The following is a 369,565-nucleotide window of genomic DNA, read 5'->3' on the forward strand; positions in this document are numbered from 1 at the left end:
CCGAAGTTCGCGTTGCTTCCAGGCATTTATCATATTTGGATAATCCTGTTTGCTAAGTACTACCTCATCACCAGCTTTAAGAGGAAGTCCGAAGATAACTGTTTCAAGGGCTTCGGATGCGTTGCGCTGAATAGCTATCTCATCCTGTTCACATCCGGCCATCAACGCCAGGTTCCTGCGCAGAGGCTCACGTCCCTGGTCAAGGATGCGCCACATATAATAACTCGGGGCCTCATTACTGAAGTCGTGGTAACGCTTCATGGCATCCTGCACAATTTTTGGGCTGGGGCTAACACCCCCATTGTTTAGATTAATAATTGATGACGAAACAGTATAGGCTTGTTGGATTGAGTACCAGAAATCTTCCTCTTCAGCGATCTGAGTAGAATTATACTGGCGGAATTGAGAAAGACTTCTCTCAAGTTGCCTGCTCCATGCAGGTTCAGAGAAAGAGGCCATAAGGGTTCCAAGCCCAATTTTTGATATCCCTGCCAGAAATCCCCTTCTTCCGGTATTTTCCATGGTGCTGATTTTCAATAAATCTAATTCTAAACACCGAATGGGCAAAGTTGATAGCTATGCACGCTGATGTGTGTAACAAAAAGAGATTTTTCAGAGAATTTTTTGGCGGAAAGGACGCTGCCTATTATTTTTGCACTCCCATTTGGGACGGATTGGCCTATAGTATAATGGTAGTACGACAGATTTTGGTTCTGTTTGTCTAGGTTCGAATCCTGGTAGGCCAACAAAAGGACAAATTGATTAATCAATTTGTCCTTTTTTATTTCATACAACCAACCGGCCAACATCATCCATTACCTCAGATCTCCACTCTTCGTAAAGTTTAGCTTCCTGATTGCAGGCATAATCACAAAGTTCCTTCCATTTTAGAGAAAGTTTCTGCAGTTGTTCTTCCATTGAAGCCAGATGCTGTTGCTCTTCTGTTATAATATTATAAACACTGATACTACTTTTTCGAGATCTTAATACCTGCTGGTAAACGGGGTAAAGTTCGTCTGCTCTAACTTCAATGGCATAGGTTACCAACAGGTAGGCAGAATACTTTAGTTTATCACCTCGGAAATCGTGTTCAGTTTTAAGATACCTGCAAACCAGTACATCCAGACGATGCAGATAACGCATACTGGTTAATGGTGCTAAAAGGTATTGAGGTTCATAAGTGGGACATAAACCTGCCCCAAGTTTACGGAGTTGTTTCTTCAGATACCAGGCATGTCTCGATTCTTCGGCAGCATGCTTCAGGATATCTTCCGGAACAAAAACAGGATGCTCACATTGCTTGATCTTTCTCGCCCCGGCATTTTCCAGCATAGATAATGTATTCAACCATCGTGCATGAAGATCAACAGAATCTATTATAGTATCTAATTGGTCAATGAAATTGGTAACCATAATGTCATTATTGTTATCAGTGATCATGCAAGATACTGTTGCAACTGGAGCATACAGATCTGCAGACTCTCTTTCCAGTTCAAAATAGGCAATCCGAAAACTTTGCTGATCTTCTGCTTATCAAATACACTGTATGCGGGCCTTGCTGCTGGAGTAGGGTACTCAGTAGAAGCTATCGGATTAATTTTGCATTTGCTTCCTGAAAGTTCTTTGATGGCTAATGCAAAATCATACCAACTGATGTTGGCATCATTTGAATAATGATAAATTCCGCCCAGGCTTGCTGATTGTTCCAGGTCGTCAAGTTGTACTATAATATCCAGAATAGCTTTTGCCAGATCTGCAGCGTAAGTAGGTGATCCAATCTGATCTGCCACCACATTTAATTCCTCACGCTGACTCATTAGTCGCAGCATTGTCTTCACAAAATTATTACCATATGCAGAGTATACCCATGAAGTACGAAGTATAATGCTGTCAGGAGCATAATCCATAGCGAGCTCCTCACCTTTTAATTTAGATGACCCGTATATTCCAAGGGGATGAACTTTATCGGTCTCCTTCAGTGGCTTGGATGCACTGCCATCAAAAACATAATCGGTTGAAATGTGAATCAGACGACCCCCATTTTTATTGAGGGATTTTGCAAGGTATCCGACAGCAGTACCATTGATCTGATTTGCTTTCTCTACCTCTGTTTCAGCCTTATCCACTGCGGTATATGCAGCACAATTGATGCAATAATCCGGCTTATGGGAACTAATATAGGACTCAACAAAAGCCTCTTTGTCAATAGGTAAGGTTTCACTATCGGCAAAAATAAATTGAAAGCCGGGATAGAAGGCTGATAGCTGCCGTATCTCAGTTCCAAGTTGTCCGCCCGAACCAGTTACCAATATCTTTTTCATGAATGCAAAGTAAAGCAATGATCAACATCTGCAAACACAGGGTACAGCTTATCCTTTTCTGAAAGAATCATTTTATCGCCTGGAACCTTCCAATCGATACTCAAGCCGGGATCATTAAACAACACACCACCTTCTGATTCTTTATTGTAAAATGCATCACATTTATACATCACTTCAGCAAATGGACTGATCACGGAATACCCGTGAGCAAAGCCTTTGGGCACCAACAGCTGTTTTTTATTTTCAGCTGATAATTCGATGGAATAAGCATTTCCAAACGTTGGTGAATCTTTTCTGCAATCTACCACCACATCAAGTATACTTCCTTCAATTGCGCGGATAAGCTTAGTTTGGGAATATGGAGGTTTTTGAAAATGAAGACCTCTGACCACACCATATACCGATCGTGCCTGGTTGTCCTGCACAAACCGCATTTCCAATCCCATTGCGGCAAAAACCGCCTCATTATATGATTCAAAAAAATAGCCACGGTCATCTCCGAAAACGCGGGGCTCATAAACAATTAATCCGGGTAATCCCGTTTCTATGAATGCCATAATTATCGTTGATCGTACTGGGTTTCGTAGTAATGCTTGTAATTGCCGCTGGTTATATGGTTTATCCATTCTTCATTCCGGAGATACCAGTCTACCGTTTTCTCCAACCCTTCTTCAAATTGGAGAGAAGGGCTCCAGCCGAGTTCTTTATTTAATTTAGTAGCATCAATTGCGTAACGCAGATCATGACCAGGCCGATCAGTAACATAGCTGATGAGTTTCGCTGATTCGCCTTCCTCTCTTCCCAGTTTTGTGTCCATAATCCTGCACAACAGATGAACCAGGTCAATATTTTTCCACTCATTAAACCCACCCACATTATACTTTTCTCCTTCCCTGCCATTATGAAAAATTACGTCTATGGCCCTGGCATGATCCTCCACATATAGCCAATCCCGAACGTTCTCCCCTTTCCCATAAACAGGCAAGGGTTTATTGTTCCGGATATTATTTATCATAAGCGGAATAAGCTTTTCCGGGAAATGATGTGACCCATAATTGTTCGAGCAATTACTCATCACTACTGGCAAGTGATAAGTATGAAAATAGGCCATTACAAAATGGTCTGAAGATGCTTTAGATGCTGAGTAGGGTGATCGGGGATCATACGCAGTTTCTTCGGTGAAAAAACCCTCTTCACCAAGGGAACCATACACCTCATCAGTACTAACATGGTAGAAACGCTTCCCTTCGAAATTTCCATTCCAGAATTTCCGGGCCACATTTAACAGATTCACTGTGCCCAGAACATTTGTCCTTACGAATTGGAGGGGGTCAAGGATACTTCTGTCTACATGGCTTTCGGCTGCAAGATGGATTACGCCATCAAACTTGTACTGATCAAATAATTCCTGCATCCTTGGCTCATCAGTGATATCGGCTTTCTCAAAAATATAATTCTCTTTAGCCTCCACATCCTTGAGGTTTTCAAGGTTGCCCGCATAAGTCAGGGCGTCAAGGTTGACTATCAGATAATCTGGGTATTTGTTTACAAATAACCTGACCACATGTGAACCTATAAATCCGGCACCACCCGTAACCAATAAGGTTTTCTTAATATTATTCATTACAAACTCCAGTATAAACGTGAATTAATTTTACCGCGGTAAATACCTTTAAGGTCTACAATCACTCCATGTTCACGAGTGATTCCAGCGAAGAAAGCATCATCGTGACTAAGATATTGTTCATGAGGAACGGTAATGATAACCGCATCATATTCTTTTCCTCCTGAACGTGCAAGCTGAAGACCATATTCCTCTTTTACCTCCCCATGCTCAGCATAAGGGTCTTCAACATCCACATGAATATTAAATGCTAAAAGTTCTTCAACTGTATCAACAATTTTTGAGTTTCTGATATCACTTACATTCTCTTTAAAAGTAACTCCTTTCACCAATACACGTGGATTGTCGGAATTCCGTAACACATATTTAATAATCTTTCTGGCCAAGTATTTCGCCATATCATCATTAATGAACCTGCTTGCAGCAATAACCCTGCTCTGGTAGCCAAGCGATGCCGCCTTGTGAGTAAGGTAATAGGGATCTACGCCAATGCAATGACCACCCACTAATCCAGGCTGAAATTTCAGGAAGTTCCACTTTGTACCTGCAGCTTCAATTACTTCATATGTATTGATTCCCATTCTGTCAAAAATGAGTGATAGTTCATTCATGAGGGCGATATTCATATCACGCTGCGTATTCTCAACAATTTTCGAAGCTTCCGCAACTTTGATCGTTTGTGCGCGATGAACACCTGCATCTACAACCAGCTCATATGTTTTTGCAATTTCATCTAATGCTTCCTCATCAGAACCCGAAACAACTTTCACGACTGTGCGCAAGGTATTTTTCTTATCTCCAGGATTGATTCTTTCAGGAGAATAGCCCAGTTTAAAATCTTCTCCAAGCCTAAGGCCCGATAGTTTTTCAAGAATTGGAAGGCAATCTTCTTCAGTACAACCCGGGTAGGTGGTTGATTCATAAACCACATAATCCCCTTTCTTTAAAACTGATCCAACAGTAGTAGATGCTCCGATCAAAGGTTTAAGATCGGGAACATGAAATTTATCAACGGGAGTTGGTACTGCTACCACAAAGAATTTTGCTGTTCTCAACACTTCAAGGTCGTCAGTAAAAATAATATCCCTGTCCCTGAATGCGTCGGGACCAACTTCCTTACTAGGGTCTATTCCATTTCTCATCATTTCAACCCGGCGTGGATTGATATCAAAGCCTATCACTGAACATTTTTTCGCAAACTCCAGTGCAAGGGGTAATCCTACATATCCTAATCCAATTACAGCCAGCTTTGAATTCTTATCTAGGAGGTCCTGGTAAATTTTCATTTGTGTAAGCTTTTAAACTCCTTCGGTTGTTTGAAGAGCTCTTCATGGGGAAGAGATTTGAAATACTCATATGTTATACGAACACCATCCGCCCTATTTACTTTTGGTTGCCAACCCAGTAAATTTTTTGCTCTTGTAATATCAGGCTGTCGTTGTTTGGGGTCATCAACAGGAAGATCACGGTAAACAATCTTTTGCCTGGTGCCTGTAAGTTTTATAATCTCCTCTGCAAATTCCTTAAGTGATATCTCATCAGGATTGCCGATGTTAACCGGATATGCATAATCGCTCATCAACAATCTGTATATGCCTTCCACCAAATCATCTACATAACAAAAAGACCTGGTTTGAGAACCATCACCAAACACAGTCAGGTCTTCTCCTCTCAAGGCCTGCCCTATAAAAGCGGGGAGTGCCCTGCCATCATTCAATCGCATCCTTGGTCCGTAAGTATTGAAAATCCTTATGATTCTTGTTTCCACATTATGAAAAGTATGGTAAGCCATAGTAATGGATTCCATAAAACGCTTCGCTTCATCATACACACCCCTTGGGCCAACTGGATTTACATTACCCCAGTAATCCTCTGTTTGTGGATGAACAAGTGGATCGCCATAAACTTCAGAAGTAGACGCCACTAAAATGCGTGCCTGCTTGGCTTTGGCAAGACCAAGGCAATTATGGGTTCCAAGTGCACCAACCTTCAACGTCTGGATTGGTATTTTGAGATAATCTATTGGACTTGCGGGTGATGCAAAATGCAATATATAATCAAGTTCACCCGGAACATGGATAAACTTACTTACATCATGATTATAAAATTCAAACTGTTCAAGTCTGAATAAATGTTCTATATTTTTCAGGTCTCCGGTGATCAGGTTATCCATGCCAATAACATGAAAGCCCTCCTTAATAAAACGATCGCAAAGGTGGGAACCTAGAAAGCCAGCCGCTCCGGTGATCAAAACTCTTTTACGGGACATTGTGGAGTTATTTTTTTTGAGACACCGGTTTACGTCCGATGCTTTCATAGTGGAATCCTAATTCAGCGATAGCAGTAACATCAAAAAGATTACGCCCATCGAAGATGATCTTATTCTTAAGGTGTGTAACTATTTTGAGGAAATCGGGCGACCGGAACTCATTCCATTCAGTTGCAATTATCAGGGCATCCGCGCCCTTTAAGGCATCATACTGATTATCCGCATAACTGATCTTTTCCCCAACAACTTGTTTTACATTCTTCATGGCTTCGGGGTCAAATACAGTCACCGTTGCGCGTTCAGCTAACAACTCATCTATCATATATAATGCTGGTGCCTCACGGATATCGTCGGTATTTGGTTTGAATGCAAGTCCCCATATAGCAAAATGCTTCCCGGAAAGTTCCCCATTGAAATAGTTTCGGATCTTAGGCATCAGATGCAGTTTCTGTTTTTCATTTACATCCATCACAGCATTGAGGATCTGAAAATCGTAATCTACTTCGCTGGAAGATCTTACGAGAGCCTGCACATCTTTGGGAAAGCAGGAACCACCATAACCTATGCCAGGAAAAAGAAATCTTTTACCAATTCTGTCATCACTACCAATACCCAGGCGAACCATATCAACATCTGCGCCTAACCTCTCACATAGCTGCGCAACCTCATTCATAAATGAAATTTTGGTAGCAAGGAATGAGTTGGCCGCGTATTTTGTCAGTTCTGCGGATCTTTCATCCATATATATAACTGGATTACCTGAACGAACAAAAGGGGCATACAATTCTCCCATTAGTTTTCTTCCGCGGTCTGAGCTGGTACCGATCACTACCCTGTCAGGTTTCATAAAGTCTTCAACCGCAACTCCTTCACGAAGGAATTCCGGGTTGGAAACAACGTCAAACTCGCCGGAATAATTTTTTGCCACGGCCGCACGTACCTTTTCAGCTGTTCCAACAGGCACTGTACTTTTATCAACTAGCACTTTATAGTCAGTAAGGAGCTTGCCAATATCTTCAGCTACTCCAAGTACATACTTTAAATCTGCGGACCCATCCTCACCCGGTGGTGTAGGCAGGGCCAGGAAAACTATCCTTGCATCTTTGATCCCTTCAGCCAGGTCAGTAGTAAAGCTGAGCCTCCCCTCCTTCTGGTTACGAAGAAAAAGATTCTCAAGACCTGGTTCATATATGGTGATCTCACCATTGGTCAGCATATCCACTTTACGCTTGTCTATATCCACGCAAATAACTTCATTACCTGTTTCCGCGAAACAGGTTCCGGTAACGAGTCCAACATATCCGGTTCCTACAACTGCAATTTTCATATTATAAAAGGAGTGATTTAGTTATCTGTTAACGAACTCAAGAACTTTGGAGCTGATATATTCCAATTGCTCCTGGTCGAGTTCTGTATGCATTGGGAGAGAAATGACCCTTTCCGTCAGCCAATCGGTCACAGGCAAATTGTATGCCGAGCCCCCAAATGAAGCGAACATCTCCTGCTGGTGAGCCGGTACAGGGTAATAAATCATGGATGGGATCTGGTTATCAGCCAGAAATTGATTCAGCGCATTCCGGTCTACACCTTCCAGCAACAGGGTATATTGATGAAAAACGTGCTTGTTGTTAAGAGCCCGGAAAGGAGTGGTGATCTTATTACAGGCAGCAAAAGCCCTGTCATAATGATCTGCCGCCTCGCGTCGGGCACCTATATAAGCATCCAGCTTGGGTAATTTTATATTCAATACCGCTGCCTGAATACTATCAAGGCGACTATTACAACCTACAACATCATGGTAATATCGTTTGCTCTGTCCATGATTTGCAATCATCCTCAGTTTACCGGCAAGCTCATCATCATTCGTACACATTGCTCCGCCATCACCATAACAGCCCAGATTCTTGGAAGGGAAAAATGAGGTACATCCAATTGTTCCGATTGACCCGGTCTTCTGTTTCCGGCCATCCCTGAAAATATAATCACTTCCAATAGCCTGCGCATTATCCTCTATCACATACAGATTGTATTTGCGGGCGATCTCCATAATTGCCTCCATATCAGCTGCCTGCCCATACAGGTGTACAGGTACAATTGCTTTTGTTTTGGAGGTGATACTTTTTTCCAATGCAACAGGATCAAGGCAGAAGGTCTTGGGATCAACGTCTACAAATACCGGCTTCAGTTTCAGTAAAGCCACTACTTCTGTTGTGGCGATATAAGTAAAAGAAGGTGTAATTACTTCGTCTCCGGGTTGCAGATCCAAAGCCATCATGGCAATCTGCAAAGCATCAGTACCGTTAGCACAGGGAATCACATGTTTAACATCTAGGTAGGATGCAAGGGAGCTTCCAAAATCCTGCACTGCCTTCCCGTTAATAAAAGAAACACTATCAAGCACCTCATGAATAGCCGCATCTACTTCTTCTTTAATATGAAGGTATTGCTGCTTCAGGTCAACCATTTGTATCGTCCGCATAATTGCTATCCTCTTTTTAAAATGCGCACAAAAATAGCAAAATATAGGTAGGGTGGAACTTTGAATTTAGATTTGCCATCATTAATACACTGCTTCTGTGAGCTTATTCCTGTATAATATTTTCCTGTTTCTGTATGGAACAGCCCTGAAATTTGCAGCTTTTTGGAATCCCAAAGCCAAAAGCTGGGTTACAGGCCGGCGGGGATGGGAAGCCCCCCTCATATCAGCAATGAGTGGCAGATCTTCTCATGTTTTATGGATGCATTGTGCCTCTTTGGGTGAATTTGAACAAGGTCGCCCGGTTTTAGAATTAATTCGTCAGAAATATCCCAGGTATACCATTTTGATAACCTTTTTCAGTCCATCAGGGTATGAAATCCGTAAAAACTACCAGGGTGCAGATTATGTTTGTTACCTGCCACTAGATGGATCCTCAACCGCCAGAAGATTCCTGGATATTGTGAAGCCTGATATTGTTCTATGGGTCCGATATGAATTCTGGTACCATTTTCTGAACCAACTTTTTAAACGGGGAACCCCTGTAATATTAATTTCAGGATTGTTCCGGTCGTCCCAACCTTTCTTTCAATGGTTTGGAAGATTACATCGCCATATGCTAAGCTGTTTCAGGTATATTTTTGTCCAGAATGCTGAATCCGCTACTCTCTTGAGAAATATTGGTATTGAGAACGTTGCAATTAGTGGTGATACCCGCTATGATAGGGTATCTGCTATTGCGGAGGCATTTGAGCCCTTACCAGAGATCGCAGCTTTTGTGAACGGTTTACCGGTGGTGGTAGGGGGCAGCACCTGGCCGGAAGATGAAGAGGAACTGGATCATTTCGCCAATACGAATAGTGGTTTTCGATTCATCATTGCTCCCCACGAAATTGGTGAACACCACCTGAAAGACATTGAGAAGCTATTTCATAACACCATCCGCTATTCGAAATGGGTTAAAATATGGAAGGAGTCCGCATTCAAGGCAAACAGCCCACATGTCTTGATTATTGATAATATTGGAATGTTGTCCAGACTCTATCATTATGCCATAATAGCCTATGTTGGTGGGGGATTCGGCGGCGATGGGCTTCATAATATCCTGGAAGCGGCTGTTTATGGGCGGCCTGTTATTCATGGACCTCACTATGAACGTTTTCCGGAAGCAATTGAACTGATTGAGGCTGGGGGCTCTTTCTCGGTTGGAAATGCGCTCGAGCTTGAAGATACGCTCAAAAAACTACTGGCTAACAGTTCTGAGTATAGCATGGCTGCTGTTGCCGCCGAGGAGTTCGTGCGAAAACGAAGAGGGGCAACTCATATAATAATGGATTATCTGGAGGTAAACCGTCTTCTTACTAACTGAAGAAAATGCACTACCGGTTCTTTGGTATCATCCCAGGCCAGTTTCAGTTTAAGTTCACGCTCAATCCAGAATTCAGCTTCCTGAAGAATATGAAATGAATTAATTGTTTTAATACTCCGCTCATACATGGTTTCATCGCCGCGGAATAATTCATTAACGAAAACAAAACGGTCATTTACCCCTATTGCCTTCTTGAGATCCCTAACCGGTTCCCTTGTCAATACCTCAGATAATTCAAGAGAATGTTGTTTTAATTTATCGTTGAGAGATGTGGAATTATGCTGTTGTCCCATTACCTCATTCAATTCCCGGATATCTTTCTGATGAGCGAGGGTTGGAATCTCCTGCATGAGACTATGAAGCCAATCCACTTGTTTTTCTTCCTTTTGGGATTGATCGGGTTCAGAATTTTGTTGGGGGGCTATAGGAAATGATTCTGTTGCCTTTGGCTCATATTGGGAAGTATCCATTTGCCGATTGGAAGATGGCATCACTACTGCTACTTTACTGCTGCTATTGCGGCTAACGGAGCTAGCAACAGGAGGTTGCAATTCTGCCTGGAGAAGCTGGATTGTTGCAAGCAAAACCTGGTTGTCGGCCTGCTCATCGAGCTGCTCCTGCAACTTATTTATCAGTGCTCTTACTCTTTCCATACGATATGGTACTTTTGGGTTAGTATTGGATTTCATAAAGTTATATAAAAAAACACCTATAAAACCGTTTGTTGTTTGTTAAACTCAAACTGCAAACGCCTGAATCAATTATGTTTATAGAACCAAATCTCAGCGGCGGCCGCAGGGGATGGATAGAAGTGATCTGCGGATCAATGTTCTCTGGTAAGACCGAAGAACTGATACGGCGTTTAAAAAGGGCGAGGATCGCTAACCTGAAGGTTGAAATCTTTAAACCCTCCATAGATGTACGTTATGATGACCAGAATATTGTGTCACATGACGAAAAAATGATACACTCCACCCCTATTGATAACTCCCAGACCATCCTGCTGATGGCCAGCGATGTTGATGTTGTTGGCATTGACGAAGCCCAATTCTTTGATGACCAGCTACCCGAAGTCTGCGACCAGCTTGCCAGGCAAGGTATCAGGGTAATCGTAGCAGGACTCGACATGGATTTTCTCGGCAAACCATTCGGACAAATGCCCTTCCTGCTTGCCAAAGCAGATTATATCACCAAGTTGCATGCCATTTGCGTAAAATGTGGAAACATTGCAAGTTATAGCTACCGGAAAACGCCCGGTTCCAACCAGGTTATGCTGGGTGAAAAGGAATTTTATGAACCCCGTTGCCGTAGTTGCTTTAATGAAAAGGACTAGTTTAAATTTCTGCTTTGAAACATATCATAACATTATTCAGAAAGGACCTGCTGCTGGAAATGCGGCAGCAATACAGCTTTTATGGTATCCTTCTATATGTTGCAAGTACCATTTTTGTTCTTTATCTGGCAATGGGGCAACCAGAAGATGAAGTTTGGAACGGGCTTTTCTGGATGATCCAGCTTTTCGTATGTGTTAACGCCGTGGCTAAAAGTTTTCTACAGGAAAGCAGGGGCCGCTTACTCTATTTTTATTCAATAGCAGGAGCTCGGGATTTTATACTATCTAAGCTGCTTTTCAATGCATTATTAATGGCCGTCTTAAGTATTACCTCCTGGATCCTGTTTAGCCTGTTGCTGGGAAATCCTGTCCAGAATGGATTAAGATTTATGGGTGTGGCCATGTTTGGCGGTTTAGGATTGAGTCTTGTATTCACTTTCCTGTCAGCTATAGCCGCCAGGGCCCAGCAAAATGCCGCTATGATGGCTATCCTCGGATTTCCGCTGATCATCCCACAGATACTGCTAATGATGAAACTCGCTAATACTGCCTTCAGCCATGTTATCCAACAAGGATTATTACAAATTGTACTCCTGCTGGCTGGTATGGATATCCTGGTGATTGCACTTGCGGTTATTTTATTTCCCTTCTTATGGAAGGATTGAAACCCCTTAAATTCCCCTAATTTTGCCCCACTTATTCATATCTATGCGCCTCTCCTGGTGGAAAATACTTTGTATCCTTTTGCTGCTGACAATCTCAATAGCCGGTTTTCTGGGTGGTGTACCTGCCAAACCAATTCTGAACGAGACCATCCGCAACCTCTATTTTCATGTGCCGATGTGGTTCAGCATGATGATATTCTTCATTGTTTCATTGGTCAATTCTGTGCGATACCTAAGAAACGGGGACCTTCGTTATGATACATATTCAGTTGAATATGCCAACATTGGTATCCTGTTTGGCATATTGGGATTGGTTACCGGTATGATCTGGGCAAATTATACCTGGGGCAAACCATGGAGTAACGATCCCAAGCAGATTGGAGCGGCCATAGCCCTGTTGATTTATTTCGCTTATATGGTTTTACGTAACTCCCTGGTTGATCCCGATAAACGGGCTAAGATCAGCGCAGTATATAATATTTTCGCTTTCGCGATGTTATTTCCCACCTTGTGGATTATTCCCAGGCTTGTTGAAAGTCTACACCCTGGTGGAATGGGTAATCCCGCCCTGAATACGAACGATATAGACAGCCGGATGAGAACTTTATTCTGGCCGGTTGCAGTTCCCGCCTGGACCTTGCTCGGGGTTTGGATCACCACGCTCAGGATACGTTTTAAATTATTGGAAGAACAAAAATTAGAACATGCCTAATATTATTTCCCGTATTGGAATGCTTGCCATGCTGGTATTGCTTACAAACGTTGGTTTGGGTCAGGATATGATGAGTGATGAACCTGTTCAAATGGCAGATGGCCTCCGCTCAAACGGCAAGATCTATGTTGTTGTAGCGGTAGTAGTTACCATTGTAGCCGGGGTTGTTGTTTACCTGATTAATCTGGACAGAAGAATCTCCCGGCTGGAGAAAGGTGGCAAATGATCGGGTCAATCATTGGGAACTTCATATTGTCGATTGCTTAAACACATATAAAAAACAATTTCTAAAACAAAAATCATGTCTTCACACCAAGAGTACAGCTTTTTTGGAGCAGTAGAGCAGAGTTTTGACAAGGCAGCGGCTTTTACAAACTGGGATCCGGGAATCCTGGAACAGATCAAGCAGTGCAATTCAGTATATCGTATGCACTTCCCCGTTAAGATCGGTGATAAGATCGAAGTGATAAAAGCTTATCGCGTTCAGCATTCTCATCATAAAACACCTTGTAAAGGTGGAATTCGTTTCGCAACATCCGTTAACCTTGATGAGGTTATGGCACTGGCGGCATTGATGACTTACAAATGCGCAATTGTGAATGTTCCCTTCGGAGGGGCCAAAGGAGGAATAACCATCGATCCTAAAAAATATACACCGTACGAACTGGAAAAAATTACACGGCGTTACACTCATGAACTGATCAAGAAAAATTTCATTGGTCCGGGTACTGATGTACCTGCTCCTGATTATGGTACCGGTGAGAGAGAAATGGCCTGGATTCTTGATACCTACATGAGCCAGAAGCCGGGTGAAGTAGATGCATTGGCCTGTGTAACCGGAAAACCTGTAACGCAGGGAGGGGTACGTGGACGTCGGGAAGCAACGGGTCTCGGTGTTTATTTTGGTATCCGCGAAGTTTGCAATATGGCAGAGGTTATGAAGAAACTGGGACTTGAGCCCGGAGTGGAAGGAAAGACTGTTGTTGTACAGGGGCTTGGAAACGTAGGCTTCCATGCTGCTAAATATTTCCGTGAAGGAGGAGCTAAAGTAATTGCTATTGCTGAATATGAAGGTGCTATAATGCACCCCGATGGACTTAATGAAAATGATGTATTCCAGCATAGGAAAAAAACAGGTTCGATCCTTAATTACCCCGGCGCTACAAATATCACTAAATCGTCAGAAGCACTGGAACTGGAATGTGATATTTTAATACCTGCAGCACTCGAAAATGTTATCAATGGTGATAATGCACCACGCGTAAAAGCAAAGATCATCGGTGAAGCCGCGAATGGTCCGCTTACTCCTGAGGCTGATGAGGTATTCACACAAAAAGGTTCACTTGTTGTACCTGATATGTACCTGAATGCAGGCGGTGTAACCGTATCTTACTTTGAGTGGTTAAAAAACCTTAGCCATGTACGTTATGGTCGTCTGGAAAAGCGTTTTACAGAAAACCAGAATAAGAATATCATAAAAGAAATTGAAGGCCTTACGGGAAAGAAGGTGAATGATACCCAGAAAAGCCTCATTGAGCACGGTCCCGATGAAGTTGACCTGGTATATTCTGGTCTCGAGGAAACCATGATCACTGCAACCCGCGAAATAATGGAGCTCTGGTTAAATAATCCCGCTATTCCTGATATGCGTACCGCTGCTTATGTTGTTGCCATTAATAAGGTTGCAACAAGCTATGCTGAACTTGGAATATTCCCATAAACAAATTGAGCTATCAAACAATATAAACAACAATAGCTGCCATGTGCAGCTATTGTTGTTTATTGTGAATACTGATTAGCACCATGCCGGAAGTTGTTCAAGCATTTCCAGTTTTCCGGATCTCTTTTCAAAAAAATAACTGATAGTTCCATTAGTTATTACCAGGTAGGGAACCGGAATGGTAATATTATAACGAAGAACCTGATGAAGCACTTCTTCGGTTAAGGGAATTTCCATTGATTTACATTCAACCATTAACCATGGTTTATGGTTGTTATCATATACCAGTATATCAAAGCGTTTACTAAGTTCTCCCAGCTTAATCTCTTTTTCAATAGCTATCAGTGTAGCAGGATAATTCATTTCCTGCAGAAGGTATTGAAGAAAATTTTGCCTAACCCACTCTTCCGGAGTGAATGCTACCCACCTCTTGCGGGTTTCGTCAAAGATCTGGCGCCTGCCACCATTCTCACGCAAGCGAAAAGGAAAGGATGGGTATTGTAGGGATGCCATCCCCCAAAGCTATGATATGAAAATCGTATATTGCCAGACTCTGTAAAATCAGTTTGGACATGAAAACGAAAGAGGAAATAGTTGAAAACTGGCTGCCCCGTTATACAGGTGAGCAACTAGCTAATTTTGGAAAATATATCCTGCTAACTAACTTTAGTAATTATGTGGAATGGTTTGCTAAATGGCATCACGTTGAAGTGGTTGGTATTGGTAAGCCTATGCAATGTGCTACAGCAGAAGATATCACCATCATCAACTTCGGTATGGGTAGTCCAACCGCCGCTACAGTGATGGACCTATTGTCTGCCATTGAGCCCAAAGCAGTTTTGTTTCTTGGTAAATGTGGAGGACTGAAAAAACGTAATAAAGTTGGTGATCTTATACTGCCCATCGCGGCCATAAGGGGAGAAGGAACCTCCAATGATTATTTTCCACCGGAAGTGCCGGCTTTACCCGCCTTCGCCATGCAGAAGGCAGTATCAACTACTATCAGGGATCATGGAGTTGATTACTGGACCGGAACAGTATATACAACCAACCGTCGTGTCTGGGAACATGATGAGGCCTTTAAAGAATACCTTCAACAGGTAAGAGCATATGCCATTGATATGGAAACCGCAACGATATTCTCTGTTGGATTCTATAATAAGATTCCAACCGGAGCACTTTTACTAGTTAGTGATTCACCCATGATTCCGGAAGGCGTAAAAACAGAAGAAAGTGACAAAAATGTTACTGCCGAATTTGTTGAAAGACATATTAGGATAGGAATAGATTCCTTAAAGCAACTTATCAATGACGGACTAACGGTAAGGCACCTTCGCTTTTAGGCACTTCTTAAAAATTTACAATTTCTTACACCTGTATAAATGAAAAAATGATGAAAGCTTTTTTTCTTATGGCCGGGATTTTTTTATGGGGCATCTCCGGTTGCAAGACTCCGGCTAACAAAACGACCGCTACACATACTGGCAAACTAGTGGTAAGCGAACTATGCAATCACTATGTTGTGGCATTAGAAACTGGCTCGATTGATAAAAACAACCTGGCAGAATCCTGGACGGATAATAAAAGGAATATGACATTTAAAAATGTTTTTAGCGTAGCGAGCAAATGCAGCTTTGCGAAGGCCGAATTAGCTGAAGGTGATGTCTTTAGTTTTGAACTAACCGATAGTACAGTTACAGAGAATTGTGCTATCTGCATGGCATATTATCCAACACCAGAGCAAAAATTAATGATTAAAAATATCAGGAAGATCACCAAGCCCTAAAGCCATTATTTGCCTACTTTACTAGAGATAAAAAACCTTTCAGTCGCCTTCGGCGATGGTGATGCCCGGAAGATGGCAGTCAGTAATATATCCTTCACTGTTAACCGCGGTGAGATCCTGGCGGTGGTTGGAGAATCGGGCTCGGGTAAGTCTGTCACAGCATTATCAATCCTGCAGCTACTATCCCAAAAAACAACAAGGTATCCATCGGGACAAATTCTATTTGATCACAATAGTGAACAATTAGATCTTTTACAAGTTCCTGCTGACACCCTGCAAAAAATTCGCGGAGCAGATATTTCAATGATATTTCAGGAGCCCATGACATCCCTTAACCCAGTATTTACTTGCGGTGACCAGGTAATTGAGGCCATTCTGCAGCATCAGGATATAGGTCGTGCTGCTGCCCGTGAAAAAGCAAAGGAGCTTTTCACTAAAGTTCGTTTACCGGATCCTGAGGAAATACTGAAAAGATTTCCTCACCAGTTAAGTGGAGGTCAGAAACAGAGGATAATGATAGCTATGGCTATCAGTTGCGATCCCGCGCTGCTTATTGCAGATGAGCCGACCACTGCACTTGATGTTACTGTTCAGAAAAATATTCTTGAGTTATTGCGGGATTTACAGGCACAGACCGGAATGGGTATGATCATTATTACTCATGATCTTGGAGTTGTAAAAGATATTGCTCACAGGGTTGTTGTAATGTATCGGGGGCAACTGGTGGAAACAGCAAACACAAATAAGTTATTCTCCTCACCCGCTCATCCTTATACGCAGGCACTGCTTGCCTGCCGGCCATTACTGCATAATAAAGGTAGCAGGCTGCCAGTGGTCAGTGATTTTATGAATAATGAGGCTACAATCGAAAAACCATCTTTAACTTCTTTAATTGTTGCATCCTCACAAACCCGGAAAGCTGAATCAGGAGAAAATCCCGTTCCTCTTCTGGAAGTGTCTAAGCTCAGGGTCTGGTTTCCTTCAAGAAAGAATATTTTTGGAAAGCCCCTTACCTGGGTTAAAGCTGTAAATGATGTAAGCTTTGAAGTACTCCATGGAGAAACGCTTGGCATTGTGGGCGAATCAGGGTCAGGGAAAACAACTTTGGGTCGTGCCTTGCTCCGCCTTGTACCTGCGAATGGCGGGGAGGTTATTTATCGACCTGCCGGTATAGACCTATTATCCCTTGGCAAACACAAACTTGAAATACTGCGAAAGAATATTCAGATCGTTTTTCAGGACCCCTACGCTTCACTCAATCCGCGTATGAGAATAGGCGACGCGCTACTGGAGGCAATGTCAACCCATGGCATCGAAACTACTGTTGCCCGACGTAAGGAAAGAGTGGTACAATTACTTGAAAAAGTAAACCTGGAAGCAGATCATTTTAAAAGATATCCACATGCATTCAGCGGGGGGCAGCGTCAGAGGATCGGGATCGCGAGGGCATTAGCATTGGAGCCGGGTTTTATAGTGTTCGATGAAAGTGTTAGTGCACTGGATGTGAGTGTTCAGGCACAAGTATTGAATCTGATCAATGATTTGAAGTCGGAATTTGGATTTACAGCCATCTTCATATCTCACGATCTGGGTGTGGTCCGATATATTTCTGACCGGATCATGGTTATGCATGCGGGACAAACGGAAGAAATTGGCCCGGCCGAACAGGTTTTCAACAACCCAACTTCCCTTTATACCCGTCGCCTTGTGGATGCTATTCCCGGCGGAAAAAACCAATTTTTGTAGACAAATTCTTGGAAAATACCTGATTGAACTTCAAACTCAATTCTTCATTATTTTTAATTACCTTTGCACCCGTTTAACATCATGCCGTAACATGATAACAAACCCGGTGCCGTAAGACCGGGCTGTAGACACCCCCAAGAACCACGTTCTCCCGGTTTGTGTCGTGTGGCTGATGGTTGTAATAAACCATTTTATACATGAAGCTATCACAGTTTAAGTTCGATCTCCCCCTCAATCTTATTGCCCAGCACCCTGCGAAAAAAAGAGAAGACAGCCGTATGATGGTTGTTAACCGCAAGACCGGCAATATCGATAACAAGCATTTCCGCGACATCCTCGAGTATTTTGACGACAAAGATGTATTTGTAGTGAACAACACAAAAGTGTTCCCTGCGCGTATGTATGGCCGTAAGGAAAAGACCGGTGCAAAAATCGAGGTATTTCTTTTACGCGAGTTGAACAAACCCAACCGCCTCTGGGATGTTATCGTTGATCCTGCCCGTAAAATCCGTGTTGGTAACAAACTCTATTTTGGTGAAAATGATGAAATGGTTGCAGAAGTGATAGACAATACCACCTCACGCGGACGTACAATTCGTTTTCTCTGGGATGGCACCGATGATGAGTTCCGCCAGATGCTGGAATTCCTGGGGGAAACGCCATTACCGAAATATATCAAGCGTAAGCCTGATGAGGATGATAAAGAGCGTTACCAGACTGTATATGCGAAACACGAAGGCGCCGTTGCGGCCCCCACTGCCGGATTGCATTTTAGCCGGGAGCTGATCAAGCGACTGGAGATCAAAGGCATCCGTTTTGCCGAAGTAACTCTTCATACAGGCCTTGGAACTTTCCGACCAATTGAAGTGGAAGATCTCAGCAAGCATAAGATGGATGCAGAATATTATCGCATTGAAGATACTGCCTGTCAGATCGTTAACAAAGCCAAAACCACTAATCACCGCATCTGTTCTATCGGAACAACCACGATGCGTGCTATAGAGTCTTCTTTTACCGCGGAAAAGCTGCTGAAGCCTTCGGAGGGCTGGACAAATCATTTTATTCATCCCCCCTATGAATTCAATATTGCCGATGCCCTGGTAACCAATTTTCACCTGCCAAAGACGAGCCTGCTGATCATGACCTGCGCATTTGCAGGATATGACCTTGCAATGGAAGCATACAAAAAAGCCATCAAGGATAAGTACCGTTTCTTCAGCTATGGAGACGCGATGCTGGTTATCTAGGTGTCTGACACTTGTTCGGAGGATGTTCGAACATAAGTCCGAACAAAATACTGCCCTTTCAGGCAGTATTTTGTTTTGATACCTGTCTGACGCCTGTCGCGACATTCCTCAGACGAATGTTAAAGATTTAAGCATCTTTCCATAAACTTGTGGAGGATAGTTAATTTCATCTCTATGAAACAGATATTGCTCGCAGTTATGATACTGACCCTAATGTTGAATACGAGTGCGCAGGAAGTGCTTCCGCTCTATGAAGGCGATTCTATTCCAAATAGTAGGACCTCATCCAATGAGGAGCGTTCTGAACGTGCGGGTGACGGAATCCTGAGGACTTATAAGGTAAGTCGCCCAACCCTTACAGTTTACCTTCCCGCGGCTGATAAAGCCAACGGAACAGCAGTCATTATTTGTCCGGGTGGTGGATACAGGATACTTGCGGATGATCATGAAGGAAGCGCGGTTGCAAAGCTTTTTAATGATTGGGGCGTAACCGCATTTGTATTAAAATACCGGATTCCGGATGATGCCACGATGGATGATAAAACCATCGGACCACTTCAGGATGCCCAACGCGCTATCCAGCTTGTTAGGGAGAAAGCGAAACTGTGGCAATTGAATCCCAGACAAGTAGGGATAATGGGCTTTAGTGCGGGTGGCCACCTCGCAGCGATGGCTACCGTTCATTATGATGATCCGAAAATAGCCAACCCGCTCGGCACTTCATTACGCCCCGATTTTGCTATTCTTGCCTATCCGGTAATTAGCTTTTCTGAAGAATTAGCACATAAGGGTAGCCGGGAGCAACTTATTGGCAAGGAACCTACTGCTTCACAACTCCGATACTATTCTGCAGAAGAGCAGGTCGATAAAAAAACTCCGCCGGTTTTCCTGATGCATGCGCGTGACGATAAGGCTGTTAAAGTTGATAATAGTCTCAGATTCAAGGAGGCCCTTGATAAATTCAAGGTCAAAAATGATATTTACCTTTATGATAATGGAGGCCATGGTTTTGGCTTAAAGAATAGCACTTCAGATGTAGAATGGATGAAGTACGTAAAACAATGGATGTTCGGTATGGACCTTATCCTCAAAAAGCGTTAACTATGCGTCTGACATATGTCAGGACATGCGTCAGACAGATATGAAAAGTATACTACTATTATTATTATTCCCGGTGTTGGCAATGGCCCAAACCGACCAACAAAATGCAAGCATATACAAACCTGTTAATAAGGAATTATATGATACTATAGCAAAGCTAGATAGCCTGTTTTTTGCCGCCTTCAACTCGAAGGACCTGGAATCGGCAATGAGTTTTTTCTCAGAAGATCTTGAGTTTTATCACGATAAGGGCGGATTGGATAATTATAAGGTCACCAGGGAAAAACTGCAGTTGCTTTTTAATAACAACCGGAATACCGGTTTGAATCGTCAACTCGTAGCCGGCAGTCTTGAAGTATATCCCATTATCAACTATGGGGCTGTTCAAACAAACCTCCATCGCTTTTGTCATAAGGAAAATGGGAAGGATGATTGCGGTACATTCAAGAATATAATGATCTGGCAACTGAAAGATGGCAAGTGGAAAGTTTCCCGGGTAGTTAGTTATGATCACTAGAAGATGTCCGAACATATGTTCGAACATCTATCAGACATGTGTCAGACACATATAACCTACAAACCGAACAAACCGGTATTGAGTAGCTGAAGCGTCTGCTGCTTATAGACTGAGGGGATAAGCAGGGAAACATTATGTTTACTGCCTCCATAACTAACCATTCTTACAGGCACAGGCTTCAGCGATTCAAATAGTTTGCTTAGTATATCCTGCGTTTGTGCTATATCGTTACCAACTATCGAAACAATGGTTTGGTCAAGATCAACTTCCACCGTTCCAAATGGTTCGAGCTCTTTCACGATCTCTTTCAGGAAACTGGCATTATCAATGGTAACAGAAACAGCCACTTCTGAGGTAGTGATCATATCGATGGGAGTGCGGTATTTTTCAAACACTTCAAATATCTTCCGCAGAAATCCATAAGCCAGTAACATGCGACTGCTCTTGATCTTAATAGCGATGATACCATCCTTCGCTGCAATCGCTTTCACACCAACTGACCCGGCTTCCTGCATGATGGTTGTTCCTGCCGCCTCAGGCTGCATAGTGTTCAACAGCTTTACCGGAACCTTTTCCTGCTGCGCTGGCCAAATACAGGTGGGATGTAGAATTTTGGCACCGAAGTATGCGAGTTCGGCCGCTTCTTCAAAGCTGAGTTGCTCGATTGGCATTGTCTTATTCACAACACGCGGATCATTATTATGCATGCCATCTATATCTGTCCATATCTCACAAACGCTACAATTGGCTGCAGCTGCAATCAACGAAGCTGTATAATCACTGCCCCCTCTTTTTAGGTTATCTACTTCACCCCTTGCATTGCGGCAAATATAGCCCTGGGTGATAAAGAGTTTGGTATCCTCATGGGCACGAAGAATAGGCATTAGTCTCGCCCTGATGGCATTAACCTGCGGCTCATCGTTAGCATCTATACTCATAAAATCCAATGCAGGAAGGAGCAAATGTTTTATACCCTTTTCTTCAAGTGATACGGAAAAGAGCTTGGTACTCATTAACTCTCCCTGTGCAAGGATATCCTTATTAAGGGCTTCATTGAAAGATATCCGGGTTATTATGTTCAGAAATTCAAAATGTTCGGAGATGATGTTACGTGCCTTCTGCCGATAAACTTCATCATTAAGAAGTTCATTGATGAATTGCTGGTAGTGAATATCAAGTTTTTCGATAATTGCATTGGCAGCATCCTTATCACCTTTGAGCAATGCCTCCCCAATAGAAACAAGTGTATTTGTTGTGCCACTGAGTGCGCTTAATACTACAATCTTGGGCTCACTATCTTTAGTAATGAGCTGTGCTACCTGGTGCATGCGTTCCGGCTTGCCCACGGATGTGCCCCCGAACTTCATAACTTTCATCTGTTACATTATTTGAGTGGATTGGATCAACCGATAATACCGACTTCACCTTATCCGGTTAAAGATTCATTTATTCCATCATAGCAAGCGGGGCGAATTTACATCATCAGAATGGAATGGAAAATCTTTGCGCAAGCGTTTGCAGGTCTGCCACCACTACATCCAAAAGCGGGATTCCACCCAATCTGCGTTCTACCTCAAGTTTTCGTTCCGGATCCCCAGGCACCAAAACTGATTCAGCACCTTCTACCGTCCTGGCAGAACGGAATCTCCGGATCCAATTATCCATGTCTGCTTTGAATTCTGCGGCCGAGCGAAAGGCATCTATCCGCATGGCTCCAAAAAAATGGCCAATTCCTTTACCGGGCATACCGGTTGGCATGGGAACATAGGCAGGAAACGGGGGCACCCAGGGGCCATAGTTAGCACCACTCAACACAGCTGAGAATATATCCACGATTGCTCCTAATGCATATCCTTTATGGCTTCCATGCTCGCGATCTCCACCTAAAGGCAGCAATGCGCCGCCCTGTTTTAATGCGTGTGAATCGGTGGTGGACCGGCCATCTGCATCCTGGATCCAGCCCAGGGGTGCAGCTTCCCCTTTTCGCTGTAAGATTTCCAGCTTACCATTTGCCGCTGTAGTGGTTGCCATATCTGCAACAAAAGCGGGCTCTTCCCCTCCAGGAATTGCCACACAAATGGGGTTGGTTCCCAGTAATCTTTCCGTTGAAAATGTTGGTGCTACAAGAGCGCTTGCATTGGTCATGCTAATTCCTATCATATCCTCCTTAAGGGCCATCATGGAATGCCATCCCGCAATACCAAAATGATTGCTGTTCTGAACACTAACCCACCCTGTTCCAACATTTTTTGCTTTATCAATAGCTACCTGCATAGCATATGGAGCCACAACCAAACCCAGGCCGCTGTCGCCGTCAACTACAGCAGTTGAGGGTGTTTCATGCAAAATCTTCAGAATGGGCCTGGCGTTTACCCTGCCCGCTTCCCAAAGGCGAACGTATCCGCTCAACCGGGCGATACCGTGGGAATCGATTCCACGAAGGTCAGCACTTAACAATACCCTTGTGGCTGTTTTGGCATCTTCAGTTGAACATCCAATTGCAAGGAAAATTTCCTGTGTAAAGCTTTCAAGTTGATCGTAGGAATAATTAGTTTCGGCCATGGCGCAAAGAAACGAAATAAAAAAAGCTCCCGGAGGGAGCTTATAGAAGTTGTAATAATTAGTTCCTAGAAAGGAAGATCATCTCCCGGATCACCCATCGCTGCCGGAGCCTGCTGCAAACCAGAAGGTTGTTGAATTTGATTACCCGCCGGTCCGGCCTGTTGGTAGCCGCCCGAAGTTTGTGGTTGAAATCCTCCGTGGTTCTCCTGCTTCTGACCTAGTAGCTGTACATTTTGAACACGCAGCGAGAGGGAAGCCCCTGTGGATCCATCATTTTTTGCATAGGTCCGAACTTCCGGTGCCCCTTCCACATATACCTGGGTTCCCTTTTTCAGGTAAGGAGCAACTGCAGTACGATCAGACCAATAGGCGCAATCCACCCAAATGGTGCGCTCCTGCTGGTTTCCCTGCGCGTCGCGATACCTTTCGGTATGTGCCACCGTAAAATTCATCACTGTCTTCCCATTCACATTGTTGGTCACGCAATCCCGACCGAGATTACCTATTACCTGAAGTTTGATCATACACTTAAAATTTAGCTACGTAAATAAAAATTATGCAGGCAATATACACCCATGGTGGCATCCGCCATACCGTTTTTTAACCCTTGTTGAAAAGTCGCCAAGCGTGGGGATAACCTCTGCAATGAATATCGATTAATCCTCTGTCCGGGCCGATCCCGCATCTATAAGATTGCCAAAGAAAATACTGTTCATAAACAACTTAGTTCCGCCAAGCCAGTAGGCACGGAAATTGGGATTTTCGCCTATACTGATGATCCTTCCCGATCCCATTGTCTGCACAATTACAGCTGCCGTATTTTTAATGCCTTCCAGATTTTGCCTGGTCACAAAGCCACTCTGCAAAGGGTTATCGCCATAAATAATGGGCGCTGCAAAGGGATTTTTTGGTTTCTCCATAAACACCTCATTTTGCTTAAATAAGGAGATCTTCGGATCGCTGTAACCATAACCCAACGGATGTGTCAGATCGAGCTTACCCTCCAGAATGGCACCACTTAACTGCTGTGCGCGTTCTACATAAGGGCGACTCACATATGGAAGCACCTTTCCTGAATCAACGGCAGGTTTCTGGCGCCTTATACTGAGGTTTACCAATCCAGCCTGTTTCGCCCAGCTAATGGCAGTTTCCATAAGGATCAGCGTTCCTCCGGCTTGCACCCACGACTGTAATTTTTCCTTATTGAAACTATTATAAGTACCAGCAACTACAATCATTACATTGTATTTATTGAGATCCGTACGATCAAAAACTGCGGCCTCCAACATAACAGGTGGCATATTGTAACGCTGGTCAAGAAGATGCCAAACTTCACCTGCATCCAGGGCACTGACCCCGGCACCAACTAACATAGCCACAGAGGGTTTACGGATGGTGATCATTTTACCACTTCCAAGGTCAGAACCAGATATCGAGAGCCCGCCATTTATAGCATAAACATCCAAATGATTTTGCATTGATAACTCCTGCATAAGTGCATGCACCTTAGCTGCACCAACTGTTTGAGATTGTAATGGAACAAGGATAGTTCCATAATCAAATTTTTTCGGCTGTCCATTAACGGTACTCTCAAATACATTGCCTGCCACTTTCGCCAGCACACCCTGTTGTTGTAATGCATGTAGCATGCGTGGGGCATACAATGCATCCCATGAAAATGCATATGCATACGCTGCCTTCCCACCAATCACCAATCCATGTGGATACTTCAGCTCTGTAACCTTATCCCCGGTTTCAACAGGAAGCTTTGTCATCTCTGCATATGGAATACCCATGGCCAGCGGCATGGTCCATGCCGTTATATCGTAAAAAATACTGTCTTTGTATTCAAGCGTTTTTTCGAAAAAAGTCTGCACCAGTTTATACTGCGGTTGTGCTGTTGGTACCACATAGGCCTTCCCTTTCTGAAAGCGTTGTGAACCGGAAACCAGATCTGTTTTCAACTCATGAATCTCGATATTATGCTGCATCATCATCTCCAAAAAGAGAGCTGTACGTACACCATCATTACCACCAAAAACATAGGCTTTTGTCCGGGCGGTGGTAGCTTCCGTGGCCATCTGGTTATAAAAATCGCGCTGGTATTGCAGTAATTCACGCCGCATGTTTTTCGCTGCTTCGAGGGTACTCAGAACCGTTGTGAACTGGTTCCGGATAGTGAAGGGAAAACTCAGCATGCCATTAGATGTTTCCCGAAGGTGTCCGCGCGAGGATGCCTGTTCAAACAATATCCCGATACAACCCTGGGCATCGGGATAAGTGCTTCCTTTCCCATAATAGAAATCATCATATCCCTCACTGGTATAGTACAATGAACCGATCTTATCGAGCTGCCTGGCATGGAATTCGGCAACCTTCCGTGTTAGCTGCTGGTTCTTTAAAGGAGTTAATGGATTAACCCTGCTGGGTTCACCAGGCTGGAAAAAAAATGTAGCATCACTTCCCATCTCATGGTGGTCGGTTAGAATATTCGGGCGCCAGTCCTGATACCATTTCAGCCGGTTTTTACTTTCCACATGCTGTGCGGGAAGCCAGTCGCGGTTCAGGTCAAACCAGTAATGATTGAACCTGCCACCAGGCCATACTTCATTGAATTCGCGGGATGCCGGATCAGTTACGGGACTGTTACTCTTATGCATATTAGCCCAGGTAGCGAACCGGTTGAGGCCATCGGGATTGAAAGAGGGATCAAAAAGTATCACCACATCATTGAGAAGTGAATCCATTTCCGGACCCTCTGCAGCGGCCAGATGATAAGCCCCCAGCAGGGCTGCATTGGCACCGCTGGGTTCATTGCCATGAATGGAAAATCCCTGCCATACCACAGCCGGCATCCGGTTGAGGTCGAGGCTGCCTTTATAACGTGGATCTGAAAGTTTCAGGTGCTCAGTACGGATTTCTTCGAGGCGGTTGTGGTTAGCAGGCGATGTTATGATCAGCAATAATTGAGGGCGTGCTTCATAGGTGAGTCCTGTCTGAACCAGTTTCACCCTGTCAGGTGCCGCCGCCGCCACAGCCCGCATATAATTGACCAGTCGGTCATGGGTCACATGCCATTCCCCCACCTTATGCCCAATAATTGATTCTGGCGTAGGCACTTTCGGGCTATAGCTGGTTCCCGCAGGAAGGTAATATGAGAGGTCCTGGGATTGTCCGGACAAATTAATAGCAATAATGCAAAACAGGGTAAAAACGATTCTCATGAGCATGTTTTTGTGTATAGGAATGAATTTAGCAAGGATTTTGCTCATAATCTTTAAATAAGCCCATATGAAAAAGATCCTCCTGCCCTGTTACTTGTTGATAATAGCATTGTCTACCCATGCTCAATTAAAGGTTAAAGCCGAATGTGACCCTTTTTACGTTGACATCCTGAATGGCACCGTTAACGCAATGAAGCCCAATCATACGCCAGCCGAGATCAAACAAAAACTACCCTGCTCCTCAGGTTTCGAAGAAGAAGGTCCGGCTGCTAAATGTGGCGGTTCTATCAGCTATAAAGGGCAGGATGTAGTGTTCTATACCCAACGCAACATCATCCAGATAGGCTCAAAATATAAGGGTAAAATGAGCATTTCCCTCCTTGGTGCCAGCCGAACCAAACTCTTCCCCCTGCTTGGCAGCCCACAACTCAAAGACGATAATTGGGAGGCCTTCCAGACGGCCTACGGTATACTTATACTCTATTATACCGCGGGAAAGGTGAACCGTATCCTGATGAGTTCTGAAAATGCAACCACCATCCAGCTCTGCCAATAGCGTATAATATTTGCATATACAAGTATCCGAATGAAATCTTCGTACATTTGCACCTCAATTTCAAGTGTATGAGCCGAAAAGGTAAAGTGCTGGTAGCGATGAGTGGTGGAATTGATTCCACCGTCACAGCCCTGATGCTTCATGAGCAGGGTTACGAAGTGGTGGGCATCACTATGAAAACATGGGATTATGCCACTTCAGGAAGCAGCAAAAAAGAAACAGGATGCTGTAACCTCGATTCCTTCAATGATGCCCGTATGGCGGCGGTACAGCATGGATTTCCGCATTTCGTACTGGATATCCGGGATGAGTTCGGCGACTTTGTTATCGAAAATTTTGTAGAAGAATATCTTGCCGGGCGCACCCCCAACCCCTGCGTGATGTGTAACACCCATATCAAGTGGAGGGCACTCCTGAAAAGGGCTGATGCACTTGATTGCGAGTTCATCGCCACGGGGCATTATGGCATCATCAAACAGCATTCAAATGGCCGTTGGTTCGTTTGCAAAGGAGTTGATGAAACCAAAGACCAGAGTTATGTTTTATGGGGATTGCAACAAGACCTGCTGAGCAGAACCATGCTGCCACTGGGAGGATACCGTAAGTCGGAGATCCGCCAGATGGCCCACGACTATGGTTATCCGGAACTGGCGAAAAAGGCGGAGAGTTATGAGATCTGTTTCGTGCCCGATAATGATTACCGGGGTTTCCTGAAGAAGAAAGTGGAGGGTCTCGAGGATCGTGTTATGGGTGGAGCCTTTGTTGACAAGCATGGCAAGATGCTGGGTAAGCATAAAGGCTATCCTTTTTATACCATCGGGCAAAGGAAGGGCCTCGACATAGCACTCGGCAAACCGGTATTTGTAACAGAAATTATACCTGAAAGTAATACAGTGGTGCTGGGAGATGAAGAAGACCTCAATCGTTCTGAGGCTATAGTAAGCCGTATCAACTGGATGAAATATGACGGTATCACGGAAGGAATGGAGGCTACCACCAAGATCCGTTATAAGGATAAAGGAACATTATCTACCTTACACGAGCATGAAAATGGTGTACGGGTGCACTTTTATGAAAACGTAAAAGGAGTGGCGCCGGGCCAGAGTGCCGTGTTTTATGAGGGGGACGATGTAATTGGCGGAGGCATTATCCAGCGGCAGCAGATACCCTTCATTTGATCAACAATAAACCTTATTGAAAATCGTTGATTCGCTATGAGAAAACTGGCAGGATACATCTTAATACTGGCTGTGTTTGCGGGAATAGTTTCCTGTGGTAAAGAAACAGATACACCCGATGAACCGCTCCTCACCGAATATTTTAACCTGGCTCCAGGCAGGCAGATCAATTACCAGCTTGATTCGATTGTAAAAGCACCTTTTCAGGACACTTCATTCATTGTTCGTTCCTATGAAGCCAGAGATGTGGTTGATGCTGAGATTACCGATAACCTGGGGAGGAAAAGCTGGAGAGTATTCCGTTCACTGCGCCCTCTCGGAAGTACCAGTGAGAGCGCCTGGCAGGAATCTGATACCTACATGATCACTCCTACTCTTTCAGTTGTTGAAGTAATTGAAAATAACCTTCGCTTTCAAAAACTTATAGCCCCCATAAGGGATGGGAAAGAATGGAAGGGAAATAGTCATATCAATGCCGTTCCCGGAGAAGAACTGGCATATCTCTATAACTGGACTTACAGGTACCAGGACATTGACGCTACCCATACCAGTTTTGACCAGGTGATACCAAACACCATTACCGTACAGCAGCAGGATGATGAGTTGAATTCCGCCGGCCTTGGACCGCTTGATCCTTCCCAGAACGGATACCGGGTATATAGTAAGGAGATCTATGCAAAAAGCATTGGTCTCGTTTATAAGGAATTGATCTACTGGGATTTCCAATCCCCCGCCACAACCGGCAATGAATACCCTAATGGGTTAAAGGAAGGAGGCGGTATCCGCATGCAAGTTCTCAGTTGGAAATAATCAGGATTATAAGAAAAAGAGAGTGTTAAAGGGCTGAAAACTGCTTATTCCATGTGTCATGTATGTGTAAAACAAGCTGGAACCCCCTATTTTACTGGGTTTCACACATAGATGAGACAAGGATTAGACAACTATTAGACAACTATTAGACTAGGATTAAGCTTGCCGACCAAATTTTCCACCCAAAATTCTGTCCCCCATTATGAAAAGGCGAATGCCGGTTTTGGCTGCTGTTCTTTACCGATTATATTGTCTGCCATCTCAAGGTGTGGAATCACAAGGCTATAAAGCTGCTTCCCCGAAATGGAGGTGGCCTCAATTACAAGTTCATGTCCACGGTGCCATGCCGGCCTGTTAATTTCCAGTACCAGGTGGCGTGATGAATAGGGCTCGAGGTAAAAATCATTTCTTCCATTAAGCACGGGTGCATCAGTCTCCTCCTTATTATCGGGCCAGAGAGACCATCCTGATTTGCGATAGTATGCTTTTACTTCAAAGGGATCAAGCATTTCAGTGCTGTAATTGTACAGATCAAGCTGGTAAAACACTTTATCCTGAAATATATAGGATCCGGCTAATTCAAGTTTAAGTTGCTGTGCGGCCATCAAACCAGGAACCGGTAAATAATTCCTCCTGATCTTAGTTTGTGTAGCAGCCTTGTCTGAATGAAAAACTGAAGTTTGACCATATAAACTATTCATCACATAAAATGACCTGGAAATTTCGCCAGTATATCGTGTAACCAGATTGTAATGACTTCCATCCTCGGTATGTACCTGTAAAATGGTTTGCCTGAATTGTTCCTTTCCAGCCTTCACTAATAATAACTTGGTACCTGCTGATGCTGTGCACGATATGAGTTCCTCGGAACTCTGCTGCCATGCCAGAACGGGAGATGGAAAAAACAAAGCGCAGGTATGCGTGGTGTTCAATCCAATAAAAGAAAAACTGGGTAAAGGGGCATTATCAGTTACCATATTACTTTAACGAACAAAATCATGGCGGACAGATATGTACCACCAAGATTTTTTTATTGTGAACAGTACCTGAAAAAATTATCAACAGGAATTCTTGATTTTTCCACTTTTACGCCTGTTCAGGGTTTGTTTTGAGTACTGGTGAACCAACGGTTTACAGAATTGTGCCTGCCTTCTACAACAACTTTATAAAATCCCGCCGGTAAATCTTTTACCGGAATAAGCAGACTTTGTTTGTGGGAGGATACTGTTCCAACCAGTTTGTAATTATCCTCTCCTCCTTTTTTGAATTCGTTGGTTGCAGTTATATAAACCTTGAGATCTTCCTTTGCTCCCAAAGCTTTCCAACTTATATCAAGCTGATCCTGATAATAATTAACCCGGAGGTCACCAACAGAAAGCTCACCAAATAGTGGCAATCCATCAAGCTCACGCAAGCGGCGTGCTGAAGGTTTGACATCCAGGTGCCTGCCAATTGTAGGCATAATATCGGTTATGGATGCCTGGTAGTATCGTGCGTGCGCATTGATAGCTGGTTTATTCAACACTATCCAGCCACTCTTTTGCCGGGGTGTTTGTCCACCATGATCCTTACCATTATTCTCGCTGCGTCCATGATCGGTGGTGATTATGATAAGCCAGTCTTCCCTGAATTGCTTTTGCCTGTACTGTATAGCATCCCATATCCTCCCCACCTGTACATCTAATTTCTTCACTGCATTATAAAATGCATCCCCGTCTCCATGCATATGACCCATATCATCTGTGTATTCGAGGTAGACCCAGGAAAGGTCGGGCGATTTTTCCCTGATGGTTTTTGCGGCTTGAAATGAAACCTCTTCATCAATCAGGTGCATAAAATCACGGTTTGCATCTTGCGGAATTCGAACTGTATCCAGTTCATACCCGTCTGCAACATGATCAAGAACGAGTGCTCCAGCTTCAGGCAGTTTCTCTCCAATAAGTTTAGTGCGGTTGTCAGTCCAGCTTGAGAACACAGCTGTTGTGCCTTTTGGAAAAGATTCTTTATAGAACCTGAAAATATTCCAGTAATTATAATTTGGTTCCTTTATAGAGTTACCCCAAACATTATGTTTATTCACCCAGGTTCCAGTAAGTATGCTATTGTAGCTTACTGCAGAGATCGTGGGTGTTTCATTGTAGCTACCTGTTTCGCCACCCACAAATGCCCGAAGGTAGCTTCCTGCAGCAGCTACTTTGTCGATATTTGGAGTAGATAGTTTCTCCAGTACATCGGCAGGAATTCCATCTGCGATAATGAAGAGGGCTTTCTTCTTTCCAACTTGTGCCTGCAGATTTACCGGCGACAGATACAAAGCCAGCAACAATATACAACTGCTCCGAAATACAAATATTCTATTCATAATTGATGAGTGGAAAATAATGGATTTTTATTTAAGCAACCACATCTCGCCGTTTACATTATCGGCTCCTGCAAACTGGCGTTCAATAGCTTCATTTACGGAAGCCCTGTTTAACTGGAGTTCTGCTTCCGGATACATCCAGCGTTTGGGGATCTTTGCATCATTGAGCACGCCTCCTCCACTTACGTCAAATAGCGGATATCCTGTACGGCGTTGTTCAAAAAATGGCTGCCATCCCCCCTGCATAAATGATGCTATATATTTCTGAACCATAATGTCGCTGATCTCGTTTCCGGCCTGCAATGCTACATTAGGTGATGAAAGATATGCTTCGATGGTGGCATTAGCAATGCCATAAAACATCATATTTGCAAGTATACCTTCCTTATAAAAGGTCTCTGCACTACCAGTTATCCAACCACGCACAACAGCTTCAGCCAGGATGAATTGCAGTTCAGCGTAACCAAAAGCAACTGATGCTTCATTCACCGGATCAGTGTAGTATCGGGGATTGATCTTTGATGCTTCGCCAGCAACAACTTTTTCAGTATTCTCAGTGATAGGAGCACTTCCGTTGAGCCCACCATAGGCATTAAAGTCTCCGTCTTCAAGATCAGCATGTATGGGTGCCTTCGCTGCAAAAAGAAATAGTCGTGGGTCTTGCAGATGCCTTAGGGTATCAACAAAACTCTCAGCCATGTAATATGCTGTTTGCATTGAGTTATCATTGTAATGAGGATACCTGTTGCCCTGGATATCATGAAACTTAAGTTGCGCATTGTCTGCATTACCTGTAAACAACGGATAAGCCGAAGGGTCATTTACAATGGCAGCAAAACGTTGCTTCAGATTGAAAGCTGTATTCGACTCTTTCGATGACAGGTAAGTGAGAACGCGTAATGTATAACTATTGATAAGCTTTCTCCACTTCAAAATACTTCCGTCATACACAACATCACCCTGCATTGGCTCATCAATGTTTGCCAGTTCGCTGCTGGCCTGCTCCAGTAGCTCGAGGGCCTGCAGGAATACAGATTCCTGGGTATCATAAGTAGATGTGTACTGGGCTTCATCCCCTTTCAGTGCTTCACTAAATGGGATATCCCCAAAACTCATAGTAAGCTGGATACCGAAATATGCACGAAAGAATTTTGCGACCGACTGGTATGCTGGTTTCCCAACACGTACTGCTTCTTTTTCCATTCGCAGCACCTGGCGAAGGTTACTGTAATCGCTGAAGCTACCCCGCTGCCAGCCATAATATTGCTGATCGGATACTCCATCGGTATATGCCAATTGCCTGCTGGCAAGTGCCGCACCTGTATTTACCTCGTTGAAAGCTAATCGTTCAATAGTAGTAAGCAGGAGATCAGGAGTTGCCTGGGTAGTACGGTTGGGGTCAACCTGGAAATCTTCATATTTGCTACAGGAGGCTAAGCCAAAAACGGCTATCGCTGTAATTGCTATATATATCTTTTTCATCTTGATCTTATTTTATAATCAGAAACGAACATTCAGGTTTAAACCTATGTTGCGGGTGGAAGGAGTTTGGAGGTTATCGCTTCCCGGATCCGGATCCACATTATCAAGTTCTGAAACCAGGAAGAGGTTTCTTCCCACTGCAGATACAGAAGCGGATTGAATTTTATTACCAAGCCATTTTGTTGGGAGTTGCCATGTTAGGGAAACCTCACGTAGTTTGAGAAAGCTCTGTGAATAGTAATGGTAGTTATTATCGATGGCGTTACTGGTGCTGATCATATAATCGATATAGTTGACTCCTTTGGTATTCGGGGCAAACTTCCTTGTGTCACTGAGTACATTTCCATCTCCATCATACGTTATTTCGCCGGCGGTCACCACAACACCCTGCCCAATCCATGAGTTGATCCCTTCATTAGCATCATCCCTGTATTGGTTTACTGTTCCTGGATGTGTTCCGCCCCACCACATTTTCTGGTTGGTGGTTGAATACATCAATCCTCCGATACGGCCATCAACCAGGAATTTGAAAGAGAAATTCTTATAGTTGAAGCTGTTCTCCAATCCATAGACCAGGTCGGGGTTTGCATCACCCACATATCTTGTGAAATTATCCCATCTGGGGAAGCCATTGCTGTTGTAAACCACATTACCGGCACCATCCGTTTCATATTTCCAGTCGAAGATTCGATCGGTGCGCTCACCCACCCTGATCTTATTGAGTTGTTCTGCTCCTCCGTAAATAGCGGTTAGATAGCGGCGATAATTACTGAGGTTAGCATTGATATCCCATCTGAAAATGCTTGTCTTTACAGGGTTGGCATTAACCATTACTTCAAATCCTTTACGTTTATATTCATTTCCATTCTCCAACCTTGATGTATAACCGCTGGTTTCAGAAACAGGAATTGAAACGATGTTGTTATAATCACGACTCTGGTAATAAGTGGCATCAACGCCAAGGCGGCCGTTGAAAAGTTTCAGCTCTAATCCTGCTTCCCAGCTATCCGATGTTTGTGGTTTTATATCAGGATTGATCTGTGCACTTCCATATGCCAGAGCAGGTGTATTATTCCAGCTTGTACCTTTATCATAAGCCTGAAGAAATCCATATGTATAGGCATTATCATTCAGTGTGCCACTGCTCACGCGCGACCAGGAACCTCTTGCTTTCAGATAGCTTATCTGTGATGGAAGATCAAGGAGATTTGAAAGTATCACTGCTCCAGAAACGGATGGATAAAAATAACTGTTGTTACCAACCGGTAAGGTGGAGATCTTATCCTGCCTTCCGGTAAGTGTCAGGTAAAAGCTATTTCTATAATCAAGGTCAACATATCCATATAGGCTGCTGGTTCTTCTCTCCTCAACACCGTTAGACCCCTGTATGGGATTGGCGGAGTTGGAGAGGTTATAAAAACCGGGAACTGTTAGTCCATCTGTACTTGCAGACTGGTACCGATGGTTGCGATAATAATTAGATGCACCAGCCTGTGCATTGATATTAAACTCACCCAGGTTCTTACGATAAGCAAGCATCAGGTCAGAAATGATATCTAGATAATTTACAGTTGAGGTACTGAAGTTGCCTCTTGAAATATTACTATAACCAACATAACTGTTAGGCTCTTTATATGACCTGTTGAGTGCATAACCGTTGAGGCCATTTCTGAGTTTCAGGCTAAATGATTCAGAGAGATCATAGTTGAGATCAAGCGCACCAAAGTAGTTATCCTTGTGATATCCCCGGAGGTATTCATAAGCCTGGAAGTATGGGTTATTATACCAGGAAATATTGTAATGATTCTGCTGGATGCCTTCCTTTCCGGGCACCCAGTAGTTACGGAGCTTTCTTACATCCACATCAGGTCCGGTCCATAGTACAAGGTTGTAAAGATAATTAGTTGGCCCATACCCGGTTTCCGGAAAATTATCAGTGTATTCGCGATTATAAGTGAATCGGGAATCCATGCTGAACCTGGAGCTAAGCTTATAATTTCCCGCAAGGCTGAAGGATGTGTTATTAAGGCTTGTGTTGGGCACCACACCATTTTGGTAGATATGGCCTGCAGAAGCCCTGAAACTCCCATTATCAGAAGCTTTGGTAATGCTGATGTTGTTGCTGACGATAAGTCCGGTTTCAAAGAAGTTGCGAACATTATCCTGCCCACGGGAAAGGAATGGCGTAGGGATTCTTTCTCCCGTAACGGGGTCAACCGGACTATCAAACTGGGTAGTCTCAAAATAACCGCTGGAGGTAGATGCATCACGCTGGTTAAGTTTGGGACCCCATATCCATCCACCACCTTCTGTTCCACCGCCGCTTCCATCTACGAAGGCATATTTCCCTTTATTACCATTGCCATAGGTGGTTTGCACATCGGGTATACGGATAAACCCGGTTTGAGCAAGTATGGATGAATTAACTTCAATGCTAAGCTGATTGCCTTTACCTCTTTTTGTGCTGATCATGATGGCGCCGTTCTGGCCAATGGAGCCATAGAGTGCTGATGCAGCAGGACCTTTAAGTACACTGATATTCTCCACATCATCGGCGTTGATCTTCCACATGTCGGCCGATTGATCAGGAATACCATCGATAACAATCAGGGGTTTTCGGCCACGAAGCGAAAGGCCAGCATCCTGGAAAAGGTCGGTGGAGTTATTGATCTGTAAGCCGGCCACCCGCCCCGTGAGTGAGTTCACCACATTAGGCTCACGCGCCTTCACGAGGTTTTCTCCCTTTACATCCTGTAATGCATAGCCAAGTCTGGCTTTTTCTTTCTTGATACCAAGAGCAGTAACAACCACTTCCTGCATATCAGAAGATTCAGCCACCATCACGATTTCAAGATTTCCAGCAGCATTCACTTTAATGGTTTGTTGGGCATAGCCAACAGAACTAAGGACCAGTTCATCACCCACTGCTGCTAAAATTGAAAAGAGTCCGGATTCATCCGAAACAGTAGTTTGACCTGAGGCAGATCGCTGTACAGTAACTCCTGGAATGCCCTTTCCATTTGTTTTGTCTGTAACGGAACCTTTGACTTGTATATCCTGGGCAAGGATGTTGTGAGATAGCATAATAAGGATGCAAAAAGAAAGCACACGGGTGAAGATGATTCGCATAAGCTGTAAGTAGTTTCGAGGCACGAAATTCCCATTCACAGATTATGCAGATGTTAACGCAAGAAGAACTTTGCATGAACAAGCAATAAATAAAATAAGGATATGAAAACAATAAAATCAGCAACTTTATTAAAAGGATTCATATGGTCAATTCACAAACAGTAAGGAACATTGCACTGTCGCTGGAGGGCACTGTTGAATTACCTCATTTTGAAAAGACAAGCTTCAGGTTGAAAAAAAAGATCTATGCAACCATGGACGAAAAAATGCAGGTTGTTACCATTAAGCTCAATGAAATTGACCAGAGCATTTTTGTTGCAATAGACAAAGTAATGATCTACCGGGTGCCAAATAAATGGGGCCTGAAGGGATGGACCATCATTGATCTGAAAAAAGTAAATATGGAGCTCCTTGAAGAAGCCTTGGGAAAAGCCTGGCAAACCCTGAAAGGTGCTTAACTTTTTTCATTAAAGAATTCATGCATAAACAGCAATTGGTATTTAACTGCCTGTTGCCAGTAGGGCCAATTGTGAACACCCGGCCGCACTATATAATCATGCTGAATATTACGATACAAAAGTTGTTGGTGCAGGTTTTCATTAACCTCATAAAAAAAGTCACCGGTGCCACAATCAATTATAAGTTTTAATGATTTTGGCGGAATAAGGTGAAGCATGTTTATCACTGTATGCTTCTCCCACTGTTCGGGTTGAAGGGAATATTCGCCTAATCTTTTTGCCATATCCCAGTTATGAGGAAAGGGTCGGATATCCACTCCGCCACTCATGCTTCCTGCAGCCCCAAATACAGACTGGTGGCGTATTGCAAGATAAAGAGCTCCATGACCGCCCATGCTTAGTCCGGTGATGGCACGTCCTTTACGATCTTTAATGGTTTTGTATTTAGCGTCGATCCATTCAACCAATTCTTTCGATATATAGGTTTCGTATTTAAAAGTTGTATCGATTTTACTATCCCAATACCAGCTTCCGAAACCACCATCCGGGCAAACGATCATCATGTTAAATTGATCTGCCAGCTTCTCAAATCCGGGTGCCTTAGTTATCCAGCCAGCATAATTGTCGCTGTACCCATGAAGCAGGTAAACAACAGGTAATTCTTTGAGGCTATTATAATTTTTGGGTCTTATAACAACTGCCTTAATCTCCTTCTTCATGGAAGAGCTATAAGTAATAACAGTATCAACAATAGCGCAGTTTCCGGAATTAAATGCAAGGAGAAAGATAATTAACGAGCAAAATAATTTCACGGCTTTGTTTATTTGTTTGTGAACGAATATACTGATGACATTTATAAATGCGACTTCAGCAAGGCGGAAAACATTGTATCAGCCTTTTGGTCATAGCCTTTCAATGTACGCGAGCTGATCAGTTCAAGGTTAAAGTTCTCTTCCAGGAACTGAACATTTTCTTCGTTTTCACTCCGGAAAACAGAGCAGGTAATATAAAGGAAATAACCGCCCGGCATTAGTTTCGGAATTGCATTAGAGATGATCTTCTTTTGCAGGGCACTATAATCATTTATAGAGGAAGCATTAAAATAATATAGCTGTTCGGGATTGCGACCCCAGGTTCCGCTACCGGTACAGGGAACATCTGCAATGATCAGATCCTGCAAAGGCAGTAGGTTATACCGCTCCCCGATCTGTTTTGCTGAGGTAAGGGAAAGATCAGCAACAAAACCATCGTAGGAGTAAATGCCAGCCTGCTTAAACCGCTGAATGAGGTTCTGCAATATTGAGGAGCGTATGTCTGTTACGGTGAAAGTAATACCCGGCATACGATCAAAGGCAAGCATTGTTTTACCTCCACTTGCTGCGCAGCAATCCCATATTCTTACATCCTCTCTGCCAACTAGATCCTTTGATACGAGGTCAATCATTTCACCTATGCGCTGTGAGTTAAGATCCTGAACCACTACTTCTTTATTCATTTCAAAGTGATCTTCCACTTTAAACCCGTTGGGCAAACGCAGGGTATTTTCACCATCGATTCTAAAGGGAGTGGTCAGTTGCTCCAGCTTTCTTATGATTGATTTCTTATATCCCGGTCTTATCCGCAGAAACAGATCAGGCTGAACGAGATGCGAGGCTGAAAAAGCTTCTGCCTCAATGCCTTCGCTGAGCAAATCAGTCCACGGAAAGATGGTTAATTGAAGGCATGATATTTTCTCACCCAGTGGCAGACTTGCTTTTTCATTCCACTCTTCGTGAAGGGCCGCCAGTAAAGGATTGGGTTCCTCAGAACAGAGATAGAGTGCCAGCAGTAATCGTTCTTCAGCTACCATTTCTCTGCAAGCATAGCCCAGCCGGAACCAGCAATAACAAAGCTGCGCGATCTGTTTACGATCGCGCGAGCCGTGTTTTTTATTTGTACTGAAATAGTTCTTTAGAAAATGTACAAATGGCATCTCGCCTTTGTATGTGTGCAGCAACTGAAGTGCTGTATTAACATGTGCCCTTGCAAACATTATACTTCGAGCAAGGTCTTAACCGGATCCTTACCAAAGAGGAGCAATTCAGGCGTTTCCAGCAATTCTTTCACACGAACAAGGAAACCAACGGATTCGCGTCCATCAATGATGCGGTGATCATAACTCAGTGCCAGGTACATCATTTGTTTCACCACTACCTGTCCATTTATAGCCATTGGTCTTTCCTGGATCTTATGCATTCCAAGGATAGCTGATTGTGGTATATTGATTATTGGTGTACTCATAAGTGATCCGAAAACACCACCATTTGTGATTGTGAATGTACCACCAGTCATCTCCTCCATGGTGAGCTTATTGTCGCGCGCTTTTGTTGCAAGCTCCACCACTTTCTTCTCAATGCCTGCCATACTTAGGCTTTCGGCATTTCGGATAACAGGAACCACCAGCCCTTTTGGAGCGGAAACTGCAATAGATATATCACAGTAATCGTGATAAATAATGGAATCGCCATCGATATACGCATTCACTGCCGGCCATTCCTGCAAGGCATAACAAACTGCCTTTGTAAAGAAACTCATGAATCCAAGATTTACACCGTGGGCTTCTTTGAACTTGTCCTTGTACTTAGAGCGTATTGCCATAACAGGGCCCATATCCACCTCATTAAAAGTGGTGAGCATAGCGGTAGTATTCTTTGCCTCCACCAGCCGGCGTGAAACCGTCTTGCGGAGGTTACTCATCTTCTCACGTTTTTCATTACGTGTGAACATTTCAGCACCAGGCTTGCGGCCTGGATTATTAAGCGCTTCCATTACATCCTGCTTCATGATCTTACCACCAGATCCACTTGCGCTTACTGACTTTGGATCAACTTTTTTATCAGCGATAATTGCTGCAGCAACAGGACTTGCCTTAATGTCATTCGGAATTGAGGTAACGGGTGCATTGGCTGCAGAAGGCTTTGTACCGGGTTCTGCTGATTTAGATGCAGGCGCTGTTGCTGCTGATGCAGCCGATGGCACGGCAACATCAGAATTAATTGTAGCAACAACATCCCCTATTTTCAAGGTATCACCTTCTTTGGCAACCGGACTTAGCTGACCAGCTTCTTCTGCATTCAATTCAAATGTTGCTTTCTCACTTTCCAGTTCACATAATATTTCATCACGCTGAACAAGATCACCTTCTTTTTTTAACCACTTCACAAGGGTCACTTCAGTGATGGACTCTCCCACCGTGGGAACTTTCATTTCAATAACACCCTTGCCTGCTGCCTTTGCTTGCTCCCCATCATTTTTAGCACGAACTTTTTCGGCAGTCTCATCTTTTTGAATGCTGGCGGGTTCTGCAGCCTCGGCTTTGGCTGGTTCAGTGGATCCGGCCGGAGCTGCTGTTGATTCATCAATGGAAGCAACGAGATCGCCAATTTTAAGTGTATCGCCTTCCTCAGCCTTTGTTACCAATGTTCCGGCACGTTCGGCATTGAGTTCAAAGGTTGCTTTTTCACTCTCAAGTTCGGCAATGACCTCGTCACGTTGAACATAAGAGCCATTAGGCTTTAGCCATTTTACGAGCGTCACTTCAGTGATGGATTCGCCTACTGTAGGAACTTTGATATCGATCATACGTTTCAGTTATTGAACTTGAGCTATTTGTTTATTCTTAATTCTTTAGTCTGCATTAATAATTGCATATCATATCCCAAAGGCAGTCTCAATGATCTCTGACTGCTCCTGGGTATGAACCTTCATGTATCCCGTTGCAGTAGAAGCACTTGGCTGGCGACTGATTACGCCAAAATTAATATTTGCCAGGTTCATTTTCAGAAAGGATGCAGCACCCATATTGAGTGGTTCTTCCTGCACCCAGAACCAGGTGGCTTTATTATATTTCCTGTAAAGATTATCCAGTTGTTTTTGAGGAAGTGGATATAATTGTTCCACTCTTATGATGGCAACATCTTTCACGCCATCTTTATGCTGCTTAGCTGCCAGGTCAAAATAAACCTTACCACTGCAGAACAATATCTTCTTAACGGAAGCTGCGTCTCCAACAAATACATCATCTATCACTTCCTGGAACTGACCGCTGGTAAAGGCTGCCTTTTCAGAATAGGAATCAGGCAGGCGAAGATTTGCTTTTGGAGAGAAATTGATCATTGGTTTGCGGAAGGGCCATTTGATTTGCCGACGCAACGCATGGAAGAAATTAGCTGCTGTAGTGATATTGGTGATTACCATATTCAGTTCTGCACACATCTGCAGAAAACGTTCGAGGCGCGCCGAACTATGCTCTGGTCCCTGACCTTCATAACCATGGGGTAAAAGCATCACCACACCGTTCATCCGATTCCATTTTTGTTCACCGGCAGCAATGAACTGGTCTATCATGGTTTGAGCGCCATTGCAAAAATCTCCAAACTGAGCCTCCCATAATACCAGTGAATTTGGACTGGCAAATGCATATCCGTACTCAAAACCAAGTACGCCGTATTCACTCAACAATGAGTTGAAAATGCGGAACTGTGCCGTTGCGCCTTCAATGCGGCTGAGCCTGTTATAAGGTTTATCGGTTACTTCATCGCGTAATACAGCATGCCTGTGGCTAAAGGTGCCTCTACGAACGTCCTGCCCACTCATCCGCACATCATGCCCTTCCAGCAAGAGGCTGGCATAGGCCATCAATTCACCCGTTGCCCAGTCAAGCTTTCCTTCCTCTCTAAACAAGCGCACTTTATCCTGGATGATCTTTTCAACTTTCTTAAGAGGTTTAAAATCATCGGGCCATTGCATGATGGCATCAAATAACTTATCGAAAGCCTCAACAGAAATTGCTGTGTCCGGGCTCTTGTCAAAATCTGTTTCTACTGCACGACGCAAACTCTTCCAGGCCAATTCAGGCTGCTGATATTTATATGGAAGAGGATTCTGCTTTACTTCATCGAGCCTCTCCTGAAGATCAGCCCAGAACTTTTTCTCCATCTCCTGTGCTAGTCCACGGGCATTTTCATTTCCATCTTCCATCAGGAAGTGGGTATAAACTTCACGGGGGTTTTGGTGCTTATCGATCAATGCATAGAGACCTGGCTGGGTAAACTTTGGATCATCACCTTCATTATGACCATGGCGACGATAACAAACCATGTCAATAAAAATATCAGAATTGAATTGTTGGCGATAGCGGGTGGCAATTTCTACACATTTCACTACTGCTTCAGCGTCATCTCCATTTACATGAAGTACAGGGGCCTGAACTGTTGCGGCAAGAGAAGTACAATAATCAGAACTGCGTGCATCATCAAAGTCGGTAGTAAATCCAATTTGGTTATTGATAACAAAATGTATGGTGCCTCCGGTATAATAACCTTCCAGCTTGCTCATCTGAAGTACTTCATATACAATGCCCTGCCCTGCAATTGAGGCATCCCCATGGATAAGGATGGGTAAAATCTGGTCATAATTACTGTTGTAAAGAATGTCTGCCTTAGCACGCGCCAATCCCACTACCACCGGATCAACGGCTTCAAGATGTGAGGGGTTTGGTGCCAGTTTAAGGTGAACTGTTTTGCCTTCATCTGTTTTCACATCAGAGCTATACCCCATGTGGTATTTTACATCACCGCTTCCCATGGTCTGGTCCATAACGGCCGTTCCCTCAAATTCACTGAAAATATGTTCATAAGTTTTGCCAAGTATGTTGGCAAGGATATTAAGGCGACCGCGATGTGCCATCCCTATAACCACTTCCTTAACACCCATTGATCCGGCAGTATTGATGATTGCATCCAATGCCGCAATAGTTGTTTCACCACCTTCAAGGGAAAACCTTTTTTGTCCGATGTACTTTGTATGGAGAAACTTCTCAAATATCACTCCCTGGTTTAGCTTCTCCAGAATCCGGCGTCTTTTCTCCAGAGGAAGGTCCTGGGTGAATTCCTTCTCCATGGCATTGGTAAGGAAATCCACTTTTGCCTGATCACTGATATATTTGAATTCGATTCCAACATGGCTGGCATATGCATTCTGCAGATGATTCAGGATATTCCTGAGTTCTGTGGTACCCAGTCCCACCCTGTGGCCCGCATGAAATTTCCGGTCCAGATCTGCATCTGTAAAGCCAAAAAATGCAAGGTCGAGGTTTGCACCCCTGTCGCGACGCTTTCGAATTGGATTGGTTTTGGCAACCAGATGACCTTTGTTGCGATATCCCAGGATGAGCCGGTAAGCGCTTATTTCCTTCTGAATATCAAAATCAGGCGGAAGCTCAGCCACTGCCGTGGTTCCATTATCAGATGATGATCTGGCTGCTGGCACACCACCGTTTATGGCAAAATCAAATCCTTCAAAAAACTTACGATACTCCGGGTCTACACTGCCGGGATCTTTTACAAAATCCTGATACAGAGACTCTATATATGCCGGGGATGAACTTGTGATAAACGAAAAATCCTTCATATGAGAAGCCCTTTTGGGTCTTATTTTGGGTATGCAAATATCGGGGAAAAGATGGAGAAGTTTGCCCAAATCGCATAGCTTTACTCAGTCGTGGAGTCAATAGAAAAAAATCAAGGTTTTATTTTGTTGTTCCATCTATGCTCGCTACCTTTGCCGTCCTAAATTTTGAAGAATGGCAAATCATAAGGCTACCAAAAAAGATATGCGTCAGGCTGCCAAGCGTCGTGACAGAAACCGTTACCACGGTAAGACCACACGTAACGCAATCCGTGACCTGAAGGCATTGGATGAAAAGAAAGCAGTTGAAGAGGGCATGCCCAATGTAATAGCTATGATCGACAAGCTGGCCAAGCGTGGAATCATCCACAAGAACAAGGCAAGCAACCTGAAGAGCAAGCTGGCTAAGCGCGTCAATAATATGGCTGTAGCCCAGTAATTGGTTTTCTGAACATCTTTCCTTAATAATATTAGGGTACTGTCTTTGACAGTACCTTTTTTTGTTGGGCTATATGCTTCCGTCTGGGTGGTTCATTACCAGGCATTTACATTAAATTGCCAGAGCAATTACTAAAGCATGCGAAAAAAATTATTCCGCCGGTATCTCCTTTCCTACTCATTTTATCAAATCATCCTGCTATTCAACTTCCCTATAGTTTCAGACGCTCAGGTACCTCTTACAATTTATGAGGAAACCAATGGGAAGCATACCGCTACCTACTTCCAGGTAATTGATTTTTACCAAAGGCTTGATGAACTTTCACCAAAGGTCCAGATGCAGAGCATGGGTACAACCGATGCAGGGTATCCATTGCATCTGGTATTATTCAGTAATGACGGGAAGTTTGATCCGCGACGCTGGCAATCAGGCAATAAAGTGGTGATCCTGATAAATAACGGCATTCATCCCGGTGAACCAGATGGAATTGATGCCAGTATGATGTGGGTGCGTGATCTGGTTACTGGCCGTAAAAGGATTTCGGATAGTGTGGTACTGGCTTTTATCCCGGTTTATAATATTGGTGGAGCACTTAACCGAAGTGCCTTTTACCGGGTTGACCAGAATGGTCCGGCAGAATTTGGCTCCCGCGGGAATGGTCAAAACCTCGACCTTAACAGGGATTTCATAAAGGCCGACTCTCGTAATGCGCGGAGTTTCGCAGTAATCTATCAATACCTTAAGCCGGACATATTCATTGACAACCATGTTAGTAATGGTGCTGACTATCAGCATATTATGACGTTGATCAGTTCGCAGCATAATAAATTGGGAGGTAGGCTGGGTGAGTTCATGAATAAGCAAATTGAACCCTCCATATACCGGATGATGAAAGAAAGGGGTTATGACCTTATACCCTATGTAAATGCGTTTGGCGATACTCCAGAATCGGGCTGGCCCGAATTTCTGGAAGGTCCCCGCTATAGTAGCGGATATGCAACCCTGTTCAATAGTTTTGCTTTTGTTCCGGAAACACATATGCTTAAACCATATTCACAACGAGTAGATGCCACATATGCCCTCATGGAGTGCTTTGAACGCTATGCGGCTGCCAATGCGGATACTATCCGGCAAATAAGAAAAATTGCCCAGGAGGAACAACTCAATCGCAGTGTATTCCCGGTACAATGGGTACTCGACCGTTCAAGGTTCACTGAGATCAGTTTTAAAGGATTTGAAGCAGGCCGTAAACCAAGTGCAGTATCGAAGCTTCCAAGGCTTTATTATGACAGGAACAAGCCATTTGATAAGAAAATTAAATTCTATAACCAATACGTGGCCTCGGTAGAAGTTACAGCCCCCAGAGCTTATATAATTCCACAAGGTTGGTGGAAAGTAATTGAACGCTTACAGGATAATGGTGTAAAAATGGAGCGACTTCAGCGTGATACCGTATTGGAGGTGGAAGCATTAATGATAAATGAAAACAAAGTTTCATCGCGTGCATTTGAGGGGCATTACCTGAATAATTCGGTTAAGGTTAGCCGAAAGCTGATCAAAAAATCTTTTAGAAGAGGAGACTGGTTGATCCAAACAGCCCAACCCGCAAAAAGGTTTCTCGTTGAAGTGCTTGAACCCGAAGCAATGGATTCTTATTTTACGTGGAACTTTTTTGACCCGATACTTTCCCAAAAGGAAGGATTTAGTTCTTATGTTTTTGAAGATACGGCTGAGAAACTGCTGGCAGAAAATCCACAGCTGAAAATGCAATTGGAAGAAAAGAGGGCCACCGACACCAGTTTTGCCCGGAATGCCTACCAACAATTGGATTTTATATTCAAAAATTCACCTTATGCGGAGCCTGATCATAATCGTTACCCTGTTTTCCGGTTGCTGAACTAACAAGACAATTTTAACAGCTGGCCCCCTAGGGAAGGCCTGCAGTTTCGTAATTTTGCGCAATTGCTTCAAGTTATGAAACGAATCCACCACATGATACCATGCCTTTTATTGGGAGTGATGCTACTAGCAGGAAAAGCTGACTTATACTCACAGATGGCTATTGATGTGGAGCATAATTCCTGGCATCCGATCACTAAAATGCGCGATTCAGGCAAGTTGAAAAAAGGAATTCCAGATGGCGAATGGAAGGGATGGTATGCCAATGGCTCGCAGCGATATCTGAGAACATATAGTCACGATAAATATGAACGCCTTCGTCAGGAAGTAAAAAAGCATCCACGTTTTATCTTTATCCCCCTTGCGATTGAAGCAAAAAATGATCGTCTCAAACTTGATCGTGCTACAGATGCAAATTATTCCTTGCCTTCAGCGCCTTTCGAAAAATGTTTGCATGATGGACTTTACATCAACTATTCGGAAGACGGAATGATGCTTGATTCTGGTTATTACAAGTATGGAGTTCGTGAAGGACATTGGGAAGAGTTCAATACCACGGAACAAACACGCCTTTCGGGCGCTTATCGTCATGGCAAGAAAACAGGTAGCTGGACTGCTACTGATAAATCAGGAAAAACCAGGTCCATCCTGCAATACAACAGGAAAGGAGAACTAGTTCACCAGAAATTCTATGAATGATTGGAAAAACCAATCTTATCAGTTAGTCGACCTTATTTACATTTCCACTTCCCCTGATATTACTTTTGACTGAAGGGTTCCCTTTATAACTAACATCACCACTACCCATAACCGAAATATCGAGTGACCGGCTAGCTTCAACACTGGCGTTACCACTTCCTTTTATTTCGATAGATGCTGTTTCTGTCTTCAGATCAATTGCTTCCAGGTTGCCACTGCCAGCGCTTTCCATTTTAATGCTGCGGGTTTGGCCGGAAACTTTTACGTTTCCACTACCATATGAATATAATTCGAGTTCAGGACATTGTACCTGAACGTTAATGTCGCCACTACCCTTTGTTCCCATCTCCATACCAGTGCTATCGGTAATTAAAGATTCACTATTGATATTACCTGAACCAAGGGTGTAGACGGATTCAAAATCAGGTGAGGTAACTATAATATTAACTTCACGGGTAGGCCTCAGATTAAATCCTTGTTCGCTGCGAATCACAATTGTATTTCCTTCAATATTTGTTTCAATATGCTGCAGGATATTATCTTCCCCTTCCAGAAATACTTCATGGCGGGGACCATTTTTAATTACGATATTAAACGATCCCTTTTGTTCTAATTTGGTAAACTCACCGGGTGTTCGGGTGGTTGTAGTTGTATTTCCGTTGCCTTTTACCTTTTTACCGAAATTGTAAACACAGGAAGAAACGAATAGGGATAAAGTGATAAGAATAAAGTTTACTGTTCTCATTTATGCAGGTTTTGTTTTTGATTAGACTACCGGTCGCAAATTAAGTTACAATAAATAGAAAAAAACTCATCTGCCTATAGATCTGTTACAGGTTTATACCTGGGAACCAGCCACTTCATTACAGTCCAAGCTACCAGGTAAGCTATTGAACAGATGGCAAACATGATGGTATAACCTGTTTCAATATTTCCCAAAGACTTATAATGATCAAAAATGGCCCCGCCCAGTTTAGTAACAAGTACACCACCTAGCCCTCCAGCCATCCCTCCTATTCCAACCACTGAACCAACCGCCTTAGCAGGAAACATATCTGAAACAGTGGTAAATATATTGGCGCTCCAGGCCTGGTGAGCAGATGCACCAATGCCAATCAGTAATACCGGCATCCAGTAGGATACTTGACCCAGCGGCTGGGCCGCAAGAACTACCAGGGGTATTATGGCAATCAGCAGCATGGCCTTCATTCGTCCATCATATGGCTCGAAACCTCTTTTAATGAAATACATGGGAAACCACCCGCCTCCGATACTACCGAACATGGTCATGCTGTAAAGTATGGCTAAGGGGAGCATGATAGCCGTTCCGGTCATTTGGTATTGATCATTTAGGTATGCGGGGAGCCAGAAAAGGAAAAACCACCAAACACCATCTGTCATGAACTTACCGAATGCAAATGCCCAGGTCTGCCTGTAGCCCAGAAGTTTGAACCAGGGGATACTGGAATGCTTTAACTCAGTTGCTTGAACAGACTGGCCTTCATTAATATATTTACGTTCAGCGGCTGAAAGCCTTTTCTGCTTTTCGGGTTTCTCATAGGCATAAAGCCAGAAAAACAACCATATAAAACCGAGGGCGCCAATACCCAGGAAAGCAGCTTCCCAACCCCATTTTACTGCAATCCAGGGGACAGTGAGAGGGGCAAGTATGGCTCCCACTGTAGTTCCGGAGTTGAAGATGCCGGTGGTTAGGGACCGTTCTTTCTTTGGAAAATATTCAGCTGTTGCTTTAATGGCAGCAGGAAAATTACCCGCCTCGCCAAGTCCGAGCAAAGCACGGGAAAACATAAATCCTGCAACAGATACAGATACAGCTCCAATTCCCACCCAGGCCATTAAACTTACGAGGCTTTGTCCGATGGGAATAGCCAGGGCATGTACCATGGCAGCAAGTGACCATATGATAATGGCCCATGAATAGCCCGACTTAGTTCCTAACCTGTCAATAATTCTTCCTGCAAAAAGCATGGATACTGCATAGGTGAACTGGAAAACTGATGCGATATTGGCATAATCTGTATTGCTCCAACCGAATTCAAGTTCCAGTGCAGGTTTAAGAAGGCTGAGCACCTGGCGGTCGAGATAATTTATAGTGGTCGCAAAAAAAAGAAGCATGCAGATGGTCCAGCGATACTTACCTATTAAAGTAGGCTGTTCCAGAGGTTCTGTTGACTGCATGTGATGGTTTTTATTATTTAATTTATTCTTAATGATAGCGCACAATTTTAAGCAGTTCAATCGCGTTATTTGCAAGGCTGCCAATTTCATTAAAATTGCGATCGGCCAGTAACTCTTTACTGATCATTTTACTTCCTATACCTACAGCGCATACTCCCGCGGCAAACCACTCACGTAAATTCTTTTCCTGTAACTCAACACCTCCCGTTGGCATAAAAAGCATGTCAGGAAATATATCTTTCACTGCAGTTATGAAGCCTGGTCCAAGAATATTACCAGGAAATATTTTCACCATTTTCGCACCTGCATTGTCTGCAAGCGAAATTTCAGTTGGGGTCATGCAACCTGGGATCCATAATGTTCCTGAATTAAGAGCCATCTCCCCCACTTCCGTTATCATTGCAGGAGAAATTATATAATCAGCTCCGGCATCGAGAAAACTAATTGCATCGCTTTTTGATTTGATAGTCCCAATACCAAGGACCATTCCGGGCCATCTGATTAGTCGCTCTCTGGAAATTGCTTTAAAGTTGCTTAGTGCATGTTCACCACGATTTGTATATTCAATTGTGCGGATACCACACTGATATAGAATATCTACAACAGAAATGCTTACCGCTTTGTCCTGGTCATAGAATAGTGGGAGGAATCCCTGATCGCAAATGAGACTTATTATTGAACTTGATTTCATTTATAACTGGCTGATTTTTTATTCCCAATTAAGAATTTTGGAACAAATTATTAGGTGTGAGTTTGAAGTTGGATTTGTTTAGCCAATTGTTGACTTTATCTGTAAACCCAGGTAACTCATTGAGATCTGATCCCCATAATGCCAAATCACCAAGTATTGCTTTAACGATGCCATTGCTGTTATCCTTCCAGTGGGTTGCATAGATGGCAGCATTATCATCATTTATTGGATATTCAACCGATTCCTGCTTTCCAGTATACCCATTAGTGGCAGGTGCGGATTTCATAAACTGTATATGTGCAGCAAAGCCACGTGCAATAAGGTTAGGCACTTCATTAAATCTCAGTATATATTCCTGCAAAACCGGGACAACCCGGGTTTTAAGTTTGGAACTATATTGGAGGGTTATATTGATCCACTTATGTTCAATATAAGGATTCCTGAAACGGTCCAATACCTGATTGGCAAACTCATTGGCTTCCTGGAGGGAGATATCATCTCCAATTATGGATGGGATGATTTCCTGATTCATTATGTCCTGAATTAGTTTGCGCATGTCCTCATTTTCCATGGCATCTTTTACCGTTTCTATTCCGCTAAGAACTGCAATACCACAAACAAGCGAATGTGTAGCATTCAACAGCCTGAGTTTTAATTCGCGGAACTTCCGAATATCGGGGGCAATGATAACACCATTGTCAATCTGGCTAAAACTTAGAATATCTTTCACAATTGCTAAGTCGGCGGCAATTGCCCAGAGACCATACACTTCGGATACAACAAAAAGTTCATCACGGTATCCGAGCAATTGTTCTTCTTCGGCCATGTGTTGACCATCAGGTTTGCCAGGTACAATACGGTCTACCAATGAGTCACAGAAATGATTATGCGCAATCAGCCAATTGATAAAGTCATCCTCCATTTGATTCAATTGTGCCAGTGTAAGGATTATTTCTCTAAGTTTTTTTCCATTCTCAGGAATTAACTCAGTTGGAATGATGATCATGCCTTTATGGGAATTACCCTGAAAAAAATGATACCGACGGTAAAGAAAAGCGAGGAGTTTTCCTGGGAATGACTTCGGAGGAGAATTTAATATTTTATCTTCGGCATCCAGCACCAGACCTATTTCGGTAGTATTTGATATTACCAGTTCCATTGCGGGATTCTCAGCACAGGCCAGAACAGCCTCCCAATCTTTTGATGCCGATAATACCCGGCTAATAGAAGCATTGATAATTGTTTTCTCAACATGAATACCATGTTCAATGCCCATCAATTTTTGGGTATACAATGAATCCTGGCGTTGAAATGATTCGGTTGACCCCAGGTCGGTAGTTTTGACAACCACAACCCTGCCATTAAAAATTCCTCTCTTATTAGCCTTATCTATATAATAATCAGGGAGCGCACGCAATAACACACCTGTCCCGAACTGAAGAACTTTTTCCGGTAGTTCAAATATCTCCTTTCCCGGAACTTCAATCCTTTCTGGAATACTTCCCTCCGGTATTGATCTTGAAAGAATATTTTGCATGATGGTAGATTATATGAAAGCAGTTACAATATCGGAAACAAATCCTAGCTGAGTATTCATCTTAGGCAACTCCGGTTCCACAAACCTCAGCCGGAGATATTATCTTTGCGGCACAATGACAGAAAAAATACTCATATTAGATTTTGGCTCTCAATATACACAATTGATAGCCAGGGCTGTGCGTGAAGCGAATGTTTATTGCGAGATCATCCCTTATCATAAACCATTCGAAATAGATCCGTCCCTAAAAGGAATTATTCTCTCGGGTTCACCATTTTCGGTGAATGATGATAATGCTCCGGATGTTGATATCCGTTTTCTGAGTGAAAAGTTACCGGTTTTAGGCGTTTGTTATGGAGCACAGTTAACGGCAAAAAAATTTGGTGGAAGGGTCGAGAAGAGTGATAAACGTGAATATGGCCGGGCATTTATGAGAACCATTAAAGAAGACGTTATACTTAAAGGAATATCAACGCCATCACAGGTTTGGATGAGTCATGGCGATAGCATCAGCGAACTGCCAGACGGGTTTGAGCTGCTTGCTGATACGGAATCTATTCCCGTGGCTGCTTTTAAAAAATCTTCCGGAAGTGAAATTTTATATGCCGTTCAGTTTCACCCTGAAGTATACCATTCCATAGAAGGTAAAAAACTCATTCGCAATTTCCTTGTGGAGATATGCGGATGTTCTCAGGATTGGACGCCTGCACATTTTATAACAGATACTGTGGAGGCACTTAAGAAACAGATTGGAGACCGCAAAGTGATCATGGCACTGAGTGGCGGGGTCGACAGTACAGTAGCGGCAACCCTTATCCACCGGGCAATTGGAGATAATCTCTATGGTATTTTTGTAGATAACGGAGTATTGAGAAAAGGGGAATATGAGCAGGTACTTAAAACTTATAAAGACAATCTGCATCTCAATGTGAATGGTATTGATGCAAAGAATACCTTTTATCGGGAGTTGGCCGGCAAAACCGATCCTGAAGAAAAAAGGAAAGTGATCGGAAAGCTTTTTATTGATGTGTTCCAGGAAGAAGCTGCTAAAATTGAAGGTATTGGTATGCTTGGGCAAGGAACCATATACCCGGATGTGATTGAAAGTATTTCAGTGCATGGGCCTTCGGTAACCATCAAAAGTCATCATAATGTAGGGGGCCTTCCGGAAAAAATGCATCTGGGATTGGTGGAACCACTGCGTTACCTTTTCAAAGATGAGGTTCGGAGGGTTGGCAGGGAACTGGGTATCCCTGATGAATTACTTGATCGTCACCCTTTTCCCGGTCCGGGGTTGGCGATACGCATTCTTGGGGAGATCACAGAAGAAAAAGTTAAACTCTTGCAGGATGCTGATCATCGATACATCTCTGGCCTCAAAGAACACAACTTATATAAAACAGTATGGCAGGCTGGCGCAATCCTGCTTCCGGTAAAGAGTGTGGGGGTTATGGGAGATGAACGTACCTATGAATATACGGTTGCATTGAGGGCAGTTACTTCCGTAGATGGTATGACGGCCGATTGGGCTCACCTACCCTATGATTTTCTGGCACACATTTCGAATGATATCATTAACAATGTTCGGGGAATCAACCGGGTTGTATATGATATCAGCAGTAAGCCGCCGGCAACCATCGAATGGGAATAAAAGAACAAACCGTTAGAAAATGAGGTTTACCAAATGGATTTTCTTATTGGCAGGAATTATTTTTACCAGCTTTGCTTTCAGTTTAAAAGCTCAGGATTCAGCTATTGTAAAATTACCCGACACACTGAGAGCGGTAAAATACAAAAAGCCTGTTTTAACCATCTTATTGCCTCTGTATCTTGATTCCGCTTTTGATGCAAGTGGCCAATACCGTTATGGAAAACAGTTCCCTCGTTTTATGCTTCCGGGCTTAGAATTCTATGAAGGTGTTCAACTCGCAATTGATTCACTAAAGAAGGAAGGTGTTGTTTTAGATGTAAATATAGTTGACACCCGCTCCAGCCAAAGTTTAGGAAACATTTTAGCGCAATCTGTCGTTAAGAATGCCGACTTACTTCTTGCACATATCAGTTTTAATGAATTGAAGCCATTGGCAGAATTTGCAAATGATGAAAAACTTCCTTTTATCAATGTGAATTTGCCCAATGATGGAGGCGTCACCAATAATCCTTATATGGTAATCCTTAACAGCACTTTACAGTCGCATTGTGAGGGTATTTATAATTTTCTGCAAAGAAATTACGGCAAAGGACCAATTGTGGTATTCCGCAAAGCAGGAGCCCAGGAAGATAGGTTAAAAGCTTATTTCAGTGACGTGGAAAAAGCAACTATGGGCACAGCATTAAAGCTCAAATATGTGACATTACCTGATGGGTTTACGGAGGCCCAGTTAAAAATTCATCTGGACAGTAATCGCATAACGATGGCTGTTGCTGGTAGTCTTGATGAAGGTTTTGCACGGCATCTAGCAATACATCTGGCTACGCTTAACAAAACCTATCCCGTACAGGTTATGGGAATGCCAACCTGGGATGGAATAAGAGACCTTGACAAGAAGGAATACAAAGACCTGGAAATATTTTATTCCATTCCATTCAATCCCGTTCGTACAGATGCATTGAGCGAAGCAATTGGCAGGCATTTCAAAGACAATTTATTTTCACGTCCGAGCGACATGGTATTCAGGGGATATGAGACCATGTACCGTTTTGGTAAGCTGCTTCAGGAACAGGGTCCGAATATCAGCTCGAGCATTGGAGAGAAAAAACATAAGGTATTTACCGACTTTGATATACAGCCCGTGTTGCTCGATAACCAGAAGCAGCAACTTGATTATTTTGAAAATAAAAAGCTTTACATTATCAAAAAGCTGAATGGTGCTGTACAGACCGTATTCTAAAAATCTTTTTAGACGTTACCAATCTATTCGGGACATACGTTCGAACATGTATGTGGCAGTGATGTTATAAGTGGCCAGCCTTTTGCATTAAGAGAGGATTACTGTGCCACTTGCACACAAATCAATCGCCAGGTAATGAATCTGATCACTTTCACAGAAGCGGGATTATTTTGCTCATTAGGACAGTTTTACATTGATCCATGGAAACCTGTAGACCGTGCCGTTATCACGCATGCCCATAGTGATCATGCGCGATACGGATCGAAGCATTACTTATGCCATACTTATACAAAGCCATTACTGCAATTAAGACTGGGTGAGGGTAATTATCAGGCAATTGAATGGGGGGAAAGAATCAACATCAATGATGTTGTTATGAGTCTGCACCCTGCGGGTCATATTATTGGTTCATCACAGGTAAGAATTGAGTACAAGGGGGAGGTGTGGGTATTCAGCGGTGACTACAAAACAGAAAATGATGGCCTAAGTGGTCAATTTGAGGCCATTCCCTGTCATACTTTTATTACAGAATCCACCTTCGGACTTCCTATTTATAAATGGGAAAAACAGGAAACCATTTATGATGAAATTCGCAAATGGGTAACACAAAACATGGAGGATGGATTCAGTTCTGTGCTACTTGCATATAGCCTGGGAAAAGCACAAAGAGTAATTAATGCATTGGAGCAAAATCAAAACATTTATGCCCACGGCGCTATTTGCAATTCACAGGAACTATTGATAAATCAGGGTTGGGAACTTCCTTCGGTCCAGCGGATAACAGTTGATACAGAGAAGTCTGCGTTAAAAAAATCTATTGTGATCGCTCCACCCAGTGCGGATGGCAGTAGCTGGATGAAAAGATTTTCCCCTTTTCGTGTGGGGGTTTGCAGCGGATGGATGCAAGTGAGGGGAAATGTAAGAAGAAGAAATGCTGATGCCGGATTTGTTTTAAGTGATCATGCCGACTGGGATGGATTAATATCGGCCACAGCTGCAACAGGAGCTGAAAAAGTATATGTTACACATGGATTTCAATCTGCTTTTTCGAGGTATCTAAATGAAAAGGGCATTGATGCTTATGAGGTTAAAACGGCCTATGGTCAGGAAGAAGAAGACGAGGGAAAGGAAACCAAAATTGATACACCATGAATGGTATGTCATTATTTGCCACTCTTGTACATGCGTTGGGTACATCCACTAAAACCAATGATAAACTTGATGCATTGGTTGACTATTTTGGGGAGGCATCACCTCACGATAAAATATGGGTGATTGCCCTGTTTAGTGGAAGACGACCCAAAAGAGCAGTTACCAGTACCCTTCTGGCTGCCTGGTGTCGTGAAAAGGCAAACTTGTCGCAATGGTTATTTGAAGAATGTTATCATACTGTGGGGGACCTTGCCGAAACAATTGCCTTATTATTACCTGAGATTAAGAGAGGTATTAACCCCCACTCACTCTCCTATTATCTCGAAAAACTGATTGATCTTTCACAAAATTCGGAGGCGGAAAAGAAGTCATTCATTTTGGAGAGTTGGGAGCAACTTAACCGTCAGGAGAAATTCGTATTCAATAAACTAATTACAGGAGGCTTCCGGATTGGTGTATCTCAGCAGATCATGGTCCAGGCTTTAGCCCGAACTGTTTCGCTTGAAACTTCGCTAATTGCCCACCGTATCAGTGGTAAATGGGATCCGATGACTACTGCCTTTGAGGAATTGCTTGGTGGTGAACTGGCTTCAACTGACGATTCAAAGCCTTATCCATTCTTTCTCTCCTATGCGCTTGAGCAATTACCCGAGGAACTAGGTTTGCATGAAGAGTGGCAAGCAGAATGGAAATGGGATGGCATCAGGGGGCAACTCATTAAAAGGAATGATAAGCTCTTTGTGTGGAGCCGTGGGGAAGAGCTTATAACTGATAAATTTCCTGAGTATAATGCATTACTTAATATCCTGCCGAATGGTATAGTTATTGATGGCGAAATAATGCCAAGCCGGGATGGACAACCATTACCCTTTGCTCTTTTACAAACAAGAATTGGTCGTAAGAATGTTACCAGGAAACAATTACTGGAAGCACCGGTATCTTTTTTTGCTTATGATTTACTTGAAATTGAGGGACACGACATCCGATCTTTTTCGCTTTCGGATAGGCGAAAAAATTTAGATGCGATTGTAAAATCAGTTAATCACCCGGCCTTATTAGTATCAAGGATTATTGACTTTAATAATTGGAATGATTTAAAAATTCTAAGAGACAGATCAAGGGAAAACGGAGCGGAGGGATTGATGTTAAAACGCATGTCATCCACCTACCAGGTTGGTCGTAAACGCGGAGATTGGTGGAAATGGAAAATTGATCCACTTACAATTGATGCCGTGCTGGTATATGCCCAGAAAGGACATGGGCGAAGAAGTAACCTTTATACGGATTACACTTTTGCCGTAAAAGACGGAGACAAGCTCGTTACGTTCACTAAGGCTTATTCGGGATTAACAGATAAGGAATTTGCCCAGGTTGATGCTTTTGTAAAAAACAATTCGCTGGAGAAATTTGGTCCGGTGCGAACTGTAAAGCCATCACTGGTGTTTGAGATTGCATTTGAAGGCATTGCTGCATCTGCAAGGCATAAAAGTGGAGTAGCACTTCGCTTTCCTCGTATGTTGCGTTGGCGTCACGATAAAAATGTGGATGAAATAAACACTCTTGAAGATCTGAAAAGAATGCTTGAGATTTATGGAAAGTAAAACTGCCTGCAGAGAATATTTTAATAGTCATAAATTCCACTCAGATCGGTAAATTTAACAATGCAAATGAAGTACAGAATCTGTGTAGTAATGATGCTTGCTATTGTTGGCATGGTGAATCTGCTTGGAACCGGCAACCCCGCAAGGGATCCGGAGAAACCAGTTCCCATCCCTCCCTCCCCTCAGCGAACCGGTAATCCTGAAAAAGGATTTGATTATCTTACCACAGGAGATTATGTGAAAGGGGGTATTCCATATGATTTTTTTCTACTTGGCAAGGGCAAGGAAAAATACAATTACCTTAAACGAACAGGCCTTAATGCAAATATTAGCCATGAGTTCACTGTGGTAACAGCAGCAAATGGGGAAAATCTTGTGGCACCTAATTGCATGCAATGCCATGCCCAGGTATTTAATGATAGTCTTATTGTGGGAATGGGCAATAGCTTCATGGATTTTTCTTCCGGAGCCGAACAACAATTAAATCAAAAAAATGTAAACATGCTTGCTATGATGCTTAAAAACACATCCCCAGCAAGGTATGAGGCAGCAAAACATTTTTTACAGGTGACCGGGACCATTAGTCCCTATCTGCAGACTGAAACAAGAGGGGTGAATGCGGCGGACCGCCTGGCAGCAGTTCTTGTTGCACACCGCAATCCCCTGACATTAGAATGGCGCGATACCGCTATTATGGACATACCACCTGATGTAATACCAAGTGACGTTCCGGCATGGTGGCTCTTAAAGAAAAAGAATGCCATGTTCTATAATGGGTTCGGAAGGGGTGATTTTGGAAGGTTTCTTATGGCATCCAATCTGCTAACGGTGAAGGACAGTGCAGAAGCAGCTACAGTTGATAGAAAAATCAGTGATGTTCTCGCCTATATTTATACGTTAGAATCACCTAAATACCCCGGAAGCATTAATAAAATGTTGTCTGAAAAAGGCAGGCTTATCTTTAAAGACAATTGTTCAAAATGCCATGGCATCTATGGAGAGGAAGAAGAATATCCTAACCTACTAATTCCCCAATCTGTAATAAAAACAGATTCTGCATTGTTCAAAGCCAATTACCAGAACCCGCAATTTGTAAATTGGTTCAATAACAGCTGGTTTGCCATGGGCGACCATCCAGCCCGTCTGGTACCATTTAATGGTTACATTGCCCCTCCATTGGATGGAGTCTGGGCTACCGCACCATATCTTCACAATGGGTCTGTTCCAACTATATTCACATTATTGAACAGTTCCGCCCGACCTAAATATTGGGAAAGGAATTTTTCCAGACCTGAATATGATTATGAACAACTTGGGTGGAAATATGAATCAAGGGATTCTGCAACTGGCACAACTATTTATAATACTACCCTTAAGGGATATGGTAATTATGGACATAATTTTGGTGACAAGCTGAGCAAAGATGAGCGATTGGCCGTGATCGAATACCTGAAAACTTTGTAAGAAATTACTTTGCTGTTCCACAAAACGATAGGATATAAAGTTGTTGTAAAATGGTTGGAGAAGCAGGAACGAAGGCCATTTTCATTCCAATCTGAAACATGGGAGGCTATTCACCTTGGTGAAAGTGCCCTGGTTAATGCGCCTACCGGCTATGGCAAAACATTCTCTGTTTTTCTGGGCGCAGTTATTCAATTCATTAATGACAATCCCGATAATTATAAATCAAAATCTATAAACGGCCTTCAACTTCTATGGATCACTCCATTGAGGGCACTTGCCAAAGATATCGGAAGGGCTATGGAGAAAGTAATAGGAGAATTGGAAATCAATTGGGAGGTTGGCATCCGGAATGGTGATACCCCTCTTTCGGAACGACAAAGACAAAAAAAAAATGCTCCCGAAGTTCTGATTATTACGCCTGAAAGCTTACACCTGCTGCTTGCTCAAAAAGGCTATGCACTTTTCTTCAAATCCTTACGGATCATTGCCGTGGATGAATGGCATGAGTTACTAGGCAGTAAACGCGGGGTTCAGGTTGAACTCGCCATCTCCCGCATTATAAGTGCTTGTAAACCTACCCCCCCTTCGGTATTCGGGATCTCTGCTACAGTAGGTAATCTTGAACAGGCAAAAAATGTTCTATTGTCACCTTTAGAATCTGGAAGCCGAATTATCCAGGCCAGCCTTCCCAAAGTCACCAAAGTGGAATCCATCTATCCTGATGAAATTGAAAAGTATCCCTGGGCCGGTCACCTTGGAATCAAACTGGTTGATAAAATTGTTCCAATAATTCGGAATAGCAAAACAACCCTGCTTTTTATTAATACAAGGGGAATGACGGAAATGTGGTACCAGGCATTACTTACAGCAGCTCCGGATCTTGCCGGTGCCATTGCGATCCACCATGGTAGTATTGAACAGGAATTGCGGCAGTGGGTAGAAGACGCCCTGCATACGGGTACACTTAAATGTGTAGTTTGTACAGCAAGCCTTGACCTTGGTGTTGATTTTCGGCCAGTCGAAACTGTTATACAGGTGGGTTCACCAAAGGGCGTGGCCCGCTTCCTGCAACGGGCCGGCAGAAGTGGACATCAACCAGGTGCAACAAGCAGAATTTATTTTTTACCAACTCATTCCCTTGAACTAGTTGAAGCGGCTGCCTTGCAGCAAGCGATCGATCTGGGAATAGTAGAATCAAGGCAACCGATGTTACTTTGCTTTGATGTGTTAATTCAATATTTATGCACAATTGCAGTATCAGATGGATTCAGGCAGGAATTGATCTTTGATGAAGTAAAATCTACCTATTGTTTCAGAGAAATGACGGAAGATGAATGGGCACTCATTCTTCAATTCATTACCTCGGGTGGTAAAGCACTTCAACAGTATGATGACTATAAGAAAGTTGAGATAGTTGATGGGCTTTATCGCATAACAAGCAGACGTATGGCAATGCGTCATCGCATGCATATAGGTACAATTGTAAGCGATGCGATGCTGAAAGTTAAATTCATGACCGGAGGATATATTGGAGTAATAGAAGAATGGTTCATCAGCCGACTTGATCCAGGGACTACATTTACCCTTGCCGGGCGAAACCTGGAATTGGTGATGATCAAAGATATGACAGTGCTGGTGAAGAAGTCAAATGCCAAAAAAACTATAGTACCGAGTTGGATGGGTGGCCGGATGCCATTATCAGCGAATCTTGGAAAACTTCTGAGAGAACAATTCAATGATGCTGGCAAACAAAAGAACACACGTAAAGAAATAAGTGCTTTAAAACCACTCTTTGATCTACAGTCATCACTCAGCCATATTCCGAAGGACAATGAATTGCTGATTGAACAAATAGAAACTAAGGATGGCTTTCACTTGTTTGTATTCCCTTTCGAAGGCAGGCTGGTTCATGAAGCTATGGCTGCTATCCTTGCCTGGCGGATAAGCCAGATCAGACCCATCAGCTTTTCTTTCGCAATGAATGATTACGGTTTCGAACTTCTTAGCGACCAACTCATTCCGGTTGATGATACAAATGTTTATGATCTGTTTTCACCAGATAACCTCTTCCTTGACATACAGCGAAGTGTAAATTCTACGGAAATGGCTAAACGAAAATTCAGAGATATTGCGGTTATTGGTGGACTAATATTCCAGGGTTACCCTGGTGAACATAAAAAAGCGAGGCACCTGCAATCAAGTGCTTCGCTTCTTTTCAAAGTTTTTCAGGAATATGAAAGGGACAACCTCCTTATGAGACAAGCCTACCAGGAAGTTTTCGACCAGCAAATGGAAGAAGCCCGCTTGCGTGAAATGCTTGACCGTATACAATCTTCCAGTATAGTTCTGCAGTTTCCTGAAAAACTGACACCTTTCTGCTTTCCTATTAAAGTTGACAGTATGCGTGAGAACCTCAGTTCGGAAAAGTTGGAAGACCGTATCCGAAAAATGCAGCTACATCTGGGGAATTGATTATTTCAGATATTTCAACTGTGAAGTATACAGGATGATAAATAATAGAGGCAATAATAACATAAATGAAGCTCCACCCGCAAAACCAACTCCTATAAAAAGCAGGCTTCCGATAATTGGAAGAATTTCACCGATCAGCCACATAAAATACCCGGCCTTTTGAAGTTTTCTCATCTGCAATGCTCCATAAAAACAAAGCCCAATGCCCACAATCATGATAATAAAAAGGGGTATTCTGTTTTCATAGGCGAGCCGTGCATTTTCAAGTGCTTCAGGCCCCATCATAGACTTCATAAATTCTGGCACTTTATCCATGTCACCGCTTGCCTGGGCTTCTTCCAATCTGTCGAGATTTTTCCGTCCATTAATAAGATTGAGTGATCCGAAAAATAACTCAATGGCGCAGCCGATCATTGTTAATATAGTCAACACGTTCAAAAGGGATGGTAGCTTTTTCTCATCCTTATCAAAGGGGTTTTGTGTACTCATAAAAACAGGTTTGGTTTATAATTCCATTAAAAATAAACCATTTAGCTTTGCATGGCATGCAGGCACCAATATCTTTTTCAATATCTGGCCAACAACTTTGGCTTTCCCCACTTAAAGCTATATTTTGGGAAAATCAAAATACGCTGATACTATCGGATCTCCATTTCGGGAAAAGCGGACATTTCCGAAAATCTGGTATTGCTATTCCGCAACATGTGTACCGCAACGACCTCCAAAGACTTTTCGCCCTTGTACAACATTTCCAGCCTTCCTCAATAATTATAGTGGGTGATTTTTTTCACTCCACTCAGAACAAGGAAGCTGAATTATTCGCAAAGTGGCGAAGTGATCATTCAGGTATTGTGTTTAACCTGGTAAGGGGTAACCACGATATATTTCCAGACCGATGGTATGAAACCAATAATATAAAATTACATTCAGACACGTATCAGCAAGGTCCTTTTTGTTTTGTACATGAATGGTCAAAGTGTGAAGATGAGGAAAGGAGGGGATATCATTTTTCAGGCCATATACATCCAGGGGTAAGATTCAAGGGAGTTGGCAAGCAATCTCTTAGGCTTCCCTGCTTCTATTTTGAACAGGACTATGCAATCCTGCCTGCATTTGGTGATTTTACTGGTCTTGCTATTATTGAACCAAAGAGGGATGCAAATGTTTTTGTAATTGCCGGTAACCAGGTTTTGAACCTCCAATGATAAATCCATATCTGTATATTGCCTATGATCCGGCTTATAATCATCCCCTACCCGAAGGTCATCGCTTTCCCATGCTTAAATATGACCTGGTACCTGAACAACTATTATATGAAGAAATCATAACAAAGGAAAATCTACACCCACCTTTTCCATGCAAAGACGAGATTATCCTCATGACGCATACAGTTGAATACTTTGACAAATTGAAATTGCAACAATTATCGCCCAAAGAGCAACGTCATATTGGCTTTCCACAGTCCCCTCAACTTACACTCAGGGAACTGATCATAACGCAGGGTACTATCAATTGCTGTCATGCAGCACTGAAGCATGGCATAGCCCTGAATGTTGCAGGAGGAACTCATCATGCGTTTGCGGATCATGGTGAGGGTTTTTGCCTGCTTAATGATTTTGCAGTGGCTGCCAACTACCTCCTCCACCAGAAACTGGCAGAAAAAATACTTATTCTTGATCTTGATGTTCACCAGGGCAATGGTACTGCAAAGATTTTCGATCAAGAAAACAGCGTTTTCACTTTCAGCATGCATGGTCGACACAATTACCCATTTCATAAGGAGAAATCAGATCTTGATATTGAACTCGAAGATGGTACTAATACTATCACCTACCTCCATTTACTTAATCACTATTTGAATTCGCTACTTCAAAAAAATAAACCGGATTTCGTTTTTTATCTTTCAGGTGTTGATATTCTTTCGACAGATAAGTTTGGAAAATTAAAGGTTACTATGGAAGGGTGCAAAGAAAGAGACCGATTAGTCTTCAGCCAACTTTTTTCTTTTAATATTCCATGTGTTGTTGCAATGGGTGGAGGCTACTCTCCAAATATCAGGCATATTATTGATGCTCACTGCAACACATTTAGAGAAGCAGCAAATTTTTTATGGCAATAATTCAGGATCTCTTTTTCCGAAGATCCTGATAATCCAGGTAATAAATGAATTTCAAGGTAAATTCATTTCCATGGTCAAGCCCCATTATATGCGAAAGATTTTTTCCATATCCGGGTCTGCTATTAAGATCATTACTGTAATCTGGATCTATCCAATTTTTCCACCCTGCGATGATCCTGCTCCCGAGCCTGAAATCCCATACATAAAAAATGTCTAGGTTAAAAATATTCACATTCAGATCGCGGCCTTCAACAAAAGGACGGTCGGTCCAATTACCATCATCGTTCACGGAGTGGAAGGAGTGATTAGTTACCTTATTCCAATAATGACGGCCCCTTACAGTCATGTTCATGCGTGGAGCAAAATTGTAGATGCCACTCAGTATGGTGGTCACAACAAGATTCTGCCTGAAAGCAATGATAGGTCTTCCATCTGCCTCTTTTTCAAATGCAGAACCAAATTGGCCATTGTCATTCTGGTATGCATTACTAATCTCCATCGATAATTTATCACTGAACCGATATCTCAGACCCAGGCTGTACTTAAGGAACATATCATTATAAATGTCTTTGCTTTCTGCAAATCCGGCCGACCAATAGCCATACAAACGTTTACGGCTATCGCTGCTACCGCTTAACCCAATAAAAGCCCAAGAGGGTCGGCGGAGGAGTTTGTAACCAGAACGCAATTCGAAATAATCGTTGTACCATGTGGGTGTGGCAGTTATCTCAACAGTAAGGTCCCAGAAATTCTTAAACCACCAGAAAGCAGTTGCTTTTATCCTGGCTTCCTGAAAACCAAAAGGTTTAAACAACGACGTATGATTGGCTGTGAAACGATACCGCTGCTGTATGAATTTTTTTGTAGGAGTGAATATATTATAACTCAGGTTTAAGGCAGTTGTAATTTCATTTGAAGCTGGAAGGAAACCAAGATCATTTGGATCATAGAGATCCGATTCAATGCTGTTGCTTAAAGACCATTGCCACCTGCCGCTTACTTTTCCGAATGAAATAATATTGGCCCAACCTTCACGACCATTTGCTCCGGTGATTTTACTTATGCGGGGTTTAAAAAGAAAGGAATAACGATTGTCGCGTGTATAAAGACCAAGATCAATTGCAGAGACATTTGCATCGGGCGATGACCCACTTCGCCATACATTGGTGTTAGTGAAACTTATATAAGATCGGTTTCTTAAAGCTTTATCCAGCACTATAATATTATAATTGGAGAGATGTTCGGTGCGGATAATGGAATCATTCCCTGAAATTTCATTACGTATTATTGCGTCAACCGGTTGTGCAACCGCGTTAAATATTCCAATCCCAAGATTATGCTTATTTCTACCAGAAAATTTAATCGCATTAAATAAAGGAGTTATAGCCGGGTTATGTTTGATTGTGTAATTTTCATCCGCCCCGTAAGTCTCCGATATCTTCGCAAAGCTTCCTGGGGTTCTCCCAACCCTCCTACTGTAAAAGATTCCAGCCTTTTTAAATAATTCTGTACCCTCAGTAAAGAAGGGACGATTTTCCTGAAACTGAATATCAAAAGGGGTAAGATTATTTACTTTATTATCGGAGATCACTTGCCCGAAATCTGGTATCAATGTTGCGTCAAGTGTAAAACTTTCATTAATGCCCCATTTAAGGTCCATACCGCCACTACGCAACCACTCAACTTGCTTCTCGCCTTTTTCATTCGGGATATTGGAGCGATAACCACCACTTACATAGGGTGAAAAACTCAAACGAAGCGGGGGACTTAAGTCGGTTAATCCATCTAAGATTCCAAACTGGTTTACGAAACCGTTTACTGCAGGATTTACAGGATTCCAAAAGCTTGTTTCATTAGCTATTCTGTCAAATCGCAGGAATTGGATGCCCCATGTTTGCATTTTTTCTTTAGAGAACCTGATTGCACTATAAGGAATTCTTATTTCAACTGACCATCCCTCCTTATTATAGCTAACCCGACTATCCCAAACTGCATCCCAGCTTTTATCTCCGTAATTACCCCAGTCGCCACTAACCAACGGGGATAAACGAGCATCAGATTGAACATTACGGGAAGTGACTAGAAACTGGAAACCATTTTGTTGATCTTTATATGTATCGAGGAAAAGGGCAAAGTGGTCTGCATCAGCCCTGTCGTGTTCGTCACGTGCGGTTAATTGTCTACGCACCCTCGAAGGATCATCATAGAGCTGTGCTCCAACATATATAGCCGCGTTATCATAAAGAATCTTAACTGTTGTATTTTTTGCAGCAGGGTTTCCAAATGCAGGTTGATTAAGTATAAAATCGCTGGCAACAGGAGCATTTGCCCAAACTTGATCATCAAGTAAGCCATCTAGTTTCGGGCCCTGCACTACCTGTAATGCAATAGTCGTTTTTTGCTGCGCCTTTAAAAACAAAGATGAAATCAGGAATAAAAAAAGGGCAATCGGTCGCATTCAAAAAGGGATTATTTGTAAAACTACTCCATAGCCAATAAAATCTATCACCTTTCATCATAATCTTAACCAAATCCACCTACCTATAAAAAAGGAAACCGGCATAGAAATGCCGGTCTTACTAACCCATTGTACTAAAAACAAAGATTTATACTTAATTCATTTTTTTCTTTAGAGAGCTTACCTGTTCCTGGAGATTTGTAACAATAGTTGCCAGTTGATCAACATCCCAACGTTGCTGTAGATTGGCCCTGGTAATAACCATTTGCGCCTGCCAAACTTCAACAATATCACTTGCTTCTACCTGGTAGGGCTGATAGACAGGGTTGTCACTTACCAATGTCAATTTTTGCTTTGACCTGGGATTTTTCATCAAACGTTTATACACGATACCTTCCTGCCTGGAAACAACTATATAGGTATTGCTGGTTTTTACTGCTTCAAGATCTTCAACTTTTTCTCCTACTATAATAGAACCACTGGGAGTGGGTAACATTGAATCTCCAAGTATCTCAAAAGCCCTGTATTGACCGGGTGCAAGCATTGGTAAAGTGAAAGTATTCAGTTCGTCAATAAACTCAGGGTCTGCAAATCCATTAAGATACCCAGCCGCTGCCTTAACTGGTACAAACTGAATAACCGTAGGCTCTGTAGCCAGTTTCTGCGCCCTTCTTTTTGCGATATAACTGCCCTTGGTTTCGCCCAGGTCTTTAAGGAATAATTCATCAAGGCTAACCTTGAAGAGATCACTTACCAATTCAAGCACTTCGAGCCTTGGCTCGGCCCTCTCTTCTTCGTAGGCTCCTAAGAGGGAGCGTTTGATCTTCAGCCTGGTGGCGAAATCTTCCTGTGTCCATCCGCGAAGTTTGCGTAAGTACTTTAAGTTCTTTCCAGCGTAAGACATGCTAACTGATTTAGCACGAAATTACTAAATTTCTTATCATTACAAAATCTTTTTCAGGATTATTTCCTTCTTACATTCGCGTATGGCCAAGGCGAAAAGAATAAAACAAGAACCCATCATACTGATAACCAACGATGATGGCATCACTGCCCCAGGCATTATTAACCTTGTAGAGGCAGTCAAAGATCTGGGTAAAGTTGTAGTGGTTGCGCCTGACAAACCACAATCAGGTATGGGACATGCAATAACCATAGGATCACCTCTTCGGTTACATGCCTTTCACCAGTTTCCTGGCATTGAGGCTTACCAATGCACAGGTACTCCAGTGGATTGTGTGAAGCTTGCTGTTGATAAAGTGCTGCATAGGAAACCTGATCTATGCTTGTCTGGAATAAATCACGGCGCCAATCATTCCATAAATGTCATCTACTCCGGAACAATGTCGGCTGCAATGGAAGCAGGAATAGAAAGCATACCATCAATTGGATTCTCTCTGATGGATTATAGTATTGAGGCCGATTTCACTGCTGCCCGTGTTTATGCCCGGAAGATCACCCAGCAGGTCCTCAGTAAAAAACAGGACAAGCACATGGTATTAAATGTCAATATTCCTGCTGTACCTCAAGAACATATAAAGGGTATTAAAATCTGCAGGCAGGCATATGCTAAGTACCAGGAAGATTTCATGGAGCGGCAGGATCCTCATGGCAGAAGGTATTACTGGCTCACAGGTGAATTCATGAATTTTGACAAAGGAAAGGATACAGATGTTTGGGCATTAAACAATAATTATGTAAGTGTTGTACCCGTGCAATTTGATCTTACAAATTACGTTCTTAAGTCCAAACTTGAAAAAAGCTGGAAACACTGATGATAAAAAAAGATAATCTAAGATTGGGCATATTATTGGGATTCCTGGCACCCATTGCAGGCCTAGTACTTTATTATTTTTTTGCTTTCTATACGAGGCAGGTTGGCTTTCTTGAATTTCTGGGTTATCTCAAACAATACAAAAATCTTCTAACTGCGGTTAGTAGTATTTCTCTTGTGGCCAATGCTATTTTATTTACGCTTTATATCAATAACCGAAAGGATAAGACCGCAAAGGGAATTTTTGTCGCCACATTGATTTATGGAATAGCAGTACTTCTGATCAAGGTTTTGAAGTAATCGTCATCCCTATCTTTGCTTACATGAAATACTATATCATCGCAGGCGAAGCAAGCGGCGATCTCCATGGCAGTAACCTTATAAGGGAAATGAAAGTGAAAGACCCCGGGTCAATATTCCGTGGTTGGGGGGGTGATCTTATGCAAGCTGCCGGCGCAGAACTTGTAAAGCACTACTCAGAACTGGCTTTTATGGGTTTCGTGGAAGTGATAGCTAACCTCCGCACAATTTTCCGAAACCTTGATACCTGCAAAAAGGATATAGCTGCATTCAACCCAGATGCTATTATACTGATAGATTATCCAGGTTTCAATTTGCGTATCGCTGAATGGGCAAGAAAACAACAATACCGTACTATCTATTATATATCTCCACAGGTATGGGCATGGAAAGAAAACAGGGTGAGGTTAATTCGTAAGACGGTTGACAAAATGCTGGTCATTCTACCATTTGAAAAGGAGTTTTATAAAAAATGGAATTACCCCGTTGAGTATGTTGGTCATCCGCTTGCAGAAGTAGTGGATAATTATATTAAGGCAAATCCACAACTGCAACCACATAAAGATCTCGTGACATTATTACCTGGAAGCCGTAAACAGGAGATCCTCAAGAAGCTACCTTTGATGCTTGAAGTAACCCGATCATTTCCTGAACATAGGTTTGTAGTAGCTAAAGCTCCAGGACAACCAGATTCATTTTATGCGCCTTTATTGTCTGCTTACCCCCACGTCACAGCTGCCCGTGATGCTACTTACAACCTTCTGATGCAAAGCCGCGCTGCACTCGTAACTTCTGGAACTGCTACCCTGGAAACTGCATTATTCAGTGTGCCACAGGTTGTATGTTATAAAGGCAACAGGATATCATACCTGATTGCACGAAGGCTTATCCGTGTGAAATATATTTCTTTGGTGAACCTGATAATGGATAGACCAATTGTGAAGGAGCTTATCCAGGATGAAATGAATGTTACCAATCTTCATGTTGAACTGGAAAAAGTTCTTTTTGACAATGAATATCGAGACAAGATGGCGGCTGATTACCTGGAGCTGATCAGTAAATTACAAAAAGGAGGCAGAGCTTCCGAAAAAGCTGCACATAGTATCTTGCAGTTCATGCAGGGGGCGGTCTAAGTTATTTTTTCAGGAACAGAAAACGGATAAGCATGTAAATAAGTGCTGCCAGAAACATAAGAAGGGATAGGCGATTGATTCCATGCATATACCCTATCCATTTTGATTTTGGCGCATCGGGATTTTTTTTCTTTAAATATAGATATTCCGCAAGTTGTCTGAGAATGCCCATCAGTTTTTTATTGTTAACAAAGCTAGCCGTTTTTTGTTTTCAAGCGCAATTTCTCACTACAGGCTCATATTAGGTGATACATATCACAATACAGGCGTCTTCATTGTTTCAAATTTGCATTCAAAATAACAGCAATGGAAATTATTGGATATCTGGCAGCATTGGTAATTGGCATATCATTAGGATTGATTGGAGGTGGGGGTTCTATTCTCACTGTTCCCGTACTGGTATACTTGTTTGGTGTGGATCCTATAACAGCAACAGCTTACTCATTATTTATTGTTGGAGCTACCAGTCTGGTGGGAACCTGGCCTAAGCACAGGCAGGGAGAAGTCAATTTTAAAACTGCTTTTATTTTCGGAATCCCATCCATTCTGGCAGTATTCGCCACAAGAAAATTCATTGTGCCTGCCATCCCACATGATATTTTAAGTATAGGTGATTTTTTGATTACCAAGCCTATTCTCATGATGATCATATTTGCAGTCTTAATGGTATTTGCTTCTGTCTCAATGATTCGTGAAAATGGTAAAGCCAAAGAAATTGTAGAAGGCCCCCAGCAGTTTAATTATCCGCTCATAATTATAGAAGGAGCAATTGTTGGTACACTTACCGGATTGGTGGGTGCAGGTGGGGGCTTCCTTATTATCCCGGCTCTTGTTTTATTAAGCAAATTACCTATGAAACAGGCGGTGGGCACATCGCTTCTTATTATAGCAGCCAAGTCACTGATTGGCTTTACGGGTGATCTTGGTCATACAATAATGGATTGGAAGCTGCTGCTTTTAGTTACAGCTCTTGCTATTGCTGGAATTTTTCTGGGAAATAGTATGAGCAAAAAAGTATCCCCCGAAAAACTCAAGAAGGGGTTTGGGTGGTTTGTACTGGTAATGGGTATATACATCATAATAAAGGAACTTTTTTTTGGTGGTGGAGGTCATTAAAATTGATGGGAAGAAAAAAATAGCACCGTGCAAATGATAATTAATCTTTCAAAAATGACAACAGCCCAAATAGCAATTATAATGCTATTAGTGTTAACATTTAAAGAGGCAGCGGCCCAGCAGGCTATTGATCATTCATCTGCAGAATCAGATAGCAGCTCAATTCTACATGCCTTCAAAAAGGGCAAAATTCATGGCCATTTCCGGTATTTTTTTATGGCTACAAAAAACAGAGGAGTTCTGCAAGACTATTATGCTAATGCCATTGGCGGAGGCATAAAATATGAAACAGCTCTATTCCATGGATTCCAGTTTGGTGTTGGCGGATTCTTTATTTATAATATCGGATCTTCAAACTTTAGTGTTCCAGATCCAACTACAGGTTCAATGAATCGATATGAATTGGGTTTGTTTGATATAGAAAACCCTGGCAATAAGAATGATATCGACCGGCTTGAGGAGTTATATCTGAAATATAAAATTGGAGAATCAACGATCGTTTTCGGTAAACAATTGCCTGATATGCCATTTATAAATATGCAGGATGGAAGGATGCGTCCCACCGAAGTAGAAGGAGCAGTAACAACAATCAATGATATAAAAAACACAACAATCACAGCAGCCTGGCTCTTTAAAATCTCTCCGAGAAGCTCTGTTGAATGGTATTCAGTAGGAGAATCTATTGGTGTTTATCCGCAGGGAATAAGTCCGGATGGAAAACCTTCTTCCTATCGCGGACAACTCGAAAGCAAGGGGGTAGCAGTTTTGGGAATAAAAAGAAAAATTAGTGAATGGTTTACTGCTGAGGTGTGGAACCAATATGTAGACAACATTTTCAATACATCATTGATACAGTTCGATTTAAATCATCCGATAAAATCTTCCACCAAATTGAATGCTGGTTTGCAGTTGTATCGTCAGGATGCAATAGCTCATGGAGGCAATGAGGATCCTGAGAAGACATATTTCAAAAAGGGATCCAAAAGCTATGCCTTTAGTTTGATGACTGGTTTGAAAAGTAAAAATTGGGATGGTTCTCTCAATTATACCCGTATAACTAAGAGTGGCCGATACCTGATGCCGCGCGAATGGGGGAAGGATCCCTTTTATACATTCTTACCCCGAGAAAGAAATGAGGGCATAGGTGATCTGGACGCTGTTGTAATTAAGCTGGGATATAATTTCCCAAAGGCGCATCTTCGTTCCACTTTTGGTTATGGGCATTATTATTTACCAGATGCCAGAAATGCCGCATTTAATAAATATGCGATTCCCTCATACCGCCAATTAAACGCAACTGTAAAATATGATTTTCAGAAATTATTTCAAGGGATGGATGTACAATGTATTTACGTAGGAAAATTGTTGGCAGGAGAAGACTATGGAAATGATAAATATGTATTTAATAAGGTAGACTTGTCACATTATAACCTTATCATCAACTATAATTTTTAGTGCCATGATAAATAAGATAGACCCTGTATGGTTCTCCCGAATAATTCGATTTGGGTTGGGCATTGTCTTCATCGCTATTGCTTTTCAATATGAAGATGCATGGTCCTTATACCTATTTGGCGGTATTTTTATTGTAACGGGATTCGTCAGGCCCGGGCGGTGCGTTGATGACAAATGTGAACTGTGACCAATATCACAATAATTAACTTGGCAAAAGAGCATTTTTAATTATATAAGCAGGAAAGAGATGAAAACGATTGCATATTCAGGTCTCGAAGCAACTATAATATTCTTATTTACAGTATTGTTGTTATCCGCCTGCAGCCACAAAAAATCCTCAAAAGAAATTGAAAAAACGTCGATGAAGGAAATTCCATGGCAGGGGTGGAGTAAAGATTTCATCAGTCCCCAGGATAGCCTTGTACGGTATGGATATGAGCTGATTTCTAATACATCACAATATCTCGGACCGAAAGGATCTGTTGCTCAGATTTCAAATTGCATGAATTGCCAGAACTGCCATATTTCGGGAGGTACAGTTCCATGGGGCAATAATTACAGTGCTGTTGTTTCCACCTATCCAAAATTTCGCGATCGTAGTGGTGGTATGGAGACTATTCCAAAACGTATAAATGATTGTTTTGAAAGAAGCCTGAATGGCAGGGCCCTTGATAGTAATAGTTTGGAGATGAGATCTATGGTTGCATATATGCATTGGGTAGGTGATGATATTGCACAGGGTGAAAAACCAATAGGTAGCGGAATTAAAGAATTGGCATTCCTAGATAGAGCCGCTGATCCTAATAAAGGCAGGACTGTGTATATTAATAGTTGCCAGAACTGCCATGGAAATAATGGCGATGGTCAATTAAATATATCTGGTTCCGGATATACCTATCCCCCATTGTGGGGAGCCAACAGTTATAATGTGGGTGCCGGACTTTATCGTATATCGCGGCTTGCCGGATTCGTTAAGACTAACATGCCTTACCTACTGGCCACTTATAATCATCCAGTTCTTAGTGATGAAGAATCATGGGATGTTGCAGCATATATAAATTCACAACCTCGGCCAGGGAAAGATATCAGCCAGGATTGGCCTGACATTTCTAAAAAACCAATTGATCATCCTTTTGGTCCTTATTCCGATGAATTTAGTGAAGAACAACATAAGTTCGGCCCATTCCAACCAATAAAGGAAGCGAGAGATAGCAGGAAAAAACAGCTCTGAAGTAAGCTAATAACTTTTAAAAAACAGCCATGTTAAGATCCCATCCATCCAATTGTGCATGCACAAATCGAAATTCAGACAGACTTACCCAGAAAGAAAAAGAGTTACACCTGGAAATTTCATCCAATAGCCGACGTGAATTTTTACGAACTGCCGGGATGCTTGGATTGGGAATGGGGGCTGGTGGTGGTCTTGTTACACCAATGGCTGCAGCTGCAAGCAGCACCCCGGAAAGCAATTTAGAAGAGGCCGGGATTTACGCAAACAAAGCGGTTAAAAAAGGTAATGCATCAGTGATTACATTACTTCATACTGCCGACATCCATTCACAGCTTTCAATTCATGATGAATTCTTCATTGAAAATGAAAAGGTAGTTTACAAGAAAAGAGGTGGGTTTGCAACACTCAAGACCATGATCAACCAATTACGCGCAAAGAATCCCTCTGGAACACTTGTAATTGATGGTGGCGATTGCTTCCAGGGAGGAGGAGTTGCGGCACTGACCGAGGGTAAAGCTATTGTCCCACTTATCAATAACATAGGTTATGACATCATGCTTCCAGGCAATTGGGAAGTTGTATATGGAAAGGAAATGATGATGAAAGATATGTTTGCTTATAATGCCATTAAGGTCTGTGCAAACATGTTTCACAAAACAAATGATACTTATAATGGGGATCTTATCTTTCCTCCATACTTTATTAAATATATCGGCGGCTCAAAGATTGGGTTCATAGGATACAATGACCCTTTAACACCAAAGCGTCAATCACCGGCATATAGCGATGGTATTCAATTCACATCCCCAGAATTAAACGTATCAAAGTATATCCGTTTACTAAAAGAGTATGAACATTGTGATATGGTTTTCCTGCTTACACATATGGGACTTGCCCAACAGGTTGGACTAGCCAACATGGTTGAGGTAAAAGGCGTCGATTATATCTTAGGTGCAGATACCCATGAGCGGGTACGGAGCCCAATTGAAGGGAAATATACAAAGGTTACAGAACCGGGTGCATTTGGTTCGTTCCTCGCCAAACTTGATATTGTTCTTGAAAAGGGAGTGATTAAGGACCAATCTTATCAGTTACTTGATGTTGATCCTGACCGATACAAACCAGATCCAGAAATGGAAAGGCTTGTAGAAAATGCCCGTGCGCCTTTTAAAGCGCAATTGGACAAAGTGATTGGAAAAACTAAAACTCCGTTGGTAAGATATTATGTCATTGAAACTCCGATGGATAATTTCATCACAGATGCAATCATGTGGAAATTTAAACCTGATATAGCAATTAGTAACGGTTTCAGATTCTGCCCACCCCTTGTTCCTGATCCGTCAACAGGAATTGCTGAAATTACAAAGGATTATTTATGGAGTATGTTACCGGTAGATAGCGAGGCAAAAGAAGGTCTGATTACCGGACGCCAGCTATGGGATTGGATGGAAAAGGAACTCCAGAATGCATTCGCAAAAGATCCTGCAAAACGATTTGGAGGCTGGGTTGTTCGTTTTAAAGGTATGGAAGTAAAATTCACTATTGGAAATGAGATAGGAAAAAGAGTCCAACATATAAATGTGGGTGGTGAACCACTTGATATTCAAAAAAACTATCGGATTGTAGCATGTGAACGAGAGGGCGATCCGGATACCACATTATGCCGAATTGAAGGTGTAGCAGGAGCTAAACGACTTGGCTCAACACTTCATAACATGATAGAAGAATACCTTGCGGTGCATTCGCCCATATCACCGAAAATGGAGGGAAGGTGTACAGCAACTGATGCACCGGACACATTGCTGACCCAGTTGATGGGGGTAGGCTATGAATTCAGGTAAAGGCTCTCATCGCCTTTGCTTGAAATAAAATGTAAACAGAAAAAAGATAAGACGGATAATATCATAGGATGAACGTTGCAGAAAAAGTTCAAATAAATTATACTGTTTTGACCATTCCTTTTCAGTAATTGCTTTGCAATCATTTTCAATTATCTTCTTTAGCTCTTGTTCCACCGTAAATGAAAATAGGCTGTTGTTTATATCGAGATTCAATTCAATACTGGCATAAGCACTAAGAAAATTAATATTGTATGATCCAATGGTTGTGAATTCTGAATCGAAGCAACTGATTTTTCCATGCAAAATATTTGCCTGATATTCATAGAGAGAAATTCTATTTCTAAGTAGCCATCGGTAAAGATAACGTTCAGCATTCTTGGCCATAACTATATCCGATTTACCGGCCGCTATTACATGGATTTTCACACCGCGGGCAGCTGCTCTTGCCAGACTTTTTCGCATCACGCGACCCGGCAGGAAATAACTTGACATTAGATAAACTTCTTTCTCAGCAGAAGAAAGTAACTCAATATAACTGTGCGATATCTCGGTGCGTCTGCGCACCCAATCTTCTCGCCTGATTCTAACTTTACAACTCCCTTCACTTAAATAATGCTCAGGTTTAAGTTGATATCGAACCGACTTTTTCCTACCCCATCCAGCTTTATTCCATAGATCCTGGCAAATCAGGAACAACTTTCCACAAATTTCTCCTTCTACAAATACAGCCCAATCCAACCAGGCTGTTTCCTGTGGCATATCATTGTACCTGTTACTGATATTGATACCGCCAACCATCGCCCTGGAGGCATCCGCAATGATAACTTTATGGTGGAGCCTTCGTCCGAAATAAAAATGATTTGCCCTTAAAAGTGGTTCGAACCAGCGAAATTTTATTCCAGCTAATTTAATCTCTGCAATACAATTCCTGGACAATCCTTGCGATGCATAACCATCAACCAGCATAAATACTGATACACCTTTTGCAGAAGCATCGGTTAATGCATTAAGAACAGATCTTCCTGTTTCATCATCATCAAAAATATACATCTGAAGATGAATTGAATGTTCTGCGGACCGGATCAAGTCAATAAGACTTTCAAAATAATTTTTTCCTCCCCGGATCAATTTGACCCGATTATGAAACGTGAATCCACCAAGCGCATTTTTGGCTTTCATGATTACGTTAATATAGTACTTTTAGGGAGATTCAAACATGGCAATAAGTACTGAAATATGGAAGTTGATTGCAGGCATCGTTATCTTTATTATGGGTATGCGATTTCTGGAAGAGGCCCTGAAACAGATCGCTGGGCGTCCTTTCAAATTATTTCTCAGAAAGCATACAACCAATAAAGTTAAAGGCATATTAGGCGGTGCAGTGGTTACAGGGATTCTTCAAAGCAGTTCAGTAGTAAATATAATGGTTTTAGCTTTTGTGGGTGCCGGGGTCATAAGTATGCAAAACGCATTGGCTTTAATGCTGGGATCAAATTTAGGCACAACACTTACCAGTTGGCTAATCGCCACCATAGGTTTCAAAATTAATATCGAATCACTCGCTTTTCCGCTTACCGGCATTGCTGGCTTAGCATGGTCTCTTACCTCCAGCAATTCACGATTTTATCAATGGCTACATTTTCTCCTGGGATTTGGCCTGCTGCTTATAGGGCTGCAGTTTATGAAAGAAGGGGCTACTGAAACAGTGGAACAAGTTGACCTGACCCAGTTTAATCGATACCCTCCAATAATATTTTTGATTTGCGGGGTAATAATTACTTCTTTGGTCCAATCAAGCAGTGCCACCGTCGCCCTTGTTCTTTCTGCAATTTATACCGGGGGTATAACCCTATATGCGGGGTGCGCAATAGTTCTTGGTGCTGAAATTGGAACTACCATTAAACTACTAATTGCAGCGCAAGGTAAAATGGCTGACAAAAAACGGGTTGCCCTCGGAAATTTTCTTTTCAATACCTTAACCACAATCGTTGTTTTCTTTATACTCACGCCTTTATTATGGTTCATAACTGAAGCAATTGGTATAAAAGACAACCTGATAGCATTGGTTTTTTTCCAGAGCACCGTCAACATTATAAGCATTTTCCTGTTTTTTCCCTTGCTGAATATTTTTGGAAATTTTTTGCAGAAAAGGTTTACAGAGAATGAAAAAGAAACCAGGTTTCTCCATCTCGTTAAGCCAACAGACCAGGAGCTTGCACTCCAAGCAATGGAGAAAGAAGTAATTCACTTTATTTACCATGTTATTGATTTCTTTGTAGATGCCCTTGAACTTAAGGGATTGTCAGTGGAGGTTAAACTTATCAACCATGATTACAACAAAAAGGGGGCACAGGATAAGTATGAGTTCATTAAAGAGTTGCATGGCGACATTCATGGGTTCTATTTGAAAATGCAAGGCAATAATTCAGATACTGAGAATACATTGAGAACTGAATCCTTAATTTCCGCAGTACGGAATGCCATGTACGGGGCAAAAAGCATGAAGGATGGCTGGCAAGATGCCTTACTGCTCAGGAATTCTTCAAATGAATCCAAATTCGGTTACTATAAGGCTTCTCAGGGGCGTATGCAGGGATTTCTGGAGCCGTTGTTACAAATAATGGTGGCTCCAGGTAGTACGAGGAGCGAACTACTCGAGGGTCTGTACTACAGCGTGGTTGAACAGTATACAAATTCTGTAAGGCTACTGTATAAGGAGCATGCATATTCGAATCTTAATGAATCTGAAATAACTACAATTATTAATTATAACAGGGAACTGTACACGGCCAAAAAATCTATCCTTCTGGCAGTAAAAGATTTCTTATTAGGCTCAGAAGAAGCTGCGCGATTTAATGATCTTCCGGGGTTCATCAGGTGAAGATCATTCGCTATCCAACATTTTTTGATTACATTGAAGTGAACTACAACGGTATGAAATTGCCCCGCACTACCCAAAAATTTTTTGATGAAGCGGGAGCTATAAGCCGATTTACGGGTCGATTTTTCCATGAGGCTTTCCGGCCTCGATATGAAATTGTGGAATTTATAAATCAATGTTTCATTATAGGATATCGCTCATTACCATTGGTTGGGTTAACTGGTTTTATTATGGGACTGGTTTTAACTATGCAGCTCAGACCCTCCCTTGTTGATTACGGGGTAGAAAGTGAATTACCTGCGATGGTAGGAATCGCAATCATCCGGGAAATAGGCCCTGTACTTACGGCACTCATATTTGCAGGTAAAATTGGAAGTAGTATTGGAGCAGAATTAGGAAGTATGAAGGTAACTGAACAGATTGATGCCATGGAAGTAAGTGGAACTAATCCTTACAAATACCTTGTAGTTACCCGTGTTCTGGCAACTACTCTTATGCTACCGTTGTTAGTTTTATTAGGGGATGCAATATCCCTTTATGGCGCATTTATGGGAGTGAATATTAAAACAAATACATCTTTTACTCTTTATTACACACAGGTATTTGACGCCCTGGCTTTCTCGGATGTGATCCCGGCTTTTGTGAAATCCTTTTTCTTCGGATTTGCTGTAGGAATAATTGGGTGCTTCAAAGGCTTTAATTCAAGTAAGGGTACAGAAGGGGTGGGTAGAAGTGCAAATAGTGCAGTTGTGGTGTCGAGCCTGATGGTATTTGTCCTTGATCTGCTGGCCGTTCAGGTAACCGATTTATTGGGTTTAAATTAATTTAATGGAAGAGCGGAGCTTAAATAAGACCGAAGTGGTAATTAGTATCCGAAAGCTATATAAGGCATTTGGAACTAATGCTGTATTAAAAGGCTTCGATCTGGATCTTAACCGAGCGGAAAACCTTGCTGTACTTGGTAAATCCGGAAGTGGCAAATCTGTATTGATTAAATGCATTATTGGGCTGCTCAAACCCGATAGTGGTATAATTAATGTTTTCAACGAATCCATTCCCGAAATGGAACAAGATGAACTTGATCATATACGTGCCCGCATTGGATTTCTATTCCAGAGTAATGCCCTTTACGATTCCATGACAGTTAGAGAAAATCTTGCCTTCCCCCTCAGAAGACATTGGATTGAAAAGAGCCAGACAAAAGAACTTGAATTGATCGAGGAAGCCTTGGAAAATGTTGGTCTCGCCCATACGCTTAACATGATGCCCGTTGAATTATCCGGTGGTATGCGAAAAAGAATAGCACTGGCCCGAACATTAATTTTGCGTCCGGAAATTATCCTTTATGATGAACCTACAACCGGTTTGGATCCTATTACCGGCAAGGAGATTAGTGAATTGATGGTCCGCATACAGGAAAAGTATAAGACATCTTCTATAATCATCTCACACGATATGAATTGTATTAAAATCACTGCTGACAGGATTACCCTGCTAACCGACGGAATCGCATATGCTACCGGTAGCTATGATGAGCTGAAAGCTTCGGATGATCCTGTAGTTAAGCAATTCTTTGATTAATTTTGCAATATGGCCGAATCACGAATCAACAATCTTAAACTTGGAATTTTCACCATAGCCGGTATATTGTTTCTTGTGATTTCGCTTTACATGATAGGAAAGGACCAGAATCTGTTTGGTTCCAACATTCTCATAAGCACAAGAATGAGGAATGCAGGAGGGCTTGTGAGCGGGAATAATGTTCGGTATTCTGGTATCCAGGTAGGAACAGTGAGTGAAGTTAACCTGCTTTCAGATACTAGTATTGAAATTATTATGTTGATCAATGAGGATGCTGCTAATAAAATCCTGAATACATCTATTGCTTCACTTGGAACTGAAGGCTTGATAGGAAACAGAATAGTTAATCTAATTGCAGGCCCGGGAACAGGCAGGCCCATCAGGGAAGGTGACGTGATTATGGGGAAAAAAACAACGGATACAGACCAGATGCTTGAAACACTTTCTACCACTAACCAGAATGCTGCGGAACTCTCGTCTGAACTCCTGACAGCCGTCAAAAGATTAAATGGAAGTAGTGGCTTTTGGAGAATCATTGAAAATGACACCTTGGCTACAGACCTAACAACCACATTGCAAAATATCCGGAAAGCTTCTGAAAATACTAATATGCTGACCTCAGATATGAATGGAATGCTTAACGATATCAAATCAGGAAATGGATCAGCAGGAAAAATATTATTTGATACTACATTGGCCACCCAGCTGGGCGAAGCTCTTTCCAAATTAAACCACGCAGCCTCCAATGCTGCAGCCCTGACTGAAAAAACAGATCAGCTCCTCAAAGGTATAAAACATGATATAGAATCAGGTAATGGGCCTGCGAATTCCATATTAAAGGATTCTGGAATGGTTGTCAAACTCCATAATACCCTAACTAACGTGGAGAATAGCACTGCTGCATTCAATGACAATATGAAAGCGCTAAAACACAATTTCTTATTAAGAGGCTATTTCCGTAAACAAGAAAAGATTAAATCCAAAGATTCAGCTTTTGGAAAACCAAAATAATGCAGGCGTTAGAGATGTTAAAATTGACAAGAATCATGGTCCACCCTGTTAACTATCAATTGTAATTATTGACTAATTTGTTATCTTAGAAAGGCTAATAAATCCATCATATAAACCTATTTATCATGACAAACACAAATAAGTTACTTGCGGCAGTTGCCGCAGGTGTGGCAATCGGAAGCATACTGGGTGTTTTGTTTGCTCCTGATTCAGGCGAACATACTCGCAAAAAGATTGCAGATGGCACAAAAAAGTTTTCAGATGATTTGTTGGATAAGATTAATGAAGGAAAAGATCGCCTTTCAAGTGTACGTAATAACATGCTTAACAAGGTAGATTCTTTGAAAGAAAAAGTTGAAGAGTACACTTCTTAACTCCAATTTTAAAATTAATGACCATTTAGTAGAGCTAACTTGCTAAATGGTCATTTTTTTACCTTAGCCATTTCAATTTCCTTTTATCCTCCGAACCAGAGACATTGCCGTTTCCTTATTCCAGCCCGCAAACCTCCCCCGCTGAACAATTATTTCATTGTCTTCAGGATGGGTGAGGTAATAATGAAATACAAATTTTTGCCGGGGATCATGCCAGCCAATAATCTGACCGAATCTGAGATCATTGAAAACCAGACTGTCTCCTCTTTTTTCGACTGTATAAAATTCTTGTGAAAAACGAACCAGGTTTTTAACATCTTCGTGATCCGCGATGGAATCTAGATAGTGTGCATTTCTGGGGAAGTATTGAAAATCGATCTTTTTCTGCCGATCAAATACAGAACGGAATCCTACATGGTAACCGCTATCATTACCTGCTACAACGAACCATAACCAATTATTCAATGGCGTGGGTGTTGTAAAGTATCTCTTCACTCGTATATTCTGGGCTGCAAGAATTTGGCGTGTATCTCTATCAATATTGAGCTTATTCACCATTGCATAACAGAGATAGATGGCAGGAATATAAATTCCAAATTTCCACCAGAAACGTCGTCGGACACTAAGCATTGGCGTTACCAACATTATAAAAGCGGCAATTCCAGGCCAAATTGAGAAAAATGGATCTGCTACGTAAAGTGTATTAAAAGAAAAACGGTAATGACTGCAAGGTTCAAACCAGGCCGTACCATAATTATTAAATCCGTCTAAAAAAACATGGATAAGCATTTCTGCTATGAAAAATAACATCCATTTCTTTAAAGTGCTGACATTAGGTAGATGGATACGGTCTGCAATGAGTGCAAGAAGTGGTGTCATCAGCACAACAAATAAGAAGGAATGTGTAAAGCCACGATGAGCAAGTAATTCCTCTGAAAGAGGCATCCAAAATCCTGCTATAAAATCGATATCGGGAACACTTTGAGAAACCGCCCCCCAAAACATTGCCTTTTTACCAATAGATTTTCCCCAGAAAGCTTCGCCTATACAGGCTCCTATTGCTATATGCGTTAGTGAATCCATGCTTTATAAGTATGGTAAATTAAAATAAATAAATGGCGATGAGCAAAAAAGAATAAACTTCCAGCCCATCGCCATTATATAAAAATCTACTTATCTACTTATTTAAGCGTTTCCCTAATTTCGCCACAGGTAAGCATCTTATCTCCAAAATATGGATTGCGAATTTCTTTCTCGTTGCTAATCCACTGTGCTCCTTTGTCATTAAATGCCATAGGACAGTACTCCACATATAATTCCCCACTATTGAAACCACTGGCCTTCACTTTGGGTATCAAAAGATTGCTCATTGTTGAAAAAGCTACACGCTGCGTCTCAATATCTGAGGTTGCTGAAACTTTTGCCGCCTCTGCTGCAATTGCCTTACCATCTGTAAGTTGTACGGCGCCTTCTTCAATAGCCATTGCAGCTTTCTTAGCTTCTACCACATCACCGTTAACAAGTGCTGTCTTGAGATGAATATAATGTTGGTATACTGCATTTAGAGAAGCATCTTTAAGACTCACAGAAACAGTTGAATCAGAATTAACTGTTGTTATGGTCATAGTGTCATGTCCACTATGATCTTCCGTTTTGGTAGCTGCATCCCCGCAAGCAACCAGTGAAACTGATAAAATGGAAAGGATTCCGATTTTGATTGTCATTCTGATCATTTCATTGATTTTAATATGAATTAATAAATTTTAATGCTGCTTAACCGGATGTCTGCCTTTTTTGAGAATAAACTCGCTGTATAACAGATATGCTCCGCTTACCACTACCCTATCACCCTCCTGAAGTCCCTTTACTATTTCCGTGCCATTCATTCCTTCCTCCCCTATCACCACCTCAACTGGCACAAAAGTATTAGTCTCCCCTTCTTTCCAAACATGTGTTGAAGCGCCATCCCGCACAATAGCATTCGAAGGCACTGTAATTAATTCTTTTGATGTTTTACCGGGTAGAATCACTTGGGCGGATAATCCTGGCTGCCACAACTTATTGGGATTAACTATAGTGCCTCGAATCCGGATTAACTGTGTTTTTGGGTCAATTGCTGGCTCAATGAACTCTACCCGCATTGGCATTTTAGTTCCTGTATTTCCCCCCACTATAACCTGAAACATCATACCTTTTCTAACTTGAATAATTTCTGAAGGATAAATATCTGCCTCTACCCAAAGCCTGTCATAATTCTCGATTTGCATTAGTGTAGTTCCCTCACTTACAAATTGCCCCTGTGTTACAGAAAGCTCTGAAACTTTTCCACTGAGGGGTGAAAAATACGTAAAATATGGTTCGGGTTTACCTGACTTGATGAGTTGCTGGATTTGCGCTTCTGTTTGCTGGTATAACATAAGACGTTGTTCGGCGGCTGCCGTAATATCCTTAAATCGCTTATCCTCCTTAAATGCGACCGACTGCGCACGGGCGAGCAAATACTCTTGTTGTAAACTCATTAACTGTTCGGAATATATCCGGTAGAGGGGTTGCCCTTTAGCAACGGTTACCCCAGGTTCTTTTATATATAGTGTTTCCAAACGACCTGCTATCCGGCTACTGACAACCGCATTGCTTTGAGGATCTTTAACCAGCCTGGCATTAAGCATTGTTTGGCTGCCAATTTTGCCCGATCCGATTACCGCAACTTGAACATTTGCCAGTGCCTGTTGATTCTTATCTAAAATAAGTTTTGCCTCCTGGTTATTCCTATCAAATAAAACCAGATCCATACCACAGATAGGGCAGGTACCTGGCTTGGTTTGTATGATTTGTGGATGCATTGGACAGGTGAAATTATCAGGCATAGCTTCTGCCTGATTTGCTTTTTGATCATTACATGCAGATAATATTATCGTAAATTCTAACAGCGCAAAAAGCGAAACTTTCAAAAATGATTTTCGTTTCATTCTTTGTTATTTTCTATAGTAGGAATAAAGCTTTCACTATCCACCAGAAACCAGGCATTGGATGATATTCTTAATAAACTGATATCGTCCAGTATTTGAACCCATTCATCATCCTTAACTCCGGTCCTTATCTCTTTTGGTAGAAACACATTTCCCTCTTTGTGAAATATGACTTGCCTATCGCCAAGATCCCAAACTGCTTTTCGTGGTAGCCACCAGCCATCATTAACAGTATATGCCATTAATGCAGTCATTATCTGTCCTGGACGGAAATCTTTTCTATCTAGGTAAACACGAACTTCCGAAAAGGACCTCCCATTTAATACAACAGGTTCCACAAATCCAACTTTCACCATATGTGTATTAAGCGAATCAGACAATGCCCAGATCAACATTTTTCTATTCTTATGTATATACGAAGCCAATTGATTATTAAAACTGAAACGGGCGATTAATCCATGATTCTGGTAAATACTGAAAACCGGTTCACCGGCAGTCAGGTACTCCCCCTCTTTAGTTAGGATTGGGGTATTGCGAAAAAGATCTGGTTTAATGGAAGAAACTCCTTCAATATCTACCGACTCATTACCCATTCCTTCCATTCCATTATTTCCCTGCCCAGATATCAGGACTTCATTTCTTGCGGCTCCAGCAGAATTAGATTCAAGAATATAGCCGCTGGCTGGGCTGAAAACGGCTATCCGATATTGTGGTTGTCCTTTAGTGATCACATCATTAATTTGCAAATAAGTCATTCCCAATAGTGACAGCTTTTCCTTTACACTCTTCACCAATCGTTCATCTGAGCCAGCCTTTACCAAGTATAATAATTCCCGCTGTGTAGCTACTAAATCAGGCGAGTAAATTTCCATAAGTAGCTCACCCTTCGATACAGGTTGATAATTGAAACGAACCCTCATCCTTTCAATTCTCCCACTTACCCTGCTAGAGAGTGTAATAGTGTTACGGGTATCAAAATCAATGATACCTGGTACGGTTTCAGTTAGAATCTTAGGCCCTTTTACAGCCGAAATCACAGGAATATTAGATACCACCCTTTCATTTACAGGTTTTAAGAGGTGGTTTACTGAAGTATCCACGTTGTATTGATGGGCTTTATCGGCATCCGTCGCGGCTGGTTTTTCATTACAACCTGCTATCGCTAACATCATTAATAAGAATAAACCAATGCTATTTATATATTTCCCTTTCATAGTCTACAATCATTTGATAGAGTTTAGCCTTCTCGTCTGCAATATTTACCTGCATCATTGATAATGCTTCCCAATCACCGATAAGGGTTGTAAGAGGAAGTTTATTTTCCTGATAGGATAAATAATTAACATCAAAGGCTTTCTGCAATGCTGGCAAAATCTTTACTTCCATTGCATTGATGCGAGCCTGCATGGATATTATTTCATACTGCATCCCATAAAGCATTCCTTGTGTTTCCTGCAGCATAGCTGATCGCTCATTCTGCATGGCGTCAATAGTTAACTCCATAGCTTTGATATCATTCCTGTACATTTTTGATGCCCACGGTGCAATGGGTATACTTACCATAGCCATAATACTGAATGCATTCGGCATCATTGAAGCACGCGGAGTCATATGATCATAGCTTACCCTGAAATCAGGCTTACGTTCTAATTTCATGGATTGAATATTCAACGCCATTGATTGAATTGATACATCCATCTTTTTAATGTCTCCGCGCAATGAAGATAAAAAAGCAGTATCATGCAGATTTGTTTTAAACTCAGGAAGGCTGGTGGTATCGATAGTGAAAACAAAATCTCCTCTTTCGTTCATGAGGCTATTTAGGATTGCCCTGCTTTTATTAATCTCACCCTCCAGCATTATAAGCATATTCCTGTTCTGTTCAATCTGAGCCTCAGCGCGAAAGATATTTCCCAATAAGCTTTGGTTATATGGATACCGAACCTCTTCAATTTTTTTCATTGTTTCCAGTATCCTTTCATTCTTTTCCAAAATGCCACGTTTCTTCTCGGCCACCACCCAGTTATAATAAAGTTTCTTGCCCATTGCTTTGAGATCATTCAATGTAATAACCCTTTCAGCCAGATCAATCTCTCCTTTACTTTGTATGAATGATTTTTTGGCCTTCTGTTTATGGGGATTGGGAATTTCTTGCTCCAGTTTGATCATAAATGAACCCTTATCCCTGTCATCCATAGGTTTTGAATAGGGATACATAAAGGTTCCAGCACCAACCATGGGAGCCATCCATGCAGTAGATGCCTCAGCACTAAACTGATAACTACGAGCTTTCAGATCATATGATTTCAATAATATATTATTGCTATCAATTCTTTCCAAAATCGCCTGCAAGCTCATCATAGTTGTATCCTGCGCAGAAGCAATATTCTGAATGGATAGTATCCAAATGCCCAGATTAATGATTTGTTTCATGGATCTCGATTTTTTTATATTTCCTTAATTCATATTCTTTGGTGATCAGAAAAATAAGAGGTGTTACCAAGAGAATATGAGTGGAAGAAGTAAGCACACCTCCTATCATAGGAAGTACAATAGGTTTCATTATATCGGTGCCAACTCCGGTTGCCCACAAAATGGGAACCAATCCAAAAAGGGACACACATACTGTCATGAGTTTAGGCCTTAATCGCTTGGCTGCACCCATTACCACATATTCTCGCAAATCGTCCTTTGTAATAGAAGCTGAACTGTTTCCTTTCTTTGCCACTAACTGCTGCATTGCATCATTAAGGTATATTACCATTACAATGCCCGTTTCAACTGCAATACCAAAAAGTGCTATAAATCCTACCGCAACACCAACAGAAAGATTCACTCCCCACAAATAAATCATATAAGCACCTCCTATAAGAGCAAATGGTACTGTGATAAGACTTAAGAAAGCTTCCCTGATGGAATGAAAAGCAAAATAAAGCGAGAAGAAAATTATGAGAAGAACAATGGGGGCAATCCATAATAAGGTCTGTTGTCCTCTTATTAGATTTTCATATTGTCCACTCCATTCAAGGTAATATCCTTCCGGAAGAATTCCCTTTTGATTATTGAGTTTAGCTATAGCATCTTTTACTGTCCCTCCGAGATCGCGGTCACGCACATTAAACATGACGGCCCCACGTAATAAAGCATTTTCAGAATTAATCATAGGTGGACCATCCTGAAGAGATACATTAGCCACAGATCCAAGTGCCACTTCACCGAAAGCCTTGCTTTGTAGGGGTATTCGCTTGATTCTTTCAATACTGTTTCTGTAATCCTGTGCAAGTCTTACATTAATACTGAATCGTTGGCGTCCTTCTATAGTCTGACCAATTGCACTGCCTCCCAGTGCAGCTTCAACGGTGGAGTTCACATCATCAATCGTTAAACCGAATCTTGCCAATGATGCCCTGTCAGGTTCCATATGCATATATTTCCCCCCAGTTATAGGTTCAACATACAGATCAGTTATGCCAGGAGTTCCTTCAAGCGCGTGTTTAATTTTTTCCGAAACCGATGCGATTGTATCCAGATGCTGCCCAAAAACTTTAATGCCGACATCAGTACGGATTCCGGTTGAAAGCATATTAATACGATTTATGATAGGCTGGGTCCATCCATTTACAACACCAGGAATCTGAAGCTTCCGATCCAACTCATTAATAATATCTTTTTTAGTAACTCCATCCCGCCATTGATCTTTTGGCTTAAGCATTATAATAGTCTCAATCATACTAATAGGAGAATTATCGGTTGCAGTACTTGCACGGCCAGCCTTTCCTAATACCTTTTCTACTTCAGGTACTGATTTAATTATTTTATCCTGTACTTGTAAAATACGCTTCGCTTCACCATTGCTGATATCCGGTAAAGTGACTGGCATGAAGAGTATGCTTTGTTCATCAAGTGGCGGGATAAATTCTGTTCCTACCCTCATCATCAGGGGCACCGTTATTAAAAGAGCAATTATATTGATTGCTATGGTCGTTTTTCTCCATTTTAATACCCATCGGATTATGGGTTCATAAATCCGTTCCAGTAACCGATTAACCGGATTTGCATTATCGGGGCGGAATTTTCCTTTCATGAAAAAGGATATTAATACCGGTGCGAGTGTAATAACCAACAATGCATCCACTACCATTATAAAAGTCTTGGTGTATGCAAGGGGGTGAAACATTTTGCCTTCCTGCCCGGTGAGCATGAAAACCGGAAGAAAGGAAGTAATGATGATAACAGTTGCGAAGAATACACCTCTGCTCACCTGTTTACTCGATTTTTCTATGGTCTGTAAACGTTCCTCTTCAGTGATCCAATTTTTATATGGCTTGTTGGTCTTTAACCAGTTTGCATATTTTTCTCCCAGGTGTTTATAGGCATTTTCACTCATTATAATCCCATTATCCACAATTACACCAATTGCAAGTGCTATTCCAGTCAGAGACATAATGTTGGAGGAGATTCCGAATCCATTCAGAAGAAGAAAACTGGCTGCTATTGTGACGGGTATCTGTATGATAATACTAAGGGCACTACGCCAATGGAAAAGAAAAATAATCACAACAAGTGACACTACTATCATTTCTTCAACGAGTGTTGTCTTAATGGAGGAAATAGACTCTTTGATAAGTTCTCCCCGGTCATAAACAATGTCGAATTTCACACCCTTAGGGAGGCCAAGGGAAATTTCCTCCATTTTTACTTTCACTCGGTCAATTACCTCCGAAGCGTTTTCTCCATAACGCATCACTACAATTCCTCCAACCTTTTCCCCTTCCCCATCCTGATCAAAAATTCCAAGTCGTGATTCTCCCGTCATTTGTACGGTTCCAATATCAGACACACGAACAGGTATTCCCCCATTATTTGCAATTGGTATATTTTCAATCTCCTCAACCGATTTGAGGTAGCCGCTCGTTTTGATGATATATCCAATATCACTCATTTCAAATTTCCTACCACCACTTTCATTATTATTAGAACGAATTGCTGCGATTACATCTGAAATAGATAATTTGAAATAAAGTAGTTTATTTGGCTGAATTGTAACCTGGTATTGCTTTTGAAATCCACCGAAGGAAGCGATCTCACTAACCCCAGGTACATTTTGCAATGCAAACCGGACATACCAATCTTGAATGGCCCGCTGTTCACCAAGGTCCATATTCTCTGCATTAAGGGTATACCAAAGAATGTGACCAACGCCGGTACCATCCGGCCCGAGCTGGGGACTTATGCCAGGTGGAAGACTCCTGCTAACGGTACTAAGCCTTTCCAAAACTCTTTCACGTGCCCAGTAGATGTCCACATCATCTTCGAAGATCACATAGATAAAACTCATTCCAAACATTGATGATCCCCGTACATACTTAATTCGTGGCAGACCTTGTAAGTTTGTAACCAATGGATAGGTGATCTGGTCTTCTACCAGCTGGGGCGCACGTCCCATCCATTCGGTGAACACTATTACCTGATTCTCCGAAAGATCCGGAATAGCATCGATCGGATTTTTCTTTATAGCAAATATTCCAGCAATGAAAAGGCCAAGCGACAATAACAAGACTATATATCTGTTACGCAGGCTCCATTCGATGAGACCATGTACCATAATCGAAAATTAGGGAGATAAAATAAAAGACATGATTATGCACTACAGCAATATTTATATTACTGAAGGATAATTTTATCAAATACGAATGGACCCAATAAAAAGAAAAATTGGATGACTGACCGTTCGGTGTGGCGCATTGGAGTTAGGTATGCGCTTTTCTGCGAAAAATACTTTTTCAGCAGTAAAATAAGAGAAATGAACCTCATTAATAATAGGTTCATAAGTGGTAAATAGATTTTCAGCTGCTTTTTTCTGATCCTGATCCAACTTTACAAAACATGCTTCATTATCACAACAACCTTTGCTCTCTGAAGAATGAATATCCATACCGCATTCAGAGCAGTTATTTTTACTCGGTTCAAACAAGCTCCAATCGGCCAGTTTGCCCATACAGTAGTGGATGTTTAATGCGATTCCTGTGCTTAGGGAAAGGTAAACAAATGCTAGTATGGTAAATAATATTCGCAAGGAGTAATAATATCTCAAAAATAAGTATAAATACAAGAGTGATATTACATAATTAGGAAATCGGTTTCAAAATTGTGGCAGCAAAAGCAAAGAATGCCATAAGTAAGCATAAAAAAGGGAATGCCATCGCATTCCCTGAATAAAGTGGAGAATACCGGAGTCGAACCGGTGACCTCTTGCATGCCATGCAAGCGCTCTAGCCAGCTGAGCTAATTCCCCAATTTTTAAGAACATATCCCCTTAAACAGGGTGTGCAAATATAGAACCCTGTTTGATACCAACAAAAATTTCCCGCCTATTGGCGGGAATAAAAATCGGATATAATATATAATGAATTCGACCTCTTAAGATTGTTTTATAACCTCGACGTTGATGAGAAGTTTAACTTCATCAGCTACTACAATGCCTCCTGCTTCTGTTACCGCACTCCATGCCAATCCATAATCCTGACGGTTGATTTTACCTGTTAATTCAAAACCAGCTACAGTATTTCCATAAAAATCATTCTGAATACCGCCAAACTCTACAGCAAGAGTTACATGCTTTGTTGTACCTCGAAGAGTTAAATCACCGGTTAACTGGTAATCATTCCCTGATTTATTCGTAAAAGAAGTGGAATGGAATTCTAATTTAGGATGACTTCCTGCATCAAAGAAATCTGCAGATTTAAGGTGTCCATCTCTTTGGTCGTTTCCGGTAGTGATACTATCAATATCAGCTGTAAAGTCAATTTTAGCATCTTTAAAATCATCGGATTCAGATTCTATTGTTCCTTCAAAACTGGTGAATTTTCCAGTTACTGTAGAAATTACGAGATGCTTTACTTTAAATGCAATTTCAGAGTGATTGTTATCAATTTTCCAGGTTGCCATAATGTTTGAGTTTTAATGATAAAGCAAAATTAATGTTTAAACATCGTTTAGCCAAATCTTATGCTGTTAATTATTTTCAAAATGGCAACAATAAAAAAAATCCAGCCAAAGCCGGATTTACTATTTGTTATGTTAAGCACTACGTTATTCCCCCCAAACCTCTTCCTCACCTTTAAGCCATTTTTTCACAAGCTCGGTGGTCACAGATTTTGGCCTTTCGAGTGGGAAAGAAAGTGCACGGCTCCATATCAGGCTGGCCATTACGCCCAATGCACGGCTAACACCGAACATGACAGTATAAAACTCATATTCTTTGAGTCCAAAATGAATCAGCAAGGCCCCACTATGTGCATCCACATTAGGCCATGGATTCTTAATTTTGCCGAGGCTCTGCAAAATTGGAGGCACAGTATCATATATATTCCATACTGTCTGGCAGAGGGGATCATCCGGCATATGCTTTTTACCAAATTCCATCTGGGCAGTAAATCGTGGGTCTGTTTTTCGCAAAACAGCATGTCCGTAACCCGGAACAACTTTACCGGCAGAAATGGTATCCTGCACATACGTAGCAATCTGCTCTTTAGATGGATTATCAGCGCCTAAATGCTCCTGCATTTCGAATATCCATTTAATTACTTCCTGATTTGCAAGTCCATGTAATGGTCCCGCAAGACCATTCATTCCCGCTGCAAAACTGAGATACGGATCACTTAGAGCTGAACCCACAAGGTGGGTGGTATGTGCTGATACGTTACCTCCTTCATGATCGGCATGAATTGTCATATATAGACGCATGAGCTCATGAAAGCCTTCGTTCTCATAGCCTAGCATGTGGGCAAAATTACCTGCCCAATCAAGCAGACCATTTGGTTGAATATGCTCATTGTTTTTATACTTCCTCCTATATACGTAAGCGGCAATTCTTGGCAACCTTGCTATAAGATCCATGGCATCATCAAAGGCATAATCCCAATAATCTTTTTTGTTCATGCCCTTTGAGTATTCCTTTGCAAAGTTACTTTCGGTTTGAAGCGCCATTATCCCTACCACGAACATTGTCATAGGGTGAGTACTGAGGGGTAGAGCATCGATGGTATTGAATACATGTGTAGGCACATGTGACCGTCGCTGCCATTTTGCAGTCATCTCGTTTACATCAGCTTCAGTTGGCAATTCACCATACAGCATCAAATGAAAAAGTCCCTCAGGCAATGGCTCGCTTCCATTTTTAGCTTTAGGTAACTTCACTTGTAATTCGGGAATTGAATAACCGCGAAAACGAATTCCTTCCTGGGAGTCAAGAAGTGAAGTTTCAGAAACCAATCCAGTCATTCCACGCATACCCTGGTAGATCTGGGATAAATGCACATCTCCAATCTTTTTGTTACCATGCTCTTTCAATAGGTCTTTGATTTCGGCTCCTGCCGCATCCGCTTTTGATTTGAATTTCTCTTTGTATGTGTCCATTAAGAACAATTTATATATGTACTATCGTTAGAATTTCCGACTTGCTATAACCAATAAAATTAGCTATTGTCAGTGGTACAACAAAGATTATTTGATATCAGTGCTGAATGTAAGCCATTAAAATCCAATGATAATTATTTTGGAGCATTCCGGTAAAGCCACCATGCAACAACAGCGAATATTATATTTGGAAGCCAGGCAGCCAGTGCGGGCGGGAAACTGCCTTTTGTAGAAAAAACGGTTGAGAATCTATCCATCACTACGAATAATGCCGCGGTAACTATTCCAAATGCCATATGAAGCCCACTACCGCCCCTCGTTTTTCTTGCCGCAACGGCCACTCCCATGATCGCAAGTATGAAAACAGAAACCGGTGTTGCAAAGCGGCGGTATAATTCTACTTTATAGGTATTAAGTCCCTCTGTTCCCCGCTGTTCTTCCCGCTGGATGAAAGTATACAACTCAGGTGTTGTAAACTTATCTTTCATGTATTCATCCCGACGTAATTCATCGGGTTTCATATTCAGGTCAACGATGATAAACTGGTGTCGAACTACTGTTTCTTTCAGCCCGTCAATCTTTCTTTCAAATGCATTTTCCGCACGCCATTTCCGGGTTGCAGTATCCCATCTGATGTAATCTGAACGCAGATTATAGAACACCTGGTTATCCTTTACCTTTTCGAGAAAAAAACTACTGGCTGATTTATTGAGCGTGTCATAATATTTCATTCCAACAAACGTGTTGGTATCTGCCCTGAAATAAAAATCCCGGCTACCTCCCTGCCCTGCATAATAAGTGCTGTGCTTGTCAATATATGTCTGCTTAAATGAACTATGGATCTCATTAGCTCTCGGAATTACATACGCATTTGCCCAAAGCATTAATAGCGAAAGCAGGGTCGCTCCCATCAGGTAAGGACGTAACATCCTGTTATATGGAATACCAGCTGCGAGAATGGCAACCGTTTCAGATCTGCCTGCCAGTTTAGATGTGAAGAATATAACTGATATAAATACTATCAGTGGGAAGATCATTGAAATTATGAAGGGGATAAATCCAAAATAATACTTGGTAATAATCCCGGTAAATGGTAGCCCCGATTTAACAAAATCATCTGTTTTTTCACTGGCATCTATAACCATTGCAATAATGGTGATCGTGAGGATGGTGAACACGAAGGTCACCATGAATTTTTTAAATATATACCAGTCGAGGATCTTCATTTATTTCTCTGTTACCACAATCAAAAGTAGGCGAAATATATGTTGAATTAAGGTTAAGAAGATCAGCATCTGGTTTTAAGCACAGGGATCATCTCATTTTTCCAGCGTTGGAAATCTCCGACGATAATATGTTCACGCGCCTGTTTTACAAGCCAGAGATAGAAACCCAGATTATGTATACTCGCAATCGTTAATCCAAGTATCTCCTTTGCTTTTACAAGGTGACGTAAATAGGCCTTACTATAATAATTACTGAAATTGCAATCAATCCCTTCATCAATAGGTGAAAAATCCTTTTCCCATTTTTTATTATCTATGTTTATTACCCCTTTGCTTGTAAACAACATAGCATTCCTACCATTACGTGTTGGCATAACACAATCAAACATATCCACCCCTAAGGAAATATTCTCCAGAATATTCCAGGGAGTACCTACACCCATGAGATAGCGGGGCTTATCTTCAGGCAGGTTTTCGCAACAGAGTGCAGTAAGTTCATACATCATTTCTTCAGGTTCGCCCACACTAAGACCGCCAATAGCATTACCCACTGCCCCTTTCGAAGAAATGTATTCGCAGGATGCCTTCCTGAGATCAGCAAAAGTGCTACCCTGTACAATAGGGAAAAGGTTCTGCGAATATCCATACAGGTCAGGGGTTTCAGCCAAACGGTTAACACATCTGCTTAACCATCGATGGGTTAGGTCCATAGATTTCCTGGCATATTCATAATTGCTGGGGTAAGGCGGACATTCATCAAAGGCCATAATGATATCTGCACCAATCACCCGTTGAATATCCATTACACTTTCGGGGGTGAACATATGCTTTGACCCATCTATATGCGATTGAAACAATGCTCCATCTTCCGTCAGCTTTCGGTTACCAGCCAGCGAAAACACCTGGTAGCCACCGCTATCTGTAAGGATGGGGTGATTCCAGCCATTGAAACGGTGTAATCCCCCTGCTGCCTGTAATACCTCCGTTCCAGGTCTGAGGTAAAGATGATAGGTATTACCAAGTATGATTGTTGCCTTAACCTCATCCTGCAATTGCTGCTGTGATACTGCTTTAACGCTACCTACTGTACCCACGGGCATGAATATGGGTGTTTGAATACTGCCATGGTCAGTGTTAATGATACCCGCCCGTGCTTTGGACGATGGATCCTGATGCTGGAGACAGAAAGAAAGTGCTGACATGGCCGCAAAGGTAGGGGCTGCGATGGAGTTATCCCCAGTTGTTGATGATTCACATGCCAATAATCTTAACCTAAACGTATTTTTGTAGTCAGCAGACAAAACACCCCAAGCCCAGATGTTTATGGATTTATCGCAGCTTCAGTTTAACTGGCGGCTCACCGCCTTCGTCATTTTTTGTGTCATCAGTTTTATCCAACTCCTATATTATTGGGGATTTTTCAGCAGATTGGCTTTTTTCAGGAAAAAACCTAAAGAAATCAATCAGCAACATCCTGTTTCAGTTGTAATCTGCGCTCGCGATGAGGCTGGTAACCTGGCAAGAAACCTTCCCGGAGTCTTGTTCCAAAAATATCCCAGCACTCACGAGATCCTTGTCGTTAATCATAATAGTCAGGATGATACCCGCTACCTCCTGGAAGAATTCAGGAAAACATTCAAAGGACTGGAAATAGTTAATCTGGAACAGGAGGCGAAAGGAATACCCGGAAAAAAATACCCACTCTCGATGGGTATCAGAGAAGCAAATCATGAGGTGCTACTCCTGACAGACGCGGACTGTGTACCCGCTTCTGAACATTGGCTATACAAAATGCAGGACGCCTATGAACCAGGCGTTGATATTGTATTAGGGTATGGGGCCTACCACAAACGGCCAGGCTTATTAAACAAACTTATCCGTTTTGAAACTTTTCATACCGCACAGCAATACCTTTCATATGCGCTCGCAGGAATACCTTATATGGGAGTTGGACGAAACTTATCCTATAAAAGAGAACTATTCCTGAAAAATAAAGGTTTTAGTTCCATCAACCACTTACCCGGGGGAGATGATGATCTGTTCATAAACAAAGTTGCCACTGCAAGCAATGTAAAGGTGGTACTTGACCCGGAAGCTTTCACTTTGTCTGAAGCAGAAAAGACATTCGGGAACTGGTACCGTCAGAAGACCAGACATTATACTACAGGTAAATACTATCGGCCCATGTTCAGATTTTTACTTGGATTGTATACCCTCTCCCTGTTTCTTTATTATCCATTATTCCTTTTAAGCCTATTGGTATACAACTGGCAACTTACGCTCGCAGTTTTTGGATTGCGATTTATCAGTCAGGCCCTGATAAATTACCGCTCAATGATCAAACTGGGTGAAAAAGATCTATGGGCCTTGTGGTGGCTCTATGATATTTGGATGTTCTTTTATTATTGCATCTTTGCAATTGCATTATGGAAAAAACCCCGTCAAAACTGGAGCTGATCGAGAAATATTTTACTGATTTTACTCCCAGGCAAAAAGAACAACTTAATGCTCTGGGGGATTTGTATCTCAATTGGAATAGTAAGATCAATGTAATCTCCAGAAAGGATATAGACCACCTTTATGAAAATCATGTATTGCATTCACTGAGTATTGCCGCAGCTTTTTCATTTCCTCCCGGATCAAAGATTATTGATATTGGTACTGGGGGTGGGTTTCCTGGAATTCCCCTGGCCATTTTTTTTCCCGAATCCGAATTCCTGCTGGCAGATAGTATCAATAAGAAATTAACGGTGGTAAAAGAGGTAGTAAATGCCATTGGTTTAACGAATATATCTACCCGGCATGGCAGGGTGGAAGAAATCCGCGACCGGAAGTTTGATTATGCTGTGAGCAGGGCGGTTGCACCCTTAAAAACGCTCTGGCAATGGAGCCGACCACTCCTCCTTAAACGCCCTTCAGAAGGTGAGTATCCGGCATCGGGACTAATCTGCCTTAAAGGCGGTGATCTCTCCCAGGAAATCTCAGAGAGTGGTGTCAAGCCTCATGTACTTGAAGTATTTAGCCTTTTCCCGGAAGAATTTTTCCGCGAAAAATATGTGATTTATGTACACCGGTAACTCTCCACAATTACCACTTTGTGGTATTGCAGAAATCATATATAAGCGCAACTTTGCACTATGGCTATAACTGTATGTATTGTAGATGACACTCACGATATAAGGCTGGCCCTTGAAGAGATCGTTCAGCTTTCGGAAGAATTTCAATTGTTGGGAAGTTTTTCTAGTGCCGAAGAGGCGATAAGCAAAATGCCATTGCTACAGCCCAAAGTAGTTTTGATGGATATAAATCTTGGAGGCATGAGTGGTATTGAATGTGTGAGAAGAATGAAGCCCGAAAATCCTGAAATTCTTTTCATGATGTGCACCGTGTATGAAGAGGATGAAAAGATCTTCGAAGCTCTCAGCGCCGGGGCAAGCGGATATATTCTCAAGAAAACCTCGCCCGCCAAATTACTGGAGGCCATTAGAGAACTCAATGAAGGTGGGGCTCCCATGAGTACCCAGATTGCCCGCAAGGTAGTAGCTGCCTTTCAGCATAAACCAGTTACTCCGGAAATTGCAGACATCTCAAATACGGCATTGGGAACAATTGGCATTCTCTCCAACAGGGAAAGGGAAATCCTCGAACTCCTTGCAAAAGGATTACAATACAAGGAAATATCTGCCCAACTTTTCATTACCGGAGAAACAGTTCGTAAACATGTATATCATATTTATGAAAAACTACATGTAAGCAACCGGGTAGAGGCTGTAAACAAGTATTTCGGTCGATAAAATACCCACTTTGTGGTATATACAGGAAAAAAATGCGCTGTATTTTTGGGTCGCAACAAGAGAGGGATGCCTCAAATATTGTTAATCATTAACCTTACCTACTGATTCGCCGCCCGTTTTTGGCTTATCATAAATGATAATGCCGCTGCTAAGCAACGGCATTATCATAATTATGGAATAGTGATCACCAGTTCAGATCAAGTGTATTATCCTTTGGATTCACATCAGCCATACGGCCTGAAGGATCAATTTCCACCTTAACGATATCCTGAAGCCTTCTCGATGTACTTACCTCGTATGTAGGATGCGTCCACTTCCATGCTTCATATGTCTTGTTGTTCATTTTCGGCTCTTCCACCCCTTTAGCACCAAACATAAGGTACATTGGCACATAATGCAATTCTTTAGAACCATCACGGAAAGTAATCATAACATCAACTGGCATTGGCATCTTACCACTTCGTTTCAACCTGATACGGGTTTCATTACCACGTTCGAATAAACTATCAATACCATAATCGATTGTTTTGGTTGTATTAACCCAGTATTCACGGTACCAGTCCAGTTTCATACCACTCCTTTTTTCTGCTACCCTAATAAAATCATTGACATTGGGATGTTTGAATTTCCAGGTATTGTAATAGTCAAGCAGAATGCGATCGCGCGTTGCTGCCCCAACGATATATCCCAGTTGTTCAAGAAATATCTCCCCTTTTGAATACGCAGCGATACTGTAAGCGAAATTGGTTTCATAATGATCTGAATGGGTGGTCATTGGTTCTTCTTTACCACTGCGTACCAATGCAAAATAATTCTGGTATGCTCCGGCATGCGGATTCTGCATTGACTTCTCATCAGCGATTCTCCGGGGCCCTGTGCCCTCTGCTGACCTTGTTACTTTCTCTTCGAAACTTACATCGCGGTAATAGCGATCCACCAGGCTTTCTGCATAAGAAGTGAAACCCTCATCCATCCATGCATAGAGGCTCTCATTTGTGGCAAGAACCATCTGGTACCAGTTATGCATCCATTCATGGAAAGCTGTTCCCAAACTTGGACCGCTGAGTAAAGTTGACATCGGGTATTCCATACCCCCATCACCCCCTTGTATAAATGAATATTGCTTATAAGGATATTTCCCAAAGTTTTTCTCTATAAACGGAAGTACCTTAACCGCTGCATCAGCAATCTTCGTCCATGCATCATCATTTTTGGTGTCGTTCTCCTTATAATTATAAAGTACGTGAATGGTAGGGCCCTGGGGAATTTTCCTTACTATATGCCTGAACTCCGGATCAGCGGCCCACATGAAATCGTGTACTTCAGGTGCAATGAAATGCCAGGTGAGTTTCGAACCCGTAGGTTGGGTTACCCTGGAACCAGGGGCTTCATAACCATAGCCTATCTGCTGAGCATTCTGTAAATACCCGGTACCACCAAGAATATAGTTTCTATCAATTGAAATCTTTACATCAAAATCACCCCAAACGCCGTGAAATTCACGTGCTACATAAGGTGTAGGGTGCCAGCCCTCAAAATCATACTCGCAAATTTTGGGGTACCATTGACTCATACTATAACGTACACCAGTGGTTGGATTATCCCTGCCGGAGCGACGGATCTGCAAAGGCACCTGGGCTTCAAATTCCATATTAAAAACCACCTTGGTTTTAGGTAAAATTGGTTTTGTCAGCGTAACTTCCAATATAGTTTCATGCACCTTGAATGATTGAACCATACCATTCATTTTTAGCGAAAGGATCTTCTGGTAACCCATTTCTTCAGGTTTCAGATTCTGTATCCGGTCACGAACCCGTCCATCCCAATCCTGGCGGTTATTTGAATGTACGACCTTGCCGAGTTCGCGACTGCGGGCATCCATCATACTGTTGGGCTGGAACGCATTCCAATACAAATGATAAAAAACACGGTGAAGGGTATCCGGAGAATTGTTAGTGTACTCCAGATGTTGCTTACCTGTAAACCGGTTTGTATTTACATCCATATTGATGTCCATTTTATAACGGACACGCTGTTGCCAACCGCTTGTTTGCGCATGTGTTAAACTAAGGCTGCCAACAACAAATAGTAATAACAAAAAATACTTCATTTTCTTGTATGTGTTAGATTGATGCGATGATCTGCAAATTTCAGTAAAAATGCCTAATGCAATAAATAAAGCAGGGTCCAGAATAATCTGAACCCCGTAGCATTAATAATATTTATTATATCAGAGCGTGAGCTTGTCTTTTAATAATCTTCCGTTTGATGCAAAGATAAGGTCCCGCTTATTCAGGTCCGATTTGCGAACTAGCAAACGGTACTCAAGGTGATCATCGGGATAAATCAACTGGTAATAACTGTCAATCTCCCAGTCTGCATATTTACTTTTTGAAAGCCCCTCTTCCACGGCATCAGGAACATCATCTTCGGTTATATCTTTCTGTGAGCTTATCCAAGTACCATCATTTTTAAATCCAGCCTCATAACGATCATTATTCATCTGGAAGTATACAACATAATGTGTGAGCTTATCCTTCCATTCAACACTTTCCGCATTGCGATACTTGTATTTGAAAGCATCGGTGACCACTGCCGGAATCTTCCTGATCTGTGCCCATCCTTCTTTGGGAAGGCTTACAAATGAAAGAAATAAAATTGCGATGATCGCTGATCTCATGATTGTTATGGTTTATTCAATGCAAATATCCTATGCATCCTGATAATGAAATCATAAAAAATTAAGAATTGACACCTGCAACAACCAGTACTATCTCCCCTTTAACAGTTTTGCCACTGAAATAACCCGCTACTTCCAAAAGAGTTCCCCTTTTATTCTCCTCAAACATTTTAGTTAACTCCCTGCTTACACAGCATTGCCTTTCACCACCAAAATATAAGGCGAGTTCTTCCAGTGTTTTAACCAATCTCATGGGAGATTCGTAAAATACCATGGTCCTCTCTTCTAAGGCCAGCCTCTTTAACATTGTCTGCCTTCCTTTTTTTGGTGGAAGAAACCCTTCAAAGCAAAACCTGTTGATCGGGAGTCCGCTATTTACCAATGCAGGAACAAAAGCGGTAGCCCCAGGCAAACACTCAACCCTGATGTCATGACGAATGCATTCACGTACTAACAGGAAAGCAGGATCAGATATTCCGGGAGTACCCGCATCAGTTAATACAGCCATTTTTTTTCCACCCACCAGTTGTTCTACAAGATGCTGCAGAACTTTATGTTCGTTATGCTGATGATACGGACTTAATGGTTTCTGAATATTATAATGTGTTAACAACCTCGCCGAATTCCGTGTATCCTCAGCCAGGATCAGATCTACCGTACCCAGCACTTCCAAAGCCCTTAGTGTTATATCCTGCAGGTTTCCAATGGGCGACGGAACTAAGTAGAGCATCGGGAAATTTTGTTAGAAGAAGAACAAGGTTCTTAAGATCAATTGATGGTGATCTCAAATTGTTCCATTACAGGATTTGCGAGAAGTTTTTTTGCAGCTTGCTCAGCAATAGATCTGGCTTCATCCCCGTCGGCCGCTTCAACCTGCAGTGTAATGTTTTTTCCTATGCGAACATCAGTTATTGCGTTGAGTCCAAGATTTCCCAATCCACCCATAACAGCCTTGCCCTGAGGATCAAGGAGTTCTTTAAGGGGCATTACTTTAACCTGTACAGAGAACGTCATTCTTTTCGGTTTTTGAGGGCCAAAGATACAATAATGTATGCAAGGAAAATAACGGGCATGGCCGCCCATTTCAATGCAATAGCTGAAATTATTGCAATGGCGAGAATTATGAGTTTGGGAATATTGCTTTGTACACTGTAGTCTTTAAACTTCAATGCCATGATGGGTAATGTACTTACCATTAGATAACTCAACACCAGTATTATGGCATAAAGTACCCATCTGTTCGACAGGATATTAATCACTGTTTCACTATTTGTATTCCAATAAATAAGTGGCATTGAGGCAACTACTAATCCGACAGCAGGAACCGGAACGCCTTTAAATCCATATGACTGACTTTCATCAATATTGAATCGCGCGAGACGGTATGCTGCAGCACAGGGAATAAGGACTGATGGCAGTAACCAGATTAAACTGGTATCAAGGCCATTCTCATCTGCAGCAAAACTTAACCTCAGAAACTGGTATAGGATTAATCCCGGTGCCACGCCAAAACTCACAACATCAGCCAATGAATCCAGTTGTTTACCCATTGCACTACTAGCTTTCAAAAGGCGTGCAATAAAACCATCAAAGAAATCAACAACTGCGGCTATAGCTATGAAAAGTGATGCAAGCCAGATCTTTTCAGGCATATCAACCATATACTGCCCTGCTGATCCGTTCACCATGGTTATGCCATTCTGAAGAATGACAATTATTGCCATGAAGCCAAAAACAAGATTTAAAAGGGTAAAGAGATTCGGAATTTGTTTCATGCTTTGTTCAGGGTTTACTTAAGCAGTTATTTTTTCATAAGTTTTTCTATCTCTTCAGCAGTAATGGGAATATTTTCGAATAAATCCTTATTACCTGTTCTGGTGATCCAGACATTGTTTTCTATACGTACCCCCATTTGTTCTTCTTCAATATAAATTCCTGGCTCGATCGTAAAGACCATTCCTGCTCTTATTGGTTCGGTTCGGGTACCAAGGTCGTGAACATCTATTCCAAGATGATGGGATATTCCATGGTATAGGTATTTCCGATATGCCCTGTTTTCCGGATCTTCATTCTTTACAGCATCCTTCGTTAACAAACCAATTTTCAGGAATTGTTTCGTAGCCTCATCCCCAACCTTCTCCGTATAGTTGAGGATTGTTATGCCAGGCTTTAATATTGATTTTGCATAATTGTGTAAGGCCAGGCATGCATTGTACACCTCTTTCTGACGTTTTGTAAATTTCCCATTTACCGGAATGGTGCGGGTAAGATCTGCACAGTAGCCGCCATACTCTGCCCCGAAATCCATAAGGATAAGTTCACCATCTTTGCATTCCTCACTATTACTTACATAATGAAGTGTCCTGGCCCTGTCACCACTGGCGATTATACTACCATAGGCCGGACCGGTGGCTCGGTTTCGGAGGAACTCATGGTAGATCTCCGCTTCGATCTCATATTCCATTACACCAGGCCTGATGAATTTCAACAATCTACGGAAAGCCTTCTCCGTTATATCAACAGCTTGCTGCATTACCACAATTTCCTGGGGCGTTTTTATGGCACGAAGTGCCTTAAGGATACGCGCGCTTCTACGATACTGGTGAAGAGGATATCGCTTGCGCATTTCCTCTGCATAACGATAATCCCTCACAGGCACCAGATTTGCTTTCCTGTCATTCTCATTCGTATTCAGATAGATAGTTTCCGCCAGGTGGATCATTGGTTGCAATAGGGCATCTAAGCTATCAAGCCAAACAATTGTTTTAATGCCCGATATGGCAGTGGCCTCCTCCCGGCGGTGGCGCCGCCCATCCCATTTCTCCTTGAGCTCGTTTGGCCTCACAAGTACTAAAATCTCCCTGTATTTTGGATCAGGGTTGGCGGGGAATAAAATCAACATTGTATCCTCCTGTTCAATGCCGGTTAGCCAGTATAAATCAGAATTCTGCTTGAACCTGAAGAGTGCATCGCCATTTGTAGGCAGCTCGTCATTACTATTGAAAATAGCTATGGAACTTGCTTCCATTCCCTTTACAAACCTCTTCCTGTTTTCAATAAATATCTTTGGATCCAGCGGCAAATATTTCATATTCAGACATTTCGGGTGGCTAAAATAACCATGATTTTCGCTATTGCTGAAAAAAAGTGGATTTGGACAGATATTGTGAAAAAAACTGAGTCATAGAACAAATAAAAAAATAGCCATCCTTCAAGCTAACAGTTGTTAGTATGTGTTTTTAAGTCAAAAAAGAAGCATTTTGCTGAACATTATTTAAAAAAATGGCTGTTTTTTTAAACAAATTCTATAGTGTTAGATGGACGCATTGTTAGTACTCTTAATTTTCAACCCATAGATTTGCGCTAACAAACGATTGTTCGAATATGTCAGTACCTACCATTATGTTTCCTGTTGACCAACTGGTAAATATTGGTCTCCATGCAGCAGATAATGTGCATTATCAATTAAGCCCGGAAGAATTAGTCCAGGATACACTTCGTTTAGGTGAGGGTGTATTAAATGATACGGGAGCACTGGTGATCAGGACGGGTGAATTTACCGGCCGGAGTCCAAAAGACAAGTTCATCGTTAAGGACGATCTTACTACCAATACAGTTCACTGGAATGAGTTTAATATCGGAATCGACGAAAAGTACTTCTTCATCATTAAGAAGAAAATCACCGATCACCTTGCCAAATGCCCTGAAATCTGGGTTCGTGACGCTTATGCATGTGCAGATAGCCGTTACAGGTTGAATATCCGGATAATTAATGAAAAACCCTGGATCAATCTCTTTTCATACAATATGTTTCTTCGCCCTACTGAAGAGGAATTGGAAACCTTCAAACCAGAATGGACGATTTTTTCAGCACCCGACCTTTTGCTTGATCCGGCAGAATGCGGCACCCGTCAGCATAATGCTGCTGTGATCTCTTTCCGCCATAAAACAATCCTCATTGCAGGAACAGGGTATACCGGTGAAACCAAGAAGGGCATTTTCAGTGTACTGAATTATATATTACCCCAGGAGCGGAATGTCCTTAGCATGCACTGTTCAGCAAACATGGGAAGGGATGGTGAAACCGCACTTTTCTTTGGACTCAGCGGAACTGGCAAAACAACTTTGAGTGCTGATCCGAAAAGAAAGCTCATCGGAGATGATGAACACGGCTGGACGGATGACAATATTTTCAATTTTGAAGGTGGCTGTTATGCAAAATGCATTGGGTTAACTGAAGAGAAAGAGCCTGAAATATATAACGCCATACGACAGGGCGCCCTGCTGGAGAATACCATGTTTTTTGATGGAACAAACCGAATTAATTTTGACGACGGATCTATAACGGAGAATACCCGGGTATCCTATCCTTTGGATTTTATCAGTAATGCACAGGAACCTTCACTGGGCAATATTCCAACGAATGTTTTCTTCCTTACATGCGACGCATATGGTGTTTTCCCCCCCCTTAGCAAACTCACAACAGAGCAGGCCATGTACCAGTTCATATCTGGTTATACCGCAAAAGTTGCAGGAACTGAAGCTGGGGTTACAGAACCAAAATCAACCTTTAGCGCTTGTTTCGGCGCTCCTTTCCTTCCACTTCATCCAGGAAAATATGCTGAAATGCTGGGGGAAAAATTGCGTAAGCATAATGTAAAAGTTTGGCTGGTTAATACCGGATGGACAGGTGGCCCTTATGGTATAGGTCACAGAATGAAACTTTCTTACACCCGCGCAATGATTACAGCAGTGCTGGAAGGCAAAATGGAAACACCTAAATATGAAACACATCCTGTATTTGGAATGGAAATGCCGCTGGAATGTCCCGGCGTTCCATCTGAGGTTCTGAATCCACGCAATACCTGGCCAGACAGTTCTGCCTATGATTACAAGTGCAAGGCACTGGCAAATCAGTTTCTGGCAAATTTTGAAAAGTATGCTTCAGGAGTGTCAGCTGAAATTTTAGCAGCTGCTCCTAAAGTTTAGTTTTATAGTTTTCGGTCTCAAACGTTGCTTGCAGTCCGCCCCGTTCACGGGGCGGAATTTTTTTGCCATATTTTAGCATTCACCCACACCACCTGAAAGAGGAGTTTTGCATCTTTGCTCTGGACAAATGTTTAATCCATGATTCTACCTTACTTAATGATAATATTGGGCGGCATCGGAATTTTAAATACCCCGGTGAATCAGCATAAATTTTCTATTCCCTTTAAAACCGGAATTACCCTTACACATACATCTCCCAGATCTGAAAAAGAAGCAATTAACTGGCGCAATCGTCGTATCCTTAACTGGTCCGATTTTAAAGGCGCACCAATAGAAAGCTCAAATAATGCTGCGTTGACAAGTACCTCTATTCTAATTAACTACGGCTATGATGAAAATGAACTTACCTACCAGTTGAAATGCAATTTTTATCCGCATAAATCTTGGACCAAAGTAGAGAAGGTATACATCCTGGCCCATGAACAAGGTCATTTCGACATATCACAGTTATATACACGAAAATTGCATAAAGCCCTCAGTGAGTATAAATTCAGGCATGCAACGGTGGAAAAAGATATTCAACTTATCTACCAGCGGATCACACAGGAGCAGGCCAGTTATCAGCAGTTGTATGATAAGGAAACAAACCATTCAAGACACAGGGACAAGCAAGTACTTTGGCAGCAAATCATAGAAGATCAGCTCGAGTCACTTAAGCATTATGCTAATTATCCTCAATAGCTTCTTCAGCAAATAGACTCATTCCGAATTTTTTGACCAATAATTATAATAAGCGCTTCCCATTTCTAATAATTCCTGATGACTGCCCGATTCCCTGACCATACCATTTTCTATAAGATGGATTGTATCTGCATTAATTATATTTCTAAGGCGGTGAGTGATCAAAATTATCGTTGTACCAGCTTTCTTTAAATCCAGAATCAATTGATTTATACAGTTTTCACTTATTGCATCAAGATTAGCTGTTGACTCGTCAAGAATCAATATCTCAGGATTTCTGTACAATGCTCTTGTAATCCCGATCCTCTGCTTTTGTCCGCCCGATAAGTTAGTACCTTTCTCTCCTATTTTGGAATAATAACCATCAGCCATTTTTTCAATAAACTGGTCTGCACCTGTGCTTCTGCAGAGTTGAATAATTCTTTCCAGATCAGGTGCCGGATCACCAATGGCAATGTTTTCTATGATCGTTCCATTAAACAGATCTATTTGCTGAGGAACAACTCCTACATAATTCCGCAAGCTATTATTATTAAAATATGTAATGTCAAAATCGCCTATGAATATTTTTCCTTCTTTTAATGGATAGAGATTCAACAGCAATGATATAATGGTGGATTTTCCACATCCGCTTTCCCCTACCACAGCAGTAATGCTGGATTTCCTGATCCGGAATTCAAGATTAGTAAAGATCATACTCCGGGGGCCATAACTAAAACAAACATTACTGAATACAATGTCACCACCCATTGGGCTATTTAGTTCTAATAATGGTACTCCTGAAATTTGTTCTGCATCAAGATCTATCACTTCAAATAATCTTTCTGCAGCAATTGTCGCATCCTGGATCATTTTACCCGAACCAATCAGTGAAGCAACCGGACCAGTAAAATATCCAATCAGTGAATAAAAACTCAACAGTTCTCCGGCCGATAATTCCTGTTTCATTACAAACCAGGCGCCAATCCATAGTACAACGATGATCAATAGCCGATTGATAAATTCGGAACTTGTTCCTATGAAAAGATTATAAAGTCCGGACTTATATCCAGTGTTAATTAAACTGAAAAAACTATCCTCTGTTCGTTCTACCACATATTCACCCAGGTTAAGTCGCTTTACTGTGGAAGCATTGTGAAGTCCTTCAACGAAGCATGATTCAAGTTCAGCAGACCTTTCCATTATGCTACGCTGCCATTTTCTATTCGTTTTTGCGGCAATCTGATATAGTAGAAGATAAACAGGAAGTACTGCCATAACAATTAACGCAAGCTTCCAATAGTATAGAAACATCAAAACTACAGTGAACAATACAATCAGGACACTTACCATAAGGCTAAGAGCCAATTCATTTATGAAGATCCGGATCTTTATTGCGTCTCCCACCCGGCTTAAAATTTCGCCCACCCGCATTGTGTCAAAAAATCGTACAGGAAGACGAAAGAGGTGTTTATAATATCCTGTTACCAATCTTGCATCCAAAGCCTGTCCTATCTTTAATCCAATAAGAGATCTGCATAAGCCGATCACAACCTGAATGATAATAAGAATAATCATTATGGAACTCATCATATGCAATAACTCCAAACTGGAATTACCAATAACATCGTCGATGAGTTTCTGTATGTAGATGGATGTGGCGAATCCCAGGAGCGTATAAACGATGGCTCCCAGCAAAGCCTGCAGCATATCAGGATAGTGGGGCTTAACCAGTTCCATGAATCTTGAAGAAACAGAGAGTTTTCTGTTCTTTGGTGTAAAACCTGGCTGTGGAGCAAACATCACTATCACACCCGACCATTTTGAAAGAAACAGATCCAGACCCTCCGATTCAGTTTTCCCCGTAGCCGGATCCATATACTCTACTACTAATTTTCTTATCCTGTATACAACCACATAGTGCTGCAATCCTGAATTGAGTACCAGGTGTGCGATCGCGGGTAATTGAACCAGGGAGAGATTATCTTTATTTGCCCTAACAGCCCTTGCACTCAATCCAAATGCTTCGGCGGCCTCCTTCAATCCTAGTAAACTAGTGCCTTGCTGATCGGTTCCCGCATATTGCCGAATCTGACTAACAGTAACGAAGGTGTCGTAATAATCCAGTATTGAGGCAATACATGCAGCACCACAATCGGTGATATCACGTTGCCTGATAGCTTTGACCTTTTTCATTTCAGAACTATATAGCAGTTACAGGATCGAGCCAGTTCTCCAGTTTATCAAAAAGCAATTGCCACAATGTTCTGCGTGTGATAATAAAGCGTGCCTCCAGACCAAGTCCCTTTTTCAGCCTTGCCTTAAACCCATTATTAGAACTAAGTTCCAACTGGCTAATGGAACATCGAATCCTGAATACCGAACGGTTATCCATGATCGTCTGGTCATCATCAATTTTCAGGACTCTGCCGGAAACCGTTCCGAATGTTTTGTGATCATAAGCATCTACACGAAAGCTTACAGGTTGGAGATCATATAGAAAGCCCACATCTTCAGTATTAACATAACACTCAGCAATAAGTGTATCTTCTGGTGAAACTGAACAGAAGGTTTCTCCCGCCTGAATTGTATTGCCTTCATACCTTGAATTAACACCCATTATTATTCCGCCTACTGGTGCAGTTATCATCAGTTTTTTCTTCTCAGCATTAATTTGCCTTGATCGTGAATCAAGCTCGTGCATATCCTGGTTTAACTTCTGTTTTTCCTCACTCCATCTTGAAAGCTGTTGGTGCCAGTAACTCCTTGCATTATATTCCGCTTGCCTTAATTCTTTTAATTTAAGCTCGTACTCTGATCTGGCAATAATCTTATCCTCCAATAAAGCAGAGGCCGTGGCTTCTTCATTTTTTGCATATTGAAGCAATAGATTTTTTTCCTGGTAAACTTGTTGAAAACCTTTTAGCTGCTGCCTGTAGGCGTCACTATTAATTACTACTGAATTGGACAAATACGGCTGGCGGATCAATGTCAATTGTTCCAGGTCTTCCAGTAGTTTCCGCTTTCTTTTCAGCTCTTCGCTGAATTGAGATTCAATAATTGATTCATGCTCCCCGTTTAACAGTGCAAGCACTGCTCCCTTTTGTACGCGTTGCCCCTCCTTTACATACAGGCTGTCTATCAGACCCGAGATACCCGATCTTACCATTGTCCTTTCAAGAGCGGGTCGAATTTGTCCATGTGATTTAACTACCACATCCATTTTTAAGAACCTTCCGGACCCTATTAAAATTAAGACCAGGAAAATGGATACCAAATAAAGTATCCTGACAGAACCGGGTAGTCGTCCAGCCAATATTCTCTGCTGCTCAAATACTTTATTTGCCATGACTTTAGCCTATGGTTTGGTGTAAAAGGCCGGACGATATTATTCGCCGGCCTTATTGTTACTTTTTGTCGGAAGTTGAAAGAGATGCCTGGTAGTCCATAGCTGTTTCTGCAAGTGTCACTATAGATTTTACAATTGTTCCACCAATCTGACCTATGGTATACCAAAAGCCTTCACCTGATTCAGCACCACCATTGATTGTCACCAGCTCATCGGCGGTGAGTTCATTTAAGATTGTATTTTCCATTTTAATTTGTTTTATTATTTTTTATCAAAATTCCATCCGGCTATAAAGCCCTGAACCATCTCTTCTGCGGCCACAAATAAATTTGTAGTCACATTTATCAAACTGAGTGATGCTGAAGGCAGCAAAAGGTCTCCGCCATTTATCTCCATCATTTCAGAGCATTGCAACTCATCAAATTCCACTTCACATAAACTTACCTGTTCCATACTTCTTGAATTTTTAATGATGTATTCTTCTTTTGTCACTGGCCGGCAACGGGCATTACAATACAAATCTTCCCTTTACACGTGTTATAATTAATTACATCACTAAGCTAATACATCCCCTAACCTGTGGTAAGCGTGTTATAACGGTAAAATTTCAGGTATAAAAAAATCCGCTCAATGAGCGGATCTTCACCAATTATTTGTACTCTAAAAAAAGTTAAAACAGACCATATAATTGCGCATCCACTTTCCGGATGATGTCTCCCAGGTCTTCCTCGTTCTCTGCAAATTTATTTTTGTCAACATCAATTACCAGCAAGGGCCCTTCTTTATATGTATCTATCCATTTGTTATAGAAATCATTAAGACGTTTGAGGTAATCAAGCCTGATATTTTCTTCATATTCACGGCCTCTCTTCTGAATTTGTCCAACCAGCGTGGGTACCGATGCCTGGAGGTAAATCATCAGGTCAGGTGGCTGAACCATAGTTTTTAGTGTTTGGAAGAATAGGAAATAATTATCAAAATCACGCTTGCTCATTAACTGCATCTCGTGAAGATTGGGTGCGAAGATGTGCGCATCCTCATAAATAGTGCGGTCTTGTATAACGGTTTCGGTTCCACGATGAATATCAAGGATCTGATTGATCCTGCTGTTAAGGAAATAAATCTGAAGGTTGAAGCTCCACCTAGGCATGTCTTCATAGAAGTCGTTGAGATAGGGATTATGATCAACATCTTCAAACTGGGGAATCCATTTATAATGTTTACTCAATAACTCGGTAAGAGTGGTCTTACCTGCACCGATGTTTCCGGCAACGGCAATATGCTTAGGTTTTTTTCCTTTGGCCATAATAATTAAGCCTGCCTTAACAGGTTTTTGAATATAGGAAATTAATAGTATTTCAGTCCAATTGCTTCGCGAACCTTCTCCATGGTGGCACCTGCGCTTTTGCGTGCCTTCTCCGCTCCTAGTTCCATGATCTGGCGCAGATATTTTTCATCATTGCGAATGCTTTCTGTTTTCTCACGGATAGGGCTGATAAATTGAACCATATCTTCTGCAAGCTGCTTTTTCATATCACCATACCTGATAGATGCCTGGTTATAATCCGTGTTAAATTTTTCCACTACATCTGCATCGCTCACCAGTTTCATCAGAAGAAAAATATTCTCGATATAGTCTGGCATGGGAGTACCGGGAGCCTCCGGACCCGCATCCGTCTTAGCTTTCATAACCTTCTTCCGGATCAGATCATCATCATCAGATAAGAAAATCGTTGCATACTGATTCTCACTCTTACTCATTTTCCCAAGCCCATCGAGGCTGGGCACCTTTACCAGCTCTTCGCCGAAATTGAATGCAAACGCTTCCGGAAAAACTTCACCATATCTATGATTAAACCGGTTTCCATAATTACGGGTCATTTCCAGATGTTGTTCCTGATCTTTTCCAACGGGTACAAGTGAAGCCCTGTGTAAAAGAATATCGGCAGCCATTAATACGGGATATGTCAGAAGCCCGGCATTTACATTTTCCGGATGCTGACGCACCTTATCCTTAAACGTAGTTGTTTTTTCCAATTCGCCTTTATAGGCTAGCATGTTTAGGTACAGATAAAGCTCCGCGGTTTCATGAACATGGCTCTGACAATAGAGGGCTACTTTTTCGGGATCCAGTCCGCAGGCAATATTTTCAGCAAGCACACGGTGAACATTCGTCTTAAGTTCTTTTGTATCCGGATGGGTGGTTAAGGTATGGAGATCTGCCACCATGAAATAGCATTCATATTCATCCTGCATCCGCACATAATTGCGAATGGCGCCAAAATAATTTCCGAGGTGCAGGAAACCGGTACTTCGGATCCCGCTCATCACAACTGCTTTTTTTCCATTTTCCATAGAGCGGCGAAGATAAGAAGCTCCTTCAAAACCCATTCATTTCCATTATTTTTGTTGATAGCTTATGGAACTTACTAAAGAAATGATAGCGCAGCTAGCCAGTTTGGCCAGGCTGGAGTTTAATGAAGAGGAAACACTAAGGATCCAGGATGATCTGGCCCGGATGATATCTTTCGTTGAAAAGCTCGGCGAAATTGATACAACTGGTGTAGAGCCTTTGCTTCACATGACAGATATCCGAAACAATCTCCGCGACGACCTGCCCCAGGGTTCTATGGACCGTCAAACAGCCCTTGCAATTGCGCCTGATGCAGATCAGGAATATTTTTATGTTCCTAAAGTGATCAAAAAATAATATGACCCAACCGATAATCCACCTTGAATCCATTGTAAAGAATTACTATATGGGAAAACAGGCTATCACTGTTTTAAAAAGCCTGTCACTAGATATCTTCAAAAACGAATATGTAGCCCTGATGGGGCCCTCCGGTTCGGGTAAGAGCACATTGATGAATATCCTTGGATGCCTCGACTCCCCTACGGATGGCACTTATATCCTTAACGGAAAGGATGTTAGCACCATGGCTGATGACGACCTTGCAGCCGTGAGAAACCAGGAGATCGGATTCGTTTTCCAGCAATTCAATTTACTACCCCGACTATCTGCTGCAGAAAATGTAGCACTTCCACTTGTATATGCGGGCATTGCCAAAAAGCAAAGAAATGAGATCGCTCTGGAAGTACTTAATAAGGTTGGACTGGCAGACAGGAGCCATCACCGCCCAAATGAGCTAAGCGGCGGACAGTGCCAGCGTGTTGCCATAGCCAGGGCACTGGTAAATAACCCCAGTATTATCCTGGCAGATGAACCAACCGGAAATCTGGACACGAAAACATCCGTGGAGATAATGGATATTTTTGGAAAGATACAGAGCAGTGGAAATACGGTGGTGCTGGTAACGCACGAAGAAGATATTGCTAATCACGCACACCGGATAGTGAGATTGCGCGATGGCATTATTGAATCTGATAAGCGTAAACACCTTGATCAACACACGCTTGTTCTCTGATAATTTAAACCTGCCTCAACTTTCCTTCTTTTATTTTGTTGAAATTCCAATCCTAACTAATGGCTTTAAAGATTTATACCAAAACCGGCGATGCCGGTAACACTTCATTGATCGGGGGAACTAAAGTACCCAAGAGTCATATCAGGATTGAAACCTATGGTACAGTTGATGAACTGAATTCCTATATCGGCTTTTGTAACGACCAGCTACAGGATGAGGCATCTAGGGCAATGTTGAGGGAAATACAGGATCGTCTATTCACTATCGGCTCCTCCCTTGCCTGTGATCCGGATAAGGAACCCACGATGAAGATGCCTGATCTGCTGGAGACCGATGTAACTCTTTTGGAGAAAGAAATCGATCGGATGAACGATACCCTCACGCCCATGAAATTTTTTATTCTGCCGGGAGGCCATATTGCCGTGTCATCTCTGCATATTGCAAGATGCATCTGCCGCAGGGCAGAACGGTTATGTGTTCACCTGCAGCAGGAAAAACTGTTTGTGGATCCATTGGTCATCAAATACCTCAACCGGCTAAGCGATTATCTTTTTGTATTATCGAGATATACCGGCCACCTGCTTTCTGTAGAAGAGATTCCATGGAAGCCAAGAATTAGCTAATCTCCGTTAACCATTTTACCATCTTTCATATGCAGTAGGCGGTCACTCATTTTGGCAAGTTCTTCATTATGGGTAACGATGAGAAACGTCTGGTTGAATTCTGCCCGAAGCCGGAAGAATAATTCATGAAGATCGCGGGCATTTATTGAATCGAGGTTGCCGGTGGGCTCATCGGCAAATACTATTCGGGGTTCATTAATCAGTGCACGGGCAACCGCTACTCTTTGCTGTTCACCGCCCGACATAGCCTGAGGTTTATTATCGATCCGGTGAGAAAGTCCGAGGGTATTAAGCAACCGCACCGCTCTTTCCTCCACCTGGTCCTTGGGTCGCTTAGCGATCCAACCCGGAACGCATACATTTTCCAGGGCCGTAAATTCAGGCAGGAGATGATGAAACTGAAAAACAAAACCTATATACTGATTCCGGAATGCAGCCAATTGCCGGCCGTTTAAGGAGGTGACAGCCGTATTGTTCATATTGATTGAACCCTGATCGGGCTTATCCAGTGTACCCAGGATATGCAGCAAGGTGCTCTTCCCTGCTCCGGAAGAACCCACTATACTAACGATCTCGCCGGTACTGATATCGATATCCACCCCTTTCAGTACTTCTACGTCGCCGTACCGTTTATGAATATTTCTGGCCTGAAGCATGTGCGATAATATTCTTTTTTTGTCTAAAATGAAAAGGAAGCCGCAATATTAAGCGTTGTTGACCGAAAGGATTTGGAAATTTCATATTAACCCCTACATTTGCCGGAAAATTAAAATAAGTACAGATGTTCTGGACCCTCGAATTAGCATCCTATCTGGAAGACGCTCCATGGCCCGCTACCAAAGACGAGCTGATCGATTACGCCATCCGCAGCGGTGCCCCTATTGAAGTAGTGGAAAACCTGCAGGAACTTGAAGATGAAGGCGAGATCTACGAAGGGATCGACGATATCTGGCCGGATTACCCCTCGCAGGAAGATTTCTTCTTCAATGAAGATGAGTACTAGTTGCAGCAGTAAATGGTGATCAGGATCGGGCGGATTTTATAGCAAATTTCATTAAAACATAAGATGAGGCTGTCTCAAATATGAGGCAGCCTTTTGCTTTTACCCTGTTTTCTCACTGTAATAACCAAGATCTATCCTAGGCTTATCCTAGGGTTATCTTAGGGTATTCCTAGGGTTATCCTAGGGTTATCCTAGGGTTTAAAGCCTGGCAATACCTTAAAATAACCCCAGGAATACCCTAAGATGACCTTAGAATAAGTGAACTTTATAACTCAGCTTATACTAACTGTAAGAAATTAAAAGGCCGCTTCAGGAATTTGAAGCGGCCTTTTATATGATGAATTGTGAGATTAATTATTATCCTTCAACCCCCAATTTCTGCATAACCTCCATACTTACACCCGTAGTTGAATATCCACCATCATGGAAAAGATTCTGCATGGTAACCATTCTGGTAAGATCGGAGAACAGGGTGATACAATAGTTGGCACAATCCTCAGCAGTAGCATTTCCCAAAGGAGCAATGGCATTGGCATAATCATAGAAATCGCCGAAGCCTTTAATACCCGTGCCAGCAGTAGTTTTGGTGGGTGATTGTGAAACGGTATTGATCCGAACCTTCTTTTCAACCCCATAATGGTAACCAAAGCTCCGGGCTATAGATTCCAGCATGGCCTTAATATCAGCCATATCGGTATAAAAAGGATAAACGCGTTGCGCCGCCATATAAGTGAGGGCTACAACACTTCCCCATTCATTTATTGCATCCAGCTTACGTGCAACATTTAACATCTTATGAAACGACATTGCCGACACATCAATCCCTTTCATGAAATAATCATAATTGGATTCGGTGTAGGGGATATTTTTCCGGATATTGACACTCATCCCAATTGAGTGCAACACAAAATCGATCTTACCACCCAAAACTTCCTGTGATTGGGTAAAAAGATTGGTCAGTTCTTCCACATTAGTTGCATCAGCCGGGATGATCTGGGAGCCTGTTTTTTCAGCAAGCTTATTTATCTCACCCATCCTCATGGCAATAGGTGCATTGGTGAGAACAAACGTTGCGCCTTCTTCGTGTGCTTTTTCAGCCACTTTCCATGCGATAGAATTATCATCCAATGCTCCGGTAATGATACCACGCTTTCCTTTCAGTAAGTTATAGGCCATATGCAGTTATTTAAGATTGAGGGCCAAAGCTACTATTTCTGGGTTATCCATAGCGATCGCGCCAAAGTAAAATTTCAGTTCACCATCATCTCGCGGGCATTGTCCATGGCAGCCGTAGAAGGCTTATCACCTCCCAGCATTATGGCAATGGCCCTGATCCTCTCTTCCTCTGCCAGAACCCTGATCCTTGTTCTGACTGCCTTTGCAGCATTATCTTTATACACTAGTAAATGCTGGTCGGCCTTGCCTGCAATCTGCGGCTGGTGGGTGATACATAGAATCTGACGGGCAGCGGATAGTTCTTTCATAATGAGCGCAACCTGCCGGCTTGCCTCACCCGAAATGCCGGAATCAATCTCATCAAAGATCAGCGTGGGAAGATCCATTTTGCCGGCAACTAATGATTTTATACAAAGCATAAGCCGGCTTAATTCACCACCACTGGCCACTTTTCGTATGGGCGAAAATTGGTTGCTTTTATTGGCATCGAATAGGAAATCTATTGTATCCGTTCCATTCATTCCAGCATCGGCAGTTTCCAGTTGCACCTTTATCCGTGCATTCGGCATGCCAACCCTGGTAAGCAGATCATTAACCTGTTTTTCAAAAGACTGTATAAGTTTTTTCCGGGCTATGCTTAATACCTGTGCATGCTGAAACATTTCATCAGCAACTTGTTGCCTCTCCTTTTCAAGCTGGTTGATTGAATCGCCAAGTTGTTCAACATCGGATAGTTTTGCTGAAAGCTCATCCATTATTTCCAGCAGGGATGCGGTGGACTTTACACTATGTTTTTTCAGGAGCCGATAACCTGTATTCAGTCGATCGTTGATCTGTTCAATTCGGGCAGCCTCAAAACCAATTTTATCCTGCAGGCGACCAGCCTCGGAGGCAACATCATCAAGTTCAACATATACTGCCTGTAACCTTGTTGCCAGTTCACCCATTTGGGGATGCTGGGAAGTATATGGTTGGAGCTGCTGGAGCAATTGCTTCATTAACTGGACTGTGGGCTTGTCCTGCCCAAGCAGTTGCTCATATATGTTAGAAAGTGCTGCTTTGATACCTTCCGCATTATTCAATAACTCTAACTCTGATTCCAGATTTTCTAACTCATTCTCTTTCAGGGCAGCCTCTTCCAGCTCATTGAAAAGGAACTGATGATAATCCATCTCCCTTGTTTCCCTGGAGCGGCGTTCTGTAAGTATTGCAAGCTTATTATTTATTTCCAGCCATCCCTTGTAAGCCTTACGATATTTCTGCAGAACTGCTTCATTACCTGCCATTGCATCAATAACAGCCATCTGGAAACCAGATTCACCCAGTGAAACCGTATCGAATTGCCGATGCAGGTCAACAAGCTTACCACTCAACTCCTGCAACTGGTTTAGCGTAACGGGTGTATCATTTACAAACGCCCTTGATTTTCCACTCACGGCTATCTCCCGGCGAATGACCAATTCATCATTTACATCCAGATCATTTTCCTGCAGAAACTTTGTTACTGCGTGCTTTCCAGAAGCATGGAAAACACCCTCCACGAAACATTTTTTTTCTTTATTTAATACAACATTACTATCCGCTCTTTCACCAAGAATAAGAGACAGGGCTCCCATCAGGATAGATTTACCAGCACCGGTTTCACCAGTGATTATATTCAACCCCCCATGAAAAGAAATCACCAGCTCATCTATTATGGCGTAATTCTGTATGTGCAACTCCTGTAACATCTGTTATAATGACCGGCAATTTAGGGAATAAATCAGGCAATCTTTTATGGTGTATTCACGGAGAATACAACTGCATAAAAAAAGCTACCCAAAAGGTAGCTTTTATAATATTTGAATACTAACGTATTACTTCACTTCAACACCATCATTAAGCTCATTGTCAACCAGGATACGTCCGCAGTTTTCACAAACAATGATCTTCTTACGTTGCTTGATCTCGCTCTGGCGCTGGGGAGGAATTGCATTGAAGCAACCACCACAGGCATCGCGAAGTACCGGAACAACAGACAGACCATTCCGGTAATTATCCCTGATACGATCATATGAATGAAGAAGCCTGGCATCAACTTTCTCCCTTGCTTCTGCAGCTAGCTTGTTGAAATGCTTTTCCTCTGCTTCAGTAGTAGCGATGATCTTCTCGAGTTCATCTTTCTTATGCTTAAGAACACCTTCTTTTGATGAAAGTGCTTTCTTGGCCTTATCCAGACCAACTACTTTCTCAGAGATCTCTTCATTAGCATCCTTAATATGTTTCTCTGCCAGCTTAACTTCAAGCTGCTGCATTTCGATTTCCTTATTGATGGCCTCAAACTCACGGCTGTTCTTCACGTTCGTGCTCTGTTTCTCGTACTTCTTGATCAAAGCTTCTGCTTCCTGGATAATTTCTTTCTTCTGATTGATAAATTCATTGATGCCATTGATCTCTTCCTCGATACGTGTCTGACGGGCATTCAGTCCCTGGATCTCATCTTCCAGGTCACTCACTTCCATCGGCAATTCTCCTTTCAGGATCTGGAATTCGTCGATCTTAGATTCGATCTTCTGTAACGCTACAAGTGAAACCAGTTTTTCTTCAACCGAAAAGTCTTTAACAGTTGCCATATTTGTTTTTGAGATTATATATAATAATTCACCGGGTTCGTCAACACCCCCGTTTTGAAGACGGCAAAGGTAGGAAATTTTTCCGCCAAAATATCATATAGAAGGTCTACCGTGAATTGCTCCGTTTCAAAATGGCCTACATCTGCGATCACCATCTGCCCATTAGCATCAAAAAATTCATGATACTTCATATCACCGGTGACATATATATCCGCTTTCAATTGTAATGCCCTATTAACCAGGAAACTACCTGCACCTCCGCAAACGGCGATCCGTCTGATGGTTTTGTTCCGCAATTCTGTATGCCGCACTACCGGTACGCGGAATAACTCCTTCAGCCTCCCTAGGAATTGCAGCTCTTCCATTTCTTCTACAAGCTCGCCAATTATACCTGAACCTACCCTATCCCATTGATTCTGAAGTTCTACCACATCAAAAGCAACTTCTTCATAGGGATGTGAAGCTTTCAACGCCGAAATTACCCCCCGCTCGAGGTAGGATGGGAAGATCACCTCCAGCCTACTCTCCTTTTCATAATGCCTGCTGCCCTGCTGACCTGCATATGGATTGGTACCTTCTCCTGCCAGGAAACTACCTGTTCCTTCAGCCTGGAAACTGCATTCACTATAATTCCCGATCTGGCCTGCACCTGCAGAAAAAAGAGCATTCCTGACAATATCAATTTTATCGATCGGTACAAAACTGATCAGCTTCCTGAGGAAACCCGTTTTAGGAAGAATGATCTGCCTGTTTCTGAGTTCAAGCAGATCGGAGATGCGGCCATTTACCCCTTCTTTCACATTATCGAGATTGGTATGAATGGCATACAGGGCTATATCATTTTTTATGGAAGCTATTACTGCCTTTTCAACATAATTACTTCCTGTTATCTTTTTTAATCCACCGAAAATAATTGGATGGTGTGAAATCACCAGGTTACAACCCCTTGCTTTTGCTTCTAACACCACCTCTTCAGTAGCATCCAGCGAAATCAGGATACCCGTGCAATGCCAGGCCGCATCTCCTGTAAGCAAGCCTACGTTGTCATAAGACTCCCTTAAAGTAGGAGGCGCAAATTGTTCCAATGCCTGGATGATCTTATGTATCTGCATAGTCCAAAGATAATTGGAGCTGGCTCAATATTTGTTAACTTTAATACCCTGCCCATATCCCAAATAGCTAACCAACCGATATTGGCCAGATTCCTTAGATTGCGACCAGAATCACTAACCTATGAATGTTTCGGCGGCTACCGCATCTTTATATGAGCAGTATGTAAGTGAAATGCAGCAGATTGCGGATATCCGTTATTCAGCGGCAGTTTTACAGTGGGACCAGGAGACTTATATGCCTGCTGGTGGTGCTGATGCGCGCTCCAGGCAGATTGCCACTTTGAGTGAAATAGCTCATAGCCGGTTCATTACCGATTCAATGGGTTCTCTATTAAAATCTCTCTCTGATAGGGATGACCTGAATGAAGAGCTGCAAAAAAATATCAGCCTTAGTCTTTATGATTATGAGCAACAGGTCAGGCTTCCTGCTTCACATATACGCGATTTGAGTGAAGCCTCCTCAAAGGCTTTTCACAGTTGGATGGATGCGCGCCGGGCAAATGATTTTTCCCTGTTTGAAGGATCACTCGAAACCCTGGTAGCGCTAAAAAAAGTGGAGGCAGATCTGCTTGGTTACGAAAACCACCCTTACAACGCACTCCTAAATGAATATGAAAGGGGCGCAACCACTACCTTATTGGATTCCGTTTTTGCTGAACTCCAGATACCTTTAAAAGAACTGCTTGAAAAGATCAGGCATTGCGAACAGGTGGATGACCGGTTCCTCAAGCAATACTATGCTGAATCTGACCAATGGCAGTTCAGCCTTGCTCTTCTTGAAAGAATGGAATTCGATTTGCAGTCGGGCAGACAGGACAAGGCGGCCCATCCCTTCACCATAAATTTCAGCAGTAAAGATGTGCGGATAACCACCCGTATAGATGAGCAGGATATCTCCAATATGACCTGGAGTACGATCCATGAATTAGGGCATGCCCATTATGAACAGGGCTTGCCTGCCGGGCAATATGGGTTGCCGCTGGGTGAGTATGCATCACTGGGCATTCATGAGTCGCAATCAAGGTTATGGGAAAATAATGTTGGCAGAAGTATGTCATGGTGCGAACACTTCATGCCCCTTTTCAAGCATCATTTCCCTTCACAGCTGGGAGAGATAAGCGCTTCGAAATTTTACCGGGCCATAAATAAGGTGGAACCTTCCCTGATTCGTACAGAAGCCGATGAACTAACCTATCATTTTCATGTGATCATCCGATATGAACTGGAGAAAGAACTTATTGGAGGTCAGCTTAATACAAAGGATATCCCTGCTTTCTGGAACCAGAAATATTTGGACTACCTGGGTATTAGGGTACCCGATAACCGCCAGGGTTGTCTCCAGGATGTTCACTGGAGCCATGGAAGTTTTGGTTATTTTCCCACATATAGCCTTGGCAGCCTTTATGCGGCACAATTCTTTCATGCTGCTAAGGGGGCTATCTCTGACCTTGAAAAGCAGATCAGATCGGGCAATTTCAGGGATTTGTTAACCTGGTTAAACCAAAGCATTCATCGCCATGGCCGTAGATTCACAAGTGAAGAACTTTGCAAACAACTCTGTGGAGAGGGAATAAACATCAACTATTTCATGCAATATTCAACTGATAAATACCGTTTTATATACGGTTTTCAAACTGAGGAGGGTATATTATGAGAAAACTATACTGGATGATCCTGGCCTGTGTGCTGGTAATTTCCTGCAAAAAGGCAATTGAAGAGAAGAAGGAAGACATTGTGCTTGACGCCATGACAAATGGCCAATGGTATGTATTCTCTTTCAAAAATGGCGATACAGATATAACAAATGATTTTGCACCCTACACATTCCAGTTTTACCGCGATGGCAAAGTCAGTGGCTTTACAAGCTCAACGGAAGAAAAGGGAACATGGGCTGGTGATCCGAATGCAATGACGATCACTTCCAATTTCCCCACTGCCGCCGATCCGGTCAAGATGCTGAATGCAGTTTGGAAGATCACTAATAACTCCTGGGATTATGTAATAGCAGAAAATTCCGCCGCCGGCGTTACCAGACTATTACATTTAAAAAAGAAATGATCCCGGAAGGCAGATGAAACCCAATTTAATCCGACTACCTTTTGAAAACAAGTTGCTTACTGATTTAACACAAAACAGCTTGTTGAGAAAGATCCATACTACCTTATTTGTGATCCTGCTCATGGCGGGGTTCAATGTGGCATACAGCCAGAAGCCTGTGCCCAATTTCACGGCCTCAACCACAAGTGGCTGTGCAACGCTTACTGTTAGTTTCAGAGATCAGTCCACCAATAATCCAACAAAGTGGTATTGGCAGTTCAGTCACGACCAGGGATTAGTGGCCGATCAGATTTCACAGGCACAGAATCCAACCATCAGTTTTGGTACTCCCGGAAAATATACCGTTACACTGGTCGCAGAAAATGCATCCGGTCCTGAAAGGATAATTAAGGCTGGCCTTATCGATGTATTCCCCTCTGCGCGCATTGGCTTCAATGCCGACAGGAGAATTGCCTGTACTCCAGCTACTATACGATTTACGGACGGTAGTACAATACCCAATGGAGCAACCATTACCAGCTGGCTATGGAATTTTGGAGATGGTGGCACCAGCACCGATAGGCACCCATTACATACCTATACAAATCTTGGATATTATAATGTTACCCTTACTGTTACCACCTCAAGCGGTTGTACAGTGACTGCATCGGCAGACCGGTTCATCCGGGTGATTGGCGGGGTGAAACCAAACTTTGATTTCAGCCGCTCTGAAGACTGTAGTTCTCCTGTTAGTGTGAATTTCATTAACCAGACTGTTGCGCCGGGAGTTTTGCAGCATCAATGGAGTCTTGGCAATAATACCAGTTCAACAGATAAAAATCCTGTTACGAGTTATAATGCTCCTGGAACCTATAACGTAAAATTGGTTACCAGCAGTAGTTATGGTTGCAGGGATAGCATTACCAAACCCATAGTCTTCAATACAACAACAACAGACTTCAATACAATAGGTTCTGTTTGTGCGGGAAGGGATATCAGCTTTACCAATGCCAGTACCCCCACTCCCGTGTCCTCCCTTTGGGATTTTGGTGATGGTACCAGCTCGAGAGATATCCATCCTTTGAAAACATTTAGCAGTCCGGGGGTCTATACAGTGACGCTTACAAATAATTATGCTGAATGTACAGGAACCGTAACGAATAATATTACGGTAACATCTTCTCCAACAATTGATTTCACAGCTGATAAAACGGGTGGTTGCCAGGTACCTGTAACCATCAGGTTCACTGATCCTGAAACAAATTCAACCGGTTGGTTATGGGATTTTGGAGACGGGGGAATATCGAATGAAAAAAATCCAACCCATACTTATAATACTGCTGGTAATTACACTGTAACCTTATCATTAACAACAGCAGCCGGATGCCCGGCAACTGTTGTTAAAACCAATTTCATTCGCATTGCCGAACCTGGTCCACTTGTTATAAGCGGGATACCAGCAGGTGGTTGTGTGCCCTTTACCATTAATCCAACTGTGGCATTTGCTGGGGGGAATGATCCAATTACAAGTTATCAATGGAATCTTGGTTCAGGAGGAACAAGTACCAGTGCCACTCCTTCCTTCACCTTCTCCACACCAGGAACATATAATCTCACGCTTCGTGTAACCACGGCAAATGGCTGTACCAAAGACACAACTATTACTGCCGCCGTTAAGGCAGGAACCAAACCAACAGTCGATTTCAGTATTGATAAAACAACCGGATGTGCCGGTGATGAATATAATTTCACCTCTCTTGCAACGCCGGCCGACCAATGGATCTGGAATTTCGGCGACGGTGCATCCTCCTCAGATGAAAATCCTTCACATAAATATTTGGATACAGGATTATTAAATGTTCAGCTGATCGCTTTCAACAATGGCTGCAGTGATACACTTACAAAAGCAGATTTTGTAACCATAGAGGCTCCTGTGGCACTTTTTGAACCAATCATTGATTGTAACAACAGGCTTCGGGTACAATTTGACAATACATCTATTACAGACGCATCACATGGTGTAACTACCTATTTCTGGGATTTCGGAAATGGACAAACTTCAACTGCTGAAGATCCGGTTATGACCTATTCCGGGTATGGAAAATATACCGTAAAACTTATTGCAACAGATCCCATATGTAGCTATGAACGTGAAGTTGAACTAAATCTTTTTGAACTGTTAAATGATTTTACAGTCAGCAATTCATCCATTTGCAGGGGAGAAAGGTTCCGTCTGAGCTTTACCGGATTCGACCCTTCCCTGGTTGAATCATATAGCTGGAGAATAGGGTCAGGCGCAGCAGCGGTAGGTTCCAACAATTATGACACCAGCATTAATGTAAATGGCAGTTATGATGTTACCCTCACAATTGTTGATATATATGGATGTACCCTTACGAGAACGAAGACCGGACTAATAAATATTGTAGGTGCAGATGCAAACTTTACTGTAGTAAATGAAGGTGGATGCGCCAATAGCCAGATCACAATTACGGATGCTTCAACGCCACCGGCAAGCATCACACAGTGGACATATATATTTGGAGATGGAACAGCGGAAACCTTTACCAGCTCACCTATCACACATGTATATGCGAACCCAGGCGTCTATAATATAAAGCTTACCACCCGCGATAATTTTGGTTGTATTGATACCCTTACAAAAATAGCAGCTGCTACAGTAAGCCAGCCCCGCACAAACTTTAGCGCTGCCGATACTGTTTATTGTCCGGAGACACCGCTTCAGTTCAGTGACTCCACCCTGGGATCAAACCTGACCTACCTTTGGGATTTTGGGGATGGTGGCAGCTCCACACAAAAAGACCCGCTGCACAGTTATGCAAAAAAGGATACAGTTTATACTGTAAAACTTTTGACGGTTGATCGTTTTGGATGCCGTGACTCTGTTACTAAAGCAAATTATATCCGGATCGTTTCTCCCAAAGCTGCATTCAGTGCGTTTGACACCGCATCCATTTGCCCGCTGCTTGAAGCCAAGTTTATAAGCGAGTCAATAAATTATGACTCGCTATACTGGAATTTCGGTGACGGAAATACTTCAACACTGCCTTCAACCAGTAATTTCTATGAGACCTTTGGTCGCTACTCGGTCACTCATTATGCAAGAGGAGTGGGAGGATGTGTAGACTCTGCAACTGCAATCGTGAATGTTTATAATCCATCTTCCACCCTTGGATTTACCTATGGCCCGCTGGAAGCATGTAACCAACTTGAAGTAACTTTTAATATTAACCCTCCTCCGGGAACTAGGTTCCAGATAAACTTTGGAGATGGTACAAAAGACACTTCGGGTGCCACTACGCTGACGCATACTTATAATCGCCCAAATACATATACACCAACCATTACATTATATGACAGTCTCGATTGTATAGCCAATGTGGGAGGAAGACAGCGCATTTTGGTAAAAGGCGTGTTACCCGTATTTGGAATGGATCAGGATCGTTTCTGTGATACAGGGACGGTTAGATTTACAGACTTCAGCATCGGAAATGATTCCATCACCAGCAGAAACTGGAACTTCGATGATGGCAACACCAGTACTGCAACTGATCCAACGCACTATTTCACAACAGCAGGAACCTATTATGTTACACAAACAGTAACTACCATAACAGGTTGTTCCGCTACCTATATGGATACTGTGCGAGTTTATACAACACCGGTACCATTGATTGTTGGTCCGGCAGAAGTATGTGTGAATGATGCAGTTCCATTTAATGCAACAACGGTAGTTCCTGACTCCCTAACATTCTGGCAATGGAATTATGGTAATGGACGGTCCTCTCAACAGCAAACAGTCCTGGGGAAATTCAGTACTCCGGGTACGGTGAATTTTCAACTGAAGGCTACAAATGCAATAGGTTGTACAAACGACACAGCAATGGATGTTATCGTGTGGCCATTACCGGTAATCACCCTTGACCCCGAAGCAACAATAGTGGTGGGAACAGGTCTTAATATGCCGGTCAGTTATAGTCCTGATGTAAACACCTGGAACTGGACCCCTGATTATAATTTAAGTTGCACCAATTGTCCAGTGCCTTTTGCAAATCCACAATTCACAACCACTTATAATGTTGCAGTTATTGATTCAAATAATTGTAAAGCAACAGCAGGCATAGTTGTAAAGGTGATTTGCGTGGACAAGAATTATTTTATTCCCAATACTTTCAGTCCGAATAATGATGGAGTGAATGACAGATTTTATCCCCGTGGTACTGCCATAGATAAGATTCAATCAATGCGCATCTTCAATCGCTGGGGAGAACTTGTTTTTGAAAGAAGAAACTTTCCCGCCAATTCGCAGTCAGATGGCTGGGATGGAAGAATCAGGGGCAATGTGGCGGCCATGGATGCCTATGTTTATATCATCGAAGTCATTTGCGATAATGGAGAGATTATACCAATTAAAGGAAATGTAACATTGATCCGATAAAACCATGAAAAATCTTGTAATCCATATTGTTCAATTCCTGCTGATAGCATGCATAATACTTGCAGGCGGAAGTGCATATGCGCAGGATATTCATTTTTCACAGTTTTATGAAGCCCCCCTCCTTAGAAATCCTTCCCTGGCAGGAATATTCACTGGCGATATAAGGGCTCAACTGGTATATCGCGATCAATGGAACAGCTTTACCAATGCATACAGAAGTGGCTCATTCAATGCTGAGTATAAAATGCCAGTGGGTATTGGTGATGATTTCATTACTGCAGGAGTTCAATTATTATTTGACAGGGCCGGAACAGCGGCATTAACTTCCAGCCATTTTTTACCGGCTGTCAATTATCACAAAAGCCTGAGTACAGAAAAAAATATGTACCTGTCTGTTGGTTTCATGGGGGGATTAGTACAACGACGGATAGACCGTTCGAAGATTACTACTGACAACCAGTTTGTGGGAGGCGCCTATAACCCTGCAGTGGCAGATGGAGAGTCTTTTGCCAATGCAAACTTCAGCTATATCGACGGAAGTGTTGGAGCCAGTTTCAATACCAGCTTTGGACCGGAAATGAAGAACAACCTGTTCGTGGGTCTTGCATATCACCATCTGAACAAACCTCGTAATTCTTTCTACAGGAACACAACCGAAGCATTATATCCAAAATGGGTGGCATCTGGCGGTGTAAGATTCGATGTAAATGAGCAGGCATTCTTTAACCTGCAGGCAGATTATTCAAAGCAGGGCCCCGCAAGTGAAACAATTGGTGGGGCAATGTATGGGTATAGAATTGGTGATCCTGCAAATCCTGATTATACTATTTATTTCGGCGGATTTCTTCGTCTCAAGGATGCCCTGATTCCAGCAGTAAAAATTGACTATGATCCCTTCTCCATTGGAGTAAGTTATGATGTGAACGTATCACAACTAAAAACCGCAAGCCAGGGACGGGGTGGCTTTGAACTATCGGTAACCTATATCGGATTTGTGAACCGCTATAATTCTTCAAAATTTAAGATCTTCTGTCCCCGATTCTGATCAGGTAAATTTTCTTAACTATTTTTTGCCCGTCTTGTTATTATGCAAAGAAATAGTTTCCCATGAAAATAAGTAAAGGACAAAAAGCGCCGGAGTTCAGTTTGTTTGATTCCGGAAAAAATAAGGTAAGCCTGGCTGATCAGAAGGGGAAGAATATTGTATTGTTATTTTTCCCGCTCGCTTTTACAAGTGTGTGCACCAAGGAACTTTGTAATGTTCGTGATAATATTGCCTACTACAATAATACCAACGCCCAGGTGTATGGCATAAGTGTTGATTCCGTTTATTCATTGGCGAAATATAAAGAAGAACAAAACCTGAATTTCCCATTACTGAGTGATTTCAACAAGGAAGTATCTGCAGCATATGGCTCCCTGATGGAAACTTTTGCTTTTGAAATGAAAGGGGTTTCAAAAAGATCTGCTTTTGTAATTGACAAGGAGGGCGTCATACAATATGCGGAGATCCTTGATAATGTAGGTGAACTGCCTGATTTTAAGGCAATCCACCAGACACTTGATAATTTAAACTAATATTTTGTTAGAATTTTCAAAAGGGTCGGGTTATTTACCGGCCTTTCTTTAATTTCAGGTGTGGATTGTAACTTTGAAGAAAATAGAATATCTTGTTTAAGCGTTATAACCTTAGAAATACGCCAATGAGGATAATTTTTACACTATCCATTTTATTGTTTTTGTACACAGGAGGGGTTGCACAATCCCGCCTGCCGGTTAATAATACACCGGCTATACGCTTTTACCCTAACCCGGCCATCAGCCAGATAACATTTGATTTCCCCCGCCAATTCGAACGCAATTACACTTTCCAGATATATAATTTCCTTGGCAAGAAAGTATTTGAACAAAAGAATATAACCCCGAAAACAACTGTCGAATTAACACAGTACTATCGTGGTGTTTATATATTCCAGCTACGCGATAAAACCGGTAAAGTTGTAGAATCCGGTCGATTCCAGGTTGCCCGATAAATTAAAGCACCTGCACGATCAGGAACTTCAGGTAATGCGTGTTTTCCAATCCCCAAACAATAGGATGATCACTGGCCTGGGTCTGGTATACGACCTGTCTTAATGTTCTTTTAGCATCATTAGCTGCCATCTGAATGATTTCCAGAAACATTTCGGGCTGAATCAGGTTGGTACAAGAGGTGGTCACCAAAAATCCCCCTGGTTTAACCAGTTTCATTCCCCTGAGATTGATCTCTTTATACCCGGTAATAGCCTTTTGAATATTTTCCCTGCTCTTAGTGAATGCGGGGGGATCAAGCATCACCACATCATATTGACGCCCATCCTTGCTCCATTGTTTCAATACATCAAAGGCATTGACCGCCTGAAAGCTACACCTGTCAGAATAGCCATTAAGAGAGGCATTGGCATTGGCCTGCTCTACTGCTGAAGGCGAAATATCCAGTCCCACCACTGATTTTGCCCCATAATGGGCAGCGTGAATCTCAAAGGTGCCAGTATAGGTAAAGGCTCCCAATACATCTGCGTCCTTAACAATATGGCGGATGGCACGACGGTTATCCTGCTGGTCAAGGAAGTAGCCTGTTTTCTGACCATTTTCAATATCTACCCTGAACTGAAGGCCGTTTTCGTTTATGATAATAGTGGTATCAAAAGGCTCCGATAAAAATCCTTTAAGCTGTGGAAGCCCTTCTAACTCCCGAACCGGCACATCATTCCTCTCATAGATTCCCTTGGGAGAAAAGATGGTATTCAGCGCCTTCACTATGGCTGGCTTCCAGATATCCATTCCCAATGCCAGCGTCTGTAAAACAAAATAATCATTGAATTTATCTATGATAAGTGCTGGGAGGAAATCAGCTTCCCCAAAAATGAGACGACAGTTTTCTATATACCCGATTTGCTGACGATAGTTCCATGCTGATCGAATCCTCTCCAGGAAGAAGTTTTCGTCAATTTGTTCATTTTTATTTCGTGTTAGCAGTCTTACAATAATCTGGGATTTTGGGTTTGCATAACCCCTGCCGATGAATCTCCCATCATGTGTGAGCAGCTCCACGATATCACCCCCATCCAATGGTCCCTCTACCTTACCTACTTCATTGCCGAATACCCAGGGGTGACCATTCTCCACACGCCTGCTAACCTTCTTTTTAAGAAAAACTTTTGTCATGCCGGCAAAGGTAAGGTGTTGACCGGCTGGGAGAGAAGACAAAATGTCCCTAATTAAAGCTCTGGCAAAAAAATTGCCCCTTATACAATCATCTTAAATGAAGCTGAACCAGTACTAAAAAAGCCGACTTTCCGTCAAAAATGGCAAAATGTACTAGGTTTGCTGCCAATTTGTTCAATTATGGAAGAGAAAGATTTAAAAGAAACAACCGACTTTGATATCAACGCGGACAGTGATGTACCCGGAACCAGCCATTTGAATGAACCGGTTAAAGAATCAGGTGATCTGGAAAAGCTGGAGATGGAATTGTCTGAAATGAAAGACAAATATCTCAGGCAGGTGGCTGAATTTGATAATTTCAGGAAGCGCACCGCCAAAGAAAGGCTGGAGCTTATCCAGACTGCCGGCAAGGAAGTGATCGGCCAGTTATTGGAAGTGCTGGATGATGCTGACCGTGCACAGAAACAATTGGAATTGAATGATGATATTGCCTCATTCAAAGACGGCAGTATATTAATATTCAATAAGTTAAGAAATATCCTTCAATCCCGGGGGTTGAAACAAATGGAAAGTATCGGGACCGATTTTGATGCCGATAAGCATGAAGCCATAACCGAGATACCTGCTCCCCAGCAAGATCTTAAGGGAAAAGTTCTGGACGAAGTGGAAAAAGGTTATCTGCTGAATGAAAAGATCATCCGTTTTGCCAAAGTAGTGGTAGGAAAGTAACAAGCATAAGTACAACAATCTGATGTCAACGAAAAGAGATTATTACGAAATACTGGGGGTAGAGAAATCAGCATCGGCAGATGAAATAAAGAAAGCCTACCGCAAAGTTGCCATGCAGTTTCACCCTGATAGAAATCCGGGAGATAAAGCTGCAGAAGAGAAATTCAAGGAGGCTGCTGAAGCATATGAAATATTGAGTGATGCAGATAAGCGCTCACAGTATGATCGCTATGGTCACGCAGGAGTAGGGAACGGCGCCAGAGGTTTTGGTGGCCAGGGCAATATGAACATGGATGATATCTTCAGCCAGTTCGGAGATATTTTCGGCGATGACATATTCGGCTCCTTTTTTGGAGGTGCCGCTGGCGGCGGAAGAGCAAGGGGCGGTGGAAGAGCGCATGGTGTTCGCGGAAGCAACCTTCGGGTAAAACTGAAGTTGAACTTTGAAGAAATAGCCAAGGGTGTTTCTAAAAGCATCAAGGTAAAAAAATATGTGGTCTGCAATACCTGTTCAGGATCAGGTGCTAAAGATAAGGGCAGTGTGCAGACCTGTTCCACCTGTTCGGGAAGCGGCCAGGTCAGGAAGGTTACCAATACATTCCTGGGTCAGATGCAAACGGTTACTACCTGCCCTACCTGCAATGGAGAGGGTACCACAATTACAGCCAAATGCGGAAGCTGTAAAGGTGAAGGCAGAACTTACGGCGAAGAAACAGTAACCATCGATATCCCTGCCGGCGTGCAGGAAGGAATGCAACTAAATGTAAGCGGAAGAGGTAATGCCGGAGAAAGAGGTGGGATGGCTGGCGACCTCATCGTGCTTATTGAGGAAGAACAGCATAAAGAGCTTCAGCGCGATGGGTTAAATGTGGCTTATGACCTTCATATATCCATTCCTGATGCCGTTTTTGGCATCCAGATAGAAGTTCCGACCATTGATGGAAGAGCTAAGATCAAAGTACCGGCGGGTACACAAAGTGGTAAGATCTTCAGATTGAAGGGAAAGGGATTCCCTGCCGTAAACAGTTACGAGAAGGGCGATCAGCTTATACATATTAATGTATGGACCCCTCAACACCTAAGCGCCGAAGAGAAAGCTATCATGGAAAAATTACAGCATTCGGGCAACTTTAAACCTAACCCCGATAAGAATGAAAGAAGTTTCTTCGAAAAAGTAAGGGAAATATTCTCCTGATAAATAGAGCCGCTTTTGAAAATAGCGGCTTTTTTTATTATATTTCGTTCAGGTTAGCAATTCATAAAAATATGTAATCCTGGCTTCCATGACTGAAACCGGCTTTTTGGCCCTAAAAGAAAAGATCATTGCCCGACTATCAGAAGGGCTTGATAAGAGGCTTACCTACCATAATCTGGCTCATACACTGGATGTATTGGAACAGGCTGAAAGAATTGCAATTGAAGAAAAAATAACCGACCCGAAAACACTGTTGCTTGTTAAGCTTGCCGCTTTGTATCATGACACGGGGTTTCTTGATACTTATAAAGGACATGAAGAAAGATCCTGTGAAATTATGCTGCATGACCTTGGTGGTAATTCGCTAACAACAGGTGATCTGGACAAAATAAGCGGAATGATCATGGCAACAAAAATCCCGCAAAATCCTGCCAACCTGATGGAAGAGGTTATCTGCGATGCAGACCTGGATTACCTTGGACGAGACGATTTTCCGCCTATCAGTAATAATCTCAAAAAAGAATTTCTTGTTTTTGGTGTTATTAAAGAAGAAAAAGATTGGGATCCATTGCAAATAGGTTTTTTTGAAAAGCATCATTATTTCACAGCCAGTTCACGAATGATCCGACAACCCCGGAAAATGGATTTCCTGAAAAGTCTGAAGGCTTCAGGAAAATAAAAGAAACCACTAAATCCCTACCGTCTTATGCGTACCAACCGATTTTGGTTGAATGTGCTTAATGTACACACCAGTGAATGGTGGATCGTCAAAAAATTATTCTGGCTCCAGTTCTTCCAGGGTGCTGGTATCTCCTTTTTCTTTACCGCCGAATTCGCGCGCTTCCTCGAAAGATTTCCGGTTTATGAATTGCCCTGGGTGATGGTATTCTCCTCAGTACTGCTCTGGTTAACTGGATTGATCTACAGCTACTATGAGCATAAACTGAATTTTGCACGCTTTAATGAAGGTATCATCATCTTTATGGCCGCCAGTATGTTGCTGGTAAGGGTGGGATCAAATTTTTTTACCGACGACTGGTTTTACTATTTCAGTCTGGCCTGGTTCTATGTATTATATCTATTAAACAATCTCGAATTCTGGGGCATTGCCTCCCGTTTATTTGATATCAGGCAGAGCAAGCGATTGTTTGGCGTTATTAGTTCGGGCGATATCCCGGCAAAGTTCATAGGATATACCCTGGCCCTGATCTTTGTTCCTTATACCGGAACCCTCAACCTCCTGCTATTGGGTGTGATCAGTATGCTTGTATCAATCCCTTTCTTCAGGAGCATCTCAAAATCAGAGCATCGCCATTTTGCCCATGCACATCCAAAGCAACGGGTGCATCATTCATCCAACACTATACAAACCTTAATGCAAAGTTTTGTAAGCTCTGTCATGATCAGGCGTATTGCACTGATATCCATGCTGGCTTCAGCCTGTATCATCCTGGTAAATTATGGACTCTATGCCAACGTTAAAGATGCCTATAATAATGATGTTGAACTGGCGAAGTTCATAGCTATGTTCATGGCGGGGTTAAGAATCATTGCCCTGATCACAAAAACGATCTTCACCAGCAGGTTAACCGAAGCGATAGGTGTTAGATCATCTCTTTTTATTACCCCTGCTATTCTGATACTGCTCACTCTCATGAACCTTTTTGCCAACTGGATGAGCTCCGACGAAAAACAGATCTTTTACCTTTTCGGTGCAACTTCTATTGCCATCGATGTATTAAGAACATCCATAAATTCACCAGTTCTGTTAACTATCATGCAACCCCTCCCCACGCATGAAAGATTAAGAGCGCACAATATCATTAAAGGTATTATGGATCCTTTCGCCACATTGTTTTGTGGTATCTTATTGCTTGTATTTTTCAAAATGCAGCAGGAGGTGAACCTGATCACCATCTGTTATACGCTGATCATGCTGGCAGTTCTCTGGATCATCGGAACAAAATGGGTGAACAAGGAATATCTGAATATGCTGATCAGCACAATCTCCAGCAGGTTTTTCAGTCAGGAAGAATTTTCGCTGAACGACCCGGAAATGCTGCAAAAGATCAAGGATAAAATTACCAATGGTTCTGACCAGGAAGTACTAAGTATACTGAATATGGTAGCCAGCAAACAGAATCCCATTTCAGAGGAGTTGCTGGGCTATTTTTTATCCCACCCCTCCGAGGCCGTTAAGCTGGAAACAGTTAAGCTTATCGGATTGAAGCAGATAGTGCCCTTACAGCACCAGTTAGAAACATTATTGCAGGAAACAACAAATCAAACGGTAAAGCTGGAAGTAGTGAATGCCATCTGCAGTTTAGCGGAAGACCAACAAACCATTTCACCATATCTACATAACCAGGATGGTGCAGTCAGGAAGGCAGCCCTAACAGGCATGCTTACCAACAAGAATAAAACTATTCATTCAGAGGCTGAGAAGGAGTTGGAAAGGTTACTAACAAGTAATGAAAGAATGGACATCGATTCGGGCCTGCAGATCTTATACACTACAAGAAATGTGTATAACCATCCGGCGCATGCATCATTGATCAGGGGAAAAGAAGTACCTGAACTGGCAGCAGTATCGATACGCGCCATTGGAACAGCAGCAACTGATGAATCGCTGCAAGCCTTGCTATCACATTTACCAAAACATGAAAAACCGGTTATCGCCGCTTTGCTCAGAGCAGGTCCGAAGGCAGTAGGGCATATTGAAAATTATATAGATAAACACCGTCCGGGTTTTTCCCTTAGCGAGCAGTTGGTAACCGTACTCGGCAAGATCGGTAATTCGGAATCCAAGCTCCTGTTAAGTAAATACCTGGGGCAGGAATCGCTATTACTTCCTGTTATTATCAAGGCGCTATATCGAAGTAAATTCAAAGCCACAAATGAATCGCGGCAAATCATGGAAGATCTTGCAAGGGCATATACCCGTTATGGCGCTGAATTGCTTCATATGCAGCTTGCTCTTAACCAAAAGCATATACCGGCTGAATTGTTATCCAACGCTATAAAGATCGAACTGCATGAGATCAGGGAATTACTACTTTGCCTTTTTGGCTGCATGTATGACCGTGATAAGATAAATAAGGTAAGGAACAGTTTTCTTTCCAATCAAAAGGAGTCAATTGCCAATGCGCTGGAATTGATTGAAGTGACTGTAAAGAAAGACATCGCCCGTTATTTTAATATTCTCTTTGAAGACACGGGAATACAGGAAAGATGCAATGCCTTACGGCAGTTGTATACAGAAAAAGAATATAAAAATATTGACCAGATTATGGGCAGGATACTCACGGAGAGGCCTATCCGTTATCAGGATTGGACAAAGGCCTGTTCATTATATATATCGCGTAAATATGGAATCCGCGTTGATCACTTGCTTTTCAGGAAGTACATTGATTCTGAGAGCCAGTTATTACAGGAAACTGCACGGTATGCGTTAGCCTAAACAAAAGACTTTATGATTACATCCACTGATAGATTATTATTAATAGAAAAAGTACTTATCCTTAAGGCGCTGTCTATTTTCAGTGAAACGCCGGAAAACATCCTGGCCGACCTGGCACCACTAATGCAGGAGGAGGAATTTGAAAAAGATACCATCATTTTTGAGGAAGGCGAGATCGGTGATTGCATGTTTATTATCCACCGGGGACAGGTGAAGATTCATAAGGGCATTACAACTCTTGCGATCCTTGATGAAAAAGAAGTATTCGGAGAGCTATCCCTTCTGGATGCCGAAACCCGTTCAGCAAGCGCCACGGCATATTCTGACTGTACCTTGTTTAGGATTGACCAGGAACCTTTCTATGAACTACTTGATACCCGTCCGGAAGTGGCGAGAGGCTTTATCAAAATACTCTGCCAACGCCTGCGGGCACAGAATGAAAAGTCCATTTTATCGAATAGTTGAAATTTTACTTATATCAACCATTGATTATAACCATTAAAATACTTAACTTTCGAGATTGAACCCCCACCCTAATCCATTCCTATCAATACGTAGAATCTATTTACCCGCTTTTTATTGACGGATCGAACCTGGTATTAAACATTTGCTCACGATTGTTGCAAGACGCCTAACTGCAATGGCACCCTGATTCCCGGAACCGACGCCGATTATCATCTGGTGCTCATTAAGGTTGTGTGCCTTGACAATCTTAATGAACCTAACAATGAAAAAGCCTTTCCTCAGGGTAAGCAATTTTGCCTTTCTTTTATTATTCGCATTAGTGTCTACCGCAGTAGTTGGACAAAAACTAAACCGTAATCAATTTGTTATGTTTGGAGTGGAGGGTGTGCAGATCAGCACTTCCAATACCATATCCGGAGGCGCAGTTGGCAGTACAAAACTGGTGAAGTCTACCGGTAATGTACTATTTACGGGTAGCCTTCACAGTGATGGAAGAATTGATCTCGCAAATGGTAACATAGTGAATGGTGTTGTTACGGCCGCAAACAAAGCCGGTGTGTCGGGCAACATTCTGCAGACGGGATCAGGTGCCTCCTTCGGAGGAAATGTGGTGGTAAATGGAGACATTTTCATCAGTGCAGGAACTATCAGCGGAACCGTGTACCAGCCTGCTGGCGCACAATACAGCGGCCCCAGTAAAATTCCCGAATTGCTTACTGACCAGTTACCAGTTCTGCCTGCGCTGCCCCCCTTTATTCAATTTACCGGCGGTTCTGGGAATATAACCAATAACAGGACACTGGAGCCCAATGATGTGAATGGCTATGGTAACATTAACCTGTCTGGTAACAAAACCATAAGGTTTAATGGCCCTGGAGTATATAAGATCAAATCAATAAATCTTACCAATACCAACCTATTCATATTTGACTTTAATGGAACAACTACAGGAAAGTTTATTATCCAGGTAGAAGGCAATATGCTTCTCAGCAAGGTGGCTACAAGTTTTGAAGAAGGTCCGGCTGGTTCAACCAACGCAGATGCTGCCACAAGAATATATACCGAGGTGCATGGTTCGGGTGATGCAAGCGGAAACAGCTTTCTTATAGCAAACGGATCAAGTTCAACACAATCGCGATGGCTTGGTACCGTGTGGGCGCCCAATGGCTCAATCACTATAGGATCGGGCACTGGCAATACAGATCTGACAGGAGCACTATGGAGTGGTAAAAATGTGATGATCAACAGTGGTGTAAATGTGGTGCATTCGCCGTTGGTAAGTAATTGTGAAAATGCAACAGTTAATGCGGGCTCCGATGCCAATATTGCATGTGATCAGCTATCCATTCAATTAACCGGAAGTTCTACAAATATTCCAAATCCGTCCTATAGTTGGAGCTCTCCAACTGGTAATATCATAACCGATCCCAACCAGGCAACTATCACCATTACTACAGCAGGAAACTATACATTGACGGTTAGTAATGATGAATGCAGTTTCACAGATGATGTAAGAGTAACATCATGTGTTAATGACGCTGTTGATGAAAACCCGTTCAAGGTATTTACGATAGTTAATGCCAATCTCACTCAACTTGTTGCCGATCCTACTTATGGTGAAGGACAGGGTATCTTCCAGTTCGATCCCAATAATAGTGGACGTGTGTTGATAGATGCGATCCTTCAATCCAATAATATAGCCAATGCAACAAATCACCTTGTAATAAACGGTTTTGACCAGACGGAGATCTCGAATAATCCATCCTTCTACAGGATCACCGGATTTTATGAGATCAGCAAATTGCTTGAACTGAACGGACACCCTGAATTTTTCAAAGAGGTTCGTCAAACTGTTTCACCATTTGGTCTTGCAGTTGGTGATGGCGGATTGTATAAAACAGGTGGAGATAGTAGTATGGGCGCCAGGTCGGCCAGAGCAGGGTATACAATCACAGGGGCTAAATTCAAAAACCAGGCAGGTGCTGAACAGGATATTAAGATCGGGGTATTATCGGATAGTTACAATATGCTCGATCGGGTAATAAATAAAACCAGTTACCTGGGAACACCCGTAGCTGCTGATATAGCGGAGGGTGATCTTCCTGCAGGTAATATGCCCGGTGGTGGAGTAGAGCTACCCGATGGTGATTTCCCATTCCCCTTCCAAACATCAGATGAAGGCAGAGCGATGTTGCAGATCATTCATGAAGTTGCGCCTGGTGCAAAACTCGCATTCAGGACAGGATTTGTTTCTGAAAGCGATATGGCAGAAGGAATACGCCGGTTGAAAGAAATCAACTGTAATATTATTGTTGATGACATCACCCATGCAACGGCACCTTTTTATAGGGAAGGACTTATAAGCAAGGCCATCAAAGAAGTTACCTCCCAGGGTGTATTGTATTTCACATCCGCTGGAAACTTTGGCAGCAAATCCTATGAAGGAAAATTCTCTCCATCGGCCATTCCGGATGGCGGAGTGATACCATTAACAGGAGGTCAGCCGCTACAAAAACTCTTCCTTAAAGGAAGAGGAGTAAGTGATTATATGCTCATACTTCAGTGGGATGATGATTTCTATTCTGCTGGTGAAGTAGATGGAGCAGACTATGACCTTGATGTTTATCTGACCGATTATACAGGTAAGAATATCCTCGGCTATAACAGGGTCAATACCGGTTCCGATCCATTGGAAATTTTTCCTTTCAGGGTATCAGATGCAACTACTGCATATCTAAAGATCGTGAAGGCAAGTGGTCCGGATGCAGGTGCGGATGTAAGTTTTAAATATATCCTCTTCAGGGGCAATGTAGAAATAGAAGGCAACCCGAATGCTACAACTATTATTGGTCATGCCAATATACCAGAAGCATTTTCAGTGGGTGCGGTTCAATATAATCTCACACCAGCCTATGGTGTTACCAATGTTCAGGTAGAACCTTTCTCATCATGGGGAGGTCCTATCAATGGCATTACCACTAACAAGCCTGATTTTGTTGCGCCAGATGGTGTTAATACCAGTGTAAGCCTGGGCAACCGTCCATTGCTGGATAAAGATGGACAGCCATTTATTGATCCGGAAGCACCATTAAATGCTGATGGCACTCCACGATATAACAGTTTCTTTGGAACCTCCGCGGCAGCACCACATGCCGCTGCACTTTCAGCACTTTTGCTGGAAACAAGATTTAAATTCTGGCCCAGTAAGCCCGCCTTTAATTATAATGAAGTAAGGGAAGTGTTTCAATCAACAGCACTTGACTTTACCAATGATGGAAGTAATTATGATGTAAGGAGTGGAAATGGCATGTTGGATGCATACCAGGCCTTATTGACTGAAGCTAACCCAACACCAGTAATAACGGAGGTAGTGTCATTAACTTCTTCCACCACTCCCGATCAGAAAGTTGAGATCACTGTAAAGGTTGAAGGCAACTACCTGGTGGAAGGATCACAACTGGAAATTGGAGGCGTCAAGTATCCAACCATTGTTGACCTGGCAAACAAGACATTGACTGCCATCGTGGATCCTATTGAGGGCAATCCCGAAGTAAGGATATGCAATCCTGTAACTCCAAATATAGAAGTAGCTGATGGAGGATGCTCCAATGTCATTAATCTACTTGATGCAGCCAGAACGAAGATCACCGTCAGGGCTAAATCATATATCAAAAAATTTGGTGCACCCCTTCCCAGCCCACTTGAATATGAACTGTTGATTGGGGATGATATAAATCCGGTGGATCTGAGTCAGCCACTTCCTGGTGGACTCACGTTGCGTGATCTTGGTTTGGCTAAACCTGGTCTAACGGAGGGTAGCCCTGATATAAGCACAGTAGATGCGACTACCACAGCAACAGCCTTAAGTGCAGCTGGTACACCTGTTTCTATACAGCTAAAAATTGAAGGATTTGAGAATGGCGTAGTTCCATTAGACCTTCTCAAAAAATATGATTATAGATTGGTAAACGGCCTACTCGAGATTGAGAAACTGAGGGTTAAGATTCAACCGGAAAACCAGGTGATAACTTATGGTGAAGACCTGAAGCCTGTCCAATTTAAATACAGCACAGAAGTTTCCGTTGATCAATCAATAATTGAAAATATCAGGGCTGAGCATAATCTCTATATGGCTAATGGATATGCCCTTGCCAAAGACCTTGATCTAACGAACCTCATTAATCTTGCCACTCTTTCAACCGTCAGATTCGAAAATGGTGTTGTAAGGGCAAATGGGGTAGTGAGGGCCAATGGAGTGGTGAGAGCTAATATTATTGCCGAATCATTTTATGAGTATCTGAACCGTATTGCAAATGGAGTGGTGAGAGCCAACGGCATACCCTATGAGAATGGTGTGGTGAGGGCAAACACTACTAATGGAGTTGTAAGAGCAAATGCTATTGTAAATGCTGATGCAATTATAAATGGTTTTGTGATAGTTGATAATGTTCCGGTTTCGGGCAGCGGCATAACGCCAAATGGGGTCACAAGGGCCAATGGAGTTGTTAGGGCTAATTATATCAACTTCACTACCGATGCAAACGGGGTGGTAAGAGCCAATGTTGTTATAGACAATGAAGATTATCCTTTCGCCAACATAAGCCTGGCGCCAGATCTGAATGGTGTTGTGAGGGCTAATGTTGTGCCTGACCTTAACTCACAAATCGAAAATGGGGTGGTAAGGGCAAATGGTGAACCTGTTGTAAACAGTGCATTGTTTGATGGAATTTCCAATTCAGGTGTTGTTGTGATTCTCGACGAATCGGATATTGCACGTGGCTATGTTGAAGGGTATATCTCCATCAACACGATTACCGGTCTTACCGTTACCAATAATGACAACCCGCACAGTATCATTCCAGGTGCTTACCTGCCGGTTGCCAGCGGAAACTATATCATTGAATATGAGCCAGGTGATCTTACTGTCAACAAAGCACCCTTAACTGTTACAGCGGAAAACAAGGACATACAATATGGTAATGAAGTCACCTTTACCTCAACAGTGTCTGGTTATGTGAAAAACCAGGAAACAGATGTTGATGATGATATCTCCATTTTTGGTGATGCAGGAATAACCCATGAGGTGCGGAAAGCAGATAATACGATTGTTACAGGCCCTATTTATCCTGTTGGCAATTACAGCATCCGGTCAATATTTACAGACCCCGCCAACTATGAAGTAACAAGAATCAATGGAACCCTCAATGTGGGTAAAAAAGACCTGATTGTAACCATGGGTTCAGATGTTTACTATTTCACTGAAGGTCAGCCAGTACCTGTTTTCAGTTCAACTATTGATCCGGCAGGCCTGGTGTCAAATGACCTATACACCATTAGAAACAGCAGTAATGAAATTGTATCCGCCAATAATTTAACTGCGGGGATTTATTCTGTATTCCGCAATATCAATAGTACAAACCTCGTGAACTTTAATAGTTATAATATAATAGGAACACCTTCTCCTTTGTATGTGAATCCAAGTGGAGGAAACACCAAAGCAATCAAGCCAGTGCTGGTTTGTATTGAGCCAATTGAGAATCCGGTTGGTGATTTAACTTTCAGGGCCAGATATGCCTACGAGAACCTCAACAAAACAATCATCTATGTGCCATTGGGTGAGGAAAACCAGATCATTCTTTCTCCGGGTGCAGAAAAAAGCGGTAATCCACCAGAACTCTTCCTGCCTGGAACACATGAATTCTATATACTGTTCAATGGCACCAAGATAACCTGGCTTATCAGTTCTGTTGAGAAGAATAAAAAATCAGCTTCATCCAGTGATGCCAGTTCCACATCAAATAAGTGCAACAGTAATGGTCCGATCACACTTGCCGCCAGTTCAAGGGCTGTGCCGGTGGACGTAGCCGGAGGGGCATCTATATTCCCCAACCCTGCAAGTTCACAATTGATGATAGTGGGCGATTTCACCAGGGTTACCGAACGGGATGTAATAATTGTGGATGTGCTGGGTCGCCAGGTAAGACCTGCCTCCATACGGAAACAGTCATCACAGCGAATGATATTTGATATTGGTAATCTATCTAATAGTCAATATTTCATTCGGATAAATGGATCCTCAGGCGGTCAGGTGTTCAAATTCATAAAACAATAAGCACCAACCTATCCTGTTAAAAGAAAGAATGGAGGATTACCTCCATTCTTTCTTTGTTTTATTTCCATTTATAAGTAATTTAAGCAACATATAAATAGGAAAGAATGAGTAGGTTCAGAAGCGTAATGGGGATAATTGGGCTGATGTTAATGCTAAATGTATATCTTGTTGCAAAGGCACAGGATAATGGGACAGATAGCCTGATCCAACTTCTGGATAAGGCAAATGAAGATTCAAATAAGGTAAATCTCCTGAATCAGATTACAGCAGCCGACATTCAATCTCCTTCCGCCCTCGATTATGCCCAACAGGCCATTACACTCTCCGATAAAATAAAATATAGTAAAGGCAAGGCACTTGCCTATAAAAATATTGGTCTGCATCACTTCATAAAAAGCGATTTTATTCGCGCCGATGAAAACTGGAGACAGGCACAGAAACTCTATGCCCAGATCAGGGATGAAGCGGGACTAGCTAATATCCTCAACAATCTGGGATCCATCCAATACAACCTGGGCAATCTATCTAGTGCGATTGAGTATTTTTTCAAATCACTGGAAGCCTCTCAAAAAGCCAGCGACACTTTAAGAACTGTTACAGCGCTTAATAACGTCGGACTTATTTATATGGCTAAACCTAACACACATGATCTTGCTATCGACTATCTGACCAAGGCCTTGAAGTTGGGTGGGCGTATTAAAGACAGTGCAAATATGGGCCTTTCCTATGTTAACCTTGGAGAGGTATATTACGAACAAAAGAATGACTCTGCGGCATTATATAATTGTTTCAGAGCCAAGGAACTTCTTCATCCTGATGATGAAATCCTTCCTTACCTCCTGAATAATATCGGGAAGATTTATTCAAGAAAAGGGCAGAATGACCTGGCATTAAAATACCATGAAGAAGCTTTAGCAAAAGCCACTGAAATCGGATCTAAATTATTCATGGCTCAGGCATCCCTTTCAATGGCCAATTTGTACAAGAAGCAAAACCTGCAGATCAAATCGATGCGATTTTTTTCCAAGGCTAGTGAACTGGCCCTGGAGATAAAAGCCGGACCGGAATTACAAAGGGCATACCGCGGACTTTCAGAAGCTTATTATGCAACTGACGATTATCAAAATGCATATCGTTACAGTAACCTCTCAGCAAAACTCGCAGATTCACTTTATAAGTATGCAGCAGATAGCATGCAGCTAAAATATGAGGTAGGAATCAAAGAAAAACAAATCGACCTGTTGACAAAGGATAAAGATTTAAAAGACCTCGAATTAAAACGGCAGAAAATTGCTAAGAACGGGCTTATCGCCGGACTAGGGTTGGTATTCCTCATCATTGGAATATTATATCGTGATTACCGCACTAAAGTAAAAACAAACAAACTTCTTGACCACCAGAAAGCAGAAATCGAAGGTCTTTTGCTGAATATTCTTCCAGCAGAAGTTGCCACTGAACTACAACAGGAAGGCAATGCCACACCAAAGTATTTTGAGCAGGCCTCTGTTCTTTTTACAGACTTTAAAGGGTTCACACGAATGGCTGATGCCCTTTCACCACAGGAAGTTGTTGCTGCCCTCAATGAATGTTTCATGGCATTTGATGATATCATAGATCGCAACAATCTGGAAAAGATAAAAACCATCGGAGACTCTTATATGTGCGCAGGCGGTATACCACGTGCCGATCCTAACCATGTTATGAATATAGTGAGGGCAAGTTTTGAAATTCTGGAATTCATGCGTGGATGGAACAAGGTGAGAGCAGAAAAAGGGCTCAGCTCATGGGAGCTTCGCATAGGTATACATGTTGGTCCCGTTGTTGCCGGTGTGGTGGGTAAAAAGAAATATGCCTACGATATATGGGGTAGTACCGTGAACATTGCCAGCAGGATGGAAAGTGCCGGAGAAATAGGACAGGTAAATATTTCAGAGACATTATATGAACTGATCAAGGATCAATATGACTGCAGTTATCGTGGTAAGATATCAGCGAAAAATATTGGTGATATAGACATGTATTTTGTTAACCACCTGAAAAAAACTGAAGTAGAGGAAGTGGAACTAACGAAATATGCTTCTTAACCTGGTTGGGGGTTTCCCTTTATAATAGATTTTTTTTGCCTTCTCCAGCAACAACAAAAACTCCTGTTGCAGAAAATCGCCCTGGCTTGCCACCGGCACTACAATATTCTGGACATCATTCCAGCTTGACTGTTTGGTAAATTTAGATTCTTTCAACAGTGACCCGAATAATGCCACACCAGTTGCAAGCCTGTATTCTGCCGGCAACTGATCAAATGCTGTTTCCGTTGAATTAACCTTGCTCCTTATTTCATTGTGAACACTGTCTTTTGGCTTTTTATAGGTCAGCGATACATCAGCAAGTTCTAGTGCATCTGCTTTGGCAGTAGCAGCAGGCACTAATTCAAAAATAGCCATTAGTGTATGCCCTGATCCTAACTCCCCTCCTTCCAGCACACTGGTTGTATCAGACACAGCTGAATATTTGTTATCAAATCCAAGTAAGCGATACTCAGCTACCTGCGATGGGTTAAATCGCACATGTAATAAGGCATCATCGGCCACCGCATACATGGTTTGTGTAAGCTCCCTCACCAATACCTTCTCTGCTTCTTTTTCATCATCCAGGTAGGAAAAATTCCCATTCCCTTTCTTTGCAAGCACCTCCAGCTTCGAATCTTTATAGTTCCCCATTCCCACACCCAGGCAGGTAAGATAAATACCCAGCTGACGCTGTTGTGTTATCAATCGCTCAAGATCTTCTTCACTTGTTTGTCCCACATTGAAATCACCGTCAGTGGCTAGTATCACCCTGTTATTGCCCTTCGGAATATATTGACTCTGGGCAACGCGGTAAGCAGCACGAATTCCTGACTCGCCTGCCGTTGCACCACCAGGTTCTAATCCCTCGATTGCTTTATGGATCTTTTCTTTTTCGGCGCCAGAAGTAGGATTCAACCACACGCCAACACTTCCGCCATACACTACTATCGATACGGTATCTATGGCGCGTAAGTTATCGACCATTAATTTGAAGGCAGATTTCAATAAGGGAAGCCTGTTGGGCATATCCATTGAACCGGAAATATCGATAAGGAATACCAGGTTACTGGGGGCAACATTTTCCAGATCAAGTTTTTTTGCAGAAGCCTTTATCAACAGCAATTTATTGGCGACTTGCCAGGGGCAGGCTGTGAGTTTGGCATCGAGATGAAAAACATCTCCACCACTGGGTGCAACATGATTAAGATTGAAGTAATTGATCATTTCCTCAATCCTTACCGCATCATGTGGAACAGTACTTCCCATATTCAGGAAGCGACGGATATTGCTATAGGAGGCCTTATCGGTATTGATGGCGAAGTCTGTATGGGGGAAGCGGTTTGCATCCGTGAAATTATTCTCCACCAGGCTACTGTAGGTTTCACCACCCACATTGAATCTCGTTCCATCTTTTGAATGAAGGTCGCGTGTCACCGACATCAATCTCTTCTCCTGCTTTTTTGCCTGCTTGGAAATCAGCTTCATCACGAAATTATTTTCCTTCCTGCTGTCAAGCATAACTGTCATCGGTTGATATCCTTCGAGACTAAGTGTTGCAGAATCTTTGAGAATGGTGGAGGTGATACCAAAGCCGCCGTAAGTGCCTGAATAGTAAAGATATCCAGTGGCATGAAGCATCATCTTGACATTGGCTAATGCTTTGCCTGCATCATCCTTTATTTCACCCCGGTAATAGAATTGGGCGCTGGTGGAAATAGAGGTAAGTACCAGTAATATGGCAAGTACAGTTTTCAGGGTCTTTATTTCTGGGGGAAAGGTACATCATTCCAAACGCATTGTCAAGGGGGTGTGCTTCCACCTAATGCTCTTTTAACTGGTAGATCTCAGGAATATTGCGTCCCAGGCCATCATAATCGAGCCCATATCCCAATACAAATTTATTGGGGATGCTGAAGCCGAGATACTTTATATGTGTAGGATACTCAGTAGCATCGGGCTTATGAAGTAAGACGGCTAACTCAAGTGAAGCTGGTTGCTGGTGATTAAGCTGGGGAAGAAATTCACTAAGCGTTTTACCCGTATCAACTATATCCTCAACAATAATCACATGCCTGTTATGTATATCAATATCAAGACCTATAGCTGTAACTACCTGACCGGTTGATTTAGTACCCTTGTAAGAAGCCAGTTTGATAAAGCAGATTTCTGCATCTATACTTATTGCCTTGAAAAGATCAGAGGCGAACATAAAAGACCCATTCAAAATCGGTATGAACAATGGCCTCTTGCCTTTATAATCACGATTTATTTCCGCTGCCAGTCTTTGAACCTGGCCATTGATCTCTTCTACAGTAAGGTATGGCTCAAACGTCTTATCATTAACCCTGATATCTGTCATTTCAATTTGTGTAAATGATTAATTCCTGTCCCGTTCTCAGACTCACACCCACGAGCTTATTCCATTCGCGGATCTGTTCCTGGCTCACACCATATCTCTTGCTGATGCCATATAATGTTTCCTTACTTCTTACAACATGGGTTGTTCGCTTTGCGGTTGTAATAGTTGCTGCTGCTGATGTTTCAGTTTCAGTAGAAACTTGTGCTGTAATTATCAGTTGTTGCTCCGGCAGGCTCCTGGCAGCGCCCGCCAGCAGTGGCCGGCCTGGAGCTTTCTCACGGAGATATATCTTTTCTCCATCCGCAGGTTCAGAGCCGGCCAGCAGATGGTTCAGCTCAAGAATATTTTCATAGCGGATACCTTCCTGCTGTGATATATCATATATCGTTTCTCCCGGCTTCAGTACCCTGAAAATATTCGCCCCGGTTTTACGCTTGCGCTGGAGAAACACCAGTTGATCCATCGCCAGAATATTTCCCTCCCCGGGTGTCATGTCATTGAAATCCAGCAATCGGGAAAGAGTAAGATCATACTCATTGGCAACTGCGAGCAATGATGTGCCTGCCTTTACAAATACAACCCTGGTATCGTTGATCTCAAATACTCCGGCAGGATAAATTATAGAAGGTGCATCAGCCATAGTTGTTGATTCAGCCGGTGGTCTTATGCCTGTTAACACACCCGAGGGTGCGGGCATCTTCCCCATGGCTATAAGGCTGTACTGCTGCAGGTCATAGGTTTCAATCAGCTTTATCAGCAATTGTGAATATTTGATATTGGTGGCATAGCCAGCTTGTTTCAGTCCATAGGCCCAGCCTTTATAATCTGCAGGATCAAGACGAAACAGAAAAGAATATCGCTGGTTGTTTTTTAGAAAATTGGAGTGATCACGATATGATTCAAGCGCAGCGCTATAACTGCGGAAGCACTCGCCGCTGGCATCATCATCATGGTAAACTTTTTCGCCCTGCCAGGAACTCTTACACTTGATACCAAAATGGTTATTGGATTTCTGAACAAGTTCACTCCTCCCCGCTTCTGTCTCATGTATTCCCTGTGCAAGTTTAATAGCCGCCGGAACACCGGTGCGTTGCATTTCATCAATGGCAACCTGCCGGTAAGTGTTGATATAATCAAGAACAGCCGGGTTGGTTTGCGCCAATCCAATGGTGAAGGTGAAAAAAACCAACCCTGTTAACAATACTGTGCGGATCATGTAATATTTTTTTTCTGCAACAATAATAATCCATCCCTTATTGTGACCATCACCCTTTCAACCCTGCCATCGGCCGCTACATGCTCATTAAATGCCTGCATAGCTTTGGCATTTTTTCCACTGGGAGGGTTTTCAAGTACCTGTCCATGAAAGAGGACATTATCGGCTATGATCAATCCGCCATTGCGTAATTGCGGAACAACCAATTCATAATAATCTATATAACCGGTCTTATCAGCATCTATGAAAACCAGGTCCCAGGGGCGGTCTAAAACAGGAATGATTTCCGTGCCTACCCCTTCATGCAAAATTACCTGATCGGCATAGGGCGACAACCTAAAGTTTCTCCTCGCAACAGTTGCCTCTTCATTTCTTAATTCAATGGTATGTAACTCACCTCCCGGCACAAGTCCCTCTGCAAGGCAAAGCGCACTATAACCTGTGAAACTGCCTATCTCCAGAATATATTTCGGTTGCACCAACCTGCTCAGCATTGCCAGCAACCTTCCCTGCAGGTGTCCACTCAGCATATGCGCCTGCGGATGGGTACGATTTGTTTCTTCCGCTATATTTCTCAACAACTCCGGCTCTGGTGAACTGAACTTCTCAGCATAGGCATTCGCCAGGGGGTTGACTAATTCTAATGAATCCATTCTGGCAAAAATAAGGCTTCCTGCCTATTTATACTCCCTTAGAAGTTCGGCTGTAGCGGATGTTTACTATAGAAATGCAAAACATGCTCGGCAACTTCTTCCGCGGTATCCGCAACTTTCAGCAGTTCCAGGTCATCTCCTGAAATATAAGCTTCCTTCAGCATCGTATGTTGCAACCACTCCATCAGGCCTGCCCAGTAATCCCTTCCTACCAATATCAACGGAACCTGTAACATCTTACCGGTCTGGATCAGTGTGGCAACTTCAAAGAATTCATCCATGGTGCCAAATCCGCCGGGCATCATCACAAAGCCCTGCGAATACTTGGTAAACATGGTTTTGCGCACAAAGAAATATTCAAAATTGAGATTGGCATCGCGGTCAATATAGGGATTGGCATGCTGCTCAAAAGGTAATTCGATATTGAGTCCCACCGATTTACCACCGCCAAGCTGGGCGCCCTTGTTGGCAGCTTCCATGATACCCGGACCGCCACCCGAAATAATTCCAAATCCCTCGCCTGCAAGTTTCTGGGAGATGTCTACCGTTAATTCATAAGATGCATGGCCCGGTTGGGTGCGGGCAGATCCAAAGATGGATATACAGGGACCTAATTTGGCCAACGCTTCAAATCCATCTACAAACTCCGCCATTATTTTAAAGATCTGCCAGCTCGAATGTGCTTTTGATTCACTCCACCGCCTTTGCTTGTTCATCTTTATCGTGTCATTCATTTCCTTCTTTTTAAGGTTTGGAGACAACAATGCCACCCATTCAGAACATGGATGGCATCGTAGTAATACAATATTAAGAACGTATATTTTCTTTAGATAGTTTGTAAAGCTGTTGATTTTTTTGAAATCATTAACAGCCCAAGGAAAGTTATCAAACCATTGATCAGCAAGAGCTCTATACCGATCTGATAGCCACCCAGGTAGTCCGCGGCAAACTTACTGATCAGGTAACTGATAAAGGGTGATAGGAGGCAGATAATGGTAACAATAAAATTGTCCCGGAAGTTCCTTTTGGTGAGTAACCCAAAAGCAAATAAACCGAGTAATGGCCCATAGGTATAACCTGCAAGATCGAGGATGATTCCAATGATCGATTTGTTATCGATCCATTTGAAGATGAAGATGCAGATCATGAAGATCACGGAAAATGTGAGGTGCACGGTCATACGTATACGCTTCTGCTGCTTCTCTGTGAGATTGGGGTTTCTTCGGATGCCGAGTATGTCAATACAGAAACTGGATGTTAATGCTGTAAGTGCTCCATCGGCACTGGGGAACAAGGCAGATATAAGAGCAATGATGAATATGATTCCAATGGCCGGTGGAAGATAGCTGAGTGCGATGGTAGGAAACAGATCATCCCCCTTTACATCCATTCCTTTATTGGCGGCATATATATAAAGTAAACCACCCAGCAGCAGGAATAAGAAATTTACAAATACGATCACCACACTAAAGGTCATGATGTTTTTCTGCGAGTCTTTCAGCGTCTTTACACTGATATTCTTTTGCATCATTTCCTGGTCGAGACCGGTCATTGCAATGGTGATGAACGCTCCCCCGATCACCTGCTTCAGGAAGAATCCTTTGCTGTTAACATCTGTGTTCATCATATCGGTATATCCTTTCGCGGAGAGCGCCTGCATTGCTTCTCCCAGTCCATAACCAAGGCTGTTCATTATATAGATAACACATACCACAAGTCCAAGTAACATGAAGCTTGTTTGCAATGTATCAGTATACACGATGGTCTTTACGCCTCCTTCAAATGTATAGAGCAATATCATCAGTAAAATCACAAAGGCCGTTACTACAAAGGGAACGCCGAGGTTATCGAGGATGAAAAGCTGCATCACGTTGATCACCAGGTATAGCCTTGCCGTTGCGCCAATAGTTCTTGATATGATGAAAAATAAAGCTCCGGTTTTATAGGCAGTGAAGCCGAATCTTTGTTGCAGGTAATGATAGATGGATGTAAGATTCAGCCTGTAATACAAAGGCAACAACACATAAGCAATAACTATATATCCAAGGAAATATCCCGCCACCACCTGCATGTACATGAATGCATTGGTGGAAACAGTACCGGGAACAGAAACAAAAGTTACACCACTCAGCGAGGTACCGATCATGCCGAATGCAACCAGCATCCAGTTGGAACTTTTGTTGCCGATAAAAAAGCTTTCGTTATTGGCATTCCGGGATGTATACCAGGCCACCACAAGCAATAAAACAAAATAAGCGATTACAAAAGAGAACAACAAGGTTGGCGACATGCACTAAGATTTTTCTGAAATAAGCTACAAATTAACCGTTAATACAATTACTTTAGTACAATTAATCTATGAATATAAAAGCCATAGCAGTTTTTTGCGGTTCGCAGGCAGGATCCAACCCTTTGTTCAAACAGCACACAGCAGAACTCGGTAAACTGCTGGCCATGCTTAATATCAGGCTGGTATATGGCGGTGGTAAAAAAGGATTGATGGGAGCCATCGCTGATTCTGTTCTAAAACATGGTGGTGAAGTAATGGGTGTGATTCCAAAAGTGCTTACTGAATGGGAACAACAACATGAATCACTTACCGATCTGGCCATTGTACCGGATATGCACAGTCGAAAAAAGATGATGTATGAAATGAGTGATGCCGCCATCATCCTCCCCGGCGGTTTCGGCACCATGGATGAATTATTCGAAATGCTCACCTGGAACCAACTCAAGATCCACGACAAAAAGATTTATATCCTCAACAGTGCGGGCTACTATAATTCGCTGATCCAGTTCCTGCGCCATGCCGAAAAGGAGAACTTCCTCTACGAGCCGGTGGAAGAAAGGATCATCATCTGCAATAACCCGGTTGAGCTTTTCAATAAGTTACCCATCTGACGCATGTCAGGACATACGTCAGACGGGTAGCTTTAACGGCCGATATTAAATCCTATGCTGTAGAAGACCCGGTTGCCGTAGGGGGTACCGGGATTGGAATTACCGGAAGCCTTATAGAGCAGATCGTATTGCGCGGAGATGATCATGTTAACAGCTCCTCCAACAGGAAGAACAGCTCCCGCCCCTGCCAATAATGAAGGAAGGATCTTTCCATTGAGTGAGTATTCTACATCGGTTGGATAGTACTTGTATTTACCCCAGATATAATTCATTTCGGGCTGTAGTTGAACGAAGCCCTGGCGGATGGGATAAAACCTGCCGAAAATATTCATACCGGCCACACCATAACTTTCACGCGAAATTGTTTCTCCATTATAGCGATCCCGGAACTGTGAGTATTGTGCATTAATTCCTATACCGGCGGCAAAGTAATTATTGAAGCGATAACCCACCTGTGGAGAGATATTGATCAGGGTATAATTACCGAAACTCAATCCAAAATTTCCACCAAAGAACAACCTGCTCTTATCAAAACCTTTCTTCTCCGTTTCAGCTTCTTTTTCTACAGCAGTACTATCCTGGGCATTGACGCCAGAACAAAAGACAGCAAAAAGCAGTAGGCAAATAATTTTCTTCATAGTTTCTGAATTAAGCCTGTAAACTCATTACCCTCCCGGTTGCACAAACAGGTTCACCCTGTAAAACTCGGATAATTCAGGCAATCAATGAAAAAAGGCCTTTGAAATTGGTCGGGATCCCATTTTTAGTACATCAGAAAACCGGGCAGAGACTTTGTCGCTGGTTGCCCTGGAACTCATCGAAAATGCCATGCTTTATAAGGGAGAACTCGATGGCGCCCCTTGAACCATTATAAGCCGACAAAGATGAAGTTGTTACATCATAGCTAAAGCTCATCCGGAAATTGTTCCATTGAAATCCGACAAGCGGAATAATGGATTCACCTGCGCGGTAGTAAAGTCCGCCGATCAACTGTGTGGTACCATCACCGCTTAGATTGTAATTGGCAGAAGCACCTCCAACCAATTCTGACGCCGAGGCCTGGGTGGTGTAATAAGCCATAGGATTCACTATAACGAGATCATTCACCTTATAACTTGCATTTACAAATCCGATATAGCGTGGCGAGAGCCTGTTCTCGAATCCGTCTTCTGCAAAAAAGGTTTCCTTCGGGCGGTTCAGATGATGCACCGAGAAGCCGGCATTCACATACACTTTATCGCTGGGAAAATAGGCATAGTTCATTCCCACCTGCAGGTCAACATAGCTGGTGCTGGTGGAGTTAAATACCACATTGGTGGGGATGCCGGCATCAAAAAATCCGGTCGACTGGTTGAACTGGTCAGGGAATTTTAGTCGCGTGGGATCAATGCGCTTATTGGCATAGCCCACGTTGAATCCTGCAGAAAGCAGGCTCGAATAACCAAGCATCTGGTGATAAGCCACCGAGCCATAAAATTTAGTAGATGTAAGATTACCACTGCCGGCAACATCTCGAAGCAAAACGCCTCCAAGCCCCAGCCATCCCGTTTCTATACGATTTCTAAAAACCTGTGCGTCCCCGAAAACACTGATGGTCTTATAAGGTACAGACATAATATTCACCCACTGGCTGCGATAGTTTGCGCCTATCCGGTAGTCGGCATCAGGAATAAATCCAGTATTGGCCGGATTGGTGGTCAAGGGTGAATTGAACCACTGGGAAAACCTCAGATCCTGAGCATCCGCAACAAGGGTGAAGCCTGTCATTACCAGGCAGATCATCCATAACCTTTTCATTGGTATCCTCTTGCTAATCATCATCATTTCATTAATGGTTACCGGATCAGGGTAATATCACCTTTTTTGGTTGCCTTGCTGCCATCGGTGAATTCAACATCCAGCACATAGGCATATACATCCATTGGTTGCAGCACACCATTGAAGCGGCCGTCCCATCCAATCTTCAGACTATTTGATTCAAAAACCTTCTGGCCGAAACGGTTGAAGATGATGAATTTCATCCTACCGATAGCATACCCTCGCACCACGATCTGGTTATTGGGGGCGGGACCCAATGGGGTAAATGCATTGGGTATATCAATACGTGGAATAACCAGGGCTTCAACCGGCAGACAGATAGTGTCAGCGCATCCGCTCTGGTTTATTGCCATCAGGCAGGCATCATAAATTCCGGTCCTGTTATATTGGTGATCAACAGGCGCCCTGCTGGTTGTCCTTAAGCTATCACCATCTCCAAATTGCCAGAGGAAATTAACCGCATCGGCTGAAGATGTATTGGTGAAGGTGGTAGGCGTATTTTCTATCGGCGTAACCGGCGAATGGGTAAAACCAGCCACCGGAGCGGATTGCACGATCACATTCCTGAAGGCCGAATCAGAAATATTACAGGTATTGGGATCGGTCACCACTAACTTCACGCGGAAGGTACCGGGGTTAAGAAACTCTTTCACCGGTTCTTTATCCGTTGATGTTGTACCATCCCCAAAATCCCAGAAATATGTTTGTCCTGCTATTGAAGTATTGACAATGGGTGCAGTGTAGGGTGCGCAACCATCGGGCATTTCAAAGCTAGCCACAACCAATGGAGCGAGGTTAAATTCTTTCATCAATGAATCGCCGCCGTTACAGAATATTGTATCTCGCAACAAAAGCCTCACCTGGTAGGTTCCTGCAGAAATATAATTATGATTAACAGGTGTGGTTCCCGCAATTACTCTTGTTCCATCACCAAAATCCCAGAGGAAACTGGTATCACTAAACGCTTTTCCCGGCGATGGTACTGAGAGATTATCGAACCTGAAAGAAAGCGATTCACACGGCAATAATTTCGTTGCCGTGAAATCGAGCAGCGCCTCATCAGCACGAACCCTTATTGTAAGGAAAGATGTATCACGGATATTACAACTTGTTGAATCAATGGCGATCAATCTCACCCTGAAATCACCCACCGAAGTATAGGTATGCTCCACTTCAACGGAGGTGGTGGAAGTATCAGCAGAACCATCCCCGAAATTCCAGATATAACTCTGTGCATTCTGAACGGTGTCGATCAATTTAACAGTGAGGGGAACACATCCCGAGGTATCATAAACGCCATTGATATAGGAAGACACACCAGATCCCACCCCGGCAAAATTGAAGGCGATCTTGAGGGCGGCAAGATTACACTCAGCACCATTGCCGGTTCCATTGGCGCCGGAAAATCCATTGGAGCAACACCATGCACCTCCTGAAACGGGGAAGCGTGGACGCGGACTTCCAATGGCGCTGCTATAACAGTTGGCGCACATGGCCTGGTAGATAATTCCATTCTGGTCGAAGCGACTTGTACCGCCATCCACGTGTTCTGAAAAATTACCATCCTGTCCAAAGAAGGTGACATACATCAGTTCGGTAGCATCGCGCTTGATGACAATAAAATAGAAATCGTTGTTATCTGTGGTCCGTTTAAGAGCATCGGGGGTTACTTCCATCCCAATGGTACCTGCCATGGGGAAATCAGCGAGATTGGTTCCGCCCCAGCCACTCACATAAATATTTTCACATCGGTCAACCAGGAAGGCCACCGGTGATATATTGGGCAGCGCTGAAGTGGTGCCATAGGTAGTAGTATAGACCCATTCTGAGAGATCGATCTTGAGTTTGCCTATAAACTGCTTGGCTCCCGCCCTGGCATAAGGAGCATTTATAATATTCCAGTTACCATAGGTAACCCCCATCACATAGGGATCGCCATCGCGGTCAAATTCAAATCCTAAAACTGCATCGGTGGCAGCTGTTCCAATAAAGGTTGACTTTTTCAATACCGAACCGTCGGAAGAAAATATGGCTATGAAACCATCGGAGCGGTATCCACCGAAAGTTTGTCCAAGCGTTCCTGATTTATCACCCGGAAAATTACTGCTCATGGTTGCCCCGGCGATCCAGATATCACCGCCATTGGGATTGATGCCAACCACATAAGCGGCATCCAGACTATCACCACCAAAATAAGTACACATGGTGAGGTCAGAAAGGTCGCCCCTTGCTTTGATCAGAACCGCATCCTGCTTTCCTCTGAGTGAGCGGAAAGGAGCATTGGCAGTTGTATAGAAATTGGATGATTGTGTACAGGAGGCGAGGTAAATATTACCACTGTTATCGAGCATCACTTCACTGCGTGCATCATCACCATAAAAATTCAAGAGGCCTCTTGGATTCTCGCGGTGACTGTCGGCAGTATTAAAACCATCATCACCACTACCACCAATACGCAGTGAACCAATAAGTGCAGTTCCTGCTGCATTCAGTTTTGTAAGAACGATATCATATCCGGACAGTGTACCCCCACCGGTTGGTCCAAGCGACCGAAATGCGGGATAGTCAGAAGAGCTTGTTCTGCCACCGATGATGAGGTTTCCCTGTCCATCTACAATAAGGCTATGGGGCTGGTCGCTGGATGTACCACCCAAATAAGTTGCATATACCCTTTGTGTACCGGTGGCATCAAATTTCATGATGCCCATATTGAAAGGATTGGTATCGTTATTAGCTGTAAAGCTTTGCTGGAAGGCACCTGGAGAAACAGGGAAGCCGGTTCCGAAAACGATACCACCGCTATACAATGAGCCATCACCACCATAGGTAGCGGTATAACCCCAGTTATCAGCCCTACTACCGGTGAAGGTGGCGAAGATCAGGGTGGGATCAATTATAAGAGTAGTCCTTTTATCATAATCGCCGAGGGCGAACTTCACAGTGTTATTGCGGAGCTGGTATCTCGCTTCAATAGTAGTGCGGCCTTTTGTTGTATTCTGGTAAGTGAAAGGAGGCATCTCCCTTACTTCGCCCACACTTGTTTTAATAACGAGCTCGCCCTTGCTTGTACTCAGGCTGGTGGCGCCGTCGTAACGCATAACTATAGCCGAAGGATCACCGCCCGGGTGAATGATGAATTCATATTTCGTCATACCCTCATCAGTGAAATAGCGCATGTCTATATTCGGGTATACATTCCGGTAAGTAACGGTATTGAATATGCGGCAATTACCTGCCCAGGCCGATGGATCATTGCCGATAAAATAGTTATTGTAGGAAGGCAATGGCTTTGAGCCTTCAACTACCATAGCGGGATTCATTCCTTCCAGCACCATGCGATATGCATGGGAGCGGATCCTGATGGTACCTTTTGGTAATTCTGAAGGAGCTGCTGTCTTGTTTTTTGCGCTTGCCTTGTTATCTCCACCTCCGCCTCCTGCACCACCACCCGAGCCTTTAGCACCATCATGTGCATGACCATGGGTAAGCGCTGCGAGGTTAGCCAGATCTTCAGGGTGATGCTGAACAACAGTGAAGCCGGTACGTTGCAAAAAGAACGCACCGTTGCCAAGGTCACCCATAAATGTTACAGATTTATCCCATTGCCCTTTGTTTTCAACGAACTCAACATTGTTCGTATTCTTTTGGGCGAGGGCCGAGGTGGTACATAGGGCGGCCAGAAAAAATATGTGGAGATACTTTACCAAGGTCTATTGAATTTACATCAAATAATCGAATTAAACCAGCGCTTCTAATCTACGAGATCTTGCTCCATGCCAGTTTTCCTTTCTGCATCTGAAGGTAGCCTTTCAGCCTTTGATGTAAGGGAAGGTCAAGGGTCGGATCCGTTTCTATCAGCATCTGTGCACGCTGTTTTGCCGCGTCGAGCCAGCTTTTATCCATCAAAATATCAGCCAGTTTAAAATTCAGTAATCCGCTCTGCCGGGTTCCTTCAATATCACCCGGACCGCGAAGTTCAAGATCTTTTTCAGCAATCTGAAAACCATCATTCGTGGAACACATTGTCTTCAACCGTTCACGGGCATCGTTGGTTATTTTGGGGCCTGTTAATAATATGCAAAAACTTTTATCGGCTCCTCTTCCTACCCTTCCTCTAAGCTGGTGTAATTGTGATAATCCAAACTTCTCAGCACTCTCAATCACCATCACTGTTGCATTCGGAACATTCACACCAACTTCTATAACCGTTGTAGATACCATGATGTGAGTGTCTTTCTGTACAAATCGTTGCATGTTGGTTTCTTTCACATCAGGTGCCTGTCTTCCATGCACCATGCTGATCCAGAATTTGGGTTCAGGAAAAAATGCTTTTACATTTTCATAACCCCGCATCAGGTTTTCCAGGTCCAGCTTTTCTGATTCTTCAATTAATGGAAAAATAATATATGCCTGCCGGCCCTTGTCAATTTCCGCCCTTATGAAATCCATCACACTTGCCCTTGCATGCTCATAACGATGAACGGTGGTGATAGGTTGCCTGCCGGGTGGCAATTCATCAATTACGCTATAATCAAGATCGCCATATGCCGTCATGGCAAGGGTTCTTGGGATAGGCGTTGCCGTCATCACCAGTATATGTGGGGGGATGGCTGCCTTCTTCCAGAGTTTAGCCCGCTGTGCCACGCCAAAGCGGTGCTGCTCATCAATGATGGCCAGGCCAAGGGAATGAAATTTAACCTTGTCTTCCAGTATGGCATGGGTGCCAATGATAAAATGTATCTCTCCTTCTTCAAGTCCTTTTAAAATCCGGCGTCTTTCGGCTGCCTTTGTTGATCCTGTCAGCAGTGCTACCTGCACCGGCATATCCTTTAGCAGCTCGCTGATGCCATGATAATGCTGTGTGGCGAGGATTTCGGTTGGTGCCATCAAGCTGCTCTGGAATCCATTGTCGGCTGCCAGCAACATACTCAATAAGGCCACCATGGTTTTACCGCTTCCAACATCTCCCTGCAGCAGGCGGTTCATCTGTTTCCCGCGGGCCATGTCCTGCCGGATCTCTTTGAGTACTCTTTTCTGTGCACCGGTCAGTTCAAAGGGGAGGTGGTTATGATAAAAGCTATTGAAAAGTTGTCCCACCTGTACAAATACCACCCCTTTTGAATAGCGGTGTCTTTGAAGCCTGATGAGCGCCAGACGAAGTTGTGCAATAAAAAGCTCTTCAAAAACAAGACGCTCACGGGCCTGCTTATACGCCATTTCGGAAGATGGGAAATGTATCTGGCTATAGGCATCGAACCGCGAGGGAAAATTAAATTCCTTCAGGAAAGCATCCGGCAGGTTCTCAGGAAGGTCGCCCTCTTTCAATGATGCCAGCAGAGAGTATGTGAGCTTGCCGATTTGCCTTCCCCCCAGATTTTTTGCTTTTAACTTTTCTGTGCTAGGATATACCGGTTCAAGAAAGGCCTTTCCTCCTGCGCGCGAAGGCTCCCAGGGCTCCATCTCCGGATGGGTGATCTGCGGAACACCATTGAAGAAGCCCGCCCTTCCAAAAACAAGGTATGCCTGCCCCACCTGCAATCCCTTCTGTATCCAGTGTATACCCTGGAACCAGACCAGGTCCATCTCTCCACTGGCATCGCGGATCTTTGCCACCAGGCGCTTTGCACGGTTCTCACCCATCACTGCTGTGCTGATAATAGTACCGGCAACCTGAACATATTCTGATGCCGGATGCACCGAGCTGATGGGGTTCACAATCGTTTTATCTATATGCCGAAGGGGGAAATGATCAAGCAGGTCCATGAAAGTGAAAATATTGAGTTCCTTCTTGAGGATGTCGGCACGCAGGGGACCAACACCTTTCAGGTATTCAATAGAGCTCGATAATATGGTAGCATCAAAACTGATACGGAATGATTGGTTTGATGCAAAAATAAGTGGCTGGAAACTATTCTTCGTGATTTGCTGTACTGGTATATGATTTGGGTGTATGCAGGAATTCTTTCCGGGAGCGCTGCATGCTGAAAACGGCACGCAGCATCGAAACGATTAACATTGGGAGTGCCAGCAGGGCACGGATAGTGGCAGAAGAAAAGAACCGGGATGGCATAGCGATGCAAAGGGTCAGTACAAAAAAAAGCAGCAGGCTGAGCCACCACCCTGCAATAGGAAACATAAAATGTTTGCCGGTAGCATAGCGCAATATCAGCAATACTATTATGCCACTGAAAACAACCATATAGAGCGAGCGGGGGAGCAAAAGATTTTGCACCAGCTTATTTACATATTGCCGGTTAATTTTAATTCCCTTCATATCAGGTTCGAGGAATCGCCTGAGGTGATACCATTGCGCTTCCAGCCATCTCACCCTTTGTTTCTGGAAAACATCATGGCTGGCAACCTTTTCATCAAGTACCCAGGCATCGGGAATATAATGCATGCGTATTCCTCTCTTTAGTAGCTGCATATCTATTTCACGATCCTCACCCGGATTATCCAATATACCCGGGTAATCAAAAATGGAACGGATCAGCCCGATCTCAAAGGCCATCCCCGAGCCGCAGGGAGCAGCTGAAAATCCAAGTGCCTGCGGACCGAGCCTGAACAGATGATTATTGATCTCCTCGCTGATGGCATCGAGGCGGGCAACAGGATTCTGTTCATTTTTTGCGGTGCGATGACATTGTAAGGCAAGATGACCCGCCTGGTAATAATCATTCACCAGGTTAAGGCAGTCGGATTTCATGATATTGTCAGCATCCAATATCATTACCAGTGAATATTTATCATTGGGGAGTACAGATAAGGCAGCATGTATTGATCTTGCCTTCATACGAGCTGCTACTTCAAGCACGGTTGCCCCTATCTGCCGGAGTTTAGCGATGGTGGAATGCTGTAATGAATCGGCTATTACTATAACGTCAAAAAGCCCTTCATGATAATCATGATTGAGGGCTTCTGACACTGTATGTTCAATAACATGGTCGTCTTTAAAAACCGGTATCAGGATGGCTATCCTTGCAAATCGTGATGCTGGTGGCGGTAGGTTTTCCCTGTATAGCATTCCTGCAATAGCAATCACCAGCAGGTAGGAAATACTGCAAAATAAGTATACGAACAGGATTAGTCCCGCGATGTGAAGAAAGGTTAGCAATTTGCTCAGACATTGGCTTTCTGGATAAGCGCTGGTGGTGTGTTAGCAATGATCCAGAGATCAAAAAAGAAATTTTGTTTTTTAGAATACGTTATATCCAGGTTGATTCTTTCCTGAACACACATGAAATGTCGGTCTTTTTTACGGATCTGCCAAAGCCCGGTCATTCCGGCCGGTGCCATAAATCGTTCAGACCATTCATCAGTGGTGAGCATGGCTGCTTCATAAAGAGGCAGGGGACGATTACCTACTATCGACATATCACCAAGCAATACATTGAATAATTGTGGTAATTCATCAAGGCTTGAGTTCCGCAGGAACTTACCAATGCGGGTAACCCTCGGGTCATCGGTAACCTTAAAAAATACTTTTCCTTTTTCTTCATTGAATATATTTAAGTGCCTAAGCTGGTCGAGCTGTGATTCAGCACCACACTTCATTGTACGGAATTTGAAGAAATTGAAGATGCGGTACCCCTTGCCTGCTCTTTTGGAGATATACAACGCTGGTCCTTTGCTTTCAAGCTTGATGGCAATAGCTATCAGGAGCATTACAGGAATGGTAATCACTATCGCGAGTAATGCAACGCTGATATCGAAGATCCTTCTACCTGTTGGGCCCATACCCGTAAAGGAGTCAGCATAATTGTACACCGGCTTTTTAGCCTGTTGACCAATACGGCGGACTTTAACTTTCTGCAGGAAGCTGATTCGGTGAAGCAATTTTGCATCCGCCTTACGGGTATCGGTGATGTCATCAAAGAGATGCATCAGCAGGGATGGGTCACCGTAATCGCGACTGTTATCACTGCTATCCATGATAACGGGGATAGCCCTGAACCGTTCAACGGAGGCGAGGTATTTAGATAATATTTCCACTTCGCCAAGGGCAATACAGGAATCTACAATAAATGCTGCCGGTACAATCTTTTGCCCCGACTCCAGCCTTTGCAGGATGGTAATGCCTTTGTTGATGGTTTCTGCAGCATAGCCGCCATCGAAGAGATTCACCAGGTAATCGATACGGCGGGTATTTCTGCCGATGTAAAAGAATTCACGGGAGTGAATCTTCACAACAGGAGCGGTTTCCGGCTCGCGGAAAACGGAATACCTTTTGTAGGTAGCGGTTTGTGGTGATGGATGAGTTAAGTGTAAAGTTTGTTCCATTCAGGTACAGTTTTCTGTTAGATAATAGTCAGACTACTTTGAGGGTTTTAGTCCCCCTGGCTGACGGTACATGTAACAGGCTTTCCAACTTTTGGAGGAGATCGATCGGATTAAAAGGCTTTTTGAACCAGGCATCAATACCATATAGATCGCATGCAGAAAGGATCTCTTCTTCCGGCAATGCTGAGATGATAATAATAGGTATGTGCTTGTAAAGCCCGCTGGTCTTGAAGTATTCAACAAGCTCCCAATTCTCAAGGTCGGGGAGACTGGAGTCCATTATGATGGCATCAGGAAAGGTTGACTTCGACATCCACTGCATGGCATCGCCAGCACCGGAGGCGGTCAGGGTAGAATACCTATCCTGTAAAATGGTCTGCAATAAAAACCTGATGGCATTACTACCGGTGATCACGAGTATCTTTCTTCTCATCATTGATTAATTAAGCGGTTAAACTCAATCTTTCAATAGGAATGCAATTGGAACGGTTATGATTTCATAAGGTATTTGACGTCATTGAAACATTCATTTCAATGCAAAATGAGCCAGTGATACTTTGTAATCAGAAACCGTTTTCAGGCGAGTTCTTAGGATTCGTGGAAATAGCAAGCGAGATTATAGCGGATTTGAATAGGACTATTGTGAGGTAAAATTAGCACTCTTTTCGGTTAATCAAAATCTTTTACCACAATTATTTATGCACTATTGTGAATCTCTCACCATAGCTTTACCCAGCCTGGTTTTCCTTAACGGGAAGGTTCAAACGTTTTGACTTTTCCCAGCTGGCAGTATGCTTACCGGAGAAGTACATGATCCCCCCCAAAATGGCCGACCAATGCATGAAAACAAAATAGTATATGGCACTAACCACAGGCCATTTCTTATTAATGAGCGCCCCCAACCATCCCGCCGCCGCAGCTCCGTAGAAAAGGCATTGCAACCAGAAACTGAAGGAATAAAAATCGCCTTTGTCCTGTATAACCAGCGCCAGGTTTGAGATCATTAAAAGGACCAGACAGAGCGGCGTGATGGTCCAGCGTAATACCCGGTGACTTATATATTGAAATAAGAGCATGGGTTTATCGCGGGCATTCTGCAGCATTTTAAGCCGGGCCATCGACTGGTAGCCTCCTGCAGCTATACGTACTTTTCTTTTCTGTTCTTCTGCCAACGATACCGATCCTGTTTCAATTGCGGTTGCCCCGGGCTCATAGGCAATGCGATACCCTTTCAGACAGATCCTTAATGATAGCATGAAATCATCGAGGATGGTATCGGGCTCAAAGGGTTGAAACAAACGGGTGCGGAAAGCAAATAGTTCCCCTGCCGCCCCCACCAGTGTCTGCACCGCGGCATCCTGCTCCTTTAACCATGATTCATAGATCCAGTAGAGTCCCTCCCCGCCTGCACTCACCTCCTCTCTAGCAGGCGAAGCGATGCGCTTTTCACCGGAAGCCCCTCCCACCCTATTGTCGGCAAAATGGGCCACCAGTAAACGAAGACTTGCCGGATCAACCATTGCATTGGCATCGGTGAGCACGGTAATGCTTCCCTGCACTATTTGCATCGCCCGGTTGATGGCCATGGCTTTCCCTTCCCTAGGTGCCTGGTGCATACCCGTCACCTGTGGGAAGGCATGAACGATGGCATCACTTCCATCATCAGATCCATCTGTTATTACGATCACCTGCAAGCGTTCCTTGGGATAATTGAACTGCAGGGTATTCCTGATTTTGGGGCCAAGTATTTCAGCTTCATTGTAAGCCGGGATAATAATAGAAATGGTGGGGAGATTTTCTTCCGTTATAGGCATGGGGTAGGGCCTGTTTCGAAGTCGCGCCAGCATCGCCATCACCACACCATACCCTATATAAGTGTAGAGCACAACCAGCAGGCTGAACCAGTATACGATAAGCATCACCGTTGCCATGCTGCAATAATACCCAATTAAAGTACAATCCGGATATTTGCAGCATTCAACGCATGCATTATCCCCTCTACCTCCGCCGTATAGATTATGGATCCTTTACCACGGAAATCTTTATGCCCGATGAAGAAGAAGTCAAGAAAATATATAAGCGGGAGAAATCACTACATCCGGATATTGATTTTCCTTTCTGGACAAGATTATGGCCCTCTGCTATTGCCCTCTCTATATTTCTCCGTGAAAATGAAGAGATGGTTTCCGGAAAAACTGTATTGGAATTAGGGGCGGGGCTCGGACTTCCTTCTGTTGTTGCGGCAGCAAAAGCCCTGCGTGTAACCGGTAGCGATTATATAGAAGCAGCCTTGGAAACTATGGTCAAAAGCTTTTCACACCATGGTTTTAGAAATGCAAATAGTGTGCGCATTGACGTTAAGGATTACCCTGAAGGCCTGTATGCAGATATAGTTCTCTTAAGCGATGTTAATTATGATCCCGGCTTATTTCCTGGTTTAATAAAATTGCTGGATCGCTTCCTGGAAAATGGCAGCACCATCATTCTCAGCACACCACAAAGAATCATGGCCAGCGCTTTCATTGAGTCATTGCTCACTAAAATAAAATCGCATCAATTGTTCGGGATAAAAGAAAACAATGAGGCTGTGCGTATTTCAGTTTTTGTTTTTGGGACGAGCCCTGATTGAGAACTTTCGCAATTATTTTAATAGTCAGAATATTGCGCAGCATGCATCAGGATGATATCAGCCTTAGATACATTTTTTTGATATGTTGCCATGGTAGATATCTTCTTCCATTCCGGTGATTCACCAAATGCTTTCCAGTGCTCATTGCGTTGTTCCATATTATTGAAGCTGGTCATGTAGATCAGGTTGGGCATTCTGCTTCCGGCAATTACATCCCCATAAAATATTGCATTGAATCCGAGTCTTTTGAACAGGTCGATCTCCCCTCCTTCATTGAACATATGCACTTTATTGCGATACCTTTCTTCCGTGCCTGATTCATAGCTCCGCAGTTCATAAACCTTATCGGCAATGCTACCACTAAGCACCGGAAGTGTAAGTGTTGGTGCAAGGGCAAATGACTGCATATAAATATTTTCCATACGCGTGTATGGTGCTTTGTCGTATGGCGCAGCATGGAAAGCAGCAGCGTCATTACAGTAATCTTTATCCTTCAGAATGGCCAGTCTCCACTCCGTTGCATCCTTCCAGTTTTTGAAGGGAAGCAACACATAGAGTTGTTTCATTTTTGCGGTATCATTTGCAATGGGCTTGAAGGCCCCGATCTTATGCACGCCTCTTTTGTGTAATACAGGAAGCAAGGCTTTCGCCATGTATAAATCAAGTGCAGCCTCCTGCTCCTTATCCTGAAAATGATAAATGATAAGCTGGTATATGGTTCCTGTTGAACGCTGGCTGTAAAGATTTAAGGAGCACAGCAGGATGGCGAAAATCGCCAGAGGCAATCGTAACATTTTCATGTGTTTGTATGCGTTATCAGAGAGGTTTTTGTTCTACAACCCAATTGTCGGTTCTGAATGGAATAAGCGGCAATCCGGCCTCATTAAATACATTTCCAATAATTGTATTTCCGAACCCATACCTGGCATGAACGGGTTTTGGAACTTCTTTGGCCGTGAGAATCAGTTTCCCTTTTTCCCATTTTGCTTTTGCCGGATACCAGGCTTCATTTTCACCAGAGAGATAAAATCCGCTTGCTTCCTTCCCATTGAATTTTAGTTCTGCCGCATCAGTGAAGGTAAGCTCCAATCGGTTCTTAACGGTGCTGTGATGCTGGTAGGCCGCACTTTTATAACTGATTCCCTTCTTCCCATAATTTTCTGCAAGAGCCCAGTTAGCGAGCCTGTCTCCTACCGGCTTCTTCCTGGAGGGATGGATATTTTTTACATCATCCACAAGGTCGGTAACCACCACCATTCCTGTACGGGGATGGCTCATAAGTTTTGTCTGCTGCTCCTGCAATAGCGCGCCGATATTCGTTTGTCCATAGTTGAAAGGAGCGATCTGCACGTAATAGAAAGGCAGCTCTTTTTTCCATGCACTGCGCCATGAATCGATCAGCGAAACCATCAGCTGTTTGTAGGATGCATTGGTTTCGGTATTGCTTTCGCCCTGGTACCAGATGGCACCGGCAATATTGAAATTGGTAAGGGGGTGGATCATTCCGTTATAAGCTTTGGCAGGAGCTGATGGCCACCAGGCAAAGGTTTTCAATTTTGAGGCGGCTTCGCGGAGTGTTGCATCATTTAGAATATTCGCTTCAGGCATCCATGTTTCAGCAGGCGTTCCGCCCCAGCTCGCATTGATGAGTCCGATGGGAACCTTGAGTTCTTCCTGGAGTTTGCGGCCGAAAAAATAACCGACAGAGCTGAATGATTTTATGGTGGTGGAATCAGCGCTCACCCAATTTGCCCTCACATCTTCCTGCGGATAATCGGCTCCTGTTCTTGGAACATGAAATAGCCTGATGTTTGAATTGCTGGCGGTAGGAAAAACAGCGGCCAGGTCGGAAGTGCCATTGAAATAATTCCACTCCATATTTGATTGTCCCGAGCAGATCCAAACCTCCCCGATCATAACATCCGTGAGGTTTATGGTATTCCGGCTTTTGATCTCAATGCTGTAGGGGCCACCGGCCGTGGGTGTTTTTATCCTAAGTTTCCAGGTAGCGAGGTTGGTTGCGAGGGTGGAATCAGTGGTGGATGACCAACTGGTTTTTACATATACTTTCTCACCCGGACCAGCCCATCCCCAAAGGGCAACCGAATCATTCTGTTGCAATACCATTCCGGAGGATATCAGGGATGGTAAACGGAGTTGTGCCGCGAGGGGCAGACCTGCAAGCAAAAGCAGGAGGACTAAAAAAAGGGAAGCAGGAGATTTCATACTCCTAAAGTAAAAAATTCCTGCCTCCCTTACTGGTACTAAATTACCCGAAACTGATTATAACTTATTAATTACAACCGCTTCTACCACCTGGCTTTTACGGGCTACCTCGAAAGTTTCAGTAGTACTTCCTTTTTTAGAAGCAACAGTAACCTTGATCTGGATGGGCTCGATGCTGTAGTTATCGAACTGGAATTTCTTCACATACTTACTGTCAGAAGAGGTCTCTGTGTACAGGGTGTTACCATCGAGGTCGCGGATAATAATGGTCAGGTCTTCTTCGCTTGCGTTTTCGAAACTAAGTTCGAGTACGGGCGACTGGTAGTTACTACCAACATACTTCATTTCGACAGGTACTGATTTCTTTGTTCTCTTCTCCGTGTTAGCCATTGCGCTGGATGATCCAACTGCCAGAGTTGCGAAAACTGCGATTGCTGAAAGAATGTTTCTCAGGTGTGTGTTTGTGTTCTTCATAATAAAAAGTTTATCTGTTAGTGTGTTTAAAAAAAAACTTGCATGGAGGCAATCGATATGAAGAAGCAATCGTGATGGAGAAGCAATCGTAAGGGGAAGCAATGTTAAGGAAAGATGCCAGGCAAGTGGCCCTTAAAGCTGGATGCTGATACAAACTTAGACTATGATTTTCCGGCCTGCAACCCAACTTTTTGCAGATTAACTGATGACAAAACCCTTAAAGAATTTTAAAAAGCCTTTATCAGCGGGCGTTTCACAGGAATACTCAAATGATGTTCAACCCTCGTTTTACCCGTCTGACACATGTCAGGACATGTGTCAGACGGGTAAAGATTTCTTAACTTGACCGCATGATCCGATCGGGAATAAAAAAGAAAATCAAAAAAGCCGGGGCGGCGGCGGCCCTTCTTTCTGTTGAAATGGTTATCATCATAAGCCTTTTTTTTGTTTCACTATACGCATTTATCTATATGGTGCGGCGCGTGTTTTATTTGCAGAACAATAGTTTCGATCAATCCATTTTTGACTACCTCGGCAATCATGTTAGTGACTTCAATAACCAGCTGATGGTGTTCTTTAGTTATTTCGGCGGGCACTATTTTCTTATTCCCGCCAACCTATCGCTCATTGTATATTTTCTTTTTGTAAGGAAGCATAAATGGTTCTCTATAAAAGTGCCGGCCATTGCCTTAAGCAGCCTGGCGCTGATGTTTCTGCTGAAACATTTTTTCGGTCGCGCCCGGCCACTGATCCCCCTGCTGACAGAGGCAAGGGGATTGAGTTTTCCGAGCGGTCATGCCCTGAATTCAGTTACCTTTTATGGATTGCTGATCTACCTGATCTGGAAAACAGTTCCCAATCCCTACCTGAAATGGACACTTGCCATCTTTTTGATCGCATTCATCCTGGTGATAGGTTTCAGCAGGATCTATCTTCGCGTACATTATACCAGTGACGTATTGGCGGGATTCAGTATGGGACTTATCTGGCTGGTTTTATCCCTCATTTTACTCAAGCGGATCGAAATATATAGCAGCAGGGAACTTGACCCCACGGTGGAAGGAAAGAAGTAATTGGCGGGTGTTGGCATCCGGATTGCAATAGCGGGGCATGAAGAAGATCATTACCATATCTTTTGCTTTAATAATGCTGGCCGTTAAATCTTTCAGCCAGGAGGTGGAAGACACCCCTGTTTACATCATCAAACCAGTAATCGATTATCCGCTTACTGCTATCGGAACCGCGTGGACCCTCTATGCCTTCACCCAGATCTACAGTAAGGACCAATCCAGCTTAGAACAGATCAATGCATTAAGGAAAGATGATATAGGTAAGATCAATCGATGGGCCATCAGACCCTACTCAAAAAAAGCCGATAAAGATAGTTATGGCCCTTTCTATGCTGCCATGCCGCTACCCATCTTATTCCTGGCCGATAAAAAAATGCGCCGCGATTTCTGGAAACTGAATCTCCTCTACCTGGAGACCATGTCAATGACCGGTATCATGTATACGGGAAGTGTTTATCTCACCAACGAATACAGGCCTTATGCCTATCATGAAGACACACCCATGGATTTTCGCAGGCGTGGTGGCGCAAAAAATTCTTTCTATGCCGGGCATGTTGCTTTAGTAGCAACCTCTACCTTTTTCATGGCAAAGACCTATGCAGATTATCATCCGGAATCCAAACTGAAATATGTTTTCTATGGAGTGGCGGGTGCCGCAACCGGCCTCACAGCATATGGTCGTTACAGAGGGGGATTGCATTTCCCCACCGAAATACTTTTAGGAATGGCACAGGGCACAATAACCGGCATCCTCGTGCCACATTTCCACAAGAATAAACTGCTGAAAAAAGGAGACCTGAAAGTTGTTCCTTTCTCTGGCGAGAGCCATGGACTTGCCGCCATTTATAAATTCTGATAGAGCAGTCTGAATTCACTAAACCCGGTAACACGGTGATCCACATCCGCTTCCGGAAACTGCGACGTTTTATCAACCAGCACAGTTTCAATACCGAGTTCCTGCGCGGCACTGATCTCCGATTTTGGATCATCACCAATTACTACCACTTCTGAAATATCATATCCATGGCGCGCAATGATATCAGCAAATACATCACGCTTGGTGCGGATTGAGTTGGAGGGATCAACAATATGGATCTCGAGAAAATCATGCTCTATTTTCATTCCCCTTATCTTGCTCCACTGCAGTTTGCTGAAGCCTGTTGTAACAAGGAACCTGTCCCCCTCCAATAATAGGATCTCATTATAATCCGGAAAGGGATGGATCGCATCATCGTAGCTCATGTTATTGAGCAGATCAAAGCCTGCCCCGGTAAGGTTTTCACTGAAACAAAACTCCTTAGCCACCAACTGGTAAGGTCTTCTTTGGAGTTCAAGTTTTATTCCCTCAATATTACCGTCATGCTCTGTGCTGTTTTCTATCAACGCAAATAGATCAGCAAACAATATTTTACTGATTGACGATACCGCGTAGATGGTATTATCGAGATCATAGATGAATGCTTTCTTCATAAACTTTATTGCAGATGGTCATAAACGATTCGCGAAACGGTGGAGAGAATCTCTGTTGCAACTGACTGCTGCGGAATGCCTTTCGATAATAGCACGATCACATATTTTCTTCCATCGGGCAGGAATACAATTCCTGAATCATGGCATACCGCCGTAATATTTCCGCTCTTGGTGGCTGCCTTCACATCAGTGGGAAGTTTTGCGAGAATGATGTCACGAAAATACTGGTCCATCAATATCTTAATCATTTCTTCACCTGATTTTTTATCAACCGCCGTTCCGTTGGCTATAGCTTCCATGATCAGCATCAGATCATAGGCAGTTGTTATATTGTTGAGTCCTTTTGCATAGGCCTTTCCATCTTCCACACCCCGCAAAACCTGGATCTTAGAGGCGCCGAGTTTTCGCATGCTTGCATTTACATTAGGCGCTTTCACCAGGTCGATGATCAGATTGGTGGCGAGATTAGAACTTTTGGTGATCATCTTGTAAAGCAGATCCGATATGGGAAGTCGCGCTCCGATTTTGGAATAAAGATCTTTCTCACTATCATCGGTTGAATCAAGTGAATAAAGGCTTCCGTCAACAATACTTTCAAAACTATTCTTCACCAACATAGAATCTGACAGTGAAAACTTTCCTTCTTTCGCCTGTTTGTAAGCTTCCACCAGCACGGGCGTTTTCATGGTACTGGCAGCATGAAATTCAAGTTGATCATTATAAAGAAATGTATTGCCACTTGAAAGATCCTTCACCGCAACGGCAAATACAGCCTGTGGTTGTTTATTAAATTCGGTAACTATTTTCTGTTTCAGAACAGTTGTATCAATAGGATTAAGCGCCATGCATGCAAATGTTAATAAAGTCGTCATGATGGTCAATTTACCCTGTGGAAAGGAATTTACCAAGAAATAGACTATCTTCACTGAAATGACATTTGAGTATCTCAGCATCTCGTAATGGAAGTCCGCTAATCAACCGCATTTCTTTACCTCTCGCTTTTGTCCTCAGACTCTTTTTATTTAAAAGTTAAGTAATGAACATCTATGTTTCCAATTTAGGCTTCGGCGTACAGTCAGAAGACCTGAAAAAAATTTTTACTCCGTATGGAGAAGTTTCTTCTGTTAACATTATCATGGACAAAGTAACCAATCGCAGTCGTGGTTTCGGTTTCGTTGACATGCCTGACCAACAATCAGCAGAAAATGCCATGCGTGAGCTGGAAGGCAAAATGCTTGATGGCAGGGCTATTAAAATGAATGAAGCAAGGCCAAGAGAGCAGCGCTAATAAATAACGCTTCCACCACTCCGTAGTGTGGGAAAAACATCGTCCCGTGTCGTTATCTTCCTTATGGAAGTTGTAACGACACGGGACTTTTTTTGTGCTAACTTAGAAACACAAAAATCTTTATCATGGGTTCACGTCGTGATTTTCTGCAAAACCTCACCATCTCTGCCATGGGAATTCCTTTTCTGAATCTCAAGGATGGTTCCAGCGGTTTAACCCCTGAAGAAAATGCGTTTGCAAATAATCCTGAAGAAACGGAAGCTGCCGCAAAAACAGATGAATACGATCCACATGCCCCTATTTTAAGAGTAGCATTGATGGGCCTCGGCAGTTACGCCTCACGCGTTGCGGAAGCCATGCAGCAATGTAAAAAGGCTAAGATTACCGGACTCATCAGCGGAACCCCTTCCAAGATCCAGGAATGGAAGAAGAAGTATTCTGTACCCGACAAGAATTGCTATAACTACGAAAACTTCGACCAGCTTAAGAATAATCCTGATATAGACGCGGTATATGTGATCACTCCCAATGCATTGCATAAGGAGCAGGTAATAAGAGTAGCCGCTGCGGGCAAGCATGCGATCTGTGAAAAGCCCATGGCCATCAATGCCAAAGAGGGCGAAGAAATGAAAGCTGCCTGCAAAAAAGCAAATGTGAAATTATTGGTTGGCTACCGCATGCATTTTGAGGCCAATACGCTTGAGATCATCCGGTTACGCAATGCAGGAGAATTTGGCAAGCCACTATTCTTCCAGGGACTCAGTGGTTTCAAGATCGGCAATCCAAACCAGTGGCGAATGAAGAAAGAATTATCGGGTGGTGGCGCCATGATGGATATCGGGATCTATAGCATCAATGGGGCAAGGTATATGATCGGCGAAGAACCCGTCTGGGTTACGGCACAGGAAACCAAGACAGATCCGGCAATGTTTACAGAAGGTTTAGATGAGACGATAATATTCCAACTCGGCTTCCCTGGTGGTGCCGTTGCGTCCTGCCTATCTACCTATAGCATGAATTACCTGGATCGTTTTTTCCTGAATGGAGATAAAGGTTTTGCAGAGATGAATCCTTCCACGGGATATGGGCCCATCAAGGCAAGAACGAATAAAGGCGAACTTAATTTCATGCATATCACGCACCAGACAACACAGATGGATGAGATGGCTGCCATCCTCCTCGAAGGCAAGAAGGCAATCGTTCCGGTTGATGGAGAAGAGGGATTAAAAGACCTTAAAATTATCGATGCCATTTATGCAGCGGTGAAGAGTGGAACTAAAATTCCACTTGCCTTATGACCTAATCTATAGCTTTCGAATTACTCACGAAAGAGACCTGCTTGCTGTCAGGGCTCCAACTGGGTGTATTGATGGTTCCCTGTCCGCCGAAGAGATAGGCGATCACTCTTGGCGCACCGCCTGATACCGGCATCAATCTCAGCAACACCCTTTTATAAAAGGGATGGTCTGTGGCAGAAACCGTATTTGGAAAAGATAAGAACACGATCCATTTATTATCGGGAGAAGGATGCGCGAACCAGTTATTGTATTCGTCGAAGGTGAGCTGCTCGCTTCCACTACCATCGGGCTTCATCCGCCAGAGCTGCATATTTCCGGAGACGGTGCTGTTATAATAGATCCATTTACCATCGGGCGCGTATTCAGGTCCATCTGCCAGTCCTTTTTTGAGATGGGTCAGTTGAACTTCTTTTCCGCCCTTCAATGGAATGCGATAGATATTATAGGCCTCCGATGATTGAAGTCGCTGGGCAGTATATACCAGTTGTTTTCCATCGGGGCTCCAGCCATGGAGGTATGAGGGTGTGCTGTCGGTAACCAGTGTTGGCTCGCCGCCGGTGATGGGCAAATAATATATGGTGCTGCCACCACCGGTCATTCCATCCCGATGCGAAGAGATGGCCAGCCATTTGCCATCGGGGGAGATGACATGGTCATTATTGTTGCGGGTAGCGTTGCCGGTGTTGAGCTTTTCCGGACTACCACCTGCCACGGGAATAGTATAAATGGCCCCGCCCTGGTTATACAGTAATCGTTTACCATCCTTCATCCAATTGGGCGCTTCAAAACGACCCTTGTCCTCATAGATGATCCTGCGGATGCCGCTGGCAATATCGATGGTTTCGAGGCGGCTGCCGAGGATGCCATCGCGGTAGCCATTATAATTATCGGGAACAGTTTTCTCTATGCGAACATTCCATGCGATGGCTTCCTCTTTTACTTCGGGATTATGGCTGGAGAGAAAAATACCTGCCAGTGCTGTATCGGGCATATCGATCTCATCTGTTCTGCCCACTTCCTGCAAAGGCTCTCCAGGATTGGCAACGCGCATGATAAAAGTTTTTCCCACCCGCTCCAGCTGAATAATTTCTGTGGCCGTTTTTTTGGTGAAGATCTCATCCTGCGGATCGCGCATATGTGCGCCGCGCATCCTTCGCCATTGAAGGGCCACCATTCCATCGCCATGAACCGTGGCGGTCATATGAGCAGCATCTTCGCCCTCCCCTGCCCTCACCATCCAGCCGGTTTTGCGGTGGGGGTCAACGCCTTGAGCCACCAGCTTGAAATTGGCTGTGAGAATGAAATCACCGCTGATCTTCCTGAATGCATAATGAAACTCATCCCTGCCAAACCAGATATTATAGCCACCTGCGGTGAGCTGGTAAGACTGGTCGGCCTCACGGTACTGCATACTGCCTTTAATGGCAGGATTGCCGATATCCTTATGGGTAGTGAAAACGGAGGAGGGGGATTGGGCGGAGACAGAGAGGCAGAGGAAGTAAGAGGTAAGAGCTAAGAGGTAAGACTTGAGGTAAGAGGTAAGAGGTAAGAGGTAAGATTTCATGTGGGGGTGATTTCTTTGATTGAAATTGATCATCTGAATTTAAGGAAAATATGGGGAGGTAGAAAGTTAGGAAGGGCAATGGGGAATAGGCAATGGGCAATAGAGCAGAAAAATGGTGTTACTAACCCTTTTTGCCGGCACTATGCTGGCGTATATAGTCTTTAATAGCAGTATGGTAAACTGTTTTTCCCTTCTTCACTTTGTAGGCGGCTTTCTTTGCCGGATTGCGGATGATTCCCTGGGCATAGCGGACGGCCTTGGAGAATAAAGATTTATACCTGAGTTGTTCTTTGGAGGGAACAACATTTGACATATCAGGGTATTTCGACATGAAGGTTTTACCGCCCCTCGTACGATATACTATTTGTTTGCCCACCTGGCCTTTCATACCAAGCGTTAATGTGCCATATGCTCTTCCCATATTTTTTTCTTTAAGGTAAGAAATTAAAGGTATTATCAAGGCATTCTCTCCAAATTATCTTACGTTTATCCTACGTTTATCTTACGTCTCCATCCTGACTTTCACGATATTTCAAAGGCATATAGATAGCATTATGCTGACATCTGTTGTCAACTGGCTGAATAAGGTAAGCTTAGGGGGATTAAAATAATAGGGAGTATATTTGGAGCGATGTTGAAAAGGTGGATAATATCATTTACAGTTTGCATGGCTTTTGTTGTGCTGCAGGTGCATAACCTGATGCCGCACCAGCATCATACAATTGCTGAAAAACCTCATTCGCACCAACATGATGCACACCATCATCATGCACACAGCGAGGATGATCATTCTGAAACGCCGATACCCGGGCTAAATCACAGTGAAGATTTTGAGAAGTCAATTATCCAGCCTAAAACCTCGCATGAAGCCATCGCCGATCTGGAATGCCCGGTGATTGAACTGAACGCCATTTTACAACTGTTACTTATCAATGATAATCCGGCTCCGGATAATTTTTTCTTAAACGACCGATCCTGGTTACCACCTCAATTTTCTCTGACATCTTTCTCCCATCGTGGTCCCCCTGCTTTGATTGTTTAAGCCTGATTACAGGTTATTATCATTTATTTTCTTCTACCTAATTTAATGTAACAATGAAAAGTATTTTTTCCATTGGCGCTATCGCCATAGCCTTACTTATAATGAGTTGCAATGATTCGAGCAAAGAAAGCGGAACGCATACGCATGATGACGGGTCAACCCATTCTGATCATGACACTTCAATGCCTGTACAGCAGGAGTTTAAAGTAGCCGACTCTACCATGCATGGAACCGATTCTAGTAAGGAGCATACACATGACGACGGCAAGAAACATTCGCACTAAGATTTAACTCCAGCAATATGAAATATTTTTTTGCTGTCTGCCTTTTGGTGACCGGCCTTATGGCCTGTCGCCAAAATGAGGCGGGCGAACATACGCATAACGAAGATGGAAGTCATCCCGGTGAAGAAGGTCTGGCTTCAGTTTCCTATACGCTTTATTCAGATAGTTCCGAACTGTTTGTTGAGTTCAAACCTCTTATTGTTGGGAAAACATCGCGGTTTGCAGCGCACCTAACGATGCTGGGAGAAAGCTTTCGTCCCTATACCGAAGGCAACATTACTGTTAATCTGATACAGGGTGATAAAGGCCTTAGGAATTCAGTTGATAGTGTAGCTTCACCAGGTATATTCCGTCTGGCACTGCAGCCGGTACTGCCAGGTTGGGGAAAGCTTGTGTTTGATATCAGTAGAAATGGGTTTAAAGATCAAATCACAATTGATAGTATTCAGGTATATCCGGATGAAAAAACGGCAGCGGCAGCACAACCTGCGGTGGCAACGGGTTCGGATATCTCTTATCTGAAAGAGCAGGCCTGGAAAACAGAATTTGCCAATGCACCTGTAAAGCGGCAAACCATTTATGATATTGTAAAAGCCACGGGACAACTGGTAGCAGCACCGGGCGATGAAGTAACCATTGCAGCGCGTTCTAATGGCATTGTACATTTTTCAGGAAGCGGGCTGGTTACCGGTACAGCAGTAAAAGCAGGTCAGCGGCTTTTCACAGTAACAGGTGGTGAGATAGCATTTGAAAACATTGCAGCAGCAAGGCAATCGGCACAGGCCGAGCTCAGCAGCGCCAAAGCAGAATATGATCGGGCGGCTGAACTGATCAAGGATCAGCTGGTAACACGGGCAGAATTTGAAGCTGCAAAGTTACGCTATGAAAAAAGCAGGATCGCCCTCCGCAACCTATCCAGGAACTATAGCGGTGGCAATGCCCTCACCGTTCCCATAGCAGGATTTATCACCAATATCATGGTTAGCGAAGGGCAGTATGTGACTTCAGGTCAACCTCTGGCAACTATCAGCAGGAACCAGAAACTACTTCTAAAAGCAGATGTTTCACTGCGTGATGCAGACAGGATAAGATCGGTACAGGAAGCAAATTTCATCCTGGCACAAGGCAAAGAGATCTATAATACAAGGGAGCTGAACGGACGGCTGGTTTCTGTTGGAAAAACCACAGGAACAAACATGCCTTTCATCCCGGTTCATTTTGAGATCAGCAACAAGCAGGGGCTGGTGCCGGGGTCCTTTGCTGAGGTGCATCTGAAAACATCACCTATAGATGGAAGTCTGGCAATTCCTGTTACCGCATTAGTGGAAGAGCAGGGTGTTTATTATGTGTACGTGCAAACCGGCGGGGAGAGTTTCCAGAAACGTGAGGTTAAGACCGGCGTTTCAGATGGACGCATCATCCAGGTGTTATCCGGTATCAAAGAAGGAGAAAGGATCGTGACAAAGGGTGCCTATCAGATCAAATTATCACAAGCAAGCGGAACCATGCCCGCGCATGGCCATGAACATTAAACAGCAACCAGGATGTTAAACCGAATCATACATTATTCCCTGCACAATCGCCTCGTGGTCTTGGCACTGGGATTACTGTTACTTATAGTGGGCGGTATTACCGCTTCCAGGATGGAAGTTGATGTATTTCCCGACCTCACTGCGCCAACTGTTGTGGTGCTGACGGAAGCGCATGGCATGGCACCGGAAGAGGTAGAACGGCTTGTAACCTTTCCGGTAGAAACTGCGGTTAATGGTGCCAGTGATGTGCGCCGGGTAAGGTCATCCAGCTCTGCCGGCATCTCCATCGTTTGGATTGAGTTCAACTGGGGAACCGATATCTACCGGGCAAGGCAGATTGTGAGTGAGAAACTGACCATTGTAGGCAATACCCTACCCCTTGGCGTTAGTTCTCCGGTGATGGCGCCGCAGTCGTCTATCATGGGCGAAATAATGCTGATCAGTATAACGGCTAAAACAACCTCACAGATGGACCTCCGTACCATTGCCGACTGGAATGTTCGTCCGCGGCTTTTGTCGATAGGTGGGGTATCGCAGGTAGTGGTGATTGGTGGCGAGTACAAGCAGTTCCAGATACTGGCCTCCCCTCAAAAAATGGATTATTATAAGGTGAGTCTCACTGAACTTCTGAAGGCAGCAAAGGAAGCCAATCAGAATGCGGCAGGTGGGTTCATGAGCCAGTACAGTAATGAATATATAGTGAGGGGAATGGGAAGAACCAGTGACATTGGCGAGCTGGGCCGCTCCGTAATTAAAACTGTAAATGGCGTTCCCATAAAAATTGAAGATGTAGCCAATATCCAGATCGGCGCATCCATCAAAATAGGAGACGGCGCATTGAAAGGTGAACCTGCGGTAATCATGACCGTTATGAAACAGCCGCAAACCAATACACTGGAGCTGACAGATAAAATAGATGAGTCAATTGATGACCTCAAAAAAACATTACCCGCCGACCTTCAGATCAATACCCGCATATTCAGGCAGGCCGATTTCATTGATGCATCCATCAGCAATATCCAGAAAGTGCTGATAGAAGGATCGCTTTTTGTGGTGCTGATCCTTTTCCTCTTCCTGATGAACTGGAGAGCAACATTTATTTCTTTGATCGCCATACCGGTTTCACTACTTACCTCCATCCTTGTTTTAAAATGGTTTGGCTTTACCATCAATACCATGAGCTTGGGGGGTATGGCAATCGCCATCGGCGACCTGGTGGATGATGCCATCATTGATGTGGAGAATGTATACCGAAGATTGAAGGAGAATGCAGCACTTCCCCCAGAACAGCGACGAAATAAAATTCAGGTCATCTATGATGCTTCTGTTGAAATCAGGACCTCGGTAATCAATGCCACCTTCATCATCATCGTAGCGTTCATCCCTCTCTTCTTCCTCTCCGGAATGGAAGGCAGGTTGCTTGCACCGCTTGGTATTGCCTTCATCGTTTCACTGTTTGCATCACTCATTGTTGCGCTCTCTATTACACCTGTACTTTGCAGTTACCTGCTCAGCTCCGATAAAATGCTGCAACATCAACACCGCGAAAGCTGGCTGGTGCGAAACCTCAATAACATATATGAAAAGAGCCTGGTAAATGCCATGCATTTCAAAAAAACAATCCTTACTGTTTCGTTCGCATTGTTTGTTGGAGCCTTACTATTATTGGGAACATTGGGAAGAAGTTTTCTGCCCGAGTTCAATGAGGGAAGCCTTGTAGTAAGTGTAACGAGTTTACCCGGAATATCACTGGGTGAAAGTAACCAGATAGGAACCAAAGTAGAAAAGGCGTTATTAACCGTTCCGGAAATAACTATCACCACCCGCCGAACAGGAAGGGCAGAACTGGATGAGCATGCGCAGGGCGTTAATGCTTCAGAGATAGACGCACCATTTGTTTTAAAAGATAGAAGCCGCGAAGAATTCATGAATGATGTTCGTGAAAAAGTATCGGGTATATCAGGAGCCAATATAACAATTGGTCAGCCTATCGGACATCGGATCGATCATATGCTTTCAGGAACAAGGGCCAATATAGCCATCAAAATTTTCGGCAGCGATCTCAATAAACTCTTCACTCTTTCGAACCAGGTGAAGGGGGCTATTGAAGGAACGGACGGACTGGTAGACATAAGTGTGGAGCAGCAAATTGAGATACCCCAGGTACAGATAAAAGCCAAAAGAGATATGATGGCAAAGTATGGCATCACTATCGGGGAGTTTGCAGAATTTACAGATGTGGCATTTGCCGGTGAAAAGGTATCAGAGGTTTATGAAGGTGCTTATCGATTTGATATGGTATTACGATTTGATTCTTCTAACCGCGGAGATATTGAAAGCATCAGGAATACATTTATTGACAGTCACGAAGGACAGAAAATTCCGCTGCATTATGTTGCGGATGTAGTATCAACGGCTGGCCCAAATACAATCAACCGGGAGAATGTTCAACGTAAAACAGTAGTATCAGCCAACGTATCAGGGCGAGATCAAAAAAGTGTGGTGGATGAGATCCGGGAAAAAATAGAGCGATCGGTGGTATTGCCGGAAGGTTACAGGATAGAATACGGCGGGCAGTTTGAATCAGAAGCAGAAGCTTCCAGGACATTACTGATAACTTCCATACTGGCAATACTGGTGATATTCTTTTTACTCTTCCAGGAGTTCAGGGATATTAAAATATCCTCAATCATTTTGCTCAATCTTCCTCTGGCTCTTATTGGTGGAGTATTGAGTGTATGGATTACTTCAGGCATATTAAGCATCCCGGCTATTATTGGTTTTATTACGCTGTTCGGGATAGCAACGCGAAATGGAATTCTGTTGATATCACACTATAAGACACTTGAAGCGGAAGGGAAGAACTTGAATGATGTGGTGATCCAGGGATCGAAGGACAGGTTAAGTCCTATTCTTATGACGGCGCTTACTGCCGGACTTGCATTGATCCCACTTGCAATAGCGGGTGATCTTCCGGGTAATGAAATACAAAGTCCGATGGCGAAAGTAATTCTGGGAGGACTGCTTAGTTCTACCCTGTTGAATTTATTTGTAGTGCCAATAGTTTATTATATGGCAAACAGAAAAAAAGCAATGAAATGAGGAATCTGGTTACAGCAATAATTATGAGCCTGGTATTGCAGCCGGCGCTTGCACAATATGAGGTTGACAGTATTGTAAGGCAGGTAGAAAGAAACAATAAAGAGATAGCGGCAAACCAGGAGCTTACAGCAGCAAAGGCAGCCTTGTTCAAGACCGGATTAACGCCGACGGATCCTTTTGTAGAATATGATTATATGTTTGGGAGTCCGGCTGGAGCAGGCAACCAACGCGACTTTGCCATTACGCAGCGAATAGATTTCCCTTCGGTGTACAGGCGGAAAAAACAGTTGTCGGAAATACAGATCGCGCAAACTGATCTGCAGCGACAGGTATTCAGGCAGGATATATTGCTGGAGGCGAAGCTACTGGCTCTGCGGGTAATATATCTTAACCGCAGGCAGACTGAGTTGAAAAGGCGGCTGGCAAGTACCAAGAAGCTTGCGTCCGATCTTAGAAAAAAACTTGAGCAGGGCGATATCATCATTCTGGATATGAATAAGGTGAAACTGCAGTTGCTGACCATTCAAAATGAGGTGGCGCTTACTGAAAATGAAAAGACAGTTGTATTGGCCAGGCTCCTTGAGATGAATGGGAATATACCTGTGAGAATCAATGATACAATCTATCCCCAGGTACCGATAGTTCCGGCATTTGATAAACTGGATAGTATCATTGAAGTGAGTGATCCACTCATTAAAGTGTATGAGCAGGAGAAAAAAATACAGGACCAACAAATAAATGTGCAGAAAGGGCTGAATCTTCCCAAGCTGGAAACAGGTTATCATTCTCAAGGAATATTGGGACAGAGTTACAGGGGTGTTCATTTTGGGGTAGCAATTCCTTTATGGGAGAATAAGAACAGGCTCAATGCAGCGAAGGCAGCCCTAAACTATGCTACATCAGCTGCGGATGCCCACCGGCTGGAGCACCGGCAAACAAACCGTCAATACTATGAGCAGTTAGCGGTGCGTGAAAAAGCCATGTTAGAACACAAGGAGTTGCTGGAAACATTAAATAATGAATACCTGCTGGGTAAAGCACTGTCACTTGGACAGATAACTATTGTGCAGTATTTCTATGAGCAAAGTTTTTACTACAGCGCATACGACAAATACCTGCAGATGGAAGCAGAGTACCATAAGGCGCTTGCGCAGTTATTCAGATATACACTATAGATGGGCGTTATGCTCCAAATGTTTTAAAATCTTTGCCGGAACACCACCAACCACAGTATTATCGGGAACATCACTTGTAACTACAGCGCCTGCGGCTACCACAGCATTTTCGCCAATGGTTACTCCTGGCAGAATGGTAGCAGCAGCACCGATCCATGCATTTCTTTTTATAAGAATGGGTTTTGAAATCAGCGATCTTCTTTCTTTAGATTCGAGCGGATGGTTCTCTGTAATGAGGTTAACCTTGGGTCCAATCAATACATGATCTTCAAGTGTGATGCCGCCCATGTCAAGAAAGGAACAGGCATGATTGATGAATACATGTTTACCAATTTTGATAAACTTCCCAAAATTGGTAAAGAAGGGAACGAATACCGTGGTGCTATTATCAATGGGAGAGCCGATAATATCACTTAATCTTTCCCTTGACTGGTTAATATCCGTGGATGCATTAAGTCCGACAGATAACTTTAAGGTTCTGCTTACAATCTCATCAACAAAATGAAATTGCGGGTCATCCATGCGAATGATCTCTCCCGCTTTCATTCTTTCGAAGATGTGAGTGTTGTCATGAATTGCCATATGCATGTCTTTGTTAAATGAAAAAACAAAGATAATACACAGCTAGCTCAGTGATTTCATGTCCACTACAAAGCGATACTTAACATCCCCTTTCTGCAACCTGTCAAATGCCTCATTGATTTGTGAAGGATTGATCATTTCTGATTTACTTACCAATTTTACTGAACAGAGCTGATAAGATCAGATCCTAAAATCCTGTTTCCATAGAGCTGTTGATGATGGCATCAAATTCTGTCTGGCTGATATATTGCGGTGTATAGCTTCCCCCAACCTTCAGGATATTACTGAAGAAGGCCCTCAGGTGATTTCTGCTTCCTTTTGAAAGCATTGAATACACCAGTTCGATATCCTGGTTATCAACTAAGGCCGTTGCATTCTGCAGATCGAAGATGTCGAGGTCTTCAATAGTGGCGCCAACTTTATAGGCATCAAGCACGCTTAATTTCCCCTTTGCCACCAACTCGTTGTAGAGCGTCTGTAAGGCTGTATTATTAAATACGCCGATAGGATTAGAGCCAACGGGATCGGGTATATCATATTTGTTAAGAAGGATCAGCACGGCTTCCATATGGGTTTGCTCACTTGATGAAATATTATTGAAGATTCTTGATCCCCATTTGTTGTATAAGGTGATATATACATCCCTGGCAAGTTTTTCTTCTTCACGCATAAAGACAAGGCTGGTTCGCTCTTCCGGGCTTATTGGCTGATTAGGAAGGCTATTAACCTGTAACCGGAGATTGGCCACATTAATGATGGCGTTATCGTCATTTGAAGGGCTATCGTCATCATCCTTATTACAGAAAGAAAAGGAAAAAACAAGTGCGACGAGCAGCGTAGAGATGGCTGCATGTTTCCATATATTTTTCATGATGAAGTATTTTATAATAGTGCAATAAAGCTACTCCACCAAAAATGACTGTTGTGTAAGAACTGTTACACAACAATAAGAGGACTGTTAATTTACCTGATAAAGTTGAACAGATAATCGGAGATGATCATTCAAGTAGTGACTTGCATTACCTAAAGCGATGAGATAGATCATACATGAGGCGGTCGCCACTTGTATAAAAAGACAATCGTTATGATAACCGACACAAGGCCGGGTACACTTGCTTCCATGCCAAAGTTGCCACCTGTTAACCAAACCGGCAGGTCATTGAGATCGGGCTTTAGAATGCCGGGATGCTGGTTTCCGCTAACGCCAAAACCAAGCAATATGCCCTGCACCCAATTGGCCATAAAGTGAATACCGATAGGCAGGGCAAGACTTCTGGTTTTAATAAAAGCAAGTCCGAATAATATGGAAGCAAAGAAGATATTTATACTGGCGAGTATTTTAGTAGTTCCTGTCATGCCCGGATTATCCAGATGTGCCAGCATGAATAATCCAGAAATAATTAATTGAGCCGGCCATTCCCCTAAAGCAGTAATAAGTCTTTGAAAAATAAAGCCCCTGAAAAGCAGTTCTTCTGAAACCGCATAGGCAAGAAACAATACGGTGAGTGGAAGGAGGGATGACAGGTGCAGCGGATTCGCAATCCATCTTACCCCTGCCAGCAATAAAACCAAAGCAGGAACCAACATGAGGGCGGCACCTATCAACAAACCTTTTGAAAGGGATCGAATCCAATTGATATTAAGCGTACCAAAAAGATCCTCTAATGGTTGCCGGATAATAGCCTGGCAAACAATGGAGACAACAGTAATGATGATAACCTGGTAGAAAATGCTAAGCTCAAATGCATAGTGCTGAGAAAGTAATACAAGAGGAATGGTAAAAGCAGCTAAGATCAGAAAGAAAAGGGCGACCCACCAAAGGTTTCTGAGTTTCCCGTCATTATTGGGTATAACAAACTGTGCCATTTTAAAATAAGTTGATCTTATAAATTACATATTCTACACCGTTATAACAACATTCCCTTTTTTATGTCCCCCATCCACATACCGATGTGCTTCTGCAAGCTGCTCAAGGGGATAGGTCCTATCGATAACCGGCTTTAGTTGTCCGGCTTCAATAATAGCGCTTGCCATTCTTACTAAAATCTTCTTTAGTATAATCAATTACAATATCTGCTCCCAATGATTTTACCAGCGATTCATTGGCAGCACTGCAAACGGCAGTCACTTCTGCACCCATAATTTTAGCAAGCTGAACAGCAGCTGTACCCACCGATCCGGAAGCACCGTAGATCAATATCTTCTGTGCGGCTTGCAACTTCGCCTTTCTTAAAAAATGAAGGGCAGTATTGGCGCCGAAGGGAATAGCGGCGGCTTCCGGGTAGGAGAGGTTTGCGGGCTTTAGGGCGATCACTCCATCTTCCGGTAAACATTTATACTCGGCGTAGGTGCCAAATGTTTTGATGGATAATCCATACACCTGGTCGCCCGGTTTAAACCTGGCAACATTTTTTCCGGTGGCTTCCACTTCGCCCGCCAGGATTATTCCCATCAGTTTGATCCGGGGCCTGAATAATCCCAGCATAAGCCTGACGAGAAAGGGGTCGGCCTTGCGCATACGCACATCCCCCGAATTAACGGCAGTGGCAAAGATCCTGATCAAAACCTCGTTATCTTTTGGAACAGGCTTTTCAATTTCTGTAAGGCGGAGTACATCGGGAGACCCGTATTCATCATTAAGGACTGCTTTCATCATCTATACAATTAAAGATTAAAGCAATCTATTAATTATTCAAACGCCGATACGTCTTTACTACAGCAGCGGTAAATCAGTTACCAGGAAAATAATAATCAAAAAGCTCTGAGGCTCTCGTTTAGTTGTTTATTGAAAGGCTGTTTATAAAAACGTTTGCCGGTGGCTTTGTACAGCGCGTTAGCAAGCGCGCCGAAAGTTGGCGGAAAAGCAGGCTCGCCCATGCCGGTTGGATCGATATCATTCTTTACAAAATGAACATCAATCGCTTTGGGTGCTTCATTATGCCGGATCATCCTGTAGCGGTGGAAATTATTCCTGTCAGGCACGCCATCCTTAAAATTCAGCTCCCCATACAGCGCATTTCCAATAGCATCTACCACTGCACCTTCGGTGAGATTGATAGCGGCATCTGGATTAATCACAATACCGCAATCAACAGCACAGCAGACCCGCTTAACCACAGGCTTTCCTTTTTCCATGCTGAGGTCCAGCACCTGGGCCACATATGAATTGTGACAGAAATAAGCGGATACACCTCTATGCACATTGCCGGGGGAAGCATTCCAGCCACTCTTTTCACGCACCAGTTTCAGTACGCCTGCATAGCGATTGGGATCGTAATCATGCTTCTCTCCTACTGGTTTTTTTATGACGCGATCTAATAACTCCAACCGAAATTCAATTGGATCTTTACCAGCAGCCTCTGCCACTTCATCGAGGAAGGATTGCTCTGCGGCCGCAATGAAATTTGATCTTGGTGCGCGGAAAGAACCGGTAGTGATATTTGAATTGATAGTGAACTCTTCCGCTAAATAATTTTCAACAGCGCCTGCAGGGAAACGATTCTCTTCAAGAGGACTTTCAGGAACACCGCCAGCTTTCACATGAAATGCTACCAGGTTATTATCAGCGTCTAATGCAGCACGATACATCGCTGTATAAGTAGGTCGATAAATACCCGAGCTCATATCATCTTCGCGTGAGTAAATAAGTTTAACCGGTGCCTTGAGTTTTTGTGAGATCAGCGCTGCCTCCACCAGCCAATGGGCATAGGATCTTCTTCCATAGCCGCCGCCGAGGCGCGTCATCTGTATATCGATCTTTTCAACAGGCATGCCTAAACGAGCAGACAGAGCCTTCTCCGTCATCTCCGGCTTCTGGAGCGGACCAATCAGTTCAGCTTTATCTTCAGTTACATCAGCAAAAAAATTCATTGGCTCCATACAATTATGGGCCAGGAAAGGGGCGTTGTACGTGCGTTCAATAATTTTTGCAGCATGCTTAAATGCTTCTTCCGGATCACCATCTTTGCGTGCAACATGCGCTGGCTTTTTCAGTAATTCTGCCATGGTGGCCACATGCCTGGAGGTACCCTCAAGCCCGGCAGGGATGGTGACTGTTTCTTTTCTATCAAAAGCATTCCTGCTGAACTTGTGATCAGCAATAGGCTGCCATTGGATTTTCAATGCTTTCTTAGCCTTCATTACTTCCCAGGTGCTGTTACCCACAATGGCAACCACTTCGTTGAAAGAGCAGGTATCGAAGAAAGATCTCTCATAATCGTCGTTGAATATTTTGATGGGGAAAATATCCTTTATACCGGGCATTGATCTGGCGTCAGTGTCAGTGATCGATTTGAATGTCATTCCAAATGCAGGGGGATGAACGATCATGGCGATGAGCATTCCATCGCGAATAATATCAGAACCGAAGAGCGGTTTGCCGGTAACGATCTTTTCGCCATCAACATTTTTCTGTGAGCTGCCGATGATCTTAAAATCTTTAAAGTCTTTGAGTTTAACTTCTTTCGGAATGGGAATCTTTGCTGCAGCAGATGCCATTGCACCATAAGTAGCAGTTTTCCCCGATGCTTTATGATGGAGGTTTCCATTTTCGGTAGTGATCTCCTCAGGTGAAACATTCCATGCCTGTGCAGCAGCTTCCCGCAACATCAGTCGCGCAGATGCACCTGCTGTTCTCAGCGTTTTCCATCCCTGCCTGATAGCCTGGCTACCGCCAATCGTCTGGCGGGAATAGAGTTTTGTATTCAGGGGTGCCTGTTCAACGACAACTGATTTCCAGTCCACGTCGAGTTCCTCTGCGATGATCATCGGCATGGAGGTCTTCACATTTTGTCCGCCTTCCGGATTGGGGGAAAAAATGGTGACGATACCTTCGGGGGATATCTTCAGGTAGCCGTTGAGCCCGGTAAAATCGCTGGCTACAGCATTGGCTTCGGCGGCAGGCGCGGCAAGGGATGAGAGCCAGCTAAAGCTGATCATCAATCCCCCGCCTGCCAGGGCAGAAGACTTCAGGAAGTTCCTTCTGCTTATGGAAGATTTATACAGTGTCATCCTTTAATTTACCACTAATTCATCATTTCAGCAATTCCACATAGGCATCTGTATCATAGTCATCCATTCCTGTGTTTTTCTTTATCAGTTCACCGTTCTCGTTAAAAATAAATGTGGCGGGGATTCCATTGACATTGAACATTTCCGGAAGATTGCCTGCCGGAGCATACACTGGCAGTTTCATTTTTTTTGCTTGTGCAAAACCTTTTGCCAGTTCAAACGATTCATCCAGCGACAACATTATAAAGACAGTTTTTTGCTTATCAACTTTGCTGTAGAGTTTTTCAATGGATGGGATTTCTGCGCGGCAAGGTGGGCACCAGGTAGCCCAAAGATTCACAAAAACCTTCTTCCCTTTTAAGTCGGCCAGGTTAATTGTACTACCATCTGATTGTATCATGCTGAATGAAGGCAATGTTGATGGTGCAACGGAGCTTACATTTACAACTGGAGCGCCCTGAACGCCCTGCTCTCCTACTAAAGGCTCTTTTGCGATTTCAGTACAGGCCGTGAATGAAAAAAGAGCTAAAGAAATGAATACGATATATGAAGTTTTCATTTTTATAATTATTTGATTTAGATAATTTTTATTTGATGCCTTTTTATAATACCTCTTCTAACTGCTTTATAAACGCATCAGTATTATAGTTAGCCAATCCCTCTTTTTTAAGAACTACTTTGCCTTCTTTGTTTAATATTACGGTTGTGGGTAAAGTGCCACTATAGACTTCTTTGGGCACAATACCGGCAGCTTTGGAAAGTGGCATTGTATAACTATTCTTTTGAAGATATTTTATGGCTTTCGCTTTGTCATCATCTTCGTTCATAAATAAAAAAACAATCCGTTCATCATCTTTGAATATGGAGTAGAGTGCTTCCAGTGAAGGCATTTCCGCCACGCAGGGCGGGCACCAGGTGGCCCAGAAATTAATGAACACCACTTTTCCCTTAAGGTCTTCTAAAGAAGCAGAATTACCTGCAGCGTCCGTAAAAGCAAAGGATGTTTTTTCAGGATTACTATTGATTCCCTCCTTCTTTATTTCTGCTTTGAACAGTCCTATTGAAACAAGTTGTTTCAGCATCCAGGATTTTGCTCCCGGATTAAAGATTATAAGGAGTAGAAAACCTACAAGTAAAATATCCACCAGATGCTTTCTGACTCCTGCATAAATATTCTGAATAGTCATATTGATGATGTTAGGGAGAACCTGCCATTTTCGTATTAACGCTCACAGGCATAATAAGTAAAATAAAAAAGAGGGGGGGAAAAATCAAATAAGCAACCGCAGATGTTGCAGAAACAGGGGAATGCTTCTTTGGAGAGTATTTGCAGATGTAAGGCTGCCCGGATTTAATCCGTTTAAGAAATAATTTGAATCAAATCCAGCTTCATCAGCAATATTTGAAGGATGAAAAGGATTAGGTAATTGATCCTGTTTTGACAAATCCTGCTTTACCAGAACTGTATATTGTGCAGCCAAAGAGCAGTTACCAGCAGTGCTGTAATCAGCAAAGGATCGCTGGTTTAAATTTGTTTGACTTGATTTTGTGGCAGTTGTAGAAACGGAAACAAAATTATTCTGCAGTAAACGTTTTACCGGGCACGAAACAACCAATATCAACACGGCCACGGCAACTGATAATGCAGAAAATATTTTATTGGCGCCAATATTCATCCATGCAAAAGTAATTTGTTAGGGAAGAAAAAGCTTGAAACCTCAGACAATCAAACGTTAATTAACTTGACATTCCAATATACCCCTACTTTAGTTTGTTAAGGCAGGGCAAATGCCATGATTGAACCGGATGGATTTTCCCTGGTACCACCAACCGATAATGCAACATATTGCTTCCCTTTCACCATGTAGGTGCAGGCCGTTGCATTGGCTATGGCAGGCAGGGTTGTTTCCCACAAAAGCTTACCAGTTGATTTATCCAATGCCCTTAATTTTTTATCATCGGCTCCTGCAATAAAAATCAATCCCCCTGCGGTTACCACCGGTCCCGACTTCCCTTCCAACCCTGTTTCAGGACCACCTTGCGGCTGGCGCTTTTCATCATTACCTAATGGTATTTCCCATGCATATTCCCCAGTAGAGAGATCCAATGCATGCAATGTGCCCCAGGGTGGGCGAATAGCTGGATTACCACTGGGATCTTTCCAGGTTACGTAGCCTGTAGTATTCATGTACATTTCCTTCACAGGTTGTGCACCTTCTCCTTCAACTTTCGCTAACCCTTTTGAATCTGGTCCTATTGAATGTATAAAGGAAACAATTGCATCGAGTTGTTCGTCATTAAGTACTCCTGCATAGGGTGGCATTAATCCACCTCCCTTTTTTACTTTTTCAAGGGCATTTTCCCTTGTCATTCTTTTATCTAGGTCAATGAGTGATGGGTTAGTGCCAATGCCTGTTTTATTGTTACCATGGCAAGCGCCGCAATAAATTGCATACTGCCTTCTGCCCTGGTCAACCAATGGCATTCCCACAACAACATTTGGATCCTGTTTAATTATTGTTTGTATATCAGGTGCACTGGTAGACCTGATATACAGCATTTTTGTAGCCGGATCAAAGGCAGCGCCTCCCCAATTTGTTCCCCCCCGTGTTCCAGGAAACATAAGCGTACTTTTCAAATCGGGAGGCGTGTATAATCCTTCATATCGCATTGATCTGAATTGTGAAACGATAGAATCATGGTCAGCAACTGAATAGTTTGTGAGATCATTCTCCGTGATCAGTTGCCTTGCATAGGGTTTAGGTTTTAGGGGGAATGGCTGGGTTGGCCATGCCTTTTCACCAGGAAGATTTGATGCCGGAACAGGGCGCTCTTCAATGGGGAAAAGCGGCACACCCGTTTCGCGATCCAGAATAAAAACAAAACCTTGTTTTGTTAATTGAGCAACGGCATCAACCTCTTTTCCATCTTTTGATAGTTTCACTAGGCTCGGTGGTGCAGGCAGATCATAATCCCATATGTCGTGGTGAACTGTCTGGTAATGCCACATATGTTTTCCGGTGGCTGCATCCAATGCAAGGATGCAATTCCCATAAAGGTTTTCGCCAACCCTGTCTGCCCCATAGAAATCATAAGTTGGTGAGCCCAATGACATGAATACCATGCCCCGCTTACTATCTACTGACATGCCTGCCCAACTATTGACACCACCTGCATATTTATGTGCGTCTTTGGGCCATGTTTCGTAACCCGGTTCACCAGGAAGAGGAATGGTATGAAAAGTCCATACCAGTTCACCGCTTTTACAATTATAGGCACGGATATAACCAGGAGGAGTTCCATATAAATCCGGCAACCTGGAACCACAGATAATAAGATCCTTATAGATGATTCCGGGTGAGGTCATAGTGATTGCAATATTTTCCGGATTATCCCGAACACCAACATTAAGATTTACTTTACCATTCTGCCCGAATGATGGAATTGGTTTTCCTGTTCGTGCATCCAGTGCTATGAGAAAATTATCCGCCGCAAAAAATATTCGTTTATCATCGTCACTTTCCCAATAGGTGATACCTCTTTCCACTCCGCCTCCGCCTCCCCCCTCAAAAGGATCATAGGCCCATATCTGTTCGCCTGTTGCTGCATTCAATGCATACGCAACACGTTTGGCAGAGAGGGAATACAATATACCGTCAATAATTATTGGATTACACTGGCTATTTGCCGGCTGTGCGGATTGCGGAAGATCATTTATTGTAAAGGTCCATGCCGGCTTCAGCTGGCTAACATTGGAGATGTTGATCTGGTTGAGCGGGGAAAAACTGGAACTGGCTTCATCAGCTTTATAGACTGACCAGGTGCGATCATATTCCTTGTTCTGGTTACATGCAGCTATGCAAAACGCAGCAATTAAAATAAAGATTTGCTGCAGTCTGTTTTTGGCAATTTTTTCAATCATTTTCATTAGTTTATAAATAATGTGGAAGTATGATCGTTGTTTTCCAAAAGAATACAGGAGTAGTTTAGAATAACAATCAGTTCAACCTACCCTTAAGAAAGCTTATGACTTTTTTTCTCAGCTCATCTGTATCAAACATCTCACCAAAATGTGGTGCACCCTTTACAATTATCAGTTCGTTTTGAACACCTGCCACCGTTAGCCAGGAACTCAATAACTGGGAATGCTTTGGCAGAACCATATCATCTTTTTCGCCATGGATGATCAGGAAGGGAGGATCGTTTTTATCGGCATAGGTAACCGGACTTGCTGCCTTTGCTAAATCGGGACGGGATAAAGGTGTGGCGCCGATCAGGATACTTTCCGGGGACTTAGGATCGTCGCTTCCCGGAAACAATATCAATTCAGCCGGACCATAAAAATCAACAACAGCTTTGAAGGTGAAAGATCTGTTTGTGCCCGGCATGAAGAAGGCTTCAATATTATTGTTCTTCGATAATCCCATCAATGATGCAAGGTGTCCTCCTGCTGAAAAGCCCATAACAGCAATCCTGTTTTTATCGATGCCATACTTGTCGGCATTGTCCACCAGAAATGAAACGGCCCGATTGCAGTCCTGTATCTGCGCCGGGAAAATGGCATCAGAAGCAAATCTATAATCGATTGATGCAAGCGCAAATCCGCTATTTACAATTTCAGCAACAGTCTTTCGCATATAACCCATGTCGGCATATTTATCATTTACCAGCCATCCACCACCATGAACGAAAATCACCAGGGGTAATTTCCCCTTTGCGTTGGGAGGTAAATAAATATCTAAAAGATGCTTGGGTAAGTTGTTATTGTTGTAAGGAATATTGCCATGCAATACAGTGCCTTTGGGGAAGAATTCAATTACCTTATTTGTTTGTGTAAATCCATTTACCCCCAATAATATGAGGGAGAATAAGAAAAGGCTTTTAACAGTATTCATGTGCACTATCATTTTAGAAGTTTGCCGGCGGCTTTTTCCATCAGGTCGAGTCTTGCTTTCCTTTGATCTGGAATACTTCCTGCGGAGCCATCCTGCCGGAACTCAAAGATCTCATCATTTTTTGGATTATACGCGGGCCATTTCGGTAGTGCCTCACTGTTAGGATCACCCGTCTTTGCAAAGTTGGCCCAATAGGTATTCATCATGGTGGCAACCTGCTGGTCGCGCACTGCAATGGCGGCACCATTTTGTGCTCTCAGGTTAGCAAATACATAAGGTATTTCGGATGCATGTGCTGCGCCATGGGGCATCCTCTTTTTCATGGAGTCAGACACGTAGGAGAAGAGATAGAGATAAGCGGCTGTACCCTTTTCAACATAGGCCCTGGCAGTGAAGCGAGCCGGTTCCGCCCATACACGATCAGTATTGACGAGTGTGAGCACCTTTGCAAAATCAGTTTTTCCATCCGCATCATAAACCGCCGTCATCTCGTTTTTCAGGTTTCCGAACAATGTAGCTAAGGCTTCTTTTGAGCCTGCATTTACAAAACCCGCAGGCACTTCAGCGCTATTGGATCCGATAATGATGGGAACCTTTGTATGCCGTCCTGCTTTATAAGCGCTCTCGGCAGTCTCCACCACGAAGCTGCCATCCAGTATTGGGCCGGGATAAGTTGGTGGTCCACCAGCACCAGCAGTTTCCTGTCCATCATCAACGATCTCTGCTGCACTAAGTGCGTGAAGCTTTGCCAGTGCACCTGCATCAGTTCCTTCAATATTATAACGCTTCGCGAAGTTTATACCAATGGTTTCTGCCGACACAGGATAATTCAGGTCTGCATTTTCTTTATCGATGGGACGCCCGGTGAGTACACCATCACGGCCACCTCCTGATTCAATGATGGCTTTATGGAAAAGTCCTTTGGCGGATGGAATGGTCAGGAGTGAATGTACAGATACCCCGCCCGCCGACTCACCAAAAATGGTAACGTTGCCGGGATCGCCTCCAAAATTTGCGATATTCTGTTGTACCCATTTCAGTGCTGCAACCTGGTCCATATAAGCATAGTTGCCTTTATGTTCTGATGGATTTCCCTTACTCAATGCCGGGAATGCGAAAAAGCCGAGTCGCCCTAACCGATAATTAAATGTGACCAGCATTACGCCCTTCTTCGCAAAAGGAATTCCTGAAAAATCAGGAGATGAGCCACTGCCAAAAACAAAGGCTCCACCATGTATCCAAACCATCACCGGCAGCTTTGAATTAGTTTTAGCGCCGGCAGGTTTCCAGATATTCAGGAATAAACAATCTTCGGATGAGTTTGCCGACATGCCTGAGCCACGGGGCCACCCGGCCTGCGGACAATCGGAGCAGAATTTATTTGCATCGCGAACACCTTCCCAACCTGGCACAGGTTGTGGCGGCCGCCAGCGATATTCACCAACTGGCGGGGCTGCATAAGGGATGCCTTTGAAGATGGCAACATCATCTTCGATCAGTCCGCGTACTATTCCTGAGGCTGTCCGAACTTCAGGTGATGCTGTTTGCTGAACGGTTTGCTGTGAACGTATAGAACATCCAAAAACCAGTAGTGGAATTCCGACGAATAATATTTTCATTTGGCTGGTTTCAATTGTTATTGCCGGGTGTAAGTAGTTTAGTGAACGACAATGAACCAAGCTTCCACTCATTGTTTTCTTTGATATAAACTTCTGTCACCATGAAGGGATTGGTAACTTCATTTCCGCCTACCACTGCCAGTAGCGTTATTCTGTTTAGCAGGATAGCCGTGTTACCAATGAGCTGCACGGATGCTTCATGAACATCTGCTTTCTTATAATGAATGCCACCACTTTTAATGATCTCCAGTTCACGCGCTTTACCCCATGATCCGCCCATGTGAACGAACTCAGATTTATCATGGAAAAAATTTGACAGCTTATCTACATTTTTATCGGCCATCCACTGCCATTTGTCTTTAGAGAGTTTCAGGATCTCTTTCTCTGTATTTGTGTTGAAGTTAGATGCAGGGGCTTCCCATTCCTGGTCTGTTACGCGTTGCAGCCATACTGTCTTTCCTTTCTGCACGGGCGATGTTGCCAGGTAAGTAACACCACTGTTCTGCGTTGCTCCATGCCAATGGGGTAAGCCTGCCGGGCATTTAACCACATCGCCTTTGCGAACAATGAGTTTTGGTTTTCCTTTTTCCTGGTAGTAACCAACGCCATCGGTGATCAGGAGTATTTGTCCACCGGGATGCTGATGCCAATCTAACCGTGCTCCTGCATCAAAGCTGGCCTGCGCTGTGCTATAGCTGAACGTGCTGTCGGCCTCTGCCAGTTCCACCAGCCAAACATTTCCAACATGATGCACATTGGCAGCTTTTTCGCCGCGTGGAAAGATGGTGGCATCCTGTGCTATTGCATTTGCGAAACCCGCCGATAGTAATATCGCGATAGATAATAGTCGTTTCATTAATTCCTAATTAGAAGTCAAATATGCCCCCATTTTGTGCCATGTCTGTATATAGATTACAGGATTACCAACCAAATTCACTGATTCGTCGTCTGTAACCTGAAAAAGCCTCCTGGAATACTTAATTTCAGGAAGTAATCAGATCAATTTTTTATGGAAGAAATACTAAAGTTTGAAACCGTTGGACAATACAACATTTTCAACAACCACGAGACCTTGCATCCGCTGGTAAGTGTGATCGATTTTTCAAAAGCGAAACCAAGAAAATTACGGCGCCTCTACTTCGGATTTTATGCCGTATTGCTGAAAGATGTGAAATGTGGTGATCTCCGTTATGGAAAAAACCTCTACGATTACCAGGAGGGAACATTGGTTTTTATTGCACCCGGGCAGATTGTTGGGATAGAGAGCAGCGATGAACTGTATCAACCAAAAGGTTATGGTGTAGTATTTCATCCCGACCTGATCAGGGGAACGGCTTTGGGCCGTCATATTGATGAATATACATTCTTCAGCTACAATGTGAATGAGGCACTTCATGTGAGTGAACGGGAGCGCGCCATGATACTGGATTGTTTCGCTAAAATCCAGTATGAGCTCGAGCATTCGGTAGACAAGCACAGCAAGACATTGATAGCCACCAATATTGAATTACTACTGAATTATTGTGTACGGTTTTATGACCGGCAGTTTATTATTCGCGACAATGCGAATAAGGGAATCCTCGAGCGTTTTGAAAAATTGTTAGGTGAATATTTCTCGTCCGACAAACCGGAGACAATAGGATTACCATCAGTAGGCTATTGCGCCGGTGAACTACATTTGTCGGCAAATTATTTCGGCGACCTGATCAAAAAAGAAACCGGTAAGTCGGCCCAGGAGTTCATCCAGCTTAAGTTGATCGATGTAGCGAAGGAGCGGATATTTGACAAGAAAAAATCCGTAAGCGAAATCGCTTACGGATTAGGTTTTAAATATCCCCAGCACTTTAGCAGGGTGTTTAAGCAGCATGTTGGGATGACGCCGCTAGAATATCGCAGTTCAGTAAACTAGCCTCTCTTAACGCCTTCGGTAATGAAAGGTTGCTGGTAGTGACGTTTACCGCTAGCCTTATAGAGAGCATTCGCCAATGCACCCATAACCGGTGGAAACGGTGGTTCACCCAAACCAGTTGGATCAACATCGCTCTTCACAAAGTGAACATCAATTTCTCTTGGCGCTTCACGATGACGTATCAGGCGGTATTGATGATAGTTAGATTGATCAGGCGCTCCGTTGGTAAAGGTGAGTCCGCTGTACATCGCGTGACCAATACCATCTACCGATCCACCTTCAACCAGGTTAATAGCTGCCACAGGATTCACCACGATTCCGCAATCCACTGCGCAGTGTACTTTTTGTACCCGCGGCTTATCATTCTCCATCACAAGGTCAATTACATGGGCTACATAACTATCGTGGCAGAAATAGGCAGACACACCACGGAATACATTTGGTGTATCAACACCCCAGTTGGATTTGGTTTTAACCAACTCCAGCACCCCGGCATATCGCTTGGGCTCGTAGTCATTCTTTTCTCCAACCGGGTTCTTAATGGCCCTGTCTAACAGATCGAGCCTGAACTGGATCGGATCTTTTCCTGCAGCTTCTGCAACCTCGTCTAAAAAAGACTGTTCAGCACCTGCAATGAAATTAGAACGTGGAGCACGGAATGCACCAACACTAATATTGGAAGGGGCCGACCACTCTTCCGCAATATAGTTTTCAACTGCACCTGCAGGGAAACGGTCAGCAAACAATGGGCTCTCGGGAATACCACCTGCCTTCACGTGAAAGGCGATCAGGTTATTATCGGCATCCAGTGCTGCACGATACAAAGCATGGTATGCCGGACGGTATACACCATTAGACATATCATCTTCGCGCGTATAAATTAATTTGACAGGAGCATTCACTTTTTGAGAGATCACTGCGGCTTCAACGAGGAAGTGACCATACAGGCGACGACCAAATCCACCACCCTGCCTTGTCATCTGGATATCAACTTTCTCGAGTGGCAATCCAAGCCTTGCGGCAACACTCTTCTCCATGAATTCTGGTGTCTGTATAGGACCAACCAGTTCTGCTTTGTCGGCAGTTACATGGGCAAAGAAGTTCATGGGCTCCATGGTATTGTGAGCAAGGAAAGGGGCCGAATATGAACGTTCGATAACCTTGGCAGCTTTACTGAAAGCGGCATCAGGATTGCCATCTTTGCGAACAACTTTTCCCGGCTTTGCGGCATATTCATTCATGAGCAGCGCATGGCGGGTAGAGTTTTCGAGACCGCCGGGAACTTTGATACTAACCTTATCACCTGAAAAAGAAGAGGAGCTAATATCATGATCCTTGAACTGCTCCCACTCAAGCTTCAACGCTTTACGGGCATTCATTACTTCCCAGGTAGTATTTCCCACCACTACAACGAGGTCATTAAAAGCATCCACATCACACCACTGCCTTGCGTAGTCGTCCTTGTAGGTATTGATGGTGAAGATGTCTTTAATGCCGGGCATTGAGCGCGCCTGTGAATCATCAACGCTTTTCAATTTCATTCCAAACCCGGGAGGTTGAACCATCATGGCAATCAACATTCCTTCTTTCTTATAGTCCAATCCGTATAAAGGTTTACCGGTAACAATGCTCTTACCATCCACATTATTTTTGGAGGTACCGATAATTGTAAAGTCTTTGTTGTTTTTCAGTTCCACTTCTTTAGGAACTGTAATGCTGGCGGCAGCCGATGCCATCTCACCATAGCTGGCAGATTTGCCACTACCTTTATGATAGAGCATGCTTGCCTCGGTGGTTACTTCATCCAGCGGAACATTCCACGACTTGGCTGCTGCCTCGCGCAACATTCTTCTGGCGGTAGCGCCTGCCATTCGAAGGCTTTTCCATCCCTGGCGGATACTCTGGCTTCCCCCTGCCAACTGGCGGGTAAATACATTTGTATTGAGTGGTGCCTGTTCAACAATTACATTTTTCCAATCCACATCCAGCTCTTCTGCAACGAGCATTGGCATAGATGTTTTTACATTCTGTCCAATCTCGGGATTGGGGCTCATGATGGTCACCAATCCATTCTCCCCGATCTTCAGGTAACCATTCAGCTCAAACCATTCCTTGGGTAGGGAGAGGGCTTCTTTGGGACTTGGATTGCATCCCCCCAACCAACTGAAGCTTAATAATAAGCCTCCTCCTGCAAGTGCAGATGACTTCAGGAAAGACCTTCTGCCGATGCCAGTTTTTATTGTTGTCATGATCTTAAGCGTTAATGGTTTTAGAAGCTGTTTTGATTGCTGCCTTGATGCGGGTATAGGTACCACAGCGGCAGATATTTCCACTCATCGTGTTTTCGATCTGCTCATCGGTTGGAGTGGGATTCTCTTTCAGCAGGGCGACAGCGCTCATGATCTGTCCCGCCTGGCAATAGCCGCACTGGGGCACATCATGTTCAAGCCATGCGTTCTGCACGGGATGGTCACCGTTTTCTGATAGTCCCTCAATGGTGGTCACTTCCTGGTCGCCCACCGCAGACACGGGCAATATGCAAGAGCGGACGGCCTTGCCATCAAGGTGAATGGTGCAGGCACCGCATTGAGCCATGCCACAGCCGAATTTGGTTCCTACCAGGTTGAGGTGATCGCGCAATACCCATAACAATGGCGTACTCGGATCAACATTTAATTCTTGCTTTTTTCCGTTAACAGTCAGGTTGAATGTTGCCATGAGATTGGGGAGTTTATCTGAGAAGATAAGTACATTTAAAGGTAATAATTATTTAGGCAGAATGGTCGGCAATTAATGTTCTGTTAAATCTTTTTAGTGTTTAATGATATGGGTGTCGCGGACACTGCTAAACGTCAACGCCAACAGCTTCCATCCACTATTTTCCTTCTTAAAAACTTCTGTAACTGTAAATTGGGTTGACACTTCATTGCCTCTTACCACGGCTGCCAGGGTAATGCGGCTCCAGGCGATAGCTGTATTGTCAAACATTTCAACTGCCACGTCGTGCACATCGGCCTTTTTATACCAGATACTTCCGGTTTTGATAATCTCCAGTTCCTCGTCCTTTTTCCAGGTTCCGCTCATATGCACAAATTTGGACTCATCATGGAATAGCGGGGCCAGCTTGTCAACATTCTTATCGGCCATCCACTGCCATTTCTCTTTGGAGAGATTGATGATTTCCTGCTCGGCCTGGGTGGGGGCAGCGTTACTGGTTGACTGCGCCGAGGTGAATTGGATTGCTATCGTTAAAAAGCAAAGAAGAAGGAATGACTGCTTCATATAATTTTTTAACCCAAATCTACCAGCAATCGGCAACCTGCACCAACCTCAATTACTGAATTGCCTACCAGAATTACTGTTTATAGCCTGATCTTAATGCCGCCATTCACTACAAACCCTTCCAGGGGTGCATAGATATCACGGAAGACGGGATTGGTGATTGCACCCGTGTAGATCGTATCAAACCTGGTTTGGCGGGTATTGGTGAAATTCTCGAAGTTTATAAATAGGGAAAACTTCTCCCAAACCTTTTCCCCCATCAGTCCCATTATCCAGTATGATTTTCCAAGGGCACCGTCGCTGAGGCGCTGCGGACTGAAATAATAAGCTTCCAACCCGATCTTCAGTCTCTCATCCTTCTCAAACATCAGCACGTTATTTAATCTATGCCTTGCCGTGAGCGGAAACCATTCTTTAGTTCCCTCAAAATGTGTATTCACATCTGCATAGGTGTAGCCAACAAAGAGTTTAAAATCGCCGTAGGTAAGTCGCAGGTTGGTTTCCATTCCCCTGGTATCTATATAACCATCGGCATTCACGAACTCAGAATCAGCACCATTGCTGGTGAGGACCAGCGGCTTGTTGAGACGGGTATAGAAAAAGAGCTGGTTGATGGTAAATCCAAGTTCGCCAATATTTGTGCGATAGTTCAGATCGATGTTGCTTCCAACAGAGCGTTCATTGTTGGTGGTGGAGTTATTGATGGGAAGAATATTCTGAAACTGGATACGTTCTGATTCTTCATTGAATACGGTGGGTGTTTTATAGCCGAACCCTCCACCAATACGCGCTGTGAGCTGGGGCGTGAAGCGCAGCATGGCAGAGACCCTTGGAAGGAGTTCAAATCCATACTCGTTTACATAATCACCGCGGAGACCGGTTTCCAGGGTCAGGAAATCATTGGGTGCCCACTGGTTCTGGACAAAGATGCCGTAGGTGTTGTAGTGATAATTGCGAAGCGGATCAGCTGACTGCTGCTCCTCCTCAAAATCATCCGTGAGGAAATTAGCGCCAATAATCCAATCTGCTTTCTCCCGTTCATGGGTAAACGTAAACTCAGAAAAGCTGGATTTTTGCAGTCCCTTGAACCGGTAGGAAGGAACTTGAAGCTGCCGGTCAAAGTGGCTATAACTGTTTTTAAAATTCAGGGTAGATTTATCTGTGAGCCGGTGGGTGATTGCCAGTTGTGTGGTAAAGCGGTCTGTATTATTCTCTTCAAAATAGCCTTCGGTTCCACGCTTGATATAACCTACGGAGCCACCGAGTCTGTCTTCCGTGATATAACTGAAGCCGGCATTGGCGGTGGTTTTATTGCCATAAAAAAACAGCCTTGGATTGATGGTATATCGTTCAAACTTAGGGATAGCCGTCAGGCCGATATCAGCCGGATCAAAAGGGCTACCGCTATTCCTCGATCCGAAAACGGTTAGGCCCAGTGTGCCATACTTCTCACTGTAAAACCCGCTTAGATCGAGTCCCCCCGCAGTTGTGCCATTGGCGAGGAAGCTGATCTCCCTTTCATCGGTTGGAACTTTTGAAACAAGATTTACCAATCCGGCGATAGCACCTGCACCAAAAAGTGTGGAGGCGGATCCTTTAATAACTTCTACCTGTCGAAGATCAAGTGGTGCGATCTGCATGATGCTCAATCCCCCGGAAAAGCCGGCATAGAGAGGGAATCCGTCTTTCAGAATCTGGGTATAGCGACCGTCCAATCCCTGAATACGAATGCTGGCATTAGCAGAGGCGGGTGAAGTTACCTGCGTCTGTATGCCGGTTGTTTCATTCAAAAGCATCTGGAGATTTCCTGGCCGCATATTTCCTTTCTCTGCGAGTTCTTCTCCACTTAGCACTTCAATACGGGTAGGGATATTCGCTATTGTTCTGCTAAGCCTGGTAGCGGTTACAAATACTTCTTCTTCCTGATGCTCCTCTCCTTCTTCAAGGAATATTTCATAAGGATCAGTTGACAATGGCGGCACAGTCAGCATTAGCTTCTGTTCTTCAAAACCTATGAAGGTCACCGTTATAGAATACCTTCCCTTTGGTACCTTAGTAAAGATGGCCAGTCCGGTGCTGTCGGCAACCACTGTTATGTTGAGAGAATCAATGGTGACAGTTGCCCCTGCCAGAGCATTTTTCTCATCTGCATTTTTAATGAGTAATGATACTGTATGCAAACTGTCTTGCGCAGGTAAGACTGTGAAGGCAGCAAGAAAAATAATAAGCAGAGGAAAGAATTTTTTCATCAGGAGCAATATATTAACTGGCGAAGATAAAGATGCTTAAGTGCGTTTATTCAAGAACAATTTACTGCTAGCCTGTTTTTAATTTTGATAGCAATAAGCCTGCAATAACCAATATTACACCGATTACAGTATACGTACTTATCGCATCCTTCATCCACCAGGCGGCAAATACATAACCGAACAATGGACATAAAAACAGCCAGAGTCCGGCCCTTACAGCATTTGTTTGTAATAACCATAACCAAAGCTGTACGGCAATAATAGAAACAGGAATAGCCAGCCAGGCGACCGACCACCAGAAGGTACTATTAAAAAGATTGGAACTGCCTTCATAATAAAATATAGTTACCGGCAATAGGAACAAGCCACCTAAAAATGTTTGCCAGCCATTGATGGTAAATAAGGAAAGATCATTCCACTTCAAAGAGGAAAAATAAATGGCCCCGAGCGAGTAACAGAGCATACTAAAAAGTAAAAGCAGTAAACCACCTGTTGTTATTTCAGCGCCTGCAAACAAAGGCCAGGCAGCAGTAAGCACTCCGGCTGTACATACAATGAGGGCAGCAATAATGGGCCATGTCAACCTTTTCCTTAAAAAGAAGACGGAAAAAAAACTGATAAAAACGGGGTTGGTAGCAATGGCCAGTGAACCAATCCCTGCGGTGACTGTTTGCATTGCAATAACATAGCAGCCTAAATAAATGGTGATATTAAGCAGCCCATAAATTGCTATTTGTTTCCATTCTTTACCTACCGGCAATCGATGGCCTTTGATTAGATGCGCTATGATGAGCATGATAAGGGCAGCCAATCCAAAACGCATTTCTGCTATCACCAGGGGCTGGGCAAAAGCAAGACCAATTTTGGTGGCAGTGGCTGCGGACGCCCAGAACGCCGCGAACAAAATACCTGCAACCAGCCACTTTATTCTCGCATTAGCGCTAAGGGGCATCTTGTTTAGATATCAATTTTTGTATCTGCCTCTTCGGGGAGGTAATGCTCATGTGTTTTAACCGGCGCTGGCTTCCGCTTGTTCATCTTCATTTGGAAAACATCTACGAGCAAAGCAAAGGCCATGGAGAAATAAATATATCCTTTAGGAATATGGACTTCTAAACCTTCCGCGATCAATGAAACACCTATCAATAATAAAAAACTCAGCGCAAGCATTTTAAAAGCAGGGTGGTTGTTTACGAACTTGCTTATGGGTTCTGAGGCAAAAAGCATAACGCCAACGCTTACCACAACGGCTGTATACATTATCCAAAGCTGGTCAACCATTCCAACTGCTGTTATAATACTATCTACAGAAAACACCAGGTCAAGGATAAGGATCTGTCCAATTGCGCTTCCAAATGTAGTGACCTTGATGTTTTTAGAGGTATCACCGTCCTCCCCTTCCATCTTATGATAAATTTCGGAGGCGCTTTTGTACAACAGGAAAATTCCACCTGCTATCAGTATCAGGTCTTTACCGGATATGTTGTTTGAAAGGATGGTGAAAAGATTTCCTTCTAATTTGAGAATGAAAGAAATAATCGTTAACAACAAAAGGCGCATAAGCATAGCCAGCAAAAGTCCAAGCCGTCTTCCCTTTTTTTGCTGATGTGCCGGCAAGCGGTCTGTTACAATGGAAATAAAAATGATGTTGTCTATCCCTAATACTACTTCCAGGAGTATTAATGTTACCAGGGCAATTATTAATTCCATTGCAAATTATTTCGTCAGTTTTTAAAATTATTACCGGGCAAAGCTATGCCTAAATTAGTGAAGCATATAATGACAACTATTTGAACACAGTATCAAAAAAAGCCTGCATCTCTGCTGCGTACTTTATGCCATACTTCGCAAATGTAGCCCTGGTTGCGGCATCTGGTTTCCAATCAAAGAACGCATGTCCTGCATCATCCACCTGGATATATTCCACTCTTTGTCCGGCTGACTTCAAAACATCCACATATGACTGAACAACTGCATGTGTTACAAGGTCATCCTTTTTGCCACGCACAATGAAGTGAGGCAGGGCTCTCTGTCTTACCTGAGGTACATGTTTTACAGGTGATACGGCATCATAGTATTCATCGCTGGTCTGTTCAATGAACATTTTGAAATGGCGCGCGTCTGAAGGTCCATAACTTGGCGCTACTGCTTTAACCGCGTCCATAATTTCCTGGCGCACCTGGTCAAGAGATTTTCCTTTTGGCATATAGCTGGGCAGATACTCGTAAACCCCGGCACGGGCACCGAAGCCGCCATCTCCAATCAAGGGAGAGAGCAATGCCGCAGATTCAGATAAATGACCTCCTGCGCTGTCGCCGGTAACAGCTATTCGTTTAGGATCACCACCATAGGTGGCAGCATGTTCCTGTATATGCGCAATGGCCCCGAATACATCTTCAATAAGATTATGCATGTAGTTGGGCTTTTCATCACCATCCAGTTTGTTAACCCAACGATAGTCGATACTGAATACCACATACTTCCCACCTTTTGCTACTTCACGGGCCAGTCCTCTCATGATATCTTCATTGTTTGAAGACCAGCCACCTCCATGAACTATTACAATGCAGGGAAGATTGCGTGCACCCTTTGGTGAAAACACATCGTACTTCAGTGCTTTATTACCCGGTTTAGCATAAACCACATCCTGCGTTAGATTTAAATTCTCTACAAGTTCCCTTTCAACAAATGTTGCGCCGATCGACATATCCTTATCAACCCTGATGATCATGGGAGAAGAAAAACTTTCGTAGCTGGTTGTGCCCCACATCCCGCCTTTAACTGTATAGTAAATAGCATCAAGGCTATATTTGGGTGAGGGTTTCGCGATTACAGTCAATACAGTTCCGGCTTTAACCCTTGTAGCATCTGCAATTGCAGGTTGAATTGTATAGGCACCGTTTTCTGCCGGCACATGAGTAACTGTAAATGTTTCGGAGCCGGTTGCCTGCGCGTTTAGATCCTGGTTCAGCAAAATCATACACAGTGCTAAGGGCAAGAGCACTGACAAAGGTTTAAGGTGGAAATGCATAGTGGTTAAATAATTTTATCAGTAATTATAATACCAAAACGGGAAGGTGCTTGCATGCAAGATCACTTCCCGTTCCGGAATATAACAATAATCATTATTCTATACACTCAGAAATCCACCGTCAACCACTACCTGGCTACCGCTCATGAACGAAGCTTTGTTGGAAAGCAGGAAATATACAACCTCTGCAATTTCCTCTGGCTGACCGAGTCGACCTATCGGATGCATTGCTTCCAGTGCGCCAAGATCAGTGTCGGTCCACTGCGCAATAAGTGGCGTCATAATATAACCCGGGTGTACCGAGTTGATGCGGATACCCTGTTTGCCGTATTCAATAGAAGCTGATTTTGTGAGTCCAGCTACCCCGTGCTTAGAGGCTACATAAGCGCTAAGGTTAGCAATTCCTATAAAACCAGCAATAGAAGAAGTGTTCACAATGGCTCCACCACCTGATGCCAGGATTGCCGGAATCTGGTAATGCATGGCATAAAAGACGCCATTTAAATTGAGGTTGATCACACTCTGCCAACCCTCGGGAGTAAGGTCGCCTACATATTTCTCCGGACCAACAATGCCGGCATTATTGTATGCCAGGTGTAAGGCGCCATAGGTCTTTTTGGCAAATTCAACAGTAGCCTGGGAGTCTTCAGGTTTAGACGCATCTGCTTTGAATGGCGCCGCCTTACCGCCTGATGCTGTGATTTCTGCGGCTATTTTTTCTGCAGCGGATAAGTTGATGTCAGAAAGCACCACCGATGCACCACCGGCAGCAAGAAGCTTAGCTGTTGCTGCACCAATTCCGGATCCGCCACCAGATACAATGGCTACTTTTCCAGTGAAGTCGCTTGAGCTTTGATTTGTTTCCATAAAACTGTTTTTGTTTATGAATCAAAGCTACTCAGGGTTGTACCCATGCTCCAATGCCTTTAAACAAGAAATAGCATTGACTTTTGTCAATGGTTTTAGCAGGAGAACTAATCCAGATCTTTCACACATCGAAATCCCGTATGTTCAAGTCCGGTATCGGGACTGCTTTTCATTCGCCTGGCAACACGGTAGCCACTACAATAACTGTCGTTGCACAGAAAGCTACCGCCGCGTAATACTTTTTTGGGCGTATAGGGATCCTGGGGATCAAAACTCTTCTGAGGCCCGGGTGGATTAATACTTGCCTTACCTGCAAGCGAACTGTAGTAATCATGATCATACCAATCATTGCACCACTCCCATACATTTCCGGCCATATCAAAGAGACCGTACCGGTTGCAGTTAAAGGTTTTGACGGGAGCATGTTTAATAAACCCATCACGTTGCTCATTTAAATAAGGGAAACTGCCTTCCCAGCTATTGGCTTTAGGTGCTGCAGTGTTTATATGCTCATTGCCCCAGGGATAAATATTATTGGCGAGTGTGCCCCTTGCTGCATATTCCCATTCGGCTTCAGTAGGTAATCTTTTACCCGCCCATTTACAATAAGCCATCGCATCATACCAACTGACATGCACAACCGGGAAATCCATCTTACCACTAATATTACTTTGGGGGCCTTCAGGATGTTTCCAATCGGCTCCTTCCATCCAAATCCACCATTGTGTATAATCATTTAAGGGAACTGGTTGGGATGTTTGTCTGAATACTAATGAAGCTGCAACCATCACACTATCCGGTGGCCTGGGTGTTCCGGGAGGTAGCGTCTTTTGCAATTCTTCCCAGCTTGGCTTGCGCTCTGCTGTAGTGATGTATCCTGTTGCATCAACAAAAGCTTTAAACTGAGCATTGGTAACTTCTGTAATATCCATATAGAAGGAATCCACAGACACTTTATGCTTTGGATATTCATCAGCAGAAGCCTGTTCATTATCACCACCCATTTCAAAACTGCCGGCGGGGATCAATACCATGCCGGCATAAGGGTTATCCTGATTTCCTGATGGCAGAGAGTCTGTTGTTATTATGCCAAAGCGGGAAGGCACTTGCATACAGGAATGAACAGAATCAATAGTATGTTCCACATTATTTGCGGTACTCCCTGTGCCGCAACCGGAAATTGCAACCAATACTAAAAAACATATTGAAAGATCAGCAATTCTAATCTTTTGCTGTTTAATTACAAACTCGACAACATTCTTTTTTCGCATAATAGTTTAGAGGTCACCCAGGATAATGAGGGTGAAGTTATGCAAAAGCTGTATTTTAATTGTTTCACTGACCGAAATGAAATCATGAAGACAATAGTTTGCGTGGAACCCAGGAAGTTCGAATATCATCAAAAACAGAAACCTGAAAGCGAAGCGAACAAAGCTATCATTAAAATAAAACGGATAGGTGTATGTGGCACTGATTTGCATGCATACGAGGGCACCCAACCTTTTCTAAGCTATCCGATAATACTTGGACACGAGTTAGCAGGAGAATTGGTTTCGGCCGATAATGCGCCGGGTTTCCAAACAGGGGAAATAGTATCGCTGATCCCATACTTCAGCTGTGGCACCTGCGCTGCGTGCGCTGCTGGCAAACAAAATTGTTGTGAAAGCATCAGGGTATGTGGGGTACATATGGATGGTGGTATGGCGGAATATATCTCCGTTCCATCGGCATCGTTGTTACACAGTGATGGGCTTTCTCTGGATGCGATGGCCCTTGTTGAACCACTGGCTATTGGTGCACATGGTGTACGCCGTGCTGAAATAAAGCGCAGTGAATTTGTTTTGGTAATGGGTGCTGGTCCAATTGGCATTGGCACAATGGAGTTCGCGAGAATTGCGGGAGCTAAAGTTATTGCATTAGACACGAATGATCACCGTCTGCAATTCTGCCGTGATCACCTGAAGGTAGATTACACAATTAATGCGCGCGATGCGGATGTGCTCAATATTCTTCAGGAAATTACCAGAAAGGATATGCCTTCGGTCGTGATAGATGCTACAGGTAATGTTCAGGCCATAAACAAAGGGTTTCAATACATGTCGCATGGAGGGCGTTACGTTCTGATAGGTTTGCAACGTGAACATATTTCCTTTAGCCATCCTGAATTCCATAAGCGCGAAGCAACCCTTATGAGTAGTCGTAATGCAACGAGAGAGGATTTTGAATTTGTTATTGACTCAATGAAAAAGCAGCTCATTGATCCGGAGACATATATTACACATCGGGCAGGTTTTGAGGATGCAGCTAAACATTTTGAAACCTGGCTGAATCCTACCGGTGGTATTATCAAAGCAATGATTGAGATTAACTCATAATAATTAAAAAAGGAAAATGAAAATATTTTCTTTATGTGTTCTGTTGACAATCACCATCACGGCGACAGCACAAGAAAAAATACCGCTCAGGCTCTGGTATAAAACGCCCTCCCGTAATAGCTGGGAAAATGCGTTGCCAATTGGCAACGGCAGACTTGGGGCAATGGTATACGGAAATCCCGAAGAAGAGATCATCCAGCTAAATGAACACACATTATGGAGTGGAGGTCCAAACCGGAATGATAATCCGGAAGCTTTAGCCATGCTCCCGAAGATAAGGCAACTCGTATTTGATGGACGATACAAGGAAGCGGAGGAGCTTATTGGGAAAGCGATCATTACAAAAAACTCTCACGGTCAGATGTTTCTGCCGGTTGGAAATTTTAAGCTGGCTTTTAAAGGTCATGAAAGATTCACCAAATACTACCGTGATCTTGACATTGAAAGAGCAGTGGCGCAAGTATCCTACACGGTAGATGATGTTAATTACAAACGTGAAATGATCGCGTCTCTTTCAGATAGCGTTATTGCAGTTCGATTAACCGCAAGCAAACCAGGAAAGATTTCATTCATAGCGAATTTTTCTACCCCTCAGCCGAATGCCAGTGTTATTACCAATACATCGCACGAAATAATTGTAGCGGGCTCTACCATTGATCATGAAGGGGTCAGGGGAAAAATTCGTTTCACATCAATTTCGCGAATCAAATCAGAAGGAGGGAGCGTGACGGTGAATGATAGCGCCATCATTGTAAACAAAGCAAACGCGGTTACTATTTATATTTCAGTTGCAACAAATTTCAAATCTTACCAGGATATAAGCGGTAACGATCAGACGCTTGCAAAGAATAAGCTGGACCATGCGTATTCCCAATCCTTTGATGTGCTGGTGAAAAAACATGTTGCTGAATATCAAAAATATTTTAACCGCGTAACACTCGATCTCGGCACAACCGATATTGCGAAATTGCCCACCGATGAGCGATTGAAAAACTTCCGCAATTCCAACGACCCTCATCTGGCAGCCCTTTATTTTCAATTCGGTCGCTACCTGCTGATCTCATCTTCACAACCGGGGGGACAGCCGGCGAATCTTCAGGGAATCTGGAATCCTTCCATGCGTCCACCTTGGGATAGCAAGTATACCATCAACATTAATGCACAAATGAATTACTGGCCAGCGGAGAAAACCAATCTTGCAGAACTTCATGAACCATTTTTAAAGATGGTGGAGGATTTGTCGGAAACAGGCCAGGAAACAGCACGGGGCATGTATGGAGCGCGTGGATGGGTAGCGCATCACAACACTGATATCTGGCGTACTACAGGGGCCGTAGACGGAGCTTTGTGGGGCTGCTGGAACGGGAGCGCAGGATGGATGAGTCAGCATTTATGGGAGCATTTTCTCTACAGCGGAAGCAAAAAATACCTGCAGTCAATATATCCCATATTGAAAGGTGCAGCTTTGTTTTATGTTGACTTTTTAGTGAAGCATCCGAATCATGATTGGCTTGTTGTAAACCCTGGCATGTCACCAGAAAATGCACCAAAAGCACACGAAGAAACTTCTATTGCTGCAGGCGCAACGATGGATAATCAGATTGTGTTTGACATCTTAAGTACTACTATCAGAGCAGCAGAGATGTTAAACACTGACAGGACATTTGCGGACACTCTGCTAGCGTTGAGAAGAAAACTCGCGCCCATGCAAATCGGGCAACACGGGCAATTACAGGAATGGCTGGAAGATATCGATGATCCAAAAGATCAGCACCGTCACATCTCGCATCTTTACGGCTTATTTCCATCCAACCAGATATCAGCATATCGAACACCACAACTGCATTCCGCGGCGTCAACAACACTTATACACCGTGGTGATGTATCAACAGGTTGGAGTATGGGCTGGAAAGTAAATTGGTGGGCTCGTATGCTTGATGGAAATCATGCCTACAAATTGATTCAGGATCAGCTTACACCAGTGGGCACCAATCCAGGCGGGGGAGGCACATACAACAATCTATTTGATGCGCATCCGCCTTTTCAGATCGATGGCAATTTCGGATGTACATCCGGTATAGTAGAAATGCTTATGCAAAGTTCAGATGGTAGTTTGCATTTGCTTCCTGCCCTTCCTGATAAATGGCCGGCCGGGACTATTAGTGGTTTGCGCGCAAGAGGAGGGTTTGAAATAGTCAGTATGGAATGGGAAGCCGGTAAAATTGCTAAAGTGATAATAAAGGCCAGGCTGGGTGGCAATCTTCGTTTACGCGTACCTAATGCAATGAAGAATGACAATGGAGATCTTCTTAAGCCTTCCTCCGGCAATAACACCAACCCGTTCTTTTATGTTGACGAAACACCCGAACCGATCATTTCGCCAAAAGCGAATATTCAGCTACTGAAGGTTAAGGAAACCTTTGAATATGACATTACAACCTCGGCTGGAAAAGTATATACGTTGCTGGCGAAGTGAATTAGCGGGGAGGATGGTTACTTCACCTTTGCATTTTGTATCCACTCTAAAATAACTTTTTTCACCGAAGCTGGAAATTCATAAAAAAAGTTTAGGGCTGCAGGATTATTATTTAAAGCCTGTTTTAAATTGTGGAGCATTTCGAGGTTTTCTACGCTGTCAAGAGCCGTCCCTCTACCATTTTCTCAACTTAGGTTATACTCATTGTCTTGAGTCTCTAGCTTAATGTTTTTGAAAAAAGATCAAGATCAAACCTACGACCATGACAGCAACATAAAATAGCAACGATTCTTTTTAATAAAGTTGTCTATCCTTTTACTTGCTGATACAGAGTTTAGCTTTCCTTGTATATCAAGGGTTTCAACGATTTGGCAACAAAGTGGGCAACAAGGTTTCCAAAACATAGGTTACTTTCTGAAAAAATCAGATAATATCTACTGATTAACTGAAATTCTATCCTTGCTACTTCGAAGCTGGCAAGCCACACATAGTATAAAATTGCATGCACTCTAAAGCAGATTCCTCACATAAATAAGTAATTTTAAGAATGTTGAAACCGGCTGTTTGTTTTGGGATAATGTGGCTGCTAAGTATTTATGTGACTGGGCAACCCAATTTCATTACCTGCACTAATTTAACGATAGCCAACGGCCTGGCAGATAATACTGTATTATGCATTACAAAGGACAGCCGGGGTTTTTTTTGGTTTGGTACCAACGAGGGATTGAGCAGGTATGATGGTGTTCATTTTAAAAATTATTTTGCCCGACCCGGTAATGATGTCCTGCAGGCTAATTCTGTGTATTCAATACATGAATATACCCCGCTAAAACTTTTAATAAATGCAAGGGGTAAACTCACCCTGCTGAATACAATTACACATGTATTTGAAACTCCCACAGCCTTTAAAAAGTTCAATGTTCATTTTATTAAACCATTTACAACTGATTTAATGAGTATTAGCCTGGCAGATTCATGCCTGCTCATAAATGACGACCTGAAAATAGAACTTACCCTTACCCCACCGCTGCAGCAAAAAGGATTGCCGGTAATTGCAGTACGGTTGCCACAGGATAAAATACTCACTGGCACTCCCCGCGAATATTTTATTTACGATACACAAAAAAAAAGGTATACACCCTTCATTGTACGATTGGAAAAAACAATGAAGGATCCTTCATTGTTTTTTAAGTATTATGACTCCTTGGGTCAATCTTTTTATTTTTCTAACTATTACACGGGCATTTACCAATTTAATGCATACGGGCAGTTGCTGTGTAATTATAGACGGGGCACAGGGCCTGGCAATATCAATAATAGCAATATTAGTTTTATAACTCCAAAAAATGATAGCATCTTATGGATAGGCTCTTACGAAACCGGTGGGATAAAAACTTTAAACACCCGTACTAAAAAAATCAGCACCTTGTCTGCTGACGAAAAAAGCCCGGTATTTTTTTCCAACAGCCTTGTTCACTATACCGACGGTGACCAACATGATTGGTTTGGTACAAATGCAGGCATAAGTATTATTAAAAATACAGCGGGTCTTAAAAGCTGGAGCCAGGTTCGGAAAGGCATTAAACCCGATATAAGACTGATCCAACTGGCTCCTGCACAGGCTGGTTCCATATATGCAGCAGCGCTGGAGCATGATAGCATCTATACAATCAGCCCGATGGGGCAGGTGACTGTTGAAAAAAAACTGTCGCCAGCCCCTGCATGGTGCATGCGAAAAATGGATGACGAGTTGGTGATCACTGGTAGTAGTCCCGCAATTACCAGGTACAATACCCGAACCGGCACTTCAAAAACATCCGACTTTCTAAAAAATTATTTCTCGCAATCAGAAATGATATTGCTGGCATTTAAGCATACCAACGGTGATGAATGGTACAGCGGCAATAATAATGGGGGCCTCCTGCGTAAAAAGGCACATAATGCCGGGGTCCAATACTTCCGGAAAAATGGCAGGTACAGCAGTTTTGGTGCAGGTTATTATTCTTCGTGCACAGAAGACAGTAAGGGCGACCTATGGTTCGGCGTAAACAAATCTTCAAAGCTATTGCACTGGAACAATGACAGTAATCATTTTACTGAAGTGGCATTTGACGATGTAAAAGGTGTAGGCTCCTCTCCTACGGGCGGCATCAATGATGTAAAAGCTGATTCCCAGGATAATATCTGGTTGGCCCTCGATGGTACAGGACTAATGATGTATAACCCCCAATTGAAAGTTGCCAGGCAATATAATCTCCACAACGGGTTGCTAAGCAATTTTGTTTACGCACTTGAGTTTGATAATAAAGGCCGATTGTGGATAGGCACCCAAAAAGGATTGAGTTGTTTATTAGTTGCCGAAAACAGGTTTATAAATTTTACCAAAGAGTATGGATTACCTGCTGAAGTATTTGATGAAAAATGTATTTATTATGATTCGCCTAACAACAGTTTGTGGATAGGCTCTGGCAATACAATCATCCAACTTGACCCCGACACGCTCCTGAAATACAGCAGAAAAAACCTGCCTGTTTACATTGACGAGATGATTGTAAATGGAGAAAAAATTGTTGCAGCATTTGATAATATACGGCTAAGACCAAAACAAAACAATATTATGTTCAGCTTTGCCGGGATAAATCTATCTGGCAACAAAAACGTGGAGTACAATTACCGGCTGCTGGGTGCCGACGATGAATGGATCAACAACGACGCTGCTACTACGGCCACCTACGCCTCCCTTACACCGGGCAAATATACCTTTACGGTTAGGGCAAAATATAAGGGTGATCAGCAGTGGTTTCATTTACAGCAGCCCATTAGGTTTAGCATTGCCACTCCCTGGTACAGCACATGGTGGTTTTTCAGCTTGCTGGCGTTAACAGGCATCGGATTAATTTGGATAGTAGTGGGGAACTATTATCAACGCAAAATGGGAAAAGATAAAGTGATGCAGGAGAAAAACCAGGCGATTGAAAAAGAAAGGACACGGATCGCCACCGACATGCATGATGATTTTGGCGCTTCGATTTCACGCATTAAATTTTTAAGTGAAAAAATACAACTGCAAAAAACCGGAGATCCGACACTTACTAATGACCTGGTAAAAATATCCACCTTCAGCGATGAGATGGCAGAAAAAATGGGTGAAATTGTGTGGGCACTCAATCAACGATATGATTCGCTAGATGACCTGATAAGTTTTAGTCGCTCCTATGCATCTTCTTATCTTCAGGATAAGAACATTACGCTCCATTTTACAGCAGACGAATACCCCGAAACATGCATCAACGGCGAAACCAGACGCAATATTTTTCTTTCTTTAAAAGAATGCCTGCACAACGTGGTGAAACATTCGGGAGCCACCCAAGTTCACATAGTAATCGAAAAAGACGGGCAGCTCACGGTATCCATAAAGGATAATGGCCACGGCTTCAACCCCGCTGCTGTGCGTCCTTTTGCAAATGGGCTCGCCAATATTAAAAACCGAATGCAGAATATAGGCGGTAATATGCAGCTTGATAGCACACAAGGTACGGTGGTATACCTGACAATACCTTTGGAACCCACACAAAATAGCTATTGACAGCCGCGGCAGATTGTATATTTTTATGTATGCCTGTTATAAAAATAGTATTGGTTGAAGATCTGGAAGAAGTGATTGAAGGGCTAAATGCTTTTATAGATAATGACACCGACCTTCAGCTATTGGCAGTGTACCGCACTGCGGAAGCTGCTAGCCTTGAAATACCTTTTCTAAAACCAGATATCGTAATAATGGACATTAATTTACCTGGCATAACCGGTATAGAATGTATACGAAAGTTAAAACAACTTGATACTGCTATACAGTTTATGATGTTTACTGTTTATGAAAATAACGACCAGGTATTTGAGGCATTAAAGGCCGGGGCAAGTGGATACCTGCTAAAAAAAACACCGCCCACACAAATTATAGAAGCTATTAAGGAGCTTTACCAGGGAGGTAGCCCTATGAGTGCCGCCATTGCCCGTAAACTCTTGTCCGTTTTTCAGAACCAATCTTCATCCACTGCACTACCCGAGGCCGCCAAATTAAGCAAACGGGAAAAAGAAGTGCTGAGCCTACTTTCCAAAGGATTATTATATAAAGAAATTGCACAGCAACTGGGCATCAGCTTCCATACAGTGCGCCAGCATATTTGTAAAATTTACGAAAAGTTACACGTGCAAAACAAAACGGAAGCAATCAATAAAGTGTATGGTAATCGCTGGACCTAAACATTTACAATTCTAAACATATAGTCCTTTTTACCTATTCTCCGGGGCATACTTTCTATTTAATTTTAGAAAACAGGTGGTAAGGTTCAGCCTTTGATCCTAATCGTTGTAAATCATCAAAAGAAATAAATTCCAGGGAGCGCAAAAGTGCTGAGAAAAATGGCCCCATCCGGACCTAAATAAATGATTGCGGGCACCTGGGCAAAATAGTAATGTTTTAAAAGGATTATTCAATAAAAATAAAATTTACTATAATGAAAACCGTTACCCTGGTTTTTCAGTTACTGGTTATGATCAGCAACGTTAGTATTGGACAAACAAAACTCATTGAACTCCCCTGGGCCCCAAGAGAAATAGTGGTTGATGTATCCGACAACCTGTACATAGAGTTTGAACGAATGCTGATGAAGATAACACCGGATGGCAGATCAAGTTATGTATCAGAAGATATCGCTAAAGAATTCAGGGGAACAGTAAAACCCGACGCTGAGCTGATGGTCGCCGATTCAAAAGGGAATATTTTCATGACCCATCCCTACTGGCACAGCCTCTGGAAACTGGCACCCGATGGCAAATTAAGCATTCATGCGGCTGCAGAGCAATACCAAAATGCCTGGGCAGAAGCGGCCAAAAAACCAGTAGAACTTTCAGAAATAGAATTTATGACAATTGACAAGGGAGATAATATATTTTTCAATAGTCGTATTAACCATTCCTCTACTTCCATTTTTTACCGGTTAACCCCCGAAAACAAACAGGTTTTATTAAAAGATAAAGGGGGTGACACTATAAAAATCAGGCAGGTAACGGGTTTAGGCGTTGACCGGGATGGTATGTTATACATTAGTTCTGTAGCAGGACGATGTATCAATAAAATAACCGCTGACGGTACAGTAACCGTGGTAGCAGGACAATGCTTTAAAAGAGATTTTTGCCCTGTGTACACCCAGGGAGACATTGCAAAAGCAGAACTTGTACAGCCAGGACCCACTGTAATCAACAGTAAAAATGAATTGTTGTTTGCAGATGAGCGGATGAACCGCATTATCAAAGTGAGCAATAATTCAGTTAAAACGGTGGCAGGGGCGAGCCTCATTCAACCATGCGGATCAAATATGGGCGGACGATCAAAAGAAGGATACCTGGATGGTCCTGCATCGAAAGCACTTTTTAATTTTCCCTCAAAAGTCAGGCTTGCCATCGACAGCAAAGACAATCTCTACATTCTCGATGGTGGCAATTATGCCGTCCGGAAGCTAACCCCGGCAGGCGTGGTGACTACTATCGCTAAAACAAAAAACTAAAATATGAATTGCGAGAGAACCCGCTGCATTAGGATATGCTTGTTACTCATGTGTACTCATCTTGCTGCCATGGCACAAATTCAGGCAAAGAAGGCTGCATCCAACGAATTGGCCGGTAAGATCCCCGCCGTTGCCTACGACCTCGACAGTAACAAATACACCATCATCAAATTAGGCAACCAATACTGGTTCAAAGAAAATTTACGCACTAGCAAATACAACGATACCACAGCTATTGCCACAGGGCTCAGTGATGAGCAGTGGAAGCAAACCCAAAAGGGTGCATACAGTATTTACGAAAACAATCCCCTGCACGAAAAAAGCTATGGCAAGCTCTACAACGGCTATGCAGTGGCTACAGGCAAGCTTTGTCCCAAAGGCTGGCGGGTTTCCACCGATAAGGATTGGAAGGAATTGGAAAAATTTATCGGGTTTCCGGCAGCCGAACTCGACTGGACAGGGGAAAGGGGTGATGTGGCCGACAAAATAAAAACAGGTACAGGCTGGAAAACATCTCCTTTCAAAGGAAACAACAGCTCAGGCTTTAGCATTGAGCCTGCAGGTGCAAGGCTCGATAACGGTGAGTATACAACAGTTAACCAATACGGCAATTTCTGGACCTCTACGGTTTATGATGACCGTTACGGATTGTTGTACCTCTGGAACCATCATGTGAACTATAACAGCAACGCAGTTGGCCGAATTTATACTTTGGCCAGCAATGGTTACTCCTGCAGGTGTGTTTGGGACGAGAAAACCACTGCAAAAAAACCTGCTAAATAAATTAATTCAAACTAAAGCGTACACTATGCGTATAATGCTCCTCCTTTTATGTTTTCTTCCCCTGGTAGCTTGGGCTCAAAAAGATGAAAGCTTTGCCAAATTTGTAAATGAAGACGGGACCCTGGTCCGGGGTTCTTCAGTGACCAAATTTTATGAAAGGCAGATACCTGTTTACAACCTCCAAAGCAACCCCACCGCCAACAGCACGGTATTGCGATTCAGTATGGGGGCTGAAAATGCTGCAGGCGTCCTGCACAACAATTTACTCAGCAATATAATACTGCCGCAGGGAGAAATAATAGTTACCTATACCAACTTCAGCGGCAGGTTGGTGAGGTACAAGATCAACATGGAAAATATTAAAGTAGTGGATTATGCAGATGCTGATGGTGTTGTCACCATTCAACTACGTGCCACCCGCATTGGATGGACCTATTACACCTATACCAAAAGCGGGTTGCAAAGCATCAGCAGCAAACACGGATGGGATGCTGAAACTAATACTGCATGGACGAATTTTTGATTCCCCCCTGCAATAATTGATAATCAAAATTTGCTCTTACTTCAGTGTAATGAAAGAATTATTCAAAATCAACAAAACAAACCTTACTCAGAACCGCGACGAAGCTATGTTCAAATTAATATAAGATGATTTTATGAAATGGTCAATTACTTTTTTACTGCTTTTTACGGGCCTCGTTAGCAATAGCCAGACGCGAGAAAGTTTCGACATCGCATCCTACACCGTTCCAAAAAACTGGAAGAAGGAGGTGAAGACGGATGTTGTCAACTATACATTCGTAAACCAGGCTGTAGGCAGTTACCTGGTGATGGGCGTGTATAAAAGCATTGCCGGCCATGGCCAACTGGAAAAAGATTACAGCAATGAATGGCAGGAACTGGTTGCAAGACGCTATACCATTACCGGTAAGCCCGAAACGGAGACAGGAAAACTGCAAGATGGGTGGAACTTTAAAACAGGTGCCGCAACCATTAAATTAAGCGATGGCCGGGCTATTGCAGTGCTCACTGTTTTTGAAAAAGAGGGAACCGTTTTAAGTATGCTGGCCCTAATGAATAAAGAAGACCTTATCCCGGAAATGGAGCATTTTATCAGCTCGGTAAAACTCAACAAACCTGAGGCAACCAGGCAGCCCGCACTTTCCAATACCACCACATTACCTTCCACAGGTAAATACCAGTTTACAACTTCCAATTTTGATGATGGCTGGGTGAGTACAGTGATGCAGGATTATGTTCTTGTTGAAAATAACGGCCATTCAGTTTACCTTCTTTACCATGTACCCTACAATGCCAGTCAGTTTAGTGGTACAGGGCTGCGGGATGCTGAATTTTACTGGGAGAACTATGTAACCCAATTGTTTTCAGTTCAATCAAAACAATTCAACGATGGTGGCAGCATGGCCTTAAAGCCTCCCTATATGGAAGGTGCTGCAACGGATAAACGCACCGGAAAAAAATGTTTCATTGGCATGTACCTGCTAATAGTACCCAATGCAACAAGTATCGTCATAGGCACAGCCCCCGATGAGCAGGCTTTCCGCAAACGCTATCCAAAAGCCAATGACGTTTTCGCCTCCGACATTGCGGGGATGACACGGTATAACAAATTTGCCGTGGCCCCCGCTGATGTGGTAGGCACCTGGCAAAACGGGAACACTTCCACGGTCCAATGGTATTATACCAGCCCATCGGGATATGAAAATTATGCAGGAATGACATTGGCTTCTACAAGCGCCAGTTTTACGTTTAATTACAACGGCACCTATAGCAGTATCCATAACGGCGCCACGGGTGCAGTAGGCAACATGAATACCTTTCAACAGGAATACAAGGGCAATTACACCGTAAGCAATTGGGCAATATCTGCCAGCAACAGGTATGGCGGTAAAACAGATAAGTTCGATGCCAGTTTTGTAGCGGTAAGGGGAGGCAGGATATTAAGGCTTAACAATGGAGCCGGACAGGAGTATAACCTTGTAAAAGTGCAGGATAATCAAACGACCCAAAGCCCTGTGGATCTTACACCCTTAGGTCAAGAAACTGTGCGGGCCAATGCTAGGCTTTTCGGGAAAGGGAACTGTTCGGGCGCCTCAGATCCACACTATGCTGATGCAGCAAGTTGGGGCACAGCAGGCTACATTACAAGCCGCTACGTGTTTAAAAAAAATGGATTTTACCTGTTCACTGAAAGGAGTTTCCGCATAATGAATCCAAACATTTTTAGCATTCAGGAAAATAGGTCTTTTTCTGTTAACGGTAATCAACTGACCATTGTGCCTCTAAGCAGTGAAATTAAAAGTAACCACAGCGGGATTGCAACTTCAGCAAAGGAAAATAAGCATCGAAGGTAATTAAAACTGAGCATAAATAATCCTGCTTCTTACTTTTTAAAAACCAAAACATTCTTACCATGCTAAAAATACTATTTTTCCTTACCATTATTTTCAACACTTTTCTTGTGCATGCACAGCAGCCACAGGTAAAACAAACCCCTGAGTTGAAGCAGCAAATCGAGGAGTTGAAAAAAGAAATTACAGACCTCGAAGCTGAAATAAAAGTGGCAGAAAAATCAGACCCGGAAGAGGCTGCACAACTTAAAAAAGGATTAGCGGCTTTAAAAAATGTTTTGTCGATGATGGGCGGTACGGTGACCAAACAGCCTGTTAAAACAGCGTCCGTTGCTGCAAAGCGGCCAGCTGCAGCAGCCTCACCCATCGTACCCATCATACTAAAGCAACCCCTAAGCGTTCCTACTGCAGCTCAAGCCAAAGACAACCTGCTTTGGTACAAGGGAAAAAAAGCGAACGACAGCACATTGATAACGATGACCGGCATGCTGGTGCAATACGCAAAAAAGAAGGGAACCGTGGTGGTGCAACCACCCAAAAAAAACGACCGCTTTGTAAAAACCGTGGATGAATTGATCAACAATGAAAAAAGAAAAGATGAAGTAGCCGAACACTTTGTAAAAATGGAGAATGGGCTCTTATACTATCCTCTGCTTGTTACCAGCATGGCTATGTACGACGACCTTGCATCGGGATTTGCAGCTGCCGTTAAAAATACCATTGAACTGCCTGAGTTAAGACCACTGCCTGCCGGTGATGAAGAGTCGCGTTCCCCGGAAATAAGCACAGCAGAAAATAAGCGCCCAACTCCTGAAAAAAAAGAGGATGTTAAAAAGGCCGGCGATCCTGCAGCCATTCACAAACATATTAATGAACAACTCGCCCTGGCAAAGAAACTAATACAACAACTGCCTCCGGTTGCATCCTTCCCTGCCCCACCGGCCAGGAGCCTTGGTTTTTGTGGAACCTGCGATACAAGCCTGCTTGCCCGCGAACGTAGGCAAGACGGCATATGGCTTGAAACTTACCAGGGCGAGGAACAAAGGATAGCCGGCATCCTTCTTGGGATAGAAAGAACAAAAGCCTTATTGGGCCAGGAGAGCAACAACTCTTTTGCCGAGCTCCTGAACCCCATTACGGCCCGGATGGAGGAAAAGGATAATATCTTGCTCGAAAAATTTGGGCACGACCTACGCTACTCACAAATTATTTGCATAGTGGTGCTGGGCCACGAAAGACAAAGACAACTATTGGGCATGGGAACTGAATCTCCCTCCCTTCTTTTGCCGCTGATGAAAAAGGCCGGCGCTGCCTATAAAAAATATTTCGACGAACAGGTGGAGGCCAAGAACCACGACTTTGTGCTGAACATGCCTTTTCATATAGGTGTACTGAGGCAGCGGGCCTTGCTTGGTTTGGATGAAGAAAGCAATGAGTTTGGTGACCTTGTCAACATGCTGCTGGAGTACAACAGGTTTGCGATGACAACAGAAATCGACTTCATATACGAAAAGGTCAATGACGAAAATGAAATTTTGCTTAAAGCTACAGGCACCCTTGAATCATCAGTTAAAAAATACACCATGCTTATTGCAGACAGCTGCTCATTCCGCATGATGCCCTATAGCACCGACATCAGCAATCAGACAATAGAAAAGGTAACCATGCCCATGACGGTAAAATCGGGAGCTAAAACCATTCGTGATGAGGAGAATAAATTAGTCACCTACAGGTACAGTGGCCCGGAAAGTTTTCCTCTGCAATTTCCTGAGTTCAAAATTGATTTTTGCAACAACTCCAAATCCGATACGGCATTTATGACGGGGTTTGTGGGTGATGAATCAACGGCCCAACAGTTGGGGAATGCTATGTCTAAAACATATAAGCAATACAAGGCAGACATTTTAATATTTGCCAATTATGTTTTTTATGCCGGGGCAATAGATGAGGACCGGGCGATAGACCAGGGAAACGCCATACTGCAAACAATATCGAATTTTCAAAACCAGGCTCCCGCCAACACAGCCATGGGAAAACTGAAACAACAATACGAAGGCAAAAAACAAATGGATATTCAACGGCAGGGTTTGATCAATACAATGGCCAATGATAAAACGACCTTCCTGTTTACCGCCAACAATAAGTCAACCGTATTAATTGATAAATTCAATGACTTTAAAAAAAGAATTGAAGATGATACCGAGCTCAAGCAGGGGCAAATACACCTGAGAATAGTGCATGAACCGGTGAGGTGACGCCCACCTGAAATTTGCGCCTGCTACTTTCCGATGCAGAACTTGCTAAAGATATAATCCAGCAGATCTTCATTGCTCACCTCGCCGGTGATTTCTCCAACGTAATGAAGGCAGCGCCGGATATCGAGCGCCAGTAAATCGCCAGGGATCTTGTTGTCCAAACCCGAACGTATATCCTGGAGTGAGGATAGCATCTGCTGCAGGCTATGAAAATGGCGGGCATTGGTAACGATGGTATCTTCTGTATTCACTGTTCCCTGCAACACCATGTCTACCAAGCGTTCTTTTAATACTTCAATATGAAGCAACTGTTTGGCGGAAATGAAAAAGATCGGCGCTGCCTGGGCATATCGTTCACGCATAACCGATTCATCACCTTTATCAACCTGGTTGCCAACAAGCAGGAACTGCAATCCATTCTGTTCAAAGGCAGTCTTATTATGTAATAGTTCTTCCAACGGCATGGTGTTGGCATCAAAAAGATAGAGGACCACATCGGCCTGTCGCATTTTCTCGAGGCTTCTTTCCACTCCTATACTTTCGATCTGGTCTTCGGTATGTTCACGAATTCCTGCTGTATCTATGAAGCGGAAAAGTATGCCATCAATATTGATGATCTCTTCAATAGTATCTCTTGTGGTTCCCGCAATTTCGCTGACGATCGCTCTGTTCTCATTGAGTAGTGTATTGAGTAGCGTACTCTTTCCTGCATTGGGTTTGCCAACAATGGCAACACTTACGCCGTTTTTTATCACATTGCCAAGCTGAAAGGAATGAGCAAGCTTTCCTACCCTATCAATAGCAGCGGATACAAGTGAATGCAATTGTGTTCTGTCGGCAAATTCAACATCTTCCTGGGAGAAATCCAGTTCAAGTTCTATTAATGCCGAAAAGGTGATAAGTTGTTCGCGGAGGGCTTTCAGATCGGAAGAGAATCCCCCCCTTATATTATTCAAAGCATTGCGCTGGGAGGCTGCTGTATTGGATGATATGAGGTCAGCCACTGCTTCTGCCTGTGCAAGATCGAGCTTGCCATGAAGGAAGGCCCGTTGAGTGAATTCACCGGGCCTTGCAAGCCGGGCTCCCTTTCTGATGCAGGCATCAATGATTTGCTGCAACACATAAGGTGAGCCATGACCTGATATCTCCACAACATTTTCACCAGTATAGGAGCGCGGAGCTTTAAAAAGGGTCAGCACCACTTCATCAATAGCATTACCATCCTCCTTCAGCAATCCTACATGTGCAGTATGGGTTGGCTGCTCCAGTAAATTTTTGGAGGGGAAGAGATGGTCAGCAATTTCAATTGCGCGGGTTCCGCTAAGGCGGATGACGCCGATTGCGCCCAGGCCGGGAGGCGTAGCAAGGGCAACGATGGTATCATCCCATTGCGGGGTGGTGTATTTCATGGGGCAAAGTTAATAACTCATCTCCACGATCTCCTTAACCTGGTCTGGACCCAGGTCTTTATGCTCGCCGAGCTTCGTCCAACCACGCTCGGTAAATCTGTTGGCAATTATATTTGCCGTGTCTTCAAAGCTGCTGGTATATTTTGACAGTTTGGTTTCAATACCCAGTGAATGAAAGAATGCTTCTGTTTTTTCAATTGCTGCCATGGCCTTTTGTTCAGTAGTTCCTTCCCTAACATTCCAGATCCTTTCGGCATACTGTGCCAGTTTATCTTTCTTGCGATCGAAATTGTAAAGAAAATGTCCGGGTGTAATAATGGCAAGAGTTCTCGCATGGTCGATGCCATAAAGTGCTGTAAGCTCATGCCCCATTGCATGAACCGCCCAATCTGTTGGTACTCCTTTCTGGATAAGTCCATTCAGTGCCATGGTGCAGCTCCACATGAAATTTGAAGCAGCAATATAATCAGCGGGGTCCTTCATTATACGTGGGGCGATCTCTACCAGGGTTTGGAGGATACTTTCTGCAATTCTATCCTGCAGGAGTGCCCCGGCAGGATAGGTCATATATTGTTCCAGCACGTGCGAATAGGCATCCATGATACCATTGGCAATCTGACGTGTTGGAATAGAACGAACTACTTCGGGATCCATGATTGAAAAAACAGGAAAAAGTCCCGGCCCACCCATAGATAATTTCTCTTTTGTTTCTGCGCGGGAGATAACGGCACCAGAATTCATTTCAGAGCCGGTGGCTGGAAGTGTCAGTACCGTACCGAAGGGCATACCCTTTTCGGTACGTATTGATTGGGCTAGTATATCCCAGGGTTCTTTGCCTTCATATAGCGCGGCAGAGGAAAGGAATTTAACTCCATCGATCACGGATCCTCCACCAACAGCGAGGAGGAAGCTGATCTCTTTGCTGCGGATAATTTCCAGTGCCTGAAGTAATATACTGTATTCCGGATTGGCGGGAATGCCGCTGAATTCTATGACCTCATAGTTATTTAGTGCCTGCATCACCTGGTCATAAACACCATTAGATTTGATGCTGCCACCACCATAGAGGAGCATAACTTTTGAACCAGCAGGTATTTCAGCAGATAGCTTAGCGATCTGGCCTTTACCAAAGATTATTTTTGTGGGGTTTTTGAATTCAAAATTTAGCATGAGGGGGAATTTTGAGAAAGAGAATGGGCAATAGGCAATAGTGAATAAAAAGTGGAAGTTAAAAAAAATCCTCCTGCTGGGCAGGAGGATTCTAACAATTATACCGGGACTATTATTCCACTTCGAGGCGGAAAGTGATAGGCTGTTTCTTATAAGATTTCACCTGGCGACCGTTTTGAACGGCGGGTGTCCACTTACCTGATTTTTTTATAACGCGGGCGGCTTCATCACGGAGTTCTTCTGGTCCGCTGATAGCCTCTACATTACTAACCACACCCTCTTTATCAACAATGAACTGAACCACAACAGTACCCTGCACTTCATTATCAATGGCGTCCTGCGGGTAGCGGAGGCTCTTATTCAGGTAACGCTGCCATGCGCTGGTACCACCGGGGTATTCAGATTCGATCTCCACCTTTGTAAAGGTTTTATCCCAATCTTCTTCTACTTTTTTGGGGGCTTCCACAACACCCTTTCCTTCATCAGAAGCAGGTGGTGCAACAATACCTTCGTCTTTGATACCTTCCTGGTTGATGGTACCTATCTTGGTCTCCTCCAGCTTTTCAACTTCTGGTGGTTTTTCGTCTTCTTTTACTTCCTCATCCTTTACGATTTTAGGAGGAGTGAATTTTGCCATTTCCACTTTTGGCGGCTCCGGTTTAGGCGGAGGAGGAGGTGGTGGTGGCTCATTCTTTGGCTCTTCTGTTTTCACTTCCTCGAGTTGAACGTCCTGGACGATCATCTCGGTTTTATCGTCATTGTTCTTGAGTGAACTGGCGAGGAAGCTTCCAAGAAATGCCAAAGCGAGGAGCAAGGCAGTACCAACCAGGGCATATGTCATGCGCTTGGAATAGGTCTTACGCAAGTCATAAGCGCCATAGTCTTTGTTCCGGCCATCGAACACGATGTCCAGCACATCAGCACTTAGAATTTTATTTACTTCCATTGTTCGCTTTTTTGAATAAGATGCATTTAATTAGTTTTTCCACAAACCTGTTTACTGCGGATTAGCACCTTCGGTGGCTGCGATCATCATCTGCTCTGCTTCTGCAATATCAACCAATGCATAGCGCTTCACATCATTGATGGTCATTTCATCGAGCATATCAACAGTGTTCTTATAGGTGGACTCTTTATTAGGTTTGATCACCACAACAAAGTCTTTAGGGTCGGTGGACTTCTTCTTGGTAAGAATGATGTCACGGATTCCTTTGAAATTGGTGCTCTTGAAATTTGATCCATCTGGTGCCAGCATTCCTTCGTAATAATAAATTACGTCGTTCTTGGCGAGCATGATGGTGAGGGCACCTGATTCTTTTGCTTTGTTCTGTTCTTCAGGCTTGTCCGTATCCTTGGGCAGGAACAGGCGCATTGCTGTTGGCTGGCTCATGGAAGTGGTGAAGATGAAGAAAGTGATGAGCAGGAAACCAAGATCCACCATGGGGGTAAGGTCAACGCGGGTGGATTGTTTTTTCGATTTTTTGACGCCGGGCCCTTTTTTATGTTTATCCCCGCCCGAGGTATCCATTTCTGCCATATGGTAATGTTTTTATGTTAAAAATGTTTACTCTTCGGTTGTTTCCGCCGCAGCATTCCGGCTCATATTCCTCTTATACAATTCGGTTCCTTCCGGAACGCCTTCAGGGTTAGTAACCATCTGGAACTTCATTTCGTCGTTCTTTTTGAAGGCATCGATAACACCTTTAAAAGCCGGGTATTTTGAAGCGTTGTCACCTTTAACGAGCAGGTTCATTTTGATACCCTGGAAGCCGGTTTTGATAGCACGCATCCAGTCAACCATTTCGTTATTGATTGTATCCAGAACAGGTATACCAGGAAGATTCATCTTAGGCCAGTTGTCCTTTGGCTGGCTGGCCAGGGATTTCAATTGGCTGATGGGAACGCCGAAGAATGGACCTTTTGAAAGAGCAGTCAGTTCAGCATCAGACAAACCGAGTGTGCGGTTTGTATTCAATGCTTCGAGTACTTCTTTGGTGGGCGCATCTTCAGAGAAAGAAACAAAAACTTTTCCGTCTTTGTCGATGGTCACCAGCGCAACATCCTTCTGCGGTGCAATTTTGGAAGCAACCGAACTTGGAGTCTGCACCGCGAGTGTTTCTGATGGCTTGAACTTTGTTGTCAGGATGAAAAATGACAACAAGAGGAATGCCACATCGCACATCGCGGTCATATCAATATTTGTACTCTTCCGTGGGAGTTTTGCTTTTGGCATGACTTGTTAATTGATCAGTTCACATTTAGATTCAAGGAAAGCAGCAATCCATAAAATTATTCCGACTTTATTTTACACTGCTCTCTTACTCTATTATTCCCTATTGGCTGTTCACTTATTTGTACAGTGATGCAAAGCTTTGGGTAAGAGTGAATCCGGATTCATCTATACCGTATGTGATACCGTCGATTTTAGTTGTAAATACGTTATACATGATGATGGCCAGCGCAGAAGTACCGATACCAAGGGCTGTGTTGTAAAGAGCTTCAGAGATACCGCGTGATAGTTCACGTGCAGCATCACCACCACCTTCATCACCGAGTTTAGAGAACGAACGGATCATACCCAATACCGTACCGAACAATCCGAGGAGTGTTGCAACAGATGCAATGGTAGAAAGGAACACGAGGTTCTTCTCAAGCATTGGCAGTTCCAGTGCGGTTGCTTCTTCAACTTCTTTCTGGATAGATACAACTTTCTGCTCAGTATCGAGTTCAGTGTTGGTGATCATTTCCTTATACTTGCGCAATCCGGCCTTCATAACATTACCTACAGAACCTTTTTGCTTATCACACTCAGCGAGTGCTGCATCAACATTCTTGTTGGCAAGATGATACTGAACTTTGCGGATGAATTCATCATTGTTACCGGTACCGGTAGCTTTAGAGATGGTCAACATTCTTTCGATAGCGAAAACCAATACGATCAGGAAGTTGGCAATCAGGACCGGTACAACGATACCTCCTTCATAAACACCATGGAATGCACCTATAGGTCCAACATGGTTAGGCCAGAATCCACCAGCCGGATCAGGATTAGTGAATCCACTAGCAGCGCCCATACCAAATCTCCAGATTATATATCCTCCGATGATACATAAAACAGGGGCAATCCAGGAAATGACATTGCTTCTCTTTTTAGCCTGAACAGAAGTGGCCGCTCTCGCAGTTGCAGTAGGTTTAGTCTCTGCCATAAGTGTTTGTTTTTAGTTTTTTTGTAAACAGGTAATAATTGTTCTTGAATTGACCCAAAGCGTATTGGGGACACAAGTCTAAATAAAAAAAGAATAAAAAAATCAAATTAGCACAATAAATATCCAAATACGGTACAAAATAAAAAAAAATGATTGTCCCAACAATGATCGATCATTTCCGCCGATTTTCTGTTAAGGGTATGTCTTACATTTATTGATTCAACCTAAATTTAAACAGAGATCGCTATGTTATCAACCCCGTTTCTTAAAAGGGTAATGCCACTTGCCATTCTTGCCGTATTGACGCATGCAGCCGGATATGGTCAGCAAAGGCCCTCGCAGACAAGGGATGCCGCAGCAAATCCGGCTGCAATACCACCTGTACCCCCAGTCAAATCTACCGGTCCAAAGCCTTACAAGGATGTAATTACTGCCAAGGCGGTAACGGATGACGGACTCTTCACCGTGCACAAGGTAGATGATAAGTATTACTTTGAGATACCTCAATCTGTATTGGGCAGGGAGATCCTTGTAGTGAACCGCCTTTCGAAGGCAGCGGCCGGTATGCGGAATTTCTTTTTTGGCTATGCCGGTGATATAATCGGTGAGAATGTTATCACATTTGATAAAGGTCCCAACAACAAAATTTATATCCGCAGCATTTCTTATGATGAAATGTCGAGGGATTCAACCCAGCCCATGTACCGTGCGGTGGCCAATTCAAATATCCAGCCCATCGTTCAGGCCTTTGATATAGCGGCGTTAGGGAAAGATTCAAACGGTGTGGTGATAGATGTTACCAGTTTTCTAAACAGCGATAACGAGGTACTTAATTTTGAGGCAAACAGCAAGCGGACATTCCGTGTGGGGTCACAGCAATCAGACAAGTCCTATATCGATAATGTAAGATCGTTCCCGCTGAACACTGAAATTAAAACAGTGAAAACCTATAGTCGCGCCGCCGCCACCGGAGCCGCACCTGCCACCCCGGGCGCTCCTCAGCCATCAGGTGGAGCTTTCACCGTTGAGATCAACAGTTCGATGGTGATGCTACCGGCCTCTCCCATGAAGGCCCGCCATTATGATGAGCGGGTTGGTTTCTTCACCCGCCAGTATGTAGATTTTGATCTCAATCCGCAGGGAGTGGAAAATGTAAGAATGGTGACGCGCTGGCGGCTTGAGCCTAAGCAGGAAGATATCGCAAAATATAAAAGGGGAGAACTGGTGGAGCCTAAGAAACCCATCATATTTTATATTGATCCTGCCACGCCAAAGAAATGGGTTCCTTACCTGATCAGGGGAGTTAATGACTGGCAGGAAGCTTTTGAGAAGGCTGGTTTCAAGAATGCCATCATGGCAAAAGAAGCGCCGGTGAATGATCCTGAATGGAGCCTTGAAGATGCGCGTTATTCAGCCATCGTGTATAAGCCTTCAGATGTTCCCAATGCAAGCGGACCGCATGTGCATGACCCTCGTACAGGTGAGATACTCGAAAGTCATATCAACTGGTATCATAACGTGATGGAACTTTTACGCAACTGGTATTTCGTGCAGGCATCTCCCAATGATGCGAGGGCACGCAAACCACAGTTTGATGATGAGCTGATGGGTGAGCTCATCAGGTTTGTATCCTCACATGAAGTGGGCCATACACTTGGACTCCGCCACAATTTCGGATCATCATCTTCCGTGCCTGTTGAAAAACTTCGCGATAAAAAATGGCTGGAAGAAAACGGACATACACCATCTATAATGGATTATGCCCGCTTCAATTATGTAGCCCAGCCCGAGGATAATGTTGGCGATAAAGGCATCTTTCCACGCATTGGGGATTATGATAAATGGGCTATTGAGTGGGGATACAAGTGGATACCTGATGCTACCAGCCCGGAAGCAGAAATTCCTATCCTGAACGCCCTCACCATGGAGAAGTTAAAGAATAAAAGGTTGTGGTTTGGCAGGGAAACCAATGCCGATGATCCGCGTTCACAAAATGAAGACCTTGGAGATAACGCAATGAAGGCAAGCAACTATGGAATCAAAAATCTTCAGCGTATCATTCCCAATATTTCAGAGTGGACAAAAGAACCCAATGAAAATTATGCATCTCTCAATAAACTTTATAACGAGGTAGTGACGCAGTATGGTCGTTATGTTGGTCATGTGAGTAAGAATATTGGCGGAGTAACTGAAACGCCAAAAACAGTAGAGCAGCCTGGGGCGGTATATGAATTTGTGAGCCGTGAAACACAGAAGGAAGCCATGGATTTTCTTAACAGGCAGGTATTCACAACGCCAACCTGGTTACTGGACCAGCAGGTGTTTGCCAAAACCGGCAATACACCTACAAGCGTTGTAAGCCGCCTCCAGGACGCTGCACTTGGCAGGGTACTCAGTGCATCAACCCTGAACAAACTGCTCAATGCTGAGGTTGTAATGGGCGCTAAATCCTATACGCTGCAGGATCTGCTTGGCGACCTGCGCCGGAATGTGTTCAGTGAACTTAGTGCAAGAAAGCCGATCGATATGTATCGCCGCAATCTCCAGAAGAACCTGGTGGAGCGGATGCTTACCCTGATCAAGCCATCAACAGTTCCATCGATTACTGTTGGTGGTGTAGCGCTTAACTTTGCACCTGCAGTGAACAAGAACAGCGATATCATCTCCTTTGTAAGAGGTACACTACGTACCCTTCAAACTGATATCCGCACTGCCACGCCGGCCTACCAGGATCTCGCAAGCAAGTATCACCTGCAGGATCTGAATGATCGAATCACTGATGCTTTAACAGTTAAATAGATCATATCTGCCTGAAATAAAAAAGGGGAAACATAATCGTTTCCCCTTTTCATTTATTATTCCACCCAAATCTTATCTCTTCTCGTTCTTTTTTCTATTGCCTATTGCCTCTTCCCTTCCACCCCTCCATCCCTCCAAATCATTCATACCTCAACGCTTCGATCGGATTCAACCTGCTGGCCTTATAGGCTGGATAAGATCCCGCTGCCAGTCCAACTATAGTACATATCAGCACCCCCATGAAAACCCAGAGCCATGGCACTACGAATCCTGTTTCCATCAGCATACTGACAATATTACCCAGCAAAACGCCCAGCACGATACCGAAAAAAGCGCCAAGCAGGCTTATCAGTATTGCCTCCAGAAGGAACTGCCATCGCACATTGCTCTGTCGCCCACCGATTGCTTTAATTAACCCCACTTCCTTGGTTCTTTCTGTAACTGCCACCAGCATGATATTCATCAGGCCGATGGCTGCACCCATGAGTGTAATGAACCCTATGACAACGGCAGAAGCTGTTAGCCATCCAATTTGTTTGAGTGCCATTTCAACGAATGCATCACTCTTATCGATCAGGAAATTACTTTCCTCTTTAATTCCATTTTTGCGGATAACACGAAATATTCCTTCAGCCTCACCGATGGCGGTTTCGATGTTTGCTATCTCCTGCGCTTTAACCCCTATATTAAAAGTATTAGAAGCTGAACCGGCAAAGAATCTAACAACACTCATATAGGGTATGATGATGATATTGTCGCGACTCATTCCAAATGTTGAGCCTCTTGATTTCAATGTTCCCACAACCCTGAAGGGAATATTATTAACACGAAGGATCTTATCAACCGGTCGTTCAGGATCACCGCTACCGAAAATTTTGTCATAGATATCTTTTCCTATAATGCACACATTTCGACCCGAACTGATATCGATCTCACTCATATTTCTACCCCCTTCAATATCATATCCGTTGAGTTCAACATAGTTCTCATCCCCACCTGCAACCCTTACAGTAGGGTTTGTTTTTTTTCCTGCATAGGAAGCGGTAAAACTATTTCCTGCCCCCAGGGATATCCCTACTTTGGCGGGGTAATCATATCTTTCTTTAAAGAGTTCTGCCTGCTCTCTTGTGATGGGTTGGTTGGTATTTGATTTTTTAAGTTTACGGCCATTCTTCTCTTCTTTCTTCAGTTCACCCCTGTCGAACCGGAACATTGCCCTGTAGCGAATGGAAAAGCCACTGGCGCCCATGCTGGAAAAGCTTTCCATGAATTTCTGCGAGATGGCCTGGATGGCGGTGTTGATACCTATCAGTGCTGCTATACCAAGTGCGATGATCGCAACGGTGATGCTGGTACGAAGAGCATTGCCGCGGATGGTACGGTAAGCGAGGGATAAGGTGTCAAGAAAATTCATTCAGGTAAGAGGTAAGAGGTAAGGTTTAAAAATACAGATATTGGAGCACAAGATTGGGGAAGATTCCCAGGATAATGACGGCGGCGGCCATGCCGGCGAGAAGCCAGCGGAAAACAGGCGTTACAGGTTCAGTTTCTGCCAGGCCGGTTTTGAAATACATCGACTGAATAACTCTGAAATAATAATACACACTGATGGCGGCACAGAGTATTGCAAAGATGACCAGCCAAAGGTGTGAGCCACTCTTAACGGCGGAAGCCAGCATGAAATATTTGGCAAAAAAACCGATGGTCAGCGGAATTCCGGCAAGCGATAACAGAAAGATGGTTGTAGTGGCAGCGAGTACGGGCTCTGTTCTGGCAAGTCCATTAAAGCCTTCAAAGGTATAATCCTTCATCTTGATAAGAACGGCAAAAATACCAATGGTGGCAAGGCTATAACCAAGGGTATAGAGGATGATACCTTCCCTTGAAAAGTCGTTCTGGCTAAACACGCCAAAAAGCATGAAACCGGCTTGTGCAATGGAAGAATAGGCAAGCATTCTTTTGACGCTCTGCTGGAAAATAGCTGTAATATTCCCGATAAAAAGTGTTGCGGCAGTTACAATGGCAATGATGAGTTGCCAATCATACCCGGAACCAACGAATGACATATCAAACAATCTAACCAGCGCTATGAAAACCCCTGCCTTCACTATGGTTGCCATAAAAGATGTGAACACCGTTGGGGCTCCATCATATACATCGGGAGTCCAGAAATGGAAGGGGGCAGCAGATACTTTGAATAGCATGCTGATCAGAACCAGCAGCAATCCTGCATAAAACCATGCATTCCTTCCAGCATTGATACTGGAATGCATTTGTTCCATACTGAAGCTTGCCTTTGCACCATAAACCAGGGCAATACCAAGTAACATTATGCCGGTGGAAAAAGATCCCATCAGGAAATATTTCAGGGAGGCTTCATTACTTTTCAGATTGCGTTTATCGCTTCCTGTTAGTATGTAAAGGGGGATGGAAATTATCTCAATACCCAAAAAAAGCAACAGGAGTGAATTGAAGGAAGAAACTATTGCGATACCACAGGAAATAAAGAAAATAAGCGCAAAATATTCGGCGGCATTAATGCCAACATTGGTAATATCTTTTGCTGATACAAGGAAAAAAAGCAATGTTGCAGAGAAGGCAATTGAATTAAAGAGCAGGCCGAATTTAGAGAATACAAGCATATTATGCGTATTCACATTAAAGAGATGGAATCCTCCCTGTTCAGCAATATTAACCAGCAGCAGCAAAGCCATGCCTGCGGTGGCTATATTACGAATGGCGGTTTTGCTGGTCACGAAGATGCCACTGAACATCAGTATCACTCCAAGTATTGCGGAAAGAATTATTGCATTCATACTATTCTGGTCGTTCTCAGGTTATTTTAAATTCATCCTTCCAAGGATATCTGCCGATACTTCACTGGTAAGAGATAATAATGGTTTGGGGAACACGCCAATCAGGATTATTCCCACTACAATTATTGCAAGGCTCAATTTTACATTGAATGAAATATCGGTGGCTTTTGATGTCAGTTCATTTGTTTCACCATAGAATACCCGCTGTATCATACGCAGAGTATAGACGGCGCTTAGAATGATCGTTACCAATGCAGCTATGGTATAAGCCAGTCCGAACTTAGTGGCGGTTGAACCCAGCACGCCGTTAAACATCATGAACTCACCTATAAAGGCGTTGGTTAGGGGCATGGCAATATTGGCAAGTGCAACGATCACCAGCAGGATGGTGAGTACAGGTGCTTTTTGTGCAAGTCCGCCGAGTTCGCTGATCTTTCGCGTTCCGAATTTTTGTTCGATAACATTTACAACGATCCACATTCCAAGAATATTGATACCATGGTTGAACATCTGGATCATTGCACCCTGTATACCGCTGTAGCTTGGTGCAAAAATGGCAAGGATCATCAGCCCGATATGCGCAATGGAAGAATAAGCTACCAACCTTTTCAGGTCGTCCTGCCGCATTGCAATAAAGGAGGCGTAGAGCATTCCGATAACGGCTAAAGTGGCAAAGTTATCACCCCAGAGAAAAGTGGCAGAAGGAACAATTGGTGCCAGCCATCGCAGCAATCCGAATACCCCCATTTTGGCCATGATAGCGCTGAGGATCATGGTGACGGCGGTAGGTGATTGCTCGTAGGTATCGGGCTGCCAGGTATGAAAAGGGAATAATGGCATTTTGATGGCAAAGGCTATGGCAAGCATCAGGAATATTCCCAGTTCCTGACCCGAAGTCATTTTAAGATTCAGGAAATCACTCCAGGCAAAAGAACCGCCTGCTTTGAAATAAAGCATGATCAGTCCGATCAACATGAAGAGCGAGCCAATGAATGTATAGATGAAAAATTTAATTGTAACCTGGATACGTCTTTCGCCGCCCCAGCGAGAGCAGAGAAAATACAGTGGTATAAGAGCCAGTTCCCAGAAAAAATAAAACAGCAATGCATCTAAAGCCATGAAAACGCCCAGCAGACCGGCTTGTGAAAGCAGCACTAAACCAAAGAACCGGTTACTGTCATCATAACGGTTGTTCCATGTTGAATAAATAATAATGGGAAAGCTAAGTGTAGTCAGGAGGCATAGAAGCTGGCTCATTCCATCGAGTGCAAAATGAAAACGGCTGTTAATGCCGCCCAGCCATGGTTGGTCATAAGTCATTTGAGCCGCATCAATATAGCCACTCATCCCTGCCAGCATTAATGCCAGTGAGAGGAGTGACGCTAATAGCGCTATGGACTTGGCCGTTGCTTCCTGTTTTACCGCAAACAATGCTGCTCCGGTAATCAGGGGGATCAAAATCAGTAGAACTGGTACCATTATATGAATCTGGTTTCTTTCTTTGGATGAATTATTTTTTCAGGAAAACCTGTAATGCAAAGAGGACGATCATACCGATCACCATCAACAATACATAACTTCCGACCTGCCCACTTTGCAATAATCTGATCTGCCGGCTTGCATACTGTACGCTTCTTCCCACGCCGTTTACAACCCAGTCGATTCCGAAATTGTCAAACTTACCCAGCATTTTTCCGAAAGCATTCACGGGGCGGATAATGAGAGCTTCATAGATCTCATCAACATACCATTTATTCTCCAGTATCCTTGCAAATCCGGTATTCTCTTCCCCTGATTTCTCGTATTTCTTATACTTACCTACAGCCCAGAAAATAACCACTGCAATCACGGCCATCAATCCAAACATTAATAAGAGTTCTGTGGTATGGTCAGGGTGATGAGGTACAGAAATTCTATTCGATTCGGCGAAGACGGGTTCAAGGAATTTGGCAAGTGAGTGTGAATCAGGCATCAGTACTTCCGGTATTCCAACGAGTCCACCCGCGAAACTGAGAACAGCCAATATCACCAATGGTATCGTCATTGCTGGCGGTGACTCATGCAGATGATGCTCCTGTTCGCTTGTTCCCCTGAATTTGCCGAGGAATGTCATTGCATAGAGTCTGAACATATAGAATGCGGTCATAAGTGCGCCGATAGCAGCGAGTGCCCAAACAATGGGACTCTTCATAAAAGCTGCTGCCAGGATCTCATCTTTTGAGAAGAAGCCCGAGAAAGGAATGATACCAGCGATCGCCAGGCATCCTACCAGGAATGTAAGGTGGGTTGTCTTCAGTTTTTTAGATAGTCCCCCCATATTTCGGATATCCTGTTCATGGTGCATGGCATGTATAACCGAACCTGCACCAAGGAATAAAAGTGCTTTAAAAAATGCGTGTGTCATCACATGGAAAACAGCGCCGGTATAGGCGCCTACGCCCAGTGCGATGAACATATAACCCAATTGGCTAACGGTTGAATATGCCAGCACTTTCTTTATATCATTTTGTTTGAGCGCAATGGTTGCAGCCAGCAGTGCAGTGCCCAATCCAACAACCATAACGACCGTTTGGGTTGTTGGCGCCATGGTGTAGAGAATATTGCTCCGTGCAATCATGTAGATACCGGCGGTAACCATGGTAGCCGCATGAATCAAAGCTGAAACCGGCGTTGGTCCCGCCATTGCATCAGGTAACCATGTATATAATGGGATCTGTGCACTCTTTCCTGTAGCACCTATAAAAAGCAGCATGGTGATGGCGGTAAGATCAAGCGAGCTAAGTGTATCAACTTTACTGAATACCTCGCTGAAATTAACGGTACCAATACGACCAATCAGCCAGAAGACCGCTAACAGAAAACCGAGATCACCGATCCTGTTCATGACAAAGGCTTTGCGTGCCGCATTAGAATATTCGATGTTTTTAAACCAATATCCGATCAGCAGATATGAGCATAGGCCCACGCCTTCCCATCCGATGAACATGATCACGTAATTTGATCCCAGGACAAGAAGCAGCATCGAAAAGACGAAAAGGTTGAGATAAGCGAAATACCTCGCGAAATGACTGCTGTTCTCTTCGTGCATGTAAGCAACGGAGTAAACATGGATCAGGAATCCAATACCAGTAATGATGAGCAGGAAGAGACTGCTTAGCTGGTCGACCTGGAAAGCGAAAGGGATACTTACATCTTGAAAAGAAATAAAATCGAAAAGGGTGACTATAACGGGACCATCAATACCTGCCTTTACATCAAGGAAGATAAGGATGCTAACGATAAATGATGCCAGAATTGATCCTGACCCGATGATGCCCGTAAGGGATTTTGATAGGCTGTTACGTAGCAGGCCATTGATCAGAAATCCTGCCAGGGGAAACAGCGGAACCAGCCAGACATATTCAATGATATTCTTCATATTAGTTTTTCAATCTGTTCAGGAAATTCACATCCACTGAATGTGTATTGCGATACATCATAACGATAATGGCAAGCCCAACTGTTACTTCTGCCGCAGCCACCACCATGATAAAGAAAACAAAAAGTTGGGCGTCCGTTCCATTATTGGCAAGAGCCGGTGCCGCGCTACCCATTTCGGCGAGGTGCATTTTTGAGAAAGCAACAAGCAGGAGGTTAACCGCATTTAGCATGAGTTCAATACACATGAAGATGATGATGGCATTCCTACGCGTCAGCACCCCAATCACTCCTATGCAGAAGAGGGCCAGTGCTACGAATATGTATAAGTTGATGGGCATGTTGTTGGATGTTTTTTAATTTGGACAAAGCTTTATATAGAGGGCTGTAGTGATGGAGTAATGGATGCTTAATGGTTCCTTCCATCTCTCCAACCCTCCATCTCTCCCCCATCACTCCTTCTTTCCCAACACCACGGCACCAACCATGGCACTAAGGAACAGCACACTGCTGATCTCAAAAGGAACGACATATTCATTGAATAAAACTTTGCCCAGGTGTTGTATCAATCCGGTTTCGCCATAAGTTGTCATGGCAGTGGCGGCTCTGCTATCTGCATCACGGAGAGCAGCTACCATTACAAGCAGGAAACATCCTCCTGCGATAATCCCCGCAAAACGTAGCCACTTGTTCTTCTGTGGTTCTGTTTCAGCATTCAGGTTCATCAACATGATCACAAACAGAAAAAGAACCATGATGGCACCTGCATATACTATCAGGTTAACGATGGCAAGGAACTGCGCATTCAATAAAATGTAATGACCCGATAATGCAAAGAATGTTACGATAAGTGACAATACGCTGTAAACCGGATTTCTACTCGTAATAACCATCAGCGAACTGCCGATGGCAAGTACTGTCAGAAACCAGAAAAGTATTTGTGTGATATTCATGTTCTTTATTAGCAGTTACTTTTTATCCTTTCTTTCCTTCCCGTTTAGCCCTTGATCCAAGTGCCTGTTGGTATAATTCAGGCTCTTTTTTAGGATCAGGAATCAGCAAATCACTCTTTCCATATATGAATGTTTCGCGCTTATAATTGGAAGGGGCAAAGGTTTCACTGAGATAGATCGCATCTTTGGGGCAGGCTTCTTCACATAGTCCGCAGAAGATGCAGCGCAGCATATTGATCTCATATTTGGCTGCGTATTTTTCTTCGCGGTAGAGATGTTCTTCGCCTTCCTTTCTTTCCGCTGCTTCCATAGTGATGGCTTCAGCGGGGCAGGCAACAGCACAAAGTCCGCAGGCTGTACAATTCTCACGGCCTTCCTCATCACGGTTAAGAATATGCAATCCCCTGAAAACCGGACTGAAGGGGCGTTTTTCTTCTGGGTATTGTACCGTCACTTTCTTAGTGAAAAAGTGTTTCAGAGTAATACCCATACCCTTTGCAATGGCGGGCAGGTACATCTTCTCCATCATCGTCATGGGACGACGATCAACTGGCTTAGCTCTATTTGTTAGTGTGGGCATTAGCAAAAATATTTCAATCCGGTTTTCTCTCCAAGTAAAACAAACTTAGAAAGGCCATCCGTTTTCTTTTATCAATACGATCAATCCTGTTATCACCATGTTGAATAAGGCCAGAGGTATCAATGATTTCCAGCCCAGCTTCATCAACTGGTCGTAGCGAAACCTTGGAATTGTCCACCGGACCCACATGAAGAAAAACAGGAAGAAACCAACTTTCGCGAAAAGAGAAATGGTTTGCAGCAGGGCCATCAGGTTGGTACCGATACTTTCAGTTAAGGCCGCGTCATTTACAAAAGGAATATCATAACCACCAAAATAAAGGGTTGCCATAAGCGCACTGCTGATGAACATATTCACATATTCGGCGAACAGATAAAATCCGAGTTTCATTGAAGAATACTCCTGGTGATATCCCTGGTTCAGTTCACTCTCCGCTTCCGGCAGGTCGAAAGGTGTACGGTTGCATTCTGCAAAAGCACAAACCAGGAAAATGAGGAAACCGAGTGGCTGGTAAAAAATATTCCACCATCCGGTCGATTGCTGTTCAACGATGGTTTTAAGACTTAATGACCCTGTCAGCATGAGAAGGGCGATAATTGCCAGGCCCATTGCAAGTTCATAAGAGATCATCTGTGATGCCCCGCGTAATGCGGCCAGCAGGGAGAATTTATTATTGGAGGCCCAACCTCCTATCATGATACCATAAACACCCATGCTCACCACGCCAAACACATAGAGTATACCAATATTAATATCCGCTATCTGCAGGGGGATGGTACGTCCGAATAGTTCGATCTCCCTGCCCCATGGTATAACAGCACTTGTAAGCATGGCCATCGTCATGGCAACAGCTGGACCAAGAACAAAAAGGAATTTGTTTGAAGAATTGGGTATCACGTCTTCCTTCATGAACAACTTGATACCATCAGCAAAGGGCTGGAAGATACCGCCGGGGCCCGCGCGGTTAGGACCATAACGATCCTGAATATATCCTGCTACCTTACGCTCCCCGAAAGTTGTGTACAAGGCTACCAGCAGCGAAATAACGATGATCACTGCTATGAGAACAAATTTCTCCAGTATAAAGGCCAGGTCAATTGCCAGTGTAACCATAATTTATTTATTCAGATTCTTGAAATCATCGCTATGTGCGGGTCCATCTATCTTTGACAATTCTATTTCGGGACGGTTAACCTCACTAACTTTATGGATATCGAGTAATAATTTTGGTCCACGTCCTCCCATCACTTCCGGCAACAGGTCTTTTTGTGGTTTCACTCCAACATAATGGCCTTGTGAAATCACGGAGTGCCGGTTCACTTTTGTTGGTCCCTCGATGATCCAGTCTTTTATATCTTTCTTCTCAAAGCGGCAATCATTGCAGATCCACCCCGGTCTTCCATCACTTGCATCTTTTACTTCACCCCATTCATCCTTACGCGCTGTAACCCTGAATACTTCATCGCCTCTCATCCATAGTTGTGCTTCTCCTGAACATTTGGGACAATTACGATGAGCATCTACCGGCTTGGTGAACCATACCCTGTTCTTGAATCGGAAGGTTCTGTCGGTGAGAGCACCAACCGGACAAACATCGATCACATTACCTATAAAATCATTATGGAGTGCTTTCTCAATATAGGTAGCAATTTCGGAATGATCACCTCTGTCAAGTACGCCATGAACACGTTTTTCAGTGAGCTGGTCGGCAACAAAAACGCAGCGATAACAAAGTATGCAACGGGTCATGTGCAACTGGATATATTCACCAAGGTCGTGTTTTTTGAAGGTACGCTTCTGGTATTCGAAACGGGTGCCTTCTTTTCCATGTTCATAGCTAAGATCCTGGAGGTGGCATTCGCCGGCCTGGTCGCAGATGGGACAATCAAGGGGATGATTAAGCAGCAGGAATTCAGTAACGCCTGCACGGGCATCGAGTACGCGATCGCTCGTGATATTTTTTACGATCATTCCATCCATTACATTGGTGCGACAACTTGCAACCAATTTGGGCATGGGGCGTGGATCGGCGGTGGAACCGGCGGCAACTTCAACCAGGCAGGTGCGGCATTTACCACCACTGTTCTTGAGCTTGCTATAATAGCACATTGCTGGCGGAGCAACTTCACCACCAATCATGCGTGCAGCATTCAGAATAGATGTGCCGGGCTCAACATCAACGGTGATGTTGTCGATCGTTACCTTGAATAATTTTTTCTCTTCAGACATATGTTGGTGGTCAATTCATTAAAGGCAATAGGCCATAGGGTTTAGGAAACCGGCACGTGAATAGGATCGGCATAATGGGCCAGTCCATAATTACGTGTGAGGCATTCCTGCGGATTATTCACATGCCATTCAAATTCATCTCTGAAATGCCTGATGGCTGCTGCAACCGGCCATGCGGCTGCATCACCCAGCGGGCAGATGGTGTTACCCTCAATCTTGCGCTGGATATCCCATAGCAGATCGATATCGCTCATCTTCCCTTTACCTGTTTCAATACTCTTCAATATTTTTTCCATCCAGCCAGTGCCTTCCCTGCAGGGAGAACACTGTCCACAGCTTTCATGGCGATAGAACCTTGCAAGCGTGAAAGTGTTTTTTACCACGCATTGGTCTTCATCCAGTACAATAAAACCGCCGGATCCCATCATTGATCCTGTGGCAAAACCACCATCACTCAGGCTTTCGTAATTCATATACCTGGTTTCGCCTTTTGCTGTTTTCAATAAAAGGTTAGCGGGCAAAATAGGAACGGAAGAACCGCCGGGTATACATGCTTTAAGCCTTTTACCTTTAGCTATTCCTCCACAATATTCATCACTGTAAATAAATTCTTCGACAGATATGGTCATATCAATTTCATAAACGCCAGGCTTATTGATATTGCCACAGGCAGAGATAAGTTTTGTGCCGGTTGATTTACCTACCCCGATTTTCGCATATTCCTCTCCGCCCATATTAATGATGGGAACTACTGCCGCGAGGGTTTCCACATTATTCACCACGGTTGGACGGTCCCATACTCCTTTAATGGCGGGGAATGGGGGTTTGATCCGTGGGTTTCCTCTTTTGCCTTCCAGCGATTCAATAAGTGCAGTTTCTTCGCCGCATATATAGGCGCCGGCTCCACGCTGTACATAGATCTCACAATCGAAACCAGTTCCAAGTATATTTTTTCCAAGCCATCCATTGGCTTTTGCTTCGCCTATGGCCTGTTCTAATATATCAACTATCCACGCATACTCACCACGTATATATATATAAGTGGCATTGGAACCTAGTGCAAAAGAGGATACTATCAGGCCTTCAATCAGAAGATGGGGGATGAATTCCATCAGGTAGCGATCCTTAAATGTTCCGGGTTCAGATTCATCCGCATTGCAAACAAGGTGACGGGGTATGCCTTCCGGCTTTGCCAGGAAACTCCATTTCATACCTGCAGGGAAACCAGCTCCACCCCTGCCGCGAAGTCCGCTTTTCTTCACCTCTTCAGTAACCGCATCCGGACTCATCGTTTTAAAAGCCTTTTCCACACTTCGATAGCCGCCTTCACGACGGTAAACATCGTAGCTGCGTATGCCTTCAACATCGGCCTTTTCTAAAAGTAACTTTATACCCATACAATTATTTTGTTGAACAGTGCTCTGTTAAATCAATTAAGCTGGCCGGCGTTTTTGCGGCAATCTTCTATGATCTGGTCAACTTTCTCTTTTGTGAGGTGTTCACGGTAATGTTTACCAAGCTGCATCATCGGCGCATAACCACATGCTCCAAGGCATTCAACTGTTTTAAGGGTGAATAATCCGTCGGCTGTTGTTTCACCAACACCAATGCCCAGTCGCTGTTTTATATAATCCACTATATCATCGCTGCCATTAATCATGCAGGGACCAGTCTGGCAAACTTCAAAAAGGAATTTACCAACTGGTTTCAGGTTATACATTGAATAGAAGGTGGCAACTTCATACACTTCAATGGGTTCCAGTTGAAGTAGTGAAGCCACATAGTCCATAGTTTCGGCACTAAGCCATCCATTTTCTTCCTGCGCCAGGTGCAGAACGGGGATCAATGCACTCTTCTGCTTTCCCTGTGGATAGCGGGCGATGATCTCCTGCACTTTGGTCAATTTCTCTTCTGAAAACTTTATCATAACTATTTAATACAAGTTGGATAAATACTATGCATCCATTTCTCCGGCAATAAGGTTCAGACTACTCATCGTGATTACGGCATCAGCCAGCAAGGCTCCCTTAGTGAGTTCAGAATATGCCTGGTAATAAATAAAACAGGGCCTTCTGAAATGCAGCCTGAATGGCGCGCGGCCTCCATCACTGATAAGATAGAAGCCCAGTTCGCCGTTTCCACCTTCCACTGCCTGGTATACCTCACCTGCAGGCATATCAATTTCACCCATGATAATTTTGAAATGCCAGATCAGCGCTTCCATTTTCGTGTATACATCCTCTTTCTCGGGAAGATAATATTCCGGAACGTCTGCATGGAATACTTCTGCCTCCGCACCTTTGAACTCCTGCACTTTTCGGTAGGCCTGTTCAATGATCCGGATACTCTGCCACATTTCCTGGTTACGTACCATAAATCGATCATAGTTGTCGCCCGTAGTACCAACAGGAATATCAAATTCAAAATCTTCGTAAGAGCTATAGGGGGTAGCAACACGAACATCATAGTCAACGCCGGTAGCGCGAAGATTGGGCCCGGTGAAACCATAATTCAGCGCCCGCTCAGCAGAAATACCGCCCGTACCCATGGTGCGTTCCATGAATATCCGGTTGCGGTTGAACAGATTTTCAAATTCTTTCAGTGTAAGGGGGTATTCCTTAAGAAATCTTTCCAGTTTTTCAAATGCTGCCGGGGTGAAATTCCTTTCAAATCCTCCTATACGGCCAATATTGGTGGTAAGTCGGCTTCCGCATACCTCTTCAAAAATTTCATAGATAAGTTCGCGATACTGCATCACATAAAGGAAGCCGCTAAAGGCACCACTATCCACACCAACTATCGAGTTACAGATTAGGTGGTCAGCGATCCGCGAGAGTTCCATGATTATCACCCTTAGGTAATCAACCCGTTTAGGAGTAGTTACACCAAGTAACTTTTCACAGGTGAGATGCCATCCCATATTATTAATGGGAGAAGAACAATAGTTCAAACGGTCGGTGAGCGGCGTGATCTGGTAAAGAGGGCGACGCTCGGCTATCTTTTCAAAAGCACGGTGGATATATCCCACGGTTTGCTCTGCCGAAACGATTCTTTCACCATCCACTTCCAGGATATTCTGAAAAACTCCATGGGTTGCAGGGTGTGTAGGACCCAGATTTAATGTGGTCGTCTGTTTCCCGATAGAACCTTCCGGAAGCTTAACGTGTTGTTCTTGTTGTATGAGTTCAGACATTCCTGTCTATTTGTTTAAGGTTTGTTGTTGCTGATTTTATACTACTGATCCTCCCCTTCCGAACATCTCATCATCTTTATCGAGGCGGGCCCTGTCTTCCAGGGGATATTCCTTTCGCATCGGGAAATAGTCCATCTCATCTACATTAAGGATTCTTTTAAGGTTGGGATGACCCAGGAAATTAACGCCGTAAAAATCATATGTCTCGCGCTCCTGCCAATTTGCCGATTGATAAAGACTGGTTGCGGTAAAAACATCCGGTTCATTTATATCGGTAAAAATCTTCATCCTTATGCGAATATTATCCACCATATTATGAAGATGGTAAACAACTGCCAGTTCCCGACCTTTCTGATCAGGATAATGAACGGCGCAAACATCGGTCAGGAAACGAAAGTTCAGATCCGGTTCATCATAAAGGAACTCCATAACCTTCAGGTTAAGATCCTTTGGAACTTCAAAACTGAACATTCCATAGGGTTCTTCCATATTGGTAACCGCATCGCCAAATTTTTCAACAAGGCGTTTTTGGATGATTTGATTCGTCAAAACCGTGGACATGTATACCTTTTAAGATTTAAATACTTCTTACTTCTTACCTCTTACCTGCTATTCGATTCCATAACTGTTCAAAAGTGCCTTATACCTGTCACTATTTCTTCTGCGCAGGCTCTCCTGCCCTACAAGGTCCTGGCATTTCATCAGGCCATCAATTATAGCTTCCGGACGGGGTGGGCATCCCGGAACATATACATCTACCGGTATAATCTGGTCGATACCCTGCAACACACTATAAGTATCGAATATTCCACCTGAGGATGCGCATGCACCCACCGCGATAACCCATCGTGGCTCCGACATCTGCAGGTAAACCTGTTTAACTATAGGTCCCATTTTTTTGGCGATCGTACCCATTACCATAAGCAGGTCGCATTGTCGTGGAGTATGCGCCATTCTTTCTGAACCAAAACGCCCGATATCATAATGGGATGCACTGGTTGCCATGAACTCGATGCCGCAGCAGGAAGTTGCAAAAGGCATAGGCCAGAGTGAATTCTTCCTTCCCCAGCCAACTACTTCGCTGAGTTTGGTAGCAAAAAAACCTTCGCCTTCGAGGCCCGATGGCATTTCGTCAGTGATAAGTATTTTACCACCTTCATTCTTTACATTATATTGAACAGGACGTGACATAATAATTTACTTTTTGTTTAATCCTCCCACTGCAAAGCGCCTTTTTTAATAATATAATAAAAGCCGCATACGAAAAAACCAACGAACATTAACACTGCCAAAAAACCATTCCATCCCAGTTCACGGAAATTAACTGCATAAGGATAGAAGAATATTACTTCAACATCGAACAGAACAAAAAGGATCGCGACAAGGAAATATTTGATGGCCACAGGCTGACGGGCATTTCCAACAGAGTGGATACCACTTTCATAAGTCTCGAGTTTCTCAGCTGTTTTACGGTTTGGGCCCAGGAAAGGTGATATTCCAAGTGTAAGGGCAACAAAACCAGCAGCGCAAAGTACTTGTAAAGCAATGGGAAGGTAATTAACTGCGGAACTGGCTGAAACCGCATTCTGTAAAAAGAAAAGATTCATGCCTTTGTATTGTTGTAGCCGCAAAAATACGTTAGCCACCCGAATAAAAGTGCAACACTGAAAATAAGTTAAGCCCGTTCATTGGCAAGATGATGATGTAAAAGAAATCCCCGCCAGTGGCGGGGATCATTAAACATATTGTATTAAAATAATTCGCTATTTAGCGGCCGTTTTCTTTTGCGGGGATTTATTCAGGATATCACGAATTCTGATAGCATCAGCATTGCCCGGGTCAACTTCAAGAACCTTATCAACATAACGGAGCGCGGTAGCTTTATCTTTCTTAATATCATTGTGGTATTGAACAAGGTAGAAATAGGATGAGATTGCCTGACCCTTGTATTTCACTGAATCAAGACTGCGTGCCATTTCTGCCAGTTTTTCATAGTGAGGTACCGCTAAACCCTGCGCCATTGTTGTATCCATTGCCTGGTTACTGCGTGCACGCCAGAGGTAACCAAATATCTCGTTAGGATATTTCTCCGTGTATTGAGTAAACAATGAATCGGCCGACTTATAATTACCTGCCTGGTAATTCGCAAAACCCCAGTTATAAAGATCCACGTTATTTGGGGTCTTTTTGGTCTGGTATAATTGTCCAAGGAATTGTGCTTCTGCAGCCCTGTTACCTTTTGATTTGGCAAATGCTGCTGCATTTTCCAGTAATTCAAGCTTGCTTTCATAAGCAGTATCCATTGCGATCGCCTTTTCATAACTGGCAAAGGCTTCTGTTTCGTTACCAGGAAATTTACTCAGCATCTTCGCACGGAACTCATAGTCTTTAGGAACGAAATCCTCTGTTTTTTGCTTTGCAAAATATTGCTCTAAATAATCCTTTGCATTAACGGAATCTTTCAGTTCATCATAAGAGTATGCTGCAAGTTTATAGTAGCGCGGATCAGCCTTATCACCCAACTGACTAATGAAACCTTTCGCTGAATTAATAGCACCCATGAAATCCCGCGATGCATAAAGAATGGATGCTTTATCATAATCATTCTTCGGATCCGGATCAGAAATGGTAAGATACTTATCATAGTAGGTCTTTGCCTTATTGATATCACGATCATACCAGTAAACATAAAGGTCATATACTGACGGAGCGTAGTTGGGATCAAGGGCAATAGCCTCTTCATATGCAGGAAGAAAAGATTCCGGATTTTTTTGTGTCAGGTAGATCCTTGCAATACGATGTTTAGCAGCCGCCAATGTTGGATCAATAGCAAGCGCCTTCTGGTAAGCTGTAACAGCGTTGCCACCATCTACCAATACACGGTATGCATCACCGATCTGTAACCAGGTCTCCGCATCTTTAAATTTTTTGTCCTGGGTGTAGGGAGTAAGCCTGGTGATCACATAATTGGCATCACCATCTTTTGAGTCAACGTTAGCATTACCGATAGCATTCAACACGGAGCCATCTTTCCCCTTGCTGATGGAAATAGCGGTTTCAAAATGCTGACGAGCGACATCTTTCTTGCCTTCCAACAACTCAATGTGACCCATACCAGCAAGTAAAAGGGGTGCATTCCCGTTGGTTTCCAAAGCTTTCGCGTACACTGCTTTGGCACCGGGAACATCCTTCATCTCAATGAGGGTTTGTCCCAGCCAATAGATGGCATTGAGATCATTTGGATTAGCGGCGAGAACTTTCTCAAAATTTTCTTTTGCGCTCTTGTACCGCTCGTAATAAAAGAATTTCTTTCCCTGGTCAACACTCTGCGCGAACAGGGAACTTCCACACATTACTGCGGCTATTACCAGGCTGTAAAAGGATTTCTTCATTGTCGTTTGCTGTTTTTTTAGTCGAGTTGTTAAATATTTTGTCCACTTTAGTTATTCATCGATCCCTGCATTCCTTAATTCGAATTGCATTCTTGCAGGCCAGAGATAAGCTCTTCTGAAAATCAGCTGGCCTCTTTCATAGATGAGAAAATTAGCAAATCCGCTTCCTAATCCTTCATAATTTTCTTTTAAAATATAATGCAATCCCCGTACCAAAGGATAGCGAAGCGTAGCAATATTTGCCTGATAAGGCTTGACATATGTCTCTTCCGGACAAACCAAACAGCGCAGTGACGCGATGGTAACTTTATCCTGAAAGCTAAGCTGTGTGGCATCTTCAGGGTTTCCAATCCAGTTAACACCAACAAATCCAACAGCATCTTTATGCTGTGCAACATAATCAATAACGCCTTGACTGGAAGTTGCGGCGGTGACTTCTTTGCCTAGCGTTTGACCACCTAATAATGAGTCGAGCGCGTATCGTACGGTACTGGTGGCTGTGAGACCATCCATAACCGGCCTTAGTTTAAATCCACTGGTTCCTTTTAACAATGATTTTACATCAGTCATGTCAAATACAGAATCCTTCGATTTTTTATTTACAACCAATGCAACCGCATCATAAGCGATCTTTGCCTGCAGGGGTATAAAGCGTAAAGTGTCTTTTAACCTCTGTTCTTCTACCGGAAGCAACTGTCTTGTAACAATCACCATACGAACGCTGTCAACCAGAAGATCTTTCAGGCATTCAGCTTCAGGCTTGTAATGCGCAATTATATGAGCATCCGGATAAGAAGATTCAAAGACTTTGATCTGGGAATCAATAACGGGTTTGAATGATTCATCAACGCTAATATGAATAGTGCCACTTGTAAGGGTGTCATTACGGTATACTGCTTCGCGGCCATTATTACAATGACTGAACACCAGTACAGATAAGGCAGCGATCGTTATTCGTATCAAACGCCTATGCATAAACGTTTTCATTGTTATTATTCGGAATAATAATTCTTTTGGTATCCCCTGTAGATGCGCCAACCTCCATAGACAATACATAGGAAAGAGAAAAAATACTTGAAAATCGGCTCCATATCAAAGCTAAATCCAAGTTTTTCTGAAAAAAGAAAGAAAATTCCAAATAGCAGGATCAGGCCTCCCATTCCATAATCGAGAATGGAACGCATCAGGCTGTATTGCTTTCTTCTATTATCCTGTGAGTCTGAGGCCATAATAAAGTGGTTCATTTATCCGGGAGAGGCAAGTTAGGAAAAATAATAATCAACTGCTGAGATGCCTCCTGAAATGGAATCCATAAAACAATCTACCTTATTTTTGCGGGCATGAAGATTCTGATGGTTTGCCTGGGCAATATTTGCAGAAGCCCGCTTGCGGAGGGTATATTGAAGCAAAAAGCCAGTGAGGCGGGGTTGAACTGGACTGTTGATAGTGCAGGAACCAACGGCTATCATGTTGGCGAAGCCCCACACCTCCTGTCTCAAAAAGTAGCAAGGCTCAATGGGATAGATATCAGTGGTCAAAAGGCCAGAAGGTTCAGGGCATCGGATTTCCAGCATTATGATTTGATTTATGCTATGGCATCTGATGTTATGGACGAAATAAAGCATATTGCCCGGCATGAATTTGACCCTACCAGGGCAGACCTGTTATTAAATGTGCTGGAACCATCCTGCAATAAGGATGTGCCTGATCCATGGTATGGCACGGAACCCGGGTACCATTCTGTTTATTCGCTGATTGAGAGCGCCTGCGAAGAAATTATAAGAACAGCACTGAAAAAGAAAACTATAAATCCACAAATTTCAAACCCTAATCCATAATGTCCAAGCCCTCCCTTCCTTCCGGAACCCGCGATTTTGGCGCGGAAACCGTCCGAAAAAGGAATTATATCTTCAGCACAATCAGGCAGGTTTTTGAAACATATGGTTTCCAGCCTTTGGAAACTCCAGCCATGGAAAATCTTGATACCCTGATGGGAAAGTACGGTGAGGAGGGGGATAAGCTGATTTTCAAGATCCTTAATAATGGACTGAATGATCCCAAAAACGCCGATCGCTCCCGTGCAGCATTCGATCAGGTTATGTCAGGAAAAAATGATAAGAACCTTACGGAAAGGGCTTTACGTTATGACCTAACCATTCCTTTTGCCCGATATGTGGCCATGAATTATGGGAAACTAACCCTTCCCTTTAAAAGGTACCAGATTCAGCCGGTATGGCGGGCGGACAGGCCACAGAAAGGTCGTTACCGAGAGTTTTACCAGTGTGATGCTGATGTAGTGGGAAGTAATTCACTGCTAAATGAGGTTGAACTCACTGCCATATACGCTACCGTTTTCCAACTTCTTGGAATAGCAGTGGAGATCAGGCTCAATAACCGAAAGATACTGGCGGCGCTGGCAGAGCATTGTGGAGGAGTAGATAAGCTGGTTGATATCACTACAGCAATTGACAAACTGGATAAGATAGGACTTGAGAAGGTGAACCAGGAGCTTGCAGAGCGGGGAGTTAGCGAGGAACAGATCAATACCATAAGGAAATACCTGAGTGTGAACGGAAATAATGAAGAAAAACTGAAACAGGTGCAGGAACTGCTGGGCCAGTATAATGAGGCAAAGGAGGGAATCAGGGAGTTGGAATTTGTACTGGGTTACCATCAACCAGATAATGGGAATTCGTTATCGGCATCCATAATACTTGACTTCACCCTGGCACGCGGACTCAATTATTACACGGGAATTATTTATGAAATCAAGGCGAAGGGTGTACAGATGGGAAGTATCGGTGGAGGTGGCAGGTATGATGACCTGACTGGATTATTTGGCGTGCCCAATGTTCCTGGTGTGGGTATCAGTTTTGGCGTTGACCGTATTTATGATGTGATGGAGGAGCTGGGTTTATTTCCCGCCGGAGTACATATGGGAACACAAGTGCTGTTCTTTAACCTCGGCGAAATGGAAAGCAGACGAGCTTATACACTCATGCAAGAGCTAAGGAACAAGGGCATACGTTGTGAAATCTACCCCGAATCGGCCAAATTCGACAAACAGTTTAAGTATGCTGATAAAAAATCAATCCCTTTTATCGTGATCCTCGGCAGCAAGGAGTTGGAAGAAGGGAATTGCGTTGTAAAGGATCTGGGCAGGAGTATTCAGGAAACAATTACTCAGTCGGCGCTTTCGAGCTTTGCTTTTGAATGATTGATGCTGGCAACGGTATGAAGGGAGGGCTTTAATAGAAATTTCCAGGTGAATTCGGAACCATTTTTATCTTTTTCGCCATCCAATATATAACCCATCGCTTCAATATGAATGGCTACAACCTGCCTGGTAGAATCGTTTCTTTTAAAGCTGGCCGTACCACTGAAACTGGTGATTTCGAAATTATCGCCTTCCGTATGAACCATAGGAGATGAACCAGCTTCTGAATTCATGCTAAGAGCCGAAAGGCTATCTCCCACCACTTCTACATGCGGAACAACACTACCTACGGGGAAGGAGTATTTCCCAATAAAGTCAAAATGTGCCGGCACTGACTTTTTGGTACTGTCCTGCTGAGCATGCAGGCTTGAGATAGAGGCGATTAAAAAGAAGCATAAGAGCCATTTAATTTTCATACAACAGGTGTTTCTACAATTTAGGGATTTGGCTAATATTATTTTATGCAACTATATAAAAGGCCTTCCAAAATGATGGAAGGCCTCCTGATAACTTCACTTGCCGCATTTGACGGTTTTGACCGATTTATTAAAAAGATCCAGCCGTTTTGGATCAACATCAGAAAAACCCACCACAAATCCGTCCTTTAATGTGCGGCGCCAATGTGTGCCTTCTGCACTTGTTCCTACACCTTCACCACCCATCCTGGCTAATAATGCGGTCATTACATCGGCACTTTTTTCGATAGTAGGCACCGGGTAAGTGGAGATCTCTTTACAGGCAATAAAAAAAGAGGCACCATCGGGATAATGGAAGGTGCGTACCATGTACCCTTCCTCAAGCTTTTGATGGTTTTCAGACAAATAACCATCCGGAACTTTCACAATAAGCCGGCGTTCTTTGGAACCTTCATCATAATCGTGCTCAAGCCGGTGCGATTGGGCAACCAGGCTGCAGGAGCTCCCACCGGCCAATGTGACAAAAAAAAGGCAGGTGAAAAAGGATGTTCTTGTAAACATAGTATAAGGCATTTGGTGTAACATCAAATTATGAACTGTATCATACAGCTTAAAGTGAAATATGGATAAGTGTAACCTACTAGATAATTAATCTGTGTTAAAGTTTTCTCAATGCCCGAAGGAGGCTAGTATCTTTGCGTCATGGTAACAATGGGGAAGAAGAATATCAGGCAATTATCCAGGGAGGAGCTTGAGCATTATTTTGAACAGCTGGGCGAGAAAAAATTCCGTGCCCGGCAGGTGTACGAATGGCTCTGGGCGAAGCATGTAAGGAGTTTTGAAGACATGACCAATCTTAGCAAAGAGCTGAGGGCAAGGCTTGCAGAGCATTTTAGCCTTCCGGCTCTCATCCATGATGTTACCCAGCATAGTGGTGATGGAACAGTTAAAAGCCGGTTTCGCACTTTTGATAGTCATCTTGTTGAAGGAGTACTTATTCCTACCGATGATCGCAAAACTGCCTGTGTATCTTCCCAGATAGGCTGTTCACTCAGCTGCAAATTTTGTGCTACGGGATATATGGATCGTAAGCGTAATCTGGAATTTGACGAGATCTTTGATGAAGTGGTTCTAATCAATGAACAGAGTGAAAAAGTATATGGTAAGAAACTTACCAATATTGTGTTCATGGGAATGGGCGAACCATTACTCAATTACAAGAATGTATTGAAAGCCATTGAGATGATAAGTTCACCGGAAGGTCTGGGCATAAGTGCAAGGCGTATTACTGTTTCCACTGCCGGTGTTGCCAAAATGATCAGGCAGTTAGGTGATGACAAAGTAAGGTTCAAACTGGCTCTCTCCCTGCATGCCGCCAATGATGCAAAGCGTCATGAGATCATGCCGATCAATGACACGAATAATATTCGTTCACTGATTGATGCATTAAATTATTTCTATCAGCAAACCGGAAATGAAATCACCTTTGAATATATACTTTTCAAAGATTTCAATGACTCTATCCAGGATGCAGATGAACTGGTAAAACTTTACCGGCAGGTACCAGCAGATCTCATTAATATTATAGAATACAATCCTATTGAACTGGCATCTTTTGAAAAGCCCGATGAAGAGAAGACCATGGAATTTATGCGGTATCTCGAGAAGCATCGGGTAAATGTTCGTTTGCGCCGGAGCCGGGGAAAAGACATCGATGCCGCTTGTGGCCAGTTGGCAAATAAAGGGTGAAGGCATTAACATTACCTTTTAACAAAAGCATTAAACCTGTTACATTTCCTTTGGTCTATGTAGTAAATGCATAGCATATGAAAAGAATACTGACAGTTTTAGTGATGGGAATGGGCATGCAGATGGCTATTGCCCAGGAAAGCGGCCGTGATGGCATGCACCATGGCAATGGCGAAGGTGGACGTATGAAAGGAATTGAGCTAACAGAAGCGCAGAAAGTTAAAATGGAAGCTTTGCGAAAAGAGCACAGGGAGGAAATGATGGCTATTCTGACCCCTGAACAGCGTCAGCAGCTTGAGAAGCAAAAGGCCGAGCGCTCTGTGAAAAGGCAAAAAATGTCGGGTGCCAGGATGGAGAAAATGAAGACTCAGTTGAACCTGAGTGCAGACCAAAGCGCTAAAATGGATCAACTTAATAAGGATTTCCAAGCGAAGACCAACCTCATAAAAGCCAATGAAACGCTTGCACAGGAAGAGCAACGCAAGCAAATGAAGGCGCTGGCAGAGGAGCATCGCAGTAATATGAAAGCAATTCTTAGCCCCGAACAGCAGGAAATACTGAAAAGAGTAAGGAAAGAAAAAGGTCCGAAAAAAACAGTCAAATAATTACGATACACCCTATGCGCCTGGTTCACCGGCAGATTATGAGGTGAATGGTGGCGACTCCGAACGCTCGTAAACCTACAAAAAGGCAGCTTTAACAGCTGTCTTTTGTATTTTTGCAACCATCCCTGTTGAAAAACAGTAAATACAAAAATATGAAGCAACCCAAAGGGTTCGAGAAATTCGCGAACAAAAAGAAAGCGGGTACTGTGAAGGAACAGTACCGTAAAGAAAGAAGGGAAGAGAAAAACGAGCGATCTTCTGCCATTGACCAACGTTTTGATGAAAAGCGTAAAGAGCGTTCGAATCAGGCAGAAACTCGAAAGGGCCATTTTCCCCGAAATGCGCCTGCTCCGGCACCAGGAAGGTCCTCCCCGAAAAGGACAGCCATCCAGCTTGAAAAGAATACAGGAGCTGACAATACAAGTTATCGGGATCGTGATCCTAACCTTCAATCAGCGGGTACACAGATGCCCCTGAATAAATTTATTGCACATTGTGGTATATGTGCGCGTAGAGATGCTGCTTCCCTGGTAAAAGAAGGTGGTGTAACCGTTAATGGGAAAGCAGTTACAGAGCCGGGTTTTAAGGTGACAGATAAAGATGAGATCAAGCTCAATGGAAAGAGAATAACTATTTCAAAGAATCTTGTTTATATATTATTGAACAAGCCTAAGGATTATATCACCACAACCGAAGATCCTCAAGGTCGTAAGACTGTCCTTGATCTCATAAAGACTGCTACAACTGAGCGGGTTTATCCTATTGGACGGCTCGACCGCAATACTAGCGGGGTGTTGCTTTTTACCAATGATGGTGATCTTGCCCAAACCCTCTCCCATCCAAAGCATGAGGTTAAAAAGATTTATGAGGTAACCTTAGACAGGCCACTTACAAAACATGATTTTGATACAATAGCAAATGGTATTACCCTTGAGGATGGTTTTGTAACGCCGGATGCTATGGGTTATGCGGATCCAAAGGATAAAACCGTGATCGGGATTGAGATACATAGCGGAAGGAACAGAATCGTCCGCAGGATTTTTGAGCATATGAAATATGATGTTCGTGGTCTCGACAGGGTGATGTATGCTGGTCTTACAAAGAAGAACGTAACCCGTGGTAAGTGGCGATTCCTCAATGAAAGAGAAGTACGCCTGCTTAAGCATTTCAACAAAAGTGCGAAAAAATAATTGACCCCTCAAGGAAGGAATCGAATGAAACATAAACTGGAGATACTATCCGAAACGGATGATTATGTGGCCATCAATAAACCAGCGGGACTATTATCAATTCCCGACCGCGAGCAGTCAGAGCCATCCCTGAAAGATATACTCATTGCACGCTATGGTTCAATTCTTACCGTACATCGTCTTGATAAGGAAACCAGCGGTGTTATTGTATTTGCAAAGAATGAAACTACACATCGTTTTTTATCACAACAGTTTGAATCACGAGCCACCGAAAAATTTTATAATGGCCTTGTACTTGGCAGGGTATATGAAGAAGAGGGTATTATTGATGAACCTATTGGCGAACATCCGGCAAAGAAAGGTCTGATGACTGTTGTTAGGAAGGGCAAGCCTTCAATTACGGCCTTCCGTCTGCTGGATGCATTCTCACAATACAGTTGGATGGAATTCAAGATTCTTACCGGGCGTACACACCAGATAAGGGTTCACATGAAACATATGGGCCACCCAATAGTATGTGACCCATTATATGGTGATGGTAAACCTGTAATGCTTTCCGCGATAAAGAAGAAATATAAACTAGGTAAGGATGTACTGGAAGAGAAACCTTTGCTGAACCGCCTTGCTCTCCATGCACGAGAACTCCGCTTTACAGATATGACCGGCAATACAGTATCACTGGAGGCTCCTGTGCCCAAAGACCTTAGGGCTGTTCTTCAACAATTGGGAAAGCTTACCTAAGGTGTCTGACAGATGTTAAGCATATGTTCGAACATATATTCGAACAAGTTCCGAACATGTGTCAGACACTTAACTATTTAGTCTTTACCAGTTCCATTTTCTCAGGATTCCACAGCATGGCCTTATCCTGATGATAACTGTCATTGCATAATAATGCAGGAGCTGCGGCACGGTACCCGAACACAGCATCTTCAACTACTTTCCCGTTTTTCCTGATTGCTTCAAAGAAATTTACAAAATGGTCATATGGGCCACCTTCGTATCCTTTTTCTGCCTTGAAAGTATATTCCTCAGGCGGGAGTATACGCTTACGACCTGTGACGGGCGTGCCGGCTTTTTTCATTTGTTCAATGAAGAAAGGATCATCCGATTCAACAGCTTTATTTCTTTTGAGTGTTACATCATCCCATGTTATATCCATGGAACCTTCACTTCCTACAAGTTTCAAAAAAGTAGTGCCGCTGGTTCCATCAACAAAATTGCATCGGAGGGAAAGGTTGAATGCGGGATGAGCTTTGGCCTGTGGATAATCAAAAGTGCCAAGCAATACATCGGGGACTTCGCGACCATCCTTCCAATAACGGAGTCCACCAGACGAATATATTTTTTCGGGGCCAAATGAATCAGTTATAAAGTGCAGGCTTGAAAATAAGTGCACAAACAGATCTCCTGACATGCCGGTACCATAATCGGTATAATTGCGCCAGCGGAAAAAGCGGGTCTTGTCAAATGGACGTTTTGTTGTATTGCTGATAAACGTTTCCCAGTCGACAGTTTCAGGAGACGCGTCTGCCGGAATTGGATATTGCCAGGCACCGGTTGGAGAATGTCTTGCCCAGAAACCTTCGGCATAGTTCAATTCACCAATCGCACCATCTTTCAGTAACTCCTTTGCCTTTTCATTACCCAGTGAGGAAACCCCCTGACTACCCACCTGAAAAATTTTTCCTGTTTCCTTCTGTGCCTTAATTACAGCCGGCCCTTCACCAATGGAATGTACCATTGGCTTCTCACAGTAAACATGTTTACCTGCGCGCATCGCATCAATAGAAATCTGCTGGTGCCAATGGTCGGGAGTGGCAATGATCACCGCATCGATATCTTTCCGGCTGAGCATTTCCTTATAACTGCGGGTGGTGAAAAGATCAGCACCCCAGCGTGTTTTTGCTTCAGATAGCCTCCCCTTATAAAGATCACATACACCAATGATTTTGGTACCAGGCACTCTTAACGCAGTTATTGCATCCTGCACCCCCATGATGCCGGCACCAATCAGGGCAATATTTATAGTATCATTGGCTGCATACCCATTACGGTGTAGAATATTAAAAAATGCAGGTTCACGTTCTGTTGCCAGTACGGCCTGCCCTGTAGCAAGGGCAGCAGTTGCAGTAGCAAAATTCCGGATGAATTTCCTCCGGGAGGCATCTCTTTTGTTTGACATGCTTATAATATTTTCGGTTTAATTCAATTCCTTGATCTCGATTTTTTTCCATCTAACCTTTATACCACCACCATCGTGGATCTGCAACGCAATGAATCCGTTACCGGCCCCTATCTTTTCGTCTTTGATATTGACCATTTTATTCCCATTCAACCAGGTAGTCACTTCATCATTCACAACAAGGATGCGCATTTTATTCCAACCATTGGCATTAAGAAATTTTTCGGCTGCCGGTGTAGGTTTAATTAACCATCCCCTGCCGTATGATTCATAGATGCCCCCTGTATGATGATCGGGTGGAGCTACCTCAACCTGCCAACCGTTAATTTTTGTACCATCAATACTGGAGCGGATGAATACGCCACTGTTTCCGTTGGCTTCGAGTTTGAACTGAAGCCGCAATTCAAAATTTTTATATTGCTTATCGGTAGAAAGGTATCCATATTGATTATCGGGACCACTCTCACACACAAGGTTTCCATCCTCTACATACCATTTTTCAGTACCATGGATATTCCACCCGCTAAGGTCTTTCCCATTAAATAAAGATTTGAATTTTTGGGCTGTCGCAACTGTTGTGATGAAGAGTACGAGCAGCAGTAAAGCTGATTTTTTCATGGCTATAAATATTAATTGAAACTACAGAGGAATGCCCAGATATGTTACCTGATTTTTGTCATATACTTCCATCATTGCGGCTTTGCGGCTTTTTCAATGGCCTCCTTTTTTTCAGAGGGATCGGCCTGGGGCTCTTCCTGAATATTTTTCAAAACAGGTTTGTATTCAAAATGACTAACTATGGCATAATGGTCTGATCCGTTCTTAGGCAGCCGTTGCATATTTATCAGACCAAAATCAGCTGAGCAGAAAATATAATCCAGCGGGAAACTGATGAACCAGCTTTTAGCTGAAAAGGTACTATAGAAGCCGCGTCCGCGTCTTGGATCAAGCAGTCTGCTTGTTTTGCGGAATAATTCAGTTACATAGCTCCACGCTACATCATTCAGATCACCCATCACCATTACCGGCAGTTTTTCCTTTTCTGCCAAAAGTGCCACCTTCATGAGTTCTTTGTCTTTTGCAGTTGATCGATCATCTTCACCTGGTACGGGTGGCTTAGGATGGAGCCCCCATATTTTTATACGCTGGCCTGAAGGCAACACCGCAATCGTTTCAATGGATGGTACATCAGGATCTACCAGGTAATTTATTTTCCCTCCTTCCAGCGGCATTTTACTATAGAATAATAATCCATAGGTGTTATCCAATGGCATTTTGAGGGTATAGGGATATGCTTTATTCAATTTTTCATCCATTGCATCCTGCCATTTGAGGTCAGTTTCAAGGAGAAAAATGATATCTGGCTCATGCTCTTTTAGTTGTTGATAAAGGCGATCAAACTCCCTGTTTTCCTGCAGCACATTTGCACAAATCACTTTCACTTGATTTGCCCTGTAAGTGGAGACGATATCTTTCATTTCCTTTTCAGCAAAAGGCCAGTAAGGCCAAATCCTATATGCCAGGTAAATGATGGAAAGTGCCAATAAGATCATGGTGGAGAGGTGAAACCAGTTGCGGTATTCTCCAAACCAGAGAAGAGCAGCAAAAAAAGGGAGCAGCAGGAGGAATTTCTGGTACCTGGGATATTCGAATATGCGAAAAATCCAGTAGTCATCCCTTACAAAGGGCAACACTACAGCTATTATAAGTATCCACGATATGACAAGTAACACTCTCAACAGGAGTGGAAGATAATAATTCTGACCAATCGGTTATACTTATTGTTTAGGTTTGGAATTAAGTGGTGCACCCACTGCAATATCACAACGATGACCGGGTTGCCCATGTTTCGGATTCATGCCTGCTGCGGTAGCATCAGGTTTGGATTCGGCAGTTCCTGCAGTGATTGATGGTGTAAAGTTTGTGTTGACGACTGTATCATTAGAGAGGGCAGCGAGTGGCGCTGGCAGCGAGTTTGCAACCGGTGTTGTTGTTGCAGCCGGGCTTGATTTAGCTGCACTATTTAACGGGGCCCCAACAGCAATATCACAACGGTGGCCTGGCTCACCATGTTTAGGATTCATACCCGTTGCAGTTGCTGAGTTTGTATTGAGCTTTATTGGATTGGTATTTATTGGTGTGCTTGTTACAGCCGGGGAGCTGTTAGACTTTGTTGCAGGGGAGGAATTCAATGGTGCCCCCACTGCGATATCGCAGCGATGGCCAGGCTCTCCGTGTTTGGGGTTGAGTGCTGAGCCTGATGATGCACCAACAGGAACCTGTTGTGCGGCTGCAGGTGCATTCAGGGAAACTGTTGAAGATGCCTGTGTGCTATTTAAGTTTGCGGCTGGTGTGGCAAAGGACCTGAGGTTTGGTGCAGTTACACCGGGCAATGCAGGTAATGCACTAGCGGTGGAAGCGGTTCCTGGAAGTGGCTCACCTACACCGATATCACAGCGATGGCCCGGCTGGCCATGAGCAGGGTTTCGTTTAGCCGTGGCTACAGGACCTAATGCAGGAACAGCTGCATCAGAAGCTGGGGTTATTCCAGCAGCTGTAGCAGGGAGGGCCGGACTTGATGAGTAAGCTGAACCGCTGCTGTCAGGAATGGATTGATCACAAGCTATAATAAACATTGCGATCAGTGTGGTGGTACAGAGGGAAACCTTGTTCATACAAGAGGTTTAGGACTGACAAATTACAATAAATTATATGGAAAAGGAAATCCTGCCTGAAATAAGTTCCCCCTGCAAATTATCACCTATTCCCCTTTGTAAATATTTCCATCTTTCATTACAAATCGCACCCTGCCCATGGATTTGACATCTTTTGAGGGGTCGCCTTCAACTGCGATGATATCAGCAAGCTTTCCTTTTTCAATTGTACCTAACTGGTTGGTCACCCCCAGTAATTCAGCTGCCGAAAGTGTGGCTGAGCGAATGGCTTCCAATACCGGCATCCCAGCTTCATTCATGTAAACAAATTCCAGCCAGTTTTTTCCATGTGCGTAAACCCCTGCATCCGTACCGAATGCGATCTTAACCCCTGCTTTATAAGCTTTGGCAAAAGTTGATTGGATCTGCGGGCCCGTTGCCAGTGCTTTCGGAGTTACGATATCTGTATAATAGCCGGGAATCTTGGCGCTATCCCCAACCGATTTACCCGCGGTAATTGTTGGAACATACCAGGTCCCGAATTCTTTCATGAGGGCAATTCCTTCATCATCCATAAACGTTCCATGTTCAATAGAATTTACTCCCCCCCTGATAGCGCGTTTGATGCCTTCTGCACCATGCGCATGTGCCGCCACCATATAGCCATAATCTTTTGCTGCAGTTACAATAGCTTTTACTTCTTCCACAGTAAATTGAGCATTTGCACCATCTTTCGCCTGGCTTAAAACCCCACCAGTTGCTGTGATCTTAATGAGATCAGAACCATCTTTATAGCGCTGACGAACAGCCTGGTAGGCTTCCGATGCGCCGTTAATTACACCTTCCAGGGGACCCGGATTGCCCATCAGATCTTTCCGGTAACCATTTGTTGGATCAGCATGTCCGCCGGTAGTAGCAATAGACTTTCCAGCCGTGAATATTCTCGGCCCTCTCACCTTACCTGCTGCAATAGCATTGCGTAATGAAATATTGACCCCTGATCCTCCCAGATCACGAACTGAAGTGAATCCCGACATCAATGTTATGTCTGCGTATTGAAGTGATTCAAAAGCTATATCAACAGGATTCTTGATAAATCTGTCAGCAGTTGCTCCTTTTCTTGTTTCACTCTCTATATGAACATGCATATCAATAAGTCCCGGCATCACGGTAAATTTCTTTAGATCAATGACCTTATCTGATCCGGTGCCTTTTGTATAACCCGTAACAACATCCGAAATCTTTTTTCCCTCCACTATTATAGTCATAGAAGAGAGTATCCTTCCGGAATTAACATCAATCAATTGCCCGCAGTGAAGCAAAGTTTTCTGCGCATGCAGAGCATTCAAAACAAATAAAAGCAATAGAAGAAGGGAGTATTTTCTCATACAGCAGTTGGTTTCTTTTAATACGTAACTTACAAAAAAATACCCGGTGCAATGCATCCGGGTATTTTAAAATTGTAGATGTACCACTTAAAATCAATCCAGATCGGGCTGAGGAGTATAGCGCAGATAAGGCTTTACTACTTTAACCCCTTTTGGAAATTTCCGGATAGCATCTTCAGTACTAACAGCAGGTACAACAATTACATCATCCCCCGCCTTCCAGTCTGCCGGCGTTGCAACACTATAATCGGCCGTAAGCTGTAGGGAATCAATCACCCTTAATACTTCATAAAAATTTCTTCCTGTTGACGCCGGATAGGTTATCGAGAGTTTAAGCTTCTTATCAGGGCCAATGACAAACAATGACCGAACAGTAGCAGTTGCTGATGCATTCGGGTGGATCATATCATACAACTCCGCTACTTTTTTATCTTCATCAGCAATGATCGGAAAATCAACGGTACAATGCTGGGTTTCATTGATATCATTACGCCAACCGAAATGCTTATCAATAGGATCAACACTAACCGCCATCACCTTCACATTGCGTTTTGCAAACTCCTCCCTGAGTTGTGCAGTGCGTCCTAATTCTGTTGTACAAACAGGGGTATAATCGGCAGGATGCGAAAAAAGTACGCCCCAGCCATCGCCCAGGAATTCATAAAAATCAATTTCCCCTTCTGTAGTTACGGCTTTAAAATTGGGCACCGTATCGCCTAATCGTAAACTCATATGATAATTTTTAAAACTTGATGGGATGCTAATTTAATAAAAACCTACTAATTTTATAGGTTTCTATTTTTTAATCCCCCCGCTTTATTGATGCTTTCTTTGCCGAATTGGTTCTTGACCGAATCAATTGCTTTGTACAGATCTGATTTCCTGTCAATATCCTGGAAAAGATTAGTTTGTTTTGCTTCAGCAGTAAGTTCGCTTAACCGCACCCCTAAAAGCCTGACTGCATAACCTTTTCGGTAGAGTTGTCGAAATAAAGACCTTGCCTGGGGAATTAGTTCGTCATCGTAAAAGGTATAAGGGATGGTTGTTTGTCGGGAGGTTGTTTCAAAATCAGGATAGCGGATCTTAACGGCGATGCATCCCGCGAGCTTATTTTCCTGGCGAAGTTCATAGGCGATCTTTTCCGTCATCCTCACAAGTTCGGCTTCCAGATATGAAAGATCTGTAATATCCGTTTCATATGTATTCTCCGTTGACACTGATTTAGCTTCCTGGTATGGATTAACTTCTCCGGTATGCCTGCCATGAGCCTTATTCCAAAGTTCTGGTCCTAATTTTCCCAGCTGACGGTGCAGCATATCGGGATTGGCTAAACGCAGTTCGCGGATTGTTTCAATCCCTAATTGAAGAAGTTCCCTATTTGTTTGATCACCCACACCGGGGATCTTGCTGACTTTCATCTGGTCCAGAAATTCTATCTCTTTGCCGGGTTCAATATATAGATAACCATTTGGCTTAGCGGCATCAGTTGCGATTTTAGCGATCATTTTGTTGACACCCATTCCGAAGGAAATAGGTAGTCCGGTAGCTTTCATGATTTGCTCCCTCAATTGGAGTGTCCATTGGAGTGGCCGGAAAAATTTTTCCATACCAGTGAGGTCAATATAAAACTCATCAATCGATGCTTTTTCAAATAGCGGCGCAGCCGCGCCAATGAGGTCAGTAACGATTCGTGAATACCGGCTGTATTCACTCCTTGTACCACTTACCACTTTAAGGTGTGGGCATATTCGAAGGGCGGTCTTCATCGGCATTGCAGAGTGAACACCATATTTTCTTGCTTCATAACTGCAAGCCGCAACCACTGATCTGTCACCGGTTCCACCTACCGCCAGGGGCAGCCCTTTCAGTGTAGTATCATTAAGACACTCCACTGATACAAAAAATGCATCGAGGTCAAAATGAGCAATTAGTCGCGTTGGGATTGACATAATCAAAAGTAAGGGTGTGAAATGAAAAAAGTTATTTTGCAACCGATTTCATTAAATCTGGTTAAAAGTGAAAGAGTTGAACGATCCTATTGAGATCATGCGGCGGCAACTTACCGGACTCAATCCCGTTGGGGAGGAGGCATGGGAGGAATTCAGTTCAATATGGGTACCGGTCACCTTTAAACGAAAATCGGTGATCACTGCAGCAGGAGAAGTTGAGAAATATTTACCCAACTCAACAGTGAAAATGGGCTAAGCGAATTTCTGCAATGGCAGAGAAAATTGATCCTGCTGATTGGTAAGGCGGAAAATATTGACCCGAATGCTATCAGGGTACCCGTTTCTATAGCCCCTTACCTTAAGTTAAAACTGGGTAACATGCTGATGTTTATAGTTGCCCATAACAAGAGGCATTGGTTGCAGATTGAAAATCTACTGGAAAGGTATCCGGCACATCAATCCATATAAATATCCAATAGTCCATCCGGTATATCAAGTACCACTTCTTTCTTTTTCTGGTCAATCTTGAGGAGTGTATCCGGATGAACCGGAATAAGAGCTTCCTTACCATTCAGATCGATCCGGCAGAGCACCTGGTGGGGTTGTTCAATGACTTCAAGTATCTCACCTATACTTTTCCCATCAGATATAATATGGAATCCAAGTAATGAAATTGGAGAAGATTTTGATGCATAGCGATGGAAATCTTCTTCCGGCAGCCAAGCTTCTTTCTGTGTAAGTTTCTGTGCAGCTTCACGGGTGAGCACACCATCCAATTTCAGATATATCTCCGATTCATTTTTCGCTTTTGCCTCAATTATGAAATAAGGCAGAAATTCCCCTTTTCGCAATTCCAGAAAAATGATCTCAAGCCCTTTGAGGGCCGTTTTTTTGCCAAGGGCATGCTTCAGTACAATTTCACCATGGATACCATGGGTTGCTACTATTTTACCGATATTATTATAGTGCATAAGATTTCATAAAAAAGTCCCGATGCAGGCACCGGGACTTTTATTTAGAGCTTTTTTGTCAATTACTCAGCAGCGCCGCCTTCCTGACGAGGTTGGGGTCTTCTGTTGGTAGTTGGATAACGGCGCACCTGGCGCTGTTGCCTATGCTCGTCGCTACGCTTCTTCAACTGAGCTTCGTGTTCTTTGTGCCATACTTCAAACTTCTGCATAGCTGTAACATCATCGAACAAGCCCAGTTTCACGCCACGCAGCAGGTGCTTAAGGTACAATACACCTTTGAAAGACAGGATCCGTCGAACGGTATCAGTTGGTTCTGCACCCTTGTGCAGCCAATCGAGCGCGCGCTGGCGATCTAACTGAATTGACGCTGGAACTGTCAGGGGGTTGTAAGTACCGATCTTCTGGATGAATTTACCATCCCTCGGTGCACGTGCGTCCGCCACTACTATGAAGTAGAATGGTCTTTTCTTGGAGCCGTGACGCTGCAATCTCATTTTAACTGGCATCGTAAATAAAAATTTAAATGCGTGAACAAATAGGGTTAACGTTGATAAGGACTGCAAAAGTAGCAATCCGAAGCTTATCTGCAAACTAAAATATTATTACCAAATGATGATATTTACCTGCGGCCCAATCCGCCTAATCCGGGCATCTTACCCCCCATTGGCATCTTATTCATCATTTTCATCATATCTTTCATTTGCTCGAACTGCTTCATGAAAGCATTCACATCAGCAATATCCTTGCCACTCCCTTTGGCGATACGTTTACGCCTGCCGGTGTCGATTGTATCCGGATTAGCCCGCTCAAAGGGTGTCATTGAATTGATCATCGCTTCAATACCTTTGAATGCATCATCACTGATATCGATATCTTTTATTGCCTTTCCAACACCCGGTATCATTCCTAGCAGGTCCTTGATATTTCCCATTTTCTTGATCTGCTCGAGTTGTTGCTTAAAGTCTTCAAAGTCGAACTGGTTTTTACGGATCTTTTTCTCCAGCTTTTTTGCCTGCTCTTCATCAAACTGTGCCTGTGCTCGCTCAACAAGGGTTGTGATGTCACCCATACCAAGGATTCGCTGAGCCATCCTTTCCGGATAAAACACATCCAGTGTATCCAGTTTTTCGCCGCTGCTTACAAATTTGATCGGTTTATTTACCGTGTATTTAATTGAAAGTGCCGCACCACCGCGGGTGTCACCATCGAGTTTCGTAAGCACAACGCCGGAAAAATCCAATCTTTCATTGAACGCTTTTGCAGTATTTACTGCATCCTGTCCGGTCATTGAATCCACCACAAAAAGGATCTCGTTGGGATTTATGGCCTTTTTAATATTTGCCACTTCTGTCATCATGGTTTCATCGATGGCGAGGCGACCCGCAGTATCAATTATTACCACATTTTTATTAAGGCTCCGCGCCCGGGCCACAGCTTTTGTGGCAATATCAACTGCATCTTTATTGTCGGGCTCACTGAATACTTCTACGCCCACCTGTGCTCCCAGAACCTGCAGTTGGTCAATGGCCGCCGGCCGGTAAATATCGGCTGCAACCAGCATCGGGTTAAGTCCTTTTTTGTTTTTTAGATAGCTGGCCAGTTTCCCACTGAATGTTGTTTTACCAGAACCTTGCAATCCTGCTATAAGGATCACAGCAGGATTGCCTTTGCTGTTAAATTCACTCTCCGTTCCACCCATAAGTTCTACCAGCTCGTCTTTTACGATCTTGACCATCAACTGGCCGGGACTTACTGCGGTAAGCACTTTTTCGCCCATTGCTTTCTCCCGGATCCTATCCGTGAATTCTTTGGCGATTTTATAATTGACGTCAGCATCAACAAGGGCACGACGGATATCTTTAACTGTTGCCGCAACGTTAAGCTCTGTTATCCGACCCTCTCCTTTTATCTGTTTAAAGGCCGATTCGAGCCTCTCACTTAATGATTCAAACATACCGGGTGTTTTATTCCAATTAGTAGCAAAAAATTAAGGTGAACTAAATGTTCACCTTAAAATGGATTGCAAATATACTTTAAGCAATTTGATTACACACCTAGGTATGTCCGCAACTGTTTAGACCTTGAATTGGTTTGGAGTTTGGTGATGGCTTTGTCTTTGATCTGCCTTACCCTCTCTCTTGTGAGATTAAATTTTTCTCCAATATCTTCGAGGCTCATTGGATGATCTACCCCGATTCCAAAAAAGTAGCATATAACTTCCTTCTGACGCTCCGTTAATACCTGCATACTGCGATCTATTTCCTGTTTCAGACTTTCATCATGTTCAATATTTTTATCGGTGCGCTCAGCATTTGGATTTTCCATGGTATCCATCATGGTATTATCTTCCCCATCAGAAAGGGGCGTATCCATACTTACATGCCTTGCAGAGATACCAAGCGAAGCAGAAACCTCTTCGGTTTCCAATTCCAGATATTCAGCCAGTTCTTCAGGAGATGGCTCGCGTTCATATTCCTGCTCCAGCATCTGGTAGGCCTTCTGTATGCGGTTGGTGAGCCCAACTTTATTCAATGGCAACCGAACTATACGACTTTGCTCCGCAAGTGCCTGCAGAATACTCTGGCGAATCCACCATACGGCATAGGAAATGAATTTGAATCCCCTGGTTTCATCAAAACGCTGTGCCGCTTTGATCAACCCGAGATTACCCTCATTAATGAGATCGGGAAGTGATAGTCCCTGGTTCTGATATTGTTTTGAAACCGATACAACAAATCGAAGGTTTGCCCGGGTTAGCCGATCCAGCGCGCGCTGGTCGCCCTGACGGATTAGATGAGCCAGCCGGACTTCCTCTTCCGGACCGATAAGTTCTACTTTCCCGATCTCCTGCAGGTACTTTTCCAGGCTCTGGGATTCCCGGTTGGTGATAGATTTCGTGATCTTGAGTTGACGCATACTCATAGGTGGTGGTTTGAGGTTTATTTTCTAAGGTTTGTGGTTCGGTATTGCTAAAACGAATAAATGAGTAAAATCTTGCATAAGCCGGTATTACCCATTCCGGTCAACTCGCTACAGCAATTTAACATTAGCCTACGCCTTTTCCAAAAAAAGCTTGTGTAAAACGCTGCATTTCAGTGTTTTTACGGGGTTTTTGTATAGTTTCAAGGCCAGCTCCCTTTAACAAAAAATACTTCAGGTATTATTTTGCAGCGTCATATTATTTTCTATTATTGCATTGATTGTAATCCCTTAAGACAGATATTGATTGGAGAATGAGTAAGAAACTAAAGTATACGCTGGAATATCCCGTGAGGTGTTCACCTTCTATTCTATATGAATTTTTGAGCACACCGGCCGGCTTGCAGGAATGGTTTGCTGATAAAGTTGATGAAAGAGACCAGGTGTTCAGCTTTTCATGGAATGGGTCGATAGATAAAGCAGAAGTTCTTGAAAGTGAAGAAAATAGTTTTATCCGTTTTCACTGGCTCCACGCACCTAAAGAAGAGTTTTTTGAGTTCAGAATTGAGAAATCAGAAGTTACCAATCAAACCATTTTGGTGATAAATGATTTTGCAGATAAGAAAGAAATCAAAGACCAGAGCCAGTTGTGGGGCTACCAGGTTAAGGACCTGTTCCATCGTCTCGGAAATTAATCTTTCAGTAAATCCATCCAACTACTGAACCCTTTCAGCAGGAATGAAGGCGCTAGTTCATAATTGGCTACTGGTAATATCAGTGCCAGTTTAATGTATTCGTTCATTTCTGCAATACGGGTAAGTTCCGTTGGATGCAATTCTGAGAGCAACCTGTAATTATCGCTTCCAAAATGATGCTCCCACGGTGATGGATGAACGCATAAATGGGTTGCTGCTGGCGATCTATCTATATTTTTTACCACTTTATCTTTAAAATTCCCAGACACTTGTAATGTCACGGAGAAGAAATTTCCCCACCAGAATAAATGACGTATAGCAAGCGTAGCTCCTGGATCGAACACACGGGGAAAGTCGAGCATTACCCACGGTAATTCGCGGTATTGTTCTCCCCTTGAAATTTTTGGAGATTGTTTGCTGACTTCGGGAGGCAGCCTCGATTTATTTTCATTTATATAGTGTGTCTCATACCTGCTAATTGCCCCGAACATTTCGATGATCGATTTAATAGCACTGTTCTTCGTTAAAATGATGTCAGGATCCTGAACCATTTCCCTTTCCTTTGGGGAAAGCTGTATTTTTACCGCATCCATTGAATAAAGTTATCCAAAAACATTCCTCCACGCTGTGATAAAAAAACTCGATAAACTTATCCTCAAAGCCTTTATTGGGCCTTTTATCGCTACTTTTTTCATTACTGTATTTGTGCTTGTACTTCAGTTTTTCTGGCTTTACATTGATGATTTTGTTGGCAAGGGACTTGATCTGTTTACTATAGGGCAGGCAATCATTTATGTAGGGGCCACTGTTGTTCCACTGGCACTTCCCCTTGCCGTGTTATTATCATCTATCATGACCTTCGGAAACCTGGGAGAAACATTTGAACTGGTAGCGATAAAGTCTGCCGGTATACCTCTCCTGCGATTTATGCGGCCAATCATGTTTGTAAGTTTACTATTGTGTGGAGTAGCTTTCATGTTCAATAATTATCTTCTGCCGGTATCCAATCTCAAACTAAACCGGCTTAAATATGATATTATCAATAAGAAGCCTGCTTTTGATCTTAGAGAGGGCGCATTCTATACAAACATTCCGGGTTATGCCATTAAGGTGGGAAAAAAAGAAGCAGATGATTCAACCTTAAGGGATATCATCATTTTTGAGAAGGATTATAATCTACAGGACAATATTATCATAGCAAGGAAAGGAATCATGAAGGTTTCTGACGATAAGCGATTTCTTGAATTCAAACTCATGGATGGGTGGCGTAATACGGAAAGGGGTTCCCGAATGTCAACAAACACTGAGTATATAAGGCTTGGTTTTAAGGAGTTCAAGAAGGTGTTCGACCTTAGCAGTCTTCAGCTCACTAAAACGGAGGACAGCTTATTCCGTGATAATTATCAAATGCTAAGTGTCCGCCAGTTAGACAAAGCAATTGACTCATTGGAAACAATACATGATTTCTTCCGAAAAAAGATGATGACGGAACTTTCTTCTTCAATCCCCTTTCTACTTCATCTGGATACTGGTTATCGGAAACCAACAACCGAAGTTGCGGTTAAGTCGAGTAAAGATATAATTGCTGACACCATGTTTCCGGGTGTTAATGAAAGAGTGATATCTCAGCTCTCTGTTATCAAAAGCACACTGGAGATCAATAAAAGTGAATATGAGAATCGTTCCAAAAGTCTTCGTTTACACAAGATGGTATGGCATGAAAAATTCACCATGTCACTCGCCTGTTTTGTATTATTCCTGATAGGTGCCCCACTGGGTTCCATTATTCGGAAAGGCGGTATTGGAACGCCCCTGGTTTTCGCAGTGATATTCTTTGTGATATTTTTCCTGCTCAATAATTTCGGTAAAAAATTTGTGAAAGAAGCCGTGCTTGCGCCGGGATGGGGTATGTGGTTGGCAACATATATCCTATTACCCATTGGTGTATTTCTTGTATATAAGGCAATGCACGATTCGCAATTGTTCAACAAGGAGTTCTATTTCAGGACCTTCCGTAAGATCAGGCCCTGGTTTGAACGAATAAAAATTAGTCGCGGTGCTCCAGAACCGCAGTAACTTTAAAAAAATCAGTAGCATGAAATCAAATCCACAATCAAGGCGAGCATTTCTTCTTAATGGCACCAAGGCTTCTCTTGCATTCAGCATTGGAAGTACGGTAATTGGAAGTAGTCTATTGACCTCCTGCAAAACGGCCTCCAAGAACATTGCCAATCCATTCGTTACAGGTTTTGAGCAAAAGCCCTTACCCTACGATTACAAAACACTAGAGCCATATATCGATGCGCAAACAATGGAGATTCATTACACCAAACATGCGGCTGCATATACAAAGAACCTGAATGATGCAGCAATCGCAGAAGGAATTGATCGTTCCAAACCCCTGGAGCAGATTTTTGGAGGTATATCAAGAATGTCTGAGAAACTGCGAAATAATGCTGGTGGTCATTATAATCATGAATTGTTCTGGCAAAGTATGCGCGCTTCCCGGTCAGACAACAAACCGGGCGGAAGCCTGGCTTCCGCTCTGGAAAGTAAATTTGGATCCTTTGCTAATTTTAAATCAGTGTTCTCAGAAGCCGGGAAGAATCGTTTTGGCAGTGGCTGGGCATGGCTGGTACTTATGGGTGATAAGCAGCTCATCGTGACATCCACCCCAAACCAGGACAATCCTCTTATGGATGTGGCAGGCACAAGAGGTATTCCTTTGCTGGGGCTCGATGTGTGGGAGCATGCCTATTACCTGAAATACCAGAACAAGCGTGCAGATTATATTGACAACTGGTGGAATGTTGTGAATTGGGAATATATCCAGCAACGCTTTGATATGGCCATGAAATAATGGAGACGCAGAAAGAGAATTTCAGGGTACAGCAATGGGTGGTATTGGTAGCCGTTATATTATTTGGTCTTAAGATCGCCGCCTATTTTCTGACCCGCTCGGTTTCAATCCTCACAGATGCACTTGAAAGTACAGTGAATGTGATCTCTGGTTTCATCGGGCTATATAGTCTGTATGTTGCTTCCAAGCCCCGTGACATGGATCATCCTTACGGTCATGGAAAAGCTGAATTTATTTCAGCAGCAGTTGAAGGAACATTGATAATGATTGCCGGACTCATCATTATTTATGAGTCAATAAATAATTTCATACACCCACACCAACTTAAGCAGCTTGATACCGGTATGATACTGGTTGCAATTGCAGGAGTGGTGAATTATATAATGGGTTATATAGCAATAAGGCGTGGCCGAAAAAACAATTCACTGGCGCTCATGGCAAGCGGCAGGCATCTTCAATCAGATACATATTCTACCATCGGAATACTGATTGGAGTAGCATTAATATGGTTCACCGGTATACAGCTGATAGATAATATTGTGGCGATGATCTTTGCCTTTATCATCATATTTACCGGATACCGGATCTTGCGTGAATCTCTTGCCGGTATTATGGATGAGGCTGATGAAGAGTTACTGGGAAAGATGGTGGACACCCTCAATAAAGAGCGGCGAATACATTGGATAGACCTCCATAATTTGCGGGTCATCAAGTATGGAAGTATTCTTCATGTTGACTGCCACCTTACTGTTCCATGGTACCTGAATGTACGGGAAGCTCATGTAGAAGTGGAAGCTTTGAGCAAACGCATAAGAGAAGAATTCGGAGATACCATTGAGCTATTTGTACATTCTGACGGATGCCTGGAATTTTCCTGCCCAATCTGCGCAAAAGCTGATTGCACCGTCAGGAAACATCCCTTTGAAAAAAGAATTGAGTGGACTATTGAGAACATATTATCAGATGAAAAACATAAGCTTCCCGGCACATCGGATGCTTTGAATAAATCCACCTAAATTAGTGGCGATAAAAAGACGAACATGAACGCATGGAAAGAATACCAGGAACAACATAAAGAAAGGTTTCTGAACGAGTTACTCGAATTATTGAGAATTCCCAGTGTTAGTGCCCGAAGTGAGCACAAAACAGATATGGTCAAATGCGCCGAAGCAGTGAGGAGCAGTCTTAATAACGCGGGGGCAACCAAAGTAACTATTTATGAAACTCCGGGGCATCCTATTGTATACGGCGAGCTGATAACTGACCCCGCAAAGCCCACTGTACTGGTATATGGTCATTATGATGTTCAGCCGCCAGATCCTCTGGAGCTCTGGAACAGCGGCCCCTTTGAGCCTGTAATAAAAGATGGGAAGATCTATGCAAGAGGAGCCTGTGACGATAAAGGCCAGTTCTATATGCATGTGAAAGCAATGGAAACAATGGTGGCGGGTGGCGAGATGCCGACCAATATTAAGTTTCTGATTGAAGGTGAAGAAGAAGTTGGATCCCCTAACCTGGCTGAATTTGTGAAAGCCAATAAAGGTCTGCTTGATGCAGATGTTATCCTGATCAGTGATACAGCCATGATCAGTATGGATACCCCTTCCATTGATATTGGCGTGCGTGGTTTATCATATATAGAAGTTGAAGTAACCGGGGCAAACCGCGATCTGCATAGTGGAGTTTATGGAGGAGCTGTAGCTAACCCAATAACCATCCTGGCACAGATGATTGCTTCACTGCATGATGAAAATAATCATGTTACTATTCCCGGTTTTTATGATGACGTGGTGGAAGCAACAACGGAAGAAAGGGAACTGATGGCGAAAGCTCCATTTAATGAGGACGATTTCAGGAAAGACCTGGGTGTGAAGGCACTATGGGGTGAAAAAGGATATACCACTAATGAGCGCACAGGCATACGCCCCACCCTTGAGCTTAATGGAATATGGGGTGGCTATACAGGTGAAGGTGCTAAAACTGTACTTCCCTCAAAAGCATATGCAAAGATCTCCTGCAGGTTGGTTCCAGACCAGCAGAGTGACAAGATCACTAAATTGCTGATAGATCATCTGCTTTCCATCGCTCCTGATAATGTAAGTGTAAAAGCTTCACTACACCATGGCGGCGAACCATACATGACACCAATAGATTCGGATGGCTATAAAGCGGCTGCTAAGGCCATAGAGGCCACTTTCGGCAAGAAGCCCATTCCCGTTCGGGGGGGTGGAAGTATTCCTATCTGCGCACTTTTCGAAAAAGAATTGGGACTTAAGATCGTATTTATGGGATTTGGACTGGATAGTGATAATCTGCATTCTCCCAATGAAAAATATGACCTTGTAAACTATTATAAGGGCATAGAGACCATACCCTATTTCCATACCTATTTCGCAGAATTGCTGGAACATTAAAAACTGATAAAGCCAATTATTCAGTAATTAAATGGAAAAAATCAGACTCGACAAATATCTTTGGTCCATCCGCCTTTTCAAGACCCGGAGTATAGCTTCGGAGGCTATTGATAAGGGGAGGGTAAAAATGGACGGAGTTGCGGTGAAGGCATCCAGGGCCGTAGCAATAGGTGATGAATATGAGGTCAGGACCGAGGCCCGCAAATGGGTAATCAGGGTGGCTGACCTTCTCAGCAAACGTGTACAGTACAGCGAGGCCATTAAATTCTATGAAGACCTTACTCCTGAGGAAGAACTGGAAAGAATAAGCTTCCAGGCAGCCAGCTTTCATACCGGAAAGCGGTTGAGCAAAGTAGGCAGGCCCACCAAGAAAGATCGCCGCGATATGGACAATTTTACCACAGAAGACTGATATACCTAATATACCTGATTTTCTTCCCATCTGCCCCGGTACAGAGTTACCCCTAAGGCTGATAAAAGTCAACCCATGACACTCTTCAAGTCATGATTTAGGGCTTCCCATAAGGATATTTTTGTGACGGTGATAAGATCATGTAAGCCTTCGGCTACAGGAAATCCACAGCTTAATGCAGCTGATTTTCGGGTACTGGAACTGAACTGATCATCAACCCAAGCAGGAATAAGGAAACAATAAACTGAGCGAAATCAGATGTATTTATCTATTAATTGGAAAGTTATGACCATTCAGATAGCTGAAACCCGACACCTTAAGGAAGTACAGCAGGATTTTAATAACTACTTTCCTTTCCTGAAGATCGAATTCTTCCGGAAACAGCATGGTGTTGAAAAACCTTCACCCGCGCAGAGGATGTTTGCTCATACCCTGAAGATTGGAGATGTGCGTATTACCAAAGAGGAAGGTGAACTGGAGGTGGAACCTGCAATGACAGTAGCTGAACTTGAACAGAATTTATGGAAGCGGTTTGGTTTGGCAGTGCAGGTATTCCGAAAGTCTGGCAATCTCTGGCTGGAAACAACTATGACTGACAAATGGACACTTCGCCAACAGAATGATCATGGCCGTGAGATAAGCAGTCCTAACAATACTAACCCTAAACCTGCTGCTGCTGAGGATTTCGAATTGCAGCGGGGAGAAGACTAATAACGGTCAATTATATATCAGGTGGCTCAGTATAATAAATTACTGAGTTTGGCAAGATCAGTAATGCGGATCTTGCCTTCTTTTATTTCAATAAGTTTCTCCGATTTAAAATCGCTCAGCGTCCGGATAAGTGATTCAGTTGCTGTACCAACATATTGGGCTATATCTTCCCGGGAAATGTCGATGGGCACAGGTTCTGATCCGGCGTTAAATTTATGCTGGATATCTACCAGGGCCTTGGCCACCCGTTTGCGCAGAGAGTCATAGGCCAGGTGAAGAAGGCGGTCTTCCTTATCTTTTACATTCCCGGTAATGAGCTTTATGAATTTGCCTGCTATGGTCATATCATTGAATACAGCCTGCAGGAAATCCTCGCGTGGAATCATAGCCAGCTCTGCTTCTTCCAGTACTTCAGCGGTATCTTCATAAGTGCTGTTCTCCAGTAAAGCAACATAACCTATATAATCACCCGTACTATACAGATTGGTTATATATTCCTTACCATCCTCATGCAGGCGGTATGCCTTCACCTTACCGGATTTTAAATAGTATAGGTATTTAGGTCTTTTACCCTCACTGTAGACCTGCTGTCTTTTTGAAAGAAATTCTGTCTCATATTGTTCCGGATCCATATGCATGAATCCCGATTCCTTAAGATCCTGCATAAGTTCATTCATCCCCTTTTCTGTACCTGTATATTTATGCTGAAGTATATCCTGCTTCTTCAGGCGGATCTCTATTGCATTAAGTAATTCTATATCATCGAAAGGCTTTGTAATAAAATCGTCGGCTCCCATTTCCATTCCTTTCCTGAAATCACTTCTCTCCACTTTGGCCGTAAGAAAGATGAAAGGCACATGCTCCGTTTCGGGATTCTTTCGCAGGAGATGTAGTACTCCGTAACCATCAAGCTCGGGCATCATAATATCGCAAACTACCAGATCAGGCTTCTCAACAAGGGCGAGCTCCACTCCTTTTTTGCCATTCTCGGCTGTAAAGGCATGGTATCCCCCCAGTGTGAGTATTTCAGCAATATTTTCACGGATCTCATTGTGGTCGTCGATGATCAGAATACGTTTCATCCCGAGTATTTAAATTGAAAAAGTTGCAAAATGTTTGATTTGCAGCCTCAAATAAACGAAAATGCGGTGATTGAGAAAAATCAGTTCCTACCCTGAATCTAATCACTACCACTGAAAACGCTTAAATTTAGTTTAGCGCAAAATATTTTGGGTGCCTATAGCTGTAAATAAAATGACCGCCTGTTATCACTGCGGAGAAGATTGTATTGATGGTTATATTCTTCATGAAGAACAACCATTCTGTTGTGAAGGCTGCAAAACCGTATACCAACTTCTAAGCCACAATGGGCTCTGTGATTACTATGACCTTAACGCCAACCCGGGCCAGAGCCTTCGGAAGCCAATCAGAAAAGACAAATTCTCTTACCTTGAAGACGATAAGATCCAGCAACAATTAATAAGCTTCAGGAATGAAGAACAGACTCATATTAATTTTTACCTTCCACACATTCATTGCAGTTCCTGCCTTTACCTTCTTGAAAACCTGCATAAGCTTAACAGGGCTGTTGTACGAACCACTGTAAATTTTTCACAAAAGGAGGTTGATATCATTTTTAATCATGGCAAAACAAACCTACGCGAAGTAGCGGAATTGCTCACCAATATTGGATATGAACCATATATTTCACTTAACCAGCTGAAGGATAAAAAACCGCGGTTGCCAAGAACGATGATCTATCAACTTGGTGTTGCGGGCTTCTGTTTTGTGAATATCATGCTGATGAGTTTCCCGGAATACCTGGGACTTGAATCTGCTGAGAAGCACCTGCAATACGCCTTCCGATATCTTAACCTTATTCTTGCTTTACCCGTACTCCTCTTCAGTGCCCAACCTTTTTACGAATCAGCCTGGAAAAGCCTGCAGCACCGGTTTCTGAATATTGACGCGCCCATTGTGCTCGCTATATGGGTAACCTTTTTCCGAAGCATTTTTGAGGTACTTACAGATACCGGCAGTGGTTATTTCGATTCTTTTGCCGGAATTGTTTTCTTCATGCTTATTGGTCGCGTATTACAGGATAAAACTTACCAGCAATTATCTTTTGAGCGCGACTATACCGCATATTTTCCCATTGCTATCACGGTACTTAAGGAGGATAAAGAATTACCTACCGCGCTGCCCGATATCAAAGCCGGTGATACTTTACTTATACATAATGAAGAACTGGTTCCTGCAGATGGTATTCTAACCCGGGGAAAAGCTTTTATCGATTATAGTTTTGTGACTGGTGAATCATTACCTGTTCTTAAGGAAATGGGGGAGATCATTTACGCGGGGGGCAAACAAACAGGTGGTAATATGGAACTACTTGTAGTAAAAGAAGTATCACAAAGCTACCTAACACGGTTGTGGAACCAGGGCGATGAAAAATCAACGGAAGAAAAAGGGGTATCATTTGTACATCTGCTAAGCAGGTATTTCACCTATATAGTATTTACCATCGCAACTATCAGTGCGATTTACTGGAGCATATTTGACAGCAGCCGAATCTGGCCGGCAGTTACAGCAATATTGATCATAGCCTGTCCATGTGCACTTCTCCTGTCTAACAGTTTCACCAATGGGAATATCCTTAGAATCCTGGGGAGAAATAAGCTTTACCTGCGCAATGCCCAGGCCATTGAGGAAATGGCGACCATTGACCATATAGTTTTTGATAAAACCGGAACACTTACCACTACCCAGCAGCATGATATCGCATTTGAAGGAGAACCTCTTTCCAAAGTTGATCGGGAAGCTGTTTCAGCGCTGGCCTCTCAATCGGGGCATCCACTCAGCAAAGCCCTGGTAAAGCAACTAGGCAGAAACCACCTTACAGTTGAGGGATTTCGCGACCATACCGGTAAGGGCATTGAGGGTATGGTCAATGGTGTTTTATATGCGCTAGGCTCCCATACTTATTTAACGGGACAAGAAGGCAGCTCTGAAGGAACCAGGGTTTACCTGGCCAAGGGAAAAAGCATATGTGGCTATTTCAGTTTCCGCAATCATTACCGCGATACGGTGTATGAGTTGCTTCGTGACCTGCGTACAGAACATAAAATTTCTGTTATTTCAGGAGATAATCCAGGCGAAAGACAGGCATTAGAAAAACTTGCAGGCCGGAACACTACCATTCTTTTCAACCAGAAACCACATGATAAACTTGCCTATATCAAACACCTTCAGAGGCGGGGTAAGAAAGTCATGATGGTTGGCGATGGACTTAATGATGCCATTGCCATGCGTGAAAGCAACCTGGGGATTGCGTTAGCAGAAGATACCAACAGCTTTACTCCTGCAAGTGATGGCATTATGGAGTCAATGCAACTGGGTAAACTTCATCGCTTCATCAAACTGAGCAGAGCAAACAGGATGATCGTTATGGCGAGCTTTGTTATGAGCATTGTTTATAATATAATAGGGCTTTCCTTCGCGGTTCAGGGTGATCTAAGCCCGCTGGTTGCAGCCATTCTTATGCCTGCCAGCTCTCTAAGTATCATTGCACTCACTTTTAGCGCTACCAATCTCACCGCCAGGTGGCTTAAACTATGACGGTGAGTAAAATCACCTGAATTTGTGAGTATGATCATAATTCTCACTATGCGCTGAAGATACTTTTACAAAAATTTACCAGGCATGGGTGTAATCATATTGCTTCTAATTGCAAGTATCGCTGTTGCGGCGATATTCCTGCTCGGATTTATATGGAGCGTCAAAGACGGTCAATATGAAGATGAGTTTTCTCCTCCGGTCAGAATGCTATTCGATGATAAACCCGGCAATGATAGTCCAGAAAAATAACCTGATAAACAGTCCCTCTTATGCAGATTGAAAAGTTCAGTTACGACAACAAGATCGTTAAATGGTTCGCCTTTGCTACCATGTTATGGGGCATTGTGGGAATGCTGGCTGGCCTCTGGGCCTCCATCTCCTTATTTTATCCAGGCATCAACCTCAACTATGCTCCAACCACTTTTGGCAGAATGAGACCTGTTCACACCAATGCGGTAATATTTGCCTTTGTTGGGAATGGCATATTCATGGGAGTTTATTATTCACTGCAACGGCTCTGTAAAGCCAGGATGTATAGTGACCTCTTAAGTAAAATCCATTTCTGGGGATGGCAGGGTATAATATTAGTAGGGGCACTGACCCTCTGGGCAGGTTTTACTACCGGCAAAGAATATGCGGAACTTGAGTGGCCGGTTGATATTGCCATTACCCTTGTATGGGTAATTTTTGGAATCAACATGTTTGGCACCATTCTAAAGCGCCGTGAAAGTCATCTTTATGTTGCCATTTGGTTCTACATTGCTACCTGGGTAACCGTGGCGATGTTACACATCGTTAATAGCTTTGAGATCCCGGTTACTCTTTTCAAAAGCTATAGCTGGTATGCAGGTGTTCAGGATGCTTTAGTGCAATGGTGGTATGGTCATAATGCGGTTGCGTTTTTCCTGACTACCCCTTACCTCGGACTGATGTATTATTTCCTGCCAAAGGCCGCCAACAGGCCTGTTTATTCATACAGACTTTCCATCATTCACTTCTGGGCCCTGATCTTCATGTATATATGGGCTGGCCCGCACCATCTTCTTTATACTGCATTACCTGACTGGGCACAATCTCTCGGAGTGGTATTCTCTGTTATGTTGATTGCACCTTCATGGGGAGGTATGCTGAATGGATTGTTCACACTTCGTGGTGCCTGGGACAAGGTGAGGGAAGAACCGGTATTAAAGTTCCTTGTAGTTGCGGTTACCTGTTATGGTATGGCCACATTTGAAGGCCCCATGCTAAGCCTTAAAAATGTAAATGCCATTGCCCATTTTACTGACTGGATAATTGCACACGTGCATGTTGGTGCATTGGGATGGAATGGGTTCCTGACGTTTGGAGTATTATACTGGTTAATTCCACGCATGTACAATACCCCACTTTATTCCAAAAAACTGGCAGGCACCCATTTCTGGATTGGTACAATAGGAATTGTATTGTATGCAATTCCACTTTACTGGGCTGGTTTTACCCAGAGTATGATGTGGAAGAACTTTACAGAAGAAGGTCAATTGAAATTCCAGTTTTTGGAAACAGTAACAAACATCATCCCCATGTATATCACGAGGAGCATAGGTGGTACGCTTTACCTTGCCGGTGCCATTGTGATGGTGTATAACCTCTATAAAACAATGAAGGCAGGAAGCTTTGTGGCCAATGAAGAAGTAGAAGCCGCGCCTTTGCCAAAAGTCATTGCTACCCATGGCAAAGAGCACTGGCATCGTTGGATTGAGAAGAGACCTATTCAAATGCTTGTTTTCAGTTTTATTGCTGTTGCAATTGGAGGCGTGCTTGAATTTGTTCCTGCTTTTCTTATAAAAAGCAATGTTCCCACTATCTCAAGTGTAAAGCCGTACACCGCTCTGGAGCTTCATGGTAGGGATATTTACATTAGGGAAGGATGCTATACCTGTCATTCCCAGATGATAAGACCATTCCGCGATGAAGTGGCGCGTTATGGCGAATATTCAAAAGCAGGAGAGTTTGTTTACGATCATCCGTTCCAGTGGGGCTCAAAGCGCACCGGACCCGACCTGGCTCGTCAGGGTGGGAAGTACCCCGATAGCTGGCATTACAATCATATGCTGGATCCGCAATCAATGAGCCCCGGCTCAATTATGCCATCCTACACCTGGTTGTTTGATGACAAGATCGACACCTCCAGAACACCTGCAATGATCAGAGCCATGCAGACCCTTGGCGTTCCTTATGAGGAAGGTTATGCCAAGAAGGCAAACAAAGATCTCATGAACCAGGCCAATGGCATTCGGATAAACCTCAAGATGGAGAAAATTGAAACTGCAAAAGATGCAGAGATCGTGGCATTAATAGCATACCTGCAGCGACTTGGAAAAGATATTAAAGGAGCGCAGGTAGCTGAAAAATAATCGCAAATAATTACAACATGAAATTCATCAACTATCTCGAATCAATATCAGGTATCAGCATATTTGGACTGAGTTCACTATTGATCTTCAGTGTAATATTCCTTCTGGTACTGATATGGACCATAAAGGCTGACAAAAAACTTATTGACGAGATCAGCAATATACCCTTAGACAAGAACAACTAGACAAACTCATAAAACAACCGGTATGTTTTTTAGCAATAAAGCAATGTTGATGCTGCAACGCACTGGCAAAACAGGAATAATGCTGATGGCATTGCTTACAGCATCCCAAACTCTTTGGGCAAAAGGTGCAACGGGACCAAAGGCTGAGAACAGCCTTGAAAATCCGCTGGCATTAACACTTCTGATTATTATCGGAGCACTTGCTCTGGTAAATATTCTGCTGGCCTGGGTAGTAAATGGTGCTGCAGATATTTTCATTACAAAATACAGGCAGTCGCGGACAAGTGGAACAGGAGCTGCGATACTAATCTTTTTCCTTACGCTTTTATCAGGTGAATCTATTGCACAGGAGGCGGCGGCAGTTACTGCTGCAACTGTACCAACAAGCGTTGGCGGCCTTGACAAACTGACCTTCGGCTTCATGGTGGGTATAATATTCATGGAGCTGATCAGTATTCTATATATGTTATACAACCTTCAGTTATTGCTTCGGAGGGAAAAGATTGTTACAGAAGAAGAGAAAGTTGCCAAAGCAAAAGCCAAAGCTGCCAAAGGGAACTGGTGGACAAAACTTAACAGTTTCAAGCCACTTGAAAAAGAATCCGATATCGATCTTGGTCATGATTATGATGGAATCAGGGAACTGGATAATAACCTGCCGCCATGGTGGCTTTATGGATTCTATGCCTGTATCCTTTTTTCCGTGATCTATCTCTGGAGATTCCATGTTACGCATAGTGCTCCATCAACAATACAGGAATATGAGATTGAAGTGGCGAGGGCGGAAAAGCAACAAGAGGAGTTTTTGAAGAAATCAGCGAATAAGGTTGATGAAAATACCGTGGTGATGCTTGATGCGGGCGCTATAGCGGCAGGTAAAGCCTCATATATTACCAACTGTGCAGCTTGTCACGGACAGGCGGGAGAAGGCACTGTAGGTCCGAATCTTACAGACGATTACTGGTTACATGGTGGCAGGATCAATGATATCTTTAAGACAATTAAATATGGTGTTCCGGAAAAAGGAATGCGTGCATGGCAGGAAGACTTCAGCCCTATGCAAATAGCCCAGCTATCCAGCTATATAAAATCCATCAAAGGATCGAACCCGGCAAATCCTAAAGCTCAACAGGGTGACCTTTATATGGAAGCGCCTGCTACAGATTCAACAGCAGCCCCGGTTAAAGATTCAGCGGCAGTCACTAAAACGGCTCAGTAAATAAAAAGGAATGTCAACAACGGAAAAGGAAATACGGAATGAAAGCAGTTTTCGTGACAGGATAGCAACGGTGGATGCCAGAGGCAAACGCAAATGGGTGTTTGCACAAAAACCTAAAGGTCGTTTTACCAATTACAGAACATATGTAAGCTGGTTTTTCTTTTTTGTTTTTATTGCCCTTCCATTCATTAAATATAATGGAAGACCACTTTTCCTTTTCAATATTCCTGAGGCCAAATTCATCATATTCGGCAAGGTGTTCTGGCCTCAGGATTTTTTCATATTTGGGTTAACGATGGTTGCATTTGTGATATTTATTGTATTGTTCACGGCAGCCTTCGGAAGACTTTTCTGCGGGTGGATTTGTCCCCAAACAATATTCATGGAGATGGTATTCCGCAAAATAGAGTATGCCATCGAAGGAGATGCCACGGAGCAGAAACTACTTTCCAAATCGTCCTGGAACACCAATAAGATCATCAAAAAATCAACCAAACACCTGGTTTTTTTCCTGATGTCTTTTCTCATTGCCAATTTTTTTCTTTCTTATATAATTGGTGTGGATGCATTATGGACTATCATAACCGGACGCGTTTCAGAACATCTTGGAGGTCTTGCGTCCATTATGATCTTCTCAGCAGTTTTTTATGCCGTATATGCTTTCTTCCGTGAACAGGCATGCACGGTTGTTTGTCCGTACGGAAGGCTTCAGGGCGTGTTACTTGACAGAAATTCCCTGATTGTGGCATATGACTATAAAAGAGGGGAACCAAGGGGGAAAGTCAAAGAAAAAGAATCCCTCCATCTTGGTGATTGTATTGATTGCTTACAATGCGTAAAGGTTTGTCCCACAGGTATCGATATCCGTAATGGCACTCAACTCGAATGTGTGAATTGTACTGCGTGTATTGATGCCTGTGACAATATAATGGACAAAATAGGAAGGCCGCGGGGATTGATACGTTATGCTTCAGAAAATGGAATTGAAAACCGGGAGACACTAAAATATACTACCCGAATGAAGCTTTATACAGCTTTATTGTTGGTTTTGCTGGTAATCTTAACTACGCTACTGGTGACCCGTAAAGATGTGGATGCAACCATCATGAGAACGCCGGGAATGCTTTACCAGGAAAGGGGCAATGATAGTATAAGCAATCTTTACAACATAAAAGTCGTAAATAAAACGATGGCAGATATTCCATTAACAGTGAGGCTGGAGAGAGCTGATGGAAAAGTTGAGATAATTGGAGGTGGCCCCGTAATTGTTAAACAGGAAGGCCAGGGTTCTGGATCATTTTTTATAGTACTTCCACGAAAGGCGATATTTGATAGAAAAACATTGATACCACTCGGACTTTACGAAGGGGAAAAGAAGATCGCAGTATTAAAAACAAATTTCCTGGGACCGGTGGCACCATAAATTATATGAACATGAATTTCGGACATAAAATACTATTGACTTTTATAGCATTTGCATTATTGATGGGAACCTTGGTATACATGAGTCTTCAAACCGAATTTGAATTGGTATCTAAGGATTATTACAAAGAAGAGTTGGCATACCAGGATGTAATAGATGCCACCGACAATGCAAAATCACTGGAAACAAGCGTTTCTATAAGACAAGAGCATGACAGCATAATCTTGCACATGCCGGAAGAAATGAAGGGGTTGGACCTGATTGGCGATGTATATTTCTATTGTGCTGCCGATTCTAAGAGAGATCGTAAAATAGCTCTCCAGGCTGATAAAGAGGGTTTACAGCGATTTGCAGTAGGAAAGGATGTACAGCCTGCAGCATATCGTGTAAGAGTGAACTGGAATGCTGAAGGAAAACAATTTTATAATGACAGCTTCCTGCAGGTACAATAATGAATATTGAAATACTTATAGCCGGATTAAGCCTGGGGCTGATTAGCAGTTTCCACTGTGTGGGGATGTGTGGCCCCATAGCTTTTGCCTTACCAGTTCAGCATCTTAGCAGCTTAAGCAGGCATTTGGCTATAATAAATTATCATCTTGGGAGGGTACTGACCTATTCAATTCTTGGTGCCATTTTCGGTATAATGGGAAGGCAAATTTATCTTGCCGGATTCCAGCAGTGGTTCTCGATTGTGTTGGGGGTGGTTGTTCTTTTTTTATTGATAGGCTATGGAAGTTCTAGGACGCGTATTCAACCTTCAATTTTCAAAAAACTACAGTATAAGGTTCAGGAGTGGATGGCGATGCTATTAAAAGATAGCAGACCGGGAGCCTTCCTTTTTCTCGGTATGGCAAATGGTTTATTGCCCTGTGGAATGGTATACCTGGCAATAGCGGGGGCATTAAGCAGCAGTGAAATTACGGATGGCATATTATTCATGGCTGCATTTGGCTCGGGTACTCTCCCGGCAATGGTTGCCCTGAGCATGTTTGGTCACCTCGCAAGTATAAGTATGCGTAATAATATCCGTAAGCTAACACCATACGTGATCGCTACGATGGGTATCTTACTCATACTTCGTGGTTTGAACCTTGGAATACCTTTTATAAGCCCGGTGCTGGAAGCTGCCCGGCCTGAATCAGCGGCTTGCCACTGATTAAAACAAGCCCAGTGTTTCCTTCTGCCTGTCTGCATATCCCCATTCTTCCCCGTCTTCCAGTTCCCTTACCGGTACTGAATCATCCTTTAAGACAGTAAATACCAACCACAATACAACCAGAGGTGAAAGCGTAAAAAGGATGGTTACCAATCCTGACCCGGCACCCAGTACGTACAAGATAATATACACCAAAAGGTATAAGGTCGCAATTATTGCCACTATGACGCTTCTGTTCATATACAGGAAATGCAAATAACCTGCCAGCACTGTTTTAATTCAGGCGGTTACAGGGGAGTTTTACTGTTACTGTAGTACCAACATTCAGTTCACTCTCAAACGAAATTTCCCCCTGTAGCAGATCAATATACCTTTTAACAATATGAAGGCCCAGGCCGGTGCCCTGAATATTGAATGCATTTTTAGCACGAAAGAAACTATCAAAAAGATATTCCTGATCCTCCTTAGCAATGCCGATACCCTCATCCTTAACCTTGATAACAACATCCCAATCAGCCCTGAAAATAGACACCCTGATCCGTTTTTCTACCTCCGAAAACTTTAACGCGTTGCTAAAAAGATTGATCAGGACATGTTTTAAAAGACGCTTATCTGTTGCGCAAAGAGGAGATCCTTCCAAATTTGTTTCAAATACCTGCCCTTTTTTCATTACAGTTTTTAACTCCTCTTCAACTTCAAAAACCAATTCATGAATATTGAATTGGGAAATCTGTGTTTCAACCTTTCCTTCTTCCAGTTTGCCGAATGAAAGAAAATCTTCCAAAAGGTCATTGAGGTGATGCACGGCATCCTTGATCCGGAAAACATGTTTATCACGCTGTGGCTGTTCCGTTTGTTGCTGGTACCTGCTTATGAGCGTAGCCGATGATAAGATCGTACTAAGTGGCGTCCGAAATTCATGGGATGCCATTGATACAAACCTGCTTTTAATTTCATTAAGCTCCTTTTCCTTGTTAAGTGCTTCTTCCAATTCAATTTGTGATCGTTCCAGTTCCTGCAAAGCTTCTTTAAGAATAAGTGTCCTTTCCTCTACTTTGGTTTCAAGATCAGTATTTAGTTTTCTAACATCATTGGTCACTCTTTCCAATTGTTCTTTTTGAAGCAATAGCTTACGTTCTGCTTCTTTGCGTTGGGTGATGTCGATAATAAAAGCAATAGCATACTGATCTTTCTTATCGCTGAAATGGCTTAGGCTTACTTCAACCGGAAATTCGGAAGCATCCTTCCGACGTGCATACAGATCCCTTCCCTGCCCCATTCTGCGATTGCTTGGTTTATCATAAAACTGGTTACGATAATGATGGTGGTTAGGTTGGAAACGCATGGGGATCAGGATCTCAATTGCTTGCCCCAGGAGCTCAGATTTATGATAGTTGAAAAGTCTTTCTGCTTCCGGATTAACCAGAATGATCTCTCCCTTACCATTGGTCAGGATTATACCTTCAGTTGCATGTTCAAAAAGTGCTGTAACCTGTCGCTCTTCCTTTTCAAGACTACGGTAAAGTTTTTTAAGGTAGATGACCAACATCATTGTCATGATGATGACTGTAGCCGAAAAAAGTCTTTGCAGCAATACCTGGCTTATGCTGATAGTTGAATCCTGATAGAAAAAGGATATGACTGTAAAAGCCAGGCCGGTAAATCCGAAAATCCTTGTGTAGAGATCGTCTTTCAGGAATATAGTCAATAAGATGGCAATTATATATCCTCCATCAAAAAAACTATAATCCGGTTGCTGGTACTGCATTACAGCGGTTGCCATAATAACGGCAAAACTAAAAAGTATGATCGGCAGTGGGTTCTCTTTGAACATACCGGAAAGATACTAAGTAACCCAATATTTACATCAATCGGCTGGGGAAACGAATATGGACTACCGGTTAATAGCATACCGTAATGAAACAAGGCCGGTTTCATACGGATGAGAATCAAGGAGAGTAAGTTTGATCCTTTCACTTATCCCCTGGAATAATGGTTTCCCTTTTCCCAGTAAAATGGGATGAACGGATAACCATAATTCATGAACAAGACCTAATTGCATAAGTGAAGTTGTGAGTGAGGATCCTCCATATAACCAGACATCTTTGCCGGACTGCCTTAAAATACTTTTCACTTGCTCCTCAATATTTCCCGATATTAAAATGCTTTCATCATCCAGTGATTCTAACGTATTCGAAAAGACATATTGCTTTAGTTTTGGCATACCACCTGCATCAGGCATTGATTTCACAAGATCATAAGTGAGGCGACCTATAAAAACAGCATCTACACGATCGTAAAAATCTTTAAGTCCATAATCCTGGTCGGTAAAACACCAGTCGTATTCTCCATTGGGTCCTTCAATTAATCCATCCAGTGAAACAGCAAGGCCGAGTATGACTTTACGCTGGTTTTCGAAGCTCATATGTAAAAGGGGATAAGGTTTTCCCAATCCATCTTTTTCAGACCTCCCTGTTATTACAAAACCCATATGCCTATAAAATGCTACCGCACGCTCATTCTGTTCATTTACATCAACAGAATTGGCATGTTGTTCATTCACTGCAAAAAGAAGCAATGCCTTTCCCAACCCTTTGGCCATAACCCCCGGATCCACAAATAACATCTCTATCTTATTCGGGGCTATGCCAGTAAACCCAAGAATGGTTTCATCCGCATCAGTGATAACAAATAAGTCAACCAGATCCAGGTATTCATCCCTGATAAGGGGCCGGAAATAAATAATATCCGCCTCTGAAAGAAAATGATGCGTTGCTCTTACTGATTCTTCCCATATATCAAGGATAGCATGATAATCGGTTGGCCTTGCCTTTCTGATAAGATGGTTCATAGACCTAAAATTAGTAACAATCAGCCGGTGTTAAAAGTCAATATTGAAAAACTTAAGGTACTTTTAGTAATCAGAACGAGATACCAATCAAGCCGGAATTATGTCACCCTGGAGACAACTACTAATCAGTTCAGTTATAGTAATTTTCTTATGCACAGCCTGTAAGGATAAACAGGAAAAAACCAGACCAATAATCGAAAGTATCACGGAATCGGTTTATGCTTCCGGCACCATTAAAAGCAGGAACCAGTATGAAGTTTATTCTACGGTTAGCGGTATAATAAAAGAAATAATGGTTGAGGAGGGGGATACCATTCGTAAAGGAACACCACTAATTATACTTTCCAATGATGCTGCAGAACTGAGTACCGAAAATGCAAAGCTGGCAGCTGAGTATTCTGCTGCTTCCAACAAGACTGACCGCCTGGAAGAGTTAAATGCGGGAATAGAAATTGCTGAGCGTAAATACAAAAACGATTCTACTTTATATGAACGTCAGAAAAACCTGTGGTCGGAAGGTATAGGAACTAAAAACGAATTGGATCAGAGAGAACTGGCTTCCCAAACCTCAAATAAAAATTATGAAATAGCTGTCAGGCGATACAATGAAGTAAAAAAAGAAATAGAGTTTATTGCCAAACAATCAAGGAAGAATCTACAGATCAATGCTTCATTGCAGAAAGACTTCACTATCAGAAGTGAGGTGGATGGAATGGTATTTTCAATCCTCAGGGAAAAAGGAGAAATAGTATCGCCGCAGATGCCTGTTGCAGTTATTGGCAATGCAACTGATTTCCTTTTGGAACTTGAGGTGGATGAATATGATATTGCAAGGATAAAACCTGGTCAAAAAACGCTGATCAGCCTTGATAGTTACAAGGGGAAGGTGTTTGAAGGTTATATAACAAAAATCAATCCCATTATGAATGAGCGTTCAGGCACATTCACAGTAGAAGCGGTGTTTACTAAAATGCCAGCCCAACTTTATCCAAACCTCTCCACTGAAACCAATATCATCATACAAACCCGTGAAAAAACAATGACCATACCCCGAAATTACCTGTTGGAAAATGACCAGGTAATGCTTGAAGATAAGTCAATAAAAAAAGTAGTTACTGGCTTAAAAGATTACCGGAAAGCTGAGATTATCAGCGGACTAGATACAACCGATATCATATTATTACCATCCAAATGAATGCAAAGCTCATCATAGATATTGCACTATCATTATTGATGGCCCGGTGGAAACAAACACTGGTGGCGGCCATCGGGGTCACTTTCAGTATAACGATGTTTATAACGCTCCTGGGTTTCATGAATGGCTTAAATGATATGCTGGATGCACTCATTCTTAACCGAACCGCACATGTAAGGCTCTTCACAGAAATTAAACCCAAGGCAGACCAACCCGTTTATGAACATCCGGAGTTTAAAGATAATCACAATATTCTTCATTCGATAAGGTCAGGTAATAGCAGGGAGTCTATCTATAATAGCGGTGCCATAATAAAAACATTGCAGCAGGATAACCGGGTAATTGGTATCGCTCCAAAACTAAAAGCACAGGTATTTTTCAATGAAGGCAATATCGATATTACCGGTGTTATAGATGGTATAGATGTGGAAGCAGAAGCAGCACTATTTTTTTTCAATGATTACGTGGTAAAGGGAAATGCTGCTGACATCAGGAATCTGGCCAATACTATAATACTGGGAAAAGGTTTAGCAGAAAAACTTCTTGTGGATATAGGAGATGTTGTTCAGATCACAACCGCACAGGGTGAAAGTTTCAGGCTAAAAGTTGCCGGATATTTCCAATCAGGTCTTCAGGATCTGGATAAGGTTCAGAGTTACGCTTCCATACAAACTGTTCAGAAGTTGCTGGGAAAGCCAGCCGACTATATAACAGATATTCAATTAAAGGTCAGGGATATCAATGATGCACCTGCCATGGCAAAAGAGTTCGCTACAACATTCAACATTGATTCTGAAGATATCCAGTCAGCGAATGCCCAGTTTGAAACAGGATCTTCGGTAAGGTCGCTTATATCATACGCTGTTGGGATAACGCTGCTGATTGTGGCTGGTTTTGGGATATATAATATTCTCAACATGATGATCTATGAAAAAATGGATTCAATAGCCATAATGAAAGCCACCGGATTTTCCGGTAAAGATGTGAACAGGATCTTTATGGTTATAGCATTAAGCATAGGATTTTTCGGAGGACTTACAGGCCTGGTTTTTGGATTTATAATCTCATCTATCATTGACCAGATACCATTCAATACGGCCGCACTGCCAACAATAAAAACATACCCAATTAACTATGATGCGATTTACTATGTAATCGGGTTTAGTTTTTCTATGTTCACCACATTTCTTGCGGGCTATTTTCCTGCAAGAAAAGCAAGTAAAGTAGATCCGGTGATAATTATCAGAGGAAAATAATATGAGCAACATTATACTTGAAGCCCGTAATATCTCCAAAGTTTTTACTGACCCGGTTCAGATGAATGTGCTGAATGATATTTCCTTTTCCGTGGGTAAGGGCGAATTCGTGTCTGTTGTTGGTAAGTCGGGTTGCGGAAAATCTACGCTTCTCTATATTCTCTCTACAATGGATACCGATTACCAAGGTGAATTATGGATCGATGATCAAAAAGTAACAGGCCAGAGAGAACAACAACTTGCTGCAATTAGAAATGAAAAAATTGGATTCGTTTTTCAGTTTCACTATTTATTGAATGAGTTTACCGTACTTGAAAACATAACCCTTCCCGGACGAAAATTGGGCAAGTTATCTACACAGGTACTGGAAGACAGGGCTATGAAACTGCTACGCACCCTGGGCATAGAGCATCTTTATAATAAAAAGGCAAACCGGATCTCAGGTGGGGAAAAACAAAGGGTTGCTATTGCCCGGGCGCTTATCAATGAGCCCCAGATCATTATGGGTGATGAGCCCACTGGTAATCTGGATAAAAAAAACAGTGAAATTGTCTTCGAAATTTTTCAACAACTCTCCCAGGAATTCAACCAGAGTCTTCTGATCGTTACCCATGATCCGGAATTCGCCGCACGCACATCCCGGGTAATTGAAATGGAAGACGGAAAGATCCTCAGGCAGTAAATCTGCATCTATTCATTATTTTAACATATTTTCAATTTCTTCCAAATTATAATCAGGACATCCTCCTGCTCTTGAAGCAACTAATGATCCCAGTGCACAGGCATAACTAAGCGCCTGGTCAGCATGCCAACCATGAATGCTTTTTGTGAGAAATGCAGCAAGGAATGAATCGCCGCTTCCAACGGTATCTGCAACCTTTACTTTATATCCGCGATGTTCATAAAAAACGCCGTTTGTGTTTACTATCGCACCATTTGCACCTCTTGTAACAATAAGGGTGGGAATCCAGAATTTTTCCTGCAGCAATAAAATGCGTTCCTGTATGCTGTCAATTGGTCCATACCATTCACTGATAAGGTTTAATTCATCTTCATTCATCTTTACAATATCTGCAACTGCCAATAATTCTTCCACTGTTTTAGCATTAAAATGGGGTGAACGAAGATTTATGTCGAGCACTTTATTAGTTGCCCTTTCAATTAATTTGAAGAGGGTATTATACGATTGCCTGTTTCTTGCAGCCAGGCTCCCAAACACAAAATGATCTGCATTTTTTATCAGACCTTCCATCGAATCAAACCATTGTATATTATCCCATGCAACAGGTGCACAAATTTCATACGACATCTCTCCCCTTTCATTAGGGGTGGCATTAACAATACCTGTAGGCAGTGAATCATCTCTCTGGATGAAATCAGTATTAAGGCCTTTTTCCTGGAAAATTTTTAAGAGTTCAGTACCTCTGTCATCTGAGCCCACACGTGAGATCATAGCGGGATTATTACCTAACTTTTTCAGGTGATAGGCTACATTCATTGGAGCACCTCCAGGCTTACTTCCGGTTGGCAAAAGATCCCATAAAACTTCGCCATAGCATACCACGTTAAAAGCTGCAGACATATTTTTCAGTTTGAAAGATTTTATTAATGCATAATGATAGTATGTTCCAGCTGTTCAAGTGACCTGCCTTTTGTTTCAGGCATTAGTTTCCATACGAATACAAGTTGCAGCACCATCATCAAAGCAAAGAACAGGAATGTAGTTCCTCCGCCCAGGTAAGAGGTCAGCATGGGGAATGAAAAAGCAATAATGGCTGCCATCACCCAATGGGTAAGACTGCCAAGTGTTTGACCCTTCGCTCGCACCTGGTTAGGAAAGATTTCAGAAATAAAAACCCAGATTACCGCTCCCTGGGAAAAAGCAAAAAATGCGATGTAAACCAATAATAAAATGGTTACCATCAAGCCCCCGAAATCATTCATGAAAAAGGCACGTGAAACCAATCCAAGGGTGATGATCAAACCCACTGAACCAATTAACATCAGGGTTCGCCTCCCGAACCGATCTATGAAATTCATGGCAAGCAATGTAAAGACGAAATTGACTAACCCAATTCCTACACTTGAAAGAAGAGAGGATTCTTTTTCTAATCCTGTCATCTCAAAAATCCGTGGCGCATAATATATGATTGCGTTTATACCAGACACCTGGTTAAAGATCGCAAAACTGACGGCCAGAAAAACGGGGAACCTGTGTTTAGGCGAAAACAGTTCGGCTCCCTGAACAGTCCGATCCTGCATCATATCCGCTTTTATTTCTTCAACCTCTGCTTCATACCCAGAAGGGTTTATGATCTTAAGCACTTTCGTAGCTTCATCTATTTTACCCTTCTTAACGATAAGCCATCGAGGACTTTCGGGCACCAGTCTTAACAACACCAGGAATAACAATGAAGGTATCACCTGAACCCCAAGCATCCATCTCCAGGATGAATCACCACCCTGGCCAATCATATAATTAGACAGGTAAGACACCAGAATTCCAAATACGATATTGAACTGGAATAAAGCAACGAGTTTGCCGCGTGATTTAGGAGGTGAAATTTCTGAAATATAAATGGGTGCTGTTACGGAGGAGGCACCAACCCCTATGCCACCAAGGAACCGGAAGATCATAAATATATACCAATTGGTAGCAAGCGCTGTACCAAGCGCTGAAAATAAATACAGAATTGCTATTAGTATGAGTGTATTCTTACGCCCCAGTTTTTCTGAGGGGAAGCTACTGATCAAAGCACCCAGAATGGTTCCTATCAGGGCAATGGATATAGTGAGACCATGTTGCGTATCGCTAAGCTGCCAGTATTGCTGGATTGATTGTTCAGCACCGGATATAACTGCAGTATCAAAACCAAACAGGAATCCGCCGAGTGCAACGATAATACTCCAGAGGAAAACTTTATTTCTCATATAGCAATTAGTTGATGAAAGTGATAATGCATTTAAATTAAGTATAATATCCTGAAACCACCATGAAAGATCAGCCCCTATCTTTGCAATATGCGTATAGATATCATTTCCGTTGTTCCTGAACTTCTGGAAAGTCCATTGGGTCATTCCATCATGAAACGTGCACAGAACAAAGGTTTGCTTGAAGTACAGGTCCATCATTTGCGCAAATGGGCTGTTAATGAGTATGGACAGGTTGACGATTACCAGTATGGCGGTGGTGCGGGTATGGTAATGATGTGCGAACCTTTGGCAAAAGCTATTGATGAGCTTTCTCTTGATAGAAAATACGATGCTGTTATCTATATGACACCCGATGGTGAAAGATTTGAACAGCGAACTGCCAACAGACTCTCTCTACTTGAAAACCTCGTAATCATTTGTGGCCATTATAAAGGTATTGACCAGCGGATCCGCGATGAATATGTTACAATGGAAATTTCTATTGGGGACTATGTTCTGAGCGGCGGTGAACTTGCAGCAGCCGTAGTGACCGATGCAGTTGCACGCTTATTGCCAGGAGTACTCAATGATGAAACTTCTGCACTGACCGATTCATTTCAGGATGATTTACTTGCCCCTCCCGTTTATACGAGGCCGGCCGATTTCCGGGGGCGGAAAGTGCCTGAAATATTGCTTAGTGGCGACCTTCGTAAAGTGGAAGAATGGCGTTTCGAGCAGGCTCTCCAACGAACACGTGAAAGAAGACCTGATATACTGGGGGAATAGTTTCTCTTACCTTTCATGGATGGTGCTAATTTCTGACTTCCATTCACTAACCTTATGCAGATCCTTATAAAATGCATTGGCATAAAGAGCGTAGTGCTGCCAGTACAGTGTCAGCAATTTGTTTTTTCATACTTGCAAGTGTATCCTCAACTGCCTAACTGCTGAATCTTTTTTCGGCCAGCGGCGACCTCCTTGATTCAAATCCTGCTGAATACATAGCAAAGCCTGTAGCCTGGGTAGGCATGAAACCCGATGCAAATACTCCTGTCTTTTTTATAAAACTCCTACCGTATGGCATGGCTATTGATTGTGTACAATTTTACGGTAATTTTATTTTAAATAGATGCAGGAAATGTCGTTACGCCAGTTTATCGCTTCCCGGATTCTCTTAAGGTCGTTTGATATAATTAAGGATAATGCGGTTTTAAAGTGGAAGGAGTTCGCTTCAATTTTTGGACTGGAAGATGACCTCTATTATAATCCCCGCCATCGAAAGATCACAAGGCCTGTTACAGCAATATTGATTGGCGCTGGCCATCGCGGATCGAACTATGCCTCATATTCAAAAAAATTTCCAGAAGAACTTAAGATAGTTGGTGTTGCGGATATAAATCCTGAAAAAAGAAAGAAAACCGCAAAGGCATATAATATTCCGGAACACATGATATTTAATGACTGGAGCACGGTATTTAAAATTGAAAAACTTGCTGATGCAGTCATAATCGCTACTCCAGACAACCTCCATACCGCACCATGCCTGGCGGCACTGGATGCCGGCTATGATATACTTCTTGAAAAACCGATTGCACCTTCTGAAGAAGAATGCAGGGAGATTTTGCATAAAGCCCAGGAAACAAATCGCATTGTAGGTGTTTGTCATGTTTTACGTTATTCACCATATTTCAGGGAACTCAAAACAATTCTGGATGCGGGACTTATAGGTGACATTATCAGTATACATCATATGGAGCCGATAGAACATGTTCATATGAGCCATTCTTATGTTAGAGGAAAGTGGCGAAACAGTAAAAAAGCAACGCCTATAATTCTTGCCAAATCATGTCATGATACTGATATCATTCGTTGGCTGGTAGGAAGCGAAGCACATGATGTGCATTGTTTCGGGAACTTAAGATGGTTCAAAACGGCCAATGCTCCGGAAGGGAGTACGGAAAGATGCACGGATGGATGCAAGGTTGAAAATAGTTGCGCATATTCTGCATTACAGATCTATTATAGAGACAGGAAACGACTCTATGTCTTTGATTTGCCGGAAGACAGGAGTGACTGGGATAATTCAATCCTTGAACAATTAAAGACTACCGATTATGGACGATGTGTGTTTAAAATGGATAATGATCAGCCTGATCACCTGACAGTAAATATTCTATTTGAGAATGGCGTAACTGCCGCATTTTCTATGGAAGCCCATGTTTCTTATGAAGGAAGGAGAACCCGTATAATGGGATCAAAAGGTGATATTATTGGTGATATGGAAACTTTTGTAATGACGGATTTTAAAACAAAAAAACAGGTAACCTGGTCTTTAAAGACAGATGCGCATGGAGGTGGGGATCATTTGTTGGTAAAGGATTGGGTCCAGGCAATTTCTCAGCAGGACAAGACTTTATTAAGCTCCTCCATTGAAGCCTCCGTGGAAAGTCATCTTATGGCTTTTGCTGCTGAAAGAAGTCGCCTGAACCGTACCATTGAAGATATTCGTATATAAAATATTAAGCGGGAACCTTTCTTCCTTTTTCCCTTTCCCACAAACGATGTTTTGCTATTGCATTTATGAATGCTTTTGCATTGCCGTTTGTAATCACTGCCTCATCTTGTACCACTGCTGTTACATCCAGGAAAGCGGTTGCATCCTCAGCTGTGGCTATCGCTTTGCAATGACGGTAAGCTTCATTTACAAAATGAACTGCATCAGCCTCGGCAGCTAATTTTTCCACTGACCCTTTGCCACCAGGAATATATATAGCGTCAAATACAACGGAGGTTGCAGTTAGAAAACTCATGTCAACTGCAATATCTCCTTTAGTGGACTTTACTGAGCCCAGCCGGGGAGCAATTAATTTAACCCGTGCACCACCTGCTTCAAGGCTACTTCGCATAATATCTATTGCTGACGCATCAACCCCATCTGCAATAAGAAAAGCTATCTGACGCGATTTAATCGTATTCTTAATAGTATTCGCCATACTTAAAGCTTCCGAGCGCTCAATACTGCTTTTAACTTTTGTTGGCTGGAATTTCTTTGGATCACCGTCAGCTGGAATGCTATGGTTCAAGGGCATTTCAGGTACTTTTGGAACAGGTATTCCAAGTCCTTCGGCAACTTTAGCTGCCAGAGTGCGGTCAACCTGGGTAAGTAATCCCAACATTCTTTCCCTGATGGCCGGACGCTCAACTTTCCCTAATTCAAAACGAAGCGCATCAATGATATGATTTTTCTCAGGCTCACTTTGACTATTGAAGAATAGCGTTGCCTGGCTGAAATGATCAAAGAAACTTCTGCTCCTTGCACGCACTTTTCGTGCATCAATTCTTTCGTTATAAGATACAAATCCACCTTCCGCAGCCTTTGCCTGAAATGGACAACCGTTACCAATACTGTTAGGATGGTAACTCACTTCACCTTTATTTATCATTTGCCGCATATGCCCATCACGCTGATTGTTGTGTAGGGGGGCAACGGGCCTGTTGATAGGTATTTCGTGAAAATTAGGACTACCAAGGCGGGAAAGTTGTGTGTCCGTATAAGAGAATAATCTACCCTGTAGCAAAGGATCGTTTGTGAAATCAATTCCTGGTACAAGGTGCCCAGGATGAAATGCTACCTGTTCTGTTTCTGCAAAGAAATTATCCGGATTTCTGTTCAGTGTCATTTTGCCTATGATCTTGACTGGCACCAATTCTTCAGGAATAAGTTTAGTTGGATCAAGAAGGTCAAATTCAAATTTATGTTCATCTTTTTCGGGTATGATCTGAACTCCGAGTTCCCATTCCGGAAATGCACCTGCCTCAATAGCTTCCCAAAGATCCCGGCGATGGAAATCGGGATCCTTACCAGATATTTTCTGGGCTTCATCCCATGCAACACTATGAATACCCAGTAATGGTTTCCAATGAAACTTAACAAAGAAGGCCTGGTTTGATGCATTAACAAAACGGAAGGTGTGTACACCAAAGCCTTCCATCATACGAAGACTTCTCGGTATAGCCCTGTCACTCATTGCCCACATGATCATGTGCATACTCTCGGGCATCAATGAAATAAAGTCCCAGAACGTGTCATGAGCAGAAGCTGCCTGTGGCATTTCATGATGGGGCTCAGGTTTTACAGCATGCACAAGATCAGGGAATTTCATTGCATCCTGTATAAAGAAAACTGGCATATTATTTCCTACCAGATCGTAGTTACCTTCCTCCGTATAGAATTTTACTGCAAACCCCCGCACATCACGGGCAAGATCAGTTGATCCCCTTGAGCCCGCTACTGTACTGAAACGAACAAATACTGGTGTTACAGTGCCTTTTTTCTGTAAGAATCCGGCTCGGGTAAACTGGCTCATGGATTCATACAACTCAAAAATTCCATGAGCTGCAGATCCCCGGGCATGAACAATTCTTTCAGGTATACGCTCATGATCGAAATGGGTAATTTTTTCCCTGAGAATAAAGTCTTCCAAAAGCGTTGCCCCACGCTCTCCGGCTTTTAAAGAATTCTGGTTATCGTTAATTTTCAATCCCTGGTTGGTACTCAGGAATTCATCAAGTCCTGATTCCTTGTGCTCTTCAAGTTGCTGAAGCTTGACATTGACGGGCGTCTTGCCAACTGATTTTTTCTTTGCCATGGCTGTTTGATTGAATCGTTTAAATGGTGGGATACAGATCAATCAAAAAAAGCATGCCATTCAATAGATATTAGAATCCGGATTTAATATACGACCAGCCATCTTCCTGCCTGAGTATAATTTCACCGACACCCATTTTTACAAAGCCGGCTTCCGGTATGATTTCCGTTTTGCTGATTTTTTTCTCACGGAGAGTATTTTCACATCCTACAAAGTCGATGCCCATAGCCTTGAACTTGCGGATATTGTCGAGCTGTGTAGTTTTAGCTGCCATCAGCAATTGAATGCCGTTTCCGTGTGCAACTACTTTCACCTGAACACTATCCCCCCAGCCCTCTTTGAGGTTCTTCAGATTGTTCATCAAACCTTTCCAGGCCAGGGTATCATTGCTCGAAAGCTGGATAACAACCCTGTGTTTTACAGCCTGCAAATTTTTTACCTGCGGCTCTGTTACCTGTGCTTTTAATCCGGTGCCAGCCAAACAAAGCGCAAGAACGAAAGTGGATATATATTTATTCATATTGGTAATTTACCTAAATAAGAGTTATTCTGCCGGTGTTTTTTTCTCTTCATTTCTGAACATTGAGAAAAGCAAAGCTCCCATCATGGCAAAATAAAGTGTACTATTCAATGGTTTTGAAGTGATGGCACAAGTTCCGGTTACACAACCGATGTTTACATAGTAAAGGTAACCTGCAATTCCACCAACTATTGCACCAACAATAGGAAGCCAATATTTTTTTCCAATATTCATCATAAATATTATTTATATATTAGTCTGCAAAGTTCTGTGCTTACAAGGTAGTTTTATGTGATAATAGTTACGTTGAATACAGCCGTTAAATGCTGCGGCATACTTTTTTTATGAACATTTTTAAATTTAAACTATGCGCTGGACTGGTAGACGCGAAAGCGGAAATGTAGAAGACCGCAGGGGTATGGGTGGACCGATTGCTATTGGTGGGGGTATCCTTGGAGTAATCGTTTTGTTGGTAAATATGTTCCTGGGAGGTGATGTGGATGTTTCACAACTCCCTATACCCGGACAGCAACAGACACAACCCATGAGTGAAGAGCAAAAGGCGGCTGATGATACAAAAGCGCAATTTGTTCGGGTTGTGCTGGCAGAAACGGAAGATGTGTGGAACCAAATTTTTTCTCAGGCAGGTTCTCAGTACCAGGAGCCAACATTGGTATTATTCAGCGGAGGCACACAATCAGGTTGCGGTTCGGCAACTTCAGCAAGTGGACCATTCTATTGCCCTGGTGATAATAAACTATATATAGACCTTTCTTTTTATGATGAGTTACAGCAGCGATTTGGTGCACCAGGTGATTTTGCCATGGCCTATGTGGTTTCACATGAAGTTGGTCATCATGTACAGACTTTGCTGGGTACAACGGACAAACTTGCTCAACTGAGAGGGCGCGTAAGCCAGGAGGAATACAACAAATTTTCTGTGATGTTTGAACTCCAGGCCGATTTCCTGGCAGGTGTTTGGGCACATCATACCAAAAATAAACAGCTACTTGAAGAAGGTGATTTTGAAGAAGCTATGAATGCTGCAAATGCTATTGGTGATGATAGGCTTCAGAAAGAAGGACAGGGCTATACCGTGCCTGAATCTTTTACCCACGGTACTTCGCAACAAAGAATGTATTGGTTCAAAAAAGGCTATGAAACAGGGGATGTTTCACAGGGAAATACATTCAATGATCCTCGCCTCCGGTAATTGATCAACGCTGCTAACTGAAAAAAATAATCAGTGTTGATCCGGCGATCATAATAATGGCTCCAAATAATTTTCGGCCAATTGCTGTTTCCTGAAATATACTATAGCCAAGGAAAATACTGACTATGGTGGAAAGTTGAAACAATGCCAGACCATAGGCCACAGGCATATTAGCCAGTACATAGTTTGTAGTCAATTGCATGATACCCATGCACAGTATAAGCAGGCCAAAATTACCTCCATCGCTTAGGGTCAGTGTGCGCCATGCACCATATAATGATACCCGGTTTATTCCCAGGAGTACCAATGAAAATACTGTTCCAAAAACACACCATGAAATAAATGCAATAACCGGGTTGGATTCTATAATGACGTTTTTAATAAATACTGCTTCGATTGCAGTTAGTATCATTGCCCACAGTCTGTATTGAATATCCTTTCTTTTCAGAAGCGCCCAGCTGAATCGTTCTTCGAGTGTATCCAGAACAAAATAGCTTCCACCTATGATCAGCAACATGCCTGCAAGCCCCCATATACCCGGAATTTCCTTTAAAATGAAAATTCCAGCTATTAATCCCACTACAGATTTATAGGCATTAACCGGTCCGAGTACAGAGAGGTCACCACTTTCCAATGCCTTTACAAGGAACCCATTTCCGATAGCGCCGGCTATTCCTCCCAGCAAAGAATAAATCCAGAATGAACCAGATAAATTCCCGAAATCAATTCCTCTTATAAAAAACAGGCTTGTTAAAGCAAGTAGCAGGTAGGTTATAAAATTTATTACAAGCGGATGCTTCCCATTTTGCGTGAGCTTTTTCTGAAAAACATTGCCAAGTGGATTAGAAATGATCCTGGCAATAACGGCTATGGTTGTAATTAGTATCATCCCAGCGCCACATCGAGAATCATCATGACCACAAAGCCGCCGATGAACCCCAGCACTGCAACGTCGGTATATTTATCACGTTGTGTTTCCGGAATTACTTCTTCCACAACAACATAGATCATTGCTCCTGCTGCAAATGCAAGCGCATAGGGTAATACTGGTTCCATATGAATAACTGCATAAGCGCCAAGCACACCTGCAACAGGTTCAACAATTGCAGATAGTTGTCCATACCAAAAACTCTTAAACCGACCCACACCATGCCTGCGCAATGGCATAGAAACGGCTAGTCCTTCGGGAAAATTCTGAAGTCCGATGCCGATAGCAAGGGCAATTGCGGCCGCGGTTGTATGTTCCCCCACTCCCAGTGAAGCTGCACCAAACAAAACTCCTACAGCAAGCCCCTCCGGAATATTATGAAGGGTTATAGCAAGTAACAGCAAAGTGGTCTTATGCCATTTCGTTTTCATCCCTTCCGACTCGTCATCGCCAAAATTTATATGCAGGTGAGGCATGAATTTATCAAGACTGAAAATAAAAAGCGCCCCCGCAAGAAATCCAACCGCTGCGGGCATCCAGGGAAAATCAGGATATAATTTCTCTGAGTGTTCAATACTCGGTGCAAGCAGTGACCAGAAGCTTGCGGCTACCATAACGCCACCCGTAAAGCCCAGCATGGCATCAAAAACACTTCGGCGAACGGTGGAAAAGAAAAATACGAGAGAGGCTCCCGCTGCTGTAACTAACCAGGTGAAAGTAGTGGCAATAAGTGCTGCTTTCACCGGACCGATCTCAGATAAAAACTTTTCTAGCTGCTCCATTAAGGATAAAAATACTTAATCTTTGGTTCCCTTATACGTGCCTGTTGATTTTGAATCATTCTCCGGGATGATATTGTCGCTCAACCGCCTTCAAAACATCCTCTTTATAAAACAATACATCGCGAAACGTTCCGGTGCTATATAATGTCGCCTGGTCTTTAAAATGTTTTGAAGCCGGATCACCGCTCTGCCCACCTGCCAACAGTGCTTTCGCTTTAACCTTTGTCCCAAATTCCACAGCACAAACAAAACTATTGCCATGAACCCCATATCTTTTATTGGTGCCCGGAAAAGTTCTGCTGGTATAAGAAGGTAACATACCCCAGGTACCGGAAGCAAAGCCTACCGGCAAACTGGGCTTGTCATCTTTGTAATAGGGCTGTAGTGAGCCAGTTAGCCTTTGAAAGCGGTTGATTTCGCCCCAGGGGAGCTGCCATTTTCCAAACCGGGCCTGTAGATCAAGAACTGTCTGCAATAGAGGTTGCAGTAATTCCAGCGGTTTTGCAGAGGCAACAAAATGAGATGTCTTCTCAACCTGATCAAGTTCTTCATCCTCTACAATTTTTGTCTGGAGAATAATTGGCAATAATTTTTGTCCCCATTCTACAGCAAGAGTAGTTGCGATAGAAGCTTCATTACTTTTATAATCCCAGTTTTTGAGAACAGCAATGGGTCCGGCCAGCCACGCAAACAGCGTATCATTTGGTTGAATAGTATGCTCAAATGCTTTAACTACAGCTGGAACTAAAACTTCAAAGGCAGAAAGCCTTGTATCATAACCTGCTGTAATAATTTTATCAAGCGTGAATTTTTTCTCCTCTGATAAAACTCTAACGGCATTGATACCCCGAAAATTTTCACCATCCGGTGCCATGTAAACCGGGAAACCGCCTGGGCTTGGACTATCATCACCGGCTACCCGGAAAGGAGTTGAATTACAATTCTGGAGCCAGCCGTTGCGTGGATTTATAACATGAAGGGTTTGATTGATCTCATGTAAGCCCTTCCACTCAGATGCTTTCGTAGAACCATCAACTGGTTTCGTCCAGTTAAATGCTGTATCACGCTTCGGGATACGGTTACCATGCCAGTAACCTATATTGCCATCGGCATCAGCATATACAGTATTATTGGAAATATTTCCTTTTAAAGCAAGAGTACTTTCAAATTCCTTTAAACCTTTTGCCTTCGTTCTTTTCCAACACTGGATCAAACCATTCAACAGTCGATTATCTGCTTTCATGCTAAGAAACTCACCATTCCGTACTGCCATAAGTGGACCATGATGGGTAAACTTTGCCTGAATAGTTGTGATTATAATACCACCTGAAGTTTTATAGCTGAGCCTGATTGGCTTTTGACGAACAGGTATTTTTTTTCCATCATAACGGTAATACCATTTGTTATTCTGGATTTCAATTTTTTCAATATAACTATCTGCAGCATCAACATAGCTCGATGTGTGCATCCAACCACATTTTTCATTGAAACCCTGGTATATAAAAAACTGACCCCATGTAACAGCACCGTAGGCATTCAAACCTTCTTCACTAACCATATGTACTTCGGGTCGGAAATAAAAACTAACATGGGGATTGATATAAAGAATAGCATTTTTTGAAGCGGAAATAGCCGGACCAATAGCAAAACCATTTGAGCCAGTGGGTAGAGGTTCAATGAATGAGGTAGTATTTGTGAGTGATGATTGCCCGCTATAAAATTCCTTCAATTCACTCATCCTTATATCTGCAGTGCTGATAGCTCCAATACTACCATCTGTCCACAGCATCGGATACCAGGGTTGAAAACGCTGAAGCAAAGCCGGTTTCACGGAAGGGTTTTTATAGAGATAATAATTGATGCCATCGGCAAAAGCATTACACAGATTCTTAAGCCACACAGGAGCCCTTTGATAATCTTTGATAGCCTCAGCAGAATCTATTACCAATCGAATGAGCAGATCGTTGTAAAGGTCATCTTTGCCATTTACCTCAGAAAGGCGACCCAATTTCTCAATATAATTTGCCTCAACTCTGCTAAAATCATCTTCGCATTGCGCATAAAGCAAACCGAAAACAGCATCTGCATCTGTTTTACCATAAATGTGGGGAATGCCCCAGTTATCGCGAATGATATTGATCCGCTTTGCCTGGTTCTCCCAGCTTCTTATCTCTTTGGAAGAAAAGGGCTGTGCTATCAGGTTAATAGGCAGGAGAAAAAAGAACACTATTAATCGCATAAATTTTTTATTAGCCAATCACAAAAGATCAGTATAGATTGTAGATTACAAATTATCATGAATATAAAGTGCAGCAGCGCCCAGGAGAGCACTGTTACTAAGGGCAGATATATCCACTTTTAATTCCAATATAGTTTTTTTATACGCAAATGTTTTGATCTGCTCCCACATACTGTTTTTAAAGTAAGGCCATGCTTCACTAACCGACCCACCCAGAACAATTTTATCTGTATCAAGGGTATATAATATGGTCTTAATAGCGTTTCCAAGATGCTTTCCAAATACCCTATACATTTCCAGAGCAGAATCATCACCCTCAACCGCAAGTTTAAAAACGGTTAACCCATCAATATCATAAACATGTTGGAAAAACTGTCCGCTTGCATAGTACTCAATATTATGTTCCAGGTAATCGATCATTCCGAATTCACCTGCCCCACAATGTTTGCCGGAATGCAATTTTCCATTGATGATAATACCCGCACCCAGCCCTGTTCCTATTGACAGACCCACCATGGAACCTTGTCTTTTACCGGTACCGAAATGATACTCACCTAAAGCAAAACAATTTGCATCATTATTAATTCTTACTGGAATCCGGTACCTGTCTTCCATTAATGCCTGTAAAGGAATTTCCTGTAAGGAAGGAATATTCACAACATCAAACACCATTCCCTGGGAAACATCAACAAGTCCGGGCACCCCAATACCTATAGATTGAATTTGATCATTATAAAAGCGGTCTGTAACAGAGAACAGCTGCTCGATAACTTCCTGTTGCGATCCGCCCGCTTTTGTTGACTCAGTATACAAGTCAAGAAGTTGAGGGCCATCAACCAATCCGACGCGCACATTTGTGCCTCCGAGATCAATGCCAATATGCTGGGTGGATGCCATCAGTTTGTTGTATGTTGATGGGTAAGGAAGGATGCAGCATCCCTATCAAGGTAAATACGAATAGATGGATGTTGAAGTATCAAACTGGCTGGTATTTGTGGTGATGCCGGTTCCTCCAGCATACGTTTTACTACAGCTGCTTTTTTAAGCCCATTTACAAGGAGAAAAATACTTTTAGATTCCATTATTGTGCCTATCCCGAGCGTGAGACCACCCTCCAGTTCTTTGGCTTCGCTGAAATATTTCTGTCCTGTTTGAACAGTTAAAGGATCGAGTGTGACCACGCGACTTCTCGAATCAGCATTCGAACCGGGCTCATTCATGCCAACATGGCCATTCAATCCCAATCCCAGAATAGTCACGTCAATACCGCCTTTATCAATGATATAATTTTCAGTAACCACACATTCATGATCAGGGTCAGCCGCACGGCCATCAAAGAAACAGATCTTAGCGGCATTAATATTAAGCGGATCAAACAGCTGGCGATTTAAATGGTATCTGCAACTACCCTCGTCTTTTCCATTCATTCCCAACCACTCATCCAGTCCAACGAAATTCCATTCATCAATATTCAAAAACTTATTATTAACCTGCGAAATGAGTGAGGCATACATTCCTGCCGGACTATCACCGGATGCAACGCAGATAAGAGGTTGTGGGCGTGATGACATGCATTCTGCAAGGTGCGTTGCTGCAAGCCCAGCCTGCTGTTGGTAGTTATCTGATATATAAACCTGCATCTTGCTTATTTAATATGTTGAGGATGATGCCAGAGATCAATTGGTCTTTCTACTTTCGGACTAAAGGGCAGCATTATTTTCCTTCCCTCTGCAGCTGAAGCATAGGCAGCGTTAATGATCTCCAATACTGCCCTTCCATCCTCGCCAGTTACAAGAGGTTCTTTATTTTGTTGAATGCAATCAATAAAATGTTTCAGTTCATGCGGGTATCCCTGGTTGAAAACTTCTTCAAAAATGGTAAAGCTCCACCCGATGGTGGTATCAGCTTTTTCCATAGCATAGCCATATCCGTTTTTAGAATAGGACACAGCGGCATTGCCCATGAATAGATCTGCATACACCACGCCTCCGGTGCCATAAACCTCACAGCGATCATCCATTCCCCCATGCTTGGCCCAACTGTTCTCCGCAACGCCAATAACACCATTTTCAAACTCAACGATAACAACGGAGTTGTCTTCGCAATCAGTTTTATCTTTATGGTAAACGGTTGCCATGCTAGCATATACACTAACGGCACGTGCATTGTTTAGCATCCAGCGAAACCATGCAATGGCATGGCAGCCCATATCCATAAGAACCCCGCCTCCTGAAAGCTTCTTATCATAAAACCAGGCTGAATGCGGACCAGAATGTTTCTCACCCTGTTTAAGCATATAGATATCTCCCACTCCACCTTCCTTTACCATTTGTCTTACCCGTTCATATTTAGGAGCAAAGCAAAGTTCTTCCGCATACATGAGTTTTACACCTGCAGCTTTGCACGCGGCAATCATCGCATCAGCCTCTTCAAGCGTTAACGCCAGGGGTTTTTCAATGATAATATGCTTACCAGCATCAGCAGCTTTCAATGTAACACTGGCATGCAGAAAATTAGGAAGGCAGATATCAACCACTTCACATCCCGATTCAGATAAGATAGCATCGATATCATCATACCAGGCTGGAATATTATGTTTTTCTGCAAAGGCTTTTGCTTTAGCCGCGTCGCGAGCATACACTGCAACTACTTCTGCTTCCGGTATGAACCGATGATAACTCTCGAAATGAATATCTGATATAAAACCTGCTCCAAGGATGGCAACCTTCGTTTTAAGCATCTTTTTATTTTAAATATCCGTAAAAATGTTATGCAAAATCCTGAATAGTAATTTATTGCAACATGATCTTTCTCCCTTCCCGGGCGCTTTTTTTAGCGGCTTCGAGGATCTCCATAACAATCATATTGTTCTCCAGGGAAGAAGGATCATAAGGCGGGATTCGAATGCTTCCCCTTACCACTCCTGCGAAATATGCAAAGGGATCATCAAAGGGGGCAGCCAGAGGCGGAAGAGCAGATCTTCTTTCAAGTGTATCTGGTTTGAAGCGAAATCGAAGATCAGCCTTGTTGTCTGAAAACACATAACCTGTTTCTCCATAAACTTCCATGTCTTTCCTGGAGAATGGCCAGTTCCAGGATGCCTGTATCACGGCCTGCATCCCTGGAAATTGGACAAGTATGGTGGCATCATCATCAACATTTGGATAAATATGCGGCTTAAACTGGCGGGTGATGGCCAGTACTGATTCAGGACGCTGCCCGGCCATTAGCCATGTAACAAGGTTAGCTCCATAACATCCGAAATCCATCAGCGCTCCCCCACCATTGGCCACCGGATCGGTAAGCCAGTGGAGGAACTCCTTGTTAACACCGATCTCCTTTGGCCCCTCATGGCCATCGTGCACCACCATTTTCCGAATCCTCCCGATTGAACTGTCTTTTGTTACCAGGTCAAATGTTTTGTGATTGGTGGAATACCAGGTTGTTTCATAGTTCGTAAGCAGGTGGATCTTATGTTTCTCAGCAAGCTCTTTCATCTGCAAAGCATGGTCAAGACTCACAGCAAGAGGTTTCTCCACCATCACATGCACGCCTGCCGGGGCACAATTCTGAACAACAGCGAGGTGTTCCTCGATGGAACCAAAGGCAGCCACTGCCTCCGGCTTTGTTTTTTGCAACATTTCTGGCAGCGAGTTATATACCAGTCGCATATCCATTTTATACTGAGTGAGATAACGTTTCGCGAGCTCACGGTTTGACTCGGAAATGCCAACGATCTCAACCTCACCCCGCGCGGCGCTTCCCAGCAACCAATGAACATGGGTATGTGTGAGGCCTGCAATACCAATTCTCAGAGGCTTCCCTTTTTGGGCAAAAACTGGCTGAACTAACAGTAGCAGCAATGCAATTCTTATGATTCTCAACATGACAGATTGAATTAGAACAAATAATGATAGAAAGATAAATCCAAAAAACAAATGGTAGTTAGTTTTTTCAAGGTTATGACCGATATTATAAATAATAGTCAAAATAAAACGCATCCATTTGGTTAGTTTTTAAGAATTTTGCATTTCTATTATAAAATATACAAAATGAGCAATAGCCCCAGTACACTGTTCGATAAAGTGTGGGATTCGCATGTGGTGCGTAAGATCCAGGATGGCCCCGATGTGTTTTTCATCGATCGTCATTTTATTCATGAAGTAACAAGTCCGGTTGCATTCCTCGGTCTAGAAACGCGTGGACTAAAAGTTATGTTCCCCGAGAAAACTTTTGCCACGGCCGATCATAATACACCTACTATCAACCAGCACCTTCCTGTTGAAGATCCATTGTCTGCCAAACAATTAAAAGCACTTGAAACCAACTCTGCCAAATATGGCATATCGCATTGGGGACTGGGGAATCCAAAGAATGGTATTGTGCATGTTGTTGGTCCGGAGAACGGCATAACCTTACCGGGCATGACCATCGTTTGTGGTGATTCACACACTTCAACGCATGGGGCATTCGGCGCTATTGCATTTGGGATAGGAACCTCCGAGGTGGAGATGGTACTTTCCTCACAATGTATCATGCAGCCAAAGCCAAAGAAAATGCGGATCAATGTGAATGGTACCCTGAACAAAGGCGTTACCCCAAAAGATGTGATCCTCTATATTATCTCAAAACTATCCGCCGCCGGGGCAACTGGTTATTTCGTGGAATATGCGGGGGAGGTGTTTGAAAACATGAGTATGGAAGGCAGGATGACCGTGTGCAATATGAGCATTGAGATGGGTGCCCGTGGTGGAATGATTGCTCCTGATGAAACTACCTTTAATTATATAAAGGGAAGGGAGAAAGCACCTAAGGGAGAAGCCTGGGAGAGGGATCTGGCCTACTGGAAAACGCTCAAAACAGATGAAGGAGCAAGCTTCGACATCGAATATTCTTATGATGCTTCCGATATTGAACCAATGATCACCTTTGGTACCAATCCAGGAATGGGAATAGGTATCTCCCAACATATACCCGTATCTGCCGAAACAGGTAGTGGAAAATCAAGCTATGAGAAATCGCTTAACTACATGGGATTCCATGAAGATGATGCCATGCTGGGAAAGAAAGTGGATTATGTTTTTATTGGTAGTTGCACAAATGGTCGCATTGAAGATTTCAGAGCTTTTGCGTCTATTATTAAAGGCAGGAAAAAAGCTGATAATGTTACAGCCTGGATAGTTCCCGGATCGCATATTGTGGAGCAGCAAATTAAAGAAGAAGGAATACTTGATATCCTGACCGAAGCCGGGTTCCAGCTCCGCCAGCCAGGATGCAGCGCATGCCTTGCCATGAATGATGATAAGATACCTGCCGGTAAATATGCAGTGAGTACCAGTAACCGGAATTTCGAGGGCAGGCAGGGGCCTGGTGCACGTACCATGCTTGCCAGTCCGCTTGTTGCAGCAGCGGCAGCAGTAACCGGCGTTGTAACTGATCCAAGGGAATTACTTTAATGCATCAAACATCTAATTAAACTTATGGCTTACGATAAATTCACTATACTCACCAGTTCTGCGGTACCCATGCCCATAGAAAATGTTGATACCGACCAGATCATACCGGCACGCTTCCTTAAAGCAACGGAAAGAAAAGGTTTTGGAGATAACCTGTTCCGCGACTGGCGATACAATTCTGACAATACACCAAAACAGGATTTTATCCTCAACAACCCCATCTATTCGGGAAAGATTCTGGTAGCGGGAAAAAATTTTGGAAGTGGCAGCAGCCGGGAACATGCAGCATGGGCCATTTATGATTATGGCTTCCGCTGTGTCGTTTCAAGTTTTTTTGCTGATATCTTCAAGGGCAATGCCCTGAATATTGGGATCCTGCCAGTTCAGGTAAGTCCGGAATTCCTCGACAGGATATTCAGTGCAATAGAAGCTGATCCTCATACAGAACTAGAAATAAACCTGCCACAACAAAGCATAACCATTTTAGCCACCGGAGAGTCAGCATCTTTTGATATCAATGGATATAAAAAAGACAACATGACCAATGGTTATGACGACATTGATTACCTGCAGGCAATGAAGGAAGAGATACAGGCTTTTGCTTCAAAAAGTTTATACTAAAATAGTAATCCGCAAGAGCATAATGCCCCAGTCAAGAAGAATGATCGAAATAATGGATACCACACTTCGCGATGGTGAACAAACCAGCGGAGTATCTTTTTCTGCTTCAGAAAAACTAACCATTGCGCAGTTACTCTTAACTGAAGTAAAAGTGGATCGTATTGAAATTGCGTCGGCACGTGTATCAGAAGGTGAGTTTGATGCAGTTAAAAAAATAACGAAGTGGGCAAAAGCAAAAGGCTTACTTAATAAAGTGGAAGTGCTCACATTTGTTGATGGTGATGTATCAGTACAATGGATGATCAGGGCCGGAGCAAAGGTGATGAACCTGTTGACAAAGGGATCACTCAACCATCTCACCCATCAACTTAAGAAAAAGCCGGAGGAGCATTTTTCGGATGTTGCAGGAGTTCTTGCACTAGCAAAAAAGAAAGGGCTGGAAGCTAATGTTTACCTGGAAGACTGGAGCAATGGAATGCGGCATTCCCGTGACTATGTTTTTCAATACCTCGATTTCCTGGTTACCCAGCCGTTAAAGAGGATCATGCTTCCTGATACACTTGGCGTACTCACCCCTGCAGAAGTTTATGATTATGTATCAGAGATCGTAAAACGTTATCCCGGAATCCATTTTGATTTTCACGCCCATAATGATTATGACCTGGGTACTGCCAATGTACTTGAAGGAGTGAAAGCAGGTGCACATGGTCTTCACCTAACCATTAACGGTATGGGTGAAAGAGCGGGTAATGCACCACTAGCCAGTGCGATAGCTGTTATTAATGATTTCATGCCAAATGTTAAAACAGGGGTTGTAGAAAAATCCCTGTACACGGTAAGCAAGTTGGTAGAAGCTTTTTCCGGCTTTCGTATTCCGGTGAACAAACCGGTGGTGGGAGAAAATGTATTTACCCAAACAGCCGGCATTCATGCAGATGGCGACAAAAAGAATAAACTCTACTTCAGTGACCTGATGCCGGAGCGTTTTGGCAGGCAGCGTAAATATGCACTTGGCAAAACCAGCGGTAAAGCAAATATTGAAAATAACCTTGCCCAACTGGGAATAGAATTATCCGATCATGACCTTAAGAAAGTTACCCAGCGTATCATAGAACTGGGAGATCGAAAAGAAGTAGTAACGCAGGCAGATCTTCCCTATATCATATCGGATGTGCTGGATAGCAATACCATCGAAGAGAAAGTGCGGATAGAAAATTATGTGCTGACGCATGCAAAAAATCTCAACCCATCCGTAACCCTTCAGATTTGCATGAATGGTGAATTCTTCGAGGAGCAGGCACAGGGTGACGGACAGTACGATGCCTTTATGAACGCTCTGAAAAAAGTATATAAACAGAAAAAAATTGAACTACCCCTGCTAACGGATTACGCAGTTCGCATTCCCCCTGGGGGAAAAAGTGATGCTTTATGTGAAACCATTATAACCTGGCGGGAGCATAATAATAAAGAATTTAAGACAAGGGGTCTTGACAGTGATCAAACAGTTTCAGCTATAAAAGCTACGCAGAAAATGCTGAATATCATCCCGCATCCCTAAATTTCAGAATAACTATTTCATTAATTATTAAGCATGGCAACAAAACATATTTTGATCGTACCCGGAGATGGGATCGGACAGGAAGTAACAGCAGTAGGAAAAAAGGTACTTGATAGAATAGCAGAAAAATTTGGTCATACATTTACGTACGATGAGGCGCTGATTGGTCATGTGGCAATTGAAGCCACGGGTAATCCCTTACCCGATGAATCACTTGAAAAAATGCGCAAATCGGATGCTGTACTTTTTGGCGCAGTGGGCCATCCCAAATATGATAATGACCCTTCTGCTAAAGTGAGGCCGGAACAAGGTTTATTAAAAATGCGTAAAGAACTGGGACTCTATGCCAATCTCCGTCCTATCAAATTATTCGATGAATTACTGGATGCTTCCAGTATTAAACCAGAAATACTGAAAGGTGCTGATATCCTTTTCTTCCGTGAACTCACAGGCGATATTTATTTCGGTGAGAAGGGTCGTAAAAACAATGGCGACACTGCCTTTGATGTTGCGGAATATAGCCGCTATGAAGTGGAGCGCATTGCACGAAAGGCTTTTGATGCTGCCCGCACCAGAAGGAAAAAACTCTGTTCGGTGGATAAGGCAAATGTTCTGGAAACATCAAGATTATGGCGCGAAGTTATTCAGCAGGTTGCTCCTGAATATCCTGATGTAGAAGTGGAACACCAGTTTGTTGATGCAACTGCAATGTTATTAATAAAAGATCCTCGTCGTTTTGATGTTGTTGTAACCGCAAATCTTTTTGGCGATATACTCACTGATGAGGCGTCGCAGATAGCCGGATCGATGGGTATGCTGGCAAGTGCTTCCATTGGCGATGGAACAGGAGTTTATGAACCCATCCACGGTTCAGCACATGATATCACAGGTAAGGGACTCGCAAATCCATTAGCATCTATTCTATCCGCAGCTTTGTTGCTTGATATATCTTTTGGTATGAAAACAGAATCCGAAACAATCATCAACGCAGTTGATAAGGTACTCAAAGATGGATTCCGCACCCGCGATATAGCGGATACAAAAACGCAATCCAACATGATCCTTGGAACCGACGCAATGGGTGAAGCTGTATTGAAATTCATCTAATCAGGTCTTGTACAATCATCCACCAAATATAAAATGGATGTATAGTTTTTCCTGACGGCCTCCGATAATGCAATCTCACAGGTTTTTCCACTTGAGTAATACCCATCATATACCATTTCGCTAACCTCCGCTGCTTCTTCGGCAGTAGCGGAGGCCGTAAGCTCCGGAAATAGAAAACCCCTGTCACCTGCCATTCCGCAACATCCGGCATGCAGGGGAACAACCACTTCATCAGCACACTGCTTCGCTATATCTTTGAATACTTCATTCAATCCCATTTTCTCTAAAGAACAAACAGGGTGTAGGACAATGGATTTTTTCTTCCGGTGAATTGTAGTCCCGGGAAGCACCATGTCACGCAAATATTCCACACTATCCAGTATCCTGAGAGCCCTGAATTTTTCTTTGTTAGGAGTGGAAAGAATTGAATAGGAATTATACAATGACTGGGTACAGGAACTAATATCCAATACAACAGGCAATTTTCCGGAATCAGTCCATGAATAAATCTTTTCAATAGTTTTATTGGCTATTAGTATATAAGCATCATTAAATCCTTTAGAGGAAAATATTTGTCCGCAGCAGGATCCGTGAATATCATCAGGAATGATCACCTCAATACCCGCATTTGTAGATGCAGCAATAAATACATCGATAATATTTTTGCGTGGATCAGACGCATCACCCATCACCCTGTTAATACAAGCGGGGAAATATAGGATCTTCGATTTCCCGGAAACTGTATGAAGAGTGGGTTTATAAATCCCTGGCCGTCGTTTGGATGGTGCGGCTTGTAGCTGATTATTCCATAGAGGAAATGTTGGTATCAGTTTTCGTAACACAACTGTAAAACGGCGCATTGTTTGATCCCCAAAAATGGAATTGATGAAGGAGCCAGCCTTAAGGCCAAAATAAACCGCCTTTTCAATCAACCTGAAGTTGCGGGCTACAAAAGCTACCATATTCTTTTGATGTGGAAGATGGTTTTCACTGCGTAGTCGTTTTACCAGTGAACCTGTATTGATATCAACAGGACATGCAGCTGCACAAAGTCCATCCACTGCGCAGGTGTCAAGACCATCATATTGATATTGTTCCAATAACAGCTTATGCCTGCTATGATTTCCACTTGTTGTAAGCCTGCGGAGCTCCCTGCGCACCACAATTCGCTGCCGGGGAGTTAGAGTTATATTTCTACTTGGACATCGGTGTTCGCAAAAACCACATTCTATGCATTTATCTACTTCTTCTTCAACCCGTGGAAGATCTTTAAGGTCCTTTGTATGTGCCGCCAGATCAGCATTTATTATTACTCCCGGATTAAGCAAATTATGCGGATCAATCACCTGCTTAAGCTCTTTCATGATGGCATACAATTCGCCTCCCCACTCTGCTTCCACAAAAGGAGCCATATTTCTACCTGTACCATGTTCCGCCTTGAGTGCTCCATCGTACCTGTTCACTACCAGGTGTACCACATCACGTATGAAGAGATCATAACGTTTGATCTCATCACTGCTATCGAAAGCCTGTGTAACAACGAAATGGATATTCCCATCCTTGGCATGCCCGAATATGATTGCATCCTGGTAACCATGAATTTTGAAAAGTTTCTGCAGGTCTGCAATAGCATTACCCAGCATCTCAACCGGAAAGGCGATATCCTCCAGAATGACCGTCGTACCACTTGCACGAACAGCTCCTACTGCCGGAAACATTCCTTTCCTGATTTTCCACAGGAAGGCCTGTTCCTTTTTATCGGTGGTAAAAAGTGCGGGAAATAATAGGCTGAGTTCCGGTGAAAGTCGATTGAATGCATCCATCTGCTCCTGAAGCAGCTCCTTTTTATAAGCCTGGAATTCCACCAAAAGCGCAGCAGCCGGGGCAGGTAATGTTCTAACTATTGCCGGAACACCTTCTAAACTATCCACCGATCTTAAGGCAGACCGATCCATGAGTTCAACAGCTTCCGCACCCAGCATTTTCAGTGGAGGGATGGCATCACAAGCGCGATATATATCAGTAAAATATAACATCGCTGTGGCTTTCTCCGGGTAATCGGGAACAGTTTCTAATACAGCTTCAGAAATGAATCCAAGTGTACCCTCTCCTCCTATTAACATGTGCGCAAGAATATCAAGAGGATCCGAAAAATCTACAAAGGCATTTATAGAATAACCAACCGTATTTTTTGTTTTATACTTCCTCCGGATTTTTTCGAACAATGTTTTATCTGCATGAATATGTTCTCTTAATTCAAGCAGCTTTTTATAAATATCAGCACACTCATATTTGAAACGTCCATAGTCATCTTTGTTCTCAGTAGAATATGCTTTCCCGTTTGGGAGAATGAATTTTATATAGCGGGTTGTATGATAGGAATTCTTGCTAACACCGCAGCACATACCACTGGCATTATTGGAAAGTATGCCACCCATCATGGCAGAACTTATGCTTGCCGGGTCGGGACCAATTTTTTTTCCAAGTGCCTTCAGCTTTGCATTTACCATGGCGCCAATAGCACCTGGTTGTACACGAATGCGATCCCCATTTAAATCCTCAATCTTTATTCCATTCCAGTGCTGACTGATATCAACAAGAATACCATCTGTAATGGATTGTCCCGACAGGCTGGTACCCGCTGCCCTGAATGTTATGGGAATACCATGTTGTTTTGAAAATGCAAAAAGGGCTTTAATCTCTTCTTCAGATACCGGTTGTACAACTGCCTTAGGAAGGAGATAATAAAATCCCGCATCAGGTGCATAAGAAACCAGGTCTATAAGTCTCGATTTGATCCTTGACACCGGAATGATAACTTCAAGAGCTTTCCCCGTTTCGGTTTTATCATGCTTATTCATCAATTTGAAACTAAATATTTTGACCAGGCACCTTAATTGTTCTATTTAATACAGTATAAAATTACTAATAAGATTAGCTTTTTATTACATTTAACCCTTGCTCCATCATTGCTCTATCATTGCTCCATCGGAGCTCTATAATTGCACCATCCGCAACTGCTAATTATTTTATCAAAAAAGCTATACACCCGCAGTAATATACAACTGCTGATGGCTGTTTCCAAATATGTATCGTCCTCGCTTAATCATAGCTGTGAGCGCTTAATACGGTGTAGTCAACAGCATGAATTTCGATGCCGGAAATAAATTGTTTAATTTTTCATGATAAATACCATTTATGGATATCAAAGATCTTCGCCTTGCTGTACTTATAGATGCAGACAATGTACCTTCTTCACATGTAAAGGAAATGTTCGAAGAAATTGCCAAATATGGTACGCCTACTTTCAAAAGGATATATGCGGACTGGACTAAACCGCATGTATCGGGATGGAAAAATGTATTACTTGAAAATGCGATCACACCCGTTCAGCAATACAGCTATTCTACGGGAAAGAATTCAAGCGACAGCGCCCTGATAATTGATGCCATGGATATTTTATATACAGGCAAAGTAGATGGGTTCTGCATCGTTTCAAGTGATAGTGATTTTACCAGGCTGGCTACAAGGCTGCGGGAAGCGGGAATGGCAGTTATAGGGATTGGCGAAAAGAAAACCCTTACCCCTTTTATTTCTGCATGTGATAAGTTTATATACATGGAAATCTTAAAGGGAAGTTCGAAAGATCAGTCTCCTGAAAAAAGTAAAAAGCAGGTAGCGAAAGAAAAGGTAAACATCGATGAACCCATTAATAAAATAGATCACAAACTGATAAGGATTCTCACGGACAGCATTTCTGATATTGCAGATGAAACGGGTTGGGCCTTCCTGGGCGAATTAGGCAGCATGCTGATCAAGAAAATGCCGGATTTTGATTCCAGGAACTATGGATTTGATAAATTACTTCCGCTGATCAAAAGCCTTGATACCCGCTTTGAAATTGATGAAAGAGAAACGGGAAGAAAAAATATCCGCCATATTTATGTTAAGGTAAAATAATTGGTGCCCCTTATGAAGATCCTGAACATTGTTTTCACCATGCTTTTCCTCCTGTTTGCAGCGCTTCAATGGAATGATCCGGATCCGCTGATATGGATTCCAATTTATCTCTATGCTGCCGTATTAACATTCCTCGCAGCGCGCAGGAAATACTATCCCCGACTCTATTTGCTGGGAATAGGTATTTACCTTTTATATGCTTTATACCTTTTTTTTGAAAAGAATGGGGTGTTATCATGGGCTACGGAACATGATGCAGAGAACCTCGTAGAAACGATGCAGGCTTCAAAACCATGGATCGAGTCAACCCGTGAATTTGGCGGTCTTCTCTTTGTAATTATTGCATTGCTTCTTAATTACCGGGCACAAAAAAAGGGCCCTGGTTGAAGAGGGCCCTTTAAGTTAATTTCTTAACTCATTCCTTTAATCCGATCACTGGAAGCGATTTTTCCCGAACCATTTTATTGAATGCTTCCAACTCCACAGTCTTTATTTTTTTCAATTTATTCAATGCTTCATCACTAAGCCTGGCTAACTCAGCATAAACATCACGACTCTGTTTGCTGGGCGCCATATTACCACTGTTAGCGGCATCAAATACACCCGACAGCTTATCATTCAGCCTGATCGGAAAGTTCAGTACATCCTGGAAACTTTTAGCCTTCGTTTGGTATAGAGTTTCTTCAATAGACGTGAGTTGTTTTCCAATGGTATCAGCCATTGACTTCACTTCTTTCGGAACATCTTTTCCCTGGCGACCGATGAAATCTGTAAGCTGTGTACGCAGTGAACGAATATCTTTTATGGCCTTCTGCACTTCGTTGAATTTGCCCTGGACTTCTCTCAGAAAACTGAACTGGGCTTCGTAATCGGCAGCTGTGATCTTATAATTCGGATCTGCCTTTACAACAAAAGGCACTTCAACAGAATCAGCCCCCACTTTAACCCTGGCAAAATAATTTCCTGGCGGGGCTACGATATTACCTGGTAATCCATTCCAAAGGATCATCCCATCAATTTTCTCACTTGCGGGATATTGAAGGTTCCACACAAATCGATTCATCCCCTTGCTGATATCAAGTTTGTCTTCTTTGGCACCAGTTGCAAATGTCTTTATGATTTTTTTATCCCTGTCAAGAATCGTTATAGCGGCCTTTGTGCTGTCTGTAACATTGCTGATATAATAATTGATAACAGCTCCGGCGGGTGGATTATCACCTGCATTCCTTGGAATTCCACCCCTGAATCCTCCGGAAGATTGCAATCGCCAAACCGGGTTTACAGGTAAAACATGCATTGCTTTTTTCAGAAGACCAGCATCATATTGCTGCACAGTAGTGAGGTCATCAAGCACCCAGAAAGCCCTGCCCTGGGTTGCTACAACCAGATCGTTTTCCTTGATGGTGAGATCAGTTATAGGAACAACGGGTAGGTTTAACTGGAAGGGACGCCAGTTTATTCCATCATCATAACTGATATACATTCCATACTCAGTACCGGCATAAAGCAATCCATCTCTTTTCGGATCTGCACGCATCACCCTTGTAAAATGCATCCTGTTAATTCCGTTGGTAATCAGTTTCCAACTCTTGCCATAATCCTCTGTCTTATAAATGTAGGGTGCAAAATCATCAAGTTTATATCTGGTGCCCGTGATGTAGGCAGTACCCTTTTTGGTGGGATGTGTTTCAATGGCATTCCACATTATCCACTTTGGCGCACCTGTTGGCGTTACATTATCCCAGTTCTTACCACCATCTTTACTTACATGTATAAGACCATCATCCGACCCTGTCCATAACAGGTCTTTTTCAAGAGCGCTTTCTGCTGCAGTAAAAATTGTACAGTAGTATTCAACAGAAGTATTGTCTTTAGTAATGGGTCCGCCGCTGGGGCCCTGTTTGCTTTTGTCATTAGTTGTTAGGTCGGGCGATATCTGTTCCCAGCTCGCGCCTTCATTTTCCGTTACAAATAATGCGTTACCGGCACAATAGAGGCGTTTTGGATTATGTGGTGAAAAGAATATAGGGAAGTTCCATTGAAAGCGATATTTCAAAACATCGGCACCTGCACCCATCGGATTGTCGGGCCAAACGGTGATAGCCCTGTTCTCACCTGTGCGATGATCTAATCTCGACAGGTAACCGCCGTAGTTTCCACCATATACAATATCCGGGTTTTGTGGATCTGCTACAACATATCCACTCTCTGCGCCTGCTGTTTCTTCCCAGTCCTTATCAGTGATGGCAGCACCATAGGTCCGGCTTCGGATCCGAAAGGTTGAATTATCCTGTTGTGCACCCAGAATGCGGTAAGGGAAACTATTGTCTGTGCTTACACGATAGATCTGGGAGGTAGGCTGGTTCATATAAGTGCTCCAGTTTGTGCCTCCATCATAACTTACCTGGGCACCACCATCATCGGCAACAATCATGCGATTTCCATCTTCAGGATCAATCCACAGATCATGGTGGTCACCATGGGGGGTTCTCACACTCTGGAAAGTTTTACCTCCATCTCTGCTGCGCATGAAGCCAACATTTGGCGCGTATACCAGGTTTTCATTCTTTGGATCCACATACACTTTAGTATAATACCAGGCCCTCTGGCGAATATTATTATCACTGCTCTGCAAGGTCCAGCTAACACCCGCATCATTGCTTACATATAATCCACCATCTGCATTCTCAAAAATTGCATATACTTTATCGGGATTAGAAGGGGCAACTGCCACGCCAACAATACCCCATACGCCTTTAGGCAAACCTTTTGATGCAGTAATATTCTGCCAGGTTTCTCCGCCATCAATTGATTTCCATAGTCCGCTGCCTTCGCCTCCACTTTCCAGACTATAAGGTGTTCTGATAAGTCGCCATGTTCCGGCAAAAAATACCTGCGGATTTCCAGGTTCCATCACCAGGTCTGAAGCACCAGTCTGGTTGTTAACATATAATGTCCGCTTCCAGGTTTTGCCACCATCCGTTGTTTTGTAAACGCCTCTTTCCTCATTTGGACCAAAAAGATGACCCATCACCGCGGCCCAAACTATATCGGGGTTACGCGGATGTATCACCAGCCTGATGATATGACGGCCATCTTTCAAACCAATATTACGCCAGCTCCTGCCCCCGTCATCACTACGCCATACACCTCCAAGGCCTTCTGCCACATTACCTCGCATGGTGTTTTCACCTTCACCTACATAAATCACATTCTCATCAGATGGAGCAACCGCCACCGCACCAATTGTTCCACCGAAATACTTGTCGGATATGTTCTTCCAGTTGCTGCCACCATCGGTGGTCTTCCATACTCCCCCACCTGTTGCACCCATAAAAAATGTTTGCTTATTGGTGTAAGAACCCGCCACCGCGGCGGAGCGTCCACCACGCCAGGGGCCAATAAGCCGGTACTTTGCCTGGGAGAAAATAGTTTCATCTGCAGCTTGTGCATTGTCAGGACTTTTCTGTTGCTTTTTCTGGCCAAAGGAAGCTATTGCCAGCAATAGAAAGCTACCAATCAGTAATGATCTCATATGTGTTGTAATTGTTAGTTCCCTTTTGAGTAGAACCCAATTTACGATAAAAACAAACTGCCGGCCCAAAGGACCGGCAGTTATCTACCGCATATCTTCAACCGCAGAAGATCAGTTTCCGGTTTTATCTTTCAGTGCATCGGGGGTTTTCACCCCCTCCTTAGAAAGCGCCAGCCGAACTTTATCCGAATACTGACGGCTGATCTTAGCATGTTCTGACCGGGCTGTGGAAAGCTGTCCTTTCAAAACATTTATACGCTCCAACTGAAGATTGCTTGGCCTCGACTCCTGGCCTGCAACGGCGCCATATACTTCACTGATCCTTTCTCTTAATTGTTCTTCATCCGCAAAAATAGACTTCTGCTTTGTAGCTAATAAAGTAGCTCTTAATGTTTCCAGAGAACTGGTATAATCGCGGAGTAATTTCTTAACCTTATCGCTCTTCACTTTTTCACCATTTTTCTTCAACAACTGCTGTTCTTCATTAATGCTTGAAATGAGTGCGTTGATATCAGCCTGCATGGTATAGAGATCCATAGCCGCAGCATAGCGTGCTTCAAGATCTTCCTTGCTGAAATTCTTATTGCCCTCATCATGAACTACCACCATCTTATCGGTATACTCCTTCTCCCCAACTTTTAATTTCAGCGTATACTCACCAGGCATCACCATAGGTGCTACAAATGCTCCATAATCCATTTTGGCGCCACCTGCGGCAGGCTTAATGGGAGTCATCCGCATATTCCAGTAAACTTTATTTATGCCCTTGCGCTTAGAACCTGGTACCGTTTGTACCAGCTTTCCCGCTGCATCATAAATATCAAGTTTTACATCGCCGGTCATAACCCGCTCTTTGAGGTAATACTGCACAGCAGGTAAACTGGCAGGATTTCCTGCTGTCCATCCTCCCGTTGGAGGAAAACCTCCATCTCCAAATTTACCGGAACTCAGCGGCACTGGTTTATTGGAAAATACATGCACATCTTTCTCAAGAATGCCTGCCGTCAATCCGCGCATGGGGGAGATATCATCCACGATTATTATCCCGCGGCCATGCGTTCCGATCACCAGGTCATTGGTTACAGGATGTATTGCAATATCACGAACCAGTGAATAGTCGGGTATCCGGTTTTTCATCCTGAACCAACTACCTCCGCCATCTACGCTTGCGAATAATCCCATTTCTGTTCCCAGAAAAAGTAATTCAGGATTCACCAGGTCTTCTTTTATCTTATGTGCAAACCCGGTAAAATCCTCACTGGCAAACATTTTCCAGGTTTTACCCATATCTTCTGAACGAGCAGCCCATGTTTTATGATCACCATACATATGGTTGTCAAATGTTGCATAGATAACATTCCTGTTAAACCTTCCGGGTTCCACACTGCTTACCCAGGTTTGAGCCGGGATGCCTGCAGCAGCAATATTGGCCGACACATTGGTCCAGTTTTTTCCGCCGTCTGTTGTGTACTGAAGGTTACCATCATCTGTTCCGACCCATATTAGATTTTCATCAAGGGGAGATTCTGCTATAGTAAAAATAGTGGTGTGATTTTCTGCTGATGTATTGTCTGCACTTAAGCCGCCACTGTTTTCCTGTTCCTGTTTTTTCTTGTCATTGGTTGTAAGATCAGGAGAAATGCGTGTCCAGTTAGTTCCTTTATCAGTGCTTTTAAAAAGAAACTGTGCACCACAATAAAGGTTTTTCGGATTATTCTGTCCGATATGAATTGGCGTGTTCCAGTTCCATCTGAGTTTAGCGTCATTTGATCCTGCCTGTGGCTTAATGGTTACACTCTTTAAGGTTTTGAGATTTACCCTTCCCATATTTCCGCCCTGGTATTCGGCGTAAGCAATATCAGGGTCAAGGGGGTCGGGTATGGTCCAGAATCCATCACCACCATATATTGCCTTCCAGTCGCCATTTTGTACGCCCCCCGCCGCTGCCGAAGGAGCAACCCAGCTACCATTATCCTGCAATCCACCGTATATTCTATATGGCTGCTGGTTGTCCACCGCTACATGGTAAAATTGACCTACCGGCAGATTACTCGCAAAAATCCAGGTAGCTCCCCTGTCCATACTGATATAAACTCCTCCATCCGTTCCCAGGTACATCTGGTTGGTATAGTTTGGGTTTATCCAAAGGGCATGGTGATCGGAATGCACCCAGCCGCCTTCATTACTCGCATCCGCGAAAGAATATCCGCCATCATCAGAGTAAGAGAAAGAAAAAGCCGGACGGTAAACGCGTTTGTGATCTTTTGGATCAACTACTAGTGTGCTGAAATAAAATGGCCTTGATACCACGTTCAGGGTAGCACTCTGTTCTTTCCAGTTCTCTCCGCCATCGGCAGATATATAGAGCTTGGTTTCTTTTGCTTCAACAATTGCGAGCAGGTTTTGCGGAGCACTCGGAGCAAGGGCAAGCGCCACCCTTCCAAACGGTTTGGCGGGCAGGCCTTTTGTCAGCTCCTTCCAGGTTTTTCCACCATCAATACTTTTATATACACCACTTCCACTACCCCCCGAATTAAACAGATAAGGTAGCCTCCTGAATTCCCAGGTAGTGGCATATACTGTATTCGGATTCTGTGGATCAACAGAAACATCAGCACAACCGGCCTTCTCTGATATATACAAAACCTTGTCCCAGTTTTTTCCGCCATCTGAAGATTTATACAAACCACGGTGTTTGCTTTCGCTCCATAGTGGGCCTGGTGCTGCTACATAAATATTATTGGAGTTGGATGGATCAATAACCACTTTAGAAATATGTTCTGTACTATCAAGTCCCACGCGCGACCAGTTATCGCCGCCATCAGTGGTTTTGTATAATCCAACACCTATGGAAACACTGTTACGCATATTGCTTTCGCCCGTTCCAACAAAAACAGTACGTGGATTTTTCTGATCGATGGCAATGGCTCCTATGCTCTGGCAATACTTATCAAATACAGGCTTGAAAGATGCGCCGGCATTGGTCGTTTTCCAAACACCACCCCCGGCTGTTCCTACATAAATCGTTTTACTGTCGGCATTTACACCTTCAATTGCTGTGATACGTCCACTCATGGTTCCAGGGCCCATCCAGCGGGCTTCCATGGTACCAAAGGTGGCGGAACTTACTTTAGTTTGTGCATGAAGGTTAGTTGCTGTAATAGCAACAACTGCAAGGAGAAGAATTCTCTGCATAGCGGTATAGGTTTGGTTAAATGAACAAGCCCGGATAGTGGTCCGGGCTTGAAGCTATATGATCAGAAATTAGTTCGAAGGTTTGAAGGTAGAATCAGCAACGGGCTTGTTGATCTCTACTTTAGTGATGGTCATATCAGCCATCATACCAGGGCCCATTGGCAAAGAAATGGACATCGGTATAACAATACCTTCAGGCATTTTTTTATAATTGCTGAATGCAGTTGTCATCTCCACTTCCTGTCCGTTCACATTATTCTTACTAATTGCCTTAATGAGATAGTAAGAAGCAGGATCAAGAAAATAGGTTTCTTCCTTACCGCTCTTATGCGTGATCTTGAGTTTGTGACACTCTGTTCCATCCACATCTTCTTTACCAAGATACTCTACATTATGTCCCTTATCCTTGTAATCAACAAGAGCACCCTGTGTATCATACTGATCTGCTCCTTTCTTTACCATTTCTTCAGTCATTGGTTCGGCCTGTGCCTGTCCCTGAAATGGCATATAGCTCCATCCACCTGTTGGTGTCATGATCTGGTATCCGGTCATCCCCATAACAGATATGTCCTGCCGACTTCCCTTACCATGCACAACGGTTGCGGTAACCAACACATCAGCACCCTGAACAGACATATTACCTTCCGTTATAACAGAGCTTACTTTTTTCCAATTCTCTTTACCTCCAATGGCATCAAGGTATTTATTGACCACCTCATCAGCTGTTTGCGCGTAGGAGGTGAAAGCCCCCAGAACAGCAGTGATACCTAATAGCGCCAGTTTCATCGTTTTCATGTGATGTGCTTTTGTAGTTTTCACAAATGTATAAGTATTTATACCTATTAGTATCCCGTCCATCCATTTCATTACACCGATTTACCGATTTTTTATATAATTAATGGTGATTGGGTAAATTGCGATGATAAACAAGGCTTTATGGAAAATATCATCCAGGGTAATATTGTTGACATCCCGGCCCGTAATATATTTTTCGGGGAATTACACCTGGAGGGAAGCCGTATTGCCAGGGTAAAAAAGCTCTCGGATGGTATCAATACTGCCGCGCCCTTTGTTTGTGCCGGTTTCATAGATGCCCATGTACATATTGAAAGCTCCATGCTGGTTCCCTCTTCTTTTGGCCGCCTGGCAGTTGTACATGGAACGGTGGCCTCCATCTCCGACCCGCATGAAATCGCAAATGTTTGTGGCATTGAAGGAGTACTCTTTATGATCAGGAATGGCGAGAAATCACCTTTCAAATTCCATTTTGGCGCTCCCTCCTGCGTGCCCGCAACAGCGTTTGAAACCGCCGGTGCCACGCTGGATGCTGCTGCCGTAGCACAATTGCTCGACCGCGATGATATTTATTATTTAAGTGAGATGATGAACTTTCCCGGGGTGCTGCAGGGAGATCCGGAAGTGATGGCGAAAATTGATGCTGCCAAAAAGCGTGCAAAGCCTGTAGACGGTCATGCACCAGGCTTAAGAGGCGAAGAGGCTGCAGAATACATTGCAGCGGGCATAAGTACTGACCATGAGTGCTTCACACCAGATGAGGCACGTGAAAAACTGGTGCATGGTATGCATATCCTCATCCGCGAAGGAAGCGCCGCAAAAAATTTCGAAGCACTGATCGGCCTGCTGCATGAATTCCCCGACCATATCATGTTTTGTACGGACGACAAGCATCCCGATAGCCTCGTGAATGGACATATCGACCAGCTTTGCGCGCGTGCAATTGACCATGAAGTGGATGTTTTCCATATTTTGCAGGCAGCCTGTATCAATCCTGTGTTGCATTATAATATGAATGTGGGACTATTGAGGGAAGGAGATCCGGCAGACTTTATCCTCCTGAATGACCTTGAGAATTTTGATGTGCTTGAAACATGGATTGAAGGACAAATGGTTGCCAAAAATGGAGAGTCATTACTGGAACATATAGCCGAAGAACCAATCAATCATTTTGATTGCAAACCCCGCGTGTTGGAGGATCTTTTTATTGCTGCCGATAAAGACCCGATGCCGGCTATCGAAGCTATGGACGGACAATTAATAACGAAGACCCTTCCCCTTACAGCCGATGATCTTGTTGTGGAAAATGGAGGCTATGTTTCCAATGTTAAGAAAGACCTCCTGAAACTGGTTGTGGTAAACCGTTATAAGGAGGCACCTGCGGCAGCCTGTTTTATAAAGCATTTTGGTCTGAAACAAGGCGCAATTGCTTCCTCTGTTGCACATGACTCGCACAATATTATTGCCGTGGGGGTTGATGATGCATCTATATGCGAAGCAATAAACCTGGTTATAGCCGAACGTGGTGGAATCAGTTGCTTTAGTGGAAACAAATCCATGGTTTTGCCATTACCGGTAGCCGGTCTTATGAGTACCGACGATGGCTATGAAGTTGCGGCAGCATATACAAAGATAGACCTGATGGCAAAAGACCTGGGATCTTTACTGGGCGCACCTTTCATGACATTATCCTTTATGGCTCTGTTGGTGATTCCGGAACTCAAGTTGAGTGATAAAGGTTTGTTCAATGGTATGGATTTTACTTTTATAGAGCGTTAGTCAAACATTTTCACCGACTGCCATCCCCATTTCACCGACTTCTGACGGCGATTCCCCTAAACGCCCTTGCCAGCGCTGCGCCCTTAACCTAGTTTTGGTTAAAACTTATAACAATGGATACGCAGGAAACAAAAAAACCTTATTCAACCGGCAATGATTGGTCTGCATCGCGCCAGAACAGATCAAATGGCGCCATAGTCGGAATTTTCCTTGTGCTCATCGGCGTATTATCGATAGCCAGGAAAATGGGAGCGCCAATGCCGGAATATATATTCACCTGGCCGATGCTGCTGATAGGAATCGGTTTGGTTGTAGGAATACAAACAAGGTTCCGTTCAATCGGATGGCTGATCCCTATCCTTATCGGAAGTTTTTTTCTTCTTGACGATGTCTTTCCCCAATTCCTTCCGCGGGATTTTTTCTTGCCGGCAGCGTTGATAGTAGTGGGTATCCTGTTCATTTTTGGTCGTTCTGGTAAAAACATGTTCTGCAGCAAACCCAACCAGCAAACGGGTACAGGAGAAAACGTTACCGGCAGCAGTGATTTTGAGGGGGCTGCAGCGTCAGATGATCTGAGTGACCGCATGAATGAATCGGTAATATTTGGCAACGTGCGCAAGAACGTTATTTCAAAACACTTTACAGGCGGTGAAGTATCCGCTGTTTTTGCAGGCGCGGAGATCAACTTATTACATGGCGATCTTGCCCCGGGTGCCAAACTGGAACTGAATGCTGTATTTGGTGGAATCAAACTGATCGTGCCTTCCCACTGGCAGATAAAGCTGAAATCAAATGCTGTTCTTGGTGGCGTGGAAGATAAGCGCCCAAGGCATACCATTTATTCTGATAAGATACTCATTCTTGAAGCCAATGCCGTTTTCGGTGGTATCGAAATCCAGAGCTACTAACTTATCCATTAACCAAAACTTCAACCAAAACCTTAACTATGAACTGGTATATAGCCATGGTGGTGTATGAGATCATATGTGGTAACGGAAACCATTGTCCGCAGTTTGATGAACAGGTAAGATTGATCAGGGCAACAGATCATTCAGATGCCCTTAATATGGCCAACGAACTCGGAGAGCAGGAAGCATTTAGCTTTACAGATCAGCACCAACGACTGGTGCAATGGAAATTTCTTGCAGTAACAGAACTGATGCCGCTAAGAGAGATGACCCATGGAGCTGAGATATTCAATCATATAATTGAGATCGAACATCCTGATGGATACCGTGAAAAGATCCTTAACCGATCAAATGCCATCCTTCAAACCCAAACTGATGCCATCCATTCCTTTTAACAATACTTCACTCAGGGTCATAACAGGCATTCTTATTTTCATGTTATGGCAAATGAATTTTTTTGCACTACTGCAAATGGGATTCGGCCTGCAGGTGAGCTTTACAGACTCTATCGTGAATGTGCTGATGCTCAGCCTGGCAAGTATGACAATTATTCAGACCTTTCGGTACTATCATCCAAATCCCTCCCAATTCTGGATCATCCTGCTGTTGGGACTGGTATTTTCCATCCTCTTCAATATTGCCGCAAAACTGGTGCTGCAGGCAATTCTTAAAGACAACAGCGAATACATCCGGTTCCTTAATGAGAGTACTTTCCTGAGAGGAACATTTGCACTGCTTATGGTGGAATGGATGATAATCCTGAACCTTCTCTGGAACATGCTGAAGCAGGAAATTAAACAGCGAAACATGCTTGAAGAAACCATGGTGCTGGCACGTGAGGCAGAGTTATATAAATTGCGGCAACAACTCCAGCCACATTTTCTTTTTAACAGCCTTAACAGCATCAATGCACTTGTTGGCAGCAAGCCGGAAGAAGCAAGAAAAATGATAGAGCAGCTATCCACTTTTTTGCGATCAACAATAAACCGCAAGGAAGATGACCTGGTGCCGCTAACTGAAGAAATGGAACAGATCGATAGATATCTTGAAATTGAAAAGCTGAGATTCGGCCATCGATTGAATACCAATATCAGCATTGGTGAAAACTGCGATAAGGCCCTTCTTCCCCCATTATTGCTGCAACCAGTTGTAGAAAATGCTATAAAATTCGGTTTATACGATACCCTTGAGGATGTTACGATTAGCATAGAAACTGAATGCATGGAAGGATTTCTCCAGGTAACTGTATCCAATCCATTTGACCCTACATCCACTGTATCCAGGAAAGGCACAGGGTTTGGTTTAACTGCAGTGCAGCGAAGGCTATACCTGCTCTTTGGCAGACAGGATCTTCTACTCGTGCATCCGGAAGAGAATAACTATATCACTACTATCAAAATTCCGCAGACAAATGTATAAAGCCATTCTTATTGATGATGAACCACTGGCTTCAATGATTGTGAAGGAATACCTGGAACAGTATCCTCAAATTGAGGTGATACAGGTTTGCCAGAATGGATTTGAAGGATTGAAAGCCATTCAGCAATCAAATCCCCACCTGGTATTTCTTGATATCCAGATGCCCAAGATCAATGGCTTTGAAATGCTGGAATTAATTGACCAGCCCCCTTCAATAATTTTCACCACCGCCTTTGATGAATATGCCATCCGGGCTTTTGAACAGAATGCCGTTGATTATTTACTGAAGCCATTAACCTTTGAACGCTTTAAAAAAGCTGTAGATAAATTTCTTCAACAACAGGCAAAGCAAATGGATGAGCAGGAAAATCAAACACCTGAACATACGCAATCTCTCCTCGCAACTGCCAGTCTATCGCCACAGCAAATTGACAGGATCGTAATAAGAGAAAATAATAATATCCGCATTATACCGGTTGAGGAAATACAATATGTTGAAGCTGCTGATGATTATGTGCGTATAGTTACACAGTCAGGCAGTTGGCTGAAGAACCGCACCATGGCTACGATAGAGAAACAGTTACCTGCCCACCGGTTTGTTCGCATTCATAGATCATGCATCGTGAACATTAGAGAGATAACACGGTTACACCCACACGAAAAAGAAAGCTGGATGGCCATTCTAAGGAATGGCAAACAGCTCCCGGTTAGTAAAACGGGTTATCCGAAACTTAAGGCCCAGCTTGGTATCTGATAATCATCAGGGCGCCATGATCACCTGGCTTGTTACAGCAGGAACATCAAGGGTAACTTTCAGTTTACCGTTCTGGACTTCGTATTTATAGGTGATCCTTTTGCCTCTGCGGCGAGCATTATGTGTGAGTACAAGTGGTGCTATAAGTTCCAGTTTCTCTACAAACTTTTCCTCCAGTTCCCTGATACCATTACGCGCAGCCTGCAGCTCATACATATACTTCGATAACTGGTCTACTTCTTCAAGAAACGACCTGTCACCAATAATGTCGACTGCATGGGTATAACTGGCTTTTTTATGCTGAATATCTGCTTCCAGTTGCTTTTTTTCAGCTTCGGTGTTTGCATATTCTTCCAACAGGCCAAGATAGCGGTTGGATAATTCTTCAAAGGTTTGGAATTCCATGGGACGTGATTTTCCGAAAAATATAAAAACATTCCGGAAAATGCAAGCCATCCCACCCTGTTATACTAGGCATCCGTTCCCAACCATAGCGCACCACCAATACTATCACGACTTGCACCTGTTACAGATGCCAGCACATTGTACTCTTCGCGCCAGCGGAGAACGCCGATCAGTGCCATTATTACCGCTTCCTTATATTCTACCAGTTGACGATCAGGCACTACAATTTTTAATCCGAGCGGAGCGAGATTTGCTGCTATCCTGCTAACAAGAAAATCATTCAATGCGCCGCCCCCTGTAACCAGTAATTGTTGTTCTCCGGGCACCATTCCTTCTTTTGCAGTAATATGACTAATGCTGTCTGCAACCTGGTGTGCAATATGCTCACAATAGGTGTTCAGCGCATCTGCAAGAGGGAGGCCGGCAAATTCCACCAGTGGATACACCACATCGGTACCAAAATCGTTGGCAAGCGATTTCGGGTAGGCCATACCGTAGTAATCCAAAAGGTTAAGCCGCGAAAGAAGTGCCTCGTCAATATTACCAGTGGCTGCTATCTTTCCGCCTTCGTCCATCTGCATCCCATGGGGTTGAACCAGTAGATTCAATACCCGGTTGGCGGAGCAAACATCAAAAGCATAATATTTATTTTCTTTCCTGAAAGAAAGGTTTGCGATACCACCAAGGTTCAACAGAAATCCATAGTCTCCCAATAATAATTTTTCTCCAACAGGCACTATCGGGGCGCCCTGGCCACCGAGTGCTACATCAAGTGCACGCAGATCGGAGATAACGGGAAGCGCCGTTTCGGCTGCAATAGCAGCACCATCACCGATCTGCCCGGTCATTCCCCTTAAAGGAAGATGGAAGGTGGTATGGCCATGTGATGCGATCATATCTACTTTATGTTCCAGCCCGAACCGGGTAATAAAATCATTAACCGCTTTGCCAATATAATGACCGTAATCTGCATGAAGCAGCATATAATCAAGGGCTGAAAGATTGATAGCATTACGCAGTTTATCTGCCCATTCCCGTGTATAGGGATGGGTTTCGGAATGCTGGATATCCATTGACCAGTTACCTCCGGCAGCATGTAAATGAACATAGGCTATGTCCAATCCATCAAGCGAACTGCCACTCATTAAACCGATTGCTTTATAGACCATGGGAAAAAATGTTTTAGAATTACCTGCCTGAACTTTAGATTTGTTATAGCGGCTGCAAATTACAACGATTGCCGCCTGCAAAAAAACAGGAAAATCATGGTGGTCAATCTAAGCAAGCAATACTCCCTTTTGTGCGATTGGGTCAGTGAAATCAGGAATGTTGACATTCAGGGCGACCGTATGCGGTTTAGAAGAAACCTTGAGCGGATAGGTGAAGTTGCCGCCTATGAGATCAGTAAATTCATGGCCCATGAACTGGTTGATACACAAACCCCGTTGGGTATCTCCAATTGCAAACTTCTAAAAGAGCAACCTGTATTAGCCACCATTCTGCGCGCCGGATTACCGCTGCACCAGGGACTTCTCAACTATTTCGACAAAGCAGACAATGCTTTTATATCAGCATACCGGAAACATCATCCCGATGGGAGTTTTGAGATCAGTATGGAATATGTTTCCTGTCCCGACCTCGAAGATCGCATACTCATCATTGCTGATCCCATGCTCGCAACTGGTGCATCACTAGTTAAGACCATTCAGTTTCTGCGAGATGAAGGAAAGCCACGGGAGGTTCATATTGTTGCTGCAATTGCCTGTACCGTGGGAATAGAATATGTTCATCGCCTGGAGCCAAATGTCCGCATCTGGTGCGGTGCCATTGATGATGAACTTACTGCAAAAGGATATATTGTACCCGGCCTCGGCGATGCGGGAGACCTTGCTTATGGAGTAAAACAACAGCAATAGGCACAATTTTAACCCCGCCCAGTATTAAAATTTGTATTTTACCGGACCTATATATGAGAACCCTGCCAATAATACTATTGCTTTTGGGATTTGGCCTTCCTGCCCTTTCACAGGATCCGCATTTCTCACAATTCTTTGCTTCGCCCCTTACGCTTAACCCGGCTTACACGGGAAAGTTCAACGGTCAACTTCGTGTTGCCGGTAACTATCGTGACCAATGGCCTGCAATAAGCAAAGCATTCGTCACATCCACCATATCATTAGACGCGCCGGTAATGTCAGGAAAATTACCTGATTTCGATACATGGGGTGTTGGAGGTATGGCTATGAGTGACCGAACAGCAAATGGTATACTTAACAGTAACTATTTTGCCCTCTCTACAGCATATCATAAATCACTCGATGAAAACGGACTACACCAGTTGGGTGTTGGCTTCCAGGGTGTTTATACCAGCAAACGCCTGGATGGATCAGAATTGAATTTCGAGAATGAACTTGCCCTTGATGGCACCTGGACCAATCCCAGCGGCGAGGCTGTTGATGGCAGCAGAATCAGTGTAAGTTATCTTGATTTCAATGCCGGGGTATTATACAGCGGATCATCCAATGGGGATGATAATTTTTATATCGGGGCTTCTGTTTACCACCTGAACCGGCCTAAGGAAAACTTCACCAATGGGAATTATACCCTGCAGCCAAGAGTTAGTGTACATGGTGGGGGTTACCTGCCGGTGGGGCAGGCAACCACGCTCCACTTATCGGGTTTGCATTCACGACAGGCAGGGGCTAATGAAACAGTGGTTGGTGGAGCCGTTGCATATAACCTTATCGACGACTTCGAAAGACCCACACAATTTTATGCCGGTGCCTGGTATCGTTTTAGTGATTCATTCATTCCTTATGTTGGATTTGAATTTGCAGATATCAGGTTGGGGGTAACGTATGACGTAAATACATCAGCGCTCAAAACCGCATCCATGCGACGTGGTGGCATAGAAGTGAGCCTGATCTATATCAAAAAACCAAGTACTGGCGGCAAGGATATACCATGTCCAAAATTTTAAAGCTCAGCAGATTTTATTTTTTCCCTGAAACAGCTTTACTGCCAGCAAGATAGAACCGGTAAGGCAGTTCAGCATCTTCCGCGGCATAGTCAACCCCGATTCTTGGTCCCGCTATAATTTCAGCAGGACGATAGCCATCATCATAGATGGCAATGGATTCTTGTAAAACTGTGCCTGTATGAGAAGTGCTGATACCAAGAGCTTTAGAGAGCTTACCTGGTCCGCGCCCAAATGTATGTAGCGGGCCTCCCCCGGGTGCCCGTAATCGCTCCTGCATGATATCCACTCCCTCCAAAGGTTCAATCGCCCTGATCAACACGGCATGGGGAATATTGATGGTATTGGTAACCACATTAAATAAGTGATGGATACCATAACAGAGATACACATAGGCTGTTCCGCCTTCCCTGAACATGATATCTGTTCGGGCTGTTCTCCTGCCGCTATATGCATGTGATGCCTTATCCACGATACCATTGTATGCTTCCGTTTCAACAATGCGTCCGCTTGTACGCTGGCCGTCGAAAGATGTTAGAAGTATTTTTCCTACCAATTCACGCGCAATCTGCACCACATCGCTGCGCTCAAAAAAAGAGAGCGGTAATTTTGTCATCATTTATGCGTTGGTCTAGGGTCAAAGTAATAAATTTAGGCGCACAAACTAATACCGGTTGCTTAAAGAGATCATCATCGCCATTGAATCTTACTTCAAGGCCCACCAGTTTATACGCCAGCATAATCTCTGGAAATGGATAATCATTCCAGGCATCCTTTATATGATACTGTTCATTGCTGGAATGTATTTTTTCCTGAGCTCAAGCAATTCTGCAGTAAACTACCTTAGTAATCTTATCGGGATTGACACCTGGCTGCAGGAACAAAAAAACCCCTTTCTCAATTTTCTTTTTGTAATGGGAAATATCATGGTTCGTTTACTCCTGATATTCTTCTATTTTTCTTTCTTCAAGTTTGCCTTCCTGATAATCGGATCGCCGCTTTTCGCCTACCTGAGTGAGAAGACAGAATCGATCCTGGAAGGCCGTGATTTCCCTTTCAGCCTTCCTCAACTGATGAAAGATATTATCCGCGGAATCCGGCTGGCCCTTCGAAACCTGCTCTGGCAAACTGTTTACACCATTTCTATTCTGATACTTTCTTTTATACCAGTTTTGGGATGGGTCAGCCCGATGCTATCCTTATTCACCGAATGCTATTATTATGGTTTTTCGATGATGGATTATAGTTGTGAAAGAAGAAAAATGTCGCCGCAGGAAAGTGTCCGCTTCATTAGTGACCATAAGGGATTGGCAATAGGAAATGGACTTATGTTCTACCTTATGCATGCAGTACCAATATTAGGATGGATACTTGCTCCCACCTATGCCGTAGTGGCCGCCACCCTAAGCCTCCGTCAACTAGAAAATAAATGATCATGGCAAGCAGTGCCCTTGGATCGGTTTATATGATCCCCTCCTTTCTTGATGAAAATAATCTCCAGACGATCCCTCCCTATGTGCTTGACGCAGTGAAACAATGCCAGGTATTTTTCGTGGAGAATGAACGCAGCGCGAGGCGCTATCTCAAAATGTTATGGCGTGATATGGTTATTGACCAGTATGAATGGTTTACCATACATAAGGCAGAAGAAGAGGTCAGAAGCCAGTTCAGGCAACAGTTGCAGCGTGGGAAGACGATAGGGATCATCAGTGAGGCAGGATGCCCCGGCATTGCTGATCCGGGACAGATACTGGTAGCCACCGCGCAGGAAATGGGCGCAATTATTAAGCCTCTTGTAGGGCCAAGTTCTATCCTGCTTGCCCTGATGGCCAGTGGAATGAACGGACAACAGTTCAAATTCAATGGTTATCTCCCCATTGATAGCGCTGCCCGCAATAAAATATTGAAAGAACTGGAGGCTGAGTCGGCACGCATTAACTGTACACAAATTTTTATTGAAACACCTTATCGTAATAACCAGTTGCTTGAAGCAATATTAAAGGAGTGCAGGCCCCACTCACGACTATGCATAGCTGTAGATATCACCGGCGCAGAAGAATGGATCATTACAAGGAGCATACATGATTGGCAAAAAAATAAGCCGGACATCCATAAACGTCCGGCCATATTCCTTTTGCAGGGATGATACCCATTATTTTTATTGCTTTCACTGCCTTGGCGATATCTGCTTATCACCCGGATCACCTTTCATAGAGAGAATACTGTCCACAACATATTTAGTATTACCACGCCAGGGTAGTGCGCCAAGATATTCTTTGTAATGCAGTTCAAATTCTTTCCCGCTATTGGTCATCAATTCTTCTGCAATTCTCTTATCGCCAACAGAGAATTCAAATTCATAGGATTGTATGCTTCCAGCCATACCTCCCTTAAATCCGCTCTGGATGAGCTTTCCTTCATAAGTCTTGAAAATATATCCTTTGCGTACCACGTAGTTAAGTTCTCCTGATTTTACGCCTTCTCCGAAAACCCAGAAATAACGCCAGTAAAAAATGCCCCCACCGATCAATAAAATTGCTACGATGATGATAGTCAGAAATCTTCCCATAGTTAGTTTGTTTCAGATATGAAAATAATCATAATCCGTATTTGTCGATCATATAAATAAGAAGGGCCATATTCAGAGAACCCAGATCAAGTTCACGCTTATTAACATTCTCGAAAACATCATTACGCGCATGATGGAGATCGAAATATCTTGAGCCATCAGGACTGAGTCCAGCAACCGGCGTTCCCAGCGATCGGTTTAGCGGGCCGATATCAGCTCCACCGCCACCATTCCTGAATTCATATACGCCATACGGAACAAACAATGGTAGCCATTGGCGAATTGCCGCGAGCCTTTTCCAGTCGAGTGTAAAGCCAAAGCTACGTGGTGTAAATCCACCTGCATCACTTTCAAGTGCAAATACATGGTCTTCATTCTTTGCCTTTGCTTCTGCCGCATACTTATTTCCACCTCTTAAACCATTCTCTTCATTGGCAAAAAGCACTACCCTGATGGTATGACGAGGCTTGTAGCCCATAGCCTTCAAAGCGCGCAATACCTCAATTGAATGAACACATCCCGTGCCATCATCATGCGCACCTTCAGCGGGATCCCAACTGTCGAGGTGCCCACCAACAGTAATATATTTTTCAGGGAATACTGAGCCTGTAAGCTCACCTATCACATTATGCGCTTTGGTATCGGGCAACATCCTGGCATCGCTTCGATAATAAATACTCACAGGTTTACCCGATGCGAGCAGACCAATTAGTTTATCACCGTCTTTCAATCCAACAGCGGCTGCCGGAATTTTTGGGTAGGCAGAATCGTATGATGTTGTTCCGGTATGCGGATGATTATCATTTGCGCTGGCTGTTACCGACCTGATCATTATTGCAGCCGCTCCATATTTTGCAGCTTCGCTCGGACCGTTCCTGCGATAGGAACCAGACTCGCCGTACGATTGTCCCACCGCGAGATTCTTTGGATCGAAAACATTATTGAAAACAACCATCTTTCCCTTTACTTCATCTTTTCTTTTCTCAAGTTCATCGAAATCGTTGATCAGTATAGCCGGAAGTGTAATTCCTTTTGCCATGGTACCCACTGAATTGCCCAATGCCAGCACGTCCAGTTTCACCTTCTGCTGCTTACCTTTTTCATCTGCGTAGGTATACCAGGCTTCTTCCGCTTTGCCACGCTCCCAGTGAGGCACCATGCATTCCTGTAACCATACCTTATCAGCACCCGCAGCCTTCAGGGCCTTCTCGCCCCAGGCTTCCGCCTTATACATACCGGGGGAGCCGGCAAGCCTTGCACCAACATTTTTGCACAAGTCGCGAAGACTTTCATAGGCAGCAGCAGAACTAAGAACATCATCTGCCATTTTACGAAAGAATACCGAATCAGCTTCTCTTGATGCGGCATCAAAAGAAGGCTCTGCATTGCCCGACGACGCCGATTGCGCCCGGGCAGCTCCTGAAAATACTCCGGCCTGCAGAATGAATGTCAAAACGAACCAAACAATTCCTTTCATGTTGATGTTTTTTTAAAATTAGGCAAACATTTTAATCCTGTACCTTCATAAACAATTTTTTGAATTATGCGCATCGGAATCGTATGTTATCCCACCTTCGGAGGCAGTGGCGTACTTGCAACAGAATTGGGCAAAGCGCTCGCAGAAAAAGATCACCAGGTCCACTTCATTACTTATCAGCAACCAGTACGGCTAAACGAATTCAATGCAAATATTTTCTATCATGAAGTGAGGGTTCCTACCTATCCGCTTTTTGATTATCCGCCGTATGAAACAGCATTAGCCAGCACCATGGTAGATGTTATCATAAACAATCACCTCGACCTTTTGCATGTGCACTATGCCATCCCACACGCATCGGCTGCTTTTATGGCCAAACAGATCCTTCTCAAAACAGGAAAATCGATCCCCGTTATCACAACCCTGCATGGTACAGATATAACATTAGTAGGAAGAGATAAGACCTATGCTCCCGTGGTAACTTTTTCCATCAATGAAAGCGATGCCATCACCGCCGTGTCAGATAACCTGAGGGAAGAAACCTTTAAGTGGTTTCGTATAGAAAAAGATATTGAGGTGATCCACAACTTTGTTGATGTGTCGCGGTTTCGTAAAAAGGGAATTGACGCATTTCGGAAAGTAATTGCCCCAAATGGTGAGCGCATCCTGATGCATGCTTCCAATTTCCGTAAAATAAAGAGAATAGAGGATGTTGTCCGCATATTTGCCAATGTAGTTAAAGAGGTACCAAGTAAGCTTCTGTTTGTTGGAGATGGACCCGAACGCGGAGCTGCAGAAAGCTTAAGCCGCGACCTTGGCATTTGTGATGAGATCCGTTTTGTGGGAAAACAGGAGCAGATAGAAGAGATCCTCGCCATCGCTGATCTTTTCCTGCTCACTTCTGAATATGAGAGCTTTGGTCTTGCTGCGCTGGAAGCTATGGCAGCCGGGGTGCCGGTTATCAGTTCCAATGCGGGTGGCCTTCCCGAAATTAATATCCATGGTGAAACCGGCTTCCTCAGTGACGTGGGCGATGTGGCAGCAATGAGTAAACATGCCATTGAACTCTTAAGTGACGATGTGATGCTGGAACGTTTTAAAACAAATGCAATGGCGCAGAGCGACCGCTTTGACATTCATCATATTGTTCCCATTTACGAAAAACTATATAATCGCTTCCTCTGAAAGAATAGTAACACTGCCCTTTAGTTCGATGGGGTTGATCATGACCTTCATGTTGTGTTTCAATTCTATTCCTGATTCATATGCACAAACATTGCAGCCTTTAGCTATTGAATATTTCAAATTAGACAATGGACTCAAGGTGGTGCTGGTGAAAACAGATAGTGCTTCCCATATTACGGTGAACCTCTCTTACAATATTGGCTTTCGCCTCGAACAGCGCGGGGAAGCAGGATTTGCTCATCTTGCCGAACATGTTTGGATGGCATCCCATAAAAACGGAAAAGGATTTGTCAATGCATCCACACGCTTTGACCATACCAGTTTTTATTCAGTGCTTCCAACGTATAAGCTGAAAAAATATTTAAAGCAGGAAGCCCTGCGTATGCATCATACCAGTATTCGCCAAAACATATTAACCTCCCAAAAGCATGCCCTTGAGGCAGAACATAAACGCACTGTCACTAACCATCCTTATGGTGGATTCCCCTGGCTTCAAATGCCCGGTATTGCTTTTGAGAACTGGCAAAATGCACACGATTATTTCGGAGACCCGCAGCTAATTTCAAACGCTTCTGTGGAGGAAATACAAAGTTTTCTTAAGCGTTATTATATCCCTAACAATGCAGTGCTGGTTATAATGGGAAATTTTAATGCTGCCGGTACAAAATCATTGATCCGGAAATGCTTTGGTTTGATCCCTCGAAAGCCTCTTCCACAGAAACCCGATATTTCGGAACCTGTGCAGGTAAAAGAAAAAACATCAGACATAACGGATGGGCTTATACGCCGTCCTGCTATCTCCGTTGCCTATAAAATTCCTGACAGGTCTTCACCTTCATATTTTGCAATGGGACTAATTGACCAGATGCTTGTTAAAGGAAAGGATAGCAGGTTATACCAATTGCTGGTTGAACAAAAAAAATATACCGATAGAGTAAACGGGGGGATCAATTATCTCGGCAATATGTTTACACACAACGGACCCATGCTATGGATGACCGATATGGTATATGATTCATCTGTACAAAAAGATTCTCTTATAGCAACAATTGAAGAGGCCATCCGAAGCATTGAACGGGAATTAACTGATCCGATATTACAGCAGGCAAAATCGGGGTTGATAAAATCCCTTATAAATATGAGAAAAGAAAAAAACGGACTGGCAGTTTCCGAGATGCTTGCCTGTTTCGCATTGTTCGATGATGACCCTGCACGTTACAACTCAATTGAACCCTCCTTCAATAAAGTTGATCATTCCATGATAATGCAGACAGTGGCAAATTGGATGAAAACTTCCAACAGAACGGTATTGGTGCTTACACCCAAAAATCCTGATTAGGGATAACCGATTACTACTATCTAAGCCAGGTTTCCGGGTTCAGGTTTACGTTCTTATCATTTGTTATAAGGAATTCAAGCTCTCCCCTTCCCGCGTCCTTCTCATCAAGGCGGCCAATTGACTGGCCGGTCTTGATCTGCTGGCCTTTGCTTACCGAAACGGAAGAGAGATTACTATAGGTGGTGAAATATTTACCGTGGCGAAGAATAACCCCCTGAACCGGACCTACTGAAATCACATAGGAAACCTCACCATCGAATACTGCCTTTATGGTACTGCCTGCATCAGCTTCAATGGTTATACCCGGATTATCATAATCAACCGTTAGTCCCTCATATCGATTTCTTCCAAATTTCATCGCTATCCTTCCTGCATTCACCGGCCAGGGCAAACTGCCTTTATTTTTTTCGAAATTATCAGACACAAGCTTTACTTCATCACGGTTATCGAAAACGCTCAGGGGCTTTGTTGCAGCTGGTTTCTCTGCGGGTTTTTCAACGGGCGTTACAGGCCTGGCAACTACTGTTCCCGATTTGGCTGCTTCATCTGCGTCTTTCTTAGCGGTTGCGGCAGCAGCCTTCCGTGCTGCATCTTCTTTAGCCTTTCTTTCTTTCTCAATAGCAGCAACACGTTTCCTTTCTGCATCCACTTCACGCCTGATCGCTGCACTAAGAGCATTTCGAAGGGCGTTATCCTGTTTACGCTTCGCGGCCATGTCTTTGAGCAATTCCTTTTCCTGTCCCTTGATCTTACTCACTACAGCATCCTTCTCCTTTCTCTCGTCCTGCAATACCTTGAATTGTTTATTCTGCTCTTCCAATGCAGAGCTTTTCTGCTGTTTGCTCTGGTTGAGATTGGCGATCTTCTGTTCAAGTTGTGTTTGCGTGTTCTTAATATTTACTGCCTGCTGTTCACGATAGGCACGGTATGATTTGAGATATGCTACGCGTTTCAATGCATCATTAAAACTGCCTGCAGAAAATATGAAATTCACAAAATCATAATTGCTCCGGTTCTTATACGCATAAACAACACTCTTTTCATACTGAAGACGAAGCGTATCTAATTCGCTCCGGAGTTTTACAATATCACGCCAGTGCGAATTGATATTGCCCTGGATAAGATTGATCTGTTGATTCACATTTCGGATCTGGGCCTCACGCAACCTTATTTTCTTTTGCACAATATTCAGCGCCGAGAGGCTCTGTCGCTTGTACTTTTTTGTTTCATCCAATTGCTTTCGCAGGGCATCGATCTCGCGCTGGATCTCAGCCTGCTTTTTCTTCAGATCCGCACTGCTTTGGCTCTGGGCATAGGCACCACCAATGGAAACCATTACAATGAAGAGGAGAAGGATTTTTTTTATCATGCAGATTCAATTGATGACGGAATGTTTCAAATATAAAACCCTTAGGTTTTACTGAACGCTATAATTTTTCGGAACTGCGAAAGGATAGTTTAAACTTTCGTTAAAGATGAACTGTTTGAACTCCATCTGAACTTCGAGCCTGTTCTTTTCCGCAAGCACGATCTTTCTTACCGTGGCAAATGGATTTGCTGCTGTAGGTGCGTATCCACTATAATTCAATTCACTTGTTCGACTCCTTTTCGGATTGATATCATCCAGTTTTACATGTTCTAGCAGGAAATTTTCTTTATTAATAGTCATGAGGTTCTTAAAGAAATCCCCAACACTGGTAAGGGTGATCGATGATCCGCTGTTCTTGTAAGAAATAATATTACTGTCGAGGAATACCGGATTCCCGATGATAAGATCCTGCATCGTATTGAAATCAAATGGCAATTGTGCGATCTCCTCCAGGTACTCGACCGATCTGTATTGCACCACCTTATCTTTTTTATTCAGCAGTTTCACACTATCGGGTGTGATCATAAGCCTGAAGGCTTCATAACTGAAAACGGTGGCGTTGATACTTAGCCAGATCACACTATCTTTTTTCATTCGCACAAAAACGGTGAGTTCGGGCCCCTTGCCATCCTTGTCCCAGTATTCCACCTTCATCTTTCCGGAAAATGTATTGAAGTCCACCTTATTCTTCTCTACCGAACGAAAAACCTCATTGATATAGCGAACTGAATCGGCATGGGCATCAGCCAGAAGAGTAGTAGCCGTATCCTTTTTGCTGATAACGGTGTTGATCTTTTTTGTTGTGCGGCATGCTGCAGACATTAATAAAACCATTGCCGTAACTATATATACAATACTCTTCATGCGCTAAGATTTTCCTGTATGACCAAATCCGCCTGCATCGCGGGTAGTTGCAGTCAATGACTCAACCTGCTCCCATTCCACACGCTCCACTTTCTGCACTACCATCTGTGCGATCCGGTCTCCGGGATATATGACTTGCGTTTCATGCGAAAGATTGATCAGGATAACTTTTATTTCTCCACGATAATCAGCATCTATCGTGCCCGGACTATTCAAACAGGTGATACCCTGCTTAATTGCCAGTCCGCTGCGTGGCCTTATCTGCGCTTCATAGCCCTCCGGAATTTCAATAAACAAACCGGTTGGCACCAGGGTTCTCTGCAAAGGTTCAATAGTCAATACTTCTTTCAGCTCTGCCCTGAGGTCCATCCCGGAAGAACCGGAAGTGGCATAGGCTGGTAAGGGATGTGATGATTCATTAACGATTCTGATAAGCATATTGCTGATGTTATTGATCTCCATTCTTAACAAGTAATACAGTAGCATAGGCAACCAAACCTTCTTCGCGACCAACAAAGCCCATGGTTTCTGTTGTAGTTGCTTTTATAGAAATATCTTCCTGCCCGATGTGAAGGATGAAGGCAATGGTCTCCCGCATCTGTAATGAATACTTCATGATCTTAGGTGCTTCGAGGCAGAGTGAGCTATCAATATTCACGATGGAATAACCCCGTTCACGAATCAGCCCAAAGCATTTCTGCAGGAGAATTTTACTATCTATATCCTTGTAGGCAGGATCAGTATTCGGGAAATGCATTCCGATATCGCCGAGGCTCAGCGCCCCTAGCATGCCATCACAAATGGCATGCAACAGAACATCGGCATCACTGTGACCAACAGATCCTTTATGGTGGGGAATCTTAATGCCGCCGATCACGAGTTCGCGGCCTTCCGCCAACTGATGAAAATCAATTCCAAATCCGATTCTGTACATAGTTTTTTTTTAAACCCGTCTGACGCCTTTCCTGACATATGTCAGATGGGTATATAAAAATGCAAACGTCCCGCAAAGATGCAGGACGTTTGTCTATTTTCATCGATAAACTTATTCTTCGGAGAAGCCGGCACCGGCTGCATCGCCGCTGAGGTCAAAGATCAGGCTGAACCGGAGTGTGTTGGAAAGCGGGTTCTGGTTTACCCCGCTACCCGATGGTACAATATAAGAGAGGTTGAGCCCAAATACATTATAACGGATACCGGCACCAACGGTGAAATATTTCCGGTTACCTTTTGTTTTATCCTCATAAAAATATCCGGCACGCAAAGCAAACTGCTCCTGGTACCAATATTCAATACCTGTTGATGCGGTGAATTCCCTGAGCTCTTCGCCACCGCCACCCGGCGCATCACCAAAAGAGCTGAACCAACTGCTCACAACTGATTTCTGACGATAATTAACCAATCCGGCTGAATCTCCCACTGAAGGCGGAGTTGGAACCATGAGTTTATTGAGATCGAGTGCAAAGGTCATCTTATTGCTTTCATCAAATACTTTGGTGTAAGCACCTCCCAGACCAAGGTTGGCGGGAATAAAATCTTTCTGTGTTGCGTCGGTGGTATAACCAATTTTGGAACCCAGGTTTGTTAGCGTGGCGCCTGCACTCCAGCCGCTTCCTGCTTCATCCTGACCATTGTAGTAAAAACTAAGGTCACCGGCAACAGCATTACCCGCTTTGTAAGTGGTTCCATTAACATTCTGTCCGCCTGCCAGGTTAGAATAGATATATCGAAGGGCGATACCCATACCGATCTGGTCAGAAAGTTTACGAGAATAGCCGAGGTCAATTCCAAATTCCCTTGGGCGGAAAGAACCAAATTCATTTCCAAGATTATCCGTGAACTGTATATTACCCAGGTTGAAATACCGCATAGAACTGGATACCGCCTGGAGGTCATCGATCTTTCTGTAGGCACTTAAGGATGCCATATAAACATCATTCAAACCGAGGCGTTTCAACCATGGCGTATAGGTTAGCGAAACCTGCATATCGCTGGTGTTGAAAGGCGTTTTAGCAAGGTTCCAGAATGGGCTGTTCACATCAGCATTGGTAGCAATGCCTGTTTCACCCATCCCCCCTGCACGCGCGTCGGGCGATATTCTCAAAAAAGGAACGGCTGTTGTAACTACGTTGATTGGTTCGGTCTGCGAAAAGGCCTCAGATACAGTGACCCCGGCCAGCGCCAGCGCCATCGATAAGTGTAGAAGCTTTTGTTTCATGTGATTGTTCTTTCTTTTAGTGATACACATGAAACGCCCGGGAAATGCCCGTAGACAAAAAGGTATTTACCCTCTGATCGGTTCAGGGATGCCTGGTCGTTTCAATAAAATCTTAGGGTAAATTTTTCTCTATAAGCGGCTAAAGTAATAATTATATTTACCATATCAAAACCGGAGCAGCTTACTTACTGCCACGGCCTCTTTTCCGTTAGCTGTTCTCACACGAAGCCGACAAACATAAATGCCCGGCGCAAGCCGTTTTCCCTGTTGATCAGCTCCATTCCAATCCATGTAGGAACGATTTGCACTGACAATTATTGTACCGTTTATTTTTTTCAGAAGCTGTCCATTAATGGAGAAAATATCCATTTCTGCCTGTAAAGCGCCATTTTTCTGATTTGAGCTTATTACAAAGCGCACCACCCCGGAAGATGGATTAGGCCATATTGCCAGCTCCTCTACCAACAGCTCATCCCTTACCTTAAAACTGATTGTTTTCTCCGAACTATTATTGAGCAGGTCCCATGCCTTGATCCTGAGGCTATAACTGCCCTCGGGCAGTTCTGGTAAATGGTAAATCAGTTTGCCAGACTTATATGTATCCGTGTCGGCTTCAAAAAACCGGTTGAGTATGATTTCAGAAGCAGGATCATTATTTATAATAAGGGAGATATCATGTCCTATCCCATTACCCAGCACATTGATACCAGAACTGTCGGCCAGTGAAACCATCAACAGGGGTGATGCCCCAACGGTTGCCCCTTCCCGGAAACTGCTGTCATTCAGCCAGATCCGGATTTCAGGACCTTCCTGATCTGAGGGAGGTATCACCGAACCTGCAATCACTATATTAGAGTAAGATCCCCTTGCATCTTCCGCCTCACTCATTGCATAATAGCTGACGCGTACATTACCCAAACTATAATTGATATCCTTCGGAACCAGAAAGCTGAAGCTGAATTTTCCATTAATAACACTGGCCTTACCCCTGAAAATAGAGCGGTCCTGTACCTCAAAAGACTGGACCGGGCTCCCGGGATCATTACCAAGCGTTTTGATTTCATAGGGCCTGTCGAGCACCTGGGGGTAAACAGTTCCATTGAAACCATTCAGTACCTGTCCGTTTCCATCACTGATAATTCCTTCCACTTTTACTTCCTGAAGGGCTTTTAAAGTATCGGCGCCTGACCCCGCCGGCTTCCCGTTTACATGGGTAGTAATCACCTGGTGGCGGGGGAAGGCCAGGGTCATGGCAGGATCACCTAAGAGCAAAAATTTCCTGTTATTGAAGATATCACCTGAGGTTTGATAGGTTTTATTCTTGGCGGCCATCACCGCCTGGCCCAGTGACCTGAAATGACCACCTGGCTGAGGTTCCAGGGCTGCCTGCAGATAATTCCGGTTCATAATCCTGTTGCTGAAGGCAAAGACCAGTCGCGTAGTTGTCATCAATGCGATGGCGCCACCCGCCGGCTTCAGGAGCAGGTATTCACCCAGAGAATTGATAGCCGGGTTGTCGAAGGGAGCAAAATCGCAGGTAGCCGTAATAAACAAAGGCAGCTTCCCACCCTGCTCCCAGCCATCTACAATATCCCTGTCCAAAACTACCTCTTCTGCCAGTCGCCTGAAACCACCGTGACCACTATAATTCCAGATCAATACCCCCTTCTGCATCCTTTCGGCCAGCTGCTGGTTTACCGCGGGATACCTGCTTCCTCCCGCATCACTCTGCTGGGGAAAGGCATCGAGGTAAATTTTCTGTTGCAGTATGCCCGGGTTGGTAGCCAGCGCTACTCCTGCAATGTCTTCCGCATCCTGCAGGTGGAGATTATTGTCTTCGTCATCAGCGATCAATAATAATTCATTCCGCCATTCGCCCATAACGGCAGGATCATGATAAGCGATTATCTTATTAATATAATGATCAGCTGATTCAGGGTCAGAAACCGGGATGCGGCCAATAGCGAGGTCTAATAAATTGGTAATGAGCCCTGAGTTTATATCCTCCTGGTCGTCAAGAAAGCCGAAATAATCATCCGTCACATAACTGGAGAGCGGGTCGAGCGAAAAGCTGCTCTGGTAAGATGGTACCCAGTTGCGTCTTCCCTCTTTCCCTTTAAAATCATAGTTAGCATCTCCCAACAACAGCAGGTATCGGGGTGAGTGACTTGTATCGGCTCCAGCCCTGTCGTAAAACATCTTCATGAAATTCCTGATGGCAGTTGGAGTGGGTTGCCCGGCCCCAAACTCATGATATACTGCCTCAGTATTCACCACCAGGCAGTTCAAGCCATCATGCTGCCGATGCCAGTTGGCCAGTTTGTTAGCGGCCTGCTCCAATTGGGGTGGGGAGATGATCACCATTTCGGGAATATCTTCCCCATGTAGGTCCTGGTTGTTTACCACTCCCTTTAAAACAGGTTCCATTGGTTGGGAAAAAGCAATATATTCTTCGGGCTTTTCATGATGATCATTAAAATGTAGGCTATCATTTGTCCTAACCAATGGAATTTCTACAGGTTCCAGGGCATCGCTAACACGCCAAACCCTGGTATCTGCTGATGCAGAAAGCGAGTAACGGGCAGTCTGGCCTTTACCGATGCCCGTCCAGCTCCTGAAATCCAACTGGCGCCCCGCTGCCAGTTTAAGTTCACAGGTGGCCCGCACCGAAAAGTAATCGAGCCAGCCGATAGCCGAAGAATTGGACGACTGGAACTGGTAAACCAACTCCAGGTTATTTCCCGCATTGTCGGGCAAGGTTATAGTTCCGCCCTGGCGGTTTTCCCGGGCAAACAGATCGAGGTTGGAAGATGATATTGCCGCCACGGTTTGGGTGAACAGGTTTTGACCTCCCAGCGTTATAGCAAAGCTGGAAGAACTACCCACTGCCCGGGCGGCTACCTGCGACATAACATGAACTTCTGACCCGGCCACCGGAGAAGAAATTGGAATACTGAAACTGGCGCGGGTGATACCATCAGCCAGGAAACGCTCTCCAAACCATTGCTGCCCGCTGCTCAGCAGGTTGAAGGAATCTTTCTCGTAATGATACCTGTATTGGTAACTATTAATCTGGTGATCAGCTATTTGTGGAAGCTGGGGGGAAGCAATTCGTTTGCCATTTCCCCCGGTGGTAAGGTAAACATAGGTGGTATCACTATATATATTGGTGTGGCGAGTGTAGGTTCTTAAAACGGTATCCCGCTCCCAGCGATGAGGGCCTGCTGCATAAAACAGAATATGATCATTCGTATCAAAGCTGCCATCCCCCCCATCATTCACCCCGATGGCCATCTCCTGGAGATCATCTGAATAATCACTGTTATTAGCCTCTCCAGCCAGCCCGCCGCGGTTGCCATAGAGCCTGATTTCGCTGGAAGGAAGAGGGATAGTGAATCCCATCTGCCCCAGCTGACCGCCATCAAGCCGGTAAACACCCGATGAAGTGATCCCCAGTTGGAACCATTTACCTGAAGCCAGAACAGAATGGGGTGAATAACTCCTTTGCGCGTAAAGCACGCCGGAAGCCAGCAAGAGCAGGAATAACAGAAGATTTCTGAGGCCGCGAACCATAGACCTGTAAAAGTAGGATAATATGCAAGCGTTTTAAGATTTTGGCAAGAGTATTGATTATCTAAACTGACTATATTCGCAGTCAGCTTTTAACATACTACACAATAAACGGGACAGGCACCCGTTATTAGTGTCTAAAACCCAGCTTAAATGGCTATCAAAATGAACTGGAAAACCTTAACAATCCTCGTATCCTGCGCCGCAATGGTGGCGTCTTGTAAGAACAGCAAGCTGTTCAGCAAGAAAAAAGAAAAATCCGATGTAACCGGTTGGAATTATAATGATAAAGACCAGGGCGGTTACCAGGTCTCCAAAGAAAAAGAACAGCGGACTGGTCCCGGACTCGTTTTCGTTCAGGGTGGTACCTTCACGATGGGTGCAACTGAAGAAGATGTTATGGGCGACTGGAATAATGCGCCTCGTCGTGTTACCGTCAATTCCTTCTATATTGATAAAAGCGAAGTAGCCAACGTGCATTACCGTGAATACCTGTATTGGATCAATACTGTATTTGATGGTGATGAATACCAGGCTGTTCGTAATGCCGCTTTACCGGATACACTGGTATGGCGTTCTGAGCTGGCGTATAATGAACCCCTCGTGGAATATTATTTCCGCCACCCATCTTATAACTACTATCCTGTAGTAGGTGTAACCTGGAGGCAGGCAAATGATTTCTGCCTCTGGAGAACAGACAGGGTGAATGAGCTGGAACTGCAGAAAAGAGGTTTCATCAACGAAAAATCACTGAAGAATATCAGTGGTATCGGTGAAGAGAATTTCAATACAAAATCTTACCTGATGGGTGAGTACCAGGCAACCCCGGGTGCTGCTGCCCGTTCAAAGAAGAATACACTTAAAAATCCTAACGGTACCCCACGTACGCAGGTTACTTTCGAAGATGGTATTCTGCTGCCAGGTTATCGCCTTCCAACAGAAGCGGAGTGGGAATATGCTGCCCTCGGTTATGTAAACCAGAACCCACAGGTTTCCAGGAAAGAAGGAAAGCGTGGTGAAGAACTTATCACCAATAAGCAGGTTTATAGCTGGAGCAATAACGTAAATGGACTTCGTGATACACGTCGTGGTAGCTGGCAGGGTACTTTCCTTGCTAACTTCAAGCGTGGATCAGGAGATAACATGGGTGTTGCAGGTGGATTGAATGACCGCGCCGTTTATACTGCACCGGTACAATCTTTCTTCCCTAATGGATTCGGTCTCTACAATATGAGTGGAAACGTGAATGAGTGGACTGGGGATGTTTATCGTCCGCTTTCACTGGCCGACTTTGATGATGTATCTCCATACCGTGGTAACAAGTTTGAAACTGTTGCTATGGATAGCGTTGAGAACAAGCCAACAAGAGATAGCCTGGGTCGTATCAAGTATCGCCTCATGACTGATGAAGAAAGTAAGAACCGTCGTAACTACCAGAAAGCTGATGTTATCAACTACCTTGATGGTGATTCAATTCTGCAGGGTGTTAGTTATGGATATGGTGTTACTACACTTATCAGCGACAAGAGCCGCGTTATCAAAGGCGGTAGCTGGAACGACAGAGCTTATTGGCTGAGCCCCGGCACACGTCGCTTCATGGAAGAAGATGTTGCCAGCAGCACAGTAGGATTCCGTTGCGCGATGGATCGCGTTGGTAGTCCGGAAGGTAACGGCCGCAAGACCGGTATCAATTACAAAGCAAGAAGACAAAATAGCCGTAAGCGCTAATATAGGTTGATAGCCTTATAAGAAAACCCGCCTCCAATGGCGGGTTTTCTTATAAGTATCAGTTATCGCCTTTTTAATGATACCTCTCTCCCATTATCTTTGTGACCATGACCATAGCACAACTCTACGAGATCTACAAACAGCATCCCTCTGTGCAAACCGACACACGTAAGCTGAAAAATGGCGATCTTTTTTTTGCACTGAAAGGAGATAATTTCAATGGCAATGCCTTTGCCGCAAAAGCAATTGAAGCAGGTGCTGCCTACGCTATCATTGATGAGCCTGAATATGCTATCAATGATAGGATGATCATGGTAAATGATACACTACAGGCATTACAGCAACTGGCGCTTCATCACAGGCGGCAGTTCAAAATACCCTTCATCGCCATTACCGGAAGTAATGGGAAAACAACTACCAAGGAACTGATTCACGCTGTGCTCTCTACAATCTATCGTACATACACAACCGAAGGAAACCTGAATAACCATATCGGCATCCCGCTTACTTTATTAAAGGTGGGATTTGATGCAGAGATGGCTGTGGTAGAAATGGGCGCTAATCACCAGAAAGAAATAGAATCCTATTGTGTGTATACAGAACCAACACATGGATTGATCACTAATCTGGGTAAGGCACATCTGGAAGGCTTTGGCGGAGTGGAAGGGATCCGCAAAGGCAAGGGTGAGCTGTTTGATTACCTCAGGAGGTTCGGAGGAACTGCCCTTGTGATGAATGATGATCACTGGCTGGTGGAAATGAGCAAAGGGATCAACCCGGTTATAACCTATGGTACAGAAGAAGCTGATGTTGTAGGTGAGGTTATTCACCCCGATACACTGGATGATGAAGAAGATGCATTTTTACACGTAAATATTATCAAGGGCGCGGGAACAGGAATTACAAAGACCAACCTCGTAGGTGATTACAATGTTTACAATGTGCTGGTGGCGGTTGCTATAGGAAAACTATTCCGTGTGAGTGATGAAATAATCCGCGATGCCATTGAGGGATACCACCCGACGAATAGTCGCTCGCAGATGATCATTAAAGACAATAATCATATCATCCTCGATGCGTATAATGCCAATCCATCTTCCATGAGAGCAGCAATAGAAAATTTCGCCAGGCTCAGGGCTGCTGATAAAGTACTGATGCTTGGCGCTATGGCAGAGCTGGGAGAAGAAAGCCTTGATGAACATCGGGAGATAGTTTCACTTATCGCAAAATATCCCTGGAAGGAAGTGGTACTTGTAGGTGGTGATTTTATGCGTATTGATCATCCCTACCGAAAGCTGGAGAACAGCTATGCTGCAAAAGAATGGTATGATGCTGAGAAGTTCAGCGGGGCACATATCCTTATTAAAGGCTCAAGAAGTATGCAGATGGAAAAGGTGTTGCAATGAGCGGATAGGAAGTTCAAGGTCCATTCTCATTTTTTGTTGTTTCCTGAAAGCGCCTGTAAGCCATGCTTCCAGAACTTCGGCATCTTCCCGGAGGGCGGGCATCAATGCTAGCTGCCTGATTACAGAAGCCCTCACCACCATATCCTGGTAATCGCCTAGTAACTTCTGTAGTTCATCAATTTCCTTTATGGGAAGCGCTGCTATTTTACCAACCGCCCTTTTTGTTTTTAACAGCCATTGATGATTATAAAGAATGTCTTTTAACAATTTCCTCAATTCATGTAGCGCATCATCATACAATGTATGTTCACTGAGATGAATGTATTCGCGTAATTTATTGTTGAAAAAGGCCTCATACTTATTATGGGATGACTGTTTCCAGTTGGCAAGTTTTGAAGCAATGGGAGCATCATCGGCCCTAACCGCTCCTGTTTCCTGCAGTCTTATCAACAATGCATCCTGGTGTGTTTCTAATTGTTCTTCCAGTAAAGAAGGCAGTTTTGTATTACCCAGTTCCGGTTTGATGAATGCCAGCAGTAATTGGGCATCTCTTACCGCGCCGGCAGCACTGTATAAGATCTTCAGATTACGGTGCATTTTGAATTGCTGCTGGTGCTGAACCATACCTTCCATCCGGTATAAGGCTCTCAGTTTCTTGAAACCCACCCTGAATGCATGAATAGCTTCTTCTGTTGGATCCAGTAAAATACTTATCCGGAGTTCATCCAGTTCATTAATTGCAGATGATGCAGCAGCGGCAGATGGATTAAGGCTTCCCATTAAACGCGTTTACGTTCTGTTAAGTGATAAGGATCACGTTTTGGAACGGCATGATTCAGGTAACTTTGCAAAAACCGTTAGCATGACGAATGAAAAGAACAAACCAGGATATCTTGGAACGGTATTGTCGAATCGTTGTCCCCGTTGCCGTGAAGGCAACATCTTTGAATCATCCAATCCTTATAGCTTCGGAAAGATACTAAAGATGAATGAACGTTGCCCGGTATGCGGTCAACCTACCGAAATAGAAGTGGGATTTTATTATGGCACTGCCTATGTAAGCTATGCCCTTACCGTTGCTTTTTCTGTAGCTACTTTTGTAGCCTGGTGGGTATTGATAGGGTTCTCCCTGCAGGATGGTGATTACCGTGTTTTGTATTGGGGTATCACCAACGCAGTGCTACTGATTGCTTTACAACCGGTGTTTATGCGATTGTCAAGATCGGTATGGCTGAGCTGGTTTGTGAAGTATGAACCCGACTGGAAAAATAAGAAAATAGATGCCCGGCACCTTGAAAGGGTTGTACCAGAACATATGGGCGACTGGTAAAAAGATGGCCATCGTATTAAATCACGATGGCCATTTTAATTATTATATAAAGCGGTTGATCAGGTTTTCAAGATACTCCTGGCGACCGCTTAATGTTTTCGGTTCACCATCACTGATAGCAATGTTGCGGAGATCTTCCAGCCCAAGTTTTCCTTCTTCAAATGCCTTTCCATTACCCGAATCAAAACTGGCATAACGTTGTTGCCTGAACGCTTTGTAATCCGATTGCTGAAGTACGGCATCTGCCACCAGTAAGGCGCGTGCAAATGTATCCATACCTCCAATATGCGCGTGGTAGAGATCTTCCATATCAGTTGAATTACGACGGATCTTTGCATCAAAATTGATACCGCCTCCCTTGAAGCCACCGGCCTCTAAAATCACCAGCATTGCTTCTGTTAGTTCATTTACATTATTGGGAAACTGGTCTGTATCCCAGCCATTCTGGTAATCGCCACGGTTGGCATCAATGGATCCCAGCATTCCCGCATCGGCTGCCACCTGCAGTTCATGCTGGAAGGTATGTCCGGCTAGTGTGGCATGATTCACTTCAATGTTTATGGAGAAATCATCCTGCAATCCGAACTGGTTCAGAAATCCTATCACCGTTGCACAGTCATAGTCATACTGGTGTTTGGAGGGCTCACAAGGCTTAGGCTCGATGAAGAACTGTCCCTTGAAACCATGGCTGCGGGCATAATCTTTCGCCATATGAAGGAAGCGGGCCATATGCTCCTGTTCTCTTTTCATATTGGTGTTGAGCAGACTCATATAGCCTTCTCTCCCACCCCAGAATACATAGTTTTGTCCCCCCAGACTAATCGTTGCATCAAGGGCTGCCTTAACCTGCGCACCCGCATGCGCCAGCACCTGGAAATCAGGATTGGTAGCTGCACCATTCATATAACGACGGTGTGAAAAGAGATTGGCAGTACCCCATAGCAGTTGTATTCCACTTGATTGCATATGCTGGCGTGCATGCTCTGTAATGGCCTGAAGGCGGCGCTCATTGTCTGCCACATCATTGGTGAAGTCAACCACATCAACATCATGGAAGCAAAAGAATGGCAGGCTCAGGTTTGACATGAAGTCAAAAGCAAAATCCATTTTGGCCTTCGCCCTATCCACCGCATCCACAGTATTATTCCAGCTGAAAAGATGGGTAGGCTCACCAAACGGATCACCACCATTACCACAGAATGAATGCCAGTAGGCACAGGCAAAGCGAAGATGCTCCTGCATGGTTTTACCGGCCACTACTTTATTGGCATCGTACCAGCGGAATGAAAGCGGGTTATCGGACCCGGGGCCTTCGTAAGTTATTTTTGTATTAGACATGGGAGACATTTAAGATTTAAGAGGTAAGAGGTAAGATTTGAGGTAAGATGTAAAAGGTAAGAGGTAAGACTTCAGGTGAGAGGTAAGATTTAGTCGGGTAATAATTTGTGTAATAATTGGAGCCAGTGCTGGTATGGAGTTTCTAGGTTGGGACAGTCTTGGGGGAGTACAGTTCTGATGGGCTGCTGGTTGCGGAAGGCCTCTTTGGAATCCTTGTAATAACCACAGCCGATGCCGGCGCCAATAGCAGCACCCACACTTCCGTCGGATGCATAGAGAGAAACAGGCACGCCGGTGGCCGCAACAAATGACTGCAGGAAAACTTCACTCTGGAACAGGTTGGTCCTGCCTGCCCGGATTAGGGAAGGCTGGTGGCCATTGCTGCGCATGATATCCAGTCCATACCTGAACGCAAAGGCTATCCCTTCCTGTATGGCCCTGAAAATATGTGCATGGTTATGCTTAACAAGATCGATACCACTGAAATGCACACCCGTAGATCGGTTACCCAGCATCCGCTCGGCGCCATTACCAAAAGGTAGTACCAGCACACCATCTGATCCAGGGGGAACAGATGCGGCTGCATCATTCAGCGATGAGTATGATCGTGCCGCCGCCAGCTGCTGCCGGGCCCAGCTATATAAGATGCCGGTACCATTGATACATAAAAGTATTCCTATTCTGACCTGGCCCTGCTGGTGATTCACATGAGCAAAACTATTCACCCTTGAAAGTGGATCGGGATTGAGCAGGTCACTCACGGCATATATCACTCCCGACGTACCTGCCGTGGCAGCCACCTCGCCCGGCTCCAGAACTCCCAGCGAAAGGGCATTATTCGGCTGGTCACCTGCCTTATAACTGACAGGTATACCCGCTTTCAGGTTTAATTCATTTGCAACTTTATCTGACAGTTTACCATGTATGGAGAAAACCGGTTGGGTGGCAGCAAACAATGAGGGATCAATACCAAAATAACTGAGAAGTTCATGGCTGATAGCATTGGTAGTGAAATCCCATAATACCGCTTCACTAAGGGAGGAAGGCGTAGTACTAACGTTTCCGCATAATCGAAAAGCAATATAATCACCCGGCAACATTACATGTGCTACTTCTGCATATACATCCGGTTCATTGGCTTTTACCCAGGCCAGTTTTGATGCAGTAAAATTTCCCGGGGAATTGAGGAGATGGCTAAGACAAAAATCCGAACCTAAAAGCTCATTTGCTTTAGCCCCTATAGATACCGCCCTGCTATCACACCAGATGATCGAAGGCCTCAATACCTCATGGTTCTTATCCAGCACAACCAATCCATGCATCTGGTAGGCAATGCCTATGGCGCCAATGGCAGCGGCATCAAACTTACCCGAGGCATTGGCCAGTTGAATGGCAGCCACGGCATGCTTCCACCAGGTGTCGGGATCCTGCTCGGCCCAGCCGGGCTGCGGCGAATCAATAGCAACCTCCGTTTCCGGATATTGTACTGTAATGATCGATTTGCTGGTGTCACCATCCACCACGGACACCTTGATGGATGAAGTACCTATATCGATCCCTAATAATAACATGGCATATCATTTACAAAAAACAGCAAAACAATTGTGTGCAACCGCTTATCAGATCTCTAAATTAGATACTGAAACCGGGGCGGGGTTCTTTTTTATTCTTGTTTTATGGAACTATTTTAATATCTTTTTCGCCAGATTCTTAGCATAATTGATAAAATAGTTCTAAAAGCGCCAGATATCATCATGAAGCCACTGATAGAAAAACTGCCCCTCGAGCACCATCAATCCTTCATTGCCCGAACTTTTCGTACCCCACATTTTGAAGTGCCCTGGCACCAGCATCCTGAATTTGAACTCATCCTCTTTACAGAAGGCGAAGGGAATGCTTTCGTGGGAAACCATGTTGGCAGTTTCAATACAGGAGATATCTATTTTCTTGGAAGCAACCTGCCCCACACCTTTCAAAAATCGGGAGAAGAGATCATCACCAGTGCTATCGTGGTTCAGTTCCTCGACAGTATCTGGGGACCACAATTTTTCAGCTTACCGGAATGCAGGGAGATCAGCAAGTTTTTGGAAACGGCGGCAGTTGGACTAAAATTAAGACCCGCCCTCAGTGAAGAACTTCGCCCCCTCATCATTGAGCTGGAAAAGGCCCAGGGATTTACCCGCATACTCATACTGCTTAAACTGATCGCCACCATCAGCGAGAGTAAGCGCTATGATTATCTTTCCACTCATGAAATGGCCAACCTCCATTCAAAACAGCAGGCCAGGATCGATAAGGTATTCCAATATACGATCGAGCATTATGCCGACCCCATCGGACTTGATGATGTTGCTTCCTTTGCGGGCATGAGTGTGCCGGCATTCTGCAATTATTTCAGGAGATGTACCAAGAAGACCTATATAGAATTCCTCAATGAAGTAAGAATTGGCAAAGCCTGCCAGCAACTCATCGATACACCAAAATCCATTTCATCCATTGCCTATGAATCAGGTTATAATACCCTTACCAATTTCAATAAACAATTCATGAAGATCAACCGGATGCAACCAGGCCAGTACCGGAAAGCATTTGCGGGAACCTCCATGCATATTTCAGCTGAACGTACCGCTGAGTTTGAGTGCATTTAATTATGCAGACAGTACAATAAAAAGGCTGCCGGGGCGTATGACTAAATCATAAACCGGCTCAGATAATATGAAACCGATACTTGTATTCTTTTCCATGCTTTTAGTTTTGGGCTGTTCAAAGAACAGCAGTGAACCGGTAGCGCCCACCCCACCCCCACCGCCAACGGTTCCGCCTGTTCCCGTAGCAAAGGCTTATCATGTTAGTGCTTCAGGCGATGACAGCAACCCGGGCACAAAGGAAAAGCCCTTCAGGACCATCGAAAAGGTCAACAGCATAAACCTGGAGCCCGGGGAAAGCATCCTTTTTGAAGGGGGAACAAGTTTTGCCGGAACACTGATACTCGATACCTCTGATAATGGCACGCTTAGCAAGCCGGTCATTATAAGCAGTTATGGAACCGGCGCTGCAACCATCAATGGCAATAACACTATGGCCATTCATGTGCGACTGGAACATTTTAAATTAACTAATATCAATGCCATTGGGGCCGGACGTAAAACGGGTAATACCACCGATGGTATTTTAATAGACAGTAGTCGTAATGGCATAATAGAATCTGTAAGGGTTGAAGGATTCCAGAAATCAGGTCTGCATGTTTATAATTCAGAAAATATCATTGTAGATAAAGTGTATGCTGCAGATAATGGATTCAGTGGAATATATGCATCCGGCTTGTATGCACGCGATGGTGTTATCCTGCTACCGGGTGAACGATTATCAAAGAATATCACTATCCGTAATTCTACTGCCACCAATAATCCGGGTGACCCTACCAACCTCACCAATCACAGTGGTAATGGTATTTTAATATTAAGTACTGATAAGGCGTTGATCGATCGTTGTATAGCGAGTCATAATGGAAAAGATATGCCGCATAATATGACCGGGCCTATCGGCATATGGGCTACCGCCAGCGACAGTGTGATCATCCAAAACTCCATCAGCCATCATAATACCAGCAAAACCCTCGATGGTGGAGGCTTTGGTCTGGATGGCGGTATTTCTAATTCCATCATACAATACTGCCTCTCCTATGAAAACCGGGCTGCGGGTTATGGACTATACCAGTTCAAAGGCGCATCAAACTGGTACAATAATATTCTACGCTATTGCGTAAGCATCAATGATGCAAGGGCAACCAATTATGGTTCACTGGCAATCTGGAATGGTCCGGCCCAGGCCAAACAATTCATCAATGCTAAAGTGTATAATAATATTTTCTATAACAGCACCAACAGCACTGTGCTATTCATCTACCCATGCTTCAATGAGAACTTCACTTATAACAACAACATATTTATAGGCAGCGGCAATCTCATAAAAGGCAATATGAACCAGGATAAGTTTCTGGGGAATGTTTACTGGAATACCCCCGGCGCCACCATCACCATCAATGGATATCCTGGTTTAGCAGAATGGGCGAATGCCACCGGTCAGGAAAAGTCGGAATATATAATAAAGGGATTGCAGGTGGACCCCTTATTGAAAGGACCATTCCTGACAGATCTCAATGATCCCCATTTACTGCAGCAGTTATCCAACTTTACCCTGGAAGCCAATTCACCATTACGCAACAAGGGAATTGATATCCAGGCAATGTTTGGTACCCCTGCCCCGACTTTTGATTTCTATGGAACCAGGGTATTCCGCGGTACAGCCCCAGAACCCGGTGTTCACGAAATGGAAGAGTAAAAACTACTCTACGCCTCATTTGCCAGCCGCCCAATTCATGGCTTCATCATACAGACTTTTCTTAAAGCCCCTGAATGTGCCGGGCATCATTTTGCTGAACATATCGGTAAATCCAATAATGGTTTCATCATCTGTTACGATGGCAACCCTGTTCCATTCCGAAATATTCTTCAATCCCAATAATGCATCCTGCATCCAGGCACCGGCACTAAAATCAGAAAGCGCTGTATTCAGCACCAAGAGGTAATTCAGTTCATCATACTTTGCTACCACTTCTTTTACATGCGGGAAAACCACCTGTTCAAAATCATCACTGGTAACCTCATTAACTGCCTCAAAGGCTGCAACATTATCGGGAGCATTTTCAATGATCTTTATCATATAGGTTGATTTAAATTTTAATCAATTGCCGGAAAGTATTTTCATCAGGATCTTTTCATCACCTGTTAATCCAGCCTTATCATCATCTTTCTCAATAGCATCCAGTTGTGCAAAATATTTTTCAATACTGTTAGATTCGTACAAGGAAACCACAACAGGGTGCACATAATATTTTTTGCAGACGGTGCGTGTATTACCCAAAGTGGCGGCTACTTTATCGAGCGCGGCAACTACATTCTTTTTGGCTGCGCTATCATTTTCTGCCAGTCCGAGTTCTTTAAAAGCCAGGAAGGCATTGAGTGTTCCCGACCATGTTCGGAAATCCTTGGCAGTAAAATCTTCTCCAGTGATCTGCCGGATATAATCATTCACCATTCCTGAATCAATTGTACGACGTTCGCCTTGTTCATCATAATACTGGAATAATTCCTTGCCCGGAATATCCTTGCATTGCTGTACAATGTTGGCCAGCTTCTTATTCTTCAGGTCTATATCATGCATTATCCCCTTCTTGCCCTTAAAACAAAATTTCACCTGTGAACCTTTTATCTCTACATGTTTATCTTTCAGCGTGGTGAGACCAAAGGATCCATAGAGTTTTTCATACACATTATTACCCACGCGGATATTCGTTCTTTGCATCAGGCTGATAACAGCCGCCAGTATCTTCTCCCGCGGCATACCGGGAAGCGAGAGATCCTTTTCTACCTGCAGTCTTATTTGAGGCAGCACCTCCCCGAAATGAAGGAGCCGGTAAAACTTGGTCTGGTTCCGGAATTCATTCCATTTGGGATGATATCGGTATTGCTTCCTGTTTCGGGCATCCATGCCCGTTGCCTGCAGGTGTCCGTCGGCGAAAGCACAGATCCAGACATTCTCCCAGGCAGGCGGAATCACCAGGCTTTTAATTCTCGACAACTGGTCTTTTGCCTTAAGTGGTTTCTCCTGGTAAATATAGCTGAACGACTTACCCCTCTTTTTTCTGCGTATGCCTTCATGGGTCCCATCATTTACATACACCAGGCTGATGGCTACAGCGGTTTCCGTGGGGTCGCTGATGATCTTCTTTATTTTCCTTTTAGGAAGCTTCTTTATTATTTGCAGAATATCCTCCATGGCAGTTCCATCATTTGGGTTTTCATCAACCAGTAGAAAAAAGCAGTGCCGATGAGATTTAAGCGTTTACTGTCCAATATGGTGAAGTTTTCATACCCAGCTTAGCCTATAACCCGGGAATCAAGGAAAATATTCCCCAACTTTTCAGGCAACATTCTTGTTCCTGTTAAACCACTAAAATTATCACCATGAATATAGCCATCATCTCTTCCAGCGTCAGGATAGGACGGAACAGTCACCGGGTAGCCAGATTTTTCCAGCAGTATATTGAAGAAAAGGGATATGGAACAGTGGACCTTGTTGACCTCTACCAATATAATTTCCCCTTGTTTGATGAGCGGCTCAGGCTCATGAAAGATCCTTCGCCGGACGTCATTGAATTTGCCGCAAGAATAAAAAATGCCGATGGCGTACTTATCGTGACGCCTGAATATAATGGCGGTTATCCGGCCAGTCTCAAGAATGTGATCGATCTGTTATATCCCGAATGGAAACGCAAACCCGTGGCCATTGCTACTGTTTCTGCCGGACCCTTCGGCGGAGCTCAGGTTATGACCTCATTAGTATTCAGCCTCTGGAAAATTGGCGTACTGATGGTTCCTGCCATGTATGCAGTACCACAGGTTCAGGACGCTTATAAAGAAAATGGGGAGCCCACCGATAAGGAAGCAACTGAAAAAAGAGCAAAGGTTTTCATTGAAGAATTGCTCTGGTGTATCAGGGCTGCAAAAAACGCTTAGGATCTTTATGGTTTAAGAGTACAGCAGTTTAAATATAATTACGGATTCTTAAGCAAGCTCCTACCATGTATACATGGATTGTCTATTTTTATAGGCAATTTTTTCTATCACCTAACAGTTCGGTTATGCATAAATTTTGGTTGTCTGCCTTCTTATTCCTTTCCCTTGGGGCAGGGGCACAGATGAAAGCAGATGATGTTAAGACCTTTACCCTCAAAAATGGTATGAAGTTTCTCGTTGTAGAAGATTTCTCCATTCCCAATGCCAATATGTACCTGTTTTACCGTGTAGGCTCCAGGAATGAATACCAGGGCATCACGGGACTATCGCATTTCTTTGAACACATGATGTTCAATGGTGCAAAAAAATATGGTCCCAAAGAATTTGACCGCACTATGGAATTTAATGGTGGCGCCAACAACGCCTATACCCGCGAAGATGTAACCGTTTATACCAACTGGTTCCCGGCATCTGCCACGGAAGTGATCTTTGACCTGGAAGCAGATCGCATTTCCAGTTTAAGTATCGATCCCAAAGTAGTGGAGAGCGAAAGAGGTGTTGTGATCTCAGAAAGAAGCACCGGACTTGAAAACTCTCCTTACCGGTTACTATTTGAATCGGTGCAGGCACAGGCCTTCCAGGAACATCCTTATCACTGGCCGGTGATAGGTTATCTCGATGATATGAAAAACTGGAGCCAGGCCGACCTCGAACGTTATTTCAAAACATACTATGCACCCAACAATTGTGTAGTGGTTGTTTCCGGCGCCATGAAACTTGCCGAAGTAAAAGCAATGGCAGAAAAATACCTGGAGCCCATCCCTTCACAACCCGCACCACCGGCGGTTCATATTAAAGAACCTGAACAAACCGGTGAGCGGCGAATTACCGTGCAGAAACAAGTGGCCAATCCATATCTCTCAATCGGATGGCATGTTCCGGATGCAAAGCATGAAGACTATTATCCCTTGGTTCTATTACGTGATCTGTTAACCGGCGGACAGTCGTCGAGGTTATACTCCACACTGGTTGATCAGAAGCAGATGGCCAACAGCGTGTTTGCCTCTTTCCAGGAAAGCTTTGATCCAACCCTGTTTCGGATAACGGTAGCCGCGAGTAAAGCTGCCAGTACGGATGAGCTCGAAAAAGAAGTATATACAGCATTGGATTCTATTATCAGATCAGGTGTTACGGATGCTGAATTACAAAAAGTAAAGAACAGGAAGCTTATTGATTTTTACCGGCAGGTGGAAACCATCAATGGCAAGTCAAATAATATCGGCACCTATGAAGTGTTCTTCGGTGATTATAAAAAACTCTTTGATGCTCCGGCCCAGTATAATAAGGTGACGGTAGATGATATAAAGAGAGTTGCAGCAAAATATTTCATCAAAACGAATCGTACCGTTGGTATCCTGAAGGCGAAAACCGATGACTAAGCCAACCCTAAAACGCAAGAAATGAATTACAAGAAAATATTATCACTGCTGTTGGTTCTGCTGGGGATCTTCATAGCTGAAACTTCAATAGCACAGGAATACAAACTACCACCTTACCAGAAATTTGTATTAAAGAATGGGCTCACAGTTTACCTGATGGAGCAGCCCGAAGTACCTACCATTTCGGTATCGGTAATAATGCCGGCAGGCGCTATCTATGATGGACAAAAAGCAGGCCTCGCCTCGCTCACGGCCACGGCACTTAAGCATGGAACGAAGAATTATACCAAGACAAAACTGGATGAGGAACTGGATTTTATCGGTGCCGGTGTGGGCAGTTTTGCCACTAAGGAATATGCCGGCTTATCGGCATCCTTTGCTGCCCGCGACCAGCAAAAAGTTTTGGGCATTATCAATGAACTATTGACGGTACCAACATTTGACACTGCAGAATTCACTAAAGAAAAACGCCGTACCATCGACAGGCTGGAGCAGGCGAAGGAGAGTCCCAGGAATATCATTGGTGGAGAGTTTGATCAATTCCTTTTCGGCAATCATGTTTATGGCAATATAGTTACCGGAACAACAGAATCCGTTTCCGCATTAACTGCCAACGACATCAGGCAGTTTTATACAGAGAATTATATTCCCAACGGATCGGCCATAGCCATTGCCGGTGATTTCAAAACCGCCGACATGAAGGCAAGGGTTACTAAGATCTTTTCGGGATGGAAGAAAGGGTCTAAGAAAACTTCCGACCTGTCGGCAAAGCCCATCGAAAAGCCAGCAGCTAATCGCGTTCTGTTGATCAATAAGGATGATGCGAAAGAGACAACCTTTTATATAGGAGCACCGGGTGTGAGTCGCAACAACCCCGACTTCGTTGCCATTGAAGTGATCAATACACTTTTCGGCGGAAGATTCACTTCCATGCTCAATGATGAATTGCGGGTAAACACCGGGCTTACCTATGGCGCTAGCAGCAGATTTTCACCATTGAAGAATGGCGGATCTTTTGCGATCACCACTTTTACTGCTACACAGAATACAGAAGCGGCTATCGACAAATCGCTTGAAGTGCTGAAGAAGCTTCATGAGCAGGGTGTTGATGAAAAGTCGCTGACCTCTGCAAAGAATTATGTGAAGGGACAGTTCCCGCCACGTTATGAAACCAGCGGACAATTGGCAGCACTACTAACACAGATGTACTGGTATGGCTTTGATGAATCCTTTATCAATAATTTCCAGGCCAAGGTTGATGGACTAAACCTGTCCCGCGCCAAAGAGATCATAGGCACCTATTTCCCTAAGGATAAACTACAGTTTGTACTGGTGGGAAAATCTGCTGATATAAAAAAGATCGTGCAGAAATACGGTAGTATAACAGAAATGGAGATCTCCTCCCGCCTACGCTAAAGCTTCGGCGGGCGCGGAAAGCTTCGGCGGGCGCGGAAAGCTTCGGCGGACAGGGCCCACATACATAGATCGTATTGGTTGAATTACATTGACGCTGAAAATTATCATCAATAATATTGGGGATGCTCCGGCATCCCTATTTTTTTGCATTCCCCTTTTCGAATTCCACCATATAGGTTGAATTGTATTTTCCGAGATCAGAATATTTGAAGAACAATCGGGCCTGTTTGCCGAGGCGGAGGCTGGTACGTTTGTTTTTAATATCCTCTTCTGTATTCATGGGTTGGAGGGAGGGATACCACAATACATGGCCGGGCTTCTCGAGCATCTTTTGGGGCTTCGTCCATGCCTGTGAGTTAGTACCTTCCCCAAGGTTACGGTGCGGGTTAAACGAAATATACAATTCATCGCCGATCCACGATTGCCCTTCTACCCTTCCCATTGTCATGACCCAGCACTCCAGGTATTCATTCCAGCTCACGGATGGGCCCCAATGAAACCCACCTGTAGGCGATGATGCCGGTCCGCCCCCGTCAGCCAAAGCGATTTGCAGGGAAGCCACGGGCTTGCCACTGCCATCCCAGGGAGCATTAAATCCATTACCATCCCAGCGGCCTGCCTTGCCCTGGGGATTATCGAGGTCAGTCAGCGCTATGCGGGCAACGCTGATGCACTGTCCGCCCCATTCCACTTCTGGTTTATAGTTAGCGGAATCATATACTCCCGGGTACCCGTATTCGCCGTAGAACAAATAGAGATAATCGCCCACCGCCACCGCCGATGGGTCGCCCACACCACCCGCGAAGGTCTTGGAGGTATTGTGTGGTTTCAGGATCATGCGCGGCTGCTTATCTTCCAGGAAAAGGCCCTTGTTCTCCCAGCTCCAGCCGCCGTCAACAGACTTCATGATGCCGATACGGCAAACAGCGGCGGGAGTGATCCTTTCCGTTAATCCGAGTGGCCATTTTTTATCGATATAACCCTCACCCGTAGTGGAATCATAAGGAAGTGTTTCAGGATAGTTCTCATTATGGTAGATCGCATAGAGGGTCTTGCCGCTGGCGTCAGAAGGAAGCTGATATATGGTCTCGAACCAAACGGCACCATGTAGTCCTTTCTGCCCCGGGGGAACATTAGCGGGCATGGCCGGGGCAATATACGCAGAGGCGGGATTGCTGAATGCTTCATCGGCATTCTTGCCACTGGAGAATTTCAGCTCATTGGATGGCCCCCAAACAGGGTCTTCGCCATACTTGCCGGGAAAGATTCGAAAGGTATCGCCGATCCAGGCTTCCGCCATATTACAATCCACGAAATTATTGAAGTGGAATGTATCTGTTGGGATGAGCTTAAAGGTTGGCGGCTCAAAGGCCGTGGTATCAGAAGCTACATCTTTTGAAGAGCGGTTGGCATCGCCGCAGGCAAAGGCGAGTGGTATCATCAATACCAATGACAGCAGTAGTTTCTTATTCATCTTTTAAAATACGAAAATTTATTATCGTTTAATCAGAAACCCTGACTACGAGGCATTACTTCTTTTGAGATAATATTCAATCATTGTATGAATAACTGTTGCAATTAATGCAACGCCCATTACTATCAATACTGGTTGCTTTTCAAACTTAAAAAGGTCTCCAGTCTGCCACTCGTTTGTTGTGATCTGGATGGTAATAATGTCCAACCTGGATAATATAAAAAGTAGCAGGAAAAAGAGGATTGTTATATAGTATACACTCATCATCAGTTTTGAAGGTGGACCAAACCTGGATGGATTCAAAAATTTTGGTTTAAACAATAAATAAACCAGTTTAAGAAGCGTCAGCATGAATACATATGCTGTTACAATGGCGAGAAACATAATAGTACGTTTCAATAAAAATAAGACAAGATTTAATGCTCATCAATACCCCAAACTGGTTATAGTCAGCTTAGACATATGGCATAGTTTTACAGAAACTTAGCATATAGCGTTAATATTTACGGCAAATATTAGAATTCCTGTTTTTTTATTTCATCTTTGTAGTGTATTTAGAAATGTCAACTATAGGCCCTCATATCAAAAAATCAGGTAGTACCGCTGCTAAGAAAACCAGCCGTATTGCAAAAAAAGCTTCAACAATGCCTTTTAAAGGAACTATTGTTGTAAGTGGTAAAAGTTCTGACAACATTACCAAAACATTCCGCTTCTCTGTATTATACGCTACTAAACAACTAAAAGAAAGAAACAAAGCTTACAATTTTTTTAGCATTGATTAATGTTTGATAAGCCATATTCATTCGATTATTTAGGCACCAAAGAAACTTTATTATCAGATCCTGTCAAGACTGTTCAATAAAAATGCATACGACTACCATGTTTGCTTTTTGTGCAGTTCTTAGTAAACGGAATGATTCACTACTTCAACAAAAAACTATACTGATAAACGAACTGAAAAAATTAGTGACCGATATAAAAAAGTCAGGTTCACCATATATAAGTACGCTAAGGAGAACTTGTTTCCTCCTCGGCATATTATTCATGAGATATGAATAATAGCATAATAGTGATGCTCAATAAGAAACAGATGCTTCATATACTTCTACATATTACATGTGCAACCCAAAAAATTGGCCCCGCCGATTTTAACAGGTCAGCTTGGCCACCAGCACTATTTAGCTAAATATTAGTTCTTAATAATCTTTTGTGTTTTCCATTCATTGCCGTTGAAAACGCGAATAAAATATACATCTGGCCGTAAATTGGAAATGCTTAGGACTGCTGTGCTTTGTCGGCCGTCGTAACGCTGCTTACTTACTACGTTTCCGGACATGTCGGCAATCTGGATTTCGCTGATAAAGTTGCTAGTGTATACTGGCTTACTCTTTTCATAGGCAGTGTTTGAATTGTCTATTGTCACTTCGATCTGGCTGCTGGACGGGTTCGGAGAAACGGTAAACATCCAACTACAGTTTTGAACTATGTGGTAGTTTCCAGGTGTCCATTCGCTCCATAGACCGCACTGATTCTTTACCCGTATTAGAATCGTCACGATATAAGATCCGCTAGATGGACTTGCAAAACCAATACTTAGCCCTGCTTTGTTTACCACTGAAGTAGGGTTACAAGAGAAAACTCCGGCATTATTGGTCAACTGGTAGGAAAATGGGCTTGTGATTTGTCATTCTACCTCCGTAATACCAGAATTGTACTTCAAATTACAACCCGTATTGCCATTATAGCTAGACCCTAAAGAAATTGCCTGATAGGGAGCGCTTAAGCAGGTGGGACCGCTTTTAACCAACTGAAGCTGATCCACGTCCGGGAAGCTGATCGTTACTGTTTTATTTACTGTTGCCGATCTTGATCTGCCCTTCGAATCTGTGATGGTTACTGTGATAAATCCTGATGGTTGGCTCGTAGGCGTTCCGTTTTTAGCTGCGACAATTGAGGAAGTCCCTTGCCCGCTTACAATATTTAACGTGTTGGGAACAACCCATGTAATGGTGCAACCCAGCAAATTGGGGACGGAATACGTAACCGGCGTTCCTTCGCAAGGAACCACCGCAGGGCCGGAGATCGCAACAGGAGCCAGCACTAAGGTGTTTGCTGCCTGGTGATTATTATTGGGTGAAAGCCAGGTTTGCAATTCTCCTGCTGTCCAGGAAACATTAAATTTCCCATACCGATCCCCGAAATCCGTGAAGGTACAACTGCTCCATCCGCTTCGCAACGTACCTACAATAGAACCGTTTTGATTGAATAGGGCAGATCCTGATGATCCCGGCATTACAACACCAGAATTATAATGGGCTGTCCAGTAATTATTGTTCCAGAACCAGTTTTTCACAGTCGAAGTCTTGGTAAGCCGCATGCTTTCTCCATCGGCATGGTGAATGATGTAGGAAGCATTGCCAGTTGGAGCACTTGTCGACCGATTCCATCCCGCGTAATTGACGCCATCCCCCACTCCAGGAGGATTCAACAACTCCAGTAAAACCATATCCGTTCCCTCATTGTGGGCTCGGAGCATCGCTCCACTAAAAGAAAGGGCATGATTGACCGAACCGCTACCCGAACAAGATGTATTCCAGAAAGAAAATTCAAACCTTGCGCTTTGTAGAGCCGTGATCTCTGCCGCGTCAATAGTATTGTTGTTGTTTTTGTCCACTACATGGAAACCGGTCAAAAAAAAAGCTCGTCCGTTATTTTGCTCATTGTTAACAAGAGTGCCTGTTCCAAGAACGCCGTTGTAGACAAACCTGGCTACAGCTCTGGCAGATTGCATCTTCGATGGGTCGCAGATAACATGGGGGATAAAGCTAATGGATCGTTGTGAACTCATCATACTAGTATTGTAATCGCCTACATCCTCAACAGGTTGATATCCCGCTTCCAGTTTCTGAATGGAAATGGAGCTATGAAGCGTGCCAAAATTATTAGGTTCATATATGTACAAGGTGATGCTATTCCCGGTAAAGGGGAAAACGCCTACCCCTGTCGTATAGGTGAAATGAGATATTTTTATACAGCTGTCCAGGACGGTCTTACTTTCATTGAATATATAGAGTTCGGCCGTGGGGCTTAAATTAATCTGACTAAAAATGAAGCCAATATTGGACGCATTGGGAACATTTATCTTTAGGGTCCAGACTTTCCCGGATGACACCGATGTAATATTACCATCAGCGATGCCGATATTAACTGAAAGTACATCTGCATACTTATATACCTTGCTCTCCTCCGCCGTTGAATCTTCGTCAATCGGTGTTGGAGGTGTAGGAGGGGTAGAGGGGGTATAACTTATCGTCTTACTGGTGATAGAGCTGACCTGAGAATATGCCGGGAGTTGGGAAGTAATTTGCGTTGGGGAAGTAATAATTCTCAAAACTTGTGCTGAACCGAGCATAGGAAGTAACAGGCAAATTAAATTTGCCCATAAAAAATATTTCATATTCAAAGGTTTAAGTTAACGAAGCTCAAATTGATTCAATATAAACAACTCTTTAAGAGCATATACTATAGGAGTGTCTACTGTGCAATTTTCTGAAACAACTGGATTGGGACTAATTACACGATAATCAAATAAAACACGAGCGCCTATAATCTTCGAATGTTCACTAAGCTCCTTTACTTTTAGCGCATTGACATATGTGGTACCGTCTACCATTACTGCCCCCCCTAATTGAGGTGTGTTCGGAGCCACAGAGCAATCGACTATCCAGTAGTCTTCGGCCTCGTTGGAGTTGCAATATTCCTTTCCCACCACATATGCGGCTACGCTCAGGAAATCGACCTCCTTAGGTTCTTTTCCACAAGAAAATGCCATGATGACCGGGAAAATTAAGATGTAGGGCTTTGAAATAGTCGCAATCGAAAGGTTGCGGAATGATGGTAGCATCAGGATAAAGTTGAGGTTTATGCGCGACGACTTCTGCGACTTGTCAGTGCTTAATATTACATAAATCTTTCAATCACGCAAATTAAATTCGACCTATTTCTAAAGAATTTGCTAGTTGCATTCCCCTTGAATGCTCAACCGCAATAGATGCGCTTTCCGGATTACCTCATTAGGCCAATTACCAAACTAAGTCTGTTCAAAAGGCATCATTTCAGTTATGCGGATAAAGACAATAGGTACAATTTATGGAGATCAACATTTTGAAAGAGATATTAATAACCCTGCTTAATGAAGATTCAACCAGTGTCTCTTCCTGAACTTACAAAACGTTTATTCATGAACGCTCTTCCTGATCCTGATTTCAGGTACTTCTCAAATGCGAGTGCTTTATACTTATTGACGAAGGCACAATAAAAAACCAATTCCACCGGCAGGCAACCTGCAGTAGAAGGCACCTCACCTCTCTGATGCCTCGCCAACCTTTCTCTCAAATCAGAGGTATACCCTTTATAAAACTCACCGTTTCCACATTTCAGAATGTATACATAGTACATGATCTAAAATTAGCAACAGCGTTAATTATGAGATAGCGTTATAGGACGGGAATTTGAATGTTGAAATCGCGGTGATAATTAGAAAAGTTTATTGAATTGAACATTAATAATCTAGGACAAAAGGAAAGAAGTTTCTTTTAAACGGACAGCGTCCGCCGTAGCGAGCCGGGCTTATGAGGTTGCTTACAAAGAATAAAGCCAGCCTTCGCCCTTCGGGCTTCGGCTGGCGGAGGCGGAGAGAGCGGGATTCGAACCCGCGATACCCTTTAGAGGTATACACACTTTCCAGGCGTGCTCCTTAAACCACTCGGACATCTCTCCAAAAAAGTCTCCCGATCAATTCTTCGCATCTGCTAACAGGGCCGATGCTCCTAAATAACGGGACGCAAATATAGGGAACCTCAGGCATTGGTCAATTCACCCCTTAAAGAAGTTTCCAATAATTCGCGCAGCCTCGCCTTCGAATGCTTCTGCGCCAGCAGCCACATCAGTTTGGCAAGGGCCGTTTCAAAAGTCATATCATGCCCGCTTACAACACCCATCTCTTTTAAATGACGACTGGTTTCATACCTGCCCAACTCCACGGCACCTCCATCACATTGGGTGATGTCCACAATGATCAATCCCTTTTTGATGGCCGCCCTCAGCGAAGCTATAAACCATGCCGCTGTTGTAGCATTGCCACTTCCAAAGGTCTCCATAATCACCGCGCGTGTACCCGGCGTTGCCAGCACCGCCTCCACCGTGGCGGGAGTAATGCCCGGAAATATCTTCAGCACGGAAACAGCGGGATCCATTTTTCGATGCACCTTCAACGCCTCCTCCGGGTGTTTCAGGATATACTGCCGCTGGTACTTGATCGTGATGCCCGCCTCGGCCAGCGGCGGATAATTCATAGAGTAAAAAGCCTCAAACTTTTCCGCATTATATTTCTTGGAGCGATTGCCCCTGAATAACTGGTAATCAAAATAGATGCATACCTCCGGCACAAGGGCCTTGCCAGCTTTTCGCGCCGCGGCGATCTCCAGGGCCGTGATGATATTTTCCTTGGCATCGGTCCTGATTTCACCGATCGGGAGCTGGCTGCCGGTGAGCACCACCGGCTTACTCAGGTTCTCTAATAAGAAACTCAGCGCCGATGCCGTGAAAGCCATCGTGTCTGAGCCATGCAGAATCACAAAGCCGTCATGGTCGTGGTAGTTCTTTTCGATGATGCCCGCCAGTTCAATCCAAACCTCGGGGTGCATGTCGGAGGAGTCCATGGGTGGATTGAAAGCATGCACTTCCACCTCATAGCCCAGCTTAACGATCTCGGGGATATTATCGCGGATCTCCTTGAAACCGATCGGCTTCAACGCGCCCGTGGCATCATCCATCACCATCCCCACCGTTCCGCCGGTATAGATGATCAGGATCCGGGTTGGGGCAGCTTTTTTTCGGGTACTATTCATGCAATCAGGATTTGAAGATTTTCCGGGCGTTGGCGCTTGTCACTTCTGCAATTTTATCAGTGCTGACGCGATATATATCCGCGAGCTTCTCCACCACGTGCACCAGGTAAGCCGGCTGGTTGCGCTTGCCCCTGAAGGGAACCGGACTCAGATAGGGCGCATCGGTCTCAAGTACAATATGTTCCAGGGGGATCTTGGCCAGCACTTCCGGCAGCCCGGCATTCTTATAGGTGACCACCCCGCCGATGCCCAGGTAAAAGCCCTGCTTCACCACTTCGCGCGCCAGCTCATAGCTGCCACTGAAGCAATGGAAGATACCCCCCAGGCTCCCATCCTGCTGCTCTTTCACAATATTGATACATTCCTGGGTGGAATTGCGCGAATGGATCACGATGGGCAGCGCATACTGCTTAGCCATCTCCACCTGCCGCCTGAAAGCCTCGTATTGAAACTGCTCAAAGGTCCTGTCCCAGTAAAAATCAAGTCCTATCTCCCCCACCGCGGCAAAGGGTCGCCGTGCCAGCCAGTCAGCCACCAGCTTTAGCTCCTCCTCCCAGTTCTCTTTCACATAACAGGGATGCAATCCCATCATGGCATGGCAAACGCCTGGGTAAGCGGCCTCCAGCCCCAGCATGGCCTCATGTTCTGTGCTGTCGATAGCAGGCAGGTAAAAGGCCTCCACCCCCGCCCCGCGGGCCTCACTGATAACGGTGCTGATATCATCCCTGAATTCTTCCACATATAAATGACAATGGCTATCAATTAGCATCATGCGGCGAAGTTCCATAAAATTTTATACTATTTTAAACGTTTGGGATGCAACCCGGTCAGAGAACCATACCAACACCACAAACAAATTTTATGAAAATGAAACAATCCGGCCAGCAGTTGCTTACCGTCCTGGCCCTAAGCCTCACCCTCTGGTCATGCTCCAAAAACGACGACAACAATGAGCCCGGAGGCGAATCCGAATCAGTTCTGATGACCCGCACCACTATGGAAGCGGAAGCAGAAGGCGAGGTACTTTATGATGATGTATTCAACAATGTAATGGGCACCCCGGGCGCCGGCATCGGCGGCACGGGCGTATTCCAGGTGAATACAGAAAACAGTCCCGGTACCCTGCAAACCACCTGCTTCACCCTCACTGCGGAGAATATCAACCCCGCCGATTCTTTCCCCCTTAGAGTAACCCTCGATTTCGGCGCCTCCGGCTGTACCGGCAAGGATGGCCGCGTGAGGAAGGGGAAGATCATCACGGTTTACACCAATTGGCTCTTCATATCCGGTGCAGTGGCTGAAACCAGCTTCGATGGCTATTATGTGAATGATACCAAAGTAGAAGGCGCTCACCGCATTCAAAACAACAGCAGTTCCGACAAGCTGACCTTTGAAACCCGCGTCACCAATGGAAAGCTAACAAGGCCCAGCGGCGATTATACCCAGTGGAACCGCACCCGCGTTATCTCCCAAACAGATGGCTGGGGTACACCTTGGGTTGCAGGCGATGATGTATTCACGATAGTAGGTAATGGAGAGGGTACCGTTGTAAGGGGTGATAAAACAGCAAGCTGGACCAGCACCAACCTCGAACCCCTGGTGAAGAAATTCAACTGCAAATGGATCGTTCAGGGCAAGCAAAAGTTCCAGCGTAATGGTGGTCCGGAGGGAGTGCTCGACTTCGGAAACGGCGACTGCGACAATAAAGCAGGCCTCACAGTGAACGGAAATACAATAGAAATTACTTTGAAATAATTAAAAATATAATTTACCTTTAAACCAGTTTTCATAGGGTACGGATTAAAAACGGGCCAGGGTTTCTACCCAGGCCCAACTTTTTTTAAGGGGGTCCTCCCCGATTCCAATGATGTTTTTTCCTAATTTATTTCCTGTTGTTAGCCTTCAAAATATTCATGTTGATTGCTTCAAATATGTATCCACGGGTAGAAAACCATTCCAGGGTTTGGGGTAAAACAACGTTCAATCTATCCCATGCTTTTTCACTATCATGAAAAACAATGATGCTCCCTTTATCCACATTTTCGCGTACCATATCCCAGCATTGCGCAGCCGATTTTTTCGCGTCAAAATCTCCCGATAAAACTGCCCACATGATCATCTCATAACCTGCCTCTTTTAACAGCTTTCCCTGGAAGCGGGTAAGTCTTCCATAAGGCGGACGGAATAATTTACTATCGATATATTTTGCTGCTTCGCCGATATCTGCAAAATATTCTTCATCTGAACTCTTCCATCCATTGCGATGATTCATAGTATGGTTACCAACAATATGTCCCTCCCTTAAAATTCTTTCATACACTGCCGGCCATATTTTTACATTCTTGCCGATACAAAAAAAACTCGCCTTCGCATTGTAGTTCTTCAACTGGTCCAATACCCATGGCGTGATCTCGGGATGGGGACCGTCATCAAAGCTGAGGTAGATCTTTTTTTCCGGAGTCGGTATCTGCCAGTGCCATGCGGGGTAGAGCATGCGGAGGAATCGGTTGGCGGTTGACCAGTAAAGCATGTTGTAAAGATAAGCGCACAAAAACCTTTAACGTCAAACGGTAAAGCAAGGGATGTTATCTTTGCGGCATGTCAGATAAAGTTCGTGTTCGTTTTGCACCGAGTCCCACGGGTGGACTGCACCTGGGCGGGGTTCGCACGGTATTGTATAATTATTTGTTTGCCAAACATCATGGCGGGGATTTCATACTGCGTATTGAAGACACTGACCAGAGCAGGTTTGTGGAAGGCGCAGAGGACTATATAATGGAATGCCTGAAATGGTGTGGAATAGAACCGGATGAGAGTCCGGCTGTAGGTGGACCACATGCACCCTACCGGCAGAGTGAGCGAAAAGAAAGTTACCGTGAGTATGCGGAGAAACTTGTTGCAGATGGATTCGCCTATTATGCATTTGACACTCCGCAGGAGCTGGAGGAGATGCGTGCAAACTATAAGACCGCAGAAAATCCATCTCCCCAATATGATAACAGGCTGCGCACCAAAATGCGCAACTCCCTTTCACTGGATGCAGCTACTGTGCAGCAGTTGATCGCGGATGGAACGCCTTATGTGATCCGGATAAAGATGCCGGAGAATGAGACCATCAGCTTCACTGATATGATCCGTGGTGAGGTGAGTTTCAATACCGGAAATGTGGATGATAAAGTGTTGTTGAAACATGATGGCATGCCAACCTATCATCTCGCTGTTGTGGTGGATGATCATGCCATGGAGATAACGCATGCATTCAGGGGCGAGGAATGGTTACCGAGTGCACCGGTGCACCTGATGTTATGGCGATGGCTTGGATGGGAAGAGCGTATGCCGCAATGGGCGCATCTGCCGCTGATCCTGAAGCCCGATGGAAACGGTAAACTTAGCAAGCGTGATGGAGATCGGTTGGGCTTTCCAGTATTTGCCATGAACTGGACCGACCCGCGTACAAATGAATTCACCCAGGGCTTCCGGGAAAGAGGATTTCTACCTGAGGCCTTCGTGAATATGCTGGCGATGCTGGGATGGAATGATGGAACCGAGCAGGAGATCTATTCCATGGAAGAGCTGATCAGTGCATTCTCCATGGACAGGGTTCATAAGGGAGGAGCCAAGTTTGATTTCGAGAAAGCGAAGTGGTTCAACCATGAGTGGATAAAGCGATCGGGTGAAGAGAGACTATTACCCGATGTGAAGGCTGTGCTGGAGCGCTCGGGAATTACGGGTGCAGATGACAGTTATATCAAGAAGGTGATCGGCATGGTAAAGGAGCGTTGTACACTGCTGGGCGATTTTGCCGAGCAGGGCAGGTTCTTCTTTATTGCGCCAGCCGTGCATGATATAGATGCGATCAGGGCCAAGTGGAATGGCGACAAGGAGAATTTCTTCGCCGAGCTGCAGGGTGTATTAGGTGATCTGGAAGACTGGTCTACTGCTTCCATTGAAGCAGCGTTTAAGGAGCTTGCAACAACGTTAAGCATTAAGCCAGGAGAGTTGCAATTGCCGTTTCGGATAATGCTGGTTGGTGGGAAGTTTGGTCCTACGGTGTTTGATATTGCCGAAGCGATTGGGAAAGAGGATACTTTGAAGAGGATTGCGGCGTTGCCGGCGGTGGCGTGATGGGGATAAATCTGCTATCAAACTCAAAGGGCTCCATATTAACTATCTCAATTCCTTTAAATTGAGTGTGGTTTGGATTGATCAAAAAATTAAAATCACCCGGCACAACTGAAGAAGGTACTCGCATCACAAGAAACTTTGATTCAGCAATAAAAAGGTCACCTATCTTTTGAGTGCTATATGAATGTGGGTTGGAGCGCCAATCAATTGGAATATCAGCATCCGCTAAATGATAAATTTTTGCAGAATCTGGTATATTGATAGAAATTAAGAAATAATCTTTTGGCACAATAGTTATTGGGAGGTGAATGGCAACTTCTGCAAATGCCAACGCCCGGGATTCACTGGTATAGAGCATTGCAACTCCCTTACTATTCCACCTTCCTCCAAATAATTCAGCCCCTTTGCCTGAAAGATCTGATCGAAATTTTCCTTTGCTGAGTCTGAATACTATCATGCTAAAACACCATGTTCAATTCTTCCCAATTCATCTTTTATCATTCCAACGCCAAACATTGTATCAAGAAATTCCTTTGGGGCTTTTCCACCCAACGCTATTGATTTTGAATTCAGCCATATATTAAAGTTCTCTTTATCCCCGAATACTTCCACTCCATAATTATAAAGCATAACCAACTCAACGATTCTCTCGGATTGTATCGGCTGAAATGGTCTCCCTTCTTTTTGATTGCGTTGAATTGTTCTCTCAGAGAGTTGAAGATATGTTGCCCATTCTGCCATAGAAAAAGGTGTTTTACCAACTATATTTTCAAAATCATGGAAAGCAATTCCTGTTCTGACAATATCTATAATAGCAATTATATTTTTGTCATCGGCCGACTTGTAAGAAAATAGAGAGAACTGGGAAAGTTTCCGAGCTTTCGTCAATGTTTCTTTTGGTGGGTTTACTTTACCGGTAGATTTAGAACGACTATTTTTTTTAGCCGCTTTGGTTCCAGGTTTATTGAATGATTGTTGACTAATCTTCGTCTTCATAATAGAAAACTACACAAAATAAATGAAACATGTCGAATTATTTGCGACATATGTCGTTAATTGTACTTTGCAATTAAAAAATGCGTCCGTCGGTTTTAATGGTATCATCATCAGGTGATCGGATCAATACCTGCATTTCAAATTTCTACCAATACTTTACCTTTCAAATCAATTTTAAATAAATCTGAGCTCAGGGATTTTTTATTGATAGATGTTGCTTCTACTACTTTTAACACTGGTATATCAATTGTGTACTTTAAAATGATATGTCCGGATAATGGAAAAATAAAATTGGCGCCGTACGTTAACTTATTATCAGTATCAGCTATTAAATGCTTAGCAACCCAATAATTGTATGTCATGGGATCTTCATCCTCTGGTGCATCATCATACTTAAATCTAACACATATTTTTCACAACTATAGCCTAGCAATTCCAAATCATTAGAGGATTTGTCTGACAAGCTATCCACGGTCACTCCTTGCTCACTCATATCATCGGAAGAAGGGTTATAATATTCTACTGTGTCACTACCTGGCATTATGGAATAATGCATATTTTCCTTATATAGATAAACAGAGTATAGAAAAACACTATCAAACTTGTTCAGGTATTCTTTCCTGATATTACCATCCTTGTAAAAGATTCTAAATTTCACTGCAACTGTTTTAGCTAATTCCCTTCTTTGATTTGGATAACTAATATTGTATTCAACATAGCCTTCAAAAGATTCGCTTGTGGCAACTGAATCAAAACTAAGAAGAGAGATAATATAAATAAGGAACGAATAAAGCATGATAAACGTATTCTAAATTTAATCGGCCATATCACAATAGAAAGCATGTGAACTATCACTGGATATAATTAATATTTTTTCATGGTTAGGTCTCTTCGAATCATCCCTAAATACAATAATCTTATCACCTAGCGTATGAGGAGTCCACCAATCGGGGCGTGGAGAATATCGTGGCAAATATGATACTGTATCTGAAGACGCATGTTCGGAGACTTTAAATGAATTGAGTGAGATGATTCTATTTATCTCAGTCGGGCATGCTTTGAATTCAAGCCAAATACAACAGTCCAATCGTGGCACCACCTGATCCATAAGCCTGAGTGGTTTTAAGCAACTGTCTATCGGGGCACCAAAAAGCGCTGCATAAGCATCGTATGGCTGTCGTTGCCGAAATATGTTACTGGTGTCAGGGATATACTCCTTTACTTTACCATAGGCTTTGTCAATTGCAATAAATGAAAACCAGAGAGAACAGAATATCGACAGCAACAGAAAGCCTATTGCAAACATAATTCGATTAAGGCTTTTGAACTTAATCCCAGTTACGAAGAAAAACAGAAAAGCAATAATGCATATTAAACCAATGATTAAGGGCAGCGCAGGTTGTGTCATAGATTCGATTAGCCAATATTAGCGAACATTTTTAAGCCGGATATTTAATCTGTTATTCCAATTCTGATTATATTCTAACTCAGAGAGAGGGCCAATACGAAATATTTTTTCGTGGGCGAAATCAGAGTCCTTTGTCATATCGATGACATAAAAGGAAGTGCTACTATCATCGGGTTCCAGCGTGTTGGCTACTAAAAATCTATCATTAAAGCCATATTGTAAAAGTTTCCCCGGGGCTTTACCAATGTATTCACCTGATGCCAATTTGTAACTTAACCCTACATCTTCTTTTGTGTCAACACCTACAATGAAATATTTACCAGTTACGTGTTGCACATAAGCAAAGCCGCAGGAATATAAATTAAGTAATAAAAATAGCCCGAATAGCATTAACCCCTTTCCTGCCCTGTCTTAGCCCCCTAAATGGC

General features: G+C 43.4%; 332 protein-coding genes and 3 tRNA genes (1 of these 335 only partly in view). 140 read left to right on the forward strand and 195 right to left on the reverse strand.

Annotated features, from left to right (window positions below; all coding sequences use genetic code 11):
- On the reverse strand, window positions 1-522 hold the 5' portion of the coding sequence (locus HY58_RS10040; RefSeq protein ID WP_039131989.1) for an aminotransferase class V-fold PLP-dependent enzyme. 780 nt of this gene lie to the left of the window's left edge; 522 of the gene's 1,302 nt are visible here — the first part of the coding sequence; the start codon lies at window positions 520-522; the stop codon falls past the left edge of the window.
- Window positions 523-675: 153 nt separating this feature from the next.
- Here HY58_RS10040 and HY58_RS10045 point away from each other — a divergent pair.
- Window positions 676-746: transfer RNA gene (locus HY58_RS10045), tRNA-Gln, on the forward strand.
- A 40-nt stretch (window positions 747-786) separates the two neighbouring features.
- Here the strand turns inward: HY58_RS10045 and HY58_RS10050 are convergent.
- From HY58_RS10050 to HY58_RS10085, 8 genes are read right to left on the reverse strand one after another with little or no spacing between them, the layout of a single operon-like run.
- Entirely contained in the window at window positions 787-1,440 is a 654-nt protein-coding gene (locus tag HY58_RS10050) for a hypothetical protein (protein ID WP_216593792.1), read from the reverse strand.
- The gene (gene rfbD, locus HY58_RS10055; RefSeq protein WP_039131378.1) at window positions 1,437-2,321 is read right to left on the reverse strand and encodes a dTDP-4-dehydrorhamnose reductase; all 885 of its coding nucleotides are present in this window, start codon (window positions 2,319-2,321) and stop codon (window positions 1,437-1,439) included. The genes HY58_RS10050 and rfbD overlap by 4 nt, the downstream gene beginning before the upstream one ends.
- Window positions 2,318-2,878 carry a dTDP-4-dehydrorhamnose 3,5-epimerase gene (gene rfbC, locus HY58_RS10060; protein WP_039131380.1) on the reverse strand — a complete coding sequence of 187 codons (561 nt, stop codon included), beginning with the start codon at window positions 2,876-2,878 and terminating at the stop codon, window positions 2,318-2,320. The genes rfbD and rfbC overlap by 4 nt, the downstream gene beginning before the upstream one ends.
- 2 nt (window positions 2,879-2,880) lie before the next feature.
- Complete coding sequence (gene rfbB / locus HY58_RS10065) at window positions 2,881-3,945, reverse strand: dTDP-glucose 4,6-dehydratase (protein WP_039131382.1); 1,065 nt, start codon at window positions 3,943-3,945, stop codon at window positions 2,881-2,883.
- Window positions 3,945-5,231, reverse strand: a complete 1,287-nt coding sequence (locus HY58_RS10070; protein WP_253271542.1) for a nucleotide sugar dehydrogenase — start codon at window positions 5,229-5,231, stop codon at window positions 3,945-3,947. The genes rfbB and HY58_RS10070 overlap by 1 nt, the downstream gene beginning before the upstream one ends.
- A complete protein-coding gene (locus tag HY58_RS10075) occupies window positions 5,228-6,214 on the reverse strand; it encodes a UDP-glucuronic acid decarboxylase family protein (RefSeq protein WP_039131993.1) in 987 nt (328 codons plus the stop codon). Before HY58_RS10075 ends, HY58_RS10070 begins: the two co-directional genes overlap by 4 nt.
- A gap of 7 nt (window positions 6,215-6,221) precedes the next feature.
- On the reverse strand, window positions 6,222-7,541 hold the full coding sequence (locus tag HY58_RS10080) for a UDP-glucose/GDP-mannose dehydrogenase family protein (protein WP_039131383.1): 1,320 nt from the start codon (window positions 7,539-7,541) through the stop codon (window positions 6,222-6,224).
- Between the two features lie 21 nt (window positions 7,542-7,562).
- Window positions 7,563-8,693, reverse strand: coding sequence for a DegT/DnrJ/EryC1/StrS aminotransferase family protein (locus HY58_RS10085; protein WP_039131385.1), 1,131 nt, complete (start codon window positions 8,691-8,693; stop codon window positions 7,563-7,565).
- A gap of 97 nt (window positions 8,694-8,790) precedes the next feature.
- On the opposite strand from HY58_RS10085, the gene HY58_RS10090 reads away from it, so the two are divergent.
- Complete coding sequence (locus HY58_RS10090) at window positions 8,791-10,059, forward strand: 3-deoxy-D-manno-octulosonic acid transferase (protein WP_039131387.1); 1,269 nt, start codon at window positions 8,791-8,793, stop codon at window positions 10,057-10,059.
- Here HY58_RS10090 and HY58_RS10095 read toward each other — a convergent pair.
- Complete coding sequence (locus HY58_RS10095) at window positions 10,026-10,748, reverse strand: hypothetical protein (protein ID WP_039131388.1); 723 nt, start codon at window positions 10,746-10,748, stop codon at window positions 10,026-10,028. The two genes, HY58_RS10090 and HY58_RS10095, sit on opposite strands and share 34 nt — an antisense overlap.
- A gap of 74 nt (window positions 10,749-10,822) precedes the next feature.
- Here HY58_RS10095 and HY58_RS10100 point away from each other — a divergent pair, with 74 nt between their 5' ends.
- From HY58_RS10100 to HY58_RS10120, 5 genes are all read left to right on the forward strand, one after another.
- On the forward strand, window positions 10,823-11,392 hold the full coding sequence (locus HY58_RS10100) for a thymidine kinase (protein ID WP_039131389.1): 570 nt from the start codon (window positions 10,823-10,825) through the stop codon (window positions 11,390-11,392).
- 14 nt (window positions 11,393-11,406) lie between these two features.
- A complete protein-coding gene (locus HY58_RS10105; RefSeq protein ID WP_082022125.1) occupies window positions 11,407-12,057 on the forward strand; it encodes a heme exporter protein CcmB in 651 nt (216 codons plus the stop codon).
- 43 nt (window positions 12,058-12,100) lie between these two features.
- Window positions 12,101-12,769, forward strand: coding sequence for a cytochrome c biogenesis protein CcsA (ccsA, locus tag HY58_RS10110; RefSeq protein WP_039131392.1), 669 nt, complete (start codon window positions 12,101-12,103; stop codon window positions 12,767-12,769).
- Window positions 12,762-12,995 (forward strand): CcmD family protein, encoded by a 234-nt coding sequence (locus HY58_RS10115; RefSeq protein ID WP_072037610.1) that lies wholly within the window; start codon window positions 12,762-12,764, stop codon window positions 12,993-12,995. The genes ccsA and HY58_RS10115 overlap by 8 nt, the downstream gene beginning before the upstream one ends.
- A 75-nt stretch (window positions 12,996-13,070) precedes the next feature.
- Entirely contained in the window at window positions 13,071-14,489 is a 1,419-nt protein-coding gene (locus HY58_RS10120; protein ID WP_039131393.1) for a Glu/Leu/Phe/Val dehydrogenase, read from the forward strand.
- Window positions 14,490-14,564: 75 nt separating this feature from the next.
- On the opposite strand, the gene HY58_RS10125 is transcribed toward HY58_RS10120, so the two are convergent.
- The gene (locus tag HY58_RS10125) at window positions 14,565-15,002 is read right to left on the reverse strand and encodes a type I restriction enzyme HsdR N-terminal domain-containing protein (protein WP_039131395.1); all 438 of its coding nucleotides are present in this window, start codon (window positions 15,000-15,002) and stop codon (window positions 14,565-14,567) included.
- Between the two features lie 59 nt (window positions 15,003-15,061).
- Between HY58_RS10125 and HY58_RS10130 the strand changes: the two genes are divergently transcribed.
- The 6 genes from HY58_RS10130 to HY58_RS10155 all read left to right on the forward strand — a co-directional run bounded on the left by HY58_RS10130 (window position 15,062) and on the right by HY58_RS10155 (window position 20,886).
- Entirely contained in the window at window positions 15,062-15,832 is a 771-nt protein-coding gene (locus HY58_RS10130) for an AMP nucleosidase (RefSeq protein WP_039131397.1), read from the forward strand.
- Between the two features lie 47 nt (window positions 15,833-15,879).
- The gene (locus HY58_RS10135) at window positions 15,880-16,275 is read left to right on the forward strand and encodes a hypothetical protein (RefSeq protein ID WP_039131399.1); all 396 of its coding nucleotides are present in this window, start codon (window positions 15,880-15,882) and stop codon (window positions 16,273-16,275) included.
- A gap of 9 nt (window positions 16,276-16,284) precedes the next feature.
- Window positions 16,285-18,021 carry an ABC transporter ATP-binding protein gene (locus HY58_RS10140; protein ID WP_039131401.1) on the forward strand — a complete coding sequence of 579 codons (1,737 nt, stop codon included), beginning with the start codon at window positions 16,285-16,287 and terminating at the stop codon, window positions 18,019-18,021.
- A gap of 197 nt (window positions 18,022-18,218) precedes the next feature.
- On the forward strand, window positions 18,219-19,268 hold the full coding sequence (gene queA, locus HY58_RS10145) for a tRNA preQ1(34) S-adenosylmethionine ribosyltransferase-isomerase QueA (RefSeq protein WP_039131403.1): 1,050 nt from the start codon (window positions 18,219-18,221) through the stop codon (window positions 19,266-19,268).
- Between the two features lie 174 nt (window positions 19,269-19,442).
- Entirely contained in the window at window positions 19,443-20,369 is a 927-nt protein-coding gene (locus HY58_RS10150; RefSeq protein ID WP_039131406.1) for an alpha/beta hydrolase, read from the forward strand.
- 25 nt (window positions 20,370-20,394) lie between these two features.
- A complete protein-coding gene (locus tag HY58_RS10155) occupies window positions 20,395-20,886 on the forward strand; it encodes a nuclear transport factor 2 family protein (RefSeq protein ID WP_052324019.1) in 492 nt (163 codons plus the stop codon).
- 56 nt (window positions 20,887-20,942) lie between these two features.
- Here HY58_RS10155 and HY58_RS10160 read toward each other — a convergent pair whose 3' ends face one another.
- From HY58_RS10160 to HY58_RS10175, 4 genes are all read right to left on the reverse strand, one after another.
- Window positions 20,943-22,262 (reverse strand): aspartate kinase, encoded by a 1,320-nt coding sequence (locus HY58_RS10160; protein ID WP_039131409.1) that lies wholly within the window; start codon window positions 22,260-22,262, stop codon window positions 20,943-20,945.
- 106 nt (window positions 22,263-22,368) lie between these two features.
- Complete coding sequence (locus tag HY58_RS10165; RefSeq protein ID WP_039131411.1) at window positions 22,369-23,448, reverse strand: Ldh family oxidoreductase; 1,080 nt, start codon at window positions 23,446-23,448, stop codon at window positions 22,369-22,371.
- A gap of 65 nt (window positions 23,449-23,513) precedes the next feature.
- Entirely contained in the window at window positions 23,514-23,972 is a 459-nt protein-coding gene (locus tag HY58_RS10170; protein WP_039131413.1) for a single-stranded DNA-binding protein, read from the reverse strand.
- A gap of 132 nt (window positions 23,973-24,104) precedes the next feature.
- Window positions 24,105-26,672, reverse strand: coding sequence for a M14 family metallopeptidase (locus tag HY58_RS10175; RefSeq protein ID WP_039132002.1), 2,568 nt, complete (start codon window positions 26,670-26,672; stop codon window positions 24,105-24,107).
- Window positions 26,673-26,739: 67 nt separating this feature from the next.
- Between HY58_RS10175 and HY58_RS10180 the strand changes: the two genes are divergently transcribed.
- The 3 genes from HY58_RS10180 to HY58_RS10190 all read left to right on the forward strand — a co-directional run bounded on the left by HY58_RS10180 (window position 26,740) and on the right by HY58_RS10190 (window position 29,216).
- Window positions 26,740-27,228: a hypothetical protein gene (locus HY58_RS10180; protein ID WP_039131416.1), complete on the forward strand. Its 489-nt coding sequence runs from the start codon at window positions 26,740-26,742 to the stop codon at window positions 27,226-27,228.
- A 68-nt stretch (window positions 27,229-27,296) separates the two neighbouring features.
- Window positions 27,297-28,406, forward strand: a complete 1,110-nt coding sequence (gene mnmA / locus HY58_RS10185; protein WP_039131418.1) for a tRNA 2-thiouridine(34) synthase MnmA — start codon at window positions 27,297-27,299, stop codon at window positions 28,404-28,406.
- A 36-nt stretch (window positions 28,407-28,442) separates the two neighbouring features.
- Window positions 28,443-29,216: a hypothetical protein gene (locus HY58_RS10190; RefSeq protein ID WP_039131420.1), complete on the forward strand. Its 774-nt coding sequence runs from the start codon at window positions 28,443-28,445 to the stop codon at window positions 29,214-29,216.
- Window positions 29,217-29,416: 200 nt separating this feature from the next.
- Here HY58_RS10190 and HY58_RS10195 read toward each other — a convergent pair whose 3' ends face one another.
- The 4 genes from HY58_RS10195 to HY58_RS10210 all read right to left on the reverse strand — a co-directional run bounded on the left by HY58_RS10195 (window position 29,417) and on the right by HY58_RS10210 (window position 36,189).
- Window positions 29,417-30,193: a DUF4138 domain-containing protein gene (locus HY58_RS10195; RefSeq protein WP_039131423.1), complete on the reverse strand. Its 777-nt coding sequence runs from the start codon at window positions 30,191-30,193 to the stop codon at window positions 29,417-29,419.
- A 119-nt stretch (window positions 30,194-30,312) separates the two neighbouring features.
- The gene (locus tag HY58_RS10200; RefSeq protein WP_039131425.1) at window positions 30,313-31,578 is read right to left on the reverse strand and encodes an alkaline phosphatase family protein; all 1,266 of its coding nucleotides are present in this window, start codon (window positions 31,576-31,578) and stop codon (window positions 30,313-30,315) included.
- A 27-nt stretch (window positions 31,579-31,605) separates the two neighbouring features.
- Complete coding sequence (locus HY58_RS10205) at window positions 31,606-33,060, reverse strand: SusD/RagB family nutrient-binding outer membrane lipoprotein (RefSeq protein WP_052324021.1); 1,455 nt, start codon at window positions 33,058-33,060, stop codon at window positions 31,606-31,608.
- A gap of 18 nt (window positions 33,061-33,078) precedes the next feature.
- Window positions 33,079-36,189 (reverse strand): SusC/RagA family TonB-linked outer membrane protein, encoded by a 3,111-nt coding sequence (locus tag HY58_RS10210; protein ID WP_039131430.1) that lies wholly within the window; start codon window positions 36,187-36,189, stop codon window positions 33,079-33,081.
- Between the two features lie 143 nt (window positions 36,190-36,332).
- On the opposite strand from HY58_RS10210, the gene HY58_RS10215 reads away from it, so the two are divergent.
- Complete coding sequence (locus HY58_RS10215; RefSeq protein WP_039131433.1) at window positions 36,333-36,647, forward strand: MmcQ/YjbR family DNA-binding protein; 315 nt, start codon at window positions 36,333-36,335, stop codon at window positions 36,645-36,647.
- Here HY58_RS10215 and HY58_RS10220 read toward each other — a convergent pair.
- The 4 genes from HY58_RS10220 to HY58_RS10235 all read right to left on the reverse strand — a co-directional run bounded on the left by HY58_RS10220 (window position 36,644) and on the right by HY58_RS10235 (window position 43,097).
- Window positions 36,644-37,366 carry an alpha/beta hydrolase family protein gene (locus HY58_RS10220; protein WP_082022127.1) on the reverse strand — a complete coding sequence of 241 codons (723 nt, stop codon included), beginning with the start codon at window positions 37,364-37,366 and terminating at the stop codon, window positions 36,644-36,646. The two genes, HY58_RS10215 and HY58_RS10220, sit on opposite strands and share 4 nt — an antisense overlap.
- A gap of 134 nt (window positions 37,367-37,500) precedes the next feature.
- Window positions 37,501-38,619 carry an Fmu (Sun) domain-containing protein gene (locus tag HY58_RS10225; protein WP_172644639.1) on the reverse strand — a complete coding sequence of 373 codons (1,119 nt, stop codon included), beginning with the start codon at window positions 38,617-38,619 and terminating at the stop codon, window positions 37,501-37,503.
- 59 nt (window positions 38,620-38,678) lie between these two features.
- On the reverse strand, window positions 38,679-40,268 hold the full coding sequence (gene odhB / locus HY58_RS10230; RefSeq protein ID WP_039131439.1) for a 2-oxoglutarate dehydrogenase complex dihydrolipoyllysine-residue succinyltransferase: 1,590 nt from the start codon (window positions 40,266-40,268) through the stop codon (window positions 38,679-38,681).
- A gap of 69 nt (window positions 40,269-40,337) precedes the next feature.
- Window positions 40,338-43,097, reverse strand: coding sequence for a 2-oxoglutarate dehydrogenase E1 component (locus HY58_RS10235; protein ID WP_039131441.1), 2,760 nt, complete (start codon window positions 43,095-43,097; stop codon window positions 40,338-40,340).
- A gap of 172 nt (window positions 43,098-43,269) precedes the next feature.
- Between HY58_RS10235 and rpsT the strand changes: the two genes are divergently transcribed.
- From rpsT to HY58_RS10250, 3 genes are all read left to right on the forward strand, one after another.
- The gene (gene rpsT / locus HY58_RS10240; protein WP_039131443.1) at window positions 43,270-43,533 is read left to right on the forward strand and encodes a 30S ribosomal protein S20; all 264 of its coding nucleotides are present in this window, start codon (window positions 43,270-43,272) and stop codon (window positions 43,531-43,533) included.
- A 138-nt stretch (window positions 43,534-43,671) separates the two neighbouring features.
- Window positions 43,672-45,435 (forward strand): M14 family metallopeptidase, encoded by a 1,764-nt coding sequence (locus HY58_RS10245; protein WP_052324023.1) that lies wholly within the window; start codon window positions 43,672-43,674, stop codon window positions 45,433-45,435.
- A 72-nt stretch (window positions 45,436-45,507) separates the two neighbouring features.
- A complete protein-coding gene (locus HY58_RS10250) occupies window positions 45,508-46,131 on the forward strand; it encodes a toxin-antitoxin system YwqK family antitoxin (RefSeq protein ID WP_156123649.1) in 624 nt (207 codons plus the stop codon).
- 22 nt (window positions 46,132-46,153) lie between these two features.
- Here HY58_RS10250 and HY58_RS10255 read toward each other — a convergent pair whose 3' ends face one another.
- The 4 genes from HY58_RS10255 to HY58_RS10270 all read right to left on the reverse strand — a co-directional run bounded on the left by HY58_RS10255 (window position 46,154) and on the right by HY58_RS10270 (window position 50,558).
- Window positions 46,154-46,876, reverse strand: coding sequence for a head GIN domain-containing protein (locus HY58_RS10255; RefSeq protein WP_039131448.1), 723 nt, complete (start codon window positions 46,874-46,876; stop codon window positions 46,154-46,156).
- A 74-nt stretch (window positions 46,877-46,950) separates the two neighbouring features.
- Window positions 46,951-48,330, reverse strand: coding sequence for an MFS transporter (locus tag HY58_RS10260; protein WP_052324025.1), 1,380 nt, complete (start codon window positions 48,328-48,330; stop codon window positions 46,951-46,953).
- A gap of 28 nt (window positions 48,331-48,358) precedes the next feature.
- On the reverse strand, window positions 48,359-49,021 hold the full coding sequence (locus HY58_RS10265; RefSeq protein WP_039131450.1) for a bifunctional 4-hydroxy-2-oxoglutarate aldolase/2-dehydro-3-deoxy-phosphogluconate aldolase: 663 nt from the start codon (window positions 49,019-49,021) through the stop codon (window positions 48,359-48,361).
- 28 nt (window positions 49,022-49,049) lie between these two features.
- A complete protein-coding gene (locus HY58_RS10270) occupies window positions 49,050-50,558 on the reverse strand; it encodes a tagaturonate reductase (RefSeq protein WP_052324027.1) in 1,509 nt (502 codons plus the stop codon).
- Window positions 50,559-50,673: 115 nt separating this feature from the next.
- On the opposite strand from HY58_RS10270, the gene guaA reads away from it, so the two are divergent.
- The 6 genes from guaA to HY58_RS10300 all read left to right on the forward strand — a co-directional run bounded on the left by guaA (window position 50,674) and on the right by HY58_RS10300 (window position 60,138).
- Complete coding sequence (gene guaA, locus HY58_RS10275; protein ID WP_039131452.1) at window positions 50,674-52,209, forward strand: glutamine-hydrolyzing GMP synthase; 1,536 nt, start codon at window positions 50,674-50,676, stop codon at window positions 52,207-52,209.
- A 19-nt stretch (window positions 52,210-52,228) separates the two neighbouring features.
- On the forward strand, window positions 52,229-53,449 hold the full coding sequence (locus HY58_RS10280) for an ABC transporter substrate-binding protein (protein WP_156123650.1): 1,221 nt from the start codon (window positions 52,229-52,231) through the stop codon (window positions 53,447-53,449).
- Between the two features lie 135 nt (window positions 53,450-53,584).
- Complete coding sequence (locus HY58_RS10285) at window positions 53,585-54,601, forward strand: ligase-associated DNA damage response exonuclease (RefSeq protein ID WP_039131457.1); 1,017 nt, start codon at window positions 53,585-53,587, stop codon at window positions 54,599-54,601.
- Entirely contained in the window at window positions 54,598-56,202 is a 1,605-nt protein-coding gene (locus tag HY58_RS10290; protein WP_253271543.1) for an ATP-dependent DNA ligase, read from the forward strand. Before HY58_RS10285 ends, HY58_RS10290 begins: the two co-directional genes overlap by 4 nt.
- A 66-nt stretch (window positions 56,203-56,268) precedes the next feature.
- Complete coding sequence (locus HY58_RS10295; RefSeq protein ID WP_172644640.1) at window positions 56,269-57,666, forward strand: c-type cytochrome; 1,398 nt, start codon at window positions 56,269-56,271, stop codon at window positions 57,664-57,666.
- 9 nt (window positions 57,667-57,675) lie between these two features.
- Window positions 57,676-60,138: a ligase-associated DNA damage response DEXH box helicase gene (locus HY58_RS10300; protein WP_156123651.1), complete on the forward strand. Its 2,463-nt coding sequence runs from the start codon at window positions 57,676-57,678 to the stop codon at window positions 60,136-60,138.
- Here the strand turns inward: HY58_RS10300 and HY58_RS10305 are convergent, their stop codons facing one another.
- Window positions 60,139-60,627 (reverse strand): hypothetical protein, encoded by a 489-nt coding sequence (locus tag HY58_RS10305; RefSeq protein ID WP_039131462.1) that lies wholly within the window; start codon window positions 60,625-60,627, stop codon window positions 60,139-60,141. It lies immediately after the preceding gene.
- A gap of 56 nt (window positions 60,628-60,683) precedes the next feature.
- On the opposite strand from HY58_RS10305, the gene pdeM reads away from it, so the two are divergent.
- Together pdeM and HY58_RS10315 are read left to right on the forward strand one after the other, a co-directional pair.
- Entirely contained in the window at window positions 60,684-61,343 is a 660-nt protein-coding gene (gene pdeM, locus HY58_RS10310; RefSeq protein WP_039131464.1) for a ligase-associated DNA damage response endonuclease PdeM, read from the forward strand.
- Window positions 61,340-62,257: a histone deacetylase gene (locus HY58_RS10315; protein ID WP_039131466.1), complete on the forward strand. Its 918-nt coding sequence runs from the start codon at window positions 61,340-61,342 to the stop codon at window positions 62,255-62,257. The genes pdeM and HY58_RS10315 overlap by 4 nt, the downstream gene beginning before the upstream one ends.
- A 1-nt stretch (window position 62,258) precedes the next feature.
- Here HY58_RS10315 and HY58_RS10320 read toward each other — a convergent pair whose 3' ends face one another.
- Complete coding sequence (locus HY58_RS10320; RefSeq protein WP_039131469.1) at window positions 62,259-64,715, reverse strand: DUF5916 domain-containing protein; 2,457 nt, start codon at window positions 64,713-64,715, stop codon at window positions 62,259-62,261.
- Between the two features lie 154 nt (window positions 64,716-64,869).
- Window positions 64,870-65,619 (reverse strand): XRE family transcriptional regulator, encoded by a 750-nt coding sequence (locus HY58_RS10325; RefSeq protein WP_039131471.1) that lies wholly within the window; start codon window positions 65,617-65,619, stop codon window positions 64,870-64,872.
- An 82-nt stretch (window positions 65,620-65,701) separates the two neighbouring features.
- Between HY58_RS10325 and surE the strand changes: the two genes are divergently transcribed.
- Genes surE through lpxB form a run of 3 tightly spaced genes read left to right on the forward strand, consistent with a single transcriptional unit; the run spans window position 65,702 to window position 67,922 of the window.
- Window positions 65,702-66,490, forward strand: coding sequence for a 5'/3'-nucleotidase SurE (gene surE / locus HY58_RS10330; protein ID WP_039131473.1), 789 nt, complete (start codon window positions 65,702-65,704; stop codon window positions 66,488-66,490).
- Window positions 66,490-66,789: a hypothetical protein gene (locus tag HY58_RS10335; protein WP_039131476.1), complete on the forward strand. Its 300-nt coding sequence runs from the start codon at window positions 66,490-66,492 to the stop codon at window positions 66,787-66,789. The genes surE and HY58_RS10335 overlap by 1 nt, the downstream gene beginning before the upstream one ends.
- A gap of 23 nt (window positions 66,790-66,812) precedes the next feature.
- Window positions 66,813-67,922, forward strand: coding sequence for a lipid-A-disaccharide synthase (lpxB, locus tag HY58_RS10340; protein WP_039131479.1), 1,110 nt, complete (start codon window positions 66,813-66,815; stop codon window positions 67,920-67,922).
- A 1-nt stretch (window position 67,923) separates the two neighbouring features.
- On the opposite strand, the gene HY58_RS20020 is transcribed toward lpxB, so the two are convergent.
- Window positions 67,924-68,094: a DUF6728 family protein gene (locus HY58_RS20020; protein WP_371197906.1), complete on the reverse strand. Its 171-nt coding sequence runs from the start codon at window positions 68,092-68,094 to the stop codon at window positions 67,924-67,926.
- Window positions 68,095-68,228: 134 nt separating this feature from the next.
- On the opposite strand from HY58_RS20020, the gene HY58_RS10345 reads away from it, so the two are divergent.
- The 4 genes from HY58_RS10345 to HY58_RS10365 all read left to right on the forward strand — a co-directional run bounded on the left by HY58_RS10345 (window position 68,229) and on the right by HY58_RS10365 (window position 73,565).
- Window positions 68,229-69,038, forward strand: coding sequence for a sulfite exporter TauE/SafE family protein (locus HY58_RS10345; RefSeq protein WP_039131481.1), 810 nt, complete (start codon window positions 68,229-68,231; stop codon window positions 69,036-69,038).
- A 54-nt stretch (window positions 69,039-69,092) separates the two neighbouring features.
- Window positions 69,093-70,493 (forward strand): OprD family outer membrane porin, encoded by a 1,401-nt coding sequence (locus HY58_RS10350; protein ID WP_039132015.1) that lies wholly within the window; start codon window positions 69,093-69,095, stop codon window positions 70,491-70,493.
- Between the two features lie 247 nt (window positions 70,494-70,740).
- A complete protein-coding gene (locus tag HY58_RS10360) occupies window positions 70,741-71,724 on the forward strand; it encodes a c-type cytochrome (protein ID WP_082022128.1) in 984 nt (327 codons plus the stop codon).
- A gap of 29 nt (window positions 71,725-71,753) precedes the next feature.
- Window positions 71,754-73,565: a bifunctional UDP-sugar hydrolase/5'-nucleotidase gene (locus HY58_RS10365; RefSeq protein ID WP_052324034.1), complete on the forward strand. Its 1,812-nt coding sequence runs from the start codon at window positions 71,754-71,756 to the stop codon at window positions 73,563-73,565.
- A 6-nt stretch (window positions 73,566-73,571) separates the two neighbouring features.
- Here HY58_RS10365 and HY58_RS10370 read toward each other — a convergent pair whose 3' ends face one another.
- Window positions 73,572-74,744, reverse strand: coding sequence for a phosphatidylserine/phosphatidylglycerophosphate/cardiolipin synthase family protein (locus HY58_RS10370; RefSeq protein WP_256381579.1), 1,173 nt, complete (start codon window positions 74,742-74,744; stop codon window positions 73,572-73,574).
- 37 nt (window positions 74,745-74,781) lie between these two features.
- On the opposite strand from HY58_RS10370, the gene HY58_RS10375 reads away from it, so the two are divergent.
- The 5 genes from HY58_RS10375 (at window position 74,782) to HY58_RS10395 (ending at window position 79,412) form a co-directional block, all read left to right on the forward strand.
- Window positions 74,782-76,446 (forward strand): Na/Pi cotransporter family protein, encoded by a 1,665-nt coding sequence (locus HY58_RS10375; RefSeq protein ID WP_039131488.1) that lies wholly within the window; start codon window positions 74,782-74,784, stop codon window positions 76,444-76,446.
- 53 nt (window positions 76,447-76,499) lie between these two features.
- On the forward strand, window positions 76,500-77,270 hold the full coding sequence (locus HY58_RS10380) for an ABC transporter permease (protein WP_039132024.1): 771 nt from the start codon (window positions 76,500-76,502) through the stop codon (window positions 77,268-77,270).
- Between the two features lie 4 nt (window positions 77,271-77,274).
- Entirely contained in the window at window positions 77,275-78,027 is a 753-nt protein-coding gene (locus HY58_RS10385; RefSeq protein WP_039131493.1) for an ABC transporter ATP-binding protein, read from the forward strand.
- Window positions 78,028-78,036: 9 nt separating this feature from the next.
- Complete coding sequence (locus tag HY58_RS10390; RefSeq protein ID WP_039131496.1) at window positions 78,037-79,038, forward strand: MlaD family protein; 1,002 nt, start codon at window positions 78,037-78,039, stop codon at window positions 79,036-79,038.
- A gap of 125 nt (window positions 79,039-79,163) precedes the next feature.
- Window positions 79,164-79,412 (forward strand): YtxH domain-containing protein, encoded by a 249-nt coding sequence (locus HY58_RS10395; RefSeq protein ID WP_052324036.1) that lies wholly within the window; start codon window positions 79,164-79,166, stop codon window positions 79,410-79,412.
- A gap of 72 nt (window positions 79,413-79,484) precedes the next feature.
- On the opposite strand, the gene HY58_RS10400 is transcribed toward HY58_RS10395, so the two are convergent.
- The 12 genes from HY58_RS10400 to tgt all read right to left on the reverse strand — a co-directional run bounded on the left by HY58_RS10400 (window position 79,485) and on the right by tgt (window position 93,227).
- A complete protein-coding gene (locus HY58_RS10400; RefSeq protein WP_039131497.1) occupies window positions 79,485-80,495 on the reverse strand; it encodes a metal-dependent hydrolase in 1,011 nt (336 codons plus the stop codon).
- 98 nt (window positions 80,496-80,593) lie between these two features.
- The gene (locus HY58_RS10405; protein ID WP_052324038.1) at window positions 80,594-81,136 is read right to left on the reverse strand and encodes a DUF3347 domain-containing protein; all 543 of its coding nucleotides are present in this window, start codon (window positions 81,134-81,136) and stop codon (window positions 80,594-80,596) included.
- A gap of 39 nt (window positions 81,137-81,175) precedes the next feature.
- Window positions 81,176-82,381, reverse strand: a complete 1,206-nt coding sequence (locus HY58_RS10410) for an efflux RND transporter periplasmic adaptor subunit (protein ID WP_039131498.1) — start codon at window positions 82,379-82,381, stop codon at window positions 81,176-81,178.
- Entirely contained in the window at window positions 82,378-83,553 is a 1,176-nt protein-coding gene (locus tag HY58_RS10415) for an efflux RND transporter periplasmic adaptor subunit (protein ID WP_172644641.1), read from the reverse strand. The genes HY58_RS10410 and HY58_RS10415 overlap by 4 nt, the downstream gene beginning before the upstream one ends.
- A gap of 19 nt (window positions 83,554-83,572) precedes the next feature.
- On the reverse strand, window positions 83,573-84,814 hold the full coding sequence (locus tag HY58_RS10420; protein WP_039131505.1) for a TolC family protein: 1,242 nt from the start codon (window positions 84,812-84,814) through the stop codon (window positions 83,573-83,575).
- Complete coding sequence (locus tag HY58_RS10425) at window positions 84,798-87,986, reverse strand: efflux RND transporter permease subunit (protein ID WP_039131506.1); 3,189 nt, start codon at window positions 87,984-87,986, stop codon at window positions 84,798-84,800. The genes HY58_RS10420 and HY58_RS10425 overlap by 17 nt, the downstream gene beginning before the upstream one ends.
- Before the next feature lie 78 nt (window positions 87,987-88,064).
- A complete protein-coding gene (locus HY58_RS18860; RefSeq protein ID WP_052324040.1) occupies window positions 88,065-88,379 on the reverse strand; it encodes a hypothetical protein in 315 nt (104 codons plus the stop codon).
- A 223-nt stretch (window positions 88,380-88,602) separates the two neighbouring features.
- Window positions 88,603-88,676: transfer RNA gene (locus HY58_RS10435), tRNA-Ala, on the reverse strand.
- A 125-nt stretch (window positions 88,677-88,801) separates the two neighbouring features.
- On the reverse strand, window positions 88,802-89,329 hold the full coding sequence (locus HY58_RS10440; RefSeq protein WP_039131507.1) for a YceI family protein: 528 nt from the start codon (window positions 89,327-89,329) through the stop codon (window positions 88,802-88,804).
- A gap of 144 nt (window positions 89,330-89,473) precedes the next feature.
- Window positions 89,474-90,799, reverse strand: coding sequence for a citrate (Si)-synthase, eukaryotic (locus HY58_RS10445; protein ID WP_039131508.1), 1,326 nt, complete (start codon window positions 90,797-90,799; stop codon window positions 89,474-89,476).
- 134 nt (window positions 90,800-90,933) lie between these two features.
- On the reverse strand, window positions 90,934-92,025 hold the full coding sequence (locus HY58_RS10450) for an LptF/LptG family permease (protein ID WP_039131509.1): 1,092 nt from the start codon (window positions 92,023-92,025) through the stop codon (window positions 90,934-90,936).
- A gap of 62 nt (window positions 92,026-92,087) precedes the next feature.
- Window positions 92,088-93,227: a tRNA guanosine(34) transglycosylase Tgt gene (gene tgt / locus HY58_RS10455; RefSeq protein WP_039131511.1), complete on the reverse strand. Its 1,140-nt coding sequence runs from the start codon at window positions 93,225-93,227 to the stop codon at window positions 92,088-92,090.
- 121 nt (window positions 93,228-93,348) lie between these two features.
- Between tgt and HY58_RS10460 the strand changes: the two genes are divergently transcribed.
- From HY58_RS10460 to HY58_RS10470, 3 genes are read left to right on the forward strand one after another with little or no spacing between them, the layout of a single operon-like run.
- Window positions 93,349-94,482 carry a glycosyltransferase gene (locus tag HY58_RS10460; protein ID WP_052324070.1) on the forward strand — a complete coding sequence of 378 codons (1,134 nt, stop codon included), beginning with the start codon at window positions 93,349-93,351 and terminating at the stop codon, window positions 94,480-94,482.
- On the forward strand, window positions 94,452-95,102 hold the full coding sequence (gene rsmG, locus HY58_RS10465; protein ID WP_253271545.1) for a 16S rRNA (guanine(527)-N(7))-methyltransferase RsmG: 651 nt from the start codon (window positions 94,452-94,454) through the stop codon (window positions 95,100-95,102). The genes HY58_RS10460 and rsmG overlap by 31 nt, the downstream gene beginning before the upstream one ends.
- Window positions 95,103-95,162: 60 nt before the next feature.
- Window positions 95,163-95,819, forward strand: a complete 657-nt coding sequence (locus tag HY58_RS10470) for a response regulator transcription factor (RefSeq protein WP_039131513.1) — start codon at window positions 95,163-95,165, stop codon at window positions 95,817-95,819.
- A gap of 184 nt (window positions 95,820-96,003) precedes the next feature.
- On the opposite strand, the gene HY58_RS10475 is transcribed toward HY58_RS10470, so the two are convergent.
- The 6 genes from HY58_RS10475 to HY58_RS10500 all read right to left on the reverse strand — a co-directional run bounded on the left by HY58_RS10475 (window position 96,004) and on the right by HY58_RS10500 (window position 101,590).
- Complete coding sequence (locus HY58_RS10475) at window positions 96,004-97,929, reverse strand: M1 family metallopeptidase (protein ID WP_039131514.1); 1,926 nt, start codon at window positions 97,927-97,929, stop codon at window positions 96,004-96,006.
- Window positions 97,930-98,049: 120 nt separating this feature from the next.
- Window positions 98,050-98,499, reverse strand: a complete 450-nt coding sequence (locus tag HY58_RS10480) for a PepSY-like domain-containing protein (RefSeq protein WP_039131516.1) — start codon at window positions 98,497-98,499, stop codon at window positions 98,050-98,052.
- 61 nt (window positions 98,500-98,560) lie between these two features.
- The gene (rsmI, locus tag HY58_RS10485) at window positions 98,561-99,229 is read right to left on the reverse strand and encodes a 16S rRNA (cytidine(1402)-2'-O)-methyltransferase (protein WP_039131517.1); all 669 of its coding nucleotides are present in this window, start codon (window positions 99,227-99,229) and stop codon (window positions 98,561-98,563) included.
- 38 nt (window positions 99,230-99,267) lie between these two features.
- A complete protein-coding gene (gene purS / locus HY58_RS10490) occupies window positions 99,268-99,513 on the reverse strand; it encodes a phosphoribosylformylglycinamidine synthase subunit PurS (RefSeq protein ID WP_039131521.1) in 246 nt (81 codons plus the stop codon).
- Entirely contained in the window at window positions 99,510-100,274 is a 765-nt protein-coding gene (locus HY58_RS10495) for a phosphatidylcholine/phosphatidylserine synthase (RefSeq protein ID WP_039131524.1), read from the reverse strand. Before HY58_RS10495 ends, purS begins: the two co-directional genes overlap by 4 nt.
- 26 nt (window positions 100,275-100,300) lie before the next feature.
- Window positions 100,301-101,590 (reverse strand): aminopeptidase P family protein, encoded by a 1,290-nt coding sequence (locus tag HY58_RS10500; RefSeq protein WP_039131526.1) that lies wholly within the window; start codon window positions 101,588-101,590, stop codon window positions 100,301-100,303.
- A 293-nt stretch (window positions 101,591-101,883) separates the two neighbouring features.
- On the opposite strand from HY58_RS10500, the gene pckA reads away from it, so the two are divergent.
- Both pckA and HY58_RS10510 read left to right on the forward strand, forming a co-directional pair.
- The gene (pckA, locus tag HY58_RS10505; RefSeq protein WP_052324041.1) at window positions 101,884-103,488 is read left to right on the forward strand and encodes a phosphoenolpyruvate carboxykinase (ATP); all 1,605 of its coding nucleotides are present in this window, start codon (window positions 101,884-101,886) and stop codon (window positions 103,486-103,488) included.
- A 195-nt stretch (window positions 103,489-103,683) separates the two neighbouring features.
- Entirely contained in the window at window positions 103,684-104,229 is a 546-nt protein-coding gene (locus tag HY58_RS10510; protein WP_172644642.1) for a DUF922 domain-containing protein, read from the forward strand.
- 18 nt (window positions 104,230-104,247) lie between these two features.
- Here the strand turns inward: HY58_RS10510 and HY58_RS10515 are convergent, their stop codons facing one another.
- The 6 genes from HY58_RS10515 to trpS all read right to left on the reverse strand — a co-directional run bounded on the left by HY58_RS10515 (window position 104,248) and on the right by trpS (window position 109,948).
- Window positions 104,248-106,404 carry a peptidase domain-containing ABC transporter gene (locus tag HY58_RS10515; RefSeq protein ID WP_039131531.1) on the reverse strand — a complete coding sequence of 719 codons (2,157 nt, stop codon included), beginning with the start codon at window positions 106,402-106,404 and terminating at the stop codon, window positions 104,248-104,250.
- A 7-nt stretch (window positions 106,405-106,411) separates the two neighbouring features.
- Window positions 106,412-107,557 carry an HlyD family efflux transporter periplasmic adaptor subunit gene (locus tag HY58_RS10520; RefSeq protein ID WP_039131534.1) on the reverse strand — a complete coding sequence of 382 codons (1,146 nt, stop codon included), beginning with the start codon at window positions 107,555-107,557 and terminating at the stop codon, window positions 106,412-106,414.
- 58 nt (window positions 107,558-107,615) lie between these two features.
- Complete coding sequence (locus tag HY58_RS10525; protein WP_039131536.1) at window positions 107,616-107,804, reverse strand: hypothetical protein; 189 nt, start codon at window positions 107,802-107,804, stop codon at window positions 107,616-107,618.
- Between the two features lie 14 nt (window positions 107,805-107,818).
- Window positions 107,819-108,010 carry a hypothetical protein gene (locus HY58_RS10530; protein ID WP_156123653.1) on the reverse strand — a complete coding sequence of 64 codons (192 nt, stop codon included), beginning with the start codon at window positions 108,008-108,010 and terminating at the stop codon, window positions 107,819-107,821.
- 217 nt (window positions 108,011-108,227) lie between these two features.
- Window positions 108,228-108,863: a deoxynucleoside kinase gene (locus tag HY58_RS10535; protein ID WP_039131541.1), complete on the reverse strand. Its 636-nt coding sequence runs from the start codon at window positions 108,861-108,863 to the stop codon at window positions 108,228-108,230.
- 41 nt (window positions 108,864-108,904) lie between these two features.
- Window positions 108,905-109,948: a tryptophan--tRNA ligase gene (trpS, locus tag HY58_RS10540; protein WP_253271546.1), complete on the reverse strand. Its 1,044-nt coding sequence runs from the start codon at window positions 109,946-109,948 to the stop codon at window positions 108,905-108,907.
- Between the two features lie 28 nt (window positions 109,949-109,976).
- Here trpS and gatC point away from each other — a divergent pair, with 28 nt between their 5' ends.
- Genes gatC through HY58_RS10555 form a run of 3 tightly spaced genes read left to right on the forward strand, consistent with a single transcriptional unit; the run spans window position 109,977 to window position 111,605 of the window.
- A complete protein-coding gene (gene gatC, locus HY58_RS10545; RefSeq protein ID WP_039131546.1) occupies window positions 109,977-110,267 on the forward strand; it encodes an Asp-tRNA(Asn)/Glu-tRNA(Gln) amidotransferase subunit GatC in 291 nt (96 codons plus the stop codon).
- 1 nt (window position 110,268) lies between these two features.
- Window positions 110,269-110,982, forward strand: a complete 714-nt coding sequence (locus HY58_RS10550; RefSeq protein ID WP_039131547.1) for an ABC transporter ATP-binding protein — start codon at window positions 110,269-110,271, stop codon at window positions 110,980-110,982.
- Window positions 110,983-111,041: 59 nt separating this feature from the next.
- Window positions 111,042-111,605, forward strand: coding sequence for a cob(I)yrinic acid a,c-diamide adenosyltransferase (locus tag HY58_RS10555; protein ID WP_039131549.1), 564 nt, complete (start codon window positions 111,042-111,044; stop codon window positions 111,603-111,605).
- On the opposite strand, the gene HY58_RS10560 is transcribed toward HY58_RS10555, so the two are convergent.
- Window positions 111,602-112,261 (reverse strand): ABC transporter ATP-binding protein, encoded by a 660-nt coding sequence (locus HY58_RS10560; RefSeq protein WP_039131551.1) that lies wholly within the window; start codon window positions 112,259-112,261, stop codon window positions 111,602-111,604. The two genes, HY58_RS10555 and HY58_RS10560, sit on opposite strands and share 4 nt — an antisense overlap.
- Window positions 112,262-112,386: 125 nt before the next feature.
- Between HY58_RS10560 and HY58_RS10565 the strand changes: the two genes are divergently transcribed.
- Complete coding sequence (locus HY58_RS10565; protein WP_039131553.1) at window positions 112,387-112,608, forward strand: DUF2795 domain-containing protein; 222 nt, start codon at window positions 112,387-112,389, stop codon at window positions 112,606-112,608.
- Window positions 112,609-112,965: 357 nt separating this feature from the next.
- On the opposite strand, the gene HY58_RS10570 is transcribed toward HY58_RS10565, so the two are convergent.
- The 4 genes from HY58_RS10570 to HY58_RS10585 form a co-directional block, all read right to left on the reverse strand.
- A complete protein-coding gene (locus HY58_RS10570) occupies window positions 112,966-113,784 on the reverse strand; it encodes an enoyl-ACP reductase (protein ID WP_039131555.1) in 819 nt (272 codons plus the stop codon).
- A 74-nt stretch (window positions 113,785-113,858) separates the two neighbouring features.
- The gene (gene recN, locus HY58_RS10575) at window positions 113,859-115,514 is read right to left on the reverse strand and encodes a DNA repair protein RecN (RefSeq protein ID WP_039131557.1); all 1,656 of its coding nucleotides are present in this window, start codon (window positions 115,512-115,514) and stop codon (window positions 113,859-113,861) included.
- A gap of 126 nt (window positions 115,515-115,640) precedes the next feature.
- Window positions 115,641-116,396 carry a zinc ribbon domain-containing protein gene (locus tag HY58_RS10580; protein ID WP_039131560.1) on the reverse strand — a complete coding sequence of 252 codons (756 nt, stop codon included), beginning with the start codon at window positions 116,394-116,396 and terminating at the stop codon, window positions 115,641-115,643.
- A 14-nt stretch (window positions 116,397-116,410) separates the two neighbouring features.
- Window positions 116,411-117,508, reverse strand: coding sequence for a Nif3-like dinuclear metal center hexameric protein (locus HY58_RS10585; RefSeq protein ID WP_039131562.1), 1,098 nt, complete (start codon window positions 117,506-117,508; stop codon window positions 116,411-116,413).
- A 121-nt stretch (window positions 117,509-117,629) separates the two neighbouring features.
- On the opposite strand from HY58_RS10585, the gene HY58_RS10590 reads away from it, so the two are divergent.
- The 6 genes from HY58_RS10590 (at window position 117,630) to HY58_RS10615 (ending at window position 126,037) form a co-directional block, all read left to right on the forward strand.
- Window positions 117,630-119,162, forward strand: a complete 1,533-nt coding sequence (locus HY58_RS10590; RefSeq protein ID WP_039131565.1) for a carboxypeptidase M32 — start codon at window positions 117,630-117,632, stop codon at window positions 119,160-119,162.
- Window positions 119,159-119,566, forward strand: a complete 408-nt coding sequence (locus HY58_RS10595; protein ID WP_039131567.1) for a hypothetical protein — start codon at window positions 119,159-119,161, stop codon at window positions 119,564-119,566. Before HY58_RS10590 ends, HY58_RS10595 begins: the two co-directional genes overlap by 4 nt.
- 82 nt (window positions 119,567-119,648) lie before the next feature.
- Window positions 119,649-124,004 carry a PKD domain-containing protein gene (locus HY58_RS10600; protein ID WP_172644643.1) on the forward strand — a complete coding sequence of 1,452 codons (4,356 nt, stop codon included), beginning with the start codon at window positions 119,649-119,651 and terminating at the stop codon, window positions 124,002-124,004.
- 4 nt (window positions 124,005-124,008) lie between these two features.
- Window positions 124,009-125,049, forward strand: coding sequence for a PorP/SprF family type IX secretion system membrane protein (locus tag HY58_RS10605; RefSeq protein WP_039131571.1), 1,041 nt, complete (start codon window positions 124,009-124,011; stop codon window positions 125,047-125,049).
- Between the two features lie 62 nt (window positions 125,050-125,111).
- Window positions 125,112-125,582: a redoxin domain-containing protein gene (locus HY58_RS10610; RefSeq protein ID WP_039131574.1), complete on the forward strand. Its 471-nt coding sequence runs from the start codon at window positions 125,112-125,114 to the stop codon at window positions 125,580-125,582.
- A 125-nt stretch (window positions 125,583-125,707) separates the two neighbouring features.
- Window positions 125,708-126,037: a T9SS type A sorting domain-containing protein gene (locus tag HY58_RS10615; protein WP_082022131.1), complete on the forward strand. Its 330-nt coding sequence runs from the start codon at window positions 125,708-125,710 to the stop codon at window positions 126,035-126,037.
- Window position 126,038: 1 nt separating this feature from the next.
- Here the strand turns inward: HY58_RS10615 and HY58_RS10620 are convergent, their stop codons facing one another.
- A complete protein-coding gene (locus HY58_RS10620) occupies window positions 126,039-127,211 on the reverse strand; it encodes a class I SAM-dependent rRNA methyltransferase (RefSeq protein ID WP_039131579.1) in 1,173 nt (390 codons plus the stop codon).
- Between the two features lie 180 nt (window positions 127,212-127,391).
- On the opposite strand from HY58_RS10620, the gene HY58_RS10625 reads away from it, so the two are divergent.
- The 7 genes from HY58_RS10625 (at window position 127,392) to HY58_RS10655 (ending at window position 141,256) form a co-directional block, all read left to right on the forward strand.
- Entirely contained in the window at window positions 127,392-127,940 is a 549-nt protein-coding gene (locus tag HY58_RS10625; protein ID WP_039131581.1) for a nucleotide exchange factor GrpE, read from the forward strand.
- A gap of 22 nt (window positions 127,941-127,962) precedes the next feature.
- The gene (gene dnaJ, locus HY58_RS10630) at window positions 127,963-129,135 is read left to right on the forward strand and encodes a molecular chaperone DnaJ (protein WP_039131584.1); all 1,173 of its coding nucleotides are present in this window, start codon (window positions 127,963-127,965) and stop codon (window positions 129,133-129,135) included.
- Window positions 129,136-129,223: 88 nt separating this feature from the next.
- Window positions 129,224-129,814 carry an HD domain-containing protein gene (locus tag HY58_RS10635; RefSeq protein WP_039131587.1) on the forward strand — a complete coding sequence of 197 codons (591 nt, stop codon included), beginning with the start codon at window positions 129,224-129,226 and terminating at the stop codon, window positions 129,812-129,814.
- Window positions 129,815-129,841: 27 nt separating this feature from the next.
- A complete protein-coding gene (locus HY58_RS10640) occupies window positions 129,842-132,595 on the forward strand; it encodes a hypothetical protein (RefSeq protein ID WP_156123654.1) in 2,754 nt (917 codons plus the stop codon).
- A 12-nt stretch (window positions 132,596-132,607) separates the two neighbouring features.
- Window positions 132,608-133,060 (forward strand): Crp/Fnr family transcriptional regulator, encoded by a 453-nt coding sequence (locus HY58_RS10645; protein WP_039131592.1) that lies wholly within the window; start codon window positions 132,608-132,610, stop codon window positions 133,058-133,060.
- A 262-nt stretch (window positions 133,061-133,322) separates the two neighbouring features.
- Window positions 133,323-139,172 (forward strand): S8 family serine peptidase, encoded by a 5,850-nt coding sequence (locus HY58_RS10650; RefSeq protein ID WP_039131594.1) that lies wholly within the window; start codon window positions 133,323-133,325, stop codon window positions 139,170-139,172.
- Window positions 139,173-139,276: 104 nt separating this feature from the next.
- Window positions 139,277-141,256: an adenylate/guanylate cyclase domain-containing protein gene (locus tag HY58_RS10655; RefSeq protein WP_039131597.1), complete on the forward strand. Its 1,980-nt coding sequence runs from the start codon at window positions 139,277-139,279 to the stop codon at window positions 141,254-141,256.
- On the opposite strand, the gene HY58_RS10660 is transcribed toward HY58_RS10655, so the two are convergent.
- The 6 genes from HY58_RS10660 to HY58_RS10685 all read right to left on the reverse strand — a co-directional run bounded on the left by HY58_RS10660 (window position 141,236) and on the right by HY58_RS10685 (window position 147,756).
- On the reverse strand, window positions 141,236-142,876 hold the full coding sequence (locus HY58_RS10660; protein ID WP_172644644.1) for a VWA domain-containing protein: 1,641 nt from the start codon (window positions 142,874-142,876) through the stop codon (window positions 141,236-141,238). The genes HY58_RS10655 and HY58_RS10660 overlap by 21 nt on opposite strands.
- 181 nt (window positions 142,877-143,057) lie before the next feature.
- The gene (gene hpt / locus HY58_RS10665; RefSeq protein ID WP_039131599.1) at window positions 143,058-143,597 is read right to left on the reverse strand and encodes a hypoxanthine phosphoribosyltransferase; all 540 of its coding nucleotides are present in this window, start codon (window positions 143,595-143,597) and stop codon (window positions 143,058-143,060) included.
- Between the two features lies 1 nt (window position 143,598).
- On the reverse strand, window positions 143,599-144,813 hold the full coding sequence (locus HY58_RS18865) for a glucosaminidase domain-containing protein (protein ID WP_052324043.1): 1,215 nt from the start codon (window positions 144,811-144,813) through the stop codon (window positions 143,599-143,601).
- A complete protein-coding gene (locus HY58_RS10675) occupies window positions 144,810-145,466 on the reverse strand; it encodes an O-methyltransferase (protein ID WP_039131602.1) in 657 nt (218 codons plus the stop codon). Before HY58_RS10675 ends, HY58_RS18865 begins: the two co-directional genes overlap by 4 nt.
- 38 nt (window positions 145,467-145,504) lie before the next feature.
- Entirely contained in the window at window positions 145,505-146,200 is a 696-nt protein-coding gene (locus tag HY58_RS10680; RefSeq protein WP_039131605.1) for a TIGR00730 family Rossman fold protein, read from the reverse strand.
- Between the two features lie 92 nt (window positions 146,201-146,292).
- Complete coding sequence (locus tag HY58_RS10685) at window positions 146,293-147,756, reverse strand: sodium:solute symporter (protein WP_039131607.1); 1,464 nt, start codon at window positions 147,754-147,756, stop codon at window positions 146,293-146,295.
- A 68-nt stretch (window positions 147,757-147,824) separates the two neighbouring features.
- On the opposite strand from HY58_RS10685, the gene HY58_RS10690 reads away from it, so the two are divergent.
- Window positions 147,825-148,367, forward strand: coding sequence for a TIGR00730 family Rossman fold protein (locus HY58_RS10690; protein ID WP_052324044.1), 543 nt, complete (start codon window positions 147,825-147,827; stop codon window positions 148,365-148,367).
- Window positions 148,368-148,399: 32 nt separating this feature from the next.
- On the opposite strand, the gene HY58_RS18870 is transcribed toward HY58_RS10690, so the two are convergent.
- The 8 genes from HY58_RS18870 to HY58_RS10730 form a co-directional block, all read right to left on the reverse strand.
- On the reverse strand, window positions 148,400-149,005 hold the full coding sequence (locus HY58_RS18870; protein WP_052324045.1) for a hypothetical protein: 606 nt from the start codon (window positions 149,003-149,005) through the stop codon (window positions 148,400-148,402).
- 133 nt (window positions 149,006-149,138) lie between these two features.
- Window positions 149,139-150,164: a PorP/SprF family type IX secretion system membrane protein gene (locus HY58_RS10700; RefSeq protein ID WP_039132049.1), complete on the reverse strand. Its 1,026-nt coding sequence runs from the start codon at window positions 150,162-150,164 to the stop codon at window positions 149,139-149,141.
- A 38-nt stretch (window positions 150,165-150,202) separates the two neighbouring features.
- Window positions 150,203-153,892, reverse strand: a complete 3,690-nt coding sequence (locus tag HY58_RS10705) for a PKD domain-containing protein (RefSeq protein ID WP_039131609.1) — start codon at window positions 153,890-153,892, stop codon at window positions 150,203-150,205.
- 49 nt (window positions 153,893-153,941) lie between these two features.
- Window positions 153,942-156,179, reverse strand: coding sequence for an ATP-dependent DNA helicase RecG (gene recG, locus HY58_RS10710; protein WP_253271547.1), 2,238 nt, complete (start codon window positions 156,177-156,179; stop codon window positions 153,942-153,944).
- The gene (locus HY58_RS10715; RefSeq protein WP_156123655.1) at window positions 156,094-157,299 is read right to left on the reverse strand and encodes a glycosyltransferase family 2 protein; all 1,206 of its coding nucleotides are present in this window, start codon (window positions 157,297-157,299) and stop codon (window positions 156,094-156,096) included. Before HY58_RS10715 ends, recG begins: the two co-directional genes overlap by 86 nt.
- A 5-nt stretch (window positions 157,300-157,304) precedes the next feature.
- Window positions 157,305-158,465 (reverse strand): sugar transferase, encoded by a 1,161-nt coding sequence (locus HY58_RS18875; protein WP_052324047.1) that lies wholly within the window; start codon window positions 158,463-158,465, stop codon window positions 157,305-157,307.
- Between the two features lie 28 nt (window positions 158,466-158,493).
- On the reverse strand, window positions 158,494-158,898 hold the full coding sequence (locus HY58_RS10725) for a response regulator (RefSeq protein ID WP_172644645.1): 405 nt from the start codon (window positions 158,896-158,898) through the stop codon (window positions 158,494-158,496).
- A gap of 295 nt (window positions 158,899-159,193) precedes the next feature.
- Window positions 159,194-160,396, reverse strand: coding sequence for a glycosyltransferase family 2 protein (locus HY58_RS10730; RefSeq protein ID WP_052324048.1), 1,203 nt, complete (start codon window positions 160,394-160,396; stop codon window positions 159,194-159,196).
- Between the two features lie 53 nt (window positions 160,397-160,449).
- On the opposite strand from HY58_RS10730, the gene HY58_RS10735 reads away from it, so the two are divergent.
- Window positions 160,450-161,094, forward strand: a complete 645-nt coding sequence (locus HY58_RS10735; protein WP_039131612.1) for a methyltransferase — start codon at window positions 160,450-160,452, stop codon at window positions 161,092-161,094.
- A 17-nt stretch (window positions 161,095-161,111) separates the two neighbouring features.
- On the opposite strand, the gene HY58_RS10740 is transcribed toward HY58_RS10735, so the two are convergent.
- From HY58_RS10740 to HY58_RS10750, 3 genes are read right to left on the reverse strand one after another with little or no spacing between them, the layout of a single operon-like run.
- Window positions 161,112-161,888 (reverse strand): NIPSNAP family protein, encoded by a 777-nt coding sequence (locus HY58_RS10740; protein WP_172644646.1) that lies wholly within the window; start codon window positions 161,886-161,888, stop codon window positions 161,112-161,114.
- 22 nt (window positions 161,889-161,910) lie between these two features.
- On the reverse strand, window positions 161,911-163,320 hold the full coding sequence (locus HY58_RS10745; RefSeq protein WP_039131615.1) for a sialate O-acetylesterase: 1,410 nt from the start codon (window positions 163,318-163,320) through the stop codon (window positions 161,911-161,913).
- Between the two features lie 57 nt (window positions 163,321-163,377).
- The gene (locus HY58_RS10750; RefSeq protein WP_039131616.1) at window positions 163,378-163,794 is read right to left on the reverse strand and encodes a hypothetical protein; all 417 of its coding nucleotides are present in this window, start codon (window positions 163,792-163,794) and stop codon (window positions 163,378-163,380) included.
- 350 nt (window positions 163,795-164,144) lie between these two features.
- Here HY58_RS10750 and HY58_RS10755 point away from each other — a divergent pair, with 350 nt between their 5' ends.
- Together HY58_RS10755 and HY58_RS10760 are read left to right on the forward strand one after the other, a co-directional pair.
- The gene (locus HY58_RS10755) at window positions 164,145-164,867 is read left to right on the forward strand and encodes a phosphatase PAP2 family protein (protein ID WP_039131617.1); all 723 of its coding nucleotides are present in this window, start codon (window positions 164,145-164,147) and stop codon (window positions 164,865-164,867) included.
- A gap of 37 nt (window positions 164,868-164,904) precedes the next feature.
- Window positions 164,905-165,720: a phosphatase PAP2 family protein gene (locus HY58_RS10760; protein ID WP_039131619.1), complete on the forward strand. Its 816-nt coding sequence runs from the start codon at window positions 164,905-164,907 to the stop codon at window positions 165,718-165,720.
- Here HY58_RS10760 and HY58_RS10765 read toward each other — a convergent pair.
- Window positions 165,708-166,334, reverse strand: coding sequence for an HAD family hydrolase (locus HY58_RS10765; protein ID WP_039131620.1), 627 nt, complete (start codon window positions 166,332-166,334; stop codon window positions 165,708-165,710). The genes HY58_RS10760 and HY58_RS10765 overlap by 13 nt on opposite strands.
- Window positions 166,335-166,339: 5 nt before the next feature.
- Window positions 166,340-167,206 (reverse strand): serine hydrolase, encoded by an 867-nt coding sequence (locus HY58_RS10770; RefSeq protein WP_082022133.1) that lies wholly within the window; start codon window positions 167,204-167,206, stop codon window positions 166,340-166,342.
- Window positions 167,207-167,370: 164 nt separating this feature from the next.
- Here HY58_RS10770 and HY58_RS10775 point away from each other — a divergent pair, with 164 nt between their 5' ends.
- On the forward strand, window positions 167,371-167,622 hold the full coding sequence (locus HY58_RS10775; protein ID WP_039131621.1) for an RNA-binding protein: 252 nt from the start codon (window positions 167,371-167,373) through the stop codon (window positions 167,620-167,622).
- 125 nt (window positions 167,623-167,747) lie between these two features.
- Entirely contained in the window at window positions 167,748-168,920 is a 1,173-nt protein-coding gene (locus HY58_RS10780) for a Gfo/Idh/MocA family protein (protein WP_039131624.1), read from the forward strand.
- Between the two features lies 1 nt (window position 168,921).
- Here HY58_RS10780 and HY58_RS10785 read toward each other — a convergent pair whose 3' ends face one another.
- Both HY58_RS10785 and HY58_RS10790 read right to left on the reverse strand, forming a co-directional pair.
- On the reverse strand, window positions 168,922-170,484 hold the full coding sequence (locus HY58_RS10785) for a TolB family protein (RefSeq protein WP_039131627.1): 1,563 nt from the start codon (window positions 170,482-170,484) through the stop codon (window positions 168,922-168,924).
- Between the two features lie 121 nt (window positions 170,485-170,605).
- Window positions 170,606-170,905 carry a hypothetical protein gene (locus HY58_RS10790; protein ID WP_052324049.1) on the reverse strand — a complete coding sequence of 100 codons (300 nt, stop codon included), beginning with the start codon at window positions 170,903-170,905 and terminating at the stop codon, window positions 170,606-170,608.
- 246 nt (window positions 170,906-171,151) lie between these two features.
- On the opposite strand from HY58_RS10790, the gene HY58_RS10795 reads away from it, so the two are divergent.
- From HY58_RS10795 to HY58_RS10815, 5 genes are read left to right on the forward strand one after another with little or no spacing between them, the layout of a single operon-like run.
- Window positions 171,152-171,526 carry a hypothetical protein gene (locus HY58_RS10795; protein ID WP_039131629.1) on the forward strand — a complete coding sequence of 125 codons (375 nt, stop codon included), beginning with the start codon at window positions 171,152-171,154 and terminating at the stop codon, window positions 171,524-171,526.
- A 53-nt stretch (window positions 171,527-171,579) separates the two neighbouring features.
- The gene (locus HY58_RS10800; protein ID WP_039131631.1) at window positions 171,580-171,810 is read left to right on the forward strand and encodes a hypothetical protein; all 231 of its coding nucleotides are present in this window, start codon (window positions 171,580-171,582) and stop codon (window positions 171,808-171,810) included.
- A gap of 17 nt (window positions 171,811-171,827) precedes the next feature.
- Entirely contained in the window at window positions 171,828-173,342 is a 1,515-nt protein-coding gene (locus tag HY58_RS10805) for an efflux RND transporter periplasmic adaptor subunit (protein ID WP_039131634.1), read from the forward strand.
- Between the two features lie 12 nt (window positions 173,343-173,354).
- The gene (locus HY58_RS10810) at window positions 173,355-176,444 is read left to right on the forward strand and encodes an efflux RND transporter permease subunit (protein WP_039131637.1); all 3,090 of its coding nucleotides are present in this window, start codon (window positions 173,355-173,357) and stop codon (window positions 176,442-176,444) included.
- On the forward strand, window positions 176,441-177,619 hold the full coding sequence (locus HY58_RS10815) for a TolC family protein (RefSeq protein ID WP_039131639.1): 1,179 nt from the start codon (window positions 176,441-176,443) through the stop codon (window positions 177,617-177,619). The genes HY58_RS10810 and HY58_RS10815 overlap by 4 nt, the downstream gene beginning before the upstream one ends.
- Here HY58_RS10815 and HY58_RS19970 read toward each other — a convergent pair.
- From HY58_RS19970 to HY58_RS19200, 13 genes are all read right to left on the reverse strand, one after another.
- Entirely contained in the window at window positions 177,614-178,201 is a 588-nt protein-coding gene (locus tag HY58_RS19970; protein WP_039132061.1) for a DapH/DapD/GlmU-related protein, read from the reverse strand. The two genes, HY58_RS10815 and HY58_RS19970, sit on opposite strands and share 6 nt — an antisense overlap.
- 187 nt (window positions 178,202-178,388) lie before the next feature.
- The gene (locus HY58_RS10825) at window positions 178,389-179,072 is read right to left on the reverse strand and encodes a DUF2202 domain-containing protein (RefSeq protein WP_072037612.1); all 684 of its coding nucleotides are present in this window, start codon (window positions 179,070-179,072) and stop codon (window positions 178,389-178,391) included.
- A gap of 170 nt (window positions 179,073-179,242) precedes the next feature.
- Complete coding sequence (locus HY58_RS10830) at window positions 179,243-180,067, reverse strand: CPBP family intramembrane glutamic endopeptidase (protein ID WP_039131641.1); 825 nt, start codon at window positions 180,065-180,067, stop codon at window positions 179,243-179,245.
- Between the two features lie 33 nt (window positions 180,068-180,100).
- Window positions 180,101-180,235, reverse strand: coding sequence for a zinc-binding dehydrogenase (locus tag HY58_RS19740; RefSeq protein WP_216593793.1), 135 nt, complete (start codon window positions 180,233-180,235; stop codon window positions 180,101-180,103).
- On the reverse strand, window positions 180,216-180,857 hold the full coding sequence (locus HY58_RS10835) for an NAD(P)-dependent alcohol dehydrogenase (protein ID WP_216593794.1): 642 nt from the start codon (window positions 180,855-180,857) through the stop codon (window positions 180,216-180,218). Before HY58_RS10835 ends, HY58_RS19740 begins: the two co-directional genes overlap by 20 nt.
- Window positions 180,858-180,952: 95 nt before the next feature.
- Window positions 180,953-183,211: a xanthine dehydrogenase family protein molybdopterin-binding subunit gene (locus HY58_RS10840; RefSeq protein WP_039131643.1), complete on the reverse strand. Its 2,259-nt coding sequence runs from the start codon at window positions 183,209-183,211 to the stop codon at window positions 180,953-180,955.
- Between the two features lie 22 nt (window positions 183,212-183,233).
- Complete coding sequence (locus tag HY58_RS10845) at window positions 183,234-183,770, reverse strand: TlpA disulfide reductase family protein (protein WP_052324052.1); 537 nt, start codon at window positions 183,768-183,770, stop codon at window positions 183,234-183,236.
- A gap of 43 nt (window positions 183,771-183,813) precedes the next feature.
- Window positions 183,814-184,398, reverse strand: a complete 585-nt coding sequence (locus HY58_RS10850; RefSeq protein ID WP_052324053.1) for a TlpA disulfide reductase family protein — start codon at window positions 184,396-184,398, stop codon at window positions 183,814-183,816.
- Between the two features lie 84 nt (window positions 184,399-184,482).
- The gene (locus HY58_RS10855; protein WP_039131648.1) at window positions 184,483-184,887 is read right to left on the reverse strand and encodes a hypothetical protein; all 405 of its coding nucleotides are present in this window, start codon (window positions 184,885-184,887) and stop codon (window positions 184,483-184,485) included.
- A gap of 98 nt (window positions 184,888-184,985) precedes the next feature.
- The gene (locus tag HY58_RS10860; protein ID WP_216593795.1) at window positions 184,986-187,133 is read right to left on the reverse strand and encodes a pyrroloquinoline quinone-dependent dehydrogenase; all 2,148 of its coding nucleotides are present in this window, start codon (window positions 187,131-187,133) and stop codon (window positions 184,986-184,988) included.
- Window positions 187,134-187,209: 76 nt separating this feature from the next.
- Complete coding sequence (locus tag HY58_RS10865; RefSeq protein WP_156123656.1) at window positions 187,210-188,106, reverse strand: alpha/beta hydrolase; 897 nt, start codon at window positions 188,104-188,106, stop codon at window positions 187,210-187,212.
- Between the two features lie 8 nt (window positions 188,107-188,114).
- On the reverse strand, window positions 188,115-189,725 hold the full coding sequence (locus tag HY58_RS10870; RefSeq protein ID WP_039131653.1) for a carboxylesterase/lipase family protein: 1,611 nt from the start codon (window positions 189,723-189,725) through the stop codon (window positions 188,115-188,117).
- Window positions 189,726-189,735: 10 nt separating this feature from the next.
- Window positions 189,736-190,581 carry a DUF4440 domain-containing protein gene (locus HY58_RS19200; RefSeq protein ID WP_039131655.1) on the reverse strand — a complete coding sequence of 282 codons (846 nt, stop codon included), beginning with the start codon at window positions 190,579-190,581 and terminating at the stop codon, window positions 189,736-189,738.
- A 153-nt stretch (window positions 190,582-190,734) separates the two neighbouring features.
- On the opposite strand from HY58_RS19200, the gene HY58_RS10880 reads away from it, so the two are divergent.
- A complete protein-coding gene (locus HY58_RS10880; RefSeq protein WP_039131657.1) occupies window positions 190,735-191,634 on the forward strand; it encodes an AraC family transcriptional regulator in 900 nt (299 codons plus the stop codon).
- Here HY58_RS10880 and HY58_RS10885 read toward each other — a convergent pair.
- From HY58_RS10885 to HY58_RS10925, 9 genes are all read right to left on the reverse strand, one after another.
- Window positions 191,631-193,883: a molybdopterin cofactor-binding domain-containing protein gene (locus HY58_RS10885; protein WP_039131658.1), complete on the reverse strand. Its 2,253-nt coding sequence runs from the start codon at window positions 193,881-193,883 to the stop codon at window positions 191,631-191,633. The two genes, HY58_RS10880 and HY58_RS10885, sit on opposite strands and share 4 nt — an antisense overlap.
- A gap of 4 nt (window positions 193,884-193,887) precedes the next feature.
- Window positions 193,888-194,352: a (2Fe-2S)-binding protein gene (locus tag HY58_RS10890; RefSeq protein WP_039131660.1), complete on the reverse strand. Its 465-nt coding sequence runs from the start codon at window positions 194,350-194,352 to the stop codon at window positions 193,888-193,890.
- Between the two features lie 93 nt (window positions 194,353-194,445).
- A complete protein-coding gene (locus HY58_RS10895; RefSeq protein WP_039131662.1) occupies window positions 194,446-194,916 on the reverse strand; it encodes a nuclear transport factor 2 family protein in 471 nt (156 codons plus the stop codon).
- A gap of 80 nt (window positions 194,917-194,996) precedes the next feature.
- A complete protein-coding gene (locus HY58_RS10900; RefSeq protein WP_039131665.1) occupies window positions 194,997-197,165 on the reverse strand; it encodes a TonB-dependent receptor domain-containing protein in 2,169 nt (722 codons plus the stop codon).
- 67 nt (window positions 197,166-197,232) lie between these two features.
- On the reverse strand, window positions 197,233-198,117 hold the full coding sequence (locus HY58_RS10905; RefSeq protein WP_039131667.1) for a DMT family transporter: 885 nt from the start codon (window positions 198,115-198,117) through the stop codon (window positions 197,233-197,235).
- Window positions 198,118-198,122: 5 nt separating this feature from the next.
- Complete coding sequence (locus HY58_RS10910) at window positions 198,123-198,875, reverse strand: TerC family protein (protein ID WP_039131670.1); 753 nt, start codon at window positions 198,873-198,875, stop codon at window positions 198,123-198,125.
- Window positions 198,876-198,951: 76 nt separating this feature from the next.
- Window positions 198,952-200,145, reverse strand: a complete 1,194-nt coding sequence (locus tag HY58_RS10915) for an alpha/beta hydrolase (RefSeq protein WP_052324054.1) — start codon at window positions 200,143-200,145, stop codon at window positions 198,952-198,954.
- A gap of 150 nt (window positions 200,146-200,295) precedes the next feature.
- Window positions 200,296-201,063: an SDR family NAD(P)-dependent oxidoreductase gene (locus HY58_RS10920; RefSeq protein ID WP_039131672.1), complete on the reverse strand. Its 768-nt coding sequence runs from the start codon at window positions 201,061-201,063 to the stop codon at window positions 200,296-200,298.
- A 107-nt stretch (window positions 201,064-201,170) separates the two neighbouring features.
- Window positions 201,171-202,208, reverse strand: a complete 1,038-nt coding sequence (locus HY58_RS10925) for a formylglycine-generating enzyme family protein (RefSeq protein ID WP_253271548.1) — start codon at window positions 202,206-202,208, stop codon at window positions 201,171-201,173.
- A gap of 210 nt (window positions 202,209-202,418) precedes the next feature.
- On the opposite strand from HY58_RS10925, the gene HY58_RS10930 reads away from it, so the two are divergent.
- Together HY58_RS10930 and HY58_RS10935 are read left to right on the forward strand one after the other, a co-directional pair.
- Complete coding sequence (locus tag HY58_RS10930; RefSeq protein WP_039131675.1) at window positions 202,419-203,438, forward strand: zinc-binding alcohol dehydrogenase family protein; 1,020 nt, start codon at window positions 202,419-202,421, stop codon at window positions 203,436-203,438.
- Between the two features lie 16 nt (window positions 203,439-203,454).
- The gene (locus HY58_RS10935) at window positions 203,455-205,914 is read left to right on the forward strand and encodes a glycoside hydrolase N-terminal domain-containing protein (protein WP_039131678.1); all 2,460 of its coding nucleotides are present in this window, start codon (window positions 203,455-203,457) and stop codon (window positions 205,912-205,914) included.
- Between the two features lie 17 nt (window positions 205,915-205,931).
- Here HY58_RS10935 and HY58_RS20025 read toward each other — a convergent pair whose 3' ends face one another.
- Window positions 205,932-206,054 carry a YdeI/OmpD-associated family protein gene (locus HY58_RS20025; protein WP_082022136.1) on the reverse strand — a complete coding sequence of 41 codons (123 nt, stop codon included), beginning with the start codon at window positions 206,052-206,054 and terminating at the stop codon, window positions 205,932-205,934.
- Between the two features lie 407 nt (window positions 206,055-206,461).
- On the opposite strand from HY58_RS20025, the gene HY58_RS10940 reads away from it, so the two are divergent.
- The 7 genes from HY58_RS10940 (at window position 206,462) to HY58_RS10970 (ending at window position 216,888) form a co-directional block, all read left to right on the forward strand.
- On the forward strand, window positions 206,462-209,500 hold the full coding sequence (locus tag HY58_RS10940; protein WP_082022137.1) for a sensor histidine kinase: 3,039 nt from the start codon (window positions 206,462-206,464) through the stop codon (window positions 209,498-209,500).
- A gap of 29 nt (window positions 209,501-209,529) precedes the next feature.
- Entirely contained in the window at window positions 209,530-210,174 is a 645-nt protein-coding gene (locus HY58_RS10945) for a response regulator transcription factor (protein WP_039131682.1), read from the forward strand.
- 254 nt (window positions 210,175-210,428) lie between these two features.
- Window positions 210,429-211,478, forward strand: coding sequence for a hypothetical protein (locus HY58_RS10950; protein ID WP_039131684.1), 1,050 nt, complete (start codon window positions 210,429-210,431; stop codon window positions 211,476-211,478).
- 69 nt (window positions 211,479-211,547) lie between these two features.
- Window positions 211,548-212,261 carry a fibrobacter succinogenes major paralogous domain-containing protein gene (locus HY58_RS18890; RefSeq protein WP_052324055.1) on the forward strand — a complete coding sequence of 238 codons (714 nt, stop codon included), beginning with the start codon at window positions 211,548-211,550 and terminating at the stop codon, window positions 212,259-212,261.
- Between the two features lie 25 nt (window positions 212,262-212,286).
- A complete protein-coding gene (locus HY58_RS10960) occupies window positions 212,287-212,784 on the forward strand; it encodes a hypothetical protein (protein ID WP_039131687.1) in 498 nt (165 codons plus the stop codon).
- 133 nt (window positions 212,785-212,917) lie between these two features.
- Window positions 212,918-214,636 (forward strand): hypothetical protein, encoded by a 1,719-nt coding sequence (locus HY58_RS10965; RefSeq protein WP_039131689.1) that lies wholly within the window; start codon window positions 212,918-212,920, stop codon window positions 214,634-214,636.
- 59 nt (window positions 214,637-214,695) lie between these two features.
- Window positions 214,696-216,888 carry a hypothetical protein gene (locus tag HY58_RS10970; RefSeq protein ID WP_039131691.1) on the forward strand — a complete coding sequence of 731 codons (2,193 nt, stop codon included), beginning with the start codon at window positions 214,696-214,698 and terminating at the stop codon, window positions 216,886-216,888.
- Between the two features lie 23 nt (window positions 216,889-216,911).
- Here HY58_RS10970 and mnmE read toward each other — a convergent pair whose 3' ends face one another.
- The 6 genes from mnmE to HY58_RS11000 form a co-directional block, all read right to left on the reverse strand.
- Entirely contained in the window at window positions 216,912-218,297 is a 1,386-nt protein-coding gene (gene mnmE / locus HY58_RS10975) for a tRNA uridine-5-carboxymethylaminomethyl(34) synthesis GTPase MnmE (protein ID WP_039131694.1), read from the reverse strand.
- 9 nt (window positions 218,298-218,306) lie between these two features.
- Window positions 218,307-219,467: an iron-containing alcohol dehydrogenase gene (locus HY58_RS10980; RefSeq protein WP_039131695.1), complete on the reverse strand. Its 1,161-nt coding sequence runs from the start codon at window positions 219,465-219,467 to the stop codon at window positions 218,307-218,309.
- 112 nt (window positions 219,468-219,579) lie between these two features.
- Window positions 219,580-220,413 carry an energy transducer TonB gene (locus tag HY58_RS10985; RefSeq protein WP_039131698.1) on the reverse strand — a complete coding sequence of 278 codons (834 nt, stop codon included), beginning with the start codon at window positions 220,411-220,413 and terminating at the stop codon, window positions 219,580-219,582.
- A gap of 51 nt (window positions 220,414-220,464) precedes the next feature.
- Window positions 220,465-221,004, reverse strand: a complete 540-nt coding sequence (locus HY58_RS10990) for a biopolymer transporter ExbD (protein ID WP_039131700.1) — start codon at window positions 221,002-221,004, stop codon at window positions 220,465-220,467.
- Window positions 221,005-221,031: 27 nt separating this feature from the next.
- Entirely contained in the window at window positions 221,032-221,700 is a 669-nt protein-coding gene (locus HY58_RS10995; RefSeq protein ID WP_052324056.1) for a biopolymer transporter ExbD, read from the reverse strand.
- A gap of 115 nt (window positions 221,701-221,815) precedes the next feature.
- Complete coding sequence (locus HY58_RS11000) at window positions 221,816-222,673, reverse strand: MotA/TolQ/ExbB proton channel family protein (protein ID WP_039131703.1); 858 nt, start codon at window positions 222,671-222,673, stop codon at window positions 221,816-221,818.
- A 246-nt stretch (window positions 222,674-222,919) separates the two neighbouring features.
- On the opposite strand from HY58_RS11000, the gene HY58_RS11005 reads away from it, so the two are divergent.
- Entirely contained in the window at window positions 222,920-225,472 is a 2,553-nt protein-coding gene (locus tag HY58_RS11005) for a zinc-dependent metalloprotease (protein WP_039131707.1), read from the forward strand.
- 139 nt (window positions 225,473-225,611) lie between these two features.
- On the opposite strand, the gene HY58_RS11010 is transcribed toward HY58_RS11005, so the two are convergent.
- From HY58_RS11010 to HY58_RS19625, 18 genes are all read right to left on the reverse strand, one after another.
- Entirely contained in the window at window positions 225,612-226,886 is a 1,275-nt protein-coding gene (locus HY58_RS11010; RefSeq protein WP_039131709.1) for an ABC transporter permease, read from the reverse strand.
- 25 nt (window positions 226,887-226,911) lie between these two features.
- Window positions 226,912-228,288, reverse strand: coding sequence for an NADH-quinone oxidoreductase subunit N (locus tag HY58_RS11015; protein WP_039131712.1), 1,377 nt, complete (start codon window positions 228,286-228,288; stop codon window positions 226,912-226,914).
- A gap of 21 nt (window positions 228,289-228,309) precedes the next feature.
- Window positions 228,310-229,767 carry a NuoM family protein gene (locus HY58_RS11020; protein WP_039131714.1) on the reverse strand — a complete coding sequence of 486 codons (1,458 nt, stop codon included), beginning with the start codon at window positions 229,765-229,767 and terminating at the stop codon, window positions 228,310-228,312.
- A 31-nt stretch (window positions 229,768-229,798) separates the two neighbouring features.
- A complete protein-coding gene (gene nuoL / locus HY58_RS11025; RefSeq protein ID WP_172644647.1) occupies window positions 229,799-231,706 on the reverse strand; it encodes an NADH-quinone oxidoreductase subunit L in 1,908 nt (635 codons plus the stop codon).
- A gap of 1 nt (window position 231,707) precedes the next feature.
- Window positions 231,708-232,046 carry an NADH-quinone oxidoreductase subunit NuoK gene (gene nuoK, locus HY58_RS11030; protein WP_039131717.1) on the reverse strand — a complete coding sequence of 113 codons (339 nt, stop codon included), beginning with the start codon at window positions 232,044-232,046 and terminating at the stop codon, window positions 231,708-231,710.
- A gap of 111 nt (window positions 232,047-232,157) precedes the next feature.
- Window positions 232,158-232,658, reverse strand: a complete 501-nt coding sequence (locus HY58_RS11035; RefSeq protein ID WP_039131718.1) for an NADH-quinone oxidoreductase subunit J — start codon at window positions 232,656-232,658, stop codon at window positions 232,158-232,160.
- Window positions 232,659-232,680: 22 nt separating this feature from the next.
- A complete protein-coding gene (gene nuoI / locus HY58_RS11040; protein ID WP_039131719.1) occupies window positions 232,681-233,238 on the reverse strand; it encodes an NADH-quinone oxidoreductase subunit NuoI in 558 nt (185 codons plus the stop codon).
- A gap of 45 nt (window positions 233,239-233,283) precedes the next feature.
- Entirely contained in the window at window positions 233,284-234,351 is a 1,068-nt protein-coding gene (nuoH, locus tag HY58_RS11045) for an NADH-quinone oxidoreductase subunit NuoH (RefSeq protein ID WP_039131722.1), read from the reverse strand.
- A gap of 3 nt (window positions 234,352-234,354) precedes the next feature.
- A complete protein-coding gene (locus HY58_RS11050; RefSeq protein ID WP_039131724.1) occupies window positions 234,355-235,467 on the reverse strand; it encodes a 2Fe-2S iron-sulfur cluster-binding protein in 1,113 nt (370 codons plus the stop codon).
- A 41-nt stretch (window positions 235,468-235,508) separates the two neighbouring features.
- Window positions 235,509-236,864: an NADH-quinone oxidoreductase subunit NuoF gene (nuoF, locus tag HY58_RS11055; protein ID WP_039131726.1), complete on the reverse strand. Its 1,356-nt coding sequence runs from the start codon at window positions 236,862-236,864 to the stop codon at window positions 235,509-235,511.
- Window positions 236,865-236,896: 32 nt separating this feature from the next.
- On the reverse strand, window positions 236,897-237,394 hold the full coding sequence (gene nuoE / locus HY58_RS11060; protein WP_039131729.1) for an NADH-quinone oxidoreductase subunit NuoE: 498 nt from the start codon (window positions 237,392-237,394) through the stop codon (window positions 236,897-236,899).
- 27 nt (window positions 237,395-237,421) lie between these two features.
- Window positions 237,422-238,660: an NADH-quinone oxidoreductase subunit D gene (locus HY58_RS11065; RefSeq protein ID WP_039131732.1), complete on the reverse strand. Its 1,239-nt coding sequence runs from the start codon at window positions 238,658-238,660 to the stop codon at window positions 237,422-237,424.
- A gap of 36 nt (window positions 238,661-238,696) precedes the next feature.
- Window positions 238,697-239,221 carry an NADH-quinone oxidoreductase subunit C gene (locus HY58_RS11070; protein WP_039131734.1) on the reverse strand — a complete coding sequence of 175 codons (525 nt, stop codon included), beginning with the start codon at window positions 239,219-239,221 and terminating at the stop codon, window positions 238,697-238,699.
- Between the two features lie 48 nt (window positions 239,222-239,269).
- Window positions 239,270-239,851, reverse strand: coding sequence for an NADH-quinone oxidoreductase subunit B (locus tag HY58_RS11075; protein ID WP_156123657.1), 582 nt, complete (start codon window positions 239,849-239,851; stop codon window positions 239,270-239,272).
- A 17-nt stretch (window positions 239,852-239,868) separates the two neighbouring features.
- On the reverse strand, window positions 239,869-240,267 hold the full coding sequence (locus tag HY58_RS11080) for an NADH-quinone oxidoreductase subunit A (protein ID WP_039131736.1): 399 nt from the start codon (window positions 240,265-240,267) through the stop codon (window positions 239,869-239,871).
- Between the two features lie 156 nt (window positions 240,268-240,423).
- Window positions 240,424-242,052, reverse strand: coding sequence for a tetratricopeptide repeat protein (locus tag HY58_RS11085; protein ID WP_039131739.1), 1,629 nt, complete (start codon window positions 242,050-242,052; stop codon window positions 240,424-240,426).
- Between the two features lie 51 nt (window positions 242,053-242,103).
- Window positions 242,104-243,027, reverse strand: a complete 924-nt coding sequence (locus HY58_RS11090; RefSeq protein WP_039132081.1) for a substrate-binding domain-containing protein — start codon at window positions 243,025-243,027, stop codon at window positions 242,104-242,106.
- A gap of 17 nt (window positions 243,028-243,044) precedes the next feature.
- Window positions 243,045-243,281 (reverse strand): hypothetical protein, encoded by a 237-nt coding sequence (locus tag HY58_RS19625; RefSeq protein WP_172644648.1) that lies wholly within the window; start codon window positions 243,279-243,281, stop codon window positions 243,045-243,047.
- A 111-nt stretch (window positions 243,282-243,392) separates the two neighbouring features.
- On the opposite strand from HY58_RS19625, the gene HY58_RS11100 reads away from it, so the two are divergent.
- Both HY58_RS11100 and hisS read left to right on the forward strand, forming a co-directional pair.
- A complete protein-coding gene (locus HY58_RS11100; RefSeq protein ID WP_039131743.1) occupies window positions 243,393-243,890 on the forward strand; it encodes a low molecular weight protein-tyrosine-phosphatase in 498 nt (165 codons plus the stop codon).
- A complete protein-coding gene (gene hisS / locus HY58_RS11105; protein ID WP_082022140.1) occupies window positions 243,890-245,269 on the forward strand; it encodes a histidine--tRNA ligase in 1,380 nt (459 codons plus the stop codon). Before HY58_RS11100 ends, hisS begins: the two co-directional genes overlap by 1 nt.
- On the opposite strand, the gene HY58_RS11110 is transcribed toward hisS, so the two are convergent.
- Window positions 245,236-245,685 (reverse strand): hypothetical protein, encoded by a 450-nt coding sequence (locus tag HY58_RS11110; RefSeq protein WP_039131748.1) that lies wholly within the window; start codon window positions 245,683-245,685, stop codon window positions 245,236-245,238. The genes hisS and HY58_RS11110 overlap by 34 nt on opposite strands.
- Before the next feature lie 96 nt (window positions 245,686-245,781).
- Window positions 245,782-246,246, reverse strand: a complete 465-nt coding sequence (locus tag HY58_RS11115) for a hypothetical protein (RefSeq protein WP_039131750.1) — start codon at window positions 246,244-246,246, stop codon at window positions 245,782-245,784.
- A 141-nt stretch (window positions 246,247-246,387) separates the two neighbouring features.
- Between HY58_RS11115 and rlmN the strand changes: the two genes are divergently transcribed.
- The 4 genes from rlmN to HY58_RS11135 all read left to right on the forward strand — a co-directional run bounded on the left by rlmN (window position 246,388) and on the right by HY58_RS11135 (window position 249,970).
- Window positions 246,388-247,434 carry a 23S rRNA (adenine(2503)-C(2))-methyltransferase RlmN gene (rlmN, locus tag HY58_RS11120; RefSeq protein ID WP_039131753.1) on the forward strand — a complete coding sequence of 349 codons (1,047 nt, stop codon included), beginning with the start codon at window positions 246,388-246,390 and terminating at the stop codon, window positions 247,432-247,434.
- A 77-nt stretch (window positions 247,435-247,511) separates the two neighbouring features.
- A complete protein-coding gene (locus HY58_RS11125; RefSeq protein WP_039131756.1) occupies window positions 247,512-248,039 on the forward strand; it encodes a hypothetical protein in 528 nt (175 codons plus the stop codon).
- 152 nt (window positions 248,040-248,191) lie between these two features.
- Entirely contained in the window at window positions 248,192-249,229 is a 1,038-nt protein-coding gene (locus tag HY58_RS11130) for a pseudouridine synthase (protein WP_039132083.1), read from the forward strand.
- A 24-nt stretch (window positions 249,230-249,253) separates the two neighbouring features.
- Entirely contained in the window at window positions 249,254-249,970 is a 717-nt protein-coding gene (locus HY58_RS11135; protein ID WP_039131758.1) for an RluA family pseudouridine synthase, read from the forward strand.
- Window positions 249,971-250,043: 73 nt separating this feature from the next.
- Here HY58_RS11135 and HY58_RS11140 read toward each other — a convergent pair whose 3' ends face one another.
- The 7 genes from HY58_RS11140 to dinB form a co-directional block, all read right to left on the reverse strand.
- Window positions 250,044-251,414, reverse strand: a complete 1,371-nt coding sequence (locus HY58_RS11140) for a Gfo/Idh/MocA family protein (RefSeq protein ID WP_039131761.1) — start codon at window positions 251,412-251,414, stop codon at window positions 250,044-250,046.
- An 18-nt stretch (window positions 251,415-251,432) separates the two neighbouring features.
- Window positions 251,433-252,032 (reverse strand): DUF1080 domain-containing protein, encoded by a 600-nt coding sequence (locus HY58_RS11145; RefSeq protein ID WP_039131763.1) that lies wholly within the window; start codon window positions 252,030-252,032, stop codon window positions 251,433-251,435.
- Window positions 252,033-252,103: 71 nt separating this feature from the next.
- Window positions 252,104-253,147 (reverse strand): endonuclease/exonuclease/phosphatase family protein, encoded by a 1,044-nt coding sequence (locus HY58_RS11150; RefSeq protein WP_253271556.1) that lies wholly within the window; start codon window positions 253,145-253,147, stop codon window positions 252,104-252,106.
- Between the two features lie 45 nt (window positions 253,148-253,192).
- On the reverse strand, window positions 253,193-254,089 hold the full coding sequence (locus HY58_RS18895; RefSeq protein ID WP_052324059.1) for a hypothetical protein: 897 nt from the start codon (window positions 254,087-254,089) through the stop codon (window positions 253,193-253,195).
- Between the two features lie 86 nt (window positions 254,090-254,175).
- Window positions 254,176-255,456 (reverse strand): amidohydrolase family protein, encoded by a 1,281-nt coding sequence (locus HY58_RS11160; protein WP_039131767.1) that lies wholly within the window; start codon window positions 255,454-255,456, stop codon window positions 254,176-254,178.
- 93 nt (window positions 255,457-255,549) lie between these two features.
- The gene (locus HY58_RS11165; RefSeq protein ID WP_039131770.1) at window positions 255,550-256,188 is read right to left on the reverse strand and encodes a peroxiredoxin; all 639 of its coding nucleotides are present in this window, start codon (window positions 256,186-256,188) and stop codon (window positions 255,550-255,552) included.
- A gap of 53 nt (window positions 256,189-256,241) precedes the next feature.
- Window positions 256,242-257,405, reverse strand: a complete 1,164-nt coding sequence (gene dinB, locus HY58_RS11170) for a DNA polymerase IV (protein WP_039131773.1) — start codon at window positions 257,403-257,405, stop codon at window positions 256,242-256,244.
- 67 nt (window positions 257,406-257,472) lie between these two features.
- On the opposite strand from dinB, the gene HY58_RS11175 reads away from it, so the two are divergent.
- Complete coding sequence (locus tag HY58_RS11175; RefSeq protein ID WP_039131775.1) at window positions 257,473-257,661, forward strand: hypothetical protein; 189 nt, start codon at window positions 257,473-257,475, stop codon at window positions 257,659-257,661.
- 199 nt (window positions 257,662-257,860) lie between these two features.
- On the opposite strand, the gene rimM is transcribed toward HY58_RS11175, so the two are convergent.
- From rimM to HY58_RS11200, 4 genes are all read right to left on the reverse strand, one after another.
- Complete coding sequence (gene rimM, locus HY58_RS11185; protein WP_039131778.1) at window positions 257,861-258,376, reverse strand: ribosome maturation factor RimM; 516 nt, start codon at window positions 258,374-258,376, stop codon at window positions 257,861-257,863.
- 62 nt (window positions 258,377-258,438) lie between these two features.
- Entirely contained in the window at window positions 258,439-258,966 is a 528-nt protein-coding gene (gene rpsP, locus HY58_RS19975) for a 30S ribosomal protein S16 (RefSeq protein ID WP_305727973.1), read from the reverse strand.
- Window positions 258,967-258,995: 29 nt separating this feature from the next.
- Window positions 258,996-260,330 carry a signal recognition particle protein gene (gene ffh / locus HY58_RS11195; protein WP_039131782.1) on the reverse strand — a complete coding sequence of 445 codons (1,335 nt, stop codon included), beginning with the start codon at window positions 260,328-260,330 and terminating at the stop codon, window positions 258,996-258,998.
- A gap of 92 nt (window positions 260,331-260,422) precedes the next feature.
- Complete coding sequence (locus HY58_RS11200) at window positions 260,423-261,298, reverse strand: RNA polymerase sigma factor RpoD/SigA (protein WP_216593796.1); 876 nt, start codon at window positions 261,296-261,298, stop codon at window positions 260,423-260,425.
- Between the two features lie 311 nt (window positions 261,299-261,609).
- On the opposite strand from HY58_RS11200, the gene HY58_RS11205 reads away from it, so the two are divergent.
- A complete protein-coding gene (locus HY58_RS11205) occupies window positions 261,610-261,990 on the forward strand; it encodes an START-like domain-containing protein (RefSeq protein ID WP_039131785.1) in 381 nt (126 codons plus the stop codon).
- On the opposite strand, the gene HY58_RS11210 is transcribed toward HY58_RS11205, so the two are convergent.
- Window positions 261,987-262,583 carry a hypothetical protein gene (locus HY58_RS11210; protein ID WP_039131786.1) on the reverse strand — a complete coding sequence of 199 codons (597 nt, stop codon included), beginning with the start codon at window positions 262,581-262,583 and terminating at the stop codon, window positions 261,987-261,989. The genes HY58_RS11205 and HY58_RS11210 overlap by 4 nt on opposite strands.
- Before the next feature lie 34 nt (window positions 262,584-262,617).
- On the opposite strand from HY58_RS11210, the gene HY58_RS11215 reads away from it, so the two are divergent.
- From HY58_RS11215 to HY58_RS11240, 6 genes are all read left to right on the forward strand, one after another.
- Window positions 262,618-264,066 (forward strand): LptF/LptG family permease, encoded by a 1,449-nt coding sequence (locus tag HY58_RS11215; RefSeq protein ID WP_052324061.1) that lies wholly within the window; start codon window positions 262,618-262,620, stop codon window positions 264,064-264,066.
- 19 nt (window positions 264,067-264,085) lie between these two features.
- Window positions 264,086-264,850 carry a superoxide dismutase gene (locus HY58_RS11220; RefSeq protein WP_039132093.1) on the forward strand — a complete coding sequence of 255 codons (765 nt, stop codon included), beginning with the start codon at window positions 264,086-264,088 and terminating at the stop codon, window positions 264,848-264,850.
- Complete coding sequence (locus HY58_RS11225; protein WP_039131789.1) at window positions 264,850-265,866, forward strand: cation diffusion facilitator family transporter; 1,017 nt, start codon at window positions 264,850-264,852, stop codon at window positions 265,864-265,866. The genes HY58_RS11220 and HY58_RS11225 overlap by 1 nt, the downstream gene beginning before the upstream one ends.
- A gap of 24 nt (window positions 265,867-265,890) precedes the next feature.
- On the forward strand, window positions 265,891-267,264 hold the full coding sequence (locus HY58_RS11230; protein WP_039131792.1) for a dipeptidase: 1,374 nt from the start codon (window positions 265,891-265,893) through the stop codon (window positions 267,262-267,264).
- A 31-nt stretch (window positions 267,265-267,295) separates the two neighbouring features.
- Window positions 267,296-267,676: an RNA-binding S4 domain-containing protein gene (locus HY58_RS11235; RefSeq protein WP_039131794.1), complete on the forward strand. Its 381-nt coding sequence runs from the start codon at window positions 267,296-267,298 to the stop codon at window positions 267,674-267,676.
- A 285-nt stretch (window positions 267,677-267,961) separates the two neighbouring features.
- Window positions 267,962-268,387, forward strand: a complete 426-nt coding sequence (locus tag HY58_RS11240) for a hypothetical protein (protein WP_039131797.1) — start codon at window positions 267,962-267,964, stop codon at window positions 268,385-268,387.
- Between the two features lie 26 nt (window positions 268,388-268,413).
- Here HY58_RS11240 and HY58_RS11245 read toward each other — a convergent pair whose 3' ends face one another.
- Window positions 268,414-269,469, reverse strand: coding sequence for a response regulator (locus HY58_RS11245; RefSeq protein ID WP_039131799.1), 1,056 nt, complete (start codon window positions 269,467-269,469; stop codon window positions 268,414-268,416).
- Between the two features lie 151 nt (window positions 269,470-269,620).
- On the opposite strand from HY58_RS11245, the gene HY58_RS11250 reads away from it, so the two are divergent.
- The 8 genes from HY58_RS11250 (at window position 269,621) to HY58_RS11285 (ending at window position 278,384) form a co-directional block, all read left to right on the forward strand.
- Window positions 269,621-272,005, forward strand: a complete 2,385-nt coding sequence (locus HY58_RS11250; RefSeq protein ID WP_253271549.1) for a heavy metal translocating P-type ATPase metal-binding domain-containing protein — start codon at window positions 269,621-269,623, stop codon at window positions 272,003-272,005.
- Window positions 272,006-272,089: 84 nt separating this feature from the next.
- Window positions 272,090-272,254 carry a cbb3-type cytochrome oxidase assembly protein CcoS gene (gene ccoS, locus HY58_RS11255; RefSeq protein ID WP_039131804.1) on the forward strand — a complete coding sequence of 55 codons (165 nt, stop codon included), beginning with the start codon at window positions 272,090-272,092 and terminating at the stop codon, window positions 272,252-272,254.
- Between the two features lie 20 nt (window positions 272,255-272,274).
- On the forward strand, window positions 272,275-274,398 hold the full coding sequence (ccoN, locus tag HY58_RS11260; protein WP_039131806.1) for a cytochrome-c oxidase, cbb3-type subunit I: 2,124 nt from the start codon (window positions 272,275-272,277) through the stop codon (window positions 274,396-274,398).
- Between the two features lie 17 nt (window positions 274,399-274,415).
- Window positions 274,416-274,583 (forward strand): hypothetical protein, encoded by a 168-nt coding sequence (locus HY58_RS11265; RefSeq protein ID WP_039131808.1) that lies wholly within the window; start codon window positions 274,416-274,418, stop codon window positions 274,581-274,583.
- Window positions 274,584-274,605: 22 nt separating this feature from the next.
- On the forward strand, window positions 274,606-275,802 hold the full coding sequence (locus tag HY58_RS11270; protein WP_216593797.1) for a cbb3-type cytochrome c oxidase N-terminal domain-containing protein: 1,197 nt from the start codon (window positions 274,606-274,608) through the stop codon (window positions 275,800-275,802).
- Between the two features lie 10 nt (window positions 275,803-275,812).
- Window positions 275,813-277,225 (forward strand): cytochrome c oxidase accessory protein CcoG, encoded by a 1,413-nt coding sequence (gene ccoG, locus HY58_RS11275; protein WP_039131811.1) that lies wholly within the window; start codon window positions 275,813-275,815, stop codon window positions 277,223-277,225.
- An 11-nt stretch (window positions 277,226-277,236) separates the two neighbouring features.
- Window positions 277,237-277,677: a FixH family protein gene (locus tag HY58_RS11280; RefSeq protein ID WP_172644649.1), complete on the forward strand. Its 441-nt coding sequence runs from the start codon at window positions 277,237-277,239 to the stop codon at window positions 277,675-277,677.
- A complete protein-coding gene (locus tag HY58_RS11285) occupies window positions 277,677-278,384 on the forward strand; it encodes a sulfite exporter TauE/SafE family protein (RefSeq protein ID WP_039131816.1) in 708 nt (235 codons plus the stop codon). Before HY58_RS11280 ends, HY58_RS11285 begins: the two co-directional genes overlap by 1 nt.
- Here HY58_RS11285 and HY58_RS11290 read toward each other — a convergent pair whose 3' ends face one another.
- From HY58_RS11290 to HY58_RS19880, 3 genes are read right to left on the reverse strand one after another with little or no spacing between them, the layout of a single operon-like run.
- Complete coding sequence (locus HY58_RS11290) at window positions 278,385-278,624, reverse strand: hypothetical protein (protein ID WP_039131819.1); 240 nt, start codon at window positions 278,622-278,624, stop codon at window positions 278,385-278,387.
- Between the two features lie 34 nt (window positions 278,625-278,658).
- Complete coding sequence (locus HY58_RS11295) at window positions 278,659-280,218, reverse strand: PAS domain-containing sensor histidine kinase (RefSeq protein ID WP_253271551.1); 1,560 nt, start codon at window positions 280,216-280,218, stop codon at window positions 278,659-278,661.
- A 60-nt stretch (window positions 280,219-280,278) separates the two neighbouring features.
- On the reverse strand, window positions 280,279-281,235 hold the full coding sequence (locus HY58_RS19880; RefSeq protein WP_156123659.1) for a GNAT family N-acetyltransferase: 957 nt from the start codon (window positions 281,233-281,235) through the stop codon (window positions 280,279-280,281).
- Between the two features lie 100 nt (window positions 281,236-281,335).
- Between HY58_RS19880 and HY58_RS11310 the strand changes: the two genes are divergently transcribed.
- The 3 genes from HY58_RS11310 to HY58_RS11320 are packed head-to-tail and all read left to right on the forward strand — an operon-like array spanning window position 281,336 to window position 284,368.
- On the forward strand, window positions 281,336-282,430 hold the full coding sequence (locus HY58_RS11310) for an efflux RND transporter periplasmic adaptor subunit (RefSeq protein ID WP_039131821.1): 1,095 nt from the start codon (window positions 281,336-281,338) through the stop codon (window positions 282,428-282,430).
- Window positions 282,427-283,686, forward strand: a complete 1,260-nt coding sequence (locus HY58_RS11315) for an FtsX-like permease family protein (protein ID WP_039131824.1) — start codon at window positions 282,427-282,429, stop codon at window positions 283,684-283,686. The genes HY58_RS11310 and HY58_RS11315 overlap by 4 nt, the downstream gene beginning before the upstream one ends.
- A gap of 1 nt (window position 283,687) precedes the next feature.
- Window positions 283,688-284,368, forward strand: a complete 681-nt coding sequence (locus tag HY58_RS11320) for an ABC transporter ATP-binding protein (protein WP_039131825.1) — start codon at window positions 283,688-283,690, stop codon at window positions 284,366-284,368.
- Window positions 284,369-284,383: 15 nt separating this feature from the next.
- On the opposite strand, the gene HY58_RS11325 is transcribed toward HY58_RS11320, so the two are convergent.
- A complete protein-coding gene (locus HY58_RS11325) occupies window positions 284,384-285,268 on the reverse strand; it encodes a carbohydrate kinase (RefSeq protein ID WP_039131827.1) in 885 nt (294 codons plus the stop codon).
- 23 nt (window positions 285,269-285,291) lie between these two features.
- A complete protein-coding gene (locus HY58_RS11330; protein ID WP_039132104.1) occupies window positions 285,292-286,617 on the reverse strand; it encodes a sugar porter family MFS transporter in 1,326 nt (441 codons plus the stop codon).
- 90 nt (window positions 286,618-286,707) lie between these two features.
- Here HY58_RS11330 and trmD point away from each other — a divergent pair, with 90 nt between their 5' ends.
- Window positions 286,708-287,385 carry a tRNA (guanosine(37)-N1)-methyltransferase TrmD gene (gene trmD, locus HY58_RS11335; RefSeq protein WP_039131829.1) on the forward strand — a complete coding sequence of 226 codons (678 nt, stop codon included), beginning with the start codon at window positions 286,708-286,710 and terminating at the stop codon, window positions 287,383-287,385.
- A 154-nt stretch (window positions 287,386-287,539) separates the two neighbouring features.
- On the opposite strand, the gene HY58_RS19505 is transcribed toward trmD, so the two are convergent.
- Window positions 287,540-287,683 (reverse strand): hypothetical protein, encoded by a 144-nt coding sequence (locus HY58_RS19505; RefSeq protein ID WP_156123660.1) that lies wholly within the window; start codon window positions 287,681-287,683, stop codon window positions 287,540-287,542.
- Between the two features lie 54 nt (window positions 287,684-287,737).
- Here HY58_RS19505 and HY58_RS11340 point away from each other — a divergent pair, with 54 nt between their 5' ends.
- Complete coding sequence (locus HY58_RS11340; protein ID WP_082022153.1) at window positions 287,738-289,114, forward strand: Gfo/Idh/MocA family protein; 1,377 nt, start codon at window positions 287,738-287,740, stop codon at window positions 289,112-289,114.
- 4 nt (window positions 289,115-289,118) lie between these two features.
- On the opposite strand, the gene HY58_RS11345 is transcribed toward HY58_RS11340, so the two are convergent.
- From HY58_RS11345 to HY58_RS11355, 3 genes are all read right to left on the reverse strand, one after another.
- Window positions 289,119-291,248 carry a catalase gene (locus HY58_RS11345; RefSeq protein WP_039131831.1) on the reverse strand — a complete coding sequence of 710 codons (2,130 nt, stop codon included), beginning with the start codon at window positions 291,246-291,248 and terminating at the stop codon, window positions 289,119-289,121.
- Between the two features lie 70 nt (window positions 291,249-291,318).
- On the reverse strand, window positions 291,319-291,768 hold the full coding sequence (locus HY58_RS11350) for a DsrE family protein (RefSeq protein ID WP_052324063.1): 450 nt from the start codon (window positions 291,766-291,768) through the stop codon (window positions 291,319-291,321).
- A 24-nt stretch (window positions 291,769-291,792) separates the two neighbouring features.
- On the reverse strand, window positions 291,793-292,005 hold the full coding sequence (locus tag HY58_RS11355; protein WP_039131832.1) for a hypothetical protein: 213 nt from the start codon (window positions 292,003-292,005) through the stop codon (window positions 291,793-291,795).
- A gap of 130 nt (window positions 292,006-292,135) precedes the next feature.
- On the opposite strand from HY58_RS11355, the gene HY58_RS11360 reads away from it, so the two are divergent.
- A complete protein-coding gene (locus HY58_RS11360; RefSeq protein ID WP_039131835.1) occupies window positions 292,136-292,981 on the forward strand; it encodes a neutral zinc metallopeptidase in 846 nt (281 codons plus the stop codon).
- A 13-nt stretch (window positions 292,982-292,994) separates the two neighbouring features.
- Here the strand turns inward: HY58_RS11360 and HY58_RS11365 are convergent, their stop codons facing one another.
- Genes HY58_RS11365 through HY58_RS11395 form a run of 7 tightly spaced genes read right to left on the reverse strand, consistent with a single transcriptional unit; the run spans window position 292,995 to window position 300,817 of the window.
- Window positions 292,995-293,870 carry a DMT family transporter gene (locus HY58_RS11365; protein ID WP_039131837.1) on the reverse strand — a complete coding sequence of 292 codons (876 nt, stop codon included), beginning with the start codon at window positions 293,868-293,870 and terminating at the stop codon, window positions 292,995-292,997.
- Entirely contained in the window at window positions 293,867-294,691 is an 825-nt protein-coding gene (locus HY58_RS11370; protein WP_039131840.1) for a ZIP family metal transporter, read from the reverse strand. Before HY58_RS11370 ends, HY58_RS11365 begins: the two co-directional genes overlap by 4 nt.
- Before the next feature lie 55 nt (window positions 294,692-294,746).
- Entirely contained in the window at window positions 294,747-296,930 is a 2,184-nt protein-coding gene (locus HY58_RS11375) for a penicillin acylase family protein (RefSeq protein WP_039131842.1), read from the reverse strand.
- Window positions 296,931-296,975: 45 nt separating this feature from the next.
- Window positions 296,976-297,827, reverse strand: coding sequence for an ROK family protein (locus tag HY58_RS11380; protein WP_039131845.1), 852 nt, complete (start codon window positions 297,825-297,827; stop codon window positions 296,976-296,978).
- Window positions 297,827-298,570, reverse strand: a complete 744-nt coding sequence (locus tag HY58_RS11385) for a glucosamine-6-phosphate deaminase (protein WP_052324064.1) — start codon at window positions 298,568-298,570, stop codon at window positions 297,827-297,829. Before HY58_RS11385 ends, HY58_RS11380 begins: the two co-directional genes overlap by 1 nt.
- A gap of 5 nt (window positions 298,571-298,575) precedes the next feature.
- A complete protein-coding gene (locus tag HY58_RS11390; RefSeq protein ID WP_052324065.1) occupies window positions 298,576-299,670 on the reverse strand; it encodes a Gfo/Idh/MocA family protein in 1,095 nt (364 codons plus the stop codon).
- Window positions 299,671-299,722: 52 nt separating this feature from the next.
- On the reverse strand, window positions 299,723-300,817 hold the full coding sequence (locus tag HY58_RS11395; protein WP_039131847.1) for a Gfo/Idh/MocA family protein: 1,095 nt from the start codon (window positions 300,815-300,817) through the stop codon (window positions 299,723-299,725).
- A gap of 165 nt (window positions 300,818-300,982) precedes the next feature.
- Between HY58_RS11395 and leuC the strand changes: the two genes are divergently transcribed.
- From leuC to leuB, 4 genes are read left to right on the forward strand one after another with little or no spacing between them, the layout of a single operon-like run.
- Window positions 300,983-302,386, forward strand: coding sequence for a 3-isopropylmalate dehydratase large subunit (leuC, locus tag HY58_RS11400; RefSeq protein ID WP_039131850.1), 1,404 nt, complete (start codon window positions 300,983-300,985; stop codon window positions 302,384-302,386).
- A gap of 24 nt (window positions 302,387-302,410) precedes the next feature.
- Entirely contained in the window at window positions 302,411-303,007 is a 597-nt protein-coding gene (gene leuD / locus HY58_RS11405) for a 3-isopropylmalate dehydratase small subunit (protein WP_039131853.1), read from the forward strand.
- Window positions 303,008-303,029: 22 nt separating this feature from the next.
- A complete protein-coding gene (locus HY58_RS11410; RefSeq protein ID WP_039131854.1) occupies window positions 303,030-304,565 on the forward strand; it encodes an alpha-isopropylmalate synthase regulatory domain-containing protein in 1,536 nt (511 codons plus the stop codon).
- A gap of 33 nt (window positions 304,566-304,598) precedes the next feature.
- Window positions 304,599-305,672: a 3-isopropylmalate dehydrogenase gene (leuB, locus tag HY58_RS11415; RefSeq protein ID WP_039131856.1), complete on the forward strand. Its 1,074-nt coding sequence runs from the start codon at window positions 304,599-304,601 to the stop codon at window positions 305,670-305,672.
- Here leuB and HY58_RS11420 read toward each other — a convergent pair.
- A complete protein-coding gene (locus HY58_RS11420; RefSeq protein ID WP_039131857.1) occupies window positions 305,669-308,533 on the reverse strand; it encodes an FAD-binding and (Fe-S)-binding domain-containing protein in 2,865 nt (954 codons plus the stop codon). The two genes, leuB and HY58_RS11420, sit on opposite strands and share 4 nt — an antisense overlap.
- A 337-nt stretch (window positions 308,534-308,870) precedes the next feature.
- Between HY58_RS11420 and HY58_RS11425 the strand changes: the two genes are divergently transcribed.
- Together HY58_RS11425 and HY58_RS11430 are read left to right on the forward strand one after the other, a co-directional pair.
- Window positions 308,871-309,632: an NYN domain-containing protein gene (locus tag HY58_RS11425; RefSeq protein ID WP_039131859.1), complete on the forward strand. Its 762-nt coding sequence runs from the start codon at window positions 308,871-308,873 to the stop codon at window positions 309,630-309,632.
- A 12-nt stretch (window positions 309,633-309,644) separates the two neighbouring features.
- On the forward strand, window positions 309,645-310,019 hold the full coding sequence (locus tag HY58_RS11430; RefSeq protein ID WP_039131862.1) for a transmembrane 220 family protein: 375 nt from the start codon (window positions 309,645-309,647) through the stop codon (window positions 310,017-310,019).
- 28 nt (window positions 310,020-310,047) lie between these two features.
- On the opposite strand, the gene HY58_RS11435 is transcribed toward HY58_RS11430, so the two are convergent.
- The 3 genes from HY58_RS11435 to HY58_RS11445 all read right to left on the reverse strand — a co-directional run bounded on the left by HY58_RS11435 (window position 310,048) and on the right by HY58_RS11445 (window position 317,229).
- Window positions 310,048-313,167: a sialidase family protein gene (locus tag HY58_RS11435; RefSeq protein ID WP_039131864.1), complete on the reverse strand. Its 3,120-nt coding sequence runs from the start codon at window positions 313,165-313,167 to the stop codon at window positions 310,048-310,050.
- Between the two features lie 111 nt (window positions 313,168-313,278).
- Entirely contained in the window at window positions 313,279-316,362 is a 3,084-nt protein-coding gene (locus HY58_RS11440; protein WP_039131866.1) for a sialidase family protein, read from the reverse strand.
- A 69-nt stretch (window positions 316,363-316,431) separates the two neighbouring features.
- Complete coding sequence (locus tag HY58_RS11445; protein ID WP_156123661.1) at window positions 316,432-317,229, reverse strand: hypothetical protein; 798 nt, start codon at window positions 317,227-317,229, stop codon at window positions 316,432-316,434.
- A 69-nt stretch (window positions 317,230-317,298) separates the two neighbouring features.
- Here HY58_RS11445 and ade point away from each other — a divergent pair, with 69 nt between their 5' ends.
- The 5 genes from ade (at window position 317,299) to HY58_RS11470 (ending at window position 322,017) form a co-directional block, all read left to right on the forward strand.
- The gene (gene ade, locus HY58_RS11450) at window positions 317,299-318,936 is read left to right on the forward strand and encodes an adenine deaminase (protein ID WP_039131870.1); all 1,638 of its coding nucleotides are present in this window, start codon (window positions 317,299-317,301) and stop codon (window positions 318,934-318,936) included.
- Between the two features lie 113 nt (window positions 318,937-319,049).
- Window positions 319,050-319,844 carry a LiaI-LiaF-like domain-containing protein gene (locus HY58_RS18900; RefSeq protein WP_052324066.1) on the forward strand — a complete coding sequence of 265 codons (795 nt, stop codon included), beginning with the start codon at window positions 319,050-319,052 and terminating at the stop codon, window positions 319,842-319,844.
- A 38-nt stretch (window positions 319,845-319,882) separates the two neighbouring features.
- On the forward strand, window positions 319,883-320,239 hold the full coding sequence (locus HY58_RS11460; RefSeq protein ID WP_039131874.1) for a DUF4288 domain-containing protein: 357 nt from the start codon (window positions 319,883-319,885) through the stop codon (window positions 320,237-320,239).
- The gene (locus HY58_RS11465; protein ID WP_172644650.1) at window positions 320,196-321,263 is read left to right on the forward strand and encodes a sensor histidine kinase; all 1,068 of its coding nucleotides are present in this window, start codon (window positions 320,196-320,198) and stop codon (window positions 321,261-321,263) included. Before HY58_RS11460 ends, HY58_RS11465 begins: the two co-directional genes overlap by 44 nt.
- Window positions 321,256-322,017 carry a LytTR family DNA-binding domain-containing protein gene (locus HY58_RS11470; RefSeq protein ID WP_039131881.1) on the forward strand — a complete coding sequence of 254 codons (762 nt, stop codon included), beginning with the start codon at window positions 321,256-321,258 and terminating at the stop codon, window positions 322,015-322,017. The genes HY58_RS11465 and HY58_RS11470 overlap by 8 nt, the downstream gene beginning before the upstream one ends.
- A gap of 6 nt (window positions 322,018-322,023) precedes the next feature.
- On the opposite strand, the gene HY58_RS11475 is transcribed toward HY58_RS11470, so the two are convergent.
- Together HY58_RS11475 and HY58_RS11480 are read right to left on the reverse strand one after the other, a co-directional pair.
- Complete coding sequence (locus HY58_RS11475) at window positions 322,024-322,422, reverse strand: hypothetical protein (RefSeq protein WP_039131883.1); 399 nt, start codon at window positions 322,420-322,422, stop codon at window positions 322,024-322,026.
- 65 nt (window positions 322,423-322,487) lie between these two features.
- Window positions 322,488-323,591, reverse strand: a complete 1,104-nt coding sequence (locus HY58_RS11480; RefSeq protein ID WP_039132120.1) for an anhydro-N-acetylmuramic acid kinase — start codon at window positions 323,589-323,591, stop codon at window positions 322,488-322,490.
- A gap of 96 nt (window positions 323,592-323,687) precedes the next feature.
- Here HY58_RS11480 and upp point away from each other — a divergent pair, with 96 nt between their 5' ends.
- Together upp and HY58_RS11490 are read left to right on the forward strand one after the other, a co-directional pair.
- Window positions 323,688-324,338: a uracil phosphoribosyltransferase gene (upp, locus tag HY58_RS11485; RefSeq protein WP_039131885.1), complete on the forward strand. Its 651-nt coding sequence runs from the start codon at window positions 323,688-323,690 to the stop codon at window positions 324,336-324,338.
- 53 nt (window positions 324,339-324,391) lie between these two features.
- Window positions 324,392-325,402, forward strand: a complete 1,011-nt coding sequence (locus tag HY58_RS11490) for a PorP/SprF family type IX secretion system membrane protein (RefSeq protein ID WP_039131890.1) — start codon at window positions 324,392-324,394, stop codon at window positions 325,400-325,402.
- 13 nt (window positions 325,403-325,415) lie between these two features.
- Here HY58_RS11490 and HY58_RS11495 read toward each other — a convergent pair whose 3' ends face one another.
- Complete coding sequence (locus HY58_RS11495; protein ID WP_216593798.1) at window positions 325,416-326,015, reverse strand: DNA-3-methyladenine glycosylase; 600 nt, start codon at window positions 326,013-326,015, stop codon at window positions 325,416-325,418.
- Window positions 326,016-326,073: 58 nt separating this feature from the next.
- On the opposite strand from HY58_RS11495, the gene HY58_RS11500 reads away from it, so the two are divergent.
- Both HY58_RS11500 and HY58_RS11505 read left to right on the forward strand, forming a co-directional pair.
- Complete coding sequence (locus tag HY58_RS11500) at window positions 326,074-326,832, forward strand: EI24 domain-containing protein (protein WP_039131893.1); 759 nt, start codon at window positions 326,074-326,076, stop codon at window positions 326,830-326,832.
- 2 nt (window positions 326,833-326,834) lie between these two features.
- Entirely contained in the window at window positions 326,835-327,545 is a 711-nt protein-coding gene (locus HY58_RS11505; RefSeq protein ID WP_039132122.1) for an SAM-dependent methyltransferase, read from the forward strand.
- Between the two features lie 21 nt (window positions 327,546-327,566).
- Here HY58_RS11505 and HY58_RS11510 read toward each other — a convergent pair whose 3' ends face one another.
- Together HY58_RS11510 and HY58_RS11515 are read right to left on the reverse strand one after the other, a co-directional pair.
- Window positions 327,567-327,968 (reverse strand): hypothetical protein, encoded by a 402-nt coding sequence (locus HY58_RS11510; RefSeq protein WP_039131895.1) that lies wholly within the window; start codon window positions 327,966-327,968, stop codon window positions 327,567-327,569.
- Between the two features lie 28 nt (window positions 327,969-327,996).
- Window positions 327,997-329,445 (reverse strand): M20/M25/M40 family metallo-hydrolase, encoded by a 1,449-nt coding sequence (locus tag HY58_RS11515; protein ID WP_082022142.1) that lies wholly within the window; start codon window positions 329,443-329,445, stop codon window positions 327,997-327,999.
- Between the two features lie 66 nt (window positions 329,446-329,511).
- Between HY58_RS11515 and bshA the strand changes: the two genes are divergently transcribed.
- The gene (gene bshA / locus HY58_RS11520; RefSeq protein WP_039131898.1) at window positions 329,512-330,630 is read left to right on the forward strand and encodes an N-acetyl-alpha-D-glucosaminyl L-malate synthase BshA; all 1,119 of its coding nucleotides are present in this window, start codon (window positions 329,512-329,514) and stop codon (window positions 330,628-330,630) included.
- Window positions 330,631-330,679: 49 nt separating this feature from the next.
- Window positions 330,680-331,969, forward strand: a complete 1,290-nt coding sequence (locus HY58_RS11525) for a pitrilysin family protein (protein ID WP_072037617.1) — start codon at window positions 330,680-330,682, stop codon at window positions 331,967-331,969.
- Window positions 331,970-331,985: 16 nt separating this feature from the next.
- Here the strand turns inward: HY58_RS11525 and HY58_RS11530 are convergent, their stop codons facing one another.
- From HY58_RS11530 to porU, 6 genes are all read right to left on the reverse strand, one after another.
- Window positions 331,986-333,338 carry a murein hydrolase activator EnvC gene (locus tag HY58_RS11530; RefSeq protein ID WP_039131899.1) on the reverse strand — a complete coding sequence of 451 codons (1,353 nt, stop codon included), beginning with the start codon at window positions 333,336-333,338 and terminating at the stop codon, window positions 331,986-331,988.
- Between the two features lie 48 nt (window positions 333,339-333,386).
- Window positions 333,387-334,202, reverse strand: coding sequence for a DUF4292 domain-containing protein (locus tag HY58_RS11535; protein WP_082022144.1), 816 nt, complete (start codon window positions 334,200-334,202; stop codon window positions 333,387-333,389).
- Between the two features lie 3 nt (window positions 334,203-334,205).
- Window positions 334,206-334,640 (reverse strand): dUTP diphosphatase, encoded by a 435-nt coding sequence (dut, locus tag HY58_RS11540; protein WP_039132128.1) that lies wholly within the window; start codon window positions 334,638-334,640, stop codon window positions 334,206-334,208.
- A gap of 10 nt (window positions 334,641-334,650) precedes the next feature.
- Window positions 334,651-335,136 carry a 2-C-methyl-D-erythritol 2,4-cyclodiphosphate synthase gene (ispF, locus tag HY58_RS11545; protein ID WP_039131902.1) on the reverse strand — a complete coding sequence of 162 codons (486 nt, stop codon included), beginning with the start codon at window positions 335,134-335,136 and terminating at the stop codon, window positions 334,651-334,653.
- Window positions 335,137-335,247: 111 nt separating this feature from the next.
- Entirely contained in the window at window positions 335,248-336,420 is a 1,173-nt protein-coding gene (porV, locus tag HY58_RS11550; RefSeq protein WP_039132130.1) for a type IX secretion system outer membrane channel protein PorV, read from the reverse strand.
- 165 nt (window positions 336,421-336,585) lie between these two features.
- Window positions 336,586-339,993, reverse strand: coding sequence for a type IX secretion system sortase PorU (porU, locus tag HY58_RS11555; RefSeq protein ID WP_039131904.1), 3,408 nt, complete (start codon window positions 339,991-339,993; stop codon window positions 336,586-336,588).
- A gap of 150 nt (window positions 339,994-340,143) precedes the next feature.
- On the opposite strand from porU, the gene HY58_RS11560 reads away from it, so the two are divergent.
- On the forward strand, window positions 340,144-341,718 hold the full coding sequence (locus HY58_RS11560; RefSeq protein ID WP_253271552.1) for an SUMF1/EgtB/PvdO family nonheme iron enzyme: 1,575 nt from the start codon (window positions 340,144-340,146) through the stop codon (window positions 341,716-341,718).
- Window positions 341,719-341,825: 107 nt separating this feature from the next.
- Complete coding sequence (gene murF / locus HY58_RS11565; protein WP_039131905.1) at window positions 341,826-343,124, forward strand: UDP-N-acetylmuramoyl-tripeptide--D-alanyl-D-alanine ligase; 1,299 nt, start codon at window positions 341,826-341,828, stop codon at window positions 343,122-343,124.
- On the opposite strand, the gene HY58_RS11570 is transcribed toward murF, so the two are convergent.
- Window positions 343,089-343,904 (reverse strand): CHAD domain-containing protein, encoded by an 816-nt coding sequence (locus HY58_RS11570; RefSeq protein ID WP_039131908.1) that lies wholly within the window; start codon window positions 343,902-343,904, stop codon window positions 343,089-343,091. The genes murF and HY58_RS11570 overlap by 36 nt on opposite strands.
- Window positions 343,905-343,986: 82 nt before the next feature.
- Between HY58_RS11570 and HY58_RS11575 the strand changes: the two genes are divergently transcribed.
- Window positions 343,987-344,454, forward strand: coding sequence for a DUF983 domain-containing protein (locus HY58_RS11575; protein ID WP_039131910.1), 468 nt, complete (start codon window positions 343,987-343,989; stop codon window positions 344,452-344,454).
- Window positions 344,455-344,496: 42 nt separating this feature from the next.
- On the opposite strand, the gene xylA is transcribed toward HY58_RS11575, so the two are convergent.
- Window positions 344,497-345,792: a xylose isomerase gene (gene xylA, locus HY58_RS11580; protein WP_253271553.1), complete on the reverse strand. Its 1,296-nt coding sequence runs from the start codon at window positions 345,790-345,792 to the stop codon at window positions 344,497-344,499.
- An 89-nt stretch (window positions 345,793-345,881) separates the two neighbouring features.
- Complete coding sequence (locus tag HY58_RS11585) at window positions 345,882-347,363, reverse strand: xylulokinase (RefSeq protein ID WP_039131913.1); 1,482 nt, start codon at window positions 347,361-347,363, stop codon at window positions 345,882-345,884.
- 183 nt (window positions 347,364-347,546) lie between these two features.
- Between HY58_RS11585 and HY58_RS11590 the strand changes: the two genes are divergently transcribed.
- Together HY58_RS11590 and HY58_RS11595 are read left to right on the forward strand one after the other, a co-directional pair.
- Window positions 347,547-348,440, forward strand: coding sequence for a helix-turn-helix transcriptional regulator (locus HY58_RS11590; protein ID WP_039131915.1), 894 nt, complete (start codon window positions 347,547-347,549; stop codon window positions 348,438-348,440).
- Window positions 348,441-348,507: 67 nt separating this feature from the next.
- Window positions 348,508-350,133: a right-handed parallel beta-helix repeat-containing protein gene (locus HY58_RS11595; protein WP_156123662.1), complete on the forward strand. Its 1,626-nt coding sequence runs from the start codon at window positions 348,508-348,510 to the stop codon at window positions 350,131-350,133.
- Between the two features lie 15 nt (window positions 350,134-350,148).
- Here the strand turns inward: HY58_RS11595 and HY58_RS11600 are convergent, their stop codons facing one another.
- Both HY58_RS11600 and HY58_RS11605 read right to left on the reverse strand, forming a co-directional pair.
- Window positions 350,149-350,514 (reverse strand): STAS/SEC14 domain-containing protein, encoded by a 366-nt coding sequence (locus HY58_RS11600; RefSeq protein ID WP_039131919.1) that lies wholly within the window; start codon window positions 350,512-350,514, stop codon window positions 350,149-350,151.
- A gap of 21 nt (window positions 350,515-350,535) precedes the next feature.
- Entirely contained in the window at window positions 350,536-351,630 is a 1,095-nt protein-coding gene (locus HY58_RS11605; RefSeq protein WP_039131922.1) for a DNA topoisomerase IB, read from the reverse strand.
- Window positions 351,631-351,818: 188 nt separating this feature from the next.
- On the opposite strand from HY58_RS11605, the gene HY58_RS11610 reads away from it, so the two are divergent.
- From HY58_RS11610 to HY58_RS11620, 3 genes are all read left to right on the forward strand, one after another.
- Window positions 351,819-352,370: an NADPH-dependent FMN reductase gene (locus tag HY58_RS11610; RefSeq protein ID WP_039131923.1), complete on the forward strand. Its 552-nt coding sequence runs from the start codon at window positions 351,819-351,821 to the stop codon at window positions 352,368-352,370.
- Window positions 352,371-352,495: 125 nt separating this feature from the next.
- Entirely contained in the window at window positions 352,496-353,809 is a 1,314-nt protein-coding gene (locus tag HY58_RS11615; protein ID WP_039131925.1) for a pitrilysin family protein, read from the forward strand.
- Between the two features lie 21 nt (window positions 353,810-353,830).
- Window positions 353,831-355,225, forward strand: coding sequence for a pitrilysin family protein (locus tag HY58_RS11620; RefSeq protein ID WP_039131927.1), 1,395 nt, complete (start codon window positions 353,831-353,833; stop codon window positions 355,223-355,225).
- 136 nt (window positions 355,226-355,361) lie between these two features.
- On the opposite strand, the gene HY58_RS11625 is transcribed toward HY58_RS11620, so the two are convergent.
- Both HY58_RS11625 and HY58_RS11630 read right to left on the reverse strand, forming a co-directional pair.
- Window positions 355,362-356,699 (reverse strand): hypothetical protein, encoded by a 1,338-nt coding sequence (locus tag HY58_RS11625; protein ID WP_039131928.1) that lies wholly within the window; start codon window positions 356,697-356,699, stop codon window positions 355,362-355,364.
- Window positions 356,700-356,744: 45 nt separating this feature from the next.
- Window positions 356,745-357,083, reverse strand: coding sequence for a hypothetical protein (locus tag HY58_RS11630; protein WP_039131929.1), 339 nt, complete (start codon window positions 357,081-357,083; stop codon window positions 356,745-356,747).
- 176 nt (window positions 357,084-357,259) lie between these two features.
- Here HY58_RS11630 and HY58_RS11635 point away from each other — a divergent pair, with 176 nt between their 5' ends.
- Entirely contained in the window at window positions 357,260-357,481 is a 222-nt protein-coding gene (locus HY58_RS11635) for a hypothetical protein (RefSeq protein WP_039131934.1), read from the forward strand.
- Window positions 357,482-357,888: 407 nt separating this feature from the next.
- Here the strand turns inward: HY58_RS11635 and HY58_RS20030 are convergent, their stop codons facing one another.
- The 7 genes from HY58_RS20030 to HY58_RS11670 all read right to left on the reverse strand — a co-directional run bounded on the left by HY58_RS20030 (window position 357,889) and on the right by HY58_RS11670 (window position 363,395).
- On the reverse strand, window positions 357,889-358,164 hold the full coding sequence (locus HY58_RS20030) for a T9SS type A sorting domain-containing protein (protein WP_156123663.1): 276 nt from the start codon (window positions 358,162-358,164) through the stop codon (window positions 357,889-357,891).
- Window positions 358,165-358,383: 219 nt separating this feature from the next.
- Window positions 358,384-360,156 carry a trypsin-like peptidase domain-containing protein gene (locus HY58_RS11645; protein WP_039131939.1) on the reverse strand — a complete coding sequence of 591 codons (1,773 nt, stop codon included), beginning with the start codon at window positions 360,154-360,156 and terminating at the stop codon, window positions 358,384-358,386.
- Between the two features lie 15 nt (window positions 360,157-360,171).
- Window positions 360,172-360,603, reverse strand: coding sequence for a hypothetical protein (locus tag HY58_RS11650; protein WP_156123664.1), 432 nt, complete (start codon window positions 360,601-360,603; stop codon window positions 360,172-360,174).
- Window positions 360,604-360,899: 296 nt separating this feature from the next.
- Window positions 360,900-361,157 (reverse strand): GIY-YIG nuclease family protein, encoded by a 258-nt coding sequence (locus HY58_RS11655; RefSeq protein ID WP_039131945.1) that lies wholly within the window; start codon window positions 361,155-361,157, stop codon window positions 360,900-360,902.
- Between the two features lie 233 nt (window positions 361,158-361,390).
- Window positions 361,391-361,478 (reverse strand) — tRNA-Ser (locus HY58_RS11660).
- An 80-nt stretch (window positions 361,479-361,558) separates the two neighbouring features.
- A complete protein-coding gene (locus tag HY58_RS11665) occupies window positions 361,559-362,608 on the reverse strand; it encodes an asparaginase (RefSeq protein ID WP_039131946.1) in 1,050 nt (349 codons plus the stop codon).
- 4 nt (window positions 362,609-362,612) lie between these two features.
- The gene (locus HY58_RS11670; RefSeq protein WP_253271554.1) at window positions 362,613-363,395 is read right to left on the reverse strand and encodes a TatD family hydrolase; all 783 of its coding nucleotides are present in this window, start codon (window positions 363,393-363,395) and stop codon (window positions 362,613-362,615) included.
- A gap of 80 nt (window positions 363,396-363,475) precedes the next feature.
- Between HY58_RS11670 and HY58_RS11675 the strand changes: the two genes are divergently transcribed.
- On the forward strand, window positions 363,476-364,363 hold the full coding sequence (locus HY58_RS11675; RefSeq protein WP_172644651.1) for a hypothetical protein: 888 nt from the start codon (window positions 363,476-363,478) through the stop codon (window positions 364,361-364,363).
- A gap of 127 nt (window positions 364,364-364,490) precedes the next feature.
- On the opposite strand, the gene HY58_RS11680 is transcribed toward HY58_RS11675, so the two are convergent.
- Window positions 364,491-365,138 (reverse strand): polysaccharide deacetylase family protein, encoded by a 648-nt coding sequence (locus HY58_RS11680; RefSeq protein ID WP_039131949.1) that lies wholly within the window; start codon window positions 365,136-365,138, stop codon window positions 364,491-364,493.
- 68 nt (window positions 365,139-365,206) lie between these two features.
- On the opposite strand from HY58_RS11680, the gene gltX reads away from it, so the two are divergent.
- Complete coding sequence (gltX, locus tag HY58_RS11685; protein WP_039131950.1) at window positions 365,207-366,733, forward strand: glutamate--tRNA ligase; 1,527 nt, start codon at window positions 365,207-365,209, stop codon at window positions 366,731-366,733.
- Here the strand turns inward: gltX and HY58_RS19215 are convergent.
- From HY58_RS19215 to HY58_RS11710, 4 genes are all read right to left on the reverse strand, one after another.
- Entirely contained in the window at window positions 366,654-367,190 is a 537-nt protein-coding gene (locus HY58_RS19215) for an RES family NAD+ phosphorylase (RefSeq protein WP_072037615.1), read from the reverse strand. The two genes, gltX and HY58_RS19215, sit on opposite strands and share 80 nt — an antisense overlap.
- Complete coding sequence (locus tag HY58_RS11690) at window positions 367,187-367,729, reverse strand: antitoxin Xre/MbcA/ParS toxin-binding domain-containing protein (protein WP_082022145.1); 543 nt, start codon at window positions 367,727-367,729, stop codon at window positions 367,187-367,189. Before HY58_RS11690 ends, HY58_RS19215 begins: the two co-directional genes overlap by 4 nt.
- A 358-nt stretch (window positions 367,730-368,087) precedes the next feature.
- A complete protein-coding gene (locus HY58_RS11700) occupies window positions 368,088-368,525 on the reverse strand; it encodes a hypothetical protein (protein ID WP_039131952.1) in 438 nt (145 codons plus the stop codon).
- A gap of 630 nt (window positions 368,526-369,155) precedes the next feature.
- Window positions 369,156-369,527, reverse strand: coding sequence for a hypothetical protein (locus HY58_RS11710; RefSeq protein ID WP_039131956.1), 372 nt, complete (start codon window positions 369,525-369,527; stop codon window positions 369,156-369,158).
- Between the last annotated feature and the right edge of the window lie 38 nt (window positions 369,528-369,565).

The organism is Flavihumibacter sp. ZG627 (genome assembly GCF_000814325.1).
GTDB lineage: Bacteria > Bacteroidota > Bacteroidia > Chitinophagales > Chitinophagaceae > Flavihumibacter.

Coding starts and splice junctions, on each gene's coding strand:
- HY58_RS10050 (WP_216593792.1), bottom strand. CDS start 1,440: ATGATCACTGATAACAATAATGACATTATGGTTACCAATTTCATTGAC.
- rfbD (WP_039131378.1), bottom strand. CDS start 2,321: ATGAAAAAGATATTGGTAACTGGTTCGGGCGGACAACTTGGAACTGAG.
- rfbC (WP_039131380.1), bottom strand. CDS start 2,878: ATGGCATTCATAGAAACGGGATTACCCGGATTAATTGTTTATGAGCCC.
- rfbB (WP_039131382.1), bottom strand. CDS start 3,945: ATGAATAATATTAAGAAAACCTTATTGGTTACGGGTGGTGCCGGATTT.
- HY58_RS10070 (WP_253271542.1), bottom strand. CDS start 5,231: ATGAAAATTTACCAGGACCTCCTAGATAAGAATTCAAAGCTGGCTGTA.
- HY58_RS10075 (WP_039131993.1), bottom strand. CDS start 6,214: ATGTCCCGTAAAAGAGTTTTGATCACCGGAGCGGCTGGCTTTCTAGGT.
- HY58_RS10080 (WP_039131383.1), bottom strand. CDS start 7,541: ATGAAAATTGCAGTTGTAGGAACCGGATATGTTGGACTCGTTACCGGA.
- HY58_RS10085 (WP_039131385.1), bottom strand. CDS start 8,693: ATGCGGACGATACAAATGGTTGACCTGAAGCAGCAATACCTTCATATT.
- HY58_RS10095 (WP_039131388.1), bottom strand. CDS start 10,748: ATGAAATCCAATACTAACCCAAAAGTACCATATCGTATGGAAAGAGTA.
- HY58_RS10100 (WP_039131389.1), top strand. CDS start 10,823: ATGTTTATAGAACCAAATCTCAGCGGCGGCCGCAGGGGATGGATAGAA.
- ccsA (WP_039131392.1), top strand. CDS start 12,101: ATGCGCCTCTCCTGGTGGAAAATACTTTGTATCCTTTTGCTGCTGACA.
- HY58_RS10115 (WP_072037610.1), top strand. CDS start 12,762: ATGCCTAATATTATTTCCCGTATTGGAATGCTTGCCATGCTGGTATTG.
- HY58_RS10120 (WP_039131393.1), top strand. CDS start 13,071: ATGTCTTCACACCAAGAGTACAGCTTTTTTGGAGCAGTAGAGCAGAGT.
- HY58_RS10125 (WP_039131395.1), bottom strand. CDS start 15,002: ATGGCATCCCTACAATACCCATCCTTTCCTTTTCGCTTGCGTGAGAAT.
- HY58_RS10130 (WP_039131397.1), top strand. CDS start 15,062: ATGAAAACGAAAGAGGAAATAGTTGAAAACTGGCTGCCCCGTTATACA.
- HY58_RS10135 (WP_039131399.1), top strand. CDS start 15,880: ATGATGAAAGCTTTTTTTCTTATGGCCGGGATTTTTTTATGGGGCATC.
- queA (WP_039131403.1), top strand. CDS start 18,219: ATGAAGCTATCACAGTTTAAGTTCGATCTCCCCCTCAATCTTATTGCC.
- HY58_RS10150 (WP_039131406.1), top strand. CDS start 19,443: ATGAAACAGATATTGCTCGCAGTTATGATACTGACCCTAATGTTGAAT.
- HY58_RS10155 (WP_052324019.1), top strand. CDS start 20,395: ATGCGTCAGACAGATATGAAAAGTATACTACTATTATTATTATTCCCG.
- HY58_RS10160 (WP_039131409.1), bottom strand. CDS start 22,262: ATGAAAGTTATGAAGTTCGGGGGCACATCCGTGGGCAAGCCGGAACGC.
- HY58_RS10165 (WP_039131411.1), bottom strand. CDS start 23,448: ATGGCCGAAACTAATTATTCCTACGATCAACTTGAAAGCTTTACACAG.
- HY58_RS10170 (WP_039131413.1), bottom strand. CDS start 23,972: ATGATCAAACTTCAGGTAATAGGTAATCTCGGTCGGGATTGCGTGACC.
- HY58_RS10175 (WP_039132002.1), bottom strand. CDS start 26,672: ATGAGAATCGTTTTTACCCTGTTTTGCATTATTGCTATTAATTTGTCC.
- HY58_RS10180 (WP_039131416.1), top strand. CDS start 26,740: ATGAAAAAGATCCTCCTGCCCTGTTACTTGTTGATAATAGCATTGTCT.
- mnmA (WP_039131418.1), top strand. CDS start 27,297: ATGAGCCGAAAAGGTAAAGTGCTGGTAGCGATGAGTGGTGGAATTGAT.
- HY58_RS10190 (WP_039131420.1), top strand. CDS start 28,443: ATGAGAAAACTGGCAGGATACATCTTAATACTGGCTGTGTTTGCGGGA.
- HY58_RS10195 (WP_039131423.1), bottom strand. CDS start 30,193: ATGGTAACTGATAATGCCCCTTTACCCAGTTTTTCTTTTATTGGATTG.
- HY58_RS10200 (WP_039131425.1), bottom strand. CDS start 31,578: ATGAATAGAATATTTGTATTTCGGAGCAGTTGTATATTGTTGCTGGCT.
- HY58_RS10205 (WP_052324021.1), bottom strand. CDS start 33,060: ATGAAAAAGATATATATAGCAATTACAGCGATAGCCGTTTTTGGCTTA.
- HY58_RS10210 (WP_039131430.1), bottom strand. CDS start 36,189: ATGCGAATCATCTTCACCCGTGTGCTTTCTTTTTGCATCCTTATTATG.
- HY58_RS10215 (WP_039131433.1), top strand. CDS start 36,333: ATGGTCAATTCACAAACAGTAAGGAACATTGCACTGTCGCTGGAGGGC.
- HY58_RS10220 (WP_082022127.1), bottom strand. CDS start 37,366: ATGAAGAAGGAGATTAAGGCAGTTGTTATAAGACCCAAAAATTATAAT.
- HY58_RS10225 (WP_172644639.1), bottom strand. CDS start 38,619: ATGCCATTTGTACATTTTCTAAAGAACTATTTCAGTACAAATAAAAAA.
- odhB (WP_039131439.1), bottom strand. CDS start 40,268: ATGATCGATATCAAAGTTCCTACAGTAGGCGAATCCATCACTGAAGTG.
- HY58_RS10235 (WP_039131441.1), bottom strand. CDS start 43,097: ATGAAGGATTTTTCGTTTATCACAAGTTCATCCCCGGCATATATAGAG.
- rpsT (WP_039131443.1), top strand. CDS start 43,270: ATGGCAAATCATAAGGCTACCAAAAAAGATATGCGTCAGGCTGCCAAG.
- HY58_RS10245 (WP_052324023.1), top strand. CDS start 43,672: ATGCGAAAAAAATTATTCCGCCGGTATCTCCTTTCCTACTCATTTTAT.
- HY58_RS10250 (WP_156123649.1), top strand. CDS start 45,508: ATGAAACGAATCCACCACATGATACCATGCCTTTTATTGGGAGTGATG.
- HY58_RS10255 (WP_039131448.1), bottom strand. CDS start 46,876: ATGAGAACAGTAAACTTTATTCTTATCACTTTATCCCTATTCGTTTCT.
- HY58_RS10260 (WP_052324025.1), bottom strand. CDS start 48,330: ATGCAGTCAACAGAACCTCTGGAACAGCCTACTTTAATAGGTAAGTAT.
- HY58_RS10265 (WP_039131450.1), bottom strand. CDS start 49,021: ATGAAATCAAGTTCAATAATAAGTCTCATTTGCGATCAGGGATTCCTC.
- HY58_RS10270 (WP_052324027.1), bottom strand. CDS start 50,558: ATGCAAAATATTCTTTCAAGATCAATACCGGAGGGAAGTATTCCAGAA.
- guaA (WP_039131452.1), top strand. CDS start 50,674: ATGACAGAAAAAATACTCATATTAGATTTTGGCTCTCAATATACACAA.
- HY58_RS10280 (WP_156123650.1), top strand. CDS start 52,229: ATGAGGTTTACCAAATGGATTTTCTTATTGGCAGGAATTATTTTTACC.
- HY58_RS10285 (WP_039131457.1), top strand. CDS start 53,585: ATGAATCTGATCACTTTCACAGAAGCGGGATTATTTTGCTCATTAGGA.
- HY58_RS10290 (WP_253271543.1), top strand. CDS start 54,598: ATGAATGGTATGTCATTATTTGCCACTCTTGTACATGCGTTGGGTACA.
- HY58_RS10295 (WP_172644640.1), top strand. CDS start 56,269: ATGAAGTACAGAATCTGTGTAGTAATGATGCTTGCTATTGTTGGCATG.
- HY58_RS10305 (WP_039131462.1), bottom strand. CDS start 60,627: ATGAGTACACAAAACCCCTTTGATAAGGATGAGAAAAAGCTACCATCC.
- pdeM (WP_039131464.1), top strand. CDS start 60,684: ATGCAGGCACCAATATCTTTTTCAATATCTGGCCAACAACTTTGGCTT.
- HY58_RS10315 (WP_039131466.1), top strand. CDS start 61,340: ATGATAAATCCATATCTGTATATTGCCTATGATCCGGCTTATAATCAT.
- HY58_RS10320 (WP_039131469.1), bottom strand. CDS start 64,715: ATGCGACCGATTGCCCTTTTTTTATTCCTGATTTCATCTTTGTTTTTA.
- HY58_RS10325 (WP_039131471.1), bottom strand. CDS start 65,619: ATGTCTTACGCTGGAAAGAACTTAAAGTACTTACGCAAACTTCGCGGA.
- surE (WP_039131473.1), top strand. CDS start 65,702: ATGGCCAAGGCGAAAAGAATAAAACAAGAACCCATCATACTGATAACC.
- HY58_RS10335 (WP_039131476.1), top strand. CDS start 66,490: ATGATAAAAAAAGATAATCTAAGATTGGGCATATTATTGGGATTCCTG.
- lpxB (WP_039131479.1), top strand. CDS start 66,813: ATGAAATACTATATCATCGCAGGCGAAGCAAGCGGCGATCTCCATGGC.
- HY58_RS20020 (WP_371197906.1), bottom strand. CDS start 68,094: ATGGGCATTCTCAGACAACTTGCGGAATATCTATATTTAAAGAAAAAA.
- HY58_RS10345 (WP_039131481.1), top strand. CDS start 68,229: ATGGAAATTATTGGATATCTGGCAGCATTGGTAATTGGCATATCATTA.
- HY58_RS10350 (WP_039132015.1), top strand. CDS start 69,093: ATGACAACAGCCCAAATAGCAATTATAATGCTATTAGTGTTAACATTT.
- HY58_RS10360 (WP_082022128.1), top strand. CDS start 70,741: ATGAAAACGATTGCATATTCAGGTCTCGAAGCAACTATAATATTCTTA.
- HY58_RS10365 (WP_052324034.1), top strand. CDS start 71,754: ATGTTAAGATCCCATCCATCCAATTGTGCATGCACAAATCGAAATTCA.
- HY58_RS10370 (WP_256381579.1), bottom strand. CDS start 74,744: ATGAAAGCCAAAAATGCGCTTGGTGGATTCACGTTTCATAATCGGGTC.
- HY58_RS10375 (WP_039131488.1), top strand. CDS start 74,782: ATGGCAATAAGTACTGAAATATGGAAGTTGATTGCAGGCATCGTTATC.
- HY58_RS10380 (WP_039132024.1), top strand. CDS start 76,500: ATGAAATTGCCCCGCACTACCCAAAAATTTTTTGATGAAGCGGGAGCT.
- HY58_RS10385 (WP_039131493.1), top strand. CDS start 77,275: ATGGAAGAGCGGAGCTTAAATAAGACCGAAGTGGTAATTAGTATCCGA.
- HY58_RS10390 (WP_039131496.1), top strand. CDS start 78,037: ATGGCCGAATCACGAATCAACAATCTTAAACTTGGAATTTTCACCATA.
- HY58_RS10395 (WP_052324036.1), top strand. CDS start 79,164: ATGACAAACACAAATAAGTTACTTGCGGCAGTTGCCGCAGGTGTGGCA.
- HY58_RS10400 (WP_039131497.1), bottom strand. CDS start 80,495: ATGGATTCACTAACGCATATAGCAATAGGAGCCTGTATAGGCGAAGCT.
- HY58_RS10405 (WP_052324038.1), bottom strand. CDS start 81,136: ATGACAATCAAAATCGGAATCCTTTCCATTTTATCAGTTTCACTGGTT.
- HY58_RS10410 (WP_039131498.1), bottom strand. CDS start 82,381: ATGAAACGAAAATCATTTTTGAAAGTTTCGCTTTTTGCGCTGTTAGAA.
- HY58_RS10415 (WP_172644641.1), bottom strand. CDS start 83,553: ATGATGTTAGCGATAGCAGGTTGTAATGAAAAACCAGCCGCGACGGAT.
- HY58_RS10420 (WP_039131505.1), bottom strand. CDS start 84,814: ATGAAACAAATCATTAATCTGGGCATTTGGATACTATCCATTCAGAAT.
- HY58_RS10425 (WP_039131506.1), bottom strand. CDS start 87,986: ATGGTACATGGTCTCATCGAATGGAGCCTGCGTAACAGATATATAGTC.
- HY58_RS18860 (WP_052324040.1), bottom strand. CDS start 88,379: ATGGGCAAACTGGCCGATTGGAGCTTGTTTGAACCGAGTAAAAATAAC.
- HY58_RS10440 (WP_039131507.1), bottom strand. CDS start 89,329: ATGGCAACCTGGAAAATTGATAACAATCACTCTGAAATTGCATTTAAA.
- HY58_RS10445 (WP_039131508.1), bottom strand. CDS start 90,799: ATGGACACATACAAAGAGAAATTCAAATCAAAAGCGGATGCGGCAGGA.
- HY58_RS10450 (WP_039131509.1), bottom strand. CDS start 92,025: ATGAAGATCCTCGACTGGTATATATTTAAAAAATTCATGGTGACCTTC.
- tgt (WP_039131511.1), bottom strand. CDS start 93,227: ATGTCAGCACTTTCTTTCTGTCTCCAGCATCAGGATCCATCGTCCAAA.
- HY58_RS10460 (WP_052324070.1), top strand. CDS start 93,349: ATGGATTTATCGCAGCTTCAGTTTAACTGGCGGCTCACCGCCTTCGTC.
- rsmG (WP_253271545.1), top strand. CDS start 94,452: ATGGAAAAAACCCCGTCAAAACTGGAGCTGATCGAGAAATATTTTACT.
- HY58_RS10470 (WP_039131513.1), top strand. CDS start 95,163: ATGGCTATAACTGTATGTATTGTAGATGACACTCACGATATAAGGCTG.
- HY58_RS10475 (WP_039131514.1), bottom strand. CDS start 97,929: ATGAAGTATTTTTTGTTATTACTATTTGTTGTTGGCAGCCTTAGTTTA.
- HY58_RS10480 (WP_039131516.1), bottom strand. CDS start 98,499: ATGAGATCAGCGATCATCGCAATTTTATTTCTTTCATTTGTAAGCCTT.
- rsmI (WP_039131517.1), bottom strand. CDS start 99,229: ATGCTCTACTTAGTTCCGTCGCCCATTGGAAACCTGCAGGATATAACA.
- purS (WP_039131521.1), bottom strand. CDS start 99,513: ATGACGTTCTCTGTACAGGTTAAAGTAATGCCCCTTAAAGAACTCCTT.
- HY58_RS10495 (WP_039131524.1), bottom strand. CDS start 100,274: ATGAAACAAATTCCGAATCTCTTTACCCTTTTAAATCTTGTTTTTGGC.
- HY58_RS10500 (WP_039131526.1), bottom strand. CDS start 101,590: ATGAAATATTTGCCGCTGGATCCAAAGATATTTATTGAAAACAGGAAG.
- pckA (WP_052324041.1), top strand. CDS start 101,884: ATGTCAGTACCTACCATTATGTTTCCTGTTGACCAACTGGTAAATATT.
- HY58_RS10515 (WP_039131531.1), bottom strand. CDS start 106,404: ATGAAAAAGGTCAAAGCTATCAGGCAACGTGATATCACCGATTGTGGT.
- HY58_RS10520 (WP_039131534.1), bottom strand. CDS start 107,557: ATGGCAAATAAAGTATTTGAGCAGCAGAGAATATTGGCTGGACGACTA.
- HY58_RS10525 (WP_039131536.1), bottom strand. CDS start 107,804: ATGGAAAATACAATCTTAAATGAACTCACCGCCGATGAGCTGGTGACA.
- HY58_RS10530 (WP_156123653.1), bottom strand. CDS start 108,010: ATGGAACAGGTAAGTTTATGTGAAGTGGAATTTGATGAGTTGCAATGC.
- HY58_RS10535 (WP_039131541.1), bottom strand. CDS start 108,863: ATGGCCAAAGGAAAAAAACCTAAGCATATTGCCGTTGCCGGAAACATC.
- trpS (WP_253271546.1), bottom strand. CDS start 109,948: ATGGGTTTTGAAGGAGCTTCTTATCTTCGCCGCTCTATGGAAAATGGA.
- gatC (WP_039131546.1), top strand. CDS start 109,977: ATGGAACTTACTAAAGAAATGATAGCGCAGCTAGCCAGTTTGGCCAGG.
- HY58_RS10550 (WP_039131547.1), top strand. CDS start 110,269: ATGACCCAACCGATAATCCACCTTGAATCCATTGTAAAGAATTACTAT.
- HY58_RS10555 (WP_039131549.1), top strand. CDS start 111,042: ATGGCTTTAAAGATTTATACCAAAACCGGCGATGCCGGTAACACTTCA.
- HY58_RS10560 (WP_039131551.1), bottom strand. CDS start 112,261: ATGCTTCAGGCCAGAAATATTCATAAACGGTACGGCGACGTAGAAGTA.
- HY58_RS10565 (WP_039131553.1), top strand. CDS start 112,387: ATGTTCTGGACCCTCGAATTAGCATCCTATCTGGAAGACGCTCCATGG.
- HY58_RS10570 (WP_039131555.1), bottom strand. CDS start 113,784: ATGGCCTATAACTTACTGAAAGGAAAGCGTGGTATCATTACCGGAGCA.
- recN (WP_039131557.1), bottom strand. CDS start 115,514: ATGTTACAGGAGTTGCACATACAGAATTACGCCATAATAGATGAGCTG.
- HY58_RS10580 (WP_039131560.1), bottom strand. CDS start 116,396: ATGGCAACTGTTAAAGACTTTTCGGTTGAAGAAAAACTGGTTTCACTT.
- HY58_RS10585 (WP_039131562.1), bottom strand. CDS start 117,508: ATGCAGATACATAAGATCATCCAGGCATTGGAACAATTTGCGCCTCCT.
- HY58_RS10590 (WP_039131565.1), top strand. CDS start 117,630: ATGAATGTTTCGGCGGCTACCGCATCTTTATATGAGCAGTATGTAAGT.
- HY58_RS10595 (WP_039131567.1), top strand. CDS start 119,159: ATGAGAAAACTATACTGGATGATCCTGGCCTGTGTGCTGGTAATTTCC.
- HY58_RS10605 (WP_039131571.1), top strand. CDS start 124,009: ATGAAAAATCTTGTAATCCATATTGTTCAATTCCTGCTGATAGCATGC.
- HY58_RS10610 (WP_039131574.1), top strand. CDS start 125,112: ATGAAAATAAGTAAAGGACAAAAAGCGCCGGAGTTCAGTTTGTTTGAT.
- HY58_RS10615 (WP_082022131.1), top strand. CDS start 125,708: ATGAGGATAATTTTTACACTATCCATTTTATTGTTTTTGTACACAGGA.
- HY58_RS10620 (WP_039131579.1), bottom strand. CDS start 127,211: ATGACAAAAGTTTTTCTTAAAAAGAAGGTTAGCAGGCGTGTGGAGAAT.
- HY58_RS10625 (WP_039131581.1), top strand. CDS start 127,392: ATGGAAGAGAAAGATTTAAAAGAAACAACCGACTTTGATATCAACGCG.
- dnaJ (WP_039131584.1), top strand. CDS start 127,963: ATGTCAACGAAAAGAGATTATTACGAAATACTGGGGGTAGAGAAATCA.
- HY58_RS10635 (WP_039131587.1), top strand. CDS start 129,224: ATGACTGAAACCGGCTTTTTGGCCCTAAAAGAAAAGATCATTGCCCGA.
- HY58_RS10640 (WP_156123654.1), top strand. CDS start 129,842: ATGCGTACCAACCGATTTTGGTTGAATGTGCTTAATGTACACACCAGT.
- HY58_RS10645 (WP_039131592.1), top strand. CDS start 132,608: ATGATTACATCCACTGATAGATTATTATTAATAGAAAAAGTACTTATC.
- HY58_RS10650 (WP_039131594.1), top strand. CDS start 133,323: ATGAAAAAGCCTTTCCTCAGGGTAAGCAATTTTGCCTTTCTTTTATTA.
- HY58_RS10655 (WP_039131597.1), top strand. CDS start 139,277: ATGAGTAGGTTCAGAAGCGTAATGGGGATAATTGGGCTGATGTTAATG.
- HY58_RS10660 (WP_172644644.1), bottom strand. CDS start 142,876: ATGCTTCATGCCACTGGATATCTTTACTATTCAGGCACTTACGGCGGC.
- hpt (WP_039131599.1), bottom strand. CDS start 143,597: ATGACAGATATCAGGGTTAATGATAAGACGTTTGAGCCATACCTTACT.
- HY58_RS18865 (WP_052324043.1), bottom strand. CDS start 144,813: ATGATCCGCACAGTATTGTTAACAGGGTTGGTTTTTTTCACCTTCACC.
- HY58_RS10675 (WP_039131602.1), bottom strand. CDS start 145,466: ATGGATTCATTAGAATTAGTCAACCCCCTGGCGAATGCCTATGCTGAG.
- HY58_RS10680 (WP_039131605.1), bottom strand. CDS start 146,200: ATGAATGACACGATAAAGATGAACAAGCAAAGGCGGTGGAGTGAATCA.
- HY58_RS10685 (WP_039131607.1), bottom strand. CDS start 147,756: ATGTCGCCAACCTTGTTGTTCTCTTTTGTAATCGCTTATTTTGTTTTA.
- HY58_RS10690 (WP_052324044.1), top strand. CDS start 147,825: ATGAATATAAAAGCCATAGCAGTTTTTTGCGGTTCGCAGGCAGGATCC.
- HY58_RS18870 (WP_052324045.1), bottom strand. CDS start 149,005: ATGAAGAAAATTATTTGCCTACTGCTTTTTGCTGTCTTTTGTTCTGGC.
- HY58_RS10700 (WP_039132049.1), bottom strand. CDS start 150,164: ATGAAAAGGTTATGGATGATCTGCCTGGTAATGACAGGCTTCACCCTT.
- HY58_RS18875 (WP_052324047.1), bottom strand. CDS start 158,465: ATGGAACAAACTTTACACTTAACTCATCCATCACCACAAACCGCTACC.
- HY58_RS10725 (WP_172644645.1), bottom strand. CDS start 158,898: ATGAGAAGAAAGATACTCGTGATCACCGGTAGTAATGCCATCAGGTTT.
- HY58_RS10730 (WP_052324048.1), bottom strand. CDS start 160,396: ATGGCAACGGTGATGCTTATCGTATACTGGTTCAGCCTGCTGGTTGTG.
- HY58_RS10735 (WP_039131612.1), top strand. CDS start 160,450: ATGCATTATCCCCTCTACCTCCGCCGTATAGATTATGGATCCTTTACC.
- HY58_RS10740 (WP_172644646.1), bottom strand. CDS start 161,888: ATGTTACGATTGCCTCTGGCGATTTTCGCCATCCTGCTGTGCTCCTTA.
- HY58_RS10745 (WP_039131615.1), bottom strand. CDS start 163,320: ATGAAATCTCCTGCTTCCCTTTTTTTAGTCCTCCTGCTTTTGCTTGCA.
- HY58_RS10750 (WP_039131616.1), bottom strand. CDS start 163,794: ATGAAGAACACAAACACACACCTGAGAAACATTCTTTCAGCAATCGCA.
- HY58_RS10755 (WP_039131617.1), top strand. CDS start 164,145: ATGATCCGATCGGGAATAAAAAAGAAAATCAAAAAAGCCGGGGCGGCG.
- HY58_RS10760 (WP_039131619.1), top strand. CDS start 164,905: ATGAAGAAGATCATTACCATATCTTTTGCTTTAATAATGCTGGCCGTT.
- HY58_RS10765 (WP_039131620.1), bottom strand. CDS start 166,334: ATGAAGAAAGCATTCATCTATGATCTCGATAATACCATCTACGCGGTA.
- HY58_RS10770 (WP_082022133.1), bottom strand. CDS start 167,206: ATGACGACTTTATTAACATTTGCATGCATGGCGCTTAATCCTATTGAT.
- HY58_RS10775 (WP_039131621.1), top strand. CDS start 167,371: ATGAACATCTATGTTTCCAATTTAGGCTTCGGCGTACAGTCAGAAGAC.
- HY58_RS10780 (WP_039131624.1), top strand. CDS start 167,748: ATGGGTTCACGTCGTGATTTTCTGCAAAACCTCACCATCTCTGCCATG.
- HY58_RS10785 (WP_039131627.1), bottom strand. CDS start 170,484: ATGAAATCTTACCTCTTACCTCTTACCTCTTACCTCAAGTCTTACCTC.
- HY58_RS10790 (WP_052324049.1), bottom strand. CDS start 170,905: ATGGGAAGAGCATATGGCACATTAACGCTTGGTATGAAAGGCCAGGTG.
- HY58_RS10795 (WP_039131629.1), top strand. CDS start 171,152: ATGGCTTTTGTTGTGCTGCAGGTGCATAACCTGATGCCGCACCAGCAT.
- HY58_RS10800 (WP_039131631.1), top strand. CDS start 171,580: ATGAAAAGTATTTTTTCCATTGGCGCTATCGCCATAGCCTTACTTATA.
- HY58_RS10805 (WP_039131634.1), top strand. CDS start 171,828: ATGAAATATTTTTTTGCTGTCTGCCTTTTGGTGACCGGCCTTATGGCC.
- HY58_RS10810 (WP_039131637.1), top strand. CDS start 173,355: ATGTTAAACCGAATCATACATTATTCCCTGCACAATCGCCTCGTGGTC.
- HY58_RS10815 (WP_039131639.1), top strand. CDS start 176,441: ATGAGGAATCTGGTTACAGCAATAATTATGAGCCTGGTATTGCAGCCG.
- HY58_RS19970 (WP_039132061.1), bottom strand. CDS start 178,201: ATGGCAATTCATGACAACACTCACATCTTCGAAAGAATGAAAGCGGGA.
- HY58_RS10825 (WP_072037612.1), bottom strand. CDS start 179,072: ATGAAAAATATATGGAAACATGCAGCCATCTCTACGCTGCTCGTCGCA.
- HY58_RS10830 (WP_039131641.1), bottom strand. CDS start 180,067: ATGGCACAGTTTGTTATACCCAATAATGACGGGAAACTCAGAAACCTT.
- HY58_RS19740 (WP_216593793.1), bottom strand. CDS start 180,235: ATGGCAAGCGCTATTATTGAAGCCGGACAACTAAAGCCGGTTATCGAT.
- HY58_RS10835 (WP_216593794.1), bottom strand. CDS start 180,857: ATGATGAAAGCAGTCCTTAATGATGAATACGGGTCTCCCGATGTACTC.
- HY58_RS10840 (WP_039131643.1), bottom strand. CDS start 183,211: ATGACACTGTATAAATCTTCCATAAGCAGAAGGAACTTCCTGAAGTCT.
- HY58_RS10845 (WP_052324052.1), bottom strand. CDS start 183,770: ATGAAAACTTCATATATCGTATTCATTTCTTTAGCTCTTTTTTCATTC.
- HY58_RS10850 (WP_052324053.1), bottom strand. CDS start 184,398: ATGACTATTCAGAATATTTATGCAGGAGTCAGAAAGCATCTGGTGGAT.
- HY58_RS10855 (WP_039131648.1), bottom strand. CDS start 184,887: ATGAATATTGGCGCCAATAAAATATTTTCTGCATTATCAGTTGCCGTG.
- HY58_RS10860 (WP_216593795.1), bottom strand. CDS start 187,133: ATGATTGAAAAAATTGCCAAAAACAGACTGCAGCAAATCTTTATTTTA.
- HY58_RS10865 (WP_156123656.1), bottom strand. CDS start 188,106: ATGAATACTGTTAAAAGCCTTTTCTTATTCTCCCTCATATTATTGGGG.
- HY58_RS10870 (WP_039131653.1), bottom strand. CDS start 189,725: ATGAAAATATTATTCGTCGGAATTCCACTACTGGTTTTTGGATGTTCT.
- HY58_RS19200 (WP_039131655.1), bottom strand. CDS start 190,581: ATGAAACGACTATTATCTATCGCGATATTACTATCGGCGGGTTTCGCA.
- HY58_RS10880 (WP_039131657.1), top strand. CDS start 190,735: ATGGAAGAAATACTAAAGTTTGAAACCGTTGGACAATACAACATTTTC.
- HY58_RS10885 (WP_039131658.1), bottom strand. CDS start 193,883: ATGACAACAATAAAAACTGGCATCGGCAGAAGGTCTTTCCTGAAGTCA.
- HY58_RS10890 (WP_039131660.1), bottom strand. CDS start 194,352: ATGGCAACATTCAACCTGACTGTTAACGGAAAAAAGCAAGAATTAAAT.
- HY58_RS10895 (WP_039131662.1), bottom strand. CDS start 194,916: ATGAAGCAGTCATTCCTTCTTCTTTGCTTTTTAACGATAGCAATCCAA.
- HY58_RS10900 (WP_039131665.1), bottom strand. CDS start 197,165: ATGAAAAAATTCTTTCCTCTGCTTATTATTTTTCTTGCTGCCTTCACA.
- HY58_RS10905 (WP_039131667.1), bottom strand. CDS start 198,117: ATGCCCCTTAGCGCTAATGCGAGAATAAAGTGGCTGGTTGCAGGTATT.
- HY58_RS10910 (WP_039131670.1), bottom strand. CDS start 198,875: ATGGAATTAATAATTGCCCTGGTAACATTAATACTCCTGGAAGTAGTA.
- HY58_RS10915 (WP_052324054.1), bottom strand. CDS start 200,145: ATGATTTTGCTGAACCAGGATCTAAACGCGCAGGCAACCGGCTCCGAA.
- HY58_RS10920 (WP_039131672.1), bottom strand. CDS start 201,063: ATGGAAACAAATCAAAGCTCAAGCGACTTCACTGGAAAAGTAGCCATT.
- HY58_RS10930 (WP_039131675.1), top strand. CDS start 202,419: ATGAAGACAATAGTTTGCGTGGAACCCAGGAAGTTCGAATATCATCAA.
- HY58_RS10935 (WP_039131678.1), top strand. CDS start 203,455: ATGAAAATATTTTCTTTATGTGTTCTGTTGACAATCACCATCACGGCG.
- HY58_RS20025 (WP_082022136.1), bottom strand. CDS start 206,054: ATGCTCCACAATTTAAAACAGGCTTTAAATAATAATCCTGCAGCCCTA.
- HY58_RS10940 (WP_082022137.1), top strand. CDS start 206,462: ATGTTGAAACCGGCTGTTTGTTTTGGGATAATGTGGCTGCTAAGTATT.
- HY58_RS10945 (WP_039131682.1), top strand. CDS start 209,530: ATGCCTGTTATAAAAATAGTATTGGTTGAAGATCTGGAAGAAGTGATT.
- HY58_RS10950 (WP_039131684.1), top strand. CDS start 210,429: ATGAAAACCGTTACCCTGGTTTTTCAGTTACTGGTTATGATCAGCAAC.
- HY58_RS18890 (WP_052324055.1), top strand. CDS start 211,548: ATGGCACAAATTCAGGCAAAGAAGGCTGCATCCAACGAATTGGCCGGT.
- HY58_RS10960 (WP_039131687.1), top strand. CDS start 212,287: ATGCGTATAATGCTCCTCCTTTTATGTTTTCTTCCCCTGGTAGCTTGG.
- HY58_RS10965 (WP_039131689.1), top strand. CDS start 212,918: ATGAAATGGTCAATTACTTTTTTACTGCTTTTTACGGGCCTCGTTAGC.
- HY58_RS10970 (WP_039131691.1), top strand. CDS start 214,696: ATGCTAAAAATACTATTTTTCCTTACCATTATTTTCAACACTTTTCTT.
- mnmE (WP_039131694.1), bottom strand. CDS start 218,297: ATGAAATACACCACCCCGCAATGGGATGATACCATCGTTGCCCTTGCT.
- HY58_RS10980 (WP_039131695.1), bottom strand. CDS start 219,467: ATGCTAAATTTTGAATTCAAAAACCCCACAAAAATAATCTTTGGTAAA.
- HY58_RS10985 (WP_039131698.1), bottom strand. CDS start 220,413: ATGGAAGTAAATAAAATTCTAAGTGCTGATGTGCTGGACATCGTGTTC.
- HY58_RS10990 (WP_039131700.1), bottom strand. CDS start 221,004: ATGGCAGAAATGGATACCTCGGGCGGGGATAAACATAAAAAAGGGCCC.
- HY58_RS10995 (WP_052324056.1), bottom strand. CDS start 221,700: ATGCCAAAAGCAAAACTCCCACGGAAGAGTACAAATATTGATATGACC.
- HY58_RS11000 (WP_039131703.1), bottom strand. CDS start 222,673: ATGGCAGAGACTAAACCTACTGCAACTGCGAGAGCGGCCACTTCTGTT.
- HY58_RS11005 (WP_039131707.1), top strand. CDS start 222,920: ATGTTATCAACCCCGTTTCTTAAAAGGGTAATGCCACTTGCCATTCTT.
- HY58_RS11010 (WP_039131709.1), bottom strand. CDS start 226,886: ATGAATTTTCTTGACACCTTATCCCTCGCTTACCGTACCATCCGCGGC.
- HY58_RS11015 (WP_039131712.1), bottom strand. CDS start 228,288: ATGAATGCAATAATTCTTTCCGCAATACTTGGAGTGATACTGATGTTC.
- HY58_RS11020 (WP_039131714.1), bottom strand. CDS start 229,767: ATGGTACCAGTTCTACTGATTTTGATCCCCCTGATTACCGGAGCAGCA.
- nuoL (WP_172644647.1), bottom strand. CDS start 231,706: ATGAAGAATATCATTGAATATGTCTGGCTGGTTCCGCTGTTTCCCCTG.
- nuoK (WP_039131717.1), bottom strand. CDS start 232,046: ATGCCCATCAACTTATACATATTCGTAGCACTGGCCCTCTTCTGCATA.
- HY58_RS11035 (WP_039131718.1), bottom strand. CDS start 232,658: ATGAATATCACACAAATACTTTTCTGGTTTCTGACAGTACTTGCCATC.
- nuoI (WP_039131719.1), bottom strand. CDS start 233,238: ATGCCCACACTAACAAATAGAGCTAAGCCAGTTGATCGTCGTCCCATG.
- nuoH (WP_039131722.1), bottom strand. CDS start 234,351: ATGGTTACACTGGCAATTGACCTGGCCTTTATACTGGAGAAATTTGTT.
- HY58_RS11050 (WP_039131724.1), bottom strand. CDS start 235,467: ATGTCTGAAGAGAAAAAATTATTCAAGGTAACGATCGACAACATCACC.
- nuoF (WP_039131726.1), bottom strand. CDS start 236,864: ATGGGTATAAAGTTACTTTTAGAAAAGGCCGATGTTGAAGGCATACGC.
- nuoE (WP_039131729.1), bottom strand. CDS start 237,394: ATGATAAAGTTTTCAGAAGAGAAATTGACCAAAGTGCAGGAGATCATC.
- HY58_RS11065 (WP_039131732.1), bottom strand. CDS start 238,660: ATGTCTGAACTCATACAACAAGAACAACACGTTAAGCTTCCGGAAGGT.
- HY58_RS11070 (WP_039131734.1), bottom strand. CDS start 239,221: ATGTCCACGGTTTTGACGAATCAAATCATCCAAAAACGCCTTGTTGAA.
- HY58_RS11075 (WP_156123657.1), bottom strand. CDS start 239,851: ATGTCACGTCCTGTTCAATATAATGTAAAGAATGAAGGTGGTAAAATA.
- HY58_RS11080 (WP_039131736.1), bottom strand. CDS start 240,267: ATGAATCTTTTCTTTTTACAGAATGCGGTTTCAGCCAGTTCCGCAGTT.
- HY58_RS11085 (WP_039131739.1), bottom strand. CDS start 242,052: ATGAAGAAATCCTTTTACAGCCTGGTAATAGCCGCAGTAATGTGTGGA.
- HY58_RS11090 (WP_039132081.1), bottom strand. CDS start 243,027: ATGCATAGGCGTTTGATACGAATAACGATCGCTGCCTTATCTGTACTG.
- HY58_RS19625 (WP_172644648.1), bottom strand. CDS start 243,281: ATGGCCTCAGACTCACAGGATAATAGAAGAAAGCAATACAGCCTGATG.
- HY58_RS11100 (WP_039131743.1), top strand. CDS start 243,393: ATGAAGATTCTGATGGTTTGCCTGGGCAATATTTGCAGAAGCCCGCTT.
- hisS (WP_082022140.1), top strand. CDS start 243,890: ATGTCCAAGCCCTCCCTTCCTTCCGGAACCCGCGATTTTGGCGCGGAA.
- HY58_RS11110 (WP_039131748.1), bottom strand. CDS start 245,685: ATGAAAATTAAATGGCTCTTATGCTTCTTTTTAATCGCCTCTATCTCA.
- HY58_RS11115 (WP_039131750.1), bottom strand. CDS start 246,246: ATGTTTACAAGAACATCCTTTTTCACCTGCCTTTTTTTTGTCACATTG.
- rlmN (WP_039131753.1), top strand. CDS start 246,388: ATGGTAACAATGGGGAAGAAGAATATCAGGCAATTATCCAGGGAGGAG.
- HY58_RS11125 (WP_039131756.1), top strand. CDS start 247,512: ATGAAAAGAATACTGACAGTTTTAGTGATGGGAATGGGCATGCAGATG.
- HY58_RS11130 (WP_039132083.1), top strand. CDS start 248,192: ATGAAGCAACCCAAAGGGTTCGAGAAATTCGCGAACAAAAAGAAAGCG.
- HY58_RS11135 (WP_039131758.1), top strand. CDS start 249,254: ATGAAACATAAACTGGAGATACTATCCGAAACGGATGATTATGTGGCC.
- HY58_RS11140 (WP_039131761.1), bottom strand. CDS start 251,414: ATGTCAAACAAAAGAGATGCCTCCCGGAGGAAATTCATCCGGAATTTT.
- HY58_RS11145 (WP_039131763.1), bottom strand. CDS start 252,032: ATGAAAAAATCAGCTTTACTGCTGCTCGTACTCTTCATCACAACAGTT.
- HY58_RS18895 (WP_052324059.1), bottom strand. CDS start 254,089: ATGAACAAGGTTTCCCTCTGTACCACCACACTGATCGCAATGTTTATT.
- HY58_RS11160 (WP_039131767.1), bottom strand. CDS start 255,456: ATGAGAAAATACTCCCTTCTTCTATTGCTTTTATTTGTTTTGAATGCT.
- HY58_RS11165 (WP_039131770.1), bottom strand. CDS start 256,188: ATGAGTTTACGATTAGGCGATACGGTGCCCAATTTTAAAGCCGTAACT.
- dinB (WP_039131773.1), bottom strand. CDS start 257,405: ATGTCAATCCCAACGCGACTAATTGCTCATTTTGACCTCGATGCATTT.
- rimM (WP_039131778.1), bottom strand. CDS start 258,376: ATGCACTATAATAATATCGGTAAAATAGTAGCAACCCATGGTATCCAT.
- ffh (WP_039131782.1), bottom strand. CDS start 260,330: ATGTTTGAATCATTAAGTGAGAGGCTCGAATCGGCCTTTAAACAGATA.
- HY58_RS11200 (WP_216593796.1), bottom strand. CDS start 261,298: ATGAGTATGCGTCAACTCAAGATCACGAAATCTATCACCAACCGGGAA.
- HY58_RS11205 (WP_039131785.1), top strand. CDS start 261,610: ATGAGTAAGAAACTAAAGTATACGCTGGAATATCCCGTGAGGTGTTCA.
- HY58_RS11210 (WP_039131786.1), bottom strand. CDS start 262,583: ATGGATGCGGTAAAAATACAGCTTTCCCCAAAGGAAAGGGAAATGGTT.
- HY58_RS11220 (WP_039132093.1), top strand. CDS start 264,086: ATGAAATCAAATCCACAATCAAGGCGAGCATTTCTTCTTAATGGCACC.
- HY58_RS11225 (WP_039131789.1), top strand. CDS start 264,850: ATGGAGACGCAGAAAGAGAATTTCAGGGTACAGCAATGGGTGGTATTG.
- HY58_RS11230 (WP_039131792.1), top strand. CDS start 265,891: ATGAACGCATGGAAAGAATACCAGGAACAACATAAAGAAAGGTTTCTG.
- HY58_RS11235 (WP_039131794.1), top strand. CDS start 267,296: ATGGAAAAAATCAGACTCGACAAATATCTTTGGTCCATCCGCCTTTTC.
- HY58_RS11240 (WP_039131797.1), top strand. CDS start 267,962: ATGACCATTCAGATAGCTGAAACCCGACACCTTAAGGAAGTACAGCAG.
- HY58_RS11245 (WP_039131799.1), bottom strand. CDS start 269,469: ATGAAACGTATTCTGATCATCGACGACCACAATGAGATCCGTGAAAAT.
- ccoS (WP_039131804.1), top strand. CDS start 272,090: ATGGGTGTAATCATATTGCTTCTAATTGCAAGTATCGCTGTTGCGGCG.
- ccoN (WP_039131806.1), top strand. CDS start 272,275: ATGCAGATTGAAAAGTTCAGTTACGACAACAAGATCGTTAAATGGTTC.
- HY58_RS11265 (WP_039131808.1), top strand. CDS start 274,416: ATGAAATTCATCAACTATCTCGAATCAATATCAGGTATCAGCATATTT.
- HY58_RS11270 (WP_216593797.1), top strand. CDS start 274,606: ATGTTTTTTAGCAATAAAGCAATGTTGATGCTGCAACGCACTGGCAAA.
- ccoG (WP_039131811.1), top strand. CDS start 275,813: ATGTCAACAACGGAAAAGGAAATACGGAATGAAAGCAGTTTTCGTGAC.
- HY58_RS11280 (WP_172644649.1), top strand. CDS start 277,237: ATGAATTTCGGACATAAAATACTATTGACTTTTATAGCATTTGCATTA.
- HY58_RS11285 (WP_039131816.1), top strand. CDS start 277,677: ATGAATATTGAAATACTTATAGCCGGATTAAGCCTGGGGCTGATTAGC.
- HY58_RS11290 (WP_039131819.1), bottom strand. CDS start 278,624: ATGAACAGAAGCGTCATAGTGGCAATAATTGCGACCTTATACCTTTTG.
- HY58_RS11295 (WP_253271551.1), bottom strand. CDS start 280,218: ATGTTCAAAGAGAACCCACTGCCGATCATACTTTTTAGTTTTGCCGTT.
- HY58_RS19880 (WP_156123659.1), bottom strand. CDS start 281,235: ATGAACCATCTTATCAGAAAGGCAAGGCCAACCGATTATCATGCTATC.
- HY58_RS11310 (WP_039131821.1), top strand. CDS start 281,336: ATGTCACCCTGGAGACAACTACTAATCAGTTCAGTTATAGTAATTTTC.
- HY58_RS11315 (WP_039131824.1), top strand. CDS start 282,427: ATGAATGCAAAGCTCATCATAGATATTGCACTATCATTATTGATGGCC.
- HY58_RS11320 (WP_039131825.1), top strand. CDS start 283,688: ATGAGCAACATTATACTTGAAGCCCGTAATATCTCCAAAGTTTTTACT.
- HY58_RS11325 (WP_039131827.1), bottom strand. CDS start 285,268: ATGTCTGCAGCTTTTAACGTGGTATGCTATGGCGAAGTTTTATGGGAT.
- HY58_RS11330 (WP_039132104.1), bottom strand. CDS start 286,617: ATGAGAAATAAAGTTTTCCTCTGGAGTATTATCGTTGCACTCGGCGGA.
- trmD (WP_039131829.1), top strand. CDS start 286,708: ATGCGTATAGATATCATTTCCGTTGTTCCTGAACTTCTGGAAAGTCCA.
- HY58_RS19505 (WP_156123660.1), bottom strand. CDS start 287,683: ATGCCATACGGTAGGAGTTTTATAAAAAAGACAGGAGTATTTGCATCG.
- HY58_RS11340 (WP_082022153.1), top strand. CDS start 287,738: ATGTCGTTACGCCAGTTTATCGCTTCCCGGATTCTCTTAAGGTCGTTT.
- HY58_RS11345 (WP_039131831.1), bottom strand. CDS start 291,248: ATGGCAAAGAAAAAATCAGTTGGCAAGACGCCCGTCAATGTCAAGCTT.
- HY58_RS11350 (WP_052324063.1), bottom strand. CDS start 291,768: ATGAATAAATATATATCCACTTTCGTTCTTGCGCTTTGTTTGGCTGGC.
- HY58_RS11355 (WP_039131832.1), bottom strand. CDS start 292,005: ATGATGAATATTGGAAAAAAATATTGGCTTCCTATTGTTGGTGCAATA.
- HY58_RS11360 (WP_039131835.1), top strand. CDS start 292,136: ATGCGCTGGACTGGTAGACGCGAAAGCGGAAATGTAGAAGACCGCAGG.
- HY58_RS11365 (WP_039131837.1), bottom strand. CDS start 293,870: ATGATACTAATTACAACCATAGCCGTTATTGCCAGGATCATTTCTAAT.
- HY58_RS11370 (WP_039131840.1), bottom strand. CDS start 294,691: ATGGAGCAGCTAGAAAAGTTTTTATCTGAGATCGGTCCGGTGAAAGCA.
- HY58_RS11375 (WP_039131842.1), bottom strand. CDS start 296,930: ATGCGATTAATAGTGTTCTTTTTTCTCCTGCCTATTAACCTGATAGCA.
- HY58_RS11380 (WP_039131845.1), bottom strand. CDS start 297,827: ATGGCATCCACCCAGCATATTGGCATTGATCTCGGAGGCACAAATGTG.
- HY58_RS11385 (WP_052324064.1), bottom strand. CDS start 298,570: ATGCAGGTTTATATATCAGATAACTACCAACAGCAGGCTGGGCTTGCA.
- HY58_RS11390 (WP_052324065.1), bottom strand. CDS start 299,670: ATGCTTAAAACGAAGGTTGCCATCCTTGGAGCAGGTTTTATATCAGAT.
- HY58_RS11395 (WP_039131847.1), bottom strand. CDS start 300,817: ATGTTGAGAATCATAAGAATTGCATTGCTGCTACTGTTAGTTCAGCCA.
- leuC (WP_039131850.1), top strand. CDS start 300,983: ATGAGCAATAGCCCCAGTACACTGTTCGATAAAGTGTGGGATTCGCAT.
- leuD (WP_039131853.1), top strand. CDS start 302,411: ATGGCTTACGATAAATTCACTATACTCACCAGTTCTGCGGTACCCATG.
- HY58_RS11410 (WP_039131854.1), top strand. CDS start 303,030: ATGCCCCAGTCAAGAAGAATGATCGAAATAATGGATACCACACTTCGC.
- leuB (WP_039131856.1), top strand. CDS start 304,599: ATGGCAACAAAACATATTTTGATCGTACCCGGAGATGGGATCGGACAG.
- HY58_RS11420 (WP_039131857.1), bottom strand. CDS start 308,533: ATGAATAAGCATGATAAAACCGAAACGGGGAAAGCTCTTGAAGTTATC.
- HY58_RS11425 (WP_039131859.1), top strand. CDS start 308,871: ATGGATATCAAAGATCTTCGCCTTGCTGTACTTATAGATGCAGACAAT.
- HY58_RS11430 (WP_039131862.1), top strand. CDS start 309,645: ATGAAGATCCTGAACATTGTTTTCACCATGCTTTTCCTCCTGTTTGCA.
- HY58_RS11435 (WP_039131864.1), bottom strand. CDS start 313,167: ATGAGATCATTACTGATTGGTAGCTTTCTATTGCTGGCAATAGCTTCC.
- HY58_RS11440 (WP_039131866.1), bottom strand. CDS start 316,362: ATGCAGAGAATTCTTCTCCTTGCAGTTGTTGCTATTACAGCAACTAAC.
- HY58_RS11445 (WP_156123661.1), bottom strand. CDS start 317,229: ATGAAATGGATGGACGGGATACTAATAGGTATAAATACTTATACATTT.
- ade (WP_039131870.1), top strand. CDS start 317,299: ATGGAAAATATCATCCAGGGTAATATTGTTGACATCCCGGCCCGTAAT.
- HY58_RS18900 (WP_052324066.1), top strand. CDS start 319,050: ATGGATACGCAGGAAACAAAAAAACCTTATTCAACCGGCAATGATTGG.
- HY58_RS11460 (WP_039131874.1), top strand. CDS start 319,883: ATGAACTGGTATATAGCCATGGTGGTGTATGAGATCATATGTGGTAAC.
- HY58_RS11465 (WP_172644650.1), top strand. CDS start 320,196: ATGCCATCCTTCAAACCCAAACTGATGCCATCCATTCCTTTTAACAAT.
- HY58_RS11470 (WP_039131881.1), top strand. CDS start 321,256: ATGTATAAAGCCATTCTTATTGATGATGAACCACTGGCTTCAATGATT.
- HY58_RS11475 (WP_039131883.1), bottom strand. CDS start 322,422: ATGGAATTCCAAACCTTTGAAGAATTATCCAACCGCTATCTTGGCCTG.
- HY58_RS11480 (WP_039132120.1), bottom strand. CDS start 323,591: ATGGTCTATAAAGCAATCGGTTTAATGAGTGGCAGTTCGCTTGATGGA.
- upp (WP_039131885.1), top strand. CDS start 323,688: ATGGTGGTCAATCTAAGCAAGCAATACTCCCTTTTGTGCGATTGGGTC.
- HY58_RS11490 (WP_039131890.1), top strand. CDS start 324,392: ATGAGAACCCTGCCAATAATACTATTGCTTTTGGGATTTGGCCTTCCT.
- HY58_RS11495 (WP_216593798.1), bottom strand. CDS start 326,015: ATGACAAAATTACCGCTCTCTTTTTTTGAGCGCAGCGATGTGGTGCAG.
- HY58_RS11505 (WP_039132122.1), top strand. CDS start 326,835: ATGGCAAGCAGTGCCCTTGGATCGGTTTATATGATCCCCTCCTTTCTT.
- HY58_RS11510 (WP_039131895.1), bottom strand. CDS start 327,968: ATGGGAAGATTTCTGACTATCATCATCGTAGCAATTTTATTGATCGGT.
- HY58_RS11515 (WP_082022142.1), bottom strand. CDS start 329,445: ATGAAAGGAATTGTTTGGTTCGTTTTGACATTCATTCTGCAGGCCGGA.
- bshA (WP_039131898.1), top strand. CDS start 329,512: ATGCGCATCGGAATCGTATGTTATCCCACCTTCGGAGGCAGTGGCGTA.
- HY58_RS11525 (WP_072037617.1), top strand. CDS start 330,680: ATGTTGTGTTTCAATTCTATTCCTGATTCATATGCACAAACATTGCAG.
- HY58_RS11530 (WP_039131899.1), bottom strand. CDS start 333,338: ATGATAAAAAAAATCCTTCTCCTCTTCATTGTAATGGTTTCCATTGGT.
- HY58_RS11535 (WP_082022144.1), bottom strand. CDS start 334,202: ATGAAGAGTATTGTATATATAGTTACGGCAATGGTTTTATTAATGTCT.
- dut (WP_039132128.1), bottom strand. CDS start 334,640: ATGCTTATCAGAATCGTTAATGAATCATCACATCCCTTACCAGCCTAT.
- ispF (WP_039131902.1), bottom strand. CDS start 335,136: ATGTACAGAATCGGATTTGGAATTGATTTTCATCAGTTGGCGGAAGGC.
- porV (WP_039132130.1), bottom strand. CDS start 336,420: ATGAAACAAAAGCTTCTACACTTATCGATGGCGCTGGCGCTGGCCGGG.
- porU (WP_039131904.1), bottom strand. CDS start 339,993: ATGGTTCGCGGCCTCAGAAATCTTCTGTTATTCCTGCTCTTGCTGGCT.
- HY58_RS11560 (WP_253271552.1), top strand. CDS start 340,144: ATGGCTATCAAAATGAACTGGAAAACCTTAACAATCCTCGTATCCTGC.
- murF (WP_039131905.1), top strand. CDS start 341,826: ATGACCATAGCACAACTCTACGAGATCTACAAACAGCATCCCTCTGTG.
- HY58_RS11570 (WP_039131908.1), bottom strand. CDS start 343,904: ATGGGAAGCCTTAATCCATCTGCCGCTGCTGCATCATCTGCAATTAAT.
- HY58_RS11575 (WP_039131910.1), top strand. CDS start 343,987: ATGACGAATGAAAAGAACAAACCAGGATATCTTGGAACGGTATTGTCG.
- xylA (WP_253271553.1), bottom strand. CDS start 345,792: ATGTCTAATACAAAAATAACTTACGAAGGCCCCGGGTCCGATAACCCG.
- HY58_RS11585 (WP_039131913.1), bottom strand. CDS start 347,363: ATGTTATTATTAGGGATCGATATAGGTACTTCATCCATCAAGGTGTCC.
- HY58_RS11590 (WP_039131915.1), top strand. CDS start 347,547: ATGAAGCCACTGATAGAAAAACTGCCCCTCGAGCACCATCAATCCTTC.
- HY58_RS11595 (WP_156123662.1), top strand. CDS start 348,508: ATGAAACCGATACTTGTATTCTTTTCCATGCTTTTAGTTTTGGGCTGT.
- HY58_RS11600 (WP_039131919.1), bottom strand. CDS start 350,514: ATGATAAAGATCATTGAAAATGCTCCCGATAATGTTGCAGCCTTTGAG.
- HY58_RS11605 (WP_039131922.1), bottom strand. CDS start 351,630: ATGGAGGATATTCTGCAAATAATAAAGAAGCTTCCTAAAAGGAAAATA.
- HY58_RS11610 (WP_039131923.1), top strand. CDS start 351,819: ATGAATATAGCCATCATCTCTTCCAGCGTCAGGATAGGACGGAACAGT.
- HY58_RS11615 (WP_039131925.1), top strand. CDS start 352,496: ATGCATAAATTTTGGTTGTCTGCCTTCTTATTCCTTTCCCTTGGGGCA.
- HY58_RS11620 (WP_039131927.1), top strand. CDS start 353,831: ATGAATTACAAGAAAATATTATCACTGCTGTTGGTTCTGCTGGGGATC.
- HY58_RS11625 (WP_039131928.1), bottom strand. CDS start 356,699: ATGAATAAGAAACTACTGCTGTCATTGGTATTGATGATACCACTCGCC.
- HY58_RS11630 (WP_039131929.1), bottom strand. CDS start 357,083: ATGTTTCTCGCCATTGTAACAGCATATGTATTCATGCTGACGCTTCTT.
- HY58_RS11635 (WP_039131934.1), top strand. CDS start 357,260: ATGTCAACTATAGGCCCTCATATCAAAAAATCAGGTAGTACCGCTGCT.
- HY58_RS20030 (WP_156123663.1), bottom strand. CDS start 358,164: ATGTTTACCGTTTCTCCGAACCCGTCCAGCAGCCAGATCGAAGTGACA.
- HY58_RS11645 (WP_039131939.1), bottom strand. CDS start 360,156: ATGAAATATTTTTTATGGGCAAATTTAATTTGCCTGTTACTTCCTATG.
- HY58_RS11650 (WP_156123664.1), bottom strand. CDS start 360,603: ATGCTACCATCATTCCGCAACCTTTCGATTGCGACTATTTCAAAGCCC.
- HY58_RS11655 (WP_039131945.1), bottom strand. CDS start 361,157: ATGTACTATGTATACATTCTGAAATGTGGAAACGGTGAGTTTTATAAA.
- HY58_RS11665 (WP_039131946.1), bottom strand. CDS start 362,608: ATGAATAGTACCCGAAAAAAAGCTGCCCCAACCCGGATCCTGATCATC.
- HY58_RS11670 (WP_253271554.1), bottom strand. CDS start 363,395: ATGGAACTTCGCCGCATGATGCTAATTGATAGCCATTGTCATTTATAT.
- HY58_RS11675 (WP_172644651.1), top strand. CDS start 363,476: ATGAAACAATCCGGCCAGCAGTTGCTTACCGTCCTGGCCCTAAGCCTC.
- HY58_RS11680 (WP_039131949.1), bottom strand. CDS start 365,138: ATGCTTTACTGGTCAACCGCCAACCGATTCCTCCGCATGCTCTACCCC.
- gltX (WP_039131950.1), top strand. CDS start 365,207: ATGTCAGATAAAGTTCGTGTTCGTTTTGCACCGAGTCCCACGGGTGGA.
- HY58_RS19215 (WP_072037615.1), bottom strand. CDS start 367,190: ATGATAGTATTCAGACTCAGCAAAGGAAAATTTCGATCAGATCTTTCA.
- HY58_RS11690 (WP_082022145.1), bottom strand. CDS start 367,729: ATGAAGACGAAGATTAGTCAACAATCATTCAATAAACCTGGAACCAAA.
- HY58_RS11700 (WP_039131952.1), bottom strand. CDS start 368,525: ATGCTTTATTCGTTCCTTATTTATATTATCTCTCTTCTTAGTTTTGAT.
- HY58_RS11710 (WP_039131956.1), bottom strand. CDS start 369,527: ATGCTATTCGGGCTATTTTTATTACTTAATTTATATTCCTGCGGCTTT.